This is a genomic window from Lysinibacillus sp. FSL W8-0992 (assembly GCF_038008685.1).
GTDB lineage: Bacteria > Bacillota > Bacilli > Bacillales_A > Planococcaceae > Lysinibacillus.
The window spans coordinates 2073625-2534997 of record NZ_JBBOZQ010000001.1 but is presented as its reverse complement, the minus strand read 5'-3'; the positions used below and the strand labels follow the sequence as shown (position 1 = coordinate 2534997).

Here is a 461373-nt window from a genome sequence, read left to right as displayed (position 1 = left end):
TCTGCATTTGCTTGACTTGTCGTAATATTTTCTTGGGTTTTAATTTTAGTTTGCTCTGCATCAGAAATTTTTGCGTATGCCGCATCATGATTTTTTAAAATCCAAAAATCATATTTATCACGTAGTGTGATACGGTCTATCGGCTGTTCAATCAGCTGCGCAAGCTTTTCAGCTATTGCTAGCATATCCTCAGTTTTTGTCGTCTGCATTTTCGTATATGTAATGGCATTTTCCGGTTGGTTATCAACTAAAATTCGCCCATAACGATCATACATTCTACCCCTTGGTACACTTGTATTAACAGGTACTTCCTCTGTCCGCTCTAAAATACGAACATAATCTTCCCCTTTTACAATTTGCATATAACCAAGCCTAAAAATTAACATCGAAAATACGATAAATATTGCAAAGAAAAGGACATTCATACGAAATGTTAAATTAGAATGATGCTTTGCTTTAACACTCGCTGCGCGATTTTTCCCCGGTGCTTTGCGCATATGTATTACCCTCCTCATCTAATAACTGTTTAAATACACGATACCTAGTATACCATTCGAAGTTAAGTCAGAAAAGCATACACAAGAATCAATTTCATAAATGTTGTTTTCCATTAAAAGAAAATATTGAAAAAATATAGAACAGGATTGTTTGCATCATTATGCAACAGGCAAACGCTTTCCTTGGCAAGCACTAAGCGTTTTCCATCGCCACGCTCAGCCTAGGCTTGCTTATCCCCTGGCATCTTCGCCCTTCGCTCCATTGAAATTCGTTATTTCCCCAAGAAAAACTACTTATGAAATGAACTCACTTTATAATTCCTTACTAATAGCTTCATTTATTTGACGGTACTTTGCAAGAAAAGTTTCCTTCAAAACATATCGATTTCTTTAAATTAGTAAACTACATTGGAAAGTTATCACTTGATGCGATAAATTCATTTAAAAAGGGCTATGCAAGGTGATTTTCACCCATTGCATAGCCCTCTACTCGAAAATTAATTTTTATAGTTCCACTTTACTGACGTCAGCTTCGCAGAAATATAATTGTTTTCTCGCAAATGATTATTTTGCAGCTTGGAATTTAGCTTCTACTACATCCCAGTTTACTACGTTCCAGAAAGCACCGATATAATCTGGACGACGGTTTTGGTAGTTTAAGTAGTAAGCGTGCTCCCAAACATCTAATCCTAAGATTGGTGTTTTACCTTCCATGATTGGAGAGTCTTGGTTTGGTGTAGAAGTAACTGCTACTGAATCACCATCAACGATTAACCAAGCCCAACCTGAACCGAATCGAGTTGTTGCAGCTTTAGCAAACTCTTCTTTGAAAGCATCGAAAGAACCAAATTTAGCATCGATTGCTTTTGCTACTTCACCAACTGGAGTTTTTGAACCGCCTGGAGTGATTAATTCCCAGAATAGTGTGTGGTTAGCATGTCCGCCACCGTTGTTACGAACTGCAGTTTGTTTGTCAGCTGGAAGTGTGTCGATGTTTGCGATTAAGTCATTAATGTCTTTTTCAGCAAATTCAGTACCTTCTACTGCTGCGTTTAAATTTGTTACATAAGTATTGTGATGTTTAGAATGGTGAATCTCCATTGTTTTTGCATCAATATTTGGTTCTAATGCGTCATAAGCATAAGTTAATTGTGGTAATTCGTAAGCCATTTTTAAGTTCCTCCCTAAAATAAAGAAATAATTAGTACATCCTTAGATTATCAAAATTGGTCAAACCATTCAATGAAAAATACCTCAAATCAAAGATTTCAGCCTTTTGACCGAAAAAACAATCCAATCTCTATCATACCCACTTCTTTATTTTGTTAAACTTTATAATTACACCCACAAAAGTGCACGAACAAATTATATAGCAATGAAGAAAATAACAATCATCACAATTTGAATAACTGCTTTCGCTACAGTTGATGTTAAAAAGCCGATGAGGGAACCAACACCACTTTTCACAGCTTCCCCAACTGTTCTTCGCTCCACTAGAAGCTCCGCAATAACCGCTCCTAAAAATGGACCTACTAATATTCCTGCAACTGGAATAACAAATGGACCAATCAATAAGCCAATTGTACTTCCCCACATCCCTGCATTTGAACCGCCAAATTTTTTAATGCCAAAAGCATTTGCAACGGTGTCAGCACCAAATAGCAAGACAACAAATAATATTTCAATAGCCCAGAACCACCAGCTTAAATCGGCGAATGAGAAAAAGAATCCATACAGTAAAAAACCACCGAGTAAAAATAAAACGCCAGGGATTATCGGATACACTAAACCTACAAATGAAATGATAAAGCAGGCAATTACTACGATCCAGCCAACGACTTCCATAACAATCTCTCCTTTTGTCGTGCATTGACTTTTATACGAAACATATTGCCAAAAGTTTCATACCTAATGACGAATGCCTAATATAGAATCTGCAATATTAACAGCATGATCCCCTATTCTCTCCAAGTTGCTCACAATATCGGTATAAACGATACCCGCAGCGCCACTACATTCATTAGTATTTAAGCGTGCGATATGCTTTTGTCTTAGTTTATCCTCCATATCATCAATTAAACTCTCGAGCTCTGTTACTTCTTGTGCCAAACTAAGACTCGCTGTATCAAGCGCTTCTATGCTTTTACGCACTGCCTCAATCGCGAGACTAAACATACCAATTAAATCTTGTCGCGCTGATTTACTTAAACTAACTTCATGGTGATCTTTATATTGTAAAAGCTCTAATATATTTTCAAAATGGTCGCCGATACGCTCAATATCGCGTACATTTGTTAAAAGAGTATGGTGACGAACCGAATCAGCATGAGAAAGTGGCTGCTTTGAGACCATAACTAAATAATTTGTTATTTCTTTATCTAAGTGATTGAGTCCAACTTCCAATTGTAATACTGTCGGAATATGTGCGGATTCCCCAGTTTTCATATATAAAAACGTTTCTTCTAATCCCCTAAGAGCATGCTCGCCCATCCGTAAAACTTCCTCTTTTGCCTGCCCTAGTGCAATGGCAGGAGAAGAATCGATAAATGCTGGATCTAAATGCTTCGTCGTAACATCAATATTGCCATCATTGCCAGGTAATAGTTTTGTTACTAGCAACGTTAACCCTGCAATAAATGGTAGCTGAATCATCATATTAAAAACATTAAATGAGCCATGTGCTACAGCAATTTGCATACGCGGCTCCAAGTGAAATAGACCACTAATCCAATTTACATAGTTTATAAACGGGGTAAAAAGCAACATAAAAATAACTGTCCCAATAACATTAAACAACACATGTGCTGCCGCAGCACGCTTTGCATAGATTGAAGCACCCAACGAAGCTAAAACAGCTGTAATCGTCGTCCCTATATTTTCGCCAAATAAAATCGGTAGCGCACTATCTAAGCCAATTAAATTCTCGGCATATAAGCCTTGAAGTACCCCGACTGTCGCTGTCGAGCTTTGTACGAGTAACGTAAAAATAGTACCTAGAAATATTCCAATTACCGGCTGGTTACTTAGATGAATAGTTAATGATTCGAAATCCGCTAATTGATGCAGCGACTGCATACTTGCACTCATTAACTCCAGCCCTAAAAACAAACCACCAAAGCCAAATAAAATTTGCCCAATATGATGATAGATTGCTTTTTTAAAGAAAAACAAACATGCTGCACCAATCGCAAGTAATGGATAAAAATAAATACCAATATTAATACCGATAATAAATGCGGTTATTGTTGTACCTATATTAGCTCCCATAATAACGCCAATAGCTTGACGAAGTGTTAAGAAGCCTGCACTTACTAGGCCAACAGCAATCACGGTTGTCGCTGAGCTTGACTGGATACAAACCGTTACGATTATCCCAACTAACACACCCATTAGCGGATTTGTCGTAAATCGATTTAGCCATTCTCGAAGTCTATCATCTGCCGATTTTTGTAAACCTTCGCCCATGTATTTTATGGAAAATAAAAAGACCCCTAATCCGCCTAAAAATTGAAATAATATGCTTTGCCAATCTATTGTCAATGGTTTTCGCTCCAATTCCTACGTCTCTACTACTCTATTCCTAATCATTAAATGAAATTGTACAAAAAGTAAAGAATACCTTTAACTTCTTTACACAATGTTAACATTTTAGCATCGTATTCACAGATAAAGTTACTAATGTCCATATCTAGTCATTCCTGAACATGTTAGAATATCGTTTGGAGGAGATATAAATGAAACACTCACAATTATTTATCGATAGCTTAATACATCCTAAAAAACTAGCAGCCTATCGTTTACTACCTATTGGGAAAGTTATTCAATATACCTTTCTATTAATTACGATTGTTACAGTATTTTCTTTTGGACGTTTTTCTGCTGATATGTCTATCAATACGATTGACATTAGCGGTATAACCGAATACATAGAACAAATAAAGTGGCTCTTATACCCTGTCACATTCATTATGCTGTTTGTAATGACAACAATGTTGATTTTTGGGCAAATTGCTCTCTATGCGTTAGCAGGATTATTTATTTTAAAAATCATGAAACGCCGTGGTGAATACCGCCATATTTGGCGCACAACAACATTCGCTATTACATGGGCCACTATTTTAAGTATGCTAGCAGAATACATTCCAAATGCCGCTACGATTATCTCGATCTTGTCTTTACTACTAACGATAACTCTATTAATCGTAGCCTTTACAAAATATCCAAAACAACCAATTTCAAAATAATAGGCATGATTCCCCTCTCTTCTCAATATAGTGTAGAAAAAGGAGGGGATTTTTTGCGTGCATTCTTATTAACCGTTGCAATCGTGCTTATCGCTTTTGTCGTTAAAGTAGATTTAACAGAAGGAACATTATCTCTTGCTGCCTTCTATCCTAAAGAAAGTCAAAATGCATTTTGTGAAAACCAACGCGAACCTACTTACATCAGTGTACAAACGATTCAAGGCGATACGATACATAGCTTATTTGCACTACATCCTGCAAAAGTGCCGATGACCTTTCCAGAACGACTAGAGCTTTTTTATCAATTAAATCCACATTTACAATTACAAGCACTTGTACCAGGCGAAAATATTAAGCTTCCTCTCTCTTTTGAATTCGAAAATAAATGCGGAAAATGAAAAGTTAACGTTTCTTCCTTGTCCTTATTTTCTTACACTGATAAAATAAGTGTCAGTGACGGCTGAAAGTAGTGGCCCGAAAAGGAGAGAAAGTTAATGAGTGAAATATGTCACCGTTCAAAAACACGTCCAGTACGTGTCGGTAATTTAACAATTGGTGGTAGTAATGAATTATTCATTCAAAGTATGTGTACAACAAAAACACATGATGTCGAAGCAACAGTAGCAGAAATTCTTCGACTTGAAGAAGCAGGCTGTCAAATCGTTCGCGTTGCAGTCCCAGATGAACGTGCGGCTGATGCAATCGCAGAAATAAAGAAACGTATCCATATTCCATTAGTAGCTGATATTCACTTTGACTATAAATTAGCTTTAAAAGCAATTGAAAATGGTATCGATAAAGTTCGTATTAATCCAGGTAATATTGGGCGTAAAGAAAAAGTTGAAGCGGTTGTTACAGCAGCGAAAGCAAAAGGCATTCCTATTCGTATCGGCGTAAATGCTGGTTCACTAGAACGTCATATTCTTGAAAAATACGGCTATCCAACTGCAGATGGCATGGTAGAATCTGCATTACACCATATTAAAATTTTGGAAGACTTAGATTTCCACGATATTATCGTGTCGATGAAGGCATCAGACGTCAATTTAGCGATTGAAGCATATGAAAAAGCTGCAAAAGCATTTGATTATCCTTTACATTTAGGGATTACAGAATCAGGTACACTTTTTGCAGGGACTGTAAAATCAGCAGCTGGGCTTGGCGCCATTTTGTCAAAAGGCATTGGGAATACGCTTCGTATCTCTCTTTCTGCAGATCCTGTAGAGGAAGTGAAAGTTGCACGTGAGCTATTAAAATCATTTGGTTTAGCATCTAATATGGCGACATTGATTTCTTGCCCTACATGTGGACGTATTGAAATCGATCTTATCTCTATCGCTAACGAAGTTGAAGAATACATTTCAAAATTGAATGTTCCTTTAAAAGTTGCTGTTCTAGGCTGTGCGGTTAATGGTCCAGGTGAAGCACGTGAAGCAGATATCGGTATTGCTGGTGCGCGTGGTGAGGGGCTGTTATTTATGAAAGGCAAAACTGTCCGTAAAGTGCCAGAAGAAACAATGGTAGAAGAGTTGAAAAAAGAAATCGATAAGCTTGCTGCTGAAATGGTAGAAAAACGTGCGGCTGAAGAAGCAGCAAAAGCGAACGCCTAAGGAGGTGCTAGCATGACAAAGCCTCGTTTTGGAATCGATATTGACGGAACAGTAACATGTCCAAGTACACTCATTCCTCACATCAATAAGCAGTATAATGTAAATATTACGCTTGATGATGTATGCGAATATGATTTTTTATCAGCTTTCCCACATCCCGTAGATCGTACAGCATTCAACGCGTGGTTTAAGGAAAATGAGCCTTATATGTATGAAGTTTCGGAGGCCGCAAAAGATGCCAAAGAAATTTTAAGTGCTTGGCAAAATACTTATGAGTTATATTACATTTCTGCACGCGGTCAAAATGTATCAGATATTACGATGAACTGGTTTAAGTCACAGGCTATCCCATTTGATCATATTGAACTTATAGGGAGTCATGACAAACTAGCTTCAGCGAAAAAGCATAGTGTAGCAGCTTTCTTTGAGGATAAACATGATAATGCTGTGATGCTCGCTGAAGAATTAAAAATACCCGTGGTGTTATTCGACACACCATATAATCGACTTGCTGTACCTGACAATGTTGTGCGCGTTTATAATTGGCAAGAAGCAAATCAATTTATCACTAAATACTTTAAGTAAAACTTATAAAAATTAAACAAAAGAGTCGTGTTTCCTTTGTGGAACACGACTCTTTTCAGATTGTTGCAATGCAAAACTTGTCTAAAAGTCGCCCATGGCAACACAACTGCTGTGACAAAGAAATTTATTGCACGTTTAAACTTCAAGAATCCCCCGTAACCAACGCTCCACAAAATTTTCAAAAGTTATCCCATAATTATCATATACTGCGTGATACACAAAATAAGTTCCTAATCGGTCGAGTATTTCATCATTAATTTTCATCCCAAAACGCTCCCCTTTCAAGTGGTAATTATTTAAAAATTCAGTCTATTAATTCTTTACCATCAAGCATACTTTGGAAAAGGCCGTATCGTTGAAAAAACGTCACAATCTGCCTCTTACATACCCTTTCTTCATAATTTTCTTTTCGTTAAGATAGTAGTAACAACTAGTGGAACTGGGGGGTACTCCTTGTGAAATGGATGACAAAACTTGCTATTGTTACATGCCTGTCTGTCTTACTTGCTGGCTGCGGTGATAGACTAACTGAAATTAAAGATGCCTTTTCTGGCATTAACTCAGCGGCTGATGCAGCAGCTAGCGCAGTTAGCCAAGATGTGCATGCAATAAGAGCACTTACAATTAATTACAATGACGAATCCTTTACTATTAATGACCTATTTAAAACTATTTTACGTGACATACGCTGGGAATATGACGGCAAAAAAAACGAGCTTCATGTCCAAGGCACTTGGCAAGCACCGTTATTCTCTGAACAAGCTTGGGATGACCATATGCAAAAACAGCTTGCTGAGACGGGTTTGGTAACCGTTATTTGTGTAATCCAAGACGATCAAATTGATAGCTCACAGACAGAAGTAACGCTTGTATTCAATCAAGAGAAGATACTACAATTAAGTGGTGATGATGCCCTTCATCATCTATATGATACATATTTAAAAAAATAATTCTTATAGCTTTTCTGACGATTAACGTTAAGAAAAGCTATTTTTATGTAGAGTAACTCCATTTGCATCACCTTACCTAAACAAATTCCAATGACACAAATTAATCTTACAATTTAGAAATATTAAAGCTTATTATTTGAATGCTAGTAAACCATCACGTTATAATCAAAGTATCACGTGATGGTTGGGAGGTCATTGCATTGGGACAGAAAAACTAAAAATTGGTGAGCTTGCTCAAAAAACAGGCATTACAAAAAGAACAATTGATTATTATACAAATTTAGGCCTATTGGAGGCAGAACGTTCCGAGTCAAACTATCGCTTTTACGACCCTGCCATGATTGATCGACTTTATTTTATTGAACAGCGTAAACAAGAAGGGCTTTCACTAGGAGAAATACAAAACGCACTCAATATTACTAGTTATGAAGAAATCGATGTTCAAATGCTACGTTTAAAAATGCAAGATTTAGAACATGATGTATCATCTTTACTTGAACAAATGAACAATCAAGACAATAAAAATATTCAATCAATTAAAAAAAATGTTTCACCTGAAAGTATTGCACTTATGCAATCTTTATTATTACTTATTAATACCTAGGAGGTGACGTTCTGTTTTGCAGAACGACTATTTGGAGACCATACTGAATTTATCAATTTTCACGATTTTATTAGCGTTAACCGCGTTTTTCGTCGCAACGGAATTTTCAATTGTTAAAATGCGTTCCTCTAGGCTTGACCAATTAATCGCAGAAGGCAATAAAAATGCCATTCCCGCGAAGCATGTTGTCAATCACTTAGATGAATACCTATCCGCCTGTCAGCTTGGCATAACGATAACAGCACTTGGTATCGGGATGGTAGGAGAAAAAACCTTTGAATTTATGCTGCACCCATTATTTGAAATAATCGGAATTGCTGATAAGTATATACCGATTTTCACAATTGGTACCGCTTTCGCTATCGCTACTTTTTTACATGTTGTCGTTGGTGAATTGGCGCCAAAAACAGCAGCTATCCAAAAGACGGAAAAGATTGCATTACTTTTTGCTAAACCGATTATCGCTTTCTATAAATTGATGTACCCATTCATTTGGTTTTTGAACGGATCAGCACGTATTCTTCTAGGCTTCTTCGGCATGAAGCCAGCAAATGAGCACGAGATATCGCATACGGAAGAAGAATTGCGCTCATTGCTATCTGAAAGTTTTAAAAGCGGTGAAATCAATAAAACTGAGTTAAAATTCGTTAATAATGTCTTTGAATTTGACGAGCGAATTGCTCGTGAAATTATGGTTCCCCGCACAGAAATTGCAGGCATTGAAAAAAACGAAACCTTCACCAATATTATTCATTTTATCGCCGCTGAAAAATATACTCGCTACCCTATTTATGATGGTGACCGAGATAATATTTTAGGGTTTATCAATGCAAAAGAATTATTTACCCATGGTCTACTTGAACAATTAACGGATGATTCTTTTGTGCTTGAAGATTTTATTAACCCTGTTATACGTGTAATAGAAACGACACCTATTCAACAATTACTTGGCCGCATGCAAAAGGAACGCATTCATATGGCTATTTTAATGGACGAATATGGTGGTACTTGCGGACTTGTCACGGTTGAGGATATTTTAGAAGAAATCGTTGGAGAGATTCGTGATGAGTTTGACGATGATGAAATTGCTGAAATTCGAAAAATAAGTAACAATCATTATATTTTGAATGCCAAAATGCTTGTAGAAGATGTAGAAAATTTACTACAAATTTCACTAGATACAGATGATGTAGAAACACTCGGTGGTTGGTTCTTAACCGTGAATAATGGCATTAGAGCTAGTAAAAACATCGAGCTGGAACAATATGTATTTAGCATTTATGAACAACGTGGTCATCAGCTTCACTATATCGAAGTACGTCCGCTCCAAAAAGCTGCCCCTGTTACAACAGAAAGTTAACTGGACAATTTTCCTTCGTTAGAAGCATCAAATGGCAATCAAAACTTAAGATAAATAAGGCTATACTAGTATTTCTATATACTTTTTGACTCATTCCATTATTAGCCATATTTATATATAATGTTTATATAAATGATTTTATTTTCAGGGGGCAATGTTATGAAACTTTTTAAACTTTATCATTCAGACGGTATCCACATTATTACCGATGTCAAAAAACATAAGACAAATATCGAATTAAAAACGATTACAGGAGAAATTTTATATATTATCGTTGTAACTGACGAAAACTATACAGTATACGATGACCGCTTCGCTGGCGCTTCAAAGCAGTTAAATTCTGTTGAGGCATTTGATATTGATGGAAGCTTCAGAAGTCTTGACTTTGATAATATGCGCTCATTATTCAAAGAAGCATTTACGAAACTATTACAAGAAATCGCTGAGTGTGTAAATGATGGAGACGAGCTAGTTGATCTTGATACATTACGCCATAAAGTAAGTGCGCAAATTAAAGGAATTCATTTCCGTGTTATTTCTGACACAAAAAAATATGAATATTAATTGCCTGTTATCACAATCAACAGACTGCTCAATGAGAAAGATTCTTCTTTGAGCAGTCTTTTTCTTTCGCTCCGTATTCTATTACCTTTTCAAATGCTAGCTCCCCAGATCTTCGCACTACTATTTTGACTTTCATGTATAATGGAGCGTAACAACCTGATGAAAGGATGTTTGCATGAATCGTGAACAACTAATTTCCCTCATTTCAGAGAAACTAAAATTAATTCGAACAGAAAAAACATTAACGCAAGACCAAATGAGCAACCTATTAGGGCTTTCAAAAAAAACACTCGTGCAAATTGAAAAAGGTCGCATTACAACAGGCTGGACCACTGCAGTTGCTGTATGTGCACTATGTCGTGAAAGTTCAATTTTACAGCATGAGCTAGGCGGTGATCCCCTTGAGGTAGTTGACTTAATCGCCAATAATGGCACTTTACAACCAAAGGAAAAAACGATGGGCGGATACATATGGTGGAAAAATGTAAACGAGTGGAAAGGCTATCGTTTACAACAAAATGTGATTAGTCAACATTATCGAATTTTAGATACCGACAACTACCGCTTGCTTTCAACCTTTGACGAAAGTATCGCGGAGCAAGAATGGAACAAAATTAAAAATAGTTAAAACTAATTTGAATATAAATCCCTATTCCCGAGGAGGTTTATATTCAAATTATATTTCACAACAAAAATCTCTAAGGAACATCTAGAATACTTTTTATTTGCCATCAACGCTTGCACTACCACAACTCCTCCCCTCATTTATTGCAAATCTATAGACAAACGATTAAATGCTCAAACTCTCTCTGACATAAGATAAAAGAAGGCGATAATTTGCAGAAGATGCTTTATCGTATGAACATAATTCTCTAAAATGGTTACTTATCTAAAAAATGTTTCAGGTATTTTTCCGTCATTACTAAATGAGAAAAGTCGAATTTTGTAAGATTAATCTCTATAATGAAATGTAACGCCTGTTTTACTGGAAAGGATGCTTTTTATGACACGTATACTAGCAATTAGTGATATACATGGGGAACTAGAACTTTTGGAAGAATTATTGCTAAAGGTAAAGTTCGATGCCACACAAGATGAACTATTTTTACTTGGAGATTATATTGATCGAGGTCCTGCTTCTTGTGGTGTTTTAAATATAGTTGCGGAACTACAAGCAACTGGGGTACGCGTTCTACTAGGCAATCATGAAGCTATTATGCTAAAAGCCTGTCGTACAGGGACTCCAAAAGCTTGGAATCATTGGACTTCACTCTGTGGTGGAGATGCAACACTTGCCAGCTATGGCTATCATGTGGAAGATTTTGAAGATGCTATTGTCAGCAATACATTACCTAGTTACATTCAAACATTACCGAAGCTTGAAGAACATTTACAACTTATAGAAACTTTTGAAACTTATATAGAGTTAGAAGATGCAATTTTTGTACATGGCGGCGTTGTGCCTGGCGTAGCATTGGCTGACACAGATCCTTTACAACTTATATGGATTCGAGAAGAATTTCATACAGGCTATGATGGAGAGAAAACGGTGATTTTTGGCCATACCCCTACTTATAAGTTGCATCAGGACCCAACAAATTACGATGTTTATTTTGGTGACAATAATATTATCGGCATAGATGGTGGTGCTGTATTTGGAGGGAAGCTTCACGCTTTCGAATGGCCGCACCGTCAATTTACATCTGTTGAAAGTGAAAAGCCAACAAGCTTAGAATAACTTGTTGGCTTTTCTATTTAGTTTTACCTATAACAACAGTTAATATAGTTTAAATATAACCCCAGCTAGCGAATAAATAATAACTGTTGAGAAGAGGATTGTCATATGCAAAAGTGAGAATACAAACATTTTTGTCGCCCACTTCTCTTGATTTTTATTGCTATGATAACCGTATATACTCATTGCAAGCCATGCGACACTTAATATTAGTGCGACAAGCATAATACCCTTACTTAACGAACCAAATAAAAAGCTAGATAATATTAGCAATATTAAATAAAAGTTCGTTTGGTAATAAGTACGACGCATCCCTTTTATTACAGGTAACATTGGAACACTGGCCGCTTCATAATCTGCATGCTTTCGAATAGCAATCGCATAAAAGTGTGGCATTTGCCATATGACCATGACAAAAAAGAGACCCATTAAAGCTGGGTGTGTAATATCTGAAGATACAGCCGCCCAACCAATTAAAGGTGGTACAGCGCCTGATATACTCCCTACTTCGGTATTATAAATTGTGCGACGTTTTGTCCACATAGTATACGGTACAACATATAAAAAGACACCAATAAAACCAAATAATGCAGCTAGTGGTGAAGCTAATGCTAATACACCTACTCCAACAATTAGCATAACAATTGCTAAAATCATCGTTGTTTTTGCTGACATTTCGCCTGTTACTGTAGGACGATTTTTTGTACGTGGCATAATGGCATCTATATCACGGTCATACACGTTATTAAACGCACCGGCAGCACCGATAACAAGTGCTGAACCAACTGTTGCAAAAATGATTTCTGGTATATTGTCCAAAAGCGTCATTTTATTTTTATACATCCCTAGCGTTAAGCCAGCCCACATAGGAATTAAATTGGATTTTATAATACCTGTTTTAACTGTTTGTGCTAAAACATTAGAGAGCGAGTGTTTCTCTATTGTCTTTTCTACAGTCTGTGGATTTTGATCCGTTTTTAGATTTTGTTCCATTCCTCTTAATTCCTTTTCTATTATAATTTCTATATGCGTCCTTCGATAGAAAGAGACATTTTTTGCATTCAACATATCAAATTATTATTTTACCCCTTTTAGGGCAGCTATGTCTCAAAGTTCACATAAAGTACATGATTTCATGAATGAAATAGGTTTAAGCCAAATCACAACTTCTTCTATGATACCACCGACTAGCATGAATTTGAACCTAATTGCCTTCTTTCCTGCATAATGCTATTCAAGAAAAACAATCTGCTCTATACTAATAGGTATGTTCTATTTAATTGAAGGAGTGTCTAACACGTGAAATACGGATTTATTGGTCTAGGTAATATGACCACAGCCATTATAAAAGGAATGTGCAATAGCGGAGATTTTGATTCCTCTTATATATATGGCTATAATCGCACAAAATCTAAAACAACTAAACTTGCTACCTCTTATGGCATACAAGCGACAACTTCTATCGAGGAACTGATGGTAAATTGTGATGTCATTATTTTAGGTGTAAAACCACAAATGCTACCTGATGTTTTGCCAGAAGTTAAAAACCATTTACAAGAAAAGCACATGATTGTATCCATTGCTGCTGGTAAAAATCTCAACTACTTCCAAGGCTACCTTTCAGAGTCCACTCCAATTATTCGCGTTATGCCAAATATCAATGCCCTAATTGGCGCATCAACAAGTTGCTACACTACAAATGAGCAGGTGACAGATTCACAACTTCGACTCATCACAACATTATTTGAAACAATTGGCACGATTATTGAAGTACCTGAACACTTATTCTCCATCTTTACGACAATAGGTGGGGCTTCACCCGCTTTCACCTATATGTATATTGATGCATTAGCTCGAGCAGCTGTGCGCGAAGGTATGCCTAAAAATATGGCACTTGATATAGCAGCGAACGCTGTATTAGGCAGTGCGAAAATGATCTTACAATCAAAAGAACACCCATGGGCACTTGTCGATCAAGTATGCTCTCCAGGTGGAACGACAATTCAAGGCGTATCTTCACTGCAAAGCAATCATTTCGAAACGACAATCCACGATGCAGTTGCGGCTGTAACGGATAAGGACCGCAGTCTTTCTAAATAAAGCATAAATTTTAAAAGGCATCGAGAAATTTATTCCCGATGCCTTTTATTTTCTATCGTTACTGCATATTCTCTTGTAATTGTTGTGTTAAAAACATCACTAAATCTTGTCTGTTTTCCGGCGTAACACCATGTCCATCTGGATATTGTTTGAATGAAACAGATGCACCGAATTGCTCAAATAGTTCCTTGCTTTCAACACCCCATTGAGATGGAATCACATAATCATAATCGCCATGAGAAATAAAGGCATGTAGATGATTAACTGTACGAATTGCATACTCCTCAGTGACAAATTTTGGCGTGTATCCGCTCAATGCTACAATACCTGTAATTAAATTGCCCATAACAAAAGCTAATGACTGTGCCAATACCGCACCTTGACTAAATCCAAGTACATATACTTTGTGAGGGTCAATTTGAAACTCTTCAATAGCTTCTAACATAAAGCGTTGAAGAGCAATTAACACTTTGTCAAAAATAGCTCGATCTGGTTTTCCAACTTCCTGAATTGTGAAAAAGGCATAACCAGGCTTTTGTGTGATAGGACCTCTTACGCTAATTATATGACATTGATCTTGAAATTCTTGTACTAATTGCGGTAGATCCTCCTCATTACTACCCATGCCATGCAAAAGAAAAATAGCTGGATATTTTTTAGTCGGGTCCATATTTGTTGGTTGTGTATGTTTATATGTGAATGGTGTATTCATGGACATAATTCCTTTCAAGTAAACTCAGTCCTATTTTATCATATTGCGCGATTATCCTGCACAGATGTTGTTTTTATAAACGATTATTTCTAGCTTTCTAAAACGTAAAAATCCACTTCGCTTTCCGCAGGCACACACATAAGCCGCAGGAGTCTCCGTGGATTTTCACTTGGTTACTAGAATTGTTTGAGTGCCTGGCACTTTATTTTAAGTTTGTTTTTGAAATAAGCCCGTCCGTATGATAGGCTATATAACCGTTAATGATGCGCAGTGTTTCCTGTGGATTAGCGTCAAATAATACTTTTGATTGCGCAGGCGTGGATACAAGTACTGTTAGTAAATCCATGCGCATCGAATGTCCTGCAGAGCTATATGCGTAATCATAGATAATATCTTCTTCAGATAAGCCATCTGTTTCATATTGTTGATGAAACAACTCTTTTGCCATCTCCATCCGTTCAGCTACTTGCTGACGAATCCGCATTTGATGCATGAGCAATTCCTCTTCCAGTACTGCAGGTTTTAACCATTGTTTTTTCTCTAGCATATTGATAAGCTCATTTTCCCAAACTTGTTCATTATCAGTGAAATACAGCATATTCACCATTAGCATATCCCAAAAATCCGTTTTAGATAATGCTGATTGACGTTGCATCTCAATCGTCTGATTAAAGTGCTGCTCGACCTTTTCAATGTTCATATTTCGTACTAAATGATGACATACATTTTCAATAAATTTATTCGCTACTTCTTGTGCCATGATAAAAACCCGTCCTTATCTCAACAAATCATTTCTTCCCTATCATACCATGATTGTTGAATAGAAAGAAATGGACAACGTTTAGGTTTGGCTATGGTGTTATTGGAATAATGCTGATACGCCTGATTCAATTGCTGCATCACTAACAGCTTTTGCAACAACGCTTGCTACGCGCTCATCCATTGATTTTGGGATTATAGATTCTTCTTTTAATTCTTTTTCAGATACTAATGATGCAATAGCATCTATTGCAGCTATCTTCATTGCCTCGTTTATATCTGTGGCGCGAACATCCAATGCACCTCTGAAAATCCCAGGAAACGCCAACAGATTATTCACTTGATTAGGGTAATCCGAGCGACCAGTCGCCATGACACGAACGCCCCATGCTCTCGCATTATCATAGGTGATTTCTGGATTAGGGTTTGCTAGGGCAAAAACAATCGGATTTTTGTTCATTGACTCGATATGACCTTTTGTTAATAAATTGGCTACAGATACACCAATAAAAACATCACTTTCTGCAATGGCATCCTCTAATGTCCCTTTTAAATTTAGCGGGTTTGAGATTTTTGCAATTTGGTCTTTGATGACATTCATCCCTTCCTTACGACCATTATAAATAATCCCCTTTGTATCACACATTACTACATTTTTATATCCCAATTGTATTAACATGCGTAAAATCGCAATTCCCGCAGCACCAGCCCCATTAATGACTACCTTCATGTCCTCTGGTTTTTTGTTAACAATTTTCATTGCATTAACTAAGCCCGCTCCTACTACAATCGCAGTTCCATGCTGATCGTCATGGAATACTGGAATATTACATTCTTGACGAAGACGATTTTCAATTTCAAAACATCTTGGTGCTGAAATATCTTCAAGATTAATGCCACCAAAAGTTGGAGCGATTGCCTTAACAGTCCTTACAATTTCATCAACATCCTTAGTTGCGAGACAAATAGGGAATGCATCAATATTTGCAAAACGCTTTAGCAAAATTGCTTTCCCTTCCATTACAGGTAATGCCGCTTCTGGGCCGATATCACCTAAACCTAGAACTGCAGTCCCGTCCGTAACAACGCCAACTAGATTTCCTTTAATGGTGTAATCGTATACTGCTTGGGGATTTTTTTGGATTTCCATACATGGTTGTGCAACGCCAGGTGAATAAGCTAGACTTAAATCATATGTATCCTGTACTGGCACCTTAGCAACAATCTCCATTTTCCCTCGTGCTTCCTTGTGCAACTCTATTGCTTTTTTCATAATATCCATCGTCAAATCTCCAATCTTTCATTCCTTATCCTGCAATACATTTATCTCGTAAACTCCGCTATAATTTTACAAATAGCATTCGTTATAGTACTAACCAAAATTATATTTTTAATACAAAATGCATTCGTTTGCTCTTTATGCCTTTTATTGAATTGATTGAAGCAAAGAGGTTGTGTCTCCTGCTTAGAAAAAATTCAGGTACCTCTTACTGGTGTTCCTGCAGAAAGCATGCGCCGTAGCGGGTATCAACAGCAAAAAAAGTGCTAGATTGATTGCAGTCAATCTACCACTTTTTTCTATTGTTCTAGTGGCATGTTGTTTGAAGTGTCGCCCTCTTCAACCAACATGCATAATCTATTAATATGTTTTTATTTTACGCCAAACTACACATGTAATTTCTCTAAAATATTTTGTGCATTATGTTGAAGCATTTGATAGTTTTCTTGCAAAAAGGCTGGGTGTAATGGCTTGCTAAATAAAAAGCCTTGTACTGTTTCACAATGACCAGCTAATAAATAATTAAGCTGCTCTACTTCCTCAATACCTTCGGCAACTACCTTTAAACGGAGATGCTTAGCCATTGATAATATCATATCGACTAAAGCCTTATCTGTATCATCGCTTTGAATTTTTTGGACGAAGGAACGATCAATTTTTAAGCAATCAATTGGAAAATCCTTTAAATAGGATAATGATGAGTAACCAGTACCAAAATCATCTACAGCAATCGTTACACCAAGCGCCTTTAATTGATGTAAAATCATTGTCATATGATCTATATTGATCGTCATACTTTCTGTAATTTCTAATTGTAAATATTTTGGATCTAATTCTGTTTGTTCAAGGACTTGCTCAATCATCTCCACTATATTTTGTTGAAACAATTGTCCTAACGAAAGATTGACTGCTACTTTGATGGGTGGTAACCCTGCTCGCTCCCACTCCTTCACTTGCTTACATGCTGTTTCTAACACCCATTGCCCAATCGGAATAATGATACCTGACTCCTCCGCAATCGGAATAAAGACGCCTGGTGAAATCATCCCTTTGCGAGGATGTTGCCAACGGACTAATGCCTCAACAGATAGAATTTGCCCAGTTTGCAAATCAACCTGTGGCTGATACTCCAGTAATAACTCATTATTTTCTATTGCATGATGTAAATCATTTTCTAAAATAAGTTTCTCGGTAATATCGCTCGACATTGAAGTTTCATAAAATAATATGCGTGAAGGCACTTTGCTAGCTTCATGCATCGCATAAACAGCAAACCTTACGAGCTCCTCTTCCTTATAGGCATCTGATGGGAATAAAGATATCCCGATATTTAAATTCCCATTCAATGAAAAATGTTGGATTTGGAAAGACGCCAACATGGCCACCTGTAGCTGTTTACAAAGCTGCATAATACGTTGTGTATTTTTCGCATCATCAATAAAAACGATAAAACAATCTTCTCGTAACATACTTAGTAAATACTTTTCAGGTAAGGTATCCTTCAGCCTTTGTGCCACCATACTGAGCAATTTATCTGCATATGAACTGCCCAGTGAAGCTTTAATCGCTGAAAACCGTTCGATTTCTACAGCCAAAATAGCCTTATTGCCTTTGGTTTTGTATAAATTTTTTTGTAGTGATTCCATTAAAAATCGTTCATTTGGTAAATTTGTAACTTCATTATGATAAGCCATGTAATGCATCTTTTCTCTAGATTTCTCTAGATTTTTTTGCATTTCTAATAATTCTCGAAATGGCTTTTCTATAGAGGAAAAATAAACTGCTTTAAAAAGAAGATAAAATGAGCTCAATTGAAAAATATGTCCTATAAAGTTTTTAATATCGTAGACGTCCTTATATATTGTAAAAAGAATATCACTAATTATTAAATAAATAGCACTCCCTAGTAATAGAAAAATGATTTTAGGCGCATTGTTGAATTTTTTTAATAATATGATCATGATAGCGATATGGCATACAATTGCGACATACTGCAATGAATTTTTCAAAGCTGTTGGACCAACACCATCAATAACAAGTGGTGGAAGTATAGGATTCGGCGCATATATCAGCATAACTAAAGCAACAATCACAAATAATGGCGTACTGTAAATAAACCATCGATATGTATTTTTTCGAATAGTTCTTTCCTTTAGACAAAAAATGCCTAGTATTCCACAGGACAATACCAATCTACCAATTATATAAAACCATGTGGCGGCATAACTAGAACTCTCCGTAATAAAAAATGGCATTCCTTTATAAGCAAGTGCGTGTGCCACCTCAATAAAACTACAAGTTAAAAATAAAGCACCTATGTATAAAGTTTTATTAGATAATATATAAGGTGTCGTTAACCACGACTGTATTGCAATTGTCATTGTTACAACAATAATAAGAATTTCCATTAGCAAATGAATTGAAACATAATTATGCTTTCCGAAAATCGCGTAAAATTCTTCACTCCAGTAACCGATAATTAGCAAAATAACAATGGAGTATATAATGAATTGAATCCCTTGCCTCAAAAAAGAATATTGTTTATTTAATTCCCACAAGATGACCCCTACCTTCTCTTTGCCCATAAGTAATTCATTATTTATATATAATTTAAAGCTAATATTCTACTAATAGATTACCATGATATACCTAAATTTCAATCAAAAGAAAATTTTGTTTATAGTCTTTATTGAGTAACGATGAAAATTTAATAGGATTACTAAATTCCTATTATAACCCGCTTTAATATTAGTATTTTTTCCATTAAAAATAGAAAGACCGAAGGCAACTCGAATTTTCCGAGTTTGTCTTCAGTCTTAAAAAAAGAATGTGATTATGCATTAGTTTATGAAAATACATAACTATCCATATTATCAATTGTATTTTGAATAGCCTCTTTTAAAGAACGCTGTTGCTCGTCGCAAGTAGCAATCGCTTCTTCTAATGCAATCGCTGCATTGGCCATAAAGGGAGCCATCTGTAAATCTTTTGCAAGTTGAATCAGTACAAGTGCTTTATTCCACTTCCAGCGTGCATTCATTGGATCTAAATTAATGGCTTGTTCCAAATAACCAAGCGCATCAAAAGGCATCCAGCCAAAACGATGCATTGTTTGACCTGTTATTCCCCAGTATAAAGCTTTGTTCGGATTTTCTTTAACTGCTTGTTTGAAGCAATGGACACTTTCATTATAATGATGTGCAAATAAAAATAGCTCACCCTGTGTAAAAAATGATTGTGCTTTTTCAATTGCTGTCCCTGTTTTAGCTATTTCCTCAAGCTCTTTAACACGCTTCGAAAATGCAGCTTCATCTTTTAGAGCACGTATTTCTACAACGGCATCGGATTCAGGGTAACTTTCATTCGCACGTTCCTTATGCTGTAATTCTTCTAAAAGTGTTGGCTTGGGGAATGTGGCAAAGTCGTATTCCTCTAGTAAAGTTATATATTTAATAGCTAAGGCCTTTTCTGGTCCTTCTGTTACTTGCAAAGCAGCTTCATAACATTTCATCAGCTCTCCATTATAAAAGTAATCATCCATTGTCATACAAATTTCCTCCAGTTTAAAACTTTACAGTCTTTATAATATACATTATACATATTCCGTATCGTAAACAAACTATGTTTTATTTAAAATGCCCCACTTCCATCATTAAGCGTGTTCGTGAGCTCACCTTATATTAGAATGTACCAATTCTATAAAAAAGAGACTGTCCAATATTTCCTTTGGATCAGTCTCTTACATGCTTTATTTTTTTAACACTTCTTTATCTAAGAAAGAGCGTAAATCTTGTTCTGCTAAAGCACCTACAAAGCGTGCTGCTTCCTTACCATCTTCAAAACGAATGAAAGTTGGTGTTGCTTCAATACCATACTTATCCCATAGATCTGTATATTCATATACGTTTAATTGAGCAACGTTTACACCAAGTTCATCAGCAATCGGCATTAATACAGGTGTAAATGCTTGGCAGTGTACACAAACTGGACTAAAGAAGTATGCGTTCACATCTTCTCCTGCTTTAATTTTCTTTTCTAGCTCATCTGGTAACATTATATTTTGGTAATTTTTATCATCTAATTGATCGATTGTTTCTTGTGTTAACTTTTTGTCACCATACGGATTATTTGCACTAGCAAGTTTGTTTTTGTTCGATAAATTTGTAAGCACAATGATTGCTGCAAATAATACAACAATAACCGAACCAATAATTAGTAATTTTTTCAATTAAACTCCTCCATTTTCACACAAAAATGTCCTACTTTTAGTGTATTTGGGATTGATTATAAAGTGTTTTTAGAACCTAGTAAACTAATTAGTCTTTCATATTAAATTTTCCAACTATTCAAACATAATTCAGTGCATTTATGGAAACATACTACTATAAGCTCAAAATGAATTTGGAGTGAAATTTAACTATGAAACACACTTTCCAACATGTCTTTCGAATTTACAAAAGTGATATTAAAAATATTGTATCAAACTGGGTAGTTGCTGTTATCGTTGGTGGTCTTATTTTTTTACCTTCTCTTTATGCATGGCTTAATATTTACGCTTCCATGGATCCATACGCTCACACTGCCAATATGAAAATTGCTGTAGTAAACGAAGATGACGGGACGACTATTAAAGGAGAAGATCTAAATATAGGAAAGGAATTAATGACAAATTTAAAAGAAAATAATAGTTTTTCCTGGTATTTTACCCCTAGGCAAGAAGCGCTCGATTCATTAAAAAATGGTGACTATTTCGCAGTACTGATTGTTCCTAGTGACTTTTCCGAGAAGCTAACATCCATTCTGACAGATGAACCAACAAAAGCGCATATTGACTATTATGTAAACGAAAAAATAAATCCCATTGCCCCTAAAATTACGAGTAAAGGCGCTGGCGTTATTACCCAACAAGTTTCTAGTGAGTTTATATCAACAGTAAATGGCACTCTTTTCTCGATGTTCAATACAATTGGTATTGAAATAGAGCATGAACTTCCAGACTTCAAAAAATTTGAACAGTATATTTTTACAATCGAGCAACATTTACCTGATATAGAGTCTTTTTTAGCAAAAACTGCAACAGGTGGAAAAGATGCCGAGAAATTATTAAATACTACTATTAGTGAAATTCCAGAAATAGTGAAAATTACGAATAACGGTCTTACAACTATTCAAGGTGGATTAAAGCTAATTAATGAAGCAGATACACTGTTCAATCAGCTTTCGCCAATCGTTAAAAAGGATTTAGAAAGTGCGCAAACAATCGCACAGCAATTCACAAATCTTTTAGAAAAGCTGCAAAATGCTACTTCCGATACTTCGACATTAGCGCAATCAAAAGACGAACTGCAACAACAATTAACATCTTCGCTAGACAAAGTAAACAGTAGTATTCAGGCTTTAGAGGCTTTACAAAAACTCACACAGGCAGATGCAACATCTCGTAAACAACTTGAAAATTCGCTCCAAAATGTTATTACATCACTTCAACAAAACAGCTCTAACGATAATAATAAAGACATTATTCAGCAATTGGAGTCTATACAAGGAGCGCTACGAGCTAATCCTACAATTACCGACTCTTCGACGGGTGCGCTCTCTTCATTACGTCAACTAAATGCTTTATTAACGGATATAACAAGTAAAGTTCAGCAAATAAATAATATTGATGAAGAAAAGATAAAAAACGATATTGCTGAAGTCCAAAAAACTGCTCAAGATGCTGCCGACAATTTAAAACAATTTCTTAGCTACTATTCAGAAAATCTGGAGCCGCAAATTCATACAACTTTGAATGCTGCGAAAGATACTTTAACAAATGCATCAACAATGCTTACAAAGGTACAAAGCTCAATTCCACAGGCACAACAACGGTTAAATAATGCTAAAAATACGCTCGTAACAGCCAATAAGGCGATTTCTACAATTCAGTCAGACTTTCCAACGCTAAGCAAAAAAATTACCGATCTTGCTAATAAGCTTCGAGCACTGGAAAATGAAACCGATATTTCTGAAATTGTTCAATTATTAAAGAACGATGTCGATGCTGAACGGAATTTCTTTGAAGAACCTGTACAGCTAGAAGAACATAGAATGTTTCCAATCGCGAATTACGGTACAGCAATGACTCCTTTTTATACGGTGCTATCTATTTGGGTAGGTTGTTTGTTACTTATCTCACTACTTGCGGTAAATATACACGACAACCAACAATATAGTATTCGTGAAATTTACTTTGGGCGATTACTGACGTTTGCAACAATTTCATTAATCCAAACTTTAATTATTACCATTGGCGATGCTTTATTATTAGATGTTTCTATTAGTGCGCCCTACTTCTTTATAATTTTTGGGCTAATCATTAGCTTTGTTTTTATAACTGTTGTCTACACGCTAGTATCCGTATTTGGAAATGTTGGGAAGGCGTTAGCAATTGTTATGTTGGTCTTACAAATTGCTGGTTCTGGAGGCACCTATCCCGTAGAGTTATTGCCAAAGTTTTTCCAAGTTATTAATCCGTTTTTACCGTTTACCTATGCAATTGAAATGATGCGAGAGGCAGTTGGTGGCATCATTTGGCAAAAGGTATGGATAGACCTCGCATTTTTGTTAGGCTTTTGGTTAATTTTTATACTATTTGGCTTTTTCTTAAAAAAATTACTAGGCGAAAAAATGGAACTTTTAATGAACAAAACACGCGGTTTAGATATATTTCATTGAAATCCGTCCTTGTCTGCTATAAATATGGACAGGGACAATGTTATAATGGAAATATTGTAAACATGTAGGAGGCGTTTGTTTTGAAAAAACTTGTATCCATTTTTACGTTGTTGTTACTCGTACTAAGTGCTTGCGGGACAGATAAAGCAATTAAAGAAAATCCGAATGATTCACAAGATGAGGCTTCACATGATGGACATGCTCATGTTTCAGGAGACATTCAGGAAGAAACAGCAGGTGCCGATGTATTACCATCATTTTTAGATAGCCAAACTGAAAATATTCGCTTAGTTTACCAAATTGCGGGGCAATCAACAGACATTTTAGAGTGGATGCCTTGCTACTGTGGCTGTGGAGAATCCGCAGGACATAAAAGCAATTTAAACTGCTTCATTCAGGAAAAGCGTGAAGATGGCACAATCGTCTGGGACGACCATGGTACACGTTGTGGCGTTTGCTTGGAAATTGCACTACAATCAGCAAAAATGCATAAAGATGGCATGAGCTTGAAAGAAATCCGTCAAACTATTGATGAGACGTACAAAAATGGTTATGCGAAACCAACACCAACGGAAATGCCTGCTTAAATATTTAGAAGCTGCGATAAAAGTGAAAAAGTGTTAGATTGACTAAGAATCAATCTAACACTTTTTGCTGCGCCATCGCTGTCCGCTACGGCAGTTTGTTGGTCTTACGATGCATACGTTCCCGCAGCAGTCTAAATTAAAACGATTGCAAAAGAAAGATAGCTAAGTCTTCTTCATTATAAATAGCAAACTTACAAGCACCTTTGCCCCTGATTTCAACCTATCCTATAGAGACCGCATCGTATTGTTTATTTAACAAGTTGCAGTACCGTTTTAAAATGTGTATGATCTGCTCTTTGTAAAAGCTCATACAAAATCATCTCCGTGCTCGTTGGCAAAATGCCTAGTGCCTTCATTTTATCTAACCCAATTTCCTTATTGGCTTTAGTGCGAGAAGATACGGCATCAACAACTACCTCTACTTCAAACCCCTGCTCCTTCAATTGTCTTGCTGTTTGATAGACACAAATATGTGTTTCAATACCCGTTACAATAAATTGCGTACGTCCACTCGCTTTAACTGCGTCAATAAACTCTTCTTCTTGGCATGCACTAAAAGCCATTTTAGCAATTGGATTCCCTTGAAGATGCTTTGCGATTTCTAGCGCAGTACCACCTAATCGACTTGGATTTTGTTCCAGCCATAGTACCGGAATATCCAATGCTTGCATACCTTGTACAAGTTTTGACACATTTTGAATAACTGTTTCGCTATCATCTACAATCGTTGCCAATTTCCCTTGCACATCCACGACAATCAGACTTGCTTGATCTACTGTAAACATAAAAACACCCCTTTCATTACTTAACGATAGTATACCGAAATTTCTTTGTTTTTGTAGTGTTCAAATAAATTGTGTGCGAATTGTGTGCGTGCCTGACACTAAAATGCTCATTTTCATCCTACATAAATAAAATATTGAGAATTTTGTTTTTTCTCTTGAAAATTAAGTTATAATCCAGTAAAGTGCTTTTATTAAACAAAACAAACAAGGAGTGTACCACTTTGACACAACGTGCATACAATTTTAACGCAGGTCCATCTGCACTACCGCTAGAAGTTCTAGAAAACGCTCAACAACAATTAGTTAACTTCCGTAATTCAGGTATGTCTATTATGGAAATGAGCCACCGTAGTGCGATCTTCGACGAAGTACATAATGAAGCAATTGCTCTATTAAAAAAACTTTATGCTATTCCAGAAAACTATGAGGTACTATTTTTACAAGGTGGGGCAAGCCTGCAATTTACAATGGTACCAATGAACTTCCTTCAAGCAGATAAAAAAGCAAGCTACGTTTTATCTGGTTCATGGGCTGAAAAAGCATTCAAAGAAGCAAAATTATTTGGTACTCCTGTTGAAGCAGCAAGCACAAAGGAAAATAAATATCGCAACATTCCAGCATTATCAGATATTCAGTTTAATGAAGATGATGCATACGTGCACATCACATCAAACAATACGATTTACGGTACACAATGGAAAGAATTCCCTGAAACAGGCAATGTTCCTTTAGTAGCAGATATGTCGAGTGACATTTTATCTAAACCTGTTGATATCAGCAAATTCGGTATTATTTACGCTGGTGCACAAAAAAATCTTGGACCTTCTGGTGTAACTGTCGTTATTATTCGCAAAGACTTATTAGAAAAAGCGAACAAAGACATTCCAACAATGTTAAAGTATACAACGCATACAGACGGTAACTCGTTATACAACACACCGCCAACATTCGGTATTTATATGTTAGGTGAAGTATTAAAATGGGTTGACGCTAAAGGTGGCGTTGAAGCAATTGCTAAACTTAATGAAGAAAAAGCACAAGTAATTTACGATGCGATTGATAACAGTAATGGCTTTTACACTGGTCACGCAACGCCTGAAAGTCGTTCATTAATGAACATCACATTCCGCGTCGCTGATGAAGAACTTGAAAAACAATTCCTTGCAGAAGCAAAAGCAGCTGGATTTATTGGACTAAATGGTCACCGCTCAGTAGGCGGTTGCCGAGCATCAACATATAATGCTGTTCCATTAGAAACTTGTGAAGCACTACGCGACTTTATGGTAGCATTCCAACAAAAACACCAATAATAATATTCAACGACGAATGATTGCTTAAAATAGCATCATTCGTCGTTTGTTTTTTGAAACAATGGCATGATTGCTTCCCTCTATAATTTATATGTACTGTCTTCTTCTAAAAATTCTTTCTATTTTTCCAATGATAGACTTCTATCTCTATGACAATGCCATTGGTACAAACATACATTTACAAAATAAAATAAACTTACAAAGCATTTTTTTAAAGAAAAAATAGTTTTTTTAGTGTCTATCGGACATATTACCAACCTCCTTGCTTTTACAAAACATAGATTATAAGTGTAAGGCAATAGCTTTACATTAATTCTAACGAAAGGAGGTAGTATCAAATGGAAGATAGAAGATATGTTACACACATGAATTGGGCTCCTTGTAAATGCCAAAAACCTTGCAACTGTCACCAAAAGAAACAACATGAGTGCAAAGAAGAAAAAGGTCATAGAGCAATGAATCACTGCAGAAGCTGTATCTGTGAGCAATTAAAATGTTTAGAAGTTGGCGCTGTAGTAGATGTTTTCTTAACAGGCGGCCTTAGTTTCCTTGGTTTGACTTTCGTGAGCTTTAATGCAAGAAATTGCTGTGCTTATTTCCTAGAAGCAGGTTCTACAACACCACTTATTATTGACTGTAAAAAAATAGATGCTATCCGTATTGTAAGAAGATAGTAGTAGTCTTCTTATGCCCTTTCCTTCTAACATTACTCCTTCACAATAAATAAAACCCTGTCAAATATTAATTTGACAGGGTTTCATGTTTACAATCTGGACATTTACCGTATATTTCAAATTTATGATTTTCGATTTCATAATCAGGAAGCTTTTCACCAAGCATCTCCATTGGACAAAGATTGAGCTCTTTCACATTGCCACAATCCATACATATGAAATGATGGTGATGATGTTCAGACTCACAATGCATGCGAAAATTTCGTTCGCTGGATAACTCGGTTTCTTCTAATATGCCAAGCTGTACAAACGTTGAGAGATTTCGATAAATCGTATCAAAACTCATACCAGGAAAATCTTTTTTCAGCACATCTAATAAATCTCGAGCGGTTAAATATTTATCCGTCTCTGCAAACATATTTAAAATTAACTCACGTTTATCTGTTTTTTTATAGCCGTTTTCTTTTAAAATTTCCCACGCTCTTGAAATATTCACTGTGCTGCCTCCCCTTGTTTTGCAGATAGTTTTAACATCGTTTTCTTACCTATGATTACAAGTAATAAGATAAGAATTGATGTAACAACAATTGTACCACCTGGTGCTAAATCTAAGTAAAATGCACTTACTAAACCGATTAATACCGCTACCTCGCCAAATACAATTGCATAGATAATCGTTTGCTTAAAGCCTTTTGCAAGACGCATTGCTGCAGCAACTGGCAAAGTCATTAAAGAAGATACTAGTAAAATACCAACGATACGCATACTTGCTGCAATTACCAGCGCTGTCACAATCATAAATAAAAGATGAACCCATCGTGCCGGTAGTCCACTAGCTTTCGCATATTCCTCATCAAACGATAGCACAAAAAGTTCTTTAAAGAATAAAAATAAAAAGACAATGACTACAATCGCAATCCCAATAACAACCAATAAATCCTGCCTTGAGACAGCCGAAACGGAGCCAAATAAATAACTCATTAAATCGGTGCTAAAGCCACTGGCAAGCGATATAAAAATGGCGCTAATTCCAATACCGCCGGACATAATAATCGGTATGGCAAGCTCTTCATAGTGCTTATACAGTCGACGTAAGCGTTCAATTAATATAGAACCACTAACTGAGGCTATAATACCAAGGTAAATAGGATTTAGCATTGCAAATGCAGCAAAAGATTGACTTACATACAAGCTACCAGCAATACCCGCAAGTGTGACATGGGATAAAGCATCTGCAATTAGTGATAGTCTGCGAACTACTATAAATACCCCTAGAAGTGGTGCGATGATGCCAATCAATAAGCCAGAGAAAAAGGCATTTTGTAAAAACTCATAGTTAATAATTGCTTCAATCATTGTGCCTTCTCCTTCTAATGAATCTTTCTCACGGAATGGCCGTACCAAGCGTCAAGCGCATCCTGAGAAATAGAATCAAATTCGTCTTTGTAGCCGTGGAAATGAATCGTTTGGTTGAGGCAAGCAACATGGCTAATTCGGTTTGAAACTGTATCAACATCATGTGTGACAAGAATCATCGTAATTCCTTGTTCCCTATTCAAATTCGCCAGCATATCATAAAAGGACTGCACATTCTCGTGATCGATGCCGACAGTCGGTTCATCCAGTATCAGTAATCTTGGCTCGCTTACTAAAGCTCGTGCAATAAAGACACGCTGTTGCTGTCCACCAGATAGTTCACCAATATTTTGGTTCATAAAGGCGTCCATTCCTACTGCCTTTAAAGCCTCATATACTTTGTCTTTGACATCTTTTGTAGGTCTTTTAAATAGCCCTAATTTTTTTGTTAATCCACTGATGACTACCTCTTGTACAGTTGCTGGAAAACCTGAGTTGAAAGCATTGGATTTTTGGGAAACGTAGCCTATCCATTCACGATGTTTAAATGTTGCACTTGGCTCTCCAAACAACTTAATTTCGCCAGACATTGGTTTCAATAAACCTAATATAATTTTTAATAATGTTGATTTTCCTGAACCATTAGGTCCGAGGAGTGCTAAAAAATCTCCTTCTTCCACACGGAATGAGATATTTTTCAATACTTGTGTATAGTCATATTGAAATGACACATTATCGATGTCAATTAATGTTTTTTTCATGCATGATCGCTTCTTTCTAATTCAAAATCATTACGATTTACAAGTTGTAAGTATAAATGAATGTTCAATATTTGTAAAGAAAACAAAACTTAAAAGGAGGGATTGGTTGTGAGTATTCATTTTTTACAGCAATTATCTCAAAGTACTGATAAAGAAGTAGTTGCCATTGCGCGTGCCGAAGGTTTTGAAATTAGCACGTCAGAAGTGAAAAAGCTTCGACCTTATCTTGAGCAATTCTCATTTTCTTGGCTCTTTTTAGGTATTCCAAAAGAAGTACTGAGTGAAGTGGAAGCCGTTCTCGGAAGAAAACGTTCTCGCCAGCTTATTGCACTATTTACTAAATAATATAGTAAGCCCGAAAGTCAGTTTTGACTTTCGGGCTTTTTTTTATGTAATAGTGAAAATTGTTTCCTCTTATCCTTACATTGACAAACATCCTCCAAAATCTACCTATATTTTAAAATTTTTTTGAACTTTTTAGTAAATTAAAGTAGATTTTTCTTTACAAAAATATTGAAAATAGAAAGTTTGGAATTTTATAATAATTGATAATTAGAGGATGAAATACTCTTTCTCTATGTCTATGTTTATTGTTGCTTCGTTGTTTTGTTGCTTTTGGTTTATTCTCATCAAAATACAAAGAAGGAGTTGAATTGACATGAAGAAAAGACTAGCAACAACAGTTTGTGCTTTAGGATTATTAGTTAGTGCCGGTGCAGCAAGTGCAGGTACTGATGCTATAACCTATGCGAAGGAACTGCCTGGGTTTAAAAGGAACATATATTTAGCGACCGGAACAAAAGACAATAACAGTGACTCAAAAGTTGAAAACTCTATAGTCGGTCAAAATTACGAGGCAACTATGTGGATTGTGGATGCTAGTGGGAAAAAGGTTTCTAATACTGCAAAAGATGTAACTGATAATGATACACGGTTCTTTACAGTAGATGATAGTGCAGTCGGCGGCAATGTAACTCTTGTAGCAGAAAATGATAAAATAACACGTGTAAGTGTGGAAGTTTCCGGGAGATTTTATCCAGATACAAAATAAAATAAATGAATGTAAGTATAGATAGATGGTTGTCCTATCGAATTTCCATAAAGATAATCTTTTTGTTGCAATGTTGTTGTGTTGCTTTCAGTTTATTTTCAGCAAAATTCAATGAAGGAGTTGGTTTTTTATGAAGAAAAGACTAGCAACAACAGTTTGTGCTTTAGGTTTATTGGTTAGTTCAGGTATAGCAAGTGCAGGGACGAGTGCTATCACCTATGCGAAGGAACTGCCGAAATTTTCAGGTGATATTAGTTTAGCAACCGGAACAAAAGACAATACTAGTCAATCAAAAGTAGAAAACGCTATAGTTGATAAAAATTACACTGCAAATATGTGGATTGTGGATGCTAAAGGAGCAAAAGTATCTCCAACAACTACAAGAGTAACGGATAATGATACACGGCTCTTCACAGTAGATCAAAGTGCTGTTGGCGGCAATGTAACTCTTGTAGCAGAAAATTCAAGATTTGCCCTTTTTGAAGTAAGTATTTCAGGAAGTTTTTATCCAGACACACGATAATATAGCATGCACAATTTATTATATAACAACATTGATAGTGATTCTTTTATCAGCATTATTGATAGGGTGGTCTATCCTGGACGGCCCTATTCTTTGAATAGGAGGATATCAATGCTTATTGAATATAAAAAGCTGTTTAAAAATAAAAACTTTTATCTTAGCATTTGTGCCTTATTATTAGTTGTTGTGATTGCTGTGCTTATAGGTGTAAAAGAGCATAATGAAGAATATTTATTAACAGAGAGACTTTTTAATCAACGATATGAAAAACCTATTGTTGATGATGTGCTCAATTTTGTATCTCCGCATAAACAATGGCTCGGTTTTACTAATAATTTCCCATCTGATTTGTATTATTTTCTTTATCCATTGTTGATTTCAATTGCACTCGTGGATTCCATTTATCGTGAAAGAAAAAGCGGCTATCAACATTTTATTTTTATGCGCATGGATAGACAAAAATATTACACTGCAAAGTTTGCTACTACTTTTCTAACTGCCTTTTTTATGTTCATACTGCCACTATGTCTTGGTATAGTGCTTGTTAATCTATTTACGAATCATTGGGACTATACAGCCTATGCCAATATTTATAAAGGGTTTGTAGAAGGAACTTTGGCAATACCAGATAATGCTATAAGTGTTTTTAAAGGCGATATTCAACCTCTTTTTTCGGATTTACTAAGCATGTCTCCATATGCATATGTTGCTGTATTTTATATTATCGGAGGATTGTTTGCTAGTGCGTATGTTTGTCTAGGACTAGCCCTATCTATGTTTATTAAAAATTATTATTTATTAATTTTTATGCCGCAAATTATTTATACTAGCCTTTGGTTTTTAGCTGCCAATCACCCAAAATGGGCTCCATTTTACTTTTTAGCCCCGGAAGGTATACATGGAGACAACTCCATTTCCATTATGGTTACTGAATTTCTGTTGCAAATATTACTTACATTTGTCATTTACTTAATTGGGATGAAGAAACATGAAGATGTATTATAAGTACTGCGCGTATTGTCTACAGGATATTCGCTTTAAAAGGATGCTTTTTTGGATTGTTGCCATTTTTATAATATTGCTACAGTTGATTGCAGTATTCCCAATCACGTCAGTAGTAACCACATGGCATACACTGAAAGACTTTATATTAGCCTCTCGTTATGAAAATTACTATACACTATTATTTTTAATATTATTAGCGCCTTTTTCATCTAAAGACAATGATTGGCTATTGCTTAGAAGGTATCGTCACCGCCAGCAATTCGCTTCGTATAAAATTTGCTTTATTTTTATGGTGACTGCCTTTTTTACAGCTATTGTTTTCGGAAGTAGTTTGTTGAGCACATCGCTAGCGAAGTGGTTATTCTATCCCTATATCACAAATTACAGTGCCCTATTATTATATGTGCCTGAGCCTAAAGAAAACGGTTCATTGCTTTACTTTATCTATATGTTTTATTGTGTTACGGCTATTTGTGGTTTGCTATACATAGTGCTCCAACAACTACTTAAAAATAATTTTATTAGTTTGATTTTAGTCATGACTCTTTTTATGGTTGATAAAATCACACTACACATTGTGCCTATTTTATTTTATAAAAGTGAATTTACGTCACCTATTAGTACATTCTTTATATTAGTCGCCGTTATGATATTGTTAATCAATGCCATTCATTATTTAGTCAATAAACTAGACTTTTACGTGCGAGATGATGATTCATGACAACATTTTCGTTAGAGTGGAAACTACTGAGAGAAGATGCCCTTAAAATTTGTTGTATTTGTATCGTCTACCCATTATGTACTACTTTATTGTTACTCTATATGACATCACTTTTTGATGGCATGACATTGCGCCAAGCATTTACTGTCCTTTTGGGACAAGTGGAGGAACTTACTTGGATGTACTGGACTTTGCTATGGTTTGGTTATGTGCTTTTAATTCAAATTATTTGGAAGCCTCGCTCCACTTCTTTTTCATACAATATGCTATTACGCTATCCAACAAAAAGCTGGTTTTGGCTTAATCGGCTGCTAATTCTACTTATATTCACTGCATGCTATGTCGCAATCACTTATCTCATGAGCTTCTTCCTTTTTTTAAAAGCTCACGTGACACTACAATTTGATATCTTAATTGTGCTACAGGCATTGATTCTGTGTATCAATATGTACTGTCATGCTTTGCTTTGGAAAATAATCGAATTATTGTTTTCAGGTAAAATTGCATCTGTGCTACTGATCATTCTATTTTTTGCGGGTATTAAGCAATCCGCTCCTTATATTCCTTTCTATTATGGGCTAATGGGAAATTTCGAGGCAAACATGGTCGCTATTGTTTTATTTATCGAAGGGCTATTAATTTGTATGATGTGTCTACTCATTGTTCGCTTCGGATTAAAAAAAGATTACTTCTAGGGAGGTTACGATATGTCAATTGAAGTATCCAACGTTTCTAAGGTGATTAAAGGAAGGACTGTGCTTCAAAATATAAACTTTCAGCTAGAACGAGGGAAAATTTATGGCTTTGTTGGTCATAACGGTTCAGGGAAATCGATGTTATTTCGCGTTATTTGTGGCTTAGTAAAACCGAGTGTCGGAACCGTAAAATTATTCGGGGATGTGTTACATCGAGATATTTCATTTCCTAAAAGTGCAAGTGTTATTCTTGAAAAACCAGGATTTTTAGAGCATTATTCAGGGTTTTCCAACTTGAATTTTTTAGCATCAATACGTAAGCAAATTACTGACCAAGAGATAAAAGCTGCGATATCAAAAGTAGGTTTAGACCCAGAAGATAAACGGCCTGTCAAAGCGTACTCTCTTGGCATGAAACAAAAACTAGCAATTGCTCAAAGCATTATGGAAACACCAGAATTAATTTTACTAGATGAGCCAATGAATGCTTTGGACGAAGATTCTGTCCAAAATGTTTATAACATTATTAACGCTGAAAAACAGCGAGGTGCTACCATATTATTAACTTCACATAATAAAATCGATATTGAATCATTATGTGATCAAGTATTTAGGTTGCGTGAAGGCGTGTTAACAGAAAGTCCCGTCTGACCTCTCTTTGCCAACATATTCAGTTGATTGGAGCGGAGGACGGGCGACTCCTGCGGGAACGCACGCATTGTGAGACGCAACAAACCGCGCGTTAGCGAGGGTTGCGACTTACGGTGTGCCCGCGGAAAGCGCCCACCCGTAGCGGAAATCAACCGCACTATTTATGTCTATTAAAAAGCGATAATTATTTAAAGGCATGGAAAAGTAACTCGACACTTCTTTCTATTTTTTATTCTTTTGAAGCTTTAACTTTAATAAGTTGATTGGAGCGAAGGGAGGGCGACTCCTGCGGGAACGCACGCATTGTGAGACGCAACAAACCGCGCGTTAGCGAGGGTTGCGACTTACGTTGTGCCCGCGGAAAGCGCTCGCCCGTAGCGGAAATCAACCGCAGTATTTATCTTTTGTTTGAACACAATTGCAGTAATTTTAACTTTTGATTTCCCTCAAATATAGTAAAACCTCCACTTTGACAATGTTCAAAATGGAGGTTTTCTTTAATTTACTCTTCCCAAAACAATTCATCCAACGTTTTATTTAACGTTTTACAGATTGCAATACATAAGTTTAATGTCGGATTATATTTACCTACTTCAATTAAGCCGATAGTTTGTCGAGTAACCCCTACTTTTTGTGCTAAATCTTCTTGTGACAGATCATGTTCTATTCGAGCCATTTTTAAACGGATATTTTTCATGCTTATCACCACTTGTTAATCTTCTAAATTTTTTTGTACGACTTGATCACTTTTCTTTTTAGCAGCCATATACGATAATCCCAAAAACCCTGCAAAAAATGGCACATATATAAGTAGAGATACTAAAAAGACAACGAAGAAATATTCTATAGCTTGTTGTGTGCTGTCTGCATAATTGAAAGCACTGTTAAGTCCTAAAATAATTGCAAAAACTAAACCAAATGCAACACCAAAAAGTACATTTTTTGTTCCTAATTTGACTTTGCTATTACTATCGTGAACCTCTATTTCATCAGTCAATATGCCAAGATAAGCCGTTCTAACATAATAATAGACAGATGATATAAATATAATCAACCACTCTGTTATTACATTATCCAAGGACACACCCATTTTAAAGAATTTAATTAAGATTGATATTGAACATACAATCATGATCAATACATAAACTTCTTTGTATATTTTATTTTGTAAATTTTTCACACGTTCATCAACTTGCTTCTTCTGTCTTGCAGCCATAATTTGCCTCCATTCGTTTTATTAATTTTATTATATAAAACAACATTGCTTTTTGCAATATATAAATTGCATTAAGTTAATTATAATTTACAAAATGCAAAATGGGTTCTTCTAAAGACATGAAAAAGGCACATCCTCTTGTGGAAAATGTGCCTTAAAAATTCATTTTTTAAAAATGTCCATGTTGCCTGTTAACGAATTTCTATTCGTTTACTTCTCCCATAGCTCAATTCGTCTGCCCTCTGGATCTTCAATCCAAATGAAATTTCCAAATTCACTAACCTCTTTTTCCTTTACAAAAGGAACACCCAATTTCTCTAGATGTTTAATACTGTCATCTAAATTTTCAACTTGGAAGTTTAACATCACTTGTTGTTCTAATGGAAAATAACGATCATCCTCGGTAAAGAAGGAAAAAATCGTTTCATTGCCTGCTTGTGGTGTAATAATGGCACCATTCCAACCTTCCATTTCCACATTTAGAACTTTACTGTACCATTGTTTAATATCCTCTAAATCTTTAGTTCTCCAAAAAATCCCTCCAAAGCCCTTTATATTCATAAAAGTCACCTTCCTATCCATTCATTATTCATTTAAATTCTCGTTTTAAAAGCGAATTCCTTCTTAGCAATTAAGTAATAAGCTTCGCAAACCAAGCAACATAATGTGCCCCAGGTATAAATAAAACTTGCGCCAAAATCGTTCCTAAAAATCTGGATGTCATCATCATAACAGACGCTCTTTTTAAATCTAAATAGCTACCCCGCTTGTTGATCACATCATCAGCAAGTATTGAAATTTTAGGATCAATAAAAATAATTAACAAAATCGTCGCCATCCCATTGATTAGTCCAGACGCCATGACAGCAGTGTTACTTAATTCGGGTACTAATAACCCAGCATATAAAGCTGATAAAACGCCAATCGTATAAATCGCTGTAATGACAATGTTAATGACAAATAATTTTACTGGAATATCTCGTAAGCCAATTCCCTTTAAATACGAAAAACTTGGCTTACGAATATGTTTAATTCCACGTCTTACATATTCAAGCGTAAATCCTTTTTTCAATAAAGCTGGGATCGAACCTCTTTCCTCAGCCAAATGGATTATCCCTCGCGAAAAGATGGCTACGAACGTTGGCAGTAATAATATCCCTATTAGAGTTCCTATCGATGCCGCTCCAATAATAATGCGATACTGGTTTTCTACATAGGCTAACGCATTGTCAGCAGGAGCTGTATCCACCAAACTTCCTGTAAATGGTTGTTGCATCATATTCGCTAGCCTCGAAACCATTACCATTACATTAAAAAGCGATAAAGCTGAAGCTAGCAACCTTACACGTGCTCCTGATAAACGGACTGCATACGCAAGGGTTTCGATTGAATGAATGATGAGAATAAATAAAGCAATCATAATTAATTTTTCCGTTACAATTTCCACTCTCTATACCTACTCTTAACTTTCCAATTATTTCACATGTAGACGTTTAAGGACCGAAATAGTTCCGCCTACTGCATGCTACCGATAAAATATTAATAAGTGTCTTCATGAGTAAAGTGGCCAATGCCTTTTAATTCAAAGTCAAAAAAGTTAAGAATGAGTTCATTTTCAGTTTCAATTGCGTAATATTTATCAATGTCCGCTTTTCCGCCTTGCAACATATTTGCAAGTATAGGAGAGAAAAGTGGTAAATCAGTTAAGCTTAAATGTTTTGCTCCTTGAAAATGAACTGTATATGCATCTTTAAAATGGATATTGGCAGGTTTGTTCGCTATATAAATCGAGTTGCTGTCGAGTTGCTTCCAAACATCGTCCGAATAAATATTAAGTAGTGGTGTTGTATAGTCTTCCCCTCTTGCCACAAAATCATCAATCTCTTTCTTATAAACTAGCTCACTAAAGAATGGGGCATCGATATTGACAACTGCCTGAACATCTTTACGTTCTCCGCCAAGCCAAACACTTGCAGCACCCCCCATTGAATGTCCAAACACACCTATTTTCTCTATATCGATAGCTTGATAAAGGGGATCATTGTCACCTTTAGTTTTTGAACGTATTGTATCAATGACAAAATTCATATCGTCTGTTCGAAGCTTCATCCATTTTTGAATAAGACCATAAACTTCTTCCTTCGTGTATATGCCTTCTTTATTTGAATTACTTACTTCCCTGTTAAAACCTTTATCAATAAGTACCTTTGTTCCATCATCTGAAACAGTATAAAAAGAATGGTACGGATGGTCGATTGAAGCGACTACATATCCATGACTTGCAAGTTCAGTATAGGTAGACGTATTGCTTGATCTTATACCGTTTGCACCATGTGAGAATACAAGGAGAGGATATGATTTATCGGCATTTTTTGGATACCAAAACTCCACATTAACAAATCGGTTGTCCCCCTTATCAGTAAATTCCTCAATCCGATTTTGGTCTTTATATGTGTAAGTAGCTGTTGCGACTTGATATGTGCCAGTCACTTTTGGTGATTTATATTGAGGAAAAACAATTGCAGGTGCACTTGCTATGCACAGTACCAATATCGTTACAATAGTTTTCCATATTATAGATGAAGTTTTGTATTGCCTATTTCTCTTGTTATACAAAAGAGAACCCATTCCCATTACTGCGAAAATGAAAAGTACAATTGTAAGCATCGCCCAGCTGAAATTCCAATCAATTACCGATGAAAGGAGAAGCATTACAAAAGTAATGAACACAGCAACCCTTACCCAATTCTTCATTTTTTTATGGTTTTGCTTTGTCACCATACAGTAAATAGCAAACGCAATCTCGAAAATCAACATGATTAATAATAATAAAGTCCCCATAGTCGTTACCCCTTCTTCCGATTAATTTTTTATGAACTCATCATAAGAAATCGATGAAGGGAAGTATATAGAAAAACAGTAAGTTGTATCTACAAGCAAATAAGATGTAAAAAAGCAGTAAGCTATATGCTTACCGCTAACTATTTTTTGTAGAAAAACTGCTAATTTATTATTTTATTGGGTAATGTCTTTTTTAAACGTCTTTAGTTTTTCGTTGATTTTTTGGGCTTCTTTTTTATCATTATTCCATGACAGTAGACGAACTAAAATATAGATGAATGCAATTTGTAGTGCCAAAATAATGACCTCTGTTGCATTGTTTACAATATCCAAGCCACAAGCGAGGGCAATTAATAATAGTTCCAGTGTAAAAAAATGAAGAACAATTCTTATACGCATTTTTGTCTCGCTTATATCATGAGCTAGATACAACATTAATCCTAATAATGCACTTAAAAATGAAAATGCCATAATAATATAGATTGATATTAAATCAAACGCTAATTCAGGATAAAAGATTTGCCGTAAAATAGTAATAATAATGATGATGGATGCGAAGATGATTAAGAAATCTTTAACGATCTTTTGCACAATTTCGAAAAACTTCATATTAACCTCCTATTACAATCCTAGCATTTTTTTAAGGACAGGCACATACTGCCTTGATACAACAAGACGTTCCCCATTATCAAGTACCGCTACGAATCGGCCACTTATAGACGGGTGAATAGATGCAATTTTAGCTATGTTTACTATTGTTGATTTGGATGCCCGAAAACAATGAACTTCTTTGCATACCTCTTCTAATTCATATAGCTTATGTTTTACCTCAAAAACGTTATCCTTGCAGTAACTAAAAACCTTTCCATCAACTGCTTCGAAATAATAGATGTCCCTAACATTAATTCGATGAACGCCATCATTTTGATATCCGAGTATAAGAGGGGTTTCAGTTTTCAGCTTATTAACAATTTCAAGTATTTCTTCATCTACTTCATGGCACCTGATAAGTATTTCTTCTATCAGTTCTTTGCTTATTTCTTCTATTGAAATTTTCATAAGATCATCCTCTAAAAGTGCTGTGTCTTTCAGATTGTCTCATTTTAACATATCAATTTACAATACAATATTAACAAATACCTTCCTATATTTAACAATTCAAAGAATATGTCTCGTTTTTGCAAGATATTTTTCGGATGAATTTGGACTCTTACAAAGTGGAAAGTGCTTATTTCCATGTTTCATTACTAAAAAAAATACCGTAGACACACACAAATTTTTTTGCGTTTGTCTACGGTTTGATTATCCTCGTAGGGCGTCAATAAGTTCAGGTTTATATTCGCCACTACGTAACATCTCAATTTCATATTTATAAGGTGCTGTTTTTGATTTAGCATCACTGTTTAATGCAACAAATGGTGTTTCTAATATTTTTGGCACGTCCATCAATTGAGGATGGTGGACTACGTATTTTAAAGCATCAAATCCGATATGCCCAAAGCCAATATTTTCATGACGGTCTTTCCCTGCGCCACGAACATTTTTAGAATCATTTATATGAAGGACCTTAATACGATCCACACCAATAATCTTATCAAACTCGTTTAACACACCATCAAAATCTTCGACAATATTGTAGCCAGCATCATGCGTATGGCATGTATCAAAGCATACAGAAAGTCGTTCATTATGTGTAACACCATCAATAATTTTTGCAAGTTCATCGAAAGAACGCCCACACTCTGTTCCCTTACCTGCCATTGTTTCTAATGCAATTTGTACGGGAAAGTCTTGTGAAAGCACTTCATTTAAACCTTCAATAATTTTGGCAATACCTGCATCTGCTCCTGCGCCCACATGTGCACCAGGATGTAAAACAATTTGTGTTGCTTCCAATGCAGCAGTGCGCTCAATTTCTGATTGTAGAAAATCTACACCAAGACGGAAGGTTTCAGGTTTTTCAGTGTTTGCAATATTTATAATATATGGGGCGTGCACAACAATATTGGTCATGCCATGCTCTTTCATGTGTAATAGACCATTCATAATATTAAGATCTGCAATTGGTTTTCGACGCGTGTTTTGTGGAGCACCCGTGTAAATCATAAAGGTGTTAGCACCATAAGAAAGAGCTTCTTTACTAGAGCCGAGCAGCATTTCTTTACCGCTCATTGAAACGTGTGAGCCAAGTAACATATATATGCCTCCTTATTTTTTGCCGCGTGCTTTTATGCGACGTTCGCGTTTTTTAATCTTTTCCATTTCCCATTTCATATTACGTTTGTAGCCTGGTTTTACTTTTTTCGGTTTGCGCACTAAAGATTTTGCTTTTACATCAATTTCATTTTCGTGCTTCACTCGGTTTTTACGCGCATGACGTTCTTTTAGTTCAGACCATTCACCATCTTTGACATCCTTTTGTTCAAACGGAATACCCATTTTCTCAATGCGTGCTAATGCGTCCTCGTCTGAAGGCTCAAATAATGTAATCGCCGTTCCTTTATTACCTGCACGTGCTGTTCGTCCAACACGGTGAATAAAGAATTCTAGATCTTCTGGAATTTCATAGTTAATGACATGTGAAATCCCTTGAATATCGATACCACGCGCAGCAAGATCTGTTGCCACGATATATTGAAACTCTAAATCGCGAACTTGCTTCATCATTTTTTTACGATCACGAGGGGTTAAATCACCATGAATTTGACCACAGCGAATTCCTTGCTCGTTTAAATAGCCAGCAACATGCTCTGCATTTTTACGTGTATTCGTAAAAATGACCGCTAAAAACGGGTTAATGCCTTCAATGACATCTAGTAAACGTTTGTTGCGTGATTTCGAACGAACAGGCACAAGCACAAAGTCAATACCTTCTGCTACTGGACGTTTATCGTTCATATGAATGTGTACAGGTGCTTCCATGTATTTTTTTAGGAATGGCTGTAGACGTTCTGGAATTGTTGCAGAGAACACGAACATTTCAAGTTTTTCTGGCATTTGAGAAGCAAAGCCATCAATTTCTTCGATAAAGCCCATATCGAACGCTAGGTCCGCTTCATCCACAACTAAAATTGGTGCCGTATGCACAAATAACGCTTGAGCTGAAACAAGATCACGAATACGTCCTGGTGTACCAACAACGATTTGTGGTTGCGTTTTTAACTTATCAATGGAGCGTTGTTTGTCCGTACCCCCAATAAATAATTTCGCTTGAATCTCTGTTCCTTCTATTAATTGATTTAACGCATCAAAAATTTGTTGAGCAAGCTCTCGTGTTGGCGAAGTAATAACAGCTTGTACTTCTTGCTTGTCAACTTGAATGCGTTGCACGATTGGAATAAGGAAACTATGCGTTTTCCCTGTCCCTGTATGTGCTTGACCAATCGCACTTTTCCCTTTAAGTATTAGCGGAATAATTTCCTTTTGTATTGGTGTTGGTTCTGTGAAGCCAAGCTTTGCAATTGCGTCCTGCAAAAATGGCTGAAAATTATAATCAGTATATTTTGACATAATTCGTTCCTCCTTACATCTTTCCCATTGTACCATGATTCGGCCTTTTAGGTATGTTTCCGTACTATTAACATAAGCATTTACAATATTCTCTTGTTTTTTTCATCGATGCAACGCTAACCCTTAACAAACTTACTTTAATTGCGACTATTATGCAATGAAAAATGTAAAGTGTGAATAATGCAAAAAAATCCAATGAACTTTTCGTATTTTTATCCAACTAATAATTTGAATAGTTTCCACATGCTGAGGTTGATAGATGATGAAAGCAGCAAGATGGTATAAAGCGAGAGATATCCGTGTAGAAAATATTGAAGAGCCTGCCATTGCACATGGAAAAGTAAAAATGAAAGTACATTGGACAGAAATTTGTGGGGTGATTTACATGGGTATGCAGCTCGGCCAATCTTTATTGCAGTCGAACAATCCCTTTATTTAAGTAAAAAAGCGTTAATGCAAGAGAAAAATCATATTCATATTCTTGTTAACTCACAATGATAGAGCTTCGTTTCATATCTTTAAAAGCAGATAGAGAAAATTATGCTACACCCTTTTCTCTATCTGCCCGTATAAATAAATGCTTTGTATCGCCTATTCGTATTGCTTCATCTTTTTGAAAATATCTAAATTCGCCATTAAAAAGTTTACTTTCTCTTCTCCAAATACACCGAGCGTGCGTCCTTCTGTATTAATCTCCACAATTTCTTCAATTTCCTTCACTGACAGCCCGCTTGCATTTGCAATTCGGTTAATTTGAATTTGTGCTGCTTGCACACTAATATGCGGATCTAAACCTGACCCTGAGGCTGTCATTAAATCAGCAGGAATCTCTTGTCGTTTGACTGTTGGATTCGCCTCTAAAAATGACTGAATGTCTTCATCTATTCGTTTTATTAATTCTGGATTGGACGGTGCATAGTTAAAGGTACCTGAGCTAACTCCTCCATAAACAGTTGCGCCATGTTCATCTGGTACAATATCTTCCTTTGCATATACATTATAATTAATAGAAGAAACACGTCCCCCAAAAAATGCTGGTGATGTAAAGGCTTGCCCTAGCAGTTCTGAACCAACAGCTTTGCCATCAACTTCAACAATGCTACCATTTGCCTGCTCATTAAATAGCCCTTGTGCAATGCCAGTCACAGTAAAAGGATAAATCAAACCACATAATACAAACATTGTTAATGATACAAATAATGCTTGCTTTGCGCTGTCCCAAAATCTATTCATGTCATTTTCCTCCTATAGCCCAAGCATGGTTAACAGTGGCCCTACTAGTAAATCAATCACCTTTATCCCGATAAAGGGGGCAAAGATGCCACCGAGTCCATAAATGAACAAGTTTTTCTGTAATAATTTTGCAGCGCTCATCGGCTTATACTTTACACCCTTTAACGCTATAGGAATTAATAACGGAATAATGACCGCGTTAAAAATTAAAGCAGAAATGATGGCACTTGTTGGTGAATAGAGTTGCATAATATTAAGTGAGCTCATTTCTGGTACTGCCACCATCAGCATAGCAGGGATAATCGCAAAGTATTTCGCAACATCATTTGCAATACTAAATGTAGTAAGTGCGCCACGCGTCATCAATAATTGTTTCCCAATCTCTACAACTTCGATTATTTTAGTTGGGTTTGAATCTAAATCTACCATGTTTGCAGCCTCTTTTGCTGCATTCGTCCCTGAATTCATGGCAAGACCAACATTTGCCTGCGCCAAAGCAGGTGCATCATTCGTTCCGTCCCCTGTCATCGCAACAACTTTCCCAAGTGCCTGTTCATCTTTTATGACCTTTATTTTGTCCTCAGGCTTACTTTCAGCAATAAAGCTATCCACTCCTGATTCTTTAGCTATAGCCGCTGCTGTTAGTGGATTATCACCTGTACACATAATTGTTTTAATGCCCATTGCCCGCAATTGTTCAAATCGTTCTTTTAAACCCGATTTTACAACATCTTTAAGATGGATTACGCCTAAAATATTATTATTCATCGACACAACAAGTGGTGTCCCCCCAACAGATGATACTTGATGGACTAACTGCTCCAAATTTCGAGGGATAGGATGCCCTGCAGCGATGCTTTCTTGTTTAATCGTATCGTAAGCCCCTTTACGAATTTTTGTGCCATCCTTCAAATTTAAGCCACTCATCCGTGTTTGTGCAGAAAATGCCATATGCTCACTTGTTGTAATGATTTGTTTTTCATCTGTCGTATTCACACCTAAATCGCATGCCAACGATAATATAGATTTCCCTTCAGGTGTGTCATCGGTTAAGGAACTAAGCCATGCAGCTTGCATCAATGTTAGAGGTGCTACTCCCTTTACAGGTAGAAACTCAGATGCCATGCGATTGCCATAAGTGATTGTTCCTGTTTTATCTAATATTAGTGTGTCTACGTCACCGCACGCTTCTACAGCTCTTCCTGACATCGCAATAACATTAAACTGTGTCACACGGTCCATTCCAGCAATACCAATGGCGGAAAGTAAGCCACCGATTGTAGTTGGAATTAAACAAACCGTTAGTGCAATTAATGTTGCAATAGAGATGTGAACATTTAAATAAGTCGTCATAGGATATAACGTCACGACAACTAATAAGAAAATCATCGTTAAACTTACTAACAATGTATTTAACGCAATTTCATTGGGTGTTTTTTTTCGACTAGCCCCTTCTATAAGCGTAATCATTTTATCTAAAAATGACTCTCCTGGCAGTGAAGTAATTTCAATTATGAGCCAATCACTTGTGACAGTCGTTCCACCTGTAACAGATGAAAAGTCACCACTTCGTTCTTTTACGACAGGTGCTGACTCACCCGTAATAGCCGATTCATCGACTGTTGCAATCCCTTTAATTACCTCGCCGTCGTTTGGAATGACCTCCCCTGCTTGAACTAATACAATATCTCCCTTTTTCAGCTCATGTGCCTGTTTCATTATTTCCGAACCATCCGCTAAAAGAACTCGTGCCTGTGTAATTGTTTTTGTATTTTTTAACGTTTGAACTTGAGCCTTACCTCGCCCTTCTGCTATAGACTCTGCAAAATTAGCAAATAATATCGTCACAAAAAGAATAATAGCTACAATAACATTATAGAGTCGATCATGCTCGCCTCCCCCACTCCCAAGTATATTGGGGAAAAACAATAACAATAGCACAAAGATAAATCCGACCTCTACAACGAACATTACGGGATTTTTGATCATATAAAATGGATTAAATTTTTTCAACGCGCCAATCATGGATTGCTTCATTATATCGCTCGAAATAAAGCTTTTTCTTACAGTTTCCATTTAATTCTCTCCTCATCAGGAATGTATTTGTAAATGCTCTGTAATTGGACCAAGTGCCAATGATGGTAAGAATGTCAATGCACCAATCATTAGTACAATTCCTACAAGCAAAAATGTAAACATCGATGTATCTGTTTTCAATGTTCCAATTGAATCGCTATGCAACATTTTTTTAGCAAGTAACGAAGCAATTGCCAATTGAATTATGATGGTTAAATAGCGTCCGAAAAACATCGCTAGCCCTGTCGATACATTCCAAAATGTCGAGTTATCGGCTAATCCTTCAAAGCCAGAGCCATTGTTGGCAGATGCTGAAGCAAATTCATATAACACCTGCGATAAACCATGCGCTCCTGGATTTGTTATGCCCGCCACTCCTGCTGTCGTAGCAACAGCGAGCCCAGAAAATAGCAGGATGATGGCAGGATGAATTAAAATACAAAGCGCTATAAGCTTCATTTCCTTTTCCTCAATTTTCTTTCCTAAAAATTGTGGGGTGCGGCCTATCATTAAACACGCAATAAAAATTGTCAGTAGCACATACATCATCATGTTCATTAGCCCAACGCCTTTACCACCGAATACAACGTTTACCATCATGTTAAACATCGGCACAAGACCACCAAGCGGTGTTAAAGTATCATGCATATTATTGACAGAGCCAGTTGTAAAAGCAGTTGTGACAGCAGTGAACAGAGCCGATTGTGCTATACCAAAACGCATTTCTTTTCCTTCCATACTGCCAAGTTCCTGTGTAATACCTAGCTCACTAATAAGTGGATTTCCAGCACGCTCAGCTATGTATACTGTTACTAGTCCAATTAGAAACAGCATACTCATGGCACCAAAGATTGCTAGCCCTTGCTTACCAACTATCGTCTTCTTTTTTCTATAAGCAACCATCAAGCCAAATGCTATAACACAAGCCCCAGGTAGCAACATCATAGATAGCATTTCTACGATGTTGGATATAACTGAAGGGTTTTCAAAAGGAGTCGTCGAATTGGCTCCATTAAAGCCTCCTCCATTTGTACCAACATGTTTAATCGATTCAAGCGATGCAACAGGTCCAAGTGCGATATCTTGCATCTTTCCTTCGATTGTTTGGACGGTTTTATTCGCACTTAATGTTTGAGGCGAACCTTGCGATACTAAAATAATGGCAACTACAATTGAAATTGGCATTAATACACGTGTGATAACACGTACAAAATCTACATAAAAATTGCCCAAAGTATCACTTTTTGCCACTAAACGTCGGCAGAACGCCATACATGCTGCATAGCCTGTCGCTGCTGATGTGAACATCATAAAAATAATGACGAGCATTTGTGACAAATAACTTAAACCCGATTCACCACTATAATGCTGTAGATTTGTGTTTGTCATAAACGAAATAATCGTATTAAAGGATAGCGTTGCCTCCATATTTTCAATTTCATTAGGGTTTAACAACAGATAAGATTGAATGCGCAACAGCATATAGCCAATGAACACCATCAAAGCATTTGACATAATTAACGACAGCACGTATTGTCTTCCGGTCATATCCACTTGCTTTATGCCACATAATTTATAAATGACATCATCTACTTTATCCATCACTGGATCGAGCCATGTTTTTTTATGCATCGTTACATGAAAAAGATAATGACCCGTTAAGATAACAAGCGGTAAATAAATCATACAAACAATGGCTATTTGCCACATACTCTATTCCTCCTGCATCCTATTAATAATTTTCTGGATATAAAAGGGCGTACCCTAAATATCCAAAAAGTAAGATAAGTATAATGCCAATAACGATTCCCATATTCATTCCCCCTACTCTTCGACTAACTTATAGCACCAAATTGTTAACGCATATAGACTGGCGAAACTAATGATTAATAAGCCAATCATATAAAAGTCCATCAATTCACATCACCATTCCCTCCATTTGATGTTTTCATCATACTGACTTTGAAATTAATATAGTGTTAGGAAATCGCTTTTTATATTAAGAAACGATAAAGGGGTTAAATCTTTACACTTTCTTAATGTCAGATGACGCTATAATACAAATGAGGTGAAGGATGATGGAAAATGAGCGCCCCACTCCAGAAGAGTTTTTAGCAAAGATTCATCAGGAGCAAGCAACTGTCGGTAGACTGAAAATTTTTATCGGTTATGCTGCTGGTGTAGGTAAAACGTATGCCATGTTAGATGCAGCCCATCTAGCAAAAAAACTAGGCAAAGACGTAGTAATTGGCTATATAGAGCCACATCCACGTCCAGATACATTAGCCTTACTTGACGGGCTTGAGCAAATACCGACTAGAAATATTCATTATAAAGGGAGAGACTTTCAAGAATTAGATATAGATGCAGTATTGAAACGCAAACCAGAAATTGTGCTAATCGATGAGTTGGCACATACAAATGTTCCACTTATGCGACATACAAAAAGGTTTGGGGATGTAGAAGAATTACTTGCGAAAGGTATCCATGTATATACAACTGTAAATATTCAACATATTGAAAGTCTTCATGATGTGGTAGAAGATATTACGGGGGTACAAGTGCGAGAACGCATTCCAGATTATTTAATTGATCAAGCAGCACTTATTAAAATTGTGGACATTGAACCTGATGAGTTAATTCAACGCTTAAAAGAAGGCAAAATCTATCACAAGCAACAAGCTGAAAAAGCATTAGCATCTTTTTTTCGCAAACAAAATTTAGTTGCACTTCGGGAAATTGCCCTTCGCAGGACTGCAGATACGATTAATTACAAACACGTAAACGATTGCGAATCGATTAGGCAACCGAAACAAATTGAAGAGCATATTTTAGTTGGTATTAGTAGCTCTCCAACAAATGCAAAAGTAATTCGCACTGCCGCAAGACTTGCCCAAGCATTACATGGAAAATTCACTGCGCTTTATGTGCAAAAAGTGCAAGAAAGTAGTTTTAATGAAGCGAATGCTGAACGATTGCAACAACATATTAAATTGATCGAGCAACTTGGAGGCCATGTCGTAATCGTTCAAGAGAATGATGTCGCAGCTGCCCTAGCAAACTATGCACAATTAAGTGGGGTCACAAAGCTAGTACTTGGCAGAACTGCTTTGAAAAAGAAATGGTGGCTGCCACATCCGAAAATCAGTGACCGGCTCAATGAATTCGCGCCGAATTTAACTATTCATATTGTTCCAGATCAAGAAAATGAACAATTGTATTTTCCTACTGGCGTTCGAAATCGATTAACGATTGAATGGTTGGATTTATTAAAAATGGCAGTAGTGTTTATCTTGGGTTCTTTTTTAGCTTTATTTTTCTTTACAATAGGAGTCAGCGAATCCAATATTATTACGATTTATATTCTCACTGTGTTAATTCTTGCGATATGGTCGTCCGGATGGCTGATGAACATTGTTAGCTCTGCAGTGGCTGTACTTCTATTCAACTTTTTATTCACTGAGCCACGATTTTCCCTAGAAGCATATCATCGGGACTATCCTATTACTTTTCTGATTATGTTTTTCTCTGGCATCATCACAAGCAGCTTAACAAAAAAGATAAAAGAGCAGGCCATCGTTGCTGTTCGTAAATCTTATCGGATGGAAGTTTTACTAGAAACAAATCGCAAGCTACAACATGCCAAATCTATCGAAGAAATCATTACTGAAGGCATGACACAAATTGTTAAATTAGTAGAAAACCCTGTTCAATTTTTTGAAATAGAACAGAAATCAATTACTAACACTATTTTTTTCCCAACTACAAGTCTGTCTAATATGGAGAACACTAAAGTAGCATCACTATTTCAAGATACAAATGAATTAGGTGTAATACATTGGGTCATTAATAATAACCATTTTGCTGGTGTATCAACAGATATATTTCCTGAAGTAAATGGCTATTATTTACCTGTTATTTCAAATGGAAGCGTTAAGGGTATTGTAGGAATTGCTCTTTCTAAGCAAGCACCTCTACCCGCATTTGAACGCGATATTTTACATGCCATTATGAATGATTTTTCATTTGCTCTCGATAAATGGTATTTGCAAAATTTAAATGCGCAAGTTGCAAGAGAAGCGGAACTTGAACAGATGAGAGCTAATCTTTTGCGTGCCATCTCACATGATTTACGAACACCGCTTACAACTATTTCAGGGAATGCAGATATACTGTTAACAAATAAAGCTCATATTCCCGAAATCGAAAAAACACGATTATACGAAGATATATATAAGAACTCAAAATGGCTTGTTCAGATGGTTGAAAACTTACTGGCAGTTTCGATGTTAGAAGATGGGCAATTTGCATTAGAAATGCAGTTAGAGCTAGTCGAGGATATTATTCAAGAGGCGTTACAACATGTTACTCCACGTGACAATACACATAATATTTCTTATCATGTAGAGCCTGATTTAGTCATGGCATTGATGGATGCACGCCTGATGATTCAAGTAATTATAAATATTATAGATAATGCACTAACTTATACACCTGCAGGTAGTGACATCTCTTTCATAGCAAAAGATAGAGGCCAATTTGTTGACATTAGTATTACTGATAATGGACCAGGTATTGACGATTCGTTAAAAGAAAAACTGTTTGAGCCGTTTATAACGGGCAAAGTACAGCGTAGTGATAGTCGAAGGGGCTTAGGCTTAGGGTTAGCATTATGTCAAACAATTTTAAAATTACATGATAGTGAATTAGAAGTTGCAGATAACTACCCGACTGGAACCATCTTTCGTTTTACTTTAAAAAAAGGAGTTGTCAGTATAAATGAATAAACGGATTTTAGTCGTAGAAGATGATGTAGCAATCGGCAATTTAATTAGAATGACCTTAACTACACAGCACTATGAATTCGATATTGCACAGGATGGTTCTAGTGCCTTGCAAAAAGCTATTTCGTTGAAGCCTCATGTCATTATCCTCGATTTAGGCTTACCAGATATGGACGGGATAGATTTTATTAATAAAATACGCGGCTGGACCCAAACACCCATTATTGTTGTTAGTGCACGTGGTGAAGAATTCGATAAAATTAACGCCTTAGATGCTGGAGCTGACGACTATGTCACAAAACCTTTTAGCGTGGAGGAGCTCCTTGCTCGTATCCGTGTAGCATTACGAAGAACTAGTAGCGAACATCAGCTTGAAGCTGAGTCCGCAGTGTTTATTAATGGTCAGTTAGAGATTCATTATTTGGCAAACACCGTGTTTGTTAACGGTGTAGAAGTGCACTTGACTCCTATCGAGTATAAACTTTTAGTCGTGCTATCTAAGCACGTTGGTAAAGTACTTACACATAATTTTTTATTGAAAGAGATTTGGCAAAATGCACTTCAGTCAGATGTACCAAGTCTTCGTGTATTTATGGCGACTCTTCGAAAGAAAATAGAAGAAAATCCATCACAACCAAAGTATATTCAGACTCACGTTCGTGTTGGATATAGAATGCTACGAGTTAATGATGATGAATAATGAAAGTACAAAAGGCACTGTCGAATAAGCCATTAAACTATAACAACTCCATTTCTACACGGTAAAAATCTGTGCGCAGGGCTCCTATTCTATGGAGACATGCCTTTACTCAATTGTAGAAGACAATTCGACTATTCAATAACAGAAAACATTTCATCTACCTATGCAGAATAATTCTTTTACCCAAATAAGCTCAAATACACAAAATATTATACAATGTTTTGTGTATTTTTTTAGAATTTTCTTTACCCCATAATCCATTCTATCGTGACTTACATAACCTAATATGAAAGAGCACATAGGAGCTCTTTCTATTGTTCATTTATTAGCATTTGTCGAACGCTAACATCAGCGTCTGCATATCATATCTATAATCAGGTATGTCATCAATGAAAAGCATACAATGAAAGGAGATCATTATGGTATTTAGACCACCTTATCAATACCCGATGTATCCGGGTGGCATGCAAATGCCTGCGCAGATGCCAGCGCAAATGCCTGCGCAAATGCGGATGCCAACACCTCCTCAGATGTCACCGCAGTCCTTTTATCCGCCTGGAGGTTTTCCTCAACCACGAATTCCAGGTGGCTTTCCAATGTCCGGTGGAATGAGGGGGGCATTCGGAGGGCAAATGCCGACGCCACCCGTACAGGAGCCTTCCAAAATCGGTTCATTTTTACAGCAGGCAAATAGTTTATTTAACTCTGCTAAAACGTATACCCCTTATATACAACAAGCAATGCCGATGGTGAAAAACATCCCTTCACTTTTAAAACTGTATAAAGGTTTTCAGGGACTCCCAGCAGCTGGAGCGGCAGCAGGGGTTGCAGCAGCTGCTGCAACTGATGCAGTGGCAGCTAGTAAAGTAGCAGGCTCCTCTAAAGGTAAACGTTCAACGCAAAAAAATGCGGCGCCTACCCCACGAGAACCAATTCCATCCAAGCCGCGTATTTTCCAGCCACCTATGGAGTGAAGGTTTCTTTGTATTCGCCGTGCCTGTCCGTTATAATGTAGGTAGGTAAGCTTGAAAGGAGTCACAACCATGCAAGTATTAAAAATTAATCCACGTGGCTATTGCTACGGTGTTGTTGATGCGATGGTCATTGCACGTAACGCCGCACTCGATAAAACATTACCAAGACCTATCTACATTTTAGGGATGATTGTGCACAATAAACATGTTACAGATGCCTTTGAAGAAGATGGTATCATTACACTAGACGGCGATAATCGCTTAGAAATTATTGAACAGGTTGAAACGGGCACTGTTATTTTCACGGCGCATGGTGTTTCACCTGAAATTCGTGAAATTGCGAAACGCAAAGGCCTAGTATCCATTGATGCTACATGTCCTGACGTAACAGTAACACACGATTTAATTCGTGAAAAATCAGCTGAAGGCTACGATATTATTTATATTGGTAAGAAAGGTCATCCAGAGCCAGAAGGTGCAATCGGTGTTGCTCCAGACCATGTTCATTTAGTACAATCTTCAACGGATATTGATGCATTAAACTTAACAAATGATAAATTGCTAGTAACGAACCAGACGACTATGAGTCAATGGGATGTTGCTCATTTAATGGATAGTTTAAAAGAGAAATTCCCACATATTGAAGTGCATAAAGAAATTTGTTTAGCAACGCAAGTTCGTCAAGAAGCCGTTGCGAAGCAAGCAGGGGAAGCAGATTTATTAATTGTTGTTGGCGATCCAAAATCTAATAACTCGAACCGTCTAACACAAGTATCAGTAGAAATTGCAGGTACACCTTCTTATCGTATTGCAGATGTTTCTGAGCTTAAAATTGATTGGTTAAAAGGAATTAATACGGTTGCAGTCACTGCAGGTGCATCAACACCAACACCTATTGTGAAAGAGGTTATTAACTTCCTTGAGCAATTTGATGAAAGTGACGAAACGACGCATAGTATCCAACGCACAGTTACACTTGATAAAATTTTACCAAAAATAAAAACGCCTAAGCCTGTCGATAAAATTTTGCCTTATTAATTTAACCGACTTAAGGCAATGTGAAAGTACTCGATTGTTCATCAGACAATGGCGTCAGTATACGACAAAATGCATCAAGATGTTTAGCTTGATGCATTTTGTCATTTATATATATTTACTGTCGGAACCGTAAGACATGGGCATTCTGCGTGGTTAGCGCGGATTGCAGCTTAATCCACCTGTAACGGACATTACCTATAGCATTTACCTATATTTTCACTCTTTACTAAAATAATAATTAATAGGACGACCAATACCACCGTAATGAACATCCATCGTTATTTCCTTTTGCTTTTCTAGAAAATCTAAGTATCGTCTTGCTGTCACACGTGCAATGCCTACTCCACTTGCAACATCTTCTGCTGATGCACCATCTACTGTTTGCAAATAATGCACTACTTTCTCTAGTGTCGCTCGATTAAAACCCTTTGGCAAACTTTTCTCAGTTTTCTCCTCAATTGCTCCTACTGCCTTACCTTCTCCACTATGATAATGGAATAACTGATCAAGCTCTCCTTGCGTTAGCTCCCGTTCTGTTTGCATTTGTTGCTTGAATCGAATGTAGTAGTTTTCTAACGTTCCTTGCACTCGCTCAAACGAAAATGGCTTCATTATATAATCAAAGACACCAAGATGCAAAACTTGTTTTACCGTTTCCATATCATTGGCTGCTGTTACAGTAATAACATCGACAGGAATTTTGAGTTCACGGATTTTTCGCAAGGTAGTTATACCATCTTGCTCGGGCATGAAAATATCCATAAACACTAAATCAGGTCGTAGCGTACGGATTTTGTCTATTCCCTCTACGCCGTTCGATGCTTGCCCTATTACATTAAATCCTGCAACTTTTTCAATAAATTGACGGTTTACCTCCCGCACCATTGGATCATCCTCTATTAATAACACGTTTATTTGCGTCACTGTCTAGCCCTCCATACAATCGATTACAACTCTCCTCTAAAATGTGAATTAAACATACTTGTTTCTAATGAGATACGAAGTGGATGTTTTTGTACTATGTCCATTATAGAGTGAAAAATCCGAACACTAAGGATGATAAAATGTTAATAAAAAGCTTGTCCCTTTACTAGGTTCACTCATTACCTCAATTTCACCTTGACCCTTTTGTACGATTTCTTTTATTAAATACAGGCCGATACCTCGACCCTTTTTTTCTTTTGTTGAATAGCCATTATCAAAAATTTGTGCCTTTACCGCTTCCGTCATGCCGACTCCGTTATCTGTTACTAAAATAGCAAGTACATCATCATCTTCATCTACAGAAATATGAACAGTCTTTTCTTCAACTGGACTATCTTTTAATGCATCAAATGCATTTTCGATTAAATTCCCAAATAAGATGACAAAATCATGATGATCTAAATTTTTTGGGAATGTTGTGAGACGACTAGCTCGGTCTATTTCTAATGTAATCCCATGCTCTTTCGCATGCGCAATTTTACTAAGTAATAACCCCGAAATATTTTCATTTTTAATGCGCTCATTTAAAAAATTAGTGATTTCATCATGTTCTTCCTTAACTTGTGTTAAATAGGATAGTGCTTGATCATGATGTCCAAGCTGTAAAAGACCAGCGATCGTATGCAATTTATTTTTATGTTCATGCGTTTGTACACGTAATGCCTGGACAAACGCCTTCACACCGGTTAATTCCTCGGCTAATTTCTTCACCTCTGTGCGATCCTTAAACATCGCTACAGCACCAACCGTTTCACCATTGACCTGTATAGGGATACGATTACTCATAATGCTATGATCATTTATATAAAGTTCACGATTATAGATAGGACGATCTAACGCTAATATTTCTGGTAAACGGGTATCTGGTAACACCTCGAAAATTTTCTTGCCAATTAACGAAGATGGCCGTTCTGCTACACCTAAAATATCACATGCTTTTTCATTAAAAATTGTAATCGTCAATTCAGTATCTATTGCGATAATCCCTTCATGCATAGCGTTAAAAGTTTCAGTGCGTTCCACATACATTTTAGCAATTTCATGTGGCTCCAATCCAAACATTTGCTTTTTCATATGACGACCTAATGTGTTTGCACCCCATGCACTAAATAATAGTGATAAAGCTACTGTAATCATTAGCTCTTTTTGGATAGATAATAGAAGCTCGCTAACGGTTAATACACTATAACCTACGATTACAACGCCAATTTGACGTCCATTGTCAGTCATAATTGGTACGAAGGCGCGTACCATATCTCCACGTTCACCATGTGCAATGGATGTATAATAATGTTCAGAAAATGCAGCGTTTAAATCCCCTGACTGTGAGATGGTGCCGATTTCCTCCGTATTTGGATGGGAATACTTTCGTCGCTGCATATCGAGTACAACTATATACTGCGCCCCATTTATATCACGTATTTCTTCAACAACAGGATTAATATGTTTAGTCGCTTCTGTGAAATCACGATTGGCAATAGCCGTTTTCATTTCTGGTAACTGCGAGACAGTTTTTGCAACTAGTAATGCCTGTTCTGCCAGCTTTTCTTTTTGTTCATTCATGACAAACCCAAGCAAAAACGTTCCACCTATACTAAAAGACAACAAAAGTATAAAAAAAGTAAGAGACATGATTTTGCCCTTCATCGATAACTTTTGAAATTTCAAGATCATTGCCTCCCTCTTACTATATTTTAGCTTACTCCTTATGTTAGAATAACAAAAACATGTGAAAATACGAATCAATTGGGTGTAGAATATGAAAAAATTTATTATTGGGACGATTGCAACCGTTTTGATCTTAACCATTGTATTTAGTATACAGCAAGGAATATTATTTTCGAAAACGCTCCCCTATGATGATGAACAAAAGGGCCTTGATACACAAATTACGATACATTTAAGTCATGTTGTAGCTGAAAATACGCCAAAAGGTCAAGCTGCAACGAAATTTGCTGAACTTGTAGAGGAAAAAACAAACGGCAAGGTAAAAGTCCATGTTTATCCAAATGCCTCGTTATTTAACGATGAAAATGAATTCAAAGCTTTACAAGATGGAAAAGTCGAAATCATCATTCCTACTTTTTCTAAAATGACTTCCTATGTACCAGATTGGCAAGTGCTTGACCTGCCGTATCTTTTTCATACAGATGATGAAGTTCATGAGGTACTAACAGGACCAATCGGTGAACAATTATTGGATGAGTTAAAGCCTTTTAATGTACGGGGTCTCGGCTTTTGGCACAATGGCTTTAAACAGTTAACAGCGGAGCATCCAATTCATACGTTTGAAGATTTACAAGGTTTACGTATACGCACAATGCCAAGTAAAACGCTTGAAAAGCAATTTAGCTTAGTCGGGGCTACGCCTGTCCCGATTTCCTTTAGCGAAGTTTTTACTGACTTAGAAACACATGCTATCGATGCACAAGAAAATACGGCCTCTAATATTTTTTCGAAGGGCTTTTACAAAGTACAAAAAAATATGACGTTAACAAACCATGGGATTTTAGGCTATTCAGTTTTGATGAATGAAAATTTTTGGGAAAAGTTACCATCAAAAGTCCAAAAGCAGCTAATAGATGCCATGAAAGAAACAACTGAATGGCAATTTAAGCAGGCTGTGTTAATGAACGACAATGATTTACGAAAACTACAACAAGAAGCCGATTTTGAAATTTATACGATGAGCGATGAGGAGCGTCAACGCTTTCAAGAAAAACTTGCCCCTGTCTATGATTTCTATCGTGCCAATGTAAAACAGCATAATGTATTACCTGAAATCCAAAAGATTGTTTCTCCTTAGAACTTTTGGTCATTAAAAATACATCCTCACTTTATGTGGGGATTTTTTCTTTTGTATTATAATAGTTTAGAGAAATCGCATTCTACTATAAAACAGCCTCAAACCATTGGTATTACTAGCTTTCTATCTAATCAAATGAAAAATGAACAAAATGAACAATAGAAACTTTACGGCCATAAATCCTATTGTCGGAAAATTTCCGCTATGATAACCACATGAAAGCGTTCACAAAGTTCACATTTTTTTAGGGGGAAGTATTATGCGGATAAATTTTAAAAACTTAACGGTACAAGTGCTGATTGCCATTATACTTGGTATTATTGTTGGTGCTGCATTCCCAGAGTTCGGTGCTAGCTTAAAAATATTAGCTGATATTTTTATTAAATTAATTAAAATGTTAATTGCACCTATTATTTTCTTAACTGTTGTTATCGGGATTGGTAGCATGGGTGATGTAAAAAAGGTCGGTAAAATTGGTGGTAAGGCATTAATTTATTTTGAAATTGTCTCGACTTTCGCACTTGCGATTGGCTTACTTGTTGTAAATATCATTCAACCTGGTAAAGGATTTAATACAGATGCAGCAAACGCTGCGGATGTTTCACAATATACTGAGCAAGCTGCTGCTGCTGAGCATGGTTTTGGGGCATTTATAATGCAAATTATCCCAGATAATGTTGTCGGTGCACTTGCGAATGGTGAGTTATTACCTGTTTTATTTTCAGCTGTATTATTCGGGTTAGCAGCAGCGGCTATTGGAGAACCGGCTAAACCTGTTATCAAATTTTTCGAGCAAGTAGCAGATATTTTCTTTAAAATTGTTAATATGGTGATGAAAATTTCCCCAATTGGTGCTTTTGGTGCTATGAGTTACACAATCGGGAACTTCGGTATAAAATCACTTGGGAACTTAGGTTTCTTAATGTTATCTGTCTATATTACAATGTTCATATTTATCGTTGTCGTTATTGGTTTAATTACACGCTTCTTTGGCTTTAGTATTTTTAAATTCATTAAATATATTAAAGATGAAATTTTTATCGTTATCGGTACATCATCTTCTGAATCTGCACTTCCTTCGATGATGCGCAAATTAGAAAATTACGGCTGTTCGAAACAAGTTGTAGGTCTTGTAATTCCAACAGGTTATTCCTTTAACCTGGACGGCACTTCCATTTATCTATCAATGGCTGCTCTCTTTATCGCACAAGCTTATGGGGTTGATTTAGATATTTGGCATCAGCTTACTTTACTTGCTATTTTAATGTTAACGTCTAAAGGAGCTGCTGGTGTAACAGGCTCAGGCTTTATTACGCTTGCTGCAACACTCGCTGCATTCCCTATGATTCCTGTAGAAGGGATTGCACTGTTAATTGGTGTCGATCGATTTATGTCTGAGGCACGCGCTGTTACTAACTTAATTGGTAACGGTGTAGCGACAGTAGTTGTATCTAAGATGGAAAATGAATTCGATACAGAGCAAGAAAAACGTGCATTATCCGGTAAAATCATTTCTAACTAATAATAATGAAACCTCCAATCTACTCGATTAGTAAGTAGATTGGAGGTTTTTTACATACCTAAAAGCATTTAATAGACTTCAATTTCTAATGCTACGTATTCAAAACTCGAGCGTTCGAACATCGGAAATATGCTCAACGCAGCCGCTCTATTATCGACTTGCAGTTTCCAACATGCAACTTCGTCCACGATACTAAAAATCCTTCATCGTATTCACTTATTTCCCCTCTAATACTTCAATAATTTCTTTGAGTGTGTTGGTTGTGCCGACATTGCCAGGGAAGATAATGAAAGAAGAACGAGGGAACTTACTTTCTTCTCCTGTTTTCCACACTGGAACACCCGGTTTAATTTGACCTACTACTTCAGCGCGCTTGACTGATAGTCCCACTGTTCCAACACTGGATGAAGTAATTCCACCTTTTGCAACTATGTACTTCGGTCGTACCTTTAAGTCAGTGACAATGCTTGTCACTGCTTGTGATATTTTAACAGATAGTTGAAGTTCACTTTCGCCTTGATTCACTCCTAAGTCCAATCTCTCCCGACGAGTGTAATAAACTACGGATTTTCCAGAAGTAATCAGCTCTTCGCAAGTAATACGGACACGATTGATTTCCTGTTGGAATTTCTCATCATCGTGCACAAGATGAACATTAAACTCTACTCCTGTTACTAGACCACTATCAAGAAGGGCACACAATTGATCTGTTGTCTTTTGAACGTGCGAGCCAACTACGATAAGTCCTCCATTTGAAGTCTCTTCCGTAATAAGCTCTACTCTTGATAAAAATGGCTTATCAGAAATGCCTCCAAGTACTTTCGTTAAGGAAGCGGCACTTCGGAAAATAAACGTTTTTCCCGCTTTCATAACTTGGAGCAAGGCAATTACAAACACTTCAACATCGCTGTAAACGGCTGCATTCACAACGACTTTCTTGAAGTTTTCAGCTTCCATTAATTGCGCTTTGATTGCTTCAATATTTTGTGAACGTAAATCTTCAATGCTGATATAAATAGTATCTTCTTTTGGATAAACACCCTTTGTTTTTTCTTCAATCCATTCGCCTAGATGTGAAGAACTAAAGCCGAAAGTACGGTCTTTAGCAAACTCTGTTTCACTAGCTGGAACAAGTTCTTCTCCATACTGAACATAATGGATATTGTCGATTGTTAAACGGCCACCTTCTTTAAAAAATGGAATAAGTATTTCCCCGTCAAACTTAGTATTAGAAATTTCTTCAATTGTGTTTTTCATTGTTTCGGTTTCTAGCGGGTAATGACCACGCAATGTAGAATCCCCGCGGCTAACCAGTAGATAAGGAATTCCTTCTTGTAAGGAAACCTCATGCACTCGGCGAGCTATATCCTGATGAACAACCGCTGTTTCCTCAGCGGTAAAACTGCGAGAATTTGTTAGCAGAAAAAAAATTTGATTTTGCTCACGGAATCCTTGCTTAATGCTTTCTTCAGTCCAATCCGTATAAACAGAAACACCGTGAACGGTTTGTACACCTGTTGGGTCATCATCAAGAATCACGATTTTATGGTTAAACCCTTTTCGCGCATCCTCCAATTTCATCTGAATTTGCTCGCAACTTGGTTCAATTAGGCCTGATAATTGTTCCGATGCTTTTCTCGCTACCATTTATCGCACCTCTCTTGAAACTTCAACATTTGCTAATTTCTCATAGTGTTGGACAATGCTTGCGTGATCTAGGGTTTCCATTCCATTAGCTTTTAAAGAATAGAAAATTTCTAAGAGCTGAGCTGATAACGGAAGTGGAACAGCTAGCTCGTGAGCAGTATGCATCACATTATTTATATCTTTAAGATTAATGTCGACACGGCCACCTGCTTTAAAATTCCGGTCAAGAATCATTGGGATTTTTGCATCCATTACGGTACTTCCTGCAAGACCACCGCGAATTGCCTGATACATTTTCTCCACATTAATACCTGCTTTTGTCGCAAACACAAGTGCTTCAGATATTGCCGCAATATTTAAGTTTACGATAATTTGATTTGCAAGCTTTGCAGTAGATCCGCTGCCTGAGTCACCGACAAGTACAATGTTATTGCCCATATCGCCAAGAATGTCTTTTACACTTTCAAACACTTCTTCTTTTCCACCAACCATGATTGTCAGTGAACCATCAATTGCTTTCGGCTCACCACCACTGACTGGTGCATCAAGAAAATGTACCCCTTGTTTTGCAGAAAGCTCGTACATTTCTTTTGATTCAACTGGTGTGACAGAGCTCATGTCGATGATGACCATACCCTCACGAGCACCTTCCATAACCCCATGTTCACCAAAAATAGCTTGCTGGACATGTCTCCCTTTCGGCAACATTGTAATTACGACATCACTCGTTAATGCTACCCCCTTTCCAGAGGTAGCTATCTTTGCACCTTCTTTTGCAAGCATCTCAACCGCTAGTGTATTCAGGTCGAATACAGTAACCTCGTTACCCTTTTTCAAAAGGTTGCGTACTATTGGCGCCCCCATAATGCCAAGTCCAATAAATCCAAGTTTCTTCTTCAATTTAACTTCAGCTCCAATCTAGTTGTTCATTAACTGATATAAAGTACCCTATTCATACTTAATCAACTATATAGCGGTGGACTAGCCATCCGCCTATTAAACAAGTAAATTACAAACCTGGTAAAATTCCTTGGAACATGCTTAGAACGTAAACGGAAATTAATACGGTCACCCCTGATAAGAAGCCCCCTATTGACCAAACTTTAATTGTTTCTGTCATCGATAAACGTCCAAATTTACTTACTACCCAGAAACCAGAATCATTAGGTAGTGATAAGCCGATTCCACCAGCGCAAATAGCAAGACCTAGCACGACTGGTGATACGCCAAGTTCTGCAGCTAACGGTCCCATAATTGCAGATGTTGTAACAAGAGCAACTGTTGCAGATCCGAGCGAAGCGCGTAGAATTTGCGCAAATAAAAAAGCAAGTAGTAAAGCAGGAATGTTCAGCCCTTGCATCATGCTAATAATTAAATCCCCTATGCCGGTTTCTTGAACAACTTTACCAAAGGCACCTCCTGCACCAGTAATTAGGATGACCGCTCCACTTTGATCTAACGCCTTGGAAAAAACGGTTTTAATATCTTCCTTGATGTATGGCTTTAAGGCAAACATTGCGACAAGCACACTGATTAACAACGCAACATTTTTATCTCCAATAACGGAAAAAAGTGTCGGAACGAATTGTTCTGTGTTGTCTCTGAAAAGTAAATTTATTAACGTATTCGATAAAATCAAGATAATTGGTAAAGCGAGCATCCCAAAAGAAAGAGCAGTTGAAATTTCTTTTCTTCCAGAAAGAGTGCTTTCTGCTTCTGCTATGTCAGATTCATCAAGACGTCCTTCATTTGTAATGCGCTTTCCAATAAACTTTCCATAGATTACACCGCCAACTAGTACTCCAGGAATTGAAACTAGCAATCCATAAATAAAGAACATACCTATATCTGATCCTGTTTGGTCGGCAACAACTAAAGGTCCTGGCGTCGGGATAATTACACTATGAGCTGTGATTAACCCAATCGAAAGAATCGCAACAAAAGTAGTAAGTGAGATTTTTGTTTTAAAAGAAAGATTTTGAATTAATTTATGTAAAATAATAAACGCTGCGTCAAAGAATACAGGAATTGAAACAGTAATCGATGTCATTGCAATTGCGTATGGAGATTTTTTGACCCCAAAAACGCGTAGCATTCCAGTAGCAATTTTATTAATGGCACCAGATGATGCTAAAAATTGACCAAATATAATTCCAAGTCCAATCAAAATACCGACGCCAGCTAGTGTGTTGCCAAATCCTGTGGCAATTATGCCAGGGACTTCTTTCGCCGGAATGCTTGATAATAAGCCAAGTCCAATGGCAACTACTAAAAGAGAGACGAAAGCATCCCACTTGAATCTCATAATAAGGACAAATAAAACAATTAGAGCAAGAACAAACCCGATAATGAGTGTATTACCTGTTAACATTGTAATGTATCCTCCTTAAATATAATTATCTCTAAGGTGACAACGCATACACTTTTATTAAAAGATTATTTTTTCATTCTAGTAACGGCTAACCGTGAAATATTTATAGATTTTTTAACATGGCTACCCCCTATTGCAACAACCCTAGTAAATAATGTGTCGATTAAAGCAAGTTGTACAAGGCGGCTAACCATCGCATCCGACCGCTTTTCAGTCTCTTGCGCCTGTGTAAGGAGTAGTGTATCAGCCATTTTGGCAAGCGTTGTATTTGAATTCGATGTAATAACAATGACAAATGCTCCACTTTTTTGGCTCATTTGAACGACTTCTATAATATTGACCGTTTCTCCAGAATGAGAAATTACAATGACAACATCTTCATTGTTCATATGATTGGCATATATCGCTTGATAATGCGGATCCTGAACAGCGATAGTTGTACCGCCCATTCTCATAAATTTATGAGCGCCATCTTCTGCAATCGTACCCGAGAGACCTTGTCCGAAGAAAAAAAGCCTTTCTGCTTTTGCTATAATTTGAACAGCTTCTTCCATCTGAGTAATATTTAATTTCTCTTTAGTCATCGACATCGCTATAGAAAGTTGATCTGCTATTTTATCAAATACAACATTAGCAAGATCCTCATCCTTAATCTCATTTTGGTCCGACGTTGATGAGTAGCTGTTATTCACTTGCTCTTGAGCAAGTGCCACTTTTAACTCTTGGTAACTAGCATATCCAAGCTTTCTGTATAAACGAACAACACTCGGTTCACTTACATTGCTTAATGTTGAGAGTTCGTTCATTGATAACAAAAAAGGTTGTTTATGCATTTTCAGCTGCTCGACAACTTTTCTCTCAGAAATTGTTAGCGAATTCACCTTACTATTTATTCGTTCTTCGAAACTTAACAAGAAATCACCTCCTAATTTCAATTGTAATTTTACTACAACGATAATTTCCTCACAAGTTTATTTTTCGAAAAAGACATAATATTGTTACTTATTCACTTTTTTTCTCATAACATTAATACAGTTTTGTAGTGAAATTACAATCAAATGTAGTTTTATTACATTGAACAGATTTTAATAATTCCGAACAAGAAAACGTAAATGTTAGAGAAATTTATATTCAACTAATAATAGTGAAACCTCCAGTCTAGCTTACTCGTATAGTAAGTAGATTGGAGGTTTTTTATGGCAACATTTACACTTACATATCCAAAAGCATTTGATAGACTTTCAAAATTACCAATCCTAAACAGTCAAAATGAAACAGTTTGCATACTCCAAAAAGTTGAGCGCTCAAATATCGGAAAAGTACTTAATGCAGCCTCTCTAGTAACATCACAGCAACCGTTACCGCACCGTTATGAAACACGGACAACGCATGGAGAACCCCTTTTTCAAGTGCGTTCTACGCTGCTCACAAAAGGTGTCAGTCATGAAATTATCATGCCTGATGGGAGTATCATACCTATTCAAAGAAAAACTGTTCAATTATTAGAATCTTCCTATTCCTTTACGATGGATGGTCTTGTCTTTCGCTTTGAGAAAGATTTCACATCGACTGCTTATTTATATTGTAATGATGAAAAAATTGCGAGTGCAAACTTCGTAGAAAATGGGATAGTACGGGAAGGCATCATTTATAAGCTATTCCATTCGGAAGATACTTTATTTGTTGCTTTACTAGCCTCATTGTTTCAATCTCTATTTGCAATAGGTAACTAACAGCACTTATGCTATAATTTGAATCATTCTATATATATGTGAGGTTAAGTATGAACGGTCAAAACAGAAAAGATATTCACCCAGGGCTTGAAGTCAATATTATTCTCAAAAAAGATCAGCGAACAGGCGTTAAAACGAAAGGGATTGTGAAAGATATTTTAACCAATTCCTCACACCATCCACATGGCATTAAGGTTCGTTTAACGGATGGCCAAATAGGTAGAGTATGTGATATTTTACAAAAGTAATGAAAGAGACTGTTCTAGCGATGAACAGTCTCTTTTGTTTAAAATTGTTTGAGTGACTGGCACTTAGCCAGTGTAAGCCTCACCCCTCGCTAACACGCGGGATTGCTCCGTCTTACTTTGCAAAATATATGATTAGTACGATAAATTGTGTGAGTGCCTGGCACTTATATTTGCACTTTCAATTCCGTGACATAGACAGCCGTTCCAGTGATTGAAATATCCAAGTTGTTGTCCACTTCGTTCACATGGACATAAACACGACCATCTCGATCAAGCTCTTGTCCTTGTTCAACAATAAGTGTTTTCGGGTATGCTACATTACTATCAACATACTTCGCATAATATGCCCCCATCACACCTGAAGCCGTTCCCGTTACTATATCTTGAATTGTGCCGGAGTATGGTGAAGAAAAATGTCTTGCATGCATATTTGCCGTTTCATCTAATGCCTCTAAACAAAATGGATGCAAGGAAGCTGTTGGCATTTCATTTAAGATAGACGGAAATTTAGCGGTTTGTGGATTCATCTTTTTGAAAGAGCTTAATTTTTGGACAGGTATTAGTAAGGTCCACAATCCTGTGCTACCATAGACAATTGGTAAATCTGAATGTAATTCATCCTCGTCAATGCCTATTGACTCAGCAAGCGCAGCTCTAGAGCCATTAAATGCTTCAAACTGTGGTGCAGCATGCTGCATTGTTATGTATAGCTTTTCATCTTTTTCTTCTAGACGAATTGGTAATATTCCGGCCTTTGTTTCAATCGTAATAGTCGTTTTGTTCGCTAATAAGCCTTGTGTTTGTAGTGCATAAATGGTTGCCATTGTAGCATGACCACATAAATCGACTTCATGCCCTGGTGTAAAATAACGAATGCGTATATCAGCTTTTTCAGACGTCATAGCAAAGGCTGTTTCATTAAAGCCAACCATTTTCGCAATTTCTTGCATCTCATGCTCACTGTATTGATTTCCTTCCACTACAACTCCAGCAGGATTCCCCTTATTTGGTATGTGACTAAATGCATCATAATGTTGAACAGTTATTGTTTTCATAAACTTCCCCACTTTTTTGTTAGAATGCTATTCAGGTTTTGATGGCAGAACTGTCAAATGATCCATTCTGCCTTCATTAGCATAACGCATAATATTACCCAATGGTAAAGTTTCTTTAAAGTTTATTAATCTATCTTTTATGCATAGTATTCAAATTCTTATTTCGTAAAAATCCAGTTCGCTTTACGTGCGTTCCCACAGGATTCTTCGTGGATTTTCGCTTGGATAGCCATAAAATTTTCAAAATTGTTTGAGTGCCTGGCACCTAAAAAGCATACTGGAAGTACTCCAGTATGCTGAATAACATGCTATATAATTCACTCTAGCCTAGCGAATTGTTTTTAAGGCTGTTGCCCATGGAATGACTTGATCTAACATTTGGTTTACTGAATCAGCTTGCACATCTTTTGGTTTAAACACATTGCCATTTTCAAAATCAGTAAATAACGACAACGCAGGGTGTACACGAACATCTGCTACTGATAATTCTCCAAGAATACCACGTAAATGTTCGGCCGCACGTGCACCACCTACTGAACCGTATGACACGATACCAGCTGCTTTATTATTCCACTCTTCACGTAAATAATCTAGAGCATTTTTAAGCGCTCCTGAAATAGAATGATTGTATTCTTGAACAATAAAAACAAACCCATCACATGCAGCTACTCTTTGAGACCATGCTGCTGCTCCAGAAGCATCGCCACCTGGTTCTCCTAAAAGAGGTAGTTTGAAGTCGGCAATATCAATAATTTCATATTCTGCATCACGGCGTTTTTCTGCTAATTCCTTTACCCACTGACCAACTTGCGGACTTACACGTCCTTCACGTGTACTACCTAAAATAATCCCAATTTTCAACATCTCTATTCCTCCTTATTTGTACCAAAAAAGTGTTTTTCTGATTGCTCTTACTTTGGTGATTTTCAAAAAATTTGCGCTCTTACCAATGGTGTTCAAATAAACAGTACTTTATTCAATCAAAATTCATTAAGCAACCTTCGCATCTCGATTACTTTGAATTCATGTATCTTTATTTCGAGATAAAATTAACATATTTACATTGTCCTTGTCAATTGTTTAGCTGTTATTTTTTTGTTTTAAACCTAAAGTATACCAATAAAGGTTGATTTCACTAAAGAAAGAGAAACAATTTTCTAGTAATCGTTTCTCTTAATCGTTATCATTTTAATTTTATTGGACGTTCTAGAGCTACTAGCTCATCCTCAATAGCAGATAACTGACTATCCACTACATATTTTGCATCTGAAATCGCTGCATTATAAATATATGGAGCAATATTTTCTTTCACAAAATCAAATACTCTTTCCGCTTCAAAATCGGAAATATCCTCATCTCGTTGATTATAGAAAAAGCGTTGTATATCGGCGATGATTTGCTCTTGTTGTTCCTTTGTTAAACGGATAAACATATTTCGCCACTCCCTTCTGCATTACATTAAATCAAGTATAGACCAATGCTTAATTTTTCTATAGTGACCATTTTTATTATTTTTTACATTCCTACTTATAATTGTCATCCGCCTCGAACCCAAACCAATCACCGATGATAACTTGCCATTTCCCCTCACTTAGACAAATTAAACTAAATCAATGCGTCTATCGCAGACAGTTACAAGTCTTTCATCGTGCGTTGCAATAATCACACTCGCACCGTTTTGACTGCATTTTCTTAATAAATTAATAATAATCTCTCTATTATTTTTATCAAGGGATGCAGTTGGTTCATCCGCATATATAATTGTTGCCTTCTTAAATATTGCCCGTGCAACACCAAGACGCTGTTTTTCCCCCCCTGATAAAACAGCCGCCATTTCTTGACCTCTTCCTTCAAGTCCAACGGTCTGTAGGATTTCTTCAACAAACTTTGACTTTGCTTGCCGCTTATTTAATGTCACGTTATAACTGACGTTTTCATCTTCAATGATGCCATAGTCTTGATAAATAAATGCCGCACTTTTTTTCCAAAAATTCGTTTTTTCTTTTTCATTCCAGTTGCTAGCTTTTTGATTTTCTATCATAATTTCTCCATTGCTTACTGATTGAATAAGACCTAGGCAATTTAAAAGGGTTGTTTTGCCACTACCAGATGGACCCGTAATGGCAATCATTTCGTTACGATTAATGTTAAGTGACATATTAGAAAAAATCTTTTTCCCACTAATTTCAATGCCAATATTTTTTGTTTGAATTACCATATAAATTACCCCTTTAGTTCATTTAATTGTACCGATGACTAGTACGATAAAATGCTTGCTTTGCGGATCTCTTAAAGGAAAGATAACTTCCTATCCAATATAAAATTCCGACAAGCAAAGCAGATGAAAGTAATATGCTAAGTTCCATATAGTGTATAAAATAGGCGATTACGGATCCGACAATTGTTGTAATAATGATTGTAAATAGTTGTCTTTTTAAAACCGGTCCAACAATCGATGCGTAAGACAAACCAAATGTGTGCAAAGTGAAAATACGTTTTACATTCGTGCCAGCCCAAAGCCTCCCATTCAATACACCTGTCAAAAACATTGTTACGAAAATAAGCATACCCGCTACAATATAATAGACGTATTGTTGTTTAAACCTTTGAGCAGTTTCCAAAGCAACGTCTGCTATTCCATTAATCGACGTAATATGAGGTTTCATGACCGAATTAGCTAAAGCTGATTGTAAATGATTTTCATCAAAAAAAACGATATTTCCACTAGAAGCTAAAGATAATAAAAACCCCTTCGTCTTGACAATGTCTGTTAGATGACCATCTATTAGTAGAACCAACGGATTTTCTGCTTGCACTGTTTCACCTGCCAAACCAACATTTGGTGGTAATGCAAGAAATTTCGATCCCTTATATTCGTAAAAAGTTAAACCTTGCGCTGGATAGACATCATTATGTTTTGTCCATAGTGAAATTTGACCTTCTAAAAACGATGACAATTCATATGGTAAATCTTTAACATTTTTTGCAATGAGTTTCCCGCCTTTGCCTTCTGTTTCCACACCTATTTCTAGCAAATCAATCCAAGCTCGATCCGTCATAATAATGTGATCATAGCCACCCATCTCAGATGACTCTAATGAAATTGATTTATCGATAACTAAAGAAAGACTTAAATTATTAGCCTCTTGCATTTTAGAAAAAAAATCTTCTACATCGGGAAGTACCGCCTCTTGTTCTAATGAATCTAAGTCAATAATTGACAGTCGAACGACATTTTGCATTTTGTCCCAGAGCGAATATTCTTTTGACAATTGATTGGTTATTAGTAAAGATGTGATGATAGTCGGTATAACAATTAGCGATAATATCATGACAAGAACATGACTTAGCTTTCCCATTATGGAAAACCGCTTCAACGGTATTTGTCTTTTGGCTATATGGGCAGCTTTTGGGCCAGCAATTAGCGAAAGCAATACTGTGATGATGCCAACGACAATCAAGAATAGCAATAGACATAGTATTAGCCGATTGAATACCAATGGAATTTGTCGAATGTCCTTTACGACACCTACATAGCCTAATGAAATAAACAAACCTAGTAAAAAACCGACAAAGATAAAAGATACTATTGTCGTTGTATCCTCCACATGAATTTTCCCTGCTTTAACACCGCCTAATAATCGAATAGACCTTGCTTTTGCATGTTGAAATATCCACGTTATAATTGTCGTTACTAATAACAACAAGGAAGCGAGCACTGCATTTCCTATACCATTTTGAAATAAGTATGCATAAACTATTGTAAGTATAGATGGTTCTTGAACAAATAAAATCCTAATTTGATGCTGTTGCGCCCATTCTTTAAGTGCTTCTTGAAATTCTTTTCCACCGTTAAAAGCATAGGTGCCTGATAAAGAACGGGTGCCTATTTCTGCAGCAGAAAGCAACTCACCTGTTAAAGTAGAATCGAACCACTTAATTTCTTTATGCGCTATAAGCAAGCCATGAAATGCTGGTTTAGCAGTCCCAAAATAAATAATATCTTTTTTGTTGTCATAGTTTTCTGGGTCAACAGAAGTTTTTACTACAATCGCTTTATATTGATCTGTTAATCGATTAAGGTCTGAAACCAACTTATCTTTTGCAATAGTGGTTTCAGCAAGATTTAAATCAAATTGATTTGTAGTGCCTAAAGGCAGCCGCTGTTGGACAAGCGACGTATATTGAAAAATAAGCAGAGACAGCATAATTACACAAATCATTGATGTCAATTGTATTGCTCTTTTAAGCATGACTCTCCTCCTTAATTAAGAAGCTTGGAAAGCCTACTGCGAAAGACATTCCAAGCCTCTAAAGTATTGAAGCTACAGTAATTAATCGCATACTCGATAGTAATAACGATCAACGTGGGTAGGGTACTGCACTGCCCAAAGTTCAGCAATTGATGTTTTCCCTGCTACAGTATCAACTGATCTAGATTGATTACCATTCAACTCTACTGTGCTTCCATGACAGCGATCCACTGTATAGTATGAACGAACTTTAGCATTCCAAAATCCATACTCCCAAGTGCCACCTTCATTTGGATATTGTGTGATTGGTCCTGGTGCTAGCCATTTACGAGAAACATCTTCTTGGTTGAATTGATCTCTTTGTGTTGCAACCGTTGATGTTGCAGCAATTAAAGGTTCATGAATAGCATTATGAGACACTGCCAAAACCCCATTTGCAGATGGCAATAATAATAATGCCATCCACGCTAACACTACTATTTTCACCCTCACAGTTCTTTTGGCTAACATATTATTCACCTCCTTTCATTTGACAAGGAAGAATTTTGTTTAATGGCTATTTTTTATTATGTATGGTGCTGGAAACTTTTTAATTTTATCGTCTCTTTTCATTTAGAAACGCCCCTCCTATTTCTAGCATTATTGTTGTCGCCAACACTTTCCTACATTAGTTCAATTTGCATTCTCAGTCGATTCTCATTTAATTAATTTTTATATACCACAAAATAATAGAAAAATCAATATATTTTAAATATTTATATAACAGTAAAAAATAGTAGATTTATCTTTTTAAGCCTCAACAAAAAAAACGCAACCTTTAAAGGAAATTCCTCTAAAAGTTGCGTTTATTCACATACTATTTTTCACATTCAAACGAATAGTTCGTTGATAAAAAATTCTTTTCTTTCGATACAATGGCTTTGCCCCCATCGTCTTCACATTGCTCAGTCATTGCATCTATTTTTTTCTCATTCATCATATTCGTCATAATTGTCATGCCGCCTCCGAACACAGCAATTAGTAAACCAATTATAATCCATAACTTGCCGGCACTATTGCCAGCAGGTCTCCCATTTGCCACTCCCATTCCCCTCTCTTAAACAAATAAAAACGGTTCCGTATGAATAGTAGATTGAACAAATTCTACTGCATATTTTTTTGTGTCACACATCGTCGCCATTTTTTTTGCAACCCCTGCAATCATTACTTTTTCTACATGATGACCTGGGTCTACAATTTGTAAACCAATTGCTTGTGCATCCTGAGCAGTATGGAAATACATATCACCTGTTAAAAACACATCCGCTCCAGCACGCTTTGCCGTATAAATATATTTATTTCCGTCTCCACCAACTACGGCAATCTTTCTTACCTTTGATTGCAGATCTCCGACAACACGAACAGCTGGCACATCTAGTTGTTTCTTTACAAATTCTGCAAAGCCTTTTAACGTCATTTCTTCGGGTAAATAGCCAACACGTCCTAATCCCATAATGTTCGTTTGCTGATCTAAGCGTATCACATCATATGCAGGCTCCTCATATGGATGGGCATTTAACATCGCCTTTAAAACGCGATTTTTAATGGGCGTTGGGAATACCACTTCCACTTTGACTTCTTCTTCCACATGTAACTCACCAACCGAACCAACATATGGATTAGCCCCTTCTAGCGCTCGGAATCGACCTTCTCCACTCGTTGTATAGCTACATGCCTCATAAGAACCTATACGACCAGCGCCAGCCTTTGCTAATGCCTCACGTAACGTATCCGCATTTGCAGTCGGTACGAACACAGCTAGCTTAAGAACATCCTCAGCATACGTTTCTTCTAAAATAGAACGATTTTCAAGCAGCAATGCATCAGCCAATAAATCATTGACACCACCCTCAGCCACATCTAAATTGGTATGTGCGGCATAAACAGCAATATCATGTTTGATAAGCTTTTCGTATAATTGTCCTGCAGGATTGTCCGTACGAATATTGGCTAGTCGGCGGAAAATTGGTGGATGATGCGCGATAATCAATTCACATCCTTGAGCGATAGCCTCATCTGCTACAGCTTCATTGACATCCAATGTGACTAAAACTTTACTTACAGGTTTATTTAGTGTTCCAATGGCAAGCCCAATTGGATCATTTTCCATACAAGCAAGATTTTTCGGTGACCATGATTCAAATAATTGAATAATCTCCTGACCATTCACAGATTTCATGCTATAAAACTCCTTCCACTAAATCAAGTAGCGCTATTAATTCTGCACGTTTTTCCTCAATATCAAGTGTTGGCTCTGCCCCTTCAATAGATTGTAAAACGCGCTGCCAATTTTCCTTTTCTCGATTCCATTTTTTCATAAATGCTGGTGATTGACGAAGCAATAATTTAGGTCCAAATAAGATGTCTGCTGCAGTTAGCTCCATCGGTCCTCGTTGTAAGACAAGAATTTCGTAAATTTTTTCGTCTTCCTCTAAAATATCTTCATCGAGAATTGCCCAATTATTTTTTAAAGCCCATTCCCGAATAACTTTTGCATGAATGTTTGGCTGCAAAATTAGACGTGTAACACCTTGTAAGCTTTGTGGATGTTTCTCTAATATTGACACAATAAGAGGTCCACCCATTCCTGCAATTGTAATAGTATCTACATGGTCTGATTCTTCCACTGCAGCTAAGCCGTCTGCCAATCTAACCGTGATTTGTTCTGTTAATCCTTCTTTTTTCACTTGTCCCACCGCTGAATCATAAGGGCCTTTTACAACTTCTCCTGCTACTGCGCTAGTAGCTATTCCCTTATGAATTAAATAGCATGGTAAATAAGCATGATCACTGCCAATATCCGCCACAACCGCACCTGTTGGAACAAATTTTGCCACTGTTTCTAATCGCTTTGATAATTTTTGTGCGTTCATTTTTAACCGCCTACCTTATATAGAGTCCATTCTAGTATGTATGATGTTGAACAAAAAAACAAATGGAGTTGTCTCATATATTGAGCAACTCCATTATAATAATAGAAGCTGTACTAAAAGCGTAAATACACTTTTAGTACAGCCACTTTTCAAAACTATTCTAGAGTAGAAATGTACTCAGCGATTGCTTTTGCTTCCGCTTCGTTTTTCATTCCTGGTGTCATCGGAGTTCCTGGAATACCGTTTGTTAACACGTCTACGATATGAGCTTCATCTAAACCATGTAGGTTTGGACCAACACTACCAGTTAAGTCACCACCGTGACAACCGATACAAGTTTGTACTAATGCAGAACCATCATCATTAGCTTCTGTAGTTTCGCCACCGCCCTCATGTTCAGCAGCAATTTCTTTCTTGTTATCTGCGCCTTGTAAAGACATGAAGAAAATAAGACCAATACCAAATGCCAGAATCAAGATGTAAGGAACGACTGGATTGTTTTTCATATGTTTCCCCTCCTCATTAATAAATCTACTTCTATTATAATATAGAATCAGTCAACATCTAATATTGTACTGCATTAAACATGAAACGAAAAGCCCCATTCGCTAAGTTTTCCTTTGTTTGTAACAATTTCGACATTTCTGTATCAATTGGATAAATTATGTCTTGTTAAAACCAATATTTAGACTTATGGAGAACCCTTTCCAAACAAAAATCGTTTTACTTCTCGCAAATATTTTGCCACTTCAATTGCATTCATATACATCTAACGATGAAAATTAATTGCTCCTTTCTCGTTAAACCTTTGTGCTTTATTAAGCTGACTATATATAATGACATTTGCATAAATAGGTTATACTATTATTTCAATATATTATTATTCACTATTTTTTCATTGAATTTCTTTTGAAATTACTTTTCCAATAAAGCCATACTGCTATATTAGAAAAATAAACACCCTTCTATGGACAATGGTAGTCATAGAAGGGTGTTGAAATTTACATAAAATTATACAAGTAATAACCAATTAGTGCCACTAGCCCTAGAACTCCAGAGACTGTGAAATAAAGTAGTTTCATTTTTAATCCTGAAAATAACCAGACGGCACAATTTGCCGCTATAAAGGCAAATAACGCTATATTATTTCCACTAAAATATGTAGTATACATGCGAATCGATAAACTAAATAACAGTATAGCAGCAATAATATGCAAAGCAGGCGCTAAAAAGTTATTTTTGCTCGCAAACCGGAAAGCTATTATGAATAATGTAATTGCAGCGATTGCTACAATGCCCGTTAAAAAAAGCAACAAAGAAGTTACTGTAAAATAAACATACAAGAGTACCATCATACCCAAGCACAATCCCACAATGAAGAACATCATTTTTCTTTTTTCTAAAGGCAATACAGCCTGTTTATGAGTTGCTGACTCTATCTCCTCTATATCATTTCCCTCTGCATAAAGAGTCGCTAAAAAGTCACAGTAGTGCTCTGGTAATAGCTTATTTTGCTTCCAAAACAATATCTCATTTAAAATAATTTTTTTCCGTGGATTTGTCATCATATATTCTCCAAACATTGCTTAATAATGGTTGTAATACAATTTTATCTCACAAATCATAAAAGAGCATCTGTAAAAAGTCGCAAAAATGGAACGACTACACCGTTCAAATTATATATTTTTACATCATTTAAGCAATTATTTAAAGTTTCTTCCGATAATATATTGATTACATCGAGGGTGTTGCTGTTTTCTAGTTGCGTTTCGATTGCTAATACAAGGCAAACCCCGCCATGAATAGTGATGGCGGGGTTTGCATTTATAGTAAAAGTATTGTGTTTGTTTATTATTCCAAGAAATCTTTTAATCGTTTGCTGCGAGAAGGGTGGCGTAATTTACGAAGTGCCTTTGCTTCAATTTGGCGAATACGTTCACGTGTTACACCAAATACTTTACCTACCTCTTCTAATGTACGTGTACGACCATCATCTAAACCAAAACGTAAACGAAGTACATTTTCTTCACGGTCTGTTAATGTATCTAATACATCTTCTAGTTGTTCTTTTAACAATTCATATGCTGCATGGTCAGAAGGAGACTGTGCCTCAGAGTCCTCAATGAAGTCCCCTAAGTGTGAATCATCTTCTTCACCGATTGGTGTTTCAAGAGATACAGGTTCTTGCGCAATTTTTAAAATTTCACGTACTTTTTCAGGTGTTAAATCCATTTCCTCGCCAATTTCTTCTGGAGACGGCTCACGACCTAAGTCTTGTAACAATTGACGCTGTACACGGATTAGTTTATTAATCGTTTCTACCATGTGTACAGGAATACGAATTGTACGTGCTTGGTCGGCAATTGCACGTGTGATTGCTTGACGAATCCACCATGTTGCATATGTTGAGAATTTAAAGCCTTTGCGGTAGTCAAACTTCTCAACTGCCTTAATAAGCCCCATATTCCCCTCTTGAATTAAATCAAGGAATAGCATTCCACGACCAACATAGCGTTTTGCAATCGATACTACAAGACGTAAATTCGCTTCTGCTAAACGTTTACGTGCTTCTTCGTCACCTTGCTCAATACGCTCTGCTAAAGCAATTTCTTGCTCTGCAGAAAGTAAATCAACACGGCCAATCTCTTTCAAATACATACGTACAGGATCATTAATTTTTACGCCTGGTGGTACGCTCAAATCGTTTAAATCGAACGTTTCTTCGCTAGCTTCTTCTTTCATTAAGCTCTCTTCTTCAAATTCTTCTTTACCAATAATTTGAATGTCTTTATTTTTTTCAAGATCTTCAGCGAAGTGGAAAACTTCTTCATTTTCCAATTCATAAGGCAATAATTTCTCTGAAATTTCCTTCATGGAAATTTCACCTTCAGTTTTCGCCTTTTCTTGTAGTAATTTTTTTGCTTCATCTAATGTAATTTCTACTTCTACCTCTTTTGAACGTTCAGACTTGTCCGCCATAAACCTTCCTCCTTCTAAACAACCGAATCGGGTTAAATCGCCGATAACGATTTTCTTAAATGAATAATCTGTTGGGCGATTTCAAGAGCACGCGCATACTCGTGCATCTTCTCCGCTTCCTTTGACTCATGCATCTTTTGATGAATTTCTTGCTCAATTCTATATTTTTGAAGCTGTCGGATAGAATCTGCGATTTCTGATTCTGCCTGGTCAGGATCACGTTCTACTAAAGCAGCTTCCATAACAATTTTGCGTAATTCAGCGTCATCTAAGATTTCTACAAAGCGCTGATAATCTGGATGACCATATTCCTCATAAAATCCTACCAATCGAACAAATACAGCCATATATGCATCTCTTACAAAAGGCTCTGTTTGCTCACTACGTAATACCCTGTCCACTACATCTATATTATGAAGCATATGAGCCAGTAATAAACGTTCGGCACGTTCTGCTGCGTCCATAGGCTTTTGTTGCTGCGTGACTGGCATCGAAGGTGTATGCGTTGGCATTTCCACTTTCGCAGAGCGTACTTGATTTGCCTCTAATTTTCGGAATTGGGCATAAATAGCTTCTTCCGAAATCGTCGTTTCATTTGATAGCTGTCGGATATACAAATCTCGCTCAATTGGTGAGGAGCTACCCACTAATTGTTCGAGTACTTCTTGAATATATTGAAGCGTATCATTTTCAAATTGAAAATTCTTATTTCGTCTAGCATGCATCATCATAAAAGCAATATACGTATGTGGGTTTTCCAAAATTTGTTCTTTAAAAGCCTGTCCACCTAAACTTTGAATATACTCATCAGGATCGAGCTTATCAGGTATCACCGCAATATTAACTTTCATGCGCTCCGTTTGTAGTAACTGTGCCGCTCTTTTCGCCGCATCAAATCCAGCATTATCACCGTCATAGCAAATTGTAACTTGCTCTACTAAGCGTTTTAGCTTTGTGATATGCTGATTCGTAAGCGAGGTTCCCATTGTTGCTACGGCATTTGTTACGCCAACTGAGGTTGCAGCCAAAACATCCATAAAACCTTCCATCAACACTACTTGACGATTTTTTCTAATAGAGGTTCGTGCCTTATCTAGGTTATATAACACTTCACTCTTTTGAAAAATTGGTGATTCTGGACTATTTAAATATTTTGCCTCTTCACCTGTCGATGACAATATTCGTCCTGAGAAGGCAATAATTTTACCGTTCTCATCACGAATCGGGAACATAATACGTCCTCGAAAACGATCAAAATAGCGTTCTTCCCCTTCACGTTTGATTATTAGACCACTATCTGCGATTTCTTGTAAGTTATAACCTTTTCTTTCAAGCAATATCGTTAATGCATCAAAGCTTGGGAGAGACCATCCAATGCTATTAGATTCTATAAGTTCCCTTGTAAATCCTCTTTCTAGCAAATAATTTAAAGGCTCTTCCCCATCTTCTGTGTTTAGCAGTAAATGATGAAAAAAATCTGCCGCAAAAGCATGCGCTTCTTTCATCCTCTCTTCCGCTTTAGAAATCTTTGTCGTCGCCTCTGGTAAGCTTGGGCCTACATCTAAATGCATACCAACACGTTCACCAAGTTTTACGACGGCATCTGGGAAAGAAATCCCTTCGATATCCATGACGAAAGTAATAGCATTACCACCTGCTCCGCAACCAAAGCAGTGAAAAATCTGTTTGTCTGTTGACACAGAAAAAGATGGCGTTTGTTCTCCATGAAAAGGACAGAGACCAAACCAATTGCGCCCACGCTTTGTCAGCTGCATATATTCGCTTATGACATCCACAATATCTGATTGTGTACGAATCTGCTCAATCACTTCTTCTGGTATTTTCCCTGCCAAACTCATCACCATCTTTAATTTACGTTCTAGAACACAATTCGATATCCGTTTTAAAAATCCTTTATTTCTCGACAAAAAAATAGGATTTTTCTCATTTTAAATATTTTTACCACAATTTTATTATTATAAAACAAATTTTAGTATTTATCTATACAAATTTAAAAACCGACTCAAAAAAACCGCCTCTACTAACCCGAGGTGGTTTACTAAATTTGGTTTCTTATTTACGGCTTGCAAGATATTCAATAATAACGTTAGCTGTTTCCTCTACCGCTTTGTTCGTTACATCAATCACTTTGCAACCTATTTCATCAACAACTTTTTCAAAATGTTGTATTTCCTCTAAAATACGTACATGTTGCGCATAGATGGCGTCATCATTTAAACCTAATGTCATTAATCTTTCTTTTCGTATCGAGTTTAATTTATCAGGGGAAATAACTAAGCCAAAACATTTTTTCGGATCAATTTTCAATAATTCTTCTGGTGGTGCTACCTCCGGGACTAACGGTACATTTGCCACCTTATAACGTTTATGTGCTAAATACTGTGAAAGCGGCGTTTTTGAAGTGCGTGAAACTCCAACAAGTACAATATCAGCCTGCAATAAGCCTCGTGGATCTCTGCCATCATCATATTTCACGGCAAATTCAATCGCCTCAATTTTTTTAAAGTAGTCATCATCCAGTTGATGCACAATACCTGGAGTTTCTAATGGCATTTCTTCCATAAAGGTTGCCATCGATTTTAATGCTGGTCCCAATATATCTACAGCATGAACTTTTTCTTTTTCGCATAGATCATGCAATAATGCACGCATGTCTTGTCGAACAAGTGTATAAACTACAAATGCCTTCTGTTTCGCAGCGAGGCAGACTATTTTTCGAACAAGCTCTTCTGTTTGAATATGCGGAAAGCGCCGAATAATCGTATTTTCTAAGCCTGGTCGGAACTGGCTAATAACTGCCTTAGCTACTTGATCACCAGTTTCGCCGACAGAATCAGATATAACAAAAACGCGTAATCTCTTCATTCTGTTCCCCTTCAACTGTTAGACATTTTGCGCAAGAGATAGGAAAGCACGTGTAATGGTTGTTTTAGTTAAACGGCCCACTATCGTCAATCCACCCTCTTGAGGTTCGATTACCGGTAACGAATCTACTTCTCGTTCTATTAACTTATTTGCTGCAACAACTAACGAATCTGATCTTTCACAGTACGAGATATTTGGCATTCGTGTCATAATAATATGTACAGGAATTTTATTTAAATCCTGCGTGCCAATACTTGTACGCAGTAAATCTTTACGAGAGAGAACCCCAGTTAAAAATTCGTTCTTATCAACGACAAAAAGGGTTCCGACATCCTCTGAAAACATGAAACAAATGGCATCATATACCGTCATTGTTTCAGGTACAACAACAGGTCCCGAGTGAAAATCTTTTACTTTTAAATTGTTAATGCTATCCATTAAAGTTACGGATGTTTTTTTCCCAGAATAGAAATAACCAACTCGTGGTCTAGCATCTAGAAAGCCAGCCATCGTCAAAATTGCTAAGTCTGGTCTTAAAGTTGCTCTTGTCAGATTGAGACGTTCTGCAATATGCTCCCCTGTTATCGGGCCGTTCTCTTTCACAATTTGTAAAATGTCTTCCTGACGTTTGTTGAGTTCGATTGGACTCACCGCCTCAAATCTAATAGTGTTATACTTATGCTCAATTATTATATACTATTTTAATGGTTATTGCGAAGAAAAGAACTACATGCTACAATATTGACACATACGCTTGCTCTAAATGTATTTTCGAGCAAACTTGCGTTATACAGGCGATGATAGGAAAAAAGTATCTGTTCAATTTTTAGCGAGTAGAAAATGGTGAAAGTCTACAATGTGGCAGAGAAAAGGCACTCCTTGAGCTAACTTTTTGAAAAGAGGTTTTAAACAGTTCGTTTAAAACAATCAGGGTGGAACCGCGGGTATTAGCACTCGTCCCTGGGCATTATTTGTGCCCGGAGACGGGTGCTATTTTTAATTTAGCTCGTGCTAAATTAAAATCATGCAATATGCGCATGTGGCGAATTAGATTTGAAAATGACAAGGTTGAACTGGTCATTCTTCCAATTCGTCATGTAACACATTTACTTTTCACTCTTGTGCAAGTAAAAATTATGAAGGAGGCTATTATAATGGCTAACAAATCAATGGAAACAATCGTATCTTTAGCAAAGCATCGAGGCTTTGTCTTCCCAGGTTCTGAAATCTACGGAGGCTTAGCAAACACTTGGGATTACGGTCCACTTGGTGTTGAATTAAAAAATAATGTTAAAAAAGCTTGGTGGTTAAAGTTTGTTCAGGAATCAGAGCATAATGTTGGTATTGATGCGGCAATTCTTATGAATCCAAAAGCATGGGTCGCATCTGGTCACGTTGGTAACTTCAACGACCCAATGGTAGACTGTAAAGCTTGTAAAGCGCGTCACCGTGCAGATAAAATCATCGAGGATGCTGCCCTAGCAAAAGGTGATGAAATTATTGTAGACGGTATGACTTTCGATCAAATGAAAGAAACAATGGTGAAATACGATGTTGTTTGTCCTGATTGTGGGAAAGCAGATTTCACTGATATCCGTCAATTCAATTTAATGTTTAAAACATTCCAAGGTGTTACAGAATCTTCAACTAACGAAATCTACCTACGTCCCGAAACTGCACAAGGAATTTTCGTAAACTTTAAAAACGTTCAACGTTCTATGCGTAAACGTACACCATTCGGTATTGCACAAATCGGTAAATCTTTCCGTAACGAAATTACACCAGGGAACTTCACATTCCGTACACGTGAATTTGAACAAATGGAGCTTGAATTTTTCTGTAAACCAGGTGAGGATCTTGAATGGCATGCATATTGGAAAGAATTCTGTAAAAACTGGTTACTAAACTTAGGAATGAAAGAAGATTCGATGCGTTTACGTGACCACGAGGATGACGAATTATCGCATTACTCTAACGCAACAACAGATATCGAATTTAAATTCCCATTCGGTTGGGGTGAGCTTTGGGGTGTAGCTGATCGTACAGACTACGACTTAAAACAACATATGGAACATTCAAGTGAAGATTTCACTTATATTGATCCTGTGTCAAACGAACGATATGTACCTTACTGCATCGAACCATCTTTAGGTGCTGACCGTGTTACATTAGCATTTTTATGTGACGCTTATGATGAAGAAGAGCTAGAGGGTGATGATAAACGTACAGTATTACGCTTCCACCCTGCTTTAGCACCATTTAAAGCAGCAGTACTTCCACTTTCTAAAAAGTTATCGGATGAAGCTGCAGATGTATGGTCAGAGCTACGTAAATCGTTCCCAGTTGATTTTGATGAATCTCAATCAATCGGTAAACGCTACCGACGTCAAGATGAAATCGGTACACCATTCTGTATCACATTCGATTTCGATTCAAAAGAAGACGGTCAAGTAACTGTTCGTCACCGTGATTCAATGGAACAAGTTCGTATGCCAATCGCTGATGTAAAAGCGTATATCGAAAAGCATCTTCAATTTTAATTTGAATTAAATTTGTCTAAAGTAAAACGGCTGTGACAAAAGAAATAAGTGTTAGATTGACTGCAATCAATCTGACACTTTTTTCTATGCCGTTAATGTCTGCTACGGCGGTTGCCTTTCGAAGGTTTACAGGCGATTTGCGGACTTTTACCGGTGATTTCTTCTGTCTCACCAGCGATTCATGGACTTTTATCGGCTGTTTCTCTAAGTTTACCGGCGATTCGCGGACTCTTACCGGCGATTTCTTTCGTCACACCAGTGATTCATGGACTTTTACCGGCTGTTTCTCTAGGTTTCAATACTAAACAAACAATCCCTTTTTATAGATACAAAAATAAAAACCAAATCAAGTTTTGATTTGGCCATGTTCTATGCTTTTAACGATATAAATAAACGCTCCTGCATTTTTTCCTCAAATAAAAACTTTTTCATACTCATTCCAACTAAGTTTACTAATAGTTCCTCAATATCACTTAAAGAATAATATAAAAATGTGCCTTCACGCATAGGGCGAACTCTTTTGTCTATCGTTAGTTCCTCCTCGATAAAGTAGGCAACATTGACCCCGCAATGCTCCATCAGTTGTGTAATACGTTGATCGTCACCAGGATTAATAAAGAACGGCACAATTTTATCAATATACAAAATACTCTGAACAAGTTTGATAAAAAAGTTCTCACGCATAGAAGTTTCAACAACTAGAATTGTTGTTTGCTCATGCTGATAATCCATGTACAAAACACTTAATTGCTCTTCCAATAGTTTCTTTAATATATGAATGGAATTTTTAAATTTCTTCATATCTGTTTGAATTTCTCGAGTTAGTAGCCGTAGAATACGATAGGCAGGTAGAAAGATTTTTAAAACTATTTCTTTTGGATGTAAATGATCGATTAATTTATTGAAATATACTTTTAAAGTATTTTCATCATTTCGTATCAACTGTTCGATAAATAAGTTGAAAATTTCTTCAAAACTATTTGCACGATAATCAATCATTTTAACAATCTTTATACTATAATTCAGGGGTAAATTCATGGACGTTTGCTCATCTAATAATTTTACTTTCGGTAACGTTGGAAATAAATCATAGACAAGCTCTACTTGTGCACTACGATTATCAGATAATAACACAACTGAGTTTACAGGATAAATGCCAAGACACTCTACAAATTTATGCATAAACTTTTCATTATATAAATGTCGATCCCGATATAATACAGCTAAAGCATCTGTTGCGTTATATCCCGAATGATATACACGCTTTGAGGTCATCGCCGAATAGACATCAATAATTTGTAATAGTTGAACGCCATCACTCATCTTATCAGCACATAGTTGATTAGGATACCCTTTTCCCGCAAAACGTTCGTGGTGATCACGTGCTAAATAAGCGATATCCGCTTCACCATTTTCTAGAAGTAGCTCATAGCCTTTTGTTGTATGTGTTTTGACAATATCAAATTCATCTTCTGACAGCTTTCTTTTTAAACTTAGTATCTCTTGTGGAATAAATACTTTTCCAATATCATGAAATAAATAACCACGTGCTAGCATCTCTATGTCCGTTAAGCCTAATTGCCGCGCAAAAATAGTTCCCAGTACAAAGGCATCAAATGAATGGACAAACGAGTACTCATCCCATTCTCTTAAACGTATTAGTAAATCGTAGCGATGTTTTTTTTCTAAAATTCGCTCAAACACGCCTCTGACATATGCTGTGTCTTGAGTACTTTTTAAAATTTGACCATAACGTAATTCGTGCACAACACTTTCTAATGTTGTCATAAATAGATTGTTGACTGCTACTTTATATTCATCTATTTCCTCTTTTTGTTCTAAAAGCGGTGCAAATACATCCTCATACTCTCTTGTACGCTGTAAACTTAAATCATGAACAACCCTTACTGAATCTGAAGATAAAAAAACTGATAATTCTTCTACTTTTCTCAGTTTAAGTAATGCAATAATTCTCTCAGTTAGCACTAAATCTTTTTTAGCTAATAGGCGATACTCGGAAAAAATATCTTCAGCTAAAATATCGTTCGCTTCTACTTCGTCAATACTTAATGTCACTTTTCTTAGCATTTATTCAGCCACACACGCGTCTTTACAGCATTATGTGACCTCCCTCCCTTTTCCATAGGACTGCATTAATCTAATAACGCACTATTGTACGTTTTGCTGATAGAGGCACGGTTTTCATATATATGTGTTAAATTAAATAATCCAAACTAGTTTTCCAAGTAATTAATTAGTATAATTATACAAAAATAACTAATATATATTTTCTTTATCTTTACAATATCATAGGTTAAAATGCCTTTTCAACTAGTATATGGGATTGAAATGATTAGTTAATACTATGTATATATTATAAACTATTTAAAAAATAGTTCTTTAGATTCACAAATTATGTAAACTTCAGTATTTCATCCAATTAAACTTCACTTCATTTGACCTAAATCTCTAAAATAAAAAGTTTATAATTACAAAAAATAACTATTTTTTTATTAATGTAACATATAGCTAAAAAAACAAATTTTTTCTCACTAATTCATACAGTGGATGTTCTACTAATCTTTTTTTCCTAATAATGAGAAGATTTCATATCAATGTACACCACATAATTTCCATTTTATAGTGGATAATATTCCCTCTATTCTCACCTTCAACAATTTGATATAAATATATTATTATAGTTAATCTTTTATGTTAAAGTACGTTTTTTTAACAATACATAGTAATACCAACCATTCACAATCAATCGTCCGGAAGTTTGAAACTGTTCATAGGAAGGATTCTTACTAAAAAGAAAAACGCTATAAATGTATATCTATTCATTGGAGGAAACAAATTGAATACTCATCGTTTTTATCAAATGGCTTTGGCCGCAACTTTAGCAACAAGTGCTATTGTTATAGCCCCCCCAGCAGCTAATGCCGCTTCGTTATTTCCCGATATTAATCCATCTACAGAGGAAGGCAAAGCAATTATTAACTTAGCCGAGCGTGGTATAATTTCTGGTTATCCTGATGGCACGTTCAAACCCGCGAATTTTATTACTCGTACACAGGCAGCTAAAATTTTAGCAGGCATTTTACATCTAGATACTGTTCATGTAAAAAATCCTCACTTTAAGGATATTACCCCTGATAACGAAAACTATGGTGCAATCGCTGCTCTTGCAGAGGCAGGGATAATTAGTGGCTCTAATGGTTATTTTAATCCGACAAAACAAATTACACGTGGTCAACTATCCAAAATGCTTGTAAAAGGCTTCGATTTAACAATCACTGACGATATTGATACACCTTTTACAGATGTAAAGGCTGGCAGTGAATATGAGCCGTATATTCAAACATTATTTGCTAATAACATTACAAAAGGTACGACGCCTACTACCTTTGGACCTCAAAGCTATGTAAAACGTTCTCAACTAGCCTCTTTTGTAGTGCGCGCTGAAAACACTCAAAATAATGCGATGATTCATGCAGATCATTATAATCAAGATTTTATTTTTGCATCATATGGCGGGATAGAACCAGCGGAAGATATTTTCACTTGGGATGACGAACAAGAGATAACAAATACCCTTACAATTAAGCCATTAAAAGAAGGCACTGGTAAATTAGTTATCACTGGTTTTAACGAAGATACAGAGGAATTTACAGATATCTTTTTCTTAGTTCATGTGAAATCTGTAAATGGTAAGCTGCAAGCTACGCTAGAAGAAGTAAATGAAGGAGATTATTTAGAAAATTTACCTCTTAATCTAAATGAAACGGATTTAACGTTCACACCAACAGAAGTAAGTATTCAAACAGCTGATGGACAAGCGCTATCTTCAGATTCCTTTGCATTCGATACTAAAGATAACATCGCAACATTATCCATATTTAAAGATGGACAATACTTATTAACTTTTACAAATGGTGCACAGCAACAAACAATGGCGGCTGATGTGTATACGTATGATTTTGTACGTAGTATTGACCTTTACGAAATTACAAATGAATTAACATTTACAAGCGATTACTTTACTTTTGAGCCTGTGCAAGTTGCATTAGAAGATTTAGATGATAGCTCTGATCCAACACACAAAGTACCAGTCAAAGCAGTAATTGATGGCAATAAATTGATTGTAACGCCATTAGCAGAAGGCAATGCCGTGTTACACGTAACTGGAAAAAATGGAGAAACTGCATATTTAAATGTTGAGTTTATGAAAATTGCAGATAAATGGGCTACTTATTACGATTTATACGATAATTCCGATGACTATTAATACATTAGAATTTTAAAAAATGCCAGAGGACATATTAGTTGTCCTCTGGCATTTCTGTTTTGTCTGTAGTTGGTCTTAACTGTAATTCAGGTGTTCTTTCTAATTGCTCTATGAATTTCTTTGTCTTAAAGCGGATACCGGTTTGTTCCTCATAAATGGTTGTAATAATTTTTTTAATGAAATATTTTGTTTCTTTTTTTAATTCTAGTTTGCCAATTTGATCGATTGGAACTGTATAAAACATGCGAATCAGCTTTAACTGTGTTGGTGTTAGTCGAATAATATATGGATCGTGCTGATAACAACGATGACATAGGAAGCCCCCTTGTGCAAAGGAAAAGGCAAATTCTCCATCAACTGCTCCGCATGATGCACAAGCATGGAGTATTGGTTGTACACCTGTGTAGGGCAGCATCTTCCACTCTACAAAAAGTGTAATGGCTTCCGGATCATAGCCATCTTCAATTGCTTGTAATGCTTGTAGAAGTACTTCAAATGCAAAAGGCTCAGCCTTCCCTTCTTCCACAACACGTTCAATTAGTTCCATTATATAGCTTGCATAGGCAGTTGCTACAATATCCTCACGTATATGACGCATTGAATTTAGATGCTCTCCTTGTTGCAATGTGCCCATACCTGTATGATGCTGTACCATAAACATCCCATATGTAAACGGCTGTGTCACCGCAGATAATCTGCTCGAAGGCTTTTTCGCACCTCGCGCCATTGTTGCCACTTTACCAGCTTCTCTCGTTAGTAGCGTCACAATTTTATTTGATTCTCCGTATGCACGAACCTTTAGCACAATACCTTCCCATTTATAAAGCATCAATCCCCCTCCTTCCTGCAAGTTTTCAAAGAAAATAGAGCTCTCCAAACAGTATTTGGACAGCTCTTTTTTACTATTTCCTCTATAGCTAAAAGCATCCCTTCAGCTGACGCTTTGTCCACTTCAGAAATTGAAGAATTTTATAATCTCAACTAAGCAATTAAGCCACGCGGAGAAAATTAATATTCATCATCGCGGAATCCAAAATCACGAAGATGCGTCGATTTATTACGCCAATCTTTTTGCACTTTTACCCAAAGCTCTAAATACACTTTAGATCCAAGTAGCATTTCTATATCTTTACGAGCACGGATACCTACTTCTTTCAGTAGTGCACCATGTTTACCTATAACAATACCTTTTTGAGAATCACGTTCTACAATAATTGTCGCCGCTACACGGATTTTACCTTCTGTTTCTTCATCACGACGAATTTTATCAATGACTACCGCTATAGAATGTGGTATTTCCTCACGCGTTAAGTGTAACACTTTTTCACGAATCAACTCTGAAATAATAAAGCGTTCTGGGTGGTCTGTTACTTGATCGGCAGGATAATATTGTGGACCTTCGGGTAAATATTTTGTTAAAGTAGCCAGTAAGTTTTCAACGTTATTACCTTGAAGTGCTGAGATTGGCACTATTTCTGCAAAGTCATAACGCTCCTTATAGCTGTCGATAATACTCATTACTTCATCTGGGTGAATTTGATCGATTTTATTAATTACTAAAAATACAGGTGTTGAATTGCCTTCAAGCATTTCTAAAATAAACTCGTCACCTTTACCAAGCTTTTGCTCAGCGTTTACCATAAACATAATAACGTCTACTTCACGTAATGTATTTTTCGATACTTTTAACATGAAATCGCCTAGCTTATGTTTTGGCTTATGGATACCTGGTGTATCAATAAAGATCATTTGGCTATCGTCTGATGTTAGTACGCCTTGTACTTTATTTCGTGTTGTTTGTGGCTTATCGCTCATAATGGCAATTTTTTGACCAATGACTCTGTTTAAAAAGGTAGACTTCCCGACATTTGGTCGTCCAATAATTGAGATAAAGCCTGACTTATAGCCAGTATTATTTTCCAGCATTCTCTAAATCCTCCGTTGTAAATGCAAACGGTAGTAACTCGCCAACTGACGTTACCGTGACATCACCATTTAAATTTGTTAAATATACAGGCATAGATGGCTCACAAAATTCCATCATTACTTGGCGACACGCACCACAAGGGGCACAAGGGCCATCCGTATCAGCTACAATAGCAATCGCCTCAAAATCATAAACACCTTCTGAGACTGCTTTGAAAAACGCCGTACGCTCTGCACAATTCGTCATACTATAACCTGCATTTTCTATATTACAGCCATGGATGACATCCCCATTTTTTGTTAAAAGCGCAGCGCCCACTTTAAATTTTGAATAAGGCACATATGCCTTCTCGCGTGCTTTTTTAGATTCTTCTAGTAACGCATGCATATCCATTTTCATCTATGCTAATTCTCCTCTACATAAAAATCATATATGCCTTTATTAACTAGGCATTCTTTAATGAATTACGTTAACGCGTAATTCCGTCCAGATTTTTTCGAGTCCACTCGAAGCCACTCTAAAATCTGTGACATTCTCCTCACCTTTATATAGCCAAAGTTTAAACTCTCACTAAATTTAGTGCACAATGGGCATTCATTCCCCACTTTTAAAGGTGATGGACTTTTGCTAAAAACAAGTTAAAACCATTTTGGTATAAAGATTAGTAAACCGATTATAGCACTGAATACCGCAAATACAAGCACCGCACCTGCTGCAATATCTTTTGCTTGCTTAGCAAGTGGGTGAATGTCTGTTGAAGCTAAGTCTACAACTCGTTCAATAGCGGTATTCATCATTTCAAGCGCAAACATCAGTGCTATTAATAATAGCACAATAAACCATTCTACTCGTGATAAACCTGTGAAATAACCAGCAATTAAAACAATGCCCGCACTAAGCAAATGTGATTGAAAATTTTGCTCTTTACATGCTGTGATTATCCCTTCAAAAGCATATCCAAACGAACGTAAATATTTGCGTAAGTCCATTTAGTCACGTCCTAAGCCATAAGATTGTAAAATCTCCTCTTGCTTACCGAACATCACCTTTTCATCCTCTGGTACCATATGGTCATAACCTAATAAGTGCAAGAAGCCATGGACAGCTAAAAAGCCCAATTCTCGCTCAAATGAATGTCCATATTCCTCAGCTTGCTCCTTTGTGCGATCTGTTGAAATGATAATATCACCTAAAATACGTGGCATTCCTTCAAATGTTACTTCCATTTCACCTTCACCTAATTCTTCTAAGGCGAATGAAATAACATCCGTTGGTTGATCTTTACCGCGATAGTCTCTATTAATTTCTTGAATAGCTTCGTTTGTCACAAAGGTTACTGATACTTCTGTTTCAGGTTCAATCTTTTCTACTTTTGCAGCATGTTGTAAAAGCTTCTCCACGAGCTCCATATGTTGTGCAGTTACTTCATTTGTTTCATCTGTAAAATCAATCGTTAAAATCATTAGTGCCTCCTACTTATCTGCCTTTGGATATTCAATACGTGAATGGAAAATCCCATTTAACGTCTCACAAAGTACTTGCTCTATACATTTTAACTCTTTTATCGAAATATCGCATTCATCAAACTGATGGTCCTGTACACGATCATCAATAATAGCACGCACGAGCTTGTGAATTTTCTCAGCATTTGGTTCCTTCATTGAACGAACCGCTGCTTCCACACTGTCTGCTACACTTATGACGGCAGCTTCTTTCGTTTGTGGTTTCGGTCCTGGATAACGGAACTTTGCCTCATCAATTACTTTTCCCTCTTCCTTTGCTTTGTAAAGGAAGAATTTAAGTAGGCTTGTCCCATGATGTTGTAGAGCTATATCAATGATTTCTTGAGGCATTTTATAACGTCTTAGCATGTCAGCTCCATCAGTAGTATGTGCAATAATTATTTCTGCACTAGTTTCCGGCGGCATTGAATCGTGTGGATTTATACCTGACATTTGATTTTCAATAAAGAAAGCTGGACGCTTTGTCTTGCCAATATCATGATAATAACAGCCGACTCTTGCTAGTAATCCGTCTGCCCCAATAGCTTCGCATGCAGCTTCAGCTAAATTTGCCACCATTACACTATGATGATATGTGCCAGGTGTTTCCATTAGTAGTTTTTTCAACAACGGATGATTTGGATTGGACAGCTCGATTAAACGCAATGTCGATAGTAAACTAAATGCCGACTCAAAAAATGGTAATAGCCCCATTGTAAGTGCACCTGATAAAAGTGCCGATAATATGGCGGCTATAAAATAAAATAGCAGTTCAGACAGTCCGTACGATGATTGTGTCATCAGTAAATAAAATGCGATAAAGCCCATATTTACTAGTGATATAACAGCAACAGCCTGCAAAATATGTGAGCGCTTTTCTACACTGCGCATAAAGAATAAACTCGCAAAACCACCAAAGATAATATACAAGGTAATTTCCATCTGCATCACAGACGAATACCCTTCTTGGAAAATAACCCCTGCTGAAGCAGCCGTCATAACTGTAATTAATACCGCCGCTCGATCATCTGCTAACAGTCGGACAAGCATTGTAGCTAGTGCAGTTGGGAATAAAAATGCAACCGTCACATCAAATCCATCTGCCACTAAGCTTATAAACTTCATTAGAAGAATTGAAAAACTATACACAATAACCGTTACGAGCAATGCATTGCGCTTTTTGGGTTCTTCTATTTCCCAGCGATCAAATAATATATACATGAATATCAGTTGAAGGAAAGTTAAAATAATCAACCCTGCAATCGGCTTCATTGATGCTTTATTACTCACCATTCCAAGTAGCTCTAATTGCCTAAATGTTTCATTATCAATAATCTGACCTTCCTGTACAATAATTTGACCTTGGAGTATACGCGTTGGTTCAACTGCTTCCTTAGCTTGCTCTATTCTAACTTTTGTTTGTTCCTCATTGATTGTTTCGGTTTCAACAATACTTGCACGTCCAATTAAGATGACTGTGTTTAAAATCTTATCAGGATAGCCACGCTGTCCACGAATTTTTGTTTCAAAATCATTTTGAGCAGCTAACACATTTTCTTTACGAATTGATTTTTGTAAATATTCTTGTACAAGTTTTGAAAGTTGTACGCTTGTTCGCTTTAAATCTGTTTCACTTTGTTGTAATAAGCCTTCAAGCTGTGCATCTGTAAAAATGACAGGCATTTGATCAACATCAATAGATTCTAACTTTTTGCGGAGCTTTGCCACTTGGTCTACTTCTGCATCGGGATCTTTATTGCTATCAACAGCCTTTTTTACTTCAAGCACATAATCAAATAAAGACGTCACGATCGCTACACGTTGTGTTGCAACGTCTTCTGAAAATTGATAAACGGGCGTAACTGCATTGGCAGCCTTTTCTCGTTCCTGCTGAGTCTTAACTGTATCTTCAATCGTTTTCGTTGATCTTACTGTTTCTGATGCAAGTTGCAATGGTTTAAAATCGTATGTAACACCCTTTACATTGCCATACATAAATGCAAACTGTAATGCCCCTGTAAGGATGAGAACGACAATCAAAAAGTAGCGAAACCCAATAAGCTCCGTAATTTTTTGAAGTTGTTTCTCCATTCGGCACCTCCTCTATCTATCTTCTATCATACCAATTCAAAAAACATTTTTCCCGAAAAATGTATAAGAAAGCAAAAAAACAGCTATACGTATTTGTATAGCCGTCACATTTTTATCCTATTAACGCCTTTAACATACTTAAAGCGCTGAATTTGTCACTTCATTTTTGGTATAGGTTATTGCAGTTGATTTCCGCTGCGGGCGGGCGCTTTCCGCGGGCACATCGTAAGCCACAACCGTCGCTGTCGCGCCGTCTGTTGTGGCTTACATTTTGTGCTGTTCCCGCAGGAGTCGCCCACCCTCCGCTTCAATCAACCAGTATTCGTTTCTATTACTGAATGACTAAGCTTAAAATTAAGCACAATATCGTTCTTCTAATAATTTCAAAAGTTATCAGCTTCAACCTATATATAAAGATGACTATTGCAGTTGATTTCCGCTGTGGGCGAGCGCTTTCCGCGGGCACATCGTAAGCCACAACCCTCGCTGTTGTGGCTTACATTTTGTGCTGTTCCCGCAGGAGTCGCCCACCCTCCGCTGCAATCAACTTTCGTTGTAGCTGTCGCTTCGCTTACGGTACGGACTTTAAAATAACCGCCTTAGGCGGTTATTTTAAAGCTGTTGATCCTCATAAGCTTTAATGATTTTTGCTACGACTGGATGGCGGACTACATCGCCTTGTTCCAGAATTTGGAAATGTATTGAATTGACATATTTTAATGTGCGTTCAGCAACTATTAATCCAGATTCTGTATTTTTCGGAAGGTCAATTTGCGTTTTATCTCCCGTAATAACCATTTTTGAACCAAAGCCTAGACGTGTTAAAAACATTTTCATTTGCATATGTGTTGTATTTTGTGCCTCATCTAAAATGACAAAGGCATCATCTAATGTACGTCCACGCATATAGGCTAAAGGCGCGATTTCAATCGTTCCTCGCTCAATTAGACGTTGTGTTTGTTCCGTGCCATAAATATCGTTTAACGCATCGTAGAGCGGTCGTAAATATGGATCAACCTTTTCCTTTAAATCACCTGGAAGGAAGCCTAGAGACTCTCCTGCCTCCACTGCAGGACGTGTTAAAATAATACGCTTTACATGCCCATTTTTAAGTGCTTGCGTAGCCATTACTACCGCTAAATACGTTTTTCCTGTACCGGCTGGACCAATACCAAAAACAACGTCTTTGTGACGAATCGCTTGTATGTATTCTCGTTGACCTATTGTTTTTGCACGTATCGGTTTCCCTTTTGTCGTGCGTGCAATTTCTTCATCATAAAGTTCTGCAAAATATTCAATTGTTCCTTTTTGTGTCATTTCAATTGCCGTTGCTACATCACGTTGATCAATATTAATTCCTTTGCGAATAACTTTTAATAATGCGTGTAGAAGATATGTTGCCTGTTCTTTTGCCTCTTCTTCACCTGTAAGCTGGATTTGCTCACCGCGTGTAATGATATGGACATGAAGAGCCTCTTCAATTAATTTCATATTAGCATCGGAAATACCTAGCAGCATCACCGCTTCATTTGGATTATCCACTTGTAATACAGTTAAATGTTCTGACATAATCATTCTCCTTGTGGCCCTTGTATTGGACTTGCAATGTTTTCGTTGACTAAAAATAGAACTTTCCCTTCAACTGTACCATTCCCCCACTTCGCCTGTAAAAGGTTTTCTTTTTTAATAACTGTTTTTGCAGGGAGTGATTGAAGCATTTTTTCATGTAGTAGTGGCATTAACAAAGTATCTATTTTTGATTCGTCTAATTTAATTTCCACCGTTTTTGTTTGCTGTTCTTCCACTATCGAAACATAAGGATCTAGCCAATTTGGTAAGTCTTTCTTTTGTACATAATCAACCGCTTCTTTATGAATACCCTTTACTACTACTCGCCACTGCTTTTGTTGCATAGATTCAATTGTTAGCTTTGTTGGAATTTTAAATGTGCATTCAAGCCAGTAGTCCGCAAAAACCTCTCCTTTTGCCCCAACAAAGACATGATCGTCACCACTGTCAATTACACCACTTACGAGGACGTCACCTTCATAAGCTGTATCATTGACAGAAATTTTCCGTTCACCATGTTGAATGTTAAAGTTTGTGATGACACCGCTTTTAGTAGCAATTAAATGTGTTGCAAGTTTTTCGGTTGTCAATTCTTTAGTTTTTGGAGATTCCTGTGGTCTTAGCGTAATACGACCACCGTGTTTTTCGATATGCACCCACGCTAGATCGCGATGTTTTTCTAACAGACTCTGCCGAATTACAGCATCAGAAGGTAATACTTTTTTAGTCATCGGTGTTTCTAACTGAAAAGTTTCTTGAAACGTTTTCTCGATTTGTTGCTGTAACTCTGGTGTAGCCGCTTCAATATCAACGCGCCAAATTACTTGCGCACAAAGCAATGGTATTAAAACCATGACAAACAGTCCGAGTAGTGTCCAAAGTTGTGCCCGAAAAACTTGAAGCTCATCTGCATAATGAACAGTCATTTTTAGCCGATACCGACTACGTATACGGCGAATTTTTGGCAAATAACCCATATTCGTTTCAAATGTAACTTCTTGATCTCGAAAGACAACACGCTTTAAAGGTACTTGTTGCGCATGTAATGCTTGAATAAAAGGATGAACATTTTCATGGCGCTTTATACGTATTATAATTGGTCGATTATTCCACATTCTTGCTCACACCCATATCTTTAGTCATTTTTACATGTAATTCTTGTAAATCCTCTATTGAAAGATGGAGCATTTCTTCCTTTATTGCATTTATTGCAACCGATTTTCCACGCACGATAATATGATAATCAGCATAAATAAACGAGCACGATGTAGCGTCAGCATGTAAAAAGCGATAAGGGCCTATAATTTTTAATGTTTCATACTGTGTTAATTCAAGTAGTGGCGTTAATTGAAATAATTTTTTCATAAAAAAATGCCTCCTTCTTCGGCAATATATGCGCCAAAAAAGGAGGACATGCTAGTTATTTTCGTTTTGCTTTTGGTGGGCCTAAAATTTCGGCCATCACCACTGCTTGCACCAATGCTTTTTGAGAATTCGGTAGCTGAAATCCATTATTTGTGGTTGCAACTGAGATGTCTTTTTTCCCAGCAGCCATACGCCCAAGACTAGGACGATCGGTTTTACGACTCGATTGCTCAGTTGGAATAAGCGGTGGGGCAACATAGCTAGGCACATGTTCCTTCACTTTTTCTCGCACTGGTTCCAGACGTTTTACTGTGTCGTCTTCTGTCGTAAATTCCGCTTTTAGTTCCCCTATAAAACCACGGGCAAAGTCTTCAAAGCTTTGCTTTTTAGCAGTTGGACGACGATGCTTTGGCTCATCTACTTCCATTTGAGTGGAAGGTTGCGATGGAGCAGTTTTATTGAAAGGGGGCATTGGTTTTTGTTCTTTTTTATTTTTAGATTTTCCGAAAAGAGAGCTGACTATGGCAATAATTGCAATTATAATAAGTTGTTCCATTTGTTAGCACTCGCTCCTTTCCGTTATTTATACTTTCGGTTCATTTGGGTCTGATTTATCTGTACTTACTTTTGAAATGGAGTCACGCATAGCCGTATCTGCTTGTATATTACGGTAATTCATATAGTCCATAATACCAAGGTTACCAGAACGTAAAGCTTCTGCCATCGCTTGTGGTACTTCTGCTTCTGCTTCTACTACTTTCGCCTTCATTTCTTGAACGCGGGCAATCATTTCTTGCTCATTTGCTACAGCCATTGCACGACGTTCTTCCGCTTTCGCTTGGGCAATATTTTTATCTGCTTGCGCTTGTTCAATTTGTAATTCTGCACCGATATTTTTACCGATATCCACATCCGCAATGTCAATGGATAAGATTTCGAATGCTGTACCAGAGTCTAAGCCTTTAGATAATACAGTTTGAGAAATCATATCTGGATTTTCAAGGACTGTTGTATGGCTTGATGCACTACCGATTGTCGAAACGATACCTTCACCTACACGGGCAATAACTGTTTCCTCACCTGCACCACCGACTAAACGTTCGATGTTTGCACGAACAGTTATACGTGCCTTCGCTTTTACTTCAATCCCGTTCATTGCAACACCTGCAATAAATGGTGTTTCAATTACTTTTGGGTTAACAGACATTTGTACCGCTTCTAATACATCACGCCCTGCAAGGTCAATTGCAGCACAACGTTCAAACGTTAGTTCAATATTAGCACGGTGAGCAGCAATCAGCGCATTTACGACACGGTCTACATTACCACCTGCTAAATAGTGACTTTCTAATTGGTTAATCGTCACTGGTAAGCCTGCTTTATGTGCTTTGATTAACGGATTGACGATACGTGATGGAATTACACGACGTAAGCGCATCCCGATTAATGTGAAAATACTAACGCGGACACCTGCAGCAAGTGCGGAAATCCACAACGCCACTGGTACAAAAGTAAAGAATACAGCGACGACAATAAATAATAGGACTAGCCCGACTATTGGACCAATTAAAGCTAAATCAAATCCCATGTTGTTATTCCTCCATCTCTTTTTCTGTTTGTCTCACGACAATGCGTGAGCCTTCTACTTTAATTACTTCTACATTCTTACCTACATCAACGTAGCCACCTTCTGACACAACGTCAATTCGTTCACTCACAAATCGAATTGTGCCAGCTGGGCGAAGTGGTGTTAGCGTTATTCCCACTTTCCCTAACAACTCAGTGCGATTAACGTTAGACACATAGCCCTCTTCCGTTGTAGTAGCATCCATTAGCACTAACTTGTTTAAAACATGCATTTTTTTACCGAAAAATTTCATCAGGATCACCATTCCTATTATGGCTACTACAAGCGCAATAAAAATCGCCATGACCATTTGCATCATGTTTGCACCTGCCAGCAGCAAGCTAAGTAATATAAGCACGCCACCTAAAATACCAACAATGCCTCCGGGGACAAAAAATTCTGCAATGACTAAAGCTAAACCTGCAATGAAAATTAACAATGTTTCATAGCCTGCAAAGCCTGCCACCATATGACCGAAGAAAAATAATCCCAGGGCTGATAACCCCATTATACCTGGAACACCGAAGCCAGGCGAATACAACTCCAACACTAGCCCTAAACTTGCAACAGACAATAAAATCGGCACGATAAGTGGATTCGTAATAAAACGAGCAATTTTTTCTGCAAAGGTTGGCTCAATTGGTACAATATCACTGCCCTTTAAACCTGTCTTTTCCAAAAGTTCTTGAAAATTAGCAACCGTACCTTCAGAATATTTTACCTTTTCAGCCTCTGAAGCAGATAACGTTAATAGATTATTGCCTCCAGCTCGAAATTCTGGCAAATCAATTGTCGAATCTGCCATTGCTAATGCATATTTCGGGTCACGATCAGATGTTTCGGCAGCAGCCTGCATTTGAGCTAGCCACGCGCTATGAGCTTTATTATCTGCTGCATTGCCAGCAGAATCGATTACTGCTGCTGCCCCAATTGTTCCATTAGGGACCATATAAATTTCATCTGCATGTAAGGCTAAAAAAGCACCGGCTGAATGGGCATCTTTGTTAATAAAAGCAATAGTGCGTATCGTAGTGGCATCCATAAGCATGGCGATATCACTTGCTGCATTGACAAAACCGCCGGGCGTATGTATATCCAGTACAATCGCTTCTGCATAGTTTTCTTCTGCCTCTTTAAAAGCTCGTTCTAAAAATGCGTGTAGTCCACGTTCAACTTCATCGTGAATCGGTACGTGGTAAACCTTGCTACTTGCGAATGCTGTAGTCAATGGAAACGCTACCATAACAGTCATCCAAATGACGATGATATAGCTAAGGATTCTCCTTTTCCGCATCTTTTTCCCTCCCTTCTAACATGCTTCTCTACTCTATATACGACTGACCTTGTAAAAAGTTTCACAAAATAGAGTTTATTTTTATTATACAGTATGATGTTTGTTTTTTCCCTTCAGTCGATTATCAAAGTTATTGTTTTTCTTTGTAAATAAAAAAAGCCGAATGAAATCTATAGTGATTTCATTCGGCTTTTTCGAATATGTACCGCAAAAAGAGCATCATGCAAAATACCTGGAATTAATCGCAATTGCAACTAATTCCAGGTATATCATTGTCTGCTCAGTGAATCATACAATTGCGTGTTTTGAACGTAGGGATTTTTAATGGGAAATTAAATTACCACTTACGTTTACGTGCAGCTTCTGATTTCTTTTTACGTTTAACGCTAGGTTTTTCGTAGAACTCGCGCTTTCTAACTTCTTGAATTGTACCACTTTTTGATACAGTACGTTTGAAGCGGCGAAGAGCATCTTCAAGCGATTCGTTTTTGCGAACGACAGTTTTTGACATCTCTCTTTCCCTCCCTCCGAACACACGTCAATACACAATACAATTAGGCTAATAACCAACTGTTGTGTACTAAAAAATTATACCGTATTGTCTTAAAACGGTCAATAGAAAGTATTCGAAATCACGAAGAGAATTTTTTAAATCCATTTTAACCGTATTTTAATCGGTTCTTCAGATAACAATAAGAATAGTTATTGTGTATGAAGAATAGAGCTGGCGCAGAATAATCTACCGTAAACGGAGATTTTGTACCTAAAATTTTTTTGTAATTTCGTTAGAGAGAGGGACATATTGATATCTCACCGTCATCACAAAAACTTTCATACAGTTTGAACAAAAAAAGGTCAAACTTCGATAACGATTAATAAGCAGTATATTGGTTAAAATATCTTCTTTGTATTGCCATCCTCTATTAAAATTTCTACAGCCTCTCTAAAACGTTGTGAATGAATAATTTCTCGTTCTCTCAAAAAAATCAAACTATCATTTAAATCTGGGTCATCCGATAAGTCAATAATCCATTGGTATGTGGCACGTGCTTTTTCTTCCGCCGCAATATCCTCGTATAAATCAGCAATTGGATCCCCTTTTGCCTGTATATAGGATGCAGTAAATGGTACACCCGATGCATTTTGATAAAACAGCGCTTTATCATGGTTAACATAGTGATCAGCAAGTCCTGCTTCTTTAATTTGCTGAGGGGTTGCATCTTTCGTTAGCTTATAAATCATTGTTGCAATCATTTCGAGATGAGAAAACTCTTCCGTTGCTATATCCGTTAACAGGCCAACTACTTTATCTGGTATTGTATAACGTTGGTTCATATAGCGAAGTGCTGCAGCGAGCTCTCCATCAGCACCACCATATTGCTCTACTAAATACTTTGCTAGCATTGGGTTACAAGTACTAACTTTTACTGGATATTGGAGCTTTTTTTCATAATACCACAAACATCCTTCCCCCTACTCCAAATGTATTTATACTTGCCAGGGCCATGGCGTATCGATCCAATTAAACGGATAATTTGAATAGCTTCTTCCAAAATTCATAAGCGGGCCAAATTTTTGTTCAAAATCTATTTTTAATCGCATACTTTTTTCGGTATTCTCATTAAATTGTGTAATTGCAGCATAATCATGTGGATGAGTATCTAAATAAAGATTTAATTCAACTATAACAAAATCAATAGCTTGAATTTCCTCGAGAAGCTGATAAAATTCTGGTGGCATTTGTTTACTCACCTTTCACCCCACCTCTCTCTGGATTTGGATAGGGACTAAAAAAATCGGGCCATAGTGTACCAAACTTTAACGCTTCCCTCGCTGTCTGAAATTGTGGTAGACCAGGTGGTTGAAAGCCTATATACAATTGTGGAGGTGTTGCAAAACTTTTGACCTCTATCGGTTTACAAGGATCAAAAGGACTGATAAAAGGTCGCCAATACTTATATTGCGTAAACATTAAATCCTCCCTTCCTAAAGGCAATTCCATCATTCGAGTATATGAGGTCGGAAAAATAATTATTCTGATGAAAAAATTAGCATAACGGCGTTTACTATGTAGTTGTTTTTTACACACGATTTAATAGTTGTAAACAAAAAAATAGCATACTAGAAATTATCCAGTACACTATTTTTCCTATTGAGCAATATTAAGTTATTCGAGGGAATTAGTAATTAGAGTCTGCAATTAAGCCCTTCATAATGGCTACGCCCGAGCTTGCACCAATGCGAGTGGCACCTGCTTCAACCATTTTTTGCATATCTTCCAAGCTACGAACACCACCAGAAGCTTTTACACCTAGCTCTGGTCCAACTGTTTTGCGCATTAAAGCGATGTCCTCTGCTGTAGCTCCACCAGTAGAGAAACCAGTTGACGTTTTCACGTAATCTGCGCCAGCTGCTACTGAAAGTTCACATGCTTTTACTTTTTCTTCCTCAGTTAGTAGGCAAGCTTCAATAATTACTTTAACAATTGCACTACCTTTTGCCGCTTCTACTACTGCTGAAATATCCGCTTGTACTTGTTCGAAGTTTTGATCTTTTAAAGCGCCAATATTGATGACCATATCCACTTCTTGTGCACCATTCGCAATCGCATCTTTTGCCTCAAATGTTTTTACTGCTGGTGTATTAGCGCCTAATGGGAAGCCAATAACCGTACAAACTAACACGTCTGAGTTTTGTAATAGCTCGCTGCAATATTTCACCCAAGTTGGGTTTACGCAAACAGATGCAAAACCAAATTCTTTGGCCTCTGCACATAACTTTTCAATTTGTTCTTTTGTAGCCTCAGCCTTTAATAATGTGTGATCAATCATACTTGCATAATTTGTTTTCATTTAACAAGCGCTCCTTCTAACATAAGTTGTCCGTACCTCTCTGGAATAATAACATGTTTTTACGTTTCCGTCTAATTTCTTAAGTCATTACCCAATGGTTTTTAACTTGTCATAATTTTTATCATGCCCGTTCAGGTTAATATTATCAATAAAAAAGGATTGTCCATCAACAACAGATAGACAATCCTTTAGCAATTATTTTACAGTTTCAAGTAAGCGTACGAACTGTCCTTTAGAATGAGGGTAGCCTGCTTGTGTAATTTTTACCTTTACAAGTTGGCCAATAAGGTTTTCTGGGCCTTCAAAAACTACTTTTAAGTAGTTGTCTGTATAACCCGTTAATAAGCCTTCTTCCTCACTACCATCGTGAACAAATTCTTCTGGAATTACTTCTAACACTTCATTTTCAAAACGAGAAGCATATTCCTTAGCAAGTTGGTCATTTAAAGCGATTAGGCGGTGAACGCGCTCATTTTTAATGTCCTCATCGATTTGGTCTTCCATTCGAGCTGCTGGTGTACCTGTACGAGGAGAGAATGGGAACACATGTAATTCTGAAAATTTATGGTCACGAATAAAGTTATATGTTTCCATAAATTCTTCCTCAGTCTCACCTGGGAAACCAACGATAACGTCAGAAGTAACAGCTAAGTTCGGCAATGCTTCATGTAATTTTGTTAAGCGTTCTCCGAAAAATTCCATCGTGTATTTACGGCGCATACGTTTTAATACGGTATCCGAACCTGATTGAATCGGAATGTGTAGATGATTAACAACAATGTTTGACTCGCGTAAAACATCTATCACCTCATCTGTCAATTGGCTAGCTTCAATAGAAGAAATACGTAAACGTTTTAAACCTTTTACATTCGCCTCTAAATCACGCAACAACTGGGCAAGGTTATAATCTTTTAAGTCTTGTCCATAGCCACCAGTATGAATACCCGTTAGGACTATTTCAAGGTAACCAGCATCAACTAATTGTTGCGCTTGGTTTAGTACTTCCTGTGGATCACGCGAGCGCATTAAACCACGCGCCCAAGGAATAATACAAAACGTACAGAAGTTATTACAGCCTTCTTGGATTTTTAATGATGCGCGTGTTCTGTCTGTAAATGCCGGCACATCTAATTCTTCATATACACGGTTTTTCATAATGTTACGTACAGCATTAATTGGTTGACGCTCGTTACGATATTGCTCGATATAGCCAAGTAATTTTGTACGATCCTGTGTTCCTACAACAATATCAACACCAGGAATCGCCATAATTTCAGCTGGCGACGTTTGAGCATAACAGCCTGTAACACAAATAACAGCATCTGGATTTTGACGCACAGCTCGACGAATAACTTGTCGCGATTTTTTATCGCCCGTATTTGTTACTGTACATGTATTAATAACATAAACGTCCGCTTGATGATCAAATTCCGTACGGTCATACCCGTCTTCTTTAAACAGTTGCCAAATAGCCTCTGTTTCATAGTGATTTACTTTACAGCCAAGTGTGTGAAAAGCCACTTTTGACAAGGCTAAACACCTCTTTCATTCAAATTCATATGATATTGCAGATAGCGCATAAAGTGGCGCTGTTTCTGCACGTAAAATTCTTGGACCAAGAGACATCGTTTGCGCGCCAGCTTGCTTCAGTGTATCTGCTTCTTTACGCGCAATTCCACCTTCTGGACCGAAGATAATAAGGATTGATTTCGACTCCTTATCATACACGTTTTTTAGCTTATCCGCAAACCTTGTGCGTTTTTCTGCCTTTGCATCCTCTTCATCTGCAATAAATACAGCGTCAAAATCACCCATACGCGATACAAGCTGAGAAAATTTTATTGGTTCATATATTTCTGGAATGTGTGTACGATGTGATTGCTCCGCTGCCTCTTTTGCAATTTTTTGCAAGCGCTCCTGCTTTTTCGCACCTTTTTTAACATCCCATTTTACAATGGATCGCTCCGCTTCAAATGGTAATAAGGCGTACATGCCAAGCTCTGTTGCTTTTTGTGTAATGAGTTCTAGTTTATCACCTTTAGGCAGCCCACAAGCAACTGTTACACGAATAGGGAGCTCTGGAGATGAAATTGTTCGTCCAGTCGCTTTCACAATGACATCATCATCTTCAAATGCAGCAATTGTACAAATATAAGCAGTATCTTGTGCCACGACGATGATTTCCGCACCTTCTTTCATACGCATAACACGCATAATATGGCGCGCATCTTCACCTGAAATGCGGGCTGAATCAATAGTTGTGTCGATGAAATAACGTTGCATAGCTCACACTCCTTTCTTATAAAGAAAACGCCAAACCGTAAGCACTCGGCTCACGATTTGGCGCTTCCATGGTCAATTTATTGTGGTCGACGAGCGATAATCGCTACCCAATCTTCCATTAATAATACTTCTTCTATAACAAAACCTGAAGCTTCAAGTGCTGCTTTCACATCATCTCGTTTCGCCCCAATGATGCCTGAAGTGACATATAATCCACCTGGTTTGACAATTGTAAATGCATCGTCAGTAAAGGACATAATTATCTCTGCTAAAATGTTCGCGACTACAACATCAGCTGGCTCTTTCACAGTATCTAATAGGTTACCATGGAAAACTTCAACTTTATCGCTTACTTTATTTAACGCAACATTTTCTTTGGCAGAACGTACAGCTACTTCATCCAAATCAAGCGCATGCACACTTTTTGCACCGAGCATTGCTGCACCAATTGAAAGAACCCCAGAGCCTGTGCCAATGTCGACAACCGTGTCGCCTTCTTTCACGACTTTCTCGAGACCTTGTAAGCACATAACCGTAGTTGGGTGTGTTCCTGTACCAAATGCCATACCAGGATCTAACTCAATGATTAATTCATCCGTTGAAACTGGTGTATAGTCTTCCCATGTCGGTACAATTGTAAAACGTTCCGAAATTTTAACAGGGTGATAGTATTGCTTCCACGCTGTCGCCCAATCTTCCTCGTTCACTTCTACAATCGAAACAACATTTTCTCCGATATCAATGTTGAAATTCGTTAAATTCGTAATCGCCGCCTTGATTTCTTCGACTGTTTCATTTAAAAAGCTAGACTCTGATAAGTAAGCTTTAACGATAACACCCTCTTTTGGGAAATCTTCTTCATTTAGCGCGTAAATTTCACCATACTGATCTTCACGTGGCTTCGCAAATTCAGCTGAATCCTCAATAACAACACCACTAGCCCCTGCTTCATGCAAAATATTTGAAATTGCTTCCACCGCTTCATTTTTTGTATGAATGGATAATTCTGACCACTTCACGTAGCTCTTCAGCTCCTCTAATTATTCACCTTGGAATTTTTTCTTGATTTTATCAAATAGTGAGCTTCCTTGTTCTTCTGGAATATCGCCACTAATTTCTGCAAATTCACGTAGTAATTGTTTTTGTTTTTCTGTTAGCTTTTCTGGCGTAATAACCCTAACTGTTACATATTGGTTACCCGTTCCATAACCATGCACATTTTTTACGCCTTTATCTTTCAAGCGGAATTGTGCACCTGATTGTGTACCCGCTGGAATACGTAATTTCACTTTACCATGTACAGTCGGTACTTCAATTTCATCGCCTAATGCTGCTTGAGGGAATGTTAATTTTAATTCGTAGTAAATATCATCGCCATCGCGCTCGAATTCATTGTGCCCTTGAACGCGGAACATGATGTATAAGTCACCTGCTGGACCACCGTTAATACCAGGTTCACCTTGACCTGTTACACGAATTTGTTGACCATCATCCACACCTGCTGGAATTGATACTTTAATTTTTTTACGTTTTTGAACTTTACCTTCACCGCGACAAGTTGAACATTTTTCTTTAATAATTTTACCTGTTCCGTGACATGTCGTACAAGTACGACGATTCATCATGCGGCCAAATGGTGTATCGACAGCCTGATTAATTTGTCCTGCACCTTTACATGTCGAACATGTCTCAGGAGATGTTCCTGGTTTAGCACCCGAGCCATGGCATGTATCACATGTTTCGTCTTTAGGAATTTCAATTTCTGTTTCTTTCCCGAAAATTGCTTCCTCAAATTTAATATTCATGCGGTATTGCAGATCGTCACCTTTACGTGGTGCATTTGGGTCTTGTCGGCGTCCACCACCGCCAAAGAATGAACTGAAAATATCCTCGAAGCCGCCAAAGCCACCGCCTCCAAAGCCACCACCAAAGCCTGCATTTGGATCTTCATGTCCAAATTGGTCGTAGCGGGCTTTTTTCTGATCGTCACTTAATACTTCATAAGCTTCAGCAATTTCTTTGAATTTTTCATCCGCACCTGGCTCTTTATTTAGATCAGGATGGTATTGTTTTGATAATTTACGGTATGCCTTTTTAATGTCATCTTTAGAAGCCGATTTCGTTAAACCAAGCACCTCGTAATAATCGCGTTTCTCCATGATTCACACTCCGCTCTTTTTGCATAAAATCTATTGTAACATGCAGTCTAAAAAACTGCCTCTATTTTCGCCATAATTTTCACTTTTCTATCAATGCATCTATGCCCTATTGTCGAATTGACATGTCGATGACACTTCGAGTTCATCTACTAGAACATCAGGAAACAATTATATAGAAAGAGAAAAGCCAAAGCCGCAAGCGGTCTTTGGCTTCTTCACTTTACTGTGCTGTTGAAAATTTCTTATTTGTCGTCTTTTACTTCTTCGAAGTCAGCGTCTACGATACCGTCGTCTTTTTTATCTGCTCCAGCATCAGGACCTGCTTCGCCACCTTGAGCCGCTTGTGCTGCAGCTGCAGCTTGTTCGTATACTTTCATTACTAGAGGCTGTAATACGCCTTCTAATTTTTCTTTCGCTGATTTAATACCTTCTAATTCGCCAGCTTCAAGCGCTTTTTTAAGCTCATCACGAGCATCCTCTACAGATTTCTTCTCATCTTCTGTAATTTGCTCACCTAAGTCAGCGATTGTTTTATCAACTTGGAATACTAATTGATCAGCTTCGTTGCGAACATCAGCTTCTTCTTTACGTTTTGCATCCGCTTCTGCATTCGCTTCAGCGTCTTTTACCATGCGTTCAATTTCATCGTCTGATAAACCAGAATCAGATTGAATAACAATTGTTTGTTCTTTATTTGTACCTAAATCTTTCGCTTTAACCGAAACGATACCATTTTTGTCGATATCAAATGTTACTTCGATTTGTGGAATACCACGTGGTGCTGGTGGGATATCCGCTAATTGGAAGCGACCTAATGTTTTATTATCCGCTGCCATAGAACGTTCACCTTGCAATACGTGAATATCTACTGCTGGTTGGTTATCAGCCGCAGTTGAGAATACTTGTGATTTAGATGTTGGAATTGTTGTGTTACGATCGATTAATTTTGTGAACACGCCACCCATTGTTTCAATACCTAAAGAAAGAGGTGTTACGTCAAGAAGTACTACGTCTTTCACATCACCAGTTAATACGCCACCTTGAACTGCAGCACCCATCGCTACTACTTCGTCAGGGTTAACGCCACGGTGAGGCTCTTTACCAGTTTCTTTACGTACAGCTTCTTGTACTGCTGGAATACGAGTAGATCCACCAACTAAAATAACTTGGTCAATTTCTGAAGTTGATAGGCCTGCATCAGATAATGCTTGACGTACTGGACCTACTGTACGGTTTACTAATGGTAATGTAATTTCATCGAATTTCGCACGAGTTAAAGAGATTTCTAAGTGTAATGGACCTGCTTCACCAGCTGTAATGAATGGTAAAGAAATTTGTGTAGAAGTTACACCTGATAAATCTTTTTTCGCTTTTTCAGCAGCATCTTTCAGACGTTGCATAGCCATTTTATCTTTAGAAAGGTCAATGCCGTTTTCTTTTTTGAATTCAGCTACTAAATATTCAATAACTGCGTCATCGAAATCGTCACCACCAAGTTTGTTATCACCAGCAGTCGCTAATACTTCGAATACACCGTCACCTAATTCAAGGATCGATACGTCGAATGTACCACCACCAAGGTCAAATACTAATACTTTTTGGTCTACATCTTGTTTGTCTAAACCATAAGCAAGTGCAGCAGCTGTTGGTTCATTGATAATACGCTCTACTTCAAGACCAGCGATTTTACCAGCGTCTTTTGTCGCTTGACGTTGCGCATCGTTAAAGTAAGCAGGCACAGTAATTACTGCTTTTGTTACTTTTTCACCTAAGTAATCTTCTGCATAGCCTTTTAAGTATTGAAGAATCATTGCTGAAACTTCTTGTGGTGTGTATTCTTTATCTTCCACTTTCACTTTTTCTGCTGTACCCATTTTTGATTTGATTGAAATAATTGTGTTTGGATTCGTTACTGATTGGCGTTTTGCTACTTCACCAACTTGTTTTTCACCATTTTTGAATGCTACTACAGATGGAGTAGTGCGGTTTCCTTCTGGATTTGGGATAACTTTTGGTTCTCCGCCTTCAAGTACAGATACACAAGAGTTTGTTGTTCCTAAGTCAATACCGATAATTTTGCTCATAGTAAAATTTCCTCCTATTATTAAAACGCAAAGCTGCGTTAATTAACTAAAATATTTTTTATTAATGATGCTTTGACTATTCGTTTACAGATACCATCGTTGGGCGTAATACGCGATCCTTTAAAATATAGCCTTTTTGCAACTCACGTAATACTACACCTTGTTCTTTTTCACTATCTTGTTCTTGCATGACAGCTTGGTGGACGTTTGGATCAAACTGCTCCCCTTCAGCTTTAATAACTTGCAAGCCTTCTTTTTCAGTTGCTTCCAATAGTGAACGGTAGACCATTTCGATGCCCTTTACAATTGATGTTGCTTCATCAGAAGTTGGTTCAATTTGCAAAGCACGTTCAAAATTATCTAATACCGGCAGTAAATCCTTTAATAGGTTTTGTGCACGATATTTTTCGGCAGCCTCACGATCAAGCTGTGAACGACGGCGTAAATTATCAAAGTCTGCACGCAAACGTAGGTGACGATTTTCCTCGTCATCTAGCTTCGCTTGCAACTCTGCCAGCTTTGCTTCATACTGCTCTTCCACTGTTAGTTCTACTTCTTGCGTTTCTGTTTGCTCTACAGTTGACTCGTTTTCAGCTTGTACATTTTCTTGTACAAGGTCTTTGTTTTCAGTTGTTTCAGTCACTTAAATCCTCCTCATTATCAATCACTACGATTCTTCGTAAAGGCTTGGGATAAATCCAAACGCATTACTTCAAGCAAAGCAACCACACGCTTGTAATCCATGCGTGTTGGACCAATAATTGCAATGGCTCCTTGTTGATCTTCACCTATTGAATAAGTCGTTGTTATGACACTACAGTTTTCCATTTCTAACTGCTTATTTTCCGAGCCAATACGAATATGAATACCCGATTCGTTCGGATGGAAGAGCGACTGCACTTGGCTAGTCGTTTCCATTAAGTCCAGAATCATTCGGACCTTATTTAAATCGTGGAATTCCGGCTGGTTGAACATATTTGTCTTGCCACCGTAGAAAATTTTACTTTCCGAATTTTGCATTGTAGCTGAAACGAGCGAATGGATAAAATCATCCGCAGATCGCACATGTTGTTGTAAAATGGCGAGTATTTCAATTTCCAACTTTTTATGGATTTCATCTAATGAAACACCAACTAAGCGTTCATTTAAGATGTTAACCATTTTTTCTAGTTCAGCAGCGGTAAAATTAGGTGGTAAACTAAACATGCGATTCTCAACATGACCGTTATTCGTTACGATAATCGCTACTGCAGCATCACTTGAGAGTGGCACAATAGAAAATCGCTTTACTCGATGCCTTTGGACATCTGGTCCTAAAAGAATCGATGTATACGATGTCAGCTCAGATAAAATATTGGCTGACTTTCGGATAATGTGCTCTACTTCTACTAGACGTTCATTGAATATCGATTGAATCTGCTGAATATCCCGAGAATTAATGCCCTGTGGATTCAACAAATGATCTACATAAAATCTATACCCCTTTTCCGAAGGCACTCGACCAGAGGAAGTATGTGTTTTTTCTAAAAAACCTAATTCCTCTAAATCCGCCATTTCGTTTCTAATAGTGGCTGGACTAAATGTAATCTCATGTTTTTTTGAGATTTGGCGAGAACCTACCGGCTGTGCAGACATAATAAAATCATCTACGATTACTTGCAATATCTGTAATTGCCGATTTGTTAGCATGATTATCACCTCTGTTAGCACTCAACTAAGAGGAGTGCTAATACTATTAATAAGTTATCAAATCCCACATTTTCTGTCAACGATATCGCTCAATCTTCTAGTAAAAATTGTTGAAAAACTTCATTTCCGACAAAACGCCCCTTGCGCGTAAGACGAATGCCCACTGTATCATGCTCTAAAAGACCTTCTGAAACTAGTTTATCAATGACTTGACCATAGCGGCTCATCATCGGCTCCTTAAATCTTTCTTCATATATAGCGTGTGCAATCCCTTCCGTTTTACGCAGTCCTAAAAACATTTGCTCTTCTCGCTGTTCTGTTTCCGTCACGACGTGATCCTGCATAATCGGCAAATCCCCTGCACTAACAGCATCCATATATTTTTTTAAAGGGCCATGATTTGAATAACGTTTACCATTTATATAGCCATGTGCGCCTGCACCAAAACCAGCATATTCATCATTTTCCCAATATATTTTATTATGGGTAGAAGCAAAATCAGTTTTGGCAAAATTGCTAATTTCATATTGCAAAAGGCCATGCGATTGCATTTCTTGCATAAGCACCTCATACATATCCGCTTCTAAATCTTCCGTCGGTAAGCTCAGTTTCCCTTTTGCATACTGGTTATAAAAAATCGTTTTTGGTTCCACTATAAGGGAGTACGCTGAAAAATGCGGTAGGTCAAGCGCGAACGCTTTTTCAAGTGAATCCTTCCATTGCTCCATTGTTTGACCTGGCAAGCCATACATTAAATCGATACTTAAATTTTTAAAACCAACCTTTTTTGCAAGTGCAATTGTGTCATAGACATGTGCATTGCTATGTGTGCGGCCAATTTTTTTTAATAATTCTTGGTTGAATGATTGCACTCCCATACTTAAACGATTGACGCCACCATCAAACAGAGCATGCATCTTTGCCTCTGATAATTCATCTGGATTCGCCTCTGATGTAAATTCTGTCACACTGTCCATCGGAATATACGTGCGAATCAGTTTGAGCAATCTCGTCAATTGTTCTGGAGATAGAGCAGTAGGTGTGCCACCTCCAAGAAAAATAGTTTCAATTTGTTTAAAACTATGCGGAAATTTTTCAGTAGCAAGCGCCATCTCCTTGCCAAGTGTTTCTATATATTCATCTACAGGTTGATTTTTAAAGTAAAACTTGTTGAAATCGCAATAGTTGCAGATTTGATGACAAAAAGGAATATGAATGTAAACACCCCGTGCCATAGCTATCCCTTCTTTCTAGTTGAGTTTTTCCATTTCCCCATTATAAACAAACGTTATGGAGAACGCCATGAATCTATCCAGATACATGAACGACAGTAAAAACTAGTTAGTACAAAATGATAATAAACTTTCAATAACATTAAAAACATTTGAATTGTTACTATAGAAAGAAGCCATTAATGGTAGCTTTAAAGACCTTTTGAATAAAAGAAAAGACCTCCTGGCAAAGCTTTGGAGTAAAATATTATTTAAGAAGATTAATTAACTGATCTGTTATTTCTTCTGAGATGGCATAAGTAATGTGTGTATCATTCACCTTCATTATGGTACTTTTTTGTCCTTTTTCCCCTAGCCATAGATGATAACCTTGCTTATTTCCGTCTGTATAACTGACTTTTAAATCAAACTCAGGCTCAGCCATATCCGCTATTCCTTCTCTCTTAACAGCGGTTGAGATGGCATTGTTAAATATATCGAGACTTTCTTTGTCTTTATATACAGTAAAAAAATTAGCATTCACTTTACCAAACCCACTTGATTTAGAGATACTGACCTTTGAAATATTTACCTCTGAAAATCTACTTTTATCATTTGATTGGCAAGCAACCAGAATGAATAACAATAATAAAACAAATAAAATAATTTTTTTCATATACCACTCCCCTTATGCCATTATTTTACTATTAAACTTAGACGAAACAAATCCTTTTTAATAAGATCCGAACTATTGCTTTTTTTCGTAATAACAACAAAAGTGTAATGAAAATTAATCTTCTATGTAAATCTTTTCATAAAAGGTAAACAGCAAAAACTAGTATAAAGTTGATATTTATCTGAAAATTCACTTAGTTTTATGATATGCTAATAAAAAGTGATAGACAGGAGGATTCATGATGGAGCCAATATTAAAACTACAACAGCAACAGAAAATGATGATGACACCTCAATTACAGCAGTCTATTGAATTACTACAATATAATACCCATGAGCTAGAAGAATTTTTATATGAACAACAATTAGAAAATCCGCTAATCGACCTACAAGCACCTACTTTTCAGGAAAAAGATTTTGGCACTACTTACAGAGCTTCTACAACAATGCCAAACGAATTTTATACAAAAATAGCTGAACCAAATGATCGCGAGGAATTATTACAATTAGCTACACTAACTTTCGTAGGTGAAGATTTACAACTTGCCCATACAGTCATTAAACATTTAGACCATAAAGGATATTCACCCGCACAGCTTGGGCAGATTTCAGCACAACAGCATGATCGTGCAATTCAACTATTACAGCAAATTGGACCTCCTGGAGTGGGTGCACGTAATTTGCAAGAATGTCTTTTGTTACAAATTGGCGAGAAGGACAATGATTTGCAACAACTTATTGAAAATGGTCTCGCTCTATTAGCAGAACGCAAATTTTCAGCGTTACAAAAAATGCTACAGCTTTCGAAGGATCAGTTATCAGATTGCATTAATCGGCTACAACAACTAACACCGATACCATGTTCGATAAGCCAAGAGAATGATACGTTGTATGTAATACCTGACATTATCGTTTTTAGAGAAGACGGGACATTACAATTTAGTTTAAATGATAGCTCACTACCGACCGTTCAACTCAATGATAGCTATAAAAACATCGCTTCTTTTTTACCTAACTCTGAGCAAAAATATGTAAAACAACATTTTAAGCAATTTAACTGGCTTATACATAGCTTACAGCAACGGCGACAAACAATTATTGCAATAATGTCTGTAGTTCTACAGCACCAGCAAGCATTTTTCGTTCATGGCCTACCTTCTTTGAAACCGCTTACCTTACAAGATGTTGCTACACAAATTGACATGCATGTTTCAACCGTAAGTCGAGCCATTCGCAATAAACACATACAAACGCCTGTTGGAACCTATCTTTGGAAAGATTTATTTTCTTCTAAAATAGACAATACGCAGGCACAACATTCTCAAACGTCGATTTTGGAAATGATTAAAAATATAATTACAGCAGAAAATAAACAAAAACCGTTATCCGATCAAAAGATTGCTGAAATTTTAGCGAACTCCCATCAAATTCAAATTGCGCGACGCACTATCAGCAAGTATCGCGAGGAACTAGGAATACAAGCGGCGAGTAAACGTAAGGAATTATAATAGATTACTCAATACTTAACGTTCGAAGTCCTTTTGAAACGAAAAAGAGAGTACAAGAACGAAAAATGTTCCCATACTCATACAGAGTGCCAGGCACCCAAACAATTCAAACAATTTCTACCCAATCGTTAAAATATCATTACTATTCAATAAATAGTTTGCCAGTGCCTCTGTTTCTTCACCAATCGCTTTATCCCCTTTTAAAGGTGGACAGAATGACCGTACAATATCTAAATATTTACGTGTTATTGGTGCTAATTGTTGCTCTGCTTGTTCTAAATAAATAGCTTGAGAAGCGGCAATTAATTCAATGGCAAGCACCCGTGCACTATTATGCACAATTTGTCGCGCTTGCCTTGCCGCAGTTGTGCCCATACTGACATGATCCTCCTGATTCCCAGAGGTAGGAATGGAATCGACACTCGAAGGATGCGCAAGTACTTTGTTCTCAGAAACGAGGGATGCCGCAACATATTGTACAACCATCAAACCACATTCAAGTCCTGGATTTGTTGCTAAAAATGGTGATAATCCACTTAATTGAGGATTTACTAAACGCTCCGTCCTTCGCTCAGAAATATTCGCCCACTCCGCTACGCCTACTTTTAAAAAGTCCATTGCAAGTGCAATCGGCTGACCATGGAAATGTCCTCCAGATAACACCTCACCATTTTCTAACACAATCGGGTTATCTGTCGTTGCATTGATTTCCGTCTGCAAACGTTGCTGGACATAATCAAAACATTGCCAAGATGCACCGTGAACTTGTGGCACACAACGTATCGAATAAGCATCTTGCATACGAACTGCACCTTGCGTCGTTATCCTTTGACTGCCATTTAGCCACTTTCGAATTCGATCACCAACCGTAGCAATTTCAGCATGAGGACGCACCGCCAATAAATCAGCATCAAATGCGGAAATAATACCCTGTAATGCTTCCATTGTTAGACATGCTGCCATATCCGCTACATAGCCAAGACGTTCAGCTTCATTAATCGTCATGACCCCTATGCCCGTCATCGCCTGTGTCCCATTTATTAACGCAAGCCCTTCTTTCGCTTGCAGGCGGACAGCGGTTAGCCCTACTTTTGTCAATGCTTCCTGTCCTGACATAACATGTCCATTTAATTCTGCTTTGCCTTCACCAATTAACACTAATGCGATATGTGACAAAGGCGCTAAATCACCACTAGCTCCAACCGAGCCTTGGGATGGCACAATCGGATGAACATTATGATTAATTAAAGCCACTAATAATTGGAGTGTTTCTTGCCGAATGCCGGAGTATCCTTTTGCTAAAGCATTGGCACGTAAAACCATCATCGAACGAACAATGGTCGTTTCCAATGGCATCCCTACACCAACCGCGTCAGCGCGTAGCAAATTCAATTGCAATAATTCATTATCCGCTTCGGCAATTTGGACATCGCTTAGTTTCCCAAAGCCTGTATTTACTCCATAAATAGTATGTCCATCCGTTAATCTTTTTTCAATTCTAGCACGGCTTGCTTGCACTCTTTCTAAAGCATTCGGTGCAATGGCAACTTGAGCATACCCTCTCGCTATTTGATCAATTTGTGTTGTCGTTAATGTATGTCCATCCAACTGAATAACTTCCATTTAAAACTCCACCCCTTTAATTGTTACGGATCTTCCTTCTATAAAACCATTGCTGCGATAATGCCAAATATAAATAAAGGGATATTATAATGTAGGAATGTCGGTACACATGTATCCCAAATATGATTATGCTGGCCATCTGCATTTAACCCTGATGTCGGACCTAATGTACTATCAGACGCTGGAGAACCCGCATCCCCTAAAGCACCTGCTGTTCCAATAAGTGCAGCGGTTGCAAGCGCACTAAACCCGACTGTCGCGCACAACGGCACGAACACTACAGCTAAAATTGGAATAGTTCCAAAAGAAGTTCCAATTCCCATCGTTACAAGTAAACCGATAAATAATAAGAGGATAGCCATAATAAGTTTACTTTGCCCTGTCATACCAGTCATTGCTTCCACAAGCTCCGTAATGGCATTTGTTTCTTTTAAAATCGTTGCATAGCCTGAGGCAATGAGCATAATAAAGGCAATAACCCCCATTAGTTTCACGCCATTTTGAACCACTTCTTCACTATCTTTAATAAATACTACACGGCCAACAAACATAATGATAATGCCTGATAATGCGCCTAAAACTAGGGAGCTTAATGATAATTGAATGCCAAGTGCCACAAAAATTGCGACGATCGCTATCCATCCTTTAGCATCCAAAGTAGCCTTTTTATTTTCTTTCTTTGCTTGCTCATAATCTTTAATATCTTCTTCAAGCTGTTGATATTCTCGAGGCTTTCGATAAGAAATAAAGACAGCAATCGCTAATCCAACGAACATGCCAATGGCTGGAATGGCCATCGCTTTCGGTATTTGACTTTGCACAATGGCCATCCCATTAGCTGTCATCTCATTGGCAATAATCCCTTGAAATATTAATCCATAACCAACAGGAATCCATAAATAGGGCATTTTCAAGCCAAACGTTAGGGCAGATGCCAATGCACGACGATCCATTTTTAATTGATTAAAGAAAAATAAAAGTGGCGGTATCAATATTGGAATAAAGGCAATATGTACGGGAATCAGTGTACCTGATAAACACGCAATGATTGCCAACGCAAATATTAAAATGTATTTATTCGGTTTTTCAAGTGACAATAATTTTTGTATAAGAATGTTTGCTAAGCCGGAATGCGCGATTAATGCAGCAAAAATTCCTAACAATATATAACTTAAAGCCGTCTCAGACTGACCGCCCATACCACTAATAAAGATAGATATTGTTTCAGAAAGCGATAAATTCGCAACAAGCCCTGCAACAATTGCCGCAATTATTAATGCAAAAAGCACATGAATGCCACATAAACTTAAAACGGACAACACAATGACTGAGATTAAAACAGGATTATCTAACATCTACATCCCCACTGTCTGTTTTATATTGTTTTAATCAAAATACTTGCTATAATAACGCTTCCCAAGGTCACTGTCGTAAACCCTCCAACAAGCATTGGCGTAATAATTTCATTGAATATTCTTTTCTGTTCCTCTTCTGTTTTGCCAATGCTCCTACTTACTTCCTCACATACAATGTAATCACCTGGAAAGCCGAATGTAGACGTTAATGCGACAGGAATCCCGAGAAAAGGATTCACCTTCAATAGCTTAGATCCTAATAATCCCCCTAACAAAATGCCAAGTACCCCTACGAAAAGAATCGTTAAGACAGCAGGTAACTTATCAATAAACATCTCAAAAGTAATATCATTCATCATGCCGATAATGATAAAAATAATGCCCGCCATCCCTACAGTAAAACTATTTGATTTCTCCATAACACGTTCAGGATAAAATTTCACTAAGCGACCAATAATACCAATTGTCAACGCCCATAAGCTATACGGAATACCAGTATATTTAGCTAATACAACTGCAATCGCACCACCAATAAACAACATAAATAGGAGTACTAAAGGAGTTTGATATTTTTTCGGTATTAATAATTTCTCATCATTTTCTTGATTAAACGCAACATTGCCAGAGGCTTCGAATGCACCGCTTTTCATTTGCTCGTTAATCGTAGTAGCATGTTTGCGTAACAATAGATTAGCTAGCGGAATACCAATTAAAGACTGCAAAGCCATAATTAATGCAGGGATGGTCAATAAACTAGCTAAACCCAATTCTTTTATGCCCTCTGAAGTAATTAAAACTGCAATAATGCCTCCATTTAAAGGTCCTGTACCTGCAACCGCTGTTTGATAATCAAAAAAAACGGTCACAATCGTTAAAATAAAGAGCGAAGCAAAAAACATGCCCATAATTGCAATTAATACAGCCCTCCATTGCGAGCGAATCATACGTAAAGGAATTAAAGTTCCCATATGAACTAAAATAGGAGCCGTTCCTAATAATGCGCCAACTGTTAAAAATGTCGAGTTTTCAAGCAAATCTTTTGGAAAAATTCCAAGCCACAATAAAATCAAATAGCCCATCATTGCCACAAAAAGCATCGGTACTCTAGCTTTACTAATAACGGAAATGATTTCTCCTAGCGCAATGAGCCCTAAAATAATCATCGCTGCAATTACAGGTTCTTGAACCATTCTATCTCCCCTTTAACTATTCAATGTTAAAGCTGTATGAACAAAAAGTTTTAAGCCAATTGCTAATGAATCTTCATTAACTGCAAATCTAGGATGATGATGAGGATAATTTAATGTGTCATCGTCAAAAGCTGCTCCAATCGCGATAAATACACCAGGCACTTTTGTTAAAAAAGCCGAGAAATCTTCTCCACCCATAAACGGGCCGATGTGTAAAATGGTCTCTGGAGTAAAATGCTGTTGTATAACCTCTTCCACTACGGCAGTTAGTTGTTCATCATTTATGACTGATGAATAACCGTTATGATATGTTAAGTTATAATCAGCACCATGTGCAGCAACGGTATGTTGAACTAGCATTTCTATTTGTTGGGCAATGCCTTCTCTCACTTGCTGTGAGAATGTTCGCACACTCCCACCTATTACTAACCGATCTGGAATAATATTTTTGGCACTGCCCGCATGAAACTCCGTTACCGCGAGTACCGCTAGCTCTTGCGCATCAATTTTTTGCGGAATAATTTGATGTAATACATTTGTAATTTGCGACCCTATTAAAATCGGATTAATAGAATCTTGAGGTTGAGAAGAGTGCCCTCCCTTTCCGATTATTTCTAAGTCAAATGTATCTGAATTGGCTGTAAAAGGTCCTGCACAAATGCCTATTTTTCCTGTAGGAAGTGTTGAAAATAAATGCAATCCTATAACGTGATCTGCACCATCTACTACACCAGCTGCCACCATTTCTTTCGCGCCACCTGGAAATAATTCCTCTGCATGCTGAAAGATGAATCGAATTTCTCCTTTTAATGATTGCTTCAACGTAGATAAAATTTTAGCAGTGCCTAGTAACATAGCGGTATGTCCATCATGTCCACAAGCATGCATAACACCTGCAACTTTAGAAGCGAATGGTAAATCTGTTTCTTCTTGAATCGGTAAAGCATCCATATCTGCTCTTAACGCTAAACAATTTCCTGGTAAATTCCCCTTTAAAACAGCTAACACACTTGTCTTTGTCGGCCTCGTTACGACTAAATTTCCAAATGAAATTAACTGATTGTAAACAAAATCTGCGGTAGCATATTCTTCATACGACAGTTCAGGATTTTCATGTAAATATCTTCTCCACTGTAAAATTTGCGGTACCACTTGCTCTATTTCTTTCGCTACATTTAAAGTGCTTGTCATGTAACACTCTCCTCCTTTAATTTTTATGGCGCTCATACCACTGCTCAATTAATGCCGCTGTTAATCTACCAGTATTGACTAAGTTTTCAATACTAATATTCTCTCTAAAAGAGTGAATATTCTGAAATCCATTCCCAAGCGTAATACACGTCAATCCATGTTCATTTAATACATTCGTATCTGCGCCGCCCAATGTTTTCGTTAAATAGGATGAAACACGAATATTATTAGCCGCTTTTTTTACAGTTTTAACGAGATCATCTTCCTCAGAAATATTAAATCCAAGATACTTTTCTTCAATGCGCACCTCGACAGTGCCTTGATGTTTTTGTGCTGCTGTTTCCATCGCCATTTGCATCTGTTTTAATTGTGCATCCAATTTCTCTTTTGAAAAGCTTCTTACTTCGCCACCAAGTGTTACTGAACCTGGTATTATCGACGTAAGCTCTCCACCACTTATAATTCCTATATTTGCTAATGTTTCACTATCAATTTCTCCTAGCTCCATTGATAAAAGCCCTTCGGAGGCAATGATAAATGCATTATTCCCTGCATCCGCATTTAACGCAATATGGGCAGCATTACCTTTCACAGTGAACCAAATTCTACTACTGTATGGACCTTGTAAAATGATTTGGCCAACATCCCCGCTACTATCAAAAATATAACCCTTTTTACTTTTTATCTTGTTATATTCCATATATTTTGCACCTACTAAACCTGCCTGTTCATTTACAGTTAAAATGAATTCAATCGGTCCATGTGGGACACTACTTTCATTAATGGCACGCATCGCTTCGATATAAGAAGCAAGTGCCGCTCGATCATCCGCCCCTAAAATCGTCGTACCATCTGAATAAATAATCCCATCCTTGATGATAGGCTTGAGGTGTTCTGTTGGTAACACCGTGTCCATATGCGTAGAAAAGAATAAAGGTGGAATGGTATCATCTGTTCCTGGATGCCAAGCAATTAGATTTCCAACTTCACCATTAAAATGTTCATGTGCTTCATCAAATGTTAATTGAAAGCCAAGCTTCGGTAATTCTTTCTTTAAATACGCTGCTACTAGACTTTCCTTGCTACTAGGACCATTAATTTGAGCCATTTCTAAAAACAATTGCACTAACTTATCCTCATCTACATGTGACGCCGCCTTCGATGCAAATTCAATTGTCATTACTAGTTCTCCCTTCTAACTGAATGTACTTTCCATTGCCCATGACCCTTTACTGATGACAACTTGCCCTCTTTTTATAACCGTATCTACAATATTCGTCCCAAGTTCATATGCTACATGCTTATAATTTGGCACATCCCATATTTGAATATCTGCCATTTTTCCAATTTCTAACGTCCCTCTATCTGTAAGATTTAGAGCCTTTGCGGCCATTTTTGTCGCTGCCTTAATGGCTTCCTCTACTGAAAATTGATAAAGTCTACATGCTAGATTTATAACAAAGGACATAGAAGTTGTATAACAAGCAGGGCACATATCTGTTGCTAGCGCTATATGCATACCATTATCGAGCATTTTACGAGCATCAAATGGTTTGTGATGGGCAACGGCAAAATCTAATGCAGGCATTAATACACCGACGACTCCGGATTTCGCTAGTTGGGCCATTACGGTCTCGGGTGTGTAATTGAGATGGTCAATGGAAATCATTTTCATACGTGCAGCTAAATCTGAACCACCGATATACGAATAGGCATCTGCATGAATTTTTGGTAATAATCCATGTGCTAAGCCCGCTTGTAAAATACGCTCCGATTCAAGTTCAGTAAAATAGCCTTCATCACACCAAACATCACAGAACTCTGCTAAATTATGTTGAGCTACTTGCGGAATCATAACATCAACAATTTCATTCACATACTGTTCCTTTGTTAAATGATCTGGAATACCGTGCGCACCTAGAAATGTATTAACCACATCAATGGCTGTCTGGTCGTTTAAACGTCGACCTACACGTAAAATTTTCAGCTCACTTTCTAGTGTTAAACCGTAGCCACTTTTACTCTCTACTGTTGTTGTCCCGTGTTTAAGCATCGTCATTATTCGTTTTTTCGCTTGTTCCAAAAGCTCTTCCTCAGAAGTATCTCGCGTAAGTTCGATTGTTCGATTTGGTCCTGTCGTTATAGCAAGCTTTTTTAAATTATCTGCAATATTACCAGTGAGTTTTGCAGCGTACTCCTCTACTCGACTACCATGAAATACGAGATGTGTGTGCGCATCAATATAGCCAGGAGCGACTACTTTCCCACTTGCATCAATACTGTTATTGTTATCAACTACATATCGTTGTACAAGCTGTTGATGGCTACAAATATCGATGATTTTTTGACCATCTATAACAACTGCTTGATCGGTTAAAACTTGAAAGTCTTGCATGTTGTCACCTGTACAAGGCAATATTTGTGCTGCATTTTGAATTATCATGTCTGGTCTTTTTAACACACGACCACTCCTTTACAATAGTAAATAGGCGATAGGCGTGACGATCATGAGCGTTAAAACTGTTCGTACAAACCATACCGCAATCATTTTGCCTAAAGAAATAGGAATTTCCGTTGATAGAATACAAGGAATTAATGCAGAGAAGAAGAGAATAGCAGATATCGATAACGTTCCAACAATGAATCGCGTCTCTATTGCACTATCAACAGCAACAAGTGAAGGTAAAAACATATCGATTAAATTAATGACGGCCGCTTTTGCCACAATTAATGGCTCGGCTATTTGTAGTAAGTAAGTAATAGGTACAAACAAATAAGCTGCATAATCAAATATAGGCGTGTTATTGACAAGCCATAGACCGATTAAGCCGATTGACATAATTGTTGGTAGTATCCCCATTGCCATCACTAAGCCATCTTTCACATTGTCCTTCATACTTTGCCACAGATTCGGCGCATTTTCAGCCGTCTGTAACGCCTCTCTCCATGCACACTGCAAACGCTTCTCCTTTACAATTTTCTCCACATCCCCATCCATCTGGTTGTAATAGTCCGTACTCATATTACGAATTGGCCAAATCCGAACACTAATGGCTGTTACTAAAAAGGTCACGAGGAAGGTCACCCAAAAATAAAGATTCCAAATATCCATTAATCCAAGTGTTTTTGCAACAACAATCATAAAGGTAACTGAAACTGTCGAAAATCCTGTAGCAATAATGACCGCTTCTTTTGTTGTATACTTTCCTTCCTTATAAATGCGGTTAGTAATTAATAAACCGATGGAATAGCTCCCGACAAAGGAGGCAACTGCATCAATGGCGGAGCGACCAGGTGTTTTCCAAATTGGTCGCATAATCGGCTGCACTAAAATACCGATAAACTCCAGCAAGCCATAACCGACCAACATAGCTAAAAATATGGCACCAATTGGAACTAAAACACCGATTGGCGTAAGTAGTGAGTTGTACCAATAGGGTCCCATATCTGCAGCTAACAGCCAGCTCGGACCAATTTTGAAAACAACTAAAACGGAAGCGATAGCCCCCATTATTTTCAATGTAGAAATGACCATTTCGACAACGGATCGATTCCACGTTTTTTTATAAAAAGGGTAAACAGCACCCGCAACAACAATGACTAAAATATAGTAAACAATAACTGACGAAAACTGCGTCCTGATAAAGGTTACTAAATGATCGAGCGGTATTGTCTTCTTACCATTTAAGGTAATAGAGATAAAGAACATGAAAATGCCGAACAAGCTAAAAGCAAAAAATTTGTAGATGGCTGATTTCTTATAATTAGGAGCGACGTCAACTAGAAGACTATCAAAATCCACAGGTGTCATATCTGCTTTTTTCATGTACATTCCTCCTTTTTAATGAACAAGAGGCCAGCGTTTCTCATTAGTTGTTGCACCAGCCTCTTTTCCACAAATACATTACACTTTTTCTTTTACTAAATCTTTCGGACCAAACGTAGCTGTTGGCTCCCACCATAATGGGATTTGAATGCTTTCATCGGTTAATTTCCCTTTACCATTCGCTACATCTTTTGCTGTTTCATAGCCCGCTTGTGCATGACGTACAACCCCTATACCAGAATCTACTGTCATCGCTACTTCTAAGCGCATATCCGATTCTTCTGTTCCATCAGCAATCATCGTCACACCTGTATGAACGGCCTCTCCCATTGAATAGTTAGCTTGAAGAGCGATTAAATCACACATCCCAACTGCATTTAATAAGCCATTTAAAACTGGCCAGTCAGAAATTAAATCTCCACCATCTTTCATATTTTCAGATTCAAACGTTGGATTGACTATAGAACCAGAATCTAAATTATCGCGAGAGAAGGCGACAGGTCCACTTAACTCCCCTCGGCGTATCATATCGTTAACTTCCAAAGCGAACTTTTTACGCTGTCCAAAGCCCATATAACAAATACGAGCAGGTAAAGCTTCTATCGGAATATGCTCCTTCGCTAACTTTATCCAGCGCGTAACAAGTAAATCATCACTAAATTTTGCTAAAATCATATCGTCTATTTTACGTAAATCCTCAGCTTCACCGGACATACAAATCCAACGGAATGGCCCACGTCCCTCGCAGAATAATGGACGAATATATTCTGCTACAAATCCAGGTAAACGCTTCGCCTCTTTCTCATCAAATCCAGCATCAATACATTCTTTACGAATACTTGTGCCATATTCAAACGAGTGAACGCCTTTATCAAGTAATGCTATTAATGCCTTCAGCTCGCGAATCATCGTATGGCGTGCTTTTTCTAAGTATGCTAGACGATCTTTATCACGTAGCGCGTCTGCCTCTTCAACACTGTATCCAGCTGGTAAATAGGCAATGGGGTCATGTGCAGGTGTCATAGATGTTGCAATATGTGGTAGGAAGCCAAGTTCTAATGTTTTTTCGAAAATATCTGCTGCATTACCTACCACCGCTATGCCAAGCGCTTCTCCAGCAGCCGCTTTTGTTTTTGCTAGTTCAATCGCCTCTTCTAATGAATCTACAACAATATCAATAAAGCCCTTTTCAATACGGCGATTAATAATGTCGATATTAGAATCACATAAAATAGCTACTCCACCATGCATTGTCATCGCACGTGTCTGGTTGCCACCCATACCGCCTGCACCAGCAGTCAATAAAATTTTCCCAACAAGTGAATCGTTATAATGCAATCGCGCAATTGCCGAAAGCGTTTCAAATGTCCCTTGAATGACACCTTGTGTACCGATATATTCCCAAGGTGCCGCTGTATAATTGGCATACATTGTTAAGTTCTTTCCTTGCAAATCATAAAATGTTGGCCAATCTGCCTTCATAATATTTGTCGTCGCCATAACAACAGTTGGTGCATATTTATGAGTTTTAAAAACAGCAACTGGCATCCCAGATTGCACAACAAGTGTTTCATCATCTTCTAAATTTTTTAAGGAATCTACAATGGCATGATAGGACTCCCAGTTACGAGCTGCCTTCCCAATCCCGCCGTATATCACGAGTTCTTCAGGTTTTTCAGCATTTTCCATATTATTTTCTAGCATTCTTAAAATAACTTCTTGACGCCAACCTTTGCATCGTAATGTATTTCCTCGCTGAGCCTTTACTGAATATAAAATTTCTGGTTTTGTCATTGATAATTCCTCCTTTTTTTGTGACTACACACTTTAATAATGCAAATAGCGTGCCAACTTTTAAAAACACACAAAAAATTTAATAAAAAGTGATATTCATAGCGTTTCCAACATGAAGTACATACATATTCGGCATTTGTTATTGTCACGAATTGGAAAGTAACTGCAGATAATTTTTGCACCTCTTTAATTTTCTGTATATTGTTTTTATTCAGAAAATATTTGTGATACGATTAAAGACAAAGCAGATAAATTTTGCATGCAAAATAACGAGAGAAAGTAGGTTTTTGTATGATTAAGGAATTGCAGCGTTATACAGCATTTTTAGGCGCGAATATCATTGCACTAGACAACTCTTTCAAGGTGAAATGGTGGCATTTCAATGAAAGTATCTCGTTAAATATTCAAGTTGATATGCCAATAGAAATCTTTGCTGCCATTGATGTGACAAGCTTGCATCAGCCGCAACAATTGCAAATACAAGAACAGCTTTTATCTTTTACAATAGAGCCTTTTTATTTTCAAGAGCAATTTTTTATTGTTTCAGTAGAAAACTTAATAGATTTCCAGTATTCATTACAAAATAAAGTTTTTGTCCTAGAGGAAATTATTGAGCATTTAGATGAAGGGATCATTGTAAGCAATGAAGATGGGGACATTATTTATTACAATGAGGCACTTGCTAAAATGGAGGAGCATAAAAAAGAGGACATGCTTGGCAAGAAGCTGTGGGATGCATACAACTATCAAGATCGTAGACTATCAGAGCATAATCATATTTTAAAAACAGCGAAACCAATTTATACGAAATACAGAGCTCATGCCTATTCAGAAAATGAACCTAAATTTGTAGGCTACAGTTCTTTCCCGATTCAAAAGGATAATAAAACAATTGGTGTTTTTTCAATTACACATACGGAAAAAAGCTTACGAAATCAATTACAACAAACATTGGATTCCAAACGTGAAACAATGGAGGTACCAGAAGAAGTCAAACGTAATAACGGTACGATTTACACATTCCAAGATATAAAAGGAAACAGTGACGAGCTCCTTCAAACAATATCCGAAGCTAAAAATATTGCAAATTATAATACTGATACGTTAATTGTCGGTGAAACTGGGACAGGTAAAGAATTATTTGCTCAAAGTATGCATAATTTAAGCCCACGCGTAACAAAGCCCTTCGTTGCGATAAATTGTGCTGCCATCCCTGTTTCGCTGTTGGAGAGCACGCTTTTCGGCTCAGTTAAAGGGGCATTTACTGGTGCTACAAATCAAGAAGGTCTTTTTGAATATGCAAAAGATGGGACACTTTTTCTAGACGAAATCAATTCACTACCAATGGAGCTTCAACCAAAATTAATGCGTGTCTTACAAGAACGTGCTGTTCGACGTGTTGGCAGTAATACACTTATCCCTATTGAATGTACTGTGTTTAGCGCATCCAATGAAGACCCTGAGCTTCTTACTGTTGGCGAGCGAATGCGACTTGACCTATTTTATCGCATTGCTCATTCAAGTATATATATCCCCCCACTGCGTGAGAGACCAGAGGATATACTTTTCTTTATCCAGCATTTTTTACATAAAAATGTGCTGAAATATATGAAGGCCAATATCACCATTAAACCTGAACTTTATCAGATACTTGTAGCCTATGATTGGCCAGGCAATGTACGTGAACTGGAGCATTTAATAGAAAACCTCGTAATACAAGCAAGCTCTGACAGCGATATTACAGAAGATATGCTGCCACGTTATTTAAAAAATAAAATATCCATAAAAGGAGCCCCTTCAAAAAAGCGCCCTTTTAAAGCACTTATGCATACAAATGAAGAGCAGTACATTCGAAAAGTGCTGCAACAGTGTGATGGAAATATATCAGCTGCCGCGAAGCAATTAAATATATCCCGACAATCATTGCAGTACCATATGAAAAAACTCGCGATTCAAAAAGAAGAGCTCATTTAAAATAAAAAGAGACTGGGTCAAAGAGAAAAAGTGTTAGATTGATTGCAATCTAACACTTTTTTGCTGCGCCTGATGTCCGCTACGGCGGTTGCTTTCTGCGGGCACACGAAATTGTTTGCGTGCCTGGCACAGCCCTCCGTGAAATCGCCGATAGAAGCCCAGGTATCGCCGGTTAGACACGAGAAATCGCCTGTAAAAACCCGGGAATCGCCGGTTAGACTGGAGAATCGCCTGGATGGAAATATAAAATTCATTTCCCACGAATTTTGATAGCTGGCCCAAGTTCAATATCCCCTGTTGTAACAGGAATTAACTTATATGTTTTATCTGATAAATATTGTGCATCAAAGCGAACTCCCCACTTTGTATGCGCTTCATTCAATGTATATGAAGAGTCAGGACGCCATGTTTTTCCTGACTCAGTTAAAATTTTAAAGTCAATGGTTTCATTCAATATTTCCTTCGTTTCAAAATATACCGTAGTAGAAATCGGTGTAGAAACAACATTACCTACTTTTATTTCTTGGCCGTCATTCAGCTTAATAGTTTTATTAACAGCGATTACTTTTCGATCCTCTTGCAATTGCTTTTGGGAAGCTTCGATTTCAAATGCCCAAGGCTCCTCGATTGGTTTTTCCCAATTCCAATCGTTATAAAGAATTTTAAGTTGCAGTATTTCATCTTTCGGTAAATCACGCATCTTCACGCTGCTATAGATTGTATAGGTTGATGCTGACTGTGCAATGGTCTGGCCCCCATTTCGAACCATATAATCTTGCCCATTCACTAGTACTTGTGGAAAGAAAAATACTTGATAGTTGAAATTCATTCCTTTAGCTGGCTCAAATGTTGCATTTAGTAATAGTTGATTATCATCAATCATCACCTCATTTAAGGTCAATTGCCCAAAATCATTTTTAGTTGTTTTACCTACAAGTGTTTTATAGGCCGAAAAATCCGACTTATCACTTTTATTAAAAATAGAGGAGACGAACCGAGTACTTGCCAACATTACACCGGCAACTACTAAAACACTTACTACAATAATCACCCATCTTTTTCGTTTTCCACTTTTTCCAAGATAGTCGACTTCATGTACATGTGGCTCAACTGGCAATTAAACACCTCCCATTTCAAAATCTATCGACGTTATCTCCTATTATTTATTGTAATAACGAGTTATGCATTATATAACCAACAACCCCCATTACAAAAAATTAGGGGTTTCTCAGATAGTCTAAAACACATCTCTGATTATAAAAAATAAGTAAAAAGACTTATAAGAAAAACAGTAATTTATTATGTTATTTTTTCATAGCTAATAGTATCTATTTTACATATAATTATATTAAGAAAACATTAATAAATCTTTTTACTAGGACCTTCGATGGACTAACTATTAATAAAAGTTAAAAAACAACGTAATCTTCTGTTAGCAAATCATTCTTCAAATATAATGAAAATATTTTCTAATAATTTAAAATAGTAGAAATTTAATATCCTAGTCAAATATGAATATATTTCCCATAAGAATATGTTATTATGGCTTTAGTAAATTGTACTATTATTATCTAAATAATGGTGAAATATGAACTAATAAAGGATGATGCAAAATGAAGAAAATTCAACAACTATTTCAAAGTGAAGATGGCAACAGCTTACAAAGGGAAAACTTTTTATCACTAATAGAGCAAATTGTAACTTCATTAGATCAATTAAAAGACCCAAAGAAAACAACGCTTGGACCAATTCAAGAACGTTCAGCTACTTTCTATAAAGATCTTATGCAAGAAAATCAAGTTCCCACATCAGGCGTTGGTCTTGATCAGGTCGTTCAAGACTTAACACAATTAATGCAAGGTCATCCTTATCATACACGCAACTTTGTCACAAACGTTTTACCAATGGCTAGTATCCCTGGTGTATTGGGACAGTTTACAAATGCCTTACTTAATGGCAACAATCTGTGGGATGTATATGGACCTGCAGCAGCAGAAAGTGAAGTAAAAGTAATCGCAATGATGTCAAAATTAGTTGGCTATGATTTCACAGAAAGCTTCGGTTATACAACATGGGGAGGACAAGGAGCAGTTTTTAGCGGTTTACGTCTTGCCATTGCTAAACAATTCCCTCACGCTAAAGAGGAAGGTGTCCCAAATAATTTATATTGCTTTGCATCTGAAAACGCCCACTATAGCTTATTAAAATCAATTGAAGCAGTTGGTATTGGAAGTAATCACTTAGTACGTGTAAAAGCAGGAAAAGACCAATCGATGGACATAGAAGATTTAAGAAAACGCATAACGGAAGTAATCGAGAATGGTGGTATTCCAGTTTACATCGTAGCGACTACAGGTGCCACAGATCAATTTGCTATTGATGATGTGCAGGCAATTAAGGAAGTTGCAACAACACTTGAACAAAAATACGATTTAAAACAAATACATATCCATGCTGACTCTGCTTTAGGCGGTTTTTACGCATTTTTCAATGATTATGACTTTAAGGCAAACCCACTACAGTTCGAGGATGATGTATTACAAGGATTAGAACAAATTCACCAACGTATGCAACATCTTGCAATTGCAGATAGTCTTTGCTTTGATTTCCAAAAGCTTGGTCAAACACCATATTTAACAAGCCTTTTCTTAATAAAAGACGGGAAAAGTTTACAACTGTTAGATATTGACGATTTTGATACGCCATATGTAGGCAATAGAGGCTATGGCTCATATCATACTGGTTATACTTTAGAATGTTCTCGAATGGGTAGTTCAATTGCTATTTATGCTGCATTACAAGCTTTTGGTAAAGAAGGTTATCAACAAATACTAGCTAACTATGTCCGTGTAAATTTAGCGTTCCGTACACAATTAGCTGAGAAATTACCAATGCTACAAGTAGTGAATGAAGCAAATATCGGACCAGTAACAGCCTATAGACTATATCCAAAAGGCTTTGATTGGGCGTCTGAACAAGCTGGAAATTACACACAAGATCAAATCGAGTACATTAATGGCTTAAATGCTTCTTTCTTTGAGATTTTAGGTGAAGGTCGAGATGAAGTATTTTTCGGTGACACAACACGTGTCTGCACTGTTAGCGCGAGCGATACAAAACAACAAGTTCCTGTGGCAGCAGCTAAATTCTTTTCTATCTCACCGTACACAGAGACAGAACATATTAGTGATATGATTCATTTCCTACAACAAAAAGTTGTAGTATTGGAGGATTTACAAGTTGAGTATATTAAATAAATTTAAGAGTTCTTTACTCTATAAATATATTGCAAGTTTAACAATTCCAATTGTTATTATTTCAATTATATTTAGTTTCATGTTATTTATAGTTTCTTTTAAAATCATCGATAATTTTGTTATCAAGCAATTTGAGACATCGTTAGAGGTGATTTCTAGTAACATTTTCGAGGACATCGATAAAAATAAAGTAAAAGCTGCCGACAACGGCATTAAAAATCAATATGAAAAACTATTGAAACAATTAAATGGTACAACGAAAAAGTTTGATATTGAAAATGCCTATATCCTTTCACGTGCCAATGGCAAGGAGCATATTGTTGCATTAAGTAATAGTGATAATTATCAGCAAGACTACACGTTCGATCCAAAAATGCATGCTGCTTTAGATACTGGCCGTACTCAAGTAAGTGAAATTTATGAAGATGAATATGGTATTCATAAATCGATTTTTATTCCATTTAACAATACGGAAATACTTTTTGGCTTAGATATGGATGCTTCATTTATATCTAAGCTACAAACTCAAATTATTTGGGTTAGCATCATCATGACAATTATCTTTGTGCTATTCGGTGTCGTTGTCGCTTATTTCATTAGTAAAAGTATCATTAAACCAATCAAAAATATGACAAGTTATGTTGATAAGGTGGCAAAGGGAGATTTAGCTGTTGAATCACTGCCAATCAAAGGCACGAATGAAATCGCCCAACTTTCAGATGGTATCCAAAATATGACGGCTGATTTACGTACACTCATTCAGCAAATTGCGGAAAATGCAGAGCAAGTAGCCGCCATGTCAGAAGAATTAACTGCCAGCTCCGAGCAAACGAGCGCATCTATTCAACAAATTACATCTTCAATGCAGGAAGTAGCTGCAGGCTCAGAAAAACAAACTTCATCCATTGAAGAGGTAGAAAATCATATTACAATGATTTCGACGAAGATGTCCGATGTTGTAAATAGTGTCAATGATGTAACAACGAAGGCATTTAGCGCATCTACTATTGCCGAAAAGGGCAATACCACAATCCAAAGTGCTACAGAAAAAATGGCGATTACATCTGAAGCCATTTATAATACTGCAGATGTTGTAAAACGCTTAAGCACTTATACGAATGAGATTGGTGATATCGTTTCACTTATAAATGAAATTACAGACCAAACCAATTTACTTGCATTAAATGCATCTATTGAAGCAGCACGTGCTGGTGAACATGGTAAAGGCTTTGCGGTTGTAGCTGAAGAGGTCCGTAAATTAGCAGACCAATCACTTACAGCAACAAATAGTATTCGAACACGTATTGAAACAATCAAAGAAGAATCTGCTCAAGCAGTGAAATCAATGGCGATTAGCAGTAATAACCTTGCTGAAAGTTCTACTACTTTTAACGCTTCAGGGGAAGCCTTTGGCGATATCTATTCACATATTACAGAACTTACGCAAGAAATGAACGAGGTTAACAGCATCATTACGAACATGAATGAAGGAGTTAGCAATATCGCTAATTCTGTTGAGCAGGTTGGTGTTGTAGCCGTGCAAGCATCTGGAAACATTCAAAATGTCGCAGCTGCTTCCGAAGAACAATCAGCAAGCATCGAAGAAATTACCGCTTCTTCAAATAATTTAGCTGAAATGGCTCAACAACTTCGAAACATCATTCAAAAATTCAATCTTTGAGTGCCCTCTTTGAGTGACAGGCACTTAAACAATTCTGAATTCTTTCTTCTTTCATAAAAAGTCTTTGGTAGAACGCCATTGAAATTAATAAAGGATAGCTGACGCTAATAACGTCGGCTATCCTTTTATCAATGTTAAATTAAACTTTTTACAACTTTAGAAATAACGGCACCTTCTGCTTGACCATTTAACAATGGTTTTGCAATTTTCATTGCGTCACCCATATTCATGCCTTTAGTAACACCAGCTGCTACTAATTTTTCAGTAATTTCTTCTTCAGTTAATTGTTTAGGGAGGAATGATTTTAATAGTACTAATTTTGCTTCCTCTTTTTCAATTAAATCCGTACGATTAGCATTTTGCGCACCTTCTAAAGCTTGATTCGTTTGCTTAACTTCACGGTTAATAATAGCAATTTCCTCTGCTTGTGTTAAGGGCTCCCCTTTTTCCTTCTCCGCTAAATCTAGTGCTGATTTGACAAGTGTTAAAACACCTTTTGCCAAGACATCTTTTTCTTTCATTGCTTTTTTTAGTTGTTCAAATACTTCTGTTTTTAACATCAAGCTCACTCCTCAAATATAATCACTAATTGTCTATGATTATTGCACATAGTGTCAACCGACACAATTTATTTTGCTTTCTTTAACTTTAACACATCGGCCTTTGTTTCTAATATTTCAAGTATTAACACTTCCATCTTTGCATCCACTTCTTCTACTATTTCACTAAGATTTTTTTCCACTGCGTCGGTTTTTTCTAGTAATTTTTGCTCAACTGATTCAATTTTCTTCTCTAGCCTTGTTTCAACTGCCCCTAGCCTTGTTTCAACCGAATCTAGTCTTGTTTCCACTGCCCCTAGCCCTGTTTCTAGCGAATCTAGTCTTGTTTCAACTGCCCCTAGCCTTGTTTCAACCGAATCTAGTCTTGTTTCAACTGCCTCTAGCCTTGTTTCAACTGAATCTAGTCTTGTTTCTAGCGAATCTAATCTTGTTTCAACTGCCTCTAGCCTTGTTTCTAGCGAATCTAGTCTTGTTTCAACTGCCTCTAGTCTTGTTTCTAGCGCATCGATTTTTTGTAGAATCTCTGTTTTCACGCCTTGTACTTGTGTAGAAAGCTCCAAAATGGCTTGAAGAATCGCATTTTGATTGATTTCAGGATTCATTGTCAACTTCCTTTCTTTTAATTACTCTATTAATGCAATCTTTATATTCACTGATAAGTGCTGCTAACTTGGGAGAGTCATTCTAACTTTTCTACATTATTTTATCTATGCTTTTTAATGAAGTCAAAACTTCAAAAAATATGATATGTCAAGAAATCATCTTGTAATTTTACTTCATAAAATCGCATTGCCTTTAAATCACCTCTATACGAAAAAACCCCTTGCTTAATTAGACATCTTAACCGATATTCAATCCATTCGTCTCCGGTATATTGCTGCATATGTCCAATCACTTCACCAATTAATCTTGCAGCCTTCTTATATTCCACCTTGCCATCTTCATGATACATACGATTAGCGCATTCAATAATAAAATCATCATCTCGATTTTCATTACTGCTGTTTAATAGCTGATTACATGCCCATGTTCGAATGATATGGATATCGTCAGACAATAAATATCTACCCTCATCACTTAGAGTTTGTCTTTCGATGTTAGATAATGGCTCCATCCCAAACTGCTCGTAAAAATTAAGAAGCGTTTCTCCATTTAATTCACCAGTTGTTCTTGGATAGTTATCCTCCACTAAGTATGGGTATATATTTTTTTCATGAAAAGCAGTGAACGTATCAATTACACGTACTGCATTCAATTTACCTTCTAGCATGGCTAACACAAGTCGTAATCCTGTTTGTTCGTGCGCATTTTGACATGTCCAAATAACGATAGTCTGATGTGGTAAAATATTGTTTATCTTTTCAACAGCAGTTAGCATACGTTGTCTATTATGTTCAAGACCATCATCTTCAGTATTGTATCGTTTCTGAAACCAAGCAAGTCGTGCTTCTATACCCGACGCGTTATGTAAATCCTTTATTGGCCCAATGGACAAATTATCTGGAAAAACAATAATACCCTCTGTCTTATGATATTCCGTATCTCGGAATGCAGCTTTTAAACTTCCACCCGGTGAATCACCAAATAGGATATGTACCGTTTGTGCATTAACTGCTTTTTCCTTATCTTCTGACATGTGCAGAATAACTTGTTTAATGTCCTCACTCGACTTGCCATTTAGTAAAGATATGAAAAGCATTGACTTTGCCTCATCTTCACTTAGCTTTTTTATTGCTTCTTTCAAACGACTAACATCCTCCAACATTCATTGCTCCTTTCTATGGCTCGATCTTTTGCGATTATTCTCTCGCGTTCACCCAATAGACAATGCCGATGATCGCACCGCCAATAATATTACCAATTGTGACAGGAACTAAATTTGCCACCGCACCACCAAGCGATACAAGATCACCGTGCGGAATAAAGAGCGCAAGGCTAAAAAGTGTCATATTGGCAATGCTGTGCTCAAATCCCGATGTAATAAAGGGGAAAATACAACAGAAAATCATCGCTAATTTTGCTATTTCTGTTTTTAATTTATAAGTACACCATACAGCTAAGCAGACAAGAAGATTACATAAAATGCCACGACATAGCAGCTCAACAAAGCTTGCATTCATCTTGGACGTTGCACTTTTCTCGATATAAGTAGCTATATCGCCAATGGCAAGCCCTGCATAGAAGAATAACATTGCACCAAGTAATGAGCCAAAAAAATTACCAATGTAGCTAAATAACCAAATACCGACCATTTCAAGTGGGGAAGATTTTTTCTCTAATGTACTTACCGATAATACGAAGTTATCACCCGTAAATAAATTCGCACCAGCCATCATGACCATACTAAGTGCTACACCAAATGCTAACCCCTGTACTACTTTCATACTCGGTACACCCACAGGATCAAATAATCCTCCAATTGTAACGATTAACAAAATACCAAAACCAATAAAAAGTCCACCAGCAATCGCTTGCAATAAATAGTTAAAAGGTCTTTTCTTCATCATCGTTATTTTATTGTTAGCTGACGTGCACACGATAGCAATTGTTTCTTTCATCATGCTCACCTCCAAATAAACAATACCTATATTTATCATATCGCATTTCGGAGTTCTCCCAAATTATCAATGTGACTATTTTTCAAAAATATGCTAAGTGTTGCACTCCCTCTTTGCCTTAACAAAAATAAAGGGTTCCGTTTTAAATTGATTATTTTTTTCTATTAGTCAAACCATTCTTTCTATCAGGAAATGCATTGCTCATTTGCTCTTATAATGCTAAGATGCCACTAATTCCTATAAAACTAATTTGTTAAGTAGGTAAAAGAAAGGGGATGATTAAATGAGTCAAATTATTACCAACAAAATAAAGCAATCTATTACAGAATTAGTAGGTCATACACCTCTATTGGCGCTTAATCAGTACACGAAAGAACTACAACTTGAAGCAGAAATTATTGCGAAGCTAGAATATTTTAATCCTGCCAATAGTGTAAAAGATCGTATTGCAAAAGCAATGATTGAGGATGCTGAAGCACAGGGTCTATTAACAAAAGACAAAACCATTATCGAAACGACAAGTGGAAATACTGGTATTGGGCTTGCAGCCATCGCAGCAGCGAAGGGCTATAAATTACGTATTTATATGCAAGATGGTGTAAGTGAAGAGCGAACAAAAGTTGTGAAGGCATATGGAACTGAGGTTGTTCCATTTTCAGATGTGCCGGAGATGGTAGCGGCCTTTGAAGAAACAAATGGTGATTTTGTTGAAACAAGTAAAGTTTTTAGAGAAACTGTCGTTGATCAGGAGGAAAATGTAGTCTTTCTAAATCAGTTGAACAACGAAGTGAATCCAAATATTCACGAACGCACAACCGGACCAGAAATTTGGGAGGATACAAATGGACAAATTGATATTTTCGTTGCAGCAATTGGTACAGGTGGCACAATTAGTGGTGTAAGTGCTTTTTTAAAATCCAAAAATCCTGCCATTCAAATTATTGGCGTAGAGCCTGCTATTAACTCCATTGCTACAGTTGACAATCCTGATATTATTGAAATTACAGGTGTACATCGCTTTTCTGATGCGGAAGAAGCACGAGTGCCATCAAATGTTCACCTTAATCGGATTGATGAAGTGCTAGAAGTAGAAACAGCTGATGCCTATGAAGCCGCTCGTACCGTTGCGAAGACGGATGGCATTTTAGTAGGTACCTCCTCTGGTGCTGCACTATTTGTTGCAGCAACTCTTGCTAAACGACCCGAAAACAAAGGGAAGCGTATAGTCGTACTCTTTCCTGACACAGGACTGCGCTATTTATCTACCGATTTATTTTAATGCTAAAATGAAGGATGGAATCGTCATCTATCCTTCATTTTTATTAAGAAGCCGAGGAAAGCTCTCTTTAGCACCTGTCCACGTATTACTTAAAAAATAACATCATTCCTGGAGCATCAACATCCCGTTCTGTAAATCCAAGTTTTTGATAAAAAGGTTGTTTGCCCTTAGCACAAAATAATTGAATCCATTTAATATTTTTATTTTTACAATGTGCTAATAGAGCTTCCATAACAGTTGTACCAATTCCATTTCGTTGATACTCGGGATGCACCATTACATCGCAAATAAACGTTTGATAAATACCATCTGAAATAATTCTGCCATAGCCGATTAATGTTTGCTCATCATAAATTGACACACTATACCAGCTATTACAAATGGCTTGAAATAATTGTTCGTACGTATACAGCCCCTTCGCATTCCAACCGGTAGTTTGATGTAATGCCTGATATTCTTCAAACGTAGGGTTCGTTTCACATATTGTATACACCATCACTATTTCTCCCTAGATCATTTTGAATAAATATACAATAAATATTATTTTTATTCAATTTAAAACTAGAAAATAATGATGGATTTATTAAGGTTGTGATATAGCGAAATCGCCCTTAGCACTCATGTATAGTCGTAGATGATGATCGACTATGATATCAATAGGACTGACAATTGCTTTTTTAGTAGAGAAATACCAAATGCGTTCACTAGGACCGATTAATAAATGCACACCATCCTCGTAATTCCCCATAAATGTAAGCGCATCTGTACGAATTTCTTCACCCTTTAAGGGCGTGATACCATATTTCTTTAAACAATCTGTCACAGCATAAATCGCATCCGTCGTTAAATTAATTTCAGCAATATCTACTACATGTTTAATTGAAAATGCATCGGTATGAACACATGGATTTATCCCATGTCTAGCGATAAACTCTATTACATTACCTTCTGGATCATAAAAATAGCATGAGTTCGCATCTAACGTTTGAAAATATACTTCATCCTGTTCATCTAAGTGTAATAATTGGACGCGAGCTTGTGCCCATCTTTTCGCTTGCTGAAACAAATTACTTGGAATATTGAGCGCAAAATGATATTGCTTTGCTATAGAAGCATCCATTGTTTCGAATTGAATGACGCTTTCCCCGGCTGCTATTTCAAAATAATGCTCCGCTTCTTCTAACAATTCAAATTCTAATATGTCACAGTAAAATGCCTTCAATTTATGTAAATCATGCGCGAATAGCTTCATTTTTGATATCATCATCTTCCAGACATCCCCTTTGCATTTAATACATTTACTGTACTAAATAAATACTTAATGAACCTCATGCAAAAGAATGAACAATTTGAAAACCAATTACGGCTTGAAAACTTCATACCCCTATACGGGTGTACGATCCCCTCTACTATTCGGTTGAGAGATTACTAAAAATTCTACATCTTCCTGCGAATCATTACGCATTTGATGCGCCTGAAGAGGAGGCACTTCAATTCCTTCATTTGCCTGCAATATAATCCGTTTTCCGTCTATTTCCATTGTTGCCGTACCCGAAAGCACAAAAAAGAATTGTTGGGCTTCATGATGATAATGACAAACTTCCTCTGTATTGGCAGGCATTCGTTCATGAATAACGCTCAATTCATTATTTTTAACTAAATGCCAACCATCACACTGATTTCCCCAATAATAATGTTCTGCATGTTCTTTACTAATTTTCAACTACAACTACCCCTTCATTTTTCGTGACATACTTTCATTTAACTTTTATTTTTTCGACTGTAGCAACAAAAATAGATTCTTTATGCATTTTAATATATTGATACTTCGATTCCTTATAATACCCTTCATTTTTCAAATACGCTTTTAGCTCAGATTTTTTCTCGAAAACTTTTTCTACATTCGTTTCCCCACATTCTGAGTCATCTGTTTTTTTACAAATGTTCATCATAAAAAACTTCGTCATTTGTAAACCTCCTCCATTATAGTAGGATTAAATTGTTAACAAGCTATTTCCATACTTTATCTAATTGATTTGCATAGAAATTTATCGCATTTTTATAACTAAGTATTTCAGGGTCTGTTGTAGTATTTGCCAGGCATTTTAATAAGAGCTCCATCGCTTTTGAATGTTCGTTTAAATTATATAAAGTCATTGCATAAAACACTTGTAATGCTTGATTCGTTGGAAAGGATGCTATTCCCTCTAAAAAAACATTTTTCGATTTTTCATATTCACCTAACGTTCTATATGTACTGCCAAGTCCCAAGAACGCTCCCTCTAAATCTGTTCCAGATAACCCTTGCGTAATTGCCTTTTCATAGTAGGGAACGGCTTTTAATTCTTCACCTAAAACATCAAAGCTCCACGCACATTGGTAATTCACCAATGCATCGTCAGGATATTCCTTTACCAGTTTTAAAAGTAATTGATTTGATTCTAACTTCTTATTATCTGTTCGTAATTGAATGGCTATTGCTAGTTGTTCTTCGTACAATGTTCTTAGCTCCTTTAGTAGATCTACTCTCTAGTCGTTTTTAGCATTTCAAATTAAATTGGTAACTTTAATAAACTTCTGAACATCTTCGCAGATTGACTTTCTGGTAAAATCCCACTTTGTGAATTTGATGTGAACGGTAGCCACTGCCAATCTTCCCCTCCTGCAAATGCAACTCTTGACCATTTCTCCAAAAAATCAATAAAGTTGTCCCCTAATTTATAGCCATGGCCTTCACCATCATCATGACTTAAATAAACGACACAAGCATCAGGACTATTATCAACGAGGTCAAATGCAAAATAATCTCCATTGCCTACCTCATAAAAGGCTAATGTATGATGCCACACTTTGTCATACTCATTATTTGGATTTGAAAAAACTTCTGTAACCCATCCATTTTTATCATCATTCAGCTCTTTCAATAATCCTAAATCCCAGTGAAGCATCCCGCTAAAGATTCCATCCAATTCATCATCTAGTTGATAATCATCAGGGAAAACCCACCGCAAGTTACATGTTGATGAAAACTCTAACAGTACCTTTTTAAAACTTTCAGGAAGTGGGAAGCCTAATTGGTTTTCACATTCTGCTATTTGTTGTGAAGACGCAGGAGCACCAACCATTACTTGGGATACATCTCCACCTATTGCATTCATTCGTTCCACTATATTCGCAATTCGATGCTCGAACATACGATAATCCATGGTCAATCCCCTCCGTTCCTATTATCCAAAGACGGTACAACTTTCCTATTCTTATATCATCATATACTATATGTATTTTCGGCAGTTACTATTTTTACCATTATTTTGTATTTTGTTTACGATTTATGCTAATAATAAAATGACCAGGTTCACTTTTATTGTGCTAGTCCCTGGTCATTTTTTATTGATTTGAACATGTATTCTTCTTACTTTTTTTCGACGCCAATAATTAATTTTATAATCTAAATGGTCATTTTACATTATGTTGTATTTTTACTTTTTTAATCTGATAAACAACACCAAAAATCAAATTAAACTGGATTGACAAAGGAAACCACTGTTTTCTATGCCAACAGTCCTAAAAAATACTTATTAATATTTAGTCTCTTGTTTGTATTCTTTATAATCTTTATAGCCCAAAGGTATAGAAATAATTACTAACAAAGCCGCAATAAGATAAATAATCGTTTTTGTATTTGAAGTTATAGTTAAATATGATGCAATACAGCTTATACTGACTGGGATTATCACTAAATAATGATATGGTCTTAATCTCATATCAACTTGCCCCCTTTACAAAAATCTTACCTTCTTCAAAGCTTGTAGTTAGGTTAACTTTCGTAACGATACAATACTGTCATTTGTTAACTCTAAGCGACATAATCCTATAATAGAGCAATATAGCCTGATATTATTAGTATTTAAATTTAATAGTGAACATACTTAATTTAAATAGCTATAGCTAAACTACCTCGAGTTACCAATAATTTATCATTGATAACGATTCTCATTCAATAGTTAAATCACATCATTTTTATAAAATTCAGAAAATTTTTTGGTGAAAATTTGAGTATTATGTATCAAAACATTTTCCTTTTATTAGCTTTTATTTAATCTTTTTTGTAAATATTCAGCTCACCAAAATCTTTTTTCATAATTAATTTTATAGTTTAAAAATCTAATAAACTGCAAAGAAGACCACCCTACATGAAGTGGCCTTTCCTGTCTTATTCAATATATTGTGCACTAACTTGAAGCTTCCGTTGTATTATCCACTGTGCAACAATGAGATTAGGCACCCAACATAACCATGAAATGATAGGATAACTAATTATAAAATTTTCAAATCCAAATAATACAGTAAAGACTAAAAGCCAAATTCTCAATGTTACAGCAGCGAAAGTTAACGAATAATTTCGTATCATCCATTTTTGATGATCATAAATTTTTTGTTCTTTAATTTTAACTACTGCTTGATATCCAGTAATCATCCACAATATAGATAGTGTGCTAAAACCGAGCTGTGATACGAATCCCCCCGTAGCGTAAAATGCTAAATAAAGACCTGAAACACTCCCGAAAAATATGCCAATCATATAGATTTTCCCTAATATTCGATGTCGCTTTATATTGTTTTCTCTAAACTTTGAGAATAATGTAAAGGGACCTATAACTAATGCCAGTACACTATATATAATATGGGTATAAAGCATGGTATACCAAAGCGAATCTAATGTATTAATAAACATAAGTTTCATACTAACAAATCCTGCTTGATGTGCATCCAATATCAAATATTGAACAATAGAATAACTAGCTATACCAATAGCTAAGCAACAAAAAATAAGCCAAGTTTTTTTATTCATTTTGCGGTCCCCTAGAATTATAAATTTTATCAAAGAAATTTCGTTTCTTAGTCCATAATGTAACATTAAATTTTAGATTGGTTGTTTTTAACACAGTAAGTGGTAATAAAATGTATATAAGAGGGCTTATATTATACATATCATTATGTTGGATTTAGTTACTATATGTAAAAAAGATTAATATATAAAGGTTTGCCGGTTGTTTAAAAATTTATCTGAGGAAAAGACCACCATCACTGAGTAGTCTTTTCATCGTTTATTCAACTTCCTTATAGCACTTAGTCCCTCCCCGCCTCGTAAAACTTCTGTGCTAACATAGCAGGTCTTGTACGTGTGTCCGTAAAGTGATCACCATCGCCTACTATCAGGCGGAACTGTCCGAGTCGTCTAGACATATTCGGATGCCAGCCGTAGCCCTCCCCTTGTGGTAAAGCATTGTCTTGGTAAAAATAAACGTAACTTTTTGGTATAGAGAGTGTGTAGAAGGCTTTAAGATCCAGCTTCTCGAATAGTGGCTTAGCAGGTTCTGGGGTGATGACCGCATACATCCTTTTGGCTTCTTGCAAAGTGGCAGTATTGACGAACGAATCCCGAAACAACGGAAATGGGAGCATGATTGTATCGTCGTTAGAAGCGATTCTGAGCTGCTCGAAACCTTGCCTCATTTGTGGAGGAAATGCGTCGGCAACGGATTCGCCATCTTGCAGTACAAACGCGTCCCAGAAAACAAGACGCTTTATGCGATCCGGTATCTGCTCTGCAACCTTTTGGATAACTGTTCCACCAAAGCTGTGCCCGACAAGAATAAAATTACGTATATTCAATTGCTTAATAAAATCAACGACAGACTTTGTAATCATTGCATGTGTAACATTCTTGTTCGGGTCATTGCCATGACCTGCATATTCCGGTGTATAAACGACATGTCCTCGACTACGAAGGATAGCGGCTACACCGTCCCAAAAGTGAGCATCAGCCCAAGAACCATGGACAAGTACGAACATCAGCCGTTGTGCATGTGAATAGGTGCTTGCATCCGCTTCGTGAGCGCAATTCCATTCATCTGAATAAGAGGAGGAATAATACCTCCATGGCATTAAACTATAATCAGGATAGGAAAATGGATAATTTCCTGGATACGGAAACATATACTAGACATCCTTTCAAATCGACATATAGTGTCAGCATATGCCCAACGTGAAAGAGAAGTTCCCGCACTCAAGCTGTCAAAACCACCTTTACTATTTGAGAATTATAGGCTTTCAAACAATAGTCATTTGCATATTCCCTTTTCAATCCCCTCTAGCTTACCGAACTTGGTTAAGTTGTTCACTACAAATTATCAATAAATTTCCATCTAAATCTTTAAAAACAAAATAAAAATTATCCTCAATTTCAGTGAATTTGTTTTTTTATTGGTATGGTCACAATAACTTGTCTCCCTACAATTATTTAATATAAGCTAACAATTTCGATATTTACTAATATTAACCTTTTTTGTTTGAACATTTCAATTTTAGCTACGAAGCTTACATAAAACTTTTGAGAAAAACAATTTCTTTATGAACTAAATAATAAAAACCCAGGCTCTACATTACTTGAGAACCTGGGCTATTTTTAATTCTATATTGGCGCTAAAACTATATAGTTGTTGAATTATTTCCTTCGTCCATCTTCAACATAGCTTTATTGAGCTTATTCATGCTCATTATTGATTATCCGTTTGTGATTCCTGAAGCTCTTCGTTTTCATGCATAGAAGCTAAAGAATTTTCATCATTTAGTTCATTATTATTCGTATTCTGGATTTCTTCAGCAACTTGTTCTTGAACTGTTTGAATACGATCCTCTAAATCCGAAAGTTTTTCATATTTACTATCAATAAAAATACCTCGGTCTGCATCCATCTCTAATTCACTGGAAAGGCGATTTTGCTCACGTCCTAATGAATTTTTTGTCAACTCTAGTGTTTTCACTTGTTCGAGTGAAACAGATTTTTCTAAAAGATTTTCCATTGAGTTGGATGGCTTTTCGTTTTTTAAATCCTGTTCATTTTGGTTTGTCGTTTTCTTTTGCTCATCCGTTTGCTGTTCAGCTATTTGCGCATCAATATCAGCTATTTGCTTTTCAAAATCTTTTAGTTGTTCTTTAATAGATGATAAGTCGCCGCCACTTTCTAACGTACGTTCACTTAGGTCACTTTTCATCTTTTGAATATTCTCACGTTGTTTCATTAAACTTTCGATAAGACTTGTTTTAGCTTGCTGCCCTTTAAACAAATTACGAGCTTGTTGTCCAATTGTTAATGTATCTTTATGTACTATAAGATTTTGCTGAACCAATTTAGGCTTACTTGCTGATACATTTGACAGCTTCATGAAATTAGAAGAATTTACTTCATTCGTAAGTTTCATATTACATCACCTCTTGTTTATATATCGACCATTTATTGGAATTTTAAAGTGAAGAATAATTAACTCTTCTATATTGCTTTTTCATTGCAAATAAAAAAACCAGCTCCGCTATAGTTGAAAGTATGAAGTTGAAATAATTAAGGATATTTTATTGGGATAAGTTAAATAATATCTTTAGGAGGTGTTGAAATGAAAAGGGATAAAAAAGACACAGAATTTGCAACAGACGAGCCAACAAAACAATCAACTATTAAAAAACCTAATGAGCGTGATGAACATACTGAAACCACTCGCCCACAAAAAGAAGACCTTATTATTAATGAGAAGAAAAGTAAATCAACTTCATTATAATATAAGATTCATTAGGTTTTATTTATTTTGACCACCCATTTTTGAAATGAATCCAAAAAGTTAGACACTTTATTTAGTTAAGGAGCTTGTAAGGATTAAGTTCGTTATTGTACTGGACTTAATCCTTTTAGCTTTGACTTAATTCGTTTGTGATTGTAGTATTCAATGCATTGTTCAAGCTCTTGCTTATAAGTGTTACATGCTTTCAAAATATTGTAAGTAAAGTATTGTCTAGTGTAAATTTAACCATATAAAAACGCACCTCAATTGTTAGGTTTTGTCTAACAATTGGGGTGCAGTTCATTTTGGAGTCGTTATTTATTGTATATTCAGCTAAGTAAGTCCTGTCCTTTTATTTTTTAATTAATCATAATCATTCTCTTCTTCAATTTTCCGGACTACACCTGTTTTTGCATTTACTTCTACTTCATAAATCTTATTTTGAGCAGTTAAAATGAATATTTCATACACTAAAGTGCCGTTTTCCATATCCATACCATAATGAATGATTTGGCCAGGTACTCTTTGCACAGCAATCTGCATTGCCTGCTGGGGAGTAATTCTCTGATTATATGAAGGCATTACCATATTTTATCCTCCTCTTTTTGCATACATGCTCCTATAGTATGCAAAAATAAGGAAAACTGTTATCACTTATCATTTACTACCTCTCTGCTGAATTGATGACATATCAACAAATCAAACGGTCAGTAGTCATTGTACCATTTTGAAAATCCTGAAATAATACCGTCCTTAACAGCGTGCGCAATAAAGCTTTCTATTTCAGTTCTCATAGCCTGTTGCAAAATAATACCTCCCATAAGGCTCACGCTCCTATTTTTGAATAAGAAAAAGAAAAGCCCTCCACAGAAATGTGAAAGGCTTTTCTAACTCAGAAATTTTTATTAGTTAGTTGTAACAATAATAGTATTTGTATAGTAAACAATACCTTCTTTATTTTCACTATACTCATTTCATATTGTATCCTACTATTCAAACAATCAAATATGACTGTTGTATCACCTGGTTCTAATATATTATTATCACCAACAGGATTATCAGTACCCAGGATATTATCAGGGTTAACTATATTCCAAAACGCTTCATTTTGTACACTGATAGTAATTTGAACACCATAGAATGCTGGAAAATGACCAGAGATGCTACGAACACCTTTGATTCATTTGCTCAAGATATATAAAAATTACTAACGTATTTTTTTATGGTGGGGAATTGATGGGGAGCCCCACCATTCTACCCTAAAATAAATTGTCAAAACACGTTACAAACCCTTATCACTACTGAATTACTTCGAATCATCCATCTTCAGTACAGCCATGAATGCTTCTTGTGGTACTTCGACTGAACCGACTTGTTTCATACGTTTTTTACCTTCTTTTTGTTTATCAAGAAGTTTACGTTTACGGGAAATATCCCCACCGTAACATTTTGCTAAAACGTTTTTACGCATCGCTTTAATCGTCGAACGAGCTACAATTTTTTGTCCAACTGCTGCTTGAATTGGAACTTCGAATTGTTGACGTGGAATTAATTCTTTTAGTTTTTCTACAATGATTTTTCCACGTTCATAAGCAAAGTCGCGGTGAACGATAAAGCTAAGTGCATCGACTTGCTCAGCATTTAGTAGGATATCCATCTTCACTAGTTTTGAAGGTTGGTAACCGATAAGCTCATAGTCAAATGATGCATAGCCTTTTGTATTTGATTTTAAATAATCGAAAAAGTCATAAACAATTTCAGATAATGGCATTTCATAAATGATGCTGACACGTGAAGTATCAATATAATCCATCGTCATGAAATTACCACGTTTAATTTGGCAAAGCTCCATTACCGCACCAACATAATCATTTGGTACCATAATTGTCGCTTTTACATATGGCTCTTCTACACGATCAATTTTTTGTGGATCTGGCATGAAAGATGGATTATCGACTTTAATGGACGTACCATCTGTCATATGCACATCGTAAATTACAGATGGAGCTGTTGTAATTAAATCAATGTTAAATTCACGCTCAATACGCTCCTGAATGATTTCCATATGCAATAGCCCTAAGAAACCACAACGGAAACCGAAGCCAAGCGCTTGCGATGTTTCAGGCTCATATTGCAATGCAGAGTCATTTAGTTCTAATTTTTCTAATGCATCACGTAAGTCATTATATTTAGCTGTATCAATTGGATACAATCCACAGTACACCATTGGATTTAAACGGCGATAACCTGCTAATGGCTCTGTCGCTGGACGATTAGCGAATGTTACAGTATCCCCAACTCGCGTATCCCCAACGTTTTTAATAGACGCTGTTAAGTAACCAACATCTCCAACGGTTAGCTCCTCTTGTGGTACACTTTTCGGAGTATGTACGCCGACTTCAATAACATCAAATTCCGCACCTGTCGCCATCATACGAATTTTATCGCCCTGTTTAACAGTACCATTCATAATTCGAATGGAAATGATAACACCTTTATAAGCATCGTATACAGAGTCAAAAATAAGTGCTTGTAATGGTGCATCTGGATCACCAGTTGGTGCAGGAACCTTTTCAACAATTTGCTCTAAAATATCTTCAATTCCGATACCAGCTTTTGCAGATGCTAATACAGCATCAGAAGCATCTAAACCGATTACGTCTTCGATTTCTTGGCGGACACGTTCTGGGTCAGCTGCTGGTAAATCGATTTTATTGATGACTGGCATAATTTCTAGGTCGTTATCAAGTGCTAGATAAACGTTAGCCAGTGTTTGTGCTTCGATGCCTTGTGCTGCATCCACAACTAAAATAGCGCCCTCACAAGCAGCTAAACTACGTGATACTTCATATGTGAAATCGACATGTCCCGGTGTGTCGATTAAATGGAATGTATACACTTCGCCATTTTTGGCTTCATATTTTAATTGGACTGCATTTAACTTAATTGTTATGCCTCGCTCACGCTCTAAATCCATTGAGTCGAGTAGCTGTGCTTTCATTTCACGGGATGTCAATGATTTCGTTTGCTCTAAAATACGGTCAGCAAGCGTTGATTTCCCGTGGTCAATATGTGCAATAATAGAGAAATTTCGAATATTCTCTTGTCTTTTTAATCGTGCTTCTCGGTTCATCTCTTCCACTCCTAATTAAACTATAATGAATTATACTATGAACCATATACAAACCACAACATTAGAACGGCATAAATGCTGTTAAATCAATGGTTACTCTTATTTATGTTTGTTATTTTCTGCGAATCAATGCATAAAAAAGCACCATATTGAGGCAATTAAGCTAAAATGACTCTCTATAAGGAACATATAAAATATGGCGAGTGTGTGTACAAAATTGGTCAATATTAAATTAGTTATTAGAAAATATATGCAAAAAATACCTGTTATTTTATATTTAAAACATAAGAGAGACCAGCAACTATATTTTTAGCTGCTGGTCTCTTTGTATCTTATCGTTACTCGAAAGTTGATCTACTTCAACGTTAAAGTAGATATATGGAGGCTAAATTGGCAGTTAACATTAAACATCATTCATATGAGCATCGACTGCTTGCTGAATAAGGCTAGATAAAGCTTCTACCCCTTTTGGTTCTAGATGTACGCCGTCCGGAGCAAAATACTCGGGGTGATTAAGCGCTGTTGAATGCCAATCAATTAATGTAATATTGTTATACTCATGTGCTTTATTTGCTAACGCATTATTCACTTTTGTTTCCCATGGACGTGGTACACGTGTATTCACTAAGTAAATTTGCGCTTGTGAAAATGCTCCAAGGAGAGTATCAATCTGGTCATTTGTAAAATAACCATTTGTGCCTAGTTGAATAATGACTGCTTTATTTGGTTGATTGAAACGAGTGTAACTAGGAACTAATTTAACTGCTTGTGAGACTTGTCTCCCGATTTTCCCATCGATTGTAATGTTAGGGTATAGCGTATGTAAACGCGTAGCAATATCAATCATAACTGAATCCCCGATAGCTAATAGTTCTTTATACGGTTCTTTCATAGGATTTACACTCGGCTCGTCTTTTTCAGGTTGAGACGCTTCGTCGTTATTTTCCACAGACGTTCCTACTTCTTCCTCGACCTTATTTTTTTCTTGCGTATCTTTAGCAGAATGCTGTTCTTCACCATTTATTTTAATATTTGTAGGGTAATTCTCCTTTGTATCCTGTTGTGCTTCCCCTACTACCCCTGTAATACCAGTAAAAAATACTAAAATGAATAGCGGAATAACAGCAGTTGCTATTTTTCTTGCAATCGAAAAATTTTGCCACTTGCTCGGATTGATAACCCAATATTTTCGGAAATACATTCGGAATCCTTGTTTACGAATCGGCATTTCAATAAAACGATATGATAATTCTGCGACGATTAATATAAATACAAGCTGTAAAGCGACACGCCAATATACTGGATTTCCTATTTCATGAACAGGAGTAGTTAGCACTATAATTGGGTAATGCCAAAGATAAATTCCATATGATCTAGAACCAATCCAGCAAAGTGGTTTCCATGAGAGTAGTTTCCCTAAGAAACTAGCTGGGTGACAAACACAGGCAATTAATAGCGCAGCATTAATACAAAATAGGAACATGCCGCCTCGATATAAAAATGCTTGGTATTCATCTACATACAAAATACTGGCAATAAAAATAATAAAGGTAATGACACCAATACTATTGAGCTCATAAACATGCTTGGCAGAAAGCTTTTTAGTAGAAAGTCTTTTCATTGGCCAAACGAAGGCAAGCCAACAACCGATTAGTAATTCAAATGAACGTGTATCTGTCCCATAATAAATACGACTTGGATCAGCTCCTGGCTGAAATAGGATAGCCATAAGTAATGCTGAACAAATTGCGCCAATGAAAATAATGTTAGAAAATTTACTTTGTTTTTTAAATATAGACAAACCAATGATTAATACAATTGGCCATATAACATAAAATTGTTCCTCAATTGCTAAAGACCATAAATTTTTCAAAGGGGAAGGCGACCCAAAACTATCAAAATAGGACAGTTTGTGATAAATAAACCACCAATTACTAGAATAAAAAATGGAGGATAGGGCGTCTCCTCGCAACGTATTTAAAAGCTCTTTATGAAATAACATCACCCACACGAAAGTGGTCATTATCATGACATATGCAGCTGGAACTAGGCGTCGAAAGCGTCCAATCCAAAATTTACGCAAATTGATTGTTAATTGCTCACCTTGCATCGGTAAAATCGTTGAGGTGATTAAGTAACCTGATAATACAAAAAATATATCAACTCCGAGGAATCCTCCACTGGCCCATCGAAAGTTAAAATGATAAGCAATTACAGCTAGTACTGCTAATGCTCTAATCCCATCTAATCCCGGGATGTAACGATGATTTAATGTCTTGCCTAACATACTGTTTCCTCCAATAAAATGTAAAACCCTTTTAACATTATTTAGTTTTAAAAATAGTTTGTATACTGCCTAGCCTCTGCTCCTTTTCCTTCATTTCCATTACTATTATTAAGACGAATGAGCTACCTAAAAAGGTTAACCATTTTCTAAAACAAAAAAATTTTCACTGAGAATTTTTTACCTCTGTGATTTGTATAAATACCCCAAAAACTACAAATGTATGTATAAAATACTTTACTTTTACATTAAAATTCGTAATATTAACCAACGAAAAAAGCATCTGCCCATAATGGTAGATGCTTTTGAAGCGGTTTTTTCCATTGATGTACACCATCGAAAATTGCCCGATTCAATAAGGCGTATGAGCTGACTTGAAAAGTATAATGCAAGGTAAAAACAATTGAAAGACCTCTGAAACAAAAAATTTTAGGTAATTTTTTCAATAGTCACCCTCACTTACCATTCATTCCCCGACATGGATTACATCAACTCATTTTCATAACAGTGACAACGACGAAGGCATCGCATGGATATGATTATTTTATTAATAACTAGCTATCTCGAATGTTTCTAAAATATTGAATGACAAGACGCTAGCTTTTAACTTTTTGATTCCGTCACAAAGCTTTTAGCAATTGCTTTTCCAATTACCGCAATTGTCCGATTTAATTCTTCTTCTGTATTATCTATTCCACCTAATTCAATTAAAATCATTTCTTTGGCTAAATCTTGATTGTAACGACCGTCTACATTGTCACCACTTTTCGATATAACCCCTCTAGAAACCTTTGGCACAATTTCATTCATAGCAGCAGAGAGACTTTCTGCATAAGCTGTATTCCATCTGTAATTTTTATGTTCTGCCCCCACAACAATAGCAATACGTGCGTAACTTTCATTGTTATGTGTAATAGTTGTCGTATCACGCTTGGCAGAATCTCGGTGCAAATCAATCACTAAATTATAAGATTGTTCCTGTAAACGATTTGCTAAATATGGACGTACCGTGTTGTAAGCTTGTGGAAAGGTTTTGCCTTCAGATTTCATTACCTTCATGACATCAACATCTAATACATCTGTCTGTATACCGTTCATACTAAAATGCTTGGCAATCGCACCTTGTAAATTATAAATATTTGTCTTCTCATCATAAACGTCTGCTTTCCCGCTTACCGCTTTCACCATTGGTTGGTAGGCTTCTTGTGAATGCGTAAATAATAATAATACTTTAAAAGGATCCTGTTCTTCCGTCTGCTCTTTCGTCAACTCTAGTGCTGTTTGTTCAGGCAAATTAGTAGCGGCAAACACGACTTGTTTATCCTCTGGTTGCTTGATCGGAGTCGATGCTTGCTTGTTGAACGGAAGTTGCCCAGCAATGACTGGTAATACGAAAAAGAACAATAATAGACCAATTGACCATTGTAGTTTTTTTAGCAAAGTCACACCCTCCTCCCCTTATCGTATGGAGGGGATGTGTCTTTTAGAACGATGATTTTATAGATCGTTTGCCCAATTCATAAGCATAGTTGAAATGATTGTTGCATACTTATCTATCCAATAATCTGCTTCTTTTGGTGTCACCATTAACTGTGCATGGGAAGCGGCAAATGTCTCCTCAAAAAGCTGTTGGCGCTCCTCTTTTGTCCAAGTTGCCCATTCACCAAAAATCGGTGTCACAAGGGACATATCCAGTTCTTTATTAATGTCTGGTCGCCAAGAAGATAAAGATAATTTAGATGAAGGCTTTCCACGTTCCGCAACACGTGCAGCGATAGAGCGTAGCATCACCTCTACTGCATCAGCAATTAAAACTGGCGCGTCAACGACTGTTGGAATTCCGATAGCAGTAACCGGGATACCTAGCATCTCATAAGAAATTTCCTTGCGCTGATTGCCGACACCTGAGCCAGGATGAATACCTGTATCTGTAAGTTGAATGGTTTTACATAATCGATCACTTGCTCTCGTTGCGAGTGCATCTACTACTATGATTAATTTTGGTTGCAGGCGCTCTGCCAATGCTGCTACAAATTCACCTGTTTCATATCCTGTTTGTCCTGTTACCCCAGGTGCGTACATGACAAATTTGTCATCGATTTGCTCTAGACTATGCAAGTGATCAATAACATAAGGTCCAATGGCATCTGGCGTAATTGTTCTATTGCCAAGACCTATAATTAATATTTTGTCATCTTCCTTCCAGGCAATTGATTCATGCATTGTTTTAAAATTATCCAACAATGCTTTCTCAAGCTGTTCGAATCCATCTTCATCCTCTAAAGTAAGCGTTGGGACGGAAAGGGTTATATATTTCCCTTCCTTTTTGCCTATTTGTTTTTTACCCTCAGCATTTACTTGGACATCGGTAATTTTCACACGCCCTGCAGTTTTGTCTTCAATTTGAACCCCACTTGATTGTTCAAGTGTATCTTTTTGTTCCTTCGTTTGATGTAAAACTACCTCTTCAGATTCATCAATTAAATCAGTACGCTGCCAATTTAAGTTTTGCATTCAGTTCACCTCAAATTGTAGTTTGTTCAAACTGTCAAGTAAATATTCTTTGCATTTATCTATTGCAATTTAGCCTAGCGTTTGTTAAAATGATTTTTGTTGTATTGACACAAGAAATCAATGAGAAGATATCATCTCGTACCTATTTTAGGAGGTGAAAGATATGCCAAACATTAAATCTGCGATTAAACGCGTAAAAGTTAACGAAAAAGCTAACGCTGCTAACACTCAAGCTAAATCTGCAATGCGTACTACAGTGAAAAAAGCTGAAAACGCTGTTGCTGCAAACGCTGAAAACGCACAAGAACTTTTACAAGCAGCTTACAAATCTTTAGATAAAGCAGCTTCAAAAGGACTTATCCACAAAAACGCGGCGGCTCGTAAAAAGTCTCGCCTAGCTAAAAAAGCGTAAGTGTTTATTAAGGATCAGTTTACTCTTAGGAGTAACTGGTCTTTTTTCATTTCTAATTTTTTTATTAGGAATAATAAACAAATAAAAGCCGCCTTGCTACTGCGGGATACGTAAAAGCACGAAACATTCGTGCCTTACTCACCCGCTAAAAAGCAAAGCGGCTTTTAAAGTTTATGTTCGATTTTCCCTACTAAATCAGCCTTTTTAATAATGGTATTTTCTGTATAATCCACACGATAATTGTAGATACCACCAAAATGATTACTACTTGTAACGGAATCGCCATAAGCGGCTTTACAAAGAGCTCGTTTCCTTCAAAAAAGTGCGGACGGACTTTATCTAGAATCATCGCATGTACTAAGTAAACACCAAAGCTTGTTTGTCCAATTAGCTTGACTATCCCACTTGTTTCATAACTTCCTCTTGCTACTTTTCGATTGACCCAATATTTCACAAAAACAAAAAGTGCAACACTCATCGCAATAACATTAGGGCTGGAATACGAAAATGCATAGCCTGAAAATTGTCCTTGCTGCTCTGTCAACGCATTTGTGCTCCAAATCGTTTCAAGCGCACCAATTATCCCTAATATGTAAATTCCGACACGCCATTTTTTCGATAGCTCAAATTTCGCTAAATAATAGCCTAGTAAAAAGAAGCCGATGTACTCACTTAAAGGGAAAAACAATGTAAATTCATTACTCACGATATATGAATAATAACGGAATACCCCATAAAATAACATCCACAAAACAATCACATAGCCTATCATTTGTTTAGAGGCATGATTAACAAATATATTAAAAACTGGCGCTAATAGATAAATACCAATAAGCGCATAAAAATACCACAAATGATAGTATATCTGATCATTAAAAAACATGATTAGAAATTCTTTTAATGAATACCCTGGATTCCACATATATGTTGCCCAGGCATAATAAATAATCGACCAAGCAATGAAAGGTAGTAAAATTTTATTGGCACGCTTTTTAAAAAAGGTACTTAAAGATTCTTCCTTTCGTCCAAGTAAAAGCGCCCCACTAATCATTAAAAAAATGGGTACACACCATCGTGACAATGCATTGAATACAATGCCTGTTTGCCAATCAAAACTAGATATTTTGTCATAAAGTACGACATAAGGAGTCGCAGCATGTAAAAGTAGTACGCCTATAATTGCAATGGCACGTAGGCTATCCATGTACTGAATTCGTGTTTGCACGTTCAAAAACCCCCCACGACATTATACAACCATTCATGCCCAACTAGTAAATATTTTTTACAGTCTGCGCAGTAAAAATAGTTCTAAATAACGCTCGCGGTTTCCACCAGCTGTTTTTAGCTGTAAATCAACCTCAGCTAATTGGTACAAAGCCTTCAATAAGCTCTCTTCAGATGGTCGGTTGCGTTGCTCAACCATTAGCTTTACACGATAAGGGTGGATTTTTAAATTTTTTGCAATTTGCTGTGGATGGTAGCCTTTTTTCAGCAAGTAAAAAACATTCGACATCGTTCGCACGTTGGAGGCAAGAAGCCCGACAAGCATTATTGGCTCCTGTTTTTGTCTCAATAAATCATGGTAAATTGTCAATGCTGCTACTGGGTCGTGTGCCAAATACGCGTTTAACATTTTAAAGGCGTCTTGTTCGAGTGTTTTCGCTACTAAATCCTCCACTAGCTTCGTTGTAATTTCTCCACCATCACCTACGTATAATGCGAGTTTTTCTATTTCCATCTGAAGTTGTAGCATATTCGATCCAACCATTGAGACAAGCTGCTCAATAGCACTTTGAGTAATTGTATTACCCTGCGCTTTTACAAGCCCTTGAATCCACACTGCTAAATCTTGTTCTTTCGGTGTTTCTGCTTGGACGATGAACGCATGCTCTTTCATCATTTTCGTCACTTTTTTTCGTTCATCCAGCTTTTCATATGGGGCAATAAAAACCGTCACCGAAAAATCTGAAGGGTTTGCAAGCCATGACTCTAATCGTTTAACATCGTGATCTATTTTTTCCTTACCTTTTTCACTTGCCTTTAAAAACGACGCATTTTTAGCAATTACAAGCTTCCGTTCTGAAAAAAACGGGATTGTATCCGCCTCATCTATAACGACATCAACTGGCAACTCTTCCAAATCAAAAGTGCTCATTTCAATCTCTTCTTCATTTCCTAGTGCATCCTTTAAACGTTTTACAGTTTCATCTATAAAATAGCTTTCTTCACCAATAATCAAATACACTGGCGAAAGCTCACCTTTTTTTATTTTGTTCCAAACCGTCGAAATCATAATATTTTTACCTCCATATAGCAATACTACTAGTATACATGATTTAGTTTCGGTTGTGACTTTGAGCTAAATTGTGTCCATTCCTTGCCACAGTTGGGAATTCATCTTTTCGATATAGCTTTTATGAAAACGATGTCTTATAATTAGTAACAGAATTGGAGGGATGACAATGAATCCATTTGAAGGTAATAATATACAATGCAAACGTAACGATGCTATCGATTCAGGCGTTGGCTTCGGCGTATCATTTGGGGTCTTCACTATTATGTTCATCATCGCAGTAATAGTAGACTACGCAAGCATGTAATCTACCTCTTATACCAATGGAAAAGACCTTGTTCAGTTTCGGACAAGGTCTTTTTCTGTTCGAACAATCCTTTTATCACGATAAATAGTGACTTCGATTGTCCCATCTATGCTGGTCGTTTTTGTCGCTAATCGGCGCTTCTTAAAACGCTCAACTACAATATCATGTGGATGCTGGTAGCGATTATTACGTCCTGCACTAAAAACCGTTAATGTAGGCTGTAGAAGCTCGACAAATGGCTCTATACTGGATGTTTTACTACCATGATGACCTGCTTTTAACAGCGTAATGTTTGCTAGCTGTTGGCCATATAGCTTTATCAGCTCGCGTTCTCCAGCTTCTTCTAAATCACCAGTTAACAATGCACGAAACGATTGCTGCTGTATAAATAATACAAGGGAATCGTTATTGCCTTCATAAAGCGTATCGCGGGGATATAAATAGTGAAAACTTGTAGAACCTACATGCCATGACGTACCTTCCATCTTTTCCTTCACAGGTACTTTTTGTTTCGTTGCTTCCACCAATAAATCTTGCATCGCAGGTGTATTTAATGAGCCTGGTGTTACATGAATTTCACGCATCGTTATTTCCTCAAGCACTTCCTCTGCTCCCTCTACATGGTCGGCATCAGGATGCGTCAAAATCAAAATATCCACCTCCCGAATACCTTTTCCTTTTAAAAACGGTACAACAACCTGTCTACCAACCTCATAGGGGCTGTTTGAGAGCTTCCAAGGCTCTTGCCTAAACCGAAGTACACCTCCTGCATCAACCACGTATACGGCCCTTCTAAACGGCAATTCAATGATGGTACAATCACCCTGACCTACATTCAAAAACGTAATCTTTGTTTCCTTATATAATATAGGCGCAAGATGTATACAAAGAGCAGGAATAAGAAGGACAATGGCAACTTTGCTATAGTGCTTTGCTTCTAAAAAATATAAACTAATAAGCACGCTGACAAAAGCTATGCAAACTAGCCAGAAGGCAGGTTTCCCCGGCGACCAAAGTTGCAATGGCAAAGCTTGTAAAAACAGGATTGCCTCCGTTAGCCAATGACGCATTGGCTCATATACTTCAAATAATAGCTTTGCTAAAGGCGTCGAGAGGAATGTAGCGATAAGCATCAAAATATTTATTGGTAGAATTATAAATGAGAATAATGGTACAAAAATAATATTTACTAAAAACGAAGATATGGATAGTTCATAAAAATGATACAGTAATAGCGGATAAACAAGTAGTTGGCATACAAACGTGATTAAAAATGATTTTTGTAACCAATTCCTGTTCTGAAATATCCCCCACGAGTATATAAGACTAGCTGTTGCTAAATAGGATAGTTGAAAGCCAATTTGAAAAATAACACCTGGCTCTAGTAAGACAAAGCTAATAAAGCTGATGGCTAGTGCATCATCAACTGACATATGCCACCTCGTAAAGCGCAATAACATGCTCAGTTCCACAACAGAAACTGCACGGATTACTGAAGGTGCTCCACCCGCTACTACACCATAAACAGGTAACATGATGAGTAAGACGATTATGGCCATTTCTTTGCGAATCCCCAAACGTAATAACCCCTCATAAAACAACCATGATACAAGCGCTACATGTAAGCCGGAGATGGCAAATAAATGCGTAATACCAAGCTTTTGATATGCTCGTTGGAGCTCATCATCCATTTGATCTCGAAAACCAATAAGCAGCGCCTGTGCTTCTGCAATAAGCGATGGTGGAAAGAAAGTCTCAATATGCTTTTTTAAGTGAAATCTATACTTAGCAAGAACAGAGCTAATTGTTTTTTTCTCCGACATCAACGACCAACTCTTCACTTCAAATATGCCCCTTGCACCTTTGCTCACTAAATATTTCTCAAAAGAAAAAGTGTAAGTATGTGCAGGTGGATTTGGCGCTACAATTTCTCCTTGCACGACATAGGTAAAGCCAGTAATTGATGTAGTTTCATAAAAATGCTTTTCTAGCTCTGAGGATAACGTATACGTGACATAAAGTTTTTCGCCTGTTTCCGTTCTCGCAAAACCACTAAGCCGTTGGCCGTTAATTTTATAATCGCTCGTCCATGTTAATTGAAAAGTTGACGGTAAAGGGGAAGGTTCCGTCAATCGAAAAGTTGTAATAAAGAAGAAAGAAAGAAGTCCAGCACCTACTACGAGTGCGGAGATGATAAAAGTTTCACCTTTTAAAGTAAGCCAAGTTGCTACGATAAGTAAACTAGCAAGTAGCCAAGCTGACTTGTGTGCTGCTAGTGAGGCCACAAGTACAGCAAGTGCTACATATATCCATTTATGCTTTATAGTATTTTGCCAAATAATGCACTCACCTTCTGTTCATAAGGGAGTAATTTTTCAGCAGGCACACCACTTTCACGTAGCTCATTAAGCATATCTATGTACAAAGCCAATTTTTCATTTCTTAAAAAGTCTATTTTGCGTTCATCAAAAGGTACATGCAATACCTCTACGCCTGCCTTTTCAAATAATTCTTGCGCATATGAATTGTTTTTATAGTCCGTTGCATAATAAATTCGCTCAATTCCTGCTTGAATAATTGATTTTGTACATGGTAGACAAGGGAAATGTGTAACATAAAGGTCTGCTCCTTTTGTCGGCGTTCCGTATTTTGCGCATTGTAGGAGTGCATTCATCTCTGCATGCACTGTACGTACACAATGATTATCAACAACATAGCAACCTTCTTCAATACAATGTTCATCACCTGTAATCGAACCGTTATATCCTCCTGCTATAATACGTTTATCACGTACGACCGTCGCTCCGACTGCCAGTCTTGTACAAGTACTACGTAACGCGAGTAAATGGCTTTGTGCCATGAAAAATTGATCCCAAGTAATACGCTCCATATGACTACCTCCAAAATTTACTATCATTGTTTATGGACTGTGCATCATTGTCCCAGTCACTTTTCTACTATAGTGTAGCCCTTTTCGAAAAGGGTCGTCAACTTGATACTATATAGCCAATTAGTTGACAGTAATTGAATCTTTAAGCATTTCAAAAGTTTTTTCGCCGATTCCAGTCACTTTTTTTATATCTTCTATTGTTTGAAAGCGTCCGTTTTCTTCACGATACGCAATAATGCTCTGTGCCTTTGACGGGCCAATACCTGCTAATGTTGTCAGTTCCGTATTATCTGCCTTATTAACATTCACCTTATTATTTGTTGACGTTTGGCTTCCAGCAGCAAAGGTGGCATTATTGAAACTGACCATCACTTCATCAAGCTGCTCACCTTTTACAGGTATATAAATAACCATTTCATCTTGCAACTTTTGGGCATGATTAATAAGACGTGTATCCGCATCTTCGCTATAACCGCCAGCAAGCTGTATAGCATCCATAATTCGTTGATCAGGATTTAGCTCATAAACACCTGGGTGTAAGACAGCGCCCTTTATATCTATAAACACCTGCTGTAAGACCGCTTCTTCTGCAGGTTCTGTTATTGCTAATTGTTCTGTAGGTTGGATTGTTTCGATGAGCTCTTCTTGGGGAGGTGAAGAGTCAAAACTCGAAAAAAAGAAGTAACAAAGTCCACCGATACCAAGTATGCTGGGGAGCAACATACTTTTTCTATACTTTTGCCATAAAGATTGGATCATACAAACCATCCTTTCTATGCAAAAGGCAATCATATGGAGTCAATTTCATCATATACTATCATTCTCGTATTGAAAAGTGGATTGATGCTATATCTCAAAAAGTAAATTGTTCTTGCCCGATGTGTCCAAAAAGTTATATTTAAGTAAAAAAAAGTTCGGTATAATACCGAACTTTTTTCAGTCACTTTTGCTTTTTTATTTCACTGCACGAATAAAAATGCGTTCGCTTTCGTATTCAGGTGCTTCATCTGTAAAATCTGCTGTAACTTCTACATCTGTAAAGCCAATTTCACGAAGCCATGTCATATATTGCTCAATTGGAAATGTGCGCTGGAAATGCTCCTCATCAAAACGTTCGTACAAATTACTCGCTACATCTCGTACAAAAAACGTCATTTGATGAACAACAGAATGTTCATAATCGCCAGGCTCTGTATGCCATACATAGCTAATATCTCCATCATCATACGTAAATGGTCCGTCTAAAAAAATCTCATCCATTTTAAATAATGAATGGACATCAAAAAACAGTTGACCACCTTCACGTAAAGCATGGAAAATACGTTCTAGCGTCGAATAAACATCTGGTTGTTCCACAACATAGTTAAGCGAATCAATTGCAATCGTTACAACATCCAGTGCCTCAAAGCCTTCTAATTCATTCATCGACATACAGAATAGCGGTACTTGTAGACCCGCATCTGTAAAACGCTCTGCCGCTATAGCAAGCATATCTTCTGACAAATCGATACCACTTACACTATAGCCAGTATTGGCTAACATAAGGCCAAGAACACCAGTCCCACAGCCAATATCTAAAAGCCTCGGGAAATGTTTGCTCGGTGCATGTTGCTCAATCCATTCCACATAGCTATTATATGGAATATCAGTTTGGAGCTCATCGTATACATGAGCAAAACGTTCGTAGCTACTCACTTACGCCTCTGGTACGTCTAATTGCGGTGCATCGCCCCATAGACGCTCTAAGTTATAGTAAGCACGCTCATCCTTATGGAATACGTGTGCTACAACATCCCCTAGGTCTACTAAAATCCATCGTGCGCCATCGAAACCTTCCACGCGACGAATTTCATGTCCTTCTTTGACTGCTACATCTTGTAATTCACGTGCAATCGCTTGTACTTGGCGATCTGAGTTCCCGTGTGCAATGATGAAGTAATCTGCTAATAGTGAAATACCTTGCATATTTAAAACGACAATATCCTCACCATGTTTGTCGTCGATTGCTTTGTAAGCTGCTTGTAATAAAGTTGAAGTCATCCTTCACTTTCCTCTCTTTTCATCATATCGTTATAACATGCTATAGATAATGGGTAAATTGCCTGCTTTGAATCAATTAAAAACGCTAATGTATGGCGTATACAGGCACTCATTGCCTTATCCAAATTTTTTTGAGCTTTTTTTCGCAGGCGTTCAACACCTTCAAAATTTCGATTTGGTTCAATCATATCTGCGACAAAAAGTATTTTTTCTAAACGACTCATTGCTACACGTCCTGTTGTATGAAAACGGATAGCATTTAATATATCTTCATCCGTAATGCCGAATTCACTTTCAGCAATATATGCCCCAACTGGACCATGTAGTAATTCACTGCCCCAGCCAATCAGCTGTTGATCTAATTTTTCGTCTTGAACGATGCGCTCCATCCATTCGACATCTGCATACTTTGCAATGTCATGGAGAATGGCTGCTGTTTCAGCTTTCTTCTCGTTCTCACCATAGATTTTTGCTAACGCGATGGCTGTTTCCATTACACCTAGTGTATGGATATAACGCTTTTCAGGCATACGTGGTTTAATCGCTGCTAAATACTGTTCGCGTTCCATAAAGACCTTCCTCTCGTATAAACGTCTCTACCGCTTCTGGCAGTAAAAAGGTTACCGTTCTACCAGTGGCAAGGCGTTCACGAATCAGTGTAGACGATAAATCGATTTGCGGTACTTCCACCATCAATACAGGATACTCCGTACGCGCTTCAGTACTTGGACGCTTTACGCCAACGAATTGAACGAGCTTCACTAGCTCATCAATGCGATACCACGTATGGAGTGAATCAATCATATCCCCACCAATGATAAAGTAAAATTTTACAGTCGGCTCTCTTTCACATAATGCAGCAAGTGTGTTATATGAATAGGATACGCCTCCCTTATCAACCTCATACGACTCCACACGAAAATGCTGATATGGTTGAATAGCACGTTCAACCATTTCTAATCGCTTCGCATCACTTGCATCATGAGGAGCTTGTTTATGAGGTGGTAATGCATTCGGCAAAAAACGTACCTCATCTAATTCCAATGCATGAAATACTTCGTTTGCCATCATTAGGTGTCCAATATGTGGTGGATTAAACGTACCTCCAAGTAAACCGACCTTCTTCATCGTTTCACCTTATTTCGCTACTTTTGGTAACACAATTTTTTTGTTGTTACGTGATTCTTTATATAAAACAACTGTTAATCCGATTAATTGAACAAGCTCAGCATGTGCACCTTTCGCAAGAGCTTCTGCTACTTCTTGTTTGTCATCTTCACAGTTATCTAAAATACGCACTTTAATTAGCTCACGTACTTCTAATGCTTCACGAATTTGCTTTGTCATTTCGTCATTCACGCCGCCTTTTCCTACTTGGAAAATCGGTGTTAAATGATGTGCTTCTGCACGTAAAAAACGCTTTTGTTTACCTGTTAACATAAAAATTATTGTCCTCCTAATTGCGCCTTCAATCGCGCAATCATTGAATTTGTTTTTGGATATTCGTCGAGCCAGTATTGGAACGCAATCGCACCTTGATGTACGAACATGCCAAGACCAGTTACTACAGTTGCACCTTTTTCCTCAGCCGCTTGTAAAAAAGGCGTCATTAATGGATTATACACAATATCTGCAACAATTGCGCCTTTCATTAGTCGATTCAGTGAAAATGGCATTGAAAAATCACCCGCAACAAGTCCCGCTGACGTCATTTGTACTAAAATGCCATAGTCAGCCAACGTTTCCTCAGCTTGCGCTAATGAAATCGCTCGACCTGTTCCAAGTTCATCGATAATTGCCTGAGCATTGGCAACTGTACGATTGGCAATCGTTAAATTCGTATAGCCTTGTTGTTGCATCGCAAACGCTATGCCACGAGCTGCCCCTCCTGCTCCGATAAGAAGCACTGGCTTTTCTTTATGTGACTTGCCTACAGCATCTTCCAACGAGCGAACAAAACCAAGCCCATCCGTATTGTATCCTTTTAACTTACCATCTTTTGTACGTACAACCGTATTTACCGCACCCATTTTTTCTGCTAACTCATCTAACTCATCTAAAAAGGGAATGATTGCTGTCTTATGGGGAATAGTAACATTCCAACCACTTGCACCTAATGTTTTAAAACCAGCAACTGCCGCTTCTAACTGATTGGGTGTCACATGTACTGGAATATATGTTGCATCGATTGCCATTTCTTCAAACCAAACATTATGCATGGCTGGTGATTTTGAATGCTCGATTGGATCACCAATTACTGCAAACCACTTCTTCATGTCCTAGTTCCTCTTCTCTACTTTACTAATGATTAAATGAGTGATGGACGAATTGAAACTTGTACACCTTTTGGGGCATAAGCAGCAATAACTACATTAGCATGCTGTACCGTAATCCAACCAAGCCCTGAAAAGACGACATCTGTTTTTGCTTCTTTTATTGAAAACTCATGACGGATTAACTCAGGTAGCTTGTCAATATAGTTTGCAGTCGGTGGTGCAAGTAATTCGCCCTTATGCTCAGCGTATAAATCATCTGCCTTTTCTAACTTCGTACGGTGGATAGGCAAATCATTTGCCACATGAATTGTGAATGCCGAACGTTCACCTTGAATAAAATCAAAGCGTGCTAGTGCACCAATGAATAATGATTGACCTGGATTTTGCTGATACACTTTCGGCTTAATTTCTTTTTTAGGCATAATATATTTTAATTCACTCGCATCAATGTAATGCGCCATTTGGTGGTGATTAATAATCCCTGGGGTATCATATAATGCACTACCATCATCGAGTGGAATTTCAATCATATCCAATGTAGTTCCTGGGAAATGAGAAGTTGTAATGACTTCCCCTTCACCTGTAGCCTGCTTAATAACGCGGTTAATAAACGTGGACTTCCCAACATTTGTACAACCTACTACGTAAACGTTTTGGCCTTTGCGATACTCGTCAATCGCTTCCATCGCCTCAGTCATTCCTTGTCCTTTATGTGCACTCACTAAAAGCACATCAATCGGTTGTAGGCCGAGTGCTTTTGCTTCACGTTTGAGCCAGTTGATAACCTTTTTAGGTTTCACTGATTTTGGAAGCAAATCAGCTTTATTCGCTACTAATAGCACTGGATTTTTGCCAACAAAGCGATGAAGCCCTGGCAACCAGCTACCATTGAAGTCAAAAATATCAACGATTTTCACGATTAAGCCTTGCTGTGTTCCAAGACCATTTAAAATACGTAAAAAGTCGTCATCTGTTAATGACACAGGTTGAATTTCATTGTAATTTTTCAAACGGAAGCAACGTTGGCAAATAACCACGTCTTTTTCTAATGATGATGGGGGTGCGTACCCTACTGCTGTTTTATCTTCTGTTTGAATTGTCGTACCGCAGCCAATACAATTTGGCATTTCGTTCATTCTTTTTCCTCCCAAGTAATTATTCCTTTTCGTTTTAAATCATTGAACACACGACGCTCAACGAAACGATTAAATTTTGTTACGAGTCCATCTGATTGTGCAACTGGTTTTACTAAAATAGTATGCAGTCCTAAACGATTGGCACCCATTACATCTGTTAGTAGTTGGTCTCCTACCATTACTACTTCATTTGGACGTAATCCTAATTGAATTACGGCACTATAAAAGGCATTTCGAAGTGGCTTTTTTGCTTTATGAATATACGGAATATTAAGCGGATCAGCAAAATGCTTTACACGCGCCTCTTTATTATTTGACGCAATGATAACGCGAATACCCGATTCCTTCATAATACGTAGCCAAATAATAAGCTCTTCCGTTGCATCTGCACGGTCCCATTCCACAAGCGTATTATCTAAATCTGTAATAATCCCTTTAATGCCTAATTCTTGAAGCTTTTCTGGTGTAATTTCAAAAATGCTTGTCACAAATTCATCTGGTAATAAAAAATTATACAAAATAGCGACCCCTAATCTAAACGTATTATTCGACCATTATAGCATATTTGCAAAGGCTTCACCCATGCGAATTGGACTTCCTTGCACAACATTGTCCGTAAATGTAATAGTATCTTTTTCAAATAGCATGACCACTGTCGAACCAAATGAAAAATAACCGACTTCCTCACCTTTTTCCCAATGTACTGTTGTATTTGTCAGCACAATGGAGTTGACAAAGGTAGCACCAACTTTAATAAATGCTATCTGCTGGTCATTTGCTACTTTTAACTCCGTTACAAGACGATAGTTATGAGAAATTGGTTTTTTACCATACGTGAGGCCAAGCTGATTGACAGGGAAAGACGTTTGTCCAAGTGTATATTGTCTTAATACAGTACCATCAATCGGGCTATGGATTCGATGATAATCAGCAGGACTTAAATAAAATACTATATAATGTCCATCGGCATATTGTGCAGCGCGATCATTATTACCTAGTAAATCCTGTAAGGAATAAGGCTTGCCTTTCACAAGGAAAGTCATATCCCATTCAATGCGCCCAAATGATTCCACTTTTGCATCTACTGGACTCGTATAAACGAAAGGACTTTGATCGATTGGTCGTGCATCCGTTAAAAGTTCCCTTGTAAAAAAATCATGTAAACTTGAAAATTGTTGTTGTTTTTTTGAAACTTCTTTAAGGTTAATATCGTATATTTTCATATAGCTTGGAATTATTCGCTTACTCCACTTCGCTTTAGCAATAGTTTGTAAAAGCTGGGAAGATTGTTTGCCATTCGTTAATTCTATTAAGCGTTGGTAAAGTTTCTCTTTCATAAAGCAAAACCCCTATCGATTAAATTAGACTGTCAATTTTTTCGCATCCGAAGTATAATGGTACAATATCTTAAGTGCAAAGGAGTGATCCGCCTTGTTTTTTTATCACAAGTTGGTGGATACGACGGTTAAGAAAATGAAATCGCACGCAGCAAACTTCATAACAATTAGTAATATGTCCTTTGGTGGCGCGGCCATAATGGCCACTTTACATGAATATTATAGCTATAGTGTCTTGTTTATCTTTATTGCTGCTCTTCTCGATCGCTATGATGGGAAAGTGGCACGTGCACTCGGACAGGTATCCGAGTTAGGTAAGCAATTAGATTCTATGAGTGATATTATATCATTTGGTGTAGCCCCTGCATTATTAATGTATGAAGTTGTCCTAGTTGATTTTGGTTTCGCGGGCATGATGATGACCGTTCTTTATATCGTCTGCGGTGCGATGCGATTAGCTCGCTTCAACATTAGTGAAGCAAACGGTTATTTCACAGGACTACCGATTACAGCGGCTGGGACGCTATTAACATTAACGTATTTTGCATCTAATACGTTCCACCCAGCTTTTTATCTTTTCCTACTTCCCATTTTAGCTTTACTAATGATTAGTACATTCACGTTAAAAAAAGTGTAACAGCGCAATTGCTGTTGCACTTTTTTTCATTGAACGCCTTTTCTTAACATATACTGTCGAAAAATGGGGAAAGGATGAAATCATTCAATGAGCGGAATTTTTACTTCTATGTTGCAGTTATGGTTTGAAATTCCTGCGTTATTCGGTTATTTAAAAGGGCAAACATTCCATAAACCCTTTTCTAAAGAAGAGGAAGCTGCTTGTATTGAACGATTTTTAGGTGGAGATGAGCAAGCGCGTCTTGATTTAATCGAGCGCAATATGCGACTTGTTGCACATGTCGTAAAAAAATTCCATCCAAAGCACGAGCAACTTGATGACTATATTTCCATCGGTACAATCGGTCTAATGAAAGCCGTCGAAAGTTATACCCCTGATAAAAAGACGCGCCTTGCTACGTACGCAGCGCGCTGTATTGAAAATGAAATTTTAATGCACTTACGAACACAGAAAAAAGTACAAAAGGATGTATCCCTGTTTGAACCAATCGGTACAGACAAAGATGGGAACGCACTGCAAATTCGCGATCTACTACAATGCGATGAAGAAAGTGCGACAGAAAAATTAGAACATAAAGAGCATGTTGCTCAGTTGTATCATTATTTGCATATGCTTGATGAACGAGAGCTTGAAATTGTCACACTCCGCTATGGATTAAATCAACACGACGCACTTACCCAAAAAGAAATTGCTGCCCGCTTGAGCATTTCTCGTAGTTATGTATCTCGCATAGAAAAGCGAGCACTCATTAAACTCTATCAATTTTACAAAAGAGATCAAAAGTCTATTGAGTAATTTATTTTAATGTGTTATTCATAAAAATTCAATCAAGAATATTACCACTTGTTTTCAAAAATTACATCGAAGAACTTATTTTGATTTAGCAGTTACTTGTTCCATATAAAAAGCTCCTTTAGGCTTAACAGCCACAAAGGAGCTTTCTATACAGTATTAATGAGTCGTTTCAGTAAGGTCGGCCGAAATAAGCGTGCCGATTAACATCGTAATGATGACGACACCTGCTGTTAAAAATAGCATAATGAATACCTCCCCTCTAACTATGAAGAGAATTAATTAATGCCATTGTAACATTGAAGATTCATTACGACTGTGATTTTTCTCACTTTTAAACTGTTCATTTTGTCTATTTCATGTAGATTTATAGAGACGAAATTGCCTTTAATACAATTTGTGTAGAGTGTTTAGCGGCTACTGGTAGAAACTCATCAAAGCTGATGTTCGATTCTTTTCCAGCAATATCCGATAATGCACGAATAACAACAAATGGTATACCGAATTGATAGCACACTTGTGCAACAGCTGCCGCTTCCATTTCAACAGCTTTCATTTGTGGAAAATGCTGACGAACTGCTTCTACACGTACAGGATCATTCATAAAAGCATCACCTGAGCAAATTAGGCCAATACCGTATTGGTGTTCACCTACTGCTTTTACAGCTTCTTCAGCTACTTTCATGAGCTTTGCATCAGATTGGAAAGCAGCAGGCATTCCTGCCATTTGACCAATTTCATAACCGAAGATTGTCACATCGACATCATGATGGCGTACTTCATCAGAAATAACAACTGCTCCTACTTCAAGTGCCTCATCGTAGCCCCCAGCAGAACCCGTATTAATTACTACATCTGGCTTGAATTCATGCAATAAAATTGTTGTAGACATTGCTGCATTGACTTTACCAATACCGCTTTTTAATAATACTACTTCTTTTCCTTCATATGTCCCTGTTGTATACTCACTGCCAGCAATTGTTGTACTTTTAGCATCCTCCAAAGAAGCCCGTAGCAGCTCTACTTCCTCTTCCATTGCACCGATAACTGCGATTTTCATGAATCCATTACTTCCCTTCTACTATTCAACTCTAATTCTGTCTCTGTCTAGTTTGCATCTGCATTTTGATGATCTATATCCAATCAAAATCGAAATTATTCGCCAGACACTTCTATGACCGATTGTTCCGCTTTCATTAAAGCTAGGAACGAATCCGTATTTCTTTGACCATCTTTAAAAATAATCAAAACAACAACTTTCGTCAATAGGCACCTTCTAATGTATTCAACTGTTCTAGCTTCACTGGCAGCCAGCCTTCGTTATCGATCCATTCCATACTGACACGATACTTTTCACTCTTATCTTTCGTAGAAACTGTTGCAATTGCTTTATTTGCACCACCATTATTTTGTAGACGCCAAACAATCATATTATCATTTGTAATACCTGTAACAGCTGTAATCGTAGCGATTTTTTCTGCCCAATCGACAGATTGATCATCATACGATGATACATGCGCTCCTGTTTGCGTTGTAGGCGTTGCTTTCCAGTTTTTATCTGTCACAACACGGTCAACAATCGGATCGTCTGACGTCGTTTCCTCAGCCGTATTTTGTTCTGGCTGTTGTTCTTCCTCTTTAGGCTGTTCTTCGTCTTTAGACGGTTCTTCTTTCCCAGAGACGTCTTCCTCTTTCTGAGGTTCTTTCTCACCTTCATCGTTCTTTTGCTCCTGAACTGGGTCCTCTTTAACTGTTTCTTGTTTGTCATCCTGCCATTTAAACACATACGTTGCCGTTATAACAATCAGTATAATGACAATACCAATTAAAACATTCAACATTTTATCTAGCTTTTTATTGCGAGATGGCTGCAAATGACGACTGCTTCGTGTTTTTCGTTCACTCATGAAGTCTCCCCCTCTCTAGCCAATATTTTATCAAGTTCTACAGCGCTTGCAAAATAAAAACAGCTAGCTTCTCTAATAAAGAAGCTAACTGCTTGTACATCAGTGATTATTTAATTGAAATAATTTTCACTTTCATTTCGCCACCAGGTGTTTGTACAACTACTTCTTCACCTTCTGCTTTTCCAAGTAAGCCTTTTGCAATTGGTGATTCATTCGAGATTCTGAATTCCATTGGATCTGCCTCTGCTGAACCTACGATTGTATAAGATTCTTTATCAGAAGATGGTTTACCGTTAATAATTTCAACGAATGTAACCGTTTTCCCAAGTGAAACTACACTGTTGTCGGTTTCGTCTTCAGAAATAATTACTGCGTTACGAATCATTGATTTTAATGTAGAAATGCGGCCCTCTAAAAAGGCTTGTTCTTCTTTAGCTGAATCGTACTCAGCGTTTTCAGAAAGGTCACCGAAGTCGCGTGCGATTTTAATACGCTCTACGATTTCTTTACGTGTTTCTGTTTCTAATTTCACTAATTCTTCTTCTAATTTTCGTTTACCCTCTGCTGTCATTGGGTACTGTTTTTCATTTGACAAAGTACTTCACTCCTTATTTCATCAATATAAAAACATAAAACTCGACCAAATGCTTTAGAAAGTGCATTTAATCGAATTTTATTATTTTTAATCTCATTTCAAAATACGCTTTGACCTAATAGTATGCATGCGTTACAAAAATATGCTTTGAAATTCATGTAAATATTGTCAATACCACTCTATCTTATTACAATACGTTGTCAGTTTCAAGAATAGTTTTAATTTTCGTTACCATCAAATCAATTGCTACTCCATTTTCCCCACCTTCGGGAATAATAATATCAGCATAACGTTTAGTTGGTTCAATGAACATATTATGCATTGGGCGCACCGCAGATAAATACTGCTCTATAACGGAATCCGTTGTACGTCCACGCTCTTTAATGTCTCGGAGAATACGACGAATAATACGTAAATCTGAATCCGTATCTACAAACAATTTTATGTCCATTAAACTACGTAAGTCCGCATCCTCTAATACTAAAATTCCTTCTAGGATAATAACATCTACTGGCTCAACATGGATAACTTCATTGGCACGTGTATGCTGTACATAGTCATATACAGGCTTATCGATAGACTGACGCTTTAATAATTTTTTAATATGATCAATTAATAAATCATTATCAAACGCTAGAGGATGGTCATAATTCGTTCCTAAACGTTCTTCAAATGTTAAATGACTTTGATCTTTGTAGTAATAGTCTTGCTCAATTACAACAACAGAATGCTCACGGAAAACATCATAAATAGCACGTGTCACACTCGTTTTACCTGAGCATGAACCACCAGCGATTCCGATGACAACTGGACGCTTGATTGCCATTAATTATTCTCCTTTCGCATCATGTTATGCGGTTGAAGTAACGTATCACATTTAAATTTAACAATTTGTAATGGATGACGTGCCGCATCTAAGCTATTGCCGTCCTCATCCCAGATTTCTCCCATCGTAATGCTGAAGTTTTCGATTTCTGGACCGAAAAATTCAACTTCATCACCGGGTTTAAAATAGTTACGTTGTTGCATTGTAACGATTTTCGTCTCTGGATCATGATTTAAAATAAGGCCTGCAAATTCGTATGTTGTTTTACGGCCATGAACGCCAAACATTTGCTCCTCGTGTCCTGGTGCATCATGGAAAAATGCCTCAGCTGTATCACGGTTTGCACATTTATCTAATTCTTCTAGCCATTCACGTTTAATTTTAAAATTCTCTGGATCAGCACAATAAGCATCAATCACTTTACGATACACAGAAACAACTGTAGCCACATAGTGAATTGACTTCATACGACCTTCTACTTTTAATGAATCAATACCAAGCTCAATCATATGCGGAATCGCTTCAATTAACTTTAAATCTTTCGGACTCATCGCAAATGGTGCATGGTTATCATCAAAAAGTGCTTTTTCCTCACCGTCTTCTAGCTCGTATAGGTCATAGTCCCAACGACAAGATTGGCAGCAACCACCACGATTGGAGTCTCGCGCTGTCATATGATTTGATAGTACACAACGACCCGAATATGCGATACACATCGCCCCATGAACGAATGCTTCAATTTCGATGTCGACTTTTTCTTTCATTAGCTTCATCTCTTCGCCGCCAACTTCACGCGCTAACACTACTCGATGTAAGCCTTCTTCTTTCCAGTACTGCACAGCTTTCCAATTGGATAGTGACTGTTGTGTAGAAAGATGAATTTCAAGCTTCGGCGCAGCAGTTCGACATGTTTCGATAATTAGTGGGTCCGCTACAATAATGCCGGTAACTCCTGCAGATTCAATATCCTTCAAGTACTGCTCTAAACCATCCATATTTTCGTTATGAGCGAAAATATTTGTTGTTACGTAAATTTTTGCGCCGTATTGATTAGCGAAATCTACACCTTCACGCATATCATCGATAGAAAAATTATCTGCGTTTGAACGAAGACCGAATTCACGACCACCAATAAATACTGCGTCTGCACCATAATGGACAGCTACTTTTAGTTTTTCTAAGCTACCTGCAGGGGCAAGTAGTTCAGGTTTTTTTGTAATGACGCGCTTACCGTTAACAACTTCACGAATTTTGTCATTTTGTTCTAATGCCAATGCCATATTCTTGCCACCTCCTAGTACACTGTTTCTTTGAAGATAAAGCCAGTATCGAGTGGTCGAATAGCAGGCTGGATATCTTCAATTTTAGCCAGTAAATCATCCTTAATATCGTCATATGCGTCTTCAGATTCGTCAAAATATGTGTCAATTGCTTGACGATATGCTTCCGTTACTGTGACAACATATTCTGGCGAGTGTAAAACACCTTCGATTTTAAATGCATCGATGCCTGCTTCAAATAACTCGCCAAGCTCATCGATAATGCACATATCGTTTGGACTAAAAATATGCGTACCGTTGTTATCCTCATAAATTGGATATTTATTGTTACGTTCATCATCGTGTAGGAACATATTACGGTTTTCCTGACGATTTTCTATTGCCATTATTTTATCTTGATAAAGGAAATAATGACCTAGTAAAGGACGTTTTGATTGGAACATACAAGTCATACCGTGCACTTGCACTTCAACTTCTACTTCCGCGTTTTCCTTAATTTCTAGTACTTCATCTAGCGAAAGCTCACGTGCAAGAACAGCTCTTGTTGCACCACGTTTACCCCAATAATTTGCAGTAAACCAGTTTGTCGCTGTTGTTTCAGGATTCCAATGCAACGGAATTGTAACACCTTGCTCACGACGCACAATAATAACAGCAGGGTCGCCGTAAATTAAGCGATCTACACCTATACGTTGCATTTCTTTTAAGTATTCACCTAGTGCATCTAGTTTTTCGTTATGAAATAGCGCATTCACTGCAACATAAACCTTTTTGCCTGCTTCGTGAATTAGCTTCGTTGCTTCTTCAACTTCGCTCACAGAGAATTCTCCTGCAAGACGAAGACCAAATTGTTGTTCTCCAATGACAAAAGCATCTGCTCCAGCTGTTAAAAGTGCTTTTACATGGTCCACTGATTGCGGTGTGACAAGCAATTCAGGTTTTTTCATAGTCGTCACCTCTTCAAACATAATAATAAGCCATCCCCGACTGGTAAAAATGCACTTGTATATTCAGGATGGTGCATTATCCAATCAGTGAAATTTTTTAAATTTCGAATCATTGTCCGCTTGCGACGTGGCACGTCCTTTAAGTCCAAATCCGACAATCCGTGCATATACATATTATCGATATACAAGACTCCTCCTGATTTTACAAGTGGGGCATATTTCTCGAAAAACCGTTGATATTGTCCCTTCGCTGCATCAATAAAAATTGCATCGAAAGTTGTATGAATTGCCTCATCGTCTACCTCTAAGGCATCTCCCTCAATTACCGTAATACGGTTTGAAACAGATGAACGTGCAATATAATCTCTCGCTCGAGCTACACGCTCTTCATCGCGTTCAATCGTCACAATTTGCACATTTGGCAAAGCATCTGCCATACGGATTGCTGAGTAACCAATTGCCGTGCCAATTTCTAATATTTTTGACGGATTTTGAATACGAAGTAACTGATTAAGCGCATCTATCCCAGCTAGTTGCATAATCGGTACATGATTTTCTTCCGCATATGCTTCCATTTCTAAAAGCAACTCATTACGTGGTTGAATAAAGGATTGTATATATGCATCCGATAATTCCATTGTAAAATTCACCCTCATTTAAAAGGAAACGAGCACATTCCCGTTGTCCAAACTTCATCATCACTTTGCTACAAAAAGAAAAAGACCAAACGTGATGTCTTGGTACTTTGCCATACAAAAATGAGCAATTGTTTGTCTATAAGCACGAAACAATTGCCACCACGTATTAATTGATTAAAAATCACAATTTATAATAGCACGAAAATAGAAGGAAAGCTATTTTTCTTTCCTTCTATTCATTTTATTGAGTTACATTCGTTTTTATTTACTAGAAACTACTCTGCTTGACGTAAATATTTTTCTACCTTTTGCAAATGCTCATCATAAGTTTTTGAGAAGTGGTTGACACCTTCTTTATCTGCTAGGAAATAGAAATAATCTGTTTTGCTCGGATTTAACGCTGCTTCAATCGAAGTTTTTCCAGCACCTGCAATTGGACCTGGCGGCAACCCTTTATTTTTGTAAGTATTATAAGCATTTTCTACTTCTAAATCTTCATATAAAACGCGGTCTTTATGTGAGCCAAGTGCATATAAAACAGTTGGGTCAGTTTGTAGAGGCATGCCTTCCTCAATACGATTATAGAAGACACTTGCAATTGTTTCACGATCTGTTTGTGCTGTTGCTTCTTCCTCTAATAATGAGGCAAAAGTTAGTAGTTGATGTACTGACATTTGTTTTTCTACTAGAACTTCACTGTAATTTTTCACAACATTATTCATAGCACCAATCATTTCTTCAGCGATTGCTTCTAACGAAGGTTTCTCTTCAAAATATGAATATGTTGCAGGGTATAAATAACCTTCTAAATCATAGCGAATATTGTCTGCTAATACCGCATCTGTAATAAGCTCTGGATAGTTGGCCATCATTTTTTGAACAAATGCTTCGCTTGTCACTAAATCCATAAACTCTTTTTGTGTGTAAGGCGTTTTCTTTTCAACGATTTTACCTATCTGATCAAGTGTTAAACCTTCAGGAATCGTCATCGTAAAGACAGGCTCACGATATACCTTCCCTGTTTTTAAGCTCTCAATTAGCTCGTCCAATGTCATGGATTGTGTTAAATCATAATTTCCTGCTTGGAATTGGGATTCATTTTTAAATTTTGCATAGTATTTAAAAACTTTTGCATCTTTAATAATGCCCTTTTTCTCTAGTAAAGCCGAAATCGAGCTTAAACTTGAACCAATTGGTACTTCAACAGCAATTGTTTTTGTTGCATCTGGATCAACAGGTTTTAAAGCACTTTTTACGTAGTTGTAACCCATCAAACCTATAATCCCAAATACTAATACAAATGTAATGGCTATAATAGCTACTATTTTTCTCACAATTTTTACCTCAGTCTTTTTTTCCTGCATTTTTGAAAACATTTCTTGTTTTTTAGAACCGTTATCCACGGGTTTCCCCCCTATCACTATCCAATATCATACTAGAAATCAACTTTTACGACAAACAGAAATGGACAAATCAGGTGAAATTGCACACATAAAAAAATCTGCTAACACATTCTTTAGCAGATTTGATACTTTATAATTGCAAGGCTCCTTGCTTTTCTTCTACTAACAAGCCTTGTGCTAACTGAGAAATGACCACATCATCAGCTGGTGGATTAAAGCGGCTACATTGGACGTCTCGGAATAGACGTTGCAATTTATTAGATTTCGACAAACTGCGACCACCAACGATTTGCATCGCCTTTGTCACAATGTCAATGGCATGATGGCAAATAACATACTTAGCTATACTAACATCAGGCGCTAGTTGCTCCTTCAATGCCGGTTGCTGTTCTACTTGTGCAGCAATGCTATATAGTGTTCTGCGTGCTGTTTGATACAACACCTCTATTTCCCCAATCTTTTGTTGCACATGACTAGCATGGGCGATCGTATTTTCCAAACTATAGGAATACGTATTTTTCGCAAATTCGATTACATAATCTCTAGCTGCTCCTGCAATCCCTAAATATACAGCAGGAATTTCTAACGAATAAACCCGCCCATCTGCTAAAAACCGATTTACTTCATTCGGACGATGACGATATAATAATGCGTCATCCTGTACAAAGGTATCATGAAATATAATATCATGACTGCCTGTCGCACGCATGCCCATAGCATCCCATGTATTAACAACTTCTACTTGTTCATTTTTCTGAATGAGAAATTCAGCAGTTAGATTTTCATCTTCTACATATGCGATAATAGTAAATTGCTTTAAAATTGGCGCTAATGAAGCAAACGCCTTTTCACCAGAAATAATATACCCACCCGAAACCTTTTTAGCTGTCGTTCCTGGCATACTACCACGTGAAATATTGCCCTTTCCTCGTTCACTATTAATAATATTTAATAGCGATCCTTCCTCTACTGCCTTACGACTCAATTCTGCAAATACATGCTCAGGCCACGCCTTTGCCTCTCGGACATTTAAAAAGGTTAACAAATGCCAACCAACGGCTAAAGCAGTTGACCCATCTCCTTTAGCAAGCTGTTCTTGCACTAATAGCATTTCATAGAGTGAGATTTCATCCCCACCGTATTTCTTAGGTACAGTCAATCGGAAATAACCTGCATCCTCTAAAATTTTAAAATGTTCGAATGGAAACGCACCACTTTCATCATAAACAGCAGCCGTTTCTTCAATTTGTTCAGCAAGTTTGCGCGCATATTGAACAAGGTGTTGCTCTCGCTCATTTCGAATAAATATATCACTCATCACTGGATCACCTTACTTTTGACAAATCGATTTTGTGGTTTTTTCAACCCTAAATGCTCACGTAATGTTGATCCCGTATAATCTTCACGATAGATTCCACGTTCCTGCAAAATTGGTACCACTTTTTCCACAAAGCTTTCTAAATCACGCGGTAACAACGGGAATTGAAGCATAAATCCATCCGCTGCCTTCTCCGTTAACCAACGTTCCATCTCATCAGCAATTTGCACGGCTGTTCCAACAAAAGCATCACGTCTTGCTGGACCAAAAAGACGGGCATATAAATCGCCGACTTTTAAATTTTCTTTTTTAATAATATCTAAATGCTCATCAAAATGACTTTGTATACTGTTAACGACTGGAAAATCAACTTCAATCGCAGGTGTATCAAGTGCATACTTCGAAAAATCAACATTGCCCATATAACCTGAAACAAACTTCAAGCTCTCATACGGATCTACTAAGGATTGTAACTCATTATATTTACGTATTGCCTCTTCTTCAGTTTCTCCAACAATTGGAGATATGCCTTGTAAAACAAGCAATTCGTCCTCAGTGCGACCAAATGGCACTAGCTGTGCCTTTAAATCGCGATAATGCACCTTTGATTTTTCGATATCATCCCAGTGCACAAAAACAACTTCAGCTGTCCGTGCAGCTAATTTTTGCCCTGGCTTAGATGCTCCTGCCTCAACTATGACAGGCTGCCCTTGTATTGAACGCGCAATATTTAACGGACCCTTTACAGATAAATATTTACCTTTGAATGCTGTTTCATGAACTTTTTGTTGGTCATAAAAAATATTATTTTCGCGATCATAGATAAATGCGTCATCCTCCCACGAATCCCATAACGACTGGACGACGTCAATAAATTCTTCCGCACGTTCGTAGCGATGATCGTGCTCCCAATGTTTATCACGACTAAAGTTTAGAGCTGTTTCACCTGTTGCATCTGCCGTTGTTACTAAGTTCCATGCGACACGTCCATTACTTATATGATCGATGGACATTAATTGTCTTGCTAACACATACGGCTCACTATAAGTAGTCGAGGCTGTTGCACCAAGGCCTATTTTTGACGTTGCCGCTGCCAGTGCTGTAATTTGGATTAATGGGTCAAATCGATTTAAAATATGTGGGTGGGATTCGTGATTAATTGCTAAGCTATCCGCAACGAAGGCAATATCAAACTTCCCTTTTTCGGCAAGCTGTGCTGCTTTCTGTAAAGCCTTTATATCGATGCTTGCATCGACCTGCGCTAAAGGATGCTTCCATGCTGCAACATGCATTCCTGCCCCAATTAAATATAAAGCAAGCTTCAATTGTTTTTTCTCTGTCATTTTTCATCATCTCTCCTTTTAATATGAATAAAATGCTTTCCATGTTGCTAATTCATCCATTGACATCTTGACAGGAATATAGTTACCTTTGGAAACCTCAGAGACAAAATCTGCCGTTTCTTTACGCTGATATATTTCAACAATTGCTTTCAATATGGCTTTGTCCTTGTCTTCGGGCTTTGCCACAATAACATTGATAAAAGGCTTCGCTGTTTCATTTTCATGAACAATGGCGTCCTTTAAAAGTAAGCCTGCTTCGACAGCAACCCCGTTATTAATAACCGCAAAATCAGTGTCTTCCATTACACGAGGAGTCGTCGCTCCATCCACAGGCACAATCGTTAAATTTTTAGGGTTATCTTTTATTCGGTCTTCTCCACCACTGCCATCAAAATTATCCGTGACCGTTAACAGGTCGTATTCTTGCAGAAGTAACAATGCTCGCCCCCAGTTGGAAGGATCATTTGGCACAGCAATTTTAGCACCATCTTTTATATCTTCTATTCGATTGTATTTGTTCGAATAAAGACCGATAGGCGCCATAATCGTTGTACCAATCGCCTGTAAATCTGTACCGTTATTCGTATTAAACAAATTTAAGTAAGCTACGTGCTGAAAGGCATTGATATCAACTTCTCCCTCTGCCAATGCTTGATTGGGATCATATTGTGCCGAAAATGTCACAAGTTCTAATTGGATATCTTCCTTTGCAGCTTGCTCTTTAATATATTCCCACGTCTTTATTTCCGAACTACGAATGCCGACCTTCACAACATCTTTTCCTTCTGATTTTGAACATGCTACAAGTAAAAATAATAATGAAATGAGTCCTATTAGATAATGAATTTTCTTCATGGCCAGCTCTCCTTTATGCTACTCTTCGTAACTTTCTTTCTATCGTATTGCCGATACTCTGGATAATTTGAACAAGTATTACTAAAATAACGACTGTTACTAAAATGGTAACATTATCAAAACGTTGATAGCCGTAAGTAATGGCTACATCCCCAAGACCGCCTCCACCTACTGCACCTGCCATTGCCGTTGCACCAATCAGTCCAATTGTTGCTGTCGTAACACTTAAAATTAATGATGGGAAGGCTTCAGGTAGTAAAAACTTATGAATAATTTGAAATGGAGAAGCCCCCATTGCTTTGGCAGCTTCAATAATGCCTTCATCTACTTCAAGAAGAGAATTTTCAATTAATCTTGAAATATATGGTCCAATATGCAAGACTAGCGGAACGATAGCAGCTGTTGTGCCAATAGCTGTTCCAACAAGTAAACGTGTAAATGGAATGATGGCAACTAATAAAATAATGAACGGAATGGATCGAAATGTATTTACAATCGGATTTACAATCGAGAAGATGATATTACTTTCAAGAATGTGCCCTTTTCGTGTAACAACTAAAACAACACCTAATATAAATCCTAAAATAGCGCCAAAAAATAATGAAATACTAACCATGTATAGCGTATCCAGCACTGCGTCGATAATAATTTGCGTGCTCACCTTCATGTGCAACGACCTCCTCTATATGAATATTTTTGCTTTGAATATATAAAAATGCCTTCTGAATTTCAGTTGCTGTACCAACTAGCTCTACAATTAAATGTCCGAATGGTATGCCTTGAAGCTCCGTAATATTGCCGAATAAAACATTAACATCGACAGCGAATTTTTTAGCTACTTGTGATACAACGGGCTGGCCTACATCCACCCCGATAAACTTGATATTATAAATACGCTTCGTTCCATCGATTACCTTCAGTTGATCGTAAATAGATTGAGGAATTTCGTTTCGCACAACAGATTGCACAAAGTTTTTCGTCGTTTCTTTCTTTGGTGCAGAAAAAATGTGTAATACATTGTCTTCTTCAATAATTTTCCCGTTTTCCATTACTGCTACTCGATTACAAATATCACGAATGACTTCCATTTCATGTGTAATCATTAAAATCGTAATGCCATACTCGATATTGACACGCTTTAGTAACGCTAATATTGATTTTGTCGTTTGCGGATCAAGAGCAGAAGTCGCCTCATCACATAATAGAATCGTTGGCTTTGTTATTAGAGCTCTCGCAATACCTACTCGTTGCTTTTGTCCACCTGATAATTCATCAATATAACGGTGCGCCTTATCTTCTAAGCCGACAAAAGTTAAGACCTCTTGAACTTGCGCTGATATTTTCGATTTTTTAGCCCCACTTAACACTAACGGCATCGCCACATTATCGAAAACCGTTTTTGAATGAAGAAGATTGAAGTGTTGAAAAATCATGCCGATATTTTTCTTTTCCTCACGTAATTGTCTTTTGCTTAATTTTGTCAAATTTTTCCCATTCACAAGTACTTGGCCAGATGTCGGCTCCTCTAGTAAATTCACAGTCCGAATTAAAGTACTTTTTCCAGCACCACTAAACCCAATCACGCCAAAAATATCTCCTTTTTGAACAGTTAAATTAATGTGATCTAACGCCTTTACAGTCGATTGCCCAACATGGAATTCCTTCGTCGTATCAATAAATTCAATCATCCACTTACCCCCTATTCACTTAAGTTCGAGCTATTAAAATTCACTTTAAAAACTAAAATACTGGTACGACAGCTCCCTTATATTGGTCTTCAAAAAACTTACGAGCCTTTTCACTAGTCAGCCACTTCACAACTTTTTGAATAGCAGCATCTTCCTGTTTTTCTTTCGTCGTTGCGATAATATTGACATATGGAGAATCTGATCCTTCCATAATGAGTGCATCCTCAAGTGGGTTATAGCCACCTTCTAAAGCGTAGTTCGTATTGATAGCAGATGCATCTACATCATCTAAGGAGCGAACTAACAGCAATGAATCGACACCGATAAATTGAATGTTCTTTTCATTTTTTGTAATATCCTCAACTGTGTAATCATTTTTCTTTGCATCGTCTAATTCGATAAGGTGATTATTTTTAAACAATAATAGTGCACGCGAAAAATTGACAACGTCATTTGGTACAGCTACTTTTGCATTTTGTGGTAAGTCTTTAATATCGTTAATCGTTTTTGAATAAACACCAAATGGCTCTATATGAATTCCTTTGACACTTACTAAATCTAAATTACTTTCTTTGTTCGTCTGTTCTAAAAAAGGGATATGCTGAAAATAATTGAAATCAAGTTCACCATCTGCTGTTTGTTGATTAGTTTGTACTGCATCTTTTAATATTGAAATATTTAGTTTCACACCATCTTTTGCAAGATCATCTGCTAAATACTCTAAAACTTCCGCATGTGGTACACTCGCTGCTCCTACTTTTAATGTCACTGTTTCGTCTTTTTTTGCCTGCCCTGAATCTGTACAGCCTGCTAATACAATAAATAATGTGCTGATAAGCAATAACCATATTTTTTTCATATCATATCCTCCTTAATTTATTAATTTACTTGGTTTTATAAGCAATAAAAACAGAGAATTTCATTTGCAATTGAATTATTCTCATTAAAAATAAAGTATTTGAAATTTTCTATTTTTATTACAACAAATCTTATCTGTTTACTAGTGATTGGTCAATGCTTTTTTTCTTATTTTTTCCACATATCTTTGAATAGACCATTTCCCACAAAGTGTTTTCCCTTATTTACGTACTTAAATCGCTATTTATTCTCTAAAATACAAAATAGTCATCATCAGATAGAATACTTTTAAGGTTCATATAGAAATTTTCTATTAGACCAATCGTTGTATACTAATCAAGCTTTCTAAATCGAAAAATCAACTTCGATTTCCGCAGGCATATTATAAACCGAAACACTAATCACTGATAAAACTCCAATATCGCCGATAGCGCACGACGTAAGCCACAGGAGTCTTCGTTGACTAGTGAATTGTTTGCGTGCCTGGCACTTTGTAAAGACAGTAAAAAAGCATACTCGAAGTCGTACTTCGAGTATGCTTTGACTTTTAACTATCGTTCGTTCTTTTTATAGATCATTTAAAACATCTTCTACAAATTCCCATTCTTCATCCGTTTCGATAGGTAATAAATCCTCAATCGATCCATCTGCTCCAGGTACATACTGCGCAGCGAAAATATCTCGCTCCTCTATTGGCTCATCTGAGACAGCTACATAAAGCACGTAAGATTTACCAAATTGGTCTGAGGCAAATGTATGAATCACCTCGCACACTTGATCCGTACCATCTTCATTCGTTACCGTAATAAGCTGTGGCTCTTCTTGGAATTCATCTAGAAGCGTTAATACAACTTCATTAATCATTTCCCATTCTGCTTCTGTTTCCACAGGTTGTAAATTGGTCATTTCTCCGTTGTTATCATCATAATCGAATGTCATAGCTGAAATATCACCAGGAATTTCCTGCCCGTTTTCATCAATTAGGGAAAACAGTACATACGATTTTTCCTCTGCATCAAATGTAAAAACAACACGGCATGTTTGCTCTTTGCCATTGTCACCTATTATTATGAATTCTTGTGTTTCCTCGTTCATTTTTATTCCTCCTTACAAAAATTACTTATTGTCTAAGTTTCTATGTGCTCTATCATTACTACCACTTCTTCGGAACAACAAGTTGATGGCGTAAAAAAAGAACAAGGACCGCTTGTGCCATCCTTGTTCCCTACACTCTAACATGAAAACAATTATTCTTCGTCTTCGTCCTCTAAAGCGTTTAAAACGTCTTCTACCATGTCCCACTCTGCTTCTGTTTCAATCGGTGTTAATTCGCCATCTTCACCGTTTTCAGATGGTACAAATGAAGATACGAAGATTTCTACAGAGCCATCTTCATCTTCTTCAGCGCCTACCATTGAGTAAAATACGTAAGATTTGCCGAACTCAGGAGACTCGTGTACGTGAATCACTTCGCAAAGCTGCTCGTTTCCGTTTTCGTCAATCACTGTAATGTGTTGTACGTGTAATTCTTCTTCATGGTTATGCTCGTGTGCCATGTTTGCCACCTCATTAATTAGTTTTTGCTATCTAAATAGCCTTGTAAAATCATCACAGCCGCCATTTTATCAATGACTTGCTTGCGTTTTTTGCGACTTACGTCCGCTTCGATAAGCATGCGCTCGGCAGCCATCGTCGTTAAACGCTCATCCCAAAGTTTAACCGGCAGTGAAAATGTATCTTCTAATAACTTTTTATAGTTTTCAGAAGCTTCACCACGCGGTCCTACCGTATTATTCATGTTTTTCGGGAACCCTACAACAAATTCAGTAATAGTATATTCCTTCACTAGCTCAGCAATACGGTCGATGCCGAATTCGCCATTTGCTTCATCAATTTTTACGGTTTCAATACCTTGGGCCGTCCAGCCAAGTGCGTCGCTAATTGCAACACCTACTGTTTTCGACCCAACGTCCAATCCCATAATTCTCATTTCTAGCCCTCGTTATTCTTTTTGATATAAAATTTAACAAGCTCTTCTAGAATTTCGTCACGCTCTAGCTTGCGAATTAAATTACGAGCATCCTGATGGCGAGGAATATACGCCGGATCACCAGAAAGTAAGTAACCGACAATCTGATTGATAGGATTATATCCCTTTTCCTCTAATGAAGAATGTACTTTCAACATTACCTGCTTGACTTCCTGTTCCATTGATTCTTCTGGAAAATTAAATTTCATCGTTTGATCAAATGAACTCATGACCAGCACCTCGCTTTCAGAAATAAGGAGATGTGCAAAAGAAGCTCATCTCCGATTTCTCTTTATTATAACCGATTTGACGTATTAATTAAATGGATTTAACGTAATCATACACAGAAAGTAGCGCTTCATCAAGTTTTGATGCATCTTTTGCACCTGCCATCGCCATATCTGGACGACCGCCACCTTTACCGCCACATGCTTCCGCAACCATTTTCACAATATTTCCTGCATGGTAATTGCCACCAACTAAATCTTTCGTGACACCTGCACATAACATCACTTTATCGCCATCAACAGCACCTAATACAACAACAGCTTTCGTCATTTTACCTTTTAAGTCATCCATCATTTGACGCAATTGGTTGTTGTCTTTTGCTTCCACTTTAGTTGAAAGTACTGTTACATCACCAAAAGTTTGTGCTGCATCTACGATAGCGCCTGCTTGAGCATTCGCAATTTTTTGTGACAACCCTTCATTTTCACGTTGTAATTCTTTGTAGTCTGCTTGTAATGCATGGACTTTTGTCACAATATCTTTCGGATTTGCTTTTAAAAGTGCTGCTGCATCATTTAAAAGCGCCTCTTCCTCTTTGACTGCCTCATATGCCACTTTACCAGTTACAGCCTCGATACGACGAGTTCCCGCGCCAATACCACCTTCTGAAACAATTTTAAAGAAGCCTATTTCAGAAGAACGTTTTACATGGATACCACCGCAAAGTTCGATTGAATAATCACCAATCGATACGACGCGAACGATATCACCGTATTTCTCTCCGAATAATGCCATTGCTCCCATTGCTCTCGCTTCATCAATCGCTTTTTCTTCAATCACGACTTCAATATCTTCCCACACTTTTTCGTTAACGATACGTTCAATTTGTTGTAATTCTTCTTTTGTTACTTGACCGAAGTGAGAGAAGTCAAAACGCAAACGATCTGGACCAACATATGATCCTGCTTGGTTCACATGATCACCTAATATATCTTTTAATGCACGTTGCATAATGTGCGTTGCTGTATGATTTTTAATGATTAGATTACGTTCCTCACGATTAACAACCGCTTTTACCGCATCTTCAACATGCATTTCGCCTGATTCCACAAGAACCGTGTGTAACGGTTGTCCATTTGGTGCTTTTTGAACATCCTTAACGATTGCTGTAAAGCCATCATTAGCAATTACACCGCTATCCGCAATTTGTCCACCCATTTCAGCATAGAATGGTGTTTTTGCTAATACAACTAGCGCTTCTTGACCTTCTGAAGCTACTTTAGTTACTTGTCCATTAACAATCATCGCTGCAATTTCAGTTTCAACCGATAATGTATCATACCCAACAAATTCACTTGCTACTGTTAAGTTTGCTAGAACTTCATTTTGTACTTGCATTGAATCAACATCCTGGCGAGCAGCACGCGCACGCTCACGTTGCTCGTTCATTGCAACTTCAAATCCTTCGTGATCTACCTTCATGCCTACTTCTTCCGCATATTCTTCTGTTAATTCAATTGGGAAGCCGTACGTGTCATAAAGACGGAATGCATCTGCTCCTGGTATATAATCATGACCTGCTGCTTTTTGAGCTTCCACAACCTCGTTAAAGATCGTAAGACCGCCATCTAATGTTTCATGGAAACGAATTTCCTCGTTTTTAATAACACGTTGGATAAATTCGCATTTCTCCGTAACTTCTGGGTAGAAATCAACCATAATTTCGCCAACTGTAGGTACTAATTCAAACATGAATGGTTTTTCAATACCAATTTGCTTAGCGTAACGCACTGCACGACGTAGTAAACGACGTAATACGTACCCACGGCCTTCATTTGAAGGAAGTGCACCGTCACCGATAGCAAATGCTACAGTACGGATATGGTCTGCAATCACCTTGAAAGGCGTATTAATGTCTTCTTCTGAGCCGAAGATTTCGCTTAACGCAACTTCACCTGGACGTTTGTATTTTCGATTTGCAAACTGTTCAATTTTTTCAATGATTGGCATGAATAAATCCGTATCAAAGTTCGTCGGTACATTTTGCACAACCGAAACAATACGTTCTAGACCCATCCCTGTATCAATATTTTGCTTTGGTAATGGTGTATAAGTACCGTCTGGATTGTGGTTAAATTGAGAGAACACTAAGTTCCAAACTTCTAAATAACGCTCGTTTTCACCACCAGGATACATTTCTGGATCGTTTTGATCTGAACCATATTCTTCTCCTCGGTCGTAGAAAATTTCTGAGTTTGGACCAGATGGACCTTCACCGATATCCCAGAAGTTTCCTTCTAAACGAATTAAGCGATCTTCAGGAATGCCAATTTCGTTATGCCAAACATCATATGCTTCTTGGTCTTCTGGATGTATTGTAATCGATAAAAGTTCAGGGTCAAAGCCCATCCACTTTTTGTCCGTTAAAAATTCCCATGCATAATGAATTGCCTCTTTTTTGAAGTAATCACCAATAGAAAAGTTCCCTAGCATTTCAAAGAATGTATGGTGACGTGCAGTCTTCCCTACATTTTCAATATCGTTCGTACGAATTGATTTTTGTGCATTTGTAATACGTGGATTGTCAGGAATAATACGACCGTCAAAATAAGGTTTTAATGTTGCAACACCTGAATTAATCCAAAGTAATGAAGGGTCATTAATTGGCACAAGTGGTGCTGATGGTTCATGATGATGTCCTTTTTCTTTAAAGAATTCTAAATACAAACGGCGAATTTCTGCTGCTTTCATATGAAAAGTTCCTCCTCAAATTGTGTAAAATTACGATATGAATCCGCTTGTACGCATAAAAAAGCCCTCATCCCAAAAAGGGACGAGGACTTTGTGTATTGTCTCGCGGTACCACCCTAGTTGTAAGCATAATATACATACTTACCTCTTTAGCACTTGTAACGTAAGTGAACGGCAGGGATTAGCTGCACTCTGGAGTAGCTTTCGGCACTTGTTAACGTGAGGATTTTTTCAGCCTAGAAATCCCTTTCTTCACACGCACAAATACGTACTTTTTCCATCATCGTTTTTTCTATTTTCTAACGCACATTATAAAAAAATTATGTTCTTCTGTCAATCATTGCATTTCTATTCTATACAAAATTATCGAATTCTTCAAACATAAGTCGTTTCTTGAAAGTTATTTTTTTAAGAAATTTTCTACTCTTTGCATAAATGGCTCACGATTATAAGTTTGGTAGAGCAAGCTCGATAAGCGAACAGGATCTCCAAAGAAATATCGCTCATAAAGTGTTTGCCTTGTGCCAAAAGTACTCATCGTTAAATCCCACGCTAGGCGGAATTTTTTCACACGGTCCTCTCCACCATCTCTAAATGACTGTAAATAATGCTCTAAGTCCCCATTATCTGCGGCAAATGCTTTTTCACTAGGAATAGACATTAATCCACTTGCACCAAGTAATTGGATTATTTCCGTAAAGGTTGGATAGACTTTTGGGAAAACTTGAATGGCAACTTGCAATGTTGGTAAATCTGGTCTTATAAAGCCAAAAACATCCCTTTTTGCTTCTATTTCAGACTTAAGTAATAAAGCCTTCATTGTTTCTAGCGTTACAATAATTTCAACTACTTTTTGTTGCACATGCTGATAACTACCGATATTAATCGTATCAACAATGGATTGTACTACGCCTAAAACAAATTCAGTTTTAGCAATTTGGCGAGACAATACTTGATGTAAAGAATATGCTTGGAAGCCACTCACATTCATGAAACTATTCGCAACTTCTGTATTTTCATAATAAAATACGCGATCCCACGGTACTACGACATCGTCAAATACAACAATCGCATCCATTTCCTCAAATCGAGCGCTTAGTGGATAATCGAACGTGGATTCACCGCCAACAAAAGACTGTCTACATAAAAATTTCAATCCTTTAGTATTACTAGGTATGGAGAAACCAAATCCTTTTTCCTTATCAATACCATTCGTTGATAAAACAAGGAGCTCATCAGTAATGCCACCCTGTGTTGCAAGCAATCTTGCCCCTTTAATGACCAAACCTTCGCTCGTTTTCCCTACAATTTTAGCCGCAATGATGACCTCATCATCTTCATAATGATAACTATGACGGTTTACTTGAGGCTCAATAAACGTATGTGTCATCGTTAAATCATTTTCACGTGCATATTCATAATAATTCAGCAGATGATCCGGAAAACAATTCGGCTTATCTTTTAAGTATTCGGCTGCTGAAGCCAATGCCATTAAAGTAGTGTTCATATAATCAGGACTTCTTCCCATAAATCCATGATTAGATAAAGCCCACTCTCGAGCAGCTTGACGTCTTTTCACCAAATCTTCGTCCTTTGTCACTTGTAGATAAGACATCCCGACCCGCTGGTTACTCGTAGGTGACACATAAGTCATACTATCATGTAAATTTTCATCATGCTGCAAATCAAAAAGTTTAGCCTGACTTTGTATAACACCTTTAAATGCCGGATGTTCGGAAACATTTCCCATCACGACTTCCCCATCTATCGATATATATGTTTGCAATGCGTCAATGCGTTTAATATATTGCTGGCCTGTAATTGCTGGCATACATTCACCCCTAATATGGACCTATGTTTTAATTCTCATGTATTATATGACCTATTAGGCTGAATCGTTCCTCGCATCTTATCTGTATGATAAACGCCGAACTGTGCTATTTTTGTTTGCACATAAAAAAATAAATTGAGTAAGCCCCTACAAAATAAACCCGCATCTTCCATGAAGATGCGGGTTTGTTTTGTATAGTCGAAGAAGGCAATTAGAAGCCCTCCTCTGTTATTGTGCATATGGTGAGACCATTTTTTTAAACTGCGAGAAGGATGTTTGTTGATCGCTGTATAAACGTTTAATTTGGTAAACATCATCATACGGATTGTTGTAACCAGGCTTTGTTGAAAAGGCCATTGCAAAACCTGCTTCTTTTACAGCATAAATGGTATTGGTATTATATTGACCAAATGGATAAGCAAATGCTTTTGCCCCCGGAATTATTGTTAAACTACGCTTTAAATCTTGTACAACTTCATGATATGGTATCAGCAGCATTTTTCCTTTATTCCCAATCATATCATGTAAATTGTAAGTATGAGACTCATACGTAAAGACATCTTGCATAAGCTCCATATCTTGTCTTGAAAGTGCTTGTAAATCATTATAATTAAATAGTTGCTCTGCGGGAGAATATTCATTTCGATACGTAATTAAAAATTGCGTTGCTTGAAAACCATGTTTTTTTAATATCGGATAAGCATATTCTCTTGTTGATAATAAGCCATCATCAAATGTTAAGACGATAGAATACGCAGGCAATGTAATTTCGTTACGCATAAAACGTAATAAATCATCAGCACTAACAGTTTCAAATTTTTTATCTTTCAAATACTTCATTTCATTAGCGAATTGAGTATCTGTCATTGTAGTACTTACATTTTTAAAGCGCCCAAGCTCATGCACCTTCAATAAATGATGGTACATCATAACAGGAACACCACGATCTAAAGCTACCTTAGAACTGTGAATATAGCCTTCACGTCCACCAATTGTCGTTACATACCAATTGGCTTCTTTTCGTAATATAGGATAACGTCGATTAGTATCAAGCTTTGCAAATGGCATTAATTTGTTAGCTGTTCGATCATAAATTTCACTATTCCCTGATATTGGAATGAAATATTGGTTTATTACTGCATTATCCTTACCAATATTTTTATAAGTTGGCGTATTCACAAACTTCACTTTCGTTTTTTCAGCATAGACAAACGTCTTGCCCCAACGAACTTGAACATACGTTTCATCTCCTACACCTGCCACTTCCAATTGCTGACCTTTTAAAAGCGTCGCTATAGACATTGGTTGTTCTCTACGAAGGTCATAAAGCACAATGTTTTCTAATGCTTCAATATAGCCATTTTGCTTACTTGGCAGTGTCGGTGTTGGGTTTGGAGTTGGCTTTGGGTTTGGAGTTGGCTTTTCATTCGGCTTTGTTGATGTATCTGTCTCTTGTCCTTTTTCTTCTTTAACAAAATTACTATGTACATAACCAAGTCGTCCGTTCACAGCAATTCCATACCAACTGCCCATTTTACTATAAATGGGGAAACGAACACCTTCCGACAATGTTGCAAATTGCACCAACTTATTGCTTGTATTATCATATATAGGCGTTACCTTCGTTGCTACAATATAATCTTTTATTTTCGCAACTGAAGGAACAGTATTTTTATATGTTGTGGATGGAACAACGGTTGTATATCGTTTATCGATATAACCGTAACTACCGCCCCAACGAATTTGCCACCAATTTGCCCCATAATCTTTTGTCACTTCAAAAGTTTGTCCTCCAGATAATGTTCCTACTTGTTCAAGTGAGCCTGAACGATTATCAAAGACAGTTGCTTCCTCATTCACTTGAATAACGACATTACTGGCATGTACCTTCTGTACGAACGGTAATAACAGCATGAATAGAAGCAATAACACGATGCGTTTCACTTTCTTCACCTCATAAAACTTATTTTCAATTTTTATTCATCCATAAAATCATATGGAGAAATGCCATCCATTCCAATCATTGGATGTATATATGGAACCGTATCTACTGTTAGCTGTAGAACAGTCACAGGCTCCTCTTGTCGGTCTTCTTCTGCAATTGTCTCCACTGATGTCTCCTTCACTTCAATAACCTCATTGGATGATGCATCCATTGGGTTAAGTCGTGCTCGCAGAGACGTGAACCGTTGTAAATCGTCTGTACGCTGTAAGCCATTAGCTAGCACATCTGGCTCACCACATAAAATTAAGAAATTTTTCGCTCGCGTAATTCCAGTGTATAACAAATTACGACGTAGCATTTTAGAATAGCCACGAACAACTGGCATAATTACCGTTTGAAACTCTGAGCCTTGCGATTTATGGATAGAACAACAATACGCAAGGGTTAACTGATTAAGATCGCTCCGTTGGTAAGTTACTTCAATACCATCAAATGACACGACAAGCAAATCTTGCTTTTCAATCGTTTCCTTTGCTTTAATAATACTAATGACTTCCCCCATATCTCCGTTAAAGACATTGCTTTCTGGCTGGTTTACAAGCTGTAGCACCTTGTCCTTAATTCGATACGTTACATCACCAAAGATAAGCTCTTTTCTTAAACCTGTATCATTCGGATTGACAAGGTCTTGAATCATTTTATTTAAATTATCGATTCCAGCAGGCCCTTTATACATCGGTGCTAAAACTTGTATATTACGAATTTCCTGACCTTTCGATACAGCACTTTTTACAACTTGCGTTACGACGTTTGCCACTTGATCTGGTGATGCTTTAATAAATGAACGATCAGACGTTTTCATCGCCAAATCATTAGGAATTGTCCCACGCTTAATTTGATGGGCAAGTTCAATAATCGTTGAACCTTCCGCCTGACGATAAACATCAGTCAGTTCAACTGTCGGAATTTGTTGCGAGGCAAGTAAATCTTTGAGTACTTGTCCTGGACCGACTGGTGGTAACTGATCCTGGTCACCTACAAAGACAACTTGAACATCCTCATGTAATGATTTTAATAATTGATGGGCAAGCCATGTATCAACCATTGACATTTCATCGACAATTATAAGTTTTCCAGTAACCTCTCGCTCGGTTTCTTCTTCCTTCTCCTGGCCAGTAAAACCTAACAAACGGTGAATTGTCATAGCAGGTAGCTCTGTGGACTCTGATAATCGTTTAGCAGCACGTCCTGTTGGTGCACATAAAATGATAGGAAACGGCTCTTCTTTTTGCGCATATTCCTTAGGATTTAATGAAAGACCGTGAAGCTTTGCATATACTTCTACAATACCTCTGACAACAGTCGTTTTTCCTGTACCAGGACCACCCGTCAAAATCATCACAGCTGAATTAAGGGCCTGTTCAATCGCAAATGCTTGTGTTTCTGCATAGGTGACGTTTAAAAAAGCTTCCGTATCCCCGATAGCCTTGCGAATTTCATCTTTACTAAAATGCTTAGCCTGACTATTTCGTTCGGTTAACGCAATAATTTTTGAAGCAATTCCAATCTCAGAAAAATATAGTGATGGCAAATAAAGCCTTGTTTCTTCACCATATATTTTATTTTCCTCACGCATATCGATACAAGCCTTAGAGATTGCTTCATACGGAATTTCTTGGCGTTGACTTTGCTCGAGCATATCTTTCACTTGTGGTAAAACGTGCTCCGCATCTAAAAATACATGGCCGTCTGATAATGCAGCTGTATTTAGAGTATGTAAAATTGCAGCCTTAATACGGTCAGGATGATTACCAGTAATGCCTAATTTTGCACCAAGCTCATCTGCCCGAAAAAAACCGACACCATCCACATCTTCAATAAGGCGATAAGGATTTTCAGTTAAAAAGTCAATCGTTTCTGTACGATACGTTTGATAAATTTTCATTCCGAGCTGCGGGCCAAATCCCCATTCATTCAATTGAATCATGACACGCTCTAATCCAAGATTTTGCTCAATTGTGCGATGAATGACTTCCTTTTTTTCAGCCGATAATCGAGGTACAACATCGAGCACATTTGGATCTTCTAATATAAGACGGATCGTATTGGCACCAAGCTTTTCAACAATTGTTTCAGCAGTTTTCTTTCCTATACCAACAAATAAGTCACTTGATAAGTAATGTACAATTCCTTGCTCAGTTGCGGGCACTTCCTTTGTAAACGTCTCAACTTGAAATTGTACACCATATTTTGGATGTTGTCTCATATTACCTGTAAAACGATATTGTTCGTCCATTTGCAATTGCGGGAAATAACCAACTACAATAATTTCCTTATCGTCATATTGCAAATTAGTTTCTTGAATTTTCACACGTACAATAGAATACATATTTTGAGTATTATGGAAAATGGATACAATAGGACGTCCGAGAATAAATAGCTTATTCAACTCAAATAAATCTAGATTTTCTGTCATTATCGATTCGTCCCCTTCTCGTATATTTCAATTTTATTATTTTACCACAGCACGTTAAAAAATATCGTTTTAACTAGAAAAACCTAAAAATTTTTAACATTATTTTGACAAATGACGAATTACCGCTAATTTAACTCTAACCATGCTATGATAGATACAATGAACTTGTTGTTTGGAAGGATTGTGAAGCTATTGGAATTTAGACCTTGCATCGATTTACATGATGGCAAAGTGAAACAAATTGTTGGAAGTACACTTGGACATACAGATCAAGAAGTTATCGAAAATTTCATTTCAGATTATGACTCTAGCTATTATGCTAACATGTTTGCAGAGGATCAATTAGTAGGTGGTCATGTCATCATGCTTGGCAGTGGAAATGAGCATGCCGCAATGTCAGCATTAGCAGCATATCCAGGAGGCCTACAAGTCGGCGGCGGCATTACTTCAGAAAACGCAAAAAAGTACATAGATGCAGGTGCCTCGCATGTTATCGTAACATCCTATATCTTTCATGATGGAAAACTCGATATTAATCGCTTAGAGCAACTAGTTCATGCCATCGGGAAAAAACATCTAGTAATTGACCTAAGCTGCAGAATGCGCGATAACAAATGGTTTGTAGTAACTGATAAATGGACCAAGTTTAGTGATTTTGAAGTGAATGCAAAGACCATTGCCTATATTGAGAAATTTTGTGATGAATTACTGATTCACGCCGTCGATGTGGAAGGAAAAAAAGGTGGTATGCAGGAAAGCTTAGTACGGGATTTAGCTGCTTGGACATCCATTCCAACAACCTATGCTGGCGGAGTTCGTTCTTTAGAAGACTTAGAAAAATTCAAAGCAATTTCAAACGGTAAGCTTCATATCACAATTGGTAGCTCACTTTCTATTTTTGGTGGAGATTTACCTTATGTTGAAGTTGTGAATTATTGTAAAAAAGGCGGGATACTGTGAAACTAATATATAATGATTTTGTTTTTCCATTTGAAGAGACAAATTTAGAACGCATTATTGATAGAAAATATTTCAAGGTGAATACGTTAGATGATTCTTTATCATTACAGATTCAACTTGATAACGAACAAATGTTACTTGAGTTTTCTAAATCGTTAAAAGCAACTTGTGGCTTCCTTCGTGATCAAGAAACCGAACCATATATCGGTACTTATATTGACTTACAACTATTCGTTGACGAATTCAATAAGCGTTACAATTTAGATGCTAAAATTATCGTTTAAAATAATAAAAACGCAGATAAAATACTTCGAGGGTCATACCTTTCGAAGTATTTTTCTTTTTTAGAAGCGGATAATGTCCTTCAAAAACAAAGACACAACAATTAATTAAAGCCTTGCCTGTGGAATGGGAGCGCTTGGAACGAGAATCAACAGTGTCATACCGTGTGTTGCATGCATTTTTTGTAGAGCACAAATTTCTATTTTCCCCTTCTTTTTGTTAAGCTTGAAAGAAGGAATACTAATTTTGTTGCCCTATCATCTAATAAGGAGCTCACCTTGCATCCTATCATGGATAGAACGATTTTTTTCAGAAGAAAGGATTTATTTTATTATGAAAAACGAACTCGAAGCCACAACTTTAAAAACTTTCCAAACAGAGCTAACCCGCTTTTTCCTAGCATATAAATTTGCATTAAATGAAGTTGAAACGAAAATCAATATTTTACAAGAAGAATTTAAGCTTATTCATGAATATAATCCAATTGAACATGTCTCAACCCGAGTGAAATCACCGAAAAGTATATTATTGAAGATGTCAAAAAAAGAGCTAACACCCGCCATTGATAGTATTCGCGAACATATTCGTGATATAGCAGGCGTCCGTATTACGTGCTCTTTCGTAGAAGATATTTACAAAGTAAGTGCGATGCTTCAAGCACAAAATGATATTGAAGTTGTTGACGTAAAAGATTATATTGCTTATCCAAAAGACAATGGCTACCAAAGCCTACACCTTATTATTAAAATTCCAATCTTTATGTCCGATCGAATGGAAAAAGTATATACGGAAATTCAAATTCGTACGATTGCAATGGATTTTTGGGCAAGTCTCGAACATAAAATTTATTATAAATATAATAAAGAAGTACCTGAACATATTCGTAATGAACTTAAAGATGCGGCATTACAAGCAGCAGAATTAGATCGTAAAATGGAGCGGCTCAATAAAGAAATCAATATTTTAAAGGAAAATGAAGCAGAATCTTCACTTTTAGAATCAACTCCGATTGCACATTTAGCGCAATACTTATCGCAACTCACATTTGACAGTAAAGATAGTAAATAATTGACCGGAAGATCAAGCAGGGACAACTTATAGGTGCGAGAGCATTAGTTGTTGGTAGCGAAGGCGTCGACTCCTGCAAGAACGCACGCAGCGTAAGACGTAGGCATTCCGCGCGTTAGCGAGTGTTGGGGCATACGGTGCGCCCGCGGACAACAACGATCACAGCAAAAAAGTGTTAGATTGATTACAGTCAATCTAACACTTTTTCACTTTTGTCCCAACCTCTTTAGTTAAATCGTTGGGCAATCATATCGTAAATATAACGCGCTTGGTCATATTCTGGTTGAATCGTAAATGCCTGCTTCAAATGATACATAGCATCCTCTGTTTGTTCTGTAGATACCGCATACAGAACACCTAAATTATAATGAGCATCTGCATTATTCCAATCTAGCTCGATTAAATAATCTAATTCCTTCTTACCTTCTTCGAACATTTCTAATGCACATAGCACGATAGCATACGCAAGTCGAATTTGTGTATCTTCAGGCGCAATCTCTGCCGCACGTTGTAAATATGGCAATGCGAGCTTTGGATTTTCCATTCGTTCAAAGCATTTCCCCATCATATAATAAACATCTGCACCTGCAATTTTATGCTGTACTGCTTGCTCATAAAGTTTTAACGCTTCTGCATAGCGGTCCGCATTATAATATAAATTAGCTAAGCCATAATATGCAGTAGCTGCCGTTTCGTCTACAGTAATTGCCTTTTGAAAAAAGCGTTCTGCTCGTTCTGTATCTTCTAGTACAGCCAATAAATTCCCAAAATTCACATAGCCAATTGCATTATCAGGTTCTGCTTCAATTGCTTGGGTAAATAGCTGTGCAGCATCCTCATAACGCTTCTCTTGGAATGCAAGTATGCCCTGCTCGTTAAAATCCAAATCATTTCACCTCTATGTAGCGAAAAGACTGCAAATCCGATCGCTTATTCGTCTACACTGAGTGACTATAGTAACTCAATGTATTTCTTTATTTCCTAAGAAATCAACTGAAATAAGTATGTTTTGCAGCCCTTTTGCAAGTTATCCAACATATGTTAGTTTTTCATTACTTTTAAAGACTTCATCAATTGTACCGCCACCTAAGCAAACTTCACCGTCATATAAAACAACAGCCTGTCCTGGTGTAATGGCACGTACTGGTTCCGCAAACTCAATGTGTGCGCGACCATCTTCTAAAATTTCTACCTCAACAGGTGTGTCTGTTTGACGGTAGCGGAATTTCGCAGTACAAGAAAATTTCCCGGGCAATTTTTTTGTCGAAGTATAGCCCATTTTCACAGCTGTCAGCGAAGTTGAGTATAAAGCATCGTGGTCGAACCCTTGGCCGACAAGTAACACATTGCGTGCTAAATCTTTTCCAAGTACGAACCAAGGCTCACCGTCGCCACCTATACCAAGACCATGACGTTGACCTAATGTATAATACATTAAACCATCATGTTGCCCCATAACTACGCCATCCATCGTTTCCATTTTGCCTGGTTGAGCAGGTAAGTATTGACTTAAAAACTCTTTAAAATTACGCTCTCCAATAAAGCAAATTCCAGTCGAATCCTTTTTCTTGGCAGTAGCAAGACCTGCTTCTTCTGCAATTTTACGCACTTCTTTTTTCTCAATATCTCCAATTGGGAACATTACATGCGCTAGTTGTTCTTGCGATAATTGATTAAGGAAATAAGTTTGGTCCTTATTATCATCAACACCACGAAGCATACGTACTTCGCCATCACCACTGCGATCAATGCGTGCATAATGTCCTGTTGCCAAGTAATCTGCACCAAGATCCATTGCATGTTCTAGGAATGCTTTAAACTTAATTTCCTTATTGCACATTACATCAGGGTTAGGTGTGCGTCCCGCTTTATATTCTTCTAAAAAGTATGTGAAAACTTTATCCCAATATTGCTTTTCAAAATTCACAGCATAATAGGGAATGCCAATTTGATTACATACTTTAATTACATCTTCATAATCTTCTGTTGCTGTACAAACGCCATTTTCGTCTGTATCATCCCAGTTTTTCATAAAAATACCAATTACTTCATACCCTTGTTGCTTTAGCATATATGCAGCAACTGAAGAGTCTACCCCACCTGACATGCCGACGACGACACGAATTTCCGATGGGTCACGTGTTTCGATCATTGTGGTCACCTTTTCTTTTATTCAATTCATATAAACCGAACTATAAGGCTTTGCAAATTTACATAGCATTTAATTAATTCGGTTTAAATTGATAGTAATTAACAAATTATTTTGCCAGCTTTTTCACAATCGCTGCTGTTTTCTCTGCCGCTTGGCGGACAACTTCTTCTGTTAGACCTTGGCCAAAGCTAAAGCGAATAGAGTTTCGTAACTCTTCTGCCCCTTTGCCGTACATAGCAACTAACACATGTGAAGGATCAATTGTACCAGCTGTACATGCAGAACCACTAGATGCACAAATGCCAGCCATATCAAGATTCACTAAAAATGACTCTACCTCCATATTAGCAAAGCTGACATTTAATACGTGCGGTAAAACATTTTGTGTATCGCCATTAACATGAAATACTAAATTTTCATGTGTAAAAACTTCAAGCATAATTTGTTTAAAGCGATTGTACAGTGTTCGCTTACTTTCACGCAACTGACTTGCATTTTCAGCAGCAGTAGCAAAGCCTATAACAGCCGGTATATTTTCAGTACCAGCACGACGTTTTTTCTCCTGGTCACCGCCTAACGCATAGCTAGCAAGTGGTGTACCAGTTTTCTGATAAAGGAAGCCAATCCCTTTTGGCCCATTAATCTTATGCGCAGACACGCTTAATAAATCAACTTGCAAAGCTTCCACGTCTATTATCTCTAAACCATAAGCTTGAACAGCATCTGTATGGAACGACGCTTTATGCTCACGTAACAACTCACCTATTTCAGCAATTGGCTGAATTGAACCAACTTCATTATTGCCATACATAATTGTTACGAGAATCGTATCGTCACGTAATGCCTCTTGTACCGCTTCGACAGTTATGCGTCCATGCGCATCAACTGGTAAATACGTCACTTCAAAGCCCTCTCGTTCTAGCTTCTCACAAGTATGTAACACCGCATGATGTTCGATTTGAGTTGTAATAATGTGCTTTCCTTCAGCAGCTCGCGCAGTAACAGTTCCAATAATGGCCGTATTATCCGCTTCCGTACCGCCACTTGTTAAAATAATTTCCCCTGGCTTTGCACCTATTGATTGTGCTAGGACATCACGTGCATTATCTAAATGTTTGCGCGCCTCTCGTCCAGCTCCGTGAATACTTGATGCATTTCCAAATACATCACGCATCGCCAAAGTCATCGCGTCTATTACCTTGTCATTCATCGGGGATGTTGCCGCATGATCAAGATAGATATATGAATTCATGTTGAAAACTCCTTTATACGAAAACACTAAAGCACTATTCATTCCCAAGTAGTAATAACGTAACAGCGTTTATACCTTTGGAGGTGCTTTAGCCTAGAAATATTAAATATAGAACATATAGCCGTCTGTTGCATTTTCCTCTGTATACTGTGCTAAATCTTCAATAGTCGTTGTATCTAATACATTTTTCACAGCATCACGGATTCGTAACCATAGTTCACGTTGAGGCGCTTCCTCATTTTCGATACCCTCTACAGGCTGAATCGGTCCTTCTAATACACTAATTACATTCGCTGCAGAAATCTCACTAGGTGGGTTTGCAAGCATGTAACCTCCATAAGCTCCGCGAACACTTTTTACCAAGCCCGAATTGCGCAATGGTGATACGAGTTGCTCTAAGTACGCTTCAGAAAGCTCTTTTTCAGCAGCAATTTTGCGTAATGGAATTGGCCCTTCACCATAATGCTTTGCCAATTCAATCATAATCGTGAGACCGTAACGGCCCTTTGTAGAAATTTTCATTTTATCACCCTCAATTAGTCTAGTCAAAATACTACCAACAGTATATCATAATCTCCTCTTGAAGAACTCGGAAATACTCTTGGAAGGTTATGATATACTATGAATTAGAACAAACGTACGAAAGGGGATATTCTTTTGCATAATGAACCACTTGCATATCGGATGCGCCCATTAACGCTAGATGAAATCATTGGTCAACAAGATTTCGTCGGTCCTGATACTGCTCTATACAAAATGATTCAAAATGGGCATGTTCCTTCCATGTTATTATACGGAGAGCCAGGCATAGGTAAAACATCGATAGCAAATGCCATCGCAGGAAGCTCTAAACTACCCTTTTTCGCACTTAATGCGACTCGTGCTGGAAAAAAAGACGTTGAAGATATTGTACAAGAAGCAAGAATTTCTGGGAAAGTTATACTGTTTCTAGATGAGATACATCGTTTCAATAAATTACAGCAGGATACATTACTACCACATGTGGAAAATGGCTCTATTATTTTAATAGGCGCGACAACTGAAAATCCGTATCATGATGTAAACCCTGCTATTCGCTCACGTTGCGGAGAAATTCATCAGTTAAAAAAATTAACAACTGCAAATTTAATAGAACTTATTCAAAAGGCCCTTTCTGATGACAAACGAGGACTAGGAAAGTATCATTTTGCACTGACAGATCCACAAATTGAACAAATTGCAACAGCAGCAAATGGCGATGCACGCAAAGCACTAACATTGCTCGAGTCGATTTATTATGCAAGTGATGAAGTGAACGGACAAACAATAGCTTCTGACCATATTCTAGAACATCTTATTGGCAGAATTGGCGTGTACGGTGATAAAAATGGCTCACACTTTTATAACTTGCTGTCAGCATTACAAAAATCGGTACGTGGGAGCGATACGAATGCTGCGTTGTATTATTTAGCACATTTACTTGAAACAGGCGATTTGGTTGCAGTTAGTCGCCGTTTACTCGTCATGGCCTATGAGGATATTGGTCTTGCCAACCCTCAAGTAGGGGCACACATGCTTGCCGCTGTTCAGGCAGCAGAACGTTTAGGGTTACCTGAAGCACGGATTCCGCTAGCAAGTGCTGTAATTGAAATGTGCCTTGCTTCAAAATCAAATTCTGCAATAGCTGCTATTGATGCTGCTATTGCAAGTATCCACGCAGGTAAAACGGGAGATATTCCACACCATTTACGTGATGCACATTATGAAGGGGCCAAAGATTTAGGGCATGTTGGTTATCAATATCCGCATAACAGCCCTATCGGTACTTTTGGTGGATGGGTAGATCAACAATATTTACCAGATGAGCTTGTTGGTACAGATTTTTATAAACCAGTTATTGCAGGTGAAGAGAAACGGATGGCAAGTATTTACGATAAGCTTAAATCATTCCGTCACAAGTAAAGTGCCAGGCACTCAAACAATTTACCGTACCTTTAAAAGAACGCACGCAACGTAAGACGCAACAGACCGCGAGATAGCGGGGGTTGCTTCTTACAACTTGTGCTGGACGGATAGCGTAATGGAGTGCCAGGCACATAAACAATTTTATCTACATTTCCCTCACAAAAATGAAAAACCATTGTCGTTATGCTTTTCGACAATGGTAATAATTCATTACTTATTAATTTATGGATTCCTTCTCAACAAACAATTTAAATTGCTGTAAACATTGCTTGACGTCACCTTTTTGGGCAAGGACTTCGTCTCTTAAAGCTGCTACCTGATCACTATTTTCTATTACATCACCATATAGAGCGATAATCGCAGCTAATAGCTCCTCATTCTCTTCCTGCTCAATACTTGGTAAAGAACGGGCGGCAGTCGTTAATAAACGCGCTACTTTTTCAGGTGTTTTTTGTAGCTCATTTGAAGAATAATAAATGGATGCAGCTAAAAAATAACAAAGCTTGGCACTACAATCTATAAACAAATGCCAATATGTATTGGCTTTCGGTAATTCACCAGCTCTAGCAACTAAATATTCCTTATAAAATGTTGTAGCTTGTGTATATAAAGGCGTTAAAGCTCTCGTGGCTTTTGTGTAATTATTAGACGTATCTAAATAATCAAATACAATACTATTCATTTTCTCTTGAAGTTTTACGATATCTAAATGTTCACGAATTACTTGTATTTTCATTTTTCCACTCTCCCATGTTCTCATTTGTTTTAGCAAACGCCATTTCCACTTCCCCTAAGTAGATTTGAACATTCCAAACAAGCTGACCTATTATCTCTATATATTGGAATTATTCAAATTATAGCAATAAACCAAAAGAAGAAGTGAGGACATGAAAAAAATAAGGCAATTTCGTGAATTATTAGCATTTTGTGTACGTTAAATTAATTATTTTGGTAAAATTAAACTCTTTGTATATAGTAATCAAACAAAAATTGTTCCTTTTCTTGATTTATTATTTCGACGATGCTACCGTTTGCATATTTTTTAATTCTTTGTTTTGGAATATAAAAATACGCATTATTCGTAATTAGCCATTGGCTTAACGTCAGCTCTGTCGCTGGTTGCTGTTCAGTTAAAATTCGTTTATGCCGAAGTATATCCGCCATTTTGTAAAAGCCATCTGATAATTCATAAGCAGATACATCAAAATTAAAAACAGGTGTCACAACCTGTCCAACATCAAAAATATGTATCGTCTTTCTCTCCTCATCAATCGCTAATTCCACTGTGCTAATTTCATCGAATAGATTCAATCCTCTATATTCCATTTGATAAATTTGCTCCATTATTAATGAATGCCCCCTCTTTTATAACAGCCCTATTGTAACATAGAAAAAGTGAACGTCTGTTGCGTAAGTAACATAAGGGAGCATTTTTAGTCATTTCTCCTACTGATTTTCTTGTCATAAAAGAAAAGAATCTACAAGTCGTCTATGAAAAAGTGAGCATGTGCAGGCACAAACTCACAACTTCCTCAAGGAAAACTTTGCAGATTCTTCTTTTAATTAACATAAAAACATTTTTAATATGCTAGCTACTGCTAAATACAAGACAAATGGCTTAACCTTGTACGCGAGTAATTTTCACATCTTCTACAATTTTATTGACTACCCAACTTGCTGCTATTAAACCTGCAACAGAAGGGACAAATGCGTTAGAAGATGGTGGCATTTTCGCCTTACGGATAGCGGCATCTGGTTTACCCACATGCTCTACGACATCTGGACGTACGACAATCGGACTTTCATCAGAGAATACAACTGTTACCCCTTTATGAATACCATCTTTTCGTAATTTTGTACGAATAACTTTCGCTAATGGATCTGTATGTGTTTTCGAAATATCCGCGATTTTGAAGCGGGTTGGGTCCATTTTATTGGCAGCACCCATACTTGAAATAATTGGGATGTTACGTTTTAAGCATTCTTTCATAATGTGAATTTTATAGATCACCGTATCGCTCGCGTCAATAACATAGTCGATTCCTTGTGCAAAAAATTCCTCATATGTTTCTTCCGTATAAAACATATGCATATCAATTACTTCACATTCTGGATTAATATCAGCAATACGCTCTTTCATAACGCCAGATTTGGATTTTCCTACTGTTGAAAGATACGCTACTAATTGACGGTTAACGTTCGTAATATCTACATTATCCTTATCAACTAAAATAATGCGACCAATCCCACTACGAGCACATGCCTCTGCAGCAAATGAGCCGACGCCACCTACACCTAAAATGGCTACTGTTGTATTTTTTAATTTTTCGAGTCCCTCAGTACCTATCGCGAGCTCGTTACGAGAAAATTGATGTAACATCCTTACACTCTCCATCTATCCAATTTTTATTAGTAAACCTAGTTATATACTAAGATAAAATCAAACCTATATTACATTCTATCATGATATTGTTCAAGTGGAAATTCTCAAAAAGAACTCGCACAGTTGTTGTACTAAAAAATTTCGCATAGAGGGTTGTTTTAGCCTATTTAGACATTTTCATTTTCCCATTTCTCAAAATTTGCTTGAAACGCTTCAATAAATGACACATCTAGTTGAACGTGCGCTTGTTTAAAGGCTCCGACAACCGCCCCACCAATCGGCTCTAAATCAGGTAAAATAAATTGTATCGGCAACTGGTCTGCTAATGCTAATTGTTCAAGGTGCGAAACAATAGTAGGATTATTCGAAAATACACCGCCTGCTAATACTACGGGTACATTTTCTCTCCCCCATGACATGCTGGCATAACATGTTTTTATCGCCGTATAATATTTGACACAAGCGTCTTGCACAATGTGTTTGGCTATACGGTCTCCTTTTTCTGCAACTTGAAAAACATATTTGCCAATTGGTGCAATCACTGTTCTTGGGTGCTCCACTCCATAAATATGTTCAATTAATTGCGGAACACAATCAACTGAGAAATGTTGTAGTACTATATCTGTTAAAACGGTTGGCTGTGCACGCTGATCATAGCTTTGAAAAACAGCCTTTAGCACATGAATACCTAAATCATAACCACTACCTTCATCATCAAATAAGTACCCCCAGCCACCAACACGATTAACCATATGCTGATGGTTGAACCCCATCGTAATCGCACCCGTACCAGCAATTTGGACAATTCCTTCTTGTCCCATCGTACCAGCATATAGCGCAATTAAAGCATCATTCTCTATTACAACGGTCGTCGTCTGATCAACATATTGACGAATAATACTTTCTACTATGCCTTCAGCTTGCCGTTCCTTCACCCCTGCCATGCCAGCAAAGCAACTATGTATTGCTGGCAATATTTGTGGCGTTTGCTCCTGCATTTTCTGTAACAATCCGTGAATTGTTGCCTCAAAATCATGTGCATCCATTGCAGTTGGGTTACTACGTGACGTCATCACCTTGCCATAAATAGTGCCATATTCATCACAAATAACAGCACAAGTTTTTGTACCCCCTCCATCTATCGCTAGCACATACATCCTATTTGCTCCTTTCTATATGAAAAAGGATTAAGCACATACAATTGTCGGCTTAATCCTCCTTTTAAGTTCAATTATTTTGTAAATCCGAATGACGCCCATGGTTGAATTTGCGCTATTAAAAAGCGTTCTTCCTCCACTACCTTGGCAACTACATTTGTAGAGCCAGCATTCGGCATTTCCTTTAAAACTATTTGTAGTTCACCTTTATAGCGAACATCTAAATTATTATCAATCGTGACATCCCCTAGTTGCAATGCATGCGTATCGTGAACTGGGAAATCACCATTTTTATATTTCACTCTCGATTGTGTACTACGAATAACGTAATCCGATACATCACCTCGATTAAAATGAGGCTCTTTGAATAAGACTGCTTCTTCTAACACCGTTGTTTCAGAGGATGGTACAACTTTCAGCTCCAACTTATGCCGATTTAATTGTCCTAATGCTTTTAGTTCTTCCTCTGAGGCATACATATTGCCAATAATACAATCATCGATTAAGCCTGTATGCCATAAATCTTTCGCTTGCACAGTAATCGGTAAATCGCGATGCTCTTCTAGTGTTGGTAGGCCATGCTCGGTTTTTTCCCAAGGACCGTACAGTGCATGCTGCGATGAAATCATCGCAGCTGTCCGTATATGGTTGGCTTTAAAATTTTTAGATGTTGCAAGAAAATGCTGTCTTGAAAGACCCGTAAATCGTCTTGGATAAAAATTATGACAGCCTATAATATTGTCACGGTTCGGTTGGTAGGATAATATATTATCCACATATTTCGTTCCATTACTAATATTTAGCTCAATTTTTAACTGACTATCATCAAAAGACATTAACGCTTCCTCTTGACCTGAGAATCCCATATCTAAACGCAATGCCGCCAGATGGTAGTGTTCTTTAAAATAATCAATATTTTTATACGTTAAGCCTAAATCTTCAAAAACAGCCGGTGCAATATCAGCAGAAATATCAAAGCCTAGCTGTTTTGCAAAATAATTGATTTGCTGCAATTTAAGCTTTTCATGTTCATTGTTTAAAGATAGAAGACATGTAAAAATACGATCAAAACCATTATCGTGTGCTAGCTGAACATATTGTTGCATTTCTTCTAGCGTGCTGTGCTGTGGATAGAGTGAAATTCCTAATCTTCTCAAATGACAATACCTCCAATGCTTAGCTATTACACTTCTACTTTTGGATTCTCAGCTGTAATTTCAGCTTGTTGTTCTTGTGCTTGCTCTGCCTTTTTTTGGTCTTGTTTAGCAATTCGGTTTGCCATCGCTAAGAATGGAAGATAGATACAAACTGATATCACAATTAACGCAAGACTTAAAACAGCTCCAGTCCAAGATTGTGTCACTAAAAATCCGTTAATTATAGGCGGTGTAGTCCATGGGGCTGCAACAGTTGCCGCAGGAACCCAACCCCATTTTGTGACAAAGAAAGCAATTGTTACGTTTACCATTGGCGTTAAAATAAATGGTATAAATAAGATTGGATTTAAAACGATTGGTAGACCAAATAGTAATGGCTCATTAATATTAAATAGCCCTGGTGCCGCGGATAATTTTCCAACGGTATTATATTGCTTGTTTTTCCGTGCAATAATGAAAATCGCGATAATAAGTGCAATTGTCGTACCCGATCCACCCATATTGACGAATGCATCAAAGAATGGCTTATTCACGATATAAGGTGCAACTTTGCCAGCAGAAATTGCTGCAACGTTTGCATCAATCGCAGGTAAATTAATCGTTTGCATAAATGGCTCGATAATGTTAGCACCATGAACACCTAGCGTCCATAAGAATGCTGGAATAAAGGCTAAAATTATGGCAGCAACCCACGTATTTGTTAAGCCCATAAACGGCTCCTGAATCGTTGAATAGAATGAACCAACAATATCTGGAATATCAAAACCTGCAGAAATAATTGTACGAACTAATGCAAAAACACCAATTGTAATAATAGCTGGCAGCAATGCTGCAAATGATTTCGAAACTGCTGGCGGTACCCCATCAGGCATTTTAATTAGTAGCTTACTATTACCTGATAACCTACAAAATAATTCAGTAGACAACAAGGACACGATAATGGCGATAAATATCCCGCCCGTTCCAGTTGTTAAACCTGATAAACCGCCTTCACCAAACGTACCGAATGTCAAATAACTTGAAAGACTAATAACCCCAGCTGAAAGACCGTCTTTGTTATAACTTTTTGCTAAGTTATAAGCAATTGCGAACGCGAGTAACAGCGACAGAATACCAAATGTCGCACCCCACATATTTCCGCCCCATTGCGTCCATGTTTCATGCTTCCAAATGGAGTCCAGTGCATTTTGGTAAAAGTCAATTGGTAAGTTATTAATTAATACAGCTAACGAGCCTACAATTGTCAATGGCATAATCGTAATAAAACCGTCACGAATGGCAACTAAATGACGCTGACTCCCAACTCTAGCAGCTACCGGCACAAATTTTTCTTCTAAAAATCGGAACATTCCACACACTCCCTTTGCTTTTTATTGTGACATCAAAAACTGATGTTACTCCCCTTTGATTTGTTCATATAGTTCGATCATTTCTTGCGCTAAATCACGAAACGTTATTGCATTCATTAAGTGATCCTGTGCATGAATTAATAGCATCGATACTTCGACTTTTTCTCCCCTTGCTTCCTGCGTTAACAATGCTGTTTGTGAATGATGAGCCTCGACTAGCGCTTCATTTGCCTGCTTTATTTTTTCCTTTGCTTCGTTAATTTGCCCCTTTTTTGCTAACTGAAGTGCTTCCATACATTCACTTTTCGTATTACCACTATGGACGATTAAGCCCATAATGGACTGCATCATTGCTGTTTCATCCATTGGCTTGCCTCCTCATCCAATTAGCTTCAATGCCTGTTGTAAGACATTTCCACCGTTCATCATGCCGTAATCAGCCATATTGATTACATCAATTGGCAAATTTAAATCTTTGAATTTTACTTCGAATGTTGATTTTAAGTAACGAACTTGCGGTCCAAGTAACAGTACATCTGCCTTCTTATTTGCTAAAACTTTATCTACCTCACTTTCAGCTATAGCAAAAATATCAGCTTCAATATTTTGTTCCTGTGCAGCCTTCTGCATCTTCGAAACTAGTAAACTCGTACTCATCCCTGCAACACAAACTAACATAATATTTTTCATCGTCAGCACTCCCTTTTTGTTTTTTTAAATTTAGAACCTTTTAACGAATTGACGACTCCAATGAAATCGCTTTCTTATATTGAGAATAGCACCAATTGGTATATACCACAATATACTTTTTTAGTCATTTTATACCTTTTCAAAGCTAATAAATAATTGGGCTATTGCTTCGATACTTGCTAAATAATGGCTTTAACTAACTGGTATAGTCCAGAAAAATATTCAAAAAATTTTTTCGTTTTTTATCATCTGCTGCAGCAAGTTAAAAATATTCATAAAATGCAGGTCGCTTCGCTGGAATTGCCTGTTGCCAATGGTGTATTTCTTCGTCACCTAGCTCTTTATTCGCAAAAGTCACTGCATCTTTCACACTAAGATAACCGACCATCATCGCAGAAAATAAGTTGATTGGTAATGTAAGCATATGCTTTTCACACATGGAATTTTCCTCAATTATCGAGATCTCACCATCTTTATTTATCATGTAAATATGTTCATTCCACGGACAAAAGTGATCCTCTAGACGAACGTACAAAGTTTGCTGTAAATCTCCCCATGGATAGCGTTGCATAAAGGCAAAAGCATCCACGATTCTGACCATGACATCTTGTATAATCTTTTTTGGAAATTGTGGATTTTCAAAATTAAAACCAAAATGGCTATCTTTTGCCGTAATTCCTTCGATCGTGTGTACACTTGCTGCATGTGATGTTATAAAGCGCCATAGTGCTTGTTCTGCTAAATGATCCTCCACAATAAAGTCATGAATTGTAAAGATGCCATCTTGAATCGTATAGCGGATATACCCTACTATTTTTTGTTCCAGAAAACACGCAGCAAAATGGCTTTCAGGTGATCTTCTTTCAATGCGTTTCCACCATGCTGCGTCACGTAGCATCCCACCATTTGTAACACTTGCCTGTGCATTATGAAATTGTTGAATTGCTTCGAACAACGTACTATCCGGCCATTCAAAGCTCATACGTTTTACAACATCTAACTGTTTGCCGAAATGAGGAAACTGTGAGTTAGGAATAGCATAATGTAGTTTGTCAAAAAATAATTCCCAACCAAAATAACGGTAAAAAGAAACGGAAAAGGGTGCAAGTACCGAGATGGTTTGCCCATGTTGTCGCATTTCCTCTAGAGAAGCAGTCATTAGCTTTTTTATAATTCCTTGCTGACGGTACTCAGGATATGTTGCCACAAATCCAATACCACCCATTTCATAGTTTTCACCATGTATCGTCATATTAAGCGGTAGTATTAATAGCTGCCCAACAACCTTATCGCCATCATAAGCACCTAAAGTTGCACTATGCTCAATCCAATAATGAAAATCATCGCGCCGCGCACCGCTATATTTATTTGGAAAGCAATAATCTCGTAATCGATGAATTTGTTGATAATCTTTTGCCGGAACGTATTGTATGTTCATGACGCCCTCCTTATTTTCAGAATATTCAAAAATAAGAACTTAAATACCTAGATGTTTTTTTACATATGCTTCAACATCAGATGCAGTTGATAGCATTAAAAGGTGCTCAATATGGTGAACTAACCGCTCCTTTGAAAGCTTTGCAATATGTGCCCTCGTTTTGAGAATGGAAGACGCATTCATGGAAAACTCATCTAAGCCTAAAGCAAGTAAAATAGGTATTGCTATTTCATCTGCTGCCATTTCACCGCACATACCTACCCATTTTCCCTGCTTATGTGCTGCATCAATAACATTTTTTATAAGTCTCAGTACTGCTGGGTGATATGGTTGATATAGATAAGAGACATTTTCATTCATACGATCTGTTGCCAAAGTATATTGAATTAAATCATTTGTACCGATCGAAAAAAAGTCTACTTCTTTTGCAAATAAATCAGCAATCATCGCAGCTGCCGGAATTTCTATCATTATTCCGAGTTCAATTGCCTCAGCTATTGCAACCCCTTGTGCTTGCAAATGTGCTTTTTCCTCATTCAACAATTGCTGTGCCATTCTCCATTCATCTAACGTTGCAATCATTGGAAACATTATTTTCAAGTTGCCATAAGCACTTGCTCTTAGTAATGCACGTAGCTGTGTACGGAACATTGCTTGTTGGTCTAGGCAAATACGAATCGCTCTATAACCTAAAAATGGATTCATTTCAGCTGGTAGCTTTAAATAAGGGAGATGCTTATCACCACCAATATCCAATGTCCGAACAATCGTTGGCTTTCCCTGCATTTTTTCAAGGACTGTGCGATACGCATGAAACTGTTCATCTTCACTTGGGAGTTCCTGCCGTCCCATATACAAAAACTCCGTTCGAAATAAGCCAATACCATCTCCAGCTGCATCTATTACCTTTTCCACATCTTCTGGCTTGCCGATATTGCCCGCAAGCTCAATACTATGTCCGTCCTCACTTACGCTCGACATTGCTCGATATTGAAGGAGCTCGTGTCGCTGCTGCTTGAGCATCTGCTGCTGTTGCTCATAAAATGCTGACACTTCTGGTGTAGCATTGATAATAATATTGCCATTTGAGCCATCCATAATAATTGGTGTGCCATGTTTAATTGTCTTAGTAGCCGTTTTTGTTCCAACGATTGCTGGTATATCTAGTGAGCGTGCGAGAATAGCAGAATGAGAAGTTTTCCCACCAATATCTGTTATAAATCCTTTGACATAATTAGTATCTAGTTGTGCCGTCATTGATGGTGTTAAATCTTCTGCTACGATGATGACATCTGTTGATAAACGGCTCATATCTAGTAGTTCAACATTTAATAAATGGGCTAATAAACGCTTTGATACATCACGAATATCAGCTGCTCGCTCTTGCATATAAACATTATCCATTCCTTCAAACAGTCCGATAAACATCTTGGAAACTTCATGTAAGGCATACTCAGCATTACTGCCTGTTTTAATTTTCTCTTCAATGGCTGCTAACATTTCAGGGTCTTCTAGCAATAATAAATGCGCAGCAAATATAGCCGCCTTGTCCTCGCCAAATTTATTCTGAGCGAGTGTTAAAATTTCTTGTAATTCCCTCTTCGATTGCGCGAGTGCTACTTTAAAACGTTCCAATTCTGCCTGTATATCTGTTATCGTTAATTTCTCAAATGATAAATCTGGTTCTACTAAACAAAAAGCATTAGCAAAGGCAATGCCTTCAGAAACGGCAATACCCTGTATTTCTAACATTCTTCACCAATTCCTTTAGTAACAATCACTTCTGTAACTGTTTGCATTAGCTGTTTTGCATCTGCTCCTTGTGCAGAAACCGTAATCGTACTTCCCGTCACGATGCCTTGCGCCATAACCCCCATGATGGACTTCAAATTGACAGACTTATCATTGTAAGTTAACTGAACCTCACTCTCAAATGGTGTGACAGCACTTACTAATAGCGCTGTTGGCCGAGCATGTAAACCTTCTGGTGTTGTAATTTTAAATGTTTTTTTCATCGATACCCCTCCAAATTTCACTCAAAATTAATGCGAGATTGATAGTTTGCAATCATCAATTCGTTATGATGCTTATTCGATTCAACATTGTTACTTTCAAAAACAGGCAATACTTCCTGACAATCAGCCAATGACTCAATAACGTGACTGAATAGCGCTTGAAGAATTGCAGAACCAATCACCGTCGACGCAGGTGCGTATTGCATCTGTTGATGGTGCAATAGACCATCCCCTACAGGAATATGTGTGTTGATAACAACATCCACAACATCCTCTAAACGTTTTCCACTAATATGACGTGTTGGTTGTTCACAATACTCAAGTGATTGCATAGACATAACAAGGATACCCGACTGTTTTGCTAGTAATGCCGCATCTATTGGGGCATTATTTCGACCAGATGTGGAAATGACGATGCAAACATCATTTTCCTGAAATTGAAATTCATCTTTATGTCGTACGATAATCGTTGGGTCCTTTTCATTTTTTGAAGATGTTAAAGCTCCTGCATATAAAGTTAATGGCTCGACCGTAATTGGACGTACAGGCACAAGTCCTCCCGCACGATAAAATGCATCTTGTGCTAAAAGATGTGAATGTCCACAACCAAACAATTGGACAATTCCACCACTTTGAAGACGTGAAACAATCATTTGTGCAGCTTCTGCTAATAGCGTATTTTCCTGCTCTAGCACAAGATCTAATAGCCTTTGTAGTTCATGAAAATAAGCACGCATCATATCACCTTTTAATTTCACTTATAAATTTGTATCGATCAGCACGATAAGTACTTCGCACAAGTTCGAATGGCACGCCATCTGCTAAATAACTTGTTCGTTTAATAATTAAAACCGGTGCAGTACTATTGATTTGCAAATATTTACTATCTTCTTTTGCTACAATTGCCGCTTCCATTTGCTGAATGGCATTGCCAATTTTCTGATGGAATTTCGCTTCAATAAGCGCATACAACGAACCCATAATTTTCTTTTCATCTAATTCAGGATATACTTTCACTGGAATATAGGTTCTTTCAATCGCCATCGGTTTAGAATCGGCACTTCGTATCCTTGTAACGAAAAATACTTCCTCACCCCGTTCTAACATTAAATCTCCTGCAATATCTAACGGTGGTACAATTTTTTCGAAACGTAGTACTTTACTAGTTGGTTCCATACCTCTTGCACGCATATCCTCCGTAAAACTTGTTAATCCCATTAATGGCTGTTCCAACTTTGGATTGGCAACATAAGTACCTCTGCCTTTTTCACGATAAAGCAATCCACTATTTACTAAATTGGTAATCGATTGACGGACAGTCATTCTACTCACATCAAATTGAACTGAAAGCTCTCGCTCTGATGGAATATTTTCGCCAATTTTGTATTCCTCTAAATAAATCCGTTGCTTTAATACTTCTTCTATTTGTATATAGATTGGTATATGAGAATTTTTATCTAACACGCCTTGCACCATCCTATCGCATTTTTACTATTATTTCTCAAATACAATTTTTCCCCGACAAATAGTTTTTTCAATATTTAAATGTTGATCTAACAAAATGACATCTGCATCAAAGCCTTCTGCAATACGGCCTTTTGTGCGTAATTGTAATTGTTCCGCAGCATTTGTTGAGGACATTGCAACAAGCTCTGACAACGAACAATTTGTGACCGCTTTCATATTTTTCACTGCTTGTTCCATCGTCAATACACTTCCAGCTAATGCTCCATTCGGTAAATGTGCTCCGCTTTCTGTGACATGGACTGTTTGACCACCTAAATCATAATCGCCATATTGTAATCCTTTTGCACGCATAGCATCTGTAATTAAAATAATACCTGCTGCCCCTTTAACTCGGTAGGCAAGTTTTACAGACATAGGATGGCAATGCACAAAGTCTGCAATGATTTCGACTTTTACAGCATCTTCAACAAGTACTCCCCCTACAACGCCTGGATCTCGATGATGGAATGGTCGCATTTGATTGTATAAATGCGTTGCCTGTCTGACACCTAGTGCTACTGCTCTCTCTACCTCTTCAAATGTTGCATCTGAATGACCGATTGATACAATAACCCCTTGCTTGTAAAGCTCTTCAATAAACGGGAAGCCACCTTCTAGCTCAGGTGCAATGGTTATTTGTTTAATGCGGTTGTTACTTAATGTTTGCCATTGCGCAAATTGTTCGCTTGATGGCAGAATCATATAGTCGATTGGCTGAGCACCTGCACGTTTCGTTGACACATAAGGACCTTCAACGTGGATACCTAATAAACTGGCTTCATTGTCACCATCTTCAAATTGCGAGATTGTCTTTAATGCATTTTCAATCGCTTCTGGCGCTTGTGTCATCGTCGTTGCAAGAAAGCCTGTGACACCTTCTTTAACTAATGACGCAGCCATATTATGAAGCGCTTGCTGTGTAGCATCCATTGCATCATTGCCTGCCGATCCATGAATATGCATATCAATATAGCCAGGAAATAGTAACAAGTCTTTCCCCTTGCCTTCAATATATTGCTCTGCCTTATCGAATAATTCTTTACCTACTTTAATTATCTTGCCATTCTCAATCAATACGTCACCTTTAAAAGGTATCTCGTTATGGTTGACGATCGTTACATTGGAAATTAATAATGTACTGCTCAATTTAACACCTCCGCTGTCTATGTTTTTACGAAGCTTACTTTTTAACGTAAGGACAAGCTATGTTATTTGGTATAGTTGTCTATACCAATTATAGTATGGAAATTCAAAAATAAAAAGTAAATTTTACAATTTTTCTTATTTTTCGTTTAATTTAGTAAATAACACCCTATGCTTTTTAGGCGTAAAAATGCTGGGACAAAACAGAAAAAGTGTTAGATTGACTTTAATCAATCTAACACTTCTTCGTTGTAAACGTTAAGGTTCGCTACGGCAGTCGCTATTGGACATACCGTACCCCTAGACTCTAGTATGCTATGTATGGACGAATCCCGATTGTGCCGTAATGCCAATGAAACATTCGTTTTGAACCCGCAATTTGCAGGTGGGTGCCCGCTTTATAGCTTTAAACGTCCCTCTCCAAAATGGGGCTTGTTTGCCACTACAAAATTAGATGGCTCCCGACGATATAGTGTTCGGTCAAAACTGTTAAATAGAGATAGCAGTTAGACAAACACATCAGGATTCGTATTACAGTTATAATAACACCATATTTCAGATAATTCAAACGATTTCTAGCAAAAAAATAAATTCTTTCAAAAAACGCAAAAAATACCTAGATTCCCAACATTTTTTGTTAGAGAATCCAGGTATTTTGCATTACTTTTATCTTTTAAATGTTTTAATTGCCAAACTTAATTCGCTTAATTGATCTGGAGACACTTCACTTGGAGCATCTGTCAATAAGCAACTTGCACTTGCTGTTTTCGGGAATGCAATTGTATCACGTAAATTATTACGACCAGCAAGTAACATTACGAAACGGTCAAGACCAAATGCAAGACCTGCATGTGGAGGCACGCCATATTCAAACGCTTCTAATAAGAAGCCAAATTGTGCTTGTGCTTCCTCATCTGAGAAACCAAGTAGTTTAAACATTTTTTCTTGTAAATCACGCTCATAAATACGTAATGAACCACCGCCAAGCTCATAGCCGTTTAATACGATATCGTAAGCTTGTGCGCGAACTGCAGCAGGGTTTGTATCCATTAATTCGATATCTTCGTCAAATGGACGAGTGAATGGATGGTGCGCAGCTTTGAATCGGCCATCTTCTTCAGAGTACTCGAATAAAGGCCAGTCCGTAATCCATAAGAAAGCAAATTGTGACTCATCGATTAAGCCTAAATCTTGACCTAATTTTGTACGAAGAGCACCTAGAGATGCTGCAACTACATCAGCTTTGTCAGCTACAAATACTAAAATATCACCGATTTCAGCACCCATACGCTCGATTAATGCAGCAGCTAATGCTTCATCAAAGAATTTTGCGATTGGTCCATTTAATCCTTCTTCTGTTACTTTCAACCAAGCAAGACCTTTTGCGCCGTAAATACCAACGAATTTTGTAAGCTCATCCATATCTTTACGAGAGTATTTATCAGCCGCACCTTTAATGTTGATACTTTTCACTTGCTTGCCTTGTGCTACTGTATCAGCAAATACTTTGAAATCACAGCCATCGAAAACTTCGTTTAACGCTACTAATTCTAAACCGAAGCGAACATCTGGTTTATCTGAGCCGTAACGATCCATTGCTTCTTGGTATTTCATGCGTTGGAATGGCGCAGGAATATCGATGCCTTTTACATCTTTCATAACAGCTTGAATTAAACGTTCGTTCATTTCTAAAACTTCTTCTTGTGTTAAGAAGCTTGTTTCGATATCAACTTGTGTAAATTCAGGTTGACGGTCAGCACGTAAGTCTTCGTCACGGAAACAACGAGCAATTTGGAAATACTTTTCAAATCCAGCTACCATTAATAATTGTTTAAATAGTTGCGGAGATTGTGGTAATGCATAAAACTCGCCTTCGTGTACACGAGATGGTACTAAGTAGTCACGAGCACCTTCTGGCGTTGATTTTGTTAAAATAGGCGTTTCTACTTCTAGGAAGCCCTCATTTTGTAAGAAGTTACGAATTGTACGTGTTACGTCTGAACGCATTTTGAACGTATCGAACATTGCAGGACGTCGTAAATCTAGGTAACGATATTTTAATCGTAAATCTTCTGATACATCCGTACGATCTTCAATTTGGAAAGGAGTTGTCTTCGCTGTATTAATAACGATTAAGCTTGTCGCTTCCACTTCAATTTTGCCGTTTGGCATATTTGGATTGATTTGATCTTCCGAACGAAGAATTACTTTTCCTTCAATTTCGATTACGTATTCGCTACGTACTTTATCAGCTAAAGCATGTGCTTCTGCTACATCAGGACTAAATACAACTTGTGTAATACCAGTACGGTCACGTAGGTCGATAAAGATTAATCCACCTAAATCGCGACGACGTTGTACCCAACCTTTTAATACAACGTGTTCGCCTTGTAACGTTTCAGAAAGCTCGTTACTAGCATGTGTTCTTTTTGCCATTTTGCATTTCCTCCAAAATCATTTATTTAATAAGTAGTTCACTAATTCTGAGAAGGCTACTTTTTGCTGCTCCCCAGATGCCATATGCTTTACTGTTGCTGCTTGCTCTTCTATTTCTGTTTCACCTAAAACGATAGTATATTTAGCACCTAAACGGTCTGCAGATTTCATTTGTGCTTTCATTTTTCGATCTAAATAATCCATATCAGTAGAAATACCTTTTGCACGGAATGAGCTTGTTAGTTCGACTGCTTTTAGTTTCGCTTCATCGCCCATAGCAATCATGTAAACCTCTAATGCTGATTCTGTATCTAACTCTACCGCTTCAGCTTCAAGTGCTAATAATAAACGTTCGATACTTAACGCAAAGCCGATGCCCGGTACATTCGGACCACCGATTTCTTCTACAAGCCCATTATAACGACCACCACCGCAAAGCGTTGTAATTGCGCCAAAGCCATCAGCTGTTGACATAATTTCAAATGTCGTATGGTTGTAGTAGTCAAGGCCACGTACTAAATTCGGGTCTACTTCATATGAAATACCTAGCGTATCTAGATACGTTTTAACCTGAGCAAAATATGCCGCTGATTCCTCTGTTAAAAAATCAGTTAATGCAGGGGCAGTTGCCATTAATGGATGCTCACGGTCTACCTTACAATCTAAAATACGTAATGGGTTTTTTTGCAAACGATTTTGGCAATCAGAGCAAAACTCATGGATATGTGGCTCAAAGTGATTAATTAGTGCTGTACGGTGTGCATCACGCGTTACTTTATCACCGAGTGAGTTGATGACTAATTTCAAATCTTTTAAGCCTGTTGATTCATAAATGTCCATTGCTAATGCTATCACTTCTGCATCGATTGCAGGGTCAGCTGAGCCAATGGCTTCAACACCAAATTGTACAAATTGACGGTAACGACCAGCCTGTTGACGTTCATAACGGAACATTGGTCCTAAATAAGATAGCTTCACTGGTTGATCGGGTGCACCAAACATTTTATGTTCAACATATGCACGAACAACCCCAGCAGTATTTTCTGGACGTAATGTTAATGAACGACCACCTCGGTCTTCAAATGTATACATTTCCTTTTGCACTACATCAGTTGTTTCTCCAACACCGCGCGCAAATAAATCTGTTTGTTCAAAAATAGGTGTACGAATTTCGTTATATCGATACACACGACAAATATCACGAATAATTGCTTCGACCTTTTGCCATTTTTCTGATTGACCTGGCAATATATCTTGGGTCCCTCTTGGCACTTTAAAACTCATGTAAATACCTCCTTTTCAATTGCTTATGAGCCAGCCTTCGTATGTAAAGCGCGAAACAGCAGTACAGAGCGACTTTTTTTAGAGAAATCCAACAAAAAAAGCCCTCGCCACCTTGCAAAATTGCAAGGGACGAGAGCTGTATATGCTTCCGCGGTTCCACCCTAGTTGACGCACAAACTACATTGCGTCCTCCTCATAATCGGGTAACGGCCGATTCCGTTTTTTCCTACTAAGTATTCCTTTTCAGAAAAAAGCCTCTCAAGTGTTATTCGCCTTATACTTTTTTGTAGGAAAGATTGCAGCCTAAGTCTTTCCCTCTCTTTTCCAATAGAGGTATACGCTACTTGCTTGGTCATAAGCGGTTAATCATTTTTTGATTACCCTTTATGTTAGTCACAACACAAGGTAATGTCAACTGTTTTCTTATTTTTCACAAAGTAGTTATTAAAATAATGATTTCTGTTACCTTTTTCCCTCGAATTTTATCATGAAAACATGGTAAAATAGCACAAGAAAAGGAGGGGTCCAATGACGACAAAACTTATACATAAAACCATTATCTTTGTCCTATTATTAACATTTTTGTTTCCAAGTATCATCAATAAAGAACTAGTATTTGCCGATTCGAGTGATTTAAAAGTTACTGGAACTATACTTCATTTACGCGAAGGACCTGGGCTCTCTTACCCGATTATTACAACATTAGATGAAGGTGATTTGTTAACATCCATCGGTCGCGAAGGTGATTGGATTCAAGTAAAAACAGACGATTATGAAGGATGGGTAGCATCTTGGCTAACAGCTTCTATAAATGAGCAACAAACAATTGATAAAACGGTCATTTCCCAAGTTGATCGCCTCAATATCCGTACTGACCCGGATATTTCATCACCAGTCCTTGGGCAGCTGTCAACAGGCAATCAAGCAGCACTCATAACAGAAAATGGTGAATGGGCAAAAATTAATTGGAATGGACTAGTCGGTTGGGTATCTGCAGACTATGTGACAATTAATGAAACAACAGAAAAAACAACAACTGACCAAGTAGTAGAAGTATCTACAACAACCGAACCTAAAGGTACTACATTTACTATTTTAGTCGATACGTTAAATGTCCGCAAAAAGGCAGATTTAACATCCAAAAAAATAGGGACAGTTTCGAATGGACAATCTTTTAAAGTACTAGCACAAGAACATAATTGGGTTCAAATTCAGTACAATAACAAAAAAACTGGTTGGGTATACAGCTTCTACGGGACATTTTCTGATACGGTAAAAACGACTGCGAAAACTTCAACGTCATCATCACCATCATCATCATCCTCGCTTGAATCTGTCACAATTATTTATAATGGGACAAACTTACGTACTGACGCGACCACAACTGCGGAAGTTGTTAAACGTGTAGATGCTGGCGAAACCTATCCAATTGTAGGTGCTAAAGATGATTTTTACGAAATACAATTAGAAGATAAAACCGCATTCGTCGCAAACTGGGTAGTCTCCACTTCACAAAGCACAGCGGTAACAACTAGCTATACAAAATCTGAGCCTCGAAAAAAAGGGACTCTAAACGGACTTACAATTGTTGTCGATGCTGGTCATGGTGGAAATGACCACGGTACAACTGGTCAGCGAGGAACTGACGAGAAAGATATAACATTGAAAACTGCGTCTCTTCTCGCATCCAAGTTAAGTGCAGCTGGTGCAAATGTTGTGATGACACGTGAATCAGATGAATATGTTGCACTTCGTAAACGTGTATCCGTTGCCCACCAGCATGATGCAGATGCTTTTATAAGTATTCACTATGACGCTACTGATAATAGTTCAATTTCAGGTTTTACCTCCTACTATTTAAATAACAATCAAAAAGGGCTTGCTGAAGCAATACACAATGGCCTTGCAAGTAAAATTAACATTAAAGATCGTGGTACACAGGAAGGAAATTACTTAGTACTTCGTGAAAACCGACAAAAAGCAGTGCTTCTGGAGCTAGGTTTTTTAAGTAATGCCAATGAAGAACGGATCATTACAACGGCTAAATTCAGAGAACAGGCTACACTCGGTATTTATCAAGGCATTTTAGATTACTTTGATGCAAATGAATAAAAAAGAACCTTCATTTTCTTATAATTTTAGAAAATGAAGGTTTTTATTTGTTTGTGTTTATTTTGTCCAATGTAACCCATATAATTTCCTCCATACGAATAAAGAAGGGTGTATGATCAAACTCGATAACGATATGGTCAGATAATACAGAGGTTAAAATACCTTGTTGGATACTTTTCTCTGTTTGCACTACAATTATTTGGCTAATCATCAACTTAAGTGTTTCATATAAATAAGGATTGGATATCCTTCCTATTTGCGTCATCGACGATACACTTCCTTCCTACAAATTTGCCATTCTTTTTAGTATATGTAGGAATGATAGAAAATGTACCTCTATTTTGACTCAAGTAGGATCGTGACTGGACCATCATTCGTCAATGCAACGTCCATCATAGCACCGAAAATACCGGTCTCTACTTGTAAGCCGTATCCACGTAAAGCATCATTAAAAGCCTCCCACAACGGTGCAGCTATTTCCGGTCTTGCTGCACTTGTAAAGCTCGGACGATTGCCCTTTTTTGTATCCCCATACAATGTAAATTGAGATACAGATAGGATTGCGCCACCATGCTCTAAAATGGAATGATTCATTTTCCCTTCACTATCTTCCCATAAGCGTAGATTTGCAATTTTTTTTGCTAGGTATGCGGCGTCTTCTGCTGTATCCTCATGTGTAATACCAACGAGAAGCACATAGCCTTTATCAATAGCACCTGTAACTTCCCCTTGTACCGTTACAGATGCGGCCTTACTACGCTGTAAAACTACTTTCATAATGTTTAACCCCTCAATCTATCAAAATCCGTTCCATCTGTCGTTTAAACTGAAGTGCCCTTACCGTATGAATACTAGTGCATCTAATTAATCACACGTTGCACAGAGTAAATATCCGGTGTTTGTTTAATGCGTTCAACAACCTTATGCAAATGTGAAATATTTGAAATAGAAATTGTTAGGTGGATGGTCGCAATTTTATCACGATCAGCGCGGCCACTCACAGCTAAAATATTCGTTTTTGTTTCGCTAACGATTTGCATGACTTCATTTAATATTCCAGGTCTATCAAAGGCAGAAACCTCGATGTCGACAGGATACTCTTTTTTCTCTGGTGTAAGCCCATGCTCCCATTCAACTTCGATTATACGCTCCTGCTCATCCTCTATTTGGATATTAGGACAATCCGCACGGTGTACTGATACGCCTCGACCTTTTGTAATAAAGCCGACGATGTCATCACCAGGAACAGGTGTACAGCAACGTGATAGTCGAATAAGCATATTATCAATGCCTTTTACAATAACGCCTGACTCTGTACGCTTTTGTGGAATCGGATTTTTCATTTTTTGTTCGATTTTTTCAAGTGCTTCTTCTTGCTCACGCTCTTTACGGCGTTTTTCGGCTAAACGATTTACAACTTGTTGTGCCGTAATACCATTCATACCAACAGCCGCATATAAATCTTCTTCATTCGTGTAATTAAATTTATCACAAACACGTTTTAAGTTTTCTGATGACATTGTTTCTTTCATGTCAAAATCTTGTGAGCGTATTTCTTTTTCAATCATCTCTTTACCTTTGATGATATTTTCCTCACGCAGATGACGTTTAAAAAATTGCTTAATCTTATTTTTTGCTTGTGATGATTGCGCAATTTTAAGCCAGTCACGACTCGGACCAAATGATTGCTTCGATGTTAAAATTTCAATGATGTCACCTGTTTTTAATGGTGTATCAAGCGGTACCATCTTACCATTAATTTTAGCTCCGATTGTACGATTGCCGACTTCTGAATGCACACGGTATGCGAAATCGATAGGTACAGAACCAGCAGGCAATTCAATAACATCCCCTTCAGGTGTAAATACGTACACCATATCAGAGAATAAGTCGAATTTTAATGACTCCATAAACTCTTCTGCGTTAGAAGATTCATTTTGGAATTCTAAAATTTCTCTAAACCACGTTAATTTTTGATCGACATTTTGTTTTTCAATATCAATCTTTTTACCTTCTTTATATGCCCAGTGAGCTGCGATCCCGTACTCTGCAATTTTATGCATTTCTTTTGTACGGATTTGAACTTCTAGTGGGTCGCCATAAGGCCCAATAACGGTCGTATGCAATGATTGATATAAGTTTTGCTTTGGCATTGCAATATAATCTTTAAAACGTCCAGGCATCGGTTTCCATAAAGTATGGACTATTCCTAACACTGCATAGCAATCTTTTATGCTATCAACAAGTACACGAATCGCTAATAAATCATAAATTTCATTAAATTGCTTTTTTTGTAGCACCATTTTACGATAAATGCTGTAAATATGCTTTGGACGACCATAAACATCCGCATCAATTTCGACATCAGAAAGTTGAGATTTCATTTCCCCCATGACATTGTCTAAATAAGCCTCACGTTCATCTCGTTTCTTCTTCATCAGACTGACAATACGATAATATTGCTGTGGATTCAAATATCGAAGTGCAGTATCCTCCAGCTCCCATTTTACTGTCGAAATCCCTAGACGATGTGCAAGTGGTGCAAAAATTTCAAGCGTTTCTTTCGAAATACGACGTTGTTTTTCAGCAGGTAAATGCTTTAACGTGCGCATATTATGCAGACGGTCAGCAAGCTTAATCAAGATGACGCGAATATCTTGAGCCATTGCTACAAACATTTTGCGGTGATTCTCCGCCTGTTGTGCTTCTTTCGATAAATATTTTATTTTCCCAAGCTTCGTTACTCCGTCAACAAGTACCGCAACTTCCTCGCCAAATTCACGGACTAAATCATCTCGTGTAAATTCAGTATCTTCAACAACATCGTGTAAAAAGCCTGCTGCCACAGTTTCTGGATCCATTTGTAATTCAGCTAAAATACCGGCAACTTGCACTGGGTGAATAATATACGGTTCACCAGAGCTACGGAATTGCTCAATATGCGCATCTCTTGCCAATTCATATGCTTTTTTCACGAATGCGACATTTTCCTCATTCATGTAGGATTTGACTAAATCAAAAACGTCCTCAGGAGTCAAAATTTGCTCTTTCGCCATAACATGTCCACCTTGCTCGTCAAATTTTTCAGATTAGATATAAACTTAATTGTATAAAAAATAGAGGTCGATTGTAAAGGGACTGTGTCATATAGTTTAGATAATATCGTGAACACTTTGTATTAATGGATAAAAAATACATTAATATAGATAAAAAGACCCTTTACGAGGCAAGTGAGCTTCGCAAAGAGTCTATAATTTACTAGTTAGTTTGCTTTGTTGTAGGCAACAGCAATTTTCGCACCAACTACTGCATTGTTTTTCACTAATGCGATGTTTGCATCAAGGCTCTTACCTTCAGTTAATTCTTTTACTTTGCCAAGTAAGAATGGTGTTACATTTTTACCTTGAATACCATTTTCTTCGGCTTCTTGTAACGCTTTTTCGATAATGCTAGTGATGAATTCATGCTCAAGTGCCTCTGCTTCTGGAATAGGGTTTGCAATAACCGCTCCACCTCGTAAGCCTAAATCCCATTTAGCACGTAACATTGCTGCTACTTCTTCTGGTGTATCAAGCTTAAAGTTTACATCAAATCCACTTTGGCGTGTGTAGAATGCAGGAAGCTCTGGAGTGCCATAACCTACAACAGGTACACCTTTTGTTTCAAGATATTCTAGTGTTAAACCGATATCTAAAATAGATTTAGCACCTGCACAAATTACAGCTACATTTGTTTGTGCTAATTCTTCTAAGTCAGCTGAAATATCCATTGTTGTTTCAGCACCGCGGTGCACACCACCGATACCACCTGTAACGAAAATTTCAATGCCGGCAAGCTCAGCACAAATCATTGTTGCAGCAACTGTTGTCGCGCCTAATTTTTTCGTAGCTAATAAATAGCCTAGGTCACGGCGAGAAGTTTTAGCAACACCTTGTGCATTCCCAAACATTTCAAGTTCTTCGTCAGATAAACCGATTTTAATTTTACCGTCAATTAGCGCAATCGTTGCAGGTACCGCACCGTTGTCACGAATAATTTGCTCTACTTCACGTGCTGTTTGTACGTTTTGAGGATATGGCATACCATGTGAGATGATTGTTGACTCTAATGCAACAATTGGTAGTCCTTTTGCTTGTCCAGCTTTTACTTCTTCTGATAATACGATGAATTCTTTCATGTGTTATTCCTCCATTTCACTTTTTAACAATTCTTCTGATAATTCAGGTCTTACTGTGTACGGGGATGCAAGTGTATTTTTAGCATTCGTTAAGCCTGCATCAATGCAAACCTCAAAGGATTGTCCCCTTAACCAACTATGGATGACAGCACTTACAAAAGCATCACCCGCGCCAGTTACATCTTCAATTTTAGTGATTTCCTTAGCAGCAAAATGACTTGGTGTACTAGTTGCAGATGCAGCATAGACACCTTTGCTACCTGCAGTAATAATGACATGCTCGGCACCTAATTGAAGAAGCTTTTGAATAGCTTTTTCATAGTTTGCATCGTTTTCAATTTTATGACCAACGATTGTTTCTGCTTCATCTGTGTTACAAATAAACCATGTAACCCCTTGCAATGTATCTGGTAATCGATTCATTTTTGGCGAAGATACCGGTACAATGACAAACGGAATAGCTCGCGCAATCGCTACTTGTTGGATGTAAGCTACCGTTTCTTTCGGGCAGTTTAAATCCATAATAAAGCAGCCTGCATTCATTAGCATTGGCTCATATTTCTTCAATAAACTTGGCAATAATAAATCATAAACTTCCATGTTTGCAACAGCTAATGCAAGTTCACCTTGCTCGTCCATAATCGCAGTATAAGAACCAGTTGAAGCATCTGGTAACTGCTCGACATAGCGTAAATTCATAAATGATTCTGATGCTTCTTGGATTACTTGCCAATCCGCATCCTTTCCAGCTGTCGTGAGCAACGTCACCTCATGATTAAGTCGACCTAAATTTTCCGCAATATTTCGACCAACCCCACCTACACTGAATGAGGAGCTAGCAGGATTAGAAGTTCCTAATTGCACGGTCCCTCTTACATGAAATTTTCGATCGAGATTAGCTCCACCGATACAAATAATTTCATTTTCCTCAGGTAAAATATAAGCACGGCCAACAATTTTCCCTTGCTTCGTTAAGCTCGACACTAGGTTTGCAAGTACTGGACGGGACAGATTCATCTTATCTGCCATCTCTTGCTGAGACATAAACGGATTTTTACGAATTAAAGCCAGTACCGCTTGTTCTCTTTCATTCATAGCATCACCTTTTATTATATTTGTTTATATCATAAACTTTTGTTTGAACAAAGTCAAACATTTCTCTTATTTATGCATGCTTACAAGGTTTTACAACAAAAAAATAGCACGCTAGAATACTTCCTAGCATACTATTTGTACTTTTCATGTCGTTTATACCATTATATTCAATCCGTTCTGTTCATTACTATAGAATTCGTTTTAATGTGCTAGTTTATTCGGAGATTGCTTTTTCACGACGATAACAAACAAGCTAGCTAAAACACATAATACACCAGCTAAGAAAAACGCCCATGTGTACGAGTTGAAAAATTTATAAATTAAACCTCCACCGTATGCAGCTACTGCAGCACCTGCCTGATGGGATGCAAAAATCCAACCATAAATAATACCACTTTTTTGCGTGCCAAAAATTTGTCTTGAAATACTAACAGTTGGCGGTACAGTTGCAATCCAATCTAATCCATAGAACGCGGTAAAAATAATGAGCAATGTAAGAGAACCTTGCATTAAGGCATACGGCAGTATAACGAGAGAAGCACCTCTTAAAAGATAATACCAAAATAGTAACCAACGATTATCGAAGCGATCAGATAACCAGCCTGATAATGTAGTTCCGACTAAATTGAATATTCCCATGAACGATAGAAACGAAGCAGCCGTTACTAAAGGTACACCGAAACTAATACAATACGATACAAAATGCGTACCAATTAACCCGCTTGTTGATAATCCGCAAATAAAAAAACTACCTGCTAAAAGCCAAAATTCTTTCACTTTTATTGCAACGAATAAACCATTAAAAGCAATAATAATCGGGTTTTTCTTATTTTCTACTACCCTTTCCGCTTTTTCTTCTTCAAGTCCATATGCAAGAAGCCCAACGTCCATCGGTTTATTTTTCATAAACAATAAAATAATGAAAAACATAATGGAGCTTAACACCATTATTAAAGCAATTGCCCATCGCCATGAAGAATTTTCAATAATCATTGCTAATATCGGGAGAAGAACTAATTGTCCTGTTGCCGTGCTGGCAGTTAATATTCCTAAAGCGAGCCCTCTTCTTTTTTCAAACCAATGATTTGCAACAAAAGGACTTAAAACGGTTAAAAAGAGGCTAGCCCCTAGACCAATAATAAAACCCCAAATAATAATCAATTGCCATGCTTGCTGCATTAATAATGTGAGCGATATGCCTATAATTAATATCGCCATAGCAGCTAGCATCATTTTCTTTAATCCCAGAACTTCGAGTAATGCCGCCATAAACGGACCGGAAATCCCGTATAAAAAAAGACTAATAGCAAAAGCCATTGCTATTACCGAACGATCCCACCCAAATTCATGTTCAAACGGGCCAATAAAAACACCTGATGAGGATAAGGTAATGCCTGCTACAATAATTGAAAAAAATGTTATCATTAAAATAAACCAACTGTAATGAATACGTTTCATAACCCCACCTACATTTCCAGTAAAATGTAAAACGATTGTTTTTATATGAAAAAAATTTAGAAAACAGGTATGCTAAAAATATATGTATATACATATATAATAATGACTCGCTATTTTAGATGTCAAGAAAATAATTCCATTTTAATGGTACAATATAGTTTAACGAAAAACTTAAAAGGAGATCTAGTTATGGAGAAAAATTACACAGACATTGACTATACTCAAATTTGCGTTTGTGCGAATCTTAGAAAAAAGACTAGGGCCGTTACGCAGCTATATGATAAAGCTCTTGAACCCACTCATTTAAAAGTTACTCAATACTCGATGATAGCAAATATTGCCCATCATAAAGCAGTTTCAGTAAGTCAATTGGGTGATATTCTATTACTTGATCAGACAACGATAACCCGTAATGTCAATCTATTGAAGAAAAATGGCTATGTGGATGTTACGCGTGATACACAAGATGGCCGAACAAAGATAATTTCTTTAACGGCTATAGGAATCGAAAAGTTAAATGAAGCAAAGCCAATTTGGGTGGACATACAGGAAAAAATCATAGAGGATATTGGACTTGAAAAATATATAGACTTTTATGAAACGTTAAAAAAAATTCAAAAAGTAGTGAAATCCTACGACTAATTTGTCAGAATTGTTTGGGTGCCTGGCACTTTATAAAAAAAGGCTGTCCCAATATTCGGGACAGCCTTTTTCGTTTATTAATATTGAATTAATGTTTTCATGCTTAGATCGCCAAGTTTTGCACGACCGTTTAGTTCGATTAGCTCAATTAGGAATGCACAGCCAACAACTTCCCCACCTAATTGTTGAATTAGGCGAACAGTTGCCTCCACTGTACCACCAGTTGCAAGTAAATCGTCACAAATAAGCACTTTTTGACCTGGTTTGATGGCATCTTTATGCATTGTTAATGTATCTTTACCATATTCTAAACCGTAATCTGCACTAATTACTTCACGTGGCAATTTTCCTGGTTTACGAACTGGTGCAAAGCCAATTTCAAGCGCATAAGCAACTGGGCAGCCTATAATGAAACCACGAGCTTCAGGACCTACAATAATTTCTGCTCCAACTTCCTTAGCGTATTCAACGATTTGATCTGTTGCATATTTGTAAGCTGGACCGTTATCCATAATTGTTGTAATATCTTTGAAGCTAATGCCTTCTTTTGGCCAGTTCTCAACTGTTGTCACGTATTGCTTTAAATCCATAGTTCTTGCTCCTCCTACGAAATTGTATTCGTATATAAATTTAATCGTTCATCAAACCATTGCTTTAGCTCTATATATGGTGCATAGACAAGTTTTTGCTCTATTTCAATCTGTTCTGAACGTTGTTTGTAAGACGGCGCCTCAGTTAATGCCGTTTTCGGCGCATTCACGTTGACAGTCGTCAGTCCACTCTCCATTCTAACAAAATTAAGCTCAAAAAACACCTGTGTCATAAATTTTAATGCTTCTAACGGCCAACCCGTATGCTTTGCTAAATCCGTTAAATGCATATCTAATGGAAATGCAGGGCGTTGCTTTAGAAATTTATAGTACCAGGCAAATTGTTCACGCGTAGGCATTCCGTTGAAGTACTGGGAATCTGGCATATAAAAATGAGCATAAATACGGGAAGGTGCAGTTTTTTGTAATACATTTTCTAATAATTGAACGTTGTGTGGTAAATCGAGCAACACAATATAATTCGTTTGCTCTACATTGGTCAGCTCAGCATCAACTAATTGAATTGGCACATCTAACAATGAGTGATAATAGCTCATCGTCTCAGGACGGAATGCATAAAAAATAGCTTCCTCTTTTGGCACTGTATGCAACCAACGAGATGTTTGACGAATTCCACGAATATCAAATAATTGCCACTCTGTCGTTTGAACATCCTCAATCATAAATTGTGGCTTTTTACGTCCTTGCCACTCATTAATTTGAAGATCGCCAATAAACGATACTTTAATGCCGTATGTCAGCTCATTATACAAATGCCCTTTATTAAAACCTACACTATCCAATTTCTCAAGGCCGTCTGTTAATTCCATTTTAATGTGATTTTCAGCAGCACCAATTTTACGCATCGATGCAATTTCCACATCTTCAAGTACATACACTGGTTTCTGGAAATCTGTGCCGAACGGGCCGAGCGTCGCAATTTCTTCTATGGCATCCGCAGAAATCTCATCAATTTTAAGCGGAATATCAATTGAAACAACGGGCGTTAATTGCTCTTCTGTTAAGCATTCTCTTGCTTGTACATCCAAACGCGCTCGCAGTTCATCTACATGCTCCAATGGTAACGTCATTCCCGCTGCCATCGGATGTCCGCCGAAATGTGGTAAAATGTCTCTGTTTTTCGCCAATTCATTATATAAATGGAACCCTTCAATACTACGTGCAGACCCTTTTGCTGTCCCTTTCTCAAAGTCTAGTGACAGGACAATTGTTGGACGATAATAAAGTTCAACAAGTCTTGATGCTACAATACCTACAACGCCAGCATTCCAGCCTTCCCCTGCTACAACTAAAACAAGTGAATCCCCAATCTTTTCATCTGCTTCGATTAAGGCTATCGCCTCATCTGTAATACTTTTCACGATATCTTTACGTTCTGTATTACATCCATTCAGCTGTTTCGCTAGAGCTGTCGCCTTTGGTGCATCCTCTGCCATTAGTAACTCAACAGCTGGAGACGCTTCGCCAAGTCGCCCAACTGCATTTAAACGTGGCCCAAAATAAAAGCCAATCGTTTCTTCATTGATAGTGGCTTGCTCTGCACTTGCTACTTCGCACATTGCCTGTATCCATGGGCTAAGTGAACGTCTCATTTCCTCAATGCCACGTTTTACAAGATAACGGTTTTCGTCGACTAGTGGTACTAAATCGGCAACGGTACCAATTGCCACAAACTCAAATAAATGTGTTGGCAGCTCACCATATAGGGCATGCGCTAATTTAAATGCCACACCAACACCCGCCAGCTCACCAAACGGATAATGACCCTCAGGTACACGTGGATGTAAAATGATATCCGCTTGTGGTAACTCTTCTCCAGGCTCATGGTGATCTGTCACAATCACATCCATTCCAAGTTCCTTTGCCACTCGAATCGGTTCAATACCTGAGATACCATTATCCACCGTTAGTATTAATTGAATGCCCTCTTCATAGGCTTCACGAAATAACGCTTCGTTCGGACCATAGCCATGTAAAAAACGATTAGGTATTTTAAAAGACACATCTGCTCCAAGGTCTTGTAGTACATTGAGCATGACCGTCGTACTTGTCACACCATCGGCATCATAATCTCCGTAAACTAAAATTTTCTCATTATTTTCAAGCGCTTTCTGGATGCGCTCTACCGCTTCTGCCATACCATGCATTAAAAACGGATCATGTATATTTGCTTCTGTCATATTTAATAAGCTTTCTGCATCAGCTGATGTTGAACAGCCTCGGGCCACCAAAATTTTCGCCGCAATAGCAGAAAGTTGTAAGTCATTTTGTAATGTTTGTACAAGTTGTGCGTCTGGACGCTCGACCTGCCATCTTTTTTTCGATAAAATCATATTTCTCACTTCCTCACGAAGGCTATTATACCGAAAATCGAGCATGTTCGCACTATCCACTAGCTTACTAGATTTATCCTGATTTAATAGATTGTCTATTTTTTCGTTATTTCTAACATGCAAGACACTCTCCTTCCGCATATTAAAAAGCCTACTCTAAAAAAGAGTAGACTTCGGAGTGGACGGCGACAAATAAAGTGCCAGGCACTCAAACAATTTTAGTTGATTAGAGCGGAGGAAGCGACGAGTGCATCGCAACAGGCCGTGCGCAAGCGATTGTTGCGGCTTACAAATGCCCAAGCGAAGTGCCAGGCACTCAAACAATTTCAATTCCTTTTGAGGCTGCGACTAATGCTTCGATTTTAGCAACATTTCCTTCATGCAAAGCCGCCACTATTGTACTGCCTACAATTACGCCATTGCCAAGGGCACCCATGCTCACCACTTGTTGAGGCGTTGAAATACCAAAGCCAGCTAACACAGGTATGTGACTCATATTACGCAAACGTGTAAAATGACCTTCTAAATCATCTGCAAAGCTTGCGCGAGCCCCAGTAATACCATTCACAGTTACTGCATAAACGAAACCTTGACTAGCCGCTGCTATACGAGCAATTCGCTCTGGTGGGCTTGTTAACGATACAAGTTGTACAATGTCAACACCATGAGGATTTAAAGTTTGACGAAGTATTTCACTTTCCTCTAGTGGTACATCAGGAACGATTAACCCTTTTATCCCCCCTGCTACACAAGCGATGGCAAATCGCTCTAAACCATAAGCTAAAACGGGATTAAAATATGTCATAATGACTAATGGAACTGTAATCTCTTGACGGAATGAGGCAAGCGCTTCTAGAACTTTTCGCAATGTTACACCTTCTGCCAAAGCTCGTTCTCCTGCCTGCTCTATCGTAGGACCATCCGCAACAGGATCGGTAAAAGGAATACCCACTTCAATGGCTGTCACACCCATTTTTTGTAATGACAAAATAGTTGGCTTTAACGTTTCAAGCCCACCATCTCCTGCCATAATATAGGGCACAAATGCTTTATTACCAGCGTTGTTCACTTGATCAATTGCCTGCTGTAATGTTGTCATTATTTATCACCTCCAAGTACTGCACGAACAGTATGTACATCCTTATCACCGCGGCCTGATAAACAAACAACAATGATATCACCAGCATTCATTTCTTTTGCAAGCTTTGCTGTATACGCAATAGCATGTGCACTTTCCAGAGCCGGTAAAATACCTTCTGTGCGACTTAATAATTGTAGACCTTCAAGCGCTTCATCATCTGTAATAGAATCAAAATTTGCGCGTCCGATATCATGCAAATAACAATGCTCTGGCCCCTTACCAGGGTAATCAAGACCAGCTGAAATGGAATGTGCCTCCTGAACAAAACCATTGTCATCTTGAAGTAAATACATGTATGCTCCGTGAAGAACGCCTAACTGACCACCTGCAATGGCCGCAGCGTGTTTCCCTGTATCAATACCACTTCCAGCTGCTTCTACACCGTATAACGCTACCGATTCATCATCGACAAATGGATGGAACATGCCAATAGCATTACTGCCACCGCCTATACAAGCGACAACGGCATCTGGTAAACGTCCTTCTTTTGCAAGGACTTGTGCTCTTGTCTCCACACCAATGATACGTTGGAAATCACGCACTATTTTCGGGAAAGGATGAGGACCTAGAGCTGAACCTAAAATATAATGTGTATCTTCGACATTCGTCACCCAGTAACGAAGAGCAGCATTAACTGCATCTTTTAGCGTTTTCGAACCTGTTTCAACAGACTCTACCTTTGTGCCAAGTAGTTCCATACGAAAAACATTTAATTGTTGTCGTTTGATATCTTCAGCACCCATAAAAACAACACATTCCAGATTTAACAATGCACAAGCAGTCGCTGTCGCTACTCCATGTTGTCCTGCTCCCGTTTCCGCCACTATTTTCTTTTTACCCATGCGCTTGGCAAGAAGCGCTTGACCAATAGCATTATTAATCTTATGAGCGCCTGTATGATTTAAATCTTCACGCTTCAAATAGATTTTTGCTCCACCAAGCTCTTTTGTTAAATTTTCAGCATAGTACAGCGGTGTCTCACGACCTACATATTCCTGTAAATAATAAGCTAGCTCGTTTGTGAATATTGGATCTGCCATCGCCTTATCAAAAGATGCTTCTAATTCTATTAATGCCGTCATTAATGTTTCTGGAACATACTGTCCGCCAAATTTCCCGTAACGCCCTTCCTTCGTCGGTACACTATTTGCGATTGAATTTGTCATTATGCTCTCCCCCTCTTTACTGCTTGTAAAAATGCTTCTATTTTTTTCGTGTCTTTGCTACCCTCTGTCTCAACACCGCTTGAAACATCTACCATAGAAGGTGATACAAGTGACAGCGCCTCTTGAATATTTTCTAATTTTAAGCCACCTGCTAGTATTAGTTTGTCACGTTGGATGCCGGCTGCCTCAAGTAATGTCCAATCAAACGTATGACCACTTCCGCCTTTATAATCCGTGCCAGGAGCGTCGAATAAATAATAGTCAACATCATAGTTGGTCGCCGCCTGCACGTCCTCCGCGCAATGGACAGAAAGAGCCTTAATCGAAGGATAGCCTTGCTGAACAATAAAGTTCGGCGTTTCCTCGCCATGATACTGCACATAATCCAATGGCACACTCGAGACGGCTAGTTGTAATTCCTCAGGTGTTGGATTAACAAAAACACCTATTTTCATAATTCCTTCAGGTACATGCTGTGCCAATTGTTGCGCCTGTTCTATGGACACTTGGCGTTTACTTGGTGCAAAGACAAAACCGATGGCATCCGCTCCTGCTTGCACCGCCGCTTTCACATGCTGTACTTCTTTCAAACCGCAAATTTTTACTTTCGTCATACTGATGCACCCTCTTTATTTACTTGTAATTGTCGAAGTGCACTACCTGCATCGCCACTGCGCATTAATGATTCTCCTACAAGCACAGCACTTGCGCCCATTGCCGCAACCTTTTTAGCATCTTCATTGTGCCAAATGCCGCTTTCACTAATCAGCACCCGTTGCTCCTCAAATGGAAAAGCCTCTGCAATTTCTTTCGTACGTGCTAAATCTACTTCAAATGTGCGTAAATCTCGATTGTTGACACCAATTAACTTCGCACCTAGAGCTAGTGCTCGTTCAAGCTCTTCAACATCATGAACTTCTACTAGCACTTCTAGCCCCAAGCTTGTTGCAAAGCTAAATAATTCTTGTAACGTTACATCGTCAAGTGCTGCAACAATTAGTAAAATAATAGATGCCCCAGCAGCCTTGGCAAATCGAATTTGCACACGATCAATCATAAAATCTTTACAAAGTAATGGTGTTTGCACAGCTTTCGCAACTGCAGCCAAATCTTCAAACGAACCTTGAAAAAATGCTTTGTCAGTTAAGACCGAAATAGCTGCTGCACCTGCTTCAGCATAAATTTTCGCCTGTTTTACAGGATCAGCGCCTTGTGCAATAAGGCCCTTCGACGGAGAAGCACGTTTCATTTCCGCAATGACTTGCAAGGTGTCAGCAGTGTTTAACGTTGCAAAAAGAGAGTTGCGCTTTATTTCGTTGAAATCGGCTAATGGATCTGGCTGTGTAAGTAAGTCGGCTACCTCTATTTTTTTCTGTTCTATAATTTTAGTTAATATATTCATTGCCCAATCTCCACCTCTTTAATTTGCTCACTATAAGCGGCTACTGCCTCTAATTTTTGTAATGCGCGTCCGCTGATGATACTATCCCTAGCAATAGCTACACCTTCTTTGACGGTTTGCGCAATTCCATGGCCAAATAAACCAATTCCAGCATTTAGCAATACTGTATCAAAATAAGCACTTTGTTCACCTGCCAGCAATTTGCGCATAATGGCTGCATTGTCGTTAGCATTGCCACCTCGAATCGCTTCTAAAGGTGCATAGTGAAGTCCTGCGTCCTCTGCTGTTAAGGCAAACGGAATCAAATCTCCCTTATCTACTAAGACAAATGTATTTTGACCAGCAAGTGACGCTTCATCTAAACCCATTGGACCAGAAACAACTATCGCTCGCTCACGTCCGAGCATTTGTAAAACGGAAGCATATTCCATCACAAAGTTTGGTCGATTAATGCCAGTAAACTGAGTTGATAATGGGACTGGATTTGTCAGTGGCCCGACAAGATTAAAAATAGTTGGCTTTCCTAAGGCACGGCGCACCTCTCCGATACGCTTCAATTTTGGATGTACATTTGGAGCATATAAAAAAGCAATACCTTCTTTTTCTAAAAGCTCTACCGTTTGCTCAATAGAAATATTTGTATGAATACCTAATGCCTCTAACACATCCGCACTACCTGATGCAGATGAAATTTTACGATTACCATGCTTAGCCATTTTGACACCTGCCCCCGCTAATACAAAAGCCGATGCAGTACTAATATTAAATGTATTTAATCCATCACCACCTGTACCACAGTTATCCATATAGACACCTGCTTTAGCTGGTACTTCCAGTGCAAATGAACGCATAACCGTTGCTAATGCCGCCACTTCATGAGCCGTTTCGCCCTTTGCCGATAAGCTTAATAAAAAATTAGCTATTTCTTCTTTCGGTGTAGTTTGTTGGAACATCCATTTTGCCGCTTCTATCATTTCCTCGTACATTAAATGCTGACGCTGCTGAACCTTTCTTTTTATCATTTCCATCATTTTATCTCACCTTCATTTTTCAAATGTTGTAAAAACGACTGTTCTTCCGCTGTTACTTGTTTCAGTACATTTTTCACATTTGAATATTTTGTTACCGTTATCGTGGATTGCATATGCATTGTTTCATTTTCAACAACAATTGACTTACCAGTTAATGCAAAATCTAAATGCCCATTAAATCCTATAAATCCTATAGCACCACCAAAAACACCTGCTGTTTGCGTTGTTTTTGCTATATTACTCTCGATTTGTTGATCTGGCATACATGTAGATGAAAATGGCGGTATTGTCGCAGCTAAGACGTCTATTGCATGTAGCATCGGTAATAGTTGCCCTTCTACATAGGATGTCATGTGCAGCTTCTGCTTCGAACGCTCAATTCTCATCGCATCAATCACTTGAATAGAATCACGAAAACATACATTTGCTAGCTCTTGTTGTACAGCCGTAACAAGAACTGCATGCGATTTCCTCACTTCAGTATTTTCGTACAGCTTACGTTCATTTTCTCTATCTTCTAAGTTGGTTGTGCCGCGTGGAAAAGAGCCCTCCGTAGGTATCGCAATAACACGTTCACCCTTTACTTGAACCAAACTTTCAGGCGATGTTCCCATCACAATATGATCATCAAATGTTACATAATACATATATGGGGCAGGATTTTTCTTTCGTAATTGACGATATAATGCAAAGGCATCTCCATGCATAGTAGCTATAAAGTGTTTGGAAAGAATAACACGTGTATGCTCCTCGCTTAACGTCTCTGTTAAGTTTGTAACAGATGTTGCAAATTGTTTATCTGATAACGGCTTTAGCGCATGATAGCTCCATGTTGTATCTTCAACTTCTTTGCCTGTTAATAACTGCAGAGCCAATTCCTCTAAATTCGGCTCTTTATTTTCTGCATCGATGTTTGTATGGATCAATGTAACTTCATCCGTTAGGTGGTCAAAAACAACGATTGTTTCATAAACATGAAAATGTATATCTGGTCCCTCTAAAATTTCTTGATTTCTTGCTACATTGTTTGTAGCACCACTGCCAATATAACCTATTGCACCACCTGAAAATGGAAATTCAGTCGTATTCGAAATACGAGGCATCAAGCGTTTCAACAATACGAAAATGTCGCCTTTATGTGTATACGTTTTTCCCGTTTTATAGGAGTATTCCGTAATCTCATCGCCTATACCTTTATATGTTTTTCGAGGATTGGCACCTATGAACGAATAGCGTCCTGCCCCTTCATGCTGTGCTGAACTTTCTAGCAAAAATTTATGTGTACCTTGCAAGCGTCTAAAAATTAATATTGGCGTTAACGAATCCCCATTTATTTTCTTTACCTTTGTTCTTGAACTGGTTGTTTGCATATCGACTAAACTCCTTTTAAACATTAATTTTACGTTTCTCGATTTAGCAAAAGCATAAAACAAAACAAAAAAAGCCCTCTGCAAAAAGGAATTTTCCTAATTACAGAGGACGATCATGACCGCGTTGCCACCTCATATTAGAGCTATAAAGCTCTCACTTATGTGCATCATTTTTACCTATAGCAAATAAAATCTATCGCAGTGTTTTTTGTGCGAAAGATTTATAGGCATATGTCTAATAAACAGTTGTGTAGTTAACTGTTTAAGATGAAGCACCCCCGATAACGTGGGGAATCCGTTTGCTATTTGCATAGCAACTCTCATAAGTCCATTCACATAAGCTACAAATCAGTTTTCACCAGCCACTGACTCTCTAGATTGCACACTTATGCTACTACTCTTATTCAACAATTTCTCAGCTATTCTCGTCTATGCTCTGCTCATCTGTTCTAGGCTGATCTCGCTCCCGAGACCTTCTACCGTATCCGAACGAAAAGTTAGCCTTATTCTATGCCACCCTACAATAATTGTCAACCAATTCTGATTAAAAGATTACAAAGTTGCTTATTTCTTTTGACATTTGTTAGGGACTTTCATTATTTTAAGCAGATAAAATAAACCAACGAACAAAAATATAACTCCTAAAAAATTCAATACAATATTTTTAAGTAATTCATCTTTTACTGTAATATTTAAAAAGAAAGAACCAACCAGCACAATAAACAAACTCAATACAATTTTCAGCAATTTCATTAAATTTCCCTCCTATAAAATCACTTGTTAGTTTAATTTATTTCCTTTTCTATATATAATTTATATATCATATTTATAGTCTTTTAAAGAAAGGAGTATAATCATGAAAAAATTTCTAAACCTTACAGCGTTAATACTACTAGTAATATTTACTCTCAATCTCCCCTCAGCTAATGCAGAAGTATCATCAAATAATAAAAGATTTATTTTAACTGACTCTGCAACAAAAGAAAGTTTCATCGTAACAATAAATACTGACAACGGCATAAAAACGGTGATTGTAGACGACGGAAACACGACTGAAAACATTGTCAACGATACTAAAAAAATGAAATGTTTTTAAACGGTGAAAAACTTTCAGATGAAATAGTAAATTCTTTAAAAAAATTTGCTGAAATTGAAAATGAGCATACATCAATCAATAACCATCAATCTATTCACTTGCAAAACAATAATCCAAGACCTTTATCAGTTGATCAAGGTGCTGGATTTGGTACAACATGGGTTTATGAATTTACAGATTATGGACAAATTAATGTATCTGGCTTAACTAAAGCTGCACTAATAGGTGTCCTCGCAGCCATACTTACAAAAAATGTAATAGTAGGTGTTCTAGCTTCTATAGCAACTGCCATTTTTTCTTCAGTCTCTTCTGAAAGAGGCAGTGTATATTATAAGCACATCAGATATACAAAACCACACGAACAGTTTCCCTTACTATATAAAAGATATAAAGAAGATGTATATTTTTACAAATACTCACAATATACAGGGCTAATAAGACATGAAACAATCTATCATTAACACAATAAAAGATTATTATTAGAAACACTAAAATTTTCAACAAAAATACTCAATAATTAAGTTATTTGTAAAACACTAATCCTAACCATACAAAAAGAGCCATTCTCAACATCAGTTGAGAATGGCTCTTTTAACTATTTATTAAACAGTAGGTTCGTCAGTTCCCCATTGTTTTTTCTCTTTTTTGCGTAATTGACCATCTGATTTTTTCATCTCACGCACTTTTAGTGAGTACCAGATTTGGGCTGCAATACAGATTGAAGAATACATACCTGTAATTAAACCAATTAATAACGCAATTGAGAACGTTTCAATTGAAGGTGCACCGAAAATCAGGAGCGACACTACTACGATAATTACAGTTAATACCGTATTTACCGAGCGTCCCATCGTTTGACGTAACGATTTATTAACAATGTTCGCCAAAACTTCTCTGTCTTTAATCGTATCATACTGCTCTAAGTTTTCACGCATGCGGTCAAATGTAACAATTGTATCGTTAATGGAGTAACCAACAATTGTCAGTACGGCTGCAATAAACGTAATGTCCACTTCTAAGCGCATAAAACTAAAGACAGCAATGATGAGGAATACGTCATGCAGAAGCGATACAATCGCGCCAATACCCATACGCCATTCAAATCGAATCGCTACATAAATAATGATTCCAAGTGCAGCAAGTGCTAATGCTTTAATAGCATTTTTCACGAGCTCTTTACCGATAGTTGGAGATACAGTACTTACTGCAGGTTCATGACCATATTTCTCGCCTACTACCTTTTTGAATTTTAAAACTTCACTTTGTGATAAGTCATCTTTATAACGGATAACCGCCATATTATTTTTCTCACCTGAAAGCACAATATCATCAGATGGGAAATCGATGCTAGCCACATATTTTGAAACTTCTTCTTTTGTTAATGTTTGATCCGCTTCTATTTGCACGCGCGTACCACTTGAGAAGTCAATCCCAAGGTTTAAACGGAAGATTCCAAGAACGACAATCCCTGCAACAAAAATAGCTAAAGAGAGCGTATAGAATTTTTTACGGTTGTGTACAAAGTCAAAACGATCAAATTTCGTTGATAAATCTAATGTACCGATTTTTTCATCCAAGCTATGTTGTTTAGATTTTGGTATACCAAACCATGCTGGATTATTAAAGTAACCGCTGTTTACAAGTAATCCTAATAGCACACGAGAACCCCAAACAGCCGTTAAGAAGCTCAATAAGATACTAATGATTAATGTTGTTGCAAATCCTTTAACAGAGCTTGTACCGAAGTAGAATAATACACCTGCAGCTAATAATGTTGTGAGCTGCGCATCGACAATCGCTGATAAAGATTGTTTTGAACCAATCTGGAACGCTTGTTTTACCGAATAACCAACACGTAGCTCTTCCCGAATACGTTCTGCTGCCAAGATATTCGCATCTACTGCCATCCCTATTCCGAGCACGATAGCTGCAATACCTGGCAATGTTAACACGGCATTAATCCAGTCGAACACAACAAGTACTAGGAATGTGAAAACAACAAGAGTAACAATTGAAATGAAACCAGGTAAACGGTAGTAGAATAGCATAAATAGGAATATAACTATTACGCCTACAATCCCTGCAAATACTGTACTTTTTAATGCTTGGTCACCGAATTGTGCACCAACTGATGTAGAGTAAATCTCATCAAGTTTCACAGGAAGTGCCCCTGCATTTAAAATACCTGCTAAATTTTTTGTTTCGTCAACTGTAAAGCTACCACTGATCATTACATCTGTAGTATTTAATGTTTGACTAACTGTTGCTGCAGAAGCATAGCGAGGTTTCGCTTTTTGTGATTCCGCTTTATAAGAATCGACGCCTTCTTCAAAGTCTAGCCATACAACAAGTAAATTTTGGCCTTGTGGTTTGGCAGCAATTTTACTCGTAATATCCGCAAATTTTTTCGCATCTTTTAACGTTAGCGAAACAATTGGACGGTTTTGTTGGTCAAAGGAAGCTGACGCACCATCAGCCTTTAAATCATCACCATCTAAAAGTAAATTATCATCGACATCACGGAATGTTAAATTCGCAGATGTAGATAGCATTTTACGAGCAGATTCTTGGTCTTCAACCCCCGCTAATTGCACGCGAATACGGTTTTTGTCTTCAACCTGTATGCTTGGTTCACTTACCCCAATTGCATTGACACGGTTACTAAGAGCTGTTGCCGTTGCGGTTACAACCTCAGGTGTGATTTCTTGTCCTTCTTTTAATTCTTTGACCTCATAAAGTACCTCAAACCCGCCTTGTAAATCAAGACCAAGCTTAATTTCCTTTAAGACGCCATCTACAGTCGTACCCATGGAAGCTGCAAATAGCACCAAAAGTAGCACGAATGCAACAATTCGACTTCTTAATTTCATCTATAAATCCTCCTCGAATTGGTGCAAGGGCATCCCTTACACTGCAAACAAGTATACTAGCAATACCTTTTGAAACCTGTATTCCTCCTTTTCCTTAGAATAATTGTAGCTCGTGCTTCAAAAGGGTTGCTTTACTTATTTTAATCGTTCAATAACGCGCAAATCCCGTACTAATAGAAGATGCGTCTCCCATTTCATTATGAATAGTAAGCGGAACATTTATGTAGGGAAATCAAAATTCCTTACAACTTTTTACAGCCTTTTTTTTAATATGGCTTGTACAAAGTAAAAAAGCGCAACACACTCATTATGAAACACGTTGCGCTTGGTGTCAATTCAACACTGTATTATTCTTATTAATCTTTTACAGAACCGACATATTCTGCTTGTGTTTTCACCGGACCAAGCAATGATTTTAGTTCCTCTGTGTTTATTTCTGCAAACCAATCATCACTTTGTAAAAACTCTACTTGGTTGAATGAGACAATATCGGACGGTGATACTGCAAAAATAGTAGCAATAATTTCATATAAGCGCAATTGCTCTATATTTTTTTTCCGCCATTTTTTTTCTACGCAAAAACGCCATAATTCTTCTGCTGTAATCGCATCATAATTATAATACTTAAATTCTGCAATCTTACTATCAATTGCCGGACGAATTTTTTCAAATAGTTGTGCATGTTGCATACTCATTTTGAATCATCTCCAATCAAAGTTGTATCGTAAGAAGTGTTTGCATACAAATAGTGTAAATGAATTTTTGCGGCTTGAGAAGGGACGGATGGCATGAGTTCTTTTGTAAGAGGTACACTATTTTTAATGTTTGTGATTTTCTTATCTAAACTCTTTGGCTTCTTTTATAGAATGCAGTTTATGCGTATTGCTGGTGAAGAGGCAGTCGGTATTTATATGACCGCCTATCCTGCATTTATTTTCTTCATCTCACTCATTCAACTTGGACTACCTATCGCTGTAGCAAAAATTGTAGCTGAATTACTAGCAAAAAATAAACGCGAAAGCATTTTTGGCGTGATGCGTACAGCAATCCTTTGGTCATTTATTGGTATGATTGTTTTTATGCCACTCGTTGCACTAACAATACCTTATATCTCTACTACGCTGTTACATAATGAACAAACAACCTTTACACTTTGGATTGCACTCTTCGCTGTGCCAGTTTCGGTTGGTTCAGGATTACTTCGCGCTTATTTACAGGGCGTTGCTAAAATTACACCAACTGCTTGGGCACAAATGCTTGAACAAATTGTTCGTATCGGGTTTATTACCTTCATGTTACCACTGGTTGCTGCTTATAATAATGCTTCGATAACTGCAGCTTCTGCAATGGGTATTACACTGTTAGCTGAAGTAGTTGCTTTCTTGTATTTATGGCTACATTATACGATTTCAAAGAAAAAATTATTGCCAAGAAAAAGCAAAGTGGAGTCCTATCCTGCTTCACCTATGTTGCGGGTTGCCGTACCTTCAGCAGGAAGCAAACTATTTGGCTCTTTCACTTGGTTTTTAGAACCAATTATCTTTTTAAAGGCATTAACGATGGCAGGATTGACAGCATCTGCCGCGACTATATTATACGGAGTTATTTCAGGTGTTTTAGTGCCCCTGCTATTATTCCCAGCCTTTGTATCCACAGCACTTTCAATTGTCCTTATTCCTGCTGTCAGTGATGCAGTCGCTCGTCAACATAACGCTCTTTTACAGGAACGTATATCCGTTTCTCTACGCTTATCTTCATTGGTAGGTTGCGTCGCTGCTACGTATTTTTTCGTGCACGGTGATGACTTAGCAATGAAATTATTTCACTTAGAAGAAAATAGAGGCTATGTGAAAATTTTAGCACCCATTTTCTATTTTTATTATATTCAAAGTCCATTACATTCGATTTTACAAGCTGTCGGTGAAGCTCGTGCTGCAATGATGAATTCAATATACGGTGGCCTTGGCAAACTATTCGTCATGTTTGTACTGGCCTCTCAACCTGGGATACAAGAAAAAGGTGCTGTTGTAGCAATTGGCTTCGGTGTGTTACTAACATCGTTCTTGCATATCGCTACAGTTAGACAACGTAAAAATTTACGCGCAGGCTTCCGTATGTTTGTTGTACCTTATAGTTGTTTTATTGGCGTTTGTATTGCGCAATATTTCTTCATGCAAATTATGCCATTACCGTTCCTATTAAGTAGCTGTGTTACATTATTTTTACTATTTACGCTGTTATTACTGACAAACCAATTACGCTTTACAGATTTCCTTTATATACGTAAATTAGCCAAGAAGGTTTAAAATTCCTTTAATTGAATATGGAGTCGATTGTCTTCCCATATACAAAAGAACACCGTACTAGTATCCTGAATATTATTTTTAGCTAGCTCTTCCATTAACCATTCTTCATCCTTATGAATAATCAATAAGTGTCTATTTTGGATATCACCATCAATGATCAGCGGATAGATAAATGCCTTCTCATCCTTTTTGTAAACGGAAAGGTTGCCAGAAGGCTCTAAGTAAGCATAAGCAATTTCAGTAACAGAAGCGATGCCATTTTCACGTAGTTGCTGACATAGGTCATCCAAATTATAGCGTTGCTTCCGCATTTCATTTTCTTGGATAATACCATCTTTAACGAGAAGTGCTGGTTCACCGTCAACTAAATCACGTATCTTTTTATTTTTTAACGATAAATAAGCACTCAATATTTGAATAAAAAGCAAAATAATAATCGGTAAAATGGCATTAAATAAAGGATTTTCGTAATCATCAAGTGCAAAAGCAGCAACTTCCGCAATCAAAACAAACACGACTAAATCGATGACAGAAAGTTCACCTACTTCACGTTTACCCATTAAACGAAAAACAATAAGTATAAACACATATAAAAAGCACGTTCTAAAAATAATTGTTAAATATTCTTCCATACAGACACCCCCACAATATCAAGGTGACCGTATCAGTTGCTTTTTATACAAAAAAGCTGTGTCAAAAATGCGCACATTTCGACAAAGCTTTTAGAATTGCAAAGGCGTTGTCCAAAAATTATTTGGGACAACGCCTTATATTATTATACTTGGTCATTTACGACACGTCCAATTGCTTGACGGTCAAATTTAACGCGAACATTATCAGCGATAACTAAAGTGATAGCAGTGTCCTCGATTGAGTCGATCACACCATGTAAGCCACCGATTGTAATAACTTTATCACCGCGCTGTAAGCTACCTTGCATATTTTGCGTTTCTTGCTGTCTCTTTTTAGCAGGACGGATTAAAATGAACCACATCGCCACGAACATCAATATAATAGGCGCAAATCCTAAAATTGATTCCATATTCATATTGTTAGCCCCCTTTCCAAATCTCACTTTTTTAGTATAGACTATTTCACCCTAAAAAAGCGATGGACAAGCCCAAAATTTTTCTATATTATCAATAGTTTTTCTATAACAGGTAAATTTTCGCTAAGATACATTCCATTTTTAGAAGTTTTTAGCATCCGGTCCATTAAAACCGTACTTCTCGAAAAATTCTTCACGGAAATCACCAAGACGATCCTCACGAATAGCCTCACGCACTTGCTCCATTAGCTTCAGTAAAAAATGCAAGTTATGATAAGAAGTTAAACGTATACCGAATGTCTCTTCCGTACGAATTAAATGCCGAACATACGCACGAGAATAATTTTTACATGTGTAGCAATCACAGTTTGGATCGATTGGACCGAAATCACGTGCATATTTCGCATTTTTAACGACTAAACGGCCTTCAGATGTCATTAATGTACCATTACGTGCAATTCGTGTTGGTAATACACAGTCAAACATATCGATTCCTCGAATAGCGCCGTCAATAAGAGAATCTGGCGAACCAACACCCATTAAATAACGCGGCTTATTGGATGGCATTAACGGTGTCGTAAACTCTAGCACTCGGTTCATCACATCTTTAGGTTCGCCTACTGATAAGCCCCCTATTGCATAACCAGGAAAATCAAGCTCTACTAATGCTTCAGCAGAGCGACGACGTAATTCCTCGAATTCTCCACCTTGAATAATGCCGAATAGGCCTTGATCTTCTGGACGAGCATGCGCTTCTTTGCATCGCTTTGCCCAACGCGTCGTTCTGTCTACCGATTTCAGCATATAGTCATATGTTGCTGGGTAAGGTGGACATTCATCAAATGCCATCATAATGTCTGACCCTAAATCATTTTGAATTTCCATCGCCTTTTCTGGACTTAAAAATAGCTTATCACCATTTAAATGATTACGGAAATGGACACCTTCTTCTTCGATTTTACGGAATTGGCTCAGTGAAAACACTTGGAAGCCACCTGAATCCGTTAAAATCGGGCGATCCCAGTTCATAAATTTATGCAGTCCACCTGCTTCCTTCACAATATCATTGCCTGGACGAAGCCATAAGTGGTACGTATTTGAAAGAATAATGCCCGCATTCATTTCTTTTAATTCCTCAGGAGACATCGTTTTAACGGTCGCTTGAGTCCCCACAGGCATAAATGCTGGTGTTTCAAAAGAGCCATGTGGTGTATGCACGATGCCTAGTCGCGCTCCTGTTTGCTTACATGTATGAAGTAGTTCATAACGAATTGCTGGTTGTGTCATAAAATAATAAATCCTCTCTTATCTAAAGTAAAAACAGTACTCCGATTTTTTTAAATTTTTCATTTGAAAAATCAATATCAACATTCAACTGTCTTAATAGAATGTTGATAAACATTATTTACGAATTGAACTTGGACGTATAAACATAGCATCCCCGAAGCTGAAGAAGCGATATTTTTCTTCTACTGCCTGATTGTAAGCACTTAAAATCGTATCCTTCGTCGCAAGTGTACTAACGAGCATTACTAAAGTCGATTTCGGTAAATGGAAGTTTGTAATTAAACCATCCACTACAGTAAATTTATAGCCTGGATAAATGAAAATAGATGTCCAACCTTGCTCTGCACGTACTTCTCCATACTTAGAGCCAATTGTTTCGAGCGTACGAGTAGAAGTTGTACCAACAGCTATCACATTCCCACCATTTGCTTTCACTCGGTTGATCGTAGCAGCCGCTTCTTCTGTTACGCTATAAAATTCAGCATGCATTTCGTGATTTTCTATCGAGTCCACACTCACTGGACGGAATGTTCCAAGACCAACATGCAGCGTTATAAAAACAATTTCCACACCTTTTGCGCGAACTTGATTTAATAATTCTTGAGTAAAATGAAGACCTGCTGTTGGTGCTGCTGCCGAGCCGCGTTCTTTCGCATATACAGTTTGATAACGTTCACTGTCATCTAATTTTTCGCGAATATATGGAGGCAATGGCATTTCTCCAAGTTGCTCCAATATTTCATAAAAAATACCTTCGTATTTAAATTCAAACATCCGGCCACCATGGTCTAACTCAGCTGTACAAGTAGCGGTTAGTAAACCGTCGCCAAATGTCACAACGGTACCCACTTTAACACGTTTTGCTGGCTTTACAAGCGTTTCCCATTCATCAGTGCCTGCTGTTTGCTTTAAAAGCAATACTTCGATATGTGCGCCTGTTTCCTCTTTCACACCCATTAAACGTGCTGGTAATACTCTTGTATCATTTAATACAAGACAGTCACCAGCATGTAGCTCATTTAATATATGGGCAAAATGATGATGCTCGACTTTTTCTGAGCCCGGTGTCACCACCATTAAACGGCTTGCCGTACGATCGACAAGTGGCGTTTGTGCAATGAGCTCCTCTGGTAATTCAAAATCAAAATCTTCTACACGCATTGAAAAAACTTCCTTCTTTTATGTTTGTTGTGGATAATCATATCCAAAATGTTCGTAAGCAAGATGCGTTGCAACACGTCCACGCGGTGTACGTTGAATAAAGCCTATTTGCATTAAATAAGGCTCGTACACATCTTCTATCGTCACTCGTTCTTCACCTATGGAGGCAGCAAGTGTATCTAAGCCTACTGGGCCACCACGGAAGCGCTCAATCATATTGGTCACAAGTTTATGGTCAATATGGTCAAGCCCTCTAGGATCAACTTGTAAAAGTTCTAGCGCTTGCTTGGCAAGGTCCTCCGTTATCATACCATCTCCAAGCACTTGTGCATAATCTCGCACTCGTTTAAGTAAGCGGTTAGCGATACGAGGCGTACCACGTGAGCGCCTTGCCATTTCACCTGCGGCTATTTGCTCAATATCGACATCAAATAAATGCGCGCTTCTAACTACAATTTCAGCTAATGATGTATCATCATAAAATTCTAGACGTAGTAGAACACCAAATCGATCTCGGAGTGGCGCTGACAACGCTCCCGCTCTTGTAGTTGCCCCAACGAGTGTAAAAGGTGGCAAATCAAGACGGACAGAACGTGCTTCAGGGCCTTTTCCAACAACGATGTCTAAACAAAAATCCTCCATTGCTGGATATAGTACCTCTTCAATCGCACGGGGAAGGCGATGAATTTCATCAATAAATAATACATCCCCCGGCTCCAGTGAGCTTAAAATTGCGGCTAAATCTCCTGGACGCTCAATAGCAGGGCCACTCGTCATACGAACATTAACATTCATTTCATTTGCAATAATCGCGGCTAATGTCGTCTTTCCCAATCCAGGAGGACCATATAATAGTACATGATCCAAACTTTCCTGCCGAAGCTTCGCCGCTTCAATGAAAATTTGTAAGTTCTCTTTAACCTTCTGCTGCCCAATATATTGAGCCAATCTTTGTGGTCTTAGAGATAATTCAAATTGTTCATCATAACTACCTGCTTCACTTGCTATCATGCGCTCTGACATGTACCTGCCCCCCTTTCATTATTTTAACTTCAGTAGAAGCTGTAATGCTTGCTTCATATAGGCATCTGTTGTTTCTAGCTTGTCATTATCTTCAAGAAGCGGTCGGATTTTATCGAGTTCTTTTTCTGAATAACCAAGTGCCATTAATGCTAGAATGGCTTCTTCTAATTCATGCTTATATGGATTGACGCCAAATAACGGTAACTCATCCTCAGAGCTAGGTAACTCAATAGTGTCAAGTAAAGAACCAAGTTTGCCTTTCAAATCTAGAATCATTTGACGTGCTGTTTTTTTACCAACACCAGGGAATTTCACTAAAAATGCTTCGTCTTCACGTTCGATGGCACTGATTACTTGTTGTGGATTGCCTGTTGCTAAAATCGCAAGCGCCCCTTTAGGTCCAATGCCCGACACTAAAATTAATTTTCGGAACAGCTCTCGTTGGTCTAAATTAGGAAAGCCATACAACATTTGTGCATCTTCTCGAACATGTAGATGTACGTAGATTTGTTGTTCTACGGCTGACGCACGAAATGCAAATGGATTAGGTGTATTCAACTGCCAGCCAATCCCCTGTTGCTCCAAAACGATATACTCAGGCGTAATACGCACTACTTGTCCTTTTAAATAATCATACATGTAAAATCCCTCACATTCATCGTCTTCGATTATAGCATATAGCGAACGAATGCTCGACTATATAAATGGCGATAGTACCGTTCACATGCAAAAATGACCGCCTCGGAGACGGTCATTTCTTTATCACTCTATCAATATCGTACCACAGTTTCGGCCAGTATGTTAGGGCTCGCTTAGTAAACGGTATTAAATAATCTAAAAATACTAGCTGTTGTTCTAGTGGCAAATCTACAGCAAATAACCACTCTCGTAATAACTCATTAGGAAACTTTAGACGATGTAACTTTCTCTTATCTAACCGTTGAAGCTCTGGTAATTCGTTCAAAATACTATCAATATTATAATCTACTGCAGGTAACACACGATGCAGCCATAATATATATTCATCATCAGCTTCACCAAGATGTGCAAGATCAAAATCGATTAAGCGCAATTCCCCATCTGAACACCATAAGAAATTATGATGAACGACATCACCGTGTAACAATGTTATATCTTTCTCTGGCACATTTTCCTGTTCCATTAACTGCAAAGCCTTTTCACTAAAATGAATGATTTGATCCACTTCTTCTCTCGTTAAAAATGCTCTAAATTCATTTCGTCTGCTTTTAAAACGCATATGACGCATCTGCCATTTTAAAAGCTGTGAGAAGGTATACAAACCTGGCACTCGTTGCCACGCAGTTTTTTGATTTGTATCATGCAGTGTGTTTAATAACTTTAAAGATTGTTCTCTATCTTTTTTATGTGCAAAATTCGCACTGCGGCTTCCCTCTTGCCACATTTGAACGATAAGTTGCTCATCATCACTTTTTACTAGAGGCAAGACGAGGGAGGGCTCTATTCGTCCAAGTTGACGATGAATTGCCCTCACCTTATCTGCTATTTCTAACTGCTTTGCTCGTTTCACAAAATAATGATTTGATCGATATTTATACTTCCAAATGTTCGGTTTTACTTCCTCAACAATGAATGCTTTTTTACCATCGATAAGGCGTCATCCCGCCTGGGAAAAAGTTCGGTGAAACCCATGGTCCAGGTGAAGGACATGGTGGCGGGCATGGCGGTGGGCAATTATGGTCAAATTGCCAATTAGGCATCATTACCGGCTGAGAACCACATCCACAGGATTGACCCATTCCATGTTGTGCACCACATCCGCAAGATTGACCCATTCCATGCTGTGAACCACATCCGCAAGGTTGATTCATCGGCATCATTGGCATCATTGGCATCTGCTCAAATTGAGGCTGCATTTGCGGCTCATTAAAGAATGGTGATGAGCTCGATTCTAAGAAATTCGCACCTTCTACATATGTTGGCATTGGTTGTTGCGGCATAGCATATTGCATTTGTTGCTGTGGCATTGTATATGCCTCTACTTGTGGATGCATTGGCATATGCCACCACATTTGATGATGCATTGGCTGATGACAGCTAGAGCAATGAGGTACCATTGGCATATGTGGTACCATATGAACCGGCGGCGGTGCTGGTGCTGGCTGTGGTGGCGGCGGCGGTGGCGGCGGTGCTGGCTGTGCTACTGGTGGTGGTGGTGCTGGTTGTTGCACTTGCGGCATTACTAATTGTTGATTCCAGCTAAGTTCTACTGGCTGAGGCACCCACATCGGTTGCTGTTGTTGTGGCATCGGCATTGGCATTGGAAACGGTATTGGAATCATCTGTGGTTCTGGCATCGGCATCGGTGCTGGTGGTTGAATAACAATAGGGGGTGGTACCGGCATCGGTCTTTGCACCTCTTTTTTAACACTTTCCTTTGGCTTTGTTTGAGTTGGCATCTCTTTATGCACTTGTGTTTCTTTATGTGTTTCCTTATGTGATCCTTTATGTGGCTCCATGTTTATTTTTTCAGGCAAAATAATTTCCATGCCCGGAACAATATAATCAGGGTTGGCAAGATGGGCATTGAGTCGCTTTAAATCCTCAAACGAAATACCGTACTCTTTCGCAATCTTCCACAACGTATCTCCCTTTTGAACAATATGAATACGCAATTTTTTCCTCCCTTCCTCTCTACGTATCATATGTTCAATGTTTCATTTGGATACAAAAAATTACGCATGGTGGAAATGCTTCATGGTACACTAATGCTTAAGGAATAACACTTCCTTTATTACATGGCAGAGGTGATCTTTTATGAAAAAAATGTTAGGCGAGGAACGCCGACTGCAACTTTTAGAACTGCTAAAAAAAAGCAACACACCTATAACTGGGACAGACTTCGCTAAATTTGCAAACGTTTCTAGACAGGTCATTGTTAACGATATGACATTATTAAAGGCTAGAAATGAACCTATCATTGCAACAAGCCAAGGTTATATTTATATGCACCAAGAGCAACTCAGTCAAACTGTTGAACGGACAATCCCATGTTTCCACAAACCAGAAGACGCTAAAGATGAATTGTTAACAATTGTAGACTGTGGTGGAACAGTTAAAAATGTAATTGTCGAGCATCCCATTTACGGAGAGCTTACCGCTTCGTTCATGGTCTCCAATCGTCATGAAGTTGAAAAATTTGTACAACGTGTTAACGACACACAAGCAAGCTACTTATCTGCACTTACAGGCGGCACTCATCTTCATGTTATTTCAGCACCTTCCGTTGAAGTTTTAGACTTAATTGAGCAATCATTGCAAAAAAAGGGCTATCTCGTTTCAGATTAATAAGGTATGGTGACGGACGAAAATTAGAGCCGAGAGCTAGCTCATAGATGTTCTTGTGCATAATACCAGGCTTTCTATAACGAACGTAAAAAAATCCACTTCGGTTTCCGCGGGCACGATGTAAGCCGCAGAAATCTTCGTGGATTTTTACTCGGTTAGTAATAAAATTTTTGAAATTTTAAAAATTGTTTATGTGCCTGGCACCTTAAAGAAAACGTTGTCGTTGTGAGGGTGTTGGTAATAGACATGCTTGCTTTTTACCGAAAAGACGATAACGATTTTTTGCAAAAAGTTTATATGCTGTATTTCGTATACATTGTGGTATAACAATTAGCACGTAGCAAGCAGGCCATAAGCCATCTAAACGTCGACTAATTTTAAGCGCTGCTGTTGATTCAAAATAAATATTCTCTTGTTCAATGTAAATCACACTATCGATATTTGCTGGTACTTTGTATTGCGCAAGAAGCGCTTGGCCAACCTCACTTTGAATCGAAGCAAACTTGAAAAACGCAGCTTGATCGCGTTTGATTATAAATTGCACACTGTTATTACAGAAATTACAAATTCCATCAAACAATATTATACCACCCATTTTTGACACCCCTAAACCTGTTAGTCTTCGTCAGATGTTAAATACGTAAAGTATGTACCAAGAGATTTCACTTTGCAGCCAAGTGCCGCTAGCTCCTCCATAGCCCCCCGCATCATTGGTTGTTTTTCATCTGCTAACACATCAATCATAAAGAAATAATCCCCAAGACCTGTTTTTAATGGACGTGATTCAATTTTACTTAAATTTAATTGTCGCCACGCAAAGACGGAAAGAACTTGGTGTAAAGCACCTGAACGATCTGTCGGTAACGTAATCATGAAGGTTGTTTTCGCTTGCCCTTCTGATAATTCCTGGGGTAGACGTTTATTTTGCTTGGATAACACAAAGAAACGAGTATGATTAAAATGAAAATCATGTATATTATCTTGCACGATTTCTAGTCCGTATTTCGCTGCTGCGGCTGCATTACCTACTGCTGCAATACATTCATCTGGATTTTCGGAAACAAATTTAGCTGCGGCCGCTGTTGATGTTGTTTGATGTAAAGGCACATCACTGAAGCGATAAAATAAATATTTATGACATTGTGCTAAAGCATGCGGATGTGAATATACTCCTTTGATCGATTCCCAATTGTCCTTTTGCGCCTTATTGACCATTAAATGTTGTTGAATTTTTAATTGTAGCTCACCTGTCACATAAAGCGTTGCCTCATGGAATAAATAATCGAGCGTCAATGGTACTGAGCCCTCTAATGCATTTTCTAATGGTACAACCGCTAAATCAACCTTGCCCTCTGCTACTGCCTCAATGCATTCAGGTATCGTTGTACATGGTACAAGGCTATCAGTTGGGAAGATAGATTTTGTTGCTAAATATGTAAATGATGCTTCCGGTCCTAAATATGCAATTCGTTTCTCCCACTGTCGCTCTGTCATCAAAATGACCTCCTTCTACAATTCATAGTATCTTAAACATTTTTAATGTTTGGAAAACTCTTTATAAAAAGAAAAGGCTATGTTACATAGCCTCCCCTAAAAAGAGTAAATGTGAAAATATGTACTGCTTTTGCTAGCTGTTAAGATAAAATTGCTTTTATCAAATGCAGTTATTACACACTATGTTTGGGTATTTTAAAAAAATTTCGCAGTATTTCGCAGGATAGCGACTTAAGCGAAACCTCACAGAGGCTATTTTTAGCTTCAGAGAGGCTTGCTCATCGCATGCGGAAAGGGAGCGAAATTTTGTATCAACAGCTACCAGCATTAACTAATAAAAGGCAAGGGGCTTTTTCAAATAGCCCCTTACAATGCACCAGAACTAATTACCTCAGCAGATTCAACAAAATCTAATCGTTTTAGCTGCTGGATTAAATCATCAAGTTCAGAAGTCATACTCGTCACATCTAATGACAATGTCACATTAGCACGTCCTTGAATTGGTATAGTTTGATGGATTGTTAGTACATTACAATGTGAATTTGTCACAGTTTCTAATAACTTAGCCAACGTTCCTTTTCGATCTTGAAGCTGTAAAAAGACAGTTAAAATGCGCTCCTGTACAATAGAGTGAAAAGGAAATACAGCATCACGATATTTGTAAAACGCACTGCGCGATAAATCCACTTGCTTTACCGCATCCCAGATGGAGGATACTGAACCACTTGAAAGTAATTGCTTCGCCTCCAATGTTTTTTGCATAGCATCCGTCAATACATCTTCACGAACTAAATAATATCGCTGATTCGCAACATTCTTCATACGCTTCCCCCTAAAACTCCTGTCTTAATCTATAAATTCGAACTCAAACTCTTGCAGACGAACTGTATCACCATTTTGAGCACCACGCTCACGCAATGCCTCGTCCACGCCCATACCGCGCAATTGGCGTGCGAAACGGCGAATACCATCTTCACGACTAAAGTCTGTCATTTTAAATAGACGTTCAATCGAGTAGCCACTAATGATAAATGTACCGTCATCATCACGTGTAATCTCGAAATCATCACCTTGTGATTGATGCTTGTACATCACCGTTGCGTCTGATTGCTCCTCTACATCTTCAAATAGAGGGAACTCAGGCGTTACTTCAAGTAAATCTGCTATAGCAAATAATAATTCTTTTAAGCCTTGTCGTGAAACTGCTGAGATTGGGAAGATTTGTACATCTTCGCCTACCTTTTTGCGGAATTCCACTAAGTTTTCTTCTGCTTCTGGCATATCCATTTTATTTGCTACAATAATTTGAGGACGCTCTGTTAAACGCAGATTATATTGCTTTAACTCCTCGTTAATTGTTAAATAGTCTTCGTACGGGTCACGGCCTTCCATTCCTGACATATCGATAACATGCACAATTACACGTGTACGTTCGATATGACGTAAAAATTGATGTCCTAACCCTACGCCTTCATGTGCACCTTCAATTAGCCCAGGTAAATCTGCCATTGCAAAGCTTCGGTGATCATCTGTTTCAATCATTCCTAAATTCGGCACGATTGTCGTAAAATGATAAGCGCCAATCTTTGGTTTTGCTGCAGAAACAACAGATAATAGTGTTGATTTTCCTACACTTGGGAAACCAACTAAACCAACATCTGCTAATACTTTTAACTCTAATATAACATTTAATTCTTGTCCTGGCTCGCCTTTTTCAGAAAGCTCAGGCGCAGGATTAGCCGGGGTTGCAAAGCGGGAATTCCCACGTCCACCTCGACCTGATTTAGCGATAATCGCTTGTTGACCATGCTCAACTAAATCTGCGATGACTTCTCCTGTTTCCTCATTCATCACAACTGTACCTGGTGGCACTTTGACAATTAAATCTTCAGCGCGTTTTCCGTGCATCCCTTTACTCATCCCGTGTTCACCACGATCTGCTTTAAAGTGTCGTTTATAACGGAAATCCATTAACGTACGTAAGCCTTCTTCTACTTCAAAGACAACGTTACCTCCGTGACCGCCATCTCCACCAGCTGGACCACCATTTGGTACATATTTTTCACGGCGAAATGCTACCATTCCATCGCCGCCATCGCCACCTTTTACATATATCTTTACGTGATCGACAAACATTTATTTCACTCCCTATTTGCACTCAACACATATTGCCAGCACGTATTTGTCTGCACAATTGTTTGAATGTCGAATTGTTTCAAACCTCTTTCGGTGAATGCGTCTGCACTCCACAGTCCATTTAGCGTAAACGCCAAAACAAATGTATGATCGTCAACACGTACATCAAGCGTTAAGCTCTGCTCCGTAAATGGATCTAATGTATCATAAACATGCATAACTGTTTTGTTTAAATACTCTACAACATCCTTGTCAATATTATTAGTGACTGGTTTTTTGATCTCACCATTAAGCTCCAGCGGTAAAGATGGATAGCGCCATCCTGCTGTTTGTAGCCACTCCATTGTTTGTGGTAATTGTAGACGACTCATGATAGACAATACTCGTAGCTGTTCCGAATAATGTTGAATAAGTTCTTTTGATTCATCAATTCTACCTAAATCTAAATTCATGCGAATAAGTTGAAGTTGATTCACATAATCATGATTTGCAAAACGTAATACCTCACTAATGGTTAGTGATTGATTGTTCATCCCATTCACTCCAATAAAGTTATCTTAACTAGTATAACAAGTTTTGATGTATTTTTCCCTTAATTCTTCATTGAAATTTAGCCAAAAAAAGGACTGCAATAAATGCAGTCCTCCGCTTTATGTCTACTTTATTAAAATTAAGCTTCTTGTGTAGCTGGGTATACAGATACTTGTTTGCGATCGCGACCTAAGCGTTCGAATTTAACAACGCCATCAACTTTAGCAAATAGCGTATCATCACCACCACGACCTACGTTTGTACCTGGGTAAATTTTTGTACCGCGTTGACGGTAAAGAATAGAACCACCAGTTACAAATTGGCCATCAGCACGTTTAGCGCCAAGACGTTTAGACTCAGAGTCACGTCCGTTTTTTGTAGAACCTACCCCTTTTTTCGATGCGAAAAGTTGAAGGTCTAATGCTAATAACAATTTCATTCTGTTCCACCTCCTACTTGGTTGTAGTTGATTTGGATATATTGTCCGTAATTTTGCACCATAGAATACACTTGAGCAGTCATTACTTGGACAATTAATTGTAGTTTTGTATCAATTTCAGGTTCTAAATCTGTTGGTAAGGATACCTTAAGAAAGCCTCCACCTTCAGCCGCTTGTTCAACTTCTGGTTGTAATTGTAGTAATGCATAAATCGCATTCACCGTACCAATGGCAATGGTAGATGCGCCTGCACATACTAAATCTTTACCAGATTCGTCGTACTCAGCATGTCCTGAAAATTCAAATGCAGACACATGTCTGTTTTCATCATGATGTATCGTAACTTTTATCAAATGTTACACCTCACAATTAAGCATTGATTGATTCAACAACTAATTTTGTATAAGGTTGACGGTGACCTTGTTTACGACGGTAGTTCTTTTTAGCTTTCAATTTGAAAACAACGATTTTCTTTTGACGGCCTTCTTTAACAGCTTTAGCTGTTACTGTAGCGCCTTCTACGAATGGAGCTCCAACTTTTACGTTTTCGCCACCTACGAATAGAACTTTATCGAAAGTTACAACCTCGTCAGCTTCTACGCCTAATTTCTCAACATAGATTTCTTGACCAGCTTCTACTTTGATTTGTTTACCACCAGTTTCAATAATTGCGTACATTTTACTGCACCTCCTCTTAGACTCAGACTCGCCTGTATATGAAGGTGATCCAAAGATACTTGAACCTTCCCAGAGCGGTTGTAGTAGCACGGGTGCTACAAACAATAACATTAAAATACTACCACACGAATTCTATCAAGTCAACCTGTTCATTACATATTTCTCAAAAGCTAAACGATACTTTCGATAATTCCATTCTTTTAGTACTTGCAACCATATAAATAGGCAAAGGACAGTCAAAAAAATGGATTGTGGCAAATTCACTAAGGTTACAATGAATAGGATAGTGGCAAAAATTAGTGAGAGCGAATAATAATATTCAAATACTCGCACACTTGGATAAAATAAAAATAAACATGCTAAGAGTATCCTTCCACCGTCCAGTGGAATAATTGGGATTAGGTTAATTACTAGTAACACTAGCTGCACATTGACTAGTCGAATTGCAATTAAATCCGGCATGAAAAAAGCAAGACCAATCCCCAGTATAGTGGCGATTGGACCTCCTAGTGCAATCCAAAGTAGTGAAGATGCCTGCACAGCTGCTGGATTTTCAAATTCAATTTCCCCTCCATATGGTGCAATAACACATGATTTTATTTTCACGCCACAAAGCACCGCGGCCAATATATGACCAGCTTCATGCCATAGCAACGAAGTCAAAATAATTGCATAATAAGCAATCTGGCCACTGAAAATCATTAACAGAATCAGAGGGATACATAATAAATGCAATTTAACTTTCATCGTTCTCCGTTGTTTCAAGCCACTGGACAATTTGTTCTAAATCAAAATGAGTTTTGTCTTTCTCAATCGAAATATAGAGTTGTCCAGTCTGCTTCATACCGATTAAGTCATTGGCCTGTATAGTCGTGTATGGTAACTGCGCTAAACTATCGAGCATCCCATAGGAGACCGTTGTGCCATCTTCATAGCTAACTGTCATCGTTTTACCGGTATATTTTGTATGGCCTGTAAAAACAACGAGCCCACTTTGCCCTGCGTATACTGGAAGACCCACATCATATTGTAATAAAAACCCTTCTTTAAAAACTTGCGCATTCGTGAACGTTAATAGTTCAGTTTGCCCTACATCACTTGAAACCATTATCGTTTCTTCCTCTTTTTTTAGCAGACTTTTTCCGAGCTCACTTAAGTATGTTAAATCTGCTGATGTCGTTACAAGCTTTCGCACAGGAGTTTCCATTACGCCTTGATCTTCTAATCGAATAACAAGCATAATTGCAGCCACAAGTAATATCATGACAATCCATTTCCATTTTTTAAACAAGCTCTCATCCTCTTTTTTCACACTATATGAGGCAGCATGTCCATTCATGCACGCAAAAAATGTGCCAGTCACTCACACAATTCTCACACAATTCGCTTTCAATAAAAAAACCTTTCCGCGCACATGCACGAAAAGGTATTGATTATCTTGAAAACAATGCTTTAAGTTTTGAGAACATTCCTCGGTGCTCGTCCTCAATGGCCATCAAGGGCACAGATTCACCTAATATGCGTCGGGCAATATTACGGTAACCTAAAGATGCTTTATTAGTCGGATCCATAACGACCGGCTCACCTTTATTTGATGATGAGATAACACCTTCACTATCGACAATAATGCCTAATAGATCAATTGACAAATGTGTTGTAATTTCATTGACATCCAGTGTATCGCCGTTTTTCATCATATGCTGACGAATACGATTAATAATTAGTTTAGGAGCAGTTATTTCTTCTTGTTCAAGCAGTCCAATAATTCGATCTGCATCCCGTACAGCTGAAATTTCTGGTGTCGTTACAACGATTGCATGGTCTGCACCTGCCACTGCATTGCGATAGCCTTGCTCAATGCCAGCGGGACAATCAATTAAAACATAATCATAGTCTCTCTTTAATTCCTCTACTAAGCTCTCCATTTGCTCAGGTGTGACAGCATTTTTATCTGTCGTTTGAGCAGCAGGTAATAAAAATAGTTTATCATCTACACGTTTATCTTTAATTAATGCTTGATGGATCTTGCATCGTCCTTCAACAACATCAACTAAATCATAAATAATACGGTTTTCGAGACCTAGAATGACATCTAAATTTCTCAAGCCAATATCTGTATCTACTAAACATACTTTTTTCCCTTGTAGAGCCAATGCAGTCCCGAGGTTAGCCGTTGTTGTCGTTTTACCGACACCGCCCTTACCTGAAGTTATGACGATCGCTTCTCCCACACTAGCTTCCTCCCTTAGACACATTCAATAATGGTCGAATATTTTTTAACGCATGAATTTGATCGTACGCAATACGCCCATCATAGCCAATAAATGCACAAGCCATGTCTGCTTGATTGATAGCTTTTACATGTTCATCTGACATTGCCTCAACCTGATCAGCAATCATAATATGTGTGGCTTCTAAACGAGAGGCAGCAATAATTGCTTCCTTATTTCCATGTACACCTGCATGTACAATTCCCTTTAGTCTGCCAAGGACGTAAACATTACCACCAGCTTCTACACGTCCATTCGGATTCACATTCCCCACAATTACTATATCCCCAGTGGCACGTAGAATTTGTCCCGATCTGACCACTCCTACATATGTATCTTGTTGGCTTTCTATCATTTTCTGGTTGCTTTCATGGACAGTCAGTACATCACTTTGCACCTTTGCTACAATTAACTGTTCTGATTCTTGAACAATTTTTACTAGCTCTTTTACTTGTTCATCTGAACAGTATCGATAGCCTAAATGTAATTGTACATCTACTTTACCATCGATACCGCCTTCTGAAACTTTTCGTTTTAGCTCATCTACTAAATCGGCATACGAACATTGATCGTCTAAACGAAGAACAAAACCATCCTTTGTTCCCTTCATATTAACTAATTGTTTTTTCATGAATGCCTCACCCCACGTTGCTCTTGATATTAAGAAACTTCACGTGCTCTCTGTAAGACACGCGCATTAATTAGATACTTGAAGGCCCAACCAAGAATCATTAAAAATAACGTATTAGCAATGATTGTTGGTAGTAGTCGTGATTGTAAGAAATCCGTTAACGGTATCGTTGTAAAAGCGATTAGGTAGAAGAATTGATAAAGTACGAATTCTAAAATTGCTACTAAAACAACTGAAATAGTCGTTGTCACAACTAAGTGCTGATGAATTATTTTCACGATAGACCCTGCTAAAAAACAAATAAGCGGATATAGTACCGAATATAATCCAATAATATCAATGTAAAACACATCATACAAGACACCAAAAAAAAGTCCATACATTACCGCTCGTTGACGGCTGTAATAGATGGATATAAATATTAAGTATAAAATTAAAAATCGAGGTACTAGATAATAGATATGCCCTCCCACTTCAATCGGTGAGAGCATAGCAAACTCTGGTTCTAGTAAAAATAGCAATACTGCAACAGAGGGAATAAGAAATCGAACCATTACTTTTCCCCCTCTTCAGTAACCTTTTGTGGATTTGTTAAATCTTCATTTGTTGCATCACCGTCAGAACCATCAATAACTGTTACTGATCGTTTTGCAATTACAACATTTTCTAAAATAGAAAAATCAGCAGATGGTTTTACATAAGCCATTTTCGTTAAGCCAAAATCATCTGTGCTAACTTCCGTAATTTCTCCGATTGGTACACCTTTAGGGAAAATACCACCAAGACCTGAAGAAACTACTTTTTCGCCTACTTTTACAGTTAAGCTAGAATCGATTCGCTTCATAATGAGTTCATTTCGTTCTTTATCAAAGCCCTCGATTAAACCGTATGCCTCTTTTTCTCCTAAAACCATCGCTGAAACACGATAGTTAGGATTATTTGTATATAAAAGCTCAACCTCAGAGGTGAAAGGGGTCACTAACGTAATTTTACCGACTAGCCCTTTCGCTGTCATAACTGCCATATTTTTTTCTACACCATGAGATGAACCTTTATTTAAAATAATTTTTTCTTCCCATTGGTCAGGATTTCTAGCAATAACCGTTGCTTGAATAGGATTAAACGCCTTTAAACTTTCTGACTTTGTAAGTTCTAGTAGTTTTTCATTTTCAGATTTTAATACCAATGCTTCGGCTTGTACAGCTGCAAAATCTTCTAAGCGTGCTTTTAAACGTTTATTTTCTTCGTACGTGTTTAAGAGGGAGTCAATATTATTAAAAATACCAGTTATGTAATTCGCCGGCTTCGCAACAATAGATTGTGCGACGCCGACAGTATCTTTAATAATTTGCTCTGGTAAAGTTGCGTTCGTCCGATCTCGTAATGAGAAGCTAATCAATGCCACAAGAAAAACCATGCCCACAAGTAGCAGTATTACTTTCTTATTGAAAAAAAAATGTGGCATTGCCTAAACCTCCTTACCCTTTTACTTGTTGTTGACGAATTAAATCAATATGATCTAAAGCTTTACCTGTCCCAATAGCTACACAGTCTAATGGATCCTCAGCAATAAATACAGGCATATTTGTTTCACGGCTAATAACTTTGTCTAAATTCGTTAATAACGCGCCACCACCAGTTAAAACAATACCTCGCTCCATCACATCAGCAGATAATTCTGGAGGTGTTTGTTCCAACGTTTTTCGTACACCATCAATAATTGATGATACCGCTTCACGCAATGATTCTGAAATTTCCTGAGACGAAATTTCAATCGTTTTTGGTAAACCAGTTAAAAGGTCACGACCTCTAATTTCCATTTTCTCATCAGGTCCTTCAGCAAACGCTGTACCAATTTCCATTTTTACTGCTTCCGCTGTACGTTCACCAATTGTTAAGTTATACGATTTACGGATATATGAAATAATCGATTGGTCCATCGCATCCCCACCGATACGTACAGACTCACTTGTAACGATACCACCTAAAGAAATAACCGCTACTTCAGTAGTACCACCACCGATATCAACAACCATCGAACCTGTTGGATCCCAAACTGGTAGGTTCGCTCCAATAGCTGCTGCAAATGGCTCTTCGATTGTAAAGGCTTCTTTTGCGCCTGCTTGACGAGATGCATCGATAACTGCACGTTGTTCAACCGATGTAATACCGTATGGCACACAAATCATTACATTCGGTTTTTTCCAATTACCGCCAGAATTCTTACAAGCTTCTTTTAAATAATATTCAATCATCGCTGTTGTAATATCATAATCAGCAATAACGCCATCTTTCATCGGACGAATCGCCACGATTGACCCAGGTGTACGGCCAATCATATTTTTCGCATCATTACCAACTGCAACGATGTCTCCTGTTTTTGTGTTTTTCGCTACTACAGAAGGCTCGCGTAAAACGATCCCCTTCCCTTTAATAAAAACTAATGTATTCGCTGTGCCAAGGTCAATCCCGACATCTTTACTACCTAATCCAAACAAATTGTGTACTCCCTTTCTATTTAAGCCATACTATCGTTGACATAAAATCATACCGTTCATTATAACGGATAAATGCAAGAATTTGTAGTGCCACATACCTCATCTTGCAGAAAACTTACTATTTTAATTCCCTCTTAAACTAAAAATAGTACGTATAGATTAGCATATTATTTTTTTTCATGTAAAACAACGCATTATAGGCTACCAATTTTTGTGAATGCTATAGATATTTCTACGAATACAATAACGTCATTCAATCAAAAAGGTTCATTTTTTTATTAAAGTGCTTAAAATCGCTCAAACTATACTAAAGCTAAAATATACTAGAAAAATTTTTTTCTCCTAAATAAATGCGCTGCGCTAGGGAGTCACTTAGTAATATTAACAGAAGTATTAATCTAAAGAGCTCTGCAAAATATTTGCAGAGCTCAGCTTGTCGACAAAGCTATTTAATTTACAAAAAGCTGTTCTGTAGTAAAACTAGCAAGCTCCACTACTGCGTATTGCATGCGTGAGCGACATGCTCCTTACTAATACGCGCATTTAGCAGACGAGGAGCTAAGTTAATTGTACGACTGCTAACAGCCTTTGCTTGTCCAGTAAAGGTTGTGCGTCCTATGCAAGACTTATTTAAAAAGCCTTTAATCGTACAGTGCTAAAAATAACCTTTTTCTTTTAAGCTAATAAATTGATGGTCACCGATGATGACGTGATCAAGTAATTCAATACCAATAATAAAACCAGCTTCCTGAATTCTTTTCGTTACCTCAATATCTTCTGGACTCGGTGTCGGCACACCACTTGGATGATTATGAGCACATATAATAGAGGCAGCGGATCGCTTTACAGCCTCCCGAAAAATTTCTCTCGGATGCACAATGGACGCATTCAAACCCCCGATAAAAATCGTTTTTTTATGAATGATTTGATTTTTTACATCAAGAAAAAGTACAACAAAATGTTCCTGACTCAGTGAGGTCATATCAGGCATTAGGTATGCAGCGGCATCTTGTGGAGAACGAACAGTATACTTGTCATCATTTTGCTTTTGAGACAAGCGCCTTCCAAGCTCGATTGCAGCTAAAATTTGGATTGCCTTTACCTCTCCAATACCTTTTATGGCAACCATTTCTTCAATTGTCGCATGTTTTAAATGATGTAAACGTTCAAATGTGCTTAAAACACGATTGGCAAGTACAAGTACAGATTCTTCCTTCGTGCCTGTCCTCAGTAAAATGGCTAGCAGCTCCTGATTGGATAAGCTCTTTGCCCCCTGCCTTAAAAGTCGTTCACGTGGTCGGTCTGCTATATTGACGTCACGAATCATCATATCTGGTAAAACATCTATTGGCAATTAGTTTCACTCCTTCGCAAATTGGATAATATGTCGTGCTACCAATTGCGCAAACAACGCTGCAAGTGGTAACCCCACAACATTGTTATAATCTCCTTCAATTCGCTCAACTAAAAGGGTACCAGCTGTTTGAATACCATAACCGCCTGCCTTATCATAAGGATCTCCAGATGCTACATACGCTTCTATAAGCTCCTGCGATAAAGTATGGAATACAACGGCTGTTTCTTCCACAAATGTCGTTTCCAATCCATTTGGTTCAATGATGGCAACAGCAGTCATGACCGCATGACGCTTGCCTGATAAACGTGATAAGTGAGAAATTGCTTCCTCACGGGTTTTTGGCTTATGCAGTAGCTCATTGTCAAAGACGACAATCGTATCTGCACCTATAATCGTTGCATTTGGATTTTTTTGCGCTACATCACGCGTTTTTAGAAGTGCCACACCTTTTACATAATCATGCATTGTTGTTGCTGTTACGCTTGTCTCTTCTACATTACTTGTCACAATTTCAAACGGAAGGTCAAGCATAGCAAGCAATTCTTTTCGTCGTGGTGAAGCGGAAGCAAGCACTAATTTATGATTCGTTTCAAACATTATTTCACCATTCCTCCTTCTCTCTATCATAACGGAGAATGTGATATTTGAAAATTTTCTAAAAATCAAGATAATGCGCTTTTAGCTAAATTATCTACTTAAAATTTTGTTTGAAGACAAGCATTTTTTGATTTGTAATGCGCGAAAATTTGAAGGCGTATAATGCTTATATCACTGGAAATAGAGGTTGCGGCCTTGCCAATGCTTTGCCAATCAGAAGGTAGCGTAGAATCATTTGCTGCCTCACTAAAATTTAATTTTTTAGTATTTTTATCAGCTAATACATTTGTTATTTCTGCAATTGTCGCCTCTTTACAACTATCGCCACTAACACTAAATGCTTTTTTAAATGTTGGAGGATCCTTTAAAAAAACTAAGTCATTTTCCGCTGTCACCATACTTGTCCAAACATAATATTTACCCTCTACTTCTACTACTGCACTTTCTTGCAGTGTAGGATGTTCTGCTATAAATGCACTTGCACTTTCATAATTAGAAAATACACCAGCTTGACTCGCATAAAACATAGTTGAGGTCCCAGTACCTCCTGCTGTCGGTATTGTTTCTGAATCTGTTTCTGCTTGTGTTTCAGTTTCGTTTTTCGCTACCTCACTGTCCTTTTTTAAAGAAAATTGGGTACTCGCCTGGAGAACGCCTAAAAAAATGGCTACACCAAAAAGCCCGACGATGCCACCAATTAGCATTGCGCGCACTATTTGTTTTCTTATTACCTGACTAACAATTTTCATACGTTCATCACCTCTTATTTCAACCTATCAAAATGAGGATGAAAAAAGACGAGACTGCTGTCGTCTCTTACGTCATATATTGATAGGTTGGGTATTATACTTATATGCTGTTTTACTGCACATTTATGCATATAGATTTGTGATGTTTAACATTAAAATTAAATATTTTGTTACCAAAAGTGTTACCATAGACCACCTGTTATAAGGGTGGTCTTTCTTCTATTATATTGCCTTACCAATCGTTCTAAGTATCTCCAAGAATAAAGGTGACATCTGAATTAATACATAACCAAGTCCTGCATTCATAATTGTATTCCAAGCTCTTTCGCTATTCCCAAACATAAAGAAGAAGCATGCACCTATCATTATCACTGAAGCAACTGGGAAAGATATCGCGACCATTACCTGAATCATTGGATCTAAAATGTTTGCAAGCATTTCAAGTGACTTATCAGCAATAACCCCTGTTGGTTGTGCTAAAGCATTCACAGGGATAGTAGTTGATGTATAAGCGTCTACAAGTGACTGTACAGGTTCTACACTTACCGGAATAGATTGTTGTATACTTTGTACCGCAGCCACTTCATTGATTGTGGAAGACATACTAGTCATCTTGTTATATGCAAACAAACCGATTGCTCCAACTGTAGGTATTGTTGTCATTAATGCTACGTCTTTTCGAGTAGCAAATTTAGATTCCTCTCGTATCTTATCCATCGCTTCAAAACGCTCAGTATAATCTGTAAACTCACTCACTGGCACCACTTGCATTTTCTTTTTGAATACCATTTAATATCCCCCTTATTATTGAATATCGTTAATCGTAAACACTTTGCACTTTAGCCCTCCACAGGATTCCTCTAGCTGCTTACGTCTTAATTCAGTTGTAGTAAGCCATACAATGGTTGGATAATAGCCCATTTGTTTAACCAGGCTATCCATCAACAATCCGTATCGTTTAATCTTTTCACGGTTCTGCTTCATGGTTTGTAAATTATCGACTTCTAAAAAGTGTTTAAATCCATTTTGCGAAAACATGCCGTCCACAATGATATTTGTATTGCCATCAGATATTTTCACTTCGTTCTTCCAATCCCTCGGGCACCTATAGAACAGCCAAAACTCATTGCGCACGATGGTGTGATGTACATGCCCACCTACCCTTCGGACTTTATCGCAACCAACATATAACCGACCTAATTTACTAAGGTAATAAATTGTTTCGTAACCGTCTCTAATGGATGATAGATATTCTGATAAATTGTGGAGGACCCTATTTGTATTTCGTTTCTTTCCTAAATTGAAATATCTACTAAGTTGATCACGCGTCATAAAATCAAACTTCTTCAAAAGTAACAGTATCTGTTCTTCTCGGTTTGATAGCTGATTCTTCAACGCGCTCCCCTTTCTTTTCGATGATATGAGGTTGTATCGTATCGTGGATAATTTGTGATGTGATTAGTGGTGTTTGTAGTATTTCTCGTTTATCGGCTGTTTGGTATATAGCGCGACCTTTAATCATTGGCAAAGACTCTGCCCCTTCCGCATCCAGTACAACACGTGATGCAACGGCTGATTGCACTCTAAAACATAGTTTTGCATCTGCATTCTGTTTTACTTGTCGTGGAATAACGTCGCCTACTGGATACTGTGTTGCTATGACTAACCTAAAACCTAGTCCAGCACCTAGCCTTGCTATTTGGCTCATGATTGTTTGGCATTCTAGTTTTAACCGCTTTTCTTCCTTTGTTACTGCCTCAGATGGATTTAATTCTCCTACTTCATCCACAATGACAAAACAACGTTCTTTAATACCCGCATGTTGGACACTCTTTTTACCCATTCGTTTTAAATCTCGTTGAATATCTCGCATCTTTTCATATGCCATCTGTAAAGTGTGGAGGGCTTCGTGTGGTTCATATGCAATGGAAACCGTTTGTTTAATATTTTCATAATCGCATAATTCCACTCCACCTTTAAGGTCAATTAAATAAAGGTTTGTATGCTCTGGTTCACAATGCACCAGACTACAAATAGTTGAATTGATGAAATTACTCTTTCCATATCGAGTCGCACCGCCAAGAACTACATGCGGCACCATTTCAAAGTCGTGATATTTTAACTCGTTCAATGCTCTCGTAACCCCTACAGGTACTTTCCAACCTTCTCCTGGAATGAATGACACTTCTTTAGCGAGTGGTTTATCGTACACCCTAACAATTAGTAAGCCATCATAAGCCAATTCAATTTCTTTTTGCTCCGTTAGTTTTGCCTTCCACAATTGTTGAAGCTGAGGAAGAAGATCTCCGCTGAAATTTAATTGACGTAAATCATTAAAGGTAACGTTCTTCTTACGATTATTCAGCCCATCCTCTAAGACCTTTCGCTTCGCTTCATAGTCACTAAATGAACGACCTAAAGGTATACGGTACTTATATTCCCATCCCCACTCATGCTTATTCTTTTTAATAAGTTGAGTCGTCAGTGTATCCTTACCATCTTTAACGTTTAATCCAGCAAGTGAAATAATGCGCTGAATCTTTCCACTATCATTTGTAGAAAGTCCTTTGTGTTGAGAAAAAGCTTTCAATGCAATTCCACCCATTAATCCAGTTGTTAAGATTTCAAACAGCACGCTTTCATCCCTTCTTCAATTCATAGTCGTCACGGTTCTCTTACGTAGTAAGAGTTGCTTATATCGAGCATTTTTAAAAAGCGTTTGAACCGTTGATACTGCTACATTACATAGATGCCCGATGTAATACTCACATGGCATTCAATCAGGCACAGCATCGGGTATTCAAGTAGGTATAAATAATAGGTCAGTTAAATTCAAGTACTGACAGATAGTCAGTGGTTTAAATGTTTAAATTCGATTTGTAGGTACCTGCAATTTGCAAGTATCTTCAAAGCCTAAGGTACCCTCTTTTTCATGGGTACCCAATCACAATTCAAGCCAGTTATCCAAAGTCGGTCTACTTATTGATTGTGGAAGGCTATCGCGATCTTTTAACCAATTGTAGAAAGGCACTGGGCGTTCTTTATAAGGAGTTTCTTCTATAGATGAAGATTTACTCGACTTACTTTCTAAACGATCAACAGCCTTGTTAAACGCACCTACAAATACAGCTCTCAATGTACTAGCTACAGTTAAAGCACCTTCTTTAATATCCATAGCAATCTTGAATAGAACATTTTTCGCTTTAATGAAATCAGGTGCATTTTGAACCTGTGCAGCTAATACAACTTTGTGTAATTCATCTTTCAAGTTATCAGCCAATGGCAAGCTATTCATGAAATCAAACAGCATCAATTGGTACTCGTTCATGTATTCCTTACAAGCTTCTTTTTCAGCATGAGCATTATTATATACTTCCTGTAAAGTGCTTGTTTTTAAAGAAGAAAGATTAAAAGATTTTGATGATTGGTTTTTAGATTGTGGACGGCAAACCGCGTCATTACTGGATTCATCTGCTGTCTTTCGTTGGGACATGCTCGATGGGACATAAGGTAGAATGCGATAAATGCTTGCACCTTTAATGCCGTTTAATTTGCTTTGAGCTACCTTTTCGACGATGCCTAACTCAACTAATTTCTTAACACTTCGATAAACTGTCTTTGTACTGATTTCCAATGCATCAGCTATTGTCGATGCCTTTAAATGGCATGCTCCTGTATGTTCTAAGCTGTGACTAGCTAATTTATAAACGATAGCTCTTTCTGATTCTGTTAAGTCGTAATAGTGAACCGCCATGTGGTCTTCCACACTTTTATCCATATCTGCTACTGAATCGAATGTTGTGTATTGTGCTAAGTATTCGAATGCCAACGTTTTTCACCTCACCCAAAAAGTAATAATGTTACTCTAAAAATAAAAAAATTATTAATAAAGTAATTTCATTACTCACATGATAACACCACAAAAATAATAATGCAATTACTAATTGCGTAATTTTGTTTATTAATTTATAATTTAATTATGGAATAAGAAATGAAAGTAGGTGAAATGCGTGTATCTAAAATCACGGTTGAAAATATTACTTGCAGAACGAGATATGAATCAGAAGGATTTAGCGGAGAAAACAGGCTTGACTACACGCTTAATCAGTGAGATCGCCAATAATAAAGTAAAGATGTATCCGAAGGAAGCTTTAGAAAAAATTATGGTTGCACTTATGATTGATAATATCGGTGAATTATTTCAAACAATAGATGAAGCAGATAACTAATTAAGGTTGTCTGTTTTTTTGTATGTACTTTCATTACCAAATTTCCTAAAATGGAAATATAGAGGGAGGTTTTTATTTTGTCAGATTTTATTGCAATAGTTGGAGTATTGAGTTTCATATCGTTGATAACTTTCAGTACTTTAACCTACAAAAAGTTTAAACAGAACAATAAAGCTCAAGGTATGAAATTCTTAAAGTTTGCAGGTATATCTTTTTTGTTAATGGTGGGTTTGATGTCTTTAGATAATTTACTTGAGAAACCAGCCGATTCAGCTAAAGCCGATGCAGAAAAAACAACAGTTACAGTTGATAAAGACGAACAAGCTAAAAAAGAAGCTGAGTTAAAGGCACAAGAAGAGGAAAAGCGAGTTGCTAAAGAAGCTGAGGAAAAAGCATTAGCGGAACAAATAGCTAAACAAGAAGCTGATAAACCTGAAGAAGTTAATAAATCAGAAGAACAAAAAGCTATTGTTACTGAAACGACACCAACACCGACAACGCAGGTAAATACTACGGATACAAGTGAAACAATTCTAGTAAACGATATGAAAAAAATAATTAATGATAAATTAGGTAAGAAGAATAATTTAAAAAAGAATACTATTAATGATATTCAGTATGTAGCAGCTGATAAAGGTGCGATTATTGCTTTGAACGCTAATGAAAACTTAACAAAAAATATGACTAAAAAAGGTATGTGGTTGGATTCCAAGGATATTCTCAAACCTTTAAGTAAAGTGGAAGGTCTTGATATTATTATTATTCATTGGTACTTCCCACTTGTTGATACTTATGGAAATGAAAAAGACGGTATAGTTATGTCTTTTGAAATCAATAAAGAAACATTAAATAAAATCAATTGGGATAACTTCTTGACTGATAATATTCCTAACGTAGTTAATAATTACTTTGAACATCAAGCATTTCAAAACTAGTCACTCAATCGAGTGGCTTTTTTTATTCCAATAGAAGCAGTAATTTATTTCAATAAAATCAAAATAAATGCACAAAACCTATTTACTTTTTTAAATAGATGTAGTATAATTAATTTATAGAAAGGAGGTGAAAAAGAGTGGATGATTTAGAAAAAGTCCTTGCAACAGTAGCACTAGTCGCAACAGCATTCAAAGCCTTCACATCGGGCTTGAAAGACATTTACGACATGGTGCAAGGGACAAAGAAAAAGCGACGCCCCCCTACCAAAGGTAAACGTCGCAAGTAACAATGGAAGGAGGTTGACGCCTCCTTCTCAAATAAATTATAACACATCCACTTAAATGTATGAAAAAAATGATTAAACGATTTGGTTATACAAACATTGCTTTATTAATGGCTAGTACAGCCATCATACTCACGTATGTTGATTTTCACAATCCTGCAACTATAGATTATGTATTATTAGCGCTTTACGGAATTACGGTTTTAATTCACATCATAAGAATACTATTTATGTCCACAAAGAAAAGGTGATTGTATGAAATATGAATTTGCAACAACTGAAGAACTTCTCGAATTTTTAAATACCGAATTACTATCTGCAGCAGAAGCTGCTGAGGTCTTGGAAATATCAAAAGCTCGAATAGGAATTTTAATGAAAGAAGGAAAGTTAAAAGCAGCTAAAGAACAACCTAAAATGTTTTTAAAAAGTGTACTGCTTGAGAAAAAAGATGAACTTGAATCGCTTCGTAAAAAATATAGACCTTATGATGAATAAACAAAAAAGACCAGGTACTCAATTAACTATGAGCGCCTGGTTGTTTATTTAGATGACTTAATAATAATTTTTCCACTTGCGTTTTTAAAGCCATATTTGCATATGTCAACACAAGGTCCTCACCTGCTGTAGCAACAATTAAATCACTAAAGTATTCGTCAGTCTTTTCCCATCTCACGACTCTTATTTTATCTTTAGCCAAAAGCCTTTTCGAGTTGTAACATTCTTGTGAAATGTCATCTAAAAGCTTATCGAGTATTGGTAAATACACATTGCTCATTTTAAGGTTTTCAATCACCTTGTAGTCACGCTGTAATGTTTGTATGGCCATATCGTAAACAACATATTTATGAAGTAGTTGTCTTTGCTCTGCTTTTATCATACAACTGAACGCTCCTTGTGAATGATTGGAACAACCGCTAATACGCTATCAATCATGAAAGTACGCTTTGCCTGTCTTGTAAAACAGTATGCTTGAAATGAATCACCAATAATCTTTATGACTTTTACTCGTCTTTTCGTTACGGAACCATCTTTTGCTATATACATCATGTTTACTACTTGATTGCGTTGCATAGCTTTTATCAGTTGTTCTTTCATCACTGTACACTCCTCCAACAAGAACATTCGTTTGTATTTATAATAGAACAATCGTTCGTGTTTTGGCAAGTGTAAATTTTTGAGAAATAAAAAAAGCACAGGCTCAAAATTAATTGAGTACCTGTGCTTTGTCATTGTTGATATTTATGCGTGTTCATTTGTTAACTGACAATGACATTTACATCTTAAAACATCATTCTCATCAAAAACTGAACAATACTATTTACGTCTTTGTTGAATCGTAATGTACAAACCTAACAAACGATCCGTTGTCATCATACCATTCTGTAAATCTTTCAAGTGTGAATCTTGAATAATACCATCTTTAACAGCCTGAGCAATAAAGTTTTCTGTCTCAGTTTTCATAGCTGGTGAGCCTGGATTCCAATTTGTATTTGCCACTGTAATTTCCTCCTTCTTGTCTTCCACAATTAATTGAACTTGTCCTTTGCTATTAGTCGGAACAGTTACTTGTCCTTCTAATTTATAGCCTTTAGGCATTAGCCAAGTTGGTTTAACTTCAAAATGCGGTCGGTCAATACTGCCTATCCAATCACCGCCCCAAGTAATACCTAGCTTTCGTGCAATAGCCCCCACTCGATTTAAAGTAACGACATCATATAATGACTGTGGAGGACCAACAACAATATCCCATGCTAGTCGTGATTTATGATTACTATTTAAAGTCCAAGTAACAATTTGTCCTGGTCGTGTTCTACCTTGTGCATACAGATAATTTTGTCGTTCCTGTGAGCGATATGTTTCAGTAATGAAGATGTTTTTAATGCCTGCCTTGTAGCACTCTTGGAATAGTAAACGACAGGCTGATTGTGCAGCAGGTAATAGTTCAAATAAGTCTCGGCATGTTGTTGTTACACTTGTACTCATTTCGCATCATCCTTTTTATCATCATTGTCGATTTGAAGTTGTGTAAATGCGTTTGATAAAAACTTCGGTACTTTGATTCCTAGTTTTCCTAAATTCTCAATCATGCTGATACCTTCCATACCGATAAGGAAAAGAATCATTGCATTACGCATGAAGTTTCCACTCTCGGTTGCTAAGTCTAATTGCACTGCAGCAATGACCATTAATACCATTGCAGTCTTTTTGAATAAGCCTTTAAATGCTTTTTTGCTCTCAATATTTTTGTAAACATATCCAACCATTAATCCTAGTGCATAATCAATAATCATAAAAATGATAAATGCTTTGATTAAATGGTCAATGCCACCAACAAAATAAGCGACCCATGCCATTGAGCCACCTACGATTGATGTATATAGTGTGTCTGTTTTCATCTGACACCTTCCTTTTCGTATAATAAAAGCCCTCCACAATCATCTGTGGAAGGCATAAAAAATAACGCTAAGCTATGCTTGCGTTTACAGTGTAATCATCATATCCATTAATTCAGCGTATTGCTCTGTAGTAATTCGATTGTATGCTACATATAAATCAAGCAATGTCATCATTTGTTGTGGATTATAATTCCCCGAACCGATTACTTTTTTTGCATTTACATATGTGATATTCATATTTAATTCCTCCAAGTTTTATTATTTAGGTTGTGTTGTCAATATTTCTGTTAAGAATGCTACATAGTCAACTTGCAATTGCGTGTAAGCCGATGTCAATTCAATTTGTTCTAAACGTTTTTCAATACTTGTTTCGACTGGTGGTATTGGCTCTGGTTCAGGTTCTGGAGTAGGAACTATTGGGAACTGTTCGAAATAAAACGTCCCATCTTCAGCTCTTCGTAATACACCATCTTCCACTTCTGGAATATCGGCTTCTATAACATCCGATTTTAGATATTCAGGTATAGCACTCTCTACATAAAATATTGTGTAAGTCGAATCTTCATTTAAAAACAAATAAACTCTTTTCATTGTGTAACCTCCATCCATGATTGTACAGTTTTAACACTAGAGAGTTTTCTATGCTGATATTCTGCTGAAAGTCTAACATATAATTCGTTATCTAAAACCGCACTAAGAGTTGGAGACAGGGTTATAAATCTTTGAAGAGTCGAATTATTGGGATTGAACATTGCGGGAACTAAAAAATAATTGAAACTCCAACCATTTGTTGCCCCTTTAGTATATTCATATATAGTGTCCCAACTCTGGCCACCAACAGTATATCCAGTAGGATTGCTGGGCTGCATATAGAACTTGTCCCCTGCGCTATTAATTATTGGATTATAATTATATTCATTTACAATGTTTCCTAAATTAGTTAGAGTATCTAGGTTGTAGAAATTCATTATCGACGACGTACCATTTCCAAAAGGAATTAATGCAATATTGGCGTTATTATGTGTATACTTGTATACCCACGTTGCGGAAATTTTTGGCATGGAACTTGAGCTTGTGTTTGAGCTAACTTTTGATAGTGCGCCCGTTGTGGGGTTATAGGATACTTTTTCAATATAACTATTACCTGATTGTCCCGAAGTATAAAAAATACAGCACATCCCTCCTGGTACACCTACAACTGCCAATATAGGAGCGATTACTGCATAACTATGTCTGTAATCAAAGTCTTTTGGAATGCCACTAGAATCATAATTTAACCTAAACGCATATACACTTGTTGAGCCACTCGGTGCTACAAAAAATACGCCATCGCTAAAAGCGATCTCCCCACAATAAAATGCACTATAGGATACTGTTGTTGGCGGGTTCGCTGATTGTCCGATGTTCTTAACAAACTCGAATGTTGTTTTATCAATTACTATAAATGCCAACCCCTGTGCAGACCCACTATTCCAATATCCACGAATGTAGTAATATTTAGCGTCTTCAAAATATTGCCCTCCGCCATTTACCCCAACGAAGTTCCCAGTTGTCGCATTAAAAGCATTAATCACTCTACCCTGACGTAAATCATATATTACTATCGTTGCTATATTAGCGATTAAGTATATATCATCACGCAATTTATATTTATGTGCTGCTGCGAATGTATTAGGTAGGAAACTAGGAGCTAAAGAAGGAAACCTTGTAGTGAAATCGTCTATTATAGGTTTTAATAAATCGTCCCCCTGAATATCTTTAAGTCGTGCGTATTTAAACATGGATGCGACATATGTTTTACCATCTTCTGACGTCAATCGCCCACCAGTGCTAGCAACCACGTTTTTAATACCTTCCACTTGCTCATAATTCGGAAGATTAATAACTTCATGAGGACCCGCCTCGGTAGCTCCATATACAAACGCTGGTGTGTCTAGAGTAGCGTTTCGCTTTAATCCATACAGCATAGGTTGAGCCAATCCTTCATCATAATATTTATGTGGTACTGGAGAATCCTTATGGTCATTAATTACGTTCATAATATTACCCGCGGCTTCTTCATCCAATATGCCTCTGATTGTAGCGAACCACACATCGAATGCGTCTTTACGACCGTCAGACCATTGCGTGAACGTTAACTCTTGGTCTTGTTTCCATGCTGTGAAATCTAATTCTTCAGCTTGAATCCATGCCTCAAGTTCTGATGTAACGCGTGTTTGCCAAGCTTCGAATTCAAGCGCTTTATCAGTGCTATATTGGTTGAACCATGATTGATATTGGTTGAAAATTGTAGTCGTATCCACTTGGTCAACGACTCCATGTACAATGCCACATAAGCTTTTATTTAATCGTTGGTCTGTAATGTTACCTTGTGTTATTTGAGTGGTGCCAGCATTAATTAAAACATCGGCTAAAACTAATTCATATGCCTCTGCATCTCGCTGAATAATTGGAGCTGTTGGACTTGATGCCTGCGAACCCTTTTTTAACACTATTTCAATTTGTCTTGTTAAATGATTAAGACGCATCACCACACGGTCAATTCGCTTTAATACACCGTCAGCAATATCATGCTTAAATATGTGGTCACTATCATTTATCACAAATCGACCTTGTATCCACCCCTTACCTGGTTTAACAATAGTCTGCATTCCTTGGCCTTCCACAATTTGTAGTCCTGTTGATGGATTAGGAAACACACCATCACCGATGAAAGTAGAAAAGAATAAAGAGAAGAACGCTGCATCAACTTTTCTATCACCATTTACACTATTAAACATTCCACTTCGTATAGCCAATTACCTCACCGCCTTTTTTAATTTCTCGTTCAATGTAGGAATATTCGAGCCAAATTCTACACGTAATTCTTGGCCGTCCCTATCAACCGTTAATTCAGCGCACACTACCCTTGCATGCATCACCTTTGTAAGCTCATCATTTCGGATACTAACTACATCACCTAGGGAATAATCGATGCCGTATTCAAACTGAGCGAACATATCGATTTCACTTTCGTATGTTTCGATTTCTTGGTATTCAGCTAACTTTTCATTACCTCTTGATTGTAAAGTCGCTATATATTGCACAGGAGTTAATGTGACATTGTTATTATTATCATCTAAATAAGTACTTTGTAAGTCCCTTGCATCTACATACAATTCACGTCTGTTAAAACCTTTTAAATGATCGTTTACTGTTGCAGTCTTTCTGTCAGTGCCTTCACCTTCACCCGCCACTATAGCAGTTGTTCTTGTTTCTATATTGCTGTTTACATAGTTTTGTTTAATGACATTATCAAACTCTTTGCTGAAAATTACGTGTGGTAAAACCGTTTGAGTAATACTGTGATCTTCACCCTGCCATGTATACACTTCATACTTTTTTTCCTTGTGATTCATCAAAATATCAAAGCTCATCTCATGCTTCTGGCATAATGCAAAACAATGCTCACTCACTGGTCCACCTGTTTTAGTGCTGTCGTCCACAATCTTTATGCCTGTATTCGTTGCTAGTCTTAAATTTGGCAATACCTTATTTGAACTTGTATTGATTGCATTTGATGAAATGAAAGATTTAATAATGTCCTCCACATTTCCTACATACCGTTGTTGCCTTTCAATAACTCGCCAAGAGGTTAAGAAGTTTAGCGAGTATGCAACAACTTCAATTTCACTTCCATTTTGATCAATGTAATCGAAGTGCTGAATAATATAGCCGTAATCAGGAACTGATTGTGTAGTAATAATGTTGTCCATTTTTAAAAGTTCAATCATTTCAGGTGTTCCAGGTACAATCAAAGTAAGCATACTGAATTTATAATAGTTCCTTTGGAGAATAAGTTTTTTATACTCACTTATTTCTCCAAGAGCATTGAAGTTTAAATCAAATACAAATAAATCTACCATGCTTACACCCCTATTCTCCTTGCACGATAATTAAACGACACTTCCAAAAAGTCGATGTTCTCCTCTGCTTCATACCTAAAGAGATTGTCTCCGGCATCTATCTGCAAGAATGTGGAGGACAAGTTTAGTATGTTAAAAACGTTTGTTTGAACATTGTTACGGCTTAATATTATTGAACGTTTACCGCGATTCGTATTAATGAAGATCTCATCACCCGGTCGCATTGTAGTATTAAGCTTTAACATTTCATACGTATTTACATTGATTAACGATGGATTTTTCACAGTTGCCGTAGCCTTAAACCGAATAATCATTCCAGTAGCCTCTTGCCCTGTATTTTCCACATTAATCATTGTGGAAGGCGTACGGTATCCCAATTCTATTCCACCTTCAGGTATGTCTAATGCAAATTCAAGCCCTGGATTCCAAAGGCCAATTTCAGCAAAGTAATCATCTTTTTCATATATAAATGGATCAGTAGCTATAAATTGTAGTAAACCTTTTAACCATTTTTTATTGTCATGTTCAAAGCCATTGCTATAGACAGGCGCCATCTCTGCGTTTGCGTATAAATAAAACTCCTGTCCACCCTTTGTAGTGAAGTCTAATCTCATTGGATTGTGTTTAGGATTACATACTGTATACATTTCATGTCGCTTTTCTTCAATCCACCAAGCTTCATTTCCGTCACGTTTGATATAAAACGGAATATCTACCTCGCGTACATTCAATACAGTTGATTGATAATGTGCCCCATCACTCGTAAATGTAGATGTATTTACATTTGCTTTAAGCCCACTAATTTGAAAGTCTTCAGTCAAAAAGAAATGACGACCGAATGTTATCGAATCGTCACGACTATTAGTAATCTTTAATTCTTTTATATTCAAATCGTCACCTCCTAGAATCCAAATGCCATCCGTCTTAATGATCGTTCCATTTCTCGCGCTCCACTATCTTGTGTGTAAATATTTACGCTTGGACTAAATTGTTTTGAGTAATCATAATTATTCTGACCACCTACAACTGCTTTAGCTAATCCTGTGGAAGACTGTTCAACTTGTGCAATCATGCTATTCATGCCTTGTATTAAACCCTCAGCAATATTAATACCGAACCCTTTCATAACACGAGAAGGACTATGAATATCTAATGCACTTTGCATTGCTTCTTTAATGCTGTTAGCTATCTGAGTAGCTTTATCAATCAATGGTCCACGCATGCTCTCTAATCCGTTTAATAACCCTTGTCCGGCATCAATACCTATTTGTTGTAAGGATGATAATTCATTAGCTGTTGTTCTCGTTAAATTACGAATAGCCTTATCCCACTCTTTCTGGATAAGGTTCAATTTATCATTAGCAGCTTCACGTAGTTTTTGGATTTGCATATCCGTATCTTCACGCATACCTACTAATTCTTTTTCTGTTTGTTCTCGAGCCAACTGTGATTTCTCACGATACAACTCGCAATACTTTGTCAGTTGGTCATCTGTCATACTATTAAGTGCTGCTAACTCTGGCAGTGCTTTAACACCTAATTCTGAAAGCTCGTTTAATAAGTCAGCATCAATACCACGTTCTGATAGCTTTGCGAATTGATCTTGCCATTGTTTAAAACCATCTACTTGCGATTGCAGATTTCCTATTAATTCAGTACTTGTTCGATTAAGTTCAACTTTAAACTCATCAAATGTACTTGCAAATGACATTAGCGTTGATTTACGTTTATCAAATGTATCTTGATAGGCTTTATTTCGTTGCTCCTCTTCCTTCGCTAAGTCATCCATAATGGTTTTCATCTGACCTTGGAAATCTTTATTAATAGAGACTATTTCTTTATTAACAGCCTCTACAGCTTTTTTGTAGTTCTTCTGTGCCTCTATACGTTCTTTACTTCCTTCTTCAAATAGGCCAATTGTTCTTTCCCAAATCTTCGCTTCTTCAACAAGTGATAATTCTTCTGATGATTTTTTATCAGCAATGTACTGTTTAATTTCCTCTAAATCCCTTTTGTTAATATCCTCAATAGCTTTGTTATAAGCTTTTTGTGCTGTAACACGCTCTTTTGAATATAAATCAAATTGATCTAACGACTCTTTCCAAATTTGAGCTTCTTCTTCAAGACTTAATTCACCTAATGATTTTTTGTCATCAATAAACAACTTAATTTCTTTTAACTTTTCTTGTTGCTCTTTGGTAAGTAAGTTAACAGATTCTTTTGTCGCTTTCTTTTCAATTTCTGCAATTTTCTTGTTTGCATCTTCTTGAATACGTTGAATTTTGATGTTCTCGTCTTGTGTCGTCTTACGCTTTTTCGAAGCAGCTGTTCGTTGAATTTTTTCAACATCTTCCTTAGCGCGTATTTCAATTTTTGATATATCAGCATTTGCTTTATCAGTAATTTTCTTTTCTTCGGATTTATAGTGATCTGTTATGTCAATCAGGTTATTCCCTAAATCTTTCATAACATTTTCTACTCGTTCGTTCTTGTCCTCGATACCTATAGCTAAACCTTCACCAACATCTTTACCAATAGCAATCATTACCCGTGATGGAGATCTACGCTGTAAGACATTTGATACAGAAGTTATTACTTTTTTACCTAATTCAGCAGCTTTCGTCCCAACAGCATCTACCATGTCACCCATACCATTGATAAGACCTTGTACAATATCTTTACCAATTTGTATTAGGTTAACATCTCTGAAGAACTTTTCAATATTATTCCATATTTTTTCAACAGTTTTTTTGATAGTATCCCAAGCACCTTCCCAGTCACCCTGGATTAATTTCATGATGGTTTGGATAACACCGAGAATAATATCTAATGTATTTCCGATTGTAAATTTGATAGCTGCCCACGCAATTTTTACTATCCCAGAAATGATTGGCCAAACTATTTCAAAATTGCCTTTAATTATACCCATGACCATCTCTATGGTGGACTTTATATTATCGAAATGGAATTTAACTAAGGCAAATATTGCTTCGCCATTTTCATCCCAAAATTCTTTTAGCTTATCAAGTTGCTCTTTTACAAAATCAACGACAAAACCTAATTTTTCATTCACCGTTGTTTTTATATAATCATAAGCAGTTGTTGTGATTTCCTTTAGTGAATCTGTAACTAATTTGTATTTCTCCTCAACAAGATTAAAAATATCTGCATGTTTATTTTTAAAGGTTTCCCACTTAGATAAAATTTCACCAGTTTCCCAATTCACTTTGTCAACATGTTCATCTGCTTGCTTTTGAGCTGTTTCTACAATTTTTTGATGTTGTTCTTCAGCCAAGAAAACAGTTTGATCTTTCGCCTTTGTAGCTTCCGCTATCATACGTTCAGCTTGTTCAGCAGATATTTGACCGGATTCATCTCTTAATTTAACAATCAACTTATATCGTTCATTATAAGTATCGTTAGCTTCTTTGATTACATCCTCTTTCTGTTTAACAGCATTTTTCACAACTTCCGCTGCTTGTTCAGCAGAAATAATAGATGCATTTTCTTTCATGCGTTCAAGAATAACTTTTTGTTCTAGTTCACTTTCGGAGAACGTTTTTACAGCATTCTCTTTCATGCTCTGATTGTACTTATTAATAATCTCATGTTCACGCTCTGTTAATTCTCGCTTTTCATCAACAGCCTTTTGCATAATTGCTTTTACTCGTTCATTCATGGCATTTTGCTCTTGAAGTTTCCACTCATTACGTTTTTGAGTATCAGTAATTATTTTTTGTTCCTCATCGGATGACAAAGCTGATGAATTCATAAAGAAATTCTGTAAATCTGATAATTGATCAGCATTTCGTTTCTTCATGCCCTCCACAATCTTTTTATTCATTTCGTCAAATTGTGAAGTAAGCTCTTTTGCCATTTCAGATGTTACTTTTGTGGAGGTCACATACATATTAGTGACAGATTGTGATGCATTTTCACTAAGATCAAAAAATCCGTTAAGTGCTTCTTTTGTAGAATCTGAAACCCCCTTACCAAAACGTTCAACGCTTGGTAAAGCATCATTACTCATGTATTTAGCAAAGGCAATTGTACCGATTGTTAAACCGCCTATAGCTGCTATGGCAATCCCTATTGGACCTGAAAGTGCTGTAATAACGCCAGCAAGTGCCCCTACTCCTGGTGTAGCAGCAGCTACTCCTGTCGTTACAACTGCCATTGCACTCGAAAAGACTCCGAAAGCAGAAACTATTGAACCGATAGACGAGATTAAAACACCGCCAACAACTAATAAGGGCCCTATTGCAGCGACAATTCCAGCAATCGCCATAATAACTATTTGTATTGATTTATCAATTTCAGCAAATTTCATGACAATTGGTGATAACGTATCAACTATTTGAATTAAAAAAGGAAGCAAGACACTCCCGAAGGAAATCCCAACTTCCACAACTTTATTCTTCAACATTGCTAATTGGGAAGCTGTTGTTGCATACCTTTGTTCAGCTTCGTTAGTCAATGCTGTATTTTCTTTCCAAGCATTTGTTGATGTTTCAACAGCTGATGATAATAAGCCACTAGCTCCGGCCATACGCATCATTACGTCTGATTCGTAAATGCCTTTGATGCCCATATCCTTCAAGACTTCAGTTAAGTTTTCTCCCCGTGAAGAAATAGTAGCAAGTCCTTTTACAACAGCATCTAAACCATCGATTGCACTTGAATCATAAAGTTTCTTAAACTCACTACTCGACATTTGTGCAACTTCTGCCCACGTGCCTAATGCTGCTCCACCATCCATAGCAGCACCTTGCATCTTTTTAAGCACCGTAGTCATTGCAGTACCGCCCATTTCAGCTTGTATACCTAAACTTGACATAGTACCTGCTAACGCCATGATTTGCGCTTCTGACATGCCTACTTGTTTACCTTGTGCTGCTAAACGCATTCCCATTTCAACAATTTCAGATTCAGTCGTTGCCATGCTGTTACCTAGCGCTACAACGGATGAACCTAAACGATCAAAGTTAGTTTGCGACATTCCTGTAATGTTAGAAAAACGAGCAAATTCACTAGCTGCTTGTTCTAAAGATAAGTTTGTAGATTCACCTAAATCTATAATTGTTTTGGAGAATGATAAGATATTTTCCTCAGCGATTCCTAGTTGCCCTGCACTCTCAGCAACGCCTGCAATTTCAGCAGCAGAAGCTGGAAGTGTTCGAGCCATTTCGAGAATTCCTTTTTCGAGTTTCTTAAAACCTTCTTCACTTGTATCGACAGTCTTTCTTACTCCTGCAAACGCACTTTCGAAGTCAATCGCTGCCTTAGCCGCACCTACTCCCAATGCTGTAAGTGGAGCCGTTACTTTTAAAGATAACTCCTTACCCACGTCTTTCATTTTGTTTCCGACTGTTTTAAGCTTCTCACCGGCTGCTGATGCTGCTTCACCAAACCTTGCCCAAGTAGTTTGAGACCTAGCTAATTCTCGTTCTTGCCTTTCTAACTCGGCAGTAGTTTCCCTTAACTCACGTTCAGTACGATCCATTTCTGCAGAAGCTCTATTAAGTTGTACCGCAAGCCGTTCTGCCTGTTCAGAGTGTTCACCATATTGTTGTTTAGCTTTTTCATACTCTTCAGCTAGTCGACGCACCTTTGTTTGTTGTCCTTCAAGTAATCGACTATACGCCTCTTGCTTTGAACGTAATCCTTCTATCGTGCTGCCCCATTCACGCCCTCTATTTTGAAGCCCTCTTATTTCTTGGCCCATCGCTTGTAATGTGCGGTTCATTGAAGCAACCGAACGTTCAAACTGTGCATTATCAAGCGATAATTTAACTCTTAAATCACCTACATCAGCCATCTTCTCACCATCTTTCTACCACTGAATTTGGTCTGCATAAGCACGTGGTACTTGCTCCTCTTCTTTCTTCTTCCAACCTTTGTGAATGCAGTGCCTATCCCACAATGCAAGTAGCTTTCGCGGGGTTGCCCTCCACACTTTTGATTCATCCATGTTTAAATGAACTGTTCCGATGTATATAAAAAAATCCGCTGGCAACTCTTTGTCGCCTTGCGGATCGGTTACTTTCCCTCTTCAACTGTGGACGGCATAGCATCACTAAACGCTTGTGTAAGTGCATCAGTAACGCTTGTAATGTTTCTCATATTAATTAGCGTTCCAACTTCTTCTTCAGTGATATTAATGTTCTCACCATTAGCCAAGCCCACATGTAACAATGATCGTATTTTTTTGAAATCCTGTTTTTCCAAACCATCAAATGCTTTAGTGAAATCTCCAAATTTCTCTTGGAGGTTGCATAAAGCATTTAAGTCAAACCTTACTTCAAATTCCTTGCTGCCTAATGTAATTTTTACGCCTTCATCTTTCATTACTTCTGATTTGCTAGCCATTAAAATCGCTCCCTTTTGATAAATTTGCATAATAAAAAGAGAGCGAAATTATCGCCCTCTTAAAGACTTTTAATATTAAGGTGCAGGTGTCGTTGCACCTGTATAAACTTTTTTAAACCAATTGGCAATAACTGCTGCATCTACGCCTTCATCATCTTCATCAACAAACATACGCTTGATGCCTTCCCCTTTAGCGTTTTTAACAATATCAGAGTTTACAAATACGCCTTTTACCGAAGGTGTATTATACTCAACGCTTTCACCTTTTGTTTTATAGTTCTCTTCTGGTAGTTGGAAGTTGCCTTTGTAATACCAGAAATAACGGTACTTACCGTTTGATTTAAGGCTTCGGAATGCTAAGGCAATATTAGGTGCCACATCACCAGATGCATCGATTACGATACCATCTTCATTGATTTCTTTGCCTAAAATATCTGCATAGACTGTATTAGCCAGTGCATCAATTTTAAATTCCATTTCTGTTTCACCTTCTGCAGATGTGGATTCTGCTGCTCCATCATCAGCGTATAAAACTGTGTTAGATGTTTTTGGTGTAACTTTAGCCTCGATTGCTTTAGCTAATTTCTGAATTGGATTAGCAAATGCTGTTGTAGCGTCTTTGGCACCAGCTGCAATTTTTGTGTAATGAATATCCGATAAACCGATTAATACTCCTGCCATAATTAAATAGCCTCCTTAAATGTCATAATAAAAGCGATAAGCTTTGTGATATGTTTTCGTTTCCTTCTCAAAATCTTCGAAGTACGAATTCCTCACAAATCCTATCGCTTGTAATTGGTCTTTAACGCTCTCTGTGAGCGCTTCTATATCTTCCTTACCCCAAATATCAACTTGAACTGAATGGCGTGTTAATTGCTCTTTATCGTCAGCCTGTAACGCTCCTCGTTCGTTGTATCTGAAAAAGGTGATATAAGTTGTTGCTGTTCCTGTATACGTCATATACATGACGGGTACACCCAAAGGAAGTAGTGCGTCACGTATGATTTTATTAATGCTCATAAGTGCATCCTCGCTCTCACTTCGTCCTTCATGATTTCAATAATACGATTCATTTCATTTTCAAACGTAGGACGCATCCATGGCCGTGATCTCATTTTGCTTGTTCCCCATTCATGGAAGTAGAGGTAAAAGGCATCGTTCGCTTGATTACTAACACCAATGGTAATAGTTCCATCTACAATCTTTTCATCAATAACCATCGATTTTTCAGATTTACCAGTACGTTTCCTTAATCCAAAACGATAAACGCTTTCCTCTAATTTATCCCTTAAATGTTCGGCCCCTTTAGTCAACGTTGGATTAATAATACTTTCGGGATTTAAACTACGTTCAATTTCACGTTGTAATTCTTGTAATCCACTAAATTCAATATTCATGACATCACCTTATTGATTCTTGATTAGAGCAATGATTGTTTGTGTATTCATTAATTCATCGTCTTGTAATACTGCTTGAATATCGTAGAGTCGCCCTTTGAATAACACTCTTTGTTTAGCGTTTAAACCACGTGTATAGCGCACGATAAAACGATACATATTCGTATTAATCTCAGCAGATGCATTAATAGATTCAGAACCTTTTACAGTTTTGATTTTTGCCCAAAGTACATGTTTTGTTTCCCAATCGTTGACTGGATAGCCGTTTTCATTGACTGATTCGACATATTCTTGAATCTCAATTTTATTTCTCATTTCGCCAGTATTAAGCTTTTGGATTCCTTTAATTTGTTTCACTTGTATCACTACTTTCCATTGCTTTAGCGATATTTAAGTTATTAAGTTGGGTTAAAAAGTTCCCATAGAAATGTTCGAGAACATCATTGTAAACATAGCGAGAACGTTCGAATACAAGCTCTTTAAATCGCTCGCTAGTGTTTATATCATAATCACCACAAATGGCTTGTAAGTCCTCTGTGGAAGCTTTTAAAATGCGTAATAAATTGTCGTCCTCATCGTCACTGAGTTTCATGCGACCCTTAAATTCAACTAGAATTTCATTACTAATTTGAATCATCTTCATCACTCGTTTCAGTAATGAAAATTTGCTTATATTTATTTTCTGTTGAAGATAACTCTGCGATACGAGCTCTAGTAGCACGTTTGCCCTCCACAGGATACTGTTCGCCAACTTCATAAATATGTCCGTCGTGTTTCACTTCTTTAAAGCGCTGTACGACCTTATATTTCTTCGTCACTATTTACTGCCTCCTTCCATATAAAAAACACCTAACACCCTAAATTAAGGTGCTGGTGTAGGTACAGGGAATTGTACATCTAGATCATAAACTAACGCAGCTTTGTTATCTTTTGGACGGCCGTTAGCAAAACGTTTGATAGTGTAAAGTGTCGCATCTTCCATAGCTAATGTTTGATCAAACTTTTTAAGTTTATAAGCACCAGCAATAGCAGCGATATATTCGCCTTGTACCATGAACAAAACTTTACCTACAGGAATTTCTTCTGAATCAACAACTGTTAAGTTGTACGGTAAATTCATGACAAATACACCCGAATCATTCTGAATCGTATGACGAGCCTGTACAGCTAGAGCATCGATAGGGTTTAGTACCATAACAACTTTATTTAAGATTTTACGGAACTTACCTTTTGCATCAGTAGATAAGTTTTTAAGTACACCATATAGCTCACCTACAACAACCTCACCACGCTCTGATGGTGCAAACGTTAATGTACCACTTGATACTTTGTCAGTTACTGCACCTGTATCTGTGTTAACGTCTTTTAGTAATCCAACAGGCTCATTTTGCACTGGACCACGACCATTTACTAAACCGTATTCTAAACCTGCAGCTAATGCTTCAATCAATAAAGTCACCATGTAACGGTCAACCCAAACTGGACCAAGCTCTAACATGTCATTCGGAATAGCTCCAAAGGCTGTTAATTTAAGTTGAGTAATTTTTTCGTCACGGAATGCAGCATTTACTTGTCCTGAAATTTCCCCAAAGATTTCTTTCCATGCAAACGCTAATGTTGGATCAGAATAAATAAACTTAGTTGCTGCTCCTAAGTCCTGCAAGCCAATAGCAGCTAAAAATGGGCGTTCTTTTGTTAAACCTTCGAATACTCGTTCCTGTACAGATTCCGGGAAAACTGATTCATCATTGAAACCGCCATCTGTCACAACCTTGTTATAAAATGCTGTCTCTTCAGAGGTTAAGATGTGTTGACCACGAGCAACTAAAATTTGTGTATCGGTTGCTTCGTTTCGTGCTTCAGTAGTAATCTTTTCAGATAAATCATTTTGTAATGCTGTGAACATTTCATCTACAGCGTTTTGCATTTGTTCAGGTGTAGCATTTTCGTCATTTAATAAATTTGTATAGGCTTTTTTCTTCGCCTTAAAGTTTTCCATTTGTCCTTTTAATTTCATTGTCATTTATAATGACCTCCTGTTTTTAAGTATTAAAAAAAGAACCCTTTGCGTTTGGCCACAACTTTTTGCGGTTCTATAGGTTCTTTATCTGGATTATTTAATTGAGTTTGTAGCTGAATTACTTGATTTTCTAAATCGCTGACTTTTTGTAATAACTCGTCATTTTCCTCCACAGTAGATGAGGTGGAAGTAATTGCGTTATTGAACTCTTGAGCTTTATTAGAGAACATTTCTGATTCTACTTCTTCAGCTTGACCATCAATAATTTCATCAATAAAGCCATACTCTTTAGCGACTTTAGCTGACATAAATTTTTCTTCATCAAGTAATTGTTTAACCGTTTCTTCATCTACCCGATGTGTATAGGAGGCTAATACAGATTCCCCGATACTTTCTAAGTCATCTGCTACTTTACGCAGCTGTTTAGCATTACCTGCTGCATATGTCCAAGCATGATGTACCATTAATTGTGTGTTTGAATACATTTTTACTACATCTGCACCCATAGCCATAATCGAGCAGGCACTTGCTGCTATGCCTGTAACAATAACCGTTACTGTACCTTTGTGCGCTCGTAATGTATTCATAATGTCGATACCTAAGAAAACATCACCACCATAAGAGTTGACTTCAAGTGTAATGTCCTCATCTTCTTTTATGTTGCGCATTTTGTTATTAAAATCGAAAATAGTTGAGTTCCAGCTAGTAATATCACCTTTGATTTTATGTTTCATCGTTTTCACCTCCTTCAACGGAATCTAATTCTTGATAGTTCTTTGTGAAATAATGCTTATTTAAGCGTTCATCTGTGGAAGGCTCATCACCAAGCATGACACGTACTTCGTTCGGTGTGTAAACCATACTTGCCACAAGCTTATCGATTGCATTTGCTAATTCTAAAGGATCCATCTCTGCCACACCGAAAATATTAATTCGTTCACCATCCATATAGTCATCTTTCTTAATTAATTTCGCATTGAGCTCATCTTGAATCTTCTTGATAAGTGGTTTAATACAAAATTTAATATAAGCTTTTAAAGCTGTTTCGTACTCTGCAATATCACCATGTATAAGTGTTGCTGGAATACCTAAAATGTTAGCTACATGACTTGTTAGATCCTTTTTAAGCTTTTCTAATTCATCAACGGAACGCCCTTCATTTTTTACGCCTTTTGTGATTTCTTCGTAATCGAAACCTTTAATCTTCGGTACTATTGCAAAGGCTTTTTTTCTAAATGCGTTGAACATACGGTCGATGAAATTTTCTAATTTCCCTCGGTTTTCATCATCTAATTTTGTGCTACCATCAATGCCCGCTAAAGCTCGTATTTGATTAGAATACATATTTGTTTCAATCATCCGGCTGAACAACTCTGTATAATCTTTAAACATACCATCTAAAAAACGCGTAAATTTTTCGTTGTTGTATGAAATATGAATCACTTCACTCATTTCAAATGATTTTTTAAATTCGTAGCCTTTTACAACAACATTTTTAAAAATATCTGGATAAACTGCGTATTCTATACGATTAAAGCTATCCACTATCAGCAAGTCGTTATTGTCACTTAATATCACAAGTACTTCATTTTCATGCAATAATTTATAAACAAAGTCTTGCCAAAAGTCCGCTGCGCTTTGGTCTGTATTTGGTCTTACGTTAAGTAAATAATCCCAATCGTTTTTATGGCGTTTTCCGTCCTTTGTAAAACGAAATTCAGATAACGAAATGGTTCGACCGATAAAGTTTATACATGTTTCGATTGCTGTTTTTTTTAGATATGTTCGCTGGTCAACATCTACACCGAAAATATCTAAATCCCACATTTCGGCAGCTTCTTGACCAATTTTCTTATTACCTAAAATAGCATCTAAAATTACCCCAATTCCTCACCTCCCTTCTATCAAAATGCAATGCTATCTAAGAAGTCGAGTACGCCGTCCACATCATTGTCCTCTAGGTCACGAGAACCCCATACACCATACAAGAACATCATGAAGCCGTCAGTCTTACGCTTTACTTCTTCTTTCTTTCGGTAGACTTTATTTCCGTTCGGCAGTCGCTTAACGAGCACATTATTTGTATACCAACGCATGAGCGGATTATCACCGAAAATAACTTGTTCATTTTCAAAAGCAATTTCAATTCGTGGAGCTAATAAACCACTTGCAGCATCTGGATTCCGTATAACTTCAACTTCGAATCCTTCCGCTTCAAATAACGGTTTTAATATATCCATCTTGAAGTTATCACCAATGATTTTTTTAATGTTCCAACCTTCTTCACGCATTTTTACAAACCATCCAACAACTAAATGTGGATCCATTGTTTCAATGTCCAGGACACTTAAAAGACCATCGTTTTCCCACTCTCTAATTGGAGCGAATTTACGATGGTCTTTCTTATTGTTGTTTTCAGCTTTTTCTTTGCTGTATGCGTAATGCTTATCAGCAAATGGTTTACAAATGTATGAGTGCGTCAATTCTTTAGGAATGAAAAAGTTATCATTCTTTAAAAATAACAATCCCATTGAAACAAAATCGCGCACTGCTGCATAGTCTAAACACCCAATACATTCACGCCTTTTCAATTCATCTAAATTGTATCCTTGATTAGTCGCCTTTATTTTCTCCCAAGATGTAACGCTTTTTTCTAAGTCCACTTTCGGGAGATTCATACGTTTTGTAATGAATTCCTCATATCCATCTGGATCATGTTCTAGCTTGTTGTATTGTTTCATCACTGTTTTAAAAAGTGTTTTCGCATAACTACTTAACGGCGGATGGAATTGTGAATTAGCCTTTTGCCACATATCAGGATTGTGCATTTCTGCTTCGTCATCCAAGTTACACATAAATGCAAAAAGACCATCGTCGCGAATGCTTACGTGGCCCTCTAAAATATTGTCAGCTCGTTCTAATAATTTATCTAAGAAGCCCTCTCGAACGAATCCGTCAGAACCTACATAGAACACTCGAGGATTTGAGACTTTACCAAGTCCCGAAGTAAATACATTTACAACACCAGAATCCTCATACCTGTGAACCTCTTCAAAAATTACACACCCATCTCGTAAACCGTCTTTTGTACCTGCATTAGAAGTATGGTATTGAAATAATGACTTTGTACTACGAGACTCAATTAAAGCTTTCTTGTGGTCAAAATGTTCTTTTAACGTATCGTCTTTATCGATGGTGTTATACACTTCAGTAAATGACATTTTCGCTTGCTTTTCACTGTTTGCAACTACTGACACATTGTAATTATCGATGCCATGCAATTCGCTGATAAAATAATTCGCTAGTGTCGATATACGCCCTGTTTTACCACCGCCACGACCTTCATAGTCCAAATGTTCATCAAACACCAGGGAGCCGTCGTTGTAATACAAGAAAATAAAACAAGTTTTAAATTTCTGCGTCAATGTAAGTGGGAAGTAATACTTTTCTGTAAATGTAATATAATTTTCGATTTGTTTCTCATCGAAATACATATCATCAGCAGTAAGAATGTCACGCTCAATTAATTCGATTAATTTTATACGCCTTTTATTTAAGATAATTTTGCTGTCACGCCACAGCTTAATGTATTCATCAATATACTTATGGCTAATCAAATCAAGCTCTTCCTGCCTTTGTCATCCACAGTTGAAGATGCAGAGGGAGCAGACGTATCAACCTTTATTCCTAAAGCGTCTTCGAGTTTTTCAATTTCTTTCGATATAGATAATTTCGTTGCGATGGCTGGATGCTGCTTCAAAAAGTTTTGTGAACCATTTTCGATTCTAATTGTTGTTCCATCATTATCAATATCAGCATCGCACTTTAAATCGATTCTTAAAAACCGTATATAGCGATGTACTTTAGCTAACTTAATCGGATCGTCGGCGTGACGTGCTAATAAATCTTTTTCGATTTTTTTTATTCCTTTTTCCATTTCTCCCCCTCCTCCCTCCAAAGAGCATTTTTTAACGTTTATTTTTAGAGAATCGAGGCCCTCCCCGGTCCCTGGGCTTTTTGAATTGGCAAAACCTTTTGACCCGGGGGTATTACCATTTTTCATCTTCTTCCCATTTGTTTGGTTTACGTGTGAAACGACCATGTTCTTTGTTGTGATGTCTTAAACAAATAGTCATTAGATTGTCTAACTCTAATGCTAGTTCTGGATGGTCTTCTATTTCTTTAATGTGATGGACATTAAGTTGAATGGACTTGCGTTCTCCTTCAACCTTTTGAGAATCTAAGTGAACCTTTCCTTCATACTTACACATTTGGCATTCATAGTTGTCTCGCTTCAATGCTTCTTGTCGTAATGATTCCCATGATGATGAACGATAGAATACTTTCTTTTGTTGGTCTGTTTTGTACTGCTGCATGGTTGTTAGTCGCTACCTTCCATTTGAACCTTCAACGATTGCATACGTTCCTTGATAGCGTTATTCAACTCTACTTCTTCTTGCTTTAACGTGCGTAATCGTTTACCAGCTGCGGAAAATACTTTGTTCTGCACCTTACGTAGTTTTGCTTGTAAATCACGTACAACCAAGTCTGCATAGTAGCATAAATATTCGTGATGACATGCCGGACAAGTGAAGAAAGTCTTATCAATACTTCCTTCAATTCGAACGTTCTCGAATTGTTTGATGTACCATTCATGTGAACATTTATCGCATTTAGCGAATATTTGTTTTATATTATTCACTCCCTTCCAATCGTGTTGGTAGTTCATCATTAGGTATTAAATAAGACTCACCGCATGATTTACATTCACGTCGATAAGCCTTTTGTTCTGCATGATATTCTTCATAATTAATTGCACCACATTCGCATTGCCATAAGTTATCAATCCTATCCAACTCATCAGCTAATGCACCAACATGCTTTGCGATTGCTCGTAGCTTTAATTTAGATTTCTCATCGAAGTTTAAGTTGATTGAAATATCTCCTAGTCTTGGCATTGTTTATCCCTCCTAGTTTTTAGTGATTGGTGGTTTTTTATTTACTGGTGGTCTTTCTTTAGCTGTAATTGATTTAACAATCATTGTTCAGCCCTCCGCAATTAAATGATGTCATGTATTGCTGTAGCACCACCGAATGAAAGACCAAAGATACGCACCTTACTATTCATCACATGGACTAATTCATCACTGTACGCATTCATATAAAATTGTTCTTTAGCATCAAATGAAATAGTTGGCACCGCGATTGCTTCTTTGATTCCTTCTGCTTCAATGCCCACAAATACAAACGATGCTTCTTCTTCACGCGCTGCCTTAAATGTATTGATTAAATTTTGTTTAGTTAATTTCATTCCATAGCCCTCCACAATTCATAATTAATTGCATAATAAAAAGCCAGCTCAAATTAATGAACTAGCTTAATCAGTTTTACTCCCAATGTCTGCTAAAAACTTTTCTACAGCATTAAGATACCCTATATTTTCTTTTAAACTATTCTCCATAAGACTAATAAATTCTTTTTGGTCACTTGATTTTAATTCTTCAAACATTTTATTAATACCTAAGCTAGTTAAATATGCTTGGACACTTCCGGCAGAACCCATATTAGCACCCCTGACGTAAGTCCATTTTTCCTTTGCATTAGTCATCCCATCACTAATTCTAACATCAGCTAAAATGCGATATAATTTATTTTTATCTTCCTTACTTAGATCTATATTCAAATAAATAGAATTTAAGAAAGCATAATTCAAAACTTGTGGTACCAATCCTAATTCAGGGAAGACATTACTAAAATAAGATTCTAAAGATAAAAGATGTGCGGTTGAATTGTTTTGATTAGTATCAAAGTAATCATCAAGTAAACCTAATTTTGAATTTTGAATTTCTTGCCCCTTTTTTAATTCCTCTATTTCATTTTTAATAAGAGGTATTTGTTCTTTTAAATATGTTGCAGATTTGTTCATTATTTCACTAGATTCAGATATTCTTTTATAGTCTAAATTTTTACTAACGGATTCTATTCTAAATGCTGCTTCTGCAATTTTTTCACTAGAAAGGTTACTTGACAAGGTTTGAAATAATGTAAAACCTATAGCAACTACAGCTAAAATAATTGAAACAATAGTACCTGCAAATCCCCAATGACTAATTACATTCTTATCGCCACTATATTGATAAGTAAATAGGCTGATTGCTCCAAGACAAAATAGTAACAACCAATATAAAATATCTTTCTTTTTAATCCATCCGGTAAATGTTTTTTCCTTTTCTTTTTCCTCTTTATTAGCTCTCTCTTTGTCATTAGATGAACTTTTCATAATCATAGCAATAACAAATAGAGAACAACCTAGAAAAAACGGTACTAATAATAACTGCCAAGCTTCAATTTCAATTAATACTATATCTTCCATAACATGCTCCTTCTACAACAAATATTAGTAGATTATACATTATTTGTTGCATAAAAGGAACAATGAAGAGACTACCAATTCGATAGCCTCTCCGTAGTGTTGACGACTCCGCAATCGTCTATTAAGTTGTATGCATGTTTCTTAGAATCAACCGTACATGCGAACGCCGATTATTGTAAGGAAATTTTGTACGCATTTCCGTGCGCTTTTTGACATTACCATCATATAACGGTTTTTCAATAGATTCTATTCAACTTACTGGGTGTCAGTAAAGTGAAAGTTTTATTTCGTGTGCGAAACGAATCATTTTAGCAATTTCCGCATGCTTCTTATATATGTAGCTGGCACTGTAGTTTAATTCCTCTGCGATGTCTTCAAGTGTCAGTCCATCCACATACTTTAGTTTTAGGATCTTGTGGTCCAGTCCTTTGAATTTACTAATGAGCTTAATGAAGTTTTCACGTTCTTTTTCTTTGATTTGTAATTCATTTTTAATGCGTTCAATACGTTCTTCAAGTTTGGCACCGTCTGAATCAGCAGTTAGTTTTACACCCATTAAGTCGCCTTGCACCCAACGCTTTAATTCTTTTTGCGATTGTTCGAGATTAAATTCTAGGCGCGCAATATCATCTTCTATTTTGCTGTAATCCCGCAACCATTCATACATGTGCAGCACCTACCTTGTTTGTTTATTTCACTAATAAATGATTTTCTTTATAAGGTGACGAGGTTTCCTATTAATAACTTGATTTTTAATCATCGGCCTTTTCAAATCTAATTTGTATAACATTTGCCTTTTGTTTATCATCCGTTCCATTTTTTCAATATCTATTTCTGTAATAAATTCGTTCATGGTGTTAAAAATTTTCATTGCATTATCTACAATTACATCAAAAGTTACGACTAGATTCCTCAGGCTATCTTTAAAGGCTTCGACACTTATGCCTGTAAGTTCTGCAAGAAAGATAATTTCTTCTTCATGTTTTTCAATGAAATTTTCAAATTCTTGTTGGTTCATCACTAACCTCCAATTTCCTCAAATTGTTCAGTAACTACTTCCGGTGGAATGCTTAGGAAAAATTGTCGATAACTTTCGTATTGTAACTATCGATACCACCCAATAGAATAATTCGGCTTAAACATTCGTCCTCATCATCGTTTTGAAAAATAACACGACCATTTCTAATATCTATAATCTGATATGTTTGCTCATAATCATTTCCAACCAACAAGAAATGGTATCGCGTAGCTGTAACATTGTGCCCTTGAAATTGCCATAACTTATTATTCAAATCACCAACCCCATTCTTTGCTTAACATAATGTTTCAATTGTAGATACTCCTCATGTTCAAGTTTAATTAAAATAGCGATATTTGTTCTTTTCCAAAAACCTCTAAATAAGAACTTTTCATCGATTCAAGTAGATCTCGATATTCACGTTTTGGTATATGCATTTGAGCGCCGTTATCTCCGAAAAATTGAACATAATCATATTCATAAAGTTCTTCTATTGATTCGCAATAACCGATTTTTCTAGGGATAAAATCTTGTCCATCAAAGTAACCTCGATAGCAAGAATCCGGGCTGATATAACCTTCGCTGGATCTATTAAAAGCAAAAATAAAAATTCTTTCTTGCAGCATTCTCTATCCCTCCTAATTACTGAACAAAATTTTTCAAATAACCAACTACAGATAAATCTTCTCAAGTATTGATGTAACAAAATCAGCCAAATCAAAGAACCAATTATTTTTCTTATTTCTTTCACTTCTTGTCATAGAAATTACCCCTTTGCAGTATCCACACGCTTTTTACTATCCTCAACATTGAATTTATCTGGATAACGCATTTTCAATTTATCGATGTTCATTTCGCAAATTCGTTCAAGTGATGAATCGTACATTTCAGCGAGAACAACCAAATTTTGAATTAACATTTTTAATGCTAAAACAACTTTACTTGAATTTAATTCATGACGATGAAACATGAATTTTTTAACTTGTTCTGAAATCTCACCGGATAGGATGATGATTTTATTGATTATGCTTCCTTTTGTGCCTTCCACAGTATAATTAGTAAGTGGCTCGTATGTTTCGCCTAAGAAGGTTAGGATGCCAAATGCGTAATGTGATACATCACCAAGTTCCTTTAGAATCGCTTCACGATCATTAGCAGCGCTTAATACCTCTACACATTCACCAATCAAGCCCAAAGCATAATTTGTTAAGCCGTGTTCTAAGTGAATATGGTTTTTCGGCATACCTTCTAACGGCATTGTTCTTTTTGATAACTCTTGAAAATTATTAAGATTCATATAGTGATTCCTCCAGTAGTGTAGGGTTTTCGTAAATGTTGCCGATGATTTTGCAAACCTTATTATTTTTCCAAAGTTCCTCCATTCCCATTTCATTGTCTATTACGTGCATTTGTGTAAATTCATTTATTGTTACTTCGTACGCTAGGTAGTCGCCAATTCTAACAATATCCCCCTCATAAATCTCCTTGCCGTTCTTGTCCTTTAGACCTGTGTACTCTCCTACACTTTCTGGATGAACTTCAATCCATCCACTTTCAGTGAAGATAAATGTCTCTCCTGGTTTTCCTACTTCTTCAGCGTATTCTTTAGTAAATTTAGTTGTATGAACTCCAGTACCATAAATCCATTGACTACCCACCATTTCTTCAACGGCAAAACCACGTAGTTTAATCTCTCGCATTCTGCATTTCCTCCAATTTCTGTTTTAGTACCGTCAAATAAACAATTTTGTCCATCGACTCTTGTATTGCATGGTCTATCCATTCAATTGTTGTGTAATCAAGTGGATTTACTGTTGTACCGTACTTCGCAAGACCTTTAGCAGTTTGATTTTCTAGTAAACTTTGAACCTCACGTAATACTGGATTTGCTAAGATTTCATCTTCAATCGTCATTTAAATTACCCCTTGTTCTATTTTTCTTCTAATATCAATGGACTTAACGTTGTTCTCGCGTTTCCATTTATCAATATTTGCTTTTGTCATTCCGAAAAGTTCACCTATGCTAAGGTCAGTCATTCCGGTTTTCTTGTACTGAATAAAGCCATCAAAATCTAAAACTTTTGTTTTAATTTTTTCAGCCTTTTTAACACCATTACTTTCGTTGCGACTAAGCAATTTCAAAAGAGACGTACCGAGCTTTTCGATGTTTTTGCAATGAACACATGTTGTCTTTTTCGAATTATTATTACTGCATTTGCACAATACCAATAATTTATCTATTTCATACAAAACCTCTTTACGTTTTTTAAGCATATCTGCATTCATGTACATTCCACACCCCTCTCTCAATCCAACCCTCATTTACATGCTGCTGAATCACTTCGAAATCGTAAGGCATGATAACACTTACTTCGCATCCATCGACTGTCATATACATCTCGATATACTTTGTAAAAGGGTTAGGTATGGCCATCCACAATCTACCCTGTGGTTGCTTCGTTTTCTTCACCGACTGGACAATAGGAATCCCATTGCGCATGTTCACGATGGTTAGAACGCCCCTCTCTCAATTGCTTTTAAAATTATTTCATTAGAATCGGCAATTTGTTTTAAGTAGTTTTCAATGCCCTTTAAAGTGTTTTTATCAACCAACAGCTCTTTGCTAACAATTTGTTTTAAAGCGTTCAAAATAGTATCTGAATAGCCTTTAAAACGCCACTTACTTGAAACTTCTTTTGTCACTGGATTAACAACATTCTCTAAACGTTCTATAATTACATTTAGTGAGTCATATTCTTTGATTCGCACATTTCCAAGGTCAATGAGTACAGATTTTTCTTTACATTCAGCCATTAAAACACCCCATTTTTCAATAAGTCTTTTGCTTGATAATAAAAATGGTAATAAATAAAATTACCGCTATATTTTTTATCCAAATATACAATTTCGAAATTGTAACGATATTTGAAACTATTAAGCATTCCTAGTAAAGATAATGGCTTGTACTGACTTCGATATTCACCGCGAATCATTTTCCCGTAGCCATCAGGATCTTCACATAAAAGAGTGAATGGAATATCCTTCGCGCGTATCAATTCATTTTCAAAAGCTGTTTTCGTATCTTTTTGTAAGTTGCCAGTGATCTCGTCCATATGTGCTTTGCGTTCAATTCGACTTGATAGCCAAATATCACGCTTAATGCCAAGGTCTTCATTCGCTGGAATCATTGCAGCATAATCACCTGTTTTAATTGCACGGTTAACGAATGGGATATCGTGTTTTCGTAAATAACGCAATATATGGTCATTGACCTGTTCGCGCGTGTCGATAACGATTGTTAATGTTTTTAATACACTATCAATCTCTTTATCTGTGTATTTATAGTGAATCAATTTGAATCACCATCTTTATAAACTTGAATAATTTTATAGCTTCCGTCCAAATGCCAATTTCTAGCGCCTTCGCATATAACATCATTCAACAGTTCAACAATGGCATCATTTGTTAATGGTTCTTCGAAATCGCCCGTAATTTCAATTTCAATTAATGCTTTCACTTTTTATTTCGCTCCCTTCGCAAAAGCAACCGCTCTTGCATGTATTTCTTTTTTTAACTTTGACGATTCATCATTTTCATACTGGCGCCAATCTTCGTAAATATCCTTCCAGCCATTGACTGCCAATTTCGATTGATAATCCATAAATAAATTCAATGCCGTTTCATCGTGATTCAAAAAGTTGTTTATTGATTCATTTTTCTGCCAACCACATAATGCAACGATCATCTTCCACAAAGTCTTATCTGCGCCTTTCATGCCTTCCACAGAAAAAAGGTATGTGTCGATTTCTCCGAAAATCGGTTCTGCAGCCTTCAAAACTTCACCAGGTATCTTTTCGTGATTTTTCAATTCCAGTTGTCCATCCGGTAAACGTTCGATAACGCCACCAAATTTCCAAATCTGAGATAAAACATATAAAACCATTTATTTACACAACCCTTCAAAAAAGAGTTACTAAAAAACCGTCATCTGTTAGCGAAAATTACTTAATTTCGACCCTTTTTTGAGGTGTATTTCAAAAAGTAACACGTTATGAACCTTACAGCCTCAAGGGATTTCGTTAAATATGTTACAAAGTGTTACCTATTTCGAGTACTAACGCTTCTAATAGAATACTTTTTATATTTTTTATTTTTTTGTTTATATATAAAATAAATAACAAAAATAATAAATATATAAATATAAGTACTTTAACACCTTGGTACGACTGAATTTCTAACGAATCACGAATGTGTTACTTTTTGAATTTTTGTCCTCATTTTCGTCCGAAATCGGTAACTTTTCTTGAATTTCGTTAACTTTTCGCTCCTGTAAAGTAACACCTTTTATATAGAATTTATTTCCATTCCCACGTTCCTTTTTAAAGCCCTTCGTTTCCAGCGCTCGATAAAAGGCACGATTTTTTAACGCAAACTCACCATTCGCATAGCACCAATTTGAGTACACTTCGTAAAGTTCTTTGGCAGTTATTTGTTGACTTGGTCCAACAAAGCAACGTTCATACAAAAATGGGCCAAGGATATCCATATCATCTTTGTAATCGCCTGTTGCTCGTTTCACTACAACTGGCTCCTGCAACCCGCTCTTCTGCCACTTCGAGCACCCCTCGATAGCCCAATTCAAAATACCTGACATTTCAAGGGAAAGTTTTTCCGAAAGTTTTAGATCGCGTTTTTCTTTTGGTAGTTGAAGATTGAACGGAACTAATTTAACGCGTCGCCAAATCCCTTCATCTATACCTTTGATTACCGGCTTATGATTCGTAGTAAAAAACACTTTAAACTCTGGAATAAACTCAAAATATTCCTGACGTAAGAATCGGGCCAATACTGGCTCTCCGCCTGTTATTTGCTTTACAAACGCTTCAGAAAGTTGTTCACCATCTTCAGACTCGATAGCAGAAACAAAACGAGCTCCCACTAATCGAGCGATGTCGTTATTCGCTCCCGTTTCTTTTTTCTTGATAAACGTGTCTGACTTTGCCTGTTTGCCATATTCGCCCATCAAATCCTTTATTGTATTAATAAATGTCGACTTACCATTAGATCCACCACCAATTAAAAACACCATGCTTTGTTCGCTGATTTCCCCTGTTAAGCTGTAGCCAATTAAACGCTGCATATATTCGATAAGCTCTTTGTCGCCCTGAAAGATTTGGTCTAGGAATGATAACCACGTTGGGCATTCTGCACCTTCTACAAATTCGACGTTTGCAAGTTTGGTTAATTTTAATTCGCGGTCATGTTGCAGTAATGCTCCCGTCTTTAAATCAATGGTGCCATTCAATACGTTGAATAAATATTTTTGACGGTCAAATTCTAAACGCTCACCTGGTACTAATGGCATTAAATCCTTTATGCTGTTCATTCGAATGTTTCTCCGTTCGCACATACGCGACCACTTTTGTTCTGCTTCATCTTCTGATTTAGACATACCTCGTAAAACTTTATTGCAAATGCGTTCAATTTCTCGTTTTGTATCAACTCGCCAACGCTTACCGTCCCAAATCATCCAGCCAATTTCTGATACATAACGGATAGCATGACCATATTCATAGGCAATGCGCTCAGCGTTCCCGAGTTCAGTTAATCGAAATTTCTTCTTAGGTAATTCCGGTTTATCCTCTTCAACAGCGTCATTACTGTGAAAATCAAAAGAAAATTCAGCGTATTCTGCTTCGTGCTTATGGTCCAGTATTGTTGTTGTAGTAGAAGAAATAGCCTTTGAAATTGTACGCTCGCCATAGGTCTCGCCTGTGTCCGTATGGTGGACTCTGTCCCATTTATCTCGCATTAATGATGTTTCTCGGAACATATTATCCATTCGTGTGGCACTTCGACCTGTCCAAAAAGCTAAATGATTGCATAACGCTAAATCTGTTGATGAATGATCATCATTAATCAAATGACCATTAAACATAGAACGTATTTCATCTCCCGACTTGCTGCGGAACATTTTCTCCCAAAGAGCCTCGTTAGATAATTTAATTTCGTCTTTCTCATAATCTTGCAAACGAATTCGACCTTGTATATCGCTATCATCGAAATATTTTTCAAGGAGCTCGTCTAATTCATCTGTGCGATCAAATATGTCATTTGAATTTTCACGATTACCCGTCATTGTAAAGAAGCGACCGTATTGATACACCTCTAATCCTAGTTTGCTATTTTTACGACCTGTTCCACATACTGATTGTGAAAGACTACCTTTGACAATGATGTGAATACCTGTTCCGCTTACACTAAATTCTGTATAGCTATCGAATAAGTCTATAATTTCTTTACCGAATTCATTAATTATTGGGTTTTCACGCTTCTCATCATCGGAACGATAAGTTACACATCCATCTATATCAATCCCAACGAAATTATCACGACGACTAAAAACGAAGCCAATACCATCTAAATCTGTTTGCGTGTAAAACTTAACTGCAGTCGGAAAAGTTGACCAGGTACGTGGATCGTTCGAACGAGCCTCATTACCGTCTATTTGATATGGAATTTTAGTGATTTTACCGTTATCTTTTTGTTCTGCTTTCCACAATATCCAGTTCGGCATATTGCGAAGTTCAGCAGGAATGTCGTTAAAGTTGTATGGGATTACTTTCATGTCCTCACCTTCATTCTTTTCAGCATTCTCGCAATGCTTTTCTAGCTAAATCAACACGTTTACTGAAATCCATTAATTCAGATTCAATACCGAAGAATTTTAATAAATCCACTAACATTTCAATTTCTTTATTGCGGCATTTAATGCATGCTTCTAACGCTCTGTTTTGATTTCCTAATCTATTGTTGTGATGATCAATAGTACGGATAACGTGATTTTTCTTTTTAATAGTTGCTTTTAAACGACCATTCTGATTGCGTAATTTTGATTCAATTTCAGTCACTTTGGCACCTCATTCACTGTTTTTGGGTATAAAAAAGAGAAGTCCGCCTAAAACAGACCTCTCTATGAAATTTTATTTACTGATCAAAATGGCACGTCATCCTCACTTACTGTAATTGGACCACTACCTTGTGGCGCTCCTGCTGTTGATTCTTTGAATCCAGTTACTTCCGGATATGTTTTGCCGTTATTGGCTACACGGTGACCAACTGTTACCACTAAGTGCTTACCGACTAATGTGTCTGCCCATTCCTTGTATGAGCTGAAATCCATACCATTTGGGAACTGCGCTGCTTTCGAAATTGCTTGGAAACGCCACATGGCTTTTTCCGTAACTGTGAAATTGTCAAATAAGATTTTTTGCCCTTGGTGCGGTTGGTTAACATCGCTACGAATTTCATAATCCACAACAACTTGGTTATTACCTGTGGTAGCTTTTTTCATTTCGTAATTGTGGACCGTAACTTCATAGTCACCTTTTGCGATTAATTCAAATCCGCCTTTTGCTTCTTCGTGATTAATTTTGAACATTTAATTTTCCTCCTAGTTTTTCGATTAATGCGTCCACATAACGTGCTGGCATTTTCTCTAATTGCATATTCGATTTAAATTCTGCATCTGAAACAACCTTTGTCACTTCTTCATCTGTGGAAGACAACTCACGTATTTTAGCTACATTGCTCATGCGATTCGCTTCTTCCTCTTCGCGTCTAGCTCGTTCCTCTGCTTGTACATCAACACCTAATTCAAGATAGCGATATAACTTAGAACCGATTTCATCAGTGATTAAAAATTCACCTTCGAACAAATTGGTTATATCTTTACTTACACGTGCCATGTGGTCCATGCTGATAGAAAATACTGTATCGAATTCATATTCCATATCGTCTTTCTGAACAGGCTTCATGCCAACCTTTTTCGGAACGTTCTTACCTTCAACTAATTCAATGACATAATCGCTTTTCACTCGTAAAGTCGTAATCATGTGGACGTCTTGAGTAGTTAGACCTTTTGTTAACTTGCTAGATTCAGGAGCAAGCTTACCCCAGTTTTGAAACGAGTTACCTTGCATGCCACCATGAGTTTCAACAACTCCGCCTTCGCCTTGCCATTGATGTGAAAGACTATCAATAATAATCACTTCACAACCTTGTTGCTTTAAGAGTTTAATAGCCATGTTATAGCGATCGGTATTAAAAGGTGGCTCAAAGTTGATATGCTTAAACGAACCAATTGTAATTCCGTTGTGAAGCTGACCGATATATGTCAGCATGCGTTTATGCTCTGTGTCTGCTACACCAATTTTCTTCCACACTTCTTCTTCTGGTAAATCAGGATGTGCTTCTTTCATTAGTCCGTATGCGAGTAGTAGTGAACTTAGAGACTTACCACTACCCGACGGACCAGCCATTCCGATTAAGGCCTTCTGCTTTTCGCGTATTCCATCAGTTACTTGCATGCCTTCCACACTCCTTTACTATTAAAATGGCACATTTTCATCAGCAACATTTTTTTTCACTTCTACATCCGCAAACGGATCCTTGAACTCTGGTAATTCTTCTTCATCAGCTTGTACTTCTTCAATGCTCATTTGACCATCTGGCGCATCATTATCCGGCTTACCTTCCATAACCTCTTTAGGTGTGCCGTATTGATACGTTAAATCTACGAGGAAATACTGACCGTACTTGTTGTATTTTTCGCTGATTTTGTTCATGATTAACGCTTCGTTTTCTTTAGCAGCTACTACAATTTCTTCTGCTTCTTCGCGTGTATCTGCATAGTGCTGTTCTTTTTGATTGAGTAATTTTTTCAAGTGGGTTTCCTCCTAAACTGTCATTCCTTCTGGATATTTTGTTTGCATCGCTTCACCTTTAATACCTAAATCATTTCGCGATTTTCCGCACCCATTACATTTCATAGCAGGTACAACATTTGCGTGAAAATTGTGGTCGTCATAACCACCTTTTGTTTCTTGGTGCTCACAACCTTCACATTTATAAATTGCAGTAAAATCGCGTCGATGTTGATTAGTAATCTGAATAATTTTCAAGTGCTTATCCCCCTATCGAATACTTAAAGATTGATTTTCAACAAGTTGAGCACCTTCAATTTGCTCACCTGCTTTTAATGCTTTTGCTAATTCAGAACGGCTGATTGTTTTCTCCACCTTGATAAACTGTGGAGGGATAGCAGCATCATTTTCGATTTGTACTGATGTTGATTTACGGAAGCTAAATGTGAATTTTTCCGTTTTCACTCGGTTGCCTTCCACAGTTAACAAAGTATCTGCCACATTTTCTTTAATGCGCGCTATGTTACTTTCCATCGATTTACGACGATCCGCTAAACGTTTTTCCTCGGCTTTGATTCCCGCAATGTCCGATTCAATGTTTTTTAACACCATTGCATATCCTTCTAATTTCTCACCGATTTCACCATGTATTTGTGATAAGGCAAGTTCGAAACCTTCTGCATTATTTTCTTCAATGAAATTTTGAAGCATTTTATATTGGTCAGTTAATTCGTAAAGGGTAGCCATTATTGACCCTCCTCGTATTTAGCGTTAGTGTCGTTCGTGATTGTATGTTTTGCCCACTCACCATATCGCTCTACAGCGTCAATTAACACGAAAGAATCACTTCCAAAACGACTATCTATACCGTGAATTTTACCGTTTTCAATTTTAGTTACATTTGTATATTCAAATTCTTCAAATTTGTAGTCACACGCTTTTATCGCCATGCCAACAACAACCTCTGTTGGCTGCACCGCCTGTTCAAACTCACTTACATCAAGACCAAGCGCTCGTCCTAGAGCAATGGCTTTTCCAATGTGTTCGTTGAATACGTCATTTTGGGTGCATATTGCACGTCCAACATTAGAAGGTTTATCAATTCTTCTTTTGTTACATACCAACCAATACACAACAGCGGTTACTTTTCCTTCTTTTACAAAGAAATCTACGTCATAATAATTATCTCGATAAGTGCTATTACCTTTTTCCGTGATGCGGTTACTTGTTCTTCCGTTTGCAACATTTTCCTCAACAAACTTCTTCGCCTTCTCAATAATTGCAGCACGTTGTTGATTTGGTGTTAGTGGTTTGGATTCGATTAGTTCGTATACATCCACTGTTTCAGGTGTACCTTCTAATACTCCGCCACCGTAAACGCGTAACATTGAACCATCGTCATCTTTAATTACTGTTTCCCCTTCGTAACCTAAAAGGACTTTGTAAGGCTTGTTGTCTTGCACATCCTTCGTAGTTCTATCTCCACGTGGAATCTTCGTGAAAATCACAACATCACCTTTACGTGCCTCACGATCAACCTTGCGATATTGCCACCCTTCAAATTCGATGATGTCCTCCACAGTATTAGTTGTGGAAGGCTCCTGTGTTACATTATTTACAACAGTCGTTAACTGTGGACGTTCACATAATTCATGGACGATTAGCTTTAATTCAGCTACTTCGTTTTTCGTTTCAGCCAGTTCGTTTTCAAGTGTTGTGATACGTTGTTTTTTGGTAGGTTTATCAGATACTATTTGGATGTATTTTAATTCGTGTTCATAAAATCCAAGTTGGTTCGTTTCATGTTCAATTACTGGGCGACCCGAATTGTTTATTTGTGTTACTGGATAAACGTCACCAGTTTTAAATCCTCCTTTAATTGCAGATATAATTTTGCTTGCATCTAAAATTCGAACTTTATCTCCAACATTAAACTTTGTCATTTAGCATCCTCCTGTGGTACAATACCAGTGTCATTTTTAAATTTTTTATGCTCGCCATTGGTTGCCGCCTTTGACGAGTTTTTTTGTGCCTTTAACTGTGCATTCTCTGCATCCTCGATGTCTTGCCAGTAATCAGATTCTCTGTCGTATACATCAGCGTGTGTATTGCCTATACGCATGGAATCACCTACTTCAAATCAATTTCATTAATAAGTTGTTTCGCGCCTTCAATGCTTAGAATCAATTTGCCACCTAGTAAAACCAGGTTATCTTCTGATATTTCACCCGTTGCGGCACATTCCATATTAGGCTTGTATTTCTTAATAACGATTTTGTCACCATCGATAAAGATTTCAGCTGGATCACCATTATCAATTCCTAACGTGCGGCGTAGCTCCTTTGGAATTACTAAACGTCCTAACTCATCTACCTTGCGAACAATACCAGTACTTTTCATTAATCTGACTCCCTTTCTAATTCATAAATTTGTTGTTCTGCATCTTCCAGTTTGCTTTGAAGAGTTTCAACTTCATTCGCTAGTTCTTCTTTTGCATCTTTCAAATCGTTGTAATCATTTGCATTCACAAGAACCTGGTCTCGCACACTAACTGTAAGATTTAAATATTTTTGTACTGTGTACTTTTCTTCTTGAATTTCAAAATCTGAAATACTATCATCGTTTTCTTTAGATTCGATTCGAATTTCTACTTGAGCGTCCATATCGTAATCTAGTAAGTTTGCAATTAAATCACGTACATTCATTCCTACTCACCTCCTGACAAATTGACATCTTCTTGCATATAATCACCTTGTCTAATAATGTCTATAGCTTGTTGTAGCCCTTCAGCCAATGTGCCAATGTTGTCATAACGCTGTTTAATATCTGTAGGGAATGGCTTATCCGACTGAATATAATCGTGTGCTAAATCATTTGAAATTTCTTCGTATTCAGCAATTCGTTTTTGAATTGAGTTAACCATGCCTTCCACAATCAACACTGCTTTCATTCTAGTAACCTCCAATAGATTGATAGTTTTATTTGTAACGCACTGCTACAGCTGTATTAATCGCGTTGCTAATCAAAGCCAATCGTTCTTCAATCGGTAATGCTAACCATTCTGCTACTTTAATTTTCATTTGATTTCACCTCCGAAAAGTTTATCCACAGTAGTCTCGAACATTTCAGCAAGTTTAAATGCCTCAGACAATGTAAACTCTTTCTCACCAGTTTCCTTTCGACTATAAGTGACACTGTGAATATTTAGTTTTTTGGCAACATCTACTTGTTTTAATTTGTTTTCTTTACGTGCAACATACAATTTGTAATACATATAACTCACTCCAATCGAAAGGTTTAGTTGTCCTTCATATAAATCACCTCCTTCATGAAATCATCCGTCGTTCCTTTTTAGGAACGTTAGGTTCAAAAAAATAGGCGATGGGTACGCCAAGTTCAACATGCATCAATTTTGCTTCTTCTAATGTAAAATCTCCACCAAATCCATTGAGCTTTTTTGAGATTGTATTTGGCTTCATTTCTAACAAAACTGCAACATCTTTATGTTTTATTTCATTTTCAACTAAAAATGCTTTTATCTTGTTGTAAGGTTGTCTATTTCTTGTATCCAAATTCTTTCACCTCCCAACGTTCCATTTTAGGAACAACTCAAATATAATTCATATTTTTTGCCATGTCAACATAAATAGTTCCTTAAGTGGAATTATTTTTTGATTAATTGTTGCAATAATGGAACTTATATTATAAAATATTCCCATAAGAGGAATAGTGATAGGAGAGAATAGCGTATGAACACGTTCGGTGAACGGTTAAAAGAATTAAGAGGAAAACAAAGTCTTGAAGAATTAGCAAATAAACTTAATACCCTATACGATACTAATATAAGTAAAAGTATGCTTTCTCGTTATGAAAATGGGACAGATCCAAAAATGGAATACGTAAGAATTATAGCTGATTACTTTAAAGTGTCATCCGATTACTTATTGGGAATAAATGATGATAAAGTTATTTCCTTTAATCCAAAACTAACTGAAAAAGATGAACAATCTATACAAGTAGAACTTCAAAAAATGCTTGAAGGGTTATCTAAAATGGGGCATGCATCTTTTGATGGGAGAACTTTAGATGAATTAAGTGAGGAAGAATTAGAAGATAGAGAGTTATTAATATCCAGCTTAGAAAATTCATTAAGACTAGCTAAACGTGTAGCAAAACAGAAATTCACACCTAAAAAGTACCGTTAATAGGAGTGTTGCGTGTGTCGTCAATCAAGTCAATGGTTAATCAATTAGTAAAAAAATATGGCACCAATGATCCATTTAAAATTGCTAAATATATGGGTATTCTCGTTGTGTTTGAACCATTAGGTAATGCATTAGGATATTACAGTAAGCATTTTAGAGTGCCTATAATTCATATCAATCAAGATGCTGATATAAAAACTCAAATCTATATTTGTGGTCATGAATTAGGTCATGCAATTCAGCATCCAGATACCAACACTTCCTTTTTAAAAATACATACCCTGTTTTCAACAGATAAATTAGAAATAGAGGCTAATACATTTGCTGTTGAATTGTTATTACCTGACGATTTGTTTGTAGAAAAAAACGATTCATGTTTTACCATCTTTGATGCTATTAAAGAAAATGGAGTTCCCGAAGAACTTTTATCTTTAAAAAGCATAGATGGTAAAAATTTTTATCAAAAATAGAACAAATATTCGTAATTTGAAAGGAGTGATTTTCTTGTAAATATAATTGAATAGGATATTTTTTTCGAAAGGAGATAGTTATGTGGCAGTATATAAAGATGAATCAAGAGGAACATGGTATTTTATCACAAGAATTGAGCAACCTGACGGTTCTAAAAAACAGGTTAAACGCAGAGGTTTTAAGACTGAGAAAGCAGCATTGTTGGCAGAAGCGAGACTAGAAGAAGAAGGTGTTGCTGAAGAAGTAGTAACTTTTGAATTTGTTGCGAATAAGTATCTTGAGTGGTACATGAAACGAAGAAAAGTGTCTTCATATAAAAAAGTTGAAAGTGTAATACGTGTTCATCTAATAAAACATTTTAAACGTAAACAAATTAAAAATATACGTCCGAGAGATATTGTGGAATTTCAGGATACTTTAATAGGTGAGAAGTCTCCTTCGCATATCAAAAAAATACACAATATTTTATCAGCTATATTTAATTTTGCAAAACGCCAAGAATATATTCGTGATAATCCTGCTCAGATTGCTGGTAATGTAGATTTGGAAGAAAGAAAACATATTGATTATTGGACGTTAGAAGAATTTAAGTCGTTTATTAAATGTGTTGATGATAATTTATATTACGCATTATTTATGACTCTATATTACAGTGGTATGCGGAAAGGCGAGTTATTAGCTCTGACATGGGCCGATTTAGATTTTGAAAATAACTCCATCAATATAGATAAAAATAATTATTATGGACAAATCACTACAACAAAAACATCTTCATCCACAAGAAAAATATTGATGCCGAAGAATGTTATGAATTTATTGGAGGCTATAAAATTAGAGAAAAATCCTAAGATGAGCTATGTAGTATTTGGTGAAATCAAAGACAGTATCTCTGTTACAGCATTGAGTGTGAGATTCGAAAAGTATGTAAAGTTGTCAGGAGTAAAAAAAATACGTATACATGATTTTCGACATTCTCACGCATCTTATTTAATTAATAAAGGAACAATTGTCTCAGTAGTTGCAAAACGATTAGGTCACTCTAATGTTGCCACAACACTTAACACTTATTCGCACTTGTATCCTTCAACAGAACAAGAAGCCGTCATCCAAATGGAAAACGACTTCAAGCCTGCTCAGGTTATAGAATTTAAACAAAAATAAAAGTAATTGTTACCAAGATTGTTACCACGCTTTTTCAACCCTTGTCATATCAACGTTTCTTTTCACTATGCAGAGACTGCTGTCGCCTCGCCTAAAAAATTTATCGCTATTAATTATCAAAAATCGTCCATAACTTTCAAAGCTCGTCACATCATCCTATCTAGCCGATGTTTTTGTGTTCTCTTGGTCATTTGGGCTAGGTATTATAGAAAGCAGTGCATAGCTTGTATCAAACTTCTGCTAAATTCAGAAAACCTGTAATTTATCAAAAGTAATGTTACGTTGTTTTCAGTAGAACGATGACGAATTGCTTGTCCTTCTAACAATTACATATACATAATTTGACGCAATGAGGTGAAAATGGCTTAACGTACCTAATTGTTTTGTTGTAGCAACCTATTACGCACTTCTGTTAACAAATATAAAGAGCCTGATACAATAGTTCTACATTTATTTTCTGATTGCTGCTGAATAAATTGAAGATAATCACTTAAAACCGCTTTGTGCGGTGCATTACTTAGTTCTACCATATCTTTTGCTGACATTGCACGTGGATTATCAAAATCAACAAAATAAAAGCTATCACTTATTTGCTCAAAGTATTGCAAAACTTCTTTTACATCTTTATCACCTAATATGCCGATAACGAAGGTAACCGACTCATTAGGAAATTCAAGACGAACAGTTTCTACCAATTTCTCTGCACTAGCAGGATTATGTGCACCGTCAAAAATAATATTAGGCATTACTTCTTCAAATCGTCCTAAAATACGTGCCACTTTTATTCCACGGCGTATACTTTCTTCGTTAATAGCAACGTCTAGTACTGTAGCCACTTCGATAAAAGCAGTGATGGCTAATGCCATATTATTTCCTTGATGTGGCCCTTTCATATTACGTGTAAGATTGGAGATACAGATGTTTTTTTCATTATTTTTATAGCACTCATAATGATTCGACTGCTCTAGCGTAAATTGTTTTTTAAGCTCAAGAATTGGTGCTTGCTTTGCATTTGCTACATTATTAATTATTGCCTTCGCTTGTAAAGGTACCTCACCTATAACAACTGGACGATTTTGTTTAATAATCCCTGCTTTATGCTCAGCAATACTTTCGATTGTTGAGCCTAAAAATTTCGTATGCTCGAGCGCTATACTTGGAATAATGGAGACAATTGGCATCACTACATTGGTGCTATCCAATAAGCCACCCATTCCTGCTTCAATTAAAGCCACATCGACATCACAATTAACAAAGTGCAAGAATGCAGCAACCGTTAATAATTCGAAATCTGTTAGTTTACCGCTAAGTCCAGCGCTTTTCATTTGTTGAAAAACGCGATCCATCTCTACTTCTGTAATGGGCTTTTTCGTTACTTGAATTTGGTCATGCACATTTAAAATGCATGGAGACATAAACTTGCCTACTTTTAAGCCATGCTCCTGTGCAATTGACTCTAAAAATGTAAGTGTTGAGCCTTTGCCGTTCGTACCTGCAAGATGTACAATCTGTAGTTTTCTCTCTGGGTTTCCTACGAGCGCTAATGCCTCTTCAATAGCTTTTAGACCAGGCTTAATGATATCATCGCTTGTTATTGCCCATTTTTTCTTATATATATCAAACTGTGGAATCATCGTACTTCCTCCTGCAACCATTGGCGAACTTCCGCTATAAAATAAAGTGAGCCAGTAATAACAACAATATCGTGAAGGCCCTTGCTTTGTATAACAGAACGGACGATTGCTTGCCAATTTGCATCATATTGTTTGTCATTATGCGTAGACAGCATCGCTAATTTTTCAGCTGGCATGGCATTTGGCATTCCAATTTGCGTAAAGGACATGGATGAAGCGATTCCATCCATTAATGCAATACTATTTGCATGATCCTTATCAGACAGCGCTGCATAAATGAAGCGATAATGATGATTTGGATAAACAGTCTGAAGTGTTTGAATCAACGCGGCTGTTCCTTCAGAATTATGAGCACCGTCTAGCACGATATTATTTGGAAATTGTTCAAAGCGGCCTGCCCACTGAGCATTTTGCAACGCCTGACGCATTGATTGTTCTGTTAGTTGAATATGTCCTTGCTCACGTAAAATATCCATCGCTGTAATGGCAAGACTGGCATTCGCAATTTGATGCTCACCAGCCATTTTTAGTTGAATATTATTTATTTCAACATTTGCGTTACGATAGTTGAAGGTTTGCATAACAATCCCTTGATTTTTTGCCACTACGTGAAAATAGTTTCCTAAAACAAGGCATTCCGCATGACGTTCTTGTGCAACTTTTTGAATAACATCAAGCGCCTCATCGTTTTTAACCCCTACCACAACAGGTACTCCTTCTTTAATAATACCTGCCTTTTCAAATGCAACTTTCGCATACGTATCGCCTAAAAATGCTGTATGCTCCAATGAAATTGTCGTAATAATTGAAACAAGTGGTGTGATGACATTTGTCGCATCTAAACGACCGCCAAGCCCTGTTTCAATTAGTGCAAAATCTACTTCTTCTTCAGCAAAATACTGGAACATAATAAGTGTTACGACTTCAAAAAAGCTCGGATAGTCCCCATTATAATGCGCCTCAATAATTGAAGCGATATTGTTCATATACTGTAAAAATTGCTCGTCAGAAATTTGCGTGCCATTGATAGTCATTCGTTCATTAACGCGTGTTAAATGTGGAGAAGTAAAAGCTCCTACTCGATAACCTGCATCCTCTAACATTTCCCTCAATACGTTTACTGTAGACCCCTTGCCATTAGAACCAGCTAAATGTATAGTTCGTAGCTTGTTTTGTGGGTCTCCCAAACGGGCCAATACTTCACGCATCATTACTAATGGCTCACGTTTAAAATCAACTGCTTTTAATGTAAAAATAAAATCTGTACATGCTTTTATCGTTGTAAACAAAAGAAACACTCCCTCTCACTCTAGTATAAAGGGTGCCAGGCACACAAACAATTCAGACACAATTTTAAAAACACACAGAAAAGCACTTTAGGAGTGATTATCTGTGTGTTTTCAACTAGTTTATTTCAAATAAACAGCAAATTATTGTAATTGATGGACACCTAATAGCGCACCCATATCATCTAAAATAATTTTTGCATCATTATTTAAAAGTGGCAAAACATCCGATCTTTGCACTAATTCAAACGAGTTCTTTAATGTTCTTTTCAACATCGAAATATCAAAATTTGAACAATACTCATTAATCTTATTAATAACTAGTAAATCTGTACGTGTTAATGTTTTCTTCACTTCATTTTGCCCATTGCTATTCGCTAAAACATGTTTAATAAGAACGCGCCCGCTTGCGTTTAATAAACGATAGTATTTCGCTTCCGATAGCTTTAGTAGATTTGCCTCTATCAGCCCTCTTGCATTAACAAAATCTAAATCATCACAGGCTTTGTTCACCTTCACAACTATTGTTCCAATATTTCCAGACATGATAAACCTCCATTTTTATTTTTCATAACTTTTTCATACCAAAGAAAAAAGCCATTCTAATCAATATAGAATAGCCATAAAATTAAATGAAATTACTTTAAATGGTAACCAGGCAATCGTAGTTGAAAGAAAACAATTCTCTCTTCACCTTAGACCCTAGGCTTTGCGTCCTAACCTTTCGGATAGTTTGCCTTTATCTATTATACTAACTACATTGTATGATACTATACATTTTTTCCTAACTCAACACATATCTTTTGGCTTATAAAAAGAAAAACAGCAGATGACTTTTTCGCCATCTGCTGTTTCTATCATTCACTATGTTATTACATATTTTTTAGTTCTTCTAAACGTTTTAATACAACGGCATGTTTTTCTTCATAGTCCGCTAATTTTTCGCGTTCTGCGTTAACCAACGCTTCTGGTGCTTTTGAAACAAATTTTTCATTTGACAGCTTACCAGTTACAAGCTTCACTTCTTTAGCCCATTTTTCTAATTCTTTTTCAAGACGAGCAATCTCTTCTTCCAGGTTGATCAGTCCCACAAGTGGTAAGAATAGCTCTGCCCCTGTTACTACAGCAGTCATAGACTGTCCTGGAGCCTCTAAGCCTTCACCAATTGTTAATGACTCTGGATTACAGAATTTTTCTAAATAGCCTTTATTGGCTTCAAGAATGGTAACCGTAGCAGCATCCTTAGCAGAAATGTATAATGGTACTTTTTTGCTCATTGGTGTGTTAACTTCCGCACGAATATTGCGCACTGAACGTATAATATCCATAAGAAGCTTCATATTGTCTGCTTCCTCTGCAAAGTGAAGGTCTGTGCGTACAGTTGGCCATGCTGCAACTGTAATCGACTCACCTTCATGCGGTAAGTGTTGCCAAATTTCTTCTGTAATGAATGGCATAAGCGGATGTAATAGACGCATTGTTTGGTCTAGTACATAAGCTAATATAGAGCGAGTCGTTTTTTTAGCAGCTTCGTCTTCACCATTCATTGGTAATTTCGCCATTTCAATATACCAAGAACAGAAATCATCCCAAATGAAGTTATATAGTTCACGACCTACTTCACCGAATTCATAGCGTTCTGCTAATGATGTTACACGTTCAATCGTCTCATTTAAACGAGTCAGAATCCACTTATCAGCCACTGATTTTTCACCAGTCAAGTCGATTTCATCATACGTCATACCATCCATGTTCATTAATGCAAAACGAGAAGCATTCCAAATTTTATTAGCAAAGTTCCAAACAGACTCTACTTTTTCAGTTGTATAACGTAAATCTTGACCCGGAGAAGAGCCTGTTGCTAAGAAATAACGAAGTGAATCAGCACCGTATTTCTCAATAACATCCATAGGGTCCACACCATTACCAAGTGATTTACTCATCTTACGTCCTTCACCATCACGTACTAATCCATGGATTAATACATCTTTGAATGGGCGTTGTTCTGTAAATTCAATACCTTGGAATATCATACGAGAAACCCAGAAGAAAATAATATCATAGCCCGTTACAAGCGTACTTGTTGGATAGTAACGTTGATATTCTTCATTTGCCTCGTCCGGCCAACCCATTGTAGAAAATGGCCATAGTGCAGATGAGAACCATGTATCTAATACATCTTCATCTTGTGTCCAATTTTCTGCATCAGCAGGAGCTTCTTTCCCTACGTAAATCTCGCCTGTTTCATTGTGATACCAGGCAGGAATTTGGTGTCCCCACCATAATTGGCGAGAGATACACCAGTCACGGATATTCTCCATCCAACGAGAATATGTGTTTTCAAAACGTGATGGAACGAAATTTACTTTACCTTCCTCGTCTTTTTGAAGCTCTAAAGAGGCATCTGCAAGTGGTTGCATTTTAACGAACCATTGTGCTGATAGGTAAGGCTCTACAACCGCTCCAGAACGTTCAGAGTGCCCTACAGAGTGCACATGCTCTTCAATGTTGATTAAGACACCCGCTTCTTGTAAGTCTGCTACGATTTGTTTACGGCATTCAAAACGATCCATGCCATTGTATTTACCAGCAAGCTCATTCATTGTGCCATCTTCGTTCATAACAAGAATTCGTTCTAAGTTATGACGGTTACCAACTTCAAAGTCATTCGGATCATGGGCTGGAGTCATTTTTACAACGCCTGTACCGAATTCCATATCAACGTAATCATCTGCTACGATTGGAATTTCACGGCCCACAATTGGTAAAATAACTGTTTTACCAATTAAGTGTTGATAACGCTCATCGTTCGGGTGAACTGCTACACCAGAGTCACCAAGCATTGTTTCAGGGCGTGTTGTTGCAACTTCCACATAGCCCGAGCCATCTGCTAATGGGTATTTCATGTGGTAGAATGCACCTTGAACATCTTGATAGATTACTTCAATATCCGATAAGGCTGTTTTCGCTGCTGGGTCCCAGTTAATAATACGCTCACCGCGATAAATTAAGCCTTTCTCATATAATTGAACGAAAACCGTTTTAACAGCATCTGATAGACCTGTATCGAGTGTGAAACGTTCACGAGAGTAGTCTAATGCAAGGCCAAGCTTCGCCCATTGTGAGCGAATGTGCCCAGCATACTCTTCTTTCCACTCCCAAGTTTTTTCTAGGAATTTTTCACGTCCTAAATCATAACGTGTAATATTATCCTCACGCAGTTTTGCTTCTACTTTTGCTTGAGTTGCAATACCTGCATGGTCCATTCCTGGTAACCAAAGTGCATCAAAACCTTGCATGCGCTTCATACGGATTAAAATATCTTGTAACGTTGTATCCCAAGCATGACCAAGGTGTAATTTACCTGTTACGTTTGGTGGTGGAATTACGATGGAATATGGTTCCTTTCCGCTTTCAGGTTGTGCTTCGAAAAATTTACCTTGTAACCACCATTCATAGCGACCCGTTTCAATTGATTGTGGATCATATTTCGTAGGCATTGAAATGTTTTCTGTCATATTGTCTCCTCCTGTTGGTAAATAATTTTGACATACGTCAGCTTTGGCAAACTAGATAACCACTCGTCTTGATTTTTCAGTGTATTCACACCGAATAAATCCGTGACAATTGCACGTGGCTTATTTGCTAATAAAATGCATACATCTTTTTAGCAAATAAAAAAACTCCTATCGTCAACAAAAGGACGAAGGAGTTTAAGTTCGCGGTACCACCTTTAATTCCAGCATTTTAAGATTAGTACTCTTACACACCACTATTTGTCATTTAATAAGTGCTCTAAATGCCCTTATCATCTCGAAATAATGATTCATGCTTGATTTACTTAAGCTTATTACAACTGGCTCTCAATTCGTTAACGGTGTTTAACCGGCTTTAACTACTACTAGTTCACTAAAGCTGCTCGAGGGCTACGTTCAATTACGCACAAATAGAAACTTTTCAGCTACCGTTTCCTCTCTATAATTGCACAAATAATCTACTCTTCCCTGTCATAGCATCCATATTCGATTTTACACATTGTACCGCAAATTCATGTATTTTTTCAAGTGATTTCGTCAATTTCAGCTAGTCTTAAAAAGTAAATAGAAAAAGGAAGTGACTATTCATATGCGACGACGTAAGTATAACCCTTGGCTTTTACCACCTTGGCTACGACAATTTCGATTTTATTGTAGAACAATTATTATACCGATTTGTGGTTTTCAGTTTATACGTGTCATAATCATCCCAACTTCTGGCGACCTTATCATCTTATTACTTTTACTGCTTCTATGCTATTTACTTTTGAAAGATATCATTTGATACACGAACTTTGAGTGGTGTATAGCCTTCTGTTAAATCCCATATCATCGTCGGCACTTCATGCCAAGAACTCGATTCTCGCACAGCAGTAAGGCTTGAAGACTCTCTAAGGACGATTTTTTGCTCGGCAGGTGCAGATTGTTTAGATTTTGAAATAGCTGCACTAGCTTCTACAGTTGTCGGTTGCTTTACTTGAACAGATTGCGCAACAAATGCAGACTCTTCCACTGCATCATGCGTTGTAGCTTCTACAAGCTTTTCTTCTAAAGCATCGACTTGTTCGACTACTGGCACCGATTCGCTAAACGTACTTGTCACTGTCCATTCTAATTGGCACTTTTGATTGGTAAGTATCGGACGAATGTCTTTTACCATTAAGTCCTCAATCGCTGCCTCTTTTGGTAAATCAACATTTAATGGGACCGCATACTCAAAATAACCTGTGTCTCCTTGAACATCAAGCGCATCAATACTTATTAAGTCTTCAGCATCCATGAAAGTTTGCATGTTTTGAAAATCAAAGCGTACATGCGCTGTAATATGATAAATACCATTTAATCTTAAAGAATCTTCTAATTGCATTGACTGCCATTGTGGCTTTATCTGTACAGCAGCAATTTCTGTTGGGCAACCGTACCCCGGAAAACAAAATGTCTCTCGCATATTCCAAGTTTTCTTTTCGATAATAATCCCTCCCTTTGCATCATATGAATTGCAATTGGAATGTATGCTAGCCAACTAGCAAGTTAGCTTTCATATAAAAAGCATGCCCGAATTTAATCAGGCATGCTTTTTATGATTATACGTTAACCATTTTAATTTTATTTGCTACACGATCAGTTAAAATTTGGGTAGCTTTTGGAACAATTGGCTTAAAGATAGGGTTTAAAACAGGACCAGCTAAGCCCCCTGCTGTTACCTCTAAAAAGCCTGTCATTTTTGTATTGTCTGCATCAATGCTTTCAGCAAGGAAATAACCGTTTCCTGTGAAATTATCTGATAACCCTTTTAAATTGAACGTTACTTTTGATGGTGCTGTCCACTCTAAAATTGTAATTTCTACTTCAACTGTTTTTTTCAGTACACCAACATTACCTTTAAATGTCCATGTAGATTGCTTATCATCTATCATTGTATGTGCATTATAGCCTGGGACAAGCTTTGCCCATTTTTCCATATCGCTAACAAATTCCCATACATGCTCGATTGCTACGGGTACTTCTACTGAATGTGTGCCTGTTGCCATTTTAATTCACTACTTTCTATTATGAATAGTTTTATTATAAACTAAAACGCCCACAATTTGGCTATGCTGAAAGTTTTAATTTTAATAAAAAAAGCCACCCTAAATGGATGGCTTTATGTTATTTTGCTAATTGTTCAAACACTTTATGGAAGGCTGCGACAGTTTTCGCAATATGCTCTTCTGTATGTGCAGTCGAAATAAATAATCCTTCAAATTGTGAAGGTGGTAAGAAAATACCTTCCTCTGCCATTAAGCGGAAATATTCAGCAAATAATTGTAAGTCAGACGTTTTTGCTGAAGCAAAATCTATTACATCTTCATTCGTAAAGAAGAAACCAATCATAGAACCTGCACGATTAACAGTATGTGGAATATTGTATTTTGTAGCAGCTGCACGGAAACCTTCCTCTAATTGATCTCCTAATTTTTTAAAATACTCATAGGAGTTTGCATCAAGGCGTGATAAAGTTTCATAGCCTGCTGTCATTGCTAATGGATTACCTGATAGTGTGCCAGCTTGATAAATCGGCCCAGCTGGTGCTACTTGCTCCATAATTTCCTTTTTACCAGCAAACGCACCTACAGGCAGCCCGCCACCAATTACTTTTCCTAGCGTTGTCATATCAGGTGTCACACCAAAGTAACCTTGAGCACAGCCATAGTCCACTCGGAAGCCCGTCATTACTTCATCAAAGATTAACAATGCACCATGTTTAGTTGTTAACTCACGTAAACCTTCGAGGAAACCTGGTTGCGGCGGTACAACGCCCATATTACCTGCCACTGGTTCAACGATAATTGCAGCAAGCTCTGTACCAAATTTTTCGAATACTTGTTGAGCACCTTCTAAATCATTATAAGCAACCGTTAATGTATTACGAGCAATATCCGCTGGTACACCAGGGCTATCAGGTAAGCCTAATGTTGCTACACCTGAGCCAGCTTTAATAAGTAATGAGTCACCATGACCATGATATGACCCTTCAAATTTCAAAATTTTATCGCGTCCTGTTACACCGCGCGCTACACGTAATGCAGACATCGTTGCCTCTGTTCCAGATGATACAAAGCGAATCATCTCCATACCAGGCAGACGATCCAATACTAATTTAGCTAATCGATTTTCTGTATAACTAGGTGCGCCAAATGAAGAGCCTTTTGCTGCTGTTTCAGCAATAGCTTTTACAACGTCTGGATGAGTATGACCTAAAATTAAAGGCCCCCATGATAATACGTAATCGATATATTCATTGCCATCAATGTCTTTAATAATTGCACCGTGACCAGATTCCATAAATATCGGGTCCATGTTGACAGATTTAAATGCACGAACTGGGCTACTAACCCCACCTGGCATTAAGTTAATAGCTTCTGCATATGCTTGCTTTGATTTTTCATAAGAACGCGCCATTTATTTCTCCTCCAACCAACGTGCTACATCTTTAGCATGATATGTGATAATTAAATCAGAGCCTGCTCGCTTCATACCTAGCAATGTTTCAAGCACGACTTTTTTCTCTTCAATCCAGCCATTAATAGCTGCAGCTTTAATCATTGCATATTCACCAGATACGTTATAGGCAACAATCGGTAATGTATAGTTATTTTTCATATCTCGAATAATATCTAAATAGCTAAGAGCTGGTTTAACGATTAAGAAATCTGCACCTTCTTCGATATCAGATTCTGCCTCACGGAAAGCTTCCATACGATTTGATGGATCCATCTGGTACGATTTACGATCCCCAAATTGTGGTGCTCCATCAGCCGCATCACGGAAAGGACCATAGTAGCTTGATGCATATTTTACGGCATATGACATAATCGGTACATTTTCAAATCCAGCTTCGTCAAGACCAGTACGTATTGCAGCAACAAAGCCATCCATCATATTCGATGGCGCAATAATATCTGCCCCTGCTTGTGCTTGTGATACAGCAGTGCGTGCTAAAACATCAAGAGAAGCGTCATTTAAAATCTGGTCGCCCTCGATTAAGCCACAATGACCATGGTCTGTAAATTCACAAAGGCATGTATCTGCAATAACTAAAAGATTTGGATGACGTTCTTTAATAAGGCGCGTAGCTTCTTGTACAATGCCATGATCATGGAAAGCACCCGTACCAACCGCATCTTTTTCCGCTGGTAAACCGAATAAAATAACAGAAGGTATACCTAAAGCAACAACTTCATCAACTTCAGCACCTAGGTTATCTAATGAAAATTGAAAAACACCTGGCATAGACTGAACTTCATTTTTAATATTTTCGCCTTCAATAACGAAAATCGGATAAATTAAGTCCTCTTTGTGTAAATAAGTTTCTTTTACCATAGATCGAATCGTTGCATTTGCGCGTAAACGACGATGTCTTTGAAATTGTAAATTTGTCATTTTCTTTCCTCTACTTTCGTTAATTCCTCGATGACTGCTTGCATTGTATAAACACTCGGCTTAATGTCTACAGCAGCACCGTGGTTTAAAATAGCTGCTTCTGTAATATGACCGATTGCTGCCACACGTACCGTTTCCCAACCAACGATTGATGCTACATCCAATGCATATACATCTACAGCTGAAGGACTTGCAAATATTACTGTGACGTCTGCATACTCCTGAATGCAATCAATAATTACTTGTTTTTGGTCGTGGCGCTCAATCGTTTCATAAACGGTCCATTCTTTAAGTTTAAAGGGCAAACCTTCCTTTAACGTTTTTTTCGCTTTTTCTCCACGAATAAATAAACATGTTGGATTGTCCCCTGCAATAATTGGAAACTCTTTAACAAATACATCAGCACTAAATACTGATGGCATGAAGCTAACTTGAAATCCTAACTTCTCTAATGCCTCAGTAGTTTTAGTTCCAATAGATGCAATTTTCCCTTGAAAATGACTTGCACGTAAATGACTGCGATCCATCTTCTTAGCAAAAGCATCTACCGCATTTTGACTCGTAAAGATTAGCCAGTTAAATTGACGCGCACATTCTAAATGCACGCCATCATTTATGTCGATAATTTCGCAAGTTTCTATCAATGGGGCAAAAACTGCCTGACCACCTAAAGAGGAAATATCTTCTACAACTGTTGCTGTTTTAGATGTTCCTGTTAAAACGATTGTTTTACCCTGTAAAGGTAAACTATTTTGCATCTTGCTCTGCCTTCACACGTTGAATTAAATCATAGGCACCTTGCTTCGTTAACATCTCAGCAAGTTCTTTGCCAATTGTTTCGGCATCAATACCATTTACAGTCTCTTTATAAATTACAGATGCATCTGGTGCAGCAACTAAACCTGTAAGTGTAATTTCTTCCCCATTAAGCTTTGCATACCCTGCGATAGGCACTTGGCAACCGCCATCCATAGCTGCTAAGAAAGCACGTTCTGCATGTGCCTCTTGCCATGTAGCATTATCAGTTAATTTTGCTAGTTCAGCTAATAATTCAGCGTCATCTTTACGGCATTCAATACCTAAAGAACCTTGCGCTACTGCTGGCAGACAATTTTCAACTGATAAAAATTCGGTTACGACATCATCGCTCCAGCCAAGTCGTTTTAACCCTGCAGCAGCTAAAATAATCGCATCATATTCTTCTGTTTCAAGTTTTGCTAAACGTGTATCTACATTCCCACGAATCCATTTTATTTCAATATCTGGACGCATCGTTAAGAGTTGAGCGCTACGTCGAAGAGAACTTGTCCCAACTACCGCTCCTGCAGGAAGATCTGCAAACTTCACATGACCTTTAGAAATAAATGCATCACGCGCATCTTCACGTGGTGGGATACAACCAATGACTAAACCTTCAGGTAGTACCGCAGGCATATCTTTCATAGAATGAACAGCAAAGTCAATTTCCTTATCAAAAAGTGCCTGTTCAATTTCTTTTACAAAAAGCCCTTTACCGCCAACTTTAGAAAGTTGGACGTCTAAAATTTGATCGCCTTTTGTCACAATTTCTTTTACTTCAAATTCAAACGGCGCACCTGCTGCCTTTAGCTCATTGATGAACCAATTTGTTTGCGTTAATGCTAATTTACTTCTCCTAGAACCTACAATAATTTTTCTCAACAGTCTCCAACCTTTCTTCTAATACCATAAATGGAATCGAGATAAGCTACTCCCTAAAAAGAAGTTTACAACAACTAATAAATATGCATAGATATGTACCCACGCATAATTAGTACCAGTCAGCTTACTTTTACGATTCACATATAAAATACAGCAATATAATACTAAAATGATAAAGGACCCTATTATCTTCGCATCAAAGATAGATAAACTCTCTAATCTTAATAATGCCCATTCAAACCCTAAAATTAAACTTATGAATAGCATTGGAATACCAATAAAAAATGATATGTTCATCCAATTGCTCGTTTGCTGTAGTGACGGCAAACGTGTCCATAGTTGAGACCACTTTTTCTTTTTTAATAAACGATATAAGATTAAATACAATATCGCAAACACAAAAGTTAACGTAAAAGCAGCATACGATAAGATTGCAAATGAAATATGGATAAAGAGCATTTCGGAAATTAAAGTCTCTCCTACTGCACCCGTCGGTCTTTTCGGCATAAATGTGAATATACTAGCAAATACAAATCCTAATATATTGATAATAAATACTGGTAAATCGACTCTCGCTATACAATGGAGAATAATCGACAGTGATACAAGTAACCAGGAATAGAAAAGAATCCCCTCATACAAGGATAAAATCGGGAATCGTTTTGTTTCTACAAAAGTTAAAATAATTATGGCACTTTGAATTACCCATACAAATGAAACAAGCCAAAAAGCAATTCGCCTTGTTTGTACTTGCTTATAAAAGTAATCAGTAAAGTAAAACACTAGACTGATCGCGTACAAGACGATCATTACTTCATAGAGCCTTGTCATTGTCAAATCAGCCAATGGACATCCCTTCTTTATATCAAAAAGTGCTAAAGTTACTATAAACAGTATCCCAGCCTAAAAAAAGACGTTTTCGTATCTTTAGTTTACCATACAGATACGAAAACGCCTCATGTAATTTCAAGTTCGCACACGTCAGCAAAACTACGCAATTAGCGCTATTGCTACATGACTCACATCGTGAACCTCAAGCGATTGTGGAGCTTGAATGTCTAGACATATCTAGAAAGAATACTTTGGTTCGGTAGGTGTTTGCGATGACTGTAAACGTTCTTTACGCTCAAGCTCTTGCTTGCTCATCATATCTACTTCTACTTCCACAGCATCTTCAATGCCAAAAATTTGTTGGAATAAACGTAACTGTTCATTTGCTTTTGATGAATTTGCCATTTCTTTAGCTTGTAAGATAGGCTCTTTTAATAATTGATTAATAATTGATTTTGTATGCTTGCTTAATATCTTACGTTCACGATCCGTTAACTCTGGCATTTTATTTTCAATACTGATCATTGTTTCTTCTTGAATTTGATTTGCTTTTTTACGTAAAGCCGAGATAACTGGCACGACACCTAGCGTAGCAAACCAATCTTTAAATTGTACAACTTCTTTACCAATCATTTGTGTAATTTCTGCTGCTGCACGTTCACGCTCTGCTAAGTTTGCTTCTACAATACCTTGTAAATCATCGATATCATATAAGAAAACGTTTGGTAAGTCTCCAACACGTGGATCAATATCACGTGGTACCGCAATATCTACCATAAATAATGGTTTACCTTTACGTAAGCGTTCGACAAGTTGCATTAATTCATAATCAATAACAAAATCTGTTGCACCTGTAGACGTAATTAAAATGTCGGCCTCAAGTAACGAGCATTGTAATTCCCTCATTGATTTTGCTTCGCCTTGGAATTTAGCAGCTAAAGTCTCTGCTTTTTCAAACGTACGGTTAATAACCGTTACTTTTCCTACGCCATTGCCATATAAATTTTCAATGGCAAGTTCGCCCATTTTACCTGCACCTAAAATAGCAACATGCTTGCGCTGTAAAGATCCAAAAATTTTCTTTGCTAATTCTACTGCTGCATATGAAACAGATACCGCATTCTCTCCGATAGCTGTTTCGCTATGTGCTCGCTTCGCAAATGTGACTGCTTGTTTAAATAACTGATTGTAGACCGTACCTGTCGTCCCAATCTCTTGTCCATTTAAGAAGCTTTTCTTCACTTGTCCTAAAATTTGAGTTTCACCAAGTACCATTGAATCAATTCCAGCTGTTACTTTAAACAAATGCTCTAATGCCTCATCTTCTTCTCGGATTGTTAAATAAGAAGAAAAAGTCTCCACAGGCAAGTTAAACCAATCTGCTAAAAATTGCTTTACATAGTGTCGGCCAGTATGCAATTGATCAACTACTGCATATATTTCTGTCCGATTACACGTCGAAACTATGACGTTTTCCAATATACTTTTTTGTTTTTGCAGCGCTTCCATTGCTTGTGGTAGCTCGCTCTCTATGAAAGATAGCTTTTCACGAATTTCAACTGGCGCTGATTTATAATTCAAGCCTACTACGATGGTATGCATGAATAACACCTCACACGTTCTAATTCACAAATCTCATTATAGCACAGTTCGACAATAGTTCATCTATAATTTGTGAACATGTCATGAAGAACTATAATTCATTTTCTACATTAGAATTATTATAAACTAAGTTTAACAAATTATACTGCTTGTTTCAAATTTAAAAACTGGGCTTAACTATGCAGTAGCATCTTGTGTCGAAAATAAGGAAAATACAGTTGATTGTGATGGTTTAAATAGAAATGACTTTTAGCTCTACTTCACAACACAATATAAATAGACTGTAGACGACTCAAAAAATCATTTGAGTTCATCTACAGTCTAGAATCGCTCTATATAAGAGCAATATTATTAATTTGTAATTTTCACTGTTTGCTGCGAAATTACATTTCCGTCTTTATCATATGCTAGAAACTCGATGTCGCCATTAACTTTAAAGTCATACATAGTTTGTACATTTTTAGTCAACATAAACACACTATCACTACGCTTTTTAAGTTCAAATTGAACATCCCCGCTAACAGAAGAATAACGAACAATGACATTTGCAACATTTGAACAATTTCCATCAATTCTTGCATTCATTGTAATATAACCTTTTCGTAATGTTACTTCCGCTTCTTCAAAGATATCCTCAGGATTAATACAACTTGAAGGCGACGTTTTACATAAAATCGAATCAATTATTTTTTGAGCAACCTGATGGAATTGTAAATTATCAATAGCATGATAGTAAATACCACCAGTTTCAGAAGCTATTTGAGTAAGGGTTGCCTCATTAATTTGATTTTTCTTGCCCATACTTACAGTGTAAATTTTAATGCCTTTCTTTTTCGCATCATTGATTACTTTTGTCATTTTTGATTTGCTTGTTTTACCATCAGACACAACAACAATGGATTTAGAAGTTTTTGTATCGTTCGAGAATTTAGTAAGAGCCAACTCTATACCCGCAAAGATATCTGTAGCACCTTTATCCGTCGATGTACGATATAAATCTTTCTTTAAGACATTTTCGGTGCTGCCCTCACCCAATACGTTTGCACTTGTATTCGTTTCAATCACAATATTGTTTTTAGCTTGTATTTGATTAATCAGTTCCACCATTTTTTTACCGCGATAATTCGTTTGGTCAATACGTTTCATAGAAGATGAGTAATCAACTACATATGCGACTTCAGTTGCTAATGTACATGCATTTTTACTAAAGTAAGGATTTGTGAAAATTTCTTTCGTAATCGTTTTATCCGTAAGAGACTTCAATATTGTTGCATAACGTGGATCAATTTTATTAACGAGCGTTGCTTCTATTTTAGACTTTCCATAAATGATTGAGTCAAAATAAGCGACCGCAGTTCCTGGACCACCTGTATTATTCAAATAATCCGAAGTATTCGTGACGAAGGAAGCTGTTTTCTCAACACCATCAAATTTGATTTTTACAGTTCCTTGATAGTCGGTAATAATTTCTCCACCTGGACTCACTAACGTCACCATTACTTGTGTATATCTATCTTTACCATTTGGCCTTGCTGCAGCGTCAGCACTTTCTTTTAACGCCTCTACACGTTTCTTATATGCTTCTACTTGTCCTAGTAATTTACCACCTTGGTATTTCAATAATACTGTACGCTCATAATTACTTAGGCTTGTTAAAATCGCATAAATTTTCATAACACTATCATAATGCTCTAATGTCAAATTCTTTTCTTCCGGCATGTATTTTGGACTCATTAATTGAATGATTGCCCCAACCGGATTGATGTTTTCAACTTGTGACGCAATATTATCATCGATTCCTTGGATGCGATAAATCGGACGACCATCTTCAGAAATCATGTACATAATCTCAGTCTTAGCTGGCGTCGTCACTGAGTCTTTTAGTCGATCATTCAGTATTTTTTCAAATAAATATACCGAAATATTGTAGTTTTCAAATTGTAAAATGGCATTCTCATATCCAAGTGCTGGATACTTCGGATCTGAACCACCATATTGTAAGTAGATATTTTCTACTTGACCAAGAGCATTTGTAACATTTGTTTGTTGCCCAATGCTGAATTTCTTTTCATCTGCATCCGGTTTTAACGGTACAGGACCATATACATCAATCAAATTTTCTGTGAAAAACTCAGGTGGCTTTTCATATTGTACATATGGTGGTGTTACACTTCCGTTATCATCTGTGTTCGTTGGGTCATACACTTTAAAATCAATGCGTAATTCTGGCTGTGGTAAGTAACGAACGTGTGCATTTATTTTTTCTCCAACAAGACATTTCATGCTAGGATCTGTGTTGTTAATAAGCTCAAAAGTAATCGTATCACGCACTGATTTCGTTAGCTTTTTCGCTTTAACAAATGCTGTTACTGTTGCGCCGTCAGATTGTACATTACGAACAGCTTCTCCAGCTGCATTTACAATATCCGCTCCATTTGAAGAAGTTACACGGAACGTATATGACTTATCATCGGCAATTGGGTCACCATTACATGCTTTTAAAGATACAGTAATTGGCGTCATATCCTCACCATTCGCAATTAAATCTGGTTTTTCAACTTCAATACTTTGTAATGCATTATTAACATAGTCGGGACCAGTAAAATCATTTTCATTATCCTTTGGTTCTTCAAACTCACCACTATTAGAGCCCATAAAACCTGCTGGCAAAGTAATTTTATCATTATCACGTCCTGCTGCAGATCGTTTCAATCCTTGTACAGCAAAGGAATTGTTTTGCACAATACGATATAAGAACTCAGCTGCATCGCCACGAGATAGTTTCGTAGAGGGATTGAAATCAGCAAATGTTTTTTTGCCAGTATTACCAGTTGAAATATCGTTTGTATATAAATATTGTACAGCTTGTGGCTCATCCAAATCTAAACCTTGAAATGCAGCATAAATACGTGCAAAATGACCTCGAGTTATAGATTTTGAACGATTCGCCATGACATGCGTTCCATCAAATGGTAAATAAAAATCACTATAAAAATTATAAGCAACGTTTTCGTTATAAGATAACGCATAGTTTTTATCAAGCTTAGCAAACATTGTTACTAGCTCTCGCTCAGTTACTTGTTCGTTTGGTAAAAAGTTATTCGCACTATTTAACGATAGTAAATCATTATCGACAGCCCATGAGATGGCTTTGTATTTACTATTAGATGTTGGTACATCTTGAATTGTTGTAGCAGCCAGTGTGACTGATGGTGTTAAAGTCATAAAAGCTAGTACAAAACAGGCTAGTAATAGCAATGCCTTTTTCGCATACTTCATTCATTTCAATCCTTTCATTAGTTAAAGAATAAAATATCATCTCGATAGTTTTGTTTTAAATCATTTTCTAAATAGTTTAAGAATCGTTCCAGCACTACAGATGCTTGAGCACGCGTTAACGGCTGGTTTGGATTAAAACGCCCAGTTACTGGGTCGCCTGTCATTAGACCAAGCTCATTGACGATATAAATTCCGTCTCTTGAATAGTCTGGAATTTGTGCATCATCTTTAAATTCCGTAACATAGCCAGGTTCTGGTGCTTTATTTTCAAGCCCTAATGCACGTACAAATATTGCAGCTGCTTGCGCACGTGTAATCGCATTATCAGGTTTAAAGTAATCTGGTGTCACACCTTTAATAATGCCTTTATTTACTGCTGATTCAATATATGGATAATCTTTAACAGTACGCTTAACATCCTTAAAGACACTTGTGGATGTTTTTTTCGTATTCTTTTCTTCCATTACACGGAGATCGACTGCTTTCCCAATCGCTATTGTAAAATCAATTCGCTTCATCGGTGTGTTTGGTGAAAAGAAATTACTTGTATCTGAATAGATTCCTAAAGAATATAATTTCTCGATAGCACTTTTAGCATAATGATTAGATAAATCTCGGAACTTCGGAATTATAAGACGTTCAATTGTTGGCGTAAATTCAGTATCCAAATCAACTTTACCTTTTTTGCCAGAAGCTAAGTCATACGTATATTCTGAAATTACGTCTTTTTCACTAACGACCGCATAGCCCCCATCGAAGCTAGCTAAACTACCTGGATTTTCCTCATAATTGAGGACACGTGATTTACTTGTTGATAAACGGTTTTTCACATGGCTAGTTGTACCATCACTGTACGTATAAATAGATTCTGTAATTTGCGTTTCAGTTGCACCCCAGAAATTTTCGTAGCCTGCATGACGACTATCAATATCTATCGTTACCGTATTTGTTTTTGCATTTTTTCCTGAGCCTGTTTGATAGGTATATGTTTTTCTTGAAATAACATTGCCTGAAAAATAATCAGAAGCTGCACGGTTATCCGTTACTGTACCTTGTGAAAATTGGTAGTCTGCTAAATTATACGTAATTTTTCCATCAACAATTTTTTCAGAGTATTTTTTGACAACCCCATTGGAAGTTTTTTGCCCAATTGTATCATAATTAACAACATCAGATTCATAGGCAATATTTCTTGTTAATGTCGCCCCATTACTTGCTGTTAGTTTTAAATTATATGTTTCTGTTAATTTACCTTTTGTTTCTTTTTGTGTAATTTTAATATCTTTACTCGTACCTTTAAAAATAATTGGTGTTCCAGTAATGAACACTGCTTCTTCATATGTATATTCATTTTTTACAGCACCTGTTGTTTCCACCGATGCAGCGGAGGCATCTACTAGAATACTTGTCCCCAAAACGAACACCATTAGAATGGCTAACATTACTTTATATAAATGGTTTCGCATCTGTTCTTTTCCCCTCTCTTTCTTCCCATGCATATGCACAGATGAAGCTATCTCGTATTGTAGAGATAGCTTCTATCTTGTTAATCAACTAAAATGAAATGTGCTTTTACAAATCGGTCAGATAATACGACTAAACGATCAGAAGGATTCAAATCAGATGGTTGAATGACTTTCCCTGCTTTAATCAGCGTAGCTTGATCAATATTCATATCAACCATTTGGCCAGCTTCATACCAACGGCCATTTTGCCATTGACTCACACTTTTCACATTAATAGTAGCTGGATATGTCGATTTTACTGACTGTAGTTTACCGACTAGCATTAGTGGGGCAACAGGTTTAGCATTATCTAACATGTGAAGAGCCTGAACATGCCCATTGTTTACGTAGAAGTAACCATAATCGCCTTCTGATAAATACAGTTCAATATCTGGCATTACGCTGTACGTTTTATTACCATCGTCTACCATTGCTTTTGTTGTATTACTAACAGATAGTACGGTACTAGCTGTTTTTTTGAAAACATTTGATTCAATCTTCATTGCATCATCAATTTCAATTAAGTAGCCATCTGCTTGTGCTAAACGGCCATAATATAATTCATGCGAAGCTAAATTTGGTGACATAAAGCTATCACTTGTAACATCTACTACTTGCGCATAATGATCGCGAGCAGCACCGTCTGTAATGACAAATGCTGTTCCATATGCCAATAATCCTGTTGGTTGAATAAAACGACCATTTCGAATTAAAATTGACCCATCATGGAAGTACAGCGTGCCAGCAGTTTTAAGTTTTAACAATTGATAATCTGTATCGACAGCAATCATCGGCTCATAGTACGTACGTTCATTGTTTTTCAACACGACAATCTTTTCAATAACTTCTTTACCAAATTGCTTCACCGTTGCGTAATATGCTTCACTGCCAATATAATTTTTCAATTGGCCCTTTTCAATTTTCGTATTTCCAACGTAAATTGGTACCTTTGTTGAAAAATTCATCGTTGAAAGAGCAGTTGTTGTTGCTGAACCAAATTGCCAGTTCACAAAGGCATTTTGATTTTTTACTGTTAATTTGTTCGCATTGATATTAACTGCTTGAATTTCACCTTTGTATAAATTTTCAACTAATGTTCCAGTCTCACTAATATCTACTTTTGTGACAATCGATGTACTTTTATTTTTTAAATTAAGTTTTACACGATCACCTACATACATCCCACTAATATCTACCGATGAAGAACCCTTTTGAAAAGCAGTATCTTTATTCAAATAATATGTAGTTTCTTTTCCAATATCCGGCTTCACCATTATGAACAAACCTTTTGGGTCGATGCTTGTGATTACGCCAGCAACTATTCTAGGATTTTGAGCAACTGTCGTTGATTCCTCAGTAGTATTGGAAGTACCGCGGAGCTCAACCACACTACGAAGGTTGATTTCAGCCTCTACTTTCATGCCCATCTTAAAGCCATCAATTGTAGTTTCAGTGTTATTAATGTACAGGCGGGCATTATTATTAATATTGTATGTTACTTGACGGCCACTAGCATTTTCTAATGTAATTTTACTAAGCTGCCTTTCTACTTCCCCGTTTGAATTCGTATATTCTGAATAGGTTACATCAACGAAGGTTCCTGTTACTAACTGTGCGGCATGGACAGTCGGTAGTGATGGCAAACTAAGTGCCATTAATAACAGGACAATTAATATGTATGGAATCTTCTTCAACAATTCCCGCCTCCTTAAAAAATTGTTATTTATAAATAGTATATCGTATTATTGGTAGTTTTTCTTATTCAAAAAGTTACATTTTAACTTGTTTTAATATTTTTTTGAATCTACCATTAGACATAAAGATAGAGGTAGCTTCCAACTTCAAGCTACCTTGCCATCATCATACTTGGATGTCAATTGTATGTCCAGCCGTTGGATGTGGAGCATCTAGCATCTCAACTAGCTGTTCACTATTTTGCTGTTGCATTTCCATTGCTTGCTTTGTAACAGCTAATGATACATTTTGCATTAGATTAGATTGATGCATTGCGATTGATAAAGCTGCGATATCCATTTTAGTCCACCTCCTATTTAATTTATCGGCTAAACTTGCCGTTCATCAAGTAATTTCCTCATATTTATCCATAACTTTCACACTAGCAGCAGAACAGCTTATTCACTTCTTTTCATACAAAGAGAGCAAAAAAATATTGTGTGTCATTCAAATATTAGGCAATAAAAAAACATCTACTGTGCTCCTAACGCAATAGATGTTTTTTGATTACATTTTATTTTCAATTGTGCGCCAAGCTTCTTCAAAACCGATACCCTTTTCAGAAGAGAACACAATAAGCGGATCATTTTTATCCATATCTAGTGTTTCCTTGACAACTTTTTTGTGCTTATCCCATTTACCTTTTGGAATTTTATCTGCCTTCGTTGCAATGACAATACAAGGGATATTGTAATGTTTTAAAAAGTCATACATCATTCGATCATCAGCAGTTGGAGGATGACGTAAATCAACAATTTGAACTACCGCTTTTAATTCTTCACGGCCAGTGATGTACCGTTCAATCATTTTCCCCCATGCTTCACGTTCTGTTTTTGAGACTTTGGCATAACCATATCCCGGAACATCGACGAAAAACAGCTGTTCTTCAATTTTGTAAAAATTTAGCGTTTGTGTCTTCCCAGGTTTAGAAGAAATACGCGCTAACGCCTTACGCCCAATCATACGGTTAATAAATGATGACTTCCCAACGTTTGAGCGACCTGCTAATGCAAACTCTGGCAGTCCATCTTCTGGGTATTGGTCCGGTCTTACTGCACTTATGACCATTTCGACATTATGGACTTTCATTTCCTTAAAAACCTCCGTCCAGTGCAATTGCTAATACTTCATCAGCAGATGACACTAGTTTAAATGTGAGTTGTTCGCGTACACTTTCAGGAATATCTTCAATATCACGTTCATTATCTTTTGGACAAATGATTGTTGTTAAACCTGCTCTGTGTGCGCTTAATGTTTTTTCTTTCAAACCGCCGATTGGTAGTACACGACCACGTAACGTAATTTCACCAGTCATTCCTACTTCACGACGAATCGGACGATGTAAAATAGCCGAAACAATTGCTGTCGCCATCGTGATACCTGCAGACGGTCCATCTTTTGGTACTGCTCCCTCAGGTACATGGATGTGGATATCATGTGTTTCAAAATATTCTGAGTCTACATTGAGATCCTCTATTTTAGTTCGGACATACGATAACGCTGTTTGTGCGGATTCCTTCATAACATCTCCGAGTTTCCCTGTTAACTGAATTTTGCCCTTTCCAGGAGTTAAGGAAACTTCAATTTGTAATGTGTCACCACCAACAGTTGTATACGCTAGTCCTGTTGCTACACCAATTTGGTTTTCCTCTTCCGCTTGTCCATAGCGGAAACGGTGCTTACCAAGATATTCGATTACTGATTTTGAATTTACTGTTACACGTTTCTTTTCTCCAGAAACAATAATTTTAGCGATTTTACGACAAAGTGTTGCTATTTGACGCTCTAGTCCTCGGACACCTGCTTCACGTGTATAATAACGAATAATATCCAGCACAGCTTCATCTTTGATTACTACTTGCGTTTTCTTCAAGCCATGTTCTTTTAATTGCTTTGGTATCAAATGATTTTTTGTAATTTGCGCCTTTTCAATTTCAGTATAGCCTGCAATCGAAATGACTTCCATACGATCTAATAAAGGTCCAGGAATCGTACTTAAATCATTAGCTGTAGCAATAAATAATACGTTAGATAAGTCATACGGTTCTTCGATATAGTGATCGCTAAATGTATTGTTTTGTGCAGGGTCCAGCACTTCTAACATTGCGGCTGCAGGATCTCCTCGGAAATCATTTGACATTTTATCGATTTCATCAAGTAAAAATACAGGATTAATCGTACCTGCTTTTTTCATTCCTTGAATAATACGACCTGGCATCGCACCTACATACGTACGACGATGTCCTCGAATTTCGGATTCATCTCGCACCCCGCCTAAAGAAATACGAATAAATTTTCGATCTAAACTTTCTGCAATTGAGCGTGCTAACGATGTTTTACCTACTCCAGGAGGGCCAGCTAAACATAGAATTGGTCCACGTAATGAATTTTTTAACTGACGCACAGCTAAATATTCAAGCACACGTTCCTTTACTTTATCTAATCCAGCATGATCTCTATTTAAAATTTCCTCAGCATGATCAATATTCATTCGATCTTCAGTTGACTTTGTCCAAGGTAAAGACACTAACCAGTCAATATAGTTTCGTATTACTCCACTTTCCGCACTTGCGCTAGGTAGTTTTTCATAACGATCCAGTTCTTTAAGCGCTGCTTCTTTTGCAGATTCAGGCATACCTGTTTCATCAATGAGCTTTCGTAATTCCGTTACTTCACCAGTTTTACCTTCTCGATCGCCAAGCTCTGTTTGGATAGCCTTCATTTGTTCGCGTAAGTAATATTCCTTTTGCGTACGCTCCATTGATTGCTTTACTTTTGAATTAATTTTCTTTTCAAGATCCAGGACCTCTTGCTCATCATGCAGGCGAATAATTAAATGATCTAAGCGTTTCTTAACATTTAGCATTTCTAAAACTTCTTGTTTATCCGCAATTTTAATTGGTAAATGCGAGGCAATAATATCAGCAAGACGGCTTGGTTCTTCAATGTCTGCAACTGTATTAATTGTTTCTGTTGTTATTTTGTTGGAGGATTTTGCATATCTTTCAAAATACGTTAACAATGTACGCATTAAGGCCTGTGTTTCCACATCTTTATCGATTTTCTCCTCTTTAACATCAATATCAACAACTGTATATTTCTCTAATGCTTGATAGTTGGACCACGTTGCACGTGCTACACCTTCCACTAAAATACGTAGCGTACCATTTGGTAACTTTAGCATTTGCTTCACATAAGCCATTGTGCCTACTTGATATAAATCCTGCTCTTCTGGCTGTTCATCGTGCATTTCTTTTTGCGTTACCAATAAAATCAATTGGTCCTCTAACATCGCTTGTTCTAGCGCCGCTACAGAACGATTTCTACCCACATCAATATGTAACACCATCGACGGGTATACTAAAAGTCCACGTAAAGGCAATAATGGTACATTTGTTGTTTTTTGAATTGTTACCATGCGGGTATTCACCTCCGTCAAAATTTTCTTATTCACAATCCCGCGCTTCTAGTATGTGTTTAAAAAACCGATTCACACTATCTATTCAAACGAGCCAAAAATTTCATCTATTTACAGTCTTCAGCTTTATGTATGAATAAAAAGCTGACTCCCGATATGTGCGAACATTGCACAATCGAAGTCAGCTAAGTTACTCTTTTTCTCATAACAATAGACGCTACGTCTGTTTATTATGCCGAAGTTTTTGTGTCGCTACCTTCATCGAGTTCAGTGCCATCTTCAAGAAGCAATTTCGGTTTTTCTTTTTCCGTAATTGTTTTTGCAGTAATGATACATTTTTTCACGTCATCACGTGAAGGTAATTCGTACATTACATCAAGCATTGTTGACTCAATAATTGAACGAAGACCACGTGCACCTGTTTTACGTTCAATTGCTTCCTTTGCAATTTCAGAAAGGGCACCTTCATCAAACTCAAGCTCAACACCATCTAGTTCAAGCATTTTTTGATATTGCTTCGCAAGCGCATTTTTTGGTTCCGTCAAAATTTGTACAAGTGCTGCCTCATTTAATTGCTCTAGGCTTGCAAGTACAGGTAATCGACCGATGAATTCTGGAATTAGACCAAATTTCAACAAATCTTCAGGAATCAATTTCGCCATTAATGAACCTTCGTCCACTTCAACTTTATTAGGATCTGAACCGAAACCAATTACTTTTTCACCTTGACGACGTTTAATGATGGATTCAATACCATCAAATGCTCCGCCTACGATAAATAAAATATTTGTTGTATCAATTTGTAAAAATTCTTGGTGCGGATGCTTACGTCCACCTTGTGGAGGTACACTTGCAACAGTGCCTTCTAGAATTTTTAGCAACGCCTGTTGGACCCCTTCACCAGAAACATCACGAGTTATCGACGGATTTTCTGATTTACGTGCAACTTTATCGATTTCATCAATATAGATGATTCCTTTTTCCGCACGTTCAATATCATAATCTGCTGATTGGATTAATTTTAATAAAATATTTTCAACGTCTTCACCTACATAACCAGCTTCTGTTAAAGAAGTAGCATCTGCAATTGCGAAAGGAACGTTTAGTATACGTGCTAATGTTTGAGCTAATAATGTTTTACCGCTACCAGTTGGGCCGATTAACACAATGTTCGATTTTGCTAATTCCACATCATCGATTTTACTATTAGTATTGATGCGTTTGTAGTGATTGTAAACCGCAACCGCTAAGGCTTTTTTAGCACGCTCTTGTCCAATTACATACTCATTTAAAATCGATTGGATTTCTTTCGGTTTCGGAATATCTTGGAAATCGATTTCTTCCTCAACACCTAGTTCTTCTACAACGATTTCTGAACAAAGTTCGATACATTCATCACAAATATAAACACCTGGACCTGCAACTAATTTACGTACTTGTTCTTGTGGCTTACCACAGAATGAGCATTTTAAATTGCCTTTTTCATCATTAAATTTGAACAATATGTTTCACCCCTATTCAAGCTACAATCTTACAAGATTATTGAACCATTATCAAATAAATTGATTGCAACATTTACGTCATGGCGCAAATGCGTCTAGATTTTGAAGTATTTTCAAAGTCTTCAAGCACGAGGTCAGTTAGCTAGGAATTGGCAGTCTTCCGCACTAAAACATTAACCGCCGTCTGCTCGCTTTCATGCAAATAATTCGTGTTGATGCGACCATTCAGACTAACCCATGACCACTTATTGATTATTTAGCTTCATTCCTTCGAGGTTTAGTTCCCTCACTCGTAAAACCTATATGCGCTCTTCTTCCATTATAATGGGGGCGCTATAATTACTGCTACTTTTCGGCTCTACTACAATGATGTTAAAATTTAGCATCGTGTAAAAAGTTAAACAACAATACTATGTATAAGTAAATTAACTAAAGTGGCCACCAAAAGTATAACAGTTAGTAAAAATCAGACTTACTTTTTGTCGTCCTTGACCTTGAGAGGTTGGGGCCCCTTTAGCCTAAACTAAAAAGCTATGTGTGATAAAACAAGGCACGGTTTTACGCCGTACCTTGTCTTCTTAATTTTTCTATCTAGTTACGTAAAAAATCTTATTCAGTAATTTTAGCGTTTTCTACTAAAAATTCAACTGTTTTTTGGATTTTAATATCATTTTCAAGAACAGCAGTACCGCCTAGAGCGCCAGTAATTTGTTCTTTTGTCATATTGAATTGAGCAGCCATTTTTTCTAATTCAGCTTCAATATCAGCTTCTGTAGCTTCAATTTTTTCTGCATCAGCGATTGCTTCAAGAGTTAATGAAACACGTACACGGCTTTCAGCTTCTTCTTTCATTTGACCACGTAAATCTTCTTCTGATTGACCAGAGAATTGGTAGTAAAGGTCTAAGTTCATACCTTGTGTTTGTAAGCGTTGGCCAAACTCTTGTAGCATACGATCTGTTTCAGAGTTAACCATACCAGCTGGTACTTCGAATTCTGCATTGTCAGCAGCTTTTTCTACTAATTCGTCGCGAAGTGTAGCGTCTGATTCTGCTTGTTTTTGAGTAGCAGTTTGTTCTTTAATTTTAGCACGTAATGCTTCTACGCCTTCAACTTCAGGATCTAATTCTTTTGCAAACTCATCGTTTAGCTCAGGAAGTACTTTTGTTTTCACTTCTTTAACAGTTACTTTGAAAGTAGCTTCTTTACCAGCTAATTCAGCAGCGTGGTATTCTTCTGGGAAAGTTACAGTAACGTCTTTCTCTTCGCCAGCTTTTACGCCTACTAATTGCTCTTCAAATCCAGGAATGAATGAACCTGAACCGATTTCTAATGGGTAGTCTTCGCCTTTTCCGCCTTCGAAAGCTTCTTCGCCTACGAAACCTTCAAAGTCGATTACCGCTGTGTCGCCTTCTACGATAGCTTCATCTTCTTTAATTTCAAGTTCAGCTTTACGTGCTAATTGTTCTTGAATTTGAGCTTCAACTTCTTCGTCCGTTACTTCAACTGGAAGTTTCGTAACTTCTAAGCCTTTGTAGTCGCCAAGTTTTGGTTCTGGTTTCACTGTTACTTGAGCAGTGAATGAGAAGTCTTGACCATGAACGAAGTTTTCTGTACCAGAAATTTCTGGGTAATCAACTGGCATAATACCAGCTTCGTCGATTGCTTTTGCATAAGAATCTGGAACAATGATTTCTAATGCATCTTGATATAAAGATTCAATTCCAAAGCGTTGTTCAAACATTTTACGAGGCATTTTACCTTTACGGAAACCTGGTACGTTAATTTGTTTCACAACTTTGTTGAACGCTTGGTCCATCGCTGCATCTACTTCAGTAGCTGGTACTTCGATTGTAAGAGTACCGATATTTCCTTCTTGTTTTTCCCATTTTGCTGACATGTATAAATACCTCCAAAATAATCTAGTTTCAATTACGCATGACGTAATTGTGTTCGGATTTCGATTTCTCGATAATTTTTTGTAAATCCGCAACTTGTGTCAAAGACTTAGCATTTAGTTAAAGTTTTGATCCCCTACTAAATAGTAAAATCCTTTGACATTCATCCACCTACTTGTTAAATTAGGGGACTTCGGTTGAATCAAGTTTAAATGTTAGACAATTTATTCGTAACTACGATTTTGACAACCATTTTAGTATATCATAGATGCGCATAGTTTCAACTTATTTCATACTTCATGGAGTTCTGTTAGTTTTTCTAACATTTGTAAAAAGTCGATGATTTCATAGTCCATTTCCTGCACCTTACCAAGCATTGCTTTTACAAAATCAATATAACTATATGCAATATCATCGGCTGCAAACGGGTGCCATTCAAACGGATACGTAACAATTGCATGCTTAGCCATTAAATATTGTACCATTTCCAATGTTGATGGGTCTTGTTCTAATTTAGATTCTATAATTTTTTTTATTTCACCATACTGCTGTAATTGATTAGGTAACGCAAGATCAATCGGATTAATAGTTTTTGTTTGTTCAAATTTTGTAACAGTAACTTCAATTGAAACTTCTTGCTCTACTAGCAAAATAAGTGCAAGACTCTGCACAAATGGATGGATATCCGAACATTCGATAATAGCCTTTAAAAGCATTTTTATCTGCCTTACATTCGTATCCATCAGGCGATGCAATCGCAACGATTGTTCATTCGATGTAAGTGTGGTAAATTTTTCTAATTCATATTCTTGCGCTTCTATCAATTCTTGTACATCTTCTCGTTGCTGAAGATTTTTAGCGACTTCACTATTTATACTTTTTAAGCGTTCAAATTTTTCTAGCTGTGCTTCCGGAAGAACTTTTTCCTCAATTAACGTAGTTATTATAGACTCAACTTGATGATATTCCTTTAACTGCATGCAAATCGTAATGTATAGCTCCATCACTTCAACATACATCGAAGTGCCCATAGCTAACAATTGCTCACATACGTCTTTAGCTTGCACATATAGTTTCAGCTCATATAAAGCATACGCATAGGCACTTAACGCTTTTTCATCTCCTTTGTCATATAAAAACGCCTTTTCAAAACATGCAACTGCCTCTTCATATTGATATTTTTCCACATACATATGGCCCTCACGAATTAGCGTTTGGGTTGCACCAGGAAAAACAACAATATTGTCATGTTTAATAACATGGGGCTTTTGCTTTGTCATTTTTCTCACCTCTTTTAGTTCACTAGTTCCTAATTGTTTATTTTTAACAAAAATAATTGAATTTATATTCATATTTTGTAATGAATTGAATTATAATTAATAATACCTAACATTATTTACCTTATTGATAGAAAGTGCTTCAACCATAGTCATTGTTAGCTAGACGAAAACAAGTTGTTCACAAGGAGTGTAATACATGCCATTAATGGATACAATCATTGAATTCGATAGTCGCATCTCCCCCGCTTTCGAGGCACTATCAATTAAAGTTATATCGATTACAACAGCACACGGTCCGCTACAAGATTATTCAATTGACTTCGAATTTTTTACACGTACAAAAATTAATACGTTTACGAAAGAAGCAACGACACATATCTCAAGTATTCAAGGTACTATACCCGGTTCCATCTCAATTGGGCATCATCAGGAATCACTTTATATTATTCCCCAAAGTGTTCACATTGAATGCAATTATAAGATTCTGCATATTGACACAAAAGATATGGAACGCATTTTACAGCATCCCACCCCAACGCTCTATTATAGTGAGTGGCTTTTAGATGCCATCAAAAATGCAAATATCCTTGTTGAATTAAAAACAAATCAAAACACATTTATCGAATGGCCGCTCGGCATAAAGTCTGCTGTTATATTATAGGAAGCTAAACAAAAACCTTTTATGTAGATCATTCTTTTGAAACCGACTAGCCCATAAACTATTCTTATGTCTGAGACATACTTGCCAAGTATGTCTTTTTGTCATGATTAAACACCAATCCTTCAATTCGTTGCGCTCTAATCATATCAGCTTTCGATAGATTCCGGTATTCCAATTGCGAAAGTAACCATTAAAAAATTCACATCTAACAAATTTTTTTAGTAAAGAAGGTATAATAAAAAAATAGATTTATTATTGGAGGCAATTATCATGGATATAAAAGAAGCATTACAAACATTTTCTTCAATGACACTTACAGCAAGACAAGCGTTTTTTGAAAAAGAAGGCGACTGGCTATTGGAGGAAATGTTAACGCACATCGGCTCAACTGATGAAAAGCTACGCGATCACCTTATCTATCGAACTTTTATCGACCTGCTCAGTGATAACTTACTAAATTCACAGCAACTCCAAAATTTGTTCGATACGGCAATAGGTGACGATTACTTATATGCAAACATCGGGGAACAAATGGATGATAGTGTATTCACACGCTCCTTTTCAGCGTTACTTGTCGCTAGCATTCTTGCAAAAGATAGTGAGCTCCTTATTTTAAATGAGACAAGCTTACAATCTTTCTTTAAAAAAATCGGTCGTTATTTGTTACTTGAAAAGGATACAAGAGGACATGTCGAAGGCAAAGGTTGGGCACACAGCATTGCACATGGGGCCGATTTAGCCGCCATGACAATTAAACACCCTAAGTTCGACTTGCAATATGCACCATCCATCTTACACGCACTGAAATTGGCAACTTGGAAAGATGTTGTCTATGTAAACGATGAGGAAGAACGCTTTGTAAATATCATTGAGGCATTATTAGCAAGGGGCTATTCTGAAGAAGCCTTATCGGAATGGGTAGAGCAAGCTTTTGATAAATTCGAAATGCATTTAGTAACGCAAGGTTATAATGAGAGTTTTTTTAGCGGACGTACTTGCACATTAAACGCGATGAAGACATTGTATTTCGCATTAAAAATGAATAATCAAGCACCTAAACTTCAAAACACACTGTATATCCAAGTAGCAAAGTGGCTGAAGCTCGGTTCTTAACTAATGCTAGAGCATCCAAATCACATTGGATGTTCTTTTTTTTCGGAACCACCCATATTGATATACTAATTTCTGTTAAATATTGAAAGCGCTTAATTATGTTAACATAATTTTATCATTGTTCCAATATCCTCTCTCTAATCATTCCTTACATAGAAATTTTATCCTTTAATCGTTGAAAAACTGTCTTTTTATATACTCCTTTTTTAAAAAAAACGCAACTAAAAAGAATTAAAAACAGAGGCACGACAAGGACTTTATTACAAATCGTCGTCTAAAATGTGAAATAGGATTTTTCACAAATAATTTATTTACTTAGTTAAATACGACAAACTCAGTATTTTCAACGTTTATACAGTGTTTAATTAACAAAACCTAAAAATACCAATAGCAAAATAGCTTTTTTTGTTCAAAAAATGTTCATATTCACCCCCCTTTCATTATCATATTTATAATTAATTATTTTTTTTTTTAGTGAAGCGGGCGTATAATCCTATATGCAAACAAAGACGTGATGTGACCATCGACATTAAAATTTTGTCCAATTTATGGTGCATAAATCATCATGTATGTGAACGCTTGCATCAGACCAATCAATTACAAGACATTATGTTTCATATTGAACCATGCCATTGTCATTGTAAATGCAACTGTACTTGATTGGTACATCAGATAAAAGAGGTGACCTCAATACCCACTATTTATAAATGTGAATCAATACTACTACACATGAAATTTATGAATAGCCGTTTTATAGAAAGGAGTCAAACATGAATAAAAAATTAAGCTTAATGTTTTTAGCATTTGGCGCTATCGCAATCCTGTCTGGTTGTGAACCATTAACAGTTTTCAATCCAAAAGGACCGAATGCTCAAACATTATCAAACACAATTATTTTATCCATTATTACAATGGCAGTTATTTTACTAGTCGTGTATGTGCTTTTTGCGTTTATGTTAACAAAATACCGCGCATCAAAAGCATCTGCCGATTATGAGCCACCTCATGAAGAAGGTAGTCACGTACTTGAAATTACGTGGACAGTTATTCCTATTATTATCGTAGCATTCCTAGCAATTGTTACTGTTAAAACAACTAGTTCGGTAGAAACAACACCAGAAGGTTATGACAATAAAGAACCACTTGTTATTTATGCAGCATCTTCAAACTGGAAATGGCATTTCAGCTATCCAGAAGAGGGTATTGAGACTGTGAACTATGTAAACATTCCAACTGATCGTCCAATTGAGTTTAAATTGTATTCATTCGGACCAATCACAAGTTTCTGGATTCCACAGTTAGCTGGTCAAAAATATGCGATGAGTGACATGTTAACAACTATTCACCTTGCAGCTGATGAAATTGGCTCTTTCATGGGTCGTAACTCTAACTTTAACGGTCGTGGATTTGCGGAAATGGAATTTGAAGCACAAACTATGACACAAGCAGACTTCGATCAATGGGTTTCTGATGTAAAAGCGAACGAAAAACCATTAACTGAAGAGAAATTCAAGGAATTATTAGCAGCTGAACACGTAGGTCGTTCAAGCTACTCATCTACTCACTTAGATTTCAGCCCAGCACCAATGGCACATGGTGATATGGATATGGGGGGTATGGACCATAGTGACATGGACATGTCTGACGAAGACATGAATCATGAAGATATGGATCATTCAAACACTGATGCCGAATCAACACATTCACACTAATTTTCAAATTTGAAAGGAGCGCATCCTATGAGTATGGAAGAATTATTCCATCCACTGCAAGAACCGATGATTTTAGCGGCAGCTATCAGTATCGTAGTTGGTGCAGTTGTTGTCGTAGCAGGCCTTACTTATTTTAAAAAATGGGGCTACTTCTATAAAAACTGGCTATCAACAGTCGATCATAAAAAGATCGGTATTATGTATATCGCCGTAGCACTTTTAATGCTATTCCGCGGTGGTATCGACGCACTTTTAATGCGTGCACAAACAGCCGTTCCTGATAACGGACTACTTGATGCACAACACTATAACGAGATTTTCACTACACATGGTTTAATCATGATTTTATTTATGGCGATGCCATTTGTAATCGGTTTAATGAACATTGTTATCCCATTACAAATCGGTGCACGTGACGTTGCATTCCCACGTCTTAATGCAGTCAGCTTCTGGGCATTCGCAGCAGGTTGTGGCTTGCTGAACCTATCATTCATTATTGGTGGTTCACCAGACGCAGGTTGGACAGCTTACTTCCCATTAGCAAGTACTGATTTTAGTCCAACTGTAGGGAACAACTACTATTCATTAGCACTACAATTATCTGGGATTGGTACGCTATTGACGGGTGTGAACTTTATCACAACGATCTTTAAAATGCGTGCTCCTGGTATGACATTAATGAAAATGCCAATGTTCTCTTGGTCAATTTTAATTACAAACGTTATTATCGTATTTGCGTTCCCAGTGTTAACTGTAGCACTTGCATTAATGATGTTAGACCGTCAATTCGGTACAAAATTCTTTGCAATGACAGACGGCGGTATGGATATGCTTTGGGCCAACCTATTCTGGGTTTGGGGACATCCTGAAGTTTACATCGTTATCCTACCAGCATTCGGTATTTTCTCAGAGGTTATTGCAACATTTGCACGTAAAAACTTATACGGTTACAAATCAATGGTAATGAGTATGGTTGTCATTTCATTACTATCATTCTTAGTATGGGCCCACCATTTCTATACAATGGGTCACGGCGTTATGGTAAACAGTGTATTCTCTATTACAACAATGGCGATTGCTGTTCCAACCGGGGTTAAAATGTTCAACTGGTTGCTCACAATGAGGCACGGTAAGATTCAATTCACTACCCCAATGCTTTATGCGCTTGGCTTTATTCCGATCTTCACAATTGGTGGGGTTACAGGTGTAATGCTAGCAATGGCAAGTGCCGACTATCAATATCATAATACGATGTTCTTAGTTGCCCACTTCCACTATGTATTAATTCCAGGTACAGTATTTGGTGTACTTGCAGGTTACCATTTCTGGTGGCCAAAAATGTTCGGTTTCCGTTTAAATGAGAAATTAGGGAAAGCTGGTTTCTGGTTCATCGCTATCAGCTTCAACGTAACGTTCTTCCCTCTATTCATCTTAGGTTTAGATGGTTATGCACGTCGTATGTACACTTATTCAGCTTCAACTGGTTATGGTCCATTAAACATGCTATCGTTCATCGGTGCACTTGGACTTGCAGTAGGCTTTGCGTTAATCTGTTATAACATTTACTACAGCTGGAAACATATGCCTCGTAACGAGAAAGCAGATGTTTGGGATGGTCGTTCATTAGAATGGGCTACTCATTCTCCAGTTCCTGAATACAACTTTGCAATAGTACCAAACGTGTCACGTTTAGATGAGTTCTGGTTCGCGAAAAAAGAAGGTCGCGATATTACTGCAGGTAAAATTGAAAAAATCCATATGCCTAACAACACAGGTACTCCTTTCTGGACAAGTGGATTCTTATTCCTAGCAGCGTTCTTTGCTGTATTTAGTCTATGGATTCCAGCCATCATCAGCATGCTTGTTGTATTTGGCTTTATGGCTCTTCGTTCATTTGAAAATGATCATGGTCGTTACATTTCAGTTGAAGAAATTACGGAAACTGAAAAAAGTTTGAGAGGTGATAAATAATATGAAAATCGATTCTTCACTTCCATTAGAATATAGTACAGAGGAAAACCGCTTAAAGATTTTTGGTTTCTGGATCTTCCTTGGAGCCGAAATCATGTTATTCGCTACACTCTTTGCTGTCTATTTTACGCTCCACACTCGTACAGGTAGCGGCCCAGATGGTGCTGAGATTTTCGAGTTAACACCAGTATTATTAGAAACATTTTTACTACTAGCAAGTAGTTTTACAATCGGTCTTGGCGTACACGCTATGCGTCTTGGAAACAAAAAAGCAATGATGACATTCTTCATCATTACACTTATTTTAGGTCTTGGCTTCTTAGGTATTGAGATCGATGAGTTCGTCACTTATGTTCATGAAGGTGCAACAATTACAACAAGTGCATTTTTATCTGCATTAATGACTTTACTTGGTACGCACGGTGCCCACGTAACATTTGGTTTCTTCTGGGGCGTTGCAATTTTAATCCAAGTAGCAAGACGTGGCTTAAACCCACAAACGGCTAACAAAGCGTTTATCTTCTCACTGTACTGGCACTTCCTAGACGTTGTTTGGATTTTCATCTTCAGCTTCGTCTACTTGAAAGGACTGATTAGCTGATGAAGGAACTATTCCCAAAACAACATGTGATGGGCTTCGGCTTCTCACTATTACTAACTATTATCGCTTTAGCAGTTGTGAAATTTGATATGTCTTACAATATAGCATTTGCTATCCTATTAGTGACTGCACTTGCACAAGCAACTGTTCAATTAGTATTATTCATGCACATTGGTGAATCTGAAGATAAAAAAACATTATATACAACAATTTTATATTCAGTGTTCGTAGCTGTTGTGACAATCCTTGGTACATTATTCGCAATGATCTGGGGTTACTAATAAAAAGAGCCGAGAAAATGATTTCATTTTCTCGGTCTTTTTTATTTATATCTAGCAAAAAAGCCAACCATCGAAATCTCGAAGATTGGCTTTTCCTCTTGTGAAAAATTATATATCACTAGCCTTCTAGTGATATGTAATTATTTTATCTAATTAGCGTACAATCAATACATCACATGATGCTAATCGGACGATACGCTCCGCTACTGAGCCGAGTACTATCTTTTCTAATTGATTTAACCCCGTTGCACCACATACCAGTAAGTCTACAGCTGGCAGTTGTGTAAGTATACTTTTCGGCGAACCAGTTTCTACATTAGCTAATACTTCTGTTACACCTGCTGTTTGAGCTTCTTTTCTTAACTTCTCTATTTTAATAAAATTCTCTTCTTTCAATTTCTCAGCATACTTCAAGTCATATGCCGTAACAGCCCCGAACGACTTCGTGTCAATGACATTCACTAATTGTAATGTTGCCCCATACTCTATTGCCAATTTTAATGCTCGCTCATAGGCTTTCAACGACTGCTCTGAAAAATCTATTGCTACAGCGATTGTCTTATAATTCGTAACCATCATTACCCTCCTCAACTTTTCCAACCAATTCAAAGTTTTCAAAATCATTATATCATAATGGTATTCGATATAGTTTATCGTCATTATTTTGTGGAGTCCCACGTCCATCTGTATTATTGCTAACAAAATAAAGATACTGTTCGTCCACTAGTATATCTCGAATTCTTCCTAATCCCGCTATTATTTCCCGTTGGGTGTTTGTTTCAAGATTAAATTCCAAAACAGCTGCTCCTCTTAATGCAGCTACATACAATTTATTATTATTATAATCGATGCCAGACGGAGCCCAAGTTGTGTTACTTCCTGATGTAAACAACGGTGATTTCATCCGTTGTCGTGTGTCACTCCCTTCTATTATTGGCCACCCATAGTTTTGTCCTGCTTCAATTTTGTTTATTTCATCATTGGCGCTGTTGCCATGCTCACTTGCAAATAATGTGCCATCTAACGACCACGTCAACCCTTGTGGATTATGGTGTCCATAACTATAAACAAATGAATTTGGAAATGGATTATCAGAGGGAACAGTTCCGTCTAAATTAATGCGTAAAATTTTCCCTTCTAATGCGGACAGGTCTTGCGCTACAGACGATTGCAACGCATCGCCAACAGTTGCATAAAGCTTGCCGTCCGGCCCAATTTTAAGCCTTCCCCCATGATGGAAAGTACCACTTATTATATGATCAAGAAGCAAATGTTCTTCATACCAAACATCCCCCTCTTGTCGAAGTGTCACAATGCGATTAAACTGTTTGTCTCCATCCACATACGTATAATAAGCATACGCAAGTTTTGAATCAGAAAAATCTGGTGCAAGTACAAACCCTAGTAATCCTGCTTCAGCAGCTGTCGCTAGTTCTTTTTTCAAATTAACTCGTTGTCTCTCCACTTCTCCCTCGTTAATTTTTACAATATGTCCTGTTCTCTCCGTAACGTAAAACATATTTTTATATTTTTCAATAGCCCATGGGATATCTAAATTATCCGCTACTATTTCTAAGTTCATATTGCTTTGTTCTAGATTATCTGTAACATTCCCCTCCCTATGCTTCGTAGGCTGTTGTTGTGTATTTGCGGAACACCCAGTCAGCAAAATCATTATTAAAAACAAAAAGTTAATTTTTTTCTTCAATCGCTTTCCCTCTTTTCTTGAAGTTTTCTTCAACATACCAACTTCCTATGTTAATAGAAAATGATATATTTACTTTCCATTTAAATACCATTAAACTATTATGTACATATTTAACTAAAAAATGATATTAAAAGGAGAGAGACATGGAGGAAGTAAAAGTCGTCTATGCTTTAATTAAAAACCTCAAAAATCAAATACTGATGGTTCATAATCACGAAGGTCATTGGTCGCTTCCAGGCGGGAAAGTTGAGGCAGATGAAACACTATTTGAAGCGACAATCCGTGAAGTCAAAGAAGAAACAGGCTATATTGTTGAAATAGGAAAATTACTCGCAGTTAATGAGGCAAAATTTACTGTTAGGAATCATCATGCATTATTTTTCACTTTTGAAGGGCAAATAGTAGAAGGTGTAGAAGAAATAACGTTACCTGATGAAATTTCTCACATTGAATGGGCAACTATTGATATAGCTAGCACTAGAATGCCGTATTATATAGGTGGAATTGATAATCTCTTTAAAAATCATGCGCTTTATCACAACGAAGGTACGCTATAGCAAGAATTTTCTTACGCATCACTGTAGGCTGCTAGCGTATTATTTAATATTGTTAAAGTTTTAAGCATAATAAAAGCCACTACTTATTAAAAGTGTGACTAACGTAATATTATTGGTGTAAAGGCTAATGAAAATAAGGAAGAACTTTATCAGCTACTACCTTTTCACCAACTTGTATCCATTTACTTTTATCATGTATATGCCCATCTTTATCAAGCGGTGTTTGGAATTGACTAGCACCCGTAGCATCAAGCAATGATCCTTCATCATAATCTAATCCTACATTTGTGACATGTTTAATAACAAAGGGGTTTTGAAAGCGAATTTGTGCATCATAAAAATCTAGTTCACCTTGTGTCACGATAAACGGTACGCGTAAATAGATTGTTTCGCCACCATCGCTCGATAAAATCGTATCAAAGCTACCTTTGTGATACTCCCAATTGCCTCCAATTGTAAAACCATGCCTCTCGATTTGATCTCGTAAATAGCCAAAGCTAATTTCTTTTCCGACGATATTAGATTCAATTTGTAACAATTGCATGCCCTCCTTTACTTTTGATTTCAGTCTATCCTAAAGTGACAAAATACAAACAACTAATACGACATGATTTGAATTACTTTTTCGCTTGTTCATTTAATTCCGCTCATATGATAAAACCTGTTTTGAACAAAGTTCTCAAAACAGGCTTTCCTTTTTAGCTCTATATCAATCTATCGGGCTTTTATCATATGAATTGGTCTCCCTATTATTACTTCGGCTGCCTCCATTGTCAGTTCACTTAATGTTGGGTGAGCGTGTATCGTGCATGCAACATCTTCTGCTGTCATCCCCGTTTCAATTGCAAGCGTCAGTTCAGCGATCATATCAGATGCACCTGCACCTACGATTTGAGCGCCGATTAATATGCCATCTTCTTTACGCGTAACAAGCTTCACGAAGCCTTCCGTTTGGTTCAATGCAAGTGCACGACCGTTTATTGCGAATGGGAATTTTGCTGCAGTATATTCAATACCTTCAGCTTTAGCTTGTTCTTCGTTATAGCCCACTGTCGCCATTTCTGGATCAGTGAAGCATACAGCAGGAACAGCTAAATAATCTACGATTGATTTCTCGCCAGCGATTGCTTCAGCAGCAACTTTACCTTCATAAGAAGCTTTGTGTGCAAGCTGTGGACCCGCTACGATGTCACCAATTGCATAGATGTTTGGAATGTTTGTACGGCATTGTTTGTCAACATTAATTAGACCACGTTCGCCGAATTCAATTCCAACACCTTCAAGACCCATTTCATCTGTATTTGGACGACGACCAACAGTTACTAATACGTAATCAGCTTCGACTTTTTTCTCTTCTCCGCCAACTTCATATGTTACAACTACGCCGTTTTCTGTTTCTTCAACGCCTTTTGCAGATGCGTTTACTTCAATTTCAACGCCTTTCTTTTTAAGGCCTTTTTTCACGATTTGTGTCATTTGTTTTTCGAAACCAGCTAAAATGTCTTTGCCGCCTTCGATAATTGTTACTTGTGAACCTAGGTTTGCATAAGCTGAGCCTAGTTCTGTTCCGATGTAGCCTCCGCCGATAACAACTAATTTACCAGGTACTTCTTGTAAAGAAAGTGCGCCAGTAGAGTTTAGGACACGATCAGAGAATTTAAAAGTTGGAATTTCAACTGGACGAGAACCTGTTGCGATAATCACATTGTTAAATGTGTACGTTTCTGAGCTTCCACCCTCGATGACACGTACAGTATTTTTATCTACAAAGTATGCCTGCCCCTTCACTATGTCGATTTTGTTGCCTTTTAGCAGACTTTCAACGCCACCTACTAATTTAGAAACGATCCCCTTTTTAAACTCTTGTACTTTTGTCCAGTCTAGTTTTACTTCTTGAACAACTACTCCCATATCTTCTGAATGCTTTGCTTGCTCAAAACGATGACCTACAGAAATCAATACTTTCGATGGAATACAACCGACATTCGAGCATACTCCTCCTAAAAATTCCTTCTCTATAATTGTTACATTTTGCCCCATTTGAGTAGCACGAATAGCCGCCACATACCCTCCAGGACCTGCACCAATCACGAGTGTATCAATATTAATCATTTTCTATATCCCCCTTATTACTCTCTATAAATTGAAAAACGTAATTCCAAAAAAACGGATCTTTCACACAATTATGGTGACCCTTTGTTTCCACTTTAATTACTTGTTTAAAGTTGCTACCATTTTTTAAAACTTCCACATTTGAAACGGGTACTTTTTTATCTTGCATTGAGTGAATAGCAAGAGACGGTGACTGTTGGTTTTTTAATATTTTTTCAAGACGCCACTCTTTTCTAGCTTTTAAAAAAACACCTCCTCTTAATAAAAACCAACTAACAAATAGCCAACCAATTGGCATATAAGGTACTGTTACTTTTTCCACCATTGAATTGCTAATACTCTTTAGTGATGTAGGCATTGAGTCAGTGATAAGAGCATGTATTCTTGAATCTTGGGCATTTACAATACTTGCAGCTATCCCTCCCATTGAATGCCCTAAAACATAAATAGACTTACAGTTAATATCTGGTCTTTCTGTCACATAATCAATCGTGGATGTTATCGTTTGGACAAACGATTCAATACTTACTTGTTTTTGCACGGAGTCACTTTGCCCATGACCAAGTACATCTATCATTACAACGTCATAGCCGCGAGTTACTATTGGGTCGACATATCGCAACATATCAGACTTATTAGAGCCCCACCCGTGAATCAGTAGAAAACACCCCTTACCCTTGTCACTTCTAATCAGCCAACCTCTGACAGCTCCTATTTCCATCCTAATTTCGATATTTTCAAAAGATGATTGCGGATATTTTTTTTCCTTTTTTCGCTTTGGTGTAAAAATATGCAAAATGATATAGCTTCTCAAAAATAAAATAAGCACGAAGAAAGCAAAAAATAATAAATAGCTCATTCTAACCCTCCAAAAAGATACCGAATGGTCTCTTTTTAATTATAAAAAAGACGGCTTTATTGCCGCTCTGTAGCTATCATTGAAATATACTGCCTCAAATGATTTATTAAAACCTCCGTTAAATGCTCATCCTTTTTTAATCTATCTAATACGAGTCCACCTTCAAGTGTCGACACAATAAATATTGCTGTTTCATATGGCTGTATCGTTTGCTTCAATTGCTGATGTCTCATACCATCCTTTATTATTTTTACCAACCACATGACCATCATATCCATTGCTTCAGTAATCGATGGTAGCAATGCACTTCCGTCTAGATCATCCATTTCGGTTGCTGCGTTAAAAATAGGGCACCCTCCTACTATCGGTTCTCCTTCACTTAATTGTAAAAAGCCCTCTACAAATGCAAGTAATTTGTCCGTTGCATGGTCGTGTTGAGCAACACTTTCCATTAGATGGTTTTTCATTGTTTCAGTTGAGAACTGAAAAGATTCGAGCATCAGTTGCTCTTTATCCTTAAAATGTCGATATATCCCCCCTTTTTGAATATTTGTTTCTTGAATAATGTCGCTCATCGTCGTTGTCATGTATCCTTTTGTGTTAAAAATCGCAGCAGATTTTCGAATAATATTAAGCCTTGTTATTTCACCTTTTTTCATGTGCACCTCCGAAAAAGATACCTTTTAGTCTCTTTTAATATAACGGAAGTCCAAAACAAACTCAAGCACTTTTTACAGCCACGAAGTACAAAATCGTTCATAAGCTTCTTAACAAGCCTTTAAAGCGCTTTAACTTCATAATAGAAGTATGTTTCCACGTATAAGATTCTGTTACTTTACATGCGTTCTAGACGCTTTAGAGGAACGCAAAGGCTACTACTTAAATTTCATTCAAAAAAAATGTAGGCAAACTCAAATTTCTTTGAGTTTGCCTACATTGTGTATCGTTAGTTTAATTAAAAATTAAAGTTTTACGATGTTTGTAGCTTGAGGTCCACGTTGGCCGTCTTCTACTGAGAATTCAACTTTTTGACCTTCGTCAAGTGATTTGAAACCTTCACCTTGGATAGCTGAGAAGTGAGCGAATACGTCGTTTCCGCCTTCTACTTCGATGAAACCGAAACCTTTTTCTGCGTTAAACCATTTTACTGTACCTTGTTGTGTCATTTGAATGACCTCCATTAATTGTATTTAATAATATCCGATTTCCTCAAAAGAAAAAAATTCACATATTACAAAAAGTACCGAACAAAACACGATTACTCTTTGTAACATGTGAATTATTGTTTCTTCGCAAACGATGTTATTAAATTTATTATATTATATAAAATCTCATTTGTCTACCACTTATATAAATTATTTTTATTTTCTTTACTATTAAGTTTCCGTTACTCCGTATCGAATTAAAAAATACCCCATACAAGTTATTTGTACGGGGCTGGGCGAGCTTTTAATTCTTTTTTTATTCCTCGTTAAACCATAGCTGATCTTGATTATCCACATCGCCATTATAATTGATTAATATTTCTTCCCCTGCTTTGATATCTTTGTAAGCAAAGAAATCAAATGTTTGGTTTCTAAAATTAATCTCATACGTTGCATTCGGTTCATAAGAATGATTAAACAACATGCCATAGCCAAGAAGGATAGCAGATTGACCTATTCCATATTCAAAAGCATAATCAGCAAGCAATGTTTGCTCAATGTGTTGATGCTGTTCATTTGGATAGGAAATAACTGGTGCTTCGTGTAAAAGCTCTCCTTTTTGGATATCACATGTAGCAAATACCCCTCTATTGAATTCTCCATTGCTTAATGGAGATGTTTTGATTTCAATCATCTTTTGTCTCCTACTCACTTTTAAAATATACTTTCTAACTGTACCACTATTTTGGTCAATGAGCGCATCTTTTTGTTTTTTTTGAACATTTTTTTCAATTTAAATACATAAAATAGACATTTCATTCAAAAAAATAGCTGAAACATAAAAAATCATGCAGCATTCCTATTGCAAGGAGCTGCACGAGAAAATTAATTGTTAACTTTATTGTTTAATAAATGATTAATAATAACGATGATGATTATTAATCCAATCAAAGTACCTGTACGGTCCGGTTCAATGGAGAAAAATGTTGGAAGGACATATAAATTGACTATAAAGATGAGGGTAGCTAGCAACAATAAAAATCGATATATCATTTATTGTCTTCACTCCTTACTGTCTCCAAGGTACCCCTACAAGCTCATATATGTTCCCTGTTAAAGGGTTTCCTTTCATATAAAAAAATCCCTCCCAAAAATATTTGTCATTATTATAAATTCTCATTACGAATATTTCAATTTTTTTGCTAATTCAACTTTTTACTATAAGAGCGTTTTCGCTCAATCAGAAACACCAGACTTTCCTAATAGACCACGCTACGATTGAATCCAATAATTATAAGGTCCCTTCACTAAACCTTTCGCAATAATGTAATCCCCTGCTATTACAACATTTGTAAATGTTTTATAACTACCTGTAATATTTAACGCGTATTGCTCATAAATTTTGCTCACTTTTTGCGCTTGACCATTGACATAGATTGTATCATTTACTTTTAACGGGAACTGCATCATAATTTTTTGATCATGTAGTTCGCTTTCTAAATGATACGTTAGCTTCTTATTTATAAGTGTGTAGCTTAGTACACCTGCTATTTGTTTGCCACCACTAATTTCATCATCATTTACTAGTTGCATTTTCCCTTGCCAACGATTACTAGAAGTCGGCGAAAACTCTGTTAAATAGTAATAAGGTGCTGTTTCCGATAAGGCAATTTTTTTAGTTGCATCAAATAATAAGCTCGACGGTTCCGCTAATACCTGCAATTCCTTATCAACGATTGGCGTCTTTGACAAAGCACTTACAGGTATGTACCCATATAGTTTATTTGAGGACACATATGCCCGACCATCTGCTGTTGTGAAATAGACCGCAACTGATGTACCAGGTTTTAATGACTGGCTTTGCCATCCAGGACGAACGGATAAATCAACAATTTGATTCACATATTGGATTGTTCCTTCAGGTAAGTTTGACACATAGTCTTGTGGTACATATCCCCAAATATAATCAATTGTTGTATCAGTTCTTGGATTGTATTCTACTTTTACATAATCCCCACTCAGCTCAACTACCTTAAAAACAGCCCCATACGGTGTATGCAAAATAGTTTTCGCTGCACTATTCGGGGCTTCTTTAATGGACACGCCTTTTGCAGAATTAGCAAAAATAGGCATCCCTACAGTAAACTTCACACCTGATACTTGTTGTTGGATAGCTAACGGCACTTCCTTATAAATAACTAAATCTGTTGCTTGTACACGATAACCACCACTCATATTATATACTTTGCCAACAGTCGAATACTCATGGCCATATACGCGATAAAATTCCCCTTTTTTCACAACGAGTGAAATAAACGTACCGTCGTCACTTTTTTTATATATTTTCACGTCTTTTGAAAATGTTAATTTACCCGTTTGTCCTTTTGTAATCTCCGCTCCATCCCATATGACTTTAGCTTCAGTATTTAATTGAAAGCTTAAACACATTAGTAAAGTAAATAAAACAATCCACTTTTTCATATCTACTATCCCACCTTCAAATCTATCTTGTTAATCTCCAACTTTTTTCAATAGTATCATATTTATACTATCTAATTGGTAACAATACAAAGTGACAAACATCCATGCCACGAAGCCTTTTGTAAAACGCGAGGCATGAAAGACCAAAAAAATTGGACAAGCTATCCGATAAGGATCAATGCCCTACAACATTTGCCCACAAGCAAAGGCTTCCTCATGAAGAGAAAGCCTCGCTACCAATTATTTCTTTATCAATTAAATGAACATACTATTTATATGAGACGTCAGTGTCTATAAGCCATTTCCCTTTAAATTCTGCAACAGGGAGTGGACGGCTAAACAAGTACCCTTGAGCATAATCACAGCCAATCTCAGCCAAGAAGTGATATTCTTCCTTACCTTCTACGCCTTCAGCTATCACTTTCAAATCGAGTTGTTTGGCTATCGCAATAATGGTTTTTACGAGTGCTTTGTTCTCATCATCTTGATTCATGCCAATTACAAATGATTTATCAATTTTCAAGGAATCGAGTGGATATTTATTTAAATAACTAAGTGATGAATACCCTGTTCCGAAATCATCCATCGATAGACTTATACCTAGTTTTTTTAATGCACATAATTTTTCAATCATTGACTCAGCATACATTGCGATACTTTCCGTTATCTCTAATACAACATAGGTCGCATCAAGTTCTGCATTCTCTATTGCATGCTGGACACTATCTACAAATGTTGATTCGAGTAACTGCTTCACTGAGACATTTATACTTATTTTTAATCGCTTATTTGATTCACGATGCCAATGCGCAGTTTGTGCAATGGCCGTATTCAATACCCATTTACCGATAGGAATAATCATTCCAGTCTCCTCCATAATGGAAATGAATTCGTCTGGGGTTACTTGTCCAAGTACTGCATTGTTCCATCTGATTAGTGATTCCATACCGATGATTTCATTCGTTTTCACATCCATAATGGGCTGATAATAAAGTTCAAATTCCTCATTATCGAGTGCTGTTCGTAATTGTTTTTCAATCATCATTTTCCTATAGAAATGTTGTTGCATTTCTGAGGTGAATAATTGATAGTTATTTTTCCCTCTTTCTTTTACATAGTACATGGCTGTATCTGCATGCTTAATTAATGTATTAGCATCATAGCCATCATTTGGGAACGTACTAATGCCAATACTCGGTGTAATGAAATACTCACTACCATCGATCCAAAAGCCTGTAATAAATTGTGCTAATAAGTCTTTAGCAAATGCCTCACTTTCAGTGGCATCATAATAGGGCAATAAGATTGTAAATTCATCTCCACCAAGTCGATAAATGTTAGCCATGTTATGTTTTTCTTCTAATAGCATTTCAATTCGTCTTGATACTTCTACTAATAATAAATCACCTACATCATGACCAAGTGTGTCATTGATATATTTAAAACGATCTAAATCGAAGAACAATATTGCATTTTGACTACCTTCCGCTTTAGCCTTTTCTAAAAGGGCGATTAAATCATCATTGAACATTCTTCTATTCGGTAACCCCGTCAAAGCATCATGATTTGCTTGAAATTTAATTTCATCTTCATACTGCTTGCGTTCAGTAATATCAGTTGATACAGCAAGTAACGTAGAACTTTCATGTAAATGAATTGGTACTTTGACAGTTTGGACCCATACAACTTCTCCCGAAGCTGCTGTAATAGCTTCCTCTTTTATGAAATGTTTTTCAGGTAGCTTGAACATACCTTTTTCTTGATCGAGGCTATCTTCCTCATCAGACAAATCGATTAGTAAATCCGTGTCCGTTTTCCCAATCATATCTTGAAAGCTCATGCCCATTAACTGCGCATAGGATTTATTCATCAAAGTATAACGACCATTTTCATCTTGCGCATAAATGTAGTTAGGATTTAAATCGATAACCCTAAATAAAAACTGCTTTTGCTCATATAGCCTTTTATTCATATTGTTTACGATTTCAAGATGCATGCGACTCGAAAGAATTAAAATAGAAATTGCAAAGACTAAAACGGCAATCGAGCTTGGATACAATCTTGAACTAGGAAACATATTTAAGTAGCCAATGGTAAACCCAATGGCCGTGAAAATATTAAAATATAACAAAAACGAACGTTCACTCTTATTTTGTACATCTAAACTAATTAACAAACTAATAATGATACATACAATAAAAAGAAGGACATTAAAATTAAAAATCCATGACAGCTCGCCATCCACTGGAAAATAAAATATACTAGTTTCCATTTTAATAAGTTCTAATTTACTAATCCCTTTAGAACTCCAACCGATTATGTAACCAAGAAGAGCAAATGCGTAAGATATAAAAACGGTCGTCCGATTAACAAGATAGCGCCACTTTTTTTGATACTCTTTAGGGAGTATTTCTTGAACAATGGTATAACCAATATAAAAAATCGTTGGTGTGACCATGATTGACCCAAATCGAAAAAGTTTGAAAAAGAACATTATAGTTTCTTCGGTAAACAGTCGATATGCGTATAAAAACGAAACATCTATGTGCCAAAATGAGGCTAAAAGAAGGAATAAAAAAATAATTTTAGAAAGTTTATTTTTTTTGAATAGCACTAAAATCGTAATCCCAACACAAACGGGAATAAATGATAATAAAATTAAAAATATAAAAAACATATAAAGAGCCTCCTATGTATGTGTCAGTAATAGACAAGCATTATTCCCGCTACTCCCATGAGTAGTAATACATACAGACTCTACCGCTTGATGTCTAGTTTCATAAACAATAGGTATGTCTTCAAACCCATGACCTGATGTTTTAATCGTTGGAGGTATAAACCCATATTCCATTGATAATAAAGATGCAATAATTTGCATCGCACCCATTGCACCAAATGTGTGACCTATCATTCCTTTAATTGAAGTAATAGGCACTTTAGAGCCAAATGTTTCTTTCAGAGTAAAGCGTTCTATCTGATCATTTACCTCAATACCTAACGCCTGACTGTTTATATAGCTTGGTATAGTATCTCCGACTGTTTCTTGAAAAACGTCCAGCATATGTCTACCAGTAATATCAGAGGTTAATAGTTTTTGTCCTTCATTTCTTGAAACAACACGTTCAACTTTTCCATATATCTTCTGTCCTCTTGTAATTGCTGATTGCCTACGCTCTAAAACCATTACACCAGCTCCCTCGGATAACACGAAGCCGCGATGCTGAGTTGAAAACGGTACACCAGCTTTTTCGATTGAAATCTCCGTAGAAAGTGACCTTATTTTTTTAAAGCCATTAATTGTCCATTGGCCTAATGGAGCCTCTGTTCCTCCTACAATACAAGCATCAACACTTCCAGACTCCAATAGCTGTTTCCCTATTAATATAGCGTCTAAACTAGCACTGCAGCCTGTTGTTACTGTAAAGGCAGAACCACACGAACCGATTGCTTCGGCAACAGAGCTTGAAAGTGTGTGCGTATCAACAAGGGAAACCCCATGAATCGGAAACTTCCTTAAATCAAAAGCATCCGAAGCGTATTTTTCGATTTCAAGAATGGCTCCTGCGGATGTCCCCATAATTACTGCAATTCGATGTGGTTTAAAATCATTTAAATTTGACATTTCAGATGCATCCAATGCAGCGGCAATTGCCATTCTTACAGAACGCGGATGGCGATGATAACTTACCCCGTTTATCTCCAAGAAGCTATCTTCAATCAAACCCGCTACGATATTAGTGTGAGGCTGTTGAGCATAGTTTAAAATGCCCTGAGTACAAATACCTTTTTCTAATACATTTAAAAAGCTAAATTTATCTAAAATTCCAGGAGCTTTAATGCCATATCCTGTTATGACTATGTCGTCCAAATATATCACCTTCACACTTTAACTTTATTCCATTATATACAACTAAATCGGACATAGTCTATATTCGGAAGCCTTAAGTTCTAAGTAAGTGACCTATTTGGATAATTTGTATCACTTTTAAGCAAATTATCGCAATAATTTAAGGTAAAATCTTTCTTTTAATATAATAATTTACAAGGTAGAATAACATAAATTGTGAAGCGCTTGTATTAATTTACGATTCTTTGGTTATATTCAACCCATTTCTCCATTTCTCTTTCAACTGCTCGATTTTGCCATTCAAACCAAATGCCACTGCATTCACTGCAATGACTTTCTACACCACTTTTATGATGCCCGTCTTTACATGTAAAGAGCGTCTTTTTACGACAGCTATAGCAGTAAAGCTCTTTATCTTTAATAAATTCCAAACAAATCAACTCCAACTTTTTTACATAAAGTACTTTCCAAGTATTATGCAATCTATTCGTTACGTTGATTTAATAATGCTGCGAGACTTTTTACCTATACTTGTTCTCGTAAACAACAACAAGCCCCTCCAATCCTTGAAAGACTAGAAGGGCTTTTTAATTTGCAGAGAGCTGCGTCAGCCGTATGCTCTCCTCTAAACAACATTATTTAAATTTCTTTAGGTGGAATTATGCCTGCAATTAGAAGAAGAAAGAAAACTAGTCCAATTAAACAAAATAGTACGGAAGCAAAAAATATCGGTCCTTTCTTTGCGATATATTGCTCGCTTTTAAGAATGAGACCTGTTTGAGCAGTCACTGCCACTTCATTGAATCTAGCTATTGGACCACCACTACTCGAAAAGTAAAAAATACCGCCAGCAATTGCAAAGCCAATAAAGAACATTATTTCGATAAATCTAACGGAGAAAAATGATGCAATAAAGTACGTAATAATCGCTTCCACAACCAATGTTACAATTAAAATGATGTAATTTTTCTTTCGCATATACAACTCTCCTTTTATTCTTTTACTTTATATACGACTAAACTTGGTTTAAGTTCCAAATTTAAACAAAAAGTGCCTGGCACTCAAAAAAAAGCACTTCAAACCCTTAGATTAGGATTTGAAGCACTTCAATTCATGTGTCTGACACTTTATTTACTAGCTTTATAAGCACTTAAAAATTCTTTTACTTTTGAGCTATCTGCTGTTAGCTTTAAGCCTGTGTCAACAAGTGGAGAAACTGTTGATACTGCTGGCTTTTTATTGCCTTGGTAGTAGCTAATAAATTCATCTTGGTTAATAGAGTAAAGGATTGCTTTACGTAAGTCTACCGATTTCGATACTTCGCGACCTTTTGGATTAACGAGTAAATAAGAGACAGCATTACTATCAGCTGTTTTTAATGTTAAGTTAGCATCGCCTTTTACTACATCAATTTTAGTTTCTGGTACTGATTGTAATACATCAATTTCACCATTACGAAGTGCAGATAGCGCACTATCATTATCTTCAATGAAACGAACACTTATGTTATTAATTTTCGGCTCGTTGTCAGTACCAACTTGGTATGCAGGGTTTTTGACAAATGTTGCTTCGTAATCATTTTTTTGCACTAAAATGTAAGGTCCAGAAGCCGCTAAATGGTTTGCATAAGTTGCACCTTCTGTAACAGTAGCTTGGTCACCGTATGCAACATTTACATTTGGATCATAGCTTGCTACGTCAAACGTATTAACCGCTTTAACCGCCGCTTCAGACACAATCCCCCCCGATTGGTGAGCTAAATAATTCAGCACTTGTGGGAATGGATTTGGTGTTATAATTTTCACTACTTGATATTTACCTGCTGCATTGTCTACTTTCGCTTCGTCCGTTACGACTTGAGCAATAGCTGCTGGTAGTTTATCTGATAGTTCATCTAAAACTGACTTTCCATCAGCTGTTTTCACAGATTCAAGTGAAGTAATATCTGAAACTACCTCTACGGAATCAATATTTTCATGAATAGAATATGTGCGGTGGTCTGGTACTGAATTTTGATCTTTCGCACGTTCTAATGAGAATACAACATCTTCAGCTGATACTAAATCGCCAGTATCCACTGCTTTGCCATTTTCCACTTTAGCAAAATTAATATCATCACGTAATACGAAATAGTACTCTTGGTTATTTTCAGAAATAGCGTGATTATAAGATAATGAGCCGTCAGATACTACTTCATCAGTATCTGATAAATTCACTAATCGAACATACATATTCGTATTTAATGTATTAATTGAACCGTCATTTCCTTTAATCGGGTCTAAAGAAGTTAATGAGCCAATTGATTGATGCAACACTAATGTGTCTGTCGCATTTTTAGCAGTATCATTAAATGCAATTGATTCCCATGCTTGAGCACGAGATTTTGGTAAACGTACAGTATCTGGGTTTACTTTTTTCGAATAAATACCTTGGAATTTTTGAGAAATGTATAAAGGTGCAATATAAGCATTATCAAATACTAATGCTTGCTCAAGCTCTTTATATTTCTCTTTGGTATCATCGCCAGTTAATGTACTAGCTTCATCAATTAATTTATCGACTGTAGCATCTGCAGTCACACTATAATCTCCACCAGTTTTAAATAACCCACGTACTGCGTAGTCTGGATTTCCTGTTACAGTCGTCCAGCTAGAAATTGCGACATCATAGTTACCCGCATCTTTTTGTGCTGAATATGAACCGAAGTCTGGTTGAATATTTAATTTTACATCAAAGCCATTTTTCACTAATTGGTCGCGCACAATATTCATATCTTGTTCTTGAGCTGCCATACCTAGCACTTCAATAACAGGTTTTGTACTCGCTGTATCTGACTTATCACCTTTATTTTCAACATTCGATTTAGTTTCTACACACCCTGCTAAAGCGACCGCCGCAACGGTTGCTGATGCAGCAAGTGTAAATAATTTTTTGTTCATCTCTGTATTCCTCCAATAAATAATTTTAGTTTGTTTTCGGATCAAGTGCATCACGTAACCCATCACCGAAAAAGTTAAACGATAAGACGAGTAGCATTATGCATAAACCTGGGAAAATAGCTACATAAGAATTTGTTTCTAAATACGTACTGCCTACTTTTAAAATATTGCCCCACTCCGGTATATGTGGCTCAATTCCAAGTCCAAGAAAGCTTAAACTACTTGTTGAAATAACTGCTCCACCAATTGTTAAAGTCGCTTTCACTATCATCGGAGCGAGAGAGTTCGGTACGATATGCTTAAAAATAATGGCAGCATCAGACACACCAAGTGCCCTTGCTGATTCAACAAATTCAAAATTGGCAATTTGCATGACATTAGCACGCATCGTTCTTGCGTATGTCGGGATTGCCCCTACGCTCAATGCAATAATTAAATTCACTGTGTTTGCACCAAATGCCGCAATGATTGCAATTGCCAGTAAGATACCTGGGATAGCATATAAAATATCAAGTAGACGCATTATGATGTTATCTGTATTTTTTCCATAATAGCCTGAAAATGCGCCAAGTGCTCCTCCTATTGCAGCTGGGATAATAGTTGAAAAGAAGCCAACAATTAAAGAGATTTGAGCTCCAAACACGATTCTTGAAAATAAATCTCTACCAAAGTTATCAGTCCCTAGTGGATAATCCAAAGAAGGTGTTTGTAATAACGCACTATAATTATTTTGCACTGCAAAATCGTAATCAAATGTCCATGAACTAACGACCGATAGCGAGAACATAAATATAATAAAGAACATACCGAATACAGCCATCGTATTACGCAATATTTTATTCCATATTTTCTGCCACTTTTCAACGGCAGATGGATCCGTATTGCGGGCTTTTTTAATTAATGTCCAGCCAAGTAGGAATGAAAAAAGATTTCCTGTTAGCGCAGGTAAAAGCAATACTACTCCAAGCGGTATCATCCATTTAGGGGCATCGCTTACTGTAACGTATCGAGCTACAAGTACAGCCATCACCGCATAAAAGACCGCAAGTACTAAAAATGCTCCCATTGCTAATAAAAATGTATCCACCACATAAGGCTTAAATAGATTCAATGCCGAAATAAGAATAATAAAAATCTGAGTAATAAATGCATAGATAGCAAAAGTATATTCTGCAGTTTTATTTTTCGTTGCCAGCATAAATCCGAAGCCTGCTGCAAATACATTACCCACTAAGACTGTTAGCATTAATGGATAACCAAGCAGTCGTGTACGTGTTTGAATTTCGCGTTCTTTTGCTAAATCCTTTTTTATTTGAAAAGATGTAAACCATATATATAATGTCGTACAGGCATAAATAACAAATATCGTAAGGACATAAGGTCGCCATACGCCATTTACAAAATCAAAACTATTTAGTAAAAACAGCACTGAAAAAATAGCAGAAAAGGCAATGGTAAACTGTGCATTGACATATTCTTGCGTTATTTTCATAAGCAGTTTTACATTCGATATGAATTTCACAATATACCCTCTCCTAAGATTTCTTCATTTTTGAACGAATGCGTGGATCAAAGAACGCATATAGCACATCAATCACCATATTGACAATTGAAATTGTAATGGCAATATAAACAACCCCACCGAGGATGGCAGGAATATCCGGAATGAATTGCTTATCTACTATATAACTTCCGATTCCACTAATATTAAATACTTTTTCAGTAACAGAAGCACCGCCAAGCATACCACCAAATAAAAGACCAATTACGGTAACGATCGGAATCATCGCATTGCGAATCGCATGCTTTGTAATGACTTTGCGCTCACTCAATCCTTTCGCTTTTGCCGTAATAATATAGTCCTCATGAATTACCTCAAGCATGCTCGATCTTGTCATTCGTGCAATCGACGCTGTAATAGAAGTACCTAATACAACAACCGGCATGACAATGGATAACCAATTATTCGGATTATACGTAGCAGGGAACCATTGTAATTTTAATGAAAACGTTAAAATAAAAATGAGTCCTTGCCAGAAGCTCGGAATTGATAAACCAATAAGTGCGATAAACATAAACGCATAATCTGCAAACGAATTCGGTCGGACCGCTGAAATTATCCCAACAGGAATGGCAATCGCCACCGCCATCAATAATGAAAATAGCGCAATTTCCAATGTTACTGGAAACTTATTCATAATACTTTGCGTAATGTTTTCTTTACCTTCAAAGGAATTTCCTAAGTCAAATGTAAATAGTCCAGATAAGGAATGCCAGAGCTGCACTAAATATGGCTGATCTAATCCATGAATTTTATTAAAATTTGCGACTTGTTCAGGTGTTGCCTCGATTCCTAACAAATTACGTGCAGGATCAAATGGCGATAAATATAAAATAGTAAATACTAATGTCGCCACACCAACAATGACAAATGCACTTTGGAATAAGCGCTCAACGATAAATCGACTAAACGCATTACTGCATAGAATTAGGAAACAATACATTAAAATACCCGGAATAAATGACACAGCTAAAAAAATCGGATTTTCGAGTAGTTCACTAAAATACTTTTTGTAGGATTGTTTTGCAATACCTTCGTTTAGTAGTATTTTTTCTACTTCTCTATTAAGCTTTTGTTCCGTTAGTTGATTAACTACTGATGCAAGTTGCTGTTCATTCAGCGATTTATTAAAAAATGCTGCCTTCGTTTGTTCCTGCTGCCTATATTCCGCTTCCCATGCTTGAATTTTCCCTTGCGAAATAAATCTTTCTTTCGTTTGTGCAAACATTTGAGCATATGAATGTTTATCTTTTTTTAACAAATATAAAAAATATGTAACAATATGCACTGGAAATCCTAGTAAAAATAACACAATAGAATAACTAGTTTTCCTCGTCATTTCATTAAAAATTTGCTTAAAGTAATAACTTTCATTAAGCTTTCTAATATTCTGAAAATTGTTCATGTATTTCCTCCTTTCTTCGCTTACTATAGTAGTAAGGTATGAAAATAAAATGATAAAATTTACATTACACTCTATATTGTACAATACCTACCTGTATAGTATAGTATGTATGAACGACTACAGTTCGTCAATAAGAATATTTGAAATTTATTAAAGGATGAGCATTCGATGAGTGAAAAAATTCTTGAAATACAAGATTTACGCGTTTCTTTTATTACAGGTGAAAGCGAATTTGAAGCAGTAAAAGGTGTTAACTTTTATGTCAATAAAGGAGAAACAGTCGGCATTGTTGGAGAATCTGGTAGCGGGAAAAGTGTAACCGCTCGTTCCATTATGCGTCTTCTCCCATCACCGCCCTCTTTTTTAAAGTCAGGTACAATCCTTTTCCAAGGGGAAAATTTAGTGACACAATCGGAAAAACAAATGGAAGCCATCCGGGGTAAAGACATCAGTATGATTTTCCAAGACCCGATGACTTCTACTAACCCAACCATTCGTGTTGGTGAGCAAATTGCTGAAGGTTTAATGAAGCATCAAAAAATGTCCAAAAAGCAAGCATACGAAAAAACGATTGAATTATTAAAATTAGTTGGCATTAAAAATAGTGAAGAACGTTATCAGCAGTACCCACATGAATTTAGTGGTGGTATGCGTCAACGTGTCATGATTACGATGGCCCTTGCATGTAACCCTTCCCTGTTGATTGCAGACGAACCAACAACTGCGCTAGATGTCACAATTCAAGCACAGATTTTAAGCATTATGAAGCAAATGCAAGAACGTCTAGGAACATCAATCATTTTAATTACGCATGATTTAGGTGTTGTTGCAGGTATGTGCGATCGTGTCATTGTCATGAAAGAGGGAGAAATTGTTGAGGAAGGAACTACGGAAGAGATATTTGCTAATCCGCAACATCCTTATACGAAGAAACTATTAAATGCACTGCCGAAGCTTCACGAAAAGAAAGAACCAAAACAGCCTCCTAATATCGAAGAAGGTACCGATTTGAACGTACCGCTAATTGAAGTACGGAATTTATCTAAGCATTTCGATTTAAAAAAAGGTGAACTATTAAAAGCAGTAGATGATTTGTCATTCCGTATTTATCCCGGTGAGACACTCGGGCTCGTAGGCGAATCTGGTTCAGGTAAATCGACAACAGGACGTACGATTTTACAGCTCCATGAGCCAACAGATGGCGAAGTATTGTATAAAGGGGTTCCTGTCACACGCTTATCTAAAGGTGAATTAAAAAGTATGCGACGACACATGCAAATCATTTTCCAGGATCCATACTCATCATTAAATCCTCGTAAGAAGGTTCTTGATATTATCGGGGAGGCACTTGATGTACATAAATTGGCGAAATCAGCTGAGGAACGTCGCGCACGTATTGAGGAATTACTCGAACTAGTAGGCTTAAAAAAGGAGCATGCTTTACGCTATCCACATGAATTTAGCGGCGGGCAACGTCAACGTATTGGTATTGCCCGTGCTTTAGCAGTGGAGCCGAATTTTATTGTATGTGATGAACCACTCTCTGCCCTAGATGTTTCGATTCAAAAACAAGTTGTAGACTTATTGAAAGAATTACAACAACGACTAGGTTTGACTTATTTATTTATCGCACATGATTTGTCGATGGTGAAGCATATTAGTGATCGCGTAGCCGTGATGTACGGAGGAAAAATTGTGGAATTAGCGGAAAGCGAAGAACTCTATGCGAACCCACAGCATCCCTATACAAAAATGTTACTACAATCAATTCCAATACCAGACCCGGCAATTGAAAAACAAAAGAAACGTCAGGTCATGTCAGAAGAAGAGTTGATGATCAATCGTTTTAATTTAGACAACACACAACTTGTGGAAGTTTCTAAAGATCACTGGGTAGCGATGTAACGAAAAGTGCCAGTCACCCAAACGATTTTGAATTTTCTGTCTTTAAGTAAAAATCCACGCTTACTCCTGCGGGAACGCACGTAGCGTAAGACTTAACACCGCGCATAGCGAGGGTTGCGGCTTACGTTGTGCCCGCGGAAAGCGAGTGGATTTTTTTTATATCAGCATTCTCCGCAAGACACATTCATAGCGCCTTATCGGCGATTGAAACGGTTTTATCGGCGATTTTCCATTATTAAGGGATACTTAGTATAGAGGGACTTCAATTAAATCTTTTTTTAAGTAGTTTTGATATTGCTGATATTCTACTAAATCTTTATCGTAGTGTTTTAGGCTATTTACTATGGAAAACTTACCTAAATGTTTATAAAGTGGTCGCTATTTCAAAAACTAAAGGCTCCTTATGAAACTTGCTGAAGATGGCTTACAAATTTCATATATAGGGTAGCATTTTCGTCGACACCTCTTTTATCATCTCCCACAAAATATTACTAGTTTAAATTTTTAATGGATAAACACCCCCCCACTTCTTTGCAGAATACATATTATACATTGAAGAAAGGAGGGATTTTTCCATGGGATACTACGGAAATGCAGGCAATTGGAACAATAATTGTTGTGGAGTAAATAACTATGATTATGGTAATAACAATAACGGTTCAACATTCGTGCTAATCGTTGTACTATTTATTCTTTTAATTATTGTCGGCGCTACTTTCATAAGTTCTGGAGACGATTGTTAATACTATCATAGCAATAATGCACCTCTCTAAATTAAAGGGTTGCTCCCAGCCTGGTGACCCTTTTAATCTAATCCTTAATCCGAACAACTTTCATATTAGGTAAGAAGTAACTCAATATAGACTAGCTAAATATTTTATAATACTTATAGTAAAAACAGTCACCATTGCAAATGTTGCATTGATGACTGTTTTCATTATTGTTCTAACTGATTTGCTATATTATAAAAATTTATTCCTTCCATCCTACCGCAATATCATTCGAAGGGAATTCAATAACCAATTTAATTTGAGGTGCATAAATATATTTATCCCAACACCTCACTTCTTCGACTCTATAAATAATGTTAAACAATTTTGTTTTAATAACATGTTGAGCATTCAGATCAATGATATAACAAATTTCATCATGTACTTTATGATTTTTCATTACTAATTCCACTAGCGCGCTTTCATAATCAACAAAGTTAGAAAAAATAGTTTTAGAAAACATAAGTGTCCAGTCAATTCCCGAGTGACCAAATGGAAATGCTTCAAATAAATCATCGGTGATTTTTTTAGAATCTTCTTTTGATAAAATGGCTACTTCCTCTTCAACACTCATATTCGAAAACAAATCATTTACTTCCTCTAAAACGATTTTATAAGCTCTTTTTTCCTCCTCTTCTATTATTTTTTGCTTTTGCTGAGCAAGCAATTCTTTCAATCGTTCCTTCTTATCCTTCATTCTATTCGCCCTAACTATTTGTTCTATCTGCTATTTTTAATATTTTATTCCTCAACTATTTGTGAAAATCACAGTTCCTATATATCTACCTCAAACTCTTATTAAGAAATAAAAAAGAGCTGTCTCAACAGCTCTAACGATTAAACCCTAAGCGAGCCACGGAAGCCTCTTGCAGCATAGTAGGAATCTGCTCCATTATGATACATAAAGACAGTGTCGTAGCGACGATCACAAAAGATAGCTCCGCCAAGTTTTCTAATATTTGCAGGTGTTTGTACCCAACTTGATGTTTTCAAATCGAAATTTCCTAGTTCTTGCAATTTTCGGTATTGTTCCTCCGTTAACAGTTCAATGCCCATGGTAGTTGCCATGTCGATTACTGTATTTTCTGGTTGATGCTTCTTTCTTGATTCCCATGCTTCACGATCGTAACAAAAGCTTCTACGACCTTTAGGACTTTCTGTTGCACAATCATAAAAAATGTACTCGTCCGTATTTTCATCATACTCGACAACATCCGGCTCGCCGCCTGTAACTTCCATTTCATTAAGCGACCAAAGTTTTTCCGTATGAGCTGCAAGCTTAGCTTGTACTTTAGCCCATTCGAGACCTTGATGGCGATTCATATTTTTCTCAAATCGGTCTTGCAAAGTTTTTAATAGTTCCTCATGTTGCTCAAGTGATAACTCTTTATTTGGCATATTCGTTTCCCCCATATAAAATTGTCATAGTTGTTTATTTAAAAAGGTTATAAATGCATTTTGAATTTTTTCCTTCTTTATCATTCTTTTCACACGACGAGTATTTTGTAGATATCTCCTTACTTCTCTATTTACGAAAAATAACTTTCGATATTTTTCTTCATTATAAATATCTTCAAACCAAAATTCATTCTTTAACAATTCAATATTTCTATCGATTTTTCGCGTATCTAAAGCAATACTAACATTAGGTATGAATGCTGCAAGTAAATCTTCTATCAATTCATTTATTCCACCTTGAAAAACACGCTCATTTATCTATATAAAATAACCTGTTTCTTCTTCGTTTTCAACTACTTGCTGTCATATTATAATTATTGAAAAAGGATTAAGAGGGGTCTATATGAAAAAATCAAAATATATATTAACCGTTATTTTGCCTTTACTCATAATCGTTGTGACTAGTAGTTTTATTACAAAGAAAAACCAAACTTATTCTGCAACAGATATATTAAAAAACGCTAATTTTAATGCAGCAAATTCAACTGTAACTGTTCATAGTATCAATATAGACGACAAAGATATATTTGTGGAAATTAAACTCCCCGAAGAAACACAACAGCAACTTATAGAAGCTTTTAAAAATGCCAAATTTGGAAATGTTACAACAACCTGGCTTGATTATGATTACCGAATCAACATTACATTAAATACAGGTCATGCGATGTTCCTTGATTCTCAAAATAAATCCCTGACTGTCATTAGTACAAAAGAGACCTATACAATCTCAAATGATAGCGATTTTTTTACTATTTTAAAAAAGGCGACGGAATAAAAGGCACTTACAATTTAGTAAGTGCCTTTTTCATTAATTCTGTATTGCGATTTCTCCACTAGGAGTTGTGAAACTATTAATTTTTCTAGATTTGATAAATCCAAATTCATAACCAGGACGCTCTTTGTTGAGTGTAAGCGTCATGTTACATGAAGCCCATCCTCCATTTACCATCGTAAAATGTGTTTCTAAAAGCTGTAGATATCCATTTTTCACATCATTCTCTAGCCAAGCTTTTTCAGAAGCATTGAGGCTTGCTAAAAGGCTAATAAAACCGGCTGCAACAGAAGCAGCTGTGCTTGTCACGAACACAAGCCCTAAAACAGCTGCACCATATGAAGTGAATGTATTTTTTACGATAGATGAACTTAAATCATTTCGCTTGAGAAGTTCCATTGCCTTTTGTTGTGCATGTATCATGTCCGCTATTTGTGCTGTTGAAGCATTTACAGTTCGGGTTGTTGAATAAAATCCCATTGAAATTCCTCCCATAGGTTGTATTTTTATTGTTAGCTAACATCCTATAAAGGGAAATTTTTTTCTATTTAACAACTACTTTTCAAAAAGTTTAGTTCATTCTTTTACATGAAAAAAGTCTTGATATTAAACTACACTAAGATGATAGACGAATAAATTAAGCTATATAGAACAAACGGTCAAAACTTCTTAATCGAATACAAAAATTAAAATAACCAGTTATCGGTACTATACCGATAACTGGCTGGATAAACGATTTTGTAATTGAATGGTAAGGGTATTTTAGCCCTTTAAATTACTGCTTTAGGAGACAAAGAAAATTTTTGTAGATGTTCAGAACTTATACTATAAGAAACAACTTTCTCTTTGTATTTCTTCACTACATCAACGTGATTATCGTAATTAAAAACAAAGAAATGAACATCTTCTTTTTTTCCCTTTTTTACGTTGATGACAAATGGTGTTACATTCGATTCTGGCTCTAGAAATAATTTTTCATTGCCTGGGAAGATATAATGCTTTTTTAAAAAGGACGCTTCATTAAAATAGTCAGTAAATCTGTTTTTTTCTACTTCTTCTAAGTTCTTTCCGTTATAGGTTACCGTAACATCTTTTGAATCCAGTTTTTTATGAAGTTCAAATTTACTTACAGTCCATGCCACAACGATACTTGGAGGACTCATTAACAATTTAACAATCGATCCAATCACTATTGTAATAATTAAACCCCATGTCATATCATATCAACTCTTTCAATAAATTTATCATTTTTATAGCAAATAATTTATTATCACCTTCATTGCCATTGTTTCACTAAATACCTAGATAAATGTTTCATCATCCATTCTCAATGATAAAGGAATTATAATGATTATAACCATCCAATTTGATACTTTTTTGACCATCCATTTATTTTAGAGATACATATAATGATCTTTTTGCTACATTCATTGAGTAATTGGATTTCATGAAATGCTCCATTCAACACCATACCATACAAGATTTGAATATCAAATGAAAGTATTGTGACATAATAAAAATAGAGTAATTTTCCAACCTGAGGATTGGAAGCTTACTCTATTTTCTTTCATTTTAAGCTTAGAGTGGGAATAATTCTAAATCATAAAATGAACGCGGTATAAAATATAATAAAAGGTAGCCACCTTGAGTTTTTCTCATCAGCAGCTAATGCTTAAGGGATGATGCTCTCTTCCCTTATTACGATCATATAGGTTTTCCATATCATTTAAACCATCCACTCTTGCTTATTTTTAGTCATCCAATTAACTACAAACTATGAAGAGCTTGTGCAAACCTTTTTATACCTTCATCAATCGAATCTTCATCTTCCCTTGCGAAAGTAAAACGAACAAAGCTTTCTTTGGAACCCAATGTTGAGCCTGGAGCATAAATGACGCCTTGCTTGATGGACTCCTCAAGTAACTGGGTTTCATTAAAGCTTTTTAGTATTTTACACCATATATGAATACCACCTTGCGGAATTGAATATTCCACAAGCCCTTTTAAATAAGTATCAAGGCTTTTAATAATTGTATTTCTTCTTTTTTCTAATTCCTTAATTAAACATTTCATGTGTGAATGGAAATGTTCTGATTCTAAAAAATCATTGGCTATCCATTGTGTATAGCTTGAGTGACCAAAGTCTAATTGTTGCTTCGCATCGGACAATCTTTCAATTACTGATGTTGGGCCTATAATCCACCCAATTCTTAGTCCTGAAGCGACAATTTTAGACAACGAGCTAATATATAAAACATTGCCGTTCTTATCCATTGATTTAAGGGTTGAAATTTTTTCTCCTGAAAAAGCGGTTAAACTATAAGGATCGTCTTCTACAACAGGAATTCCAAGCTTAGAGGATATGTCTAAAATCGCTTCTTTTTTCTTTTGATTCATTAAGTAGCCAGTCGGATTCTGAAAATATGGATTTAAAAAAATCATTTTTATTCGGTGTTTTTTATATAACATTTGCAAATCTTCTGGATTAATCCCCTCTTCATTAACAGGTAAATAATGTACTTGGATACCTGCTGATTTAAAAGTAGGAAGATTGTAATTATATGAAGGGTCTTCTATAGCAATTGCATCACCAGGCTTTAACAAACATTGGACAATTAAATGTAATGCTTGTTGCGCTCCAGATGTTATAAGTATTGAAGAAGCGTTTGTTTCGATTCCTCGACTAATTTTCACATGTTTTGTAAGTGTACTTCTAAGGATTTCATTTCCTTGTGGATGATCGTATCCTAAGCTTCCAATAAAAGAACGCGTTGAAGTAATCTCGCTTAAAAATCTTTTAGGGAAAAGATCTTCTGACAATTCACCGGAAGCTAAATTGATTAATTTATGTTCAACTGCTTCTTTTCTTATTTTTTGTGTTACAGGTAGACTAGGTAAAAATGAACCCGCCTCAATATATCGATTCCAGCTCGGAATCCGCTTTTTTGTTATACCCCATATATCTTTACTTATCGTAGTACCGCTTCCTCTAGTTCTATCAATTAGCCCTAAAGATTCTAATTCGTCATATGCATGAACGACCGTACTTCTATTTACATGCAATGTACTAGCCAAATACCTCTCTGATGGTAATGGTTTATCAGGTGGAAATGTACCATCAGCTATCCCCTTTTCAATATATTCTGCGAGTTGTTTATAGATAGCTTTCTTTGCTTTTCTATCTGGTTTCCAATCCATATATACTCACCTCATAATATTCTATCAAACATGCTTTCATCTTTTAGCAGTTTTATACAAGCTAAAAGATTATATATTAATCTAAGTTTGCTTGTCATGAACCAGCCACTACTATGTTATTTTAGCCATCCACTAAAAAATCCAATCTCTATCACGAATGAGTTTCTGAGGTGATTAAAAGACATAAAAAGACCAGGTGCTCATACATCATAATAAGCGCCTGGTGCTTTATTAGTTTGTCACATTCAACTGTTTAATATCCTGTTCACGATTCCACTCAAATGTAATTAATTCATGGCTATCCAAATCCTCGACAAATAATGAAACTGCTGAAATTCGACTATTATCATAAAGCTTAAAGTAATAGTTTTTGCTTTGCGCACACATTGCAGACGTATATATTGTATAGTCCGTCTTCCCCTCTTTATTTAAGACAACGCCTTTCGGAATATTAACAGAAGATAGAATATGAAACAAAGCAGTTACCCCTTCAATTTCATTTTTCGCTTGTTCCGTATACTTCTTCCAATAAGCGACACGAAGAAAGCGTGCAGATGGCGTGAAATCACCTGGTAACCCTAACCCGCCTGCCCCTTGCCCAAACGGTGTTAATTTCAAATTTCCCATTGTAATGTCTTGTGGAGGATTAGGCGTAACACCAATATAAGCTCTTAAATTTGTCTGATGCCATTCGTAACCAGGGCTATTGGTCATGACCCCTATTGTTTGGCGATGAATTGTTATGCCTGTTCTATCAGGTTCAATGACAATCGATTCACCATTAGCATCTGTAAATGTATAGTGAAGCGGTGGTGCGAAACCAAGTATGTTATTTGCTTCATTCAATAATGTAAAAGCGCTTAACTTTTCAATAACATCGTCGACCGTTACACAGCTTCCCAACACTTGTGAAACAACATAAATCGGATTAATACCTCTTGTGCCTTCTTTAGGTTCGTCTGAATAAGTCGCAAATGTCGCATAGTACAGCATCGCTCCCATCAAACCTTTTTCGTTTACACCGTCGTAAAGAACAGGAGATGCGAGATCCGTGCTGCCCATTCCAATAAACGCGTATGGATTGCTAATGGTTACCTCATTTTTTTCTTCAAGCAATCGAATGCCATATTTACGTGGGACGATAACTACTTTACTATCTGGTTCCATTGTAAAATCCATTGTCCTAGCAAATAATGTTTTCTTATCTGTTGTATGAATTGATAAGCTACTGCAACCAAACATTAATACACTCCCTCTATTATGTTGTTTAACCCATTTTTAAAGTGGTAAATAAAAATAGATGGTGCTTTAAATCATTAGTACATTATCCAACGATGTATCATCCAATTCATCGTATTGGATAATGATTACTAATATTGTATTATGTTTGTAGGGGTGATTATTAATGGATGAAATAGACATTATAAACAAAGAAGCAATCAAAACTGATTTGGCTCTAATTAAATCCTGTTTGCGATTAATTAATCAAACAGTCACTTTAAGCAAACGAAGAGGAGAAACGTTTAACGCTCCAGAAAATGAAGAATTACATATATTAGTTTCCAAAATTGATAGGGACTTGAACAAAATTAAATTAAATATACAGTATGAAACAGCAAATACAATACACCGTTAATAAAATTTAGCTATGATGTAATAAAACCATTCCAGAGCTATACGCAAGTAATTTTCCTTTTATTCTATAAGCAAAGAAACCCAACAAACGGTGATCAATCATTTGTTGGGTTTCTGTTTTCAAATATCTATTAAATGCCCAAACCGAATGAGAATAATATTACGGCTAATATTACACCTAATGCCGGCACTACAACTGTTAATGCACCAAATGCTGGGTAAGCATCTTTATGTGTTTCTCCACAGATTGAACGAATAGTCGTGACTACATATCCTCCTTGTGGAAGTGAATCTAGTGACCCTGAAGAAATGGCAACTGTTCGGTGTAACGCCTCCGGATTGACCCCTAAATCCAAATAATGTGGTGCTAATAAAGGTAATGCAATGGCTTGTCCTCCAGATGACGAACCCGTTAATCCTGCAATAACTGCTACCGCTAAAGCACCACCTACTAATGGGCTTCCTGGAATATCTGTCATAACCTTTACAGCAGATTCAAAAGCAGGTGTTGCTTTTACGACACCCCCAAAGCCAACAACCGCAGCTGTATTCGCAATTGCAACAATCGCACCCATTGCCCCTTCTCCTACTGCTGCACCAAAATTTTGAAAGAACTTTCTGTTGATAAGGTAACTTGCTAATATACCGCCCGTTAATGCGATAATCAATGCTGACGTTCCTAATGAATTATGGAAGGTAAAAGAAATAATTAATACAACGAGTAATGGCACAATACTTAAAATCGGATTTGGTAAATCTGTTCGAGTTGTTGTCAATATATCCGTCTCTCTACTAACAAATCGTTCTCCATTCGCCATAGCTTTGCTGATCATCTTTTTGAGCCACCAATAACCAAACGCTAACATAAATACAGCGACAATAAAACTAACTTCCCATCCTGCATATGGTGAAGTACCTAAAAACTGAATTGGAATCCAGTTTTGTATTTCAGGCGAACCTGCAGATGTCATCGTAAACGTTGTTGAACCAAAACCAAGAGCCGCTGGAATAAAGCGTCTTGGTAAATCTGCCTGTTTAAATAGGCTAAGTGCCATAGGATAAACAGAAAAGGCTACAACAAACAAGCTTACACCACCATAAGTTAAAACCGCACAGGCAACTACAATCGCTAATGCAGCTTGTTTCATGCCGATTTTACTGACAATCCATTGCGAAACACTGTCCGCCGCTCCACTATCTTCCATTACTTTACCAAATATAGCACCCGTTAAAAACATTAAATACCAAGATGCGATAAAGCCTGTGAAACCAGACATATAATTAGTTAAAAAGTTTGCAGCATCATTTTCTGCAAGCTGCGGGAAAAGCGGCAGCCCATTTAATAGCCCTACAAGTAATGCAGTTATAGGTGCAGCAATGAGTAAGTTCATACCTCTCATTGTTAAATATATTAATAGTGCCAATCCGCCAAATAACCCAATCATCCCTAACATATAGTTCCCCCCGAATCCCCTTTTTGCGTTTTATTAATCTTCACTTACTTGCCATCATACCTAGCATTAATCATTCTTTTTTCCGTATCTTCTCACGCGTAGAAGAGCTTGCTCGGCATGACCAGCAAAGTTTTCTAACTGACAAAGACGTGCTGCATATTCCCCAATGTAAGCACTTGCCTCTGGTGTTACTTTTTGATAGGTAACAGTCTTAATGAATTTTCCTACCCATAATCCACCTGTATAACGAGCAGCACCCTTAGTCGGTAATGTATGATTTGTACCAATTACTTTGTCTCCATAAGCAACATTTGTCTCAGGGCCTAAGAATAAGCAACCATAGTTCGTCATATTTTCAAGGAAGTAATTAGGATCTTCCGTTAATATTTCTACGTGCTCAAAAGCAAGTCGATCTGCTTCAATTCTAGCTTCCTCAATAGAATCTACTAAAAGGATTTGACCATAATCTTCCCATGATACACGGGCAACATCGGCAGTTGGTAACGTTTGCAATTGACGTTCAATTTCTTTTACAGTTTCTTCTGCCAATTTTTCAGATGTTGTAATTAGCGCTCCAGGTGATGTTGGTCCATGTTCCCCTTGTCCTAAAAGATCCGTTGCTATCATTTCGGCATCTGCCGTATGGTCAGCAACTACTAATGTTTCTGTTGGACCTGCAAATAAGTCAATTCCTACGCGACCATACAATTGTCTTTTTGCTTCGGCAACGAAGGCATTCCCTGGTCCAACAATCATATCTACAGGTTCGATTGTTTCTGTACCAATTGCCATCGCAGCCATTGCTTGAATACCACCTAGAAGGTAAATTTCATCAGCACCTGCTAATGACATTGCTGCAATTGTGGCATGTGGAATTTCTCCGTTAATAGGTGGCGTACAAGCAATTACTCGTTTTACGCCTGCCACTTTCGCCGTTAAAACACTCATATGTGCAGAGGCAACCATCGGATAGCGACCACCAGGTATGTAACATCCAACACTGTTAACCGGAATATTTTTGTGACCTAAAATAACGCCAGGAATATTTTCTACTTCCACATCATGTAATGAAGCTAATTGTGCCTCTGCAAATTCACGAATATTTTTTTGAGCAAATTTAATGTCCTCAATTACATCGCTAGGCACGTTGGATACGATTTCATTTATTTGTTTGTCAGTTAAACGAAACGCTTCCGGAGACCATTTATCGAATTTTTCAGATAGTTCACGAACTGCTTGATCTCCTCGCTTTTCTATGTCCTTAATTGCTTCCGATACAATTTGAGAGACCTGAGAGTCATTTATGCTTACTTCTTCTTTTGATTTTCCAGATTTCAATACTTTAACCATTGTTATTACCCCTTTTTGTTTAGTTTTTCATTTTTGCATACGTATGCAGAAATTATATAAGTAAGATTATTCGAAAAATAAATGGTTGTCAACAGGTATTTATTTTCGTTATTTTTATTAAATATTTACTATAACTCATGAGAAAATAATAAAAGCATCATACTATCTCTCATAAGATGCACATACATATTACTGTATGCATCCTATTTTGATATAGCATGATGCTTATGGAATTAGTCTTTACGACCTTTTTACACTATGTTGTTTTTCGCAAAATAAGGGCTCCGTCAATTTCAAGATTTTTAGCTTCACCTGAATATTCTTCTAGTTCATTAAGCAAATATTTTACAGTCTCGTCTACCATTTCTGTAATTGGTTGCTCCCATGTTGTTAGACTGTATGTAGGCCAAGCTGCCATTTCAATATTATCAAAACCTATAACTTTCGTTTCATTCGGAATAGCAATATTATTGTCCTTTAATGCATCCACTACTCCTAACGCCATAATATCATTAGCCACAAAGAACGCATCCGGTAATTGATTTTCTAATATAATTTTACGAGTAATATTATACCCACCTTCATAAGTGTAATCAGAACTGTATTTCTGATAGTGCACGTCTTCCCCCTGTAACATAGCACTAAATCCCTTTTCCCGTTCTCTACTTGTAGATGTATTTTCATTCCCTGAAATATAAATCATCTTTGAGCAGCCGATACTTAATAGATATTCTGCAATCTTTTTACTTGCCTCAAAGTTGTTACAACATACAGAATAAAATTTATTATTATCTATTTTTCGATTAAACAGAACTAACGGTATTTGATACTTTATGAAATCTTCTGTAACCGACAAAGAAAGTGATGCATCGGTAATAACTACACCTGCAACATTATAATTAAATAATATTTCGATATCCTCTTTTTGGATTTCATCATTATTGGTGTAGACGAATAGTACGCTATAGCCATGTTTTTTTAGGGAAGTCGTAAATAGCTTTAATACTTGAGGATAGAAAGGATTTTGAACACCTTTCATCACTAAACCAATAATTTTGGATTGGTTTGTAATTAAGCTTCGTGCGAATTCATTCGGTCTATAGCCAAGCTCTTGTGCTGCTGCTAGAACCTTCTCTCTAGTTTTCGCAGATACTGACGCACCTTCAAAATACACTCTTGATACTGAAGATTGTGAAACACCAGCCAATTTTGCTACATCTTTGGCAGTAACTCCTTGTTTCATGTTGTACATAACCTCTTTCGATCTATATTTCATCTTAACATTTGGTTGTATATGCTTACACTGTGTCATCGATTAAACTATTCTCTTTAACAACAAACTACCTTAGAACTTGGGTGGAAAGCAAGTACTAGGTAGTCTATTTTATTGAAAGTCATTCCTAACTTGTACAGCCAATATGAGCCCACAAAAAAAGACCATCTATACACTAGAGGTCCTACCTATACGTAACCAAAAAAATTTGTTCATTGCATATTAAAATTAGCTAAACGATTCATAATTTTGTTTTGAAAATTGATAGCCATTAGTTAAAATCATTACTTTATATACTTATAATAAAACTAAAAACCAAGCTAGAAGTCAAGAAAATTTAAAGGAGTTGCAATTAGGATGTATTAATTAAAGTACATTTAAATTACTTTCACTTAGATTGATATAAATAGAAAAAAAGAAACTATGGTGACTTCCTTTCAAAGTATCGACAGTAGCGAAGGATGCAACTTTCAGAGTGTCCGCGGAAAGCGCTGCATGAAAAGGAAATTGACATCTATATTTCAAATAAAAAAGGAAGCCCATTATGAGCTTCCTTTTTTATTTATCTCAACATTATTACGCAATCCTAAAAAAATTAAACTTTCTTTTTATCACAAAGAAACCATAGTAGTGTAACAACCGCTGCAAGCATCACCATTAAGAATCCGTAAAGGGGTGTATGCGCTAATGATTGATGGCGAATAATAAAGCCTCCAATATATGATCCTAGAAATATACCAATGTTAAAAGCAGAAATATTTAAAGCTGAAGCCATGGAAATAGCTGATGGCACATATTTTTCAGACAGAATAACCGCATATAATTGCAAGCCTGGGACATTCATGAACATAAATAACCCCATTAGCAGTACCATAATTAATCCGATAATTGGTGATTCGAGCGTAAAGTTAATGCCAAGTAATGCTAAGGCAAGCCCAACAAAAATAATAAAGATTGCACGAAGCGGATTTTTATTAGCGAAATGACCGCCTAATGTATTACCAATAGCAACACAAATACCATAGACAACTAAAATCACAACAACAGCATGTGGTGAGTACCCCATATATTGCACTAAAATCGGTGAAACAAACGTATAAACAACAAAGACACCACCGTAGCCAATTGCAGTAATGAAAAGTATTAATACCATGCGGATATTACCTAATACTTTGCCAATATCACGTAAAGAGATTGGGTTGCCTTTCGATAATTGGCTAGGGACTAACATCGCATTACTAATTAAACCGATAATGCCAATTACGACAATAAAGATGAACGACATACGCCAGTCCATTACTTGTCCAATAAATGTACCTAGTGGGACACCTGTTACAGTAGCTAATGTTAAACCTGTAAACATAAAGGCAATAGCACTTGCTCGTTTATTTGGTTCAACTACTTCTGCCGCAATGACAGAGGCGATGGACATAAACACACCATGTGCTAATGCTGAAATAATGCGTCCTATAATCAGGATGGAGAAAATAGGTGCTAATGCTGCTGTTAAATTACCAATTATAAAAATGGTCATAACAAGCAATAAAACTGTTTTTCGATTGAGGTGTGATGTGAAAGCTGTTAATAATGGAGCTCCAATCGTTACACCTAGTGCATATATAGAAACGGTTAAGCCTGCTGTGCTTAACGATATACCAAAGTTATCTTTAATTAATGGGAGAAGACCAACACTGATAAATTCAGTGGACCCTATTCCAAACGCACTAATTGCAAGTGCAAGCAATGTTAATTTAGCATTTGGCTTTTTTAATTGTGACATACAAATACTATCTCCTTTGATTTTTCTTTGCATGTGTAGTAATATTCAGTACATATCTAAATGACCCATAGAGTACTTTTAGTTACTTTTGTATATTACGGAGGTTACAATGCAAAAATTATATAATATTGGTGTTGAAGCGACGCTTGAAGTAATCGGCGGAAAATGGAAACCGATTATTCTTTGTCATTTAAACCACCATGGTAAAATTCGAACAAATGAGTTTCGACGATTGATTCCAAAAATTTCACAAAAGATGCTTACAAGCCAATTACGAGAGTTAGAGCAAGCTGGACTAATCGATCGCAAAGTCTTTAATCAAGTACCGCCCAAAGTTGAATATTCCTTAACGCCTTATGGAGAAGGAATGGAACCTATTTTGAACATGCTTTGCACTTGGGGCGAAAATCATATTGAAGTATTACAGGAAAAAGGCGAAGATGTCGTTTTAAAACAACGTGATGAAGATATCGCTATCGCTATGAAGCAAACATCATAATAAGGGAAGAAAGAGACTGTCACACACTAGACAGTCTCTTTCTCTTTTTATGCTTATAGCGCAAAGTCAAAGTCATCTGGGTTTGGTCCAACACGTTGTTCAAGGTTCATTGAATTGATAGTAGCCATTTCTTCGTCTGTTAAATGAAAGTCAAAAATATCGGCATTTTGCATCATGCGTTCTCTACGCACAGATTTTGGAATTGTGATCACTCCATTTTGGACATCCCAACGCAAAATAACTTGAGCGATTGATTTCCCATATTTTGTAGCGATTTTAGAAATGGTCTCATCTTCAAGAAGCCCGCCTTGCATTAAAGGTGCCCATGCTTCTAGTTGAATTTGGTGCTTGTCACAAAATGCACGAAGCTCCACTTGCTGTAAGCGTGGGTGGAATTCCACTTGATTGATAACAGGTTTAATACGAGCAAATGATAATAATTTTTCTAAATGTGCTACAGTGAAGTTACATACGGCAATTGCTTTAATCTTGCCTTGTTCATATAAATCTTCAAGCGCTCTCCAAGATTCAGCATACTTATCTTTACCTGGCCAATGAATAAGGTAAAGATCTAAATAATCTAACCCTAATTTTTGTAGACTCTCTTCATATGCAGCAATTGTTTCGTCATAGCTTAATCCATCATTCCATACTTTTGATGTAATAAACAGGTCTTCACGACGTAAACCAGTAGATGCTAACGCTAGTTTTATACCTTCCCCTACACCCGCTTCATTGCCATAAATTGCAGCAGTATCGATGCTTCGATATCCAACCTCGATAGCGTTTTTAACCATCTCTGCAGTAGCATCATTCTCTACTTGAAAAACACCTAACCCCATACCAGGCATTTGTAGCCCGTTATTTAATGTGATTGTATCTTGTAAATGATTCATTATTTTTATTCCTCCAATATGTGTTTGCTTGATTGCTTTCTCATTATGTAGTCTCGAAAGAGGAAAAAAAAGTACGCACATTTTAGTTTCATAGTAACGTCGAGGTAACATTTGTGCGTTGGCAATGATTAGCGGAATAAAATTTTTTATAATTACAGGAGAAAATAAGAATAAGGTAAATGGGAAATAAAATGAACTTCCCCACTAAATATTAAAAAAATTAAATCTCAATGAAAAATAACGGCATCCTCAGTTGTATTTAAAGTGAAAGGAGGTGGTGGGGTGCATCATTCTCTAGAAGTTCATGACGCATTGCATCGGGCTCTGGACTTATACTCCCATAGTCTGATAAAAGTGGCATTCGCATATTTAAAAAATGTAGCGGACGCTGAAGAGGTTGCACAGGAGGTATTTTTAACTTATTTGCAGAATCCCCCTGTATTCAACAACGATGAACATGAAAAAGCTTGGCTCATACGCACTACCATTAACAAAAGCAAAAATATGCTGAAAACCGGCTGGTTCCGCAGCAGAAATCCAATTCCTGAGGATTTAAGCTACCTCCCTAAGGAAGAGAACGAGTTATTACAGGCAGTATTAGCTCTAGATAAAAAATATCGGATTCCTATCCATCTGCACTATTATGAGGGATATACGATTCAGGAAATTGCAGAGATCCTACAGGCTAAGCCAGCAACAGTAGGGACTTGGCTTGCGCGTGGACGCCTTCATTTAAAAGAAAAGATTGGAGGGCTTGAGAATGAGGAAGTCTGTCTATAAATCTGCGATGGAGCAGGTGAAGATAAACGATAGATTCAAAGAAGAAACTTATAAAAAATTTATGCAATCTACAGCAATTAAGGAGGAATCTATAATGAAAAATAGCATGAAATTATCCTTAAAGAACTTGGGCATGATAGTCACAGTTTGTACAGTATTGACAGGGTCGTACACGATGATGCAGCATTCGAAGACCGACACGCAAAGTACATTAGTGGAAATAGATAAACCGCAAACTACAGCCAAAGCAGTGGTGAATATTGAAGGGACGATTACTGAAGTCAATGCAAACGGCAATAGCTTTAAAATCGGTGATTTATGGGTAACGGTAACGAACAAAACGCAACTAGGGATTAAAGGGCCAACTGCAGCAAAACCATCAGAAGAACTATTGCAAAAAGAATTTAAAGTTGGAAACTTCATTTCGGGTTACACATCTCAAGATGTTAGTACTGGAAAAGTCACTGCCGACGTAATCTACAACAATATGGCTCCTGTAGAATAAGTGATTCTCGATACGATACTACAACATTTTTAATCCTAAGGAGATACTACCCTTCCTAAATAAGTTAGTTAAATAATAAATTTTAGTGCATAAAACACACACAAATTTGGTTCATTACAAATTGATGTGTGTTTTCTCTTTAAATGTAGTTCAAGATTTCTTAGCCCATAATAAAAGGGATTACTAGATAAATAAAAATACAATTACTGGAATAAGTAATGCTGGCAAAAGATTTAAAGTATTAAATTTTTTAATGCCCAAAATACTTAAACCTGACGCTAAAATTAATATACCTCCTATAATTGTCAATTCATTTAGAAGATCATTATTGATGGAGCTCCCCATTAAAATAGCAATTAAATAAATGGAACCTTGCCATACAAATAACACAATTCCTGATATAGCTATCCCAATACCAAATGTAGTTGCTAAAACAATCGAAGTAATGCCATCTAATATACCATTTGCAAGTAGATACGTATAATCTCCCTTTAACGCAGCCTCTACAGGACCTAATATAGATAATGTGCCAATACAAAATAATAAAATAGCCGTCGATAACCCTTCTGCTAAATTGCCTTTAGAATATTTATTAACTAAAGCATTAAATTTTAATTCCAAATTAAGTTTTTGGCCGATTAATCCACCTACAGCTAAACTTACAATAAAAAGTACCGGATATTTGCTTGAAGGTAAATGTTGTACAAGTGCATTTATTCCTAATCCCATAGCAGCTAAGCCCATAGCCTGCATAAGGATATTATGATAATCATCTTTTATCCCATTTTTAAAGACGCTTCCAACAATGCTTCCGATTATTATCATCATTGTATTAAATATTGTTCCAAACATAATGATTTCTCCTTTAGATAATTGTGCCTAAGTAAAAAATAAACCCTCCTGTATGGGGAGGGTCAACACTTTATTGGTATTTGAATTTCTGTCAGATAGTCTTCTTTCCTTTCAGAAATATAATGGTCAATGATTGTCCTTTCAATGGTGTCTCCGATAATTTGAAAACCATTATCTTTTATACAATTCAGCAAGGATTTATAATGTTTAGGAGAATTATTATGATTTCCATTATAATAAATACACGCATACTTTCCTTCCGGAAGAGTTGTTACTAAAGGACTTTGAATATCATCTTCCTCGACTAAAATAAAGATGGAGTTATATTCATTAAACTTGTTATTCAATAGATCACGAATACTAATTGTTAAACCGACTCCCCCAATAAATATAGAAGAATTCATATTGGACGAATTCTCTAGTTGTCGTAGAGAAACTTCCAGTTGAGGTTCTGAACTGATTTTTTCCATTAACCTTACTATCTTCCTTTCTTTTATTTCCTTTATGAATGGAACTTCTAATGCCTTTATTTCTTGTGCTAATTTTATATCCTTGATTCGATGTTGAAATCTGCGGTTAATTTGTTCCAGTTCTTTAATTTTTACTTCAGTTAATCGTTGCTGTTCCTCTAAGAGATGCAAAAAACCGTTGATATCCCTGTGATCCAGATGTCTTTTAATTTCCTTTAATGAAAAACCTAATTCCTTTAAATAATTTATAGTATTCACTTGTTCAAATTGTTCCGTTGAATAGTATCTATAACCGTTGTTGCTATCTGTATGTACAGGTTTTAACAAGTCAATTTCATCATAATATCGAAGAGTTTTAATGGTTGTATTATGAAGCTTAGCCATTTCTCCAATTGAAAATCTATTTTTCATGTAAATCTCCCTTTAAAAAACTTAATATTATCACTATCATACTCGAATATGGTAGCCCACTAAAAGTTAACTTTTCTAAAGCTTAATTAGCATATCGTAGTACTACGTCACTCCCTGTCGTTGCCCGTGACTAACTTCATCATAATAAAAAGCCACTCCAAAAATGGATGTGACTTAATACATTAAATTAATCAAATGTTACTACATCTTGCACTACCGATACCTTATAAACACCTTTCGTACTAATTAATATCGTTTTATAATTTTCTGTTTCAGTAAATGAATACCAGGACTTTTCATTGAACCCATTAAAAATTTCTTCTACAAATGTTTCTTGTCCAATATTATTCTTGATTTTATATTCTTCTTCACGACTTTCGTTGAAGTGAAACTTTACTGTATATTCATAATCCATAAGCCAACACCCCCCATCTACCTATATCATGGGACAAACGGGAATGAAGTAATCAACAAAAATTTTTAGAATAATAAAAAGGCACTTCGTAGTTGAAGTGAGTAAGTTAATTACGTATTTCAAGGCAAAAAAAAATGAGTGCGATGAAATATTAAACTCATTCCCTTAAATTTCTTCTTAGTTGTAACATAAAGGAAAATTCTAGAATCCTTTTTTAATAGATGTTACTATTTTAAAGTAGAGGCTACCAGAAACATATGTAGTTATGATGTAAATAATCATTTGGAGGTAGACATGGAACAAAAGCTAATTGATCAATTGATTGCATGGCATGAAGTAGACGAACATCAGCGAATTATCGATTCGCTTTTAGCAATTCCTGAAGAAGAGCGCGACTATGAAGCAATTAGTATTATGGCAAGAGCCTATAACAATTCGGGGCTTTACGAAGAAGCGCTCCGTCAATTCGGTAAGATTGCTGAGGCTGGCAAACAGGATTCTCTATGGCATTATCGGGTTGGCTTTGCTCTTTATTATTTACAGCGATATGAGGAAGCAGTCCAAGCTTTTAGCAGGTCAGATCAATTAGAGCCTGGTGTTCAAAGTACGGAATATTTTTTGAGACAGAGTACTCATAAAGCGGAGAAGCAAAAAAAAGAAGAACTCCGCCTTGCCAAAAAGAAAGATTCCTTGGCGCGTGGCGGTTCCTTTGCAAAGAAAATTCCTTTTTCAGACATGTTTCTAACTGATTTCTGGGATGACAGCGAGTACGCAAGAACATCCTACCAATGTGATCCCCCTACGGATGAACTAATCGACTCTATAGAAAAAGAACTTGGTTATAAGCTCCCCTCCTCTTATATTTATCTTATGAAGCAGCAAAATGGTGGGGTGCCAATGAACACTTGCTTTCCAACAGAGGACCCTACATCCTGGGCTGAGGATCATATTGCCATTACAGGAATTGCGGGTATTGGGCGCGAGAAAAGCTATTCCCTGTGCGGAGATTTGGGTAGTCCGTTTATGATTGAGGAATGGGGATATCCAGACATTGGAGTCGTAATCTGTGATTGTCCTTCAGCCGGTCATGATGTTGTGATGCTAGACTATCGAGCTTGCGGTAGGAATGGTGAACCTGAAGTTATTCATGTCGACCAAGAAGATGATTATGAGATTACCTTCCTTGCTGACAATTTTGAAGAGTTTATTAAAGGCTTAGTGAGCGAAGAACAATATGATACTTCTGAAGAAGACAAAGAAATAGCTCTTGATAAAGTAGCGCGCGGCAAATTTTCTCCTCTGCTAGAGGAGTTGTGCTCTCAGGTAACTGAAGTGGCTCAGGTGGAACAAAAAATTCGCAACATATGTACACGAATTGTCGAAGAGAAAGGCCATTTTAGTTTTCATGCAGATGAATTATCCTATGACATGTATGATGTGCAGTTTTGGTTATATACCAAGTCGTATCCAGACACTAATTACGATCAATATGTATCCATTTATCAGAACATCATCGCATTTGGCGGAGAATTCGGTCAAGGTGGATATGCTCCTGCCTTTATTACAGATTGGCTTGATCACCGCCTGAAGGAAGGACGTATTGTAAAAAATCTCGGGATTATTCACTTTACCGATTCCTATATAGATGAAGTAATTAATAAATTAAAAGAAGCCTAAGCAAAGAGCTCGCTGTTAAAGCGGGCTCTTTTTCTCATTTTGTTCTTCTAGTGGCGGTCCCTGAAATGCAACAACAGTTTTTAGCTTTGCTGATATACCGTTGCTGTCATACTGTCTTTTGGACATATAAACATATAAAAAATACCTTCTGCATATTCGTCGAAATCAGCATAATCCATCTGCCCAATGAATTGCATTCTTCGTTCACAACAAGGACAAAGCGGATACTCCGGCTCTTGTACCCAGCTTGGATGGCCACCAATCTGCGAATCAAATTGTGACATCGTCCAAACTGCAGCATAATACGGTGATTGCGCTCCTTGCGAAAGGACTAAACTAGGTACGGTTTCCGCTTCACTGCTAAGGTCATCGATATCAGGAAGATAAGCAGGTTTTTGATTATGGCGGCTCCAAACAGGCACGCTATGATTGTCCAATTCCATGTATATGGTGCTAAAGCCCCCACATACATCACAGGTTATGACCTGTAGGTTCTCCATCTGCAAGTTGAGATATTTTAATGACGGATGGGAGGTAGCTACGTCCATCAACTTCGTTAACTCCCTGTTACACCATGGACACGTTAAATGGCTTGACTCTAGAAAATGAGCATGATGGTCTTCGTTTAGATTATCCAACTGTTGGTCTGCTTGCCTAATTGCATAACATAAATGGTTAATTAGATTACGCTTCTTTCCGTCTGGGGTAAGCTCCCATCCTCCATCAAGTGCGTACGTTTCAGGCGTTACAAACAACTGCTCCGCCCATGTTGGTGGCTGCATTTGCCATTCCCGAAAATGCTCTGTAACAACAGTATCACCAATCCAGCCGAGTACTAGGAGGAGATGATTTCGGTTGTCTTCATCCCATTTCACCTGCTCTAAAAGTAGATTTCGTATGCCTTGTGGTGCATCTTTATAAAGAATCGGATTATCAAACAAGCCGCGCTCTATAAGCTCAGGCAAAGCATCTGATATATTATCATCCCGATAGCACACTAGAGATAATAAAATATCCTCTGCTTCACTTTCATTGTTACTAGCGAGTAATTCCATTGCATATTTCAGCATACAGTCCGCTTATTGGTCTGATAAAGATATGTACATATGCTCCATGCTTAACGGATACGAAACATACTGGATAAGTGGGTCATACTTTTTCGGTGCATGCATCACCTTCAGGATATCAACATGATCTGTTAAGCCTTCGTAGAGATTGACTGTTTTTCGGTGCTGCTCAATATAAATTTGTTGCTTTTTTCGTTCCTGCTCTTGATGGCACGGCATGCAAATACCGCCTGTTTTGGCTGCGGTGCTCGGCAAAATTGTTGCGCTGCAGCCTTCTGTCTTGCAAGGTATTCGTTCCACCATACTTGATTACCCCCTTAAAGATAAAGGATTGTTTTTGTATCATAACAATTTCGCGAATTATACTTCTTCGATTTTTTAATGATATTATCGGGTGTCGGCTTGTTCTGCTAAATCTTCTAATACCAATATTAAAATATCCATGCTCTCGTTTTTAGTATCACCATTCAAATACGCTTTAATATATGGGATAACTTGCCCTCCAAGCTCCACTAGCTGTTTATAGGCTTCAAAGTCTGTTCGCCAAAAGCTTTTCATGCTGCCTTCGCCAAACTCTCCTCCTTCTATAACATTAACCCAATGCTTTACCTGCTGATCCAGGGGAAGCTGATGTCTTGCATCGACAGCAGTCCGAAATTCCAAATCTTTATTTTTTAAGTCAGGCATTGCTTTATACAATTGGTCTTCGGGCACACATTTCCTTATGAGTTGGCTTAGTGTTAAATAATCACCACCAACGCCATCCGCCGCTGAAACGTAGGCAATAAAGTCATCCGTTCGATTCAATTGTTTTAGGTCATTCTGCAATCGATGAATAACATCAATGGCGATTAAGAATAGCTCCGAATCTATTATCGTCTTCTCAAATATATAGTTCTCCGCATTGCTTAAATACTCGGGCGTTTCTTGGCTAATGCAACTAAAAACTTGAAGATAGCTTTCAAGGCATTCAGGCATCCCTTCAAACATAAAGGGATAATCGCCTTCACTAAACTTATATGAACTATATACCTGTTCTCTAGTTTGATTATAAATTTCGTCACCAGTTTTAATATACTTTTCTTGATAATGTGCGTAGCAATCAGTAACACTTTCGTCAAGAGAGGCTCGATTATTCATGTACACTAAATAACTACCGTTATAGCTATCAGTATAGATAGAGAAGGTATACACATCCTCGTTACTTCCTTCTACAATATAATTAGATATTGCAGATTTGCAGAAATCGTAAAGCGCATTCTCAATAGCGCTTCTACTAATGAATATTCCTTCTTGTGGACTAAATGTCGAGATTTCCTGAATGGTTTGATCTGTTGAGCATAGTAGAAACATACCTTTACCTTCCAATTCTCTTCTACCATTTATTAGCTTTCCGATATGGACATCATAACTCATTCTGAAATACATCCCCTTTTAATATGTTTTAGTGTTGTGCCATCGCCGTACTAAAGTTATCGCTTATAGTCGGGCTGTTGCAAAGTTATAGGATTCAAATTACTGAGTACCCAGCACACTGCCAGTTCACACAGCCTCGCTGGTTCATCACGACCATTTCCATTGCGAAGTGCTTTTATTAATGCTTCTGCCTCCTGCAGTGCAGCATCATGTAATGGTGTACCCATGCTAAAGTAATGGTTTAGACTACTAAGCATTTTACGATATTGATTATCCCAATTGATTGCGCCGTTATTTAAAATTTCGTATGATACTTTACCAGTAATACGGATAACCTCACCTTGTACGGTCTTCGCATGTCCTTGTGATGGAATTAATAAACTCCAAAGTTCATTATGTTGTGCTTGCCATCCCTTTGTATTTACTTCTATTGGAGAGGCGCTATCGTGAGTATTTCGTTTCCCTACTGGAGGAACATCAAATAGCTCATATAGATGTAAAAGTCCCTCATCTGTTTGATTCAAATAGTCTTTATTAAAACCTTCTCTATGAAATTCAAAGTCCGTTCCAATTCGTTTAATAGACTCTTTCATTTCCTGCGTTACTGTTACTCTAGCATTAAGCAAAATATCGGCAACTTTCGCCATATTGACGATATCAATATTTTTACATATTGCCAAAGCTTTTTCTAAGGGCGTCTGTTTCATCTTATTTTCTGCGCTACTATTTGCCCCGTTAGCAATCAGCGTGTGAACAGCATTTGGCTTAAAAGAAGCTGCAGCTGCAAATAAAGGTGTCTCATTTTGATAATCAAAGGCTTCTATATCTGCACCCAACTCAAGCAGCAATTCAATATTACCGCACCAACTTATTGCATGATTATGTAGAGCCGTTCTTCCATAACTATCACTAGCATTTATATCAGCACCTTGTTCCACGAGCCAACGAACCAATTCATCCGGTATATTGAAAAAGCTCAAGGCTGTTGATTTGCTGTAACCGCCACGAGCATCTAAATCGCATTTCATAAATACCTCTTTTAAAGCTGTTATATCCCCTGCTTCAATTAGTTCATCAAAATTTTTCGGTAAGGTCTTTTTCTTCTTGCCCATCTTGTTTTCTCTCCTTACGTCTGATTTTCCATTTTACTTTATCACTAAATTTTACCACTTATTCATTTCTTGTCTATTTCCTGCACCTATGAGTATAGTGTCATAAGAAGGTGCGAAGCTCTACCTCCAAGCCTCTACAAAGTTATAGTTTAGAATATATTTATAAGGAGAGATTTCTTATAAGAGGAAAAGGTGGGGAATACATGAAGCGTGGATATGGTTTATACGAAGGTCTCTGATTTTAACTTATGCCAACATAATACTTCTTCTTCAAATCAGTTAACTGCTAGTATAATTAATCGATATTTCAATGAGATTATTAATGATCTCTTTCATCGCTGTACCAATAAACGTCAATACATCTTCAATTGAAGGCTTAAATCTACTTAACCTCAATTATTATGTCTTGATTTACATTTAGCTTTTGAATGTGACTTATTAAGATTTTGAATTCTTTTTCATCTATATCATATTCAATATCAATGGAATCAGATACGCCAAGTGAACTTGCAGTATCTTTTGATAAAAAGATTGAAATAAACTTTCGACTAAGTATTATCCTTAATATTTCCCCATACGCTGATCTATTTTCACTATTAATAGTAATATGAACCTTATTTAAGATGGGTATGTCTTCAATCCATAATGACTTTTGAAATAGCACATATTCCTTTGTCTCAAATTCATCATCTGCAAATCCAATTAATACGGTCTCGTCGTCAATACTAAAATAAACAAATGATGCTTTTAATAAAATTGACATTCAATTACCCCTCTCTCCCTGATAATGCCCTTTCAAAAAATGTTCCCGCAATATCCTATATATCCATTTTTAATTATCAAATCACAAATTCGACCTTCGATTTTTAGATAAATCCATCTTCGGGTTCACCAACTTCAAATCCTACCACTTTTGTCGCTTCCAATTTAAATCTTTCTATCCAAGAGCTCCAGTCATTATTATTCATCTGTGCATAAAATGATAACCCACTTGGTTCTACTGAGGCCATAATAAAAACATCATCCTCTTCCTGTCCGAACCAATAAGGAATACCATTTTTATACCCTATCCAACCTGGCATACTCTCATATATATTCGTTACCTTACCCCATACTTCGTCAGACAGGTAATACCATATATTTAGATTACATTGTTGAGAGTCCCTGTTACTCATTTGTGTTCCTCCTATTGATTTAAACTTACTAACACTAATTATTATTACAATTCGCCATTAATTCTCTAAGTCTAGTTAGTATCTTAGTTACATGTCCATTTATTATTACGCCTTCGAATAGTCCTTCATTAAATCGATCTCCACGTATATAGCTTGTCATTAATTTTCGAAGAGTATCTAAATCAGCCTTCATAACATGCTCTTCTATATCGTTTGCTATATTCTTATAAATTTCATTTTCATTCAACCAACTCTTCCAATCAAATACAATGAGAAAATCTGTATTTCATAATTCTTTGTGAAATGCTCGAAATTCTTCACCTTCAAGCATATACTTTTTTTCTTCGTTACTAATTGTTGCGTCTAGCTTTTGGAAAAAACTAAGAAATTTGACTAGTTTATTTAACTCTTCAAATTTTATTTCTGAAATTTGTGACATCATATTCACCTCAATTGCTATATATTTTCTCAAAATGCTACTTCATTTTTAAAAATTCACTTCGTAACAAGATTTTACCACTTAACATATCTTTCAGGCATCTGACAGTTATCCTCTCTATTTAAATTTGAATAATTGACTAACATCAGCTCAACTGCCATTATTTTGACTAAACTTACGAAGCCAAAGTTTACAGCAGTTTGAGCTATGAATCTGCCTAAATCATTTGAAATGGTAGTTCAAACTAAACTATCTACACTTTATTAAGAGTACTAATCCACTTTAAATGAAGTTTATATATTTGCTTCATTTACTCCCCTTCCTTATAAAGCAGTGACTTTATATTTTCATTCAACAAAGCAGCTTGTGATAATGCGTATTTATCATCCATGATTTCGCCAGGTTTATTTGCTTCCCCAATAATATATGACCATAATGACATTTCTAAAAATTCAAATGTGTATTGAAACTGCTGAATAAGTGGTAAGCCCTTGATTCTCGGTTTATCACCACCTACGATTACGACGATTGTTCGTATTTTTTTTAATCGTTCTTTTAAATCAGGGAAACGATTATCTCGTATTGATTGGCTAAATCGGTCAACCATGTTTTTCATTATTCCCGACATGCTGTACCAATATATTGGCGTTGCAAAAATTACAATGTCGCTATTTTGTAATTCCTCAATCACATTATCATAATCATCTTTAATTACTTGAAAACCATCTTTTGTATGACGTAAATCTTCAATTGGTCTAATATCTAAATCTTTTAAATAAATTTTTTTATGCGTAATATCTTTTAGTGCTATATCTGTTAATAGCTCACTATTTCCGCCATTCCTTGAACTTCCAATAAAAGTTACAATTTTCATGTGTCATACCCCTATCTATCCTTATTTAATAATTGTAGTATATAATTACGTAACCTATCGATAAAGCTGAATAAACCGATTGAATCAATCGTAAATTTCGATTTAGAGGTGAAAAAGATGGAAATTAAACATTTACAAACATTCTTAACCGCAGCAAAGACGTTAAACTTTACTCAAACTGCCAAAATATTAGATTACGCACAATCAAGTATTACCGCACAAATAAAATCATTAGAAGATGAGTTAGGAACAACATTATTTGAGCGATTAGGCAAACGAATATACCTTACAAAAGCAGGAATAGAATTAACACAATATGCCGAAAAAATAATTCAGCTTGACGAAGAAATGCGGTATGCAGTAACAGGTGATAGCGAATTAAACGCATTTTTTACAATAGGTGCTCAAGAAAGTCAATGCACATATCGACTACCGAGAATACTAAAGGCATTTAAGCTGCTACATCCTCAAGTGGAACTAATCTTTAAACCAGTCCATGCGAGTGAAATTGCAAAGAACCTACTCCAAACTGATCATTTAGACTTGGCATTCATCACCGATACTCGAAAGATAATGTCAACACTCTATACTGAAACGTTACTAGAAGAGGATTTAGTGTTAGTTGTATCCCCAACCCATCATTTGAATCATACAGAAAAGCTAACATTAGAAGAAATAGCACAAGAAACGATATTATTAACTGAAAAAGGCTGTTCTTACCGAACACAATTTGAAAATAAGCTACAGCAAGAAGGCATATTTCCAAGGCATGTCATTGAATTTGTCAGTATAGAAGCTATAAAACAATGTGTTATAGCAGAATTAGGTATTTCTCTACTTCCTAAAATGGTAGTAGAAAAAGAGCTTATTAGTGGAACACTAATAGAACTACCAATCGCTTTAAACTTAAACCCAATTTATACAGAAATAGCTTGGCACAAGGATAAAAATATACCGCCTTACTTAAATGATTTTATTCAAATTGTTCGCCAAGAATATAAAAGCTTCTATAAAAAGTAGGTTAGATTCTAATTGCTCTGCTAGTTAAAAGTTCACTCAAAGTACCGTAATCATTTGAAACTACTAGAAAAAGAATCTGTTTAGTAATTAGATAGTGTTCTTAATAACCTTATTCACGAAAAGACGTGAAAAAAAGAAAATGGGTGCTTGAAGCAACCTTGAAAAATAAGTTGTAACGTCAAGCTCATGAATGGAGATAGGATATTTGGACGAAAAAAACGGATATATGGAAACATTTTTTAATACAAAGGATATTGCAAAACGCAATACTTTATTAAAGCAATTAGTCTTTGACTTGCCTGAGGATGGAAAGGACTTTTTCCTAAAAGCCTTTAAAAAAGAACGATATTTGGATATGCGGCTTACTGCCATTCGAGGATATGCTGCCTTTGCAAGCGAAGAAGAGGTTGCCCTTTTGATGAATAAGATGTTGGAAATCTTAAAGAAGCGTCCAGACAGTACACCATATAATTATCAGGAATATGAAATCTTAAGGTCAGCTTTTTTGTTACCCTACCTGCTAGAAAAATATCCTTATGACTGCTTTAAACAATTTAATGAACAGTTAGAGAATCAGTACAATGCCATGCCCGAAGTTTTCAAAGACATTTTCACATGTGACGATAAAGGTGAACATATCCAATTAATACCCCCAGCAGTTGTACGAAAAAAGATTGAACATTTCCTGCATGGGTGAACAAAGGTACTAATAATTAGTGCTTCGAGCAATCTTTTTTGACATCCCGTTCGTATTATACGCTATCACTTGATATCCGATTACTTCAATAGAAATTCCTTATTGCACCTATAAGGTGCGTTAGGACTTGCATGGATGACTTATCTGCATCTATGCAAGTCCTTTTTAATTCGTTCTCACAACTGCCCATGTACGTGTCACCTTTTACTCCACTACCTACCGACGGCATACATGGTTTCATATTTTTATACACTTATATACGGTGTTTACTTAACTGTTACAGCTAGCTTGAAATGCTAATTTAGAAGAATGCTTCTTTTTATATTTATTTAAGCACCTTGTAGGCACCTTTTTTCTATACTTTTAATCCAAATTTATGGAGCTTGTCCCCGCAGAGGACTTTTTATGTTAATTCTCGATTATTCAAAATCTATAATGATCTTTAATGCATTCTCTTTCGCGGCATTAGCGAATGTTTCGTATGCTTCAATCATTTTTTCAAATTTGAAACGATGTGTTGCTAATCCCTCTGGCTTAATTTTCCCTGTTTCCAAAGTTTTAATTAGCATTGGCGTTGTGCTTGTAGACACTAAGCCTGTGGAAATTGTAACGTTCCGAATCCATAAATCTTGTAATTGTAGATCGACAGGTTTGCCATGTACACCTACGTTTGCTAAACGTCCTCCAGGTGATAAAATACGTTGGCAAATATCGAATGTTGCAGGATAGCCCACCGCTTCGATCGCGACGTCCACGCCACGACCATCCGTAATGTCAAAAATTTTATCAATTGCAGCTTGTGCATCACGTGAATTGATTGTATCAGTCGCACCGAATTTCTTGGATTCTTCTAAACGGTTATCGTCGAGATCTATCATAATGATTTTAGAAGGAGAATAAAATTGCGAAGTTAATAATGCAGACATACCGATTGGACCAGCACCTACAATGGCTACTACATCACCAGGTGAAACTTGACCATTTAATACACCAATTTCCAAACCTGTTGGTAAAATATCAGAAATCATGACAGCAGCATCATCTGAAATCCCTTTAGGTATGTGGTAAAGAGAATTATCTGCATGTGGTATATGAACATATTCTGCTTGAGTACCATTGATTAAGTGACCTAAAATCCAGCCACCGTCTTCACAATGTGCATATAATGATTTTTTACAATAATGACATTTACCACATGAAGTCACGCAAGAAATAATGACCCTATCGCCCACTTTGAAGTTTGATACGCCTGCGCCTACCTCTTCTACGATTCCGATACCTTCATGACCTAAAATTGTCCCCTCTTTAACGGCAGGTACATCGCCGCCTAAAATGTGTAAGTCCGTACCACAAATTGTTGTTTTCACAAGACGAACGACTGCATCGCCGTCTTTCACTACACGTGGTTTTTCAACTTCACGCAATTCCTTTTTACCTGGTCCCGCAAATACTAATGCTTTCATTTAGAATGTCTCCTCTCTCAATAGATTTTGATTAGGCTTACAAAATCCTAATTCACCATAAATATAATTAATTTTTCAGAAAACGTCAATCGTTTGGACACTTTTAAATTAACTTTCATAACATCATATAAAGCCTAACAAAATAAGCTTCCTTACATGGCATCATATATACCAAGTAAGGAAGCTTTCATCTTCTCATTATGTTCATTTTAAATAGCGGATGGAAGCATGACCTCGCCGCAGTCGATTTTCCGTACCCGTTAAAAACGGCACAATTGCTTGTAAACATTCCTCATCATACAAATAATCTTTATAAACAATTGGTGGTAGTAACAATTCTTTTTCTTTACTTGCTTCTTTGCAGTGCTCAATAAACGCTGGTTGTAGGCTTGTATACAATACAACTGGCATAGCAAATTGGGCATACGCTTTCTTTAATGCCTCCACAACTAAGCTTTCGCTCACTGATCGATCAAAGCTAAAGCCTATTAACTTCTTTGTATGTACATCTATAATAGATGCTATATAAACCCACCCTTGATGCCACGTTGGTACATAACTTATATTGACTACCCACTTTTCGTTCGCTTCTGTTGTTTCAAATCCCATATTTACTATTGGCTCCTGCACTTCTATTACTTGTGCTTCCTTAGCTTTTTTTAACACCCGCTGCACTTTCCGCAAACTCCCCTGAAAGCCTCGCTTTTTTAATCTGTCATATAGCTGTGCACCATTGTAAAGTTGTCCATCTTCAATAAAAATCTGTTTAATTTCCTCTAATAATACCTCTGATGCTGACTTTGTAGGTTCTATTGCATTTTTTTGCAATGCGCTGTAATAAGAGCTTTTCGTCAAGCCTAGTAGCTCACAAAGTACTTTCACAGCATATTTTTCACTTTCTCGTTCTATATAGTCAATTATATCTGTTTCAGCTATTTGGTTGCGAATATGGTTATAGCCTTTTTTAAAATATCAACCTCTTGCTTTAAGCGCTCGTTTTCTTTTTGCACGCTTAATACCTCTGCCTTTGTCATGTCCACCATCCCATCGACAGGTGCATATAGTTTAATCCATTTATAAATCGTCACTTCTGATATACCATATTCGCTTGATAATTTACTTACAGCGGTGCCGAGGCGATATTGTTTAACAATTTCTAATTTAAAATCTGGTGAATATTGTTTTTTCCCCACTGTGAGCCCCTTCATTTTCTATTTATCATAGTACCTAGTCATATTTATGTCTAGATAAGATAATGGCCACCGTTTAGTTTGTCTTCCAAATTATTATCATTATATTTTAATTTCTATACTGACTTCATTTTGACATAGATAGATAAGTAATTGTCTTTTTTATCATTACTATGCATAATTGTAGTAACGAGGTATTATTTTTTGGAATAATACAAGTCCATCGACTAGCGGAGGTTGATGAGGTATATTATGTAAAGTAGCTACTGAACAATTTTTCTTAATACACAAACATTAAGATGTCCTAATAATGTAATTGAAGAGCAACGTTGTGCTGCGGGATTTCAAAAATATTAAAAAAATTTTAAAACATAATCTATATAGTAAAGGGATAGAAATTCATGACAAAACAAAAAATTGATCCACGTGTAATTAGAACTAGAAGGTTATTAAAGCAGGCATTAATTGAACTAATGGAAGAACAAGCCTTTGAGGAAATTAAAGTACAAGATATTTCTGACCGAGCAACAGTAAAACGGGTTACCTTTTATCTTCACTATAAAGATAAGAATGAGCTTATGGTACAATGTATCGATGAAATTTTAAGTGACTTGCGTGAAAAAGTAAGTGTCAAAATATCACTTTTAGATAACTTTGATTATTTAGAAGAATACCCTCATCCAAGTTTTGTTCAATTATTTCAACATATTGCAGACAATTTCTCATTTTATAAAGCCTTCCTAGTTACTAACCGCATCCCTTATTTAGCTTCGGGACTTTTAGAAATTATACATGAGTTTGTTTCTGAAGGGATTAACCAAATCGAACCTAGTGAGCAAAATCTTACAGCTAAAAGAGATTTAATAATCAAATATGTGGAATCTGCCTTTTTGGAAGTTATTATATGGTGGATTAAAAATAACCTGCCTTATTCAGAACATGAAATGGCTTTTCAATTAATGAATTTGTCTATTAAAGGACCTTACAAACATAATCCTCTGAAAAACAGAGACGAATCGCTCACTGAAAATGAGTAAAATAAAAAGCCGCTCAACTAAATGATCGACTTTTTACTTGATTTGTAGTTTATAAAATAGTTATTGTTTTTCTATTAGCACATGTGGCACCAGCTTTATATTAAATGGCTGTCCAACCTCCATCAATAACTAATTCCGCTCCGGTCATGAAACGTGATTCATCAGATGCAAGGAATAGTACTCCGTAAGCAACATCTTCTGGGTTTCCGAAATAAGGAAGCTGAGTGAACGTTTGATAGAATGGTAATGCGTCCTTAAAGGAATCAGCAGTCATAGGTGTCTCAATAATACCAGGGTGAACGGAATTTACTCTTATTTTATCTTTTCCATATTCTACAGCAGCTGATTTAGATAAAGAGCGTAATGCCCCTTTTGCAGCTGTGTATGGACTTGATCCAGCCATACCCACTATCCCACCAATAGATGAAATATTAATTAAAGAACCACCACCTGCTTTTTGCATCTCTGGAATTACATATTTCATCCCAAGTACACAGCCGTTTAAATTAATATCCATTACTCTATTCCATTCATCCATTTCCATTTGAGTCATCGTTTTTGGACTGGCTACTCCAGCATTATTGACTAGTACATCTACCTTACCGTAATGGTTTATTGCTTCCTGAATAACATCTTTCCACTCTTCCTCAGATGTCACATTATGCTTTAATCCAATTGCATCTCCGCCGTTTTCTTTAATTTCACTAATTACCTCTTTTAATAAATCATCTCTAATATCCGTTGCGACTACTTTTGCTCCTTCACTTGCGAATAGCTTAGCTTCCGACGCTCCCATCCCTAGTGCTGCACCAGTGATAATTGCTACTTTACCTGTTAAACGTCCCATTTTAATCATCCTTTTCAAAATTATATATTCTTCTCAAACTTTTAAAAAATAGCTTCTACAAAAATACTTCATGTATACCTAGGATATTTATATTATACATTACATATATATATATTGTGAAGTTATTTACACCGTGTTAATTAAATATTATTTTGAAACATGATTATCGACCACCGATATATGTGACGTATTGAAATGAAAAAGACGGTATAGTTATGTCTTTCGAAATCAATAAAGAAACCTTAAATAAAATCAATGGGGAAAACTTCTTGACTAATAATATTCCAAACGTCGTTAATAATTACTTTGAACATCAAGCATTTCAAAACTAATCACTCAAATTCATTTGATTAAATCAGAAATTTATTTGAAAAATAGTTAAATAAATAAATAAAACCTTTGTAACTATTATATACCTTGGTATATAATAGTTCTATGATTTCCCTATGATTGTTCTGTACTCAATCTGTTTAATTTTAGCAGTAGTGAACATTGTTCTATACTTTATCATGAAAAGAGGTGACTAATTATATGGCTGAGCAAAAAACAACAGACGCACAAAAAAAGGCTACACAGGCATATCGAGAACGCAATAGAGAAAAGACACGTCAACAGTCCGCTAAAAGTGCAGCTAAAACATACATTAATAAATATTGTGGATTAGATGATTTAAATGAATTAAAAAAGCTGATCGAGGAACGTGAAAAGGAATTGCAAAATGAATAATCAAAAAGGACCAGGTACTCACATGAGCGCCTAGTCTTTATTTTGATGACTTATATGATAGATTTTTGTTTGAAACCTAATCATAAAAGCCACACTCAAATAAATGAACGTGGCATTTATTGTTATAGAAAATCCTTATTTTAGTTAACAAATGTAGAAATTTTTCCACTATATGTAGCTAAATAACCCTTTCCCGCTGGCACTGCTCCTTGTAATTTTAGATTTCCTCTATATAAATAGCCATCAATCCATTTTTCGTAAGGATACAATGTTGGGATAGAGCTATTAAATGTATAGTACACTTGTTGCGATGCATCTGCATAAAGATAAAAACCTCGTGGATTAATATCAGATTTAGTGATTGTCTCTGATATGATTTCCCCATCTTCATATTCTTTATTGATGTCAAAACCAAGAGGTAGTTCTGTTACTGGTTCAGATACTGGATCCGTTACCTGTTCTGTTACAGGTATAAATTTCTCACCATCGTTAAAGCTTGCTTCTTCGGTAGCTATAGAGATTCCTGAAAATGCAAAAAATCCAAAAACTAATGTTAACGTACACAACAAAATACTTAGTCTCTTCATTTCCTTCATCATCTCCTTTATAATATAAATCAATTTGATTATAAATAGTAATCACATGATTTTCAATATTTTTTTATAATTCAGATTACTATGATTAATTTACTATTAGCTAGTGGTATATTCTTGAAATAAGCAAGTCCAGGCTCAATATTAATTGAGTACTTAAGTTTTTATAAGTGGCTTGGATTACCATCCCAATTTGCCTAAAAGATAATATAAAAAATAGCCAATTGCCTTATTTCGGCAGTTGGCTATTTTTTATACAAGCACTAACGTTCGTTTATTTACTTCCATTTCTTTCTGAGATAGGTTCTTATTGATAATCTCTGAACTTACAAACACATGATTCGTAATTAAGAAAGTTAACAGCGTTTTTAAGATGATGATTTTCTTTATGCCCTGTTGTAAAATAACTATCTTTGAAAATTGTAATGTTGCCATACGGTTCGCCAATATATACTCTTGGGCACAGGTAATCTCCTTCCCATTTGGGTGACAGCCTAAAGTAAAATTGCCTGCGTATGAATCTTTCAATACATTAGGATGCATAGAATGATAATGTACCTCAGTAATTGAGTCCTCATCTTGCATTAGTTGATGTACCACTAAATAATGTTTTAATGCACCTTTTAAGTCAATCGCAATTGCAGTGTCTGCCAAAATCGTACGATAGTATGCAAGCACAACTTCAGCTTTACCTAAATATGGTTTCACCTCTACTACTATTTCACCAGAGGGATGTACAAATAGCTCTAAAATTGTTTCGTTTATATCATCCGTTAACGTGATAGTGGTTTGCCCATATTGCAAACTTTTAAAAAATATTCTACTGTCGACTATGTACCCAGCAATAATTTGTTCATTTTCAATTCGCATGGATTTCGCTACAATTCCTAAGACTTTTACAGAATTATGCATTAAGTAAACATTTTGCTGAAATGAGGTTTTCATACAATGAAAATTAACGATACGATTTTCTAGCAATTTTTTCAACATTTGCTCCCTCTCCAACCTTTTAATTAATCATGAACCTATTTTAAAAGGCTTTGTTGAACAATTTCTGAACAATTCAACAATTTTCGAGTATTTTTGACAAAAAAGCAATGGTTAGGTCGTTAAAAAAATACTTTAAAAAATTCACTTTTTTTCATATATAAGTATTTATTAATTCAACCTTACCTTATTTTTCAGTTCTATTTTAACAAAGTGAAAAAGTGAACCTTGAGGATGAAAGCAATGATTTGCGTAACGTTCTATACGTGTATCATGTATTCAGCATACATACTCTTAATATTATCTGGCACTGGCACGCCTAACTCTTCCTGTAACTTTTGCTGGATCATATCAAAACATTGTGTACAATCTTGTTTTTTATTTTTCTCGATTAAAAATTGCAAGAGCAAAAACATGTATTGCTCATTAAATTCATCGATCTCTAGCATCTTTTGTAGACAATTTAGTTTTAGCAATGGATTAATTTCATTCGTATGAGCGATATACATTTCTAATAAATGTAATACGCTTTGTTTTAAGCGAAGTTGTATTTGAATCGCCCAATGATATTCTTCCTCCGCTAAAAAATCATCTTCATAGCAATTTAATAATTGTTGCATTGCTTGTTCATCATAATGCTCTCTTTCTAACAACTGTAATAGTTCCTCATAATCACTATCAATTTCGATATTTAATTGATAATGATTATTTACTAATAGAATCGGATTTTCACTACCATTTTGCTTCAAAATTTTGCGTAATTGATAGATGGATGTATGTAAATTAGCCCCAGCTTTCTCTATCTCTGCTTCTGGCCATAATTCTTCCATAATTACAGTATTTAATAGCGGCTTATTCCGATTAAACCATAAATATAAAAACAATTCCTTTACTTTTCTTGTACGCCATTTCACAATTTGCTGTTGAACATCTAAAAGACGAAAGCTACCAAAAGTATGTGCGTACATATGTAATTCATTTTTTTAGATTGCATTTCTTGCCGTAGACTAAATACTTGTTGTACTTTTATCACTGCCTTTAATAGACGGTTTTCTCGAACTGGCTTTAATAAATAATCTGTTGCTTCTATATCAAAAGCATCTACAGCAAACTTCGCATGGGCTGTCACAAAAATAATTTGCATATTTGGATATTTAACTAGTAACTTTTTGGCAACTTGCAACCCATGAACGTCAATCATCTCCATATCTAAAAAAACGACATCTACTCGTTCTTTTTCAAAAAGTGCAAATGCATCCTTTACATTTGTATACGTACCTTTAATGCAAAACGTAAATTGTGTAAGCTTTTCTAGCATAATTCTTAACACATCTATTGCCATTTTTTCATCATCAATTATGACTATATTCACTATGCATCACCTTCTGGTAATAGAATAATAACAGTAGTTCCTTTACCTTCTTCACTATATATACGCAAACTGGCCTTTTTAATAAGCTTAAATTTTTTCAACGGATTCGTAAATCCAATACGTGAGTTTTCTTCATTTACTAATCGTTGCAACTTTTCTTCTGAGATACCGATCCCATTATCATAAATTTTTATACGTATAAATTGACCTTCTCGTTGCACACTCACCTCAATAGTACCACCTTCTTTTTTCTTCGAAATCCCATGAAAAACTGAATTTTCAACTATAGGCTGAATTGATAATGCTGGAATCAAAGATTGAACGGACTCATCAATATCATATGCAACTGTAAGACGATCACCAAAGCGCATTTTTTCAATATAGAGATATGCTTTTACAAGGTCTATTTCATCTTCTATAGAAACCATGCTGTTACGATAATGGACATTCAGCTTGGCACGGAAATAAGTTGCTAAACTGTATAACGCCTCTCGTGTGTTTTCTATATCTGTATAGCTTAAGCCGATAATAGTATTAAGTGTATTGTAGACAAAATGAGGAGTTACTTGCGCATATAAATAATTCATTTCATCCTCAATCGCATCAATGGAAGATTGTCGAACTGCTAGTAATGATTGAATACGCACTAGTAATTCATCCATCGCAATCGGTTTTGGCAGATAATCATTTGCCCCAACTTGTAAAGATAACACTAAATCTGAATGCTGCATAATTGCTGTTAAAACAATAATCGGTAATTCCAACATATCGTATTGTTTTCGTACTTGTTTGCATAATTCATAGCCTGACATACCATTCATCATTAAGTCGACTAACATGCAATCTACTTTATGTTTCTTTATATAATCCATCGCATCAAACCCATTATCTACCCCAATAACGGTATAGCCTTTTTGAATTAATGCGTCCACTAGTACTTTTATATTCACATGATCATCATCAACAACGAGTATGGATTTGTCATTACCTTTATGCAATAATGGTAAATCTAGCTGTAGTATAGTATTTTCTGCTCGATTGCCCATCTGTTGTTGTGTTTCAATATCTAGTTTTTCGTGTGTGGCAAGCGGCAACGTAAAAGTAAAAATGGTTCCAACACCTAATGTACTTGTTACATGAATTTCCCCATTTAACTGTTCTACTATATTTTTTGAGATACTTAATCCTAATCCAAGTCCCCCACTATTTTTACCTTTCTTTACTTGATAAAAGGAATTAAAAATTCGATCTAAGTCTTGTGAGGGTATACCAATTCCAGTATCGCTTACTTGTATTTCCATATAATCATCACGTACACTAGCTAAGACTGTAATTTGTCCATGTTTTGTATGCTGCAGAGCATTATAGAGTAAATTATATAGCACTTGTTTCAATCGTAATTCATCTGTATACATATGGGGTAAATTTGAATCTACTACACTCATTAATCTTATGGTTGTATCATTCGACATTAAACTACGAATTTCCTCAATTACTTCATTAATTACGCTTATCGGAACAACACGAGGCATAACTCGAACTTCTTCAGTCATATGATTCGAAGAAATTAATAAATCCTCTACTAAATAACCTAATCGTTGTGCGACACTATGTATTAAAATGACATTTTCTTGTTGCTCACGCTTTAAAGGTCCTTGTACACCTTCCATTAACGACTTGGATATATTTAAAATGCCATTTAAAGGTGTACGTAATTCATGAGACGTTTTCAATAAAAATTCATCTTTCATTTGATTATGCATCAATAGCTCTTCCGATAACGCTTGAACTTTCTTAAAAGATGTATTTGCTCGAAAACTAAGCAGAGATGCAAAACTATATAGTGTAAAAATAAACAATAATTGTTCACTATAAACTATAGGTATATCAAAAATATAATACATTACGATTAAAAAAGTATAACAAGTAAGAGATACTAAAAGAATTAGAATATAACGTGAACCTTCTACACCTTTCATAAGCACACGTAATAGCACAAACACATTATAAAGCCCGACAGGAATAAAAATTACTGCAAAGATTATTTTTGAAAGAACTAGATTTTCTATTGGTATAATCATACTATTTTTTGTAATCGGGTTGTAAATCCCATAGATCAAAAAAAGGAAACCTAATAAAATACTAATAATATAAATTGCTTTTTTCCTCATAAACTCCGGATACAAATAATAAAGAAAAAATGCTAAACAAGCATCGACAAGTGGTAAAATCCCTAATTGTAAACGCAATTGTTCATTTATATTTAAATAAGGGAAAATTAGTAAAAATATTTTTTCATTAGTAAACGACATGTACAGTCCGAATAATATAGTGAATAACCCCAAAAACAATTCTTCTTTACGTTTCCGATTTTGACTATACGATATAATATAAATGGCACCGAATACAATATAACCAATACATACAAACGATTCTGCTAAAATTTTCATGCTAAAATCTCTTTGAATCGCTTCCTTTGTTCCAACCTCAATAGGAAAAGTAATACCAGCTTTTGGATAATTATAATTTCCCACATGAATTACAATATCAAGCATTTGATTCTCACTTTTTGCAAACACCGTATATTTATCATCATTTTCGAACTTAAAGTCCTTTAAGGTTTCACTCGGATTCCCCATTCCACCTACAACTTCTCCATTTATGAAAACACGGTTAGATTGGTGAATTGAACGAATGTATAATCCATATTCCCCTTCAATTGGTACATTTATCTTAACATGATATGTTCCTACAGTAAGTCCTTCCTCATTTGGTTCTACAAAACTATTCCAGGTAGACGGAACCTCAATTAGTATTTTTTCGCTCTCATACGCATCAAATGAATCACTTGACGATATTAAGATATTTGGATAGAACGACCATTCTCCGTCTAATTTTAAAATAGTATTTTCTTGTAGTTCTTTTTCTTCAATCGTAACTATCCCATTCTGCGCAATCTGCTGACTACTACTAACAAAATAATCTCCATTGCCAACAAAATATACGATAATAAATAGCATGATAATGGTCACAGTAATGCTAATATTTTTTTTCACTATCACGCATCCCCTACTTGAACACAATTATTTATAACATCAAACTATCAGTTTGTTAAAATTAAATCCATTAGGCAATATGACTTTCACCTGTATTTCTATTATCGGCCCCTTACGCATCTTATCATAGGTCTGTTAAACAAATTCTGAACAAACCATATTGTAAATGCATCGACTAGTATGGATTACTATCACTGATTTTAAGTTATTATTATCACTTTACTCTTTTTAAATATGCAAGCAGGCTAAGGAAATCCGTAGCCTGCTTGTTGTTTATTCATATAACTGCTCTGCACTATCTTCATTTATATAATACGAATGATTTTTCGGCTTTTATGATGAAAAAGTCATTGAAGAGCTAATTATTGAATGCAGAAGGAAATTACAATAATTACTCCCATGTTCCGTAAAACAACTACAATAAAAAAAAAAGAAAGAGTATTCCTTCATTTTTTGTTCAACAAAATTAATGATGAAGATAATCTATGTCATCCTAATTGAACTGATCTGTTGCTTTAGTTTCCACATTCCTTCATAACCTAACCTAATTTTCACAAATTCCTTTAAAGAAGTTATTCAACAATATAGCCCGTTTGTTGTATATATTACCTCACATTTTTAAATCCATTTATTATTTTCCAAAACTAATCAAACTTTTTTTAAACTCACATTATAAATAATCATCGTGAAACTGCCCTTTCTACGAACACTTTTTAAATGATTAAAAAAGAATTGATTGAATAATAAAAGTTAATGGAATATGGGTTGCTCAGAAGTCGCTCGGCTAATTGTATGTAAATAGTTACAATAACCTTATTGCAACTTAGTGCAATAACAATCACGAAGCGATTTTTTAATACCTTTTTTGTGTAGCAAATGGATAGAAACTTTTTATTTTCTATCCATTTCTAACCTAGTATCAAAAAAGGAAAAGCGCTTCAAACCCTTAATATTAAAGGATTTGAAGCGCTTTTCAGTTGGTTCAAACTTATTCTATCTGAACCTTTAGACGTCCCAGGAGGGATTCGAACCCCCGAAGGTGTATAAAAATAAATTTATAGATACTCTTAGCACATCAATAATACCAATGTTTATGAAACAATAGGTATTCTAACTTTGAACAAACTCGGTTAGTCAATCAACTTCTTACATTATTATAAGATGTTTTTGAAATTAATCAACAAATTTCCACATATAACCACCAGCTGTATTCATTATCCCATTGCATCCACGTCTGATTGATGTATCACTAATATTATTTTTTCTTGAAGCTTCAGCAATCGAAGGATATATTTCAATAACTTGATTATTAATTACTTTTGCTACCTTCCTAAATTTTTTCTTAGGTCCTTTTCTCAATCCACTTTCATAAGCGTGTTTATTGTTCCCTTTATGGTTGGTCCACTCGAGATTCATTGCTACGTTGTTTAATTTGTTTCCGTCAATATGATTCACGATATTCATTCCTACACGTCTAGGGACAAAAGCCATCGCAACCAAACGGTGTACTCTTACTAGTTGATATTTTCCATCATCGTTCACTAAATTCATCATATAATACGGTTTTTTTTCATTTACTTTACGAGGTTTCAACAACGATCTATTTTTCTTTAATTTATAACTTCGTACTTTTCCAAAATTACTTACTTCATAATCAGAAAATCCTTCTACCGCTTTCCATATTTCTTTTCCCATTCTATTCACCTCATTACTATTGTATTGAGACAATGAAAAATGTAAGGAAAAACAGAAATTTTTTTTTTTGAATATTAATATACAACAAACATTTGTTCGTGCATATAATTGTATATTATGCACATAGAAAAAACCACGTTAACTTGTAGAGAACGTGGTCAAAAAATGAATGTTATGAAAGCCCGATTATAATCCCTCCATAAATATAATTATTATATTGTGTTTTTATAATTTGTCAGACAAAAATTTAAAATATAATTGATTGCTCCTTGTTTACAAAAAGAAAGTATTCAATATAATAATATAGAACTAAAGAAATATGCTAATAAAATTACGATTTTACTTTAGGTTTATCTCTTTCTTTTACATATAATTCAAATAAAAATGCTACTCGTTCTTCATCTGTTTTGAAATTTCTCCCATAACTTTTATCAACTAATTTATCTAATTGTTGATGTGCTTTTAATAATTGAACAGGCATGGCAATTGGATCATACAAGTCGGCTAGTGTACTTCCATTAGTTATATAACTCTCTCTAATTTCAAGAATTTTCTCTGACTGTTTCTCAATTGCTTTTATTTCTTTTTCTAAGGTGTTGGAAAAATAAAATTATTATATACTATTGTATTTGAATATCGATAATCACTTTTCAAACGACCACATACTGTTCTTGTCCATGCCATGTGCATTGCAGAATTAAGAATGCCAAATATATATTTGGTTTCATCTTTAATTTGAAATGTTGCATTACTACAAATTGTATTTTCATCATAATAACCTATTGGTATTATCTTTCGATTTTCAGATGTTGTACTAGGAATTATTAATTTTTTTTCATTCGTAACTCTATCTTCTGCAAATAGGGTTGGAAATTCAGCCCATTTTCTTGTAGCCTCTTTTTTACTTTCTAATCTCATTTTTTTTACTGCTTCTATTCGTTCCATTACATATGGCATTTTTCTCAGTTCATTGGGTGGACAATCTTTTAAGTATAAAACGTATCTATGTTGACCAGTAGTTAATTCTCTTGCACCAATCCATTTTTTAAAATATGCAGCCGATAGAGGTTCTAAATTAATAAAATCTTTCATTTCTTCTTCAGAAAATAAGAAATTCCCGCCATCTGTTGGTTTTGTACCATAAAGCATAGGTGATATGTTACTTATAGGTTTTGACCGTTTCTCTATAAAAACTGTTGGGGCGTCCAGTAAATATTGATTAATATTCTTCACAGTGGACATCGTTGGGTCTCCGCTAATATCTGGGTAAGAATAAAGACTTTTGGGTAAATCAGGAAAATTACTAAACCCTACAATAATACAATATACAGCAGCTTTACCCCTTGCTTCATTTGTCCATTTAAAAGTCTGATGAGCAAAATGAATTGTAATACGTTTTGTATAAAATAAATGTTTCCATAAAACTATCGCTTGGTCTCCTTGAACGATAGAATTAGTTGAAACGAAACCTACTTTTATTTTTGTTAATTGAATATAGTCAGCAGCTTTTATATACCAAGCTGTAACGTAATCCAATGAACCTGAGTTTTTGATTTTTTCTATAATTGGCTTAATATCCTCTTTTTGTTCATCGCTCATAATTGATGAACCAACAAATGGTGGATTACCAAGAATATAGCTTAGATTCTTACTAGGTACTACATCATTCCAATTAATTTGTAATGAGTTCCCATAAACAATATTAGCTTTTTTCTTCAAAGGTAAACGAACAAAGTATTCACCAAATTCGTTACTAACAAGCATATTCATTTGATGGTCAATTAGCCATAAAGCAACTTGTGCAATCTGAGATGCAAATTCATCGATTTCTATTCCGTAAAATTGGTCAACATCAATCCAAACAAATTCGTCAATTTCTAATACCATTTGTCCTTTGAGCTGTTGTCTTAAAATTTCTAATTCTAGTAACCTAAGTTCTCTGTAAGCAATAATCAAGAAATTCCCACAACCACACGCAGGGTCAAAAAATGTTAATGTGCTTAATTTCTTATGAAAATCTTGTAATTTCCGTTCGTTATTTTTTACTGATTCAAATTCATTCCACAAATCATCAAGGAATAACGGCTTTATTACCTTTAAGATATTTTCTTCACTTGTATAATGGGCACCTAATGTCCGTCTTTGTTCAGCATTCATAACGCTTTGGAACAATGAACCAAAAACTGCTGGAGAAATTCTACCCCAATCTAAAGCCGAACATTCAATTAATAAATCTCTCATTTCAGTATCAAATGAAGCTAGTGGTAGTTGAGCTTCAAATAAGCCACCATTTACATAAGGAAATTTATTTAATGTTTCATCAATATTTGTAAAGCGATTTTCGAATGGCGTATTCAACACATTGAAGATATTACCAATATGTAAAGCAAGGTCTCTTCCATCTTCTTTTGTTTCATGTTCTATATAATCTCTAAATAAATTTTTCTCGAATATCCCCGTATCATCTGCAAATAAACAAAACAGCAATCTGACTAGATAAACCTCAAGCTGATTGCCAGAGTAACCAATGGCTTTTAATTTATCATGCAATTCTCCCATTTTTTCAGCTGCATGAATATTTACAGGATCTTGTTCTTTTAGCTCTTGTTTTTGATAACCTGCTATGAAACCAAATAGCTCAATATTTTGATGGAGTTGGTCAATTGTAAATGTCCTTTTTGCATCAGTTTCTAAGTCATATAAAGCAAACCTTTCAAAATCCGAAACTAAGATGTATTTCGGTAATTCCGATTCTTTTAAACCTGGAAAATAATCCTTCGCTTGCTTGTAGGCTCTTTCTAAATCTTTACCTCTAGATTTGTGTTCAATTATTAAAACACCTTTCCAAAGCAAATCAATATAGCCATTGCCATCAAGTGTTTTTACTTTTTGTTCAAAAGTAGCAACACGTCTACGAGAAATACCAAAAACATTAAAGAATCCATCCCAAAAAGATTTTGCTTCTGCATTTTCACTCGTTTCATCTTTCCATTCTTTGGTGAAACTAATAGCTCTCGCTCTTATTTCGTTCCAGCTTAACATTGCCAAATTTAATTGCCCCCATTTTTACTTGTAAATGTAGTTAATTAAATTCTACTACAAATTTTACCGCTGTGCTTGCAATATTAAAGTGAAGCAACAATTGAGTTACTTCACGATAATTCCAATATAAAATCTGTGAATTGTTCTTGATTGACTTCATAAAGCTCACTGCAAATACTTAAAGCATTTATCAATGAAAAAATAATATCTGTTTTATTTTTAGCAGTTTTGACTTTCTCAACATAATACAGATTATCCGTTTGCTTCATTTCAACTGCTCCCCATTCATGTACCATCATTGAATTATCAAAGAATAAGCGTTTTTGCATTATTGCTTGACGTAGTAATGAAATACCAAAGTGACGACCAGTTTTATTTTGCTGAATAATTTCAAATTGCGTAGTGTAAAAAGGTTCGTAACTTTGTAAGTTTTGAACCAAATTCCCAGCATTGAAATGGTCATAAGCAATATGCGTTAGCTTCACGCCCAATTGATTTGGGAGATTTACGATAAAGTCCTCGATCTCTTTATAATTAATCATTAGCATATGGTTATGTTCAATTCACAAATCAAATAGAAAAACCTGCTCCCGAAAAAGAAAAAGCAATTGTTGTTGAAAATTCTGGATTACCGCTTGAAAATAAAATTGTTACAAAAGAAGAATTGCTTTATCCTGACAATTTAATAGAACACAAAGTGAACGAAGCCATTCACAACATGTCTCATCAAAAGGTTGAAGCTAAAGTAAAATGGGGTCACACGCAAATAGCACAAGAAAAAGTTGAACGATTATTGGCTGTATGCAAAATGAACGATTATAAATATAATGATCTTTACATTTCAATATTAGAAAGATGGTCGAAAGGTGATTTTTCAAACGCAGTTGACGAGCATAATTCCATTTGGGAAATGCAAGGCGGTGACGAATCAACAAATTCAGGAAAAGCAACTCGCTTGTTAAGTCCCGTGGAAGAGCAAGCTTACATTGAAAACAACCTTGAATTTGATTTATATGATAAGTAGCACGTGGTCAATTTTTAGTTGATTAAAACTGACCTGATGTGTTTACTAAACACTACAGCTTTCATTGTCATAACAAGAAGTTATTTAAATGACGGCAATTACGAAACCACCAAATTACTAATTAAATTAAATTAAATTAAATTACGGTGGAGGTTTTACAATATGGACAAACAAAAAGAACCAAAAGCAGTTGGGAAAAAGAATATTTATAAGAAGTCTTTGTTTGAGGAACTTGTGAAACGAGGTAATAATTTCAGTCATTCAATGCGGAACGGTAAGCGTCCAAAATATCAGGTGTATGTGTTTGAGGTCACACCCAAATTGATTGAAGATATGCTTGATATAACTGCAAATGAACGAAAAAACAGAATAAATTTATTTGATGAATCACAAGATCAATAACGTCACTAAACGTCATTTGCTTAACCGTAGGTGACGGTTTTTATTTGGTTGAATATTCCCTGTTATTCTATTGGAAAATTAATGCCAGTGACGTATGCTGTATGTAAGGAGGTGATACATATGTCTGATTTATTTTTCTGCTGTACAAAATATGAATGCTTCATTGAATGAAAGTAAGAGAAAAATGGATGCATTTAACGCTGAAAAATATCAGCGAGAAGTAGAAAATCATAAGGCTTTATTAAAAATTGCTGACAACACTAAAGGTATTAATGAATTAATATCTTTAGTACGTCAAGGCAATGATATAAATAAAGAAGCATTTGCTTTACTCCAAGAAATGCAAACTATTATGACTGCTCAAAGTCCAGAAGAAGCAGAAACAATTTTCCATGAAGTGATGGGTAAAGCAACCCAAGCGAAAGAAAATATAGATACGCTTCAATCCCTCATAGGATATGGGAAAATGTTAGGTAAAATAATATTTCCAGAATCAACTTTTTTCGATTAACAGCGTCCTTTCTAGGACGTTTTTTTCTTTATATATGAAGAAAACCATCTTCTGAATTTTTTCTGAATTATCTCCGAGTAGCCGTCTTACAGGGTGTTTGTTATTAAATATAATGACGTTGTAATCAAAAATAACACACATTAAATTTGGAGGAATTATATTATGAAAACAATCGAACTATCTTATGAAGGAACCGTATTTAACAAAATAGCTGGAAATGAGAGCAAAGCGATGTACTACAACGAAAAGCTAAACAATTTGCTTATCGTAACAACTGACGAAAAAGCAGAAATGCAAAAAAATTACGCTGAAAGTATAGCTGAAGAACTAAAAAATGGTGACATTGATGAAGACGAAGTTACTTTTGATGAAAATGGCAATATTATCGTTGAGCTAGATGATGTAGAGTTTAATGATACAATCGAAGATGCTTTTAATTATATTGTCAATGACCGTTGGGATGATTTCTGTATTGCAGCAGAATACTCTAAAAACACAGTTATTTTAATTCATAAACCATATTATACAACTACGGATTATATCATTAATTATGATTTTAACCCAAAAGGTTTCATTGTTAAACTAGTTACTGAAGCAATTGAAAACTTCTATGCTCAACTGCCAGAAGAAATGATTCCTTACAAAACAATTGAAATTGCTAAAGGAATTGCTTACCGTTTCGGAGATATTCCAGATGCCGTTATTGAAGAAATTCGGACAGGTAATTTTTTATGATGAATTTGAAGTTGTAGATTTCTTAGTATTGACTGGAAGTGAATCACAAGATCAATAACGTCACTAAATGTCACTGTTTAATCGCAGTGACGTTTTTATTTGTATACGAAAGTTACTATCATTCTATTGGAAAAACAATGCCAGTGACGTATGCTGTATGTAAGATAATAACATAGGAGTGTGAACTGGAATGAATAAAGAAGATAACAATGAATACGAAATAATAAATGCAAAAGGCGGAAAATTAGCGAAATTCGGAAATGGCACCAAAGCATTACTAAGTAACATTGGGAACAAAATTAGCGATTTGCCTGACTTTGCTAGAGACATATTAAAATCAACTGAAAAATCCGAAGCAAGTTTTACTGAATTTGCACAGCAAGACAAGGATATGATTAGTAAAATAGTAGAAAATAAACTTGCGTCAGGTAATTACACTGACGAGGAGCTAGAAAAGTGGTATGCTGAAACCAAAAAAGTTACTGAAGAACAAGCAGAAATGCTCGATAAATTCGACAAAAATAAAAAAGAAATACTTGTAATCGTAAGCGGTTGTTTATTGACTGCATTGACATTAGCTCTTGAAAGTAGAAATAATAAAGCATAAGCATCCTAGCGAAAATATATTGGTCCATATTTTATCATTCATACATCACTAACACGTTTAGCCATCCGCTAGGCGTGTTAGTGATGTATGAATATTCCTATTATTCTATTGGAAAGTTAATGCCAATGTCGTATGCTGTAAATTGGGGTGATATATATGGCATTTACTAAAGATAAATGGATAAAAAGAATAAAATCTCGTACTGATATAAGTGCACATGTTTATCATTTAACTAAAGCCGAAGTTGATGGTGATGGCAAAAAAGTTTTAGATGCTTTAGAACGATTATTAAAAATAGTTAGTGAGAGGAAAATTAATGGTAGTACAACAAAATCAGGTTTTATAACTGGAGATCGAAAAGCAGTATGTTTCCAAGATGCACCTATTACAGGAATTGTTCAAAATGTGCTTCATGAAAATGATTACAGGGAAGAACTTGGTGGTAAAACACGCTATACTTATCTTGGCATAGCCTTTCCTAAGCCCTACATTTTCCAAAACGGCGGGAGACCAGTTCTTTATGAAGAAAAGGAAGTAGCAAAAAAAATTCTTCCGCAAGAAGAATGGTGGCGAATTGTTGATTATAATTTATCCGATAAAAATAAAATTATTGATTGGACACATGAGCGTGAGTGGAGAATGCCAACTGATGAGTTTCATTTCGATCTGTCAAAAGCAATATTATTAGTACCTAACTCGTTCAGGCACAGTGAATTGATTGAAAAACTTCCTGAAGAAGACTTAAAAACTGTTTCGGGCATTATTCAAATTTCTCCAATATTAAATTAGTCATCGTTTTTAAACGCACCAGTTTTAAATAACTGGTGCGTTTTTTTTATATATAAAGAAACACAATTTTTAAAATTATTTTCATTTGCTACCTTACATTTTATTTTTGTTCAATACAATGTAATTGTAAAATCTAAATTTAACGGAGATGAAAATAATGAACAGAATTGAAAAATTTGAATTGCCAATGATTTATGGCCAAGTGGGAGAAAAAATAAAAGGTCCTTTTTATACAACTGCTGAGGCGAGTAAACATTTTGGATTGAATGTTGAAGCAGCCGCTACATCAATTAAAACAAATAGCAAAATGAAAAATATCAAATTTTTTATCAACGGTTCAAAAGAATTTGTTTTTAACGAACCAGACATAATCGGAGCAAAACAAGAAAATCTAATGATAAGAGCAACAAAGTCTCACCCCCACAATGAAAATTCGCTTTTACACAATTTAAAAGTTTGTGGTTTTGAAAATCCAATAATTTCAAAATTTGATGGCGTAAAATCCATAGTACAAGTTGAATGTTGTAATGTTGAATGTGATGGAATTGTTAATAAAAGAAATTACAATCATTTAACACAAACCACACAATTTTGTGCTCCAAGATGTGAAAAATGTAAAGGATTGTATAAAGCAAATTCCGCATGGAACAGAGCTGTTTAAATAAACACTATACACCGTTGGCTGTCCGCTAGCGGTGTTTTTTATTATCGGTAATTTCCCCTCAAGTATAAATAAAAACACCACTCATGACGAGCAGTGTTCGTTTAACGATTATAAATAATTTCTCAAGGCATCGACCACTTCTTCAACGTCAATATCTAAATATTGAGTAGTAACTGCTAGATCACTGTGTCCTAATGCTTTGCTAATTATCGGAATTGGAACACCTTTTTCATAAAGATTTTTAGCATATGCTCGGCGTATAGAGTGAGCGTTGATATTTGGTAGATCATAACGCTTGGAATATTTGTTCAATTGTTTGCTTATGGCATTATTGGTTGATTTACCATTTATACTCTCGCCTTTTTTGGTTATGAACAAAAAATCATTTTCTACTTCATAATGCGAGCGAATTAAATTATTTTGCATGATTAATATTTTGTACATTCTCAGCAATTGTTCGTCTAATGGCAGTTTTAATAAATTATGATTTTTCATAATGCTTCCTGGCAGAATCAATGATTTATCAGTAAAATCAATGTATTTGCTTTCGATTAGTCCCAATGTTTTTATACGGACACCTGTTTTATACATCGTCAGTATCGCCACTGCATCTCGTAAACCAATAAATGTTGTCGTATCCAAGAGTGAAAGCAAAACGTTTAAATCGTTTGAAGTTGCACCTTTCTTCACTTTCTTATCGACTTTGATTTGAATGTTTAACCAAAACTTATTCGGCAACCAACCATTATTGTGGCATTTCCCCAATACTGCTTTCAAACATTTTAATCGAGTTAATTTTGTAGAATCCCCTACGTTCATATTTTCTAGCCATGTGTAAATTGTATTCACATTAATTTCTTCAACGTATTTAATTCCAGTTGCTTCAACGAATTGATTAAAAATTAATTTGTAATCTTTTAATGTACGTTCACGATAGCCATTCAGCTCCATTTGACGAGCAATGTTTTCAAGAGCCTTTTCCGTAGTCATTCCTTTCGGTTCTAGTGCTACTTCTTTCGGTTTTAAAACATCAGCGGCGATAGTAACATCGAATATTCCTTTTTTCTTTGTCAAAACAAAAAACCTCCAATAATAATATTGGAAGTTGATTGTAACGATTTTTTGGGGAGTTTTATGTTAGGTTCGAATACCTTTAGTAATACCTACGCCTTACAAACCGTTGGTACTATTGAGTTGCTCTAGTTACTTATGACGTCCCAGGAGGGATTCGAACCCCCGACCGACGGCTTAGAAGGCCGTTGCTCTATCCTGCTGAGCTACTGAGACATGATGTATGTTCCTAATTTCTAATTTAATTTTCTCTTAGGAAAGACAATATTTATTATATGTCGTTTATAACATAATGTCAACATTATTTTTACTATGAAGGCAAGGTTTGCCTTGAAAATATTATATACCTATTTATTGTATGAATCTAGATGTTTCTTTATGACATTTCAATATAGTTCACTGCCCTATTTTTGCTAAAATAATGAAAAGTAAAAATTGGAGGAATGAGTATGTTTGAAAACGCTGTTGTTGTCGTGACCGGTGGTGCACAAGGAATTGGAAAAGGTGTGGTGCTAGCATATGCAAAAAGTGGTGCGAAGGTTGTCATTGCAGATGTCAATGTAGAGCTCGGTAAACAGCTGGAGCAAGAAATGCATGGGCAAGGTTATTCGGCATTATTCGTAGAGACAGATGTTACAAAGGAACAAGATATTATTTCTTTAATGCAGCAAACGGTTCAACATTACGGGACGATTACAATTTTAATTAATAATGCTGGAAAGTTTCTACATCTGTCTCCTTATGATATTACGTTTGCACAATGGCATGATATTTTACAAACGAATTTAACGAGTGTTTTATTCTGTTCACGAGAGGCGGCTAAAATAATGCGGATGAATGAGAATGGTGGTTCGATTGTTTCTTTAGCCTCTACACGGGCTTTTATGTCTGAGCCCGATACGGAAGCATATGCCGCTTCAAAGGGCGGTATTGTCGCTTTAACACACGCTTTAGCACGCTCTTTAGGACAAGATCTGATTACGGTCAATTGTATATCGCCTGGTTGGATTGAAACGGGGGATTATGAACAGCTACGTTCAATCGATCATGCACAACATTTATCAGGACGTGTTGGCGTGCCAGAAGATATTGCACAAGCATGTCTGTATTTAACAAATCCCGAAAATCGATTTGTTACAGGTATTAATCTTACCGTCGATGGGGGTATGACAAAGAAAATGTTGTATGAAGAATAATGGACGCTCTGCATTCATGCACACTGAAAGATCTTGTCGAGTATTCTACAATAGAATGTATACTTGAGGGAGTGAACGTGCATTGTTTCCGTATTCAAATGAATATAATAGCAATTCATTAAGCGCCATCTATACTGCCCCATACAAGCAGTATACAGCCCCTATCCGGCACTTTTTACAACCGCAGCGCGATAATCGAAAGTGCATCAGTAAAGCCGAATCTGATTATTTAGCGATGAATCGACTGTTGTGGATGGAGCATGTCAATTGGACGAGAATGACCATTATTAGCATTGTCTTTGGTTTGCCAGATTTACCATTTGTGCAAACGCGTCTATTACGCAATGCGACGGATTTAGGAAATTGTCTTCGTCCATTCTATGGAGATCAAGTAGCTGATCGGTACGCCGAGCTTATTAAAGAGCATCTACTTATTGCAGCGCAGATCGTTACGGCAGCAAATAAAGGCGATGCGACAACAGCAGCAGCAAAAGAAAAAGAATGGTATCGTAATGCCGATGATATCGCTATATTTTTATGTACGATTAATCCTTATTTGAGTAAAGAAGCTGTACAGCAAATGTTTTATAGCCATTTAGCTTTAACGAAAAAAGAAGCTGTTACTATGATTCAAAAAGACTATCAAGCAGATGTGCAAGTTTTTGATCAGATCGAAGCAGAGGTACTCGAAATGTCGGATATGATTGCAATGGCAATTGTAATGCAATTTTGCTACCGCTTTTATTAAACGAATCAATAAAAAACCAGATTCATCGACAATATCTTTTGTCCATCAATCTGGTGTTTCGTTATTTTCCTATAAACTAGTGGTTCCCCTTTATTTAAACCAACCTATTATTTCTCCGTATCGATTGGTTGCTTGTCAACATAGCGGTAATATAAATTGCGTAGTTCAGATTCTTTAAAAAGCCCTAGATGGCTCTTTAATTGAGGATGTACTAATATTCCCTTTGCACGTAGCTCCTTTACAAACCAACCTTTAGAATATTGATGCACGTTGCACAGTCTCCTTTTCTGTTATTCATACATAACGTATGCTTAAAGGTTTTGTGCTGTTACCGCTTTCCTTTTACTTCAATAAAAAAACGAAGGAAATTAATTCCTTCGTTTTAAAGCTATGTTTTATGTGCCACAGAACGTTTGATACGGACAGCTTGTTGGTGCTGGTAGCGTGGCATACTCTTCTTGATTAGCTAAATGGGCGTATGGCTGTGAAAGAGCCTGTAATAGCTCGTCCATCACTTGATAATTACCGTGCGTAACAGCAGCTTCTAACGCCTCTTCTACTCTGTGGTTTCGAGGAATAATTGCTGGATTGCTATTTCGCATTAATTGTTGTGAGTTCGCTTCTGTTTCCTCTTGTCTTTCACGTCTTGCTTGCCACTGCTCATACCAATTTTTAAATTCTGTACTATCAAATAGAGCCGTTTCCTCACACTTATTAAAAGTTAAAGCACGGAATGTGTTCGTAAAATCGGCATCATTCTTTTCCATTAATGTTAGCAGTTCTTCAATCAATGTTGCATCTTGCTCTTCTTCATTAAAAATCCCTAATTTCGCTCGCATGCCTGATAACCAATTGGTGTAATACAACTGAGGATATTGTTGTAATACTTCTTGGGCTAATGTCACTGCCTCTTCTTCGTTGTCATGAATGAGCAGAAGCAATGATTCAGCAAAACGCGCAATATTCCACCCTCCAATAGGTGGCTGGTTTCCATATGCATAGCGACCTTGTCTATCGATTGAGCTAAAAACTGTTGCAGGGTTATACGTATCCATGAAAGCACAAGGACCATAATCAATTGTTTCACCGCTAATGGTCATATTATCAGTGTTCATAACACCGTGAATAAAGCCAACTAGTTGCCATTGTGCAATGAGTTTAGCCTGTCTCTCCATAACTTCCTGAAGGAGGCTCAAATAGCGATTAGGGTGCTTCTGATCAATCATTGGGAAATGGCGTTCTATCGCATAATCGGCTAAAAGCTGAAGTTCTTCATCCGTCCCCCATTGTGCCACATATTGAAATGTCCCCACACGCAAATGACTGCTTGCAACACGCGTCAAAATAGCACCAGGCAGTTCAGTTTCACGTATGATCGTTTCGCCTGTCGTCACCACCGCTAAACTACGAGAAGTCGGAATGCCTAGTGCATACATCGCTTCACTAATAATATATTCGCGGAGCATCGGACCGAGTGCCGCGCGACCGTCACCCCCTCGAGAATACGGTGTTCGCCCTGACCCTTTAAGCCCAATATCATAGCGCTCCCCTGTTGGTGTGATTTGTTCGCCTAGAAGCAGTGCTCTACCGTCTCCTAACATATTAAAATGCCCAAATTGATGTCCTGCATAAGCCTGTGCAAGCGGACATGCACCACTTGGCACATCATTACCTGCAAGTATCTCGATACTGTCTTCACGTTGAAGGGCTTGATAATCTAATCCAAGGGACTTAGCAACTGCCTCATTAACAATCACCAGTTTAGGCGCTTGTACACGATTCAATTGAAGACGGCTATAGAATGAACTTGGTAGACGGGCGTAGCTATTATCGAAATTCCAACCTATGTTGTTTCCATTTGTCATTTAATCACCCTTGTTCTTTTCATTTAGTTTTTCTACTATAATACAATTAATTCGTGGACATATTTTCCAGCGTCACTTTTTGCATAAATATAAAAACGCTTAAACTCTCTTTTAGCAGAATCTTAAGCGTTTTTATATAAGGGTCATTTCTTATGACTTAATATGACTTATTTCCGAACAAACTTATGCGTTGAAATACAATCATTGTCATCTGTTAAGAAATTGACCTGAAAATAATCATCTTGAATATCTATAATTGCAAAGCTTTTTTCGTTGCGACCTCTTGGCTTTAATAAGCTTCCTGGATTTATAAATAGGACATCATCAATCATTTCAGCACCTAATACATGCGAGTGGCCGAAGCAGGCGATTTGTGCATCGACCTCCTTTGCACGATACGACAATGACAAAATAGATGTTTTCACATTAAATAAATGACCATGTGTCACAAAAAGAGTAACATCTTCCACTTCGATAATGACTTCATCTGGAAATGCTTTATCGATATCACAATTTCCTCGAACTTTCTTCATATCGTTGAGTGCTTCATGGGAGAAGGGAAGCTCACTATCGCCACAATGAATCAAAGTTTCTACATTTGGATAAAAGCTACGTACTTTATCAATAACAGCGCTATCTCCATGTGTATCACTCATGACTAATATTTGCATAGAAATCACCTCTTACTTAATAAGATTTGGCAATTGATCCTTTAGCTTACGAATGGCATTTCCACGGTGAGAAATAGCACCTTTTTCTTCTGGCGATAACTCAGCCATCATACGATTTAAGCTTGGTACAAAAAAGACTGGATCATATCCAAAGCCATTTGTACCACGTTTTTCACGTGCAATTACACCTTCACAAGTGCCGAAAACAGTTGTCGTTTCAAAATCTGGTCCTGCAATGGCAATACAGCAAGAAAATCGAGCTGTCCGCTTATCATCTTCAACGTCTTGTAAATTTTGCAATAGCTTCACCATATTCGCCTCGTCATCATGATCTCCAGCATAACGTGCCGAATAAACACCTGGTTCACCATTTAACGCATCCACAGCTAGCCCACTATCATCTGCAATAACAATAGTAGCAAGCTCTTTCGCCAAAGCTTCTGCCTTTAACACAGCATTTTCTTCAAATGTAGTGCCTGTTTCCTCTATTTCCATATTTGGTGCGACATCAAACATCGTCACCACTTCATAGCCAAGGGGCGCAAATAACGCTTCAAAATCTTTGGCTTTGCCTTTGTTTTTTGTAGCAATTACAACTTGTTTCATATTAGCTGTTTCCTCCTACTTTATGAGCCAGATCTCCAAGCGCTTGTTTTTGTAGTTCAATTAATTCTTGGATTCCTTTTTCACCTAATGCTAGCAATTCATTTAATTCTTCTCGTGAAAATGTTGCTTCTTCCCCTGTACCCTGTAGTTCTACAAAACGGCCAGCACCAGTCATGACGATGTTCATATCTACAGCTGCATCAACATCTTCGACATAGTTTAAGTCTAAAATTGCACCTTGCTCTTCAACAATGCCTACACTAGTAGCAGCTAAGAAATCTGTAATTGGGAATTTTTCTAGTTGTTTTTCTTCAGCAAGCTTAGCAATCGCCTGTGTCATCGCTACAAATGCACCTGTAATTGACGCAGTACGTGTCCCACCATCCGCTTGAATCACATCACAGTCAATCCATACCGTACGTTCACCCAAAGCCTCTAAATCGACGATAGCACGCAATGCACGCCCAATAAGACGTTGGATTTCCATTGTACGTCCGTTTACTTTTCCGCGTGACGATTCACGTGGTGTACGTTGTGCTGTGGCACGTGGTAGCATGGAATACTCAGCTGTAATCCATCCTTTACCTTGGCCGCGTAAAAAACCTGGTACTTTATCTTCAACTGTTGCCGTACAAATTACTTTCGTATTTCCAACTTGGATCAATACTGAGCCTTCTGGATGTAATAAATAATCGCTATCCATTTTTACAGGACGCAATGCATCTGCATTTCTACCATCAAATCTTGTCATAATTAATCGTGCCTCCTAAAATCTTTCGCGCCCTTATTTTATCATATTTTACATTGGTGCGACGATTTACTACGCCCAATATATGATATTTATCATATAAATTGCATTACATTTTCATCTACAATGAAAAATCTCCTCATGTTATAGTAATATAATAAAGAAAGAGGTGATGGTCATGTCTCAACCAACAATTGGGCATAGTAGTTATACCATAAAGGAAGAATTTTGGAATGCGCTAACACATGGAATAGGTGCATTTTTGACAGTTCCTGCTACCCTTCTATTAGTGCATAAAGCTTTAACAACTGGTACAAGAACCGAGCTTATTAGTTACATTATTTTTGGTTTATCGATGTTTTGTTTATACATAGCATCCACCTTGTATCACTCACTGCCGACAAATAAGGTGCTTTTAAAAAAACTAGATCATAGCTCCATTTTCTTATTAATCGCCGGAACTTATACACCAATTGCATTAATTGCGGTTGGTGGAAAGCTTGGATTGAGCATTTTTATTATTGAATGGGTACTTGCCTTCATCGGCATCATTCTAAAACAATTTTTCGTGTATCGTTTTAAAAAAATATCATTAATCGTCTATATTGGTATGGGATGGCTCATTGTCTTCGCCTATAAGCCATTAGTTGCCTACATCTCATTCAATGGGTTTATGACACTTTTAATCGGTGGTGTTTTTTATACTGCAGGCACTTATTTTTATAAGAACAAAAACATTAAGTACAACCATGCAATTTGGCATGTTTTTGTAATGGCTGGCAGTGCAGCGATGTTCGTTGCAATCTATTTATTTATGTAAAACATTTAGCTCCATACATTATTACGAAATAAAAAAATCAGCCTAGCTATTAAGCTAAGCTGATTTTTATTTTAATGTAATACGGTTTATGTCAAGCGTACCTTGCTCTAGCCAACTTTCTGCAATCGAACGGAAAATTGGAACAGAACCCGTTGCAAAAAATTTATGTGCGGGCTTAGCATTTGAATTTGCTAAAGTGCCATTATACGCAAGCATTTCCTCAACATCCTTTGCTGTTTCTTCCGCAGAAGATAGCACGAATACATCTTCTCCGACAACAGCTTCAATTTGTTTTTGCAAAATAGGATAATGTGTACATCCTAAAATGACCGTATCAAATTGTTCGTTTTTTAACGGTTTTAAGCCATCAGCAATTAAATTATTTGCAAATTCACCTTTATATTCGCCACTTTCTACTAGTGGTACGAATGTTGGACAAGCCAATGGAATAATGTGGGTAGACGTATTCAGAGATAATAATGCTTCTTCATATGCCCCACTTTTAATTGTTCCTTCTGTTGCAAGCACAACGACTTCATGTCGCTTCGTTTTCTTTACAGCTGCACGTGCGCCAGCATTAATAACGCCTAATACCGGAAAAGGCATATTACGTTGTAAACTTTCGAGTGCTACTGCAGTCGCTGTATTACAAGCAATGACTAGCATCTTGATATTCATTTTCTCTAGCGCTTTTGCCATTTGCCAAGTAAAATTTCGTACTTCCTGACGAGTTCGTGGACCATAGGGACATCTTGCAGTGTCACCGATATAATAAATCGTTTCATTCGGTAAACGTTTTATTATTTCCTTTGCTACGGTTAAACCGCCTACTCCTGAATCAATAACGCCTATCGGGGCATTCATACTTTCCGCCTCAATCCTGTTTCATGTGTACATGTAGTTTTTGTAAATAGCTTGATAATTGCGCGACTTCTTGTTCGTTAAATCCAACAAGCATTTCCTGCAAATATTGCTGTCTTTTTTCTATAACCTCTTGAATAATACGTTCGCCTTTTTCGAGAAGATGAACGACAACGACACGACGGTCATTTTCATCACGCATTCGCTTGACTAATTCATTTTTCTCCATTCGGTCCACTAAATCTGTTGTCGTACTAAAAGCTAAGTATAAACGGTTTGATAAATCGCCAATTGTAATATCACCAAGCTCTTCTAACCACTGCAATGCAACAAATTGTGGCGGCGTAATCGCATATTGTGAAACAATTTCTCTTCCTTTTTGCTTCACAATGGCCGCTATATAGCGTAGTTCCTTTTCAACCGTTGCAACGGTTTCAGGTGAGTGCTTTGTTACTTCATCCGACATATAACTATTCCACTCCTAAAAATACGTTGAATAGTTCTATTTTGTCGTTTTTTTTACGAAATAGCAAGAGTCCATTAGTCTAATTTAAATTCTTCTAAGCGTAACAGCTCAATCAACGCTTGAGATCGATTTGTTACACCCAGCTTTTGAATTGTATTAGAAATGTGATTTCGCACTGTTTTTTCACTAATACCAAGTTGCCCTGCAATATCCCTCGTTGTTTTTTCAGCTAATAAAAGCGCAAATATTTCACGTTCTCGGTTTGTTAATAGAGAACGATGATGAGAGCCATTCATTTTCAGTCACACCCTCCTCCCCCGCACGTATTGTAACTTATGTTAAGGAGTGTTGAGCGGTGACGGCTATTTTCATTAATATACGTAGTTTCCACAAAAAAATCGGAAGTTCTTCTATAATAGCGCAATTTACAAATAAAAGATGAATCAATTACCTTTGCGTAATTACGTCCAGCTCTTTTGAACCTGCTCGAAAAGTTCCTCTTTAAATTTGTGACATCTACGCATTTAGCTATATCCCCACTTATAGAAGTGACTTTTGCTGATGCAAGCTAAATAATAGCTAATGCCGCTAAATGTGCCTTTTCTTCTTCTGTTATTGGCACACTTTTACCTGTTCGAGGGTCCATTTGTACAACGGTACCACGTCCTGTAAAGCATACTTCATCCTTTTGATTTTTTGCTAAGTAATGAATATCCATTGATGAATTCCCTACTTTAGCTACTTTCGTATACACGCGAATGACATCATCGAAGAAAACTTGCTTTCTATAATCACATTGTAAATCCGCTACGATTGGAATCCCATTTACATTGTCATCAATTGCAGAAGGCATTAATATTCCCAGATGATTAAAATAATCAATCCTAGCCTGTTCAAAATATGTAAAACTAACTGTATTATTCATATGGCCATACATATCCGTTTCTGAAAAACGAACACGTACTTCAATATAAAATGAAAAATCATTTGCCCATTTCTCAAAATCCCCAATATAACTTGCTTTCATATTTAACTTCCCCCTTCGTTCTGTATCCAGCTTATGTTTTACGAAACTGTTGTTTATTTAGCCGTATGTTAATAGTTTAAAAATGAATATAAATTCATTATAAAGGAAATTGCTATATTATGATAGAAAAATCAGAAATTTTAGTGTTTTATTCCCGAATCACCTATTTTCTTTTAACTAACAGTCTATAAAAAAAACCCTTACACAATTGTGTAAGGGTTTTGCATTGTACAATTAGTCAACGTAATGGTCAGAACCGAAGAAGTTACGGAACATTTGCACTGTTGTTGCACGGTTTAAAGATGCGATAGATGTTGTTAAAGGAATCCCTTTAGGACAAGCAGCTACACAGTTTTGAGAGTTACCGCAGTTAGCAAGACCGCCGTCACCCATAATTGCATTTAAACGTTCGTCCTTAATCATTGCACCTGTTGGGTGTGTGTTAAATAGACGTACTTGTGATAATGGTGCTGGCCCAATGAATGAAGCTTTTTCAGACACGTTTGGACACGCTTCCATACATACACCACAAGTCATACATTTAGATAATTCATAAGCCCATTGACGTTTACCTTCTGGCAAACGAGGACCTTCACCTAAATCATAAGTACCATCGATTGGTACCCATGCTTTTACTTTTTTCAGTGCGTTGAACATACGATCACGGTCTACTTGTAAGTCACGTACAACCGGGAAAGTTTTCATTGGTTCAAGGCGAACTGGTTCAGTCAATTGATCAATCAGTGTTGAACATGATTGACGTGGACGGCCATTGATTACCATTGAACATGCTCCACAAACTTCTTCAAGACAGTTCATGTCCCAAGAAACTGGTGTTGTTTTTTCACCAGTTTCTGTCACTGGATTTTTTTGAATCTCCATTAACACAGAAATAACGTTCATACCATGACGGTAAGGAACTTCGAATTTCTGCCAGTAGCCTTGGCCACCTTGTGTATCTTGACGTAAAATTTCAACTTTTACTTTTCTTCCAGTATTAGCTGCGATTTCCATAATTCTTAGTCTCCTTTCGCAGAGTAGTCACGTTTACGTGGTGGGATTAATGAAACGTCTACTTCTTGATATGTGATAACTGGCTCGCCCGTAGCTGGGTCGAATTTCGCCATAGTTGTTTTTAAGAAGTTTTCATCATCACGTTGCGGGAAGTCTGGTTTATAGTGCGCACCACGAGATTCATTACGAAGTAAAGCACCTTTTGTCATTACTTTCGCTAAGTAAAGCATGTTTTTCAACTGACGAGTAAAGTGAGCACCTTGGTTACTCCATTTTTGTGTATCGTTGATATTGATGTTTTCCCAACGTTTTTGGAATTCCCCAAGTTTTTTATATGTTTCTTCAAGTTGGTCGTTAAAGCGTACAACTGTCATTGTAGCTGTCATTAACTCACCAAGCTCTTTATGAAGAAGGTAAGCGTTTTCTGTGCCGTCCATTTTCATGATAGCATCCCACTTAGCTTGCTCTTCTTTAACACGTGCTTCGAAAATATCTTGAGATAAATCTTCAGCATGCTTTTTAAGATGTTTAACGTAATCAACTGCATTTGGACCTGCAACCATACCACCATAAATAGCAGATAATAATGAGTTTGCACCTAGACGGTTTGCACCATGTTGAGAATAATCACATTCACCTGCTGCAAATAGACCAGGAATTTCAGTCATTTGGTTGTAGTCAACCCATAATCCACCCATAGAATAGTGAACTGCTGGGAAAATTTTCATTGGTAATTTACGTGGGTCATCACCTACGAATTTTTCGTAGATTTCAATGATACCACCAAGTTTAACATCTAATTCGTGTGGATCTTTATGAGAAAGATCTAGGTATACCATGTTTTCGCCGTTGATACCAAGCTTTTGGTTTACACAAACGTCAAAAATTTCACGTGTTGCAATATCACGTGGTACTAAGTTACCGTATGCAGGGTATTTTTCTTCTAAGAAGTACCAAGGTTTACCGTCTTTATATGTCCAAATACGACCACCTTCACCACGAGCAGATTCTGACATTAGACGGTTTTTGTCATCTCCAGGAATCGCTGTTGGGTGAATTTGAATGAACTCACCATTCGCGTATGAAGCACCTTGTTGGTATACGATAGAAGCAGCAGAACCTGTGTTAATAACAGAGTTTGTTGTTTTACCGAAAATAATACCAGGGCCACCAGTCGCCATAATAACAGCGTCTGCACGGAATGATTTAATTTCTTCTGTACGCATATTTTGTGCTACGATACCGCGGCAAACGCCGTCATCATCGATAATTACACCAAGGAATTCCCAGTGCTCATATTTGTTAACTAATCCAGCTACTTCGTGAGAACGAACTTGCTCGTCCAACGCGTATAGTAATTGTTGACCAGTTGTTGCACCTGAGAATGCTGTACGGTGCATTAACGTACCACCGAAACGACGGAAGTCTAATAAACCTTCTGGCGTACGGTTGAACATTACACCCATACGGTCCATTAAGTGAATAATACCAGGGGCTGCATCACACATACCTTTAACAGGTGGTTGGTTCGCTAAGAAGTCCCCACCATATACTGTATCATCAAAGTGAATCCAAGGAGAATCCCCTTCACCTTTTGTATTTACGGCACCATTAATTCCGCCTTGCGCACATACAGAGTGTGAGCGTTTTACAGGAACTAATGAGAATAAATCAATTTCAGTACCAACTTCAGCTGCTTTAATCGTTGCCATCAGACCAGCTAAACCGCCGCCAACAACAATTATTTTGCTTTTCGCCATGATTATTTCTCACTCCTCTTAAAAAATTGCAAAGATTGCATGCACTTCTATAGTAGCTTTTATTAAATTATACGAAAGCTAAAATAGCAGCCACACCAACTACACTTAGAATTACGAAAAGAACGTTTGTTACATAAGTAGCAATCTTTTGAGACTGAGGAGATTGTGTGATACCCCAGCTTACTAGGAATGCCCATAAGCCATTTGATAAGTGGAAAGTTGCTGATATAATACCAACAATATAGAATCCAAGCATAAATGGATTACTTACGATATTTGCCATCATGTCGTAATCAACGTGTGTACCAAGCGCTTTTTGAATACGAGTTTGGAAAATATGCCATGCAATGAAAATTACTAAAAATACACCAGTGAAGCGTTGTAATGAGAACATCCAGTTACGGTATGTGCTAAAACGCCCTGTATTTGGTGTAGCAGTGAATGCGATGTACACACCATAAAATGCGTGGAACATTAATGGAATGTAGATGACAATCCACTCTACTAGGATAAGAAATGGAATCTTTTCCATTACTGCGGTAGCATCATTGTAACTTTCTGCTCCGCCTGTTGCTGTAAAGTTAATGAATAGGTGCATCGTTAAAAACAGACCTACTGGAATGATACCTAGTAGAGAATGTAAGCGACGCCATAAAAACTCTCGATCTTTCGACAAGACTGTTACCCCCCTTAGTACTTAAAATAGCACAACAAAAGAAGTCACCATTTTGTAAATGATACTCCATTGACTGTGTATTTCATCATGGTACAATATTATGACATGTTTATTGTACTCTCAAGTGCTACGAGCGTCAAGGTAACATAGAGTTTTTAATAGCCCTTATTATAGAAGCAATCTAGTACATAACGTGTCGTTTCTTCTCGAAAATTCTACCTTTACTTTATTGACGCTAAATTATAAGAAAATTCTAAGAAAGAAGGATTTCAATGTTAAATAATCCATCTAATACAATCTCACCATTTGGATATGAGTTAATCCGTGATCATATACTATCTTCTATACTCGGTAAACATGAAGATGACGTACTTTATTGGGCTGGAAAGGAGCTTGCACGGAAGTTCCCTTGTAAAAGTCAAGAAGAACTTATCGCATTTTTCGCGGATGCGTGCTGGGGTACTCTTGAATTGACAAAGGAGTCTAAAGATGGACGAATTTTCCATTTAACAAATGAACCAACACTTTTGCAAATTCATAATCGAAGCTTCAGACTAGAAGCAGGGTTTATTGCTGAACAAATCCAACAAGCAAAAGGATACTTAACGGAATGTTATGATGAGAAGCGCGAAAAGCACCAGTTCGTCATGTTTACAGTTAAATGGGATGTTAAAGAGCGTATTATGAATACAATTCAAAATGGATAAGCTAGTAAAGCATTGCGATTTTGTTAGAAAAGCAATCCTTTCTGAGTATCGACAAAAGGCAACATGAAGTAACTCTTGATGCCTTTTGTCATTTTTTTATCCTTTTTTAGTAATCAATTGGAATATTCCTACCGCTTCGTTTAGTTAATTGGAGCGAAGGACGGACTACTCCAGCGGGAACGCACAGAACGTAAGACGTAACAAACCGCACGCTAGCGAGGGTTGGGTTACGGCTTACGTATGTGCCCGCGGAAAGCGTACGCCCGTAGCGCAAATCAACCGCAGTAGTCATCTGTATTTATTTTATAGAAGATTAGCTTTTGGATTCGTGGTCATAAAATAAAATTTATTTAGCAATGTGATTAGGTGATTGGAGCGAAGGGTGGACGACTCCAGCGGGAACGCACAGAACGTAAGACGTAACAAACCGCGCGTTAGCGAGGGTTACGGCTTACGTATGTGCCCGCGGAAAGCATACGCCCGCAGCGCAAATCACCAGTACCCAACTTTATTTATATAGAAAGCTAAAGTTATACAGATAAAACAAGTTAAGGATGTTGACTTCAACCTTTTAGTTTACGGGAATCTCTACTGCTAAATTAAACTCCTCATGTAATGCGTTTGCAGCGCGGATCATTTCGTCCTGTGGTACAACAACAGAAACTTTAATTTCAGAAGTACTGACCATTTTTACTGCAATATCCTCGCGGCGTAAACGGTCAAACATTCGTGCAGCAACGCCAGGATTTGATGCCATGCCTGATCCTATAATTGAAACTTTCGCTAAGCCAATTTCAAAATCTGCAAAGCTAAAACCAAGTGACAATTTACTATCCTCTAGTACACGTAAAGCATCAGCAAACTCTTCTTTTAAAATTGTAAAAGATACTGATGGTCTCACACCTTCTATAATAGCTTGCACAATAATATCAACATTAATGCGATTGTCTGCAAGTATAGCAAACATATCTGCTAACGATGCAGTTGAGTATGTATCATAACCGATTGTTAGGCGAATGATATCAGACTCATAAGCAACACCACGTACAATTAAATTTTTCTCCATTTCAACTTCCTCCTTCAATAAAGTACCTTCTGTATCTACTACGCTTGAACGAATAATGACTGGGATTTGAAACTTTTTTGCGAGCTCCACTGCACGTGGATGTAAAATATGTGAACCTAAATGTGATAGTTCAAGCATTTCATCATATGAAATCTCCTTTAACTTTCTTGCTTTTTCAATATGACGAGGATCTGCTGTATAAACTCCATCCACATTTGTATAAATGTCAACACGTTCCGCTTCTAATGCGGCTGCAATGGCTACTGCTGTTGTTTCTGCGCCACCCTTACCAAGTGTTGTTATATTGTGCGCACTATTAATGCCTTGCTTCCCCGCAACAACGACAATTTGTCCTTGTATCAAATGTTCTTTCATACGGCTCACATCGATATGGTCGATACGTGCATTAAAATGTTTCGCATCTGTTTGCACACCAGCCTGCCAGCCAGTCAATGAAACTGCATCATAGCCTTCCTCTTGTAAAGCAATTGCAAAAAGGGCACTTGCTAATTGTGAGGTCGTCGATAGTAGTACATCCATCTCACGTTTAGAAGCATCGTCTGATAAATCACGTCCCATCTTTGCTAAGTCTTTTGCTGTGCGACCCATTGCTGCAGTCACCACTACTACTTCATAGCCAAGCTCTTTTTTGGCTATCGCTATTTTAACGACCTCTCGAATCCGCTCAGTTGAAGCGATTGCAGGTCCGCCAAATTTCAATACAATACTCGCCATTATCATCATTCTCCTTTTATCAATTCGTCTCTAGAACAGCAAAAAGGCAGCCCTCACATAACGTGAAAGCTGCCTGCAACATGTACAATAAAAAGCTTGCGCATGTGTGATAGCTCTCCGAAACGTAAAGATTCGACAGTCTTACATCTATTAAATGCAAAACCAGCAAAGTATCGGAAACAACGATACTTCACTTCGGCAAGCTCCCCTTTCACACATTGTCACTGGATTTGTCCATCCTTCAATGTGCTACTATTGAAACTTGCACCTCTATCATCACTTAAAATAGTGAATTTATTAATTTTCCCTTTATGAAAATACTTCCTTTTTATACATTGCTCACATAAACATTCATATAAGGTGTAATAGAACAAGATAGTGTTTTCACTTCATTGTTCTATGACAACCTTAGCATATGTCTAATCCTTTGACAATGTCTGTTGCTGAAAATAATTGTAAATACTGTTCGCTAAGTTCGCAGGTATTCCCGCTTCTTGAAGTGCAAGCTCACTTGCCTCACGAATCTTTTTAACAGAGCCGAAATGCTTCAATAATTGTTGCTTGCGCTTTGGACCAACACCTTCAATTCCATCGAGAACAGATTGAATAGCATTTTTCTCATGCTGTTGGCGTAAAAATGTAATGGCAAAACGGTGTACTTCGTCCTGAATACGCTGTAGTAAATAAAACCCGTCACTTGTCCGCTTTAATGCAATGACATCGGGCGGATCTCCAAATAAAAGCTGTGATGTATTATGCTTTTCATCTTTTGCTAAGCCCGCAATTGGGATAACAAGACCGAGCTCATCCTCTAACACTTCTCGCGCTACTTCCATCTGTCCTTTACCGCCATCTATTAGAACTAAATCAGGCAATGGCAAACCTTCTTTCAATACACGCGTGTAACGGCGACGTATCACTTCTTGCATTGCTCCGTAATCGTCATGTTTAGCGGCTGTGCGTGTTTTATATTTACGATATTCCTTCTTTGCAGGTTTACCATCAATAAACACAACCATTGCTGATACCGCATCAGCACCATGCATATGACTATTATCAAATGCTTCAATGCGAAGAGGTGCTGAAATCCCCATTGCTTCACCCAATGCCTCGCAAGCACCAATTGTTCGCTCTTCCTGTCGCTCAATTAGCTGGAATTTTGCCGCCACAGCAATTTCTGCATTTTTCATGGCCAAATCTACTAGTTCCTTTTTTTGTCCTCGCTTCGGCGTTAGCACTTTAACCTCTAATAATTCCGTTAAAATTGCTGCATCAATCGACTGAGGAATAAAAATTTCCTTAGGCTTAATATGCTCAGGCTTTTCATAAAAGCGGCCAACAAATGTTAAAAATTCTTCCTCAACATCCTGATAAATAGGGAAGATGGAAACATCGCGTTCAATCAACTTACCTTGACGAACGAAAAAGACTTGCACACACATCCAGCCCTTTTCAACTGCATAACCGAATACATCGCGATTCGTAGTATCACTGGACACAATTTTTTGCTTTTGCATAACCGTTTCAATATGTGCAATTTGATCGCGGAACTCTTTCGCTCGCTCAAATTCTAGTTGCTCAGCTGCAGCCAACATTTTCGCTTCAAGCTCTTTTTTTACTGTCTCTACTCCACCATTTAAGAACTTCGTCATATCTTCAATCATATCGTGATATACTTGTGCATCAATTTCTTTTATACACGGCGCTAAGCATTGTCCCATATGATAATACAAGCAAACTTTTGAAGGTAATTGTACACATTTTCGAAGTGGGTATAGTCTATCGAGCAACTTTTTTGTCTCACTTGCTGCATACGCATTTGGATAAGGACCAAAGTATTTTGCTTTATCTTTTTTTACTTTACGTGTTGTAATAAGCCGTGGATATTTTTCATTCGTAATTTTTATATACGGATACGTTTTATCATCCGTTAGCATGATATTGTATTTAGGATCGTGTAGTTTAATAAGGTTCAACTCTAAAATGAGTGCCTCTAAATTAGAAGAAGTCACAATGTACTCAAAATCCTCAATCTCACCAACAAGGCGCTGAGTTTTTCCTTCATGCGTTCCTGTAAAATACGAGCGTACTCGGTTTTTAAGCACCTTTGCCTTACCTACATAAATAATTGTCCCTTGTCGATCCTTCATCAAATAGCAGCCAGGCTGATCTGGTAAAATATCAAGCTTTCGTTTAATTAAATCATTCATCGCCTACCTGCCCCCCTTTTTGATGTCTTAATAATAATCGCCATTCCATTACCATTCTCTTATTGCCTTTCATCGTTACAAAAAACAAGAAAATTTATTGAAAAACGAGCGTTTATTGATTTTCCTCTATCTATTATATAACGAAAAAAAGCCAAGCACATCTAAAGATGGCTCAGCTCTTTATTTTACGAATTAAGCATGTTTAGCGATGAATGCTTCTAATGCTTCTTTTGGTTGGAAACCAACAGTTTTGTCTACTAATTCACCGTTTTTGAATAAAAGCAATGAAGGGATAGACATGATTTGGTATTGTGCTGCAGTACCTTGGTTGTTATCCACATCTACTTTTACGATTTTAGCCGCACTACCTGCAGCGTCCATTTCTTCAAGAACTGGTCCAATCATTTTACATGGTCCACACCAAGCAGCCCAAAAGTCGACTAATATTAAGCCTTCTTTAATATCATCTTGAAACGTTGCATCTGTTGCATGTACAATTGCCATTTGAAATCCTCCTTAAATCTTACTATGGTTGTAGTATAGCATGGATAAAATAGCTTGAGCGAACAATCTGCCTGCAATGTATATTTTATGAAAAAAGTGTCAGGAAAATAAATAAAGCCAATTAATTCACTTGATGTCGGCCTTTAAATACATACGTTAACGTAATAAAAATGTAAATTGCTAACGTAATTCCTGTCACGATAATAGAGGTTGTAAAAATAATCCCAATGAGTATGGCACTTAACGCAATAATAGCAATCCACGTTGTATATGGAAACCATTTAACTTCATATGCGCTTGTGTTTTCTGATTGTTTTTTTCGTGATTTTAAATGGGCAATCGCAATAATTAACCAAATAAATAATACTGTATAGCCAAGCGATCCCATTAAGAAATCGAAAGTCTTGCTTCCAGCATATAAAGAAAAGATTACACCTAAATATAAAGCTAACGTACACATTAAAATAGCATATACAGGAACTTTTCGTTTAGATAAGTGCGCAAAGATTTTAGGAACACGACCGTCTACAGCTTGTGTATACAGCACGCGAGACGATCCATAAAGCCCTGAATTCATTGAAGAAATAATAGCAAGTAAAACAACAGCATTCATAATATGGTCTGCACCTGGAATTCCAATCATTTTAAATACCATTACAAATGGACTTTCAGGGACACCATTTACTTCATTCCAAGGAATCAAGCTTACGATAATAAAGAACGGAAGTAGATAGAACGTAACGATACGGACTAATGTACTGCGAACAGCTTTTGGTACTACTTTTTCAGGATTTTTTGTTTCAGCTAATGTAATCCCAATGATTTCTGTTCCACCATAAGAATAAATGACGACAAGCATTGCAGCTATTAACCCCGTTGATCCGTTAGGGAAAAAGCCTCCGTGTTCAGTTAAGTTAGAAAAACCAACTGCTGTATGATTTCCAAACGTACCGAACAATAAAATAAGTCCTGCAATAATAAATACAATAATAACAGTGATTTTAATCATGGCTAGCCAGTATTCTGTTTCTGCAAATAGTTTTACGGATAACAGGTTAACGGCTGTCACTAATATTGAAACAGATAGAGCAAGTATCCAAATCGGATATTGAGGTAGCCAATATTGAATAAAAATAGCAGCCACTACTGATTCTGCTGTAATATTTAAAACCCACATTTTCCAATAGATCCAATCAAGGAAATATGCAGGGTATTTTCCTAACACCGACTCAACTAAATCCCTGAACGTTCTTGCTTCTTTATTTCGAACAGCCATTTCGGCTAAACCTTGCATGACAAATAATAAAATAATGCCTCCTACTAAATACGCAATAAGCACAGACGGCCCTGCCATATCAATGGCTGCACTACTTCCTTTAAATAATCCAGCACCAATGGCACCACCTAACGCCATCATTGTAATATGGCGCGAGGTCATAGTTCGTTTTAATTGTTGATTGTTGTTTTCCACTTTCTTACCTCCTAAAATCAAAAAAGGCATACCGTCTGTTCCTTCATAATCAAATGAAAGAAGAGACGATATGCCATAAGCAACCGCGGTACCACTCTAATTGGTCCAATAAGAACCCAACTTAAAAACCTTGTAACGAAGGTTAATCGTCAAACAAATAGAATAATCCGACAATTCTATTTATCTTACCACTCCTAGGCAAGTTCAAAGTCTTATTGGACTGCGTTGCACCAACCCGCAGCTCTCTTTACCGAATAATGAGCTTTTACTACTCCTAATCTTTGCGTTTCAAAACAATATTATTGAAAAATTAATGATTATTCACCACTATAATGTTTACTGTTAGTTATGTCAATATTTTATTTTACGATAATTTTCAAATAATGCCTTTCACTAGATTCATCCATACAAAAAGCAGGAAGGATTAACCCTTCCTGCTTCTGTTTGTTATGCGTTTACTTTTAATGCTTTAAATTCTTCGATTAGAAGCGGAATCACTTCAAATAAATCGCCTACAATACCGTAGTCTGCTACTTTGAAGATATTTGCTTCAGGATCTTTATTAATCGCTACAATTACTTTAGAGTTAGACATACCTGCTAAATGTTGAATTGCACCTGAAATACCTGCTGCGATGTATAGGTCTGGTGTAACAACCTTCCCTGTTTGACCGATTTGTAAAGAATAATCACAGTACTCAGCATCACATGCACCACGAGATGCACCAACTGCACCGCCAAGTAAATCAGCTAATTCCTTTAATGGTTCAAAGCCTTCCTCTGATTTAACACCACGACCACCAGCTACAACTACTTTTGCTTCTGAAAGATCTACACCTTCTGAAGATTTACGTACGACCTCTTTAATGATTGAACGTAAGTTTGTAATATCTACAGTGACAGAAGATACATCACCTGATTTACCTGCTGCTTTTTCTAAAGGTGCAATATTGTTCGGGCGAATTGAAGCTAACACAATGCCCTCTTTTACTTTTACCTTTTCAAAAGCTTTACCAGAGAAGATTGGACGAATGAATACTACATCGTCACCAGCACCTTCAATCGACGTTACGTCAGAAACAAGACCTGCTTGTAATTTACTTGCAATTTTTGGAGATAAATCTTTACCATTTGCAGTATGACCAAACACAATGCCCGTTGGCTGTTCTTGCTCGATAACAGCTAATAAAGCTTGTCCATAGCCATCTGATGTATATTGTTTTAAATGTGGATGTTCCACCGTCACAACACGATCTGCACCATACTCGAATAATGGACCTGTTAATCCTGCAACCGCGTCCCCTAAAAGTACGCCAACAACCTCGCCACCATCAGCGATTTGTTTTGCTGCTGCAATTGCCTCGAAAGATACATTACGTAAGCTTCCTTCACGAACTTCACCTAATACTAATACTTTTTTTGACATAGTATATTCCCTCCGTTACCCTTTAAGATTCGATTTGCGCTAACACTTAAACAACTTTCGCTTCTGAATGAAGTAGGTTGACTAGCTCTTTTGCTTGCTCAGAAAGTTCGCCTTGTAAAATACGACCTGCTGCTTTTTGAGCTGGTAAGTAAATGTCGACTGTTTCTACTTTTACTTCAACATCATCTTCATCGATATCTAAATCATCTAATTCAAGCTCTGCAAGCGGTTTCTTCTTCGCTTTCATAATGCCTGGTAAAGATGGGTAACGTGGCTCATTTAGACCTTGTTGAGCAGTTACTAAAAGTGGTAAAGACGTTTCAATCACTTCTGAATCACCCTCGATATCGCGCACGATTTTTGCAGATGTGCCATCGATTTCAAGGTTTGTAATTGTTGTAACATAGTTGATGCCTAATAAATCTGCAACACGTGGACCTACTTGACCTGAACCACCGTCAATAGCCACATTTCCTGTTAAAATCAAGTCAGCATCTTTATCTTTTAAGTACTCAGCTAAAATGAATGCAGCTGCATTTTGATCTAATTCATCTAAATCATCTTCTGTATTAATAAGAACCGCTTCATCTGCACCCATTGCTAATGCTGTACGCAATTGCTTTTCTGCATCCTCGCCACCGATTGTAACAACTGTTACTTTACCACCAGCTGCATCACGAACTTGAATTGCTTCTTCAATTGCATACTCATCATAAGGATTAATAATGAATTCAGCGCCGTCCTCTTGGATTTTACCACCCGACACAACGATTTTTTCTTCTGTATCAAACGTACGTTTAATTAATGCAAAAATGTTCATATTTCATACCCCCTGCAACGTTTTTTAAATTCCCAAGTAAACTTGTAAATATTATATATTTTCAGAGTTGATAAACTCCCCTTAAGTGGTTAACAACACTGATGGAAAACTATTTGCCAGTAAACACAGGCTCGCGTTTTTCAATAAATGCTTGAATTCCTTCTTTAGCATCTTCTGATACAAATACTGTACCAAATGATTTAGCTTCTGCTTGAATACCTTCATAAAATGAAGCATGTTTCGCATATTGTAATGCTTGAATCGCTTCTTTTAATGCAATTGGACTCTTCTTCGCAATCTTTTTCGCTACCTTTAGTGTTTCATCAAGTAATACTTCATCTGTAAAAGCACGGTTTGCTAGTCCCCATTGCACTGCTTCTGTACCGGAAATAGGATCACTTGTAAACATCATTTCTGCTGCTTTAGCTACCCCAACATAACGTGGTAAACGTTGTGTGCCACCGAAACCTGGAATAAGACCTAGTTGTAGTTCAGGCAATCCTAATTTCGCAGATTCTGTTACAAAGCGCAAATGACAGCTCATAGCTAATTCTAGACCACCGCCAAGTGCGGCACCATGAATTGCAGCGATTACTGGCTTAGAGAACGACTCAACGCGTTCAAATACTTGTTGACCATGACCTGCAAGCTTCGTAAACTCTTCCCCAGAGTCAACTTCTGTAAATTCTTTAATATCTGCACCTGCTGAGAAGAAACGGCCTTCGCCATGAAGTACAAGGACACGTACTGCGTCATCGTTTTCTACGGCATCTAGCACAGCATTTACTTCTGCAATGATTCCGCGAGATAATGCGTTTGCTGGAGGACGTGCAATCGTAATAATCGCTACTCCATCTTCTACTTTCCAACTTAGAAATTCCATTTCTCCACATCCTTTTAAGCTTTAATGCCGTTCAGGATTAATGCCTGAACTTTCGGAACCTGTTCTATCAAATCATATCGATAGTCATTCATAACCCAAGACGTAATAGTTTCGTCAATTGTTCCAAATACCATTTGACGCGCTAAGCGAACATCCATCGTTTGATTGAACTCACCAGAAACCATACCTTCAATTAAAATTTGATCAAGCAGTTGTAAATAATCTCTTAATACACCATTGATCTTTTGTCGCAAATCTTTATTTGATTGTCGAAGTTCTAATTGTGTAACGGTCGCAAGTGATCGATCTGTAGCTAGAACACTAAAATGATTTTCAATCATCCGTGAAAGTTTGTCTTTCGACGTACTCCCATTTTCTATTATATCTTGTAATGACTCTACAAAAACAGCCATTTTTTCATTAAAGACAGAAATTAATATATCTTCTTTATTTTTAAAATATAAATAGATTGTTCCATCGGCTACTCCTGCTTGTTTTGCAATCTTCGATACTTGCGCTTGGTGATAACCATTTTCTGCAATAACGAAAACAGCTGCATCAATAATTTGCTTATATTTTGGCTTATCTCGCTTCATTTTTAAATCACCACCTACAAAAAACATACGCACACCTAATTATATTATGTGACATAATTGACTGATCGTTAAAATAATAATTTGCCAATATGTGACACACTGTGTAATTCCTTAAACGCTGAAGTTTCGAAACAAATTTTTGAATCGGTTCTTCATGATTAACATGGCGTGGTTTTAAAGAAACAAAAAAATATGAAAATATGAATGGTTATTCATTCATATTTTCATATTATATTTTACATTGGCGCTTGTCAATACTTTACCACGTAGTTATTTTGCTTCTTTATTCGCCATTTTTGTTTTTTCTTCTTCCACTAAAGTACGACGTAGAATTTTTCCGACTGCTGTTTTTGGTAACTCATCTCGGAATTCATAAAAGCGTGGCACTTTAAAAGCAGCTAAGTGCTGACGACAGTATTTATTTAATTCGTCTTCAGTAATCGAATATCCTTCTTTTACAACAATATAAGCTTTTACTGTTTCTCCTCGATACGGATCTGGAATGCCTGCTACTACGCATTCTTGAATTTCTTCCCGCTCATATAATACTTCTTCGACTTCACGAGGATAAATATTAAAGCCACCCGCTATAATTAAATCTTTCTTCCGGTCAACTACATAGAAGTAACCTTTTTCATCCATATACCCAAGATCACCCGTTAAGAACCAACCATCTGCAAAAGTCGCAGCTGTATCCTCTGGACGATTCCAATAGCCCTTCATCACTTGCGGACCTTTAACAGCAATTTCGCCTACTTCACCAACAGCAAGTTGTTCAGTATCCCCTGTACGTAAAATGACAGAATCCGTATTCGGCCATGGTAAACCTACTGAACCTATGACACGGTTACCCCAAATTGGTGTTGCATGCGTTACTGGAGAGGTTTCGGTTAACCCATAACCTTCGACAAGCTTCCCACCTGTTACTGCCTCAAATCGCTCCTGTACTTCTACAGGCAATGAAGCCGAGCCACTTAGGCATGCTTTAATAGACGATAAATCATATTTCGCAATATCCGGATGATTTAATAAACCAATATATAATGTCGGAGCACCAGGGAACAATGTTGGCTTTTGCTTATCAATCGTTTTCAAAGCTGTTTCTGCATCAAACTTCGGTAATAGCACCATTCTATTTTGAGTGAACACCGATAGTAGCATGACTGTTGTCATCCCATAAACATGGAAAAATGGAAGCACGCCCATAATCGTTTCCTCGCCGTGGACACATTTATACATCCAGGCGTCACACATTGTCGTATTGGCAATTAAGTTTTTATGCGTTAACATAACACCTTTCGGATACCCTGTCGTCCCGCCTGTATACTGAAGTAATGCAAGATCTTCTTCGAAATCAAATGGCATTTCAATCATTTTTACAGGTGAGGACTTCATAATTTCTGTAAATAAATGATTTTGCCCGCTATGCTCAACTTTCACACTAAAGCCATACTGCTTTTTTTGAATAAATGGATATACTAAGTTTTTTGGGAATGGTAAGTAGTCTTTGATCGCTGTTACAATGACATTTTCAAGCGCTGTTTCTTTCATGATTTTCATCACGCGCGGATATAAAATATCCATTACTAAAATGACCTTCGCACCTGAATCCGTCAATTGATATTGCAATTCACGTTCAGTATAAAGTGGATTTGTTTGTACTACGACCGCTCCAGCATACATCGCCCCATAGTAAGCGATTACACTTTGTGGCGTGTTTGGTAACATAATTGCCACCCGATCTCCCTTTTCTACACCAAGTGCTTGTAAATAGTTCGCGAACTTAAGTGCAGACTCATATAACTCGGTGTACGTCAAATCCTTACCCATAAAATGAATTGCCACTTTAGATGGTTTCTTTTTATAGGCACGTGTTAAAAACTCTTGCACAGGAATTTCCTCAAACGTTAAAGACGGTGGTATTTCTTCAGGATAATTTGCTAGCCATGGTTTTGCTGTCATACGTCCTCTCCCCTTTGTCCCAAACTTTGTAAATTCTTAATTTAATTATAATGAAAAAGAAATGCACTTTCAAACACAAAATAGAAAATAAATGTATTTTCGATTAATTATTATGCGTTTTACAACATTTATATAACTACCACATAAGGATTTAAAGTCGACTCCCCTTATGAATGTTCATTCATTGTTTCGTTTTTTATACAATTGATGCGCTCCCCATTTCTATATTAAAAAAATAATTTTCTTCAAAAGTATTTCTATCATTTTGTAAAGATAATAGATTTTCTCTATTAGTGCTTCACGTTTTCGATACAAAAAAGCTGTAGAGAAACTTGAAATTCCAAGTTTCTCTACAGCTAGATATTCCCTCACATTATTGAGGTTACATTAAAAAATTATACGGTAAACATATAGTAAATACCGACTGCCAAAAATGCGATGCAGACTATGATTAGAACTTTCGCTAATTTTTCCATCTCATAACACTCCTATGCAATACTTGCCCCAATAACGAACGATAGACCGACTGAAATCGTAAAGGAAATAAAGCCTACTGAGCGATTATCATTGGCAATTTCCTGATCCACGTTAAAGCGTGGCGTCATAAATTCAAATAAGAAATAGGCCACAATTAGTAACGTAAAACCAAATAGTCCCCACCCAATCATTTCACTCAGCGTACTATGGCGAGCAATCGAATAACGGAAAATATTACAAATCCCTAATATTTTACCGCCGGTTGCAAGCGCAACAGCTACATTACCATTTTTTATTTCTTCCCAATTTTTATATTTCGTAACGACTTCGAACAATGCCATCGAGACGACTAAACATAACACAACAACACTAAAATATCCTGCCGTTTCGATAATTGGATATCGCCAAAAGCTAGAATTTAGCATTTTCTCCGTCCCCTTTACAGCTTATTTCAATTCCACAACAGTAACGCCAAATCCACCTTCGCCTGTTTCTCCAAAACGGAAGGATTTCACCCGTTTATGTTTTTTCAGGTAACTTTGTATGCCCTGACGCAATGCCCCTGTCCCAACGCCGTGAATAATCGACACTCGACCATAGTTTGAAAGCAGCGCATCGTCTATATATTTTTCAGTGCGAATAATCGCATCCTCATAGCGCTCCCCACGTAAATCTAACTCTAATTTCACATGGCTATCTCGATTTTTCACACCAGAAACTCGTTGTACAGGCTCTTTCTCAGGTTTAATGTATTCTATATCTGTATCGGCAATTTTCATCTTTAAAATGCCCATTTGTACAACCCATTCAGCATCAGATACTTTTTCAAGCAAAGTACCTCGTTGACCATAGCTTAACACCTTTACCTCATCACCGACAACCAAGTTTTGTGCACGCGCCTTAACTTGCGCTGCTTTTTTCAATACTTTGTTATGCTCAAGTGGTGTCGCTTCTTCTAAACGTTTACGTGCCTCAATAAGCTCATGCTCTTTCACTACTTGATCAGCATTTTTACGCATTTCGCGCAGCTCGGTAATAATTGTTTCTGCTTCTCTTTTTGCATCATCCACAATTTTACGTGCTTTTTCTTTCGCTTTTTTATCGAGTGCTTCTTTGCGATCTTCATATGCTTGAAGCTTGTCTTGTAGCTCTTTGCGTAGTGCCTCAGACTCTAATAGTAAGTCATGTGAGCGCTCGGCATCGTCCTCTGATTGGCGTCTCGTTTCTTCTAAGGAAGCAATCATAGACTCCACCTCATGACGGTCCGTACCTGTGAAGCTTTTAGCACGATCGATAATGGACTCTGGTAAGCCAAGACGACTAGAAATTTCAAATGCATTAGAACGACCAGGCACACCAATGAGTAAGCGATATGTCGGACTTAAAGTTTCAATATCGAATTCTACGCTTGCATTGGCAACACCAGGACGATTATAGCCATATGCTTTTAATTCAGGATAGTGCGTCGTTGCCATGACACGTGCGCCGCGACCATGCACTTCATCCAAAATCGAAATAGCTAAGGCAGCACCTTCTTGTGGATCTGTTCCTGCACCTAATTCGTCAAATAACACGAGTGATTCGTGATCAAACTGCTTTAAAATGTCGACAATGTTTACCATATGAGATGAAAATGTAGAAAGCGATTGTTCAATTGATTGTTCATCACCGATATCAGCAAAAAGCTGCTCAAATACCGCTAGCTCTGAACCATCTAATGCTGGCACTGGTAAGCCTGCCTGCGCCATTAACGTACAAAGACCTACTGTTTTTAACGTAACGGTCTTACCACCAGTGTTTGGTCCTGTAATTACAATTGCTGTAATGTCTCTCCCGAATTCGATGTCATTTGCAACCGCAGTTTCAATAGGTAAAAGTGGATGACGCGCTCGTACAAGTCGGATATAACCGTCCTTGTTCATTTTTGGCATCGTGCATTTATTGGCTTGGCCGTATTTGCCCTTTGCTAAAATGACATCAATTTCACCTAATATTTTCACTAAGTTAAATAAATCTGGTGCAACTTCCTCCACCATCGCGCTTAAAGCAAGCAAAATACGATCAATCTCCGTCTGCTCTTTCATTTTAAGTCGGTGTATTTCATTATTTGCTTGTACAACTGAATCTGGTTCGATAAATAATGTTTGGCCAGATGATGATTGATCATGCACAATTCCACCATAATGATGACGATATTCTTGTTTAACTGGAATTACATATCGGTCGTTACGAATCGTAACAATGGCATCTGAAAGCATTTTTGACGCATTGCTACCTCGAGTTAAGCTTTCTAGTTTCGAACGCACTTTAGCCTCTTCAGCACGCAGAGATTGACGGATAGATCGCAATGTTTGGCTTGCTGAATCTAAAACAGCGCCGTTATCGTCAATACAGTTATTTATTTCATGCTGTAATCCTGTTAGTACAGGCATCATTTCTTTTTTAGTAATGAAATGAGGTATTTCAATGATTTCTTCGGACTCTAAATCCTCAAAGAAATTGCGAAGAATACGACTAGCTCGAATCGTACTTGATACTTCCATTAATTCCATCGCTGAAAGCATCCCGCCGATTTGGGCACGTCTTGCAGCAGGTCGAACATCGAAAATTCCACCCATTGGCACATTACCTTTTACACGTAAAATGGATAGCCCTTCATCCATCTCTTCTAACAACTGAACTACTTTTTCATAGTCTGTTTGTGGTACAAGCTCATCAATGGCTGATTTGCCGATTGAAGAAGTACAGTATGTAGCCACTTGTTGACGTACCTTATCATATTCTAGTGTTTTCAATGCGCGGTTTGCGATCACTGAGAACACCTCCTCAACCTATTTATTTCGTCGAATGAACGCCTCAAACTGTTCACGCGTCCATGTGTTGACAATCATATCTTTTTTCAGCCATGCCTTATTTGCATAGCGCACACCTATATCCATAAAACGTAAATGAGCGGTATCATGAGCATCGGTATTTATCGCTACAGGGACACCTGCTGCAACAGCCATTTCTAAGTGCTCAACACATAAATCTAAACGATATGGATTTGCGTTTAACTCTAAAATTTTACCATATTCCTTCGCCCATTCAATTAGCTGTGCTATATCTGGATTATAACCTGCGCGATCCTCAATAATGCGACCTGTTGGATGGGCAATCATATGAACATACGGATTTTGCATCGCCGTGTGCAAACGCGCCATAATTTTATCCTGTGATTGTGTAAAACTCGAGTGAATAGAGGCTATTACAAAATCTAATTTTTTTAGTACTTCGTCATCAAAATCTAACGAACCATTCGGTAAAATATCCATCTCTGTTCCCGCATATAAATAAAAGTCTGGATGTGCTTCGTTAAATGCATCAATCTCCACTCGTTGCTTCTCTAAACGTGCAGGTGTTAAACCATTCGCCACTTTTAAATACTGTGAGTGATCGGTAATAACGCCATAGTGATAACTACGTGACATTAATGCATCTCCCATTTCAGCAACGGAGTATGCACCATCTGACCATGTCGTATGCATATGCAAATCTGCCACAATATCCTCTAGCTTTACTAAATCCTTTACTTCACTTTGGCGATCAAACTCAGTTGACCCCGTTCGTAAGCTAGGTGGAATAAATGGCATATCAAAATGTTCAAAAAATGCCGCCTCATCCTCAAATGTCAGTACTGAGCCATCTGCTTGCTCTACACCATATTCACTAATTTTCTCCCCACGTGCTTTTGCAAGTTGACGCATACGAACATTATGATCTTTTGAACCAGTAAAATGGTGCAAGGCCGTTGCATACTCAACATCCTTCACTAATCGAAAATCAACACTTATCGGTTCATCTAAATCTAAAATAACTGAAATCTTTGTATCACCTGCAGCTACGACTTCCTGAATTGCAAGTTCACTCAATAACTTCTCTCGGACTACCTCAACCGCTTCAGTTACAACGATAAAATCAATATCTTTACTCGTTTCTGAGGCACGACGGAAGCTTCCAGCTACTGAGAAACGTGCCACTTCCTCCATACTACCGAGAAGTGCTTCAATTTGTAAAACAACAGGCTCTAGCAGCCAAATTGGCAAACGTTCCGAACGATTGGCAAAGTTAGCAAGCTCCTTTAAAATTTTTTCTTCAGTTTTCGCTGCAAAGCCCGCTAGCTCGCGCACTTTACCAGCCTCACATGCAGCCTGTAAGCTTTCAGCAGAGTCAATGCCTAACTCTTGGTGAAGCTTGGCAATTTTTTTGCCGCCTAAACCTGGCAACTTCAATAGTGGCAGTAAGCCTTTTGGCACGATATCTTGTAATTCTTTTAAGAGACTTGATTCTCCTGTCTCAATTAGGTCTTCAATAACAGCAGCTGTGCCTTTACCGATTCCCTTAAGCTTTGTCACATCTTCCATTTCACTTAGGGAGCGTTCGTCTCCTTCAAGTGCAGCAGCGGCCTTTCGGAAGGCTGATACCTTGAACGGATTTTCACCTTGTAACTCCATATATAATGCAATTTTCTCTAGTGTACGAATAATTGTTTTTTTGTTCATTTAGAATTCCTCCTATCGTAAAAACACTTCCCTCTAGTCCGAGAGAAGTGCATCGATTACTATTGCCTATTCATTACGGCTCTGCGCACAAAATAGCTGTGCCCTTAACAGCAACTTCGCCATTTAAGCGGATTTCTACGGACAAACAAGTGAACACCACATTCAGTTTTCCATGCGTAGACGCCAAATTTTATGAAGCATGGAGATAAATATACCACCAATTTTGGAACATCTTTGTAATAATCGGCGTATGCTCCAAAATGAGGCCTGATAAGAACGACTTCGACATTAAATTTTGCACCAAATCAATCGGTACTAATGCCAAAACATACAACACAATAAACAAAATTAAATAATTTTCAATCATGCCAAGCAGTGCACCAAGCCAACGGTTTACTGTATTAAGCACCGGTAGATAGGCAATAAAATCAAAAATAGATGCCACAATTTGCATTGTAATTTTCACAGCAAAGAATATAACCGCAAATGCAATAACACGGTAAAACGTGCGGTCTAAATCTAAGCTGTCAATGACAACCCCGAGGCTTCCCGAATCCGTAACACCTGGATATGGCACCCAAAACACAAATTTCTGTGCTAATGGCTTATAATAAATATACGCAACAATTAGGGCAACGACAAAGCTGACAATATGCATCATTTGTACAATGAAGCCACGTTTTGCCCCCACTAGTAGTCCAACTAATAGAACTACTAATATGATTAAATCTAGCATTCACTTCAACCCTTTAATTTTTTCAATTCTTCTTCTAGTAATTCTATTTGCTCTTTTAAGAGTAAATAATCGTGCACCGTATTTACAGCTGTAAGGACGGCAAGCTTTGTGCTATCAAGTGAGGGATTATGTAAATTCATTTCGCGCATACGGTCATCAACAATAGAAGCGACAAGTCGCATGTGTCCAATGGATTCGGAGCCGACCATTTTATATGTATGACCATATATTTCCACAGAAATTTTATTCTTTTCTTGATTTTCCATAGTCGCACCCTCCAATAAAATCATTTTGCTCACGATTTTGACAGTAATGAGCAACGTCCACACAAAAAAGCTATATATTATCATAACATGAAAGGTATAAAATTGTGAACAATGAGGATAGAAAGGAACGGTTAAATGTCAAATATTGTACTTTTAATTTCAACAAATGCACAAAAAGAGGTGATGTCTTATTACGCAAGTTATTATGTGGAGCGAAAAGCACCAGGTGTCGTATTCGCCGCAAAACTTCCTGATACAGCTATTACGATGTACAAATCGGGGAAATGTATGTTTCAAGGAGGGGGCGCTGAGCGAGAAGCGGCAAGATGGGGTTCCCCTGGGGTAACAACAACCCAAAAGTCCTCACCTGTTGGAGCAAAAGGAGATACGCTTCCCGAGGGCTTTGCTTCAATGTCTGTTTTAGGCTCCGATGAAACAGGGACAGGCGATTATTTTGGGCCTATAACCGTCGCGGCAGTTTACGTTCCTTCTTCAAAAATCGAACTAATAAATGAGCTCGGCGTTAAAGATTCTAAAATGCTTACTGATGACTATATGCGAAAAATAGCTCCAGATTTACGCGCGGCATGTATCCATAGCGTACTCGTATTACGCAATGAAAAATATAATGTATTACAAGCAAAAGGTTACTCTCAGGGCAAAATGAAAGCAATGATGCATAATAAGGCGCTTGGCAATACATTGTCAAAAATGGCCCCTGAAAAGCCTGCACATATATTAATTGATCAGTTCGCAGAGCGCGGGGTCTATTACAATTACTTAAAAAATGAGCGCGAAATTGTTAGAGATGACGTACTTTTTTCAACGAAAGCAGAACAATTACATGTTTCAGTCGCTACCGCTTCGATTTTGGCACGCGCTGCATTCTTAAAGGAAATGGACCAACTAAGTGAGCTAGCTGGCATAGAGTTACAAAAAGGAGCATCTAGCAAGGTTGATGCATTAGCGGCACGAATTTGGCGTGGACAAGGCGAGGAATTTTTGCGTTCTATCACGAAATGGCATTTTGCGAATACAGAGAAGGCTCGGAAGCTAAAATAAATATAGAGGACTACTGCCATTGATTTCGCTACAGTCTGGCGCTTTCCACGGGCACACTGTAAGCCGCAGCCCTCGCTAACGTGCGGATTGTTGCGACTTACGTGGCGTGCGTTCTCGCAGGAGCCGCCAGCTCTCCGCTCCAATTAACTTAATAGGTAATAAAAAAGACAAAAGGCACCAAGAGTTAACTTCTTGGTGCCTTTTGTCGACACTCTAAGCTGTCTCTAATTTCAAGACAGCTTGTTAAATTAGTATAAATTAACGTACTTCTGTTCCTTCAATTGTGGCGATTGCTTTTAACACTTTGTTATGTGCTACAACAACTTCATCATCTGTTAATGTTCGTTCTGGATCGAAGTATGTTAATGAGAAGGCAACAGATTTTTTACCTGCCTCCATTTTTTCACCTTCGTAGACATCGAACACGCGAATATCCTTTAACAGCTTCACGCATGCTGAACGAATAGCGGTAATTACTTCACCCGCTGCTGTTGCACGGTCCATAACTAATGCGATATCTCGAGACATAGCTGGGAAACGAGGAACTGGTTTATAACCAAGTGGTGCTTCACTTGCATTTGCATGAAGTAATGCTACTAAATTCATTTCCATTACGTACGTATCTTTTACACCCCATGTTTTTTGTTCTGCAGGATGTAAACCGCCGATAATACCAACTTGTTCTCCATCTAATAAGATGTTAGCTGTACGTCCAGGATGTAAACCAGCTACTTCTGATTTAACAAATGTAATACGATCTGCTAAACCAAGCTTACCAATTACGCCCTCGATAATCCCTTTTAATACGAAGAAATCTACTTCCTTTTTCTCGCCTTGCCAAGCATGATCTAACCATTTACCTGTTAAAACAGCTGCAACATGCTCTTCTTCAAACGGTAGCCCCTCTTCTGTTTGACCAAGGAAGACAGAACCAACTTCGTATAATGCTACGCTATCTGCTTTACGCGCAACGTTATATGCTGCTGCTTCAATTAAATGTGGAATTAAGCTTTGACGTAGTGTTGAACGATCTTCACTCATCGGCATTAATAAACGCGTTACAGGCTCTGCTTTTAGTGCAAAGCGTTGTGATAGTGCTGCAGATGTTAAAGAATAAGTGACAGCTTGATAAAGTCCTGCGCCTTCCATAAAGTTACGCACTACACGACGATTTGCTTGGTAAGCTGTCAATGTCCCAACTTGGTTAGCACCTTCTGGTAAAGTCATTGGAATTTCATCGTAACCATATAAACGTGCAATTTCTTCAACGATATCTTCTTCAATTTTAATATCTTGACGACGTGTTGGAGCATCGATAATTAATAAGCCATTCGCTGCTTCTACACCAAATTTCAAACGCTCTAAAATCGAAAGCATATCTTCTAATGAGATTTTCATGCCAAGACGTTCGTTAATAAAGTCTGGAGAGACAACAACACGTGCTGGTGTTTTATCTAATTCATCTACGATACACGTACCCTCTAACACTTCACCGCCAGCTAACTCAGCAAGTAATGCTGCTGCACGTTCTGCTGCAGGAAGCACTCGGTTTGGATCAACGCCTTTTTCAAAACGAGCTGATGCATCCGAGCGAAGACCTAGATTACGTGAAGTTTGGCGCACTGTTAAGCCATCGAAATAGGCAGATTCAATAACAACAGTTGTTGTAGATTCTGTTACCTCAGAGTTTGCTCCACCCATTACACCTGCAATCGCTACTGGCTCTTTGCCATTCGTAATCACTAAATCAGTCGCCTTTAATGTACGTTCTTGGTCATCTAAAGTCGTGATTTTTTCACCTTCTGTTGCTTTACGAACAACAATTTCACCTGTTGCTAAGCTATCATAGTCAAATGCATGAAGTGGTTGACCATATTCCATTAAAATATAGTTTGTCACATCGACTACATTGTTGTGAGGACGTACTCCAGCTGCCATTAAGCGGTGCTGTAACCACATTGGTGATTCTGCAATTTTAACGTTTTTCACAACTTTCGCTACGTACATTGGGTTTGCTTGTAGATCTTCCACTTGAAGCTTTAATAAGTCCCCTGCCTTTTCAGAAGATGTATTATAAGCGATTTCTGGGTACTTTACTTCTTCGGAAAGAATTGCACCAACCTCATAAGCTACCCCTAACATTGAAAGCGCATCGGAGCGGTTTGGTGTTAAGCCAAGCTCAAGCACAGTATCACGAAGACCTAAAACCGCTAGTGCATCAGAACCCACCTCTGCATCTGCTGGTAACACATAAATGCCTTCAGCATAAGCTTTCGGTACTAACTTACCTTCAATACCAAGCTCTTGCAATGAACAAATCATACCGTTTGATTCGTGCCCACGAAGTTTTGCTTTTTTAATTTTAATGCCACCTGGTAAATGTGCACCAGGACGAGCAACGATTACTTTTTGACCTGCATCTACGTTTGGCGCTCCACAAATAATTTGTTGTGGTTCCGCCTCCCCAACATCTACTTGGCAAATGTTTAATTTATCGGCTTCAGGGTGCTTCTCTTTTGACACAACATAGCCGACAACGACTTTATCCATACCGCTAGCACGGTCAATAACTGCGTCTACTTCTATGCCAGAGCGTGTAATTTTTTCTGCTAAATCTTCAGGCGCTAAGTCCTGTGTACTTACATAATCTTTTAACCATTCTAATGATACTAACATTTATAGTCCCCCTTACGCCTCTGTTCGCTCGAATTGTGATAAGAAACGTGTATCACTTGTATAGAAATGACGAATATCGTCGACACCATATTTCAACATAGCAATACGTTCTGCACCAATACCAAATGCGAAACCAGAAACTTTCTTCGGATCATAACCAGCCATTTCAAGCACATTTGGATGTACCATACCCGCACCTAAAATTTCAATCCAACCTGTGCCTTTACATACGTTACAGCCTGAGCCACCGCATTTGAAGCAAGAAATGTCCATCTCTACAGAAGGCTCTGTGAATGGGAAGAAGCTTGGGCGTAAACGAATTTCACGATCAGCACCGAACATTTTTTTCGCTAACGTATCTAACGTTCCTTTAAGGTCGCTCATACGAATATTTTCGCCAATTACTAAACCTTCAATTTGCATGAATTGGTGAGAGTGTGTTGCGTCATCATTATCACGACGGAATACCTTCCCTGGACAAATTATACGAATGGATTCGCCTTTTTTTGCTTCCATTGTGCGAGCCTGTACTGGTGATGTATGAGTACGTAATAATATTTCCTCGGAAATATAGAACGAGTCCTGCATATCACGCGCAGGGTGACCTTTTGGTAAGTTTAAAGCTTCAAAGTTATAGTAATCCTTTTCTACTTCTGGTCCTTCAGCAATTTCGTAACCCATACCGATAAATAAGTCTTCAATTTCTTCGATAACACGTGTTAATGGGTGACGGTTACCTACTTTAATATCACGGCCAGGTAATGTAACATCAATCGACTCACTTGCTAATTTTTCAGCAATAGCTGCTTCTTCTAAAACAGTTACTTTTGTTTCTAGCACCACAGTGACATTTTCACGAACTGTGTTAACTAAAGCACCCATTTTCGGACGTTCCTCAGCCGATAGTTTCCCCATGCCTTTTAATAAATCTGTAATTGGCCCCTTTTTCCCTAAATAAGCGACACGCACATCATTTAATTCTTTTAAATTTGCTGCTGCTTCAATTTTCGCTAGCGCTTCTTGCTCTAATTGCTTTAATTGCTCTTCCATGTGTAAAACCTCCTTGTTCATATAAGTGCCCGCCTGCACAAATGGCACAAAAAAACCTCGCCCCCAAAAAAGGGACGAGGACATATTCGCGGTACCACCCTAGTTATTGCACGATTAACTCCGCACAATCACTTCATTGACATAACGACTCGATTGAAGCCGGCATACCTTTACAGCCATTTTCACTTGCTGGTCCCGGTAGCTGCTCGCAGGCTGAATTCAAAATTGCATTGGTTCGGCGCTGGCTCTCAATCTCTGGCCTACGCTCCCTGTCGTCCATTCACAATCTTTACTACTTCCCGGTCAAAGCATTTCAATATACTTAATTACAATTTAAATGTGATTATACATTATTACGCCGCTTCAAAGCAAGGGGCATCTGTTCCTTGTTGCAATATGATTTGATTTATCGGCGCTTGCTGCTGTGTTATGATCAATTGCCGTAGTTTTATCGGCGATTGCCAGCGTTTTATCGGCGATATCGACTTGTCTAATATGTGTAAGACAATACTTATTTTACAAACCCATATAAAACAATACCTGTTGCAACAGCGACATTTAATGATTCTGCTTGTCCAAAAATAGGAATAATGATATTTTGATCCGTCATTGCTAATAACTGCGGATTAATGCCACTTCCTTCATTCCCCATCATTATAGCAAAAGCACCCGTATGCTGAATATCATTATAAACGACAGCATCCTCATCAAGTGCTGTTCCAAATACAGGCACACCATTTTCCTGAAGCATATCAATCCAATCTTCTAGTTCTCCACGAATCACTGGAATATGAAAATGTGATCCTTGCGCAGAACGCAGTGTTTTCGGGTTATAAAGATCTGCACAGCCCTTGCCAAGTATAACCGCATCCAAACCAGCTGCATCCGCTGTTCGAATCATTGTTCCAATGTTTCCTGGATCTTGTACAGCATCGATTAAAAGAACCTTGCGCCAAGAAACCATTACATCTTGCTCTACCGTCATCTGCTTACAAACTGCAAAGACTCCTTGTGATGTCTCAGTCTCTGCAAATTCCTTTGCAACAGCTGCTGTCACTTCTACCATTGCGACATCATCAATTGGCCATAGCATAGGTAAATCAACGCCCTCACGCACAATTAGCTGTAACACTTGACCACTATTTTTCAACGCTTCTTCTACTAAATGGAAGCCTTCAACTAAAAACTCACCTGAACGCTCACGCTCTTTTCGAGTAGTCGCTAATTTTTTCCAATATTTCACTAACGCATTTTGCGTAGATTCTATTCTCTTCATCGTCTTTCGTACCGCCTTTTTCCTATTTACTGTTCATTATTATACAGTAGAAAACAACAAATTACATAGTCCAGCAAAATGTAGGCAATTGTCAGAATTGTTTGGGTGTCTGGTACTCAAAAGTGCTTACTCTATTTCTTCCATTCTCCTTCGATACATACAAAGCTTTATCAGCCTTTTTCAAAATCGTCAAATCGGTATCCTCTTCAGTTACTGTTGCAATACCGATACTGATTGTGATGCTACCAGTTTGCCACTGTGCCTGTTCAACAGCTTGACGTAATTGCTCGGCAATAGTCCACGAAGTAGTCACATCTGTTTCAGGTAAAATGATGACAAATTCCTCCCCACCAAAACGAGCAACTACATCACCTTGACGAGCTTGGGCATTTAAAATTTGTGCCAATTGGGCAAGGACTTCATCACCTACTTGATGTCCGAATGTGTCATTTACCTTTTTAAAATGATCGATATCTAAAATTAAAAGAGAGAATGGTTTTGCTGATTCGTGAAATATAGCTAGCTGCTCCTCAAGCTGCTCTTGAAAAAATCTTCTGTTTTTCAATCCTGTTAGCTTATCAGTAACGGATAGTTCTACTAATGTAGCGTTGATGTTTAATAGCTCATCTTGTTTTTTCCCAATTTCCAAATGCAGTTGCTCTAATTTAGCTAAAGCCTGATCCTTTTCTAAATAAGCAGCCTCTAGTTGCTTTTTCGCTGAGCGTAATTCTAACTCATAATCAATGCGCTTTTTCATCGGTACTAAAATACAATCAATACATTCAGTCTCTTCCACCAAATACTTCCTGCCATTCAATAGAAAAGGAACAGCTGTACCATTGCAATGTTTTAAACTGATAAACAGTTCTTCTACACGATCGTTAAGATTTATAGTTGGGTAAAAATAAGAATGAAAAATCATCTTATTCGGCTTGGACATTAGCAATTCAATATGCTGGTGTAATAAATCCACCCGTTCATAACCCATCCACTCCAGAAAGGTTTGATTCACCTCTATCATCATTCCATCATGCGTAATGGCAATAAATCCACAAGGTGCATAGTTCAATCGTTTATCCATGAATTATTCATAATCCTTTCATATTCCATTACAGAAATTGTGTAATTAACTGAATCGTTTCCTCTGGGTGACTAATATGAGGATAATGACCTTTTGCAGTCATCAATCGAAACGTACTTGCTTTTAAATGGTTGTGCAAATATTCACCAACCTCAATTGGAACTATACTATCATCCGAACATTGCATAATTAAAATAGGAACACTAGCCTTTATTAAGTCGCCTCGATGATCTGATAAGAACGTTACTTCGGCAAACTCCCTTGCAATAACTGGGTTAGCAGATTTAAAAGTCTGTTCAAGCTCTATTGTTAGTTTTGGAGAATCAGGATTATTCATGGCAATCGGCGCTAGAAAGCTAGCCCAGCCTGAAAAATTCATTTCCATCATATCTAATATTTCTGTAATATCACTCAGCTCAAATCCACCAACATAGCCATTTCCATCATTTAAATACCGTGGCGAAGGGCCAATCATCACTAGTTTTTCAAAATAATCAGGGCGTTCAATGGATGCAAGCAAACCAATCATTGAACTAATCGAATGACCAATAAAAATGACTTGTTGCAGTCCAAGAGTCTCAATGATGTCTAAAACATCCTGCTTGTACCCTTGAAGAGACTGATATTTTTCGGATTGATAAGCGTTTAAATCTGAATTACCTGAACCAACATAATCAAACAAAATAATTTGATAATGCTCCTCAAAAGCTGGCGTAATATAGCGCCACATATTTTGGTCGCAACCAAATCCATGCGCAAAAAGGATCGGCTGCTTCCCTTTTCCAATTATCTTCACATTATTGCGTTCCATAACATCCATCATCGCATTTACCCCTTCTAGAAATATATGTAATATCTCCATTTTGACTGTGCTTTCAATAATTATCAAGGAAATAATAATAGTGAACTAAACAAAAAAGTAGAATGCTAATTTTCTATGCACTCTACTTTCCATCTAACGATATTCTAAAAAACTTGTTCTAGCATTACATCCACTTTTTAATCGTTGGAATACTTTGAGGGAATGTAAAAACATTGTAAGGATCATATTTGGTTTTCACTTCTCTTAGTCGTCTAAAATTACGTCCATAATAGGCGGTTGGCCAATTTTGAATAGATTGATCTGGAAAATTCACATAATCCCCCATTGTAAAAGGAGATAATGTCCTTCTTATATCCTCAACCCACTGCACATTTTCCTTTTCATCTTCATGATTTTCCCATGAAGTGATATATTCTTGGGCAATTAGCGCATTTCTATAATAATAGGCAGTTCTGCTTGATGCAATCTGACCTACAGCACCTCTTAGCGACTGTTGCCAGATGCTAGCATTTCTATTAGGGGCATCTGCTAAAAATTGTTTCATTTTCGAAATTGCCACATGCGGAAAAGGCTTTTCAATAAAGGAACCTGATCTTTTGCGGAATGCTGGTTGATTGCCACTTGCAACATCAAAAAATCGTACTGCTTTAATGTACGGTACTTCTTTTATCCACACTTCCGTAGGTGAACCACTTTTCCTTAAAGGCCGCAAAAGCTTTTTTAATTCAGAAGCCACACCAACAAATAAACCTTGCACCACAATTTCGCCTACTTCCTGTGATTTTAGCTCTATTTGTGAAGTTATGCGTTCATCCGTAAATGGCGCCCATTTTTGCCAAGCATCAAAAGCAATCTCAAAATCATCCCACTCCCACACGATAGCGAAAAGTGTAACGTCTGAAATTGGTTGAAGCTTGAACGTAAGGGCAGTAACAACACCGAAATTGCCCCCACCGCCGCCACAACTAGCCCAAAATAAATCACTATTCACCTGTCGGCTTGCTTGGATTAGCTCGGCTCCTAGATGTTCACTCGCTCTGACCATTTCAATTTCCATCAAGTGATCGCAAGTAAGCCCGAAAGGACGGGATAGCATGCCAATACCACCACCTAGTGTTAAGCCAACAATCCCTACACTACTTTCGGTTCCAGCTGGGATTGTCATACCATGCTCCCATAATGTACGGTATACCTTTCCCAGATTAGCACCAGCCTCAATTCGAGCAGTTCCATCTTCCAAATTAACTGTGATGTTGTTCATTTCACTCACATCTATAATTAGACCGTTATTGACTAAGGAATAATTTTCATAATGATGTCGCCCGCTCCTTATTCGAAAATCTTCATTATTTTCCCTGACCCACCTTAAAGCATTGATTACATCTTTTGTTCTTTGACAGAAGACAATTTTACTCGGGAATTTCGGCAGACTTAAATTATTATTTGTTCTCGCTTCGTCATAATCTGGATCACCTGGACTAACAATTCTTCCTGTGAGCTTTACTTTCTTCAACGTCCAGCTCCTTTCTCAAATGATACAATTCGCACGTACTATACTATGTATAACGAATAAGAAAAAAATATGAGTATTGAATGATGAAACAATTAAAAATTACACTACATTTCATCATTAGGTAGATATTTGGTTACATATGATGCATTAACAAAACCTATTTAGGAGGAGTCCGAATGTTAATACATGTGGTAAGCGCTGGTGAAACACTTTGGCAAATTGCGAACCGCTATGCTGCACCAATGAGTGCTATTATTCAATTGAATGCTTTACCTGACCCAAATCAATTAGTGATTGGACAATCGCTCGTTATACCTTCTTCTTTTACAACGCATACCGTTAAAAAAGGCGAAACATTGTCGTCCATTGCCCAACAATATAACGTGTCATTGCAATCCATTATCCAAGTAAATCATCTTACAAATCCCGATGTTTTAACACCTGGAACAAAACTAATCATTCCTCCAATTATTCATATTGTGGAAGCTGGCGAGACATTATCACAAATTGCTAGGAGCTATAGTACAACCGTTCAAGCCATTATAGAGGAAAACGATATTACAAACCCCAATATGATTTATGTCGGTTCACACTTAGTTATTCCAAGAACGAAACCTATCGTTGAAGTAAATGCCTATACGTACCAAACACCCGATGAAGCTGTTCAGTCACTAAATGCAGTGGGCTATCTTCTTACTTATTTTAGTCCGTTTGCTTATTTGATGAACGCAGACGGAACATTAGAACCTTTGAACGACAAAGCAATGCTAGATGCTGCTAATTCTCAAAATATTATACCGATGTTAACCGTTACGAACTTCACATCAACAGAAACTGGATCCAACTTAACCCATGTAATATTATCGAATGAGCAATTATCAGAAAAAGTTATCGATAATATTTTAAAAGTCATGGACGATAAAGGCTATAAAGTACTAAATGTAGACTTCGAAAATGTCCTACCCGCTGATCGAGAAAACTATAACCAATTCCTTCAATTAGCAGTTGATCGCCTTCACCCGAAAGGATATTTAGTATCAACCGCACTTGCTCCAAAAACAGGTCCATCTCCAGCAGGGTCAACTTATGAAGCATATGATTATGAGGCACATGGAAGAATTGCAGATTTTGTTATACTGATGACTTATGAATGGGGCTATCGACTTGGACCTCCGCAGGCAATCTCTCCAATTAATGAAATGAGGAAAGTTGTAGAATATGCTCTAACCGTAATGTCTGCTAATAAAATATTTTTAGGCTTCCAAATTTATGCACGTGATTGGCTCGTTCCACACGTGAAAGGTCAAGAAGCAGAAACATTTAGCCCGCAAGAAGCGGTGGCAAGAGCGCAACAATATGGAGCAACTATCCAATATGACAGAACGGCACAATCCCCTTATTTTCGCTATGTTGACAAGCAAGGAAAAAATCATGAAGTATGGTTTGAAGATGCAAGAAGCGCACAAGCTAAGTTCGACCTAACAAAGGAATATAATCTCCGTGGTATTAGCTATTGGGCTTTAGGTTTTCCTTTCCCACAAAACTGGGCACTATTAGATAATAATTTTTCAATAAAGAAATAAATATTGCACTTATCATTTACCTAAACTCGACCTTTCATAAGTAAACATATACACTCATTTTTTTTGCATTGCTACATGTTATTCTTATGTTTCCCTAGTTTTTCCCTTGATAAAAATATCAATTCGAAGCCATATTAAGAAATATTAAAGCGAAAGGAGCATACAAACATGGGAAGAGATAATAAGCAAGGGCAAAGCAATAACAAAGGTTCATTACCGCAGACGCCAAAAAACCAAAAAATTGCACCAAACAAAGTAAAAGAAGAATTTTCTCAAGAATTTACGGAGCTTATTAATTCCGTAACGAAAAACAAGCAAAAAAAATAAGGAGGGTCTTCGATTGGATTATTTACGCGCACAAGAAATTGTTGCCTCTCCAAAGGAATATGAAGTGAGCTATAATGGCGTTTCTGTATGGATTGATAAGCTACATGAAGATGGCAAAACAGCAACCGTTCATTTACGACGCTCACTAGAAGAACGCTCTGAAGTTACGATTTCCGAGCTAAAAGAAGAATACCTCGTTCATTAAATAACACCCCAACCTAAAAAAATCCGCATTGTACTTTTGTCGGCCAGCATATTACATCCAAATTTGCTGTCCCAACTTAAGTCAAAGCGGATTTTGCCTTTTATTCCTTTACACTCAGTGCATTAAATGTGATATTTTTCACCGCATTTAAACTGCTCTAAAATCTGTTCAGCATGAACATGTAAATCTTTAAACGTCGCAGTCAGCTGCTCGGCAGTAATAGGTTTACTAAATAAATAACCTTGTATATAATCGCAATCGCCTGCAATAAGGAATGCCAGTTGAGCAACTTCTTCTATCCCCTCAGCCACAACCTTTAGACGTAAATGCTTAGCCATAGACAAAATCATAGAAACGAGCGCTTCATCATTAGCGTCATGCTGGATATTATGTACAAAAGCGCGGTCGATTTTTAAACAGTCAATTGGAAATTCTTTTAAATATGACAAGGACGAGTAACCTGTCCCAAAATCATCGACTGCTATTTGAATTCCTAGTCCTTTTAATTCATGTAATAATTGGGTCATTTGATCAATATTCATTGTCATACTTTCGGTTATTTCCAACTGAAGATAGCTTGGTTCAAGCTTACTTTGCTGTAAAATCTCCTTCACCATTTGCACTAAATCTTGCTGAAATAATTGCCCAAGCGATAAATTAACTGCAACCTTCATTTTAGGTAGACCTTGTGCCTCCCACGCCTTCGCTTGCAAGCATGCAGTTTCTAGTATCCATTTACCAAGAGGAATAATTAGACCGGACTCCTCGGCAATCTCTATAAACTTATCTGGTGGAATAAAGCCACGAACTGGATGACGCCAACGCACAAGCGCCTCCACCGATTCAATTCTCCCTGTTTTCAAATTTATTTGAGGCTGGTAATCCAAATAAAATTCCTGTTGTTCGAGTGCTCTATGTAATTCCTGCTCTAGTAATATACGATCTGTCACGCCAGTTGACATATGCTCTTTATAAAAAAGAAAACGTTGCGGTATTTGGCTTGCTTCACGCATTGCAAGCTGTGCATGCATCAATAATTCTTCAGCAGAACAATATTTTTCATTGAATGCAATGCCTATATTCACATTACCTTTTAATGAGAAAAGCTGTACTTGTAGTGGCTTATCCATTGCACTTTTTAAGTTCAGACAAAACTGTATTAGTTCTTCATGTGTTTGTACATGATTAACATAAATAACGAATTGGCTTTCCCGTAACTTTGTTGCAAAATAATGCGGAGGTAGCATTGCTTGAATCCTTTCCGCTACAAGTTTCATCATTTTATTGGAATTGCTAATACCTAAGGAGTCGCTAATGGTTGCAAGACGGTCAATTTCAATAGAAATAACTGCCTTACATTTACCATCCTTATGCAACTCCTCCTTTAATGTTTTCAGCAGAAGACGCTCATTTGGCAGTTGGGTAATATCATCATGATAAGCTTGAAAAGTTAGCTCCTGTTGCGATTGTTCCAGGTCTTGCTTAATTTTCAATAGCTGTAGATAAGGTTTTTCCACAGAAGTATAGTAAATCGCCTTTAAGAAAACATAATAAGCTAAAAACTGGTAAAGTAGAGCGGTAAACATCCAAATCGCACTGTAGTCTTTGCTGAAAACAAACAAAAGATCGCTTAAAATTAAGTATACTGACCCACTAATGAGCCATAGCACCTGTTTCGGCGCACTTCTATAATGCTTGCTTAAAAAATAGATAGAAACACCTTGGATCATCCCAGTCAATAATTGGACTGTATGTGGTATTATCGGAGAACTATTTTCAAGCAATGGCTGTGCCTTATATAAAATAAGAAGCATAATGGTAACAGTAAAAAGGGCGATTCCATAAGCTACCCTACGGTGAGCCAATGTTAACTTTATTCTAGGCTTTATAATCATAAGTAGGATACCTATTACTAATGCAATCTGCATTAAAATCTGTATCCAGACGCCTAATAATACAGTGTCTAAATTTTGCGGGACTGATATGACAATATTAGAAATCTCTAGCAAAGCGATAAGGAAAAAAACACTGCCTATGTATAATGTATGATTAATTAATAAATGCGAAAATACTAGCCATGAATGAATGGCGATTGTCATCGTAAAAACAACAATTAATATTTTCATAATCAATCTTAAATAATCGACGATACTTCCTTCTATAAAAATAGTAATAAGCTGATTATTAAAAGCTAATAGAGGTATCAATAGAAGCAGCGGTATCGCACTATACCATAGCTCCCTTTTATCTATAATTAAATGATTACGCGCGTTTTCCAATACTAACCCTCCATATCAATATATACACAATCAAAATAGATAGGTATCTATACCTACATATTATTTTCGAAGGCCTTAAAATTGTATATTTCTTTGACTTCTTACAAATCATAGCATTTTAATTGGACTTTGTATGCAATTAGTAAAGTATGCTAATATTCAATTTATTTTGATATTAGCATACTTTTACTATCTTTTAGTAGTAATTTAGTTTATTGACAAAAGTGACTACGCAGTTTTTTCATTAGTCTAGTGCGTCTTTTTTTGACTGCGGCGACTGATAGTTGTAGTACTTTAGCTATTTCTTCATACCTATAACCTTCTAGGTAATAAAGTTGCAGTATCTTTCTTTCTTCCTCTTTTAACTGATTCATTATTTTTTCTACTAATGAGCACTCTTCTAGTCGATTTATTTGTTCCTCACGACAACGTATAATGTTCAAGGTGTCATCCGCCACTAATGATATATTGTCTTGAAATCGCCTTTCTTTCGTGAGTTCTTTCAAAATTTCTCCTTTCACTGTTGTATAAATATAGGCAGAATATTGCCCCTTCGAAGGATCAGCATTTTCGTAAGCTTTCCACACGGCAATAGCTGCAATATGACGATAATACTCAAAGTCTTTGTAAATATGGCACTTTACTAAAATGGAGGTAATCATCGGCTGTACCAATTCTAATATTTCCTCAAATGGCTGCTCTGGCGAAAGAATTTGTGTATGTTTTTCAAATGACACTGATACTTTCCTAACGACTTGTGCACAGTCCATTATTCCTAGGTGTTATTAGCTTAACTTGCGATAGAAAGCACGTCGAATGCCCCTTTTACAATAAATCTTTAAAGATTTGCATGAATTTCTGTCTAAATTTTAAGCAAAAATCGAGAGAATTTAAAAAATTCCTATGTTTTGCATTAATTTTTATACATATTTCTAATTTCAGTGGACAAATTATGACTAAGGAGGCGAAATAGATGAATTTTCAAATAAGAGATGCCATTACGGCAAATGTCCATGGTCAATCAGCAGCAGAATTTAAGGATATAGTCCAAGATGCCATTTCACGTGGTGAAGAGCATTTACTACCAGGGCTAGGCGTATTTTTCGAAAAATGGTGGCAACAATCGTCTACAGATGAACAAGATGCATTCGTACAAAAGCTAGAAAAAGTATTTGCACACTGATTTTTTATAAACAGTACATTCCATTTCCACTAATCGCATGATAAATTAGATTTATCAGAAAGTTTGGAGGGATTGGAATGACTGTTGCAGTAGAGCTAATAGTAAATCAACTTAGAGAGGTATTATCAGATGAGCAGGTGTCAACAAACGAGACGGTACGAGAGCTACATGGCAAAGATGAATCCCATCATGCAATGAACTTGCCAGATATAGTAGTGTTTCCACGTTCTACAGGAGACGTTAGTGCCATCATGAAAATCGCACATGCAAATCTTATACCAGTCGTACCATTTGGCGTTGGCTCAAGTTTAGAAGGAAATGCTATTCCGATTGCCAACGGTATTTCTATCGATTTTTCTGAAATGAATACAATTTTAGATATTCGCCCAGAAGATTTACTCGTTAAAGTGCAACCGGGTGTGACTCGTGCACAATTAAATAAAGAATTTAAAAAACACGGCCTTCAATTTACGGTAGATCCAGGAGCAGATGCGACACTTGGAGGAATGGCAGCAACGAATGCCAGTGGTACTACAGCTGTTCGTTATGGTGTTATGCGCGATCAAGTGCGTGATTTAGAAGTTGTACTTGCAGATGGTACCGTTATTCATACTGGAAGCTTAGCAGCTAAATCATCTTCGGGCTATCATTTGAATGGCTTATTTGTTGGTTCAGAAGGTACATTAGGTTGCTTTACAGAGCTGACATTGCAAGTATATGGTATTCCTGAATTTGTAACTGCGGGCCGTGCTGTATTTGAAACAGTTGGCGAAGCTGTCAGTGCAGTTGCCGCATTGTTACAGGCTGGTATTTCCATTGGTCGTGTAGAGCTTGTCGATGAAGCTTCTATTACACAAGCTAATATTTATAATGAAACTTCTTATGATGAAAAACCTACACTGTTTTTAGAGTTCCACGGTAATGATGCAGGTATGCAAGCAGATATTGAATTTGCTACAGAAATTTTTGAGGACTTCGGCTGTACGTCTGTCGAGTTTGAGCAAGACAATGCAGCTCGCAATAAGCTATGGGAGGCACGACATTCATTGGCCTATGCATATATTCATGCGTACCCAGGGAAAAAGCTTATGTCAACGGATGTTTGTGTTCCAATTTCGAAATTGGCTGAAACGATATTGTATGCCCGTGAACAGCTAAACAACGTCGGTCTAGCGGGAGGGATTGTCGGACATGTCGGAGATGGAAATTTCCATGCATTGTTAATGTTAGACCCCACTGATGCACACGAACGGGCACTAGCTGACCGTTTTAATGAGCATATTGTGCAATATGCGCTGCTTCGCGGAGGAACTTGTACCGGTGAACATGGTGTAGGTATTGGCAAAATGAAATATCAATCGATGGAGCATGGTGCCTCGTTACTCGTAATGAAGAGCATTAAGGCAGCACTCGATCCGCATAACATAATGAATCCAGGGAAAATTTTCAACTTATAGTTGCGAGGAATTTTTCTCAATTGCAATTCATTCCATAACCAATGAAAACACGGTCTCCTCCACTATGGTAGGGACCGTGTTTTTCCTTAAAGGTGCCAGGCACTCATATTACATTCTGGCCTAGTGCGCGAGGAACCATCGTTTCGACAAAATAATCCTCTTCCTCGTAAATTATTTTTTTTAGCTCTATACCGAAAAATTCTTTCATCCGAGACTCAGTCATTACCTCTTGAACATTGCCATATATAACATCCTTTTCTTTCGCTGTCATCAACACATGATCTGCAAGGTAAAAGGCATGGTTTGGGTAGTGAGTATTAATGATGCAAGAAATACCTCGCTCCTTTGATAAGCGCTTTATCGTTTGCAATATAACAATTTGCTTTTGTATATCCAAATGTGATTCAGGTTCATCCAATATTAAAACTTCAGGATTTGACACGAGCGTACGGGCAATTAAAGCCAACTGTAGCTCTCCTCCACTAATTTCATTACACGATTTTTTAGCAAGATGCATTATCCCAATTGTATTTAGTGCTACATGAGCCGCTTCCATATCTTTAGCTGAAGGCTGAGCCAATGTACTAATATATGGCGCACGTCCCATGACAACAAGCTCCTCTACTGTAAAACCAAATACCATTTTATGCGCCTGTGGCACATAGCCTACTCGCTTCCACAATTCCTTACGATCCATTGTTGCAAGAGGCTTACCATCAATCATCGTCTTGCCTTTTTTCCAATCGAGAAGACCTGTAATACACTTTAACATCGTTGTTTTCCCTGCACCGTTTGGTCCAAGAATAGCCATTATTTCGCCTGATGCTAATGTAAAATTAATATCTTTCGCATATAGGTTAGGCATTTTTGTGCGACGTTTCTCATAATAGTAATTGCCATCGACCACTTCTATGTTCATCCCCAACCACCTCCTGAACGACGTAATAAATAAGCAAAGAATGGTGCACCGATAATCGCTGTTAAAATGGACAAAGGAATTTCTGTCGCTGTTAATGTGCGTGCTAAATCATCGATAATTAATAAATACACACTACCGATTGCAACAGACACTGGGAGAACAAATTGATTGTTATTGCCGACAAGCATGCGTGCAACATGTGGAATAATTAAACCAACCCAGCCCACAATTCCCGCCACAGCTACAGATGCCGCTGTTATAAGTGTTGCACCAAAAATAACGAACCATTTTAAACGCGCGACTGGAACACCCATTGACTTTGCTTCATCCTCTGGCAATGTTAAAATATTTAATCGCCAACGCAGTAAATAGAGTAACAGAATACCTATTAAAATTAATGGGCCACCAATATATAAATCTTTATAGGTTGCAGTGCCAAGACTCCCCAATAGCCAATATGTAATTGCCGGTAGCTTCTCCTCTGGATCTGCCACAAATTTTATAAGGGAAATCAAGGCATTAAAAAGTGCCGACGTTACAACACCCGCCAATACAAACATAAAAATAGGTGCATTCTTTTTTGCACCTGCTACTAAAAATGTAAAGCCAATAGCGCCTAAACCAAAAAGAAGTGCCATTATTTGTGCCGAAAAATTTTGGCCAAATAATAAAATACCTAATGATGCACCAAAACCTGCACCTGCTGAAACACCTAAAATATCTGGCGAAACTAACGGGTTGCCAAACATACCCTGGAAGCCTGCACCCGCTATCGCTAACCCTCCGCCAATTAGAAGAGCGAGCAAAATACGTGGTAAACGAACATTCATCACAACTGTTTCTTCCATCTTTGTCCAAGTTTGTTCAATTGGGAACACTTGTGATGTTAAAATTTTTATAATATGGTCAAGACCTACTTCGAATCGACCAACACCGAGTGAAATGATTGCTACCATAATCGGTAGCAACCATAGCAATGCAATAATCCATTTCTTCATTTAACAATCAATCCTTAATATTTCGCCGCGTCAGAAGAAGGGTTTAATATATCATGTATTTCCTCATCTGTTACGTCAAATTCATAGAAATCTTTGTAATACGTTTTAATTTCATCTTCAATCTTATACGTAAATAACTCTGGATGATTTTTTTGAGCCATCCACTTTAGCATTAATGGTGCATCGCCACTTGGTGGGAACCAGCGATATATACCTAATGGAATTTTATAAACCTTTCCATCTTGCACTGCCTTTACTTGACTCCAGTCCTGTCCATCAACTTTATTTTCAAGTAAATCTTCGGGCTGTGTTTCCGTAAAGTTTGTAATGTAAATAATATCAGGATTCCAAGAGTAAATTTGTTCCATATTCACTTCTTTTCTTCCTTGTACATCCTTTTCAGCAACATCTATCGCACCTGTTGCGTTTAGCCATTGATTGCCGAAGAAGTTGCTACCACCTACCGTAATCGATTTATCATTATGCATAAATAAAATTAATGCACGTGGCTTGTCCTCTTTTGCTACATCTTTTAATTTGGCATCTAGTTCAGACTGCACTTTTTCGCCCTCTTGTAAAAAACGGTCCGCACGATCAGTCGTTCCAGTTATTTTGCTCGTTAATGTTAGCCAGCTATTGAAAGTTGCTAATGGTTCAGCAGCTGCTGCATCAATTGTTTGTACCCCAACAACAGGAATACCCGCTTCAGTAATTTTATTAATAGAATTTTCGTCTGTCGCATTTTCTACATACAGTTGGGGATTTACCTTTAATAATTCCTCAATATTCACTTCACCATTTTGAATAAATGACGTTTTCGCATTTAACACATCTGGTGAAATTTTTGCTAAGATAGAGTTTTTCGCAGCATTATACGAATTTGGATGCATACCCACTATCTCTTTTGTAGAGTTTGTCGCTACATACCATGTAGAGAAATATGGCAATATCCCTCCTGTCACGACACGTTCAATTTTTCCGGGTATTGTCACTTCTCTACCTAGTTGGTCTGTCACAACTTTTTCTTCAGCCGTTGTTTGAACATCAGAAGTTTCAGACGGTTGTTCTGTTACTGCCTCCTCATCTTTATCACCACAAGCTGCTAGCATCGCCGCTAATGCTAATGTTGCTAGAAATCCGTATTTTTTCATTGTCCTTCTTCCTCTCTTAGCCATTTTGCTATACCGTGTAAAAACGGTTTTGATTGATCTATAAAACCTAGTCCTATATGAAACATAGGGTCAAGTGTTGTTACGACTAATTCTCCGTTAAAGCTTACATTATCTACATAAAATAGTGAGCGACCATCAGGAATATCAAGTAAAGACTGTGCACCTTCTGGCGGTAAAAATGAGCCATGATAATGCCATTTTAAATCACGGAGTGTTACGTATTTAAACAATGGGTGTGTCATATTTTGCTCTGTCATTGGCAAGTCTCCACCATCTCGCACCCACCAGCTAAAATTCACTTCAGAATCTTGCCAATCAATCGTAGGAAACCAATTATCCAAAATTTCACCAAAAATAATGAGCCGCTTACCTGATTCAATGAACGCTAAAAGCTGTGATTGATAACGTTTTAAATGAGGAATATCTAAACGGCAAGATAAAATTAACGTATCGTAATTTGCTAAATCATACCGATGCAGCTCTCGAATATGTAAAATATCATCATATAAATAATGAAATTCCTCCTCTGCAAAAAAGCGATTTTGAAATGGTAGTCCATTTGTGACAATCCCAATCATTATTGTATTTGAGCTCCTTTCGCTTGATTGCGTGCATATTCCGCACGAATGCATGCAAGCATTTGCACACTTAATTGACGAGCGGTATTATCCTCGTCAATGAACACACGATATATATCTGTTCCTGCACCAGCAAAAATTGTTCCATTTGTTGATTCATGATCTACATAAATAATGACTGCTCCACTTTGATCAGTCACAAGAATCTCTGCATGCAGTGGAATTTTTTCAAAATATCCACGTGAGAAAAAGCCCCTAACACCTTTGCGATAGTTAATGTCATATGCATCAATTCCCGCAAATAATGGATGGGCAGGATCTTTTATAACGATTTCACGATCCTTCAATGGAATTGGTGAACGTTTCCAGTTAGGCACACCTACTAACCAAGGTAATGATGTCTCAGTTAGCGAAAAAATTACGCCACCCTGTTTTAAATACTGCTCTAGCATCGCTTTATGCTCTAACAAAAACTGCTCCTCTACTAAATTCGTAATAATGAGGCCCGCGTAAGCACGTAAATCTGCATACGGCAAATCGTATAAATATAAAAATGTCAGTCCGCGTCTGCGATCCTCGTCTGACAACCTGGCAAATTGAATATCGATACCAATATACGCAATTGGTTTCAAAGCATTCCCTACTTTCTTTTGAAAATATATTGAAAATGATTATCATTTGCAATAGAATATATATTACAGTATATTGATAATGATTCTCAATGTCAATTTGCTTTTTATAAAATTCTAATATTCGCAACATATTTTTGGTCAAACAATATTTACATAGCATTCTAAATGTTTTTTTAATATTATTTATTACCAAAAAATGATTGGATATTTAATTATTTTACTAGGAGGATATGTTTATGAGCATTCCATTTACAATGCTAAAACTAGATCCAGGACATGCTTTTGGTGTCAATGGTCGCATGCAGAAAGATACAGGTAATGAAGCAAAAATCGTGGATCAATATGATTTCCCACTGGTTGATTTGGACGAAGTAGATGTACTCTTTATTCCAAATTTTATTGACCAAGAATGGTTATATTTACAACGTGAAAAAATTGCAGCATTTTTAGCAAACAAAAAAATAGTTGTATACTGTGGGCATTTATTCCGAGAATGGTTGCCAGGCAGTGGCCTATTTATGCCCCAACACATTCAAAATTTCAAAGATTATGAAGTCTTTCCAACGGAGCACTCAGCTATTTTCGAGGGCGTTTTAACTGAAGATATGACATTTAAAAAAGGGGTTGCAGGCTTTTTTGCACGCGGCTATAATCATGCACCAGCAAACGCTGAGATTTTATTAACGTTTGCCAATGGTAAGCCAGTTACATACATTGACCGCTTTTCAACAAATGGGACGATTTTAGTTCACGCAGGACGTGAACTGCTTGGCTATGCAGGTGAAAACAAATCTACCGATCGCATTCGCCCGCAGTTTCTAGCCTGGCTTGAAACTGAGGTACAAGCTTTAAAGGAGGACAATGATCAATGAGAAAAATTGGGGTTATATACAGTGGGCATGAATCCCATTACCGTACGTTCCACGAACCAAAGTTCAATCAATATATTACAAAGCTAATTTACCATCCAGATTTTTTAGAAACCGATATTGACGACCTTGATGTGCTTATCGTCCCCTCCCAATTAAACTATCAGCTATTGCTAGCAAGCGTTAAAAAAATCCACGCATTTGCAGAAAATGGTGGCATAATCGTTGCTTTTGGACCACAACCATGGAATTGGATTCCTGCGCAACATTGTGAAGAACGCATAACAAACTTCTGGTGGTGGCTTGATAAAGATGCTTCTAGTGGTTTAGTACTGCAAAATCCAGCGCATTCTTTATTCAATGGCTATCTCTCATTGGCAGATTGCACTTGGCATCAACATGGCGTTTTTTGGCCGCCTGAGCATGCTGATATTTTAATTGCTACAGAAGATGGTGGAGCTGTGCTCTATATAGATGCACATTCAACTGCTGGAAAATGGATTGTTACAACGCTTGATCCCGATTTTCACTTTGGTTCCTATTTCATGCCCGCAACTGAACGGTTTTTCGAAGGATTTTTCCCTTACCTTGCATATGGAACGATTTAAGGTCAGTCTCACTTAAACAAAAAAACCGCTGATAACATGCTTATCAGCGGGTTTTCTTTTACAAATCATAACGAAAGCTTTTCACCAATATATTGCCCTTGTAAAACTCTTTTGACTCGTCTCTAACAAATCCTAGTGATAAATACAGATTAATTGCAACTTGCATAATATCACCTGAATGCAAATACAGAGACTGATCTTGACGCTCGCGAGCAAAAGCAAAACTTTCTTCTAATAATTTTTTGGCTACGCCCTGCCCTCTCCCTTTAGGATGAACTGCTAATAAACGTACAATTGTTGATTCAATACCAAGTTCAGGAAGACCATATGCTTTTTCAGAGTTTGTAAATAACTGCAATCCTCCTACTATTTCTTGCTCACGCTTTGCGACTAATATCGTCTCGGCATTCGGATTTCCAACTGATGCCCGAATATCTTGTAAATATTGCGCCCAATGTGCTGGATCTTTATAATCCTTCTCATACTGCGCATAACTCTCCACAAGCACTTCCAAATAAGCTGGATAATCTTCTTGTCGTAAATGTTCAATAACAATTTCTGCTACTGCCATAGACAACACTCCTTTCAATTCTTCTTTTTTATTTGTCGGGGTTATTTAAACACAACTACACGCTACCCTTACTATAAGCCGTCACTCTTTTTTCTATTAGATGGGCAATCCATTCAACGACAATCGAAACACTCCAATAAATTAATCCGACTGCTATAAATGCCTCTAAAAATTTCAAATTAACTGAAGCTACAATATTTGCAGCGCCTGTTAATTCCTTAATTGACACAAAAAACGCTAAAGAAGTCGCATGTAAAAAGCCAATAAAGACATTTGTAAAATTAGGTATCGATTTACTAAAAGCTTGTGGTAAAATCAAGCGTCGCATTGCCTGTGAAAACGTCATTCCTACAGCATACGCTGCTTCCAATTGACCTTTTGGAACACTTAAAATACCAGATCGGATAATTTCCGAAGCGTAGGCACCCGCACTTAACGTCAAAGCCAGTAATACAAAAAATAATATAGGTATAGTATTTGAATGAAAATCCAGCTTCAACATATGCGCGATTGTATCCACAACA

The 461373-nt window shown here is 37.0% G+C and carries 475 protein-coding genes, 1 tRNA gene, 1 other RNA gene, 2 pseudogenes, 2 riboswitches and 6 other annotated features (2 of these 487 cut by a window edge); of the genes and pseudogenes, 98 read left to right on the top strand and 381 right to left on the bottom strand.

Annotated features, from left to right (window positions below):
• The 4 genes from NSQ74_RS12635 to NSQ74_RS12620 all read right to left on the bottom strand — a co-directional run.
• Positions 1-497: the beginning of a peptidoglycan D,D-transpeptidase FtsI family protein gene (locus tag NSQ74_RS12635; RefSeq protein ID WP_340823734.1), read on the bottom strand. Its footprint begins 1708 nt before the window's first position; the window shows 497 of its 2205 coding nt (coding positions 1-497); it begins with the start codon at positions 495-497; its stop codon lies beyond the left edge, outside the window.
• A gap of 564 nt (positions 498-1061) precedes the next feature.
• Positions 1062-1667: a superoxide dismutase gene (locus tag NSQ74_RS12630; RefSeq protein ID WP_340823733.1), complete on the bottom strand. Its 606-nt coding sequence runs from the start codon at positions 1665-1667 to the stop codon at positions 1062-1064.
• A 195-nt stretch (positions 1668-1862) separates the two neighbouring features.
• Positions 1863-2342 carry a DUF456 domain-containing protein gene (locus NSQ74_RS12625; RefSeq protein ID WP_340823732.1) on the bottom strand — a complete coding sequence of 160 codons (480 nt, stop codon included), beginning with the start codon at positions 2340-2342 and terminating at the stop codon, positions 1863-1865.
• Positions 2343-2405: 63 nt separating this feature from the next.
• Complete coding sequence (locus tag NSQ74_RS12620; RefSeq protein WP_340823730.1) at positions 2406-4037, bottom strand: Na/Pi cotransporter family protein; 1632 nt, start codon at positions 4035-4037, stop codon at positions 2406-2408.
• Between the two features lie 194 nt (positions 4038-4231).
• Between NSQ74_RS12620 and NSQ74_RS12615 the strand changes: the two genes are divergently transcribed.
• The 4 genes from NSQ74_RS12615 to NSQ74_RS12600 all read left to right on the top strand — a co-directional run bounded on the left by NSQ74_RS12615 (position 4232) and on the right by NSQ74_RS12600 (position 6936).
• A complete protein-coding gene (locus NSQ74_RS12615) occupies positions 4232-4741 on the top strand; it encodes a DUF1189 family protein (RefSeq protein WP_340823728.1) in 510 nt (169 codons plus the stop codon).
• Between the two features lie 53 nt (positions 4742-4794).
• Entirely contained in the window at positions 4795-5139 is a 345-nt protein-coding gene (locus tag NSQ74_RS12610) for a hypothetical protein (protein ID WP_340823726.1), read from the top strand.
• Positions 5140-5235: 96 nt separating this feature from the next.
• Complete coding sequence (ispG, locus tag NSQ74_RS12605; protein ID WP_340823725.1) at positions 5236-6351, top strand: flavodoxin-dependent (E)-4-hydroxy-3-methylbut-2-enyl-diphosphate synthase; 1116 nt, start codon at positions 5236-5238, stop codon at positions 6349-6351.
• A 12-nt stretch (positions 6352-6363) separates the two neighbouring features.
• On the top strand, positions 6364-6936 hold the full coding sequence (locus tag NSQ74_RS12600) for a 5' nucleotidase, NT5C type (RefSeq protein WP_340823723.1): 573 nt from the start codon (positions 6364-6366) through the stop codon (positions 6934-6936).
• A 135-nt stretch (positions 6937-7071) separates the two neighbouring features.
• Here the strand turns inward: NSQ74_RS12600 and NSQ74_RS12595 are convergent, their stop codons facing one another.
• Positions 7072-7200, bottom strand: coding sequence for a hypothetical protein (locus NSQ74_RS12595; protein WP_255313805.1), 129 nt, complete (start codon positions 7198-7200; stop codon positions 7072-7074).
• Between the two features lie 200 nt (positions 7201-7400).
• Here NSQ74_RS12595 and NSQ74_RS12590 point away from each other — a divergent pair, with 200 nt between their 5' ends.
• The 6 genes from NSQ74_RS12590 (at position 7401) to NSQ74_RS12565 (ending at position 12152) form a co-directional block, all read left to right on the top strand.
• On the top strand, positions 7401-7886 hold the full coding sequence (locus NSQ74_RS12590; RefSeq protein ID WP_340826457.1) for a hypothetical protein: 486 nt from the start codon (positions 7401-7403) through the stop codon (positions 7884-7886).
• Positions 7887-8070: 184 nt separating this feature from the next.
• Positions 8071-8490 (top strand): MerR family transcriptional regulator, encoded by a 420-nt coding sequence (locus tag NSQ74_RS12585; RefSeq protein WP_340823720.1) that lies wholly within the window; start codon positions 8071-8073, stop codon positions 8488-8490.
• Between the two features lie 31 nt (positions 8491-8521).
• Entirely contained in the window at positions 8522-9850 is a 1329-nt protein-coding gene (locus NSQ74_RS12580; protein WP_340826456.1) for a hemolysin family protein, read from the top strand.
• Between the two features lie 159 nt (positions 9851-10009).
• Entirely contained in the window at positions 10010-10414 is a 405-nt protein-coding gene (locus NSQ74_RS12575) for a hypothetical protein (protein WP_172772022.1), read from the top strand.
• Positions 10415-10589: 175 nt separating this feature from the next.
• Complete coding sequence (locus tag NSQ74_RS12570) at positions 10590-11042, top strand: helix-turn-helix transcriptional regulator (RefSeq protein WP_340823719.1); 453 nt, start codon at positions 10590-10592, stop codon at positions 11040-11042.
• Between the two features lie 375 nt (positions 11043-11417).
• Entirely contained in the window at positions 11418-12152 is a 735-nt protein-coding gene (locus NSQ74_RS12565; protein WP_340823718.1) for a metallophosphoesterase, read from the top strand.
• 39 nt (positions 12153-12191) lie between these two features.
• Here NSQ74_RS12565 and cyoE read toward each other — a convergent pair whose 3' ends face one another.
• Entirely contained in the window at positions 12192-13142 is a 951-nt protein-coding gene (gene cyoE / locus NSQ74_RS12560; protein WP_340823717.1) for a heme o synthase, read from the bottom strand.
• A gap of 306 nt (positions 13143-13448) precedes the next feature.
• Between cyoE and proC the strand changes: the two genes are divergently transcribed.
• A complete protein-coding gene (gene proC / locus NSQ74_RS12555) occupies positions 13449-14249 on the top strand; it encodes a pyrroline-5-carboxylate reductase (RefSeq protein ID WP_340823716.1) in 801 nt (266 codons plus the stop codon).
• Positions 14250-14307: 58 nt separating this feature from the next.
• On the opposite strand, the gene NSQ74_RS12550 is transcribed toward proC, so the two are convergent.
• The 6 genes from NSQ74_RS12550 to NSQ74_RS12525 all read right to left on the bottom strand — a co-directional run bounded on the left by NSQ74_RS12550 (position 14308) and on the right by NSQ74_RS12525 (position 21227).
• On the bottom strand, positions 14308-14961 hold the full coding sequence (locus NSQ74_RS12550) for an alpha/beta hydrolase (RefSeq protein ID WP_340823715.1): 654 nt from the start codon (positions 14959-14961) through the stop codon (positions 14308-14310).
• A gap of 202 nt (positions 14962-15163) precedes the next feature.
• The gene (locus NSQ74_RS12545) at positions 15164-15721 is read right to left on the bottom strand and encodes a hypothetical protein (RefSeq protein ID WP_340823714.1); all 558 of its coding nucleotides are present in this window, start codon (positions 15719-15721) and stop codon (positions 15164-15166) included.
• 99 nt (positions 15722-15820) lie between these two features.
• A complete protein-coding gene (locus NSQ74_RS12540) occupies positions 15821-17002 on the bottom strand; it encodes an NAD(P)-dependent malic enzyme (protein ID WP_340823713.1) in 1182 nt (393 codons plus the stop codon).
• Between the two features lie 383 nt (positions 17003-17385).
• Positions 17386-19557 carry a bifunctional diguanylate cyclase/phosphodiesterase gene (locus NSQ74_RS12535; protein ID WP_340823711.1) on the bottom strand — a complete coding sequence of 724 codons (2172 nt, stop codon included), beginning with the start codon at positions 19555-19557 and terminating at the stop codon, positions 17386-17388.
• A 287-nt stretch (positions 19558-19844) separates the two neighbouring features.
• Entirely contained in the window at positions 19845-20546 is a 702-nt protein-coding gene (locus NSQ74_RS12530) for an O-linked GlcNAc transferase (RefSeq protein WP_340823709.1), read from the bottom strand.
• Positions 20547-20747: 201 nt separating this feature from the next.
• The gene (locus NSQ74_RS12525) at positions 20748-21227 is read right to left on the bottom strand and encodes a thioredoxin family protein (protein ID WP_340823707.1); all 480 of its coding nucleotides are present in this window, start codon (positions 21225-21227) and stop codon (positions 20748-20750) included.
• Between the two features lie 191 nt (positions 21228-21418).
• Here NSQ74_RS12525 and NSQ74_RS12520 point away from each other — a divergent pair, with 191 nt between their 5' ends.
• Together NSQ74_RS12520 and NSQ74_RS12515 are read left to right on the top strand one after the other, a co-directional pair.
• On the top strand, positions 21419-23716 hold the full coding sequence (locus tag NSQ74_RS12520; protein ID WP_340823706.1) for a YhgE/Pip domain-containing protein: 2298 nt from the start codon (positions 21419-21421) through the stop codon (positions 23714-23716).
• Between the two features lie 80 nt (positions 23717-23796).
• A complete protein-coding gene (locus NSQ74_RS12515) occupies positions 23797-24303 on the top strand; it encodes a PCYCGC motif-containing (lipo)protein (RefSeq protein ID WP_340823705.1) in 507 nt (168 codons plus the stop codon).
• A gap of 248 nt (positions 24304-24551) precedes the next feature.
• Here NSQ74_RS12515 and NSQ74_RS12510 read toward each other — a convergent pair whose 3' ends face one another.
• The gene (locus NSQ74_RS12510) at positions 24552-25088 is read right to left on the bottom strand and encodes a hydrolase (protein ID WP_340823704.1); all 537 of its coding nucleotides are present in this window, start codon (positions 25086-25088) and stop codon (positions 24552-24554) included.
• Positions 25089-25309: 221 nt separating this feature from the next.
• On the opposite strand from NSQ74_RS12510, the gene serC reads away from it, so the two are divergent.
• Together serC and NSQ74_RS12500 are read left to right on the top strand one after the other, a co-directional pair.
• Positions 25310-26398 (top strand): 3-phosphoserine/phosphohydroxythreonine transaminase, encoded by a 1089-nt coding sequence (serC, locus tag NSQ74_RS12505; RefSeq protein WP_340823702.1) that lies wholly within the window; start codon positions 25310-25312, stop codon positions 26396-26398.
• A gap of 338 nt (positions 26399-26736) precedes the next feature.
• On the top strand, positions 26737-27072 hold the full coding sequence (locus NSQ74_RS12500) for a hypothetical protein (protein ID WP_340823701.1): 336 nt from the start codon (positions 26737-26739) through the stop codon (positions 27070-27072).
• Positions 27073-27139: 67 nt separating this feature from the next.
• Here the strand turns inward: NSQ74_RS12500 and NSQ74_RS12495 are convergent, their stop codons facing one another.
• Genes NSQ74_RS12495 through NSQ74_RS12485 form a run of 3 tightly spaced genes read right to left on the bottom strand, consistent with a single transcriptional unit; the run spans position 27140 to position 29189 of the window.
• Positions 27140-27568: a Fur family transcriptional regulator gene (locus NSQ74_RS12495; protein ID WP_172772037.1), complete on the bottom strand. Its 429-nt coding sequence runs from the start codon at positions 27566-27568 to the stop codon at positions 27140-27142.
• Positions 27565-28428: a metal ABC transporter permease gene (locus tag NSQ74_RS12490; protein ID WP_340823700.1), complete on the bottom strand. Its 864-nt coding sequence runs from the start codon at positions 28426-28428 to the stop codon at positions 27565-27567. Before NSQ74_RS12490 ends, NSQ74_RS12495 begins: the two co-directional genes overlap by 4 nt.
• 14 nt (positions 28429-28442) lie before the next feature.
• A complete protein-coding gene (locus NSQ74_RS12485) occupies positions 28443-29189 on the bottom strand; it encodes a metal ABC transporter ATP-binding protein (RefSeq protein ID WP_340823698.1) in 747 nt (248 codons plus the stop codon).
• Positions 29190-29297: 108 nt separating this feature from the next.
• On the opposite strand from NSQ74_RS12485, the gene NSQ74_RS12480 reads away from it, so the two are divergent.
• From NSQ74_RS12480 to NSQ74_RS12450, 7 genes are all read left to right on the top strand, one after another.
• On the top strand, positions 29298-29534 hold the full coding sequence (locus NSQ74_RS12480) for an endonuclease IV (protein ID WP_172772040.1): 237 nt from the start codon (positions 29298-29300) through the stop codon (positions 29532-29534).
• 313 nt (positions 29535-29847) lie between these two features.
• The gene (locus tag NSQ74_RS12475) at positions 29848-30240 is read left to right on the top strand and encodes a hypothetical protein (RefSeq protein ID WP_340823696.1); all 393 of its coding nucleotides are present in this window, start codon (positions 29848-29850) and stop codon (positions 30238-30240) included.
• Positions 30241-30370: 130 nt separating this feature from the next.
• A complete protein-coding gene (locus tag NSQ74_RS12470; RefSeq protein ID WP_340823694.1) occupies positions 30371-30763 on the top strand; it encodes a hypothetical protein in 393 nt (130 codons plus the stop codon).
• A 111-nt stretch (positions 30764-30874) separates the two neighbouring features.
• Entirely contained in the window at positions 30875-31768 is an 894-nt protein-coding gene (locus tag NSQ74_RS12465) for an NADH dehydrogenase FAD-containing subunit (RefSeq protein ID WP_340823693.1), read from the top strand.
• Positions 31752-32489, top strand: a complete 738-nt coding sequence (locus NSQ74_RS12460; RefSeq protein WP_340823692.1) for a hypothetical protein — start codon at positions 31752-31754, stop codon at positions 32487-32489. Before NSQ74_RS12465 ends, NSQ74_RS12460 begins: the two co-directional genes overlap by 17 nt.
• Positions 32486-33184 carry a hypothetical protein gene (locus NSQ74_RS12455; protein ID WP_340823691.1) on the top strand — a complete coding sequence of 233 codons (699 nt, stop codon included), beginning with the start codon at positions 32486-32488 and terminating at the stop codon, positions 33182-33184. Before NSQ74_RS12460 ends, NSQ74_RS12455 begins: the two co-directional genes overlap by 4 nt.
• A 12-nt stretch (positions 33185-33196) precedes the next feature.
• Complete coding sequence (locus NSQ74_RS12450; protein WP_340823689.1) at positions 33197-33835, top strand: ABC transporter ATP-binding protein; 639 nt, start codon at positions 33197-33199, stop codon at positions 33833-33835.
• A 502-nt stretch (positions 33836-34337) separates the two neighbouring features.
• Here the strand turns inward: NSQ74_RS12450 and NSQ74_RS12445 are convergent.
• The 9 genes from NSQ74_RS12445 to NSQ74_RS12405 all read right to left on the bottom strand — a co-directional run bounded on the left by NSQ74_RS12445 (position 34338) and on the right by NSQ74_RS12405 (position 41402).
• A complete protein-coding gene (locus tag NSQ74_RS12445) occupies positions 34338-34532 on the bottom strand; it encodes a helix-turn-helix transcriptional regulator (protein ID WP_024362980.1) in 195 nt (64 codons plus the stop codon).
• 15 nt (positions 34533-34547) lie between these two features.
• Positions 34548-35051 carry a DUF6773 family protein gene (locus tag NSQ74_RS12440; RefSeq protein WP_340823686.1) on the bottom strand — a complete coding sequence of 168 codons (504 nt, stop codon included), beginning with the start codon at positions 35049-35051 and terminating at the stop codon, positions 34548-34550.
• Between the two features lie 210 nt (positions 35052-35261).
• Complete coding sequence (locus tag NSQ74_RS12435) at positions 35262-35612, bottom strand: VOC family protein (protein WP_340823685.1); 351 nt, start codon at positions 35610-35612, stop codon at positions 35262-35264.
• A 70-nt stretch (positions 35613-35682) separates the two neighbouring features.
• Positions 35683-36471, bottom strand: coding sequence for a lipid II flippase Amj family protein (locus tag NSQ74_RS12430; RefSeq protein WP_340826454.1), 789 nt, complete (start codon positions 36469-36471; stop codon positions 35683-35685).
• 119 nt (positions 36472-36590) lie between these two features.
• Complete coding sequence (locus NSQ74_RS12425) at positions 36591-37892, bottom strand: alpha/beta hydrolase (RefSeq protein ID WP_340823684.1); 1302 nt, start codon at positions 37890-37892, stop codon at positions 36591-36593.
• A 174-nt stretch (positions 37893-38066) separates the two neighbouring features.
• Positions 38067-38501 carry a DUF3021 family protein gene (locus tag NSQ74_RS12420; RefSeq protein WP_340823683.1) on the bottom strand — a complete coding sequence of 145 codons (435 nt, stop codon included), beginning with the start codon at positions 38499-38501 and terminating at the stop codon, positions 38067-38069.
• A 12-nt stretch (positions 38502-38513) separates the two neighbouring features.
• The gene (locus NSQ74_RS12415; protein ID WP_340823681.1) at positions 38514-38951 is read right to left on the bottom strand and encodes a LytTR family DNA-binding domain-containing protein; all 438 of its coding nucleotides are present in this window, start codon (positions 38949-38951) and stop codon (positions 38514-38516) included.
• A 243-nt stretch (positions 38952-39194) separates the two neighbouring features.
• Positions 39195-40088, bottom strand: coding sequence for a deoxyribonuclease IV (locus NSQ74_RS12410; RefSeq protein ID WP_340823679.1), 894 nt, complete (start codon positions 40086-40088; stop codon positions 39195-39197).
• Between the two features lie 12 nt (positions 40089-40100).
• A complete protein-coding gene (locus tag NSQ74_RS12405; protein ID WP_340823678.1) occupies positions 40101-41402 on the bottom strand; it encodes a DEAD/DEAH box helicase in 1302 nt (433 codons plus the stop codon).
• A gap of 262 nt (positions 41403-41664) precedes the next feature.
• On the opposite strand from NSQ74_RS12405, the pseudogene NSQ74_RS12400 reads away from it, so the two are divergent.
• Positions 41665-41828: pseudogene (locus NSQ74_RS12400) on the top strand (butanediol dehydrogenase); the annotation flags it as partial.
• 165 nt (positions 41829-41993) lie between these two features.
• Here NSQ74_RS12400 and kdpC read toward each other — a convergent pair.
• The 3 genes from kdpC to kdpA are packed head-to-tail and all read right to left on the bottom strand — an operon-like array spanning position 41994 to position 46421.
• On the bottom strand, positions 41994-42635 hold the full coding sequence (gene kdpC / locus NSQ74_RS12395) for a K(+)-transporting ATPase subunit C (protein WP_340823677.1): 642 nt from the start codon (positions 42633-42635) through the stop codon (positions 41994-41996).
• Between the two features lie 12 nt (positions 42636-42647).
• Positions 42648-44711, bottom strand: coding sequence for a potassium-transporting ATPase subunit KdpB (gene kdpB, locus NSQ74_RS12390; protein ID WP_340823676.1), 2064 nt, complete (start codon positions 44709-44711; stop codon positions 42648-42650).
• Positions 44712-44726: 15 nt separating this feature from the next.
• Positions 44727-46421, bottom strand: coding sequence for a potassium-transporting ATPase subunit KdpA (gene kdpA, locus NSQ74_RS12385; RefSeq protein WP_340823674.1), 1695 nt, complete (start codon positions 46419-46421; stop codon positions 44727-44729).
• 365 nt (positions 46422-46786) lie between these two features.
• Here kdpA and NSQ74_RS12380 point away from each other — a divergent pair, with 365 nt between their 5' ends.
• From NSQ74_RS12380 to NSQ74_RS12365, 4 genes are all read left to right on the top strand, one after another.
• Positions 46787-49498, top strand: coding sequence for a sensor histidine kinase KdpD (locus NSQ74_RS12380; protein WP_340823672.1), 2712 nt, complete (start codon positions 46787-46789; stop codon positions 49496-49498).
• Positions 49491-50195, top strand: coding sequence for a response regulator transcription factor (locus NSQ74_RS12375; RefSeq protein WP_340823671.1), 705 nt, complete (start codon positions 49491-49493; stop codon positions 50193-50195). Before NSQ74_RS12380 ends, NSQ74_RS12375 begins: the two co-directional genes overlap by 8 nt.
• Before the next feature lie 419 nt (positions 50196-50614).
• Complete coding sequence (vrrA, locus tag NSQ74_RS12370; protein WP_340823669.1) at positions 50615-51169, top strand: VrrA/YqfQ family protein; 555 nt, start codon at positions 50615-50617, stop codon at positions 51167-51169.
• Between the two features lie 69 nt (positions 51170-51238).
• Complete coding sequence (locus tag NSQ74_RS12365) at positions 51239-52207, top strand: 4-hydroxy-3-methylbut-2-enyl diphosphate reductase (RefSeq protein ID WP_340823667.1); 969 nt, start codon at positions 51239-51241, stop codon at positions 52205-52207.
• Positions 52208-52423: 216 nt separating this feature from the next.
• Here NSQ74_RS12365 and NSQ74_RS12360 read toward each other — a convergent pair whose 3' ends face one another.
• Positions 52424-53131, bottom strand: coding sequence for a response regulator (locus tag NSQ74_RS12360; protein ID WP_340823666.1), 708 nt, complete (start codon positions 53129-53131; stop codon positions 52424-52426).
• 126 nt (positions 53132-53257) lie between these two features.
• Entirely contained in the window at positions 53258-54838 is a 1581-nt protein-coding gene (locus NSQ74_RS12355; protein WP_340826452.1) for a sensor histidine kinase, read from the bottom strand.
• 112 nt (positions 54839-54950) lie between these two features.
• Between NSQ74_RS12355 and NSQ74_RS12350 the strand changes: the two genes are divergently transcribed.
• Positions 54951-55997 (top strand): TRAP transporter substrate-binding protein, encoded by a 1047-nt coding sequence (locus NSQ74_RS12350; protein WP_340823665.1) that lies wholly within the window; start codon positions 54951-54953, stop codon positions 55995-55997.
• Between the two features lie 259 nt (positions 55998-56256).
• Positions 56257-57519 carry a dicarboxylate/amino acid:cation symporter gene (locus NSQ74_RS12345; RefSeq protein ID WP_340823663.1) on the top strand — a complete coding sequence of 421 codons (1263 nt, stop codon included), beginning with the start codon at positions 56257-56259 and terminating at the stop codon, positions 57517-57519.
• A 216-nt stretch (positions 57520-57735) separates the two neighbouring features.
• Here the strand turns inward: NSQ74_RS12345 and NSQ74_RS12340 are convergent, their stop codons facing one another.
• The 4 genes from NSQ74_RS12340 to NSQ74_RS12325 form a co-directional block, all read right to left on the bottom strand.
• Positions 57736-59166, bottom strand: a complete 1431-nt coding sequence (locus NSQ74_RS12340; protein ID WP_445669061.1) for a four-carbon acid sugar kinase family protein — start codon at positions 59164-59166, stop codon at positions 57736-57738.
• On the bottom strand, positions 59167-60066 hold the full coding sequence (gene garR, locus NSQ74_RS12335; protein ID WP_340823662.1) for a 2-hydroxy-3-oxopropionate reductase: 900 nt from the start codon (positions 60064-60066) through the stop codon (positions 59167-59169).
• A gap of 109 nt (positions 60067-60175) precedes the next feature.
• A complete protein-coding gene (locus tag NSQ74_RS12330) occupies positions 60176-61537 on the bottom strand; it encodes a GntP family permease (RefSeq protein ID WP_340823660.1) in 1362 nt (453 codons plus the stop codon).
• A gap of 65 nt (positions 61538-61602) precedes the next feature.
• Positions 61603-62451 (bottom strand): MurR/RpiR family transcriptional regulator, encoded by an 849-nt coding sequence (locus tag NSQ74_RS12325; RefSeq protein ID WP_340823659.1) that lies wholly within the window; start codon positions 62449-62451, stop codon positions 61603-61605.
• A gap of 282 nt (positions 62452-62733) precedes the next feature.
• On the opposite strand from NSQ74_RS12325, the gene NSQ74_RS12320 reads away from it, so the two are divergent.
• Positions 62734-63270 (top strand): tubby C-terminal domain-like protein, encoded by a 537-nt coding sequence (locus NSQ74_RS12320; protein ID WP_340823657.1) that lies wholly within the window; start codon positions 62734-62736, stop codon positions 63268-63270.
• A 50-nt stretch (positions 63271-63320) separates the two neighbouring features.
• Positions 63321-63518, top strand: a complete 198-nt coding sequence (locus NSQ74_RS12315; protein WP_340823655.1) for a YwbE family protein — start codon at positions 63321-63323, stop codon at positions 63516-63518.
• 164 nt (positions 63519-63682) lie between these two features.
• Here NSQ74_RS12315 and NSQ74_RS12310 read toward each other — a convergent pair whose 3' ends face one another.
• The 15 genes from NSQ74_RS12310 to NSQ74_RS12240 all read right to left on the bottom strand — a co-directional run bounded on the left by NSQ74_RS12310 (position 63683) and on the right by NSQ74_RS12240 (position 78254).
• Entirely contained in the window at positions 63683-64573 is an 891-nt protein-coding gene (locus NSQ74_RS12310; protein ID WP_340823653.1) for a PhzF family phenazine biosynthesis isomerase, read from the bottom strand.
• A 327-nt stretch (positions 64574-64900) separates the two neighbouring features.
• On the bottom strand, positions 64901-65437 hold the full coding sequence (locus NSQ74_RS12305; protein WP_340823651.1) for an NADPH-dependent FMN reductase: 537 nt from the start codon (positions 65435-65437) through the stop codon (positions 64901-64903).
• 319 nt (positions 65438-65756) lie between these two features.
• Entirely contained in the window at positions 65757-66005 is a 249-nt protein-coding gene (locus NSQ74_RS12300) for a DUF2164 domain-containing protein (protein ID WP_340823650.1), read from the bottom strand.
• 168 nt (positions 66006-66173) lie between these two features.
• Positions 66174-66791, bottom strand: coding sequence for an ABC transporter ATP-binding protein (locus NSQ74_RS12295; RefSeq protein ID WP_340823649.1), 618 nt, complete (start codon positions 66789-66791; stop codon positions 66174-66176).
• A gap of 22 nt (positions 66792-66813) precedes the next feature.
• Positions 66814-68826 carry a hypothetical protein gene (locus NSQ74_RS12290; RefSeq protein ID WP_340823647.1) on the bottom strand — a complete coding sequence of 671 codons (2013 nt, stop codon included), beginning with the start codon at positions 68824-68826 and terminating at the stop codon, positions 66814-66816.
• 81 nt (positions 68827-68907) lie between these two features.
• Positions 68908-69336 (bottom strand): lactococcin 972 family bacteriocin, encoded by a 429-nt coding sequence (locus tag NSQ74_RS12285; RefSeq protein WP_340823646.1) that lies wholly within the window; start codon positions 69334-69336, stop codon positions 68908-68910.
• Positions 69337-69682: 346 nt separating this feature from the next.
• Entirely contained in the window at positions 69683-69913 is a 231-nt protein-coding gene (locus NSQ74_RS12280; protein ID WP_340823644.1) for a hypothetical protein, read from the bottom strand.
• 9 nt (positions 69914-69922) lie between these two features.
• The gene (locus tag NSQ74_RS12275) at positions 69923-71044 is read right to left on the bottom strand and encodes a Nif3-like dinuclear metal center hexameric protein (RefSeq protein WP_340823643.1); all 1122 of its coding nucleotides are present in this window, start codon (positions 71042-71044) and stop codon (positions 69923-69925) included.
• 1 nt (position 71045) lies between these two features.
• The gene (locus NSQ74_RS12270) at positions 71046-71738 is read right to left on the bottom strand and encodes a tRNA (adenine(22)-N(1))-methyltransferase (protein WP_340823641.1); all 693 of its coding nucleotides are present in this window, start codon (positions 71736-71738) and stop codon (positions 71046-71048) included.
• 155 nt (positions 71739-71893) lie between these two features.
• Positions 71894-72244 (bottom strand): cytochrome c550, encoded by a 351-nt coding sequence (gene cccA, locus NSQ74_RS12265; RefSeq protein WP_172772070.1) that lies wholly within the window; start codon positions 72242-72244, stop codon positions 71894-71896.
• 495 nt (positions 72245-72739) lie between these two features.
• A complete protein-coding gene (locus tag NSQ74_RS12260; protein WP_340823639.1) occupies positions 72740-73303 on the bottom strand; it encodes a hypothetical protein in 564 nt (187 codons plus the stop codon).
• A 286-nt stretch (positions 73304-73589) separates the two neighbouring features.
• Positions 73590-74717, bottom strand: coding sequence for an RNA polymerase sigma factor RpoD (gene rpoD / locus NSQ74_RS12255; protein WP_340823637.1), 1128 nt, complete (start codon positions 74715-74717; stop codon positions 73590-73592).
• A 32-nt stretch (positions 74718-74749) separates the two neighbouring features.
• Positions 74750-76582 (bottom strand): DNA primase, encoded by a 1833-nt coding sequence (gene dnaG, locus NSQ74_RS12250; protein WP_340823636.1) that lies wholly within the window; start codon positions 76580-76582, stop codon positions 74750-74752.
• Positions 76583-76790: 208 nt separating this feature from the next.
• Entirely contained in the window at positions 76791-77603 is an 813-nt protein-coding gene (locus NSQ74_RS12245) for a pyruvate, water dikinase regulatory protein (protein ID WP_340823635.1), read from the bottom strand.
• An 18-nt stretch (positions 77604-77621) separates the two neighbouring features.
• Positions 77622-78254 (bottom strand): helix-turn-helix transcriptional regulator, encoded by a 633-nt coding sequence (locus NSQ74_RS12240; RefSeq protein ID WP_172772074.1) that lies wholly within the window; start codon positions 78252-78254, stop codon positions 77622-77624.
• Positions 78255-78757: 503 nt separating this feature from the next.
• Here NSQ74_RS12240 and NSQ74_RS12235 point away from each other — a divergent pair.
• Positions 78758-80143, top strand: a complete 1386-nt coding sequence (locus tag NSQ74_RS12235) for a glycine--tRNA ligase (protein ID WP_340823634.1) — start codon at positions 78758-78760, stop codon at positions 80141-80143.
• Positions 80144-80512: 369 nt separating this feature from the next.
• Here NSQ74_RS12235 and NSQ74_RS12230 read toward each other — a convergent pair whose 3' ends face one another.
• A complete protein-coding gene (locus NSQ74_RS12230; protein ID WP_340823632.1) occupies positions 80513-82231 on the bottom strand; it encodes an HD-GYP domain-containing protein in 1719 nt (572 codons plus the stop codon).
• Positions 82232-83000: 769 nt separating this feature from the next.
• On the opposite strand from NSQ74_RS12230, the gene NSQ74_RS12225 reads away from it, so the two are divergent.
• Positions 83001-84431: an S-layer homology domain-containing protein gene (locus NSQ74_RS12225; RefSeq protein ID WP_340823631.1), complete on the top strand. Its 1431-nt coding sequence runs from the start codon at positions 83001-83003 to the stop codon at positions 84429-84431.
• Between the two features lie 34 nt (positions 84432-84465).
• Here NSQ74_RS12225 and recO read toward each other — a convergent pair whose 3' ends face one another.
• The 26 genes from recO to NSQ74_RS12095 all read right to left on the bottom strand — a co-directional run bounded on the left by recO (position 84466) and on the right by NSQ74_RS12095 (position 108760).
• Positions 84466-85260: a DNA repair protein RecO gene (recO, locus tag NSQ74_RS12220; protein ID WP_340823630.1), complete on the bottom strand. Its 795-nt coding sequence runs from the start codon at positions 85258-85260 to the stop codon at positions 84466-84468.
• 179 nt (positions 85261-85439) lie between these two features.
• Positions 85440-86357 (bottom strand): GTPase Era, encoded by a 918-nt coding sequence (era, locus tag NSQ74_RS12215; protein ID WP_340823629.1) that lies wholly within the window; start codon positions 86355-86357, stop codon positions 85440-85442.
• On the bottom strand, positions 86344-86757 hold the full coding sequence (locus tag NSQ74_RS12210; RefSeq protein ID WP_340823628.1) for a cytidine deaminase: 414 nt from the start codon (positions 86755-86757) through the stop codon (positions 86344-86346). The genes era and NSQ74_RS12210 overlap by 14 nt, the downstream gene beginning before the upstream one ends.
• Positions 86758-86996: 239 nt before the next feature.
• Positions 86997-87347, bottom strand: a complete 351-nt coding sequence (locus tag NSQ74_RS12205; protein WP_340823627.1) for a diacylglycerol kinase family protein — start codon at positions 87345-87347, stop codon at positions 86997-86999.
• A complete protein-coding gene (gene ybeY / locus NSQ74_RS12200) occupies positions 87348-87821 on the bottom strand; it encodes an rRNA maturation RNase YbeY (RefSeq protein ID WP_340823626.1) in 474 nt (157 codons plus the stop codon).
• Between the two features lie 9 nt (positions 87822-87830).
• Positions 87831-89951, bottom strand: coding sequence for an HD family phosphohydrolase (locus tag NSQ74_RS12195; protein ID WP_340823625.1), 2121 nt, complete (start codon positions 89949-89951; stop codon positions 87831-87833).
• A 612-nt stretch (positions 89952-90563) separates the two neighbouring features.
• Positions 90564-91520: a PhoH family protein gene (locus tag NSQ74_RS12190; RefSeq protein WP_172772085.1), complete on the bottom strand. Its 957-nt coding sequence runs from the start codon at positions 91518-91520 to the stop codon at positions 90564-90566.
• Positions 91521-91522: 2 nt separating this feature from the next.
• On the bottom strand, positions 91523-92635 hold the full coding sequence (locus NSQ74_RS12185; protein ID WP_340823623.1) for a sporulation protein YqfD: 1113 nt from the start codon (positions 92633-92635) through the stop codon (positions 91523-91525).
• Positions 92625-92885, bottom strand: coding sequence for a hypothetical protein (locus NSQ74_RS12180; RefSeq protein WP_340823622.1), 261 nt, complete (start codon positions 92883-92885; stop codon positions 92625-92627). Before NSQ74_RS12180 ends, NSQ74_RS12185 begins: the two co-directional genes overlap by 11 nt.
• Positions 92886-92940: 55 nt before the next feature.
• Positions 92941-93441 carry a hypothetical protein gene (locus NSQ74_RS12175; RefSeq protein WP_340823621.1) on the bottom strand — a complete coding sequence of 167 codons (501 nt, stop codon included), beginning with the start codon at positions 93439-93441 and terminating at the stop codon, positions 92941-92943.
• A gap of 27 nt (positions 93442-93468) precedes the next feature.
• The gene (gene floA / locus NSQ74_RS12170) at positions 93469-94473 is read right to left on the bottom strand and encodes a flotillin-like protein FloA (protein ID WP_340823620.1); all 1005 of its coding nucleotides are present in this window, start codon (positions 94471-94473) and stop codon (positions 93469-93471) included.
• A 4-nt stretch (positions 94474-94477) separates the two neighbouring features.
• Positions 94478-95806 carry an NfeD family protein gene (locus NSQ74_RS12165; RefSeq protein WP_340823618.1) on the bottom strand — a complete coding sequence of 443 codons (1329 nt, stop codon included), beginning with the start codon at positions 95804-95806 and terminating at the stop codon, positions 94478-94480.
• Between the two features lie 337 nt (positions 95807-96143).
• Positions 96144-96317 carry a 30S ribosomal protein S21 gene (rpsU, locus tag NSQ74_RS12160; RefSeq protein WP_004227078.1) on the bottom strand — a complete coding sequence of 58 codons (174 nt, stop codon included), beginning with the start codon at positions 96315-96317 and terminating at the stop codon, positions 96144-96146.
• 380 nt (positions 96318-96697) lie between these two features.
• The gene (locus NSQ74_RS12155) at positions 96698-97267 is read right to left on the bottom strand and encodes a manganese catalase family protein (RefSeq protein WP_340823617.1); all 570 of its coding nucleotides are present in this window, start codon (positions 97265-97267) and stop codon (positions 96698-96700) included.
• A gap of 27 nt (positions 97268-97294) precedes the next feature.
• Positions 97295-97558, bottom strand: a complete 264-nt coding sequence (locus NSQ74_RS12150) for a spore coat protein CotJB (protein WP_340823615.1) — start codon at positions 97556-97558, stop codon at positions 97295-97297.
• A complete protein-coding gene (locus NSQ74_RS12145) occupies positions 97551-97778 on the bottom strand; it encodes a spore coat associated protein CotJA (protein ID WP_340823613.1) in 228 nt (75 codons plus the stop codon). Before NSQ74_RS12145 ends, NSQ74_RS12150 begins: the two co-directional genes overlap by 8 nt.
• A gap of 208 nt (positions 97779-97986) precedes the next feature.
• On the bottom strand, positions 97987-98658 hold the full coding sequence (gene deoC, locus NSQ74_RS12140; RefSeq protein WP_340823612.1) for a deoxyribose-phosphate aldolase: 672 nt from the start codon (positions 98656-98658) through the stop codon (positions 97987-97989).
• Positions 98659-98853: 195 nt separating this feature from the next.
• Positions 98854-100188 carry a tRNA (N(6)-L-threonylcarbamoyladenosine(37)-C(2))-methylthiotransferase MtaB gene (gene mtaB, locus NSQ74_RS12135; protein ID WP_340823610.1) on the bottom strand — a complete coding sequence of 445 codons (1335 nt, stop codon included), beginning with the start codon at positions 100186-100188 and terminating at the stop codon, positions 98854-98856.
• A 15-nt stretch (positions 100189-100203) separates the two neighbouring features.
• Positions 100204-100941 carry a 16S rRNA (uracil(1498)-N(3))-methyltransferase gene (locus tag NSQ74_RS12130; RefSeq protein ID WP_340823609.1) on the bottom strand — a complete coding sequence of 246 codons (738 nt, stop codon included), beginning with the start codon at positions 100939-100941 and terminating at the stop codon, positions 100204-100206.
• A 77-nt stretch (positions 100942-101018) separates the two neighbouring features.
• On the bottom strand, positions 101019-101960 hold the full coding sequence (prmA, locus tag NSQ74_RS12125) for a 50S ribosomal protein L11 methyltransferase (protein WP_340823608.1): 942 nt from the start codon (positions 101958-101960) through the stop codon (positions 101019-101021).
• Between the two features lie 21 nt (positions 101961-101981).
• Complete coding sequence (dnaJ, locus tag NSQ74_RS12120; protein WP_340823607.1) at positions 101982-103100, bottom strand: molecular chaperone DnaJ; 1119 nt, start codon at positions 103098-103100, stop codon at positions 101982-101984.
• A 242-nt stretch (positions 103101-103342) separates the two neighbouring features.
• Positions 103343-105184 carry a molecular chaperone DnaK gene (gene dnaK, locus NSQ74_RS12115; RefSeq protein ID WP_340823606.1) on the bottom strand — a complete coding sequence of 614 codons (1842 nt, stop codon included), beginning with the start codon at positions 105182-105184 and terminating at the stop codon, positions 103343-103345.
• Between the two features lie 76 nt (positions 105185-105260).
• Positions 105261-105827, bottom strand: a complete 567-nt coding sequence (gene grpE / locus NSQ74_RS12110) for a nucleotide exchange factor GrpE (RefSeq protein ID WP_340823605.1) — start codon at positions 105825-105827, stop codon at positions 105261-105263.
• Positions 105828-105844: 17 nt separating this feature from the next.
• Positions 105845-106873, bottom strand: coding sequence for a heat-inducible transcriptional repressor HrcA (gene hrcA, locus NSQ74_RS12105; RefSeq protein WP_340823604.1), 1029 nt, complete (start codon positions 106871-106873; stop codon positions 105845-105847).
• 89 nt (positions 106874-106962) lie between these two features.
• Positions 106963-108108 carry a radical SAM family heme chaperone HemW gene (gene hemW, locus NSQ74_RS12100; RefSeq protein ID WP_340823603.1) on the bottom strand — a complete coding sequence of 382 codons (1146 nt, stop codon included), beginning with the start codon at positions 108106-108108 and terminating at the stop codon, positions 106963-106965.
• A 244-nt stretch (positions 108109-108352) separates the two neighbouring features.
• Positions 108353-108760 (bottom strand): hypothetical protein, encoded by a 408-nt coding sequence (locus NSQ74_RS12095; RefSeq protein ID WP_340823602.1) that lies wholly within the window; start codon positions 108758-108760, stop codon positions 108353-108355.
• Positions 108761-109001: 241 nt separating this feature from the next.
• On the opposite strand from NSQ74_RS12095, the gene rpoN reads away from it, so the two are divergent.
• Positions 109002-110267, top strand: a complete 1266-nt coding sequence (gene rpoN, locus NSQ74_RS12090; RefSeq protein ID WP_340823601.1) for an RNA polymerase factor sigma-54 — start codon at positions 109002-109004, stop codon at positions 110265-110267.
• A 117-nt stretch (positions 110268-110384) separates the two neighbouring features.
• On the opposite strand, the gene hutH is transcribed toward rpoN, so the two are convergent.
• The 8 genes from hutH to hutU form a co-directional block, all read right to left on the bottom strand.
• On the bottom strand, positions 110385-111890 hold the full coding sequence (gene hutH / locus NSQ74_RS12085; RefSeq protein WP_340823596.1) for a histidine ammonia-lyase: 1506 nt from the start codon (positions 111888-111890) through the stop codon (positions 110385-110387).
• Between the two features lie 38 nt (positions 111891-111928).
• Complete coding sequence (locus NSQ74_RS12080) at positions 111929-113245, bottom strand: Na+/H+ antiporter family protein (protein ID WP_340823594.1); 1317 nt, start codon at positions 113243-113245, stop codon at positions 111929-111931.
• A gap of 20 nt (positions 113246-113265) precedes the next feature.
• On the bottom strand, positions 113266-114435 hold the full coding sequence (locus NSQ74_RS12075) for a hypothetical protein (protein WP_340823593.1): 1170 nt from the start codon (positions 114433-114435) through the stop codon (positions 113266-113268).
• A 12-nt stretch (positions 114436-114447) separates the two neighbouring features.
• Positions 114448-115626 carry an amidohydrolase gene (locus NSQ74_RS12070; RefSeq protein WP_340823591.1) on the bottom strand — a complete coding sequence of 393 codons (1179 nt, stop codon included), beginning with the start codon at positions 115624-115626 and terminating at the stop codon, positions 114448-114450.
• A 16-nt stretch (positions 115627-115642) separates the two neighbouring features.
• Positions 115643-116806, bottom strand: coding sequence for a M20/M25/M40 family metallo-hydrolase (locus tag NSQ74_RS12065; RefSeq protein WP_340823588.1), 1164 nt, complete (start codon positions 116804-116806; stop codon positions 115643-115645).
• 15 nt (positions 116807-116821) lie between these two features.
• The gene (hutI, locus tag NSQ74_RS12060; protein WP_340823587.1) at positions 116822-118087 is read right to left on the bottom strand and encodes an imidazolonepropionase; all 1266 of its coding nucleotides are present in this window, start codon (positions 118085-118087) and stop codon (positions 116822-116824) included.
• Between the two features lie 12 nt (positions 118088-118099).
• Positions 118100-119452: a YjiH family protein gene (locus NSQ74_RS12055; RefSeq protein WP_340823585.1), complete on the bottom strand. Its 1353-nt coding sequence runs from the start codon at positions 119450-119452 to the stop codon at positions 118100-118102.
• Positions 119453-119530: 78 nt separating this feature from the next.
• The gene (gene hutU, locus NSQ74_RS12050) at positions 119531-121246 is read right to left on the bottom strand and encodes a urocanate hydratase (RefSeq protein WP_340823584.1); all 1716 of its coding nucleotides are present in this window, start codon (positions 121244-121246) and stop codon (positions 119531-119533) included.
• A 291-nt stretch (positions 121247-121537) separates the two neighbouring features.
• Here hutU and NSQ74_RS12045 point away from each other — a divergent pair, with 291 nt between their 5' ends.
• Positions 121538-123220: a sigma-54 interaction domain-containing protein gene (locus NSQ74_RS12045; RefSeq protein WP_340823582.1), complete on the top strand. Its 1683-nt coding sequence runs from the start codon at positions 121538-121540 to the stop codon at positions 123218-123220.
• A 250-nt stretch (positions 123221-123470) separates the two neighbouring features.
• Here the strand turns inward: NSQ74_RS12045 and NSQ74_RS12040 are convergent, their stop codons facing one another.
• Positions 123471-124337, bottom strand: coding sequence for a DUF4179 domain-containing protein (locus NSQ74_RS12040; RefSeq protein ID WP_340823580.1), 867 nt, complete (start codon positions 124335-124337; stop codon positions 123471-123473).
• 496 nt (positions 124338-124833) lie between these two features.
• Between NSQ74_RS12040 and NSQ74_RS12035 the strand changes: the two genes are divergently transcribed.
• Positions 124834-126477, top strand: a complete 1644-nt coding sequence (locus tag NSQ74_RS12035) for a pyridoxal phosphate-dependent decarboxylase family protein (protein ID WP_340823579.1) — start codon at positions 124834-124836, stop codon at positions 126475-126477.
• Positions 126461-128158 (top strand): methyl-accepting chemotaxis protein, encoded by a 1698-nt coding sequence (locus tag NSQ74_RS12030; RefSeq protein ID WP_340823577.1) that lies wholly within the window; start codon positions 126461-126463, stop codon positions 128156-128158. Before NSQ74_RS12035 ends, NSQ74_RS12030 begins: the two co-directional genes overlap by 17 nt.
• Before the next feature lie 134 nt (positions 128159-128292).
• On the opposite strand, the gene NSQ74_RS12025 is transcribed toward NSQ74_RS12030, so the two are convergent.
• From NSQ74_RS12025 to NSQ74_RS12010, 4 genes are all read right to left on the bottom strand, one after another.
• Complete coding sequence (locus NSQ74_RS12025; RefSeq protein WP_340823574.1) at positions 128293-128718, bottom strand: GatB/YqeY domain-containing protein; 426 nt, start codon at positions 128716-128718, stop codon at positions 128293-128295.
• Positions 128719-128786: 68 nt separating this feature from the next.
• Entirely contained in the window at positions 128787-129320 is a 534-nt protein-coding gene (locus NSQ74_RS12020) for a hypothetical protein (protein ID WP_340823572.1), read from the bottom strand.
• Positions 129321-129451: 131 nt separating this feature from the next.
• On the bottom strand, positions 129452-130483 hold the full coding sequence (locus NSQ74_RS12015; RefSeq protein WP_340823571.1) for a DUF1835 domain-containing protein: 1032 nt from the start codon (positions 130481-130483) through the stop codon (positions 129452-129454).
• A 34-nt stretch (positions 130484-130517) separates the two neighbouring features.
• Positions 130518-131279, bottom strand: a complete 762-nt coding sequence (locus tag NSQ74_RS12010; protein ID WP_340823570.1) for a formate/nitrite transporter family protein — start codon at positions 131277-131279, stop codon at positions 130518-130520.
• 280 nt (positions 131280-131559) lie between these two features.
• Here NSQ74_RS12010 and NSQ74_RS12005 point away from each other — a divergent pair, with 280 nt between their 5' ends.
• The gene (locus NSQ74_RS12005; RefSeq protein WP_340823568.1) at positions 131560-132555 is read left to right on the top strand and encodes a PLP-dependent cysteine synthase family protein; all 996 of its coding nucleotides are present in this window, start codon (positions 131560-131562) and stop codon (positions 132553-132555) included.
• 85 nt (positions 132556-132640) lie between these two features.
• On the opposite strand, the gene NSQ74_RS12000 is transcribed toward NSQ74_RS12005, so the two are convergent.
• From NSQ74_RS12000 to NSQ74_RS11955, 10 genes are all read right to left on the bottom strand, one after another.
• Positions 132641-133051, bottom strand: coding sequence for a GNAT family N-acetyltransferase (locus NSQ74_RS12000; RefSeq protein ID WP_340823567.1), 411 nt, complete (start codon positions 133049-133051; stop codon positions 132641-132643).
• Positions 133052-133138: 87 nt separating this feature from the next.
• Entirely contained in the window at positions 133139-133822 is a 684-nt protein-coding gene (locus tag NSQ74_RS11995) for a VOC family protein (protein ID WP_340823566.1), read from the bottom strand.
• A 117-nt stretch (positions 133823-133939) separates the two neighbouring features.
• Positions 133940-134278 (bottom strand): cupin domain-containing protein, encoded by a 339-nt coding sequence (locus tag NSQ74_RS11990; protein WP_340823565.1) that lies wholly within the window; start codon positions 134276-134278, stop codon positions 133940-133942.
• Positions 134279-134312: 34 nt separating this feature from the next.
• The gene (locus NSQ74_RS11985) at positions 134313-134522 is read right to left on the bottom strand and encodes a hypothetical protein (protein ID WP_340823564.1); all 210 of its coding nucleotides are present in this window, start codon (positions 134520-134522) and stop codon (positions 134313-134315) included.
• Between the two features lie 43 nt (positions 134523-134565).
• Complete coding sequence (locus NSQ74_RS11980) at positions 134566-135054, bottom strand: tetratricopeptide repeat protein (protein WP_340823563.1); 489 nt, start codon at positions 135052-135054, stop codon at positions 134566-134568.
• Between the two features lie 53 nt (positions 135055-135107).
• Entirely contained in the window at positions 135108-135761 is a 654-nt protein-coding gene (locus NSQ74_RS11975; protein ID WP_340823562.1) for an SMI1/KNR4 family protein, read from the bottom strand.
• Between the two features lie 372 nt (positions 135762-136133).
• Complete coding sequence (locus NSQ74_RS11970; protein WP_340823560.1) at positions 136134-136319, bottom strand: hypothetical protein; 186 nt, start codon at positions 136317-136319, stop codon at positions 136134-136136.
• A 449-nt stretch (positions 136320-136768) separates the two neighbouring features.
• Positions 136769-137407, bottom strand: coding sequence for a DUF2306 domain-containing protein (locus NSQ74_RS11965; RefSeq protein ID WP_340823558.1), 639 nt, complete (start codon positions 137405-137407; stop codon positions 136769-136771).
• A gap of 278 nt (positions 137408-137685) precedes the next feature.
• Entirely contained in the window at positions 137686-138555 is an 870-nt protein-coding gene (locus tag NSQ74_RS11960) for an alpha/beta fold hydrolase (RefSeq protein ID WP_340823557.1), read from the bottom strand.
• 560 nt (positions 138556-139115) lie between these two features.
• Positions 139116-139820, bottom strand: coding sequence for a hypothetical protein (locus NSQ74_RS11955; RefSeq protein WP_340823556.1), 705 nt, complete (start codon positions 139818-139820; stop codon positions 139116-139118).
• A 189-nt stretch (positions 139821-140009) separates the two neighbouring features.
• Between NSQ74_RS11955 and NSQ74_RS11950 the strand changes: the two genes are divergently transcribed.
• Positions 140010-140171 (top strand): hypothetical protein, encoded by a 162-nt coding sequence (locus NSQ74_RS11950; RefSeq protein ID WP_340823555.1) that lies wholly within the window; start codon positions 140010-140012, stop codon positions 140169-140171.
• A 104-nt stretch (positions 140172-140275) separates the two neighbouring features.
• Here NSQ74_RS11950 and NSQ74_RS11945 read toward each other — a convergent pair.
• The 7 genes and pseudogenes from NSQ74_RS11945 to gpr all read right to left on the bottom strand — a co-directional run.
• A pseudogene (locus NSQ74_RS11945) lies at positions 140276-140396 on the bottom strand (IS3 family transposase); the annotation flags it as partial.
• A gap of 138 nt (positions 140397-140534) precedes the next feature.
• Entirely contained in the window at positions 140535-140759 is a 225-nt protein-coding gene (locus NSQ74_RS11940; protein ID WP_139859978.1) for a PepSY domain-containing protein, read from the bottom strand.
• Positions 140760-141477: 718 nt separating this feature from the next.
• The gene (lepA, locus tag NSQ74_RS11935) at positions 141478-143304 is read right to left on the bottom strand and encodes a translation elongation factor 4 (protein WP_340823553.1); all 1827 of its coding nucleotides are present in this window, start codon (positions 143302-143304) and stop codon (positions 141478-141480) included.
• Between the two features lie 403 nt (positions 143305-143707).
• A complete protein-coding gene (locus tag NSQ74_RS11930) occupies positions 143708-145591 on the bottom strand; it encodes an acyltransferase family protein (RefSeq protein WP_340823552.1) in 1884 nt (627 codons plus the stop codon).
• Between the two features lie 260 nt (positions 145592-145851).
• On the bottom strand, positions 145852-146034 hold the full coding sequence (locus NSQ74_RS11925) for a hypothetical protein (RefSeq protein ID WP_340823551.1): 183 nt from the start codon (positions 146032-146034) through the stop codon (positions 145852-145854).
• A gap of 157 nt (positions 146035-146191) precedes the next feature.
• A complete protein-coding gene (spoIIP, locus tag NSQ74_RS11920; RefSeq protein WP_340823550.1) occupies positions 146192-147034 on the bottom strand; it encodes a stage II sporulation protein P in 843 nt (280 codons plus the stop codon).
• Positions 147035-147085: 51 nt separating this feature from the next.
• Complete coding sequence (gene gpr / locus NSQ74_RS11915) at positions 147086-148102, bottom strand: GPR endopeptidase (RefSeq protein WP_340823549.1); 1017 nt, start codon at positions 148100-148102, stop codon at positions 147086-147088.
• 163 nt (positions 148103-148265) lie between these two features.
• On the opposite strand from gpr, the gene rpsT reads away from it, so the two are divergent.
• Entirely contained in the window at positions 148266-148514 is a 249-nt protein-coding gene (gene rpsT / locus NSQ74_RS11910; protein ID WP_172772128.1) for a 30S ribosomal protein S20, read from the top strand.
• A 190-nt stretch (positions 148515-148704) separates the two neighbouring features.
• Here rpsT and NSQ74_RS11905 read toward each other — a convergent pair whose 3' ends face one another.
• Both NSQ74_RS11905 and holA read right to left on the bottom strand, forming a co-directional pair.
• A complete protein-coding gene (locus NSQ74_RS11905; protein WP_340823547.1) occupies positions 148705-149739 on the bottom strand; it encodes an acyltransferase in 1035 nt (344 codons plus the stop codon).
• A gap of 57 nt (positions 149740-149796) precedes the next feature.
• Positions 149797-150807 (bottom strand): DNA polymerase III subunit delta, encoded by a 1011-nt coding sequence (holA, locus tag NSQ74_RS11900; protein ID WP_340823545.1) that lies wholly within the window; start codon positions 150805-150807, stop codon positions 149797-149799.
• 169 nt (positions 150808-150976) lie between these two features.
• On the opposite strand from holA, the gene NSQ74_RS11895 reads away from it, so the two are divergent.
• Entirely contained in the window at positions 150977-151114 is a 138-nt protein-coding gene (locus NSQ74_RS11895) for a YqzM family protein (RefSeq protein WP_340826450.1), read from the top strand.
• Positions 151115-151146: 32 nt separating this feature from the next.
• Here the strand turns inward: NSQ74_RS11895 and NSQ74_RS11890 are convergent, their stop codons facing one another.
• The 12 genes from NSQ74_RS11890 to NSQ74_RS11835 form a co-directional block, all read right to left on the bottom strand.
• Positions 151147-153399, bottom strand: a complete 2253-nt coding sequence (locus NSQ74_RS11890; RefSeq protein ID WP_340823544.1) for a DNA internalization-related competence protein ComEC/Rec2 — start codon at positions 153397-153399, stop codon at positions 151147-151149.
• Positions 153400-153434: 35 nt separating this feature from the next.
• On the bottom strand, positions 153435-154004 hold the full coding sequence (locus tag NSQ74_RS11885; RefSeq protein ID WP_340823543.1) for a ComE operon protein 2: 570 nt from the start codon (positions 154002-154004) through the stop codon (positions 153435-153437).
• 120 nt (positions 154005-154124) lie between these two features.
• Entirely contained in the window at positions 154125-154763 is a 639-nt protein-coding gene (locus NSQ74_RS11880) for a helix-hairpin-helix domain-containing protein (RefSeq protein ID WP_340823541.1), read from the bottom strand.
• Between the two features lie 195 nt (positions 154764-154958).
• Positions 154959-155699, bottom strand: a complete 741-nt coding sequence (locus NSQ74_RS11875) for a class I SAM-dependent DNA methyltransferase (RefSeq protein ID WP_340823540.1) — start codon at positions 155697-155699, stop codon at positions 154959-154961.
• On the bottom strand, positions 155700-156044 hold the full coding sequence (gene rsfS, locus NSQ74_RS11870) for a ribosome silencing factor (RefSeq protein ID WP_340823538.1): 345 nt from the start codon (positions 156042-156044) through the stop codon (positions 155700-155702).
• Positions 156041-156613: a bis(5'-nucleosyl)-tetraphosphatase (symmetrical) YqeK gene (gene yqeK / locus NSQ74_RS11865; RefSeq protein ID WP_340823537.1), complete on the bottom strand. Its 573-nt coding sequence runs from the start codon at positions 156611-156613 to the stop codon at positions 156041-156043. Before yqeK ends, rsfS begins: the two co-directional genes overlap by 4 nt.
• Complete coding sequence (locus NSQ74_RS11860; RefSeq protein WP_340823536.1) at positions 156582-157172, bottom strand: nicotinate-nucleotide adenylyltransferase; 591 nt, start codon at positions 157170-157172, stop codon at positions 156582-156584. The genes yqeK and NSQ74_RS11860 overlap by 32 nt, the downstream gene beginning before the upstream one ends.
• A gap of 9 nt (positions 157173-157181) precedes the next feature.
• Positions 157182-157484, bottom strand: coding sequence for a ribosome assembly RNA-binding protein YhbY (gene yhbY / locus NSQ74_RS11855; RefSeq protein WP_139860444.1), 303 nt, complete (start codon positions 157482-157484; stop codon positions 157182-157184).
• A 5-nt stretch (positions 157485-157489) separates the two neighbouring features.
• On the bottom strand, positions 157490-158320 hold the full coding sequence (gene aroE / locus NSQ74_RS11850; protein ID WP_340823534.1) for a shikimate dehydrogenase: 831 nt from the start codon (positions 158318-158320) through the stop codon (positions 157490-157492).
• A 32-nt stretch (positions 158321-158352) separates the two neighbouring features.
• Entirely contained in the window at positions 158353-159456 is a 1104-nt protein-coding gene (gene yqeH, locus NSQ74_RS11845; RefSeq protein ID WP_340823532.1) for a ribosome biogenesis GTPase YqeH, read from the bottom strand.
• Positions 159453-159974 (bottom strand): YqeG family HAD IIIA-type phosphatase, encoded by a 522-nt coding sequence (locus tag NSQ74_RS11840; protein WP_172772137.1) that lies wholly within the window; start codon positions 159972-159974, stop codon positions 159453-159455. The genes yqeH and NSQ74_RS11840 overlap by 4 nt, the downstream gene beginning before the upstream one ends.
• A 36-nt stretch (positions 159975-160010) precedes the next feature.
• On the bottom strand, positions 160011-160793 hold the full coding sequence (locus tag NSQ74_RS11835) for a phosphatidylserine decarboxylase (protein WP_340823531.1): 783 nt from the start codon (positions 160791-160793) through the stop codon (positions 160011-160013).
• Positions 160794-160929: 136 nt separating this feature from the next.
• Between NSQ74_RS11835 and pssA the strand changes: the two genes are divergently transcribed.
• Together pssA and sigK are read left to right on the top strand one after the other, a co-directional pair.
• Positions 160930-161430 (top strand): CDP-diacylglycerol--serine O-phosphatidyltransferase, encoded by a 501-nt coding sequence (pssA, locus tag NSQ74_RS11830; protein WP_173477657.1) that lies wholly within the window; start codon positions 160930-160932, stop codon positions 161428-161430.
• An 87-nt stretch (positions 161431-161517) separates the two neighbouring features.
• Positions 161518-162225, top strand: a complete 708-nt coding sequence (gene sigK, locus NSQ74_RS11825) for an RNA polymerase sporulation sigma factor SigK (RefSeq protein ID WP_340823529.1) — start codon at positions 161518-161520, stop codon at positions 162223-162225.
• Between the two features lie 364 nt (positions 162226-162589).
• Here the strand turns inward: sigK and mtnN are convergent, their stop codons facing one another.
• The 22 genes from mtnN to recD2 form a co-directional block, all read right to left on the bottom strand.
• Positions 162590-163282, bottom strand: coding sequence for a 5'-methylthioadenosine/S-adenosylhomocysteine nucleosidase (gene mtnN / locus NSQ74_RS11820; protein WP_340823528.1), 693 nt, complete (start codon positions 163280-163282; stop codon positions 162590-162592).
• Between the two features lie 202 nt (positions 163283-163484).
• Positions 163485-164129: a YrrS family protein gene (locus NSQ74_RS11815; RefSeq protein WP_340823526.1), complete on the bottom strand. Its 645-nt coding sequence runs from the start codon at positions 164127-164129 to the stop codon at positions 163485-163487.
• A 106-nt stretch (positions 164130-164235) separates the two neighbouring features.
• Positions 164236-164724 (bottom strand): transcription elongation factor GreA, encoded by a 489-nt coding sequence (gene greA / locus NSQ74_RS11810; RefSeq protein WP_340823525.1) that lies wholly within the window; start codon positions 164722-164724, stop codon positions 164236-164238.
• Between the two features lie 187 nt (positions 164725-164911).
• Entirely contained in the window at positions 164912-165550 is a 639-nt protein-coding gene (gene udk / locus NSQ74_RS11805) for a uridine kinase (protein ID WP_340823524.1), read from the bottom strand.
• Positions 165550-166830, bottom strand: a complete 1281-nt coding sequence (locus NSQ74_RS11800; RefSeq protein ID WP_340823522.1) for a peptidase U32 family protein — start codon at positions 166828-166830, stop codon at positions 165550-165552. The genes udk and NSQ74_RS11800 overlap by 1 nt, the downstream gene beginning before the upstream one ends.
• Positions 166831-166844: 14 nt before the next feature.
• On the bottom strand, positions 166845-167777 hold the full coding sequence (locus NSQ74_RS11795) for a peptidase U32 family protein (RefSeq protein ID WP_340823520.1): 933 nt from the start codon (positions 167775-167777) through the stop codon (positions 166845-166847).
• A 5-nt stretch (positions 167778-167782) separates the two neighbouring features.
• Positions 167783-168415, bottom strand: a complete 633-nt coding sequence (locus tag NSQ74_RS11790) for an O-methyltransferase (RefSeq protein WP_340823519.1) — start codon at positions 168413-168415, stop codon at positions 167783-167785.
• A gap of 275 nt (positions 168416-168690) precedes the next feature.
• On the bottom strand, positions 168691-169818 hold the full coding sequence (gene mltG / locus NSQ74_RS11785) for an endolytic transglycosylase MltG (protein ID WP_340823518.1): 1128 nt from the start codon (positions 169816-169818) through the stop codon (positions 168691-168693).
• A 130-nt stretch (positions 169819-169948) separates the two neighbouring features.
• Positions 169949-171136 carry an acyl-CoA dehydrogenase family protein gene (locus tag NSQ74_RS11780; protein WP_340823516.1) on the bottom strand — a complete coding sequence of 396 codons (1188 nt, stop codon included), beginning with the start codon at positions 171134-171136 and terminating at the stop codon, positions 169949-169951.
• Positions 171136-172479, bottom strand: a complete 1344-nt coding sequence (locus tag NSQ74_RS11775; RefSeq protein ID WP_340823514.1) for an LLM class flavin-dependent oxidoreductase — start codon at positions 172477-172479, stop codon at positions 171136-171138. Before NSQ74_RS11775 ends, NSQ74_RS11780 begins: the two co-directional genes overlap by 1 nt.
• A gap of 18 nt (positions 172480-172497) precedes the next feature.
• On the bottom strand, positions 172498-173334 hold the full coding sequence (locus NSQ74_RS11770; protein ID WP_340823512.1) for a MetQ/NlpA family ABC transporter substrate-binding protein: 837 nt from the start codon (positions 173332-173334) through the stop codon (positions 172498-172500).
• A 13-nt stretch (positions 173335-173347) separates the two neighbouring features.
• A complete protein-coding gene (locus NSQ74_RS11765) occupies positions 173348-174001 on the bottom strand; it encodes a methionine ABC transporter permease (RefSeq protein WP_340823510.1) in 654 nt (217 codons plus the stop codon).
• Positions 173943-175022: a methionine ABC transporter ATP-binding protein gene (locus NSQ74_RS11760; protein WP_340823508.1), complete on the bottom strand. Its 1080-nt coding sequence runs from the start codon at positions 175020-175022 to the stop codon at positions 173943-173945. The genes NSQ74_RS11765 and NSQ74_RS11760 overlap by 59 nt, the downstream gene beginning before the upstream one ends.
• Before the next feature lie 52 nt (positions 175023-175074).
• Entirely contained in the window at positions 175075-175881 is an 807-nt protein-coding gene (locus NSQ74_RS11755; RefSeq protein ID WP_340823507.1) for a MetQ/NlpA family ABC transporter substrate-binding protein, read from the bottom strand.
• Positions 175882-176447: 566 nt separating this feature from the next.
• Positions 176448-176975 carry a DUF1292 domain-containing protein gene (locus NSQ74_RS11750; RefSeq protein ID WP_340823506.1) on the bottom strand — a complete coding sequence of 176 codons (528 nt, stop codon included), beginning with the start codon at positions 176973-176975 and terminating at the stop codon, positions 176448-176450.
• Positions 176976-177127: 152 nt separating this feature from the next.
• Positions 177128-177436: a DUF1292 domain-containing protein gene (locus NSQ74_RS11745; RefSeq protein ID WP_024363115.1), complete on the bottom strand. Its 309-nt coding sequence runs from the start codon at positions 177434-177436 to the stop codon at positions 177128-177130.
• Positions 177437-177453: 17 nt separating this feature from the next.
• A complete protein-coding gene (ruvX, locus tag NSQ74_RS11740; RefSeq protein ID WP_340823504.1) occupies positions 177454-177870 on the bottom strand; it encodes a Holliday junction resolvase RuvX in 417 nt (138 codons plus the stop codon).
• A gap of 2 nt (positions 177871-177872) precedes the next feature.
• Complete coding sequence (locus tag NSQ74_RS11735) at positions 177873-178139, bottom strand: IreB family regulatory phosphoprotein (RefSeq protein WP_024363117.1); 267 nt, start codon at positions 178137-178139, stop codon at positions 177873-177875.
• Between the two features lie 88 nt (positions 178140-178227).
• Positions 178228-180888, bottom strand: coding sequence for an alanine--tRNA ligase (gene alaS / locus NSQ74_RS11730; RefSeq protein WP_340823502.1), 2661 nt, complete (start codon positions 180886-180888; stop codon positions 178228-178230).
• A 75-nt stretch (positions 180889-180963) separates the two neighbouring features.
• Positions 180964-181181, bottom strand: a binding site (T-box leader).
• A gap of 107 nt (positions 181182-181288) precedes the next feature.
• Positions 181289-182719 carry a 4-hydroxyphenylacetate 3-monooxygenase, oxygenase component gene (gene hpaB / locus NSQ74_RS11725; RefSeq protein ID WP_340823501.1) on the bottom strand — a complete coding sequence of 477 codons (1431 nt, stop codon included), beginning with the start codon at positions 182717-182719 and terminating at the stop codon, positions 181289-181291.
• A gap of 228 nt (positions 182720-182947) precedes the next feature.
• Positions 182948-184663: a polysaccharide deacetylase family protein gene (locus tag NSQ74_RS11720; RefSeq protein WP_340823500.1), complete on the bottom strand. Its 1716-nt coding sequence runs from the start codon at positions 184661-184663 to the stop codon at positions 182948-182950.
• A 32-nt stretch (positions 184664-184695) separates the two neighbouring features.
• Positions 184696-187140: an SF1B family DNA helicase RecD2 gene (recD2, locus tag NSQ74_RS11715; protein ID WP_340823499.1), complete on the bottom strand. Its 2445-nt coding sequence runs from the start codon at positions 187138-187140 to the stop codon at positions 184696-184698.
• Positions 187141-187332: 192 nt separating this feature from the next.
• Between recD2 and hisA the strand changes: the two genes are divergently transcribed.
• The 3 genes from hisA (at position 187333) to NSQ74_RS11700 (ending at position 189450) form a co-directional block, all read left to right on the top strand.
• Entirely contained in the window at positions 187333-188100 is a 768-nt protein-coding gene (gene hisA / locus NSQ74_RS11710; RefSeq protein ID WP_340823498.1) for a phosphoribosylformimino-5-aminoimidazole carboxamide ribotide isomerase, read from the top strand.
• Entirely contained in the window at positions 188097-188384 is a 288-nt protein-coding gene (locus NSQ74_RS11705; protein WP_340823497.1) for a hypothetical protein, read from the top strand. Before hisA ends, NSQ74_RS11705 begins: the two co-directional genes overlap by 4 nt.
• 331 nt (positions 188385-188715) lie before the next feature.
• Entirely contained in the window at positions 188716-189450 is a 735-nt protein-coding gene (locus tag NSQ74_RS11700) for a GTP pyrophosphokinase (protein WP_340823496.1), read from the top strand.
• 226 nt (positions 189451-189676) lie between these two features.
• Here the strand turns inward: NSQ74_RS11700 and NSQ74_RS11695 are convergent, their stop codons facing one another.
• From NSQ74_RS11695 to cymR, 4 genes are all read right to left on the bottom strand, one after another.
• Complete coding sequence (locus NSQ74_RS11695) at positions 189677-190336, bottom strand: tetratricopeptide repeat protein (RefSeq protein ID WP_340823494.1); 660 nt, start codon at positions 190334-190336, stop codon at positions 189677-189679.
• Between the two features lie 141 nt (positions 190337-190477).
• Positions 190478-191602: a tRNA 2-thiouridine(34) synthase MnmA gene (gene mnmA / locus NSQ74_RS11690; protein WP_340823493.1), complete on the bottom strand. Its 1125-nt coding sequence runs from the start codon at positions 191600-191602 to the stop codon at positions 190478-190480.
• Between the two features lie 106 nt (positions 191603-191708).
• Positions 191709-192854 (bottom strand): cysteine desulfurase family protein, encoded by a 1146-nt coding sequence (locus NSQ74_RS11685; protein ID WP_340823492.1) that lies wholly within the window; start codon positions 192852-192854, stop codon positions 191709-191711.
• Positions 192855-192956: 102 nt separating this feature from the next.
• On the bottom strand, positions 192957-193376 hold the full coding sequence (gene cymR, locus NSQ74_RS11680) for a cysteine metabolism transcriptional regulator CymR (RefSeq protein ID WP_340823491.1): 420 nt from the start codon (positions 193374-193376) through the stop codon (positions 192957-192959).
• A 135-nt stretch (positions 193377-193511) separates the two neighbouring features.
• On the opposite strand from cymR, the gene NSQ74_RS11675 reads away from it, so the two are divergent.
• Positions 193512-194795, top strand: a complete 1284-nt coding sequence (locus tag NSQ74_RS11675; protein WP_340823490.1) for a replication-associated recombination protein A — start codon at positions 193512-193514, stop codon at positions 194793-194795.
• A 220-nt stretch (positions 194796-195015) separates the two neighbouring features.
• Here NSQ74_RS11675 and NSQ74_RS11670 read toward each other — a convergent pair whose 3' ends face one another.
• The 17 genes from NSQ74_RS11670 to hisS all read right to left on the bottom strand — a co-directional run bounded on the left by NSQ74_RS11670 (position 195016) and on the right by hisS (position 211356).
• Positions 195016-195534, bottom strand: coding sequence for a hypothetical protein (locus NSQ74_RS11670; protein WP_340823489.1), 519 nt, complete (start codon positions 195532-195534; stop codon positions 195016-195018).
• 221 nt (positions 195535-195755) lie between these two features.
• Positions 195756-196142 (bottom strand): hypothetical protein, encoded by a 387-nt coding sequence (locus tag NSQ74_RS11665; protein ID WP_340823487.1) that lies wholly within the window; start codon positions 196140-196142, stop codon positions 195756-195758.
• A gap of 274 nt (positions 196143-196416) precedes the next feature.
• Positions 196417-197178: a tRNA threonylcarbamoyladenosine dehydratase gene (locus tag NSQ74_RS11660; protein WP_172772163.1), complete on the bottom strand. Its 762-nt coding sequence runs from the start codon at positions 197176-197178 to the stop codon at positions 196417-196419.
• Between the two features lie 170 nt (positions 197179-197348).
• Positions 197349-198338: an N-acetylglucosamine kinase gene (locus tag NSQ74_RS11655; RefSeq protein ID WP_340823485.1), complete on the bottom strand. Its 990-nt coding sequence runs from the start codon at positions 198336-198338 to the stop codon at positions 197349-197351.
• Positions 198339-198412: 74 nt separating this feature from the next.
• A complete protein-coding gene (locus NSQ74_RS11650; protein ID WP_340823484.1) occupies positions 198413-199495 on the bottom strand; it encodes a DUF871 domain-containing protein in 1083 nt (360 codons plus the stop codon).
• A gap of 26 nt (positions 199496-199521) precedes the next feature.
• Positions 199522-200853, bottom strand: a complete 1332-nt coding sequence (locus NSQ74_RS11645) for a PTS sugar transporter subunit IIC (RefSeq protein ID WP_402762285.1) — start codon at positions 200851-200853, stop codon at positions 199522-199524.
• 36 nt (positions 200854-200889) lie between these two features.
• On the bottom strand, positions 200890-201210 hold the full coding sequence (locus NSQ74_RS11640; RefSeq protein ID WP_340823480.1) for a PTS lactose/cellobiose transporter subunit IIA: 321 nt from the start codon (positions 201208-201210) through the stop codon (positions 200890-200892).
• 12 nt (positions 201211-201222) lie between these two features.
• A complete protein-coding gene (locus NSQ74_RS11635; protein WP_340823478.1) occupies positions 201223-201534 on the bottom strand; it encodes a PTS sugar transporter subunit IIB in 312 nt (103 codons plus the stop codon).
• Between the two features lie 262 nt (positions 201535-201796).
• A complete protein-coding gene (locus NSQ74_RS11630; protein ID WP_340823476.1) occupies positions 201797-202972 on the bottom strand; it encodes a GNAT family N-acetyltransferase in 1176 nt (391 codons plus the stop codon).
• A gap of 39 nt (positions 202973-203011) precedes the next feature.
• Positions 203012-204724 carry a phosphoenolpyruvate--protein phosphotransferase gene (ptsP, locus tag NSQ74_RS11625; RefSeq protein WP_340823474.1) on the bottom strand — a complete coding sequence of 571 codons (1713 nt, stop codon included), beginning with the start codon at positions 204722-204724 and terminating at the stop codon, positions 203012-203014.
• On the bottom strand, positions 204718-204987 hold the full coding sequence (locus NSQ74_RS11620; protein ID WP_340823472.1) for an HPr family phosphocarrier protein: 270 nt from the start codon (positions 204985-204987) through the stop codon (positions 204718-204720). The genes ptsP and NSQ74_RS11620 overlap by 7 nt, the downstream gene beginning before the upstream one ends.
• A gap of 17 nt (positions 204988-205004) precedes the next feature.
• Positions 205005-205727, bottom strand: coding sequence for an SIS domain-containing protein (locus tag NSQ74_RS11615; protein WP_340823471.1), 723 nt, complete (start codon positions 205725-205727; stop codon positions 205005-205007).
• A 1-nt stretch (position 205728) separates the two neighbouring features.
• Positions 205729-206451, bottom strand: coding sequence for a GntR family transcriptional regulator (locus NSQ74_RS11610; protein WP_340823470.1), 723 nt, complete (start codon positions 206449-206451; stop codon positions 205729-205731).
• A 30-nt stretch (positions 206452-206481) separates the two neighbouring features.
• Positions 206482-207639, bottom strand: a complete 1158-nt coding sequence (gene nagA / locus NSQ74_RS11605) for an N-acetylglucosamine-6-phosphate deacetylase (RefSeq protein WP_340823468.1) — start codon at positions 207637-207639, stop codon at positions 206482-206484.
• A 322-nt stretch (positions 207640-207961) separates the two neighbouring features.
• Positions 207962-208165: non-coding RNA, 6S RNA (gene ssrS, locus NSQ74_RS11600), on the bottom strand.
• A gap of 137 nt (positions 208166-208302) precedes the next feature.
• A complete protein-coding gene (aspS, locus tag NSQ74_RS11595) occupies positions 208303-210072 on the bottom strand; it encodes an aspartate--tRNA ligase (protein ID WP_340823466.1) in 1770 nt (589 codons plus the stop codon).
• Between the two features lie 18 nt (positions 210073-210090).
• Positions 210091-211356 carry a histidine--tRNA ligase gene (gene hisS, locus NSQ74_RS11590; RefSeq protein WP_340823464.1) on the bottom strand — a complete coding sequence of 422 codons (1266 nt, stop codon included), beginning with the start codon at positions 211354-211356 and terminating at the stop codon, positions 210091-210093.
• 122 nt (positions 211357-211478) lie between these two features.
• Positions 211479-211721 (bottom strand) — a binding site (T-box leader).
• A gap of 163 nt (positions 211722-211884) precedes the next feature.
• On the opposite strand from hisS, the gene NSQ74_RS11585 reads away from it, so the two are divergent.
• Positions 211885-213468: an SH3 domain-containing protein gene (locus tag NSQ74_RS11585; RefSeq protein ID WP_340823462.1), complete on the top strand. Its 1584-nt coding sequence runs from the start codon at positions 211885-211887 to the stop codon at positions 213466-213468.
• 43 nt (positions 213469-213511) lie between these two features.
• Here the strand turns inward: NSQ74_RS11585 and NSQ74_RS11580 are convergent, their stop codons facing one another.
• From NSQ74_RS11580 to NSQ74_RS11555, 6 genes are all read right to left on the bottom strand, one after another.
• Positions 213512-213733, bottom strand: coding sequence for a DUF2642 domain-containing protein (locus tag NSQ74_RS11580; protein WP_340823461.1), 222 nt, complete (start codon positions 213731-213733; stop codon positions 213512-213514).
• A gap of 71 nt (positions 213734-213804) precedes the next feature.
• Positions 213805-214245 carry a D-aminoacyl-tRNA deacylase gene (gene dtd, locus NSQ74_RS11575; RefSeq protein WP_340823460.1) on the bottom strand — a complete coding sequence of 147 codons (441 nt, stop codon included), beginning with the start codon at positions 214243-214245 and terminating at the stop codon, positions 213805-213807.
• An 83-nt stretch (positions 214246-214328) separates the two neighbouring features.
• Positions 214329-216524, bottom strand: coding sequence for a RelA/SpoT family protein (locus NSQ74_RS11570; protein ID WP_340823458.1), 2196 nt, complete (start codon positions 216522-216524; stop codon positions 214329-214331).
• Between the two features lie 206 nt (positions 216525-216730).
• Positions 216731-217645 (bottom strand): pseudouridine-5'-phosphate glycosidase, encoded by a 915-nt coding sequence (locus NSQ74_RS11565; RefSeq protein WP_340823457.1) that lies wholly within the window; start codon positions 217643-217645, stop codon positions 216731-216733.
• Positions 217646-217648: 3 nt separating this feature from the next.
• Positions 217649-218740 carry a carbohydrate kinase gene (locus tag NSQ74_RS11560; protein ID WP_340823456.1) on the bottom strand — a complete coding sequence of 364 codons (1092 nt, stop codon included), beginning with the start codon at positions 218738-218740 and terminating at the stop codon, positions 217649-217651.
• Between the two features lie 201 nt (positions 218741-218941).
• Complete coding sequence (locus NSQ74_RS11555; RefSeq protein ID WP_340823455.1) at positions 218942-220198, bottom strand: MFS transporter; 1257 nt, start codon at positions 220196-220198, stop codon at positions 218942-218944.
• Positions 220199-220387: 189 nt separating this feature from the next.
• Here NSQ74_RS11555 and NSQ74_RS11550 point away from each other — a divergent pair, with 189 nt between their 5' ends.
• Positions 220388-220840, top strand: coding sequence for a MarR family winged helix-turn-helix transcriptional regulator (locus NSQ74_RS11550; protein ID WP_340823454.1), 453 nt, complete (start codon positions 220388-220390; stop codon positions 220838-220840).
• A gap of 77 nt (positions 220841-220917) precedes the next feature.
• Here the strand turns inward: NSQ74_RS11550 and NSQ74_RS11545 are convergent, their stop codons facing one another.
• From NSQ74_RS11545 to NSQ74_RS11505, 9 genes are all read right to left on the bottom strand, one after another.
• Positions 220918-221430 carry an adenine phosphoribosyltransferase gene (locus NSQ74_RS11545; protein WP_340823452.1) on the bottom strand — a complete coding sequence of 171 codons (513 nt, stop codon included), beginning with the start codon at positions 221428-221430 and terminating at the stop codon, positions 220918-220920.
• Positions 221431-221444: 14 nt separating this feature from the next.
• A complete protein-coding gene (gene recJ / locus NSQ74_RS11540) occupies positions 221445-223784 on the bottom strand; it encodes a single-stranded-DNA-specific exonuclease RecJ (RefSeq protein WP_340826449.1) in 2340 nt (779 codons plus the stop codon).
• Between the two features lie 316 nt (positions 223785-224100).
• Positions 224101-224883, bottom strand: coding sequence for a tryptophan synthase subunit alpha (gene trpA / locus NSQ74_RS11535; RefSeq protein ID WP_340823450.1), 783 nt, complete (start codon positions 224881-224883; stop codon positions 224101-224103).
• Positions 224883-226091, bottom strand: coding sequence for a tryptophan synthase subunit beta (trpB, locus tag NSQ74_RS11530; protein ID WP_340823448.1), 1209 nt, complete (start codon positions 226089-226091; stop codon positions 224883-224885). Before trpB ends, trpA begins: the two co-directional genes overlap by 1 nt.
• A complete protein-coding gene (locus NSQ74_RS11525) occupies positions 226091-226705 on the bottom strand; it encodes a phosphoribosylanthranilate isomerase (protein ID WP_340823446.1) in 615 nt (204 codons plus the stop codon). The genes trpB and NSQ74_RS11525 overlap by 1 nt, the downstream gene beginning before the upstream one ends.
• Positions 226702-227493 carry an indole-3-glycerol phosphate synthase TrpC gene (gene trpC / locus NSQ74_RS11520; RefSeq protein WP_340823444.1) on the bottom strand — a complete coding sequence of 264 codons (792 nt, stop codon included), beginning with the start codon at positions 227491-227493 and terminating at the stop codon, positions 226702-226704. Before trpC ends, NSQ74_RS11525 begins: the two co-directional genes overlap by 4 nt.
• Complete coding sequence (gene trpD / locus NSQ74_RS11515; RefSeq protein WP_340826448.1) at positions 227490-228521, bottom strand: anthranilate phosphoribosyltransferase; 1032 nt, start codon at positions 228519-228521, stop codon at positions 227490-227492. The genes trpC and trpD overlap by 4 nt, the downstream gene beginning before the upstream one ends.
• The gene (locus NSQ74_RS11510) at positions 228521-229894 is read right to left on the bottom strand and encodes a chorismate-binding protein (protein WP_340823442.1); all 1374 of its coding nucleotides are present in this window, start codon (positions 229892-229894) and stop codon (positions 228521-228523) included. The genes trpD and NSQ74_RS11510 overlap by 1 nt, the downstream gene beginning before the upstream one ends.
• A gap of 102 nt (positions 229895-229996) precedes the next feature.
• Positions 229997-230311 (bottom strand) — a binding site (T-box leader).
• Positions 230312-230458: 147 nt separating this feature from the next.
• A complete protein-coding gene (locus tag NSQ74_RS11505) occupies positions 230459-230647 on the bottom strand; it encodes a hypothetical protein (protein WP_340823441.1) in 189 nt (62 codons plus the stop codon).
• A 103-nt stretch (positions 230648-230750) separates the two neighbouring features.
• Here NSQ74_RS11505 and NSQ74_RS11500 point away from each other — a divergent pair, with 103 nt between their 5' ends.
• A complete protein-coding gene (locus NSQ74_RS11500) occupies positions 230751-230990 on the top strand; it encodes a hypothetical protein (protein WP_340823439.1) in 240 nt (79 codons plus the stop codon).
• A complete protein-coding gene (locus NSQ74_RS11495; RefSeq protein WP_340823437.1) occupies positions 230981-231451 on the top strand; it encodes a hypothetical protein in 471 nt (156 codons plus the stop codon). Before NSQ74_RS11500 ends, NSQ74_RS11495 begins: the two co-directional genes overlap by 10 nt.
• 141 nt (positions 231452-231592) lie before the next feature.
• On the opposite strand, the gene secDF is transcribed toward NSQ74_RS11495, so the two are convergent.
• Both secDF and NSQ74_RS11485 read right to left on the bottom strand, forming a co-directional pair.
• Entirely contained in the window at positions 231593-233860 is a 2268-nt protein-coding gene (secDF, locus tag NSQ74_RS11490) for a protein translocase subunit SecDF (RefSeq protein WP_340823435.1), read from the bottom strand.
• Between the two features lie 356 nt (positions 233861-234216).
• Complete coding sequence (locus NSQ74_RS11485) at positions 234217-234555, bottom strand: post-transcriptional regulator (protein WP_340823434.1); 339 nt, start codon at positions 234553-234555, stop codon at positions 234217-234219.
• Between the two features lie 93 nt (positions 234556-234648).
• Here NSQ74_RS11485 and NSQ74_RS11480 point away from each other — a divergent pair, with 93 nt between their 5' ends.
• Positions 234649-236166, top strand: coding sequence for a putative polysaccharide biosynthesis protein (locus tag NSQ74_RS11480; RefSeq protein ID WP_340823432.1), 1518 nt, complete (start codon positions 234649-234651; stop codon positions 236164-236166).
• Here NSQ74_RS11480 and NSQ74_RS11475 read toward each other — a convergent pair.
• From NSQ74_RS11475 to NSQ74_RS11440, 8 genes are all read right to left on the bottom strand, one after another.
• Positions 236163-236798: a DUF421 domain-containing protein gene (locus NSQ74_RS11475; protein ID WP_340823430.1), complete on the bottom strand. Its 636-nt coding sequence runs from the start codon at positions 236796-236798 to the stop codon at positions 236163-236165. The two genes, NSQ74_RS11480 and NSQ74_RS11475, sit on opposite strands and share 4 nt — an antisense overlap.
• A gap of 143 nt (positions 236799-236941) precedes the next feature.
• Positions 236942-237208: a preprotein translocase subunit YajC gene (yajC, locus tag NSQ74_RS11470; protein WP_340826447.1), complete on the bottom strand. Its 267-nt coding sequence runs from the start codon at positions 237206-237208 to the stop codon at positions 236942-236944.
• 147 nt (positions 237209-237355) lie between these two features.
• A complete protein-coding gene (tgt, locus tag NSQ74_RS11465; protein WP_340823429.1) occupies positions 237356-238501 on the bottom strand; it encodes a tRNA guanosine(34) transglycosylase Tgt in 1146 nt (381 codons plus the stop codon).
• A 114-nt stretch (positions 238502-238615) separates the two neighbouring features.
• Entirely contained in the window at positions 238616-239662 is a 1047-nt protein-coding gene (gene queA / locus NSQ74_RS11460; RefSeq protein ID WP_340823428.1) for a tRNA preQ1(34) S-adenosylmethionine ribosyltransferase-isomerase QueA, read from the bottom strand.
• An 18-nt stretch (positions 239663-239680) separates the two neighbouring features.
• Entirely contained in the window at positions 239681-240685 is a 1005-nt protein-coding gene (gene ruvB / locus NSQ74_RS11455) for a Holliday junction branch migration DNA helicase RuvB (RefSeq protein ID WP_340823427.1), read from the bottom strand.
• 18 nt (positions 240686-240703) lie between these two features.
• The gene (gene ruvA / locus NSQ74_RS11450) at positions 240704-241324 is read right to left on the bottom strand and encodes a Holliday junction branch migration protein RuvA (protein ID WP_340823426.1); all 621 of its coding nucleotides are present in this window, start codon (positions 241322-241324) and stop codon (positions 240704-240706) included.
• 112 nt (positions 241325-241436) lie between these two features.
• Entirely contained in the window at positions 241437-242234 is a 798-nt protein-coding gene (locus tag NSQ74_RS11445; RefSeq protein WP_340823424.1) for a phosphotransferase, read from the bottom strand.
• A gap of 70 nt (positions 242235-242304) precedes the next feature.
• A complete protein-coding gene (locus NSQ74_RS11440) occupies positions 242305-243339 on the bottom strand; it encodes a LysM peptidoglycan-binding domain-containing protein (protein ID WP_340823422.1) in 1035 nt (344 codons plus the stop codon).
• A gap of 142 nt (positions 243340-243481) precedes the next feature.
• On the opposite strand from NSQ74_RS11440, the gene NSQ74_RS11435 reads away from it, so the two are divergent.
• The gene (locus NSQ74_RS11435) at positions 243482-244012 is read left to right on the top strand and encodes a transcription repressor NadR (protein WP_340823421.1); all 531 of its coding nucleotides are present in this window, start codon (positions 243482-243484) and stop codon (positions 244010-244012) included.
• A 205-nt stretch (positions 244013-244217) separates the two neighbouring features.
• Here NSQ74_RS11435 and NSQ74_RS11430 read toward each other — a convergent pair whose 3' ends face one another.
• From NSQ74_RS11430 to NSQ74_RS11325, 22 genes are all read right to left on the bottom strand, one after another.
• Complete coding sequence (locus NSQ74_RS11430) at positions 244218-244607, bottom strand: thiol-disulfide oxidoreductase DCC family protein (RefSeq protein ID WP_340823418.1); 390 nt, start codon at positions 244605-244607, stop codon at positions 244218-244220.
• A gap of 20 nt (positions 244608-244627) precedes the next feature.
• On the bottom strand, positions 244628-245506 hold the full coding sequence (gene pheA / locus NSQ74_RS11425; RefSeq protein ID WP_340823417.1) for a prephenate dehydratase: 879 nt from the start codon (positions 245504-245506) through the stop codon (positions 244628-244630).
• Between the two features lie 366 nt (positions 245507-245872).
• Positions 245873-246328, bottom strand: coding sequence for an ACT domain-containing protein (locus NSQ74_RS11420; protein WP_172772204.1), 456 nt, complete (start codon positions 246326-246328; stop codon positions 245873-245875).
• Between the two features lie 24 nt (positions 246329-246352).
• Positions 246353-247642: a GTPase ObgE gene (gene obgE, locus NSQ74_RS11415; RefSeq protein ID WP_340823416.1), complete on the bottom strand. Its 1290-nt coding sequence runs from the start codon at positions 247640-247642 to the stop codon at positions 246353-246355.
• A gap of 5 nt (positions 247643-247647) precedes the next feature.
• On the bottom strand, positions 247648-248175 hold the full coding sequence (locus NSQ74_RS11410; protein WP_340823415.1) for a Spo0B domain-containing protein: 528 nt from the start codon (positions 248173-248175) through the stop codon (positions 247648-247650).
• 137 nt (positions 248176-248312) lie between these two features.
• On the bottom strand, positions 248313-248612 hold the full coding sequence (gene rpmA / locus NSQ74_RS11405; protein ID WP_024363181.1) for a 50S ribosomal protein L27: 300 nt from the start codon (positions 248610-248612) through the stop codon (positions 248313-248315).
• Entirely contained in the window at positions 248609-248965 is a 357-nt protein-coding gene (locus NSQ74_RS11400; RefSeq protein WP_340823413.1) for a ribosomal-processing cysteine protease Prp, read from the bottom strand. Before NSQ74_RS11400 ends, rpmA begins: the two co-directional genes overlap by 4 nt.
• Before the next feature lie 16 nt (positions 248966-248981).
• Positions 248982-249290, bottom strand: a complete 309-nt coding sequence (rplU, locus tag NSQ74_RS11395; protein ID WP_010860053.1) for a 50S ribosomal protein L21 — start codon at positions 249288-249290, stop codon at positions 248982-248984.
• 14 nt (positions 249291-249304) lie between these two features.
• Positions 249305-249380, bottom strand: a sequence feature (ribosomal protein L21 leader region).
• 45 nt (positions 249381-249425) lie between these two features.
• Positions 249426-250037: a stage IV sporulation protein FB gene (locus tag NSQ74_RS11390; RefSeq protein WP_340823411.1), complete on the bottom strand. Its 612-nt coding sequence runs from the start codon at positions 250035-250037 to the stop codon at positions 249426-249428.
• On the bottom strand, positions 250027-250581 hold the full coding sequence (locus NSQ74_RS11385) for a M23 family metallopeptidase (RefSeq protein WP_340823410.1): 555 nt from the start codon (positions 250579-250581) through the stop codon (positions 250027-250029). Before NSQ74_RS11385 ends, NSQ74_RS11390 begins: the two co-directional genes overlap by 11 nt.
• A gap of 142 nt (positions 250582-250723) precedes the next feature.
• Positions 250724-251521 (bottom strand): septum site-determining protein MinD, encoded by a 798-nt coding sequence (gene minD, locus NSQ74_RS11380; RefSeq protein WP_172772210.1) that lies wholly within the window; start codon positions 251519-251521, stop codon positions 250724-250726.
• 1 nt (position 251522) lies between these two features.
• Entirely contained in the window at positions 251523-252191 is a 669-nt protein-coding gene (minC, locus tag NSQ74_RS11375; RefSeq protein WP_340823407.1) for a septum site-determining protein MinC, read from the bottom strand.
• A 29-nt stretch (positions 252192-252220) separates the two neighbouring features.
• Positions 252221-252745 (bottom strand): rod shape-determining protein MreD, encoded by a 525-nt coding sequence (mreD, locus tag NSQ74_RS11370; RefSeq protein WP_340823406.1) that lies wholly within the window; start codon positions 252743-252745, stop codon positions 252221-252223.
• Positions 252745-253656 carry a rod shape-determining protein MreC gene (mreC, locus tag NSQ74_RS11365; protein WP_340823405.1) on the bottom strand — a complete coding sequence of 304 codons (912 nt, stop codon included), beginning with the start codon at positions 253654-253656 and terminating at the stop codon, positions 252745-252747. Before mreC ends, mreD begins: the two co-directional genes overlap by 1 nt.
• Positions 253657-253669: 13 nt before the next feature.
• Positions 253670-254689, bottom strand: a complete 1020-nt coding sequence (locus NSQ74_RS11360; protein WP_340823403.1) for a rod shape-determining protein — start codon at positions 254687-254689, stop codon at positions 253670-253672.
• Positions 254690-255344: 655 nt separating this feature from the next.
• A complete protein-coding gene (gene radC, locus NSQ74_RS11355) occupies positions 255345-256016 on the bottom strand; it encodes a RadC family protein (RefSeq protein WP_401009863.1) in 672 nt (223 codons plus the stop codon).
• A 33-nt stretch (positions 256017-256049) separates the two neighbouring features.
• On the bottom strand, positions 256050-256643 hold the full coding sequence (locus NSQ74_RS11350) for a Maf family protein (RefSeq protein ID WP_340823400.1): 594 nt from the start codon (positions 256641-256643) through the stop codon (positions 256050-256052).
• A 98-nt stretch (positions 256644-256741) separates the two neighbouring features.
• Positions 256742-257392 (bottom strand): hypothetical protein, encoded by a 651-nt coding sequence (locus NSQ74_RS11345; RefSeq protein ID WP_340823398.1) that lies wholly within the window; start codon positions 257390-257392, stop codon positions 256742-256744.
• 222 nt (positions 257393-257614) lie between these two features.
• Positions 257615-258181, bottom strand: a complete 567-nt coding sequence (locus tag NSQ74_RS11340; RefSeq protein ID WP_340823397.1) for a hypothetical protein — start codon at positions 258179-258181, stop codon at positions 257615-257617.
• A gap of 15 nt (positions 258182-258196) precedes the next feature.
• Complete coding sequence (locus tag NSQ74_RS11335; protein WP_340823396.1) at positions 258197-258724, bottom strand: replication-relaxation family protein; 528 nt, start codon at positions 258722-258724, stop codon at positions 258197-258199.
• 4 nt (positions 258725-258728) lie between these two features.
• Positions 258729-260027 (bottom strand): FtsK/SpoIIIE domain-containing protein, encoded by a 1299-nt coding sequence (locus NSQ74_RS11330; protein WP_340823395.1) that lies wholly within the window; start codon positions 260025-260027, stop codon positions 258729-258731.
• A 309-nt stretch (positions 260028-260336) separates the two neighbouring features.
• On the bottom strand, positions 260337-261221 hold the full coding sequence (locus tag NSQ74_RS11325; protein WP_340823394.1) for a helix-turn-helix domain-containing protein: 885 nt from the start codon (positions 261219-261221) through the stop codon (positions 260337-260339).
• A gap of 181 nt (positions 261222-261402) precedes the next feature.
• On the opposite strand from NSQ74_RS11325, the gene NSQ74_RS11320 reads away from it, so the two are divergent.
• The 4 genes from NSQ74_RS11320 to NSQ74_RS11305 all read left to right on the top strand — a co-directional run bounded on the left by NSQ74_RS11320 (position 261403) and on the right by NSQ74_RS11305 (position 263335).
• A complete protein-coding gene (locus NSQ74_RS11320) occupies positions 261403-261621 on the top strand; it encodes a helix-turn-helix domain-containing protein (protein ID WP_340823393.1) in 219 nt (72 codons plus the stop codon).
• Positions 261622-261698: 77 nt separating this feature from the next.
• Positions 261699-262556, top strand: a complete 858-nt coding sequence (locus NSQ74_RS11315) for a hypothetical protein (protein ID WP_340823392.1) — start codon at positions 261699-261701, stop codon at positions 262554-262556.
• 137 nt (positions 262557-262693) lie between these two features.
• Entirely contained in the window at positions 262694-262843 is a 150-nt protein-coding gene (locus NSQ74_RS11310; protein WP_340823390.1) for a hypothetical protein, read from the top strand.
• Between the two features lie 252 nt (positions 262844-263095).
• The gene (locus tag NSQ74_RS11305; RefSeq protein ID WP_340823389.1) at positions 263096-263335 is read left to right on the top strand and encodes a DNA-binding protein; all 240 of its coding nucleotides are present in this window, start codon (positions 263096-263098) and stop codon (positions 263333-263335) included.
• Between the two features lie 22 nt (positions 263336-263357).
• On the opposite strand, the gene NSQ74_RS11300 is transcribed toward NSQ74_RS11305, so the two are convergent.
• The 53 genes from NSQ74_RS11300 to NSQ74_RS11040 all read right to left on the bottom strand — a co-directional run bounded on the left by NSQ74_RS11300 (position 263358) and on the right by NSQ74_RS11040 (position 298595).
• On the bottom strand, positions 263358-263717 hold the full coding sequence (locus NSQ74_RS11300) for an aconitate hydratase (protein WP_340823388.1): 360 nt from the start codon (positions 263715-263717) through the stop codon (positions 263358-263360).
• Positions 263714-263935: a transcriptional regulator gene (locus tag NSQ74_RS11295; protein WP_340823387.1), complete on the bottom strand. Its 222-nt coding sequence runs from the start codon at positions 263933-263935 to the stop codon at positions 263714-263716. The genes NSQ74_RS11300 and NSQ74_RS11295 overlap by 4 nt, the downstream gene beginning before the upstream one ends.
• A 219-nt stretch (positions 263936-264154) precedes the next feature.
• Positions 264155-264823: a M15 family metallopeptidase gene (locus tag NSQ74_RS11290; RefSeq protein ID WP_340823386.1), complete on the bottom strand. Its 669-nt coding sequence runs from the start codon at positions 264821-264823 to the stop codon at positions 264155-264157.
• On the bottom strand, positions 264820-265236 hold the full coding sequence (locus NSQ74_RS11285) for a phage holin family protein (protein ID WP_340823385.1): 417 nt from the start codon (positions 265234-265236) through the stop codon (positions 264820-264822). Before NSQ74_RS11285 ends, NSQ74_RS11290 begins: the two co-directional genes overlap by 4 nt.
• An 84-nt stretch (positions 265237-265320) precedes the next feature.
• Positions 265321-265473 (bottom strand): hypothetical protein, encoded by a 153-nt coding sequence (locus NSQ74_RS11280; RefSeq protein WP_340823384.1) that lies wholly within the window; start codon positions 265471-265473, stop codon positions 265321-265323.
• Positions 265474-265494: 21 nt separating this feature from the next.
• On the bottom strand, positions 265495-265827 hold the full coding sequence (locus NSQ74_RS11275) for a hypothetical protein (protein ID WP_340823382.1): 333 nt from the start codon (positions 265825-265827) through the stop codon (positions 265495-265497).
• Complete coding sequence (locus NSQ74_RS11270) at positions 265824-268034, bottom strand: hypothetical protein (RefSeq protein ID WP_340823381.1); 2211 nt, start codon at positions 268032-268034, stop codon at positions 265824-265826. Before NSQ74_RS11270 ends, NSQ74_RS11275 begins: the two co-directional genes overlap by 4 nt.
• Positions 268035-269141, bottom strand: coding sequence for a siphovirus ReqiPepy6 Gp37-like family protein (locus tag NSQ74_RS11265; RefSeq protein WP_340823380.1), 1107 nt, complete (start codon positions 269139-269141; stop codon positions 268035-268037).
• A 2-nt stretch (positions 269142-269143) separates the two neighbouring features.
• The gene (locus NSQ74_RS11260; RefSeq protein WP_340823379.1) at positions 269144-270031 is read right to left on the bottom strand and encodes a phage tail family protein; all 888 of its coding nucleotides are present in this window, start codon (positions 270029-270031) and stop codon (positions 269144-269146) included.
• Between the two features lie 11 nt (positions 270032-270042).
• Complete coding sequence (locus NSQ74_RS11255; RefSeq protein ID WP_340823377.1) at positions 270043-274959, bottom strand: phage tail tape measure protein; 4917 nt, start codon at positions 274957-274959, stop codon at positions 270043-270045.
• 221 nt (positions 274960-275180) lie between these two features.
• Positions 275181-275510: a hypothetical protein gene (locus NSQ74_RS11250; protein WP_340823376.1), complete on the bottom strand. Its 330-nt coding sequence runs from the start codon at positions 275508-275510 to the stop codon at positions 275181-275183.
• A gap of 75 nt (positions 275511-275585) precedes the next feature.
• Entirely contained in the window at positions 275586-276191 is a 606-nt protein-coding gene (locus tag NSQ74_RS11245) for a major tail protein (RefSeq protein WP_340823375.1), read from the bottom strand.
• A gap of 15 nt (positions 276192-276206) precedes the next feature.
• A complete protein-coding gene (locus NSQ74_RS11240) occupies positions 276207-276530 on the bottom strand; it encodes a hypothetical protein (protein WP_340823373.1) in 324 nt (107 codons plus the stop codon).
• Positions 276527-276907 (bottom strand): HK97-gp10 family putative phage morphogenesis protein, encoded by a 381-nt coding sequence (locus tag NSQ74_RS11235; RefSeq protein WP_340823372.1) that lies wholly within the window; start codon positions 276905-276907, stop codon positions 276527-276529. Before NSQ74_RS11235 ends, NSQ74_RS11240 begins: the two co-directional genes overlap by 4 nt.
• Before the next feature lie 9 nt (positions 276908-276916).
• The gene (locus NSQ74_RS11230) at positions 276917-277264 is read right to left on the bottom strand and encodes a phage head closure protein (RefSeq protein ID WP_340823370.1); all 348 of its coding nucleotides are present in this window, start codon (positions 277262-277264) and stop codon (positions 276917-276919) included.
• Positions 277251-277550, bottom strand: coding sequence for a hypothetical protein (locus NSQ74_RS11225; protein ID WP_340823369.1), 300 nt, complete (start codon positions 277548-277550; stop codon positions 277251-277253). The genes NSQ74_RS11230 and NSQ74_RS11225 overlap by 14 nt, the downstream gene beginning before the upstream one ends.
• Complete coding sequence (locus tag NSQ74_RS11220; RefSeq protein ID WP_340823367.1) at positions 277531-277725, bottom strand: termination factor Rho; 195 nt, start codon at positions 277723-277725, stop codon at positions 277531-277533. Before NSQ74_RS11220 ends, NSQ74_RS11225 begins: the two co-directional genes overlap by 20 nt.
• 44 nt (positions 277726-277769) lie before the next feature.
• On the bottom strand, positions 277770-278930 hold the full coding sequence (locus tag NSQ74_RS11215; RefSeq protein ID WP_340823365.1) for a phage major capsid protein: 1161 nt from the start codon (positions 278928-278930) through the stop codon (positions 277770-277772).
• Between the two features lie 26 nt (positions 278931-278956).
• A complete protein-coding gene (locus NSQ74_RS11210; protein ID WP_340823364.1) occupies positions 278957-279661 on the bottom strand; it encodes a head maturation protease, ClpP-related in 705 nt (234 codons plus the stop codon).
• Entirely contained in the window at positions 279651-280754 is a 1104-nt protein-coding gene (locus NSQ74_RS11205; protein ID WP_340823363.1) for a phage portal protein, read from the bottom strand. Before NSQ74_RS11205 ends, NSQ74_RS11210 begins: the two co-directional genes overlap by 11 nt.
• A gap of 77 nt (positions 280755-280831) precedes the next feature.
• Positions 280832-282544 carry a terminase TerL endonuclease subunit gene (locus tag NSQ74_RS11200; protein ID WP_340823362.1) on the bottom strand — a complete coding sequence of 571 codons (1713 nt, stop codon included), beginning with the start codon at positions 282542-282544 and terminating at the stop codon, positions 280832-280834.
• Positions 282541-282864: a P27 family phage terminase small subunit gene (locus tag NSQ74_RS11195; RefSeq protein WP_340823359.1), complete on the bottom strand. Its 324-nt coding sequence runs from the start codon at positions 282862-282864 to the stop codon at positions 282541-282543. Before NSQ74_RS11195 ends, NSQ74_RS11200 begins: the two co-directional genes overlap by 4 nt.
• A 112-nt stretch (positions 282865-282976) precedes the next feature.
• Entirely contained in the window at positions 282977-283303 is a 327-nt protein-coding gene (locus NSQ74_RS11190; RefSeq protein WP_340823357.1) for an HNH endonuclease, read from the bottom strand.
• 5 nt (positions 283304-283308) lie between these two features.
• Positions 283309-283629, bottom strand: a complete 321-nt coding sequence (locus tag NSQ74_RS11185; protein WP_340823355.1) for a hypothetical protein — start codon at positions 283627-283629, stop codon at positions 283309-283311.
• Positions 283622-283885 (bottom strand): hypothetical protein, encoded by a 264-nt coding sequence (locus tag NSQ74_RS11180; protein ID WP_340823353.1) that lies wholly within the window; start codon positions 283883-283885, stop codon positions 283622-283624. The genes NSQ74_RS11185 and NSQ74_RS11180 overlap by 8 nt, the downstream gene beginning before the upstream one ends.
• Positions 283886-283986: 101 nt before the next feature.
• The gene (locus NSQ74_RS11175) at positions 283987-284238 is read right to left on the bottom strand and encodes a hypothetical protein (protein WP_340823351.1); all 252 of its coding nucleotides are present in this window, start codon (positions 284236-284238) and stop codon (positions 283987-283989) included.
• 66 nt (positions 284239-284304) lie between these two features.
• The gene (locus NSQ74_RS11170) at positions 284305-285300 is read right to left on the bottom strand and encodes a hypothetical protein (RefSeq protein ID WP_340823350.1); all 996 of its coding nucleotides are present in this window, start codon (positions 285298-285300) and stop codon (positions 284305-284307) included.
• A gap of 265 nt (positions 285301-285565) precedes the next feature.
• A complete protein-coding gene (locus NSQ74_RS11165) occupies positions 285566-285967 on the bottom strand; it encodes a hypothetical protein (RefSeq protein WP_340823349.1) in 402 nt (133 codons plus the stop codon).
• Positions 285968-285997: 30 nt separating this feature from the next.
• Positions 285998-286318, bottom strand: a complete 321-nt coding sequence (locus NSQ74_RS11160; protein ID WP_340823348.1) for a hypothetical protein — start codon at positions 286316-286318, stop codon at positions 285998-286000.
• A 52-nt stretch (positions 286319-286370) separates the two neighbouring features.
• Positions 286371-286592 (bottom strand): hypothetical protein, encoded by a 222-nt coding sequence (locus NSQ74_RS11155; protein ID WP_340823347.1) that lies wholly within the window; start codon positions 286590-286592, stop codon positions 286371-286373.
• 67 nt (positions 286593-286659) lie between these two features.
• Positions 286660-286944 carry a hypothetical protein gene (locus tag NSQ74_RS11150; RefSeq protein WP_340823346.1) on the bottom strand — a complete coding sequence of 95 codons (285 nt, stop codon included), beginning with the start codon at positions 286942-286944 and terminating at the stop codon, positions 286660-286662.
• A 140-nt stretch (positions 286945-287084) separates the two neighbouring features.
• Positions 287085-287615 carry a hypothetical protein gene (locus NSQ74_RS11145; RefSeq protein WP_340823345.1) on the bottom strand — a complete coding sequence of 177 codons (531 nt, stop codon included), beginning with the start codon at positions 287613-287615 and terminating at the stop codon, positions 287085-287087.
• On the bottom strand, positions 287605-288018 hold the full coding sequence (locus NSQ74_RS11140) for a YopX family protein (protein WP_340823344.1): 414 nt from the start codon (positions 288016-288018) through the stop codon (positions 287605-287607). Before NSQ74_RS11140 ends, NSQ74_RS11145 begins: the two co-directional genes overlap by 11 nt.
• Positions 288005-288232: a hypothetical protein gene (locus tag NSQ74_RS11135; RefSeq protein WP_340823343.1), complete on the bottom strand. Its 228-nt coding sequence runs from the start codon at positions 288230-288232 to the stop codon at positions 288005-288007. Before NSQ74_RS11135 ends, NSQ74_RS11140 begins: the two co-directional genes overlap by 14 nt.
• On the bottom strand, positions 288233-288604 hold the full coding sequence (locus NSQ74_RS11130; RefSeq protein ID WP_340823342.1) for a hypothetical protein: 372 nt from the start codon (positions 288602-288604) through the stop codon (positions 288233-288235).
• A 225-nt stretch (positions 288605-288829) separates the two neighbouring features.
• Positions 288830-289132 (bottom strand): hypothetical protein, encoded by a 303-nt coding sequence (locus NSQ74_RS11125; RefSeq protein WP_340823341.1) that lies wholly within the window; start codon positions 289130-289132, stop codon positions 288830-288832.
• Positions 289132-289671, bottom strand: a complete 540-nt coding sequence (locus NSQ74_RS11120; protein WP_340823339.1) for an ERCC4 domain-containing protein — start codon at positions 289669-289671, stop codon at positions 289132-289134. The genes NSQ74_RS11125 and NSQ74_RS11120 overlap by 1 nt, the downstream gene beginning before the upstream one ends.
• Positions 289668-289835, bottom strand: a complete 168-nt coding sequence (locus tag NSQ74_RS11115; RefSeq protein ID WP_340823337.1) for a hypothetical protein — start codon at positions 289833-289835, stop codon at positions 289668-289670. The genes NSQ74_RS11120 and NSQ74_RS11115 overlap by 4 nt, the downstream gene beginning before the upstream one ends.
• A gap of 3 nt (positions 289836-289838) precedes the next feature.
• Complete coding sequence (locus tag NSQ74_RS11110) at positions 289839-290261, bottom strand: hypothetical protein (protein WP_340823335.1); 423 nt, start codon at positions 290259-290261, stop codon at positions 289839-289841.
• Between the two features lie 291 nt (positions 290262-290552).
• Positions 290553-292946 carry a phage/plasmid primase, P4 family gene (locus tag NSQ74_RS11105; protein WP_340823333.1) on the bottom strand — a complete coding sequence of 798 codons (2394 nt, stop codon included), beginning with the start codon at positions 292944-292946 and terminating at the stop codon, positions 290553-290555.
• A gap of 19 nt (positions 292947-292965) precedes the next feature.
• On the bottom strand, positions 292966-293229 hold the full coding sequence (locus NSQ74_RS11100) for a hypothetical protein (RefSeq protein WP_340823331.1): 264 nt from the start codon (positions 293227-293229) through the stop codon (positions 292966-292968).
• Positions 293230-293312: 83 nt separating this feature from the next.
• Entirely contained in the window at positions 293313-293759 is a 447-nt protein-coding gene (locus NSQ74_RS11095) for a DUF669 domain-containing protein (RefSeq protein ID WP_340823330.1), read from the bottom strand.
• Positions 293746-294687, bottom strand: a complete 942-nt coding sequence (locus tag NSQ74_RS11090; protein ID WP_340823329.1) for an AAA family ATPase — start codon at positions 294685-294687, stop codon at positions 293746-293748. The genes NSQ74_RS11095 and NSQ74_RS11090 overlap by 14 nt, the downstream gene beginning before the upstream one ends.
• A gap of 21 nt (positions 294688-294708) precedes the next feature.
• On the bottom strand, positions 294709-295044 hold the full coding sequence (locus NSQ74_RS11085) for a hypothetical protein (RefSeq protein WP_340823328.1): 336 nt from the start codon (positions 295042-295044) through the stop codon (positions 294709-294711).
• Positions 295045-295056: 12 nt separating this feature from the next.
• Positions 295057-295281, bottom strand: coding sequence for a hypothetical protein (locus tag NSQ74_RS11080; RefSeq protein ID WP_340823327.1), 225 nt, complete (start codon positions 295279-295281; stop codon positions 295057-295059).
• Positions 295282-295293: 12 nt separating this feature from the next.
• Positions 295294-295770, bottom strand: a complete 477-nt coding sequence (locus tag NSQ74_RS11075) for a siphovirus Gp157 family protein (protein ID WP_340823326.1) — start codon at positions 295768-295770, stop codon at positions 295294-295296.
• Positions 295770-296966 (bottom strand): hypothetical protein, encoded by a 1197-nt coding sequence (locus tag NSQ74_RS11070; RefSeq protein WP_340823325.1) that lies wholly within the window; start codon positions 296964-296966, stop codon positions 295770-295772. The genes NSQ74_RS11075 and NSQ74_RS11070 overlap by 1 nt, the downstream gene beginning before the upstream one ends.
• Positions 296963-297145, bottom strand: a complete 183-nt coding sequence (locus NSQ74_RS11065) for a hypothetical protein (protein WP_340823324.1) — start codon at positions 297143-297145, stop codon at positions 296963-296965. The genes NSQ74_RS11070 and NSQ74_RS11065 overlap by 4 nt, the downstream gene beginning before the upstream one ends.
• Positions 297146-297153: 8 nt before the next feature.
• Positions 297154-297423, bottom strand: a complete 270-nt coding sequence (locus NSQ74_RS11060; RefSeq protein WP_340823323.1) for an AbrB/MazE/SpoVT family DNA-binding domain-containing protein — start codon at positions 297421-297423, stop codon at positions 297154-297156.
• Complete coding sequence (locus tag NSQ74_RS11055) at positions 297423-297728, bottom strand: hypothetical protein (protein WP_340823322.1); 306 nt, start codon at positions 297726-297728, stop codon at positions 297423-297425. Before NSQ74_RS11055 ends, NSQ74_RS11060 begins: the two co-directional genes overlap by 1 nt.
• Before the next feature lie 2 nt (positions 297729-297730).
• Positions 297731-297973: a hypothetical protein gene (locus NSQ74_RS11050; RefSeq protein ID WP_340823321.1), complete on the bottom strand. Its 243-nt coding sequence runs from the start codon at positions 297971-297973 to the stop codon at positions 297731-297733.
• A gap of 126 nt (positions 297974-298099) precedes the next feature.
• Entirely contained in the window at positions 298100-298297 is a 198-nt protein-coding gene (locus NSQ74_RS11045; protein ID WP_340823319.1) for a helix-turn-helix transcriptional regulator, read from the bottom strand.
• 52 nt (positions 298298-298349) lie between these two features.
• Positions 298350-298595, bottom strand: a complete 246-nt coding sequence (locus tag NSQ74_RS11040) for a helix-turn-helix domain-containing protein (RefSeq protein WP_024364783.1) — start codon at positions 298593-298595, stop codon at positions 298350-298352.
• 177 nt (positions 298596-298772) lie between these two features.
• Between NSQ74_RS11040 and NSQ74_RS11035 the strand changes: the two genes are divergently transcribed.
• The 3 genes from NSQ74_RS11035 (at position 298773) to NSQ74_RS11025 (ending at position 300860) form a co-directional block, all read left to right on the top strand.
• Positions 298773-299228, top strand: a complete 456-nt coding sequence (locus NSQ74_RS11035; RefSeq protein ID WP_024364784.1) for a helix-turn-helix domain-containing protein — start codon at positions 298773-298775, stop codon at positions 299226-299228.
• 14 nt (positions 299229-299242) lie between these two features.
• Positions 299243-299698 carry an ImmA/IrrE family metallo-endopeptidase gene (locus NSQ74_RS11030; RefSeq protein ID WP_340823318.1) on the top strand — a complete coding sequence of 152 codons (456 nt, stop codon included), beginning with the start codon at positions 299243-299245 and terminating at the stop codon, positions 299696-299698.
• An 82-nt stretch (positions 299699-299780) separates the two neighbouring features.
• Positions 299781-300860: a tyrosine-type recombinase/integrase gene (locus tag NSQ74_RS11025; RefSeq protein WP_340823317.1), complete on the top strand. Its 1080-nt coding sequence runs from the start codon at positions 299781-299783 to the stop codon at positions 300858-300860.
• Between the two features lie 374 nt (positions 300861-301234).
• On the opposite strand, the gene NSQ74_RS11020 is transcribed toward NSQ74_RS11025, so the two are convergent.
• The 21 genes from NSQ74_RS11020 to NSQ74_RS10920 form a co-directional block, all read right to left on the bottom strand.
• Positions 301235-302494 (bottom strand): bifunctional folylpolyglutamate synthase/dihydrofolate synthase, encoded by a 1260-nt coding sequence (locus tag NSQ74_RS11020; RefSeq protein WP_340823316.1) that lies wholly within the window; start codon positions 302492-302494, stop codon positions 301235-301237.
• A complete protein-coding gene (locus NSQ74_RS11015; RefSeq protein ID WP_445669060.1) occupies positions 302491-303783 on the bottom strand; it encodes a bifunctional folylpolyglutamate synthase/dihydrofolate synthase in 1293 nt (430 codons plus the stop codon). The genes NSQ74_RS11020 and NSQ74_RS11015 overlap by 4 nt, the downstream gene beginning before the upstream one ends.
• Before the next feature lie 141 nt (positions 303784-303924).
• Positions 303925-304326 (bottom strand): hypothetical protein, encoded by a 402-nt coding sequence (locus NSQ74_RS11010; RefSeq protein WP_340823314.1) that lies wholly within the window; start codon positions 304324-304326, stop codon positions 303925-303927.
• A gap of 100 nt (positions 304327-304426) precedes the next feature.
• A riboswitch (cyclic di-GMP riboswitch) is annotated at positions 304427-304528 on the bottom strand.
• 124 nt (positions 304529-304652) lie between these two features.
• Positions 304653-307298 carry a valine--tRNA ligase gene (locus NSQ74_RS11005; protein WP_340823313.1) on the bottom strand — a complete coding sequence of 882 codons (2646 nt, stop codon included), beginning with the start codon at positions 307296-307298 and terminating at the stop codon, positions 304653-304655.
• A gap of 178 nt (positions 307299-307476) precedes the next feature.
• Positions 307477-307800 (bottom strand) — a binding site (T-box leader).
• Between the two features lie 276 nt (positions 307801-308076).
• Complete coding sequence (locus NSQ74_RS11000; RefSeq protein ID WP_340823311.1) at positions 308077-308763, bottom strand: valyl-tRNA synthetase; 687 nt, start codon at positions 308761-308763, stop codon at positions 308077-308079.
• A gap of 136 nt (positions 308764-308899) precedes the next feature.
• Positions 308900-309346: a CoxG family protein gene (locus tag NSQ74_RS10995; protein WP_340823310.1), complete on the bottom strand. Its 447-nt coding sequence runs from the start codon at positions 309344-309346 to the stop codon at positions 308900-308902.
• A 118-nt stretch (positions 309347-309464) separates the two neighbouring features.
• Positions 309465-310757 (bottom strand): glutamate-1-semialdehyde 2,1-aminomutase, encoded by a 1293-nt coding sequence (gene hemL, locus NSQ74_RS10990; protein WP_340823309.1) that lies wholly within the window; start codon positions 310755-310757, stop codon positions 309465-309467.
• Entirely contained in the window at positions 310758-311738 is a 981-nt protein-coding gene (gene hemB, locus NSQ74_RS10985; RefSeq protein ID WP_340823308.1) for a porphobilinogen synthase, read from the bottom strand. It lies immediately after the preceding gene.
• Positions 311735-312496, bottom strand: coding sequence for a uroporphyrinogen-III synthase (locus tag NSQ74_RS10980; RefSeq protein WP_340823307.1), 762 nt, complete (start codon positions 312494-312496; stop codon positions 311735-311737). Before NSQ74_RS10980 ends, hemB begins: the two co-directional genes overlap by 4 nt.
• Entirely contained in the window at positions 312486-313418 is a 933-nt protein-coding gene (gene hemC, locus NSQ74_RS10975; protein ID WP_340823306.1) for a hydroxymethylbilane synthase, read from the bottom strand. The genes NSQ74_RS10980 and hemC overlap by 11 nt, the downstream gene beginning before the upstream one ends.
• Before the next feature lie 18 nt (positions 313419-313436).
• Positions 313437-314264 carry a cytochrome c biogenesis protein CcsA gene (gene ccsA / locus NSQ74_RS10970; RefSeq protein WP_340823305.1) on the bottom strand — a complete coding sequence of 276 codons (828 nt, stop codon included), beginning with the start codon at positions 314262-314264 and terminating at the stop codon, positions 313437-313439.
• Between the two features lie 222 nt (positions 314265-314486).
• Positions 314487-315851, bottom strand: a complete 1365-nt coding sequence (gene hemA, locus NSQ74_RS10965) for a glutamyl-tRNA reductase (RefSeq protein WP_340823304.1) — start codon at positions 315849-315851, stop codon at positions 314487-314489.
• A 351-nt stretch (positions 315852-316202) separates the two neighbouring features.
• On the bottom strand, positions 316203-319130 hold the full coding sequence (locus tag NSQ74_RS10960; protein WP_340823303.1) for a VWA domain-containing protein: 2928 nt from the start codon (positions 319128-319130) through the stop codon (positions 316203-316205).
• Between the two features lie 17 nt (positions 319131-319147).
• Complete coding sequence (locus NSQ74_RS10955) at positions 319148-320596, bottom strand: S-layer homology domain-containing protein (RefSeq protein WP_340823302.1); 1449 nt, start codon at positions 320594-320596, stop codon at positions 319148-319150.
• 80 nt (positions 320597-320676) lie between these two features.
• Positions 320677-322329 carry a hypothetical protein gene (locus NSQ74_RS10950; RefSeq protein ID WP_340823300.1) on the bottom strand — a complete coding sequence of 551 codons (1653 nt, stop codon included), beginning with the start codon at positions 322327-322329 and terminating at the stop codon, positions 320677-320679.
• A gap of 166 nt (positions 322330-322495) precedes the next feature.
• Positions 322496-322669, bottom strand: coding sequence for a YjfB family protein (locus NSQ74_RS10945; RefSeq protein WP_340823299.1), 174 nt, complete (start codon positions 322667-322669; stop codon positions 322496-322498).
• Positions 322670-322876: 207 nt separating this feature from the next.
• The gene (yihA, locus tag NSQ74_RS10940; protein ID WP_340823298.1) at positions 322877-323458 is read right to left on the bottom strand and encodes a ribosome biogenesis GTP-binding protein YihA/YsxC; all 582 of its coding nucleotides are present in this window, start codon (positions 323456-323458) and stop codon (positions 322877-322879) included.
• Between the two features lie 4 nt (positions 323459-323462).
• A complete protein-coding gene (gene lon, locus NSQ74_RS10935; RefSeq protein ID WP_340823297.1) occupies positions 323463-325787 on the bottom strand; it encodes an endopeptidase La in 2325 nt (774 codons plus the stop codon).
• Between the two features lie 230 nt (positions 325788-326017).
• A complete protein-coding gene (clpX, locus tag NSQ74_RS10930) occupies positions 326018-327289 on the bottom strand; it encodes an ATP-dependent protease ATP-binding subunit ClpX (RefSeq protein WP_172772230.1) in 1272 nt (423 codons plus the stop codon).
• A gap of 609 nt (positions 327290-327898) precedes the next feature.
• Positions 327899-329188, bottom strand: coding sequence for a trigger factor (gene tig, locus NSQ74_RS10925; protein WP_340823296.1), 1290 nt, complete (start codon positions 329186-329188; stop codon positions 327899-327901).
• A gap of 288 nt (positions 329189-329476) precedes the next feature.
• Positions 329477-330466: a DUF3196 family protein gene (locus NSQ74_RS10920; RefSeq protein WP_340823295.1), complete on the bottom strand. Its 990-nt coding sequence runs from the start codon at positions 330464-330466 to the stop codon at positions 329477-329479.
• A gap of 196 nt (positions 330467-330662) precedes the next feature.
• Here NSQ74_RS10920 and NSQ74_RS10915 point away from each other — a divergent pair, with 196 nt between their 5' ends.
• The 6 genes from NSQ74_RS10915 to qoxD all read left to right on the top strand — a co-directional run bounded on the left by NSQ74_RS10915 (position 330663) and on the right by qoxD (position 336805).
• Positions 330663-331127 (top strand): hypothetical protein, encoded by a 465-nt coding sequence (locus NSQ74_RS10915; protein WP_340823294.1) that lies wholly within the window; start codon positions 330663-330665, stop codon positions 331125-331127.
• 270 nt (positions 331128-331397) lie between these two features.
• The gene (locus NSQ74_RS10910) at positions 331398-332240 is read left to right on the top strand and encodes a DUF2785 domain-containing protein (RefSeq protein ID WP_340823293.1); all 843 of its coding nucleotides are present in this window, start codon (positions 331398-331400) and stop codon (positions 332238-332240) included.
• Positions 332241-333010: 770 nt separating this feature from the next.
• Positions 333011-333952: a cytochrome aa3 quinol oxidase subunit II gene (gene qoxA / locus NSQ74_RS10905; protein ID WP_340823292.1), complete on the top strand. Its 942-nt coding sequence runs from the start codon at positions 333011-333013 to the stop codon at positions 333950-333952.
• A gap of 27 nt (positions 333953-333979) precedes the next feature.
• The gene (qoxB, locus tag NSQ74_RS10900; protein ID WP_340823289.1) at positions 333980-335923 is read left to right on the top strand and encodes a cytochrome aa3 quinol oxidase subunit I; all 1944 of its coding nucleotides are present in this window, start codon (positions 333980-333982) and stop codon (positions 335921-335923) included.
• Position 335924: 1 nt separating this feature from the next.
• Positions 335925-336524 carry a cytochrome aa3 quinol oxidase subunit III gene (qoxC, locus tag NSQ74_RS10895; RefSeq protein WP_340823288.1) on the top strand — a complete coding sequence of 200 codons (600 nt, stop codon included), beginning with the start codon at positions 335925-335927 and terminating at the stop codon, positions 336522-336524.
• On the top strand, positions 336524-336805 hold the full coding sequence (gene qoxD / locus NSQ74_RS10890) for a cytochrome aa3 quinol oxidase subunit IV (protein ID WP_340823286.1): 282 nt from the start codon (positions 336524-336526) through the stop codon (positions 336803-336805). Before qoxC ends, qoxD begins: the two co-directional genes overlap by 1 nt.
• 153 nt (positions 336806-336958) lie before the next feature.
• Here qoxD and NSQ74_RS10885 read toward each other — a convergent pair whose 3' ends face one another.
• Together NSQ74_RS10885 and NSQ74_RS10880 are read right to left on the bottom strand one after the other, a co-directional pair.
• A complete protein-coding gene (locus tag NSQ74_RS10885) occupies positions 336959-337381 on the bottom strand; it encodes a universal stress protein (RefSeq protein ID WP_340823285.1) in 423 nt (140 codons plus the stop codon).
• A 52-nt stretch (positions 337382-337433) separates the two neighbouring features.
• Entirely contained in the window at positions 337434-338513 is a 1080-nt protein-coding gene (locus tag NSQ74_RS10880) for a PQQ-dependent sugar dehydrogenase (RefSeq protein ID WP_340823283.1), read from the bottom strand.
• 143 nt (positions 338514-338656) lie between these two features.
• Between NSQ74_RS10880 and NSQ74_RS10875 the strand changes: the two genes are divergently transcribed.
• Positions 338657-339070 carry an NUDIX hydrolase gene (locus NSQ74_RS10875; protein WP_340823282.1) on the top strand — a complete coding sequence of 138 codons (414 nt, stop codon included), beginning with the start codon at positions 338657-338659 and terminating at the stop codon, positions 339068-339070.
• Between the two features lie 124 nt (positions 339071-339194).
• Here NSQ74_RS10875 and NSQ74_RS10870 read toward each other — a convergent pair whose 3' ends face one another.
• The 15 genes from NSQ74_RS10870 to NSQ74_RS10800 form a co-directional block, all read right to left on the bottom strand.
• Positions 339195-339608, bottom strand: a complete 414-nt coding sequence (locus NSQ74_RS10870; protein ID WP_340823280.1) for a YugN family protein — start codon at positions 339606-339608, stop codon at positions 339195-339197.
• Positions 339609-339784: 176 nt separating this feature from the next.
• Entirely contained in the window at positions 339785-341182 is a 1398-nt protein-coding gene (gene lpdA / locus NSQ74_RS10865; RefSeq protein ID WP_340823278.1) for a dihydrolipoyl dehydrogenase, read from the bottom strand.
• Positions 341175-342041, bottom strand: coding sequence for an alpha/beta hydrolase (locus NSQ74_RS10860; protein WP_340823276.1), 867 nt, complete (start codon positions 342039-342041; stop codon positions 341175-341177). Before NSQ74_RS10860 ends, lpdA begins: the two co-directional genes overlap by 8 nt.
• 56 nt (positions 342042-342097) lie before the next feature.
• A complete protein-coding gene (locus NSQ74_RS10855; protein WP_340823275.1) occupies positions 342098-342700 on the bottom strand; it encodes a TetR/AcrR family transcriptional regulator in 603 nt (200 codons plus the stop codon).
• Between the two features lie 303 nt (positions 342701-343003).
• Complete coding sequence (locus tag NSQ74_RS10850; RefSeq protein ID WP_038187584.1) at positions 343004-343207, bottom strand: cold-shock protein; 204 nt, start codon at positions 343205-343207, stop codon at positions 343004-343006.
• Between the two features lie 295 nt (positions 343208-343502).
• Positions 343503-343880, bottom strand: a complete 378-nt coding sequence (locus NSQ74_RS10845) for an SET domain-containing protein (protein WP_340823273.1) — start codon at positions 343878-343880, stop codon at positions 343503-343505.
• A gap of 191 nt (positions 343881-344071) precedes the next feature.
• A complete protein-coding gene (locus NSQ74_RS10840) occupies positions 344072-344239 on the bottom strand; it encodes a hypothetical protein (protein WP_340823272.1) in 168 nt (55 codons plus the stop codon).
• Between the two features lie 219 nt (positions 344240-344458).
• The gene (locus NSQ74_RS10835; RefSeq protein ID WP_340823270.1) at positions 344459-345667 is read right to left on the bottom strand and encodes a hypothetical protein; all 1209 of its coding nucleotides are present in this window, start codon (positions 345665-345667) and stop codon (positions 344459-344461) included.
• Positions 345668-345935: 268 nt separating this feature from the next.
• A complete protein-coding gene (locus NSQ74_RS10830; RefSeq protein ID WP_340823268.1) occupies positions 345936-348344 on the bottom strand; it encodes a putative bifunctional diguanylate cyclase/phosphodiesterase in 2409 nt (802 codons plus the stop codon).
• Positions 348345-348356: 12 nt separating this feature from the next.
• Positions 348357-349535 carry a beta-ketoacyl synthase N-terminal-like domain-containing protein gene (locus tag NSQ74_RS10825; protein ID WP_340823267.1) on the bottom strand — a complete coding sequence of 393 codons (1179 nt, stop codon included), beginning with the start codon at positions 349533-349535 and terminating at the stop codon, positions 348357-348359.
• A 209-nt stretch (positions 349536-349744) separates the two neighbouring features.
• Positions 349745-349945 (bottom strand): hypothetical protein, encoded by a 201-nt coding sequence (locus NSQ74_RS10820; protein WP_340823265.1) that lies wholly within the window; start codon positions 349943-349945, stop codon positions 349745-349747.
• A gap of 208 nt (positions 349946-350153) precedes the next feature.
• On the bottom strand, positions 350154-350492 hold the full coding sequence (locus NSQ74_RS10815; protein ID WP_340823263.1) for a hypothetical protein: 339 nt from the start codon (positions 350490-350492) through the stop codon (positions 350154-350156).
• 149 nt (positions 350493-350641) lie between these two features.
• The gene (locus tag NSQ74_RS10810) at positions 350642-352453 is read right to left on the bottom strand and encodes an ABC transporter substrate-binding protein (RefSeq protein WP_340823262.1); all 1812 of its coding nucleotides are present in this window, start codon (positions 352451-352453) and stop codon (positions 350642-350644) included.
• Positions 352454-352478: 25 nt separating this feature from the next.
• On the bottom strand, positions 352479-353975 hold the full coding sequence (locus NSQ74_RS10805) for an ABC transporter permease (RefSeq protein WP_340823260.1): 1497 nt from the start codon (positions 353973-353975) through the stop codon (positions 352479-352481).
• Between the two features lie 13 nt (positions 353976-353988).
• Positions 353989-355419: an ABC transporter permease gene (locus NSQ74_RS10800; protein WP_340823259.1), complete on the bottom strand. Its 1431-nt coding sequence runs from the start codon at positions 355417-355419 to the stop codon at positions 353989-353991.
• Positions 355420-355587: 168 nt separating this feature from the next.
• Here NSQ74_RS10800 and NSQ74_RS10795 point away from each other — a divergent pair, with 168 nt between their 5' ends.
• Together NSQ74_RS10795 and NSQ74_RS10790 are read left to right on the top strand one after the other, a co-directional pair.
• Complete coding sequence (locus NSQ74_RS10795; protein ID WP_340823257.1) at positions 355588-357324, top strand: ABC transporter ATP-binding protein; 1737 nt, start codon at positions 355588-355590, stop codon at positions 357322-357324.
• Between the two features lie 575 nt (positions 357325-357899).
• Positions 357900-358067: a YjcZ family sporulation protein gene (locus tag NSQ74_RS10790; protein ID WP_340823256.1), complete on the top strand. Its 168-nt coding sequence runs from the start codon at positions 357900-357902 to the stop codon at positions 358065-358067.
• A 229-nt stretch (positions 358068-358296) separates the two neighbouring features.
• Here the strand turns inward: NSQ74_RS10790 and NSQ74_RS10785 are convergent, their stop codons facing one another.
• From NSQ74_RS10785 to NSQ74_RS10775, 3 genes are all read right to left on the bottom strand, one after another.
• On the bottom strand, positions 358297-358770 hold the full coding sequence (locus tag NSQ74_RS10785; protein ID WP_340823254.1) for a CDI toxin immunity protein: 474 nt from the start codon (positions 358768-358770) through the stop codon (positions 358297-358299).
• A 161-nt stretch (positions 358771-358931) separates the two neighbouring features.
• Positions 358932-359492 (bottom strand): DUF4256 domain-containing protein, encoded by a 561-nt coding sequence (locus NSQ74_RS10780; RefSeq protein WP_340823253.1) that lies wholly within the window; start codon positions 359490-359492, stop codon positions 358932-358934.
• Positions 359493-359516: 24 nt separating this feature from the next.
• Entirely contained in the window at positions 359517-359774 is a 258-nt protein-coding gene (locus NSQ74_RS10775) for a hypothetical protein (protein ID WP_340823251.1), read from the bottom strand.
• Between the two features lie 121 nt (positions 359775-359895).
• Between NSQ74_RS10775 and NSQ74_RS10770 the strand changes: the two genes are divergently transcribed.
• The gene (locus NSQ74_RS10770) at positions 359896-360327 is read left to right on the top strand and encodes a hypothetical protein (protein WP_340823249.1); all 432 of its coding nucleotides are present in this window, start codon (positions 359896-359898) and stop codon (positions 360325-360327) included.
• A gap of 33 nt (positions 360328-360360) precedes the next feature.
• On the opposite strand, the gene NSQ74_RS10765 is transcribed toward NSQ74_RS10770, so the two are convergent.
• The 4 genes from NSQ74_RS10765 to NSQ74_RS10750 all read right to left on the bottom strand — a co-directional run bounded on the left by NSQ74_RS10765 (position 360361) and on the right by NSQ74_RS10750 (position 364764).
• On the bottom strand, positions 360361-360804 hold the full coding sequence (locus NSQ74_RS10765) for a hypothetical protein (protein ID WP_340823247.1): 444 nt from the start codon (positions 360802-360804) through the stop codon (positions 360361-360363).
• Between the two features lie 290 nt (positions 360805-361094).
• The gene (locus tag NSQ74_RS10760; protein WP_340823246.1) at positions 361095-361541 is read right to left on the bottom strand and encodes a YfmQ family protein; all 447 of its coding nucleotides are present in this window, start codon (positions 361539-361541) and stop codon (positions 361095-361097) included.
• A 550-nt stretch (positions 361542-362091) separates the two neighbouring features.
• Complete coding sequence (pdxR, locus tag NSQ74_RS10755) at positions 362092-363522, bottom strand: MocR-like pyridoxine biosynthesis transcription factor PdxR (RefSeq protein ID WP_340823245.1); 1431 nt, start codon at positions 363520-363522, stop codon at positions 362092-362094.
• A 231-nt stretch (positions 363523-363753) separates the two neighbouring features.
• Positions 363754-364764, bottom strand: coding sequence for a linear amide C-N hydrolase (locus NSQ74_RS10750; RefSeq protein ID WP_340823244.1), 1011 nt, complete (start codon positions 364762-364764; stop codon positions 363754-363756).
• A 163-nt stretch (positions 364765-364927) separates the two neighbouring features.
• On the opposite strand from NSQ74_RS10750, the gene NSQ74_RS10745 reads away from it, so the two are divergent.
• On the top strand, positions 364928-365158 hold the full coding sequence (locus NSQ74_RS10745) for a phosphoglycerate mutase (RefSeq protein WP_340823243.1): 231 nt from the start codon (positions 364928-364930) through the stop codon (positions 365156-365158).
• 130 nt (positions 365159-365288) lie between these two features.
• On the opposite strand, the gene NSQ74_RS10740 is transcribed toward NSQ74_RS10745, so the two are convergent.
• The 4 genes from NSQ74_RS10740 to NSQ74_RS10725 all read right to left on the bottom strand — a co-directional run bounded on the left by NSQ74_RS10740 (position 365289) and on the right by NSQ74_RS10725 (position 371014).
• Positions 365289-366611 carry a GntP family permease gene (locus tag NSQ74_RS10740; RefSeq protein WP_340823241.1) on the bottom strand — a complete coding sequence of 441 codons (1323 nt, stop codon included), beginning with the start codon at positions 366609-366611 and terminating at the stop codon, positions 365289-365291.
• A 66-nt stretch (positions 366612-366677) separates the two neighbouring features.
• Positions 366678-367961, bottom strand: a complete 1284-nt coding sequence (gene hisD / locus NSQ74_RS10735; protein ID WP_340823240.1) for a histidinol dehydrogenase — start codon at positions 367959-367961, stop codon at positions 366678-366680.
• 256 nt (positions 367962-368217) lie between these two features.
• Positions 368218-369204 (bottom strand): LacI family DNA-binding transcriptional regulator, encoded by a 987-nt coding sequence (locus tag NSQ74_RS10730; protein ID WP_340823239.1) that lies wholly within the window; start codon positions 369202-369204, stop codon positions 368218-368220.
• Positions 369205-369829: 625 nt separating this feature from the next.
• Positions 369830-371014: an MFS transporter gene (locus NSQ74_RS10725; protein WP_340823238.1), complete on the bottom strand. Its 1185-nt coding sequence runs from the start codon at positions 371012-371014 to the stop codon at positions 369830-369832.
• 109 nt (positions 371015-371123) lie between these two features.
• Here NSQ74_RS10725 and NSQ74_RS10720 point away from each other — a divergent pair, with 109 nt between their 5' ends.
• A complete protein-coding gene (locus NSQ74_RS10720) occupies positions 371124-371513 on the top strand; it encodes a winged helix-turn-helix transcriptional regulator (RefSeq protein ID WP_340823237.1) in 390 nt (129 codons plus the stop codon).
• A 53-nt stretch (positions 371514-371566) separates the two neighbouring features.
• Here NSQ74_RS10720 and NSQ74_RS10715 read toward each other — a convergent pair whose 3' ends face one another.
• On the bottom strand, positions 371567-372412 hold the full coding sequence (locus tag NSQ74_RS10715; protein WP_340826446.1) for an aldo/keto reductase: 846 nt from the start codon (positions 372410-372412) through the stop codon (positions 371567-371569).
• Between the two features lie 279 nt (positions 372413-372691).
• On the opposite strand from NSQ74_RS10715, the gene NSQ74_RS10710 reads away from it, so the two are divergent.
• On the top strand, positions 372692-373189 hold the full coding sequence (locus NSQ74_RS10710; protein ID WP_340823236.1) for an RNA polymerase sigma factor: 498 nt from the start codon (positions 372692-372694) through the stop codon (positions 373187-373189).
• Positions 373170-373694 carry a hypothetical protein gene (locus NSQ74_RS10705; RefSeq protein ID WP_340823235.1) on the top strand — a complete coding sequence of 175 codons (525 nt, stop codon included), beginning with the start codon at positions 373170-373172 and terminating at the stop codon, positions 373692-373694. The genes NSQ74_RS10710 and NSQ74_RS10705 overlap by 20 nt, the downstream gene beginning before the upstream one ends.
• Positions 373695-373877: 183 nt before the next feature.
• On the opposite strand, the gene NSQ74_RS10700 is transcribed toward NSQ74_RS10705, so the two are convergent.
• From NSQ74_RS10700 to NSQ74_RS10690, 3 genes are all read right to left on the bottom strand, one after another.
• Positions 373878-374546 carry a DUF554 domain-containing protein gene (locus tag NSQ74_RS10700; protein ID WP_340823234.1) on the bottom strand — a complete coding sequence of 223 codons (669 nt, stop codon included), beginning with the start codon at positions 374544-374546 and terminating at the stop codon, positions 373878-373880.
• 62 nt (positions 374547-374608) lie between these two features.
• Complete coding sequence (locus tag NSQ74_RS10695; protein WP_340823233.1) at positions 374609-375427, bottom strand: MerR family transcriptional regulator; 819 nt, start codon at positions 375425-375427, stop codon at positions 374609-374611.
• Positions 375428-375614: 187 nt separating this feature from the next.
• Positions 375615-375842, bottom strand: coding sequence for a hypothetical protein (locus NSQ74_RS10690; protein ID WP_340823232.1), 228 nt, complete (start codon positions 375840-375842; stop codon positions 375615-375617).
• 294 nt (positions 375843-376136) lie between these two features.
• On the opposite strand from NSQ74_RS10690, the gene NSQ74_RS10685 reads away from it, so the two are divergent.
• Positions 376137-377519, top strand: a complete 1383-nt coding sequence (locus tag NSQ74_RS10685; protein WP_340823230.1) for an SMI1/KNR4 family protein — start codon at positions 376137-376139, stop codon at positions 377517-377519.
• Between the two features lie 80 nt (positions 377520-377599).
• Here the strand turns inward: NSQ74_RS10685 and NSQ74_RS10680 are convergent, their stop codons facing one another.
• The 9 genes from NSQ74_RS10680 to NSQ74_RS10640 form a co-directional block, all read right to left on the bottom strand.
• On the bottom strand, positions 377600-378589 hold the full coding sequence (locus NSQ74_RS10680; RefSeq protein ID WP_340823229.1) for a DUF1963 domain-containing protein: 990 nt from the start codon (positions 378587-378589) through the stop codon (positions 377600-377602).
• A gap of 9 nt (positions 378590-378598) precedes the next feature.
• Positions 378599-378805 carry a hypothetical protein gene (locus NSQ74_RS10675; protein ID WP_340823228.1) on the bottom strand — a complete coding sequence of 69 codons (207 nt, stop codon included), beginning with the start codon at positions 378803-378805 and terminating at the stop codon, positions 378599-378601.
• 168 nt (positions 378806-378973) lie between these two features.
• Positions 378974-380002 carry a hypothetical protein gene (locus tag NSQ74_RS10670; protein WP_340823227.1) on the bottom strand — a complete coding sequence of 343 codons (1029 nt, stop codon included), beginning with the start codon at positions 380000-380002 and terminating at the stop codon, positions 378974-378976.
• 56 nt (positions 380003-380058) lie between these two features.
• A complete protein-coding gene (locus NSQ74_RS10665; protein ID WP_340823226.1) occupies positions 380059-381114 on the bottom strand; it encodes an ankyrin repeat domain-containing protein in 1056 nt (351 codons plus the stop codon).
• A gap of 382 nt (positions 381115-381496) precedes the next feature.
• Complete coding sequence (locus NSQ74_RS10660) at positions 381497-381877, bottom strand: Imm10 family immunity protein (RefSeq protein ID WP_340823225.1); 381 nt, start codon at positions 381875-381877, stop codon at positions 381497-381499.
• A 103-nt stretch (positions 381878-381980) separates the two neighbouring features.
• On the bottom strand, positions 381981-382289 hold the full coding sequence (locus NSQ74_RS10655) for a hypothetical protein (RefSeq protein WP_340823224.1): 309 nt from the start codon (positions 382287-382289) through the stop codon (positions 381981-381983).
• Positions 382290-382323: 34 nt separating this feature from the next.
• Positions 382324-382560, bottom strand: a complete 237-nt coding sequence (locus tag NSQ74_RS10650; protein WP_340826445.1) for a DUF6508 domain-containing protein — start codon at positions 382558-382560, stop codon at positions 382324-382326.
• Between the two features lie 15 nt (positions 382561-382575).
• Positions 382576-382731, bottom strand: coding sequence for a hypothetical protein (locus tag NSQ74_RS10645; protein WP_340823223.1), 156 nt, complete (start codon positions 382729-382731; stop codon positions 382576-382578).
• A gap of 307 nt (positions 382732-383038) precedes the next feature.
• Positions 383039-383602 carry a flavodoxin family protein gene (locus NSQ74_RS10640; RefSeq protein WP_340823222.1) on the bottom strand — a complete coding sequence of 188 codons (564 nt, stop codon included), beginning with the start codon at positions 383600-383602 and terminating at the stop codon, positions 383039-383041.
• Between the two features lie 117 nt (positions 383603-383719).
• On the opposite strand from NSQ74_RS10640, the gene NSQ74_RS10635 reads away from it, so the two are divergent.
• Positions 383720-384622, top strand: coding sequence for a LysR family transcriptional regulator (locus NSQ74_RS10635; RefSeq protein ID WP_340823221.1), 903 nt, complete (start codon positions 383720-383722; stop codon positions 384620-384622).
• Positions 384623-384827: 205 nt separating this feature from the next.
• Positions 384828-385319 carry a hypothetical protein gene (locus NSQ74_RS10630; protein ID WP_340823219.1) on the top strand — a complete coding sequence of 164 codons (492 nt, stop codon included), beginning with the start codon at positions 384828-384830 and terminating at the stop codon, positions 385317-385319.
• Positions 385320-385738: 419 nt separating this feature from the next.
• On the opposite strand, the gene NSQ74_RS10625 is transcribed toward NSQ74_RS10630, so the two are convergent.
• From NSQ74_RS10625 to NSQ74_RS10615, 3 genes are all read right to left on the bottom strand, one after another.
• The gene (locus tag NSQ74_RS10625) at positions 385739-386782 is read right to left on the bottom strand and encodes a zinc-dependent alcohol dehydrogenase family protein (protein ID WP_340823217.1); all 1044 of its coding nucleotides are present in this window, start codon (positions 386780-386782) and stop codon (positions 385739-385741) included.
• A 204-nt stretch (positions 386783-386986) separates the two neighbouring features.
• Positions 386987-387664: a DDE-type integrase/transposase/recombinase gene (locus NSQ74_RS10620; RefSeq protein ID WP_340823216.1), complete on the bottom strand. Its 678-nt coding sequence runs from the start codon at positions 387662-387664 to the stop codon at positions 386987-386989.
• 50 nt (positions 387665-387714) lie between these two features.
• Entirely contained in the window at positions 387715-387975 is a 261-nt protein-coding gene (locus NSQ74_RS10615; RefSeq protein WP_340823214.1) for a transposase, read from the bottom strand.
• A 398-nt stretch (positions 387976-388373) separates the two neighbouring features.
• Between NSQ74_RS10615 and NSQ74_RS10610 the strand changes: the two genes are divergently transcribed.
• Positions 388374-389009 carry a TetR/AcrR family transcriptional regulator gene (locus NSQ74_RS10610; RefSeq protein ID WP_340823213.1) on the top strand — a complete coding sequence of 212 codons (636 nt, stop codon included), beginning with the start codon at positions 388374-388376 and terminating at the stop codon, positions 389007-389009.
• Between the two features lie 100 nt (positions 389010-389109).
• Here NSQ74_RS10610 and NSQ74_RS10605 read toward each other — a convergent pair whose 3' ends face one another.
• Positions 389110-389856: an SDR family NAD(P)-dependent oxidoreductase gene (locus NSQ74_RS10605; RefSeq protein WP_340823211.1), complete on the bottom strand. Its 747-nt coding sequence runs from the start codon at positions 389854-389856 to the stop codon at positions 389110-389112.
• A gap of 531 nt (positions 389857-390387) precedes the next feature.
• Between NSQ74_RS10605 and NSQ74_RS10600 the strand changes: the two genes are divergently transcribed.
• Positions 390388-390582, top strand: coding sequence for a hypothetical protein (locus tag NSQ74_RS10600; protein WP_340823210.1), 195 nt, complete (start codon positions 390388-390390; stop codon positions 390580-390582).
• Between the two features lie 140 nt (positions 390583-390722).
• On the opposite strand, the gene NSQ74_RS10595 is transcribed toward NSQ74_RS10600, so the two are convergent.
• From NSQ74_RS10595 to NSQ74_RS10555, 9 genes are all read right to left on the bottom strand, one after another.
• Positions 390723-391169, bottom strand: a complete 447-nt coding sequence (locus tag NSQ74_RS10595; RefSeq protein ID WP_340823208.1) for a hypothetical protein — start codon at positions 391167-391169, stop codon at positions 390723-390725.
• A gap of 258 nt (positions 391170-391427) precedes the next feature.
• Positions 391428-392165, bottom strand: a complete 738-nt coding sequence (locus NSQ74_RS10590) for a hypothetical protein (protein WP_340823207.1) — start codon at positions 392163-392165, stop codon at positions 391428-391430.
• Between the two features lie 257 nt (positions 392166-392422).
• Positions 392423-393130 carry an AfsR/SARP family transcriptional regulator gene (locus NSQ74_RS10585; RefSeq protein WP_340823206.1) on the bottom strand — a complete coding sequence of 236 codons (708 nt, stop codon included), beginning with the start codon at positions 393128-393130 and terminating at the stop codon, positions 392423-392425.
• The gene (locus tag NSQ74_RS10580) at positions 393094-393534 is read right to left on the bottom strand and encodes a LytR/AlgR family response regulator transcription factor (protein ID WP_340823205.1); all 441 of its coding nucleotides are present in this window, start codon (positions 393532-393534) and stop codon (positions 393094-393096) included. Before NSQ74_RS10580 ends, NSQ74_RS10585 begins: the two co-directional genes overlap by 37 nt.
• Positions 393534-396590: a hybrid sensor histidine kinase/response regulator gene (locus NSQ74_RS10575; RefSeq protein ID WP_340823203.1), complete on the bottom strand. Its 3057-nt coding sequence runs from the start codon at positions 396588-396590 to the stop codon at positions 393534-393536. The genes NSQ74_RS10580 and NSQ74_RS10575 overlap by 1 nt, the downstream gene beginning before the upstream one ends.
• A gap of 1173 nt (positions 396591-397763) precedes the next feature.
• Positions 397764-398285 (bottom strand): NUMOD4 domain-containing protein, encoded by a 522-nt coding sequence (locus tag NSQ74_RS10570; protein ID WP_340823202.1) that lies wholly within the window; start codon positions 398283-398285, stop codon positions 397764-397766.
• A gap of 331 nt (positions 398286-398616) precedes the next feature.
• On the bottom strand, positions 398617-398865 hold the full coding sequence (locus NSQ74_RS10565) for a type IIL restriction-modification enzyme MmeI (RefSeq protein ID WP_340826444.1): 249 nt from the start codon (positions 398863-398865) through the stop codon (positions 398617-398619).
• 8 nt (positions 398866-398873) lie between these two features.
• Positions 398874-401327, bottom strand: coding sequence for a class I SAM-dependent DNA methyltransferase (locus tag NSQ74_RS10560; RefSeq protein ID WP_340826442.1), 2454 nt, complete (start codon positions 401325-401327; stop codon positions 398874-398876).
• 110 nt (positions 401328-401437) lie between these two features.
• Complete coding sequence (locus NSQ74_RS10555; RefSeq protein WP_340823201.1) at positions 401438-401875, bottom strand: terminase TerL endonuclease subunit; 438 nt, start codon at positions 401873-401875, stop codon at positions 401438-401440.
• 170 nt (positions 401876-402045) lie between these two features.
• Between NSQ74_RS10555 and NSQ74_RS10550 the strand changes: the two genes are divergently transcribed.
• The 7 genes from NSQ74_RS10550 to NSQ74_RS10520 all read left to right on the top strand — a co-directional run bounded on the left by NSQ74_RS10550 (position 402046) and on the right by NSQ74_RS10520 (position 406056).
• A complete protein-coding gene (locus NSQ74_RS10550) occupies positions 402046-402351 on the top strand; it encodes a DUF6241 domain-containing protein (RefSeq protein WP_340823200.1) in 306 nt (101 codons plus the stop codon).
• Between the two features lie 162 nt (positions 402352-402513).
• On the top strand, positions 402514-402753 hold the full coding sequence (locus tag NSQ74_RS10545) for a hypothetical protein (protein WP_340823198.1): 240 nt from the start codon (positions 402514-402516) through the stop codon (positions 402751-402753).
• 151 nt (positions 402754-402904) lie between these two features.
• Entirely contained in the window at positions 402905-403264 is a 360-nt protein-coding gene (locus tag NSQ74_RS10540; protein ID WP_340823197.1) for a hypothetical protein, read from the top strand.
• Between the two features lie 162 nt (positions 403265-403426).
• Complete coding sequence (locus NSQ74_RS10535) at positions 403427-403999, top strand: hypothetical protein (RefSeq protein WP_340823196.1); 573 nt, start codon at positions 403427-403429, stop codon at positions 403997-403999.
• 190 nt (positions 404000-404189) lie between these two features.
• On the top strand, positions 404190-404606 hold the full coding sequence (locus NSQ74_RS10530) for a hypothetical protein (protein WP_340823195.1): 417 nt from the start codon (positions 404190-404192) through the stop codon (positions 404604-404606).
• A gap of 156 nt (positions 404607-404762) precedes the next feature.
• Positions 404763-405395 (top strand): DUF2971 domain-containing protein, encoded by a 633-nt coding sequence (locus NSQ74_RS10525; RefSeq protein ID WP_340823194.1) that lies wholly within the window; start codon positions 404763-404765, stop codon positions 405393-405395.
• A 157-nt stretch (positions 405396-405552) separates the two neighbouring features.
• Positions 405553-406056, top strand: a complete 504-nt coding sequence (locus tag NSQ74_RS10520) for a hypothetical protein (protein WP_340823193.1) — start codon at positions 405553-405555, stop codon at positions 406054-406056.
• A 111-nt stretch (positions 406057-406167) separates the two neighbouring features.
• Here NSQ74_RS10520 and NSQ74_RS10515 read toward each other — a convergent pair whose 3' ends face one another.
• Positions 406168-407133, bottom strand: coding sequence for a tyrosine-type recombinase/integrase (locus tag NSQ74_RS10515; protein WP_340823192.1), 966 nt, complete (start codon positions 407131-407133; stop codon positions 406168-406170).
• Between the two features lie 139 nt (positions 407134-407272).
• A tRNA-Arg gene (locus tag NSQ74_RS10510) sits at positions 407273-407346 on the bottom strand.
• A gap of 233 nt (positions 407347-407579) precedes the next feature.
• Between NSQ74_RS10510 and NSQ74_RS10505 the strand changes: the two genes are divergently transcribed.
• A complete protein-coding gene (locus NSQ74_RS10505; RefSeq protein ID WP_340823190.1) occupies positions 407580-408326 on the top strand; it encodes an SDR family NAD(P)-dependent oxidoreductase in 747 nt (248 codons plus the stop codon).
• Positions 408327-408408: 82 nt separating this feature from the next.
• Positions 408409-409074 (top strand): hypothetical protein, encoded by a 666-nt coding sequence (locus NSQ74_RS10500; protein ID WP_340823189.1) that lies wholly within the window; start codon positions 408409-408411, stop codon positions 409072-409074.
• 107 nt (positions 409075-409181) lie between these two features.
• On the opposite strand, the gene NSQ74_RS10495 is transcribed toward NSQ74_RS10500, so the two are convergent.
• The 5 genes from NSQ74_RS10495 to rph form a co-directional block, all read right to left on the bottom strand.
• Positions 409182-409343: a DUF2639 domain-containing protein gene (locus tag NSQ74_RS10495; RefSeq protein WP_340823188.1), complete on the bottom strand. Its 162-nt coding sequence runs from the start codon at positions 409341-409343 to the stop codon at positions 409182-409184.
• Between the two features lie 126 nt (positions 409344-409469).
• Positions 409470-410939, bottom strand: a complete 1470-nt coding sequence (locus NSQ74_RS10490; RefSeq protein WP_340823186.1) for a protein adenylyltransferase SelO — start codon at positions 410937-410939, stop codon at positions 409470-409472.
• 167 nt (positions 410940-411106) lie between these two features.
• Positions 411107-411610 (bottom strand): metallophosphoesterase, encoded by a 504-nt coding sequence (locus tag NSQ74_RS10485; RefSeq protein ID WP_340823184.1) that lies wholly within the window; start codon positions 411608-411610, stop codon positions 411107-411109.
• Between the two features lie 12 nt (positions 411611-411622).
• Positions 411623-412216, bottom strand: a complete 594-nt coding sequence (locus NSQ74_RS10480) for an XTP/dITP diphosphatase (RefSeq protein WP_340823182.1) — start codon at positions 412214-412216, stop codon at positions 411623-411625.
• A gap of 1 nt (position 412217) precedes the next feature.
• Positions 412218-412967 carry a ribonuclease PH gene (gene rph / locus NSQ74_RS10475; protein ID WP_340823181.1) on the bottom strand — a complete coding sequence of 250 codons (750 nt, stop codon included), beginning with the start codon at positions 412965-412967 and terminating at the stop codon, positions 412218-412220.
• A gap of 175 nt (positions 412968-413142) precedes the next feature.
• Between rph and trhA the strand changes: the two genes are divergently transcribed.
• Positions 413143-413784, top strand: a complete 642-nt coding sequence (trhA, locus tag NSQ74_RS10470; RefSeq protein WP_340823179.1) for a PAQR family membrane homeostasis protein TrhA — start codon at positions 413143-413145, stop codon at positions 413782-413784.
• A gap of 66 nt (positions 413785-413850) precedes the next feature.
• On the opposite strand, the gene racE is transcribed toward trhA, so the two are convergent.
• The 7 genes from racE to NSQ74_RS10435 all read right to left on the bottom strand — a co-directional run bounded on the left by racE (position 413851) and on the right by NSQ74_RS10435 (position 419588).
• On the bottom strand, positions 413851-414648 hold the full coding sequence (racE, locus tag NSQ74_RS10465) for a glutamate racemase (protein ID WP_340823177.1): 798 nt from the start codon (positions 414646-414648) through the stop codon (positions 413851-413853).
• Positions 414649-414658: 10 nt separating this feature from the next.
• On the bottom strand, positions 414659-415111 hold the full coding sequence (locus NSQ74_RS10460) for a MarR family winged helix-turn-helix transcriptional regulator (protein WP_172772341.1): 453 nt from the start codon (positions 415109-415111) through the stop codon (positions 414659-414661).
• A gap of 74 nt (positions 415112-415185) precedes the next feature.
• Positions 415186-415407: a helix-turn-helix domain-containing protein gene (locus NSQ74_RS10455; protein WP_172772342.1), complete on the bottom strand. Its 222-nt coding sequence runs from the start codon at positions 415405-415407 to the stop codon at positions 415186-415188.
• A gap of 272 nt (positions 415408-415679) precedes the next feature.
• Positions 415680-416138 carry an acyl-CoA thioesterase gene (locus NSQ74_RS10450; RefSeq protein WP_340823176.1) on the bottom strand — a complete coding sequence of 153 codons (459 nt, stop codon included), beginning with the start codon at positions 416136-416138 and terminating at the stop codon, positions 415680-415682.
• A 234-nt stretch (positions 416139-416372) separates the two neighbouring features.
• Complete coding sequence (gene sdhB, locus NSQ74_RS10445) at positions 416373-417152, bottom strand: succinate dehydrogenase iron-sulfur subunit (RefSeq protein WP_340823175.1); 780 nt, start codon at positions 417150-417152, stop codon at positions 416373-416375.
• A gap of 5 nt (positions 417153-417157) precedes the next feature.
• Complete coding sequence (gene sdhA, locus NSQ74_RS10440; RefSeq protein WP_340823174.1) at positions 417158-418912, bottom strand: succinate dehydrogenase flavoprotein subunit; 1755 nt, start codon at positions 418910-418912, stop codon at positions 417158-417160.
• Between the two features lie 67 nt (positions 418913-418979).
• Positions 418980-419588 carry a succinate dehydrogenase cytochrome b558 subunit gene (locus NSQ74_RS10435; RefSeq protein ID WP_340823173.1) on the bottom strand — a complete coding sequence of 203 codons (609 nt, stop codon included), beginning with the start codon at positions 419586-419588 and terminating at the stop codon, positions 418980-418982.
• 272 nt (positions 419589-419860) lie between these two features.
• On the opposite strand from NSQ74_RS10435, the gene NSQ74_RS10430 reads away from it, so the two are divergent.
• Positions 419861-420295 (top strand): YslB family protein, encoded by a 435-nt coding sequence (locus NSQ74_RS10430; protein WP_340823172.1) that lies wholly within the window; start codon positions 419861-419863, stop codon positions 420293-420295.
• A 571-nt stretch (positions 420296-420866) separates the two neighbouring features.
• Here NSQ74_RS10430 and NSQ74_RS10425 read toward each other — a convergent pair.
• The 14 genes from NSQ74_RS10425 to zapA all read right to left on the bottom strand — a co-directional run bounded on the left by NSQ74_RS10425 (position 420867) and on the right by zapA (position 437987).
• Positions 420867-422096 carry an aspartate kinase gene (locus NSQ74_RS10425; RefSeq protein WP_340823170.1) on the bottom strand — a complete coding sequence of 410 codons (1230 nt, stop codon included), beginning with the start codon at positions 422094-422096 and terminating at the stop codon, positions 420867-420869.
• 102 nt (positions 422097-422198) lie between these two features.
• Positions 422199-422377: riboswitch (Lysine riboswitch) on the bottom strand.
• Between the two features lie 138 nt (positions 422378-422515).
• Entirely contained in the window at positions 422516-424306 is a 1791-nt protein-coding gene (gene uvrC, locus NSQ74_RS10420; RefSeq protein ID WP_340823168.1) for an excinuclease ABC subunit UvrC, read from the bottom strand.
• A 192-nt stretch (positions 424307-424498) separates the two neighbouring features.
• Entirely contained in the window at positions 424499-424810 is a 312-nt protein-coding gene (gene trxA, locus NSQ74_RS10415) for a thioredoxin (protein WP_340823166.1), read from the bottom strand.
• 121 nt (positions 424811-424931) lie between these two features.
• On the bottom strand, positions 424932-426281 hold the full coding sequence (locus NSQ74_RS10410) for an amino acid permease (protein ID WP_340823165.1): 1350 nt from the start codon (positions 426279-426281) through the stop codon (positions 424932-424934).
• A gap of 58 nt (positions 426282-426339) precedes the next feature.
• Positions 426340-426572: a binding site (T-box leader), on the bottom strand.
• A 156-nt stretch (positions 426573-426728) separates the two neighbouring features.
• Entirely contained in the window at positions 426729-427706 is a 978-nt protein-coding gene (locus tag NSQ74_RS10405; RefSeq protein WP_340823163.1) for an electron transfer flavoprotein subunit alpha/FixB family protein, read from the bottom strand.
• A gap of 46 nt (positions 427707-427752) precedes the next feature.
• Entirely contained in the window at positions 427753-428526 is a 774-nt protein-coding gene (locus NSQ74_RS10400; protein ID WP_340823162.1) for an electron transfer flavoprotein subunit beta/FixA family protein, read from the bottom strand.
• Between the two features lie 109 nt (positions 428527-428635).
• Positions 428636-429409: an enoyl-CoA hydratase gene (locus NSQ74_RS10395; protein WP_340823160.1), complete on the bottom strand. Its 774-nt coding sequence runs from the start codon at positions 429407-429409 to the stop codon at positions 428636-428638.
• A 14-nt stretch (positions 429410-429423) separates the two neighbouring features.
• Positions 429424-430005: a TetR/AcrR family transcriptional regulator gene (locus NSQ74_RS10390; RefSeq protein ID WP_172772354.1), complete on the bottom strand. Its 582-nt coding sequence runs from the start codon at positions 430003-430005 to the stop codon at positions 429424-429426.
• Between the two features lie 270 nt (positions 430006-430275).
• On the bottom strand, positions 430276-431967 hold the full coding sequence (locus NSQ74_RS10385; RefSeq protein WP_340823159.1) for an AMP-binding protein: 1692 nt from the start codon (positions 431965-431967) through the stop codon (positions 430276-430278).
• A 488-nt stretch (positions 431968-432455) separates the two neighbouring features.
• Positions 432456-432869 (bottom strand): DUF350 domain-containing protein, encoded by a 414-nt coding sequence (locus tag NSQ74_RS10380; protein WP_010860124.1) that lies wholly within the window; start codon positions 432867-432869, stop codon positions 432456-432458.
• Between the two features lie 21 nt (positions 432870-432890).
• On the bottom strand, positions 432891-435257 hold the full coding sequence (locus NSQ74_RS10375) for an endonuclease MutS2 (protein ID WP_340823155.1): 2367 nt from the start codon (positions 435255-435257) through the stop codon (positions 432891-432893).
• 18 nt (positions 435258-435275) lie between these two features.
• Complete coding sequence (gene polX, locus NSQ74_RS10370; RefSeq protein WP_340823153.1) at positions 435276-436985, bottom strand: DNA polymerase/3'-5' exonuclease PolX; 1710 nt, start codon at positions 436983-436985, stop codon at positions 435276-435278.
• A gap of 190 nt (positions 436986-437175) precedes the next feature.
• The gene (locus NSQ74_RS10365; RefSeq protein ID WP_340823152.1) at positions 437176-437721 is read right to left on the bottom strand and encodes a CvpA family protein; all 546 of its coding nucleotides are present in this window, start codon (positions 437719-437721) and stop codon (positions 437176-437178) included.
• A 5-nt stretch (positions 437722-437726) separates the two neighbouring features.
• The gene (gene zapA / locus NSQ74_RS10360; protein ID WP_024363855.1) at positions 437727-437987 is read right to left on the bottom strand and encodes a cell division protein ZapA; all 261 of its coding nucleotides are present in this window, start codon (positions 437985-437987) and stop codon (positions 437727-437729) included.
• 135 nt (positions 437988-438122) lie between these two features.
• Here zapA and rnhC point away from each other — a divergent pair, with 135 nt between their 5' ends.
• Positions 438123-439049, top strand: coding sequence for a ribonuclease HIII (gene rnhC, locus NSQ74_RS10355; RefSeq protein WP_340823151.1), 927 nt, complete (start codon positions 438123-438125; stop codon positions 439047-439049).
• A gap of 258 nt (positions 439050-439307) precedes the next feature.
• Here rnhC and pheT read toward each other — a convergent pair whose 3' ends face one another.
• The 6 genes from pheT to NSQ74_RS10325 all read right to left on the bottom strand — a co-directional run bounded on the left by pheT (position 439308) and on the right by NSQ74_RS10325 (position 447468).
• Positions 439308-441725 carry a phenylalanine--tRNA ligase subunit beta gene (pheT, locus tag NSQ74_RS10350; protein WP_340823149.1) on the bottom strand — a complete coding sequence of 806 codons (2418 nt, stop codon included), beginning with the start codon at positions 441723-441725 and terminating at the stop codon, positions 439308-439310.
• A gap of 12 nt (positions 441726-441737) precedes the next feature.
• Complete coding sequence (gene pheS, locus NSQ74_RS10345; protein ID WP_340823148.1) at positions 441738-442775, bottom strand: phenylalanine--tRNA ligase subunit alpha; 1038 nt, start codon at positions 442773-442775, stop codon at positions 441738-441740.
• Between the two features lie 511 nt (positions 442776-443286).
• Entirely contained in the window at positions 443287-444051 is a 765-nt protein-coding gene (locus NSQ74_RS10340) for a TrmH family RNA methyltransferase (RefSeq protein ID WP_340823147.1), read from the bottom strand.
• A 91-nt stretch (positions 444052-444142) separates the two neighbouring features.
• A complete protein-coding gene (locus NSQ74_RS10335) occupies positions 444143-445132 on the bottom strand; it encodes a sensor domain-containing diguanylate cyclase (RefSeq protein ID WP_340823146.1) in 990 nt (329 codons plus the stop codon).
• A gap of 28 nt (positions 445133-445160) precedes the next feature.
• Positions 445161-445955, bottom strand: a complete 795-nt coding sequence (locus NSQ74_RS10330; RefSeq protein WP_340823145.1) for an alpha/beta fold hydrolase — start codon at positions 445953-445955, stop codon at positions 445161-445163.
• A 163-nt stretch (positions 445956-446118) separates the two neighbouring features.
• Positions 446119-447468, bottom strand: a complete 1350-nt coding sequence (locus NSQ74_RS10325) for an FAD-binding oxidoreductase (RefSeq protein WP_340823144.1) — start codon at positions 447466-447468, stop codon at positions 446119-446121.
• A 176-nt stretch (positions 447469-447644) separates the two neighbouring features.
• On the opposite strand from NSQ74_RS10325, the gene NSQ74_RS10320 reads away from it, so the two are divergent.
• The 3 genes from NSQ74_RS10320 (at position 447645) to NSQ74_RS10310 (ending at position 449583) form a co-directional block, all read left to right on the top strand.
• On the top strand, positions 447645-449051 hold the full coding sequence (locus tag NSQ74_RS10320; RefSeq protein ID WP_340823142.1) for a LysM peptidoglycan-binding domain-containing protein: 1407 nt from the start codon (positions 447645-447647) through the stop codon (positions 449049-449051).
• A 168-nt stretch (positions 449052-449219) separates the two neighbouring features.
• Positions 449220-449378: a YfhD family protein gene (locus NSQ74_RS10315; RefSeq protein WP_172772364.1), complete on the top strand. Its 159-nt coding sequence runs from the start codon at positions 449220-449222 to the stop codon at positions 449376-449378.
• Between the two features lie 13 nt (positions 449379-449391).
• The gene (locus NSQ74_RS10310) at positions 449392-449583 is read left to right on the top strand and encodes an H-type small acid-soluble spore protein (protein WP_340823141.1); all 192 of its coding nucleotides are present in this window, start codon (positions 449392-449394) and stop codon (positions 449581-449583) included.
• A 122-nt stretch (positions 449584-449705) separates the two neighbouring features.
• Here NSQ74_RS10310 and NSQ74_RS10305 read toward each other — a convergent pair whose 3' ends face one another.
• A complete protein-coding gene (locus NSQ74_RS10305; protein WP_340823139.1) occupies positions 449706-451862 on the bottom strand; it encodes a putative bifunctional diguanylate cyclase/phosphodiesterase in 2157 nt (718 codons plus the stop codon).
• Between the two features lie 212 nt (positions 451863-452074).
• On the bottom strand, positions 452075-452599 hold the full coding sequence (locus NSQ74_RS10300; protein ID WP_340823137.1) for an RNA polymerase sigma factor: 525 nt from the start codon (positions 452597-452599) through the stop codon (positions 452075-452077).
• Between the two features lie 236 nt (positions 452600-452835).
• Between NSQ74_RS10300 and sspI the strand changes: the two genes are divergently transcribed.
• Together sspI and NSQ74_RS10290 are read left to right on the top strand one after the other, a co-directional pair.
• Entirely contained in the window at positions 452836-453045 is a 210-nt protein-coding gene (gene sspI, locus NSQ74_RS10295) for a small acid-soluble spore protein SspI (RefSeq protein WP_340823136.1), read from the top strand.
• A gap of 77 nt (positions 453046-453122) precedes the next feature.
• The gene (locus NSQ74_RS10290) at positions 453123-454502 is read left to right on the top strand and encodes an FAD-binding oxidoreductase (RefSeq protein WP_340823134.1); all 1380 of its coding nucleotides are present in this window, start codon (positions 453123-453125) and stop codon (positions 454500-454502) included.
• A gap of 103 nt (positions 454503-454605) precedes the next feature.
• On the opposite strand, the gene NSQ74_RS10285 is transcribed toward NSQ74_RS10290, so the two are convergent.
• Genes NSQ74_RS10285 through NSQ74_RS10265 form a run of 5 tightly spaced genes read right to left on the bottom strand, consistent with a single transcriptional unit; the run spans position 454606 to position 458801 of the window.
• Positions 454606-455421, bottom strand: coding sequence for an ABC transporter ATP-binding protein (locus tag NSQ74_RS10285; protein ID WP_340823132.1), 816 nt, complete (start codon positions 455419-455421; stop codon positions 454606-454608).
• A complete protein-coding gene (locus tag NSQ74_RS10280) occupies positions 455418-456419 on the bottom strand; it encodes a FecCD family ABC transporter permease (protein WP_340823130.1) in 1002 nt (333 codons plus the stop codon). The genes NSQ74_RS10285 and NSQ74_RS10280 overlap by 4 nt, the downstream gene beginning before the upstream one ends.
• Before the next feature lie 14 nt (positions 456420-456433).
• Positions 456434-457570 carry an ABC transporter substrate-binding protein gene (locus NSQ74_RS10275; protein ID WP_340823129.1) on the bottom strand — a complete coding sequence of 379 codons (1137 nt, stop codon included), beginning with the start codon at positions 457568-457570 and terminating at the stop codon, positions 456434-456436.
• A complete protein-coding gene (locus tag NSQ74_RS10270; RefSeq protein WP_340823127.1) occupies positions 457567-458169 on the bottom strand; it encodes a hypothetical protein in 603 nt (200 codons plus the stop codon). The genes NSQ74_RS10275 and NSQ74_RS10270 overlap by 4 nt, the downstream gene beginning before the upstream one ends.
• Positions 458169-458801, bottom strand: coding sequence for a hypothetical protein (locus tag NSQ74_RS10265; RefSeq protein WP_340823126.1), 633 nt, complete (start codon positions 458799-458801; stop codon positions 458169-458171). The genes NSQ74_RS10270 and NSQ74_RS10265 overlap by 1 nt, the downstream gene beginning before the upstream one ends.
• A 236-nt stretch (positions 458802-459037) precedes the next feature.
• Between NSQ74_RS10265 and NSQ74_RS10260 the strand changes: the two genes are divergently transcribed.
• On the top strand, positions 459038-459673 hold the full coding sequence (locus NSQ74_RS10260) for a hypothetical protein (protein ID WP_340823124.1): 636 nt from the start codon (positions 459038-459040) through the stop codon (positions 459671-459673).
• Positions 459670-460278 carry a hypothetical protein gene (locus NSQ74_RS10255; RefSeq protein ID WP_340823123.1) on the top strand — a complete coding sequence of 203 codons (609 nt, stop codon included), beginning with the start codon at positions 459670-459672 and terminating at the stop codon, positions 460276-460278. The genes NSQ74_RS10260 and NSQ74_RS10255 overlap by 4 nt, the downstream gene beginning before the upstream one ends.
• A gap of 58 nt (positions 460279-460336) precedes the next feature.
• Here the strand turns inward: NSQ74_RS10255 and NSQ74_RS10250 are convergent, their stop codons facing one another.
• Both NSQ74_RS10250 and NSQ74_RS10245 read right to left on the bottom strand, forming a co-directional pair.
• The gene (locus NSQ74_RS10250; RefSeq protein WP_340823122.1) at positions 460337-460849 is read right to left on the bottom strand and encodes a GNAT family N-acetyltransferase; all 513 of its coding nucleotides are present in this window, start codon (positions 460847-460849) and stop codon (positions 460337-460339) included.
• 55 nt (positions 460850-460904) lie between these two features.
• Positions 460905-461373, bottom strand: partial view of an amino acid ABC transporter permease gene (locus NSQ74_RS10245; protein WP_340823121.1) — the 3' portion only. Its footprint extends 239 nt past the window's final position; the window shows 469 of its 708 coding nt (coding positions 240-708); the start codon falls outside the window, past its right edge; the stop codon is at positions 460905-460907.

Coding starts and splice junctions, on each gene's coding strand:
- NSQ74_RS12630 (WP_340823733.1), bottom strand. CDS start 1,667: ATGGCTTACGAATTACCACAATTAACTTATGCTTATGACGCATTAGAA.
- NSQ74_RS12625 (WP_340823732.1), bottom strand. CDS start 2,342: ATGGAAGTCGTTGGCTGGATCGTAGTAATTGCCTGCTTTATCATTTCA.
- NSQ74_RS12615 (WP_340823728.1), top strand. CDS start 4,232: ATGAAACACTCACAATTATTTATCGATAGCTTAATACATCCTAAAAAA.
- ispG (WP_340823725.1), top strand. CDS start 5,236: ATGAGTGAAATATGTCACCGTTCAAAAACACGTCCAGTACGTGTCGGT.
- NSQ74_RS12600 (WP_340823723.1), top strand. CDS start 6,364: ATGACAAAGCCTCGTTTTGGAATCGATATTGACGGAACAGTAACATGT.
- NSQ74_RS12595 (WP_255313805.1), bottom strand. CDS start 7,200: ATGAAAATTAATGATGAAATACTCGACCGATTAGGAACTTATTTTGTG.
- NSQ74_RS12590 (WP_340826457.1), top strand. CDS start 7,401: ATGACAAAACTTGCTATTGTTACATGCCTGTCTGTCTTACTTGCTGGC.
- NSQ74_RS12575 (WP_172772022.1), top strand. CDS start 10,010: ATGAAACTTTTTAAACTTTATCATTCAGACGGTATCCACATTATTACC.
- NSQ74_RS12570 (WP_340823719.1), top strand. CDS start 10,590: ATGAATCGTGAACAACTAATTTCCCTCATTTCAGAGAAACTAAAATTA.
- NSQ74_RS12565 (WP_340823718.1), top strand. CDS start 11,418: ATGACACGTATACTAGCAATTAGTGATATACATGGGGAACTAGAACTT.
- cyoE (WP_340823717.1), bottom strand. CDS start 13,142: ATGGAACAAAATCTAAAAACGGATCAAAATCCACAGACTGTAGAAAAG.
- NSQ74_RS12550 (WP_340823715.1), bottom strand. CDS start 14,961: ATGAATACACCATTCACATATAAACATACACAACCAACAAATATGGAC.
- NSQ74_RS12545 (WP_340823714.1), bottom strand. CDS start 15,721: ATGGCACAAGAAGTAGCGAATAAATTTATTGAAAATGTATGTCATCAT.
- NSQ74_RS12540 (WP_340823713.1), bottom strand. CDS start 17,002: ATGGATATTATGAAAAAAGCAATAGAGTTGCACAAGGAAGCACGAGGG.
- NSQ74_RS12530 (WP_340823709.1), bottom strand. CDS start 20,546: ATGACAATGGATGATTACTTTTATAATGGAGAGCTGATGAAATGTTAT.
- NSQ74_RS12520 (WP_340823706.1), top strand. CDS start 21,419: ATGAAACACACTTTCCAACATGTCTTTCGAATTTACAAAAGTGATATT.
- NSQ74_RS12510 (WP_340823704.1), bottom strand. CDS start 25,088: ATGTTTACAGTAGATCAAGCAAGTCTGATTGTCGTGGATGTGCAAGGG.
- NSQ74_RS12500 (WP_340823701.1), top strand. CDS start 26,737: ATGGAAGATAGAAGATATGTTACACACATGAATTGGGCTCCTTGTAAA.
- NSQ74_RS12490 (WP_340823700.1), bottom strand. CDS start 28,428: ATGATTGAAGCAATTATTAACTATGAGTTTTTACAAAATGCCTTTTTC.
- NSQ74_RS12485 (WP_340823698.1), bottom strand. CDS start 29,189: ATGAAAAAAACATTAATTGACATCGATAATGTGTCATTTCAATATGAC.
- NSQ74_RS12475 (WP_340823696.1), top strand. CDS start 29,848: ATGAAGAAAAGACTAGCAACAACAGTTTGTGCTTTAGGATTATTAGTT.
- NSQ74_RS12470 (WP_340823694.1), top strand. CDS start 30,371: ATGAAGAAAAGACTAGCAACAACAGTTTGTGCTTTAGGTTTATTGGTT.
- NSQ74_RS12465 (WP_340823693.1), top strand. CDS start 30,875: ATGCTTATTGAATATAAAAAGCTGTTTAAAAATAAAAACTTTTATCTT.
- NSQ74_RS12460 (WP_340823692.1), top strand. CDS start 31,752: ATGAAGATGTATTATAAGTACTGCGCGTATTGTCTACAGGATATTCGC.
- NSQ74_RS12455 (WP_340823691.1), top strand. CDS start 32,486: ATGACAACATTTTCGTTAGAGTGGAAACTACTGAGAGAAGATGCCCTT.
- NSQ74_RS12450 (WP_340823689.1), top strand. CDS start 33,197: ATGTCAATTGAAGTATCCAACGTTTCTAAGGTGATTAAAGGAAGGACT.
- NSQ74_RS12445 (WP_024362980.1), bottom strand. CDS start 34,532: ATGAAAAATATCCGTTTAAAAATGGCTCGAATAGAACATGATCTGTCA.
- NSQ74_RS12440 (WP_340823686.1), bottom strand. CDS start 35,051: ATGGCTGCAAGACAGAAGAAGCAAGTTGATGAACGTGTGAAAAATTTA.
- NSQ74_RS12435 (WP_340823685.1), bottom strand. CDS start 35,612: ATGAATATAAAGGGCTTTGGAGGGATTTTTTGGAGAACTAAAGATTTA.
- NSQ74_RS12430 (WP_340826454.1), bottom strand. CDS start 36,471: ATGATTGCTTTATTTATTCTCATCATTCATTCAATCGAAACCCTTGCG.
- NSQ74_RS12425 (WP_340823684.1), bottom strand. CDS start 37,892: ATGGGGACTTTATTATTATTAATCATGTTGATTTTCGAGATTGCGTTT.
- NSQ74_RS12420 (WP_340823683.1), bottom strand. CDS start 38,501: ATGAAGTTTTTCGAAATTGTGCAAAAGATCGTTAAAGATTTCTTAATC.
- NSQ74_RS12415 (WP_340823681.1), bottom strand. CDS start 38,951: ATGAAAATTTCAATAGAAGAAATAAGCAAAGAACTGATAGAAGAAATA.
- NSQ74_RS12410 (WP_340823679.1), bottom strand. CDS start 40,088: ATGTTACTTGGCTCACACGTTTCAATGAGCGGTAAAGAAATGCTGCTC.
- NSQ74_RS12405 (WP_340823678.1), bottom strand. CDS start 41,402: ATGTCAAAATATACTGATTATAATTTTCAGCCATTTTTGCAGGACGCA.
- kdpC (WP_340823677.1), bottom strand. CDS start 42,635: ATGAATAGATTTTGGGACAGCGCAAAGCAAGCATTATTTGTATCATTA.
- kdpB (WP_340823676.1), bottom strand. CDS start 44,711: ATGGAAACTGTAAGAAAAAGCTTTATTTCGAGCGATATAATGAAGCAA.
- kdpA (WP_340823674.1), bottom strand. CDS start 46,421: ATGTGGCAAATAGCCATTGTTTGTATGATTTATTTACCGCTTGTTATC.
- NSQ74_RS12380 (WP_340823672.1), top strand. CDS start 46,787: ATGATGGAAAATGAGCGCCCCACTCCAGAAGAGTTTTTAGCAAAGATT.
- NSQ74_RS12375 (WP_340823671.1), top strand. CDS start 49,491: ATGAATAAACGGATTTTAGTCGTAGAAGATGATGTAGCAATCGGCAAT.
- vrrA (WP_340823669.1), top strand. CDS start 50,615: ATGGTATTTAGACCACCTTATCAATACCCGATGTATCCGGGTGGCATG.
- NSQ74_RS12365 (WP_340823667.1), top strand. CDS start 51,239: ATGCAAGTATTAAAAATTAATCCACGTGGCTATTGCTACGGTGTTGTT.
- NSQ74_RS12355 (WP_340826452.1), bottom strand. CDS start 54,838: ATGAAGGGCAAAATCATGTCTCTTACTTTTTTTATACTTTTGTTGTCT.
- NSQ74_RS12350 (WP_340823665.1), top strand. CDS start 54,951: ATGAAAAAATTTATTATTGGGACGATTGCAACCGTTTTGATCTTAACC.
- NSQ74_RS12345 (WP_340823663.1), top strand. CDS start 56,257: ATGCGGATAAATTTTAAAAACTTAACGGTACAAGTGCTGATTGCCATT.
- NSQ74_RS12340 (WP_445669061.1), bottom strand. CDS start 59,166: ATGGTAGCGAGAAAAGCATCGGAACAATTATCAGGCCTAATTGAACCA.
- NSQ74_RS12330 (WP_340823660.1), bottom strand. CDS start 61,537: ATGTTAACAGGTAATACACTCATTATCGGGTTTGTTCTTGCTCTAATT.
- NSQ74_RS12320 (WP_340823657.1), top strand. CDS start 62,734: ATGGCAACATTTACACTTACATATCCAAAAGCATTTGATAGACTTTCA.
- NSQ74_RS12315 (WP_340823655.1), top strand. CDS start 63,321: ATGAACGGTCAAAACAGAAAAGATATTCACCCAGGGCTTGAAGTCAAT.
- NSQ74_RS12310 (WP_340823653.1), bottom strand. CDS start 64,573: ATGAAAACAATAACTGTTCAACATTATGATGCATTTAGTCACATACCA.
- NSQ74_RS12305 (WP_340823651.1), bottom strand. CDS start 65,437: ATGTTGAAAATTGGGATTATTTTAGGTAGTACACGTGAAGGACGTGTA.
- NSQ74_RS12300 (WP_340823650.1), bottom strand. CDS start 66,005: ATGTTTATCCGTTTAACAAAGGAACAACAAGAGCAAATCATCGCCGAT.
- NSQ74_RS12295 (WP_340823649.1), bottom strand. CDS start 66,791: ATGGTAATTCAAACAAAAAATATTGGCATTGAAATTAGTGGGAAAAAG.
- NSQ74_RS12290 (WP_340823647.1), bottom strand. CDS start 68,826: ATGCTTAAAAGAGCAATACAATTGACATCAATGATTTGTGTAATTATG.
- NSQ74_RS12285 (WP_340823646.1), bottom strand. CDS start 69,336: ATGTTAGCCAAAAGAACTGTGAGGGTGAAAATAGTAGTGTTAGCGTGG.
- NSQ74_RS12280 (WP_340823644.1), bottom strand. CDS start 69,913: ATGGGAGTGGCAAATGGGAGACCTGCTGGCAATAGTGCCGGCAAGTTA.
- NSQ74_RS12275 (WP_340823643.1), bottom strand. CDS start 71,044: ATGAAATCTGTGAATGGTCAGGAGATTATTCAATTATTTGAATCATGG.
- NSQ74_RS12270 (WP_340823641.1), bottom strand. CDS start 71,738: ATGAACGCACAAAAATTATCAAAGCGATTAGAAACAGTGGCAAAATTT.
- cccA (WP_172772070.1), bottom strand. CDS start 72,244: ATGAAAAACAATCCAGTCGTTCCTTACATCTTGATTCTGGCATTTGGT.
- NSQ74_RS12260 (WP_340823639.1), bottom strand. CDS start 73,303: ATGACAAATCCACGGAAAAAAATTATTTTAAATGAGATATTGTTTTGG.
- rpoD (WP_340823637.1), bottom strand. CDS start 74,717: ATGGCGGACAAGTCTGAACGTTCAAAAGAGGTAGAAGTAGAAATTACA.
- dnaG (WP_340823636.1), bottom strand. CDS start 76,582: ATGGTGATGAGTTTGGCAGGGAAAATACCAGAAGAAGTGATTGAGCAG.
- NSQ74_RS12245 (WP_340823635.1), bottom strand. CDS start 77,603: ATGAAGAGATTACGCGTTTTTGTTATATCTGATTCTGTCGGCGAAACT.
- NSQ74_RS12235 (WP_340823634.1), top strand. CDS start 78,758: ATGGCTAACAAATCAATGGAAACAATCGTATCTTTAGCAAAGCATCGA.
- NSQ74_RS12230 (WP_340823632.1), bottom strand. CDS start 82,231: ATGCTAAGAAAAGTGACATTAAGTATTGACGAAGTAGAAGCGAACGAT.
- recO (WP_340823630.1), bottom strand. CDS start 85,260: ATGCTTTATAAATGGGAAGGTATTGTGCTAAAGGTTCGTGCATACGGA.
- era (WP_340823629.1), bottom strand. CDS start 86,357: ATGCTGGAAAATAATACTGGCTATAAGTCAGGCTTTATCTCAATTATT.
- NSQ74_RS12210 (WP_340823628.1), bottom strand. CDS start 86,757: ATGAAAATGGATATGCATGCGTTACTAGAAGAATCTAAAAAAGCACGC.
- NSQ74_RS12205 (WP_340823627.1), bottom strand. CDS start 87,347: ATGGACTTACGCAAATATTTACGTTCGTTTGGATATGCTTTTGAAGGG.
- ybeY (WP_340823626.1), bottom strand. CDS start 87,821: ATGATTTTAACGATTGATTTTACAGATGAAACAAATGAAGTAACTGCA.
- NSQ74_RS12195 (WP_340823625.1), bottom strand. CDS start 89,951: ATGGAGAAACAACTTCAAAAAATTACGGAGCTTATTGGGTTTCGCTAC.
- NSQ74_RS12190 (WP_172772085.1), bottom strand. CDS start 91,520: ATGTCAGAACATTTAACTGTATTACAAGTGGATAATCCAAATGAAGCG.
- NSQ74_RS12185 (WP_340823623.1), bottom strand. CDS start 92,635: ATGTGGAATAATCGACCAATTATAATACGTATAAAGCGCCATGAAAAT.
- NSQ74_RS12180 (WP_340823622.1), bottom strand. CDS start 92,885: ATGAAAAAATTATTTCAATTAACGCCACTACTTGAATTAACACAGTAT.
- NSQ74_RS12175 (WP_340823621.1), bottom strand. CDS start 93,441: ATGGAACAACTTATTATAATTGCAATTATTGCCATAGTCAGCTCTCTT.
- floA (WP_340823620.1), bottom strand. CDS start 94,473: ATGGGATTTGATTTAGCTTTAATTGGTCCAATAGTCGGGCTAGTCCTA.
- NSQ74_RS12165 (WP_340823618.1), bottom strand. CDS start 95,806: ATGCGGAAAAGGAGAATCCTTAGCTATATCATCGTCATTTGGATGACT.
- rpsU (WP_004227078.1), bottom strand. CDS start 96,317: ATGTCAAAAACTGTCGTTCGCAAAAACGAATCGCTTGAAGATGCTCTT.
- NSQ74_RS12145 (WP_340823613.1), bottom strand. CDS start 97,778: ATGTTTACGCAATATAAGTATTGGCGACCTTTTATCAGTCCTTTTGAT.
- deoC (WP_340823612.1), bottom strand. CDS start 98,658: ATGAAAACAAATTATGCAAGTATGATTGATCACACATTATTAAAGGCT.
- NSQ74_RS12130 (WP_340823609.1), bottom strand. CDS start 100,941: ATGCAACGTTATTTCATCGACACAACTATTGATTCAGCCCGCATTTCA.
- dnaJ (WP_340823607.1), bottom strand. CDS start 103,100: ATGGAGAAACGCGATTATTACGAGGTGCTTGGTTTAACGAAATCGGCT.
- dnaK (WP_340823606.1), bottom strand. CDS start 105,184: ATGAGCAAAATTATCGGTATTGACTTAGGAACAACAAACTCTTGTGTA.
- hrcA (WP_340823604.1), bottom strand. CDS start 106,873: ATGCTAACAAATCGGCAATTACAGATATTGCAAGTAATCGTAGATGAT.
- hemW (WP_340823603.1), bottom strand. CDS start 108,108: ATGGCACGGGGTGTTTACATTCATATTCCTTTTTGTCATCAAATCTGC.
- NSQ74_RS12095 (WP_340823602.1), bottom strand. CDS start 108,760: ATGAAAAAAATTATTTTATTTGTTTTATTATTGTTATTCATTCTGGTT.
- rpoN (WP_340823601.1), top strand. CDS start 109,002: ATGGAGCCAATATTAAAACTACAACAGCAACAGAAAATGATGATGACA.
- hutH (WP_340823596.1), bottom strand. CDS start 111,890: ATGGAAGTTATTCAGTTGGATGGACATACATTAACGACAACACAAATT.
- NSQ74_RS12080 (WP_340823594.1), bottom strand. CDS start 113,245: ATGTTAGATAATCCTGTTTTAATCTCAGTCATTGTGTTGTCCGTTTTA.
- NSQ74_RS12075 (WP_340823593.1), bottom strand. CDS start 114,435: ATGGTTCAAGAACCTGTAATTGCAGCGATGATTATTTTAGGGCTCATT.
- NSQ74_RS12070 (WP_340823591.1), bottom strand. CDS start 115,626: ATGACAAGCACTTTAAATGTAGCGAAAGAAATAGAGCAAGTGGTACCG.
- NSQ74_RS12065 (WP_340823588.1), bottom strand. CDS start 116,806: ATGACAATTGAATTTGCATCGAAGGCGGCGTCACATGTAGATGAGGAT.
- NSQ74_RS12055 (WP_340823585.1), bottom strand. CDS start 119,452: ATGAAAAAAGCAGATATGACACCTGTGGATTTTGATAGTCTTCTAGTT.
- hutU (WP_340823584.1), bottom strand. CDS start 121,246: ATGACAAAACCAGAAATTTTATATTCAGTAAAGGCTCAGCGAGGAAAT.
- NSQ74_RS12045 (WP_340823582.1), top strand. CDS start 121,538: ATGATTAAGGAATTGCAGCGTTATACAGCATTTTTAGGCGCGAATATC.
- NSQ74_RS12035 (WP_340823579.1), top strand. CDS start 124,834: ATGAAGAAAATTCAACAACTATTTCAAAGTGAAGATGGCAACAGCTTA.
- NSQ74_RS12025 (WP_340823574.1), bottom strand. CDS start 128,718: ATGTTAAAAACAGAAGTATTTGAACAACTAAAAAAAGCAATGAAAGAA.
- NSQ74_RS12020 (WP_340823572.1), bottom strand. CDS start 129,320: ATGAATCCTGAAATCAATCAAAATGCGATTCTTCAAGCCATTTTGGAG.
- NSQ74_RS12015 (WP_340823571.1), bottom strand. CDS start 130,483: ATGTTGGAGGATGTTAGTCGTTTGAAAGAAGCAATAAAAAAGCTAAGT.
- NSQ74_RS12010 (WP_340823570.1), bottom strand. CDS start 131,279: ATGATGAAAGAAACAATTGCTATCGTGTGCACGTCAGCTAACAATAAA.
- NSQ74_RS12005 (WP_340823568.1), top strand. CDS start 131,560: ATGAGTCAAATTATTACCAACAAAATAAAGCAATCTATTACAGAATTA.
- NSQ74_RS12000 (WP_340823567.1), bottom strand. CDS start 133,051: ATGGTGTATACAATATGTGAAACGAACCCTACGTTTGAAGAATATCAG.
- NSQ74_RS11995 (WP_340823566.1), bottom strand. CDS start 133,822: ATGATGATATCAAAAATGAAGCTATTCGCGCATGATTTACATAAATTG.
- NSQ74_RS11985 (WP_340823564.1), bottom strand. CDS start 134,522: ATGACGAAGTTTTTTATGATGAACATTTGTAAAAAAACAGATGACTCA.
- NSQ74_RS11975 (WP_340823562.1), bottom strand. CDS start 135,761: ATGGATTATCGTATGTTCGAGCATCGAATTGCGAATATAGTGGAACGA.
- NSQ74_RS11970 (WP_340823560.1), bottom strand. CDS start 136,319: ATGAGATTAAGACCATATCATTATTTAGTGATAATCCCAGTCAGTATA.
- NSQ74_RS11965 (WP_340823558.1), bottom strand. CDS start 137,407: ATGAATAAAAAAACTTGGCTTATTTTTTGTTGCTTAGCTATTGGTATA.
- NSQ74_RS11960 (WP_340823557.1), bottom strand. CDS start 138,555: ATGTTTCCGTATCCAGGAAATTATCCATTTTCCTATCCTGATTATAGT.
- NSQ74_RS11955 (WP_340823556.1), bottom strand. CDS start 139,820: ATGAAACTTACGAATGAAGTAAATTCTTCTAATTTCATGAAGCTGTCA.
- NSQ74_RS11950 (WP_340823555.1), top strand. CDS start 140,010: ATGAAAAGGGATAAAAAAGACACAGAATTTGCAACAGACGAGCCAACA.
- NSQ74_RS11940 (WP_139859978.1), bottom strand. CDS start 140,759: ATGGTAATGCCTTCATATAATCAGAGAATTACTCCCCAGCAGGCAATG.
- lepA (WP_340823553.1), bottom strand. CDS start 143,304: ATGAACCGAGAAGCACGATTAAAAAGACAAGAGAATATTCGAAATTTC.
- NSQ74_RS11930 (WP_340823552.1), bottom strand. CDS start 145,591: ATGTTAGGCAAGACATTAAATCATCGTTACATCCCGGGATTAGATGGG.
- gpr (WP_340823549.1), bottom strand. CDS start 148,102: ATGCAAAACTTAAATTGGCAGCGTACTGATTTAATTGATGAATCTGAA.
- rpsT (WP_172772128.1), top strand. CDS start 148,266: ATGCCAAACATTAAATCTGCGATTAAACGCGTAAAAGTTAACGAAAAA.
- holA (WP_340823545.1), bottom strand. CDS start 150,807: ATGATTTCGACGGTTTGGAACAAAATAAAAAAAGGTGAGCTTTCGCCA.
- NSQ74_RS11895 (WP_340826450.1), top strand. CDS start 150,977: ATGAATCCATTTGAAGGTAATAATATACAATGCAAACGTAACGATGCT.
- NSQ74_RS11885 (WP_340823543.1), bottom strand. CDS start 154,004: ATGGAGCGTATTACTTGGGATCAATTTTTCATGGCACAAAGCCATTTA.
- NSQ74_RS11880 (WP_340823541.1), bottom strand. CDS start 154,763: ATGATCCAATCTTTATGGCAAAAGTATAGAAAAAGTATGTTGCTCCCC.
- rsfS (WP_340823538.1), bottom strand. CDS start 156,044: ATGACTTCAACTTTATTACAAGCAGCTTACAAAGCAATCGACGACAAA.
- yqeK (WP_340823537.1), bottom strand. CDS start 156,613: ATGGAACGCGAACAGTATTTAGCAGCGATTAAACCACGTATGCCTGAA.
- NSQ74_RS11860 (WP_340823536.1), bottom strand. CDS start 157,172: ATGAAGAAGGTCGGTTTACTTGGAGGTACGTTTAATCCACCACATATT.
- yhbY (WP_139860444.1), bottom strand. CDS start 157,484: ATGTTAACAGGTAAACAAAAGCGTTTTTTACGTGCAGAAGCACATCAT.
- aroE (WP_340823534.1), bottom strand. CDS start 158,320: ATGAAGAAGTGGTTTGCAGTAATTGGTGATCCAATCGAGCATTCAAAA.
- yqeH (WP_340823532.1), bottom strand. CDS start 159,456: ATGAACGAAATGCCAAATTGTATTGGCTGCGGTACGACAATTCAAACA.
- NSQ74_RS11835 (WP_340823531.1), bottom strand. CDS start 160,793: ATGAAAGAGAAACTTTACCAACGCTTAATAGAATTAACGAATGGCAAA.
- pssA (WP_173477657.1), top strand. CDS start 160,930: ATGAAATCGCACGCAGCAAACTTCATAACAATTAGTAATATGTCCTTT.
- sigK (WP_340823529.1), top strand. CDS start 161,518: ATGAGCGGAATTTTTACTTCTATGTTGCAGTTATGGTTTGAAATTCCT.
- mtnN (WP_340823528.1), bottom strand. CDS start 163,282: ATGAAAATCGCAGTTATCGGTGCAATGGAAGAGGAAGTAGAGCTGCTA.
- NSQ74_RS11815 (WP_340823526.1), bottom strand. CDS start 164,129: ATGAGTGAACGAAAAACACGAAGCAGTCGTCATTTGCAGCCATCTCGC.
- udk (WP_340823524.1), bottom strand. CDS start 165,550: ATGGCAATCAAGCGTCCAGTTGTCATCGGAATCGCTGGTGGTTCATGC.
- NSQ74_RS11800 (WP_340823522.1), bottom strand. CDS start 166,830: ATGGCATTGGCATTAGAACAAAATGACAAAATTCGTGAAGTTGTTAAC.
- NSQ74_RS11795 (WP_340823520.1), bottom strand. CDS start 167,777: ATGAAAAAACCTGAATTGCTTGTCACACCGCAATCAGTGGACCATGTA.
- NSQ74_RS11790 (WP_340823519.1), bottom strand. CDS start 168,415: ATGGAATTATCGGATGCATATATACAATCCTTTATTCAACCACGTAAT.
- NSQ74_RS11780 (WP_340823516.1), bottom strand. CDS start 171,136: ATGAGTGATATATTTATTCGAAATGAGCGAGAGCAACACCTTGTTCAA.
- NSQ74_RS11775 (WP_340823514.1), bottom strand. CDS start 172,479: ATGACAGAGAAAAAACAATTGAAGCTTGCTTTATATTTAATTGGGGCA.
- NSQ74_RS11770 (WP_340823512.1), bottom strand. CDS start 173,334: ATGAAGAAAATTCATTATCTAATAGGACTCATTTCATTATTATTTTTA.
- NSQ74_RS11765 (WP_340823510.1), bottom strand. CDS start 174,001: ATGAAGGTGAGCACGCAAATTATTATCGACGCAGTGCTGGATACGCTA.
- NSQ74_RS11760 (WP_340823508.1), bottom strand. CDS start 175,022: ATGATTGAATTTATTGATACGACGAAGGAATTCCATGTTGGGCAATCG.
- NSQ74_RS11755 (WP_340823507.1), bottom strand. CDS start 175,881: ATGAAAAAAATATGGTTATTGCTTATCAGCACATTATTTATTGTATTA.
- NSQ74_RS11750 (WP_340823506.1), bottom strand. CDS start 176,975: ATGAACGAGGAAACACAAGAATTCATAATAATAGGTGACAATGGCAAA.
- NSQ74_RS11745 (WP_024363115.1), bottom strand. CDS start 177,436: ATGGCACACGAGCATAACCATGAAGAAGAATTACACGTACAACACATT.
- ruvX (WP_340823504.1), bottom strand. CDS start 177,870: ATGAGAATTATGGGATTGGACGTTGGGTCGAAAACAGTAGGTGTTGCA.
- NSQ74_RS11735 (WP_024363117.1), bottom strand. CDS start 178,139: ATGAGTTCATTTGATCAAACGATGAAATTTAATTTTCCAGAAGAATCA.
- alaS (WP_340823502.1), bottom strand. CDS start 180,888: ATGAAAGCAGCAGAAATTCGCCGTTTGTATTTAGAATTCTTTAAAGAA.
- hpaB (WP_340823501.1), bottom strand. CDS start 182,719: ATGCCAGCAATTACAGGCCAGCAATATATTAAACGCATTGACGCATTG.
- recD2 (WP_340823499.1), bottom strand. CDS start 187,140: ATGACAGAAAATCTAGATTTATTTGAGTTGAATAAGCTATTTATTCTC.
- NSQ74_RS11700 (WP_340823496.1), top strand. CDS start 188,716: ATGAAAAACGAACTCGAAGCCACAACTTTAAAAACTTTCCAAACAGAG.
- mnmA (WP_340823493.1), bottom strand. CDS start 191,602: ATGATCGAAACACGTGACCCATCGGAAATTCGTGTCGTCGTCGGCATG.
- NSQ74_RS11685 (WP_340823492.1), bottom strand. CDS start 192,854: ATGAATTCATATATCTATCTTGATCATGCGGCAACATCCCCGATGAAT.
- cymR (WP_340823491.1), bottom strand. CDS start 193,376: ATGAAAATTTCTACAAAGGGCCGTTACGGTCTCACGATTATGATTGAA.
- NSQ74_RS11670 (WP_340823489.1), bottom strand. CDS start 195,534: ATGAAAATACAAGTAATTCGTGAACATTTAGATATCGTAAAACTTCAA.
- NSQ74_RS11665 (WP_340823487.1), bottom strand. CDS start 196,142: ATGGAGCAAATTTATCAAATGGAATATAGAGGATTGAATCTATTCGAT.
- NSQ74_RS11660 (WP_172772163.1), bottom strand. CDS start 197,178: ATGTTACATCAATTTTCTCGTAACGAGCTCGCGATAGGTACTGAGGGA.
- NSQ74_RS11655 (WP_340823485.1), bottom strand. CDS start 198,338: ATGTATGTGCTAGCGATAGATGGAGGGGGTACAAAAACTTGTGCTGTT.
- NSQ74_RS11640 (WP_340823480.1), bottom strand. CDS start 201,210: ATGGATGAAACAGCAATGATGCAGTCCATTATGGGCTTAATCGTCCAT.
- NSQ74_RS11635 (WP_340823478.1), bottom strand. CDS start 201,534: ATGAAAAATATTATGTTAGTTTGTGTTGCAGGGATGAGTACGAGTTTA.
- NSQ74_RS11630 (WP_340823476.1), bottom strand. CDS start 202,972: ATGAACATACAATACGTTCCGGCAAAAGATTATCAACAAATTCATCGA.
- ptsP (WP_340823474.1), bottom strand. CDS start 204,724: ATGTTAGAAATACAGGGTATTGCCGTTTCTGAAGGCATTGCCTTTGCT.
- NSQ74_RS11620 (WP_340823472.1), bottom strand. CDS start 204,987: ATGAAAAAAACATTTAAAATTACAACACCAGAAGGTTTACATGCTCGG.
- NSQ74_RS11615 (WP_340823471.1), bottom strand. CDS start 205,727: ATGATGCGTGCTTATTTTCATGAACTACAAAGGCTATTAGATCTTGTG.
- aspS (WP_340823466.1), bottom strand. CDS start 210,072: ATGGCAAAAAGAACACATGCTAGTAACGAGCTTTCTGAAACGTTACAA.
- hisS (WP_340823464.1), bottom strand. CDS start 211,356: ATGAGTTTTAAAGTGCCAAGAGGGACCCAAGATATATTGCCAGGTCAA.
- NSQ74_RS11585 (WP_340823462.1), top strand. CDS start 211,885: ATGACGACAAAACTTATACATAAAACCATTATCTTTGTCCTATTATTA.
- NSQ74_RS11580 (WP_340823461.1), bottom strand. CDS start 213,733: ATGACGCAAATAGGAAGGATATCCAATCCTTATTTATATGAAACACTT.
- dtd (WP_340823460.1), bottom strand. CDS start 214,245: ATGAAAGTAGTTTTACAGCGTAGTAAGGCCGCATCTGTAACGGTACAA.
- NSQ74_RS11570 (WP_340823458.1), bottom strand. CDS start 216,524: ATGGCGAAAGAGCAAATTTTGACTCCTGAGGACGTTTTTGATTTAGTC.
- NSQ74_RS11565 (WP_340823457.1), bottom strand. CDS start 217,645: ATGAAAGAATTCATCGTATTATCAGAAGAAGTAAAAGCTGGACAAGCA.
- NSQ74_RS11560 (WP_340823456.1), bottom strand. CDS start 218,740: ATGAATGAAAGAGAACAAGCGGTACTGGCTTTAATTCGTAAAAATCCG.
- NSQ74_RS11555 (WP_340823455.1), bottom strand. CDS start 220,198: ATGAAACGTATTCATTACAGTTGGTTTATTTTAATGATAACATTTTTT.
- NSQ74_RS11550 (WP_340823454.1), top strand. CDS start 220,388: ATGGAGAAAAATTACACAGACATTGACTATACTCAAATTTGCGTTTGT.
- NSQ74_RS11545 (WP_340823452.1), bottom strand. CDS start 221,430: ATGGATTTAAAGCAATACGTGACAACAGTTGAGAACTGGCCAAAAGAA.
- recJ (WP_340826449.1), bottom strand. CDS start 223,784: ATGATTTTATCGAAAAAAAGATGGCAGGTCGAGCGTCCAGACGCACAA.
- trpA (WP_340823450.1), bottom strand. CDS start 224,883: ATGACAACATTACAGCAGGCAATTGATCAAGTGAACAACGCTGGTAAT.
- trpB (WP_340823448.1), bottom strand. CDS start 226,091: ATGACAAATTCAATCGCAAATAGTGTACCGACGAAGGAAGGGCGTTAC.
- NSQ74_RS11525 (WP_340823446.1), bottom strand. CDS start 226,705: ATGACGAAAGTAAAAATTTGCGGTTTGAAAGAAGTACAGCATGTGAAA.
- trpC (WP_340823444.1), bottom strand. CDS start 227,493: ATGAATATATTAACTAAAATTATAGAACAGAAAAAAATAGAGGTAGCC.
- trpD (WP_340826448.1), bottom strand. CDS start 228,521: ATGGAAATGATAAAAAGAAAGGTTCAGCAGCGTCAGCATTTAATGTAC.
- NSQ74_RS11510 (WP_340823442.1), bottom strand. CDS start 229,894: ATGCAAACAACCAGTTCAAGAACAAAGGTAAAGAAAATAAATGGGGAT.
- NSQ74_RS11505 (WP_340823441.1), bottom strand. CDS start 230,647: ATGAAATTGCTGAAAATTGTATTGAGTTTGTTTATTGTGCTGGTTGGT.
- NSQ74_RS11500 (WP_340823439.1), top strand. CDS start 230,751: ATGAAAAAATTTCTAAACCTTACAGCGTTAATACTACTAGTAATATTT.
- NSQ74_RS11495 (WP_340823437.1), top strand. CDS start 230,981: ATGTTTTTAAACGGTGAAAAACTTTCAGATGAAATAGTAAATTCTTTA.
- secDF (WP_340823435.1), bottom strand. CDS start 233,860: ATGAAATTAAGAAGTCGAATTGTTGCATTCGTGCTACTTTTGGTGCTA.
- NSQ74_RS11485 (WP_340823434.1), bottom strand. CDS start 234,555: ATGAGTATGCAACATGCACAACTATTTGAAAAAATTCGTCCGGCAATT.
- NSQ74_RS11480 (WP_340823432.1), top strand. CDS start 234,649: ATGAGTTCTTTTGTAAGAGGTACACTATTTTTAATGTTTGTGATTTTC.
- NSQ74_RS11475 (WP_340823430.1), bottom strand. CDS start 236,798: ATGGAAGAATATTTAACAATTATTTTTAGAACGTGCTTTTTATATGTG.
- yajC (WP_340826447.1), bottom strand. CDS start 237,208: ATGGAATCAATTTTAGGATTTGCGCCTATTATATTGATGTTCGTGGCG.
- tgt (WP_340823429.1), bottom strand. CDS start 238,501: ATGACACAACCAGCAATTCGTTATGAACTACTTCATACATGTAAGCAA.
- queA (WP_340823428.1), bottom strand. CDS start 239,662: ATGCGTGTAGAAGATTTTGATTTTGAATTACCAGAGGAGCTCATTGCA.
- ruvB (WP_340823427.1), bottom strand. CDS start 240,685: ATGTCAGAGCGCATGATAGCAAGTGAAGCAGGTAGTTATGATGAACAA.
- ruvA (WP_340823426.1), bottom strand. CDS start 241,324: ATGTATGATTATTTAAAAGGACAAGTAGTGCGTATTACGCCTGAGTAT.
- NSQ74_RS11435 (WP_340823421.1), top strand. CDS start 243,482: ATGAAAAAAATGTTAGGCGAGGAACGCCGACTGCAACTTTTAGAACTG.
- NSQ74_RS11430 (WP_340823418.1), bottom strand. CDS start 244,607: ATGGGTGGTATAATATTGTTTGATGGAATTTGTAATTTCTGTAATAAC.
- pheA (WP_340823417.1), bottom strand. CDS start 245,506: ATGACAGAGCGACAGTGGGAGAAACGAATTGCATATTTAGGACCGGAA.
- NSQ74_RS11420 (WP_172772204.1), bottom strand. CDS start 246,328: ATGAAGAATGTTGCGAATCAGCGATATTATTTAGTTCGTGAAGATGTA.
- obgE (WP_340823416.1), bottom strand. CDS start 247,642: ATGTTTGTCGATCACGTAAAGATATATGTAAAAGGTGGCGATGGCGGC.
- NSQ74_RS11410 (WP_340823415.1), bottom strand. CDS start 248,175: ATGAACAATCAATCACTAACCATTAGTGAGGTATTACGTTTTGCAAAT.
- rpmA (WP_024363181.1), bottom strand. CDS start 248,612: ATGAAATTGTTATTAGCATTAGACCTTCAACTTTTCGCATCGAAAAAA.
- rplU (WP_010860053.1), bottom strand. CDS start 249,290: ATGTACGCAATTATTGAAACTGGTGGTAAACAAATCAAAGTAGAAGCT.
- NSQ74_RS11390 (WP_340823411.1), bottom strand. CDS start 250,037: ATGAAAGTTAAATTGCATTTATTATGTATCCCTCTGATTCTGTTAATG.
- minC (WP_340823407.1), bottom strand. CDS start 252,191: ATGAAAAAACAATTAGTTAATATGAAGGGAACAAAGGATGGTTTTGTT.
- mreD (WP_340823406.1), bottom strand. CDS start 252,745: ATGGTTCGATTTCTTATTCCCTCTGTTGCAGTATTGCTATTTTTACTA.
- mreC (WP_340823405.1), bottom strand. CDS start 253,656: ATGCCACATTTTTTTTTCAATAAGAAAGTAATACTGCTACTTGTGGGC.
- radC (WP_401009863.1), bottom strand. CDS start 256,016: ATGATTCGTGACGTCAATATAGCAGACCGACCACGTGAACGACTTTTA.
- NSQ74_RS11350 (WP_340823400.1), bottom strand. CDS start 256,643: ATGTTTGAAACGAATCATAAATTAGTGCTTGCTTCCGCTTCACCACGA.
- NSQ74_RS11345 (WP_340823398.1), bottom strand. CDS start 257,392: ATGAAAATTGTTAGTCAGGTAATAAGAAAACAAATAGTGCGCGCAATG.
- NSQ74_RS11340 (WP_340823397.1), bottom strand. CDS start 258,181: ATGGTATTCAAAAAGAAAATGCAAGTGGTGCCAGTGAGTGAGTTTACA.
- NSQ74_RS11335 (WP_340823396.1), bottom strand. CDS start 258,724: ATGACGCGTGATCAACTTAGTAGATATTTCAATTTAGGAAAGAAACGA.
- NSQ74_RS11305 (WP_340823389.1), top strand. CDS start 263,096: ATGAAATATGAATTTGCAACAACTGAAGAACTTCTCGAATTTTTAAAT.
- NSQ74_RS11300 (WP_340823388.1), bottom strand. CDS start 263,717: ATGATAAAAGCAGAGCAAAGACAACTACTTCATAAATATGTTGTTTAC.
- NSQ74_RS11295 (WP_340823387.1), bottom strand. CDS start 263,935: ATGAAAGAACAACTGATAAAAGCTATGCAACGCAATCAAGTAGTAAAC.
- NSQ74_RS11290 (WP_340823386.1), bottom strand. CDS start 264,823: ATGAGTACAAGTGTAACAACAACATGCCGAGACTTATTTGAACTATTA.
- NSQ74_RS11285 (WP_340823385.1), bottom strand. CDS start 265,236: ATGAAAACAGACACACTATATACATCAATCGTAGGTGGCTCAATGGCA.
- NSQ74_RS11280 (WP_340823384.1), bottom strand. CDS start 265,473: ATGAATATCACATATGTAAATGCAAAAAAAGTAATCGGTTCGGGGAAT.
- NSQ74_RS11275 (WP_340823382.1), bottom strand. CDS start 265,827: ATGAAAAGAGTTTATTTGTTTTTAAATGAAGATTCGACTTACACAATA.
- NSQ74_RS11265 (WP_340823380.1), bottom strand. CDS start 269,141: ATGGTAGATTTATTTGTATTTGATTTAAACTTCAATGCTCTTGGAGAA.
- NSQ74_RS11255 (WP_340823377.1), bottom strand. CDS start 274,959: ATGGCTGATGTAGGTGATTTAAGAGTTAAATTATCGCTTGATAATGCA.
- NSQ74_RS11250 (WP_340823376.1), bottom strand. CDS start 275,510: ATGGCTAGCAAATCAGAAGTAATGAAAGATGAAGGCGTAAAAATTACA.
- NSQ74_RS11245 (WP_340823375.1), bottom strand. CDS start 276,191: ATGGCAGGAGTATTAATCGGTTTATCGGATATTCATTACACAAAAATT.
- NSQ74_RS11240 (WP_340823373.1), bottom strand. CDS start 276,530: ATGAGCATTAATAAAATCATACGTGACGCACTACTTCCTTTGGGTGTA.
- NSQ74_RS11235 (WP_340823372.1), bottom strand. CDS start 276,907: ATGAATATTGAATTTAGTGGATTACAAGAATTACAACGTGAAATTGAA.
- NSQ74_RS11225 (WP_340823369.1), bottom strand. CDS start 277,550: ATGAAGATGATTCAAATTAGTAATGAAATTCTAGTTGAATTTAAGGGT.
- NSQ74_RS11215 (WP_340823365.1), bottom strand. CDS start 278,930: ATGACAATGAAATTAAAAGGACAAATGGAAAACTTTAAGGCGAAGAAA.
- NSQ74_RS11210 (WP_340823364.1), bottom strand. CDS start 279,661: ATGAAACATAAAATCAAAGGTGATATTACTAGCTGGAACTCAACTATT.
- NSQ74_RS11205 (WP_340823363.1), bottom strand. CDS start 280,754: ATGTGGGATTTAGATATTTTCGGTGTAGATGTTGACCAGCGAACATAT.
- NSQ74_RS11195 (WP_340823359.1), bottom strand. CDS start 282,864: ATGGAAAAAGGAATAAAAAAAATCGAAAAAGATTTATTAGCACGTCAC.
- NSQ74_RS11190 (WP_340823357.1), bottom strand. CDS start 283,303: ATGCAGCAGTACAAAACAGACCAACAAAAGAAAGTATTCTATCGTTCA.
- NSQ74_RS11180 (WP_340823353.1), bottom strand. CDS start 283,885: ATGCCAAGACTAGGAGATATTTCAATCAACTTAAACTTCGATGAGAAA.
- NSQ74_RS11175 (WP_340823351.1), bottom strand. CDS start 284,238: ATGAAATTAACTAAACAAAATTTAATCAATACATTTAAGGCAGCGCGT.
- NSQ74_RS11170 (WP_340823350.1), bottom strand. CDS start 285,300: ATGGAAGATATAGTATTAATTGAAATTGAAGCTTGGCAGTTATTATTA.
- NSQ74_RS11165 (WP_340823349.1), bottom strand. CDS start 285,967: ATGTATGAATGGTTGCGGGATTACAGCAAAATAGAAGATGATATTGCG.
- NSQ74_RS11160 (WP_340823348.1), bottom strand. CDS start 286,318: ATGAACCAACAAGAATTTGAAAATTTCATTGAAAAACATGAAGAAGAA.
- NSQ74_RS11150 (WP_340823346.1), bottom strand. CDS start 286,944: ATGCTGCAAGAAAGAATTTTTATTTTTGCTTTTAATAGATCCAGCGAA.
- NSQ74_RS11145 (WP_340823345.1), bottom strand. CDS start 287,615: ATGAATCTTAATAATTTTCAAGAGTTATCAAAAAGAACAATGCCGTTA.
- NSQ74_RS11140 (WP_340823344.1), bottom strand. CDS start 288,018: ATGCGAGAGATTAAACTACGTGGTTTTGCCGTTGAAGAAATGGTGGGT.
- NSQ74_RS11135 (WP_340823343.1), bottom strand. CDS start 288,232: ATGACGATTGAAGATGAAATCTTAGCAAATCCAGTATTACGTGAGGTT.
- NSQ74_RS11130 (WP_340823342.1), bottom strand. CDS start 288,604: ATGAATGCAGATATGCTTAAAAAACGTAAAGAGGTTTTGTATGAAATA.
- NSQ74_RS11125 (WP_340823341.1), bottom strand. CDS start 289,132: ATGGCTGAATGTAAAGAAAAATCTGTACTCATTGACCTTGGAAATGTG.
- NSQ74_RS11110 (WP_340823335.1), bottom strand. CDS start 290,261: ATGGTTTTATATGTTTTATCTCAGATTTGGAAATTTGGTGGCGTTATC.
- NSQ74_RS11105 (WP_340823333.1), bottom strand. CDS start 292,946: ATGAAAGTAATCCCATACAACTTTAACGACATTCCTGCTGAACTTCGC.
- NSQ74_RS11095 (WP_340823330.1), bottom strand. CDS start 293,759: ATGTTCAAAATTAATCACGAAGAAGCAAAAGGCGGATTTGAATTAATC.
- NSQ74_RS11090 (WP_340823329.1), bottom strand. CDS start 294,687: ATGCAAGTAACTGATGGAATACGCGAAAAGCAGAAGGCCTTAATCGGA.
- NSQ74_RS11075 (WP_340823326.1), bottom strand. CDS start 295,770: ATGGCTACCCTTTACGAATTAACTGACCAATATAAAATGCTTCAAAAT.
- NSQ74_RS11070 (WP_340823325.1), bottom strand. CDS start 296,966: ATGACAAAGTTTAATGTTGGAGATAAAGTTCGAATTTTAGATGCAAGC.
- NSQ74_RS11065 (WP_340823324.1), bottom strand. CDS start 297,145: ATGCGTATAGGCAATACACACGCTGATGTATACGACAGAGAATCTGAT.
- NSQ74_RS11060 (WP_340823323.1), bottom strand. CDS start 297,423: ATGAAAAGTACTGGTATTGTTCGCAAGGTAGATGAGTTAGGACGTTTA.
- NSQ74_RS11055 (WP_340823322.1), bottom strand. CDS start 297,728: ATGAATGTACGTGATTTAATTGCAAACTTACTAGATTACGATATGGAC.
- NSQ74_RS11050 (WP_340823321.1), bottom strand. CDS start 297,973: ATGAAAGCAGTGTTGATTGTGGAAGGCATGGTTAACTCAATTCAAAAA.
- NSQ74_RS11045 (WP_340823319.1), bottom strand. CDS start 298,297: ATGTATTACAAATTGTATGTTGCACGTAAAGAAAACAAATTAAAACAA.
- NSQ74_RS11035 (WP_024364784.1), top strand. CDS start 298,773: ATGAACACGTTCGGTGAACGGTTAAAAGAATTAAGAGGAAAACAAAGT.
- NSQ74_RS11020 (WP_340823316.1), bottom strand. CDS start 302,494: ATGATTCCACAGTTTGATATATATAAGAAAAAATGGGCAATAACAAGC.
- NSQ74_RS11010 (WP_340823314.1), bottom strand. CDS start 304,326: ATGTCTGGAAATATTGGAACAATAGTTGTGAAGGTGAACAAAGCCTGT.
- NSQ74_RS11005 (WP_340823313.1), bottom strand. CDS start 307,298: ATGACAGAAAACATTTCAATGCCTACGAAATATGATCCACAATCAATT.
- NSQ74_RS11000 (WP_340823311.1), bottom strand. CDS start 308,763: ATGCGAGAGACATTTTGTTTTCCGGGGTACGGTTGCCCAACAGAAATT.
- NSQ74_RS10995 (WP_340823310.1), bottom strand. CDS start 309,346: ATGGCAACAGGCACACATTCAGTAGAAGTACCCGTAGCAATCGAGCAT.
- hemL (WP_340823309.1), bottom strand. CDS start 310,757: ATGGCGCGTTCTTATGAAAAATCAAAGCAAGCATATGCAGAAGCTATT.
- hemB (WP_340823308.1), bottom strand. CDS start 311,738: ATGACAAATTTACAATTTCAAAGACATCGTCGTTTACGCGCAAATGCA.
- NSQ74_RS10980 (WP_340823307.1), bottom strand. CDS start 312,496: ATGCAAAATAGTTTACCTTTACAGGGTAAAACAATCGTTTTAACAGGA.
- hemA (WP_340823304.1), bottom strand. CDS start 315,851: ATGCATACCATCGTAGTAGGCTTGAATTATAAATCAGCGCCAGTTGAA.
- NSQ74_RS10960 (WP_340823303.1), bottom strand. CDS start 319,130: ATGAAGTATGCGAAAAAGGCATTGCTATTACTAGCCTGTTTTGTACTA.
- NSQ74_RS10955 (WP_340823302.1), bottom strand. CDS start 320,596: ATGCGAAACCATTTATATAAAGTAATGTTAGCCATTCTAATGGTGTTC.
- NSQ74_RS10945 (WP_340823299.1), bottom strand. CDS start 322,669: ATGGATATCGCAGCTTTATCAATCGCAATGCATCAATCTAATCTAATG.
- yihA (WP_340823298.1), bottom strand. CDS start 323,458: ATGAAAGTCCATAATGTCGAAATGGTCATAAGTGCAGTAAGACCGGAC.
- lon (WP_340823297.1), bottom strand. CDS start 325,787: ATGGTAACAATTCAAAAAACAACAAATGTACCATTATTGCCTTTACGT.
- tig (WP_340823296.1), bottom strand. CDS start 329,188: ATGTCAGCAAAATGGGAAAAACAAGAAGGAAATATCGGTACTCTTACA.
- NSQ74_RS10920 (WP_340823295.1), bottom strand. CDS start 330,466: ATGACAAAGCAAAAGCCCCATGTTATTAAACATGACAATATTGTTGTT.
- NSQ74_RS10915 (WP_340823294.1), top strand. CDS start 330,663: ATGCCATTAATGGATACAATCATTGAATTCGATAGTCGCATCTCCCCC.
- NSQ74_RS10910 (WP_340823293.1), top strand. CDS start 331,398: ATGGATATAAAAGAAGCATTACAAACATTTTCTTCAATGACACTTACA.
- qoxA (WP_340823292.1), top strand. CDS start 333,011: ATGAATAAAAAATTAAGCTTAATGTTTTTAGCATTTGGCGCTATCGCA.
- qoxB (WP_340823289.1), top strand. CDS start 333,980: ATGAGTATGGAAGAATTATTCCATCCACTGCAAGAACCGATGATTTTA.
- qoxC (WP_340823288.1), top strand. CDS start 335,925: ATGAAAATCGATTCTTCACTTCCATTAGAATATAGTACAGAGGAAAAC.
- qoxD (WP_340823286.1), top strand. CDS start 336,524: ATGAAGGAACTATTCCCAAAACAACATGTGATGGGCTTCGGCTTCTCA.
- NSQ74_RS10885 (WP_340823285.1), bottom strand. CDS start 337,381: ATGGTTACGAATTATAAGACAATCGCTGTAGCAATAGATTTTTCAGAG.
- NSQ74_RS10875 (WP_340823282.1), top strand. CDS start 338,657: ATGGAGGAAGTAAAAGTCGTCTATGCTTTAATTAAAAACCTCAAAAAT.
- lpdA (WP_340823278.1), bottom strand. CDS start 341,182: ATGATTAATATTGATACACTCGTGATTGGTGCAGGTCCTGGAGGGTAT.
- NSQ74_RS10860 (WP_340823276.1), bottom strand. CDS start 342,041: ATGAGCTATTTATTATTTTTTGCTTTCTTCGTGCTTATTTTATTTTTG.
- NSQ74_RS10855 (WP_340823275.1), bottom strand. CDS start 342,700: ATGAAAAAAGGTGAAATAACAAGGCTTAATATTATTCGAAAATCTGCT.
- NSQ74_RS10850 (WP_038187584.1), bottom strand. CDS start 343,207: ATGACACAACAAGGTACAGTAAAATGGTTTAACGCAGAAAAAGGTTTC.
- NSQ74_RS10845 (WP_340823273.1), bottom strand. CDS start 343,880: ATGATTGAAATCAAAACATCTCCATTAAGCAATGGAGAATTCAATAGA.
- NSQ74_RS10840 (WP_340823272.1), bottom strand. CDS start 344,239: ATGATATATCGATTTTTATTGTTGCTAGCTACCCTCATCTTTATAGTC.
- NSQ74_RS10835 (WP_340823270.1), bottom strand. CDS start 345,667: ATGAAAAAGTGGATTGTTTTATTTACTTTACTAATGTGTTTAAGCTTT.
- NSQ74_RS10830 (WP_340823268.1), bottom strand. CDS start 348,344: ATGTTTTTTATATTTTTAATTTTATTATCATTTATTCCCGTTTGTGTT.
- NSQ74_RS10815 (WP_340823263.1), bottom strand. CDS start 350,492: ATGCGAAAGAAAAATTACATCATTTTAATTGTAACATTGGTTGTGGAA.
- NSQ74_RS10810 (WP_340823262.1), bottom strand. CDS start 352,453: ATGAACAAAAAATTATTTACACTTGCTGCATCAGCAACCGTTGCGGCG.
- NSQ74_RS10800 (WP_340823259.1), bottom strand. CDS start 355,419: ATGAACAATTTTCAGAATATTAGAAAGCTTAATGAAAGTTATTACTTT.
- NSQ74_RS10795 (WP_340823257.1), top strand. CDS start 355,588: ATGAGTGAAAAAATTCTTGAAATACAAGATTTACGCGTTTCTTTTATT.
- NSQ74_RS10790 (WP_340823256.1), top strand. CDS start 357,900: ATGGGATACTACGGAAATGCAGGCAATTGGAACAATAATTGTTGTGGA.
- NSQ74_RS10780 (WP_340823253.1), bottom strand. CDS start 359,492: ATGCCAAATAAAGAGTTATCACTTGAGCAACATGAGGAACTATTAAAA.
- NSQ74_RS10770 (WP_340823249.1), top strand. CDS start 359,896: ATGAAAAAATCAAAATATATATTAACCGTTATTTTGCCTTTACTCATA.
- NSQ74_RS10765 (WP_340823247.1), bottom strand. CDS start 360,804: ATGGGATTTTATTCAACAACCCGAACTGTAAATGCTTCAACAGCACAA.
- NSQ74_RS10760 (WP_340823246.1), bottom strand. CDS start 361,541: ATGACATGGGGTTTAATTATTACAATAGTGATTGGATCGATTGTTAAA.
- pdxR (WP_340823245.1), bottom strand. CDS start 363,522: ATGGATTGGAAACCAGATAGAAAAGCAAAGAAAGCTATCTATAAACAA.
- NSQ74_RS10750 (WP_340823244.1), bottom strand. CDS start 364,764: ATGTTTGGTTGCAGTAGCTTATCAATTCATACAACAGATAAGAAAACA.
- NSQ74_RS10745 (WP_340823243.1), top strand. CDS start 364,928: ATGGATGAAATAGACATTATAAACAAAGAAGCAATCAAAACTGATTTG.
- NSQ74_RS10740 (WP_340823241.1), bottom strand. CDS start 366,611: ATGTTAGGGATGATTGGGTTATTTGGCGGATTGGCACTATTAATATAT.
- hisD (WP_340823240.1), bottom strand. CDS start 367,961: ATGGTTAAAGTATTGAAATCTGGAAAATCAAAAGAAGAAGTAAGCATA.
- NSQ74_RS10730 (WP_340823239.1), bottom strand. CDS start 369,204: ATGAAACAAGGAGTTACTGCCAAAGATGTAGCAAAATTGGCTGGTGTT.
- NSQ74_RS10725 (WP_340823238.1), bottom strand. CDS start 371,014: ATGTCACAATTAAAAAAGCCAAATGCTAAATTAACATTGCTTGCACTT.
- NSQ74_RS10720 (WP_340823237.1), top strand. CDS start 371,124: ATGCAAAAATTATATAATATTGGTGTTGAAGCGACGCTTGAAGTAATC.
- NSQ74_RS10705 (WP_340823235.1), top strand. CDS start 373,170: ATGAGGAAGTCTGTCTATAAATCTGCGATGGAGCAGGTGAAGATAAAC.
- NSQ74_RS10700 (WP_340823234.1), bottom strand. CDS start 374,546: ATGTTTGGAACAATATTTAATACAATGATGATAATAATCGGAAGCATT.
- NSQ74_RS10695 (WP_340823233.1), bottom strand. CDS start 375,427: ATGAAAAATAGATTTTCAATTGGAGAAATGGCTAAGCTTCATAATACA.
- NSQ74_RS10690 (WP_340823232.1), bottom strand. CDS start 375,842: ATGGATTATGAATATACAGTAAAGTTTCACTTCAACGAAAGTCGTGAA.
- NSQ74_RS10685 (WP_340823230.1), top strand. CDS start 376,137: ATGGAACAAAAGCTAATTGATCAATTGATTGCATGGCATGAAGTAGAC.
- NSQ74_RS10680 (WP_340823229.1), bottom strand. CDS start 378,589: ATGCTGAAATATGCAATGGAATTACTCGCTAGTAACAATGAAAGTGAA.
- NSQ74_RS10675 (WP_340823228.1), bottom strand. CDS start 378,805: ATGCCGTGCCATCAAGAGCAGGAACGAAAAAAGCAACAAATTTATATT.
- NSQ74_RS10670 (WP_340823227.1), bottom strand. CDS start 380,002: ATGAGTTATGATGTCCATATCGGAAAGCTAATAAATGGTAGAAGAGAA.
- NSQ74_RS10665 (WP_340823226.1), bottom strand. CDS start 381,114: ATGGGCAAGAAGAAAAAGACCTTACCGAAAAATTTTGATGAACTAATT.
- NSQ74_RS10660 (WP_340823225.1), bottom strand. CDS start 381,877: ATGTCAATTTTATTAAAAGCATCATTTGTTTATTTTAGTATTGACGAC.
- NSQ74_RS10655 (WP_340823224.1), bottom strand. CDS start 382,289: ATGAGTAACAGGGACTCTCAACAATGTAATCTAAATATATGGTATTAC.
- NSQ74_RS10645 (WP_340823223.1), bottom strand. CDS start 382,731: ATGATGTCACAAATTTCAGAAATAAAATTTGAAGAGTTAAATAAACTA.
- NSQ74_RS10640 (WP_340823222.1), bottom strand. CDS start 383,602: ATGAAAATTGTAACTTTTATTGGAAGTTCAAGGAATGGCGGAAATAGT.
- NSQ74_RS10635 (WP_340823221.1), top strand. CDS start 383,720: ATGGAAATTAAACATTTACAAACATTCTTAACCGCAGCAAAGACGTTA.
- NSQ74_RS10625 (WP_340823217.1), bottom strand. CDS start 386,782: ATGAAAGCATTAGTATTTGCGGGACCAGGTAAAAAGGAATTGCGTGAA.
- NSQ74_RS10610 (WP_340823213.1), top strand. CDS start 388,374: ATGACAAAACAAAAAATTGATCCACGTGTAATTAGAACTAGAAGGTTA.
- NSQ74_RS10605 (WP_340823211.1), bottom strand. CDS start 389,856: ATGGGACGTTTAACAGGTAAAGTAGCAATTATCACTGGTGCAGCACTA.
- NSQ74_RS10600 (WP_340823210.1), top strand. CDS start 390,388: ATGGCTGAGCAAAAAACAACAGACGCACAAAAAAAGGCTACACAGGCA.
- NSQ74_RS10595 (WP_340823208.1), bottom strand. CDS start 391,169: ATGAAGAGACTAAGTATTTTGTTGTGTACGTTAACATTAGTTTTTGGA.
- NSQ74_RS10590 (WP_340823207.1), bottom strand. CDS start 392,165: ATGTTGAAAAAATTGCTAGAAAATCGTATCGTTAATTTTCATTGTATG.
- NSQ74_RS10585 (WP_340823206.1), bottom strand. CDS start 393,130: ATGTACGCACATACTTTTGGTAGCTTTCGTCTTTTAGATGTTCAACAG.
- NSQ74_RS10570 (WP_340823202.1), bottom strand. CDS start 398,285: ATGGGAAAAGAAATATGGAAAGCGGTAGAAGGATTTTCTGATTATGAA.
- NSQ74_RS10560 (WP_340826442.1), bottom strand. CDS start 401,327: ATGTTAAGCTGGAACGAAATAAGAGCGAGAGCTATTAGTTTCACCAAA.
- NSQ74_RS10555 (WP_340823201.1), bottom strand. CDS start 401,875: ATGCTAATGATTAATTATAAAGAGATCGAGGACTTTATCGTAAATCTC.
- NSQ74_RS10550 (WP_340823200.1), top strand. CDS start 402,046: ATGTCTCATCAAAAGGTTGAAGCTAAAGTAAAATGGGGTCACACGCAA.
- NSQ74_RS10545 (WP_340823198.1), top strand. CDS start 402,514: ATGGACAAACAAAAAGAACCAAAAGCAGTTGGGAAAAAGAATATTTAT.
- NSQ74_RS10540 (WP_340823197.1), top strand. CDS start 402,905: ATGAATGCTTCATTGAATGAAAGTAAGAGAAAAATGGATGCATTTAAC.
- NSQ74_RS10535 (WP_340823196.1), top strand. CDS start 403,427: ATGAAAACAATCGAACTATCTTATGAAGGAACCGTATTTAACAAAATA.
- NSQ74_RS10530 (WP_340823195.1), top strand. CDS start 404,190: ATGAATAAAGAAGATAACAATGAATACGAAATAATAAATGCAAAAGGC.
- NSQ74_RS10525 (WP_340823194.1), top strand. CDS start 404,763: ATGGCATTTACTAAAGATAAATGGATAAAAAGAATAAAATCTCGTACT.
- NSQ74_RS10520 (WP_340823193.1), top strand. CDS start 405,553: ATGAACAGAATTGAAAAATTTGAATTGCCAATGATTTATGGCCAAGTG.
- NSQ74_RS10505 (WP_340823190.1), top strand. CDS start 407,580: ATGTTTGAAAACGCTGTTGTTGTCGTGACCGGTGGTGCACAAGGAATT.
- NSQ74_RS10490 (WP_340823186.1), bottom strand. CDS start 410,939: ATGACAAATGGAAACAACATAGGTTGGAATTTCGATAATAGCTACGCC.
- NSQ74_RS10485 (WP_340823184.1), bottom strand. CDS start 411,610: ATGCAAATATTAGTCATGAGTGATACACATGGAGATAGCGCTGTTATT.
- NSQ74_RS10480 (WP_340823182.1), bottom strand. CDS start 412,216: ATGAAACAAGTTGTAATTGCTACAAAAAACAAAGGCAAAGCCAAAGAT.
- rph (WP_340823181.1), bottom strand. CDS start 412,967: ATGACAAGATTTGATGGTAGAAATGCAGATGCATTGCGTCCTGTAAAA.
- trhA (WP_340823179.1), top strand. CDS start 413,143: ATGTCTCAACCAACAATTGGGCATAGTAGTTATACCATAAAGGAAGAA.
- racE (WP_340823177.1), bottom strand. CDS start 414,648: ATGAATGCCCCGATAGGCGTTATTGATTCAGGAGTAGGCGGTTTAACC.
- NSQ74_RS10460 (WP_172772341.1), bottom strand. CDS start 415,111: ATGTCGGATGAAGTAACAAAGCACTCACCTGAAACCGTTGCAACGGTT.
- NSQ74_RS10455 (WP_172772342.1), bottom strand. CDS start 415,407: ATGAATGGCTCTCATCATCGTTCTCTATTAACAAACCGAGAACGTGAA.
- NSQ74_RS10450 (WP_340823176.1), bottom strand. CDS start 416,138: ATGAAAGCAAGTTATATTGGGGATTTTGAGAAATGGGCAAATGATTTT.
- sdhB (WP_340823175.1), bottom strand. CDS start 417,152: ATGGAAATCGCAGCTAATACTGGAAGAAAAGTAAAAGTTGAAATTTTA.
- sdhA (WP_340823174.1), bottom strand. CDS start 418,912: ATGGCGAAAAGCAAAATAATTGTTGTTGGCGGCGGTTTAGCTGGTCTG.
- NSQ74_RS10430 (WP_340823172.1), top strand. CDS start 419,861: ATGTTAAATAATCCATCTAATACAATCTCACCATTTGGATATGAGTTA.
- NSQ74_RS10425 (WP_340823170.1), bottom strand. CDS start 422,096: ATGGCGAGTATTGTATTGAAATTTGGCGGACCTGCAATCGCTTCAACT.
- uvrC (WP_340823168.1), bottom strand. CDS start 424,306: ATGAATGATTTAATTAAACGAAAGCTTGATATTTTACCAGATCAGCCT.
- trxA (WP_340823166.1), bottom strand. CDS start 424,810: ATGGCAATTGTACATGCAACAGATGCAACGTTTCAAGATGATATTAAA.
- NSQ74_RS10405 (WP_340823163.1), bottom strand. CDS start 427,706: ATGTCAAAAAAAGTATTAGTATTAGGTGAAGTTCGTGAAGGAAGCTTA.
- NSQ74_RS10400 (WP_340823162.1), bottom strand. CDS start 428,526: ATGAACATTTTTGCATTAATTAAACGTACGTTTGATACAGAAGAAAAA.
- NSQ74_RS10395 (WP_340823160.1), bottom strand. CDS start 429,409: ATGGAATTTCTAAGTTGGAAAGTAGAAGATGGAGTAGCGATTATTACG.
- NSQ74_RS10390 (WP_172772354.1), bottom strand. CDS start 430,005: ATGAAGCGAGATAAGCCAAAATATAAGCAAATTATTGATGCAGCTGTT.
- NSQ74_RS10385 (WP_340823159.1), bottom strand. CDS start 431,967: ATGACAGCAAAACCATGGCTAGCAAATTATCCTGAAGAAATACCACCG.
- NSQ74_RS10380 (WP_010860124.1), bottom strand. CDS start 432,869: ATGCTAAATTCTAGCTTTTGGCGATATCCAATTATCGAAACGGCAGGA.
- polX (WP_340823153.1), bottom strand. CDS start 436,985: ATGAACAAAAAAACAATTATTCGTACACTAGAGAAAATTGCATTATAT.
- NSQ74_RS10365 (WP_340823152.1), bottom strand. CDS start 437,721: ATGCTAGATTTAATCATATTAGTAGTTCTATTAGTTGGACTACTAGTG.
- zapA (WP_024363855.1), bottom strand. CDS start 437,987: ATGGAAAATCAAGAAAAGAATAAAATTTCTGTGGAAATATATGGTCAT.
- rnhC (WP_340823151.1), top strand. CDS start 438,123: ATGTCAAATATTGTACTTTTAATTTCAACAAATGCACAAAAAGAGGTG.
- pheT (WP_340823149.1), bottom strand. CDS start 441,725: ATGTTAGTATCATTAGAATGGTTAAAAGATTATGTAAGTACACAGGAC.
- pheS (WP_340823148.1), bottom strand. CDS start 442,775: ATGGAAGAGCAATTAAAGCAATTAGAGCAAGAAGCGCTAGCGAAAATT.
- NSQ74_RS10340 (WP_340823147.1), bottom strand. CDS start 444,051: ATGAAGAGAATAGAATCTACGCAAAATGCGTTAGTGAAATATTGGAAA.
- NSQ74_RS10335 (WP_340823146.1), bottom strand. CDS start 445,132: ATGGATAAACGATTGAACTATGCACCTTGTGGATTTATTGCCATTACG.
- NSQ74_RS10330 (WP_340823145.1), bottom strand. CDS start 445,955: ATGATGGATGTTATGGAACGCAATAATGTGAAGATAATTGGAAAAGGG.
- NSQ74_RS10320 (WP_340823142.1), top strand. CDS start 447,645: ATGTTAATACATGTGGTAAGCGCTGGTGAAACACTTTGGCAAATTGCG.
- NSQ74_RS10315 (WP_172772364.1), top strand. CDS start 449,220: ATGGGAAGAGATAATAAGCAAGGGCAAAGCAATAACAAAGGTTCATTA.
- sspI (WP_340823136.1), top strand. CDS start 452,836: ATGAATTTTCAAATAAGAGATGCCATTACGGCAAATGTCCATGGTCAA.
- NSQ74_RS10290 (WP_340823134.1), top strand. CDS start 453,123: ATGACTGTTGCAGTAGAGCTAATAGTAAATCAACTTAGAGAGGTATTA.
- NSQ74_RS10285 (WP_340823132.1), bottom strand. CDS start 455,421: ATGAACATAGAAGTGGTCGATGGCAATTACTATTATGAGAAACGTCGC.
- NSQ74_RS10280 (WP_340823130.1), bottom strand. CDS start 456,419: ATGAAGAAATGGATTATTGCATTGCTATGGTTGCTACCGATTATGGTA.
- NSQ74_RS10275 (WP_340823129.1), bottom strand. CDS start 457,570: ATGAAAAAATACGGATTTCTAGCAACATTAGCATTAGCGGCGATGCTA.
- NSQ74_RS10270 (WP_340823127.1), bottom strand. CDS start 458,169: ATGATTGGGATTGTCACAAATGGACTACCATTTCAAAATCGCTTTTTT.
- NSQ74_RS10260 (WP_340823124.1), top strand. CDS start 459,038: ATGAGCATTCCATTTACAATGCTAAAACTAGATCCAGGACATGCTTTT.
- NSQ74_RS10255 (WP_340823123.1), top strand. CDS start 459,670: ATGAGAAAAATTGGGGTTATATACAGTGGGCATGAATCCCATTACCGT.
- NSQ74_RS10250 (WP_340823122.1), bottom strand. CDS start 460,849: ATGGCAGTAGCAGAAATTGTTATTGAACATTTACGACAAGAAGATTAT.